Genomic DNA, 448144 nt, shown 5'->3' with positions numbered 1-448144 from the left:
GCCGACCGAGCCGACGCCGGGCGTGAGCACCGCGACATCGTGCAGCTCGTAGCGGTCGAACAGCCGCTGGCGCTCGGGCGGCAGGCTGGCGCGGTACTGCGCCAGGAAGGCCGGCAGTCCGGCGCGGAAGCGCTTGATTTCACGCGCCGTCGCGCGGGCGTCGTGGTACACGAACGGCGGCTGGTCGCGGATCATGAGGCGGCCGTCGACCGTCTCGGTCGCGCTGTCGGCGAACACGCGCGAGGTGCTGCGGCGCGCCTTCTTGATGACCGCGAGCTCGGTCGCGTCTTCGGCGCCGAGCTTCAGCAGGGTTTGCGACGTGAGCCGCGCGTACCAGGCCTCCAGCGTGTCCATGCGCGCGAAGGCCCGCATGCGGTCGCGGTAGGCCTCGGCCAGCTGCTGCACGGCCTCGCGCCCGATGCGCGGCTTGAAACCCCGGTCGCGCGCGGCCACCACGAACGAGGTGGCCAGCCGACGCACGTCCCAGTCGAAGGGCCCTTGCAGGGTTTCGTCGAAATCGTTGATGTCGAAGACCAGCGCCCGCTCGGGGCTGGCAAAGAAGCCGAAGTTCGCGAGGTGCGCATCGCCGCACAGCTGCGTCGCGATGCCGCTGTGCGGGAGCCTGGCGAGGTCGTTCGCCATCAGGCTGGCGGCGCCGCGGTAGAACGTGAAGGGGCTGGCCAGCATGCGGCCGTGGCGCACCGGCACCAGCTCGGGCACGCGGCCGCGGTTGGAGGCCTTCAGCCACCCGAGCGGGTCACGGTCCTTGGCGTCGGGCCGGGGTGACTCCGCCCACTGGCCGAGCGCACAGCGCTGGCGCTGCGCACGGCCGAACGCCCGCCGCTCGGCCGGTGAGGCCGTGGCGTCGGGCGCGTGGGGTTCAGAGCTCATAGTCCATGCACTGGCGGGCTTCGCGCACGGCGCCGATGAAGGGCTTGAGCGCCACGTGCTGCGGGTGGTCCGCATAGGCCGCCAGCGCGGCGGCGTCGGTGAATTCCGAATTGAGGATCAGGTCGTAGGTGGCCTCAAGCCCGGGCTGGGCGATGACCACCTCGAAACGGTGCGTGCCGGGCGAGAGTGTCGCGCAGGCATCGAGCAGCGCCTTGGCCTTGAGCAGGTTGGTCGCCTTGTCGGCGCCCTCGGCGTGCTCCTTGAACTTCCACATCACGATGTGCTTGAGCATGGTCGGTCCTTGCCTTGTTCTTACTTGAGCCGCGAACGCACGTAGATGAGCACGACGCCCACTGCGGCGACCACGACGCCGGGCACGGCCATCGACCAGCCCAGCGCGGGCTCGGTGCGGCCCGTGGCGATGCCCAGGATCACGAGGAACAGGCCGCCGTAGATCAGGATCCAGATCCACTTCTCGAGCCGCGCATGCGGCTTGGGTGGTTTCGGCGGTTGGGCGGCGGGCGGGGGTGAGTTCGGGGCGGCGTTGGCCATTGTCAGAAAGCGTCCTCGGGCAAAGCGGTACAGGTCGGGTCACGGGTTTCGACCACCTGGAGCCAGGCACCGATTTTCGGCAGCTCGTAGTGGAAGAAATAGTCCGTGGCGCCGATCTTGCCAGCTGTTACCGCCCTCGCCTTCTGTGCATCGATTTCCAGGGCCCGCAGCGCCACGTCGAGCCAGATCCAGGCCAGCACCGTGTGGCCGAAGGCCTGCATGTAGGGCACGGCGTTGGCCAGCGCGTCGGCCGGGTCGCCGGTGGACCAGGCGGCCTCCGTGGCGCTGCCGATGCGCTGCAGCGCGGCGCCCAGCGCCTTGGCGTGCGGCGCCAGCGCCGGCACCTTGGCGGCGCGGCCGATGGCCTCGGTGACACGGCCGGCCAGCAGTTGCAGGCCGCGGCCCTTTTCCATCAGCACCTTGCGGCCCAGCAGGTCGGCCGCCTGGATGCCGTGCGTGCCCTCGTGGATCATGTTCAGGCGGTTGTCGCGCCAGTACTGCTCCACCGGGAAATCGCGCGTGTAGCCGTAGCCGCCGTGCACCTGGATCGCCAGCGAATTGGCTTCCAGGCACCATTCGCTGGGCCAGCTCTTGGCGATGGGCGTGAGCACCTCCAGCAGCAGGCGGGCGTCGTCGGCCTGCGCGGCGTCGCCGGTCTTCTGCGTGTCGACCAGGCGCGCGCAGTACAGCTCCAGCGCCAGCGCGCCCTCGCAGTACGCCTTCTGGGCGAGCAGCATGCGGCGCACGTCGGCGTGCTCGATGATGCGCACCTGCGGCGCGGCCGAGTCCTTGGCCACGGCGGCGCCGGCGGCTTCGGGTTTCTTCACCAGCCGGCCCTGCGGGCGGCTCTTGGCGTAGTCGAGCGAGGCGTAGTAGCCGGCCATGCCGAGCATGGTGGCGGCGGTGCCGACGCCGATGCGGGCCTCGTTCATCATGTGGAACATGCAGTGCAGGCCCTTGCCGGGCGCGCCGACCAGGTAGCCCACCGCGCCGGCCTTGCCGCCGACCGGGTACTTGCCCTCGCCGAAGTTCAGCAGCGTGTTGGTGGTGCCGCGCCAGCCGAGCTTGTGGTTCAGGCCGGCCAGCGCCACGTCGTTGCGCTCGCCGGTGAGTTCGCCCTGCGTGTCCACCATGCGCTTGGGCACGATGAACAGCGAAATGCCGCGCGTGCCCGGAATGAGCTTGCCGTTTTCGTCGGGGATCTTGGCGAGCACGATGTGCACGATGTTCTCGGTCAGCTCGTGGTCGCCGGCCGAGATCCACATCTTGTTGCCCGTGAGCCGGTAGCGCGGGCCCAGCGGGTCGTCTTGATAGTCGGCGCCATCGGGCACGGCGCGCGTGGCCACGTCGCTCAGCGACGAGCCGGCCTGCGGCTCCGACAGGCACATGGTGCCCGCCCAGCGGCCCGAGAATTCGTTCTTGGCGAACACCTCTTTCTGCATCTCGGTGCCGTGCACCATGAGCAGGTTGGCGTTGCCGCTGGTGAGCATGTTCGAGCCGATGCTCACCGAGGCCATCGCGAAGAAGCTGTTGGCCGCGGCCTGCACCGTGTACGGCAGCTGCATGCCGCCGATCTCGTAGTCTTGCGCGGCGCTCATCATCCCGGACTCGACGAAGGCCTTGTGCGCGTCGTGCGTGGCCTGCGGCAGGATGACTTTCTCGCCGTCGAAATGCGGCTCCTGCGTGTCGACGGTGCGGTTGAACGGCGCGTACTTTTCGCGCGCAATGCGCTCGCAGGTGTCGAGCACGGCGTCGAAGGTCTCGCGCGAATGGTCGGCAAAACGCTCGCTCTGGTTGAGCTTCTCGGCGTCGAGCCAGTCGTAGAGCAGAAAGTCGAGGGTGGGACGCAGGCTCATGGTGATGTCTTCTTCAGGCTACGACTTCGCGGGTGACGAAGTCTTCTTCGGGGAATCGGGCAGCTTGGCGATGGTGCCCTGCGCCAGCGCGCAGAGCTTCTCGGTGCCGTCGTCGGCCACCGCCACCACCTCGCAGGTGCACACGGCCTGCGAGCTGCCGGTGTGCACGGCCCGTGCACGCGCAATCAGCCGCCGGCCGATGGCGGGCCGCACGTAGTTGATCTTGAATTCGGAGGTCACGACCGGCACGCGCAAGGCGCTGCCGCCGGCAAAGGTCAGCGCGTTGTCGGCCATGTAGCTCACGATGCCGCCATGGGCGAAACCGTGCTGCTGCTTCAGCTGCGCGCCGAGCGGCAGCTGGAGCTCTGCATGGCCCGGCGCGAGCGCATGCAGCTCGGCGCCGATCAGCACGCTGAAGGGCTGCGCAGCCAGCACGCTGCGGCCGTAGGCCAGGACGGCTTCGGGCGAGACCTCCTGGTCATTGCCCAAGCCGGACATGGTTACAGGACCTCGAACACGCCCGCGGCGCCCATGCCACCGCCGATGCACATCGTGACCACGACCTTCTTGGCGCCGCGGCGCTTGCCTTCGATGAGCGCGTGGCCCGTGAGGCGCTGGCCGCTCACGCCGTAGGGGTGGCCCACGGCGATGGCGCCGCCGTTGACGTTCAGGCGGTCGCCCGGAATGCCCAGCTTGTCGCGGCAGTAGATGACCTGCACGGCGAAGGCTTCGTTCAGCTCCCACAGGTCGATGTCGTTGACCGTGAGGCCCAGGCGCTTGAGCACCTTGGGAATGGCGAAGACCGGGCCGATGCCCATTTCGTCGGGCTCGCAGCCGGCCACGGCGAAGCCGAGGAAGCGGCCCAGGGGCTTCAGGCCCTTTTGCTGGGCGTACTTCTCGTCGACCACCACGCAGGCGCCGCCGCCGTCGGAGAACTGGCTGGCGTTGCCGGCCGAGATCAGGCCACCGGGCATGGCCGAGCGGATGCCGCTGATGCCTTCCTTGGTGGTGCCGGGGCGGATGCCTTCGTCGTTCTCGATCGTGACTTCCTTGGTGCGCAGGCCCATCACGGGGTCGGCCACGCCGGCCAGCACGGTGATGGGGGCGATTTCAGCCTTGAAGAGGCCGGCTTCGAGCGCGGCGGTGGCGCGCTGCTGGCTCTGTGCGCCGTACTCGTCCATGGCGTCGCGGCCGATGTTGTAGCGCTTGGCGACCTGCTCGGCGGTCTGCAGCATGTTCCAGTAGATCTCGGGCTTGTGCTTCACGAGCCACGGGTCGGCCAGCATGTGCGTGTTGGCTTCGTTCTGCACACACGAGATGCTCTCGACGCCGCCGGCCACGTACACGTCGCCCTCGCCCGCGATGATGCGCTGGGCGGCGGTGGCGATGGTCTGCAGGCCCGACGAGCAGAAACGGTTGATGGTCATGCCCGAGGTGGTGACCGGCAGGCCGGCGCGCAGGGCGATCTGGCGCGCGATGTTGGAGCCGGTGGCGCCTTCAGGCGTGGCGCAACCCATGATGACGTCGTCGACCGAGGCCGGGTCGATGCCGGCGCGCTGCACCGCGTGCTGCACGGCATGGCCGCCCAGCGTGGCGCCGTGGGTCATGTTGAAGGCACCCTTCCAGCTCTTCGCGAGCGGCGTGCGGGCGGTGGAAACGATGACGGCGCTGGTCATGGTGAGGTCCTTTGAAGATGGAAGGGAAAAGAGGGAAAAGACGGGGTCGTCATTGCGCCGGCGCAGCAGCGTTCGTGTTGCGCAGGAGCTGGTGGTAGAAGCCGATCATCTCGCCGTAGTTCGAGATGGCCAGGCGTTCGTTGTTGCCATGGAAGCGCGCCAGGTCCTCGCTCTTCACGCGGAACGGCGAGAAGCGGAAGACGGCGTCACTCACGAGGCTGAAGTGGCGCGAATCGGTGGCGGCGGTCATGAGGCCGGGCGCCACCACGGCATCGGGGAAGCTCTGGCGCACGGCCTGCTGGATCGCGCGGTAGCCGGTGCTGTCGGTGGGCGACACCGGCGAGGGCTCCGAGTTGCCGGGGTACGGCTTGATCTTGATGTCGTCGTCGCCCAGCGCCTTGCGCAGGTGCGCCTCGACGCTGGCCAGCGTGTCGCCGGGCAGCACGCGGAAGTTGACGGCGGCCTCGGCACGGCCGGGCAGCACGTTGTCCTTGTTGCCGGCACGCACGATGGTCAGCGCGGTGGTGGTGCGCAGCATGGCGTTGCTGCTCGGGCTCTTCTCGAGCTGGCCGCGCACCAGCGGCTCGGTGAGCCACAGGTTCGACAGCATGACGCGGTTGACGCCGCCCATCTCGGGGGCGAGCGCGCCGAACATCTGGCCGGCCACGCCCTGGATGCCGCCGGGCATCGGCGTTGCTTCGAGCCGCGCGAGCGCGGCGCTCATGCGGCCGATGGCGCTTTTTTGCGGCGGCATCGACGAGTGGCCGGGCGCGGTATCGAGCGAGAGGAAGAAGGTGCCGTAGCCCTTCTCCGCCAGGCCGATGAGCGCCGCGGGCTTGCTCAGGCCGGGCAGCACGCCGTCGAGCACGAGCAGGCCTTCGTCGAGCACCCAGTCGAGCTTCACGCCGCGCGACTTGAGCAGTTCGGCGATGGGCTGCGCGCCGCGCAGGCCGCTCACCTCTTCGTCGTCGCCCATCACGAGGTAGACCGTCTGCTTCGGCTGGAAGCCGCTGCCGATGAGCAGCTCGATGGCTTCCATCTGCGCAAACAGGTTGCCCTTGTTGTCGAGCGTGCCGCGGCCCCAGACGAAGCCGTCCTTGATCTCGCCCGCGAAGGGGTCGACCGACCAGGCTTTTTCGGTGCCGGGCGCGATGGGCACCATGTCCTGGTGCGCCATGAGCGCGATCGGCTTGGCCTGCGCGTCGGTGCCGGTCCAGGTGTAGAGCAAGGCCTTCTGGCCCACCACTTCCTTCTTGAGGGTGGCGTGGACCTTCGGGTACTGCTGCGCCAGGTAGGCGTGCAGCTTGTCGAACTCGGCCAGGTTGGCGGCCGGGTCGTCCAGGCTCGACACCGTGCGGATCGGAATCGCGCCGGCCAGCCGCTTCGCAGCCGCCTGCAGGTCGATCTCGAGCTTCGGTGCGGGCGCCACCGCAAGTTGCTGCGATGGCGTGGTCCAGGTCTTGACCGCCACGGCCGCCACGAGTGCCAGGAGCACCAGCAGCAGCCCGAGGAAGATGCGTTTCAACATGGGCGGTCTTGATCCCGGTTCAGACTCAGCTGAAGGACTTGCCTTCGGCCACCAGCTTCTGGATCAGCGGTGCGGGCTGCCAGAACTCGGCGTCGTCGCGAGGATTCTGCGCAAAGCGCTTCATCGTCTCGGCCACGTTGTACAGGCCGACCTGCGAGGCGTAGTGCATCGGGCCACCGCGGTAGATCGGGAAGCCGTAGCCGGTGAGGTACACCATGTCGATGTCGCCCGACTTGGAAGCAATGCCGTCTTCCAGGATGTGTGCGCCTTCGTTGACGAGGGCGAACACCAGGCGCTGCACGATTTCCGTGTCGGAGATCTTGCGCGGCGTGATGCCCAGTTCCTTGCGATGATCCTCGATCATCTTGTTGACGAGTTCCGACGGAATGGCGTCGCGCTTGCCGGCCTGGTAGTCGTACCACCCTGCCCCGGTCTTCTGGCCGAAGCGGCCCAGTTCGCACAGCTTGTCGGCCGTGCGGCTGTACTTCATGTCGGCGCGCTCGACGGCGCGGCGCTTGCGGATCGCCCAGCCGATGTCGTTGCCGGCCAGGTCGCCCATGCGGAACGGGCCCATGGCGAAGCCGAACTTCTCGATGGCCTTGTCGACCTGCTGCGGCGTGGCGCCTTCGTCCAGCAGGAAGCCGGCCTGGCGGCTGTACTGCTCGATCATGCGGTTGCCGATGAAGCCGTCGCACACGCCCGACACGACGGAGGTCTTCTTGATCTTCTTGCCGATGGCCATCACGGTGGCCAGCACGTCCTTGGACGTGGCCTTGCCGCGCACCACTTCGAGCAGCTTCATCACGTTGGCCGGGCTGAAGAAGTGCATGCCGACCACGTCCTGCGGACGGTCGGTGAACGAGGCGATCTTGTCGACATCGAGCGTCGAGGTGTTGGAGGCCAGGATGGCGCCCTTCTTGGCGACACGATCGAGTTCCTTGAAGACCTTTTCCTTGACACCGATTTCTTCGAACACGGCTTCGATGATGAGGTCGGCGTCCTTCAGGTCGTCATAGCTCAGCGTGGTGCTCAGGAGCGCCATGCGCTGCTCGTACTTGTCCTGCTTGAGCTTGCCCTTCTTGACCTGGGCTTCGTAGTTCTTCTTGATGGTGGCAATGCCGCGGTCGAGCGCCTCTTGCTTCATCTCGAGGATCTTGACGGGGATGCCCGCGTTCAGGAAGTTCATCGAGATGCCACCGCCCATGGTGCCGGCGCCGATCACGCCCACGGCCTTGATCTCGCGCTTGGGCGTGTCTTCGGGCACGTCAGGAATCTTGCTCGCGGCGCGCTCGGCCATGAACAGGTGGCGCAGGGCCAGCGATTCGGGCGTGAACATCAGCGCGGTGAAGAGACGCCGCTCTTCGGCCATGCCGTCGTCGAACTTCATCTTGGTCGCGGCCTGCACGGCGTCGACGCACTTCAGCGGCGCGGGGTAGTTCTTCGACATGCCGCCGACCATGTTCTTGGCGAACTGGAAGTAGGCATCGCCTTGCGGGTGCTTGCACGGCAGGTTGCGCACCAACGGCAGCTCGCCGCCCTTGGCAGCGACCGACTTGGCGAACTCGACGGCTTCGTCGAACACCGATTCGGCCGAGGCGGCCAGCTTGTCGAACAGCTTCTGGCCCGGCAGGCTGGCGAGCAGCTCGCTCTTGACCGGCTCGCCGCTGACGATCATGTTCAGGGCGGTTTCCACGCCGATCACGCGCGGCAGGCGCTGCGTGCCACCGGCGCCCGGCAGCAGGCCGAGCTTGACTTCAGGCAGTGCCACGCTGGTGCCCGGTGCGGCCACGCGGTAGTGGCAGCCCAGGGCCAGCTCCAGGCCGCCGCCCATGCACACGGAGTGGATGGCTGAGACGATGGGCTTGGGCGAGGCTTCGAGCGAGAGGATCACGCTCAGCAGGTTGGGCTCTTGCAGCGCCTTGGGCGTGCCGAATTCCTTGATGTCCGCACCGCCCGAGAACGCCTTGCCGGCGCCGGTGATGACGATGGCCTTGACGGCGCTGTCGGCATTGGCCTTGGACAGGCCGTCGGTGATGCCGATGCGTGTCGAGAAGCCGAGACCGTTGACCGGCGGGTTGGTCAGGGTGATCACGGCGACATCGCCGAGCACTTTGTATTCAGCCGTCATGCTGCGTTCCTTGGTGTGTGAAGAAAAAGAAGAAAAAGCACGAGTGTTCTTTTTCGAAGATTCTAGGCGTTTTGCGTGGCCGAACAATGGCACGCAGTCGCTGTCGGGACAAGGGCCTCAAGAGAGAGCGCCGGACTTTCCAGGAACACCGCGGAACCGGCTTTGCCGGGCCGCAGGTGTTGCCCCCCTGCAAGGGGGAAGGCGCGCGCGACACGAAGTGCGCGAAGCCTGGGGGTTTGCTTAAACCTCCAGCCACTCCCTGCGGGTGGTGCCGTCGGCGCGCAGGCTGTCGGGCGTCCCGTCGAACACGATGCTGCCGTGGCCCATGACGAGCGCGCGGTCCGAAATCTGCATCGCGATGGTGAGCTTCTGCTCGATGAGGAGCACCGAGATGCCCTTGTCCTTCAGCGTGCGCAGGTACTGCCCCACCAGCTCGACGATCTTGGGCGCGAGGCCTTCGGTGGGCTCGTCGATGATGATGAGGTCAGGGTCGCCCATGAGCGTGCGGCACAGCGTGAGCATCTGCTGCTCGCCGCCCGAGAGCACGCCGGCCTCGGTGTGCTGGCGCTCCTTCAGCCGCGGGAACATGCCGTACATGTCGTCGAACGACCAGCGGCTGCCCTTGCCCGAGCCCTTCTGGCCCAGCAGCAGGTTCTGGTGCACCGTGAGCTTGGGGAAGATGTCTCGGTTCTCGGGCACGTAGCCGATGCCCATGTGCGCGATCTCGTAGGCCTTGCGACGCAGGATGTCGCCGCCCTTCCACTGCAGCGTGCCCTCGGCATGCACCAGGCCCATGATGGCCTTGGCCGTGGTCGAACGGCCCGAGCCGTTGCGACCCAGCAGGGCCACGATCTCGCCCGGGCGGACGTCGAAGGAAACGCCATGCAGCACATGGCTCTTGCCGTAGTAGGCGTGGATGTCGTGAAGCTTCAGCATGTCAGTGTCCCGCCCCTTGTGCATCGGCCACGGAAGAACCCAGGTAAGCCTCCTGCACGCGCGCATTGGCGCGCACGGCAGCCGGCGTGTCGAAGGCGATGACCTCGCCGTAGACCACCACGGCGATCTTGTCGGCCAGCCCGAAGACCACGCCCATGTCGTGCTCCACCGTCAACAGCGTCTTGCCGACGGTGACGTGCTTGATGAGCGAGATGAAGTGCGAGGTCTCGGTCTTGCTCATGCCGGCCGTGGGCTCGTCCAGCAGGATCACGCCGGCGCCGCCGGCGATCGTCACGCCGATCTCGAGCGCGCGCTGCTCGGCATAGGTGAGGTTCACCGCATGTACGTCGCGCTTGCGCTCCAGGCCGATCTGCTTGATGAGCTCTTCGGTGCGCGCGTTGGCGTCGTCCAGGTTCGAGAGAAAGCGCAGGAAGGTGTACTTGTAGCCCAGGCTCCACAGCACGCCGCAGCGCAGGTTCTCGAAGACGCTGAGCTTCGGGAAGATGTTGGTGATCTGGAAGCTGCGCGACAGCCCCAGGCGGTTGATTTCATAGGGCTTCTTGCCGTCGATGCGCTGCCCGTTGAGCAGCACCTCGCCGCTGGTGGGCGTGAGCCGCCCGCTGATCAGGTTGAACAGCGTCGACTTGCCCGCGCCGTTCGGCCCGATCACGGCGATGCGTTCGCCGGCCTTCACCGCCAGGTCCACGCCGCGGATGATTTCGGTCTTGCCGAAATTCTTGCGCAGCCCCTTCAGTTCCAATGCGTATTGCGCGCTCATTTACGCCGCCTCCCGACGTTTGATTTCTGCTTCGATCTCTTCCTGCGCCTGGCCCCAGACCCGCACGAAGCGGCGCCGTGCCACCTCGAGCAGGCCCAGGCCGACGGCCAGGATCGCGATGGCGCCCAGCCAGCTGGTCACGCCCGCCGTGTTCAGCATGGTGCCGAAGAACTTCAGGTCCGGGCCCATCGCCGCGTTGAGCTGGATGTGATAGATCATCTCGATCAGCGCGGCAGCGCCGACCACCACCGGCACCAGGGCCACGGCGAGCGCGGCGTACAGGCCCCAGAAGCGGTTGAACTTGCCGAACTTGGCCACGCGCAGGTTCATCATGACCAGGCTGGCGATGCCGCCGGGGGCGAACATCACCATGAACACGAACACCAGGCCGAAGTACAGCTGCCAGGCCTTCGACAGTTCGGACAGCAGGATCGAGGCGAACACCAGCAGCACCGCGCCGATGATCGGGCCGAAGAAGAACACCGCGCCGCCCAGGAAGGTGAACAGCAGGTAGCCGCCCGAGCGGATGGCGTTCAGGCTGTCGGCCGCGTTCACGATCTCGAAGTTGATCGAGGCCAGGCCGCCGCCGATGCCGGCGAAGAAGCCCGCGATGATGAACGCGAAGTAGCGCACGCGCTGCGTGTTGTAGCCGATGAACTCGACGCGCTCCGGGTTGTCGCGCACCGCGTTCAACATGCGGCCCAGCGGCGTGCCGGTGAAGGCATACATGAGCGCGGTGCACACGAAGCAGTACACGGCGATCAGGTAGTACACCTGGATCTGCGAGCCGAAGTTGAAGCCGAAGAAGGTGGGGCCGTACACGCGGTCGGTGGTGATACCGCCCTCGCCGCCGAAGAAGCTGGGGAACATCAGCGCCATCGAGGCCACGAGCTCGCCGATGCCCATGGTGATCATGGCAAAGGTGGTGCCCGACTTCTTGGTGGTCACGAAACCCAGCAGGATGGCGAAGAACATCCCCGCCAGGCCACCGACGAGCGGAATGAGCACCAGCGGAATCGTCGGGCCGCCCTTGGTCGCCAGGTTCATCGCATGGATGGCGATGAACGAGCCCAGGCCGGTGTAGACGGCATGGCCGAAGCTCAGCATGCCGCCCTGCCCCAGCAGGATGTTGTAGCTCAGGCAGATGATGATCAGGTAGCCCATCTGCGAGAGCATCGTCAGCGCCAGGCTGCTCTTGAACAGCATCGGCGAGATGATCAGCACCAGGGCGAACAGCGCCCAGACCAGGTAGCGCCCGATGTTCCAGGGCTTGAAGCGGTAGTACCGCGTCGGGGTCGTCGGTGAAGTGGTGGTTGCGGTGGTCATGGTGTCAGTCCTCCCGGGTGCCCAGAAGACCCTTCGGGCGGAAGATGAGGATCAGCACGAGGAACAGGTACGGCAGGATCGGTGCGACCTGCGAGATGGTGAGCTTGAGCAGCTCGTAGCCGAAGGTCTGGTCGGTCACGGCCACGCCCAGGGCCTGCAGCGCGGTGGCCAGCGAGTGGTCCAGCGCCACGGCGAAGGTCTGGATGATGCCGATCAGCAGCGACGCCAGGAAGGCGCCCGCCAGCGAGCCCATGCCGCCGACCACCACCACCACGAAGATGATGGTGCCGACCGAGCCGGCCATGGCCGGTTCGGTGACATAGGTGTTGCCGCCGATCACGCCCGCCAGGCCGGCCAGCGCGGCGCCGCCACCGAACACCAGCATGAACACGCGCGGCACGTTGTGGCCCAGCGCCTCGACCATGTCGGGGTGCTTCAGCGCCGCCTGGATCACGAGGCCGATGCGGGTGCGCGTGAGCAGCAGCCACACGGACACCAGCATCAGCATCGCCACCAGCATGATGAACGAGCGCGACTTGGGGAACTGCGTGCCGTACAGCGAGAACAGCGGCCCCTGCAGCGCCTCGGGCAGGCCGTAGGGCACCGTGGAGCGGCCCCAGACCAGCTGGACCAGCTCGAGGATGAGGTACGAAAGACCGAAGGTCACCAGCAGCTCGGGCACGTGGCCGAACTTGTGGACCCGGCGCAGGCTGTAGCGTTCGAAGGCCGCGCCCAATGCCCCCACCAGCAGCGGCGAGAGAAAGAGCGCGGGCCAGAAGCCGACGATGCCTGACAGGGTGTAGGCGAAATAGGCGCCCAGCATGTAGAAGCTGGCGTGTGCAAAGTTGAGCACACCCATCATGCTGAAGATCAGCGTAAGGCCAGAGCTCAGCATGAACAACAGCAGGCCGTAGCTGACGCCGTTGAGCAGTGAGATGACGAAGAATTCGACGTTCATCGGTCTTCCGTGTCGGTTGAAAAAGAAAGAGGCCCGAGTGTTGAAGTCGGGCCTCGACCGGTCAGGGGGCGATCAGCAGGCGATCAGGAGGCGCCGCCGGGTCGCTTCATCTGGCACGAGGTGGGCGTGCTCGAGACGTAGGGCTCGTAGTACTTGACCGGTGCCAGCGTGTAGCCGGTGTTCTCCGGGCTGTACGGGCTCTTCGCGTCGGCCTTCTGCCAGCGCGTGATCCACAGGCCCTGCTGCAGCTGGTGGTCGGACTTGCGCATCTCGACGTCGCCATTGAAGCTCTTGAACTTCATGCCTTCCATGGCGGCCGCCACCTTCACGGGGTCGGTCGACTTTGTGCGCACGAAGGCTTCGGCGAGCATCGCGTACACGGTGTACGGCGAGGTCGTGTACAGGTCTTCGTTGAAGCGCTTCTTGAACTCGTTCATCATCGGCGCGATCGGGCCCGGCGCGTTGTAGTGGCTGTAGCCCACCATGTAGACCTTGCCGTCCGAGGCCGCGCCCATGGCGGTCGGCGTGCCGTTGGTCACGGCGTAGTAGGTGTAGAACTTGACGTTCAGGCCTGCGTCGTTGGCCGACTTGATGAGCAGCGCGAGGTCGGAACCCCAGTTGCCGGTGATGACGGTGTCGGCGCCCGAGGCCTTGATCTTGGCGATGTAGGGCGCGAAGTCGCGCACCTGGGCCAGCGGGTGCAGGTCGTCGCCGACGATCTGCACATCGGGGCGCTTGGTCTTGAGGTTGTCCTTGGCGTACTTCGCGACCTGCTGGCCGTGCGAGTAGTTCTGGTTGATCAGGTACACCTTCTTGATGTCGGCCTGGTCCTTCATGAAGGTGGTCAGGGCTTCCATCTTCATGGAGGTGTCGGCGTCGAGGCGGAAGTGCCAGTAGCTGCACTTGCTGTTGGTCAGGTCGGGATCGACGGCCGCGTAGTTGAAGTACACGACTTCCTTGCCCGGGTTGCGGGCGTTGTGCTTTTCGAGCGCGTCCATGATGGCCAGCGCCGGGCCGGAGCCGTTGCCCTGCACCACGTAGCGCGCGCCCTGGTCCATGGCCGAGCGCAGCGCGGCGGTGGTTTCCTGGGGGCTGAGCTTGTTGTCGATGCCGATGACCTCGAACTTCACGCCGGCCACGTTCTTCTTGTTGAATTCTTCGGCCAGGAACTGGAAGGTCTTGAGCTGGTTGGTACCGACGGCCGCCATCAGGCCCGACAGCGGGTCCAGCCACGCGATCTTGACGGTCTCACCCTTCTGGGCAAGGGCACCGGTGGCACTTGCCGCGAGCACGGCGGCGGTAGCGATCTTCAGAGCGAACTTCAATCTATATCTCCTGGTCAAACCGATATCAAAAACGCTGCACAAGCGTACAAGTCTTTGCCACCCCACCCCTCAGGGAATGCCCGTAAGGAAGGGGCTGCAAAGGCACGTATCTATCGCGCAGGCGACAGTGCATTTCCTTCTTTTGCTACCCGGCGGTAGGTATCTTCTACCGATGGGTAGGAAATGCGTTCACAAAGACGCCTAGGGGCGCTTCATCTGGCAGGTCGTGGGCGTGCTCGCCACATACGACTCGTAATACTTCACGGGGACGTTGGTGTAGCCGGTGTTCTCGGCGTCGTAGGGGTACTTGGCGCTGGCCTTCTCCCAGCGCGAGATGTACAGGCCCTGCTGCAGCTGGTGGTCGGCCTTGCGCATCTCGACCTCGCCGTTGAAGCTCTTGATCTTCATGCCTTCGAGCGCCGCGGCCACCTTGACGGGGTCGGTCGACTTGGTCTGCACGAAAGCGGCATCGAGCAATGCGAAGGTGTGATAGATCGAGGACTGCGTCAGGTCGTCGTTCATCTTCTTCTTGTAGCCGGTCAGCAGCCGCTGGATTTCGCCGCCCATGTTGTAGTGGGCATAGGCCACGGTGTAGACCTTGCCTGCCGAGGTGGCGCCCATGGCCGTGGGCGTGCCGGCGCCCGGTGCGTAGTACGTGAGGAACTTGACGTCCAGCCCCGAGTCGTTCGCCGCCTTGATGAGCAACGAGAGGTCGGAGCCCCAGTTGCCGGTGATGACCGTGTCGGCGCCCGAGGCCTTGATCTTGGCGATGTACGGAGAGAAATCGCGCACCTGCGCGAGCGGGTGCAGGTCGTCGCCCACGATCTGGATGTCGGGGCGCTTGGTCTTGAGGTTGTCCTTGGCGAACTTGGACACCTGCTGGCCGTGGGAGTAGTTCTGGCCCAGGATGTAGACCTTCTTGATGTCGGCCTGGTCCTTCATCCAGGTGGTCAGCGCTTCCATCTTCATGGAGGTGTCGGCATCGAGGCGGAAGTGCCAGTAGCTGCACTTGCTGTTGGTGAGGTCGGGATCGACCGCCGCGTAGTTCAGGTAGAGCAGTTCCTTGCCGGGGTTGCGCGCGTTGTTCTTCTCGACGGCGTCGATGATCGCGAGCGCCGGGCCCGAGCCGTTGCCCTGGGTGATGTAACGCGCGCCCTGGTCCTGCGCCGAGCGCAGCGCCGCGGTGGTCTCCTGCGGGCTCAGCTTGTTGTCGATCGCGATGATCTCGAACTTCACGCCCGACGCATTCTTCTTGTTGAACTCGTCAGCCAGGTACTGGGTCGTCTTGAGCTGGTTGGTGCCCACGGCCGCCATCAGACCCGACAGCGGGTCCAGCCAGGCGATCTTGACGGTTTCGCCCTTCTGGGCGAACGACGCTGAAACACTCACCAACATGGCGCAGGCGGCCACTGACTTGATACCGAAGTGCATGAAGAGTCTCCTGGTTGAAAGGCGGGACGCCAGCGTACAAGCGCCCTTTTCTTCGCCGCACAGGGAATGCCCGGAAGGAAAGCCGCCGGGGCAGCCTTCCTATCGCGTGCGCGACAGTGCGGGTGGGCTTTGGCCGTGCTTCAGAGGCCCGGCAGCTTGTAGTCCTTGAGCAGTTCGCGAAGCTTGGTCTTGAGGATCTTGCCGGTGGCGCCGATCGGGATGGCCTCCACGAACACCACGTCGTCGGGGATCTGCCACTTGGCGGTCTTGCCCTCGTAGAACTTCAGCAGCTCCTCGCGGGTGACTTCGGCGCCGGGCTTCTTCACGACCGCGATGATCGGGCGCTCGTCCCACTTGGGGTGGAACACGCCGATGCAGGCCGCCATGGCGATGGCCGGGTGCGCGACGGCGATGTTCTCGATGTCGATGGAGCTGATCCACTCGCCGCCGGACTTGATCACGTCCTTGCTGCGGTCGGTGATCTGCAGGTAGCCCTCGGCGTCGATGGTGGCCACGTCGCCGGTGGGGAACCAGCCCCGGCCCGCGGCGTCGGCGACCAGCGGGTTGCCGCCCTCGCCCTTGTAGTACTCCTTGACGACCCAGGGGCCCTTGACCAACAGGTCGCCGTAGGCCTTGCCGTCCCAGGGCAGCTCGTCGCCGTTGCCGTCGACGATCTTCATGTCGACGCCGAAGATGGCGCGGCCCTGCTTCATGCGGATCTGCAGCTGCGCGTCGGCGGGCAGCGACAAGTGCTTGTTCTTCAGCGTGCACAGCGTGCCCAGCGGGCTCATCTCGGTCATGCCCCAGGCATGCAGCACCTCGACGTTGTAGTTCTCCTGGAACGCCGTGATCATGGCCGGCGGGCAGGCCGAGCCACCGATGACGGTGCGGTTCAGCTTGCTGAACTTCAGGCCGTTGGTCTGCATGTGGCCCAGCATCATCTGCCACACGGTGGGCACGCCCGCCGCGAAGGTCACGCCTTCGGACTCGATCAGTTCGTACACCGACTTGCCGTCGAGCGACGGGCCCGGGAACACGAGCTTGCAGCCCACCAGCGCGGCCGAGTACGGAATGCCCCAGGCGTTGACGTGGAACATCGGCACCACCGGCAGCACCGAGTCTTGCGCCGAGATGCGCATGACATCGGGCAGCGCGGCGGCGTAGGCATGCAGCATGGTCGAGCGGTGGCTGTACAGCGCGGCCTTCGGGTTGCCCGTGGTGCCGCTCGTGTAGCACATGCTCGAGGCCGAGTTCTCGTCGAAGGTGGGCCAATCGTAGGTGGTGGACTGCGTGCCGATCCAGGCCTCGTAGCTCACGAGGTTGGGCACGCCGCTGTCGGCCGGCAGCTTGTCGGCATCACACAGTGCAACCCATTTCCGGATCGTGGGACAACGCGCATGCACCGCCTGCACCAGCGGCAGGAAGCTCAGGTCGAAGCACAGGATCTGGTCTTCGGCATGGTTGGCGATCCACGCGATCTGGTCGGGGTGCAGGCGCGGGTTGATGGTGTGCAGCACGCGGCCGCTGCCGCTCACGCCGTAGTACAGCTCCAGGTGGCGGTAGCCGTTCCAGGCCAGGGTGGCGATGCGGTCGCTGAACAGCAGCTGCTCGCCATCCAGCGCATTGGCCACCTGCCTGGCGCGCGATGCGATGTCGCTCCAGGTGCAACGGTGGATATCGCCCTCGACACGGCGCGAGACGATCTCGCCGTCGCCGTTGTGGCGCTCGACGAACTCGATCAGCGACGAGATCAAAAGCGGTTGGTCTTGCATCAAACCCAGCATCTACGGACTCCTATGTGAAATGACTTCAAAAAGCGTTGCGAACGAGAGATTCACGCAAGCTTCGGCCACTTGCACAATGACACAAACCCGCACTGCATGATTGAACGAAGCGGCTCAAGTGGGCGCCTTCGGACCGGTGCCCGCGGGCACCGTCACCACGTTGGTGCGGCACGGCTGGCGCAGCGTCTTGCCGCACTCGGGCCGATCGGCCGCATGCGGGTAGGCGACGTATCCCAGCACGATGCTCGACGCGTTCGCGCCCTGGTGCCACAGCGTGTTGGTCGACGGCCTCGTGTCGTTGCCGAACAGCCAGAAGCCGGTCTGCGACGGCGAGTCCACCGTCACGCGGATGCTGGAGCCGGCACGAAAGACATGGGCGAACTTCTGGATCTCGATGCGCACCAGGTTGGGCTGGCCGGCCTGCAGCGGCGCTTCCTTGGGCTGGGTGAAGTCGCCGAAGGGGCGCAGCTCGGTGGAGCGGCTGGCGTCGAGCGCCCGCTTGGAGGCGCGCAGCCAGCCGCGCTGCACGAACATCTCCTTGCCGTCGGGCCGCACTTCCGACACCGTGACCTGCAGGTCGGTGCTGTCGGCGGTGGCGCTCAGGTACAGGTCGGCCGAGCCTTCCCCGTAGAAGCTCAGGTCCTCGGGCAAGGCGGCGGTGGTGAAGGTGAGCTGGCCGTCCTTCTCGGCATCGGCCACGGCCTGCCAGCCTTCGGCGGCCGGGTTGTTCACCACCGGGCTCTTCACCGGATACCGGTAGTCGGACGAGGCCGCACCGACGGTCGGCTTGGCGTCGGCGAGCACGCCGCCCGGCTGCATCCACAGGCGCATCGGCTTGACCTTGACCGGCAGGCGGTCGAACTCGGCCACGCCCGTCTGCTTCAGCTTGGCGGCGCCGTTGATCGCCTTCTGGTCGGTCTGCTGCATTTCCTGCAGCAGGCGCACGCGCGGCTCCTTCTCGAAACCGTTGTCCTCGCCCTTCACGAAATGGGCGAGAAAGCGCTTCAGCGTACCGTCGATGTAGTCGGAGGTGACGTTGGTGTGGTGGTCGCCGTTGGAGCTGATGAGCCACATCTTTTCGGGCGCCATGGTGTCTTCGTAGTAGCCCGAGCGCGGGCCGATCTGCTCGTCCTGCCACGACTGGGTGCCCAGTGCGGGAATGTCGATCTTGCCGGTCTCGTAGAACGCGCTGCGCTTCACGTAGAGGCCGTCGGCGTACGGGTTCTCGAGCCACTTGGTCAGGTCGAGATCGGGGCGCTTGAGCTTCTCGATGTTGTCGGCCACGGTCTTGGCGCACTCCGTGTCGCCGTCGAGCTTGGCGGCCAGCGCGGCCGCGCGGGTCCAAGTGGCCGGGAAGCCGCCCCACCACTGCGCGGGAAAACCGACGTTCTTGATGCCGCCCGGGTAGCCCACGTCGCGGTACGGATCGGTCACGTTCTTGCTGGGCGTGATCGCCAGCAGGCCCTTGGGCCGGTGCGCGGCCACCCACAGCTGGTTGTAGCCCGAGTACGAGTAGCCGATCATGCCGATCTTGCCGTTCGACCATGGCTGCTTGCCGGCCCATTCGAGGGCGAAGGCACCGGCCGCGCCGGTGCTGGCGTCGAAGACCTGGTCGTCGCCCGTCGAGCAGCCGGTGCCCGGCACATTGAGGCCCATCACCGCATAGCCCTCGGCCAGCCAGCGCTGACCGATGTTCGGGGCCGAGCCCGAGCTGTAGCCGTCGTACTCGACCAGCAGCGGATAGGTGGCGCTGCCTCCGCTGGGCAGCAGCAGCGAATAGCGCATCCTGTTGCCGTCGGGCAGCGTGATGTAGCCCCACTTGCGGACCGGGCCCGCCTCGGGCGTGACCGGCGGCTGCGCGGGTGGCGTTTCGGCGGCGGGCGGAAAGAAGCTGAACCCGCTGCCGCCCGACGAGCCGCCGCCGCAGGCCGCAAGGCCCGCCACGCTGGCAAGCAGCGACGCGGCAAGGTGCCATCGGCGGGGGGGCGTGGAAATTCTCAAGGTGTTGTCTCCGTTATCGTTTTGATGGATGGCATGCGTTGCCCAGGCGCGTCTCGGGGCGGGACGGCGGTCCCCTGTATCAGGGCGCCGCGGTGATCTTCGTGGCGGTGGGCGTGGCGTCGAGCAGCAACTGCGAGGGCCACGTTCCCCAGGTAACACCGAGTTCGGGCGTGTTCGGATCGCCGTTGCGCATGAAGGCCCCGACGCTGGCCATGACGGCCTTCGACAGCGCCACGCGCCCCTTCTCGTTGGCCTTGCCGCCCATCACGTTGCTCAGCAGCGAACCCTCGAAGTTGCCGAACACGAACGGCAGGTCGAAGGCGTGCGATGCGCCGTACACGTCGTTCCACGGCGCGGCCTCCTGCGACCAGTCGAGACGGTAGTGCCAGATGTTCGACTGGCGCGTCTTCATGGTGTTGAGCAGGTTGTCGCGGTTGGCCTCGAACAGCCCCTTCGTGATGAGCGCGGTGGCCGCGTTGTAGCCGGTGCCGGCCTTGTCTACCGGAAGGTAGAACGGGTCGATGATGTGGTCCACCGTGAGCGTGGGCGCAGCATCGGGGTTGAAGTTGAACATCATCGAGAAGCGCGCGTCGTCCTTGACGATCCAGCCCGCCTTCAGGCCCGGGATGCCCAGCGATCCCAGCAGCGACGCAAAGAGCTTGCCTTCGTCGCGCGTGTTGCCCGCGAGCATGGGCACCTTGACGTACTTGTCGGCCGCGATCGCACCGATCGGGTCCGACGGCAGCACCGTGCCGTCGGGAATGGGCGCAACGGAACCCTGCCCGGCAGCAGTGACCTTGGTCAGCAGCGCCCCACCCTCCTGCGCACGCAGGTACTCGGCGATCTGCGCCGGCGAGCGCGTGCCGATATACACCTTGGCCGCCGCTTCATCGGCCACGGTGCCGTCGGCGACAAGCAGCTTTTCGAGGATCGTCTGGCCCTGCGTCAACGAGGCCGAAGCCGGCTGCAGCGTCGGCAGCGTCCCGGGCGGCAGATTGGTATTGAGCGAAATGCCGCCACTCATCTCGAAGGCCTTGTGGAACAGGCCCTTGGCCATCGGCGAAGTCATCACCGACAGCAGGTTGGTCGCGCCGGCCGATTCGCCCGACAGCGTGACATTGCCCGGGTCGCCGCCGAAGTTGGCGACGTTGCCCTGGATGAAGCGCAACGCCGCCATGTTGTCCAGCAGCGCGAAGTTGCCCGAGTCGTCGCCCGCCGTGCCGCCCGGTCGCAGCTGCGGCATGTTCAAGAAGCCCAGGATGCCCAGACGGTAGCTGGCGGTGATGACCACCGCATTGGTGGCCTTGGCCAGCGCCGCGCCGTCGTACAGCGGATCGGCCGTGTAACCCGAAATATTGCTGCCGCCATGGATGAACAACAGCACCGGCAGGTTCTTCTCGGTGGTGGCCGGACGCCAGATGTTGACGAACAGGCAGTCTTCGCTGCCGACCGGCTTGCCCAGGTTGGTGCCGATGGTGGCGTCGTAGGTGTTGCTGGTGCCGGGGCTGAAGATCCGGCCGATCTGCAGGCAGGCGTTGCCGAAGGTCTTGGCCGGGCGGATGCCGGTCCAGGCTTCGGGCTCGACCGGTGCGCGCCAGCGCAGCGCGCCGACCGGCGGCTGCGCGAACGGAACACCCTTCCAGGACCAGGTGCCATTCCTGGCGCTCTCGTCCGTGCCCTCGACCTTGCCGGCCGTGGTCTGGCGCACCATCGGGCCGTCGGCGGCGGGTGCCGGAGCGGGCGCGGGTGCCGGAGCCGGTGCAGGCGGCAACACGGGAAAGGCGGTCGTCCCGGACGAACCGCCACCGCAGGCTGCAAGCGCCGCCGCGGCGGCCAGCGTGGCCACGGTGGCGATGGCGCGCGCCATCGCCGTCTGTCCTGCCGCACCCTGGTTTTGTGCTGTTGTCGTTGTCTTCATGTTTTGTCTCCACACCGGGTTAATCGGAATTCCTGGCTTGGCGCGCGGCACCCATACTCCGGGCCGCCGTGCACTGGAAAAATTCTAGGAACCGGCCCTGTTTTCACCGCTATCGCAAGCGAGCCAATCGAATGACTTCAGAAGCCCCCCTGCCGCGCCATTCGCGCCGGCCGTCGCGCCGCCCCGGCTGTCCGCAGCCCGAGCTGCGCACCAGCTCGGCCGCATGGCTGGAGGGGGTGCTGTCGATGTTCGAGGCCGAGGGGCTGAACGTGCCCACGCTGCTGCGCGATGCCGGCTTCGACCCCGACTCGCTGCACCGCCAGAACGCGCGCATCCCGGTCGACGAGATCTCCGTGCTGTGGCAGGTGGCCGTGGCGCATGCCGGGCGGCCCACGCTGGGCCTGGACCGCGACCTGGCCGCCACGCACAGCAAGCTGGGCACCGTGGGCCACGCCATGGCCTGCAGCCCCACCCTGGGCGCGGCGCTCACGCGGCTCACGCGCTACATGGCCGTGATCTCCGACGCCACCGCGTTCTCGCTGCAGTCCGACGCGCGCGGCTGCTGGATGGTCATGGAGCACACCGGCGGCAGCCTGCCGATCCCGCGCCAGCGCGTCGAGTACGCCCTGCTGACCGTGCTCATGCAGTGCCAGTGGCTCACGCGGCGCGAGCTGCAGCCGCTGGCCATGGAGTTCGTCTACCCGCCGCCGGCCAACGACCGGCTGCACCGCGAGGCCTTCGGCTGCGAGATCCGCTTCAACGCGCCCGCCAACCGCGTGCTGCTGTCGTCGGCCGACATGACCATGCCGCTGCCCACCCACCACCCGGCGCTGGGCGAGATGCAGGAGCACCTGCTCGACGACCAGCTCAACCTGCTGGGACAGACCACCACCGCCAGCCTGGTGTGCGCCGAGATCGCGCGCCGGCTGCAGCACGGCGAGCCGCGCCGCCAGGACGTGGCCTCGGGCCTGGGGCTGGCCGACCGCACGCTGCAGCGCCGCCTGCAGGAGGAGTCGGTGTCGTTCCAGGCACTGCTCGACCGCACCCGCCGCGAACTCGCCAAGCAGTACCTGGCCGAGCAGCGCCACACGCTCGCGGACGTGGCCGACCGGCTGGGCTTCGTGGACGTCAGCAACTTCTTTCGCGCCTGCAAGCGCTGGTTCGGCCTGCCGCCGGCCCAGTACCGCGCCAGCCTCGCGCTCGACGGCGCCGGGGCGCTGCGCGGCGCGCTGCTGAACTGAGCGGCGCCCCGCCCCACGCGCCCGATGGCCTCCGCGGCCAGGGGTTTCGCGCGCTGCCGGACAATCCGGGCATGAGCTTGTTAGCCGAAGACACCCCGGTCGCCGACCTGGGCCTGCGCTGGAAGCCCGGCTTCTCGACGCTGGGCCCCGCTTTTTTCACCGAACTGCGCCCCACGCCGCTGCCCGATCCGTACTGGGTCGGCCACAGCGACGCCGTGGCGCGCGAGCTGGGCCTGCCGCCCGGCTGGCGCGAGTCGGACACGACGCTTGCCGCCCTCACCGGCAGCCTGCCGGTCGCGGGCACTCGGCCATTCGCCACGGTCTACAGCGGCCACCAGTTCGGCGTCTGGGCCGGGCAACTGGGCGACGGGCGCGCGATCCTGCTCGGCGAGACCGAGGGCGGGCTCGAGGTGCAGCTCAAGGGCGCGGGGCGCACGCCCTACTCGCGCGGCGGCGACGGCCGCGCCGTGCTGCGCTCGAGCATCCGCGAGTTCCTGTGCAGCGAGGCCATGCACGGCCTGGGCATTCCGACCACGCGCGCACTGTGCGTGACGGGCTCCGACGCCCGCGTGCGCCGCGAAGAGCTGGAAAGCGCCGCCGTCGTGACCCGCGTGGCGCCGAGCTTCATCCGCTTCGGCCACTTCGAGCACTTCGCCGCCAACCAGCGCGAAGACGAGCTGCGCGCGCTGGCCGACTACGTCATCGACCGCTACTACCCCGAGTGCCGCACCACCGCGCGCTTCAACGGCAATGCCTACGCCGCCTTCCTCGAGGCCGTGAGCGAGCGCACCGCCGCCCTGCTCGCCCAGTGGCAGGCCGTGGGCTTCTGCCACGGGGTGATGAACACCGACAACATGAGCATCCTCGGGCTCACCATCGACTACGGGCCGTTCCAGTTCCTCGACGGCTTCGACCCGCGCCACATCTGCAACCACAGCGACACCCAGGGCCGCTATGCCTTCAACCAGCAGCCCAACGTCGCCTACTGGAACCTGTTCTGTCTGGCGCAGGCGCTGCTGCCGCTGATCGGCGACCAGGAAATCGCCGTGGCCGCGCTGGAGTCGTACAAGACCGTGTTCCCCAACGCCTTCGAAGACCGCACGCGCGCCAAGCTGGGCCTCACGGCACCCGCCGAGGGCGACCGCGCGCTGATCGAGGGCGTGCTCAAGCTGATGGCGGCCGAGAAGGTCGACCACACCATCTTCTGGCGCCGCCTGTCGAACCACATGGCCGACGGTAACGTGGAGCCGGTGCGCGACCTGTTCCTCGACCGGGCCGGCTTCGATGCGTGGGCGCTCTCTTTTTCGGAGCGCCACTCGCAGACCTCGCGGTCGGATGCGGCCGATTTGATGCTCAAATCGAACCCCAAGTTCGTGCTGCGGAACCACCTGGGCCAGCAGGCCATCGAAGCCAGTCAGCAAAAGGACCACGCGGGTGTGGCAACCTTGCTGACGCTGCTCCAAACCCCATGTGAAGAACACCCCGGTGCCGACGACTACGCCGGCTTCCCGCCCGACTGGGCCTCCACGATCGAAATCAGCTGCTCCTCATGACCACGCCCGTACAGAAAACCGACGCCGAATGGAAAGCCCTGCTCGCTGAGAAGGGTGCCGAACCCGCCGCCTTCGAGGTGACGCGCCACGCCGCCACCGAACGCCCCTTCACCGGCAAGTACGAAGCCCACTGGGACGACGGCACCTACCACTGCATCTGCTGCGGCGCCAAGCTGTTCGAAGCGGCCACCAAGTTCGACGCCGGCTGCGGCTGGCCCAGCTTCTCCGAAGAAGCGGTGCCGGGCGCCATCCGCAACATCGTCGACCGCTCGCACGGCATGGTGCGCACCGAGAACGTGTGCGCCAATTGCGGCGCCCACCTGGGCCACGTGTTCCCCGACGGCCCCACCGAAACCGGCCTGCGCTATTGCATGAACTCGGCGTCGCTCGACTTCCAGAAGAAGAAATGAAACTGCTCCTCGACTTCTTTCCGATCCTGCTGTTCTTCGGCGCCTACAAGTTCGCCGACATCTACACCGCCACCGGCGTGCTGATGGCCGCCACCGTGGTGCAGATGGCCGTCATCTACGCCATGGAACGCAAGCTGCAGGCGATGCAGAAGGCCACGCTGGTGCTGATCCTCTTGTTCGGCACGCTCACGCTGGTGCTGCACGACGACCGCTTCATCAAATGGAAGCCGACGGTGCTGTACGGCGCCATGGCCGTCGCGCTGGCGGTGGCGCTGTGGGCGCTGAAGAAGAACTTCCTGAAGATGCTGCTGGGCGCACAGCTCGAGCTGCCCGAGCGCATCTGGGGCCGGCTCAACGTGGCGTGGATCGGTTATTGCCTGTTCATGGCGCTCATCAACGGCTACGTGGCGGCGTACTTCACGACCGAGGCCTGGGTCAACTTCAAGCTCTGGGGCTATGTGTTCCCGATCGTCTTCCTGGTGGCGCAGGGCCTGTACATCGCGCCGCACCTCAAGGAAGACAAGCCGACCGCATGACCGACGCCACCACCTTCCCCCTGCCCACCGTGGCCGCGCTCGAGGCGGCGCTGCGCGCCTCGCTTTCGCCCACGCAGCTCGAAGTGATCGACGAAAGCGCCGCCCACGCGGGCCATGCAGGTGCCAACGCCGAGGGCTACGGCACGCATTTCCGGGTGCGCATCGCGTCCCCGCTGTTCGACGGAAAGCCCCGCGTGGCGCGGCATCGGCTTGTGTATGATGCCCTCCAAGTTTTTATCGCACAGGGTCTGCACGCCATCGCCATCGAGGTGCTCTGAGTCGTCCAATCGGTTGCTTGCCGCGTTCGCCGCGGCCGCCCACCCTCTCCTTCTTTTCTCCTGATTCCTGCTTTCTTTCCCGCGCCTTTTCCTACACGCGCATTTCCTCTCCAGCCTGATATTCATTTCATGAAAAAACACATCTTGCAGGCCGTTGCGGCCGCAGCGCTGATCGGTGCACTCCCCCTGTCGGCCCTGGCGCAGAACGCAGCCATCGTCAACGGCAAGCCGGTGCCCAAGGCCCGCATGGACGTCCTGGCCCAGCAGCTGGCTGCCGCCGGCCGCCCGGTGACGCCCGAGATGCAAAGCCAGCTGCGCGAGGAGATCGTGGCGCGCGAAGTGTTCATGCAGGAAGCGCAAAAGCAAGGCCTGGACGCCACCGAGGACTACAAGAACCAGCTCGAACTCGCCCGCCAGGCCATCCTGATCCGCGCGCTGTTCGAGAACTACCGCAAGACCAACGCGGTGTCCGACGCCGACGTGAAGGCCGAGTACGACAAGTTCGTGGCAGCCAACGGCGGCAAGGAATTCAAGGCCCGCCACATCCTGGTCGAGACCGAAGACCAGGCCAAGAAGATCATGGCCGACCTGAAGAAGGGCGCCAAGTTCGAAGACATCGCCAAGAAGCAGAGCAAGGACCCGGGATCGGGCGCCAACGGCGGCGACCTCGACTGGGCCAACCCCGCCAGCTTCGTGCCCGAGTTCTCGGAAGCGATGATCAAGCTCAAGAAGGGCGAGACCACCCCTGCCCCGGTCAAGACCCAGTTCGGCTACCACATCATCCGCGTCGACGACATCCGCCAGGCCCAACTGCCGAAGCTGGAAGAAGTGAAGCCGCAGATCACGCAGCAGCTGCAGCAGCAGCGCCTGCAGAAGTACCAGGAAGACCTGCGCGCGAAGGCCAAGGTCGAGTAAGCCTGCGGCCCAGCGCCCAAGAAAAAGCCCCGCAATCGCGGGGCTTTTTTCATTGCGGCGTGATGTTGAAGTCTTTCACGAAGCGGGCGTAGTCGTTCGACTCCTTGCGCACGAAACTCGTGAAGTCCGCCGTCGAGCCGCCGATGACTTCCAGGCTGAGGTCGGTGAACTGCTTCTGCGTGTCGGCGTTCTTGAGCAGCGCCTGCACCTGCTCGTTGAGCTTGGCGATGACCGGTGCCGGCGTTCCGGCCGGCGCCACCAGGCCGACCCAACCCATGAAGCGATAGCCCGGCACGCCGGACTCGGCCACCGTCGGCACATCGGGCAAGGTCGACACGCGCTTGTCACCTGTGACCGCCAGCGCCTTCAGCTTGCCGCTCTTGGCGTAGGGCACGGCGGTCGGCGAGGTCTCGAACATCATGTCGATCTGGCCGCCGACGAGGTCGGACAGCGCGGGCGCCCCGCCCTTGTAGGCCACGTTGAGCAGATCGGTGCCGGTCATCTGCATGAAGCGGCGCGCGGCCACGTCCTGCGGGCCGCCCACGCCCGAGGTGCCGACACTGAGCTTGCCGGGGTTGGCCTTGGCATAGGCCACCAGCTCGCCGACGTTCTTGAACGTCCACTTGGGATTCATGATGAGCACGTTGGGCTGGTCGGCCACGCGGATCACGGGTGCCAGATCCTTGATCGGGTCATAGGGCAGCTTGGCGAACATGTGCCCGTTGGAGGCCAGGCCGGTGTGCACCATCAGCAAGGTGTAGCCGTCCTTGGGCGCCTTGGCGACGTAGTCCATGCCGATGTTGCCGCTGGCGCCGGGGCGGTTGTCCACCAGCACGGGCTGGCCCAGCGCCGTCGAGAGCTTCTGGCCGACCAGGCGCGCCGTCATGTCGATGCTGCCGCCCGGCGGGAACGGCACGACCATGCGGATCGGCTTGGACGGATAGGCGTCCTGCGCGTGGGCGACAGGCACGATGCACGCCAGGCCAGCGGCAAGGCAGGCGAGCGAGGCGAGCGGGAAACGGAAGCGCTGGGTCATGAGGTTCTCCGGAGTTTCTTGAGGGTGGGCAGACGGGTCAATCGGCTGTGGCGCGCAGGGTGCGTTCGATGTCGGCGGCCCACGCGAGCAGCGCGGCGTCGCGCATCGCCAGGCCAGCAAGGCTCAGGCCCACGGGCGCTTCGCCGCCCGCATGGCAGGGCAATGAGATGGCGCAGCCGTCCATGAAGTTGACGATGGAGGGGTTGCGCAGCATCGCGGCGTTGACGGCGACGTACTGCGTCTCGTCGGCTTCGAGGGCGTCGATGCGCGGCGCCACCAGCGGCACGGTCGGCATGAGCCAGCCGTCGAATTCGCCCAGGCGCGCGGCCGCGCGGCGCTGCCAGTCGGCCCGCTGCGCCTGCAGCGTGAGGTAGGCCCGCGCCGTGAAATCCTTGCCGCGCAGGATGCGGCTGATCACGCGCGGGTCGTAGTTGCTGCCGCTGCGTTCGATCAGTTCGGCATGCCACGCCCACGACTCGGCGGCGCTGAAGCCGCCTGCGGCGTTGATGGCCGCGAGTTCGTCGAACTCGGGCACCGCCAATTCGACCAGTTCCGCGCCGGCGGCCGAGAGGCGTTGCAGCGCACGTTGGAACGTGGCGGCGACGTGCGCGTCCATGCCGTCCTGCACCAGCGTGGTCGGCACCGCGAAGCGCGCCTGGCGCAGGCGCAGCGCACGGGGCGCCTCGGACACGCCGGAGAGCACCGCATCCATAGCCACGCAGCCGGCCACGTCGAGCGCCATCACGCCGACCGCGTCGAGGCTGTGCGAGAGCGGCACGAGCCCGGTGCCGGGCATGCGGCGCGCTGTCGGCTTGAAGCCGGTGATGCCGCACAGCGCGGCCGGAATGCGCGCCGAGCCGCCCGTGTCGCTGCCGACGCTCGCGACGCACATGCCGTCGGCCACCGCCACGGCCGCGCCCGAGGATGAACCGCCGGGAATGCGCCGCTCGCCGCGCTGCCACGGATTGGCCGGCGTCCCGTAGTGCGGGTTGAGGCCGAGGCCGGAGTACGCGAACTCGGTCATGTTGGTCTTGCCGACCAGCACCGCACCCGCCGACAGCAGGCGCTGCACGGCCTCGGCGTCGTGCGCGGCGGGTGGCGCATCGCGCAGCACGACGGAGCCGGCGGTCGTCGTTTCGCCGGCCACGTCGAACAGGTCCTTGACCGAGACCGGCAGGCCATCGAGCGGCGAACGCACGACGCCGGCTTCGCGCAGGCTGTCGGAGGCGCGCGCCAGGTGCTGGGCGCGGTCTGCCAGCACGCGCGTGAAGGTGCGTGCGCCTTCGCCGGAAGGATCGGCGATGCGTTGCAGCGCCGATGCGGTCAGCGCGGCGGAGGTGGTGCGGCCCGCAGCCAGGTCGGCGCGGGCGGCTTCGAGGGAGATCGCGGCGGGCATGTGCGGTCCTCGTGCGTCAGGCGACGATCGGCAGCGAGACCGCGCGGTACTCGTGCGCGATGCGGCGGCCCGTGTGTTCGTCCACCAGCTCCATGCGAAAACGCGCCGCCGGGCGGATGCCGCCGATGGCGCCGACCGTGCCGCAGGTCATCGCAAAGCCCTCGGCCGGCTCACCGTCGGCCGCGGCGCAGCGCGCCAGCAGATCGGCCGGCGGGCGCAGCGCGGCCAGCGTGCCTTCCTGGTACAGGCGCCATTCACCGCCCTCCTCGATCCACGAACGCAGCACCAGCGTGTCCCAGCGGTCCTGCACGTCGGCCAGCCGCCAGGCGCTGCGCGCCACGGGCTTGACGCAGATCTGCTTGGACAGCGCCACGCTGTGCGCTTCCAGCGCGCGGTCGGTGTGGTCCGAGCCGATCGAGACGAAGAACTCGCCCCCGTGCAGGAACAGCAGCGGCTCGACCTCGCCCGAGGTGTCGGCCCCCACCACCTGCACGACCTCGGCCTGGCTCAGCTGCTGGGTGGCCACCCGGTAGAACAGCGGCACGGTGCTGGGCGCGGGCACGCCGAGCTCGGCGAGTTCCTCGATGTGGTGCTCGATGGCGGCGGTGTCGCGCCCGGTCCAGCCGGCGATCACGAGGTCCCGGGCCTCGAAGTCCAGCGTGGACGGGGCACTTCCCTCGGGAAGTTCAAAAGACAGTTTCATGGGTGGCAGCTCTATTGAAGTTTCAGTGAAATTTCACAACGATATTACAGTGAGTCCACAAAAACTTCAAAGGGATTTCCCGCAGGTACCATCGGGGAACTCCACCATGACCCTCCCGCCCCGATGAACGCAGCCACGCCCGCCCGCAAAGCCCCCGTCCGGCGGCCCGAAGCAGCCATCTCCCTCAACGAAACCGCCTACCTGCGCCTGAAGGAAGCCCTGGTGACCCTGGCCTACAAGCCCGGGGAGTACCTCAACACCGCCCAGGTCATGGAGCGGCTGGGCGTGGGCCGCACGCCGGTAAACCAGGCGCTGCACCGCCTGTCGGCCGAGGGCCTGGTCCGCATCATTCCGCGCAAGGGCGCGATGGCTTCGCCGCTGTCGATCAACGACGCGCTGGAGCTCATCGAGGTCCGACTGGTGAACGAGGTGCTGTGCATGCGCCTGGCCGCGGCGGCCATCACCGAGGCCGAGCTGGCCGAGCTGCAGGCCATCGCCGAGCAGTTCGAAGCCGCGGCGCAGCGGCGCGATGCGATGTCGGTCATGAACCTCGACCGCCTCTTTCACGAAAAGATCGCTGCGGCGGCGCGCAACGCGATGCTGCAGGACATCCTGAGCGTGCTGCATGCACGCTCGCAGCGCTTCTGGGCGATCTCACTGGCCGCCGAGGGACATCTGGCCGAGGTGATCGAAGAGCACCGCACCATCGTCGCCACGCTGCAGCGGCACGATGCCGACGCGGCGGCCGAAGCGGCGAAGACGCATGTGCTGTCGTTCAAGGCGTCGATGCTGAACAGCCAGCGTTGATTGCTGGCGCCTCAGGCGCGCCCCCATGAAAAATGCCCTCCAGACCCAAGCCTGGAGGGCATTTTTCGTTGGCCGTCGTCAGGTCGCCTGCGCGGCCCGACGTCGCCCGATCAACCCACCCACTTGCGCGCGTTGCGCCAGATCTGCATCCACGGGCTCAGGTCGCTCTTGTCGCCCGAGGTCCAGCTCATCTGGATGTTGCGGAACACGCGCTCCGGGTGCGGCATCACGGCGGTGAAGCGACCGTCCGGCGTGGTGACCGAGGTCAGGCCGCCTGCGCTGCCGTTCGGGTTGAACGGGTACTGCTCGGTCGGCTGGCCGTGGTTGTCCACGAAGCGCATCGCGCCGATGGCCTTGGCGGCGTCGCCGCGGTGCTTGAAGTTGGCATAGCCCTCGCCGTGCGCCACCGCGATCGGCAGGCGGCTGCCGGCCATGCCCGCGAAGAAGATGCTGGGCGACTCGAGCACCTCGACCATCGACAGGCGCGCCTCGAAACGCTCGCTCTGGTTGGTGGTGAAGCGCGGCCAGGCTTCGGCGCCGGGGATGATGTCGGCCAGCTCGGCGAACATCTGGCAGCCGTTGCACACGCCCAGGCCGAAGGTGTCGGCGCGGCCGAAGAAGGTCTTGAACTGCTCGGCCAGCTCCGGGTTGAAGGTGATGCTGCGCGCCCAGCCGATGCCGGCACCCAGCGTGTCGCCGTAGCTGAAGCCGCCGCAGGCGACCACGCCCTTGAACGCGGCCAGGTCCGCCCTGCCCGTCTGCAGGTCGGTCATGTGGACGTCGAAGGCCTCGAAGCCGGCTTCGGTGAAGGCATAGGCCATCTCGACGTGCGAGTTGACGCCCTGCTCGCGCAGGATCGCGACCTTGGGGCGCGACTGCAGGATGGCCGGTGCCACCAGCGTGTTCGGCAGGAACACGTGCATGCCCGGGTCGTTCGGCACGCCGGCCGCGGCGTGCTCGGCATCGGCGCAGGCCGGGTTGTCGCGCTCGCGGGCGATCTTCCAGCTGACCGAATCCCACACCTGGTGCAGGTCGTGCAGCGAGGCGCTGAACACCGACTTGGCATCGCGCCAGACTTCGAGCTTGCCCTTGCCGGCGTCCATGGCCGAGCTGGCCGGGCGCGTCTTGCCGACGAAGTGGCTGTGCGTGCTCAGGCCGTGGGCGCGCAGCACCTGCATGACGTCGTTGCGCTCGGCGGTGCGCACCTGCAGCACCATGCCCAGCTCTTCGTTGAACAGCGCCTTGAGCGTGAGTTCTTCGCGGCGCGCGCTGACCTGCTGCGCCCAGTTCTTGGCGTCGCCGGTTTCCATGCGGCTGTCGGAAATGCCGTCGCCTTCGGTGACGAGCATGTCGACATTGAGCGCCACGCCGACGTGGCCGGCAAAGGCCATTTCGCAGGCAGTGGCGAACAGGCCGCCGTCGCTGCGGTCGTGCATCGCGAGGATCTTGCCGTCGGCGCGCAGCGCGTTCACGGCGTTGACCAGCGCCACCAGCTGCGCCGGGTCGTCGAGGTCGGGCACGGTGTCGCCGCTCTGGCCGAGCGTCTGCGACAGGATGCTGCCGGCCATGCGGTGCTGGCCACGGCCAAGGTCGATCAGCACGAGCGTGGTGTCGTCTTCGGTGGCGTCGAGCTGCGGCGTGAGCGTGCCGCGCACGTCGGCCAGCGAGGCGAAGGCGGTGACGATCAGGCTGACCGGCGACGTGACCTTCTTGGCTTCGCCGTTGTCCTTCCACTGCGTGCGCATCGACAGGGAATCCTTGCCGACCGGAATCGACACACCCAGCGCCGGGCACAGTTCCAGGCCCACGGCCTTGACGGTCCCGTACAGCGCGGCGTCTTCGCCGGGCTCGCCGCAGGCCGCCATCCAGTTGGCGGACAGCTTGACGCGCGACAGCTCGATCGGTGCGGCCAGCAGGTTGGTGATCGCCTCGGCCACGGCCATGCGGCCCGAGGCCGGCGCGTCGAGCGCGGCCAGCGGCGTGCGCTCGCCCATGCTCATGGCTTCGCCCGCGAAGCCCTTGTAATCAGCCAGCGTCACGGCGCAATCGGCCACGGGCACCTGCCACGGGCCGACCATCTGGTCGCGATGCGTCAGGCCGCCCACGCTGCGGTCGCCGATGGTGATGAGGAAGCGCTTCGAAGCCACGGTCGGGTGCGCGAGCACGTCGATGGCGGCCTTCTGCAGGTCGACACCCGTGAGGTCGAGCGGCTTGAAGCTGCGGGCGACGGTCTTCACGTCGCGGTGCATCTTGGGCGGCTTGCCCAGCAGCACGTCCATGGGCATGTCGACCGGCTGCACCGCAGCGCCTTCGTCGGCCACCAGCAGCTGGCGCTCTTCGGTCGCCACGCCGACCACCGAGAACGGGCAGCGCTCGCGCTCGCAGAAGGCCTTGAACTGTTCGAGCGATTCCGGCGCGATGGCCAGCACGTAGCGCTCCTGGCTCTCGTTGCACCAGATTTCCTTGGGCGCCATGCCCGACTCTTCGAGCGGCACCGCACGCAGGTCGAAGCGTGCGCCGCGGCCAGCATCGTTGGTCAGCTCGGGGAAGGCATTGCTCAGGCCGCCCGCGCCCACATCGTGGATCGCCAGGATCGGGTTGGCCGCGCCCTGCTGCCAGCAGTGGTTGATGACCTCTTGCGCACGGCGTTCGATTTCGGGGTTGCCGCGCTGCACCGAGTCGAAGTCGAGCTCGGCCGCGTTGGCGCCGGTCGCCATCGAGCTGGCGGCGCTGCCGCCCATGCCGATGCGCATGCCGGGGCCGCCGAGCTGGATCAGCAGCGAGCCGGCCGGGAACAGGATCTTCTTGGTCTGCGTGGCGTCGATGCTGCCCAAGCCGCCCGCGATCATGATGGGCTTGTGGTAGCCGCGCTGCACGGTGTCGAGGTCGCTCGTCACCGCCTGCTCGTATTCGCGGAAGTAACCCAGCAGGTTGGGACGGCCGAATTCGTTGTTGAACGCGGCGCCGCCCAGCGGGCCCTCGGTCATGATCTGCAGCGGACTGGCGATGTGCTCGGGCTTGCCGTAGTGGCCCTCTTCCGGCCAGAGCTTGGAGACCGTGAAGCCGGTCAGGCCCGCCTTGGGCTTGGAGCCGCGGCCGGTGGCGCCTTCGTCGCGGATCTCGCCGCCCGCGCCGGTCGAGGCGCCCGGGAACGGGGAAATGGCCGTCGGGTGGTTGTGCGTCTCGACCTTCATCAGCACATGGCTCAGGGCGCTATCTTTTTGATAGCTCTGCGAGCCGTTCGCCGGAATGAAGCGCTCGATGGTCGCGCCTTCCATCACCGAGGCGTTGTCCGCATAGGCGATCACCGTGTGTTGCGGGTTCTGCTTCTCGGTGTGGCGGATCATCGAGAACAGGCTCTGCGGCTGGGCCACGCCGTCGATGGTGAAGTTGGCGTTGAAGATCTTGTGGCGGCAGTGCTCGCTGTTGGCCTGCGCGAACATCATCAGTTCGACGTCGCTGGGGTTGCGGCCCAGGCGGGTGAAGGCTTCGACGAGGTAGTCGATTTCGTCTTCCGCCAGCGCCAGGCCGAAGCCGGTATTGGCCGCCACCAGGGCGTCGCGCCCGCCCGTTTGCACGTCGACCTGCGCCATCGGCTGGGCCGGCAGTTCGCTGAACAGGCTGGCCGCCTGCTCGACCGCGGCGAGCACCGATTCGGTCATGCGGTCATGCAGCGGGCCGGCCACGGCGGCCAGGGCGTCGCCCTCGAGCACGGGGGCCTTGCCGATCAGCGGCGCCTTCAGCTTCAGGTGGTACTGGGTGACGCGCTCCACGCGGCGCAGTGCCAGGCCGCAGTTGTGGGCGATGTCGGTTGCCTTGGAGGCCCAGGGCGACACGGTGCCCAGGCGGGGCGTGACGACCACCGAGGCACTCGCCTTGGCTGCCGGGGCCTCGAAGGGCTCGCCGTAGGTCAGCAGCGCGGCAAAGCGCTCGCGGTCGGCGTCGCCCAGCGACGCATCGGTGACCACCAGATGCACGAAACGGGCCGAAATGCCTTCGATGCGCGGCTCGATGGCCTGCAGCTTCGGCAGCAGTTGCCGCGCACGGAAGTCGCTGAGTGCGCTGCCGCCCTCGAACATGGTTACGACAGGAAGGGCTTGAGGTGCGGGCTGCGTCACGGTCGATGGAGGGCCTCGGGGGCCGCGTTGGGAATCAAGGAATCTGGGCGGAGGCCGCTGACTGGGGTCATCCGCGTTAACCCGGAATTTTAGCTTGCCGAATGGGATAATTCGGGGCATGAGCATTACCTACAAAGACGCCGCAGGCATCGAAGCCATGCGGGTCGCCTGCCGCCTCGGGTCCGAGGTGCTGGACTACCTCACGCCCTTCATCAAGCCTGGCATCACGACCAACGACGTGGACCGCCTGGCCGCCGAGTACATGGTCAAGCAGGGCACCACCTCGGCCACGGTGGGCTACATGGGCGCCAGCAGCGTGCCGTTCCCGAAGTCGCTGTGCACCTCGGTGAACCACGTGGTGTGCCACGGCATCCCCAATGACAAGCCCCTGAAGAAGGGCGACATCATGAACGTCGACGTGACCGTCATCAAGGACGGCTGGTTCGGCGACAACAGCCGCATGTTCGTGATCGGCGACGCCTCCATTGCCGCCAAGCGCCTGTGCAACGTCACCTTCGAAGCCATGTGGCACGGCATCCTGCAGGTGCGCCCCGGTGCCCACCTGGGCGATGTGGGCCATGCGATCCAGAAATTCGCCGAGGGCCAGGGCTTCTCGATCGTGCGCGAGTTCTGCGGTCACGGCGTGGGCCAGCGCTTCCACGAAGAACCCCAGGTGCTGCACTACGGCCGCCCGGGCACCATGGAGGAGCTCAAGCCCGGCATGATCTTCACCATCGAGCCGATGATCAACGCCGGCAAGCGCGACGTGAAGGAAGACTTCAAGGGCGGCCAGTACGACGGCTGGACCATCGTCACGCGCGACCATTCGCTGTCGGCCCAGTGGGAGCACACGGTGCTCGTCACCGAGACCGGCTACGAGGTGCTGACGCTCTCCGAAGGCAGCCCGCCGCTGCCGGCCTTCGTCACCTCCACCAAAACCTGACGCGCCGAAGCGCGCCCCCGCCGTGATCGAAGCAGCCAAGATCGACGTGGCGACGCTGCGCGAAGCCTATCGCGCGAAAAAGCTCGCCCTTTTCGACACCCTGCGCTTCGCCCGCGCGCCCACCCGCAGCGTCCACACGGTGCTGCGCCAGCTCTCGGCGCTGGCCGACCAGACGCTGACCGCGCTGTGGAACGAAGCCGGCTTCGGCGACGCCTTCGCGCTGGCCGCGGTGGGCGGCTACGGGCGCGGCGAGCTGTTTCCGTACTCCGACGTCGACGTGCTGCTGCTGCTGCCGCCCGAGGGCCAGGACAGCGGCGTCGAGCCGGCCCGCATCGAGGCCTTCATCGGCCAGTGCTGGGACGCCGGCCTCGAGATCGGCTCCAGCGTGCGCACGCTCGAGGAGTGCCTGGACGAGGCCGCCAAGGACATCACGGTCCAGACCTCGCTGCTCGAATCGCGCCTGATCACGGGCGACAAGAGGCTCTTCGCGGCCTTTCGCCGCCGCTTCACCCAGGCCATCGACCCGCAGGCCTTCTTCGTGGCCAAGTCGCAGGAAATGCGGCACCGCCACCAGAAGTTCGACAACACGCCCTACGCGCTCGAACCCAACTGCAAGGAATCGCCCGGCGGCCTGCGCGACCTGCAGACCATCCTGTGGATGAGCAAGGCCGCCGGCTTCGGCAGCCGCTGGGACGACCTGGCCAAGAACGGCCTGGCCACGCCCTTCGAGGCACAGCAGATCAAGCGCAACGAAGCCCTGCTCTCGCTCATTCGCGCCCGCCTGCACGTGATCGCCAACCGGCGCGAAGACCGGCTGGTGTTCGACCTGCAGACCGCCGTGGCCGCGAGCTTCGGCTATGAGAGCGAGTCGCAGCGCAAGTCGAGCGAGGCGCTGATGCGCCGCTACTACTGGGCGGCCAAGGCGGTGTCGCAGCTCAACCAGATCCTGCTGCTCAATATTTCCGAGCGGCTGCAGCCCATCGACGAGCAGCCCACGACGATCAACGAGCGTTTCTACGAACGCGCCGGCCTGATCGAGATCGCCAGCGACGACCTGTACGAGCGCGAGCCCCACGCGGTGCTCGAGACCTTCCTGCTGTACCAGAAGACCATCGGCGTGAAGGGCCTGTCGGCGCGCACGCTGCGCGCGCTGTACAACGCGCGCCACGTCATGGACAGCAAGTTCCGCAACGACCCGGTCAACCACGTGACCTTCATGCGGATCCTGCAACAGCCCTACGGCATCACGCATGCCTTCCGGCTCATGAACCAGACCTCGGTGCTGGGGCGCTACCTGCGCGTGTTCCGCAGCATCGTGGGGCAGATGCAGCACGACCTGTTCCACGTGTACACGGTCGACCAGCACATCCTGATGGTGCTGCGCAACGTGCGCCGCTTCTTCATCGCCGAGCATGCGCACGAATACCCGGGCTGCTCGCAGCTCGCGGCCGGCTGGGACAAACCCTGGATTCTCTACGTCGCCGCCCTCTTCCACGACATCGCCAAGGGCCGCGGCGGCGACCACTCCACGCTCGGCGCGCGCGACGTGCAGCGCTTCTGCAAGCAGCACGGCATTGCGCGCGAAGACGCCAAGCTCATCGAATTCCTCGTGGCCGAGCACCTGGTGATGAGCCAGGTCGCGCAGAAGCAGGACCTGGGCGACCCCGAGGTCATCGGCGCTTTTGCCAAGCGCGTGGGCAACGAGCGCTACCTCACAGCGCTGTACCTGCTGACGGTGGCCGACATTCGCGGCACCTCGCCGCGCGTGTGGAACGCCTGGAAGGGCAAGCTGCTCGAAGACCTGTATCGCTTCACCCTGCGCGCCCTGGGCGGACGCATGCCCGACCCGGACGCCGAGGTCGAGGCCCGCAAGCGCGAGGCGCTGGTGCTGCTGGCCCTGCACGCCCAGCGTTTCGAGGCGCACAAGGCGCTGTGGGACACGCTCGACGTCGGCTACTTCATGCGCCACGACGCCACCGAGATCGCCTGGCACGCCAAGCAGCTCTCGCGCTTCGTGCCGCCGAAGAACGTGCCCATCGACCCGAAGGCGCTGCCCATCGTGCGCGCGCACCTGTCGCCGGTGGGCGAAGGGCTGCAGGTCGTGGTCTACACGCCCGACCAGTCCGACCTCTTCGCGCGTATCTGCGGCTATTTCGACCAAGCCTCGTTCAGCATTCTGGACGCCAAGGTCCACACCACGAGCAACGGCTACGCGCTCGACACCTTCCAGGTCGTGACGACCTTCCAGCCCGACCACTACCGCGACCTCATCAGCATGGTCGAAACGGGCCTCGCGCAAACGCTCACCGAGGCCGGCGCCCTGCCCGCGCCGAGCATGGGGCGCGTGTCACGCCGGGTGCGCAGTTTTCCGATCAAGCCACGCATCAGCCTCGTGCCCGACGACAAGGCGCAGCGCTGGCTGCTCAGCATCTCGGCCAGCGACCGCGCGGGCCTGTTGTATTCGGTGGCGCGCGTGCTCGCGCGGCATCACCTGAACCTGCAGCTGGCGAAGGTGACGACCCTGGGCGAACGGGTGGAAGACACCTTCCTGATCAGCGGGCCGGAGCTTCAGGGACAGAAGACGCAGCTGGCCATCGAGACCGACCTGATGGAGGCGCTGGCCTCCCAGTGAGGCCGCTGAACGGGCGTGTGCGGCTCAGCCGCAGTACGCGCCGAGGATGCGACCCGTGGGATCGACCTGCGCGTTGAGGCGCGTCGCGTCCTGGGCCGGGTCGGCCGGTGCTGTGGCCGGCACGGTGCGGGCGGTTTTCGCGCCGGCGCGCTGGCGCATCTCTTCGAGCAACGGACGCGTCGCCTGCATGCCCAACGCAAAGCGCACTTCCGGGGCCTGGCAACTTTCGGGCGGGGGCGCGAAGCTCGGCGGCGCCGGCACTTCGGAGGTGAGCGGCCGATCCTTGGGCGGGGCCTCGCAGCCCGCGAGCACCGCAGCCAGGGCCGCAGCCGTCAGAAGAAACCCGTGCCGGCCAAACGTCATGCGCATCTTGTCTTGCTCCTTGAAACCAGCCTGAAGCTTAGCCGCCCGCGGTGGCCCGCTCATGACCCCTTGCGCTGCAGCGGCGACAACAGCCCCAGGCGGATGCCCGTGATCACGGCCTCGGTGCGATTGTGCACACCCAGTGCCTGGAACAAGGTGCCGATGTACTCCTTCACCGTGTGCTCGGAGAGGCCGAGCTCGCGCGCGATCGACTTGGTCGGCAACCCGCGCGCCAGGCCGTGCAGCGTGTCGGCCTGGCGCGGACTGAGCGTCGGCCTGGCGGTGCTCTTCGGTCCCAGGTGCAGGATTTCCTGCGGCAGGTAGACCTCCCCCGCCAGCACGGTCTCGAAGGCCCGCTTCAGGAAGTCGGCCGGCATGCTCTTGGGCACGAAGCTCATGGCGCCCGCCTCCAGACAGCCACGGATGATGTCGACATCGGTCGAGGCCGACACCACCACCGCCGCGATGTCGGGCGCCGCCGCCTTCAGGCGCACCAGCGCATCCAGACCGTACTCGCCGCGCAGTTCGAGATCGAGCAGGCAGATCGCCAGGTCGGGATGGCGCAGCGCCAGGGCGCAGGCCTCGTCGACCGTGGCGGCTTCGAAGATTTCGGCGCTGCGCTCCATGCTCTCCAGCAGCATGCGCAGGCCCGCGCGAAACAACGCGTGGTCGTCCAGCGTCATCACTTTCATGGCACACCCCCTTCGGCCTTTCTGGCCGATATGCACCCTCATTCTGACGCTGGCGCACACGGGTGCAGCCGCCGCGCGTCGGAACTAGATCACCCTCCATGCAAAAAACTACCAGCCCCTGCGAAGGAGGGGTTGGGTGCCTGGCGCGTTTCGAGGAAATTCAGAGCCGACCGCTGTTGTCGCCAAAGGGGGCCGACCATGAACGCCAGTTTTCAAGACCGCCTGATCTCGCTTGTCGCCGGATCGCAGCCCCAATGGAAATCCGAACTCGCCCGACAGTGCGGCGTCAGCGCCCCCACCGTGATCCGCTGGCTCACCGACCGCCACAGCTGCGCAGGCACCCTGCACCTGCATGCGATCGCCGCGTACTTCGAGGTGCCGGCCCGGTGGCTGGCCACGGGCGACGGCCCGGAGCGGGTCCGCACGCGGCGCTCACATTGAAAGGGTTGTAAGCGGACCTCTGCGAAGAGGCGCGCAAGCGGCAAGCCGGCCGCGCCCATGGCGTATGCTGAAAGGCCGCGCACGGCACCGCCGGTGCGCTTCTCTTTCATCACCCGCTTTCGACATGAGCACCTCTTCCCATCCCCTCGCGGGCCAGCCGGCCCCGTCTGATCTGCTGGTGGACGTGCCCCGCCTCGTCTCGGCCTACTACACCGGCCGCCCCGATCCGGCCGTGCCCAGCCAGCGCGTGGCCTTCGGCACCTCGGGCCATCGCGGCTCTTCGTTCGACGACGCCTTCAACGAATGGCATGTGCTGGCCATCAGCCAGGCCATCTGCGACTACCGCAAGCAGCAAGGCATCGACGGCCCGCTGTTCCTGGGCATCGACACGCACGCGCTGTCCACACCCGCCTTCGCCAGCGCGGTCGAGGTGCTGGCGGCCAACGGCGTCGAGCTGATGCTGTCGAAGGACGACGAGTACACGCCCACGCCGGCCGTGTCCCACGCCATCCTGGTCTACAACCGCGGACGCACCAGTGGCCTGGCCGACGGCATCGTGATCACGCCCTCGCACAACCCGCCCGAAAGCGGCGGCTTCAAGTACAACCCGCCGAACGGTGGCCCCGCGGGCACCGACATCACCTCCGCCGTCGAAGCCGCCGCCAACAAGATGCTGGCGAACAAGCTCGAAGGCGTGAAGCGCATGCCGCTGGCGCAGGCGCTGAAGGCGTCCACCACGCACCGCCACGATTACCTGAACACCTACGTCGAAGACCTGGCCCAGGTGCTCGACATGGACGCGATCCGCGGCGGCACCATCGACCTGGGCGTCGATCCGCTGGGCGGTGCCGGCGTGCACTACTGGCCCGCCATTGCCGCGCGCTACAAGCTCCAGCGCCTGAACGTGCTGAGCCAGGCGGTCGACCCGACCTTCCGCTTCATGTCGCTCGACTGGGACGGCCGCATCCGCATGGACCCGTCGTCGCCCGACGCGATGCACGGGCTGGTCGCGCTGAAAGACCGCTTCGGCATCGCCTTCGCCTGCGACACCGACCACGACCGCCACGGCGTGGTCACGCGCAGCGCGGGCCTGATGCAGCCGAACAACTACCTCGCGGTGATGGTCGACTACCTCTTCACGCACCGCCCGCACTGGCCGGCGCAGGCCGCCGTCGGCAAGACCGTGGTCAGCAGCCGCATGATCGACCGCGTGGCTGCGCAGCTGGGCCGCCCGCTGTACGAGGTGCCCGTGGGCTTCAAGTGGTTCGTCGACGGCCTGGTGGACGGCTCGCTGGGCTTCGGCGGCGAGGAAAGCGCAGGCGCCACCTTCCTGCGCCACGACGGCAGCGCATGGACCACCGACAAGGACGGCATCGTGCCCGCCCTGCTCTCGGCCGAGATCGCCGCGCGCACGGGTCGCGACCCCGGCGAGCGCTTCACCGTGCTGACGCAGGCGCTGGGGCGCCCCGTGTCCGACCGCGTCGACGCGCCCGCCACGCCCGAGCAGAAAAAACGCCTGTCGGCCCTGTCGCCGCAGCAGATCACCTCGACCACGCTGGCGGGCGAGAAGATCGAGAACGTGCTGAGCCACGCCCCGGGCAACGGCGCGGCCATCGGCGGCGTGAAGGTCGTCACCGAGAACGGCTGGTTCGCCGCGCGGCCGTCGGGCACAGAGAACATCTACAAGATCTACGGCGAGAGCTTCCTCGGCGACGACCACCTCGCGCGCATCCTCGGCGAGGCGCAGCAGGTGGTCGACAAGGCGCTGTCGGCGAGCTGACGCGAGGCGCACGCGCATGGACACGCTGGTGCTGCGGCTGCAACCCGGCGACGACCTACGCGCGGCGCTCGACGCCGTGCTGAAGCAAGCCGGCATCGGCGACGCGGCCTTCGTGGTCTCGGGCATCGGCAGCCTGCGCGGCGCGAGCATCCGTTTCGCGGGCGCAGAGACGGCGACGCGGATCGAAGGCGACCTTGAAATCCTCACGCTCGCCGGCACGCTGTCGCCCGATGGCTCGCACCTGCATCTCAGCGTGTCGGACGGCACCGGCCACGTGTCGGGCGGCCATGCCGCGCCGGGCTGCGTGGTGCGCACCACGGCCGAGATCCTCGTCGCGGTGCTGCCCGAGTGGCGCTTCTCGCGCGAGCCCGATGCGCAGACCGGCTACACCGAGCTGGTGCCCAGGCGCCGCTCCAGCCAGACGCTGTAGCGCGACAGCCCGAAGCACAGCAGCCAGTAGACGGCCGCCACGAACAGGTAGCCCTCGAGGTAGAACGGCCGCCAGACCGGGTCGCCGCCCAGCGCCAACCCGAGCGCGCCGGTCAGCTCGAACAGGCCGACCACGGTGACCAGCGAGGTGTCCTTCAGCGTGCCGACCACGCTGTTGGTCAACGCGGGCACCACGAGGCGCAGCGCCTGCGGCAGCACGATGTCGCGCTGCACCGGCCAGCGGCCGAAGCCCAGCGCCATCGCCACTTCGGTTTGCCCGCGCGGCACGGCCTGCAGGCCGCCGCGGATGATCTCCGCCAGGTAGGCCGCGACGAACAGCGTGAGGCCCATGAGCACGCGCACCAGCACGTCGGGCTGCCAGCCCGCTGGCCACAGCAGCGGCAGCAGGAACGAGGCCATGAACAGCACCGAGATCAGCGGCACGCCGCGCACCAGCTCGATGTAGCTCGCGCTCAGCGTGCGCACCACGGGCCATTCGGAGCGCCGCCCCATCGCGAGCAGCAGTGCCAACGGAAAGGCCAGCGCCAGCCCGACCACCGCCAGCCCGATGGTGAGCGGCAGGCCGCCCCAGCGACTGGTCGGCACCGTGCTGAGCCCGGCCACGCCGCCGTGCATCAGTCCGACGAACAGCAGCAACACCACGAGCCACAGCGGCGCCAACCACCAGCGCCAGCTGCGCGGCCACGCGCTGAGCACGGTTACCGCGGACAGCACGACGACGGCGACGGCTGGGCGCCACTGCTCTTCATACGGAAAGCGACCGAACAGCATCGGCCGCCACTTCTCGGCCACCACGCCCCAGCAGGCGCCGTGCTGCACCGCGCGGCAGGCCTCGGCGTCGGGGCGGAACACGGCGTGCACCACGCCCCATTCGAACGCGTGGAAGCCGGCCCAGGCCAGCAGGCCCAGCAGCAGCACCGTGGCCAGTGCGCGCAGCGGCGACCCCCACAGCTCGCTGCGCCACGCGATGGGGCCTTGCGCGACGTTTCTCATCGCCAGCCTCGCAGCGCGACGCGCGCGTTGTAGCGGTTCATGCCGAAGGAGATCACGAGCGACAGCAGCAGGTACACCGCCATGATGATCGCGATGCACTCGAAGGCGCGGCCGTTGGAGCCGATGGTCGTGTTGGCCACCGACACCAACTCCGGATAGCCCACGGCCACGGCGAGCGACGAGTTCTTGGTGAGGCTCAGCAGCTGGTTGGTGAGCGAGGGCACGATCACCCGCAGCGCCTGCGGCAGGATCACGATGCGCAGCTGCTGCACCGACGACAGCCCCAGCGCCTGCCCCGCCAGCACCTGCCCCTGCGACACCGAGAGGATGCCGGCGCGCACGATCTCGGCGACGAAGGCCGCCGAGTACAGCGACAGCCCGGCGACGATGGTCACGTACTCCGGGCTCAGCGCGGCGCCGCCGCTCACGCCGAAATCGCCGCGCTCGGGCCATTCGAAATGCGTGGGCCACCCGCCGCCCTCGTCCGCCACGGGCCAGGGCACGCTGAGCCCGCCCTTGCTGAGCCACACGCCCGGCAGCAGGTGCACGGGCTCGGTCGGATCAGGCAGCAGGTTGGCCATCGCGAAGGCCAGCATCAGCAGCTGCACCAGCAGCGGCACGTTGCGCAGCAGCTCCACGTACGCGGTGCAGATGCCGCGCAGCAGCACGTGCGGCGCGAGCCGGCCGATGCCGATCAGCGTTCCGAGCACCACCGCGAAGATGGCCGCCGGCACGGCCGCGCGCACGGTGTTGATCAGGCCCGCGAGGAACGCGCGCCACGACGGCTGGCTGGCATCGAAGTCGAGCCAGCCTTCGCTGATCGAGAAGCCCGCAGGCTCGGTGAGGAAGTCGAAGCCCGAACGCACGCCGCGTGCACGCAGCACCTCGAGCGCATGGTTCACCACCCAGAAGGCACCGGCCACGACGGCCAGCACCAGGAGGGCCTGAACGAGCCAGGCCAGCCAGGCGCCGCGGCGCGAGGCCTGGCGGCTCATCGAACCGGTGGTGCGTAGATCAGGCCGCCCTTGCTCCACAGATTGTTGGAGCCGCGCGGCAGCTTGAGCACCGACTTCGGACCGACGTTGCGCTCGAACATTTCGCCGTAGTTGCCCACGGCCTTGATGGCGCGGTACGACCAGTCCTTGTCGAGACCCAGCAGCTTGCCGAGGTCTTCACCGGCGCCGAGCAGGCGCTGCTGGGCCGGGTCCTTGCTGCCGGCCTTGAGCTGGTCGGCATTGGCCTGCGTGACGCCGAACTCCTCGGCCTCGATGAGCGCGTTGGGCACCCACTTGGCAATGGCGAACCACTCGTCGTCGCCGCGGCGCACCAGCGGCGCGAGCGGCTCCTTGGAGATCAGCTCGGGCAGGATGAGGTAGTCGTCGGGGTTGGTCGCTTCCTTGTTGCGCAGGCCGGCCAGCGCCGAGGCGTCGGTGGTGAAGGCCTGGCAGCGGCCCGAGAAGAAGGCCTTGAACGAGGCTTCGAAGCTCTCGAACACGACGGTCTTCACCGGGATGTTCTGCGCGCGGAAGTAGTCCGACACGTTCTTCTCGTTGGTGGTGCCCGACTGCGTGCAGATGGTGGCGTTCTTGAGCTGCTTGGCGCTCGTCACCTTGAGCTTCTTGGGCACCAGGAAGCCCTGGCCGTCGTAGTAGGTGATGGTGGTGAAGTTGAAGCCCAGCGAGGCGTCGCGCGTGAGCGTCCAGGTGGTGTTGCGCGCGAGGATGTCGATCTCGCCGGCCTGCAGCGCCGAGAAGCGCTGCTGCGAGTTCAGCGGCACGAAGTCGACCTTCTTGGGATCGCCCAGCACGGCCGCAGCGATGGCGCGGCAGGTGTCGACGTCCAGGCCCGACCAGTTGCCCTGCGTGTCGGGGGCCGAGAAACCGGCCACGCCGTTGGTCACGCCGCACTTGACGCTGCCGCGCTGCTTGACCGCGTCGAGCGTCTTGCCGGCGAAGGCCGGGGCCGCGGCGGCCAGCGCGAAAACGGAAGCGGCGGCGAGCAGTGCCGGGCGCAGTCGGGTGGTTGGGGTGGTCGTTGTCTTCTTCGTCATTGGTGTGTACTCCTCAACAGTAGGCAAAAGGCAGTGTACGGGGCGATGCAGGCCGACGACAAAGAACCCTGCGTTGGATACATATGTCGATCCGCTCGCGGGCGATCGGTTGGCGGCGCGGCCAGTTTCACTACCATACGGCCCTTTCATCACTCCCGAACAGGAATCACACCATGGTCAAGTCCGACGACACCGGCAAGCTCATCCTGCGCGTTGCGCTGGGCATCCTCATCCTGCTGCATGGCATTGCGAAGGTCGGCAAGGGCGTCGACGGCATCGGCGGCATGCTCGCGTCGCACGGCGTGCCCGCGGTGCTGGCCTACCTGGTCTACGTGGGCGAGATCCTGGCGCCGGTGCTGCTGATCGTCGGCCTGTTCACGCGGCCCGCCGCGCTGGTCGTGGCCATCAACATGGTGGTGGCGATCTGGCTGGCCCACCGCAAGGACCTCGGCGCGCTGAACGGGCAAGGCGGCTGGGCGCTGGAACTGCAGGGCATGTTCCTGTTCGCGGCGATCTCGCTCGCGCTCACGGGTGGCGGCCGCTTCGGGCTCAACAACAAGTAAGCGAAGAGGCGACTGGCGAATCAGTCGTCGTCGGCCGCATCGAGGCCCGGGAACAGGACCTCGGTGTAGCCGAAGCGCGAGAAATCGCGCACCCGCATCGGGTACAGCTTGCCGAACAGGTGATCGACCTCGTGCTGCACCACGCGCGCATGAAAGCCGTCGGCGGTGCGGTCGATCGGGTCGCCGTACAGGTCGAAGCCGGTGTAGCGGATGTGGGCGAAGCGCGGCACCACGCCGCGCAGGCCGGGCACCGACAGGCAGCCTTCCCAGCCCTCTTCCTCTTCATCGCCCAGCGGCGTGATGACGGGGTTGAGCAGCACGGTGCGTGGCACTGGCGGTGCGTCGGGGTAGCGTGGATTGACGGTGTCGGTGCCGAAGATCACCAGTTGCAGGTCGACGCCGATCTGCGGCGCCGCAAGGCCGGCGCCATTGACCGCCTGCATGGTCTCGAACATGTCGCGCACCAGCAGGTGCAGTTCGTCGGTGTCGAAAGCGGCGACCGGCTGCGCGGTGCGCAGCAGCCGGGGGTCGCCCATTTTCAGGATTTCGCGGAAGGCCATGGAGGGATTATGGCCAGCGCGCAGCGCCCTCGCTGGAGCGCTTGCTCAAGGCTTGTCGGCCAGCGCCGGCGCGTCACGCCACGGCACACCCGGCGGCGGGCGCATCGCATTGCTCGGGTAGTTGGGCGACACACCCGGATGCGCAGGCGAGACAGCCGGCGGACGTTGCCAACCCGGTGGACGCCCGGCCGGATAGGTCGGCCGCACGGCTGGGTAGCTGGGACGCACCGCGGGATAACCGGGACGGCCATAGTAAGGACGGCGGTCGTAGTACGGGCGACGGTTGTCGTAGTAGCCGCCACCCTGGATGTACACCGGCGCCGGCACCACCACGGGACCCGGGTCTGAGTAGTACGGTTCGGAATAGCCGCCGGAGTAGTACGGATCGCCAGGGACGGCTACGCAGCCGCTCAGCAGCGCGATGCCGCCGAGTGCGAGGCTGGTAGCGAGAACACGAATTTTTTGCATGAGGGACTCCTTGTCGGCCTTCTGTGATCGTTCAACGCCCGCTTGTAGACCCTGTTGACTGCTCTGGTGTGAAGTCGCGTAACGGCCGGTAAGGGCCCGGATCCCAGGCGCCGGGCGACTCAGGCGTCGGGTGCCGGCGGAACACCGCTGGCGAGGATCTCCAGCATACGCGCCTCGTCGATCACCGTGACGCCGAGGTCGCGCGCCTTGTCCAGCTTGCTGCCAGCCTCTTCCCCGGCCACGAGGTAGTGGGTCTTCTTGCTGACGGAGCCGGCCACCTTGGCGCCGGCTGCCTCCAATTTATCCTTCGCTTCGTCGCGGCCCAGCGTAGGAAGGGTACCGGTGATCACGAAGGTCAGTCCCGCCAAAGGCTTGGGCGCGCGGGCCTCGGGCTCGAACTCTTCCCAGGTCAGGCCGCAGGCGCGCAGCTGCTCCACCACTTCGCGGTTGTGCGGCTGGTCGAAGAAGGTGCGCAGGCTCTGCGCCACCACCGGGCCGACGTCGTTGACCTCGAGCAGCTGCTCCTCGGTCGCGTCCATGATGGCGTCGAGCTTGCCGAAATGCTTGGCGAGGTCCTTTGCCGTGCTCTCGCCGACGTGGCGGATGCCCAGGCCGAACAAAAAGCGCGGCAGCGTGGTCTTCTTCGAGGCTTCGAGCGCATCGACGAGGTTCTGGGCCGACTTCTCGGCCATGCGGTCCAGGCCCGCCAGCGTGACGAAGCCGAGCTTGTACAGATCGGGCAAGGTGCGGATCAGGTTGGCATCGACCAGCTGCTCGACCAGCTTGTCGCCCAGCCCGTCGACATCGACCGCGCGCCGCGCCGCGAAATGCAAGATGGCTTCCTTGCGCTGCGCTGCGCAGAACAGGCCACCGGTGCAGCGGTAGTCGACCTCGCCCTCCTCCCGCACCGCCTCGGAATCGCACACGGGGCACTTGTGCGGCATGGTGAAGACCGCGCCGCGCTGGTCGTCCGGCTTGGCCAGGCTGTCGGGCGCCACCCCCACCACTTCCGGAATCACGTCGCCGGCGCGCCGCACGATCACGGTATCTCCCACGCGCACGTCCTTGCGGCGCGCTTCGTCCTCGTTGTGCAGCGTGGCGTTGGTCACGGTCACGCCGCCCACGAACACCGGCGCCAGCTTGGCCACCGGCGTGAGCTTGCCGGTGCGGCCCACCTGGATCTCGATGCCGACCACCTCGGTCAGCTGCTCCTGCGCCGGGTACTTGTGGGCCACGGCCCAGCGCGGTTCGCGCGAGACAAAGCCCAGCTGGCGCTGCAGCTCCAGGCTGTCGACCTTGTAGACCACGCCGTCGATGTCGTACGGCAGCGCATCGCGCTGGCGGCCGATGGTTTCGTGGAACGCTATCAGTTCAATAGCACCCGTCGCCCGTGCGGTCTGCGTGGCGACCGGGAAGCCCCAGGCATGGAATTGCTGCAGCCAGTCGAACTGGGTGGCAATTTCGGGCCCGCCGTCGCTCGCCGGCGAGACCTCGCCCAGGCCGTAGGCAAAGAAGCTCAGCGGACGCGCCGCCGCGATCGCCGGATCGTGCTGGCGCACCGCGCCGGCAGCCGCATTGCGCGGATTGACGAACACCTTCTCGTTCTTCTGCCCGGCGGCGATCTTCTCGCGCTGGCGCTCGTTGAGGGCATCGAAATCGGCGCGCTTCATGTAGACCTCGCCACGCACCTCGACCACGGGCGGGGCGGCGCCCTTGAGCTTGAGCGGAATCTCGCGCACGGTGCGGATGTTCTGCGTGACGTCCTCGCCCACCTCGCCGTCGCCGCGCGTGGCGGCCTGCACCAGCACGCCGTGCTCGTAGCGCAGGCTCATGGCCAGCCCGTCGAACTTGAGCTCGCAGACGTAGCTGATCTGCGGCGCGTCTTCGGCCAGGCCCAGTTCGCGGCGCACGCGCGCGTCGAAGGCGCTGGCGCCGGCGGGCGTGATGTCGGTCTCGGTGCGGATCGACAGCATCGGCACCCGGTGGCGCACCTTGGCCAGGCTGTCGAGCACCGTGCCGCCCACGCGCTGCGTCGGCGAATCGGGCGTGCGCAGCTCGGGAAACTCGGTCTCCAGCACCTGCAGGCGCTGGAACATCTTGTCGTACTCGGCGTCGGGCAGCTCGGGGGCGTCGAGCACGTAGTACAGATGGGCGTGGCGATGCAGCTGCTCGCTCAGTGCGGCGGCTTCGCGTGCCGCTTCGTCGCGCGTTGTCATGGGGTGTCCCTCGGGAAAAAGACGGGTCAGCTGAAGAGGCGTCGCGCCAGCGGCGAGCCCGCGGCGAGATCGCGTGCGTCGAGCGTGTCGTACAGCTGCTCGAGGTCGGCGCCGATCACGTCCATGGTTTCGTCGCGCAGCAACTGGCCGTCGCTGTCGGTCACCACGCCGTCCATCTCGCGGGCGAGCGTGGCAGCAGCTTCACGCATGCGGCGGAACGGCTCTTCGCCGCGATCGACCTGCGGCACGTCGAGGCTCAGGCTGAGTTCGCGGATCGCCGATTGCGCCGGATCGTCGGCCAGTGCGGCCTGGGTGTCGAACGAGAGCCCGAGGATCGGCGGCAGGCCGGCCTCGCTGGTCGGCAGTACCATGCGGCCCGGGATAATCCCAGCGACAAAGCCCAGCCGCGCAGCGTTCTGCTGCACGTAGCCCGGGCTCCAGGCCGCATGCAGCGCACGCAGCACAAAGCCCAGCTGCGCGTCGTGCGCGCTGGCGAACTGGTCGAGCTCGCGGGCACGCGCCACTTCGTCGAGCATTTCAGGAAATTCGGGCGCACCGTTCACCGCGTCGGCAAAAGCCTGCGCCTTGACCACGAATTCGGAGTACTCGATCTCGTTGAGCGCCCCGGTGCGGTTGGCCAGTTGCACGCCGACCTGGAAGGCGCGGTAGCGCTGTCCGGGCGCCGGCGGCTCCCATTGGCTGGTGAGGTCGTTCAGGCCTTCGATGGCCACCGGCTTGCTGCCGGCGCGGCGCGTCGACGGCATCGACGCGAGCGCGGCATCGCCCGAGGCCAGGCCTTCGAGCGAAATGGGCGCGATGACGTCGATCAGCGGATCGAGCCCGCCGCGGCGCTCGCCGGTGGGCACGGGCACGCCGCTGGGCGCCGGCAGGTCGGGGTCGAACAGCGGCTCGTGGCGGTCGCTGCCGGCCACCTGGCTCGGGTCGGCATGGAGCATCGGCTCCACGCCGCCGTCGCTGCCGCCGGCCAGCGCGCGCTCGGCTTCGGCCAGGGCGACATCGACCGCATCGGGCTGGCGCGGCGCATTGCGGCGCGACATCAGGGTGTTGTAGGCCACGACGGCCGCGAGAACGAGGCCGCCGAGGATCGCCAGGGCGAGGGTGAGATTGCTCATGCGTGCCCTTGCCTTATGCCGCTTCGACCATCGAGACCGCCGACTCCATGTCGACCGCAACGATGCGCGACACGCCCTGCTCCTGCATGGTCACGCCGATCAGCTGTTCGGCCATTTCCATGGCGATCTTGTTGTGGCTGATGAAAAGGAACTGGGTTTCACGGCTCATGGCGGAGACGAGTTTGGCATAGCGTTCGGTGTTGGCGTCGTCCAGCGGCGCGTCCACTTCGTCCAGCAGGCAGAAAGGCGCCGGGTTCAGCTGGAAGATGGCGAAGACGAGCGCAATGGCCGTGAGCGCCTTCTCGCCGCCCGAGAGCAGGTGGATGGTCTGGTTCTTCTTGCCGGGCGGCTGGGCCATGACCTGCACGCCGGAATCGAGGATTTCGTCGCCCGTCATCATCAGCTTGGCGTTGCCGCCGCCGAACAGCTCCGGGAACATGCGGCTGAAGTGCTCGTTGACGATCTTGAAGGTGCCGCCGAGCAGGTCGCGCGTTTCGGCGTCGATCTTGCGAATGGCGTCTTCGAGCGTGCCGATGGCTTCGTTCAGGTCGGCCGACTGCGCGTCGAGGAAGACCTTGCGCTCGCTCGCAATCGCGAGTTCGTCGAGCGCGGCGAGGTTGACGGCGCCGAGCGCGACCACCTCGCGGTTCAGGCGGTCGATTTCGCTTTGCAGGCCGGTCAGGCGCACCTTCTCGGTCTCGATCGATTGCGCGACCGCCTCGAGGTCGGCACCGGCGTCGTCCAGCAGCTGTTGGTACTGCTCGACGCCCAGGCGCGCGGCCTGCTCCTTGAGCTGGAACTCGGTGATGCGCTGGCGCAGCGGATCGAGTTCGCGCTCCAGCTGCAGCCGGCGCTCGTCGCTGGCGCGCAGTTTGAGCGTGAGGTCGTCGTACTGGCTGCGGGCCGCGCCCAAGGCGGTCTCGCGCTCCAGCTTGAGCGACAGCGCGTCCTGCAGGCCGGCTTGCGCGGCGGCATCCGACAGGCGGCTGAGCTCGGCGCGGGCGCGCTCGTCTTCGTCGGTCAGCGCCACGGTCTGCTGCGAAGCGGTTTCGATGCTGCGGTTCAGTTCGCCGCGGCGCGCTTCGAGCGTGCGCTGCGAAAAGGTGGCTTCCTGCGCCTGTCGTTCGAGGCTGCGGTGCTGCTCGCGGCTGGCCGTGAGCGCGCGACCGGCTTCGATCACGCGCTCGTCGAGCTGCGCATGGCGCTCCTGGCTGTCGGCCAGCTGCATGTCGAGCTCTTCGAAGCGGCCTTCGGCGGCGATGCGCTTTTCTTGCAGTTCCTCGAGCTGGGCATCGACCTCGCCGAGGTCGGCGGCCAGCTGCTGGCTGCGCGCGCGGGTCTGTTCGGCGAGCTGCGTCATGCGCAGTGTTTCGACCTGCAGTTCATGGGCGCGCGACTGCGTTTCGGCGGCTTCGCGGCGCGCCGTGACGAGGCGCTGCGCGGCATCGCCGTAGGCCGCTTCGGCACGGACCAGCGCGGTGCGCGCCTCTTCGTTGATGAGCGTCTGGGCCTTGAGCTGGCGCTCGAGGTTTTCCATTTCCTGCTGGCGGGCCAGGAGGCCGGCCTGCTCGGAATCGGGCGCGTAGAAGTTCACGCTGTGCGACGACACGGCATGGCCGCTGCGCACGTAGATCACTTCGCCGGGCTGCAGCGTGGCGCGCTGGGCCAGCGCTTCTTCGAAAGTCTCGGCCGTGAAGCAACCGTGCAGCCAGTCGTTCAGCAGCGCTTGCTGGCCGGCGTCGTTCAGGCGCAGCAGGCTCGACAGCTTGGGCAGCGCGCCCGCGCCCTGCGGCACGCCAGCGGCGGGCGGGCTGTAGAAGGCCAGCTTGGCGGGCGGTGCGTCGTTGCCGAAGGCACGCACCATGTCGAGCCGGCTGACTTCGAGCGCGCCCAGGCGCTCGCGCAGTGCGGACTCGAGCGCGTTCTCCCAGCCCTGTTCGATGTGGATGCGGCTCCACAGGCCCTGCAGGCCATCGAGCCCGTGCTTGGCGAGCCAGGGCGCGAGCTTGCCGTCGGTCTTGACCTTCTCCTGCAGCGCACGCAGCGCTTCGAGGCGGGCCGAGAACTCGGCGTGTCGGGCGCCCTCGGTGTTGACGGCCTGCTGCTTGGCGCGGCGGTCTTCGTCGAGCTGGGGCACGGCCTCCTGCAGTTCCTGCAGGCGGGCGTCGGATTCGCTGGCGGTTTCCTGCGCCGCGGCCAGCTGCTCCTGCATGTCGGTCAGCCGGTCTTCATCGGGCGCGGCCAGCGCGTTCTGGTCGGCGCGCAGGCGTTCGCTGCGCAGCGTGAGCTGGCGGCTCTGGTCTTCGATGTTGCGCTGGTCGGCGGCCAACACCTGGATCTGCTGCTGCACCTGCGACACCGTCGCGCGCTGCGTGTTGGCCTCGTTCTGCGCACGCTGCACGGCCTCTTCGAGGTCGGGCAGGCGCGCGTCGTGCTCTTCGAGCTGCGCGGCCAGCAGGATGGCCTGCTCTTCGGCATCGACGCCGGCACCGGCCAGCGTCTCTATCTCGGCTTCGGCCTCTTCGCGGCGACGGCCCCATTGGCCCATCTGTTCGCGCAGTTGCACAAGGCGCTGTTCGACGCGCTGGCGGCCTTCGACCACGAAGCGGATCTCGCCTTCGAGCCGGCCGACTTCGGCGCTGGCTTCGTACAACTTGCCCTGCGCCTGGTTCACCAGGTCGCCGGCGCCGTAGTGGGCCTGGCGCACGGTTTCGAGTTCGGACTCGATGCGGCGCAGGTCGGCGGTGCGCGATTCGAGGTCGTTGATGGCCTTTTCCGAATCGGCCTTGATCTTGGCCTGGTCGGCATCGCTTTCGCCGCGCTTGAGGAACCACAGCTGGTGCTGCTTCTTCGTGGCGTCGCCCTGCAGCGCGTTGTAGCGCGCCGCCACCTCGGCTTGCTTCTCGAGCTTCTCGAGGTTGGCGTTGAGTTCGCGCAGGATGTCTTCGACGCGCGTGAGGTTCTCGCGCGTGTCGCCCAGGCGGTTCTCGGTTTCGCGGCGGCGCTCCTTGTACTTGGAGACACCCGCGGCTTCTTCGAGGAACAGGCGCAGCTCTTCGGGCTTGGATTCGATGATCCGGCTGATCGTGCCCTGGCCGATGATGGCGTAGGCGCGCGGGCCGAGGCCGGTGCCCAGGAACACGTCCTGCACGTCGCGGCGACGCACCGGCTGGTTGTTGATGTAGTAGCTGCTGGTGCCGTCGCGCGTGAGCACGCGGCGCACGGCGATTTCGGTGAACTGGTTCCACTGGCCGCCGGCGCGGTGGTCGGCGTTGTCGAACACCAGTTCGACGCTCGAGCGGCTGGCCTGCTTGCGGGTGGTCGTGCCGTTGAAGATCACGTCCTGCATCGACTCGCCGCGCAGTTCCGACGCACGCGACTCGCCGAGCACCCAGCGCACGGCATCCATGATGTTCGACTTGCCGCAGCCGTTCGGCCCCACCACCCCGACCAGTTGGCCCGGCAGCAGGAAGTTGGTGGGTTCGGCGAACGACTTGAAGCCCGAGAGCTTGATGGAGTTAAGACGCACGACTTGTCGCCCTGCCTTGGCGTAGCGCCAAGGTATTGATTTGTAAGGAAAATTGCACGGGCCCGCAGCTTGAAGCGGGCCGCCGCCCCAGCCGTGGATGATAACGTCAGGGCATGAGCGATTCCCTGGCTTCTCCCCTCGCGGCGCGACGCACCTGCCTGTTGGCGGGCACCGCGGCCGCCCTGCTCGCGCCGCTGGCGCTGACGGGCTGTTCCTCCTTCCGTTCCACCGAGCGCGCCGAGCCCTACGGCAACCAGGAATGGCTGCAATCGGCCACCAACCGCATCGCCAACCTGTCGCTGCGCGACAACCTGCAGTCGGTGCGCCGCGTGCAGACCACCTTGTACCGGCGCAACCCGCGTGAATGGCGCAAGTCGGCCGCCAGCATGGAAGAAGCCACGCAGCGCACCTGGGACGCGGTCCTGCAGGGCACGCAGTTGCCCGAGCTGCGCGGCGCCACCGGCATCGACGCCATCCGCCTGGCCTTCGAGACCGGCCCGCAGGCCTACCAGGGCGACCGCGTGGCGGCGCTGGTCGTCGGGTGGGCCTCGATGCTCAAGCAGGCCAACGGCAACACCTGGGACCAGACCATGATCGACGGGGTCGACGCCGAGAACAGCTACCGCACGGCGCGCAACTTCGAGATTTCGCTCTGGCTCATCTCTTCCAAGACCGGCCCCGACGGCCAGCCGCTGCTGCTGGCCACCGAGATCAGCGAGCGCGGGCGCAACCTCGTGGCCGACCGCGAACTGTCGAAGGTGGTGGCACGGCTCGACCTGCTGGCCGCTCAGGCCGACGAGAAATACCGCCGGGCGGCCCTCGACTTCGGCCAGAACTGGGTGATGGGCGTGGTCATGCCGCTCTTCACGCTGATACCCAAGTAGGTTCTTCGCATCGGAAATATGTTTCCCAAATAGGCATTTGCGGTAATATCTTTCCGTGGACAAGCAGGAACTCATCACCGCCCTCACGGCGCGTCGCGGGGCCACCGGCCTCACGAACGCCGAGATCGCCCTGCGTTCGGGGCTCACCGAGCGCTCGGTGCGCAATGCCCTGAGCCTGAAGGGCAATCCGCAGTTGTCGTCGCTGCTCGCGCTGGTCGATGCGCTGGGGCTCGAACTGCAGCTCGCGCCCAAGGGCTTCGGCGAAGGCACGGCCGTCGATCCCGGCTACCGCCCGGTCGCCACGCGCGTCGGTCGGGCGCTGGCCGAAGCGCCTGCCGCGCCGCCCTACGTGCGGGGCCGCCGCTCACCGCCATGAACGTCAAGATCCTCGAGATTTCGCTCGGCGCGCACCGCCTCGGCAAGCTGTTCCAGTACGCCGACCTGTGCCGCTTCGTGGCGGAGCCCGAGTTGATCGCCAACCCGCCGCCCGGCGTGCTTTCGCTGTCGATGGTCGCGAGCGACCCGGCCGCCCAGGCCGCGTTGTGGAGCGACGTGAAGAACCCGCTGTTCAACGCCCAGGGCGGCCAGTTGCCCGGCTTCTTCCAGAACCTGCTGCCCGAAGGCGTGCTGCGCAGCCACATCGCGCAGCTGCGCGGTTGCCGCGAGAACGACCACTTCGAATTGCTGGCGGCCTGCGGCGGCGACCTGCCCGGCGCCGTGGCCGCGCGCCCGGTGTCGGTGGACCGCGGCACGCTGCAGCGGCTCATCACGCAGGACCAGGACGCGCTCGAGATGTCGGTGGTCGAGTTGCCGATGCCGCAGGGCATCTCGGTCTCGGGCGTGCAGCCCAAGCTCGGCCTGCGCCGCCAGGGCGGGCGCTACGTGGCGCGCGTGCGCGCCGGCGCCAGCACGCGCGTGATCGCCAAGCTGCCGGTGGCCGGCCGGCCGCACATGCCGCAACTCGAGATGCTTTCGCTGCAGATGGCCGGGGTGGCGGGTGTCGAGGTGTGTCACGCCGAACTCGCGCCGCTGTCGGCCATTGCGGCGGAGCACAGCTATGCGCTGCCGGACGAGCCCGAGTTCCTGGCCGTCACGCGTTTCGACCGCGATGGCGCGCGCCGCATCCATTTCGAAGACTTCGCGCAGGTGCTGGCGGTCGACCCGATGCACAAGTACAGCGGAAGCTACCTCGACATGGCGCTCGCGATGCGCGCCTTTCCGTCTCTCGGCGAAGACGCTGTGCTCGAACTGGTGCGCCGGCTCGTGGTCAACGACCTGCTGGGCAACCCCGATGCCCACCTGAAGAACTTCGGCGTGCTGTACCCCGACGGCATCGCACCACGGTTGGCGCCGGCCTATGACATCGTGGCCTATGCGGCGCTGCAGGGCGTCGAGGGCCATGCACTGCCGCTGCTGCCGGCCCCAGTGAGCGCCACCGCGGCCCGTCGCACCGCGATGTTCACGCCGGCCAATGTGCGCGCGTTCTGTTTCTCGGCTGGCTTGCACGAGCCGCGCATGCGACGCGTGGTGGCCGACACGGCCCGCCTCGCGCGCGACCAGTGGCCCGCGATGATCGACGCGTCGGCACTGCCGGCCCCGTGGAAGAAACGGCTGCAGCAGCGCCTGCAGGCACATCCCTTGCTGCAGGGCATGAGCAAGCGGGGTCGCTAGCCACAGTGGTGCGACAGGCGACCCCTAGAATGAATCCGCCCTCCTCCACCCCTCAACCCATTCGAGGCAGCAACCACTCATGAGCTCCATCAATTTTATCGGCGGCGAAAAAGGCGGTGTCGGCAAATCGGTCACGGCACGCGTGCTGGCCCAGTACTTCATCGATCGCAGCCGGCCCTTCACCGGCTTCGACACCGATCGGTCGCACAGCTCCTTCACACGCTTCTACGAGGGCTTTGCCTCGCCCGTGGTGGTCGACAGCTTCGAAGGCCTGGACACGGTGGTGAACGGCTTCGAGACCAACCCGAAGCAGAGCGTGATCGTCGACCTCGCGGCGCAGACGCTGGCGCCGTTGTCGCGCTGGATCAAGGAATCCGACCTGTTCGACGTGTTCGAGGAGATCGACGTCACGGTCAACTTCTGGCACGTGCTGGACGACGGCAAGGACTCCACCGACCTGCTCGGCACGCTGATCGACACCTTCGGCAATCGGCCCAACTACATCGTGGTGCAGAACTACGGGCGCGGCAGCGACTTCGGGATGCTGCTGGCGTCGCAGTCGCTGTCGAAGGCCAATGCGAACGGCGCACGCGTGATTGCATTGCCGCGATTGCATGAGGCCAGCATGCGCAAGATCGATGCGCAGAACACGAGTTTCTGGAAGGCGGTGAACGACCGCGAAGGGCCGCATGCGCTTGGGTTGCTGGAACGGCAGCGCGTGAAGTCGTGGCTGGCTACGGCTTACGCTGCGTTTGATACGCTGCCTCTCTAGGCCTTTTGGGAGCGCCCGACAGGCGGCACGGCGTGGTCGGCCCCACTGTGCCGGCCGCTTCGCGGCTGCCCTGCGGTGCTCGCGTTTCGCGGGGTCTCGCAGAACTCGCCTTCGGCTCAAACAGCTGCGAGCCCTGATCCGCGAAACGCTGCGCTCCTCGGCGGCACAGAGGGGCCGCCCACACCGCACCGCCTGCCGGGTTCCGGGGTGAAATGGATGCCCTGCTCTTCGCCAGGAAGAACGAAGCAGCCGGGCCTCAGATCATTCCGCCGTTGATCGAGATCACCTGTCCCGTGATGTACGCGGCTTCATCGCCTGCCAGGAACGCTGCCAGCGCCGCCACTTCCTGCGGCGTTCCGGCGCGCTTCACGGGCACCATCTGGTTGATGAGCGCGGGATCGAACACCGCATCGGCCATCGGCGACGCGATGATTCCCGGCGCGATCGCGTTCACGGTCACGCCGCGCGACGCCACTTCGAGCGACAGCGCCTTGGTCGCGCTGTTCAGCGCGCCCTTGGCCGCGGCGTAGTTCACCTGCCCCTTGTTCCCCGCGATGGCAGCGACGGACGAGATGTTCAGCACGCGCCCCCAACGGGTGCGCATCATCGGCAGCAGCAGCGGTTGGGTCACGCGGAAGAAGCCGTTGAGCGACACGTCGATCACCTTGTGCCATTGCTCGGCGCGCATGCCGGGCAGCACCGCGTCGTCGTGCACGCCCGCGTTGTTGACGAGGATCTGCACCGCGCCGCCTTCGAGGATGCGTGCGCAGCCGGCCGCGCAGGCTTCGTCGCTGCGCAGGTCGAACACATGGCATTCCGCCTTGCCGCCTGCAGCGGTGATCGACGCAGCCAGTTGCTCGATGGCCTCGGGTCGCGAATTGGCATGCAGCAGCACGGTGGCGCCGTCGCGTGCAAAACGCTCCGCCATGGCCGCACCGAGCGCGCCGCTGGCGCCGGTGATCAGTGTGCGTTTTCCTTCGAAACTCATGACGGTGTGCTTCCCATGTCCGCCAGCGGCGTGTTCAAGACCACCACGGCCCGGCCTTCGGCCAGCAGGCGGCCGTCGTCGGCCGCCACCGTGAATTCATACAAGACCTGCCGGTCATCGCCGGACAGGCGCTTCGCGCGCACCTGCAACGCCCCGGCGATGTCGTCCAGCCGCGCCGCCGCCAACTTCACGTTGCGCGCGCTGGCCAGGAAGCCGGCCGACGGCGTGCTGCCCTCCACCGCCAGCAGGCCGCCGTGCAGCGCCATGGCCTGCGCCGCGTATTCGATGGCGTTCGGCGCGAGCAGGCCGCTCTCGGTGCGCAGCGGGTTGTCCGCCTGGCTGTGCGTCGTGGTGCTGCAATGGATCGATTCGGCGTCCCAGCCCTCGAGGCGTTCCAGCAGGCACATGCTGCCGCTGTGCGGAATGCGCGCAGCGATGCCCGCGCGGTCGAGCGTCTGCGGTGCCGTCAAGCGGCAGTCTCCAGGTCGGCCACCAGCAGCACGTTGGCGAACGGCGTGCCTTCGCTCATCGGCATGCTCTGCACGCGGAAACCCAGGCGCTGCAGCACGCCGATCCACTCGGTCAGTGGGCGGCCCCAGGTCGGCGAGACCTTGTGGCCGCGGATGCGCGTCACGGTGCGATCGACCCACTGGCTGATCGCGAAGCCGCGCGTGCTCGACGCATCGCCCACGCGCAGCAGCAGGCGCGCCTTCGGGTTGCCGCCACGGCGCAACGCGTCGCGCACGCGGGTCAGCACGCCTTCTTGCGCCGCGAGGTCCACGTAGTGCAGCACGTCGAGGATCACGACCAGATCGCAGTCGGGCAAGGCGGCCGAGCACATGTCGGCGCACACCAGCCGCGGCGTCGGCTTCAGGTGGCCGACCGATGCCTCGGCGCGCGCCACGTCCTTGGGCATCAGCTCGATGCCCGTGTAGTCCGCGGCAGCCGGCGTGGCGGCCCATGAGGCCGGCCAGCGTCCCTGTTGCTGCATCGTGCTCATCGACGCCAGCAGGCTCACGAAGAGGCCCTGTCCGCAGCCGATGTCGACCACGCGCCGGTGCTGGGCGTCGATCAGCCCGCGTTCGAGCAGGCCGCGGAACACCGGGTCGCGCCCGAGCTTGCCGCGCGCGAACTGCCAGGCGAAGGTGCCGCCCTTCTTGTAAGGCACGGTCGCGGCTTCGTGCAGCTCGCGCCAGGCTTGGTCGGTGGTCATCGTCGATGGCATCACGGCGCTCATGCGGTCTTCAATCCTTCAGGCAGGGTCACGGCGCGCAATCCATCGGTGCGCAGGCGTTGGAGCAACAAGGGCAGGACTTCCAGCAAGACGGGTTGCCCCGCCGCGGTGCGCGCGGCATTGCCGTCGTGCAGCAGCAGGATGTCGCGCGCCTGCAGGTGGCGGGCGAGGCGCGCCATCACCTTGGCGGCATCGCCTTCGCGGGTGTCGAAACCGCGCCGCGTCCAGCTCACGAGCGAGAGGCCGAGGCGGTGCAGCACGGGTTCGAGGAAAGGGTTGCGCAGGCCGGCGGGCGCGCGGAAACAGGTCGGGCGCTGGCCGGTCACGTCGGTCAGGATGTCCTGCGCGCGCGCGATCTCCGCCGCGAAGCCGCGCGGGCCGAGGAAAGAGAAGTTGTGCCGATGCCGCGCCGTGTGGTTCTGGATGCTGTGGCCGCGCGCGACGATCTCGCGCGCCAGCGCCGGATGCGCCAGCACGCGCTCGGCGATGCAGAAGAAGGTGGCGCGCTGTCCGTGGGCGTCCAGCAGGTCGAGCACGCGGGGGGTGACCTCGGGCTCGGGCCCGTCGTCGATGGTGATCGCCACCTCGCGACGCGCAGCGGCGGCTTCGGGCAGGCGCGTGACGTTCGGGCCGAGCAGGTTGCTGCGCGGCGTGAGCCCGGCGCCGGTGATCAGCGCATGGTTCAGCACCACCGCGCCGAGCGCCCAGGGCCATGCGCCCGGCACCAGCACGCCCGCGCCCAGGGCCGCCACATGCACGGCCGCGCTGGCGCGCATGGCGGGCGGCCAGGGCCAGGATTCGGAGGCGGCAGAACGGGTGGAAGGGGCGGAAGGCGACGACATGGTGGGTCCGGATTTTCCCATCAGCGCGGACGCTGTGGGCTCGGGCCCTTCCCGGGCGCCACGTTGCGCGCGAACGCGGCCGACAGCAGCAGCGCCAGCAAGGCGCCCGGCGCGACCACGCGGCCGATGGACGACAGCGCCGGAATGTCCGAGATCGCGATCAGCCCGAACGACACCACCGTCGTGAGGTTGGCCAGCATCAGCGAGGCCAGCGTGTCTTCGTCCGCGCGCCCGGTCGTGCGCAGCTGGTCGAAGAAGAGCGCGTAGTTCGATCCCACGGCGACGATCAGCAGCAGCCCCACGAGGTGCAGGATGCCGAGCGCCGCCTGCGCCAACGCCATACCGCCCAGCGTGAGCACCACCGCGAACAGCAGCGGCTGGCACACGGCCAGCAGACGGCGCCACGAGCGCAGGTACACGCCCAGCAGCACCACCACCGCCAGCGCACCCAGCAGCACTTGCACGAAGGCCTCGTGCAGGTAGCGCTGGTAGAGGCCGCCGAGTTCGCGCCCGACGTCCACCACCTGCACCTCGGGCAGCCCGGCCAGCGCCTCCTCGAGGCGCCCCTGTTCGAAGCCCGGGCCGGGATGCAGCACGACCAGCGTGGACCAGCCACCGCCCGGGCGCTCGTACATCAGCGTGTTGACCACGGAGCCCAGCGGGCCGCCCATGAGGTCGGTGCGCTGCACGGGCGCTTGCTTGCGCGCGGCCTCCACGTCGGCCACGAAGGGACCGAGGCGCGATGCCGGCAGCGGCAGGCCCTTGGTCGCCTCGACCAGGTTGGCGCGCAGCGTGTCGGCGTCGGGCAGGCTGGCCTGGCGCGCCGTTTGCGCGGCCACGCTGGGCAGCACGCGGGTCACGGCTTCGTAGCCGCTGAGCTCGCCCTTGTCGACCAACGCATCGAGACGCGCGGCCGCGGCCTCGGTGTGGCGCAGTGCGGCCTGTTCGTCGTCGCCGAAGGCCACCACGAGCACGCCGCCGTCGCTGGCGCCGATGTCCTTGCGCAGCATCTCGTCGAGCTGCTGGGCCGAGCGCGGCACGGGGCTCATCGCGCTCAGGTCGGCGCGCCACAGGTGACCGCCCTGCCACAGCACCAGCGCGAGCGCCGCCACGCCGAGCGCCGCCAGCGGCCAGCGCAGGCGCGGCAGGCCGCGCACCAGCAGGCCGGCCAGCCGCGCCATGTGCCGGCGCATGCCCATGCCGGTCGCGCCATCGGGTGCCAGCATGGGCAACACGTAGCGCGTGGCCAATGCGGCCGACACCAGCCCGGCGATCGAAAACACGCCCAGCTGCGCCAGCCCCGGAAAGCCCGAGAACACCAGCGCCGCAAAGCCGCACACGGAGGTCAGCAGGCCCAGCCGCACAGTAGGCCAATGCACCTCGCGCCAGCGCTGCCAGCCGGTGCCGGCCACGGCCGCGCCGCGCGCCTGGATCAGGTAGTAGATGGCGTAGTCGACCGTCTCGCCGATCAGCGTGCTGCCGAAGCCCAGCGTGAGCCCGTGCACCGAGCCAAACACCAGGCTGACCGACGCGGTGCCCACCACCACGCCCGTGGCCACCGGCAGGAAGGCGATGACCAGCGCGCGCGGCGAGGCGAAGGCCAGCAGCAGCAGCACGCTCATCACGATGCCGCCCACCACCGCAAGGTGGATGGCTTCGGTCTTGATCTTTTCGCGGCTCATCACCGAGAACACGGGCGGCCCGCTCAGCAGCAGCTTCGGCGCGGCCTCGCCCATGCCGCGCGCGGCGGCTTCGTAAGCGGCCTGCACGCGGGCGATGGCGACGGCCTGCGCGTCGAGGTCGCCGCCGGCCGCGCGCGTGGTGGCGATCATGAGCGCACGCGGTGCCTCGCGCGACATCCAGACGCCGGCCTCGCTGCGCGGTGCGCTGGCCGGCACTAGCTCCATCGCGATGCGTTGGGTCTCGCCCGTCGGATCGCTGTCGAGCAAGGGCTTGATCGCGTTGCCGGCCGGCGTGCCGAGCATCGACAGCGTGTCGACGATGGCTTCGCGCAGCCCTTCGGCGGTGAACTGCCCCGGCATCACGCCGGACGAGAGCTGGTAGCGGTGCTGGAACACCCAGGTGCCGGCCTCGCTCCAGTCGCTCACGTCGCCGTTCTGCACCAGGTCGAAGAGCTGGCTGTCGCGCATCGCCTTGCCGACGGCACGCGAGACCTCAGCGCGCTGCGCGACGCTGCCGCCCTCGAAGCCCAGCATCAGCGTGCGCGAGGCCACGCCGCTTTGCAGCTGCTCGATGAGCACGCGCTGGCGCAGGTCCGGGCTCTTGGGAAGAAAGGCCGACAGGTCGGCGCCGATCTGGGTGCGCGCGATGACGACCGCGCCCAGGGCCACGACCAGCAACCACGCCAACAGGACGACGATGCGGCGCGACCACCCCGGCGGGCCGCCCGCCTGCGCCAGGCTCACGGTGTCGCGCGCCCGGGGGCGCCGGCCGGCAGCGCCGACGGCGGTGCGTTGGGCGAAATGTGCATGACCGAGCGGTCACCGCCCACGAACTCCATCTCCAGCCCCAACACCTCGCTGTTGCGGCCGGTGATGCGCATGCTGCGCACCTGCGCGGCCAGCCGGCTGTCGTTGGGCGTGAGGTCGAGCGTCCACTTGCCGGCGGCGCCGGTCACGGTGCTCTTGAAGTAGCGCTGCAGCGTGGCGCCATCGCCGCTCAGCGTGCCGCGCATGGCTTCGACCAGACCCAGCAGCTCGGGCATGCTGTCCAGTGCCAGCGTGCGGTTGCGGTTGCCGCGCGACAGGGTCAGCGTGTTGCCGTCGACGGACATGGTCTCGATGCGCGGCGACAGCGTGCGGCGCACCAGCTTGTCGGGCGCCTCGAAGCTCAGCGTGCCGCTCGCGTCGAGCGGGCCTTCGAGGCCGTGCACGAAGCGCTGCTCGGTGAAGCGCGCCTCGCCGCTCTTCTGCCGGGCCAGCAGGCCCATCAGTTCGGGCAGGTCGAATGCCGCCCACGCCGGCGCGGCACAGAAAGCCACCGCCAGCACCACCACCCTGCAAAGCCGATCAAGCCGCATCTTCGAGCCAGAAATCATGAAAGTTGAACCAGTTGTACGGGTAGGCGCGGCACAGCGCCTCCAGGCGGGCCACATAGGCTTCGACCGCGCTTCGGATGCGGCGTTCACGCTCCGCGGCGTCGACGAACGGCGTGCCGAAGTCGGCCAGCGGGTCGAACCGGACATCGTAGCGGGCACCGCCGCCGTACATGCCGGCCATGAAGAACACCTTGCGGCGCAGCAGCGCCGCCAGCCGGAACGGGCCGTCGTTGAAGACGGCCGGCTGGCCCAGGAAAGGCAGCACGATGTTGTTGCCGCGCTGGTTTGCCGGCTGCTCCTCGCTGCCCGGCAGGGTGCGGTCGGCCAGCATGCCGCCCAGGCCGCCGCCGTCGAGCCAATCGCGCAGCGCGAGCATGGAATGCGGCCGGCCCAGCGCGATCACGTGGGGCCGCATCTCGGGCAGCGCGATGGCGTTCAGGATCGCGGTGATGCGCTGCGCGTTGTCCGGGTACATCAGCATCGCCAGCCGCATGCGGTTCTGGTGCTTTTGCTGCTTGCAGGCGCCGAGCACCTCGAAGCTGCCGATGTGGGCGCCGAGCAGGAAAGCGCCCCGCCCTTCGGCCGCCTCGGCCTCGATCGGGGCGTTGCCTTCGATCTTCAGCTTGAACAGGTCCATGCGTCCGCGCAGGAAGTACACGCGGTCGAGCACGGTGGAGGAAAACGCGTGCAGCAGGCGGTAGCCGTCGACCCAGCCCGCGCGCGGGCCGATGGCCCGGAACAGGTAGCGCTTGATGTAGCGGCGCGGCGCCGGCGCGAACAGCAGGAAGTACAGGCTGATCGGCGGCAGCAGCAGCCGCGTGACGTGCCGCCCGCACACCAGCGCCATCAGGCAGATGAAGCGCAGCGCCAGCATGTTGCTGCGCTCGGGCGCGCGCGCCCAGTCGCCCTGCTGGGCCGCCGGGCGGGCAGTCTGCCGCGCCGCTTCGTCCACGGCGCGCGTTTCGGCGTCGGTGTGCTTCATCCCGCCGACTCTGGCACAGCCGTCCAGCGGCCGGTGACAGCCGCCACGCCGTCACAGCGCACGTCGAAACGCACGCCGCGGCCGGTTCCGGCCTCGGGATGCAGCTCGATGGACAGCGTGCTGCCGGGCCGCACGGGCGCCAGGAACTTGGCGGCCGCCAGCGTCGGGCTTGGGCCGAGCCGTGCCGACAGCGCCGGCACGCGTCGCACGACCTCCATGACCTCCGCCAGCAGCAACGCGCCGGGCACCAGCGGCTGGCCGGGGAAATGGCCGGCAAAGGCCGGATGGTCGACCGGCACCGTGTGCGCCATCTGCACCGGCGTCTGGTCGTCGGCCAGCTGCGCCAGCGCAAATTCGCGCAGCGCCCGCACCGTGAGCTTGCCCGTGCCTTCGCGCGGAAAGGCCTTGACCTGCACCACGCGGCGCGGCACGAACACCGGCTCCAGCCGTTGCCGCAGTGCAGCAATGATGTCCGCCGCCGACAGCGTAGGCGCGACCACGAACGCCACCGGCCGCACCACGCCGTCGGCCACCTCGTCGGGCAGCCAGAAGGCGCCGTCCTCGACACCCGCGATGCTGTTCAGGTGGTAGTTCAGGTGCGCGAGCGAACTGCGCCGGCCGGCGACGTGGATCAGGTCGTTGGCGCGGCCGAACAGCCGAAAGCGCCGAGCGTCCAGCAGTTCGAGCACGTCGGCCATGGGCGTCGGCTCGGGAATGAAATCGCCGCTGAAGATGAAGCGCTCGGGACCGTCACCCTCCCCCGGCTGCGCATGCACGCGGATCTCGCCGAAGGTTTCCCAGACCTCGCTCTCGGTCGTGCGGCGCGTGGCCACCTGGCCCGATTCGGTGCTGCCGTAGATTTCGAGCAGCACGCCGCCCAGCGCCTGCTCGGCCTGCGCGGCCAGTTGCGGTGACAGCGGCGCGGTGGCCGACAGGATCAGGTCGACCGGCGGCAGCGCGATGCCCGACAGCAGCAGCGTCTTCAGGTGAAACGGCGTGGTCACCAGCGCGCGCGGACGCGGCACCGAGGCCAGTGCCTTCGCCACATCGGCCGGAAAGAACGGCCGCCCGGTTTCGAACGCGGCGCCGCCGAGCATCGCGAGCAGCACCGACGACTCGAGGCCGTAGCTGTGCTGCACCGGCACGGTCGCCACCAGCGTGAGCCCTTCGAGCGTGGGCCGCTGCAGCACGCGGCACAGCCGTTCGACCGCCACTTCGACGTCGCCGACCAGCGTGCGCCAGGCCTTGGCATGCGGTTGCGGCACGCCGGTGGAGCCCGACGTGAGCAGGCTGGCCGCATGCCGGCCGCCGTCGATGGCGGGCACCGGCGCATCGCCGGCCGGTCCGGGCACGGCCTCGACCTGCAGGCGCCGCATGCCGGGCGTCTCGAGCTTGGCGTCGTCGGTCAGCGCGAACAGGTGGGCGCCGCCGGTTTCGGTCAGGCGCGCCAGCGTGTCCGGCCGTGCATCGGGCGGCAGCAGGCTGGCGTGGCCGTGCACCAGCGCGGCGCCCAGGCTCACGGCGAAGGCGTAGCGGTCGAGGCACAGATTGACGGCAGGCCCTTCGGCGGGCAGTGCGGGCGCCAGGCGTGCGACGTCGGCCAGGAACTGCCGCGTGCTGACCGGCTGGCCGGCGCGCCAGGCCAGGGGCGCGTCGGGGTTGCGGTCCGCGAGCAGCGGCAGGAAGGAAGAAGAAGCGGTGTCGGGGGTCACGCGGGCTGCGCCTGTGTCATTGGCCGCCAGCGCCGTTGTCCACCGTCGAGGTGCCGTAGAACGCGCGCACCGCATCGACCAGGCGCGTGCGTTCGAATTCGGGATGCAGGCGGTAGCGCACGAGGTGCTCGCCCACGAAAAGCAGCGCCACGCTCAGCGGCGACAGCACGTTGGCCAGCAGCGACCAGGCCGAAAACGGCATCGTCAGGTAGACCACGATCGACGAGACGACCACCACGGCGAAATACACCGTCCACACCTGCGTGAGGTGCGTCGTGTACGACAGCATGTGCCCCTTCAGCGGGTGCACGCGCTGCGCGAACTGGGTGATCAGCGGCAGGCCCTTGCCACGCAGCGTCGAGCCGAACCAGCCGCACAAGGCGCCGTTGATGCCGATGTGCTGCAGCACGTACAGGCGGTTCGTGTCGCCCGCCTCACCGAGGAAGACGAGCGCGAAGCCGCCGATGCCCAGCGCCGCCGCAATGGCCAGGCCCCAGCGGCCGAACCAGCTGGCGGCGCAGCCCATGGCGGCGATCCACAGCGGCCCGAGCAACACCACCACAGCCCAGGGCTCGGTGGCGTGGAACAGCGTCATCCAGTGGGAGAGGCCGGCATACGTGACCCCTACCAGCAGCAGGAGGACGAGTCGCCATCGGGACATGGATCAGGTGGCGCTGCGGTGCTCGGCGACGTGGGTCGCGAGCGTACGCAGCGACTGGAAGATCTGCTGGTTGCGCTCGTCGTCCGAGCGCAGCTGGAAACCGTAGCGGCGCGAGACTTCGAGCGCGACTTCGAGGATGTCGATGGAGTCGAGGCCCAGACCTTCGCCGTACAGCGGGTCGGTGGGAACGATCTCTTCAGGTGCGACCTCGAGATTGAGCGCGTTCACGAGCAACACGGCCAGCTCTTTTTCGATCGGCGACTGTTCGGATGCATCGCCAGTGGCGGGAATGGGGGGCTGAGCAGTCGATGACAAAAAAACCTCCTGAACTTTTTTCCTGAACGACCGTGCGGGGTCGTGAATTATAGGAGTGGCGGTTGATTAGACTGCGCGCTTCGATACGACCCGGAGCGCCCCATGGCCGACCCCCTTCTGATCGCACGCCACGACACCATCGAGTGCACCCTCCTGCCCGGCCTGGCCAACCGCCATGGCCTGATCACCGGCGCCACCGGCACCGGCAAGACCGTCTCGCTCCAGACCATCGCCGAACAACTGTCGAACATCGGCGTGCCGGTGTTCATGGCCGACGTCAAGGGCGACCTGACCGGCATCAGCCAGAAAGGCAGCGTCGGCGAGAAACTGGCCGCCACGCTCAAGGAACGCGGCATCGACGTGCCCGAACCCGCCGCCTGCCCCGTCACGCTGTGGGACGTGTTCGGCGAACAGGGCCACCCGGTGCGCGCCACCGTGTCCGACATGGGCCCGCTGCTGCTGGGCCGCATGCTCGACGTGAACGAAACCCAGGCCGGCGTGCTGAACCTGGTGTTCAAGATCGCCGACGACAGCGGCATGCTGCTGCTCGACCTGAAAGACCTGCGCGCCATGCTGCAGTACGTGGGCGAGAACGCGAGCCAGTTCACCACCGAGTACGGCAACATCAGCGCCGCCAGCGTAGGCGCGATCCAGCGCGGCCTGCTGCAGATCGAGACCCAGGGCGGCGACAAGTTCTTCGGCGAGCCGATGCTCAACATCACCGACTTCATGCAGACGGTGGGCGGCAAGGGGGTGGTGAACATCCTGGCGGCCGACAAGCTCATGAACTCGCCGCGCCTGTACGCCACCTTCCTGCTGTGGATGCTGTCGGAGCTGTTCGAGCAGCTGCCTGAAATCGGCGACCCCGAGAAGCCGAAGCTGGCCTTCTTCTTCGACGAGGCCCACCTGCTGTTCAACGAGGCGCCCAAGGCACTGGTCGAACGCATCGAACTCGTGGTGCGGCTGGTGCGCTCCAAGGGCGTGGGCGTGTATTTCGTCACGCAAAACCCGCTGGACATTCCCGATTCGGTGCTGGCCCAGCTCGGCAACCGAGTGCAGCACGCGCTGCGGGCCTTCACGCCGCGCGACCAGAAGGCCGTGAAGGCCGCCGCCAGCACCATGCGCCAGAAGCCCGGCCTGGACATCGAGACCGCCATCACCGAACTCGCCGTGGGCGAGGCGCTGGTGAGCTTCCTGGACGCCAAAGGGCGCCCGAGCATCACCGAGCGCGTGTACGTGCTGCCGCCGGGCAGCCAGCTCGGCCCGATCACGCCCGAGCAGCGCAAGGCGCTGATCGCGGGTTCGCTGGTGGCGGGCGTGTACGAGAAGACGGTCGACCGCGAATCGGCCTACGAAAAGCTCAAGGGCCGTGCCGAGAGCGCCCCCGATGCACCGGCCGCCAGCACCAAGGGCGGGGCCGCAGCGGAAGAGTCGTCCGGCATGGGCGGCATGCTCAACGACATGCTCTTCGGCAGCACCGGGCCGCGCGGCGGCAAGCGCGACGGCCTCGTGCAGACCATGGCCAAGTCGGCGGTGCGCACCATGGGCACGTCGGTGGGCAAGGAGATCCTGCGCGGCGTGCTGGGCGGGATCTTCGGCAGCAAGAAGCGCTGAAGCAGCGCCGTTACCAGCGCAGCAGGCGCGGCCCCAGTACCGCGCCCAGCAGCACCGGCACCGCGATCCCGCTCACGTACCAGACCGCGAGGAACGGCGCGGTCAGCTCCATGCAGTGCAGCGCGTAGACCGACGCGCCCACGCCGCCGGCCAGTGCGCCGGCCGCGGCCCCGGCCAGCGCGGGCCGCGTCGGCGCCAGCCCGCGCAGCGCCACGAAGGTGGCCGCAAACACCGGCAGCGCCATGAAGCCGATGCTCAAGGCGCAGATGCGCCACGACTGGCCCATCAGCAAGGGCATGCGCTCCTCGATCGGCACCGAGAACCAGACGAACGCCGCCAGCCCCCAGATCCCCAGCACGGGCAGCACCCCGCCCCACCACGCGTGGCGCATCCGCACGCCGGGCCGGGCCAGCCGCTGCACCGTCACGAAGGCCGCCGCCGCGATGCACAGCGGAAACAGCACCTTGACCCAGAACATCGGCCAGAACATCGCCTGCACCAGGTCGGGCCGCAGCCCGTACTCGCCGAACAGGATCACGAAGGACACCGGCAGCGCGGCCAGCACCGCCAGCCCGATCCGCCCGCCGGCGCTGCGCCGCGGCACCGCCACCTCGCCGGCGGCCAGCAGGTTCACGAGCTCGTCGGTCTTCATGGCGCGGCGCCTCCCCCGAACTTCGCGGCCAGGGCCTTCAGGCCCCGGTGGATGCCGACCTTCACCGCCGACTCCGACATGCCCGTGAGGCTGGCCGTCTCGGCCACCGAGAGGCCTTCGATCTTCACGTGCACGATGGGCAGGCGCTGGCGTTCGGGCAGGGTCTGCAGCAATCCGCCGAGGTCGCGCTTCGCGTCGCTGGCCTCGGTGGCCGACGCCGCGAACACGGCCAGGTCGTCGTCCAGCGGGTCATGCAGGTCCTCGCGGACCGACTTGGCGCGCAGCAGGTCGATCATCTTGTAGCGCGCAATGGCATGCACCCAGGCCGTCAGCGGCTGGTCGCTCTGGTAGGTGTGGCGCTGGTTGTGCATGGCGAGCAGGCATTCCTGGACGAGGTCTTCCACTTCATCGGGCCAGCCGAACAGGCGCTTGCCCAGAAAAGCGCGCAGGTGCGCGCTCAGTTTCTGCAGGAACTCGCGGTACGCGCCGGCGTCGCCATCGAGGCCGCGAAGGAACAGGCGGCGCAAGGCCGCTTCCGCGTCGCTCGGTGTCGTCCTGCTGCCTACGGTGTTTCGTGCCATCGGGCCGGCCGGTTACAGCCTGGTGAAAAAAGATTGCAAGGGATTGTGCCGCGCCCCCGGAGCGAGGCTTGCGCTAAGCTGCCCCGATGCTGGCCGGACTCGTCTCGCACCCCTGGGCCTACCCGGCGCTGGAGGCGGCGCACATCGTGGGCATCGCGCTGCTGTTCGGCGGCCTGCTGGTGTTCGAGCTGCGCGCCCTCGGCCTGGCCCGCGAGCTGCCGGCGCCGCTGCTGGCGCGCCTCACGCTGCGCCCCGCCCTGCTGGGCTTCGGCCTGTGCGCGCTGACCGGCCTGACCATGTTCGCAAGCCAGCCGGGCGAGTTGCTGAGCAACACGGCCTTTCGCGTGAAGCTGCTGCTGATCCTGCTGGCCGGCCTCAACGCCGCCTGGTTCCACCTGCGCGGCGACATCGGCGGGCAGAGCGGATTCGCCAGGTTTCAATGCCTCCTGTCTTTGGGGTTTTGGCTCGCTGTCATCATCTGCGGGCGCTGGATTGCCTATGTCTGACCAAGGAGAACGCGATGCTGCATCGACGCATGTTCGTGACCGGTTCGATCGCACTGGCCCTGCCCGCCTGGGCCCACCACGGCTGGAGCAGTTTTGACCAGGAGCGCCCGCTGTACCTGGAAGGCCGCGCCACCAAGGTGAGCTGGCGCAACCCGCACGGCGAGCTGGAGATCGAGCTGCCCGAGAACCTCGCGCTGCCGCCCGACCTGAAGCAGCGGCCCCTGCCCAAGCAAAGCGCCACGGTCGACGGCGCGGCGCTGCTGGCCAAGGCGCAGTTGCCGACGCGGCGCGACCGCAAGTGGCAGATCGAGCTGGCCCCGCTCACGCGGCTGCAGGCCTGGGGCGTCGAGGAGATCAAGCCCGGCACGCCGGTGGCGGTGCTCGGCTTCACCTTCACCGGCGAGAAAGGCGACGCAGTGCTGCGCGCCGAGTACCTGTTCGTGCACGGCAAGACCTACGGCCTGCGCTCGTCGCCCGCCTGAACTCCCGCGCTGCAACAGCGCGGCTGGAGCGCGCGGGCCCTCGCTTGCCAGCCGCACAAGTGCTCGGTACATTGCATTTTTTGAGGGCCTCAAATGTCTGCAGACAGTACCGCGCTCCCTTCCGCCTTGCCGACCGCGACCGGTGCCAGCCCGGCGCAGAGCCCTCCGCTCCCCCCCTCGTCCTCGACCGGCCACATCCGCCTGACCTCGCATGCCGGCGGCTTTGGCGCGCTGCCGATCCACTGGGACGCGGCCACCGCCACCGAGCGTGGCCCCGTGGTCGGCACCACCACCAAGCGCGCGCACCGCAACGTGATCGGCACGCACAGCGGCTCGTACAGCGTGTACCGCGCGCTGGCCGTGGCGGCCGGCGCCCTGAAGCGCGAACACAAGGCCGACCTCACCAACACCGCGCCCACCGACGTCATCGGCCCCTATCCGCAGTGGAGCGAGCCGGGGCGCATCGTCTCGCTCGACCCCTGGGGCGCGCTGGTGGCCGACGTGTTCTCCACCGAGCTCGCGGCCGGCTACGACATCCGCCCGACCATCGCGATCACCAAGGCCCACGTGATCCTGCCCGAGGTGATCGAGGCGCTGCAAAGCGGGCGCCTGAAGGCCGACGGCCATTTCCTCACCACGGGCGGCGCCGCGATGGTGACCAAGGCGGCCATCGAGCCCGTGTGGTACCTGCCCGAGGTGGCGCGCCGCTTCGGCTGCTCCGAGACCGACCTGCGCCGCACGCTCTTCGAAGAGACTGGCGGCATGTACCCCGAGCTGGTCACGCGCTCCGACCTCGAGGTGTTCCTGCCACCCATCGGCGGGCAGACGCTCTACATCTTCGGCAACCCGCGCGACCTGGCCAACCCCGACGTGGAGCTCACCGCCCGCATCCACGACGAGTGCAACGGCTCCGACGTGTTCGGCTCCGACATCTGCACCTGCCGCCCCTACCTCACGCACGCCATCGAAGAGTGCATCCAGGGCGCGCAGCGCGGCGGCGTGGGCCTCATCGCCTACTCGCGCAAGGAAGGCCGCGCGCTCGGCGAGGTGACCAAGTTCCTCGTCTACAACGCCCGCAAGCGCCAGGTGGGCGGCGACACGGCCGACCAGTATTTCGCGCGCACCGAGTGCGTGGCCGGCGTGCAGGACATGCGCTTCCAGGAGCTGATGCCCGACGTCTTCCACTGGCTGGGCATCAAGAAGATCCACCGCCTCGTGTCGATGAGCAACATGAAGTTCGACGCCATCACCGGCTCGGGCATCGAGATCGGCGAGCGCGTGAACATTCCCGACGAACTGATCCCGGCCGACGCCCGCGTCGAGATGGACGCCAAGATGGCGGCCGGCTACTTCACCCCCGGCCCGGTGCCGGACGCAGAGGAACTGAAAAAGGCCAAGGGCCGGGGATTGAGCGAATGAGCCGAAGCACCGACATCGATCTGCCCGCCGACGGTTCCGGCAGCCTGCGCCCCGGCGGCGCGGGCGCTGTCGATCCGTCGATCGAGTTCGCGCCCGACACCGCCCACCCGGCCGGCGCCGCCACCTTGCTGCGCACCACCACCGCCATCCGCCAGCGCGCGGGCGCCCTGCTGGCACGCGCGCGCCGCGGCGAATCGCAGTGGTTTCGCATCGGCAGCGACGACGCGCTCGAAGACGCGGCGCGCACCGTGGCCGAGGTCACGCGCGAGCGCTACCCCTGGGACACCATCCCGTACCACAGCCGCTGGCGCCACTTCGAGGCCGGTGGCGTCGACCGCCGCCTGCAGCTCGACGCGCTACTCGGCAAGGGCCTCGACGCCCGCCAGCGCGCCCGCGCCCACATCGACCTGACGCTGGTGAGCGTGCTGCTCGACGCCGGCGCCGGCCCGACCTGGCACTACACCGAACCGGCCACCGGCCTGCGCTTCACGCGCTCCGAAGGGCTGGGCGTGGCGTGCTTCCATGCGTTCACCAGCGGGCTCTTCTCGTCCGACCCGAACCACCCGCTGCAGGCCGACGCGGCCGGCCTGCGCGGCCTCGTGACCGAGCGCCTGGGCGATGCCTTCCAGGTGAGCGAGGTCAATCCGCTGGTCGGCCTGGCCGGGCGCGCGGTGCTGCTGCGCCGCCTGGGCGAGGCCATGAGCGAGCAGCCCGAGACCTTCGGCGACGACGGCCGGCCCGCCGGCCTTTTCGACGCGCTCGTGGCCCCGCTGGGCGCCGCCTCGCCGCCCACGGCCGAGATCACGGCGCACCAGATCCTGTCGCTGCTGCTCGACACGCTCTCGCACATCTGGCCCTCGGCCAACGCCATCGACAGCCTGGCGGCCGACGGCAGCGACAACGCGGGCGGCATCGGCTCGGGCGACCCGGCCTTCGCGCTGGGCGACTGCTGGCGCCACAGCGCCGTCGCCGGCCCCGGGCTCACCAACGGCTGGATGCCGTTCCACAAGCTGTCGCAGTGGCTCACATATTCGCTGCTCGAGCCCTTCGAATGGGCCGGTGTGAAGGTGCGCCACCTCGACGCGCTCACCGCCCTGCCCGAGTACCGCAACGGCGGCCTGCTGATCGACAGCGGCGTGATCGTGCCGCGCGAGGCGGCCTTTCTCACCCGCCGCTGGAAGGCCGGCGACGAGTTCATCGTCGAATGGCGCGCCCTCACCGTGGCGCTGCTCGACGAAATCGCCCCGCGCGTGCGCAAGGTGCTCGACCGCACTGAGGAAGAGCTGCCCCTGGCCTGCGTGCTCGAAGGCGGCACCTGGGCCGCCGGCCGGGTGCTGGCACAGCGCTTGCGAAACGGTGCGCCACCGCTGCAGATCGAGAGCGACGGCACCGTCTTCTAGTCTTTTAGACTCTCCTGTTTTCCGCAACGGCACACCAAAAGAAGACTCCAATGAGCAACGTCCACCTCGTCGACCACCCCCTCGTCCAGCACAAGCTCACACTGATGCGCCGCAAGGACGCCTCCACCAACAGCTTTCGCCGGCTCTTGAACGAAATCAGCATGCTCATGGCCTACGAGGTCACGCGCGACATGCCGATGCAGGACATCGAGGTCGAGACCCCGCTCGAAACCATGCAGGCCAAGGTCATCGACGGCAAGAAGGTGGTGCTGGTGTCGATCCTGCGCGCCGGCACCGGCATCCTGGACGGCATGCTCACGGTGGTGCCGGGCGCGCGCGTCGGCCACATCGGCCTGTACCGCGACCCCAAGACGCTCACGGCCGTCGAGTACTACTTCAAGATGCCCGGCGAGATGGAGAACCGCGACGTGATCGTGGTCGACCCCATGCTGGCCACCGGCAACTCGGCCGTGGCCGCGGTCGAACGGCTGAAGGAACTCAACCCCAAGTCGATCAAGTTCGTCTGCCTGCTGACCTGCCCCGAAGGCGTGGCCACCATGCAGAAGGCGCACCCGGACGTGCCGATCTACACCGCCGCGATCGACCGCGAGCTGGACAGCCACGGCTACATCCTGCCGGGCCTCGGCGACGCCGGCGACCGCATCTTCGGCACGAAGTAAGGCTCGCCCCCAGGCTTCGCGCACTTCGTGTCGCTACTCCTTCCCCCTACCGGGGGCAACACCTGAGGCCCGGCAGAGCCGGTTCCTCGGTGTTTGCTGGAAGGGAGCCCGCCGCGAGGGCGGGCTCTGTTGGTGGGCATGGGGATTGCAGGGTGGTTCTTTTATTTCAATCGAGGAGAAGACCGTGACAGCACGCCGTCAATTGATCGTTCGTTCCATCGCCGTTGCCGCAGCGCTTGCGGCGGGCGCCCCGGGCCTTGCGCTCGCGCAGGCCAAGCTCAAGGTGGCTGCCGTGTACACGGTGCCGTTCGAGCAGCAATGGGTGGGCCGCATCCACAAGGCGCTGAAGGCGGCCGAGGCGCGTGGGGAGATCGAATACAAGGCGACCGAGAACGTGAGCAACGCCGACTACGAGCGCGTGATGCGCGAGTACGCCACGGGCGGCAACCAGCTGATCCTGGGCGAGGTGTTCGGCGTGGAAGCGGCGGCGCGCAAGGTCGCGAAGGACTTTCCCAAGGTGGCGTTCCTCATGGGCTCGTCGCTGAAGCCGCAGGCGCCGAACTTCTCGGTGTTCGACAACTACATCCAGGAACCGGCGTACCTCAGCGGCATGGTCGCGGGCGGCATGACCAAGAGCAACCGCATCGGCATGGTCGGCGGGTTCCCGATTCCGGAGGTGAACCGGCTCATGAACGCGTTCATGGCGGGCGCGAAGGAAACGAACCCGAAGGTGGAGTTCAGCGTGAGCTTCATCAACAGCTGGTTCGACCCGCCGAAGGCCAAGGAAGCGGCCTTCGCGATGATCGACAAGGGCGCCGACATCATGTACGCCGAGCGCTTCGGCGTGTCGGACGCGGCCAAGGAAAAGGGCAAGCTCGCCATCGGCAACGTGATCGACACGCAGGCCCAGTACCCCGACACGGTGGTGGCCTCGGCGCTGTGGAACTTCGAGCCCTCGGCCGACCGCGCCATCAAACTCGTGAAGGAAGGCAAGTTCGCCGCCGAAGACTACGGCGTGTACTCGCACATGAAGCACAAGGGCTCCGAACTCGCGCCGCTGGGCACCTTCGAGAAGAAGGTGCCGGCCGACGTCGTGGCCAAGGTGAAGGCGAAGCAGGCCGACATCCTGGCCGGCAAGTTCACCGTGAAGGTGGACGACGCCCAGCCGAAGTCCACCGCCAAGTAACAAGCAGACAGACAAGCGAGCAGACCCGAACCCATGAAGCGTGCGCGATGGCAGACCGCAATCCATGGCGTGGCCATCGCGGCATTGGCCGCCGGGCTCGCCGCCTGTCAACCTGAGCCGACGGCCACGGCCACCGCCCCGGCGGTCGAGGTGCCCGCATCGGCCGCCTCGGCACCCGCTGCCGTTGCGCCGCCTGTGGTCGCGGCACCGGTCGGCATCCCGGCCGCGCTGCAGGCGCGCGCCGACGCCCTGCTCGCCGCGCACCGCCAGATGATCGTGCTGATGACCGGCGAACGTGCGCTCGAGGCGGCCGAGAAGCGCGCCGTCAGCGCCGTCGGGCAGCAGCTGTTCCACGAGATGCAGGAGCGCCAGCAGGCGCTGATCGCCCAGGCCGCGGACATGACGGACCCCGCCGCGGTGGCGGGCCTGAACGCGCTGCTGGACCGCATCGAGAGCGAGCCCAGCTGGTTCGACGCCGACCGGCTGGCGTTCAAGGAGTTCCTGTCCGAGCTGAGCACGCGCTACAGCCAGGCGCAGTCGCTGTCCGGGCTCAAGCTCGGCCGCCGCGCCAGCGAAGACCTGGCCGTGCTCGCCGAGATCGAGCAGGCCTACGACCGCGAGCTGAAAGACGTGTTCGGCCGCTTCGCGCAGCGCGGCATCGAGCCCAAGCGCGAGAAATGGGCCGACTACGTGGCCAAGTTGCAGGGCCTGTACTCGCGCGAGCAGATCCTGAAAGACTTCGGCGCCATCGTTCCCTACACGCAGCCCCCGGGCGGCGCCAAGGAAAAGGACAGCGCGGACGCACGCGAGATCTTCGGCACCTCGCTGCCCGCCAAGACCGTCGTACTCACCTTCGACGACGGCCCGCACGCCAAACACACCGACGAGATCCTGGAGATATTGAAGCGCTACGACGCGCCCGCCATCTTCTTCCAGCTCGGGCGCAACCTGGGCAAGCTCGACGCGCAGGGCAAGGCCCAGCTCAGCGCCACCGGCGCGGCGGCCAAGCGCGTGCTGGCCGCCGGCCACGTGCTCGCCAACCACAGTTTCAGCCACGGCATGATGGCCAAGATGACCGACGACGCGGTGCGCGTCGAAGCCAGCGAGACCGAAGCGCTGCTCGACGCCACCGGCCGGCCGCAGTCCACCCTGTTTCGCTTTCCGTACGGCGCGCGCAACGAGGCCAAGCTGAGCACGGTCGAGGCGCTCAAGCTGCGCTCCATGATGTGGACCGTCGACTCCATGGACTGGGCCGACCCGGTGCCCAAGTCGATCGCCGACCGCGTGCTGGCCGAGGTCGACAAGGCCAAGCGCGGCGTCATCCTGTTCCACGACATCCAGGGCCGCACCGTGCAGGCCTTGCCCACCGTGCTCGACCAGCTGGTGGCCGACGGTTACCGCTTCGCCACCTGGCGCGACGGCAAGTTCGTCGTCAGCGCGTCGAAAAAGGCGGCGCCCGACGACGGCGTGGCGGCCACCTCGGGCGACACGCTCTACCGCGAGAGCCACGCGCTGGTGATCGGCATCGACAAGTACGCCAAATGGCCCGGCCTGCACCACGCGGTGCCCGACGCCAAGGCGATGGAGCAGCTGCTCGTGACGCGCTTCGGCTTCAAGCCCGAGAACATCACGGCGCTGTATGACGACCAGGCCACGCGCGCCAACATCCTGCGCGCGCTGAACGAAAAGCTGACCGACGGCAAGCGCGTGAAGCGCGACGACCGCGTGCTGGTGTTCTTTGCCGGCCACGGCAGCACGCGCAAGCTCGCGAGCGGGCGCGACGTCGGCTACATCGTGCCGGTCGACGCCACGCTGGACAACCTGCCCTCCGACGCCATCTCGATGCCGCAGCTGCAGGAGGTGGCCGAGGCGCTGTCGGCCAAGCACGTGCTGTTCCTCGTGGACGCCTGCTACTCGGGCCTGGGCCTCACGCGCGGCGGTGCGGCGCAGGGCAACAAGAACTTCCTGACCGACAACGCGCGCCGCATCGGCCGCCAGATGCTCACCGCCGGCGGCGCCGACCAGCAGGTGGCCGACGACGGCCCCGGCGGCCACTCGGTCTTCACCTGGACGATGCTGCAGGCGCTGTCGGGCAAGGCCGACCTGAACGGCGACAACGTCATCACCGGCACCGAACTCGCGGCCTACGTGGCGCCGGCGGTCTCGGCCATCGCGCGGCAGACGCCGGCCTTCGGCAGCCTGCCGGGCTCGGAGGGCGGCGAGTTCGTGTTCGCGCTGCCCGTCGAACGCGAAGGCCTCAGCGGCGACAGCCTGCAGCTCGACGCCGCCGCCAGCCAGGTCAACAAGCGCATCGACCAGGCCAACGAGCAGGCCGTGCATGCGGCGGCCGTACCCAAGACGGCCAAGGCGACCAAGGCCGGCCCGCCCGCCGTCGAGGTGGTGGTGAAGAACCTCGAGGGCGCCGACACCAAGCTGACCATGCCAGCCGCTGCGCCGCTCACGCCGCGCGTGGCCGCCCAGCGCGCCAACGACCGCGGCCTGCAGCTGTACCGCGAGCGCCGCTACGACGAGGCCGAAGCCGCCTTCACCGAGGCGCTGAAGCTGCAGCCGCGCTTTGCACTCGCGGCCAACAACCTCGGTTTCGTGTACTTCAAGCGCGGCAAGCCGGTCGAGGCCGCGCGCTGGTTCGAGCAGGCCATCGACATGGACGGCAGCCGCGCCCTCGCCTACCTGAACCTGGGCGATGCCTACCTGCAGGCCGGCAACGACGCCAAGGCGCTCGCCGCCTACACCACCTTCGTCGGCCTGGCACCGAAGCACGCGCGCGTCGCCGCGTTGCAGGCCTGGATCGCCACGCCCGACGCCGCACACCGCCCCTCACTCCCGCCCACCAACTCCTGATGCCCATGACGAACACTTCCTCGCTTCTCCAGCGTCTGCGCGGCCCGGTCCTGGCCGCCGCGCTCGGCCTCGTGCTGACGGGCTGCGTCGGCGTCTACAAGTCGGACGTCGTCAGCATCAACAGCAGCACGCGGCTGGACGACACGCCGCGCCTGGCCGTGATCTCGGCCTTCGAGCCCGAGCTCAAGCTGCTGCTCACGCGCCTGCAGGCCCCCCGCCAACACAGCGTGAACGGTGTCGAGTTCACCACCGGCACGCTCGAAGGCAAGCCCGTGGTGCTGTTCCTCTCGGGCATCAGCATGACGAACGCGACCATGAACACGCAGCTGGTGCTCAACCGCTTTCGCATCAGCGGCATCGTGTTCAGCGGCATCGCGGGCGGCGTGAATCCGTCGCTGCACGTGGGCGACGTGACGGTGCCGGCCCAGTGGGGCCAGTACCTCGAGGTGCTCATGGCGCGCGAGACCGCACCCGGCAAGTACAGCGCGCCGCCCTTCATCACCGACGCCACGCTGCCCAACTTCGGCATGAACTTCCCGCGCCCGGTCGAGGTGCGCTCGGCCGCCAAGCCGGGCATCGAGCGCAAGTTCTGGTTCGCGGCCGATCCGAAGATGCTCGAGGTGGCGCGCAGCATCCGCAACGTCGAGCTGGCGAACTGCGGCGCCGGCAAGTGCCTGCCGCGCAAGCCGCAGCTGGTGGTGGGCGGCAACGGCGTGTCGGGCCAGGCCTTCATGGACAACAAGGCCTACCGCGAATACACCTACAAGACCTTCCAGGCCAACGTGCTCGACATGGAGACCGCCGCCGTGGGCATGGTCGCCTACAGCAATGGCGTGCCCTACATCGCCTTCCGCTCGCTGAGCGACCTCGCGGGCGGCGGCGACGGCGAGAACGAGATGGGCACCTTCATGAGCATCGCGGCCGACAACTCGGCCAAGGTCATGCTGGCCTTCCTGGCCGCGTGGAAGTGACGGTGGCGCCCGGGCGCCTGCCTCGTCTTGTGTTGCTGCCGGGCATGGACGGCACCGGCGATCTCTTCGCGCCGCTGGCGCAGGCCCTGGGGCCGCAGGCCGCCATCGACGTCGTGCGCTACCCGGGCCGCGAGGTGCTGGGCTACGACGAACTCGAGCCGCTGGTGCGCGCGCAACTGCCGACGCAGCAGCCTTTCGTGCTGCTCGGCGAATCGTTTTCCGGGCCGCTGGCCATTTCCCTCGCAGCCTCGCGCCCGCCGGGGTTGCGCGGCCTCATCCTGTGCTGCAGCTTCGCGCGCCGGCCCGCGCCCGGCCTGGCGCTGATGCGCGCGGGCCTGCTCGACCTGTCGATGCGCCTGCTGCATTCGAAGCTCATGCGCGCGCCGATGCGGCACCTGCTGCTGGGCGGCTCGGCGTCGCCGCAGCTGTCGGACATGCTCCAGGCTTCGCTGAAGCAGGTGTCGGTCGCGGTCATGACCCACCGCATGAGGGAAGTGCAGCGCGTCGACGTGCGCAACAAGCTGCCGCGGGTCGGCGTGCCCGCCATGTATTTGCAGGCGCTGCAGGACCGCGTGGTGCCGCGCCGCGCGGTGGCCGCCATTCAGCGCGGGCTGTCGGCGTTGCACCTGGTGCAGCTCGACGGCCCCCACGGCCTGCTGCAGGCCTCGCCCGCCGCCTCCGCCCGGGCCATCGAAAATTTCTGCCGCGACCTGCCGTCGCCACCTGCCTGCTCATGAACCCCACCGTGCTCCGCCTCCTGGGCATCACCAAGCGTTTCGGCCCGCTCGTGGCCAACGACGCCATCTCCCTCGACCTGCAGGCCGGCGAAGTGCTCGCGCTGCTGGGCGAGAACGGCGCCGGCAAGTCGACGCTGATGTCGATCCTGTTCGGCCACTATGTCGCCGACGAAGGCCGCATCGAAGTCTTCGGCTCGGCCCTGCCGCCCGGCAACCCCAAGGCCGCACTGGCCGCCGGCGTGGGCATGGTGCACCAGCACTTCACGCTGGCCGACAACCTCAGCGTGCTCGACAACGTGACGATGGGCACCGAGCCGCTGTGGCGCCCGGTCTCGCGCCGCGCGGCCGCCCGTGCGCGGCTGCTCAAGGTCGCTCAGCGCTTCGGCCTGCCGGTGCAACCCGACGCGACCATCGGCAGCCTCTCGGTCGGCGAGCGCCAGCGCGTGGAGATTCTCAAGGCGCTGTACCGCGGCGCGCGCATCCTGATCCTCGACGAGCCGACGGCCGTGCTCACGCCGCAGGAGAGCGAGGCGCTGTTCGCCACGCTCGCACAGATGGTGGCGCAGGGCCTGTCGGTCATCTTCATCAGCCACAAGCTCGGCGAGGTGTTGCGCGTGTCGCAGCGCATCGCGGTGCTGCGCGGCGGCAAGCTCGTCGCCGAGGCGCGCACGGCCGACACCACGCAGGCGCAGCTCGCGCTGTGGATGGTCGGCCATGCAGTCGAGGCACCGCAGCGCCGGCCCGCGAAGTCGGTGGGCGACGCGGTCTGCGTGCTCGACCACGTGAGCACCGCCTCGACGAAAGACGGCGGGCAGGACCGCCTGCGCGAGGTGTCGCTCACGCTGCGCGCGGGCGAAATCACCGCCATCGCGGGCGTCTCCGGCAACGGACAGGTCGCGCTGGCCGAGCTGCTGAGCGGCACGCGCCGCGCCGTCTCCGGCAGCGCGCAGTTCATGGGCCGCGCGTTGCCGCCCTCGCCCGCCCGGCTGGTGCAGCGCGGCGTCGCACGCATCCCCGAAGACCGGCACGCGGTCGGCGTGGTCGGCGACCTGCCGGTGTGGGAGAACGCGGTGTCCGAGCGGCTGCGCAGCCCGGTGTTTTCGCGCTGGTCGTTCATCGTGCGGCGCGCCGCCGCGCGGCTGCACGCCCGGCGCATCGAAAAAGCCTTCGACGTGCGCGGCGCCGGCCTGATGTCGCCGGCCCGCTCGCTCTCGGGCGGCAACATGCAGAAACTGATCCTGGGGCGGGCGCTGCTGGCGCCCGAGCAAGCGGAACAAGACACCGACAACAAGAAATACCCGAACCGCGCCCCGCGCCTCATCGTGGCGCACCAGCCGACCTGGGGCCTGGACATCGGCGCCGTCGCCTACGTGCAGCAGCAGCTCATCGCCGCGCGCGATGCCGGCGCGGCGGTGCTCGTCATTTCCGACGACCTCGACGAAGTGCTCGCGCTTGGCGACCGCGTGGCCGTGATGCACGGCGGCCACCTCGGCGAAGCGCGCCCGGCCGCGGCCTGGACGCGCGAGGCCATCGGCCTGGCGATGGCCGGCGCCACCGCGCCGCAACGCCCGGGAGCCGCCGCATGATGCGCCTCGAACGACGCCACGAAAGCTCGCGCGCCGCGCTGGTGCTGGCCCCCATCGGCGCGGTCGTGTTCACGCTGCTGGTGAGCGCACTGCTCGTGCGCTGGGCCGGCGCGCCGGTCGGGCGCACCTATGCGCTGCTGCTGCAGGGCGGCTTCGGCTCGGTGTTCGCATGGAGCGAGACGCTGACGCGGGCCATTCCGCTCATCCTCACCGGCCTGGCCGCCACGGTCGCGTTCAAGGCGCGGCTCTTCAACATCGGCGCCGAGGGGCAGCTGTTCGCGGGCGCGCTGGCCGCCGTGGCCGTGGGCGGCATGCATGGCGGCACGGGCTTCGAGCTGTCGCCGTGGGTGCTGTTCCCGCTGATGATGCTGGCCGCTGCGGTGGCCGGTGCGCTGATGCTGCTGGGCCCGGCGCTCATGAAGAACAAGCTCGGCGTCGACGAAGTGGTCACGACGCTGCTCATCAACTTCATCGTGCTGCTCGGCGTGTCGGCGCTGCTCGACGGGCCGATGAAAGACCCGAGCGCGATGGGCTGGCCGCAGAGCGTGTCGCTGCAGTCCGACCTGGAGCTGGGCAAGCTCATCGCGCAGACGCGCGTGCACACCGGGCTGCTGTGGGCGGTGTCGCTCGCGGTGATCGTGTGGGCGATCTTCAAGTACACGGTGCTGGGCTTCGACATCCGCGCCGTGGGCGCCAATGCGCGCGCCGCCGCCTTCGCCGGCGTGCCGGTGACGCGCACCGTGGTGATGGTGGCGCTGCTCTCGGGCGCGCTGGCCGGGCTGGCCGGCGCCATCGAAGTGGCAGGCCGCACGAGCTACGTCACGCTCGACATGTCGCCGGGCTACGGCTACACCGGCATCGTGATCGCGATGCTCGCCGGTCTGCACCCGCTGGGCGTGATCGCCGCCGGCGTGTTCGTGGCCGGCGTGCTGGTCGGCGCCGACACCATGAGCCGCGCCGTGGGCGTGCCGACCTACATCGCCGACGTGATCGTCGCGGCCTCGCTGATCGCGGTGCTGGTGGCCACGCTGCTCACGCAGTACCGCGTGCGGGTGACGAAATGACCGACCTGCTCGACATTCTTTCCAACCCCGCCTTCTGGGTCGCGGTGCTGCGCATCGCTACGCCGCTCATCCTGGGCACGCTGGGCGTGCTGCTGTGCGAACGCGCGGGCGTGCTCAACCTGGGCATCGAGGGGATCATGGTCGCGGGCGCCTTCACCGGCTGGCTCGCGGTGTATGCCGGCGCGCCGCTGTGGGCCGGCGTCGGCGTGGCCGCGCTCACGGGCATGGTGTTCGGCTTGCTGCATGCCTTTTTGACCGTCGGGCTTGCGCTGTCGCAGCACGTCTCGGGGCTGGGCATCACGTTATTGGCCACAGCGCTGAGCTACTTCGGCTACCGCGTGAGCTTTCCGAAGGTGAACACGCCGCCGACCATCACGCCCTTCGCGCCGATGGAATGGTTGCCCGTGCCCATCCTCGGCGCGCAGACCGCGCTCACGCTGTTCGCGCTGCTGCTGGTGCCCGCGGTGGCCTGGGTGCTGTACCGCACACCGCTGGGCCTGGCGCTGCGCATGGTGGGCGAGAACCCGCAGGCGGCCGAGAGCCAGGGCGTGTCGGTCGCGGCCACGCGCACCGGCGCCATCGTGGCGGGCTCGGCGCTGATGGGTGTGGCCGGCGCGTTCCTCACGCTGTCGGCCTTCAACGCCTTCTTCTTCAACATGGTGAACGGGCGCGGCTGGATCTGCGTGGCGCTGGTGGTGTTCGCCTCGTGGCGGCCCGGCAAGGCCCTGCTCGGGGCGTTGCTGTTCGCGTTCTTCGACGCGCTGCAGCTGCGGCTGCAACAATCGGGCGATGCCGTGCTGCCTTACCAGCTGTACCTGATGCTGCCCTACCTGCTGTCGATCCTGGCGCTGGTGCTGGTGGCGCGCAAGGCCAGCTACCCGCAGGCGCTGATGAAACCCTACCGCAAGGGAGAACGCTGACATGCCGATGACGCGGCCCCGCCTCCGTCGCCTGCTGGCCACCGCGCTGCTCGCCCTGGCCGGCAATGGCGCTCATGCATTGGGTGTCGACTACGGCCCCGAGCGCTTCGCCACCCACGACGCCGTCACCTGGGTGCAGACCTGCGGCACCTGGGGCACCGACCACCGCGGCACCTACCGCGTGGTCCACGCCGAAGCCTTCGCGCAGTCGTTCCTTTACGTGCAGTGGATGGCGCGCGGCGAGGCCGACCGCAGCTACAGCCTGTACGCCGTGCACACCACCGCCATCGCCGAGCTCGACAACGACCACGCGGAAATCTCCCTGAGCGAACTCACCTGCCGCGCCACGCCGCGCGGCATCGTGGTGACGGCCAAGGCCGACTCGGGCCACGACGACAAGCTGCGCCGCGTGACCATCGAGGTCGGGCCGGCCGCAGGGCAATACCGCTTCCGCGCGCAGCGCACGCGCTGAGCGCCCTTTAAAAAAACACCCCACCGATGCTCGACCTCCTCATCACCAACGCCACCCTCCCCGACGGCCGCACCGGCATGTCGGTCGCCGTGCAGGACAGCCGCATCGCCGAGGTCACGCCCGGCCTGGCCGCGCCCGCGCACGAGACGCTCGACGCCCAGGGCCTGCTGCTCGCGCCGCATTTCGTCGACCCGCATTTCCACATGGACGCCACGCTGAGCTACGGCCAGCCGCGCGTCAACCAGAGCGGCACGCTGCTCGAAGGCATCGCGCTGTGGGGCGAGCTCAAGCCGCTGCTCACGGCCGATGCGCTCATCGAACGCGCGCTCGCGTATTGCGACTGGGCCGTGGCCAAGGGCCTGCTGGCGATCCGCTCGCACGTGGACACGAGCGACCCCAGCCTGCTCGCGGTCGATGCGCTGCTCGAGGTGAAGCGCCAGGTGGCGCCCTACATCGACCTGCAGCTGGTGGCGTTTCCGCAGGATGGCGTGCTGCGCTCGCCGGGCGGCGTCGACAACCTGACGCGCGCGCTCGACAAGGGCGTGGACGTGGTCGGCGGCATTCCGCATTTCGAGCGCACCATGGCCGACGGCGCGGCCAGCGTGAAGCTGCTGTGCGAGCTGGCCGCCGAGCGCGGCAAGCTGGTCGACATGCACTGCGACGAGTCGGACGACCCGCTCTCGCGCCACATCGAGACCCTGGCCGCCGAAACGCTGCGCCTGGGCCTGCAGGGCCGCGTGACGGGCTCGCACTGCACCTCGATGCACTCGATGGACAACTACTACGTGAGCAAGCTGCTGCCGCTGATCGCCGAGAGCGGCGTGAGCGTGGTGTCGAACCCGCTCATCAACATCACGCTGCAAGGCCGCCACGACAGCTACCCCAAGCGCCGCGGCATGACGCGCGTGCCCGAGCTGCTGGCGGCCGGCGTCAACGTCGCCTTCGGCCACGACTGCGTGATGGACCCGTGGTACGGCATGGGCTCGGGCGACATGCTCGAGGTGGCCCACATGGGCCTGCACGTGGCGCAGATGACCGGCCAGGCCGGCATCCACCAGTGCTTCGAGGCCGTGACCACGCGCGCGGCGCGCGTGATGCACCTGGACGGCTACGGCCTGGAAGCCGGCTGCGACGCCAGCTTCGTGCTGCTGCAGGCACGCGACCCGGTCGAGGCCATCCGCCTGCGCGCGACGCGGCTCAAGGTGTTCCGCAAGGGCCGGCTGCTGGCCGAGACGCCCGCGGCCACGGCCGCGCTGCACCTGCCGGGACGCGGCGGCCGCACGCGATGGATGCTCGGCGAGCGCTGACCCGGTGGCGGCTGGACAGGCGCCGCGCCTGCCGCGAACATCCGGGTTCCCCGATGACAAGGACACCCGACATGAGCGCCCCACCCCTGCTGCGCACGCTGTTCCAGTACCACGCGTGGGCCAACGACGAGCTGCTGGACCGCATGGCCAGCCTCGACCCCGTGCAGCACGCCGACGCCCGGCATGCCGCGATCCGCGTGGTCAACCATGCCCATGTGGTGAACCGGATCTTCGCGGGCCACCTCACGGGCACGCCGCACGGCTTCACCGACGACAACACGCCTGAAACGCCCGCGCTGGCCGACCTGCGCGCGGCCGTGGCCGAGTCCGACCGCTGGTACCTCGCCTACCTGGACACGCTCACGCCGGCGCTGCTGGCCGAGTCGTTGCCCTTCGTGTTCACCGACGGCGACAAGGGCCGGATGACGCGCGAAGAGATGCTGGCTCATGTCGTGACGCACAACGGCTACCACCGGGGCGAAGCCGGCCGGCTGCTGGCGCAATGCGCGGTGCGCCCGCCGCGCGACACGCTGGCGGTGCACCTGCACCGCAGCGAACCCGCGCGCCGCGAGCGCTCCTAGGTCAGGCCGCGTGGGTGGTCGCGACGGTCATCTCGACCTCGACCGTCGCGTTCTTCGGCAGCGCATAGACGCCGACCGCCGTGCGCACATGCACGCCGGCCTCGCCGAACACGCGGTGCAGCAGGTCGGACGCGGCATCGGCCACCTCGCTTTGCTGCGTGAAGTCGGCGGTGCACTGCACGAACACGCCCACGCGCAGCACCTTCTCGACCGCATCGAGCGAACCGAGTGCGCGCCGAAGCAACGCGAGGCTGCGCAGCGCGCAGATCTGCGCGCCTTCGCGCGCGGTGTCGAGCGACACGGCATCGCCCACGCGGCCGGTGACGACCACCGTGGTGCCCACGCGCGGCACCTGGCCGCTGAGGTAGACGGTGCGGCCGTCGCGCACCAACGGCACGTAGTGGCCACCGGCCAGGATCTCGCCGTCGAAGCGGTGGCCCAGTTCGGCGGCAATCAGGTCGGCGATCTGGTCGCGGCTGTGTGGTTCTGTCATCGGATGTCCAGGAAAACGGACCGCCATTGTCGCCAACCGGTCGGGCGCGAACCGATACAGATCGGCCCCGCCGCAGGCAGAACAGTTCAGCCCTCGAACGCCAGGAACACCCGTCCGCCCTCGATCTTCACCGGGTAGGTGCGCAGGTCTTCGGTGAGCGGCGCGCACATGGCCTTGCCGCTGCGCACGTCGAAGCGGCCCTGGTGCAGCGGGCATTCGATCTCGTGGCCTTCGAGGAAACCGTCGCACAGCCGCGCATGGCCGTGCGTGCAGATGTTGTCGGTGGCGTGGATGCCGTCGTCGGTGCCGTACAGCGCGATGTCGCGCCCCTGCACCTCGATGCCGACCACGTCGTCGGCGGGAACGTCGTCGACCGCCGCGGCGTCGACCCAGGTCATCGTGCTCATCGTGTGCTCCCTTTGCTCAATCGGGCTTGAGGCCGGCGCGGTCGATCACCGGCTTCCAGCGGCGCAGTTCCTCGTCCATGAACTTCGACAGGCCTTCGGGCGTGCTGCCCACGGGGTCGAAGTACGCGGTCTGCAGGCGCTTGACCGTGTCGGGGTCTTTCAGCGCAGCCGCAATCTCGCGGCTCATGCGCTGTACCACGTCGTTCGGCGTGCCCTTGGGCGCCATGTAGGCGAACCATGGCACGGCCTGGATGTCGGGCAGGCCCGATTCGCGCAGCGTGGGCAGGTCGGGCAGCAGCGCCGAGCGCTCGGCCGAGGTGACGGCCAGCGCCTTCAGGCGCCCGGCCTTGGCCTGCGGCATCACGGTGACCGGTGGCAGGCAGGCGTACTGCACGTCGCCCTGCACGATGGCCGTCACGGCCTGGCCCGACGACGCGTACGGAATGTGCACCGCGAACGACTGCGTCTTGGCCTTGATGAGCTCCACGCCCAGGTGCGAGATCGAGCCGTTGCCGGTCGAGGCGAAGTTGAACTTGCCGGGGTTCTTCTTCATCGCGGCCAGCCAGCCCTTGACCGAATCGACGCCCATCGAATTGGAGACCGCGCAGACGTTCGGCGTGGTCGCGGCCAGCGACACGGGAACGAGGTCCTTGAACGGGTCGTACGGCAGGTTCTTGTAGAGGATGGTGTTGTAGACCAGCGGCGCGTTCACCGACAGCAGGAAGGTGTAGCCGTCGGGCTGCGCCTTCGAGACGGAATCGGTGCCGCTGTTGCCGCCCGCGCCGGGCTTGTTCTCGACGATCAGCGGCTGGCCGATGCGCGCCGCGAGCTTGTCGTTGACGATGCGTGCCAGGATGTCGGGCGACGAACCCGCCGCGAACGGCACCACGATGCGCACGGGGCGCTGCGGCCAGTCCTGCGCATGGGCGGCGGCGGCCATGGCCACGGCGGTGAGGGCGACGCAGAGGCGTGCGCGCGTCATGGCTGCACCTCCACGTCGACCATGCCCCGGTGGTCCTGCTGCTCGCGCGCGATGAAGCCCGCGATGAGCGCGCGGTAGGCGGCCTCGACCACCTCCGGGTAGGCGCCCTCCTTCTCGGCGAGCGCCTTCACCTTGTCGATCACTTCCTGCTGGCGCTGCGGCGCGGACACCTGGAAGGCGTCGCGCTTGAAGCGCGCGGCGTCCTTCACGTAGCGGCCGCGCTCGGCCAGCAGCGCGACGATCTGGCGGTCGAGCCGGTCGATGTTCTCGCGCACCTGCGCGAGGTTGGCGCACAGCGGCACGTAGGCCGGGTCGGTGAAGCGGCGCAACGGGGCACCGTGGGTCTCTGGTTCTCTTTCTGTCATGGCTGCGTTTCAGATGGGATAAATGATGGAGTTCGGGATCATTTCGCTGTCGAACACGCACAGGCGCGACGCGAATTTCAAGCCCTCGGGGGTCTGCACGACCTTGTCGATGTAGCGCCCCACATTGAACACGGTCGAGGGCCCGTCGAGCTTGGTGCGGAACACCGCGTAGTTGGCTTCGCTGTGGATGGTGCCGTCGTCGTCGACGCGGTGCACCAGCGGCAGGCCCACCACATGACGCTGGTAGTACGGGTCGTGGAACAGCGTCTCCTTGATGCCGTAGACGCGGTCTTCGAGCATGCCCCGGCTTTCGAACGAGAGCGTGGCCAGCGGCAGGCCGCGTTCGTGGTTCTCGCGCGGCTGCAGGCGGTAGCTGCACTGCTCGGTGAAGAACGCAGGCCACAGGTCCCAGTCGCCCGAATCGACGGCGTGCGCGTAGGCCGCGTACAGGCGCGACAGGTCGAGGTAGGTGGCGGTGTCAAGCGTGCTCATGCGGCCTCCATCACTTCACGCCAGTAGCGGTACATGCCGCGGATCAGCGTCTCGGTCACCATGTGGTCAGTGTTCTCCACCTCGCGCCCGCCGAGCTCGGCCAGCGTGCGGTGGTAGGGCTTCTGCTCGAAGCCTTCCTGCGAGAACTCGATCACCTCGCCGTCGTCGGCCGACACGAAGCCCGCCGGCCCGAACAGGTTGGCCTGGCGCAGGCGGCGCTGCGTCATCTCGGGCGTGTCGTCCTCGAAGCCGAAATGCGTCCACACGAAATCGAAGGCGTCGTGGCCCACGGGCTGGATGTGGCGCGTCGACACGCTGTTGACCTGCTGCTGCAGGATGAGACTGGGGAACAGCGTCATCATCACCGCCGTCGGCCCACCCCACCAGGGCTCGGGCACGATGTCCAGAAAGCGCGGGTCCTTGAGCTGCATGCTTTCCTTGAAGCTCGACACCTGCGTCACCTGCGCGGCCTTGCCGGCGCTGCCGCGCGTGGAGATCATGGCGGCGTGGCGGCCGCGCGCGTCCATCTTCAGCTCCGACTTGTTGTCGGCGCGCCAGAGCCCGAAGGTCACGAACCAGGTGTGCAGCAGGCCCGGGTGGTACGGGTCCTTGATGTTCTCCTGCATGAGCTTCCAGTTGCCCGGAATGCGCTGGCGGCTGTAGCCCAGGATGGTGAGCTTGCGGCCGTCGAACAGGCGGTCGAAGTAATGGAGGATGTCGGGGCCGAGAAAGTCCTCGAACGATTCGATGTCGTGGTCGAACGACGCAAACACCACGCCGCCGCGCGACGCGACCTTGAGCTTGTTCAGGCCGTGGTCCTCGGTCTTGAAGTCGGGCGGCATGCCGCCGTGCACCTTGCCGTCCTGCTTCACGCCGCGGCGGAACGGCACGCCCTGCAGGTCGCCCTTGAGCGTGTAGTTCCACTGGTGGTAGGGGCAGACGAACTCTTTCTTGTTGCCGTGGCGTTCGCGGCAGAACTGCATGCCGCGGTGGGCGCAGACGTTCTCGAACACATGGATGGCGCCTTCTTCGTCGCGCGACAGGATGACCGAGCGCTCGCCGATGGCGGTGCGCTTGAAATCGCCCGGGTTCGGGATCTCGGCTTCGAGGCCGACATAGCACCAGTGCTTGTCATAGAAGAAGCGCTGCAGCTCCTTCTTGTGCAGCGCCTCGTCGGTGTAGGCCATGAAGGGAATGCGGCTGGTCTTCTCGCTCTCCCAGCGCAGTTCGATGGGGAAGACGGCTGGCGTGGTCATCGGGTCTCCTTTTCTCTTGTTCGGTTCTTCAGGTGCCTTGCAGGTAGAAGGCATCGGCATGCGTCTGCTCGGGCGCCAGGCCGTGCGCCTGCACCAGCCGGCTCGCGGCCTCCACCATGGGCGGCGAGCCGCACAGGTAGGCGCGCCAGCCGTCGAGCCCCGCGGGCAGGTCGGCGCGGATCGCGTCGGTGATGAGCCCCAGCCGCTGGCCGTCGCGCGCGGGGCCGGCGACCACCACGACGTGCACCTTCAGGCCGGGTTGCTGCGCCTGCAATTCACGCAGTTCGGGCAGGCCGTACACGTCGGCGTCGGAACGCACGCCAAGGTAGAGATGGATCGGCTGCATCAGCCCCGCCGCGACCGCGCCGCGCACGATCGACAGGATGGGCGCGAGCCCCGTGCCCCCCGCCGCGCAAAGCATGGGACCGCGGTGCTTGGTGCGCAGGTAGGCGGTGCCCAGCGGGCCGCTCACGCGCACGGTGTCGCCCACGCGCAGCTGCTCGAAGATGTGGGCGGTGACGCGGCCGCCCGGCACGCGGCGCACGTGGAATTCGAGCTCCGCGTCGCGGCTCAGCCCGGCCATCGAGTACGGCCGCGCCAGCTCGGGGCCAAACTGCAGCTGCGCGTACTGGCCCGGCGAGAACTCCAGCGGCTTGTTGGGTTTGAGGCGCAGGCGGCGGATGTCGTGCGTGAGCACGTCGATGCCCGTGACCGAGGCCTTGAGCACGCGCGCCGGGTGCACCACCACCTCGTCGGGCTCGGGAATCTCGATGGTGCAGCTTTCGGTCAGCGTGCTCTGGCAGGCCAGCACGTAGCGCTCGCCCTGCCCGTCGGGCCGGATCGCGTCCTGGCCGCCGTCGAGCAGCTGGCCCGACACCACCTTGCAGCGGCAGGTGCCGCAGCGTCCCGACATGCAGCTGTACGACACCGGCACCTGGTGCTCACGCAGCACCTCGAGCAGGTTCGCGCCGGGGCGAACCTCGAGGGTGCGGGCAAGGGGGTGAATGTGCAGGTCCATCGTCGGGCTCTCTTTTTCTGGCGCCGGCGGCAGGGCCGGCTTGTCTCTGGGCACGGATGATGCGCGGCCTCTTCCGATTGACCAATAGAATCTGGTGAATCGGCTGTATCACCGGCATGAATAAAGGTGCGCTATGCAACTCAAGGACATCGATCTCAACCTGCTGCTGGTGTTCGACCGCATGCTGGCCGAGAAGCGCGTGTCGGCCGTGGCCGAGTCGCTGGGCCTGTCGCAGCCCGCCATCAGCAACGCGCTGGCGCGCCTGCGCAAGCTGCTGAGCGACGAGCTTTTTCTGCGCACCGCGCGCGGCATGGAGCCCACGCCCTTCGCGCTGCAACTGGCCGAGCCGGTGGCCTATGCCATGGGCGCGCTGCACACGGCGCTCAACCAGCAGGTGGTGTTCGACCCCGCCACGAGCACGCGCAGCTTCACGCTCGCCATGACCGACATCGGCGAGATCTACTTCACGCCGCGCCTCATGGAAACGCTCTCGGCCGCCGCGCCGGGCGTGACCATCAGCACGCTGCGCAACAACACCGCGACCCACCTGCGCGACGACCTGGAGGCAGGCCATGTCGACATCGCCATCGGCCTGCTGCCGCAGCTCAAGTCGGGCGTGTTCCAGCGTCGGCTGTTCCTGCAGCGCTATGTGTGCCTGTTCGCGGGCACGCACCCGCTGGCGCGCAAGCGCAGCGTCTCACTGAAGGACTTCAGCGCGGCCGACCACGTGCAGGTGCAGGCCGCCGGCACGGGCCACGGCAAGGCCGACGACGTGATGGCGGCACAGGGCATCCAGCGCCGCATCCGGCTCAAGGTGCCGCACTTCGTGGCCATCGGCCACATCCTGCAGTCGAGCGAAATGATCGCGACCGTGCCCGAGCGGCTGGCGCGCAGCATCGCCGAGCCCTTCGGCCTGGTGTGGCGTCCGCACCCGGTGGCGCTGCCGCAGATCGCGATCAACCTGTTCTGGCACGCGAAGGTGCACCGCGACCCGGGCAACCAGTGGCTGCGCGGGCTGCTGTTCGATACCTTTGCGGATCAGGACGGCGCTTAGGCGGGCCAGCGGCCCAGCACCTCGTGCACGCCCTCGCCCACGTGGCTGTCGATGAGCACCAGCGAATGGGCGGCCCACCGCGCGGGCGCTTCGAGCGCATGCTTTTCGAGCTTGCGCCGCGCATAGGCGACGGTCATGTGCGGCGTGAACGCGCGCGAGGGCTTCAGGCCGACATCGGCTAGCGCCTCGCCCAGGCGCTGCCTGAACGCGCGCAACGCCGCGACGTTGGCGTCGTCGTCGGCGCACAGCACCAGCGCGCCCTTGGCGTAGCTCATGGACTTTTCGAAAACGACATCGAGCGCCGGCACGGACACCGCGGCGGCCGCGGTCGATGCCTGGGCCACTTTGTCGGCCGGCACCTGGTCGTGGTTGCCGAGGTCGAACAGCGTGACATGCAGGCGCTGCGCCTCGACCACCGTGCCCTTCAGGGCGTGTTGGGAGTTCATGCGCGCACCGAGCGCGGCGATGGTTTCGGCGTCTTGCGGGGCGGGAAGCAGTGCGAAGAAAAGCGAGTGCGGCAGCGGCGCCTTGCGAGGGGCCTGGGTGCCGCGAGGCCGCGGCAGGGGCCGCGGCGGGGGATCGATTCCGGGAAGAAGAAGCTGAGCTGACATGTGTCGATCATCGCCCATGGCAAGGGCCCTTCATGAGGCCTTCAGCAAACGCGAAGCTCGTCTTCAGCTTGGTTTTTGAGAATCGTCGGACGGTGGCGGCAAGGCGAACAACGACACGCCGTTCATCCACGCATTCATTCATTCAATCGATCAACCAACCAACAGGATTTCATCTTGACAAAAACGCAAGCCCGCCTCGCACTCGCAGCTCTTTGGCTCGGCACCGCCTCCGTCGGCGCCTTCGCCGCCGGTCTCGACAAGGACACCGGGCTGTATGTCGGCGGCGCCATCGGCCGCTCCAGCTACAGCCTGTCGTCCTCCAAAAACGCCCCCGTGCCCGTGCCATGGGGCGGCAAGAAGGCCGACAAGAGCGGCACGTCGTACAAGCTGTATGGCGGCTACCGCCTGACCGAGCACTTCGGCGTGGAAGCCGGCTACGCCCGCCTCGGCAGCGTGAGCCAATGGAGCTCGGCCTACGGCGGCTCCAGGCTGCAGACTGGCACCGGCCAGGTCTTCTACGCCGCCGCCACCGCCCGCATGCCGCTGGGCGACGCCTTCGCCCTCAACGGCCGCCTCGGCGTGGCACGCGGACGCATCTCCGGCGACAACAAGTGGGCCCCGGCCAACCAGCGCATTTCGGGCAGCGGCACGGGCCTGATGGTCGGTGTCGGCGCCGAGTACCGCATGACGCAGAACCTCGCGATCACGGCCGACTACGACTACTTCGGCAAGCTGTCGAAGCAGGCCAAGGGCGGGATGTTCACGGTGGGCTTGAAGGCTAACTTCTGATCATCGGGTCACCCGCCAAAGAAGAAAGGCGCCTTGCGGCGCCTTTCTTCTCTTCAGGAACTCATTCCCACTCGATCGTCGCCGGCGGCTTGCTCGACACGTCGTAGGTCACGCGGTTGATGCCGCGCACCTCGTTGATGATGCGGCCCGACACCTTCTTGAGCAGCGCGTACGGCAGCTCGGCCCAGTCGGCGGTCATGAAGTCGCTGGTCTGCACGGCGCGCAGCGCGACGACGTAGTCGTAGGTGCGGCCGTCGCCCATCACGCCCACGCTCTTCACGGGCAGGAACACGGTGAAAGCCTGGCTCGTGAGGTCGTACCAGGTCTTGCCGGTTTCGGCGTCGGTGAAGTTGCGCAGCTCCTCGATGAAGATCGCGTCGGCGCGGCGCAGCAGGTCGGCGTATTCCTTCTTCACTTCGCCCAGGATGCGCACGCCCAGACCTGGGCCGGGGAACGGATGGCGGTACACCATCTCGGGCGGCAGGCCCAGGGCCACGCCGAGTTCGCGCACTTCGTCCTTGAACAGGTCACGCAGCGGTTCGAGCAGCTTCAGGCCGAGCTGTTCGGGCAGGCCGCCGACGTTGTGGTGGCTCTTGATGGTGACGGCCTTCTTGCTCTTGGCGCCACCCGACTCGATGACGTCGGGGTAGATGGTGCCTTGCGCAAGGAAGGTCGCGCCCTTGTGGCCGCCGTCGCCGGCCTTGAGCTTGGCAGCTTCCTGTTTGAACACGGTGACGAACTCGCCGCCGATGATCTTGCGCTTGGCTTCGGGGTCGCTCACGCCGGCGAGCTTGCCCAGGAACAGGTCGCTGGCATCGACGCGGATGACCTTCGCGTGCAGCTTGCCTTCGAACATCTCCATGACCATGTCGCCTTCGTTCAGGCGCAGCAGGCCGTGGTCGACGAAGACGCAGGTGAGCTGGTCGCCGATGGCGCGGTGGATGAGCGCGGCAGCCACGCTCGAATCGACACCACCCGACAGGCCGAGGATGACTTCTTCGTCGCCCACCTGCTCGCGGATCTTCTGCACGGCTTCGGCGATGTGGTCGCGCATGACCCAGTCGGGCTTGGCCTCGCAGATGCCGAGCACGAAGCGGTCGATGATGGCCTTGCCCTGCACCGTGTGCGTGACTTCAGGATGGAACTGCAGCGCGTAGTAGCGGCGCGCCTCGTCGGCCATGCCGGCGATGGGGCAGCTGTCGGTGCTGGCCATGAGCTTGAAGCCGGGCGGCAGCTCGGTGACCTTGTCGCCGTGGCTCATCCACACGTTGAGCATGCCGAAGCCCTCGGGCGTGGTGAAGTCGGCAATGTCCTTCAGCAGCGCGGTGTGGCCATGGGCGCGCACGGCGGCGAAGCCGAACTCGCGCTTGTGGCCGCCCTCGACCTTGCCGCCGAGCTGGTGGGCCATGGTCTGCATGCCGTAGCAGATGCCGAGCACCGGAATGCCGAGGTCGAACACGGCTTGCGGGCACTTGTCGGTGGTCTCTTCGTACACGCTGGCGTGGCTGCCCGAGAGGATCACGCCCTTGAGGTGGCCGTCGGCCGCGTATTCGCGCACCCACTCGTCGGTGACGTCGCAGGGATGCACTTCGCTGAGCACGTGCGCTTCGCGCACGCGGCGTGCGATGAGCTGGGTGACTTGCGAGCCGAAGTCGAGGATGAGGATCTTGTCGTGTTGCATGGCGAAAGGACTCAGAGCGTTGAAATGTCGAACAGCTTGACGCCTGCGTGCGGCGCCGCCTGGATGAGGTGCTCGTCGAAGGTGGCGAGCGGAAGGTTGAGCGATTTGGCGAGCCAGAGATAGCCCGCATCGTAGAGCGAGACGCCCGCGTCGATGGCCACGGCGAGCACGGCCTTGTGCTGGGCCGGCGCGAGGTCGTGCAGCTCCACGCGGTGCCGGATGGCGTCGAGCACGCTCCACAGGCCTTCGACGGCCGATGCCGGGATGCGGCCGCTGCGCACGCCGTTGGCGAGGATGTTGGCGCACTCCCATTGCCAGGCGTTGGGCGCCTGCGGCTCGACCTCGTCGCGGCGGATGGCGGCGTAGAGCCTGCGGGTGTGTTCGCTGGCCTGGTCGGGCAGCAGCCAGGCGGCGGTGACCGAGGCGTCCATGACGAAGGCGGTCACGGCTGGCGTCCCTGGTCCAGGAGCTCGCGGGTCGTGGGGCCGGGCTGGATGGTGGCGTGCAGCGCGTCGATCTGCCCGAGCTCGCGGGCGATCTGCTCGTCGGTGATGACGGGTTTGCGGCGCACCGGCAGCATGCGCACGACTTCCTTGCCGTGGCGGGTGATGCGAACCTCCTCGCCCTTTTCGACCAGGTCGATCAGGGCCGAGAAGTTGTTCTTGGCTTCAGCGATGCCGATGGATTGCATTTGGGCCAGAAAATTTGAATCTGGCCCAAATTTTAAGCCGAGTCTGGCCTGACTTTCAAGGTCTGGCCAGATTGGGCTTACTCAGCGCGGTAGTTCGGCGCTTCCTTCGTGATCTGCACGTCGTGGACGTGGCTCTCACGGATGCCGGCCGTGGTGATCTCGACGAACTCGGCCTTGTTCTGCATGTCCTCGATGGTCGCGCAGCCGCAGTAGCCCATGCTGGCGCGCACGCCGCCGGCCATCTGGTAGACGATGGAGACGATCGAACCCTTGTAGGGCACGCGGCCTTCGATGCCTTCAGGCACGAGCTTGTCGGTGTTGGGGTTGCCGGTGGTCGATTCCTGGAAGTACCGGTCGGCACTGCCCTGCTGCATCGCGCCGATGGAGCCCATGCCGCGGTAGCTCTTGTAGCTGCGGCCCTGGTACAGCACGATTTCGCCCGGCGCCTCTTCGGTGCCGGCGAACATGCTGCCCATCATCACGGTGCTGGCGCCGGCCGCAATGGCCTTGGCAATGTCACCCGAGTAGCGCACGCCGCCGTCGGAGATCAGCGGAATGCCCGTGCCCTGCAGCGCGGTGGCGACGCTGTCGACCGCCATGATCTGCGGCACGCCCACGCCGGCGACGATGCGGGTGGTGCAGATGGAGCCGGGGCCGATGCCGACCTTGACCGCGTCGGCGCCGGCGTCGGCCAGTGCACGTGCGGCGTCGCCGGTGGCGATGTTGCCGCCGATGACGTCGACCTGCGGATAGTTCTTCTTGACCCAGCGCACGCGCTCGATCACGCCGGCGCTGTGGCCGTGGGCGGTGTCGACCACGATGGCGTCGACGCCGGCCTTCACCAGGGCTTCGACGCGCTCTTCGGTGCCGTCACCCACACCGACCGCCGCGCCCACGCGCAGGCGGCCGTTGGCATCGCGTGCGGCATTGGGGAAGCTGGTCTGCTTGGTGATGTCCTTGACGGTGATGAGGCCCTTGAGCTCCCAGTCACCGTTGATGACCAGCAGGCGCTCGAGCTTGTGCTTGTTCAGCAGCGCCTTGGCTTCGGCCAGCGTGGTGCCGTCGGGCACGGTGATGAGCCGGTCGCGCTGCGTCATGATTTCGCTGACGGGCACGTCGTAGCGGTTCTCGAAGCGCAGGTCGCGCCCCGTGACGATGCCGACGACCTTGCCGCCGTCGATCACCGGGAAGCCCGAGATGCCGAGCTGGTCGGACAGTGCCATCACCTGGCGCACGGAGTGCGTCGGCGTGATCACCACCGGGTCGCGCAGCACGCCCGACTCGTAGCGCTTGACGCGGGCCACTTCGGCGGCCTGCTGCTGCGCAGTGAGGTTCTTGTGCACGATCCCGATGCCACCCTCCTGCGCGATGGCGATCGCGAGGCGGGCTTCGGTCACGGTGTCCATGGCCGCCGAGACGAGCGGCAGGTTCAGCGTGATGTTGCGGGAGAACTTGGTGGCGAGAGACGTGTCCTTGGGCAGGACTTGGGAGAATGCTGGCACCAACAACACGTCGTCGAAGGTGAGCGCTTTGCCGAGAAGGCGCATGGGTGAGGCTCCAAAAGACGGATTGTAACGAGGCCCTCGCCCGCTTCGCCGGCGCGGGTTCTTTTTGACCGTTGCAAAACCGCCTATTCCGGATGTTGCAAAAAGTAAGGCGCAGCTAAACTCCGCGCATGAATTTCCTGCATTGGCTGGTATTGGGTTGCGCGTGCGCGCTGCCGCTCTCGGCGAGCGCGCAATGGCAATGGGTCGACAACAGCGGCAAGAAGGTCTTCAGCGACCAGCCGCCGCCCACCGACATCCCCGAGAAGAACATCCTGCGACGCGCCGGCCCATCGCCGTCGGCCCGGGCGCCCGCCCCGGCCACGCCGGCCCCCGAGGGAAGCAGCGACACGGCCGCAGCCCCCAAGGCCGCGCCGCCGCCCAAGCCCACGGGCGTGGACAAGGAACTCGAGGAAAAGACCAAGAAGGCCGAGGCCGAGCAGAAGGCCAAGGAAGCGGCTGAAGCGGCGAAGATCGCCAAGGCCAAGGCCGACAACTGCGCCCGTGCACGCGAGAACAAGAACACCATCGACAGCGGCATCCGCATCGCCAAGGTCAATGCCAAGGGCGAGCGTGAATTCATGGACGACGCCGCACGCGCCGACGCGCAAAAGCGCGCTCAAACGGTCATCGACAGCGACTGCAAGTAAGCCCGCGACGGCCGCTCAGTAGCCGTCCTTGCCACCCTTGCGCTTGTTCGCGAACAGGCCCGTGCCGCGCGCGCCCTGACGCTGGAAGCGTTCACGGCGCGCCACCTTCGGATCGACCGTGAGCGGACGGCACAGCTCGATGCGGTCACCATCCTTCAGCGGCTGCTCCCACGCCACCGCCCGGCCCCAGATGCCCGGCGTCATGGCATGTCGCCAGTCCAGGTCGGGAAAGCGCTGCATGAGCGCGCTCGCCTTCACCGCCTCGCTCACCACCGTGCCGGGCGCGAGCTGCAGGACCTGCTCGAACACCTCGCGCGCCGCCGGCGAACAGCTCAGCGTGACCTCGATGCGGCGATCGGCCATCAGCCTTCGCCGTAGACCTGTTCGGCGCGCTTGACGAAGGCTTCGACCAGGCTCGATGCGATGGTGTCGAACACCGGCCCCACCAGGGCCTGCAGCGCGAAGTTGCTGAAGCCGTAGCTCATCTGCAGTTCGACGCGACAGGCGCGTTCGCCCTGCTCGCCCACGGGGTGGAATTTCCAGGTGCCGTCGAGATTGGAGAACGGCCCGTCGACCAGTTTCAGCTGCACCTCGCGGCCCGCGATGTGCGTGTTGCGGGTGGTGAAACTCTGGTGCAGCCCGGCGAAGGCCAGGCCGACTTCGGCGGTCATGCCGCCCTCGTCCTGCTCGATGACGCGCGACTTGTCGCACCAGGGCAGGAACTGCGGGTACTTCGCGACATCGGTGACGAGCGCGTACATTTCTTCGGCGCTGTACCAGATGAGGACGGACTTGTGGACTGTTTTCATAGAATCGGCACAGCGTGCGCGACGGATTGTATTGAAGCCATGCGCCCCCAACTTCTCGAGCCATGGCCACCAAGAAACAAGACACCTCCTCCCGCATCGCCGACAACAAGAAGGCCGCCTACAACTATTTCTTCGAAGAACGCTTCGAGGCCGGCATGGTCCTCGAGGGCTGGGAAGTCAAGTCGCTGCGCGAAGGCAAGGTGCAGCTGACCGACGGCTACGTGGTGATCCGCGACGGCGAGCTGTTCGTGGTCGGCTGCCAGATCAACCCGCTCAAGAGCGCCTCGACGCACGTCAATCCTGATTCGGTCCGCACCAAGAAGTTGCTGCTGCACAAGGAAGAGATCAAGCGCCTCGTCGGCAAGGTCGAACAAAAGGGTTACACGCTGGTGCCGCTGAACCTGCACTGGAAGGCCGGCAAGGTGAAGTGCGAGATCGCGCTCGCCAAGGGCAAGGCCGAGCACGACAAGCGCGACACCATCAAGGACCGCGAAGGCAAGCGCGAAGTCGAGCGCGCGATGAAGAGCCGCAACCGCTGATTTTTCTTTTTTTGGGCGGCATGGAATAAAACGCGCTCTGCGGGCGTTTGTGCGGTGTCATCGATCCTCGATGCCATCAACCCAGGAGTCTTCCCATGTCGCCTATCCGCATTTCCTCCGTCGGCATCGCCGCCGCACTGCTCGGCAGCCTGCTCGCCCTCCCCGCGTTCGCCCAGCCCAAGGCCGCCGATGGCGCGCTGGTCGGTGCGAACGGCATGACGCTCTACACCTTCGACAAGGACACGGCCGGCAGCGGCAAGTCGGCCTGCAACGGCGGCTGCGCCACCAACTGGCCGCCCTTCATGGCGGCCGACAGCGACAAGCCGAGCGGCGACTTCACCATCGTCACGCGCGACGACGGCAAGAAGCAATGGGCCGCCAAGGGCTGGCCGCTGTACTACTGGGTGAAGGACACCAAGCCGGGCGACAAGACCGGCGACGGCGTCAACGGCACCTGGAAAACCGCCAAGCCCTGAGACGGACAGGCTCCCGGCCTACCCATGGACGCCCGCCTGCTGGTCGAGCACATCCCGAGCCTGCGCCGCTACGCGCGCGCGCTCACGGGCAATGCCTGGGCGGCCGACGACCTGGTGCAGGACACGCTCGAGCGCGCCTGCGGCAAGTGGCGGCTCTGGGTGGTGGGCACCGACCTGCGCGCCTGGCTCTTCACCGTCATGCACAACCTCTTTGCCAGCCAGGTGCGGCGCCGGCCGCCGCCGCATGCGGTCGTGCCGCTGGAGGACGTGGCGCCCGAGCAGCTGCAGGGCGGCGCCGATCCGGGCCTTGGCCTCGACCTGCAGCGCTGCCTGATGCAATTGCCCGAGGAGCAACGCGCCGTGCTGCTGCTGGTGACGCTCGAGGACCTGTCCTACGCCGAAGTGGCGAAGGTGCTCGGCATTCCGATCGGCACCGTGATGTCGCGCCTCTCGCGCGCGCGCCTTCGCCTGCAGGAACTGATGGACGGCGCCACCGCGTCCAGCCGCCCCGGCCTGCGCCGCCTCAAGTGACGTGAAGCACCCGCCATGAACCGCCCCACCCTGCCCCCCACCGACGACGAGCTGCACGCCTGGGTCGACGGCCAGTTGCCGCCCGAACGCCGCGAGGCGGTCGAGGATGCGCTGGCGCGCGATCCGGCCGTGGCGGCCCGCGTGGCGGCCTGGCATGCCCAGCGCGACGCCTTGCGCCGGCTGCACGGTGGCCTGCTCGACGAACCTGTGCCTGCGCCGCTGATGGGCGTGCTCGAGCGGCGCCGTGCCGAGGCCGGTCGCTCGACCCCCTGGCTGCGCTGGGGCGGCATGGCCGCCGGCCTGCTGGTCGCCTTCGCGACCGGCTGGCTCGGCAATGCCCAGTGGTCGGGCGCGTCGCGCGCGGCCGGGGCCTCCTTGGCGCGCGCACCGGCCGTGCGCGAGTTCGTGCGCGACGCCTCGGTGGCCCACGTCGTCTACACCCCCGAGAAGCGGCACCCCGTCGAAGTGGCCGCCGCCGAGCAGCAGCACCTGGTGCAGTGGCTGTCCAAACGCCTCGACCACCCGCTCAAGGTGCCCGACCTGTCCTCGCTCGGCTACACGCTGGTCGGCGGACGCCTGCTGCCCGGCGAAACCGGCGCGCGCGCCCAGTTCATGTTCGAGGACGCGGCGGGTGAACGCATCACGCTGTACATCGGCACGCTCGACGCGCAGGCCGCAGATGCCGCTGCCTCGCGCGAAACCGCCTTCCGTTTTGCCTCGGACGGCGCCGTGCCGAGCTTCTACTGGATCGACCGGGGTTTCGGCTATGCCGTGGCCGGTCGCCTGCCGCGCGATGCGCTACTGAGACTCGCGACCCTGGCCTACCGCGAGTTATCGTAGCGACGGCATAAACTGCCGGTTCGCGCATTCACCTGGCTTGTTTTCGCGATTGATTTTTCAACTGAAGGAGAAACTGCATGAAATTGCTCAGCGCCTCGATCCTCGCAGCGGCTCTGCTCGCCGGCTGCGGCGGCATGTCCACCAAGACCGCTGGAGCGCCCGACACGCCCACCCGCACCGCCGACGGCGTGCTGGTCGGCCCGAACGGCATGACGCTCTACACCTTCGCCCGCGACACCGCCAATGCCGGTACCTCCGCCTGCAACGGCCAATGCGCCACCAACTGGCCGCCGCTCGCCGTGGCCGACGCCGCCAAGCCCATGGGCGGCTACACCATCATCGTGCGTGAAGACGGCAAGAAGCAGTGGGCCTACAAGGGCTGGCCGCTGTACTACTGGGCCAAGGACACCAAGGCCGGCGACAAGACCGGTGACGGCGTGGCCAACGGCGCCTGGAAGGTTGCCCGTCCCTGATGCGGTCGATGTGATGGCGCCGGCCTGACCGGCGCCGCCACCCACGAAAGCCTCGGCCTGCGCCGGGGCTTTTTTCATGGTGCACGGCAGAATGGTCCGATGACTTTTGCCGACACCCTCCCGGATGCCTTCCACGCGCTTGTGTCCCACGGCCTCATCACCGACGCGCAGCACGATGCCGCGCTCGCACACCCCGAGGCCGCCGCCCTGCCACCGATTCCCGGCCCCGCGCATGCACTGGCCTGGATGCGCCTCAAGAACCTGATCGCCGAGGAAGAACTGGATGCGGCTGTGGAACGCCTCGAAGCCGCCTCGCCGGCCGTCGCGGCGTTCACCGAAGCGGAAGACATCGCCTACGACGCAGACGACCTGCTGGACCTCGGCAGGACCGGCATCACGCACGAGGCCGTGGTCGCGCTGTTCAACGAAGGACTGATCGACACCGAGACCCGCGACCTGGCGCTGCGTGCTGCGCCCCTGACCGGCGCGCCCGCCGCCCTGGGCCCCACGCTGGGCTGGCTGGTGACCGACGGCCTGCTCGACACGGCGGCGTTCGAAGCGCTGCGCGCCCGTGTTGCCGCCGAGCCGGCCTTTGCGACGGCAGCCGACCACCGGCGCATCCTCGACGAAGCCCAGGCGATCGTCGCCGCCGACGAGCAGGAGACCGCCGACATGCTCAAAGAGTTCGCGCGCAGCCAGCAAGCCAGCTGGCGCAACTTCGGAATGATCGTGGTGGCCGTCGTGATCGTGATCGGCTGGTACCTCTTCGGCCGCTGAGGGCCGCGAAAGGTCAGTGCGCGCCCGGCAGCGCGCTGTCCGCCAACGTGGTGCGGCGCCCGCGCAGCGCGAGCAGCTCGTTGAACACCAGCGCGCCGATCACGAGCACACCGCCCGTCAGCACGCTGGCCGCGGGCGTCTCGCCGGCGCCGAGCCAGGCCAGTGCGATGCCGAAGATCACCTCGAGCAGCGCCAGCAACGCCACCTCGGGCGCCTTGAGCACCTGCGCGCACAGCACCGAGAGCACGCAGGGAATCGCCAGCTGAAACACCCCCAGGAAGGCCAGCAGGCCTAGGTCATGGAGGCCTGCGTGGAATGGCCACGCCAGCGGCAAGGTGACGAGTGCGGAGAGGGTCGCGCCGATCAGCACCGCAGGCACGAGGTCGACATCCTGCCCCTTGGCGTGCGCATGCTGCACCACGGTCCATTGCGTCGCGCCGGCCAGCGGCACGCACAGCGCCACCAGCGTGCCGACAAGCGACCCGCCACCACCGCCCAGCAGCTGCGTGCCGTACATCCAGCCGATGCCCAGCCCGGCGACCACGATGGCCGCCCAGGTGCGTGCGGGCAACCTGTGCCCGATGAAGAGGCGCGCGGCCAGTGCGGTGAACAGCGGCCCGAGCGACATCGTGACCAGCACGCTCGCGGTGGAGGTGAGGGTCAGCGCCACCATGAAGGCCGTGAACATCACGGCCCAGCAGACGCCCGAGATCCACAGCGAGCGCCCGCCGCGGCGCAGCAGCGAGAACACCGCCCGCCCCCGCCAAAGCGGCAAGATCACCAGCAGCGCCAGCATCGTGAAGAGGCTGCGCCAGAAGGTGATCTCGAAACTGTGCGCCTGCGCCAGGTGCCGCGTGACGACGCCCGCCGTGCCCCACATGAGGGTCACGGCGACCATCAGCCCGACGGCTGCGCCATGCGTGAGGCGCATGAAACGACGGCGCCGGCGATCAGGCGGCCGTTTCGCGGCCGGCGCGCTTGCGCTCGTTTTCCTTCAGGAAACGCTTGCGCAGACGCACGCTCTTGGGCGTGATTTCGACCAGCTCGTCGTCCTCGATGAACTCGACGCCGTATTCCAGCGTGAGGTCGATCGGGGGCGTGATCTTGATCGCGTCTTCCTTGCCGCTCACGCGGAAGTTGGTCAGCTGCTTGGTGCGCGTGGCGTTCACGACCAGGTCGTTGTCGCGGCTGTGGATGCCCACGATCATGCCTTCGTACACCGGATCGTTCGCCTTCACGAACATGCGGCCGCGGTCGTCCAGCTTGCCCAGGGCGTAGGTGAAGATTTCACCGTCGTCCATCGAGATCAGCACGCCGTTCTTGCGGCCGCCGATGTCGCCCTTGTGCGGCTCGTAGCTGTCGAAGATGTTGCTGATGAGGCCCGAGCCACGCGTCAGGTTCAGGAATTCGTTCGTGAAGCCGATCAGGCCACGCGCCGGAATGCGGTACTCCAGGCGCACGCGGCCACGGCCGTCCGGTTCCATGTTGACGAGTTCGCCCTTGCGCTCGCCCAGTGCCTGCATCACGCCGCCCTGGTGGCCTTCTTCGATGTCGGCCGTGACCATTTCGATGGGCTCGTGCTTCTCGCCGTTCACGGTGCGGAACACCACGCGCGGCTTCGAGACGGCCATCTCATAGCCTTCGCGGCGCATGTTTTCCAAGAGGATGGTCAGGTGCAGTTCGCCGCGGCCCATGACTTCGAAGATGCCTTCTTCGTCGGTCTCGTTCACGCGCAGCGCCACGTTGTGCTGCAGTTCCTTCTGCAGGCGGTCCCAGATCTGGCGGCTGGTCACGAACTTGCCTTCGCGGCCGGCCAGCGGGCTGGTGTTCACGCAGAAGTTCATGGTCAGGGTCGGTTCGTCGACCTTGAGCATGGGCAGCGGCGCGGGGTTGTCCTTGTCGGTCACGGTGACGCCGATGCCGATGTCGGCGATGCCGTTGATCAGCACGATCTCGCCGGGGCCGGCTTCGGTCGATTGCACGCGGTCCAGGCCCTGGAAGGTCAGCACCTGGTTGACGCGGCCCTTGATGCTCTTGCCGTCCGGGCCTTCCATGACCAGCACGTCCGACATGGGCTTGAGCGTGCCCTGGCTGATGCGGCCCACGCCGATGCGGCCGACGAAGGTCGAGAAGTCGAGCGCGGAAATCTGCAGCTGCAGCGGCGCGTTCGGGTCACCCTTTTGCGACGGCACGTGCTTCAGGATGGTGTTGAACAGGGCCGACATGTCGGGGCCCCACTGCTCGCCAGGCGCGCCTTCTTCGAGCGACGACCAGCCGTTGATGCCCGAGGCGTACACCACGGGGAAGTCGAGCTGTTCGTCGGTCGCGCCGAGCTTGTCGAACAGGTCGAAGGCAGCATTGACCACCTTGTCGGGGTTCGCGCCGGGCTTGTCGACCTTGTTCACGACCAGGATCGGCTTCAGGCCCAGGGCCAACGCCTTCTTGGTCACGAAGCGCGTCTGGGGCATCGGGCCTTCCTGCGCGTCGATCAGCAGCACCACGCCGTCGACCATCGACAGCGCGCGTTCCACTTCACCGCCGAAGTCCGCGTGGCCCGGGGTGTCGACGATGTTGATGTGCGTGCCTTCCCAGGTCACGGCGCAGTTCTTGGCCAGGATCGTGATGCCACGTTCCTTTTCGATCGCGTTGTTGTCCATCACCGTGTCGACGACCTTCTCGTGCTCGGCGAAGGTGCCCGACTGGCGCAGCAGCTGGTCGACCATGGTGGTCTTGCCATGGTCCACGTGGGCAATGATGGCGATATTGCGGATTTGCTTGGTACTCATGGTGTCGCTTCGGTCTGTGGTGCGTTCAAAAGAATTTGCTGAATTTCGATGGGGTTCAGCAAGCGCCCCGGGATCAGTTCGCCGGCGCTCACGTGGGCGGTGCCCAGGAACGCCTTCGGGTCGGTGCCGAAAACGGCCACCGCCTCGGCATCGGCCCAGCCGCCGCGGCGGCGCAGGCCCGAGAGAAAACGTGCGGCATCTTCGACCGCAAGCGTGACGCGGCTGTGGCCGTCGACCAGCGCTTCGGGAGGCAACAGACGTGCCAGGCGCTCGTCTTCGGTCATGGCTTCGAGCGCTTCGATGGTGACGCATTGCGCCTGCCCGAAGCCGCCCGTGGCCGTGCGGCGCAGCGAGGTCAGGTGCGCGCCGCAACCCAGCGCCTCGCCGATGTCCTCGCCCAGGGTGCGAATGTAGGTGCCCTTGCTCACGCTCGCCACGATGCGGATGCTGGTGTCATCCAGCCGGGTCAGCGTGAGTTTGTGAATGACGACGTCGCGCGGCGCGCGCTCGATCTCGATGCCTTCGCGTGCGTACTCGTACAGCGCCTTGCCGTCTTTCTTGAGTGCGCTGTGCATCGGCGGCACCTGGCGGATCGGGCCGGTGAATCGGGCCTGGACGCGGGCCAGGTCTTCTGGCGACACCTGCACCGGCCGCTCGGCGATCACCTCGCCCTCGGCGTCACCCGTGGCGGTCTTGACGCCCAGGCGCGCGACCGCCTCGTAGGTCTTGTCGGCGTCCAGGTGCAGTTGGCTGAATTTGGTGGCGGCGCCGAAACACAGCGGCAGCACGCCTGTGGCGAGCGGATCGAGCGTGCCGGTGTGGCCCGCTTTTTCGGCGCGCAGCAACCACTTGGCCTTTTGCAAGGCCTGGTTGCTGGAAAACCCCAGCGGCTTGTCGAGCAGCAACACCCCATGCACAGGGCGCCGCTGCACCCGTGTGCGTGGCGCGTTCATCGCTAGTCGTCTTTCGAGCGCGAAGCAACGGCCTGTGCGATGAGCGCATTCATGTCGGCCGCACGCTCGGTGGTGCGGTCGAACAGGAAGTGCAGCGTCGGCACGGTGTGGATGTGCAGGCGCTTGAACAGGCCGTTGCGCAGGAAGCCCGCGGCCTGATTCAACGCTTCGGTGGTCTCGGCCACGTCGCCCGTGAGCAGGCTGAAGAAGACCTTCGCATGCGCATAGTCGGGCGTGACCTCGACCGCCTGGATCGTGACCATGCCCACGCGCGGGTCCTTCAACTCGCGCGCGATCAGCTCCGTCAGATCGCGCTGGATCTGGTCGGCGACCTTGAACGCGCGGTTGGGTGCGGCTGCTTTTCTTTTCGGCATGGCCTCTTTCGCGTCGAACGCTTACAGCGTCCGGGCGATTTCCTTGATCTCGAAGAATTCGAGCTGATCGCCTTCCTTGATGTCGTTGTAGTTCTTGAGCTTGATACCGCACTCAAAACCTTCGCGGACTTCGCGGACATCGTCCTTCATGCGCTTGATCGAGTCGACTTCGCCGGTGTAGATCACCACGTTGTCGCGCAGCAGGCGGAAATGCGCGCTGCGGTTGACCGAGCCCGAAGTGACGTACGAGCCGGCCACGGTGCCGATCTTCGAGGCCACGAACACCGTGCGGATCTCGGCCGAGCCGATGATCTCTTCGCGGCGCTCCGGTGCCAGCATGCCCGACATCGCGACCTTGATCTCGTCGACGGCGTCGTAAATGATGCTGTAGTAGTTCAGCTGAACGCCATTGCCTTCGGCCAGCTTGCGCGCACCGGCATCGGCACGCACGTTGAAGCCGATGACCACTGCCTTCGACGCGATCGCGAGGTTGATGTCGCTTTCGCTGATGCCGCCGACGCCGGCGTACACGATCTGCACCTTGACTTCTTCGGTCGCCAGCTTGAGCAGCGACTGGGCCAGTGCTTCCTGCGAGCCCTGCACGTCGGCCTTGATGATGATGCGCAGCGTCTGCACTTCGCCCGCCGACAGGTCGGTGAACATGTTCTGCAGGTTCGCGGCTTGCGCCTTGGCCAGCTTGGTGTTGCGGAACTTGCCGGCACGGTAGGTGGCGATTTCGCGCGCACGGCGCTCGTCGGCCATCACCATGAACTCGTCGCCCGCCTGCGGCACTTCGGTCAGACCCTGGATTTCGACCGGGATCGACGGACCTGCCGACTTGGTGGCCTTGCCGTCTTCGTCCAGCATGGCGCGCACGCGGCCATAGGTGGAACCCGCCAGCACCACGTCGCCGGTCTTGAGCGTGCCGGACTGCACCAGCACGGTGGCGACCGGGCCGCGGCCCTTGTCGAGCTGGGCTTCGATGACCAGGCCCTTGGCGGCGGCATCCACCGGCGCCTTGAGTTCCAGCACTTCGGCTTGCAGCAGCACCTGCTCGAGCAGGTCGTCGATGCCCTGGCCGGTCTTGGCCGACACCGGCACGAACGGCACGTCGCCGCCGTACTCTTCGGGCACGACCTCTTCGGCCACCAGTTCCTGCTTCACGCGGTCCAGGTTGGCGTCGGGCTTGTCCACCTTGTTGATCGCAACCACGATCGGCACACCCGCCGCCTTCGCGTGCTTGATGGCTTCCTTGGTCTGGGGCATGACGCCGTCATCGGCCGCCACCACCAGGATCACGATGTCGGTGGCCTGCGCACCGCGGGCACGCATGGCGGTGAACGCCTCGTGACCCGGGGTGTCGAGGAACGACACCATGCCGCGTTCGGTTTCGACGTGGTACGCACCGATGTGCTGCGTGATGCCGCCGGCTTCGCCCGCGGCGACCTTGGCGCGGCGGATGTAGTCCAGCAGCGAGGTCTTGCCGTGGTCGACGTGACCCATGACGGTCACGACCGGTGCGCGCGGCAGGGCTTCGGCCTGTTGCGCCGACACGTCCTCGTCAGTGAAGGCTTCGGGGTCGTCCAGCGCGGCAACCACCGCGTTGTGGCCCATTTCCTCCACGATGATCATCGCGGTGTCCTGGTCGAGGGACTGGTTGATGGTCGCCATCATGCCGAGCTTCATCAGCTGCTTGATGACTTCCTGCGCCTTCACGGCCATCTTGTGCGCGAGCTCGGCGACCGTGATGGTCTCGGGCACGTGCACTTCAAGCACGCGCGCCTCGACCGGTGCGGCCGGTGCGTGCTGCTCGTCATGACCGCCACGGTCGTTGCCGCGACGGCCACGCGGGCCTCCGCGCCAGTTGCCGCGGCTGACACCGCCGCTGGCATCGCCGCGGGTCTTGATTTCCTTCTTCTTGGCAGGATCGCCGGCCCAGCTCGACGAGAGCTTGGCGGACTTGACTTCCTTGCCGGCACCGGCGGCGGCCGGCGCTGCGGCGCCAGGAGCCGCAGGGGCGCCCGGACGACCCGGCGGCGTGGCCGGCTTGTGCAGCGTGCCCTTGACCGTCGACTTTTCAGGCTGCGGCTTCTCGGGCGCCTTGTGCGGCACCAGCACGCGGGCCGGTGCGTTCATCATGGCGCGGATGGCTTCGGCTTCGGCCAGGGCCTTGCGGCGACGCTCGTCGAGGTCCTTGGCGCGGGCGGCTTCTTCGTCGGCACGGGCCTTCGATTCGGCGGCGGCCTTGGCCTTGGCGTCTTCCTTGGCTTGCGTGGCGGCGTTCTGTGCGGCCAGCTTGGTGTCGGCAGCCTGCTTTTCGGCAACGGCAGCGGTTTCTGCAGCTGCAGCAGCGGCGGCCACAGCGGCCGGTGCGGCCGGGGCAGCCACCGGCTGCTTCGCGGCTTCCTTGGCCGAAGCGGCGGCGGCTTCAGCGGCCTTCTTCTCGGCGGCGATGCGCGCAGCTTCCTGCTCGGCCTGTTCGGCGCGCTCGGCCTTTTCGGCCTGCTCGCGTTCGCGGGCTTCGGTTTCTTCGCGCTGGCGACGCTTCTCGGCCAGCTCTTCTTCCTGGCGGCGGATCAGCTCGGCCTGGCGGCGCGCGTCTTCCTCGCGGCGGGCCAGTTCGGCTTCGTCGATCTGGGGCGCGGCCGGTGCGGCGGACGTTTCGGCCGCCTGCTGCTGCGCGCCTTCGGCCGTGGCCGGGTGGCCTTCATCGCGCTGGATGAAGGTGCGCTTCTTGCGCACTTCGACCTGGATGGTGCGGGCGCGACCGGTGGCGTCGGCCTGCTTGATCTCGCTGGTCGACTTCTTGGTCAGCGTGATCTTCTTGCGCTCGGGCTCGGCCGTGCCGTGGCTGGCCTTCAGGAAGCCGAGCAAGCGCTGCTTGTCGGCCTCCGTGAGTGCATCGGTGGCGGCCGCTTTGGGCACGCCTGCGCTCTTGAGCTGGTCAAGCAAGGTTTCGGGAGTCTTCTTGAGCTCGTTCGCGAACTCGGCGACAGTGGTACTGGACATATTGCTTTCGTGCCTCCATACCGTCACTCTTGGCCGGCGAACCAATGTTCGCGGGCTTTCAAGATGAGGGCTTTGGCGTCATCGGCGCTCAGGCCGGTGATTTCGGTGAGTTCATCGACCGCGAGGTCGGCCAGGTCGTCACGGGTGTTCACACCCGCTTCAGCCAGCTGCGGAATCAGGTCGGGATTGAGGCCTTCGAGGTCGCGCAGGTTCTGCGAGACGGTTTCGACACCTTCTTCCTTGGCGATTTCCATGGTCAGCAGCGCATCCTTTGCACGGGCGCGCAGCTCATTGATGGTGTCTTCGTCGAAGGCCTCGATCTCAAGCATCTCGGAGATCGGCACGTAGGCCACTTCCTCGAGGCTGTTGAAACCTTCCGAAATCAGGATGTCGGCGATTTCCTCGTCGACATCGAGCTTTTCCATGAAGAGCTTGCGGCTGGCATCGGTCTCGGTCGCCTGCTTCTGGGCCGACTCGTTCGCGTCCATGATGTTGATCTTCCAACCGGTGAGGTCGGAAGCCAGGCGCACGTTCTGGCCGCCGCGGCCGATGGCGATCGCGAGGTTTTCCTCGTCCACCACCACGTCCATGGCGTGTTTTTCTTCGTCGACCACGATCGACGAGACATTCGCCGGCGCCAGGGCGCCGATCACGAACTGGGCCGGGTCTTCGCTCCACAGCACGATGTCCACGCGCTCGCCGGCGAGTTCGTTCGTGACGGCGTTGACGCGGGTGCCGCGCACGCCGACGCAGGTGCCGATCGGGTCGACACGCTTGTCGTGCGAGAGCACGGCGATCTTGGCGCGCGAACCGGGGTCGCGGGCGCAGCTCTTGATTTCGAGCAGGCCTTGTTCGATCTCGGGCACTTCCTGGCGGAACAGCTCGATCATGAACTCGGGGGCCGAGCGCGACAGGATGATCGGCGCGCCGCGCAGCGTCAGGTCGACCTCCATGATCATGGCCCGCACGCGGTCGCCGTTGCGCAGGTTTTCCTTGGCGATCATCTCGCTGCGGCGCAGGCGGCCTTCGACGCGCCCTGCTTCCACGATGATGTCGCCCTTGTCCAGGCGCTTGACGGTGCCCACGAAGATCTTGTCGCCGCGCGACATGAAGTCGTTGAGCAGCATCTCGCGCTCGGCGTCGCGGATCTTCTGCAGGATCACCTGCTTGGCAGCCATGGCACCGATGCGCCCGATCGGCACCGAATCGACGGATTCCTCGATGTATTCGTCGACCTCGATGTCGGGCATCTCCTCACGAGCCTCGAAGAGCAGGATCTCCTGGTCGGGCAGTTGCAGGCCGGCTTCGTCGGGAACGACGTGCCAGCGGCGGAAAGTTTCGTAGTCGCCGCTGTCGCGATCGACCGCCACGCGGATATCCACGTCACCCTGATGGAGCTTCTTGGTGGCTTGCGCCAGTGCGGATTCGACCGCGCCGAAGACCACGTCGCGCTCGACGTTCTTCTCGCGCGAGATCGCATCCACCAACATCAACATTTCGCGATTCATGCCACCACTCCTCTTGTTCAGTCCGGAACGTTCATTCCGTCGTCAATATCCGAAAAACCCGGTTGGGTTTTGGCCTTGCGGCCCTTGAAATCCACAATCGGCGCGAGCCGCGCATCGCGCAGCTCGTCCAATACGAAGCCCAGCGCATGCAACGGTGCAGGCGCGCGCTTCTTGCTCACTTTTTGACCCGGCTTGGTCTCGGGCGCATCGCTCCAGACGATCTGCCAACCCGAACCGCCTTCAGCACGCTCCAGCGTGCCGCGAAACTTCTTGCGATTGGCCGACACCTGGCCCGCCGCGGCAGCGCCCATGGGCGCCTTGAGGGTGATGTCGATCACCGCGCCCACGAATCGCTCGAAATCCTGTTCATTGCGCAAGGGGCGATCGATACCGGGCGAGGAGACCTCGAGCCGCTTGTAATCGACCGCATCGACTTCCAGCGCGAATTGCAGCTGGCGCGTGACCTTCTCGCAGTCTTCCACCGTCACGAAGGGTTCGGGCACGCCGGCCGCCACATCTTCAGAGGTGGGGGGCGTCCAAGGCAAATCAATCGTCACGCGCAGCAATCCACCGGCCGAGCGTTCGACCTCGACCAGGTCGTAGCCGAGACCGGCCACGGTTTGTTCTACTGTTTGCTGCAATGCCACGTGTTTGAAAGCGCCTTCTGAATCAATGCCCAAGCCGCAGCACCCGCCCACCACGGATGCCACGACGCCAAATAATTGCTGCTTGAGAATGCATAGACCAAAAAAAACGGGCGGTTGGTACCCGCCCGTTTGGTCGTGAGCCTCGAATTATATGCTATTCGCGTGCATAAATGAAGGACATCGGTATTCAGGCGACCACAGGGCGCCGGTATTTCGACCAGACCACGGCAAACAGCACCGCGCCCAGGGCCAATGCGGCCGCCGCCACCAGCAAAGGCAGCTCGAAAGAACCGGTGCGCTGGGCCAATGGCGCCGCAAACAGCGGCCCGATGATCTGCCCCACCCCGTAGGACGCCGTGGCATAGCCGATCAGCCCGGCCGCGGCATTGCCGCGCAGCCGTCGGGCTTCCCGCATGGCGAAAAGCGTGATGGCGGTGAAAGGCATGCCGAGCAGCAGGCTGCCGAGCGCAAAACCCGCAATGGTCGGCCAGGCCACCGAAAAAACGACGCCGAGCGCCTGCAATGCATAAGCGGCGGCCAGCAGCAGCCGGTTGTCCCAATGCACCGGGGCGCGGGCGCCGATCAATGCGCCCGGAATGATGGCCGCGCCAAACAACGGCCAGAAGAAATCCGGCCATGGCGATCCCGGCAGCGCCTGCCGGGCGATCACCGGCAGGAAGGTGGCCGTAATGATGTAACCAAAGCCTGCCAGCCCATAGAGCGCGACCAGCCAGATCGCATCGCTGCGGGCTGACCCTGATCCCGAGGCGCTGCCCGCAGCAACAGCCGGACTCGCCGCCGCCCCGCCCGCCGGCGCCCCTGCCCGCTCGCCGTCGTCGAACACCCGCCAGATCACCGCGATCAGCGCCACGGCCAGCAGCCCGAGGCCGATCCAGCCCGCCTCCGAACCCCAGCGGCCGAGCGCCCCGCCCAGCAGGCCGGTCATGGCGATCCCGATGCCCGGCCCGGTGTAGATCACGCCGGCCAGCATGGGCGAATTCGTCTCGGCCAGTCGGCGCAGCCCCCAGCCCGAGGCAAACACGAAGACCCAGGCGCTCATCACCCCGGCCGCCGCGCGCAGCACGCCCCAGCCGACGAAGCTGTGCAGCAGCCCCATACCGACCAGCAAGGCCGCCGTGGCCAGCAGCCCGCCGCGCACCATGCTCGACGCCTTGATGCCGATGGCCGCGCAGCTGACCGCGCCGAAGAAATAGCCCAGGTAATTAAGAGACGCCAGCAAACCGCCGCCGGCCAGCTCGAGCTTTCCCTCGCTCAGCATGATGGGCAGCATGGGCGTGAAGGCGAAGCGCCCCAGGCCCATGGCCACCGCCAGCGTGACCATGCAGGCCAGCGCCGCGCGCCAGGCCCCGCGCCGGTCGTGTCCGATATTCGACATTTCTACCCGTCTCCGTTTTTTTATTCCAGCAGCGCCGCCGCCACCAGCTTCTGTGTGTAGGGATGCTCGGGAGCGTCGAGAACGCGCAAGGCCGGCCCGGATTCGAGGATCGCGCCGTCCTTCATCACGATGACCTGATGCGCCATCGCGCGGATCACCTCGACGTCGTGGGTGATCAGGAGGTAGCTCAGCCCCCGCTCGCGCTGCAACCGCTGCAGCAGGCCGAGCACCTGCTTCTGGATGGTCACGTCGAGCGCGCTGGTGGGCTCGTCGAGCACCAGCAGCCGCGGATCGACGATCAGCGCCCGGGCGATCGCCAGCCGCTGGCGTTGCCCACCCGAGAACTCGTGCGGATAGCGGTCGAGCAGCGCGGGAAACTGCGCCTCACCCAGCCCCACGTCCGCCAGCGCCGCGAGCGCGCGCACCCGGCGGGCCGCGGCGTCGAGCTCGGGCGCATGCACGCGCAGCCCCTCGCCCACGATCTGCTCGACCGTCATGCGCGGCGAGAGCGACGAGAACGGGTCCTGGAACACCACCTGCATCGTGCGGCGCAGCGCCAGGTCGGAGGCGCGGCCCACCGCCCAGCCCTTCCCCGTCACCTGCAGTTCGCCCCGGTGCTTGAGCAGGCCGAGCGCGGCCAGCGCCAGCGTCGACTTGCCAGAGCCCGATTCGCCGACCACGCCCAGCGTTTCGCCCGGAGCGATCCGGAAATCGGCGCCCTGCACGGCGACGAACTCGCCCTTGTGGAACCAGCCCGCGAAGCCGGGACGCGACACTGGGTAGCTCACGCGCAGCGCCCGGGCCTCCAGCACCGGCGGCGCCGCGCCGTCGGCGGCCGCCTCGGCCACGTCGCGCGCCGGATGGCTGTCGATCAGCTTGCGGGTGTAGGCATGCTGCGGCACCTCGAACACCGTGCCCACCGGGCCATGCTCGACGATGTGGCCGCGCTCCATCACCGCCACGCGGTCGGCGAAACGGCGCACCAGGTTCAGGTCGTGGGTGATGAGCAGCACGGCCATGCCGTATTTGCGCTGGAGCTCGGCCAGCAGCTCGAGGATCTGCGCACGCACCGTGACGTCGAGCGCCGTGGTCGGCTCGTCCGCCAGCAGCAGGCGCGGCTTGCAGGCCAGGGCCATCGCGATCATGGCGCGCTGGCGCTGCCCGCCCGACAGCTGATGCGGATACGACCTCGCCCGCCGCGCCGGCTCGGGAATGCCGGTGTCGGCCAGCAGCTGCACGGCGGCCTCCTGCGCGGCGCGGGCCGACAGTCCCTCGTGCAGTTCGAGCACCTCGGCGATCTGGTCGCCCACGGTGTACAGCGCATTGAGCGCGGTCATCGGCTCCTGGAAGATCATCGCGATCTCCTTGCCGCGGATGCCGCGCAGTTCGCGCTCCGGAATCGACAGCAGGTCGCGCGCACCGCGCTGCGCCTGCGACCCCGAGAGAGTCGCCACCCCGCCAAGGTCGGCGTTCTGCACCAGCCGCAGCAGCGACAGCGCCGTGACCGTCTTGCCCGAGCCCGACTCGCCGACCAGCGCGAGCTTTTCGCCGGCTGCGATCTGCAGGTCGATGCCATGCACCACCGGCTTGCCGCCGAAGGCGACGCGCAGCCCCTTCACGTCGAGCAAGGGCTGGTTCTTCGTCGTGTCGCGTGTCGTCATTTGTCGGCCTTCCGGGGGTCGAGCGCATCGCGCAGCGCGTCGCCCATGAAGGTCAGCAGCATCAGCGTGACGACCAGCACGCAGAAGGTGGACAGCGAGATCCACCAGGCGTCGATGTTCCCCTTGCCCTGGCTCAGCAGCTCGCCGAGCGACGGCGTGCCGGGCGGAACGCCCAACCCGAGGAAGTCGAGCGAGGTCAGCGCCAGGATGGCCGCGCTCATGCGGAACGGCAGGAAGGTGACGACCGGCACCATGCTGTTGGGCAGGATGTGGCGCCACATGATCTGCAGGTTGCCCACGCCGAGCGCGCGCGCGGCGCGCACGTAGTCCATCTGGCGGTTGCGCAGGAACTCCGCGCGCACGTAGTCCGACAGCCCCATCCAGCCGAACAGGCTCAGCAGGATCAAGAGCAGCGACACGCTCGGCGTGAAGATCGCGCTGAAGATGATCAGCAGGTACAGCTCAGGCATCGCGCTCCAGATCTCGATGAGGCGCTGGAAGGTCAGGTCGATCTTGCCGCCGAAGAAGCCCTGCACGGCGCCGGTCGCGATGCCCAGCACCACCCCGACCACCGTGAGCGCCAGTGCGAACAGCACGCTCACGCGAAAGCCGTAGATCAGCTGCGCCAGCAGGTCGCGCCCGCGTTCGTCGGTGCCCAGCAGGTTCGCGTGCGAAGGCGCGGCGGGGTTCGGCGGCTTCGAGAAGTAGTTGAGCGTGGCCGGGCCGTAGCGGTTGGGTGCATACAGCGCCCAGTTGTCGCCCTGCGTGATGCGCTGCTCGATGAAGGGGTCGAGGTAGTCGGCCGGCGTTTCGAAATCGCCACCGAAGGTCTTCTCGGAATAGTCGCGCAGCACGGGAAAGTAGGTCTGGCCTTCGTAGCGCACCACCAGCGGCTTGTCGGTGGACAGCACGTCGGCGAACAGGCTCAGCACCACCAGCGCCGAGAAGACGACCAGGCTCCAGAACCCCAGCGGGTTGCGGCGGAAACGGCGCCAGGCACGGCGCCCGGGGCTCACGGACACGGCGGCGGCTTCAGTCAAACTTCACCCTCGGATCGACCCAGACGTAGCAAAGATCGGAGATGAGCTTGGTCACCAGCCCGATCAGCGTGAACAGATAAAGCGTGCCCAGGAACACCGGGTAGTCGCGCCGCAGCACGCTCTCGTAGCTCAGCAGGCCCATGCCGTCGAGCGAGAACAGCGTCTCGATCAGCAGCGCGCCCGAGAAGAAGGCGCCGATGAACGCCGTCGGAAAGCCCGTGATGATAGGGATCAGCGCATTGCGGAACACATGCTTCCACAGCACCTGACGCTCGGCCAGCCCCTTGGCGCGCGCCGTCAGCACGTACTGCTTGCGGATTTCCTCCAGGAAGGAGTTCTTGGTGAGCATCGCGGTGATCGCGAAGCTGCCCAGCACCATGGCGGTCACCGGCAAGGTGATGTGCCACAGGTAGTCGACGATGCGCGCGCCCCAGCTCAGCGACTCCCAGTTCGGCGAGGTCAGCCCGCGCAGCGGGAACCACTGCAGCTGGCCGCCGAAGATCACCAGCAGCGCCACGCCCAGCACGAAGCCCGGGATGGCGTAGCCGACGAGCACCAGCAGCGTCGTGAAGAAGTCGAAGCGCGAGCCCGCCCGCACGGCCTTGGCCACGCCCAGCGGTACCGCGATGAGGTAGCTGATGAAGAAGGTCCACAGCCCCAGGCTGATCGACACCGGCAGCTTCTCCTTGATGAGCTGCCACACGTCCTTGCTCTGGAAGAAGCTCTTGCCCAGGTCGAAGCGAGCAAACTGCTTGAGCATCTGCCAGAAGCGCTCGGGGGCCGGCTTGTCGAAGCCGTAGAGCGCCTTGATCTCGGCCACCTGCTTGGCGTCGAGCGTGCGGCCGGTGGGGCCGCCCGAGATGCGGTTCTCCTTGTTGGTGAGTTGCGAGAGCAGCTGCTCGGCCGGGCCGCCGGGCACGAACTGCACGATGGCGAAGTTGAGCAGCAGCACGCCGAACAGCGTGGGAACGATCAGCAGAAGGCGTCGGATCAGGTAGGCGGCCATGCGTGTTCTTGTTCTCTTACTTGGCGCTCGGCTCGATCCACCACATCGTCAGCATCGCCGACCCCGCCAGCAGGCGCTGCGGCAAGGGCGCGTCCGGGCGACGCAGCTTTCGCTTGTGGGCAATGAAATACTGCTTGCCGTAGTACATCGGGGTCATGTAGTGCTGGTGGAGCAAGTAGCGGTCCAGCAGCCGCGCGGCCGCCGCGAGCGAGGCGCGGTCGTGGCTGTTGACGATCACCTCGACGATCTCGTCGACCACCGGGTCGCTGATGCCGCTCAGGTTCTGGCTGCCCTTCTCGCTCGCCGATTTCGAGCCGAAGTCGTCGTACAGCTCGTTGCCCGGGCTCGACGAACCACCGACGAGGCTGATGGCCATGTCGAAATCGAAGTCGTCCAGCTTCTTCTTCAGCAGGCTCGGGTCGCGCAGGCGGTAGTCCAGGCGGATGCCCAGCTTGCCGAGGTTGCGCGCATACGGCGCGAGCACCACGCCCGAGCTGCGGTCGGCGATGTCGATGGTGATCACGAACGGCGTGCCGGCCTTGTCGCGCAGCGCGCCGTCGCGGTAGGTCCAACCGGCTTCCTTGAGCAACTCCTGCGCCTTCACGAGGTTGCGCCGCAGGCCTTCGGCGGTGTCGCCGCTGCTGTCGGGGCGCGGCAGCTCGCCCTTGGTGTTGTCGAGGTAGCGCTGCCGGGTCTTGAGCTTGTCGATCAGCGCCTGCTCCTCGGGACTGACCTCGGGCTGGGCCATGAGGTCGTCGCTGTTCTGGAAATAGCTCTGGGTGCGCCCGCGGCGGCCATAGAACAGGTGGGCGTTGAGCCAGTCGAAGTCGAAGGCCAGCGCCAGCGCCCTGCGCACGCGCATGTCGGCGAAGCGCGGCTGCCGCAGGTTGGGCGCCAGGCCCTGCATGCCGGTGAAGCGGCGATGCGCGATCTCTTCCTTTACCAGCTCGCCGGAGTCGAAGCGGCGGCCCTTGTAGCGGCGCACCCACGCGATGATCGAGCGCTCTTCCATCGCGTCGAGCGCGCCGGCCTTGAGCGACTCTTCCTCGCCGAGCGAGTCCTTGAAATACTGGTACGACACCGTGTCGTAGTTGAACATCCCCTTGCGCACCGGCAGATTGGCGGCCCAGTAGTCCGGGCGCCGGCGGTAGGAGATGAACTTGCCGAAATCGACCCTGTCCACCACGTACGGCCCGCTCGCGATCGGCGCCTCGGTCACGATCTGGTCGAAAGGCTTGCCCTTGCCCCAGGCGCTGGAGAACACCGGCAGCCCACCGATGATCATGTGCAGCTCGGCGTTCTGGCGCACGAAGTCGAAGCGGATGGTGCGCTCGCCCGTCACCACGGCCTCCTTGATGTCGGCCCAGTACGAGCGGAAGGTCGGCCCGGCCGCCTTGCTGCGCAGGGTGTCGAAGGAGTACTTCACGTCCTTCGCCAGCACCGGCGAGCCGTCGGAAAACCGCGCCTTGGGGTTCAGCCGGAACGTGACGCTCAAGCGGTCGGGCGCCAGCTGGATGTCTTCGGCCAGCAGGCCGTACTGCGAGAAAGGCTCGTCCTCGCTCGGCGTGGTCAGCGAGTCGAAGAGCAGGCCGTACTCGGAGAACACGAAGCCGTTGGCGCTGTAGCCCATGCCCACCGGGGGCACGCCGCGCAAGGTGAAGGGGTTGAGCTTGTCGAAGCTGCCGGCGGCCGACAGGGTCAGGTCGCCGCCCTTGGGTGCGTTGGGGTTCACGTAGTCGAAATGCGTGAACGACGCCGGGTACTTGGGCTCGTAACCCATGCCCAGCCCGTGCGCCGCCCACGAGGGCAGCGCCAGGAGCACCAACATCCAGAGCAGCCAACCTCGCATGCGAGAATTCTGCCCAAGATTTTCACGAGGCAACTTCATGGGCTTTCTTTCCGGCAAGAAACTGTTGATCACCGGTGTGTTGAGCAATCGCTCCATTGCATATGGCATTGCCAAGGCCTGTCACGACCAGGGCGCGGAACTCGCCTTCAGTTATGTCGGCGAGCGATTCAAGGACCGTATCACCGAATATGCCGCAGACTTCGGCTCGAAACTGATTTTCGACTGCGACGTGGGCGACGACGCGCAGATCGACAAGCTCTTTGCCGACCTCGCCCAGACTTGGCCCACCTTCGACGGCTTCGTGCACAGCATCGGCTTCGCCACGCGCGAATCGATCGCCGGCGACTTCCTGGAAGGCCTCTCGCGCGAAGGCTTCAAGATCGCGCACGACATCAGTGCGTACAGCTTCCCGGCCATGGCCAAGGCGGCCCTGCCCTACCTCAACGACAAGTCGGCCCTGCTCACGCTGACCTACCTGGGTGCCGAGCGCGCACTGCCCAACTACAACACCATGGGCCTGGCCAAGGCCTCGCTCGAAGCGTCGGTGCGCTACACCGCCGCCTCGCTCGGCCCGAAGGGCATGCGCGTGAACGGCATCAGCGCCGGCCCCATCAAGACGCTCGCCGCCAGCGGCATCAAGAGCTTCAGCAAGATCCTCACGGCCGTGGCCGACGCCTCGCCGATCCGCCGCAACGTGACCATCGAGGAAGTCGGCAACGTGGCTGCCTTCCTGCTGAGCGACCTCGCCAGCGGCGTGACCGCCGAGATCACCTACGTGGACGGCGGCTTCAGCAACGTGGTCGGAGGCATGGCGGAGTAATTTCCCCTCTCGGCTCCCAGCGCCTGCCACCGTGTTGAACCGACGCACCCTCCTCCTGTTCGCGGGACTGGGCGCAGCCCTCTCGGGTCGCGCCGCGTTCGCGCGCGCCGCCGCGCCCGCCCTGATGCTGGCCGAGGTGTACCGCCCCGGCATGTCGCTCGCGGGCTACTGGGTCAGCGAGAAATTCGACGGCGTGCGCGGCTACTGGGACGGCCAGAAGCTCTGGACCCGCGGCGGCGAGCCCGTCATGGCACCGGCCTGGTTCACCGCCTCGCTGCCCAAGCAGCCGCTCGACGGCGAACTGTGGGCGGGGCGTGGCCGCTTCAACCACACGATGTCGACCGTGCGCAGCCAGACGCCCAGCGACACCGCCTGGCACGAGATCCGTTTCATGGTGTTCGATCTGCCGGCCCAGGACGGGGACTTCAACACCCGCCTCGCGGCGCTGCGCAAGCTGCTGCCGATCACCGACGCGCCCTGGGTGATGGCCGTGCCGCAGCAGCCCGCGACCACGCACGAGGACCTGCAGGCGCTGCTCGACAAGACCGTGAAGATGGGCGGCGAAGGCCTGATGCTGCACCGGGGCGCGTCGATGTACCGCGGCGAGCGCAACAACGACCTGCTCAAGGTCAAGCCCTTCGAAGACGCCGAGGCCCGCGTGGTCGCGCACCTGCCTGGCAAGGGCAAGCACCACGGCCGGCTCGGCGCGTTGATGGTCGAGATGCCCGACGGCCAGCGCTTCCGGCTCGGCACCGGCCTGACCGACGCCGAGCGCGACCAGCCACCGCCGATTGGCAGCCTGGTGACCTACCGCTACAACGGCACGCACCCGAGCGGGTTGCCGAAGTTCGCGCGCTTCATGCGGGTGCGCGAAGGCTAGCCCGGCCTTCGCAGACCGTGCCCCCACCGGGGCACGTCCTTTTTTCTCAGCTGGTCTGACGCACGCAGTCCGCGTAGTACCGCTTCTTGCCGGTCTCGTCGATGCGCGCCACCAGGCCGTGGATGTCGGTCTCGAAACCCGGGCACTGCAGGTTGAACTCGCGCGAGAACTTGAGGTAGTCGACGATCTTCTTGTTGAACACTTCGCCCGGGATGAGCAGCGGAATGCCCGGCGGGTACGGCGTGATCAGGCTGGTGGTGATGCGGCCTTCGAGCTCGTCGATCTCCACGCGCTCGGTCTTGCGGTGCGCGATGTGGGCGAAGGCGTCGCTGGGCTTCATGGCCGGCGTGAGGTCGCTCAGGTACATCTCGGTCGTGAGGCGAGCCACGTCGTAGCGCGCGTACAGCTGGTGGATGTGCTGGCACAGGTCGCGCAGGCCCAGGCGTTCGTAGCCCGGGTGCTGCTGGCAGAACTCGGGCAGGATGCGCCACATCGGCTGGTTGCGCGCGTAGTCGTCCTTGAACTGCTGCAGCGCCGTGAGCAGCGTGTTCCAGCGGCCCTTGGTGATGCCGATGGTGAACATGATGAAGAAGCTGTACAGGCCCGTCTTCTCCACGATCACGCCGTGCTCGGCCAGGAACTTGGTCACCACGCTGGCGGGGATGCCGGTCTCGGCAAAGTTGCCTTCCAGGTCCAGGCCCGGCGTCACGATGGTCGACTTGATCGGGTCGAGCATGTTGAAGCCGTCGGCCAGCTCACCGAAGCCGTGCCAGTTGCGCGGCGACTTCTTGCTCTTGGGCTTGCCGTTCTTCTCGCCGTGCATGATCCAGTCTTCGGCGCGGCCGATGCCTTCGTCGACGAGCTTCTCGGGGCCCCAGACCTTGAACCACCACTCGTCCTTGCCGAACTCTTCCTCGACCTTGCGCATGGCGCGGCGGAAGTCGAGCGCTTCCAGGATGCTCTCTTCCACCAGCGCGGTGCCGCCGGGCGGCTCCATCATGGCGGCGGCCACGTCGCAGCTCGCGATGATCGCGTACTGCGGGCTGGTCGACGAGTGCATCAGGTAGGCCTCGTTGAAGAGGTCGCGGTCCAGCGCGCGGTTCTGCGAGTCCTGCACCAGCACGTGGCTGGCCTGGCTGATGCCGGCCAGCAGCTTGTGCGTCGACTGCGTGGCGAACACCAGCGATTCCTTCGGGCGCACGCGGCGCTTGCCCATCGCGTGGTAGGCGCCGTAGAACGGGTGGAAGGCAGCGTGCGGCAGCCAGGCCTCGTCGAAGTGCAGCGTGTCGACGTAGCCGTCGAGCATGTTCTTGATGGTCTCGGTGTTGTAGATCACGCCGTCGTAGGTCGACTGGGTGAGCGTCATCACGCGCGGCTTGACCTTGTTCGGATCGACGTCGGCGAGCAGCGGGTTGGCCTTGATCTTGGCCTTGATGGCGCTCTGCTCAAACTCGCTTTTCGGAATCGGGCCGATGATGCCGAAGTGGTTGCGCGTGGGCTTCATGAACACCGGAATCGCGCCGGTCATGATGATCGCGTGCAGGATCGACTTGTGGCAGTTGCGGTCGACCACCACCACGTCGTCGGGCGCCACCGTGTGGTGCCACACCATCTTGTTGCTGGTGCTGGTGCCGTTGGTCACGAAGAAGCAGTGGTCGGCATTGAAGATGCGCGCCGCATTGCGCTCGCTGGCCGCCACCGGGCCGGTGTGGTCGAGCAGCTGGCCCAGTTCTTCCACCGCGTTGCAGACGTCGGCGCGCAGCATGTTCTCGCCGAAGAACTGGTGGAACATCTGGCCCACCGGGCTCTTCAGGAACGCCACGCCGCCCGAGTGGCCCGGGCAGTGCCAGGAGTACGAACCGTCTTCGGCGTAGTCGATCAGCGCCTTGAAGAACGGCGGTTGCACGCCTTCCAGGTAGCTCTTGGCCTCGCGGATGATGTGGCGCGCCACGAATTCGGGGGTGTCCTCGAACATGTGGATGAAGCCGTGCAGCTCGCGCAGGATGTCGTTCGGGATGTGGCGCGAGGTCTTGGTCTCGCCGTAGATGTAGATCGGCACGTCGGCGTTCTTGCGACGCACCTCGCCGATGAAGCTGCGCAGGCTCAGCACGGCCGGGTCGAGGTCGGGGCCGACCGAGAACTCTTCGTCGTCGATCGACAGGATGAAGGCGCTGGCGCGGCTTTGCTGCTGCGCGAACTGGCTCAGGTCGCCGTAGCTCGTGACGCCCAGCACCTCGAAGCCCTCGCTTTCGAAGGCCTGCGCGAGCGCGCGGATGCCGAGGCCCGAAGTGTTTTCGGAGCGGAAGTCCTCGTCGATGATGACGATGGGAAAGCGGAATTTCATGAGCAGGGCTCCGGACAGGCAGTCAGACAGGCAATGAGCGAGGCGCGAAGTGTACGGAATTCGGATGACGGATTGCGTCGGGCGCCTGCAAGCCCCGCAGGGCACGCCGGCCCGAGCAGCCCCGGCGGGCGCCATATCCCTACGCGACACAGGCGCATGGCGCGCCATGCCGCAGAATGGCGAAGGTCCAAGTAACAAAAGAAGAGAGGAGTTGCCATGGGAAATCCCACCTTCTGGTGGTTGATCGCAGGCGCGGCCATCGTGGCCGAGTTGTTGTCCGGCACGGTGTACCTGCTGCTGCTGGCCACCGGCTTCGCCGCCGCAGCCATCGCCGCGCACCTGGGCTTCGGCCTCGTCACGCAGCTGCTGGTGGCCGCCGTGGTCGGCGTGGGCTCGGTCGTGACCTGGTACCTGATCCGCCGCAACCGCCCTGCCGAGCCCTCCAGCGAGGCCAACCGCGACCTCAACCTGGACATCGGCGAGAGCGTGTACGTCGATGCCTGGAACCTCGACGGCACCGCCACCGTGCGCTACCGCGGTTCGCAATGGACCGTCGTGCTGCGCGCGGGCCATGCGCCCTCCACCGGCGAACACCGCGTGGTCGAGGTGGTCGGCAGCCGCCTCGTGGTCGACAAGATCTAGCAGAGATCTAACAGTTCAATCGGTCAGTCAGAAAAACGCATTCGAAAAGGAAGCACACCATGGAATTTTCAGTTCCTCTCATCATCCTGGTCATCGCGATCATCTTCATCAGCCAGTCGGTCAAGTTCGTGCCGCAGCAGAACGCATGGGTGCGCGAGCGCCTGGGCAAGTACCACGGCACCATGACGCCCGGCCCGAACTTCCTGATCCCGTTCATCGACCGCGTGGCCTACAAGCACAGCCTGAAGGAAATCCCGCTCGACGTGCCCAGCCAGATCTGCATCACGCGCGACAACACGCAGCTGCAGGTCGACGGCATCCTGTACTTCCAGGTGACCGACCCGATGCGCGCCAGCTACGGCTCGTCGAACTACATCGTGGCCGTGACCCAGCTCGCACAGACCTCGCTGCGCAGCGTGATCGGCAAGCTCGAGCTCGACAAGACTTTCGAGGAGCGCGACGTCATCAACGCCCAGGTGGTGGCCGCGATCGACGAGGCCGCGCTCAACTGGGGCGTGAAGGTGCTGCGCTACGAAATCAAGGACCTGACGCCGCCCAAGGAAATCCTCTTGGCCATGCAGGCGCAGATCACCGCCGAACGCGGCAAGCGCGCGCTCATCGCCGCCTCGGAAGGCCGTCGCCAGGAACAGATCAACATCGCCACCGGCGAACGAGAAGCCTTCATTGCCCGCTCCGAGGGCGAGAAGCAGGCGCAGATCAACAACGCGCAAGGTGAAGCCGCTGCCATCACGGCCGTGGCCACCGCCACCGCAGACGCCATCGAGCGCGTGGCCGCCGCCATCCGCCAGCCGGGCGGCGAACAGGCCGTGCAGCTGAAGGTGGCCGAGCGCGCCGTCGATGCCTACGGCAAGGTGGCCGCCGATTCGAAGACCACGCTCATCGTGCCGAGCAACATGACCGAGACGGCCGCGCTGATCTCGTCGGCCATGCGCATGATCCAAACCGGGAAAAGCGCCGGCCCGAACTGAAACGGCTGAAAACCCGCGCTACAATCGTGGGCTCAGGAGCGGTGGATGAGCGGTTTAAGTCGCACGCCTGGAAAGCGTGTGAGGGTTAATAGCCCTCCGCGGGTTCGAATCCCGCCTGCTCCGCCAAAACGATGCCCCAGTAGCTGCCAAGCTGCTGGGGCTTTTTGTTTGTTGGGCACCCGCAATGGGCTTGCCTATATCTTGCGGACATCGGGCATGCCGTTGCCCGACCTCCTCCGGTTCAGCTGAACACGCTTTCGAGATCGACCTCTTCCGCGCTGTCGTCCAGCTTCAGGCTCTGCTCGATGTGGTCGAGGTGATGCAGCATCAGCTTCTCGGCCCGTGCGGCGTCGCCGCGGTTCACGGCGGCGACGATCTCCTCGTGCTCGTCGGCGCGGCAGCTGGTGGCCGTGGGGGCGTCGTACAGCGAGATGATCAGGCAGGTCAGCACCGACAGCTCGCGCATCGAGCGCGCCAGCGCCGAGTTGCCGGCCAGCTCGGCCAGCAGCACATGGAACTCGCCCGACAGCCGCACGATGGCACGCTTGTCGTCGCGGCGCCGTGCGTCGGCCTCGAGCTCGATGTGGCGTTGCAGGCGCTCCCGCTTGGCGTCGTCGAGCGTGCGGATGAGGCGGCGCAGCACGCCGGGCTCGATGAGGCGGCGCGCCTCGAACACGTCCTGGGCCTGCTCGATGGTGGGCTTGGCGACGAAGGCACCGCGCTGCGGCACCAGCTCGACGATCTGTTCGTGCGCCAGCCGGGCCAGCACCTCGCGCACCTTGGCGCGGCTGGTCGCGAAGATCGTGGCCAGCCGGTCTTCGCCCAGCTTCGTGCCCGGCGCGAGACGGTGTTCCAGGATGGCGGCCGAGATCTTCTCGGCGATCTCGTCGACGCTGTGTTCGCGGACGGGGGTGGCACCGGTCGTGCCGGTGGCGCCAGTCGCGCCGTTCGCGCTGGTCTTGCGGGCTGGGGCTTTGGTGGGCATCGGCGCCGATTCTATCGACGCCCCCTCGAGGCTGCAGAGCGTCACGGGGCCCGCGACCTCAGCCTGGCGCGCGGGCGCCGTCGCGTGCCAGGAGCCGTGCCAAAGCCTCGGGCAGCCCGTGGTTCGGCTTGATCGGCGGCGGCGCAAAACTGCCCAGGCGCGCCGGTGCAGGTGCCAGCGAGACGAGCGTCTGCGCATGGCACACGGCGCTCGACACGCCGTCGACCACGGGAACCGGAATGCGGTCCTTGATCGAGCGCGCCAGGCCCGCCAGCGGCGCGCCGGCAATGATGATCACGTCCGCGCCGTCGTCCTCGATGGCCGACATGCACAGGGCCTCCAGGCGCTGGCCGTGGTCGTCCTGCACGTGGCCGATGTCCTTGAGCGGACCGTCCAGGCTGCGGATGCTCGCCAGCCGGTCGATGAGGCCGTTGGCCTGAACGCACTCGCGGTACCAGGCCGTGATGCGCCGCGAGATCGCCACGATCGAGAAGCGCTTCCCCAACAGGCACGCGCTCATGAGCGCGGCTTCGGTGAGGCCGACCACGGGGATGTCGAGCGCCTCGCGCAGGCCGTCGATGCCGGGGTCGCCGAAGGCCGCGACCACGATGGCGTCGTGCCGCGTGTGGTGCTCGGCCGCGAGCGTGGCGGCGGCGTAGGCGCCGATCAGCGATTCGAAACGCGTCTCGATGTAGGCCACGCCGAAGGGCGCCGTGAGCACCTCGATGTGCGTGTCGCTCGCGGCCGCGCGCCGGGCCTCGGCCGCGATCAGGTCGGAGACGCTTTGCGAGGTGTTGGGGTTGATGAGCAGCAGGTTCATGGCGATGGCTCCAGGTTCAGGCGGGTCGGCGGCTCGGCAGCAAGGTGGGCTCGCCCCGGCGCAGGAATTCTCCGCGTCCGGCGCGCGGATGGAAGCGTTCGCCGTCCCACACGACCTCGCCGCGCGCCAGCGTCAGCGCCGGCCAGGCCTTCACCTCGATGCCCTCGTAGGGCGTGTAGTCGACGTCGTGGTGCAGGTCGGCGTTGCGGATGGCGCGCGGCGTGGTGCCCCAGACCACGAGGTCGGCATCGGCGCCCACGGCGATCGTGCCCTTGCGCGGGTGCAGCCCGTAGGCCTTGGCGGGATTGGTGGACGTCAGCTCGACGAACTTGTTGATGGTGATGCGCCCGTCGAGCACGCCGTGCGAGAACAAGAGCGGCAGCCGCGTCTCGATGCCCGGAATGCCGTTCGGGATGTGGCGGAACGCGACCTCTTCGCCGCCGGGCTTCTTGCCCTCGGGCGCGTCGTAGCGGAACGGCGCATGGTCCGACGAGAAGATCGTGAACAGCCCGTCGGACAGCCCGTTCCAGATCACCTGCTGGTTCTCGCGATTGCGCGGCGGCGGGCTGCAGACGCACCGTGCGCCCTGGTAGCTGTCGTCGATGCCCAGGTCTTCGGCGGTCAGGAACAAATACTGCGGACAGGTTTCGGCGAACACGCTCAGGCCGTGCGCGCGCGCCCAGCGGATCTGCTCGACGGCTTCGCGCCCCGACACGTGCACGATCATGATCGGCACGTCGACCAGCTCCGACAGCGCGATGGCGCGGTGCGTCGCCTCGCGCTCCACCAGCATCGGCCGCGAGTGCGCATGAAAGCGCGGCGCGGTGCGCCCGCTGGCTTCGAGCCGCTTGGTCAGCCACTCGATGCAGTCGGCGTTCTCGGCATGGATCATGGCCATCGCGCCCTGCTCTCTCGCCACCGACAGCACGTCGAGGATCTGGCCGTCGTCCAGCTTCAGATCGTCGTAGGTCATGTAGATCTTGAACGAGGTGTAGCCCTCGGCGATGAGTTGCGGCAGCTCGTGCTTGAGCACTTCCTCGGTCGGGTCGCTCACGATCAGGTGGAACGCATGGTCGACGTGGGCACGGCCCTCGGCGCGCTGGTGGTAGTCCTGCACGGCGGCGCGCAGCGACTGGCCCTTCTGCTGCGCAGCAAACGGAATCACGGTGGTGGTGCCGCCGCAGGCCGCGGCGCGGGTGCCCGAGCCGAAGTCGTCGGCCATGCGCACGGGCGGCTCCATCGGCTGGTCGAGGTGGCAGTGGGCGTCGACGCCGCCCGGCGTCACGTAGCGGCCGGCGGCGTCGATCTCCTGCCGGCCGGGCGGCAGGCCGAGGCCGAGCTGCACGATGCGGCCGCCGGCGATGCCGATGTCCGAATCGAAGGTGTCGCTGGCGGTGGCAACGCGGGCGTTGCGCACCACGAGATCGAGGTCGCGGAAGGTCATGGTCTTTCTTTGCTTTTCTGTCTGTGTCGGGGACGGTGGCGAACACTCAGGCGTTCGCGTCGAACAGCCGGCCCCAGCCCTTCACCGCGCCCGGCGCGACGCCGACCGTCTTCAGCGCGCGCCAGACCACGGTGGCCACCGAGTCGTAGATCGGGATGCCGAGCTCGCGCTCCATCTCCTCGACCAGCTGCGCGCCGCTGAGGTTGGTGCACATGATGGTGATGGCGTCGGGGCGTTGCTGCGCCACCTCGCGCAGCATGCGGCGCAGCGTGTCGGGCTCGACCTCGCTGAACGAGAAGTTCACCGTCAGGTCCAGGTGGCGTTCGGCCACGCAGTCGATGCCGATGCCCGCGTAGTTGGCGACGATGCGCCGCTGCACGTCCTCGACGTACGGCGACACCAGCCCCAGCGTGCGCGCGCCCTGCGCGGCCAGCAGTTCGTTGAGCGCCAGCACCGAGGTGGTCGCCGGGATGCCGGTGGCCTCGGTGATGCGCGCGCACAGCGCCTGGTCTTTCTCGAAGCCGAGCCAGCTGGCCGAGGTGCCGCTCCAGCAGATGGTGTCGACGCGCGCGTCGGTCAGCAGCCGCGCGGCCTCGAGGATCTTGCTGTCGTCGAACTGGTTCAGCGATGCATCGCGCATCGAGATCTCGGTGACGGTGAAGCGCGAGAAATGCGCCGAGACGCCGGGCACGGCCGCGACCATCGCGCTGGTCAGCGGTTCGAGCGCCGTGTTCGAGGAAGGCGTGAGCACGCCGATGAGTTTGCGAGAGGTCATGTGATGGACGTCGGGGTGGTTGGCCTCAGACCGGCAGCTTCTTGCTGTAGTCGATCAGCATCGTCGAGCAGACAAACAGGCCCGCGCCGGCTGCGGTGAACAGCATGAGCGCCATGAAGTACGAGCCGGTGGCCTGCACGATGAGGCCGACCACGATCGGCACGCCGATGCCCGCCACGTTGCCGCCCAGGTTCATGGTGCCGCCCAGGAAGCCGACCCGGGCACGCGTGCCGAGGATCGACGGCACGCACCAGAACAGGCCGCACCAGCGCAGGAAGAACAGCGTGACCGACAGCAGCACCACGACGGCGACCGGGTCCGTGATCCGCGTCACCATGAAGATGGCGATGGTCGCGATGATCGACGAGATGCCGAACAGCGTGCGCAGCACCTTGCTCTGCGACGCGCCGGCCGCCATCCATTTGTCGGCCAGCCAGCCGCCGAACATTTCGCCGACGAAGCCCGAGAAGAACATGATGAACACCGCGCCACCCATCTGCTTGATGTCGAAGCCGTGCACCTTCGACAGGTAGTTGGGCATCCAGGTGAGCAGGCCGTAGAACAGCGCGTTGAAGCACATCCAGCCGAAGAACATGCCCCACACCGAGCGGTAGCGGAAGAAGTCGAGCACGCGCCCGCTCGCATTGGCCGATTCCTTGGCGGCGTCGGCGGCGTGGCTGGCCTCGATGTAGCGCGCCTCGGCTTCGTTCACGTCGGGATGCTGGCGCGGATGGTTGCGGATGTAGCGCCAGGCGAAGTAGCCGGCGATGACGGTGCCGACACCGGCGATCACGAAGGCCAGGCGCCACGAGCCGAGCACGGCGATCAGCGCCGAGATCAGGATCGCGCCCAGCGCCGCGCCCAGGGGCGCGCCGCCGTCGAGCAAGGTGGCGCCGCGCCCGCGTTCGGTCTGCGTCATCCAGATGCCGTTGAGCTTGCCGCCCGCCGGGTAGATCGGCGCCTCGGCCGCGCCCAGGCCCAGCCGCGTGAGCAGCAGGGGCACCCAGCCGGTGCAGGCCGCGGCGATGGCCTGGAAGAAGCCCCAGCCCACGGTGGCGCCGGCAATGACGACGCGCGGGCCGAAGCGGTCGGCCAGCATGCCGCCCGGGATCTGCATCAGCGCGTAGGTCCAGAAGAAGGAACTGAGCAGCAGGCCCTGCACGGCCGGGCCGATGTCGAATTCCTTGGCGATCAGCGGCATGGCCACCGAGAGCGAAGCCCGATCGATGTAGTTGATCGAAATCAGGAACAACATCATCAGGAAGATCTTCCAGCGCACCTTGGTGGGCTGGAGGGCGGCGTCGGGTGCTGCGGCGGTCGCCTTGGCGCCGTCCGTCATGGTGTTTTGCATCGGTTTGTCTCCTTGCAGTGGCACGGATGCCAGCTTGCAAGGAAACGACCCGGCACGCTGGCGAACTTTGCAGTCGCGGGTCGGGCTGGTCCGGTCCAGTGCACCACCGAGGCTGTGGAGCGGAATTTAGGCTTTGTCGAAATTAACGTCAACATCAATGTTGACAATCTTGTTGACGATAGTGGCAAACACCTAGACCGCAGCCCCTTCCCGAGGGATCAGGCGGCGTTGGCGGCCGGTGTTTGCGCAAAGTACGCCATGGCCGCCAGCACCCCGCTTCCGGCCACCGGCACGCCGGCCAGCTTGAAACCCATCTCGATGCCCGTCAATGCGGCCATCAGCGTCAGGTCGTTGCAGTCGCCCAGGTGCCCGATGCGGAACATGCGGCCCCGCAGCTTGCCCAGGCCCGCGCCCAGCGAGAGGTCGAAGCGCTGGTGGATGAGGCGGCGCAGCGCGTCGGCATCGACGCCCTGCGGCGTGATGACGCCGGTCAGCACGGGCGAGTGCACGCGCTCGTCGGCGCACTGCGTCGGCAGGCCCCAAGCCTGCACGGCGGCGCGCACGCCCCGGCCCCAGCGCTGGTGGCGCGCAAAGATCACGGGCAGGCCCTGTTCGAGCACCATGTCCAGCGCCTCGCTCAGCCCGTACAGCAGGTTCGTGCTCGGCGTGTAGGGCCAGTAGCCGCCCTGGTTCATCTCGATGATCTCGTCCCAGGCCCAGAAGGCTTTGGGCAGCCGCGCCGTCTTCGCCACCTCGAGCGCCTTGGGCGACACCGCGTTGAAGCTGATGCCCGGCGGCAGCATGAGGCCCTTCTGCGAGCCGCTGACGGTGACGTCCACGCCCCACTCGTCGTGCCGGTAGTCGGCGCTCGCCAGGCCCGAGATGGTGTCGACCATCAGCAGCGCCGGATGGCCCGCCGCATCGATCGCGCGGCGCACCGCGGCGATGTCGGAGGTGACGCCCGTCGAGGTCTCGTTGTGCACCACGCACACAGCCTTGATGTGATGGGCAGCGTCCTGGCGCAAGCGCTGCTCGATCAGGTCGGCCTGCACGCCGTGGCGCCAGCTGCGCGGCAGGCCGGTCTCGTCGGTGCCTTCGAGCGCGAGGAACTCGGGCTCCAGGCCGAGCCGGCGCGCCATCTTCTGCCACAGCGTCGCGAAGTGGCCGGTCTCGAACATCAGCACGTGGTCGCCCGGGCTCATCACGTTGACCAGCGCAGCCTCCCACGCGCCGGTGCCCGACGCGGGATAGACGACGACCGGGTGCCGGGTCTGGAATACCTGCTGCAACCCGCCGATGACCTTCTTGCCCAGCGTGGCGAACTCGGGCCCGCGATGGTCGATGGTCGGCAGGCTGATGGCCCGCAGGATGCGGTCGGGCACGGGGCTGGGGCCCGGGATCTGCAGGAAGTGGCGGCCGCTGGGGTGGTTGTCGAGCGCGATCATTGGGGGTTGTCTCCGTTCTGGATGGGTTGTGGAAAGTGCTAGAGCTGCACCGACGCGTGGCCGATGCCCGGGAATTCGGCGGTGACGAGGTCGCCCTCGCCCGCTTCGAGAATGCCGACCCAGGTGCCGGTCGTGACGACGGTGCCGGCCGCGACGGTCTGGCCGTGGCGCGTGGCATGGCGCAGCCACGCGGGCAGCAGCCAGGCCGGGTCGCCGAGCGAATGCGTGCCGCGGCGCACCACGCTCGCCCGCGCGCCGATGCGCACCTCGCAGGCCTGCGCGGCCCAGTCGCGGGCCACGAACGGCACCCACTCGCCGAGCACCAGCGCGCCGTGCGATTGCAGGTCAGCCAGCTTGCACAGCGCGGGCGCGTCGAGGGCCTCCTGCCAGCGGGAATCGACGATCTCGATCGAGACCGTCATGGCGTCGACCAGCGCGCGTGCGCTGTCGACATCCAGCGTCGATGCCAGGGCCGCATCGACGTCGCGCCCGAGTCGCAGTGCGATCTCGGCCTCGATGCCGCGGAGGTGGAACGGCCAGTCGCCGGCCCTGGCCGGGCTGGTCCACACGCCGCGCGGCGGCAGCGGCGCATGCGTCAGCACGGCATCGCGCGACGGGCCGCCGGCCTTCCAGTAGCGGGGCGGCGCCGCACCGAACCAGCCGAGCGCCTGCGCCACCTGCTGCTGCACGGCGTAGGCCTCGTCGGCCTGCGCGAGCCCTCCGGCCACGTCGGCCGCCGGGCTCGCGACGTGCGCGCCGCGCGCACGCACCAGCGCCTGCGCCACCGCGTCGATCGTTGAATGGGACATATCGGGTTCCTCCATTGATCCCAGGAAAGAAATCAGAAGCGCGCGTGCAACGGCGCAAGCCCCTTCACTTCCGCCCGCACGGCTGTGCCCTGCGAGGCGAACAACATGCCGGTGCACGAACCGGTCGTCACGACCTGGCCGGCCCGCAGGCCTTGGCCCCGCGCCGCACCTTCGTTGGCCAGCCACACGAGCAGCGCGCCGACGTCAGGGTGCGTGTGCTCCCCGACCGTGTGGGCGACGACCTGCGCGTCGAAATGCATCACGACCTCGGTGCGCGCGAGGTCGAGCCATGACCGCTCGAAGGGCGCGGGCTCGCCGAGCACCAGGCCGCCGTGGCACAGCAGGTCGGCCAGCAGCGCCGAGGGGCTGGCGTCGAGCCAGTCGATCAGGCGGGTCTCGGCCACCTCGATCACGGGCAGCACTTCGGCGATGGCATCAGCCACCTCGTCGCGCGTGTAGGGCAACCCACGCGGCGGCAGGTCGGCGCCGAGGCGGAACGCGAGCTCGGCCTCGACGCCGCGCAGATGCCATGCGCCGCCGACCAGCGACGCGCCGCCGGGCACCAGCCCTTCGGCCGGCAGCGGCGCGCACACGGGCTCGCGGCCCGGCGCGCTCGCGCCGACCTTCCAGCCGCCGACCGTGCCAAGCTCCGCCAGCGTCGCGTCCTGGATGGCGTAGGCAGCGCGCCGGTCGTGCGACGGCAGCAGCGAGGACATCACGCGCCGCCCGTCGCGCCGCGCGCGGCACAGCGCCTGCGCGGCCTCGGCCGGCGCGAGCTGCGCCGCCACGGCCTCGGCCAGCGTCACAACGCGGGGAAGCGCCGCCACGGATGGGCCTGTTCGAACGAGCGCGCGAGCGCGAGCAAGGCGTCGTCCGCGCCTTCGCGCGCCACGAGCTGCACGCCGACCGGCAGCGGCCCCGCAAAGCCGCACGGCAGCGCGATGGCGGGCAGGCCCACGGCGTTCGCGAAGCCGGCGAACACCGCGTGGCCGCGCGGGCCGACCTCGCGCCCGTCGATGCGCGTGGGATGCGTCTCGCCGGCGGGCCAGGGCAACGCGGCGGCGGCGGGCGTGAGCAGGAAGTCGTAGCGGTCGAACAGCTGCGCCAGCGTGTTGCGCAGCCGCTCGGCTTCGTACAGCAGCTCGAACAGCTCGCTCGCGCTGGCCTTGCGGCCGTTCTCGGCGTTCGCCTGCATCGCAGGGCCGAACAGCGTTGCGTCGAAGGGCCGGCTCGACAGCTCCTGCGGATGCGCGACCAGCCAGGCCAGCCCGACCTGCGCCAGCAGCGGCCAGCGCTGGTTGACCGCCTCGGCGATGCCGAAATCCTGCGCCGTCGTGACCTCGTGGCCCAGTTCGGTCATGTGGCGCGCGGCGACCTCGGTGAGCGCCGCGATCTGCGGATCGACCGGGTGATCGCCGAAGCGCGGAATGAAGAGAATGCGCGCGCGCTGCGGGCCCGCGCCCTCCTCCACCGGCCGGTCGCCGATCACCTGCATCACCGCCGCCACGTCGGCCACGCTGCGCGCGATCGGTCCTGCGACCTCGAAGCCCAGGAAGATCGGCGGCAGCCCGTCGCCGCGCGGCACGCGAGCGCGCGAGGGCTTGAAGCCGACGAGGTTGGTGTGCGAGGCCGGCCGGCGGATCGAGCCGCCGCCGTCGGTGCCCAGTGCAATGGGGCAGCCGCCCGCGGCCACCAGCGCCACCGCGCCGCCCGAGGAACCGCCGGGCGTGAGCGCCGGGTCCCACGGGTTGCCGGTGGGGCCGAACACCGGGTTGTCGGTGTAGCCCTGCATCGTGAACTCGGGCACGTTGGTCTTGCCGAAGATCACGGCGCCGGCCTCGCGCAGCCTGGCCACCGGCAGCTCGTCGCGCTCGGCCACGCCACCGGCCAGCGCGCGGCTGCCCCAGTGCGTCGGCAGGCCGCGCACCTGCAGGTTGTCCTTGATGGTGACGGGCACGCCGTCGAGCGCGCCCAGCGCCCGGCCGCTGCGCCAGCGTGCGGTGCTCTGCTCGGCCGCATGCGTGGCGCCTTCGCTGTCGAGCGTGATGAGCGCGTTCAGCCGCGGGTTGACCTCGGCGCTGCGCTGCAGGCAGGCATGCAGCGCGTCGGTCGGGGTGAACGCCGCATCGCGAAAGCCTGCGGCGAGCTCGGTCGCGGTGAGTTGCCAGAGCGATGGCATACCGGGCTACTTGAGACCGACCACCGGGCCGACGACCTGCTTCCAGGTGGCCGAGCACTTGTCGTAGGACTTGTCGCAGAGTTCGCTCCAGATCGGCAGCGACACCGTGGTCAGCGCGTCGCGGATCATCTGCTGGTCGCCCGGCTTCACCGGCACGTCCTTCATCGCGAACTTCTTGACGGTCTTGCACGGCTCCTTGCCGACATTGCAGCGCGACGCATCGTCGAACAGCTCCTTCGAGTAACCCCACACCTCGGTCTCGAACTTGCGGAAGGCGTCGGTGAGCTTCACCTTCTGCTCGGCGCTCAGCGCGTTCCACTTCTGCAGGTTGATCGCATACGCGTTCAGCGCGATCTGGAAGCCGATCGGCATGAAGTGCGTGGTGACCTCGGGCCAGCCCGCCGAGTTGGCCGAGCTCGGGCCGGTGATGGCGCAGTCGGTCACGCCGCGCTCCAGCGCCTGCTGCGTCTCGCCGAAGGGAATGGTCACGGGAATGCCGCCGAGCTTCTCGATGAACTTGGCGAGCGACTGGTCGTACACGCGCACCTTCTTGCCCTTCAGGTCGGCCAGGCCACCGATCGCGACCTTGCAGAACACCACCTGCGGACCGAAGGGATAGATGCCCAGCAGCTTGCCGCCGTGGCGCTCCTGCAGCCGCTTGTCGAAGGCGTCGCGGTAGGCATCGACCACCTTGCGCGCCACCTCGTAGTCGGTCGACAGGCCCACGATGTCGGGGCCCAGGAAGAAGGGCTCGTCGCGCGACACCTGCGCCAGGCGCAGGGTGACGATGTCGAACAGGCCCGACTTCAGCACGCGCAGGCCATCGGCGTCTTTCACGCCCAGCACGTCCATCGGCTTGTAGTCGGCGTCGATCGGCAGCCCCGTGTTCTTCGCGAAGTTCTCGAAGAAGGGTTGCTCCTTGGTCTGCTGGATCAGCCCGGTGGCCACCAGGTTGCCGGCCACGCGCAGGCGGGCGTTGTCCGCCTGCGCCGGCAGTGCCAGCGCCAGGGTGGCCGCGATCAGCGGGAGAACGAATTTCAGTTGCATGCCTGACTCCTTGAAAGGTTGAAAGGTGATTCGAGAGCGGGAGAAAAAAGTACCGTCACTTGCCGAACAGCAGGTTCGGCAGGTAGGTCGCGATCCAGGGGTTGTGGATCAGGATCGCGGTCATCACGACCATGGCGACGAAGAAGGGCAAGGTGCCCTGGAACACGTCGTTGATCGAGCCTTCGCCGCGCACGCCCTGGATCACGTACAGCGTCATGCCGATCGGCGGGCTGATCAGCGAGATCTCGCACATCAGCACCATGAAGACGCCGAAGAACACCGGGTCGATGCCCGCGGCCTGCACGATGGGGAACACCACCGGCAGCGTGCCGACCAGCATCGGCATCGTCTCCAGCGCGATGCCGAGCACCAGGTACAGCGCTGCCAGCATCCACAGCAGCATGATGGGCGACACGTCGGCCGACTTGATGAGGCTGGCCAGCGCCTGCGGCACGCCCAGCATCGAGAGCACGAAGTTCAGGTACAGCGCCGCCACCAGGATCAGCGCCGTCATCGCGGTGAGCCGCATGGTCGAGCGGAAGCACTCGTGCAGCATCGAAACGTTCAGCTTGCGGTAGCCCGCCGCGATGGGCAGGCAGACGATCACGCCCAGCGCCGCGCTTTCGGTGACGGTGGCCCAGCCCGTGTAGATGCCGCCCATCACCACCGCGAACACGGCCAGCGGGCCCAGCAGGTGCACCGAGTGGCGCAGCTTCTCCGCCAGCGCGGTGCGGCCCTCGCGGATGCCCGCCACCGACGGCCGCCACACGCAGATCGCCAGGATCGTGAGCAAGAACAGCACCGTCATGATCGCGCCGGGCAGGATGCCGGCCATGTACAGCCGCGCCGCCGAGGTGTTGGTCATCGAGCCGTAGATGATGAAAGCCACCCCGGGCGGAATCAGGTTGCCCAGGCTGGCGCCGGCGGCGATGGTGCCCAGCACCATGCGCTGGTCGTAGTTGCGGTTCTTGAAGGCGGGCAGCGCCACGGTCGAGATGGTGGCCGCGGTCGCCACCGACGAGCCCGACACCGCGGAGAACAGCGCCGAGGCGCCGATGTTGGTGTGCAGCAGCCCGCCCGGCATGCGGTTGAGCCACTGGCCCAGCGACTGGTACATCTTGTCGGTGGCACCGCCGCGCATCAGGATCTCGCCCAGCAGGATGTACAGCGGGATCGACAGCAGCAGGTAGTCTTCGCCGGCGGCCCAGAGCTGCTCGCCGACGGCGTTGATGGCGGGCATGCCGAAGTGGATCAGCGACCCGAGCAGGCCGACGACCAGCATCGTGGTCGCGACATGGAAGCCCAGGAACATCAGGCCCAGCATGATGGCCAGGCCGGCCAGGATTTCGAGCGGCCCGATCACGAGGCGACTCCGGTGGCGTTGGTGACTTGGGCGGCGGCGTGTTCGGTGGGTGGCTGCGCCGGGCTCTTGATCTGGACCTCTGTTTCGGCCTCGATCTCTTCCTCGAGCGTCTGCGGCCCGAAGCGCTCGTTGAGTTCGCCCGTGCGGCGCCGCACGAACAGGCGCAGTGCATCGAAGGCCGCCCAGGCGGCGACCAGCGCGAACATCAGGTAGCCGCCGAGCCAGATCGATTGCGGAATCCACATCGGCGTGGCGAGCGGCGTGGCGGCCGTGCTTTGCAGCTCGATGCTCTCGACCACGACGTTGTAGCCGCGCCAGAGGCACAGCACCGACAGCAGTGCGAGGCTCACCATCGCGAGCATGTTGAGCAGCGCGCGCGTGCCGACCGAGAAGCGCGACAGCAGGAAGTCGACCCGCGTGTGGCTGCGCGTGATCAGCGTATAGGCGAAGCCGAAGGCGCCGACGATGCCGTAGGTGTACGAGCCGATCTCGTCGATGCCCTGCAGGCTGAACGAGAACACCTTGCGGCCGAGCATTTCGACGCAGGTCATGACGGACAGCGCGATCAGCCACCAGCCGCAGGCGATCACGGTCCAGTCGCAAACCCGCGTCAGCGTTCGGCTGATGCCGTGCTGTGGAAGCAATGTTTTCATGGTTTTTTGCAAGGAGGTGCGGTTGAAGGGCAAGCCATTGGAGCGCGCGCCGCACGCGCGCAGCGGACTATCCCGCTGCGCGGGACGGTCGAAAAAACGGCTTAGGAATCAAGCACTTGGCGCGCTGCGCCAGTGGAATGCACGCGCCTCAGCGGGCGCGACCGCCGTAGGCGGCGGTGATCTCGTCGGCGGCGGCGCGCACGGTGGCGCCCAGGTGCGGGAAGTCGGTGCTCTTGATGCGCTGCGTCGGACCGACCAGCGAGATCGCGCCGAAGGGCTGGCCGTGCTCGTCGCGGATGGCGGCGGCAATGCAGCGCAGGCCGACGGCGTTCTGCTCGTCGTCGATCGCATGGCCCGCGCGGCGCACTTCGCCCAGCGTTTCGTGCAGCCGCGAGGCGCGCGCGATCGTGTTGTTGGTGAGCTTGGGCAGACCGTAGGTGCGCAGGTACTGCAGCACGTCGTCTTCCGACATCGCCGCCAGGATCGCCTGCCCCATCGCGGTGCCATGCAGCGGCGCACGGAAGCCCGGCTTGCCGATGGCGCGCATGAGTTCGCGGCTCTCGACCTGCGTGACGAACACGATGTCGCCCAGGTCGGCAATGCCCAGGTTGATGCTCTCGCCGGTGCTGTCGCGCAGCCGACGCATCACCGGCAGCGCCAGGTGCGCGATACGCCGGCGGCGCCCGAAGGCCGCGCCCACCGAGAAGCAGCGCACGCCCACGTACCAGAGATTCGTCTCGCGATCGAACTGCACGAAGCGCCGCTGCTCGAGCGTGGTGAGCAGCCGGTGCGCGGTGGACGACGACAGGCCCGTGTGCGCCGCGATGTCGACCAGCCGGAAGCCTTCGTCGTCCTCCGCGAGGAGTTCGAGCAGCTGCATGGCGCGCGTGAGCGACTGCACGGTGCTGTCGTTGTCGCGGTCGATACGGGTGACCTTGGGGGCCTTGGCGGAGGTGCGCGGCGAGCTGGCTGTCATGGCGTGCCTTGTGCAAATTGCGTGCCATCCGGCCTGCCCGTCCGGCACGCGATCTGGCCGCCGATGGTCTGCGACAAACGATCTGTCAACCACGGTGTTTGCACCAATGTCGACATTTCTTGATACAGCGATCACCCGATGCGCCCCGCAGGCGTGCATCACGCTCGCCCCCGCGGTGCGCCCGCGCGCGCGGCGGTGCCCTACCATCGCGGGCATCTTCTTCCTGCCCGCTCCGATCACCCGGATGCCATGATGCCCAGCGATCTCCCGCGTTTCTTCGGCTTCGGCGCTTCGCGCGCCACCCCACGCGGTGTGATCAGCCTGCTGAACCGCTACCAGCGCGCGCTGCTGTACGTGGGCGGCGCCGTCACCTCGCTCGTGCTGCTGGCCGCCACCGGCGTGATGCTCTCGTCGCAGGTGCGCGACTACGTCGCCGAACGGCAGGCCGAGTTCAATGCGCGCAAGGCGCTGCTTCACCTCGAACTCTTCGTGCGCCAGGGCTCGGCGCGGATCAACATCTTTCACGAGGAAGGCGCCTGGGAACGGCGCGCACGCGCGCCGCAGTCGCTGGTCGACGCCTTCGCCGCGCACGAGGGCCGGCTGGTGCTGCCCAGCAACAAGGACTTCCCGCCGATGCTGCTGCTGGGCGACCTCTCGGCGCAGCGCCCGGCCGACAGCTTCGCGCAGTACCTCGGGCTGGCCGAAGAGGTGGGCTACCGCTCGGCGGCCTACACGAAGACGCTGACGCTGCACTCCAGCTATTTCTACGCGCCCGACCTGCGCTTTCTGGCCGTGGTGCCGGCCCCCGCCGCGGCCGACCTGTTCGAACGCCACGGCGCGCGCACCACCGAAGACCTGCTCCAGCGCATCGCGCCGCCCGAGCTCGGCGACCTGAGCGACCCGGCCGTCGTCGCCCGCCTGCGCGACAGTGGCACGGCCGTGTGGCTGCCGCCGGCCGTGAGCCCCTTCACCGGCGAGACGGTGCTGCGGCTGGCGCAGCCCGGCTTCCACGACGGCAAGCCCTTCGTCGTGCTGGTGAACGACTACCCGCTGGACATCATCACCGCGCACCTGTCGAACGAGCGCCACGACGAGGCCTCGATGTTCGTGGACCCGTCGGGCCGGGTGATCGCCGAGACGCACGGCCCCAGTGGCACCGAGGGCCTGCAGGCGCGCGCGCTGCAGCTCTCGCAGCCGTCGCTGGCCGCGAACGGCGCCACGCTGCAGTACCGCGACGGCCTCTTCACGCTGCGCGCCCCGATCGCCGACGCCAACTGGACCTACCTCTACGCCTTTTCGTGGCGCACCATCGTGTCCGAGCTCGGCCTGCGGCTGGCGCTCTATGCGGGCGCCATGCTGCTGCTCATCGCCTTCGTCTGGGCCGCGCTGCTCCTGCTCGACCGCAAGGTGTTCCGGCCCGGCTATGCGCGCTCCCAGCGCATCGTGGAGAGCGAGAACCTCAACCGCACCATGGTCGCGACCACGCCCTCGGGCCTGGCGCTGTTGCGCTACCCCTCGGGCGAGGTGCTGCTGCAGAACCAGGTGATGCAGGCCTGCACCGACAACGCGCGCCCCGAAGATCCACCGCTGCCGCAGCGCCTGCTGCGCCTGTACGACGATGCCCCCGGCGCTCCCGAATGGCTGCCCGACCTGGAGCTGCCGGTGACGCTGGCCAGTGGCGAGGTCACCGAGCTGCTCGTGAGCGTGGTGCGCACCAAGTACCAGGGCAGCGACGTGCTGCTGTGCAACTTCTCCGACATCACGACGCGCAAGAACGCCGAGCGTGCACTGGAGAGCGCGCGCGAGGCCGCGCACCAGGCCAACCATGCGAAGTCGGCCTTCCTGGCCATGATGAGCCACGAGATACGCACGCCGCTGAACGCGATCATGGGCAACCTCGAGCTGCTGCAGCGCTCGCCGCTGTCGGCCGCGCAGAACGAGCGGCTCGGCGCCGTGACGTCGTCGTCGACCGCGCTGCTGGGCATCATCAACGACATCCTCGACTTCTCGAAGATCGAGTCGGACCAGATGCGTCTGGAGTCCATCCGCTTCGACCTCGCGGACACGGCGCGGCAGGTGATCGCGGTCTTCACGCCGCTGGCGCAGGCCAAGCGCCTGGCGCTCGATTGCGTGATCGACGACGCCCTCGCCCCGCACCACCTCGGCGACCCGACGCGCCTGCGCCAGCTGCTCATGAACCTGCTGAGCAACGCCATCAAGTTCACCGACACCGGCGACGTGCTGCTCGAGGTCTACCTGAAGGACGACGCCGACCCCGCCTCGCCGGTGGTGATCGGCGTGAGCGACACCGGCATCGGCATGACGGCGGTGCAGCAGAAGGCGCTGTTCGAGCCCTTCACGCAGGCCGACAGCAGCATCGCGCGCCGCTTCGGCGGCACCGGCCTGGGGCTGGCGCTGTGCCGTCGGCTGGCCGGGCTCATGGGCGGCGACATTCAGGTGGTGAGTTCGCCGGGCAAGGGCAGCACCTTCCTGGTCACGCTGCCGCTGCCGGCCGCGCCCGCCCTGCCCCCACGCGCGCCCGCAGCGCCGGCCACCGGCGCCGACACGGCCGCGCCGGCGGCGCACATCCTCGTGGTGGACGACCATCCGGCCAACCGCGAGCTGGTGAAGGTGCAGCTCGAGGCGCTGGGCTACACCTCCGACCAGGCCTCGGGCGGCCTGCAGGCGCTGGACCTGTTCGCCCGGCGGCGGCACGACCTCATCATCACCGACATCAACATGCCGGGCATGGACGGCTACACGCTGGCACGCGCGCTGCGCGCACAGGGCTCGCGCGTGCCCATCGTGGCGCTCACGGCCGACGTTGCGGTGCGCGAACGCGAGCGCTGCGAATCGGCGGGCATCGACACCGCGCTGATCAAGCCCATCCTGCTGGACACGCTCGACCAGACCGTGCGGCAGCTGACCCTGCGCGACCCCGAGGCCACGCCATCGGCCGGCGCCCGGCGGCAGGACATCGCGCAGGGCACCCTGCCCGCGTCGGTGCACCGGCCGCTCGCGCAGTCGCTGGCCGACACCGCGGCGGTCATCCGCGCAGCGCTGGACGCCGGCGACACCGCCGCGCTCGGCGCCGGGCTGCACTCGCTGCGCGGCGCCTTCGCGCTGATCCACGAAGCCGGGCTCGCGGCCGACTGCGTCGCCATGGAAACGCAGCTGCGCGACGCCGACCTGCCCGCGCTGGCGCAGGCCTTCGAGCGCTTCGAGCCAGCGGCACGCGCCGCGCTCGCACGCCGGGCGCCCGAGGGCGCGGCCGCGGCCTGAAGCCGCCCGGGTCCGAACCCGTTTTCGGACCCGATCTGATCCGGAAAAGGTGCGGGTCCTAGCCCCGGGCACCCCGCGTCTTACAAATTAGGACGGGTCCTATGCATTGGCGGCCCGCTATCGGATCAGGCCGCTTAACGCAGGACCGACGCCCTCCTAAAGTCCAGTCATCCCCTGCTGGCGCCGCCCGAGGCACCCGCCACCGGCCCCTTTTTCAGACGTCCCCGACGCCGGGGGCTGGGCGTTCGACAGCAGCCCTTCCTGCACGCGGCGCGCGCAGGTCCGACCCCTCTGCGTTCCACAGGTCCGCCATGAAGCCATTCAATCTCCGCGTCCTGATCGCGGACGACCATCCCGCCGTTCGCATCGGCATCGAGAGCACGCTGCGCGAAAGCCAGGCGGTCACCGTCGTGGGCGCCGCGCGCGACTCCACTGAGATGATGGAGATGCTCAAGCAGCACGACTGCCAGATCCTGGTGTCCGACTACGCCATGCCCGGCGGCCTGCACGGCGACGGCATCGCGCTGTTCGCGCTGGTGCGCCAGCGCTACCCGCGGCTGAAGATCGTGGTGATGACCATGCTGGACAACCCCGGCATCATCCATTCGCTGCTGGACATCGGCGTGCCCTGCATCCTGAACAAGGCCGACTCGGTGAGCCACCTGCTGCCGGCCGTGCATGCGGCCTACGCGAGCGGACGCTACCTGTCGCCCAGCATGGCGGAGATCGCCGCGCGCACCGCGCCGCACCGCACCGACACCCAGCCGCACGCCATGCTCTCCAAGCGCGAGCTCGAGGTGGTGCGCATGTTCGTGTCGGGCCTCACGGTGACGGAGATTGCCGAGCGGCTGCACCGCAGCAAGAAGACCATCAGCACGCAGAAGGGCTCGGCCATGGCCAAGCTCGGCATCCTGCGCGACATGGACCTCGTGCGCTACGGCATGGAGACGGGGCTCATGAGCACGTCGGCGGCTCCCCCGCCGCCACCGCCGGGCCTGCCGGCGTTGCCCTGGCCCTGAGGCCACGCGCGGGTCAGCCTTGCGGCGCGCCCGTCACCGTGGCCGTCAGGCCGTTCTCGAGCGCGTAGCGCAGCAGGTCGACATCGCGCTCGATGCCCAGCTTTTCCATCGCCTTGGTCTTTTGCGTGCTGATGGTCTTCTTGCTGCGATGCAGCTGCTCGGCGATCTCGTTGATCGTGAGCCCCGACGCATACAGCCGCACCACCTCCGACTCGCGCTGGCTCAGCACGCCCGCGGCGTTGCGGCTGCGCACCTCCCAGTCGATGGAGCGCACCACCGCGTCCATGGTCGGCGAGTAGTACGTGCCGCCGGTGCGGGCGGCGTGGATGGCGGGGATGAGGTGCGCCACTGCATCCGATTTGCTCACGATGCAGCGGATGCCGCTGGACACCAGCGAGTGCAGCACCGCCGGGTTGTCGAGCATGGTCATCACCACGATCTGCGTGTCGGGAAAGCGCCGCTTCACCAACTTGAACAGCGGCACGCCGTCGCCGAACTCGCCGGCCGGCATCGCGTAGTCGGACACCAGCACGTCGCACGGCGTGGTCTCCAGCAGCGCCATGAGCCCGGTCGAGTTGGCCGCCTCGCCTACCAGCGTGAGGGTCTCGACCGACGCCAGCTCGTGCCGGACCCCGGCCAGCATGCCGGGATGGTCGTCGGCCAGAACGACGCGGATTTCGAAGCGGTCCATTGCCATTGTTTTTTCCCTTTCGCTTGCCGGCGTGGCCGGCGGACGAGGGTCCGGGCGCTGCGCCGGGGCATCTTACCCGCCGGTCCTGCGCGGGCGGGCCGCGGCGCGCAAGTGAAAGGCTCAGGCGGTTTCGGTGGGTGGTGGCGCCGCGGCAGCGGGCTGCGAAGCGCGCGCGCCCGAGGCCGAGAGCATGTCGCCGGGGAAGGCCTGCGCGATGGCCTGGAGCGCCGCGTGCGCGGCTTTCTTGCCGGCGTCGTCCGAGGTCCGGTAGGCGCGCAGCAGCGACACCTCCTCGCGGCTCACCGACAGGTCTTCGGTGCAGGTGGGCATGCCGGTCACGACGTACAGCACGTCGATGCCGATGACGGCCATGGTGGCCAGGTAGGCCGCGTCGGGGTGGCGCGCGCCTTTTTCGAAAGCCTCCTGCACGGACGCATCGACGCCGCCGAGCACCGCGAAGGCGGCGGCGCTCAGACCGAGCCTGGTGCGCTCCATGGACAGGCGGTGTCCGATCATCCGCATGAGCGCGCTCCCCATGAAGGGTCGAGGCCCCACCCGCCTGCGATCTTGATCAAGGCCAAATGCGACCGCCTGCTCAAAAGAAATTGTCGTTCCGGGCCGTGGCCGATGGCTTTTTTGCCAGCACCAAAGCGCCGAACAACGCGCTTCGCCGCGTGCAGCCGGTTGCCTGCATTCGCTTGCCACGCAGGAATTCCCACAATTTCTTGATCCACAAGATATTCGTCATCGACGACCCCTAAAAAATATTCAATCCAGCGCCCTTGCACAGATGCCAAAGAGGCGACAAAGGTAATTTTTCAATCCTATGTTTTCAGCCTCGAAAATCCAATCGGACCCGTCTGAAAATCGCTCGCGCGGTGCTTGCCTATTGGTAGCTCATCGTGAAGGTCGCTCGGCCATTGGCGTTGCCGCTCGTCACTGTCGATTTGCAGGGCAGCCTTGCCGACCCAGCGATCTGTTCGCAGGAGATCTATTCCACCCGAATAGATGATTTATTTCTCATCGACACCTATGACTGAAAAATACAGATGGAAATTTCAGAAGCCCTCGCTCATCGGCTCAGCCGAATCCTGAAAAATAAAGGCCTGCATAGGACCAGTCCTATAAACAGAAGCACTCCTGAAATTCACGGAAATCCACGCGCAATTCGCCCTACCATTCCAGTCGATTGTTTTTAATTCGCGTCTTTTTCGCCATTTTTTCGCCATGTCTCCGCCCGCCTTCCCCGCCAGCGCCCCCCCTGCCCCGACGCCTGCCCGGCAGGCGCAGGAGCTGGACCTGCTGCGCCGCTACCAGCACGCCCTGCTCTACGGCGGCGGCGCGCTGCTGTCGCTGCTCATCGTGCTGGCCGCGGGCCTCGTGCTGTACAACGCCGCCGCCAATGCGCTCGCGAACCTGCGCACCACGCTGGCCGCGCACAGCGCGCAGATGCAGCTCGACATCGAGGAAAAGCAGGCGGCGATGCGCCGCGGCGTGGTGAACGCCGAGCTGCTCTGGAACAGCCAGGCGCCGCCGGCCGCCGGCACGCTGGAGGCCTTCGTGCGCGATGGCGGCCAGGTGGTCCTGCAGGCCGGTGCGCAGCTGACACCCGCCATCGCCGCGGTCGACACCGCCGGCACCCACGACCTGCACGCGTTCGCGCCCTACCTGGGCATGCTCGAAATGCAGGCCTACAGCGTCACCGCCGTCGCGCAGCTGCGCAATTCGCCGCTGGGCGCCTACGCCTACACCCCCGACCACCGCCTGCTCACGCTGATGCCCGCACCCGAAGGCGGCCTGCAGGGCGCGCTGGACCGCATCGGCCTGCCGGACACCGCCGCGCTCATCGCGCGCCTGAGCTACGACATCGGCGATCTCGCCGGCGACCCCGCCCTCGCCGCGCAGTGGCGCACGCAGCGGCGCGTGGCCTGGCAGCCGCCGGCGCCCGACCTGCTGGCACCGGGTGCATCGCCCTTCAAGCTGGTGCAGCCCGGCTTCGACACGCAGGGTCGTCCTTTCATGGTGTTCGTGAGCAACCTGCCCTCGGGCGTGCTGCAGGACCGCCTGCGCCACACGCCGCGAGACACGGCCGCCCTGCTGGTCGACGCGCAGGGTCGGGTGCTGCTCTCGGCCGACCGCACGGGCGACGCCATCGACGGCGGCGCGCTGATGGCCACCGCGCTGGCCCACAGCCTGCGCCAAGCCAGCCCCGCGCTGCCGCGCGAAACCTACCGCGCAGGCGTGTTCAGCCTCTCGACGCCGCTGGCCGGCACCGGCTGGTCGCTGGTGTACGCCTATTCGTGGCGCACAGTCTTCGCCACGCTGAAGCCGCAGCTGCTGCGCTACGGCGGCGCCACGCTGGTGGTGCTGGGCACGCTCTGGGGCCTGCTGCTGCTCTTCAGGCGCAAGCTGCTGGAGCCCGCCTACCGTCGCTCGCAGCGGGTGTTCGAGAGCGAGCAGCTCAACCGCGCGATCATCGCGACCTCGTCGTTCGGCGTCTGCCTGATCGCGCTCGACGACGAGCGCGTGCTGCTGCAGAACACCCTGATGGAACACTACGCGGCGGCCACCGCGCCGCCCGAGCCGCTGCACCGCCAGATGGCCGCGCTCTACCGCGAACGCGCCCAGGGCGGCACGCTGCACGACGCCGGCATGCCGCTGGCCCTGAAGAACGGCCAGGCCTGCGAGCTGCTGCTGCAATGCACGCGCACGCGCTACCAGGGCGCGGACGCCCTGCTGTGCAGCTTCTCCGACACCACCGAGCGCAACGAACTCGACAAGAAGCGCGAAGAAGCCCGCGAGGCGGCCGAGGCGGCCAACCGCGCCAAGTCGGTGTTCATCGCCACCATGAGCCACGAGATCCGCACGCCGCTGAACGCGGTGCTGGGCAACCTCGAGCTGCTCGGCCAGGGCGCGCCACCCGAGGTGCAGGCCCGGCGTCTGCAGTCGGTGCGGCAAGCCTCGCGCACCCTGCTCGAGATCGTCAACAACATCCTTGACCTGTCGAAGATGGAATCGGGTCACCTCAAGCTCGAGGCCACGCGTGTAGCGCTGCCCGACCTCGTGCGCGCCTGCACCGAGATGTTCGAGCCCTCGGCACACGCCAAGGGGCTGCGGCTCGATTGCGTGGTGCACCCGGGCCTGGCCGCCGGCTACGAGGGCGACCCGACGCGCATCCGCCAGATCGTCGTGAACCTGCTGAGCAACGCGATCAAGTTCACGGCCGAGGGCACGGTGACGCTGGAGGTCGGGCCGCTGTCGCCGGGACAGGCCTCGCCGGTGGCAATCCGCGTGACCGACACCGGCATGGGCGTGCCGCCCGAGCAGATTCCCCAGCTGTTCGACATCTACATGCAGGCCTCGGCGTCGACCGCGCGCGAGTTCGGCGGCTCGGGGCTGGGGCTGTCGATCTGCCAGCGGCTGGCGCGCAAGATGGGCGGCACGATCGCCGTGCGCAGCCAGCCGGGCGCGGGCTCGTGCTTCACGGTGACCTTGCCGCTGGTGGCGCTGGCGCCCGAAGTTGTCGCGCCGTCGGACACCAAGGCTGGCGACGCGGCCCTGCCCTTGCGTCCCGTGCGCCTGCTGGTCGTGGACGACCATCCGGCCAACCGGGCCCTCATCAGCGACCAGCTCGACGCGCTCGGTGTCGCCGCCGACGTGGCACCCGACGGCAACGCCGCGCTGGCCCTGTTTGCCGCGCAGCGCTACGACCTCGTGCTGACCGACCTGAACATGCCCGGCATGGACGGCTACACGCTGGCCCGCCGGCTGCGCGAACGCATGCCGTCGATCCCGCTCGTCGCCATCACGGCGCACCTCGAGCAGGAGGGCTACCAGCAATGCTCGCTGGCGGGCTTCGCGGGGGTGCTGCTCAAGCCGGTGCTGCTGCCGGCGCTGGAGCAGGCGATCCTCAAGACGCTGGGCGCGGCCGCGCCGCCACGGGTGGCCAGCGCCCCGGTCGCGCCTGCGCCAGCGCCGCACGCGCCGCTCGACGCGCGCCTGCACGACGCGATGGTCTCGTCGCTGGCGTCTTCCGCGCAGCAGGTCCGCGAGGCCCTGGCGACCGGCGACCGGCGCGCGATCGGCGACGAGTTGCATGCGGTGCGCGGTGCCTTCGCCATGATCGGCGAGCCGGCCATTGCCGCGATGTGCGGCCGGCTCAGCGCTGTGGTGAAGCAGGAGGACATGGCGGTGATCGCCCCCGGTTGGACCGCGCTGCAGGCAGCCGCCGAAGCGGTGCTGGCACGACGCGCGGCCTGAGCGCGCGTCGCCCAATCGTCAATCGGCGTTCCGCGGCGCCTGCGGGCGCCCCGCCGCATACCGCAGCAGGGCCGCGTACTGCACGAAGGCCGACTCGGCCATCGGCGCGGCGTGCTGCGCGCCCTGCGTGAAGTGGCACCCGAGGCTGCGGGCCAGCGCGAGGTCGCGGTCGCCGTCAACGCCCTTCACGAGCAGCGTCGCGTGCTGTTCGCGCGCCATGGCGATCACGCTCGCCAGGATGTGGCGGGCATGCGGGTTCTCGCGCGCCTGTGCCAGTTGGCGCGCGTCGATCTGGAGCTCGCTGAACGGCACCTTGAACCAGCGGCTCAGGGTCGAGTCGCCCTGGCCGAAACGGTCGATGGCGCAGTGGAACCCGCGCAGCCGCAGGTGCGCGACCGCGCCGGCCAGCACCTCGTTGCAGCGCGCGCCGCCGTCTTCGGCGATCTCCAGCACGAGCTGGTCGGCGCCGATGCCGGCGCGCTCGGCCTGCTCGGCCACACCCTGTGCCCAGGACACCGAGGCGGCCACCGACGCGGGCACGCGCACGCCCAGGCGCAGGCCGTGGTCCTTGTGCATGTAGCCGAGCAATTCGAAAGCGCACTCGAGCATGCGCTGCACCAGCGCCTCGTGCAGGCCGGCCTGCGCGATGGCCGGCAGGAAGTCGGCCGCGGGCAGCCAGGTGTCGTCGGGCCGGTACCAGCCCGGTTGCAGTTCGGCGCCGCGCAGCACGCCGGTGCGCGCGCAATGCCGGGGCTGGAAGTGGGCGGCGATCTGGCGCGTGGCCAGCGCCTCGCGCAGGACCGCTTCCGTGAAGGCCAGTGCGCCGTTCGCAGGCGGGGCGCTCCCGCGCCGCAGCCCGGCCCGGTGGCGCCGTTCGCGCGCCATGGCTTGCGCCGCCGAGGCCATCGTGACCATGGTGCGCGGCTTGGCGATGGCCGAAAGCACACGCGCGCCACGGGCCCGGGCATAGTCTTGCGCGGCCTGCAGGATGCGCGGCGGCTGGGCGCTCATGAGCACCAGCGCGGCGGGGCTGCCGGCCTCGACCACGGCATCGATCATCTGCAGGCCCGTGACTTCGGGCGTGTCGATGTCCACCACCAGCAGGTCGTGGCGCCGGTGCTGTACTGCCTCGACAAAGCCATGGCCGCTGCGCGTCACGTCCACGCGGGGAATGCCGGCGTGGCGCATGAAGGTGGCCAGCGCGAGGCCGGTGCGTTCGACCTGGTCGATCACGAGTGCGTGTCTGATCATGGCGAGCCTTGGAGGGGGAAGAGGATGTTCTGCATCTTCCCGGGGGCGGCAAAAATCCCCCATCGGCCCAGTCCGAAACTCACGGCCAATTCCGTAGGACTTCGGCTGCCCCCTGTTGCCACGCAGCAACTGTTGCCTATCCTGAGCAAGGCCGCGTCTGGCGGTACGATGCGCGGAATCGAATCGACCGACATTCCACCCCACTTCGCCTGCCGCAAAGGAGCCTCGATGGCCGGACCTTCCCCCACCTTGACGCGCGGCACCACCTCGCTGGACAAGACCCTGAAAAAGAGCGAACAGGTGGCCGCCGATGTGCAGCGCGCCTCGGACAACCTCGCCGTCGTGAGCACCGTGCTGGAACAGGAACTGCCGGACGAGGTCCAGGTCGGCGAGGTGGCGCAGGCCATCGAGCACACCAGCCAGCTCGAGGAAAAACTCGCCCAGTCGGCCGAGAAACTGGCCGAAGTGAATGCGGCGCTGAGCGAGGAAATCGAGAAGCGCCTCGAAGTGACCGCCGAGCGCGACGAGAGCCAGGCGCTGGCCGAGCAGCTCAAGGCGCGCATCCGCACCCAGGCGACATCGGACAAGCGCTGATCGCCGTTGTTTCCGCACGGTTTGCGTGCGTCGTTCTCCCTTCTCCTACGCGGAGACCGCTTGCGCCACGCTACGCTATTGGTTCACACATCAAAACCGCGGCATGGCCCTCATCACGTTCCTCGTCGAGGACAACAAGACCATCAGGGACAACCTGGTCCCAGCCCTCGAGGACCTCGTCAACGGCCATGTCGTCGGCTATGCCGAAACCGAATCGGGCGCCCTCGCCTGGCTCGCCGCACACCCCGATGCCTGGCAATTGCTCATCGTTGACCTGTTCCTCAAGGAAGGCTCCGGCCTCGGTGTGCTGTCGGGCTGCCGCGAACGCGGCCCGCACCAGCGCGTCGTGGTGCTGAGCAACTACGTCACCCCCGACATCCGCACGCGCTGCCAGGCTCTGGGCGCCGACGCGGTGTTCGACAAGTCGCGCGACCTGGACGCCTTCATCGAGTACTGCAACGCGGACCGCCCCTCGGGCCTGGCCGCGCTCTGAAGGCAGCCCCGCGCAACGGCTGCGCACCCCTGAATGAAAAAAGGGCCCGAGGGCCCTTTTGTCATGGAACGACCCGGTGAAGGGTCGTTGGCTGCAATGCGATCAGCGCACCACGGCGATCTGCGTGCGCACGCCACCCTTGTAGGTGAAGAGCGTCAGGGCGCCGTTCTTGATGTCGCCCTTTTCGTCGAAGGCGATCGGGCCGGTCACGCCCTTGTATTGCACCTTGCCGACTTCAGCCAGGTACTTTTCCGGGTCGGACGAGCCAGCCTTGGCCATGGCTTCGGCCAGCACGTTGACCGCGTCGTACACGTACGGTGCGTAGATCTGCACTTCGACGCCGTTCTTGGTCTTGAACTTGGCCTTGAAGTCTTCCAGCGGCTGCTTGAAGTCGCCGTCGACACCGCCGGCTTCGGCGCAGACCACCATGTCTTCACCGATGGCATCGCCTGCCAGCTTCGGCAGTTCGCCGGTGCACAGGCCGTCGCCGCCCATGAACTTGACGTTCAGGCCGAGCTGCTTGACCTGCTTGAGCATCGGGCCGCCCACGGCGTCCATGCCGCCGAAGAACAGCACGTCGGGCTTGGCAGCCTTCAGCTTGGTCAGGATGGCGTTGAAGTCGGTCGACTTGTCGGTCGTGAACTCGTGGCCCACGATGGTCGCGCCTGCCGCCTTGGCAGCCTTTTCGAACTCTTCGGCAACGCCCTGGCCGTAGGCCGTGCGGTCGTCGATCACGGCAATGTTCTTGCCCTTGAGCGTTTCGACGGCGTACTTGCCGAGCGTGCCGCCCAGCTGCGTGTCGTCAGCCACCACGCGGAACGTGGTCTTGAAGCCCTGGCGGGTGTACTTGGGGTTGGTGGCCGACGGCGAGACCTGCGGAATGCCGGCGTCGCTGTACAGCTTGGAAGCGGGGATCGTGGTGCCCGAGTTCAGGTGACCGACGATGCCGTTGACCTTTTCATCGACCAGCTTCTGGGCGACTGCCGTGCCTTGCTTCGGATCGCCAGCGTCGTCTTCGGGAACCAGCACGAACTTGGCAACCTTGTCGCCAATCTTGAAGCCCTTTGCATTCAGGTCTTCGATGGCCATCTTGGCACCGAGCTCGTTGTCCTTGCCGAGGTGGGCAATGGGACCGCTGGTCGGGCCGACGTGGCCGATCTTGACGACCAGGGCATCAGCCGGAGGCGCAGCAGGGGCCGGAGCCGCAGCCGTGGGTGCCGGTGCCGCCGGAGCAGCAGCTTCTTCCTTCTTGCCGCAAGCCACGAGCGTGAGTGCAGCCAGTGCGACCGCAGTCCATTTCAATTGCATGAGAACCTCCAGAACTTGGATGAAAAGATATAAAAACCGGTCGTTCGATCCGGGCGTTCAGACCTCGCAAGTTTCGCGCCGCAGACCAGCGGCACCCTCACGCCATTCCGACCTGCGGCGCAGTTTAGCCGAGGATTTATGCGCCGGAAGTTGGCGTAGACCCTGTGTTTTCCCCTGTGTTTTCACAGAGTTCAGCGGCCATGGATTCGATGACGAGCGCGCGCAGCACGGCCTCGATTTCGCCGCGCAGACGCGGCACCATTTCGTCGAGCTGATGCTGAACGGCAGCTGACACGGCGTCGCTCAATCGCTCCTCCAGCGACAGGTCGACGCGCTGCAGCACGCGGTGCAGCAATTGCTCTTCGAGGCTGACGATTTCGGCCGGCGTGAGCGACACCGACGGCGGCAACGCCACGGCGCTCGCAGGGTCCGGCGGCGGGGGCTGCGACACCGGCGCACCCGTGGGTCGCACCGTCTCGGCGACCGGCACGGGCTCGGCCGGGATCTCGAGCACGGTCGTCAGCGTCGGGACGAACCGGGGTGGCGTGCGCAGCGTGCTGGCCATCAGGAAGCGCTCCTTGCGAAATCGTGCGGCTGGATCGTGTAGCCCCGGTCGGCGTAGTGGCGCCAGCGGGTGCGGCCGACCTGCCGGTCGTTGGCCTCGTCGCTCACGATGTCGATCATGCGTTCGAAGCGTTCGAAGCCGGCCGGCACCTCCAGGCCCAGGTTGACCAGCATCTCGCGGTGCGGCAGCGAGGCCGCGTCCGAACCTTCGGCGCACAGGATCACGGGCGAGCGCGCCACCACATGGGCCGGCGCATCGGCGCGGCAGTGCGCGACGAAGTCGACCGGCGAGAGCTGCCAGAGCGCGGCATCGACCGTGTCGAGCGCGCGCGCATCGCCCACCACCACCACGCGCAGGCCGCGTGTGTTCACGGCCTTGCGAACCAGCCGGCAAGCGTAGGTGAGCTTGTCGGGCGCGTTGTAGTGAAAGCCGATGTCGGTCACTGCGCGGACCGGGCCTTTCGGGCCGGCTTGGCCGGGGCCTTGGGCGACGCGGCCTTCTTCACAGGCTTGGCAGCCTTGCCGGCCTTCGGCGCGGCGGCCGCGGCGTTGCTGCTGCCCGCGCGGTTCGTCAGGTACGACACCAGCAGGCCGACGGGCCGGCCGGTCGAGCCCTTGGCCGCCCCGCTCTTCCAGGCCGTGCCTGCGATGTCCAGGTGCGCCCAGGCGTAGTCGGCCGTGAAGCGCTGCAGGAACTTGGCCGCGGTGATCGCACCGCCGGCACGCCCGGCGATGTTGGCCACGTCGGCGAAGTTGCTCTTGAGGCCTTCGGCGTAGTCGTCGTCCAGCGGCAGGCGCCAGCAGCGGTCCTGCGAGGCCTCGCCGGCCGATTCGAGCGCGGAGGCCAGCGACTCGTCGCTGGCGAACAGGCCACTTCGCACGCCGCCCAGAGCCACCACGCAGGCGCCTGTGAGCGTCGCGATGTCGATGACGGCGGCGGGGTCGAAGCGCTTGGCATACGTGAGCGCGTCGCACAGGATCAGCCGGCCTTCGGCGTCGGTGTTCAGGATCTCGATGGTCTGCCCGCTCATGCTGGTGACCACGTCGCCGGGCTTGACGGCCTTGCCGTCGTTCATGTTCTCGCACGAAGGGATCAGGCCGACCACGTTGATCGCCGGCTGGATCGCACCGAGTGCGCGGAAGGTGCCGAGCACGCTGGCGGCACCGCACATGTCGAACTTCATCTCGTCCATCTCGGCCGCGGGCTTGAGCGAGACGCCGCCGGTGTCGAAGGTGATGCCCTTGCCGACGAGCACCACGGGTGCTTCGTCTTTCGCGCCGCCCTGGTAGCGCAGCACGATGAAGCGCAGCGGTTCGGCCGAGCCCTGGGCCACGGCGGCGAACGCGCCCATGCCGAGCTTCTCGACTTCCTTCGGGCCCAGCACTTCGCACTTGATGCGCGGCAGCTTCGCCAGCCCCTTGGCGGCTTCGGCCAGCAGCGTGGGCGTGGCGTGGTTGGCGGGACGGTTGCCCCATTCCTTGGCCAGCTCGATGCCGGCGACCGTGGCGCGGGCGTCGTCGAAAGCCTTGGTGACGGCGGGGCTGGCGGCCTCGGCCACGCCCAGCGTCAGGTGGCGGATGCTGCGCGGCTCGGCCTTCGACTTGGTCGTGGTGTAGACATAGCTGGCATCGGCCGCGGCCGTGACGGCGGCAGCCACCGCGGCGGCGTCGGCTGGCTGCGCGAAGACGATCACGACGCGCTTGGGGCCATTGGCCTTGGCGGTGGCAACCGCCGCACTCACGGCGCTGCGCACCGAAGCGGCCTTGCCGTCGCCGATGGCGGCCAGCAGCACGCGCGAGGGCACCACGGTCTCGGGGCGGTACAGCGCGAGCAGCTTGCCGGCCTTGTCGGGCAGGTCGCCGGCCTTGCGGGCGCTGGCGGCGAGCACGGAAACGGGGTCTTTGGCGGTGGGGAGAGCGCTGCCGACGAGCACGATGAGGAGGTCGGATTTCTCGGCGGCGGCCTGGGCGACGGTGAGGGTCTTGAGTTGAAAGTCCATAATCCTTTTTTTCCTCGAACGATGTTATTCCATTCTTCCCTACGCAAGGAGCTGTCGCGCAGCTTCGGAGCGACCCTCGTCGTCCTGGTCACCATCGTGATGACCATGATGCTCATCCGTACGCTCGGGCTGGCGTCCAAGGGCAGCGTGAACCCGCAGGAGGTCTTCCTCGTGATGGCGTACACGGTGCTCGGCTACATGCCGACCATCCTGAGCCTGAGCCTGTTCATCGCCATCGTCGGCACGCTCTCGCGCATGTACCGCGACAGCGAAATGGTGATCTGGTTCTCCAGCGGGCGCGGCCTGGCCGATTTCGTCCAGCCGCTGTTCCGCTTCGCCTGGCCGGTGCTGCTGCTCATCGCGGCCATGGCGCTGGTGGGCTGGCCCTGGGCCAACTCGCAGACCATCGGCATGCGCCAGCAGTACGAGCAGCGCAGCGACATCGAGCGCGTCACGCCGGGTGAATTCCGCGAGTCCTCGGGCCGGCTGCGCGTGTTCTTCATCGACAAGGACACGCCCGACGGCGCCACCGCCACCAATGTGTTCATCTGGGCCGTCGAGCGCGGCCTGCAGATCACCACCTCGGCGCGCAGCGGCCGCATCGAGGACATCGACAACCACCGCTTCCTGCTGCTGAGCAACGGCCAGCGCCTGGAGCGCCCGTTGTTCACGGAATCGGGCCTGAAGATCAGCGAGTTCAAGACCTACGGCACGCGCGCCGGCGGCAGCTCGAACGCCACCGGCGACAGCACGCCCACGCGCGCGCGCTCCACGCTCTCGCTGCTGCGCGACCGCAGCGATGCCAGCCTGGGCGAGCTGGGCTGGCGCTTCGGCATGCTCTTGGCCGCCATCAACTTCGTGCTGCTGGCGCTGACGGTGTCGAGCGTCAACCCGCGCGTGGGGCGCAGCGGCAACCTGGTGTTTGCGCTGTTCGCCTTCGTCGTCTACTACAACCTGCTGAACCTGGGCCAGAGCTGGATCAGCTCGGGCCGCTACGGCATGGGCTCCTTCATGCTGCTGCTGCACGGCGGCGTGTTCCTGTTCGCCACGGCCTGGCTCACGCTGCGCAACAACAACTGGTCGGCGCGCCGCCAGGCCCGCGCCAGCGCCGCCACGGCCGGCGCCCTGCCGGCCGTACCGCCTTCCCGGATCGACCCGACCTCGTGAAAACCATCCGCCGACTGATCTACGTCGAGGCACTGAAGGCTGTGGCCTTCGTGACGCTCGGCTTTCTGAGCCTGTTCTTCTTCTTCGACTTCGTCGACGAGCTGCAGTCCGTGGGCAAGCCCGAAAGCCTGGCCTATGGCCCGGTGCAGGCGCTGATCTACGTGCTGCTGCTGGTGCCCAGCCACCTGTACGAACTGCTGCCGATCACGGTGCTGATCGGCTGCATCTTCGTGATGGCGCGGCTGGCGCAAAGCTCCGAATACACCATCCTGCGCACCAGCGGCCTGGGCCCGTGGCGTGCGCTGCGCACGCTGCTGCTGCTGGGGCTGGGCTTCGTGGTGCTCACCTTTGCCATCGGCGACTACATCGCGCCGCTGTCGGGACGCACCGGCCAGCTGCTCAAGTCGCGCTACCAGGGCACCTACTCGCTGGTGGGCAACACCGGCGCCTGGCTGAAGGAAAAGCGCGGCGACACGTCGTATGCGGTCAATGTGCTGTCGATTTCGCGCGACGGCTCGCTGCAGAACACGCGCATCTTCGAGTTCGACGGCAACGGCTACGTGAGCAAGCAGCTCATGGCCAAGTCGGCCCGCATCCTCGACGAGAAGTGGGTGCTCTCCGAGGTCGAGCAGCAGGACTACGAAACCCGCAGCGCCGACAAGGCCCGCATCACGACCACCCATGTCGAGAAGATGGACTGGCCCACCTCGCTCACCGCCGAAATGGTCTCGGTCGCGCTGCTGCGGCCCGACCGCATGAGCACCATCGACCTGTTCGACTACATCCGGCACCTGAACGCCAACGGCCAGACCGCGCAGCGCTACGAAATCGAGTTCTGGCGCAAAGTGTTCTACCCGCTGTCGTGCCTGGTGATGGTCGTGCTCGCCCTGCCCTTCGCCTACCTGCACTTCCGCCAGGCCGGCATCACGACCTACGTGTTCGGCGGCGTGATGATCGGCATCAGCTTCTTCCTGCTGAACAACGTGTTCGGCTACCTCGGCAACCTGAGCAACTGGTCGCCCTGGCTCACGGCGGCGGCCCCGGGGCTGATCTATTCGGTGCTGTCTCTCACAGCCTTCAGCTGGCTGGTCCTGAGGCGATGACCACGCAGGTGCCGGGCACGGTGCTGCTCGCGCACGGCTCGCGCGACGCGCGCTGGCGCGAGCCCATCGAGGCGGTGGCCGCCCGCATGCGCGAAGATGACCCCACGGTGCGGGTCAGTTGCGCCTACATGGAACTGGCCGCGCCCGACCTGCCCACGGCCGCTGCCGCGCTGATCGCCGACGGCGCCACCGCGGTGCATGTGGTGCCGCTCTTCCTGGGCATGGGCAAACACGCCCGCGAAGACCTGCCGCTGCAACTCGACGCCCTGCGCCAGCGCTGGCCCGCCGTGACGTTCTCGCTGGCCCCGATCGTGGGCGAATCGCCCGAACTGGTCGCTTTGCTGGCCCGGATTGCCATCAAATCCTGAAGTCCCGGTCATTTTTATAGACTTCAAAGGCATAATGAATTCCGCAATAAGACGGAATTTGATATGAATCTGCACCAGTTCAAGTTTGTTCAGGAAGCCGTGCGGCGCAACCTGAACCTCACCGAGGCGGCCAAGGCGCTCCACACCTCGCAGCCCGGCGTCTCCAAGGCGATCATCGAACTCGAGGAAGAGCTCGGCGTCGAGATCTTCGCCCGCCACGGCAAGCGCCTGAAGCGCATCACCGAACCCGGCCAGCACGTCATCGCCAGCATCGAACTCATCATGCGCGAGGTCGGTAACCTCAAGCGCATCGGCGAACAGTTCAGCGCACAGGACAGCGGCACCCTTTCCATCGCCACCACCCACACGCAGGCGCGCTACGTGCTGCCGGTGCCCGTGGCCAACCTGCGCGAGGCCTACCCGAAGGTCAACGTGAGCCTGCACCAGGGCTCGCCCGACCAGGTGGCGCGCATGGTGATCGACGAGATCGCCGAGATCGGCATCGCCACCGAATCGCTCGACGGCTATGCCGAGCTGGTCACGCTGCCCTGCTACGAGTGGCAGCACGTGCTGGTGCTGCCCAAGGACCATCCGCTGGCGGCCAAGGAGCGCGTGTCGCTCGAAGACCTCGCGAGCGAGCCGATCATCACGTACCACCCGTCGTTCACCGGCCGTACGCGCATCGACCACGCCTTCGCCCAGAAGAAGCTCACGCCGCGCATCGCGCTCGAGGCCATCGACTCCGACGTGATCAAGACCTACGTGCGCCTGGGCCTGGGCGTCGGCATCGTGGCCGAGATGGCCGTGCGCGACGAGTCGAACGCCGACCTCGTGGTGCGCCCGATGGGCCATGTGTTCGGCCAGAACATCGCGCGCGTCGCCTTCAAGCGCAGCGCCTACCTGCGCAACTTCGTCTTCAAGTTCGCCGAGCTGCTCTCCGACCGCCTCGACCGCAACCTGATCGCGAAGGCCCTGAGCGGCCATCAACAAGACTACGAACTCTGATCCTTTGCATCTTTCCCCGCGACGACCGACCATGAGCACCGCCACCCCTTCGTCTTCTCCCCGCACGCCCGAGATCACCACCAAGCTGCCGGCTGTCGGCACCACCATCTTCACCGTGATGTCCACGCTCGCGGCCGAGAAGAATGCCGTGAACCTCGGCCAGGGCTTCCCCGATTTCCACTGCGATCCGAAGCTGCTCGAAGACGTGACCGCCGCCATGGCGGCCGGCCACAACCAGTACCCGCCGATGCCGGGCATTCCGTCGCTGCGCGACGCCATCGCCGCCAAGATCGAGGCGCTCTACGGCCGCAACTACAGCGCCGCGACCGAGATCACGGTCACGGCCGGTGCCACGCAGGCCATCATCACGGCCATCCTGGCCATCGTGCGCCCCGGCGACGAAGTGATCGTGCTGGAGCCCTGCTACGACAGCTACGTGCCCAACATCGACCTGGCCGGCGGCAAGGTCGTGCGCGTGCCGCTCGTGCCCGGCACCTTCCGCCCCGACTTCGACAAGATCGCCGCCGCGCTCACGCCGAAGACGCGCGCGATCATCATCAACACGCCGCACAACCCGAGCGCCACGGTCTGGACCGAGGCCGAGATGCGCCAGCTCGAAGACCTGCTCGCGCCCACCGACGTGTTCGTGATCAGCGACGAGGTCTACGAGCACATGGTGTTCGACGACGCGCGCCATGAAAGCGTGGCGCGCTTCCCCGGCCTGGCGGCGCGCAGCTTCATCGTCAGCAGCTTCGGCAAGACCTACCACGTCACCGGCTGGAAGGTCGGCTTCGTGGCTGCGCCCGCGCCGCTGATGGCCGAGTTCCGCAAGGTGCACCAGTTCAACGTGTTCACCGTGAACACGCCGATGCAGCACGCGCTGGCGCAGTACATGGCGCGGCCCGAGCCCTACCTGGAGCTGCCGGCCTTCTATCAGCGCAAGCGCGACCTGTTCGCGGCCGGCCTGGCCGAGAAGACCCGCTTCAAGCTGCTGCGCAGCGAAGGCAGCTACTTCCAGTGCGTGGACATCTCGGCCGTGAGCGACCTGTCGGAGGCCGACTTCTGCCTCTGGCTCACGCGCGAGATCGGCGTGGCGGCGATCCCGCTGTCGGCCTTCTACGGCGACGGCTTCGACCAGCGCGTGGTGCGCTTCTGCTTCGCCAAGAAGGACGAGACGCTGCTCGCCGCGCTCGACCGCCTCGCGAAGCTCTGACGCCGGCGGCCACGCTCCGGGTGCAGCGATGACGATGAACCGGCCGCGCTGGATCCTGCTGACCCTGGCCCTGTCGTTCCTCGTGGTGGGCATCGCCGACGCGTTCCTGCCGCCGCTGCGCGGCAAGGACTACACCGCGCTGGACGTGGCGCACGTGTTCCTCATCTCGGCGCTGTGCTACACGTGGTGCCGGGCCGACGGCCTCGCGCGCGGCGTGCCCGCGCCTGGTCGCTCGGCGCTGCTCGCGGGCATCTTTCCGCTGCTGGGCATTCCGGTCTATCTCTTTCGCACGCGCCCCTGGCGACGGGCCTTGCTGGCCACGCTGGGGGCCGCGGCCTTCCTGGTGTCGAGCCTCGTTCTGGCCGCGGTGGGCACCCTGTCGGTCGAGTGGATGCGCAACTGAAAGCCGTCCGAATGAACCCCACCCGCCTCATCACGCGCATCTTCACGCTCGTCGGCGCGCTCATGCTCGTCGGCGGCTGGCTGCTCTACCAGAACACCACGAAATTCATCGCATCGGCCGGCAAGGCGCAGGGCGAGGTGATCGCGCTGCAGTCCGCGGGAAGTTCGAGCCGCAGCAATTCGCCGACGTGGCGCCCGCTGGTGCGCTTCACCCTGCCCTCGGGCGCGATCGTCGAGTTCTCGCCGTCGAGCAGCAGCAACCCGCCGGCCTACGACAAGGGCGAAGTCGTGGGCGTGTTCTTCAACCCCGCGAACCCGCAGGACGCCCGGCTCGACGGCTTCTTCGACCTGTGGGGCGGCGCCGCCATCGTCGGTGGGCTGGGCGCCATCTTCCTGGCGGTGGGCGTGGCCATGCACTTCCTGCTGGCAGGCGCACCGGTAAAGCGCCGACGCCCACGGTAGGACAGCCCTGACCGCGTCAGGGGCGGCTCTCCGGCGCTCGTGGCGCCCCGGGACGATGAGCATGGAGGCTCGTGACAACAACGTCCCAGGAGAAAAAACATGTCCCTCTCGTTCATTCTGCTGATCGTCCTGATCCTGCTGCTGATCGGCGCGCTGCCGAGCTGGGGTTACAGCCGGTCCTGGGGCTACGGGCCCAGCGGCGGCCTCGGGCTCGTGGTGCTGATCCTGGTGATCCTCGTGCTCATGGGCCGCATATAGCGCCCGCGCCATCACAAAAAAAGCCCGCGTCGCCGCGGGCTTTTTTTTTACGCCTGAAGCTGCGCCCAGGCCTTGTCCAGCCGCTTCACGCTCACCGGCTGCGGCGTGCGCAGCTCCTGCGCGAAGAAGCTCACGCGCAGCTCCTCGAGCAGCCAGCGGAACTCGAGCATGCGCTCGTCCACCACGCCCTTGCGCTCGGCCACGAGGCGCCAGTAGCGCTGCTCCTGCGGCTTCAGCTCGGCCAGCTTGGCCGTGTCGCGCGCGGGGTCGGCGCGCAGCTTGTCCAGGCGCAGCACGATGGCCTTGAGGTAGCGCGCGAAGTGCTGCAACTGCGTCCACGGCGCGTCGGCGATGAAGCGCTTGCCCACGAGCTTCTGCAGCTGCTGCGCCGCGTCCTGCACCGCCTCGGGCTGGACCTTCGTGTCCTTGATCTTGCGTGCGGCGGCTGCGTACTCCACGAGGATGACGCCTGCGAGCCGCGCCACTTCGTTGGCGATCAGCGTGAGCCGCCCGCGCCCTTCTTCGAGCCGCTTCTTGAAGGCGAACTCGTCGGTGGGCAGCGGCTCCTGCAGGAATGCGCGGTCGATCGCCACGTCGATGATCTGCGTGCGCAGCTCTTCCGACGTGCCCAGTGGCATGTAGGCAACCGACATCTTCTGCAGGTCGGGGATGTTCTTCTCGAGGTACTTGAGCGCGTCCTTCAGCTGCAGCGCGAACAGGCGGCGCAGGCCGGCGCGGTGCTTGGCGGCGGCCACGGCGGGCTCGTCGAACACCTCGATGGTCACGGCATCGCCTTCGTCGCGCAGCGCCGGGAAGCCGATGAGCGACTGCGAACCGCGCCGCACTTCCATCAGCTCGGGCAGCTCGCCGAAGGTCCAGCTCGTGTAGCGCTGGCCGGCGGGCAGCGTGGGGGCGGCCTTCTCGGGCGCGGCGCTCTTCGCCGGGGCCTGGCCCCCGTTCGCAGGCGCGGCCTTGGGCGCCGGCGACGCCTTCACGTTGAGCCCCGCGAGCGCCTGGAACGCGCCGCGCGCCTGCGCGCCCAGCTCCGCCTTCAGCGCGCCGAGGTTGCGGCCCATGCCCAGCTGGCGGCCGTGCTCGTCGACGATGCGCAGGTTCATGAACAGGTGCGGCGCCAGCATGTCGAGCTTGAAGTCGGCGCGCTTCACGTCGATGCTGGTCAGGTCGCGCACGCGCTTGAGCAGCACGTCGGTGAGCGAGCCAGTGCCGAACAGTTCGGGCGCCGACAGCTCCTCCGCCAGCTTGGTGGCCGACTCGGGCAGCGGCACCAGCCGCGAGCGCGGGCGCTGCGGCAGGCTCTTGAGCAGCGCCTGGATCTTGTCCTTGAGCATGCCGGTCACCAGCCACTCGCAGCGCTCTTCGTTCACCTGGTTGAGCACGAACAGCGGCACGCTGACCGTGAGGCCGTCCTTCGCATCGCCCGGCTCGTGCAGGTAGTTCGCGGCGCAATCGACGCCGCCCAGGCGCAGCGTGGGCGGGAACGACTGCGTCGTGATGCCGGCCGCCTGGTGGCGCATGAGCTCGTCGCGCGTGAGGTACAGCAGGCGCGGCTGGTCTTTCGAGGCATGGCGGTACCAGTTCTCGAAGGTGATGCCGCTGGCCACGTCGGGTGGCAGCTGCGCGTCGTAGAAGGCGAAGATCAGTTCGTCGTCGACCAGCACGTCCTGCCGGCGCGCCTTGTGCTCCAGGCCTTCGACCTCGCGCACCAGCTTGCGGTTGGCCGTGAGGAACGGGAACTTGCTTTCCCACTGACCTCCGACCAGCGCTTCGCGGATGAAGATCTCGCGCGCCGACACCGGATCGACCTTGGTGAAATCGACGCGCCGCCCGCTGTAGACCACGAGGCCGTACAGCGTCGCGCGCTCCAGCGCAGAGACCTGCGCGCCCTTCTTCTCCCAGTGCGGATCGAGCAGCTGTTTCTTCAGCAGATGCTCCGCCACCTGCTCGAGCCACTGCGGCTCGATGTTGGCGATGCCGCGCCCGAACAGGCGCGTGGTCTCGACCAGTTCAGCCGCGACGATCCAGCGCCCCGGCTTCTTCTTCAGGTGCGCGCCGGGGTGCTTGTAGAACTTGATGCCGCGCGCGCCGAGGTAGGCCTCGTCGTCCTCGAGCTTCCAGCCCACGTTGCCCAGCAGGCCCGCGAGCATCGACAGGTGCAGCGGCTCGTAGCCGGCCGGCGTGGCGTTGATGCGCCACTTGTGCTCGGTGACCACCGTGAGCAGCTGCGAATGGATGTCGCGCCATTCGCGCACGCGGCGGATGTTGATGAAGTTCTGGCGCAGCAGCTGCTCGTACTGGCGGTTGCTGAGCTTGTGCGTGTCGCCGTGGCCGCCGCGCGCATCGGCGATCCACTTCCACAGCCGCAGGTAGCCGCTGAACTCGCTCTTCTCGTCGTCGAATTTCGAATGCGCCTGGTCGGCCTGCTGCTGCGCGTCCATCGGCCGGTCGCGCACGTCCTGCACGCTGAGCGCGGAGGCGATGATGAGCACTTCTTCGAGCGCGCCGCGAGTGCGGGCTTCGAGAATCATGCGGCCCACGCGCGGATCGAGCGGCAGCTTGGCCAGCTCGGCGCCGGTGGCCGTGAGCTCGTTGGCGTCGTCGACCGCGCCCAGCTCGTTCAGCAACTGGTAGCCGTCGGCAATGGCGCGCGGCGATGGCGCTTCGAGGAACGGGAAACGCGCCACGTCGCCCAGTCGCAGCGACTTCATGCGCAGGATCACGCCCGCGAGCGACGAACGCAAGATTTCCGGATCGGTGAAGCGCGAGCGGCCCGCAAAGTCCTTCTCGTCGTACAGGCGGATGCAGATGCCGTTCGCCACACGACCGCATCGGCCGGCGCGCTGGTTGGCCGCCGCCTGGCTGATCGGCTCGACCAGCAACTGCTCGACCTTGCTGCGGAAGCTGTAGCGCTTCACGCGCGCCGTGCCGGTGTCGATCACGTAGCGGATGCCCGGCACGGTGAGCGAGGTCTCGGCCACGTTGGTGGCCAGCACGATGCGACGGCCGTGGTGGCTTTCGAAGATGCGGTCCTGCTCGGGGCCCGAGAGCCGCGCGAACAGCGGCAGCACCTCGGCATTGCGGAACAGCGGCTGGTGGCTGACGTGGCGGCGCAGGTGGTCGGCCGCCTCGCGGATTTCGCGCTCGCCGGGCAGGAAGATCAGGATGTCGCCTGCGTTGTGCGGGTCGCGCCAGAGTTCGTCGACCGCGTCGGCAATGGCGTCGTTCAGGTCGTGCTCGCGCGACTCCTCGAACGGGCGGTAGCGCTGCTCGACCGGGAAGGTGCGGCCCGACACCATGATCGTCGGCGCGGGGCCTTTGGCCGAGGCGAAGTGCTGCGCGAAGCGGTCGGCATCGATGGTGGCCGAGGTGACGATCACCTTCAGGTCGGGCCGGCGCGGAAGAATTTCGCGCAGGTAGCCCAAGAGGAAGTCGATGTTCAGCGAGCGCTCGTGGGCCTCGTCGATGATGAGCGTGTCGTAGGCCTTGAGCAGCGGATCGGTCTGCGTCTCGGCCAGCAGGATGCCGTCGGTCATCAGCTTGACCGAGGCGTCGCGGCTCAGCCGGTCTTGAAAACGCACCTTGAAGCCGACCACGTCGCCCAGCGGCGTCTTCAATTCTTCGGCGATGCGCTTGGCGACCGAGCTGGCGGCAATGCGTCGCGGCTGCGTGTGGCCGATGAGGCGGCCCTTGCCGGGTTCGGCATTGAGCTTGCCGCGCCCGAGCGCCAGCGCGATCTTCGGCAACTGCGTGGTCTTGCCCGAGCCCGTTTCGCCGCAGACGATCACGACCTGGTGCGCCGCAATGGCGGCCATGATCTCCTCGCGCCGGCCGGAGACCGGGAGCGATTCGGGAAACTCGATGCGCAGGGGGGCGGGAGGTGTGAGGGTCGTCAAGGCAAGGCAGTCGTCGGTCGTTGCGCGCGGCGGCAGGCGGGCAAACCGCCAATTATCGCGGGGCCCCGGCGCTGTTGCATGGCATCCACAGCGAGGCCGCATGCAGCAGGTGGCGCAGAAAATTTCGTAAAGACTCTTTACTCTACCGCATGCTGCCGCTACGATCGCGGCCATGACCTCCTTCCTTGCCCCCCTTTCGATGCGCATCCGCTGCGCAAGCCGCGTCCTTGCACGCGGCGGGGTCAAGGCGACCCGCCCGGCCTGACGAAGCCCGCGCGCCGGCTTCAGCTTCCTTCGCGGAACTGAACGCCCTGTGCTCGCGCTTCACGGACTGAAGCGCGCCAGCCTGACCCGCACAGCGCCTGCACCACCGCCCCCCCCGCATCTCGCGTGGAGAAGCGGCCGCATTCCTGTTTCCGTGTCCCGAATCATTCGAAGAAAAAAGAACCTCATGTCGCATCCAGACATTTCCCGTGACCTGCACACCACGCTGGCCGAGCGCACGCGCCACCTGCAGGCCATTGCCCATTCGCTGAAGGCCGAGCTGTTCGGCATCGACGAGATCATCGATCGCGTGATCGATTCGCTGCGCGCCTGGTACGTGCTGCCGCAGCTCATCAGCCGCCCGGTCGTCATCTGCCTGTGGGGCCTGACCGGCACCGGCAAGACACAGCTCGTGCGGCGCCTGGCGCAGCACCTGGGCTTCTACGACCGCTTCATCGAAGTGCAGATGGACGGCTTCAGCCACGGCTCGGGCCACCGCACTGCCGGCTCGATCTCGGCCATGCTGGCCGAGTCGGGCATCGCCGAGGGCGCGCCCGGCATCCTCGTGCTCGACGAGTTCCAGCGTTTTCGCACCGTGGACGCCAGCGGCAAGGAAGCGCGCGTGGAGCGCTACCAGGACGTGTGGGCGCTGCTCTCGGACGGCCGCCTGCCGCCGTCGCTGTCGGTGCTCAGCGAGATCGAGTCGTCGCTGGCCTGGGCCGAGTACGACCAGGACCGCCGCACCGATGACGACGATGAAGACGAAGAGGACGACGGCGCCAAGGCTGGCAAGACCAAGCGCAAGCGCCGCCTGCAGCTCTCGCCCTGGGAAGCGCAGGAGTTCAAGCGCTGCCTGAAGCTGCGCGAGTCGCTGCTCGACATCATGACCTGGAAGCCCGACGAAATCCAGGCGCGGCTGCGTGCCTTCCGCGCCTCGCAGGACAACTGGGAAACCGACTATTCGAAGCTGCTGGTCTTCGTCTCGGGCAACCTCGACGAGATGTACGCCGAAACCGCCAAGCGGGTGGAAGACTGCGACACCGACGCCGACATCTTCCACGCGCTGACGAAGAAGCTCTCGCTCATCGATGTGAAGAAGGCGCTGGCCGAACGCTTCAAGCCCGAGCAGGTCGCGCGGCTGGGCAACAACCACGTGATCTACCCGTCGTTCAGCCGCGCCACCTACGTGCGCCTGATCCTGTCGATCTGCGACCGCTACGTGAGCGAGATCCAGGAAAGCTCGGGCGTGCGCTTCGTGCTCGACGCGAGCGTGTACGAGCAGATCTACGCCAACGCCGTGTTCCCGGCGCAGGGCACGCGCCCGCTGTTCTCGTCGATCCACGCGATCCTGAGCGCGACGCTGGTCAACGCTGCGCTGTGGGCGCTCGAACAGGGCGCGCACGGCAGCGAGCCCGTGTGGCTGATGCTCGACCCCGGCGAGGTCACGCCCGGCGGCCCGCGCCTGGTCGCGCGCTTCCGGCTGGCACGGCGCGAGTTCCCGGTGGCGCTGGAGCTGAACCGGCTCAAGCAGCGCGCCAACGCCGACTTCCGTGCGCTGCTCGCGGTGCACGAGGCCGGCCACGGCCTGGTGTACGCCCTGCTCTTCGGCCGCGCGCCACAAGAGATCCGCATCAACGTCGCCTCGTTCGAGGGCGGCTACAACAGTTACGTGAAGCGCAAGGCCTGGTCCAAGCGCAACCTACTCGACAGCGTGTGCGTGAGCCTGGCGGGTCGCGCGGCCGAGCGGCTGGTGTTCGGCGAATCGGGCTGCACCACCGGCGCCGAGCGCGACCTGGCGCAGGCCACGGCCACGGCGGCGCGCCACGTGCGCCACCTGGGCTTCGGCACCCGCTGGAGCCGCACCGACGTGACGACCGATTCGAACGACAACCTCAACACCGACGTGGCCGCCACCAACCGCGAGATCGAGGCCATCCTGGCGCGCGAACACACCCGCGCGCTGGGCCTGCTCGAAGCGCACGCGAGCGCCTTCATGGCGGTGGTCGATGCGCTGATGGCGCACGGTTCGATCGCGCCGGACGAGCTCGCCGCTCTGCTCGGCCTGCCGCTGACACCGGCCGCGCCGGCGGGTGCGGCCGAGGCGACGGTGGAGCCGCTGGACGCCTACGCCGACCAGCTCGAGGCCTTCAAGGCCCGCGGCACGCCCGCCGCGGCCGGGGCCGGCCGGCTGCTGCGCGCCCTGGCATGACGCGCTGCACCAAAACCTTGCCAAGAATGCACAATCACGCCCCATGTCCACCGTCTTCAATTTCACCTTCGTGCCGTGGTTCCGCTCGGTCGCGCCCTACATCCACACGCACCGCGGCAAGACCTTCGTGGTCGCGCTCGCGGGTGAGGCCATCGCGGCGGGCAAGCTGCAGAACATCGCGCAAGACCTGGCCCTGATCCAGAGCATGGGCGTCAAGATCGTGCTGGTGCACGGCTTCCGCCCGCAGGTCAACGAGCAGCTGGCGGCCAAGGGCCACGAGGCGAAGTACTCGCACGGCATCCGCATCACCGACGCCGTGGCGCTCGACTCGGCGCAGGAGGCCGCGGGCCAGCTGCGCTACGAGATCGAGGCCGCCTTCAGCCAGGGCCTGCCCAACACGCCCATGGCCGGCTCGACGGTGCGCGTGATCTCGGGCAACTTCATCACCGCGCGCCCCGTGGGCGTGGTCGACGGGGTGGACTTCAAGCATTCGGGCCTGGTGCGCAAGGTGGACGCGGCCGGCATCCGCCGCACGCTCGACTTCGGCGCGATGGTGCTGATGTCGCCCTTCGGCTTCTCGCCGACCGGCGAGGCCTTCAACCTGACGATGGAAGAAGTGGCGACCAGCGTGGCCATCTCGATCCAGGCCGACAAGCTGATCTTCCTGACCGAAGTGCCGGGCATCCGCGTGGACAGCGAACTGCCCGAGAGCGAGGACAACCCGATCGACACCGAGCTGCCGCTGGCCGCTGCCGAAAAGCTGCTGGCCTCGCTGCCGCCCGCGCAGAAGCCGACCGACACCGCCTTCTACCTGCAGCACTGCGTGAAGGCCTGCAAGGGCGGCGTGGAGCGCAACCACATCCTGCCGTTCGCGCTCGACGGTTCGCTGCTGCTCGAGATCTACGTGCACGACGGCGTGGGCACCATGGTCATCGACGAGAAGCTCGAGAGCCTGCGCGAAGCCACGGTGGACGACATCGGCGGCATCCTGCAGCTCATCGAGCCCTTCGAGCGCGACGGCACGCTGGTCAAGCGCGACCGCACCGAGATCGAGCGCGACGTGGGCCACTACACGGTCATCGAGCACGACGGCGTGATCTTTGGCTGTGCGGCGCTGTACCCGTACCCCGAGGCGAAAACGGCCGAGATGGCCGCGCTCACGGTGTCGCCGCAATCGCAGTCGCAGGGCGACGGCGAACGCATCCTCAAGCGCATCGAGCACCGCGCCAAGGCCATGGGCCTGGAGAGCATCTTCGTGCTCACCACGGTCACGATGCACTGGTTCCTCAAGCGCGGCTTCCAGCAGGTCAACCCCGACTGGCTGCCCGAGGCGCGCAAGCGCAAGTACAACTGGGACCGCAAGAGCCAGGTGCTGGTCAAGAAGATCTGAAGAAGAAACCCATCCGAAGAAAGACGCCCCGATGACGCTCGCCACCGCCCTGCTGTTCGCCATCGTGGCCTTCGCGGCCATCGCCACGCCCGGCCCCACGGTGCTGCTGGCGCTGAGCAACGGTTCGCGCCACGGCGTGCGACGGGCGCTGCCGGGCATGCTCGGCGCGGTGCTGTCCGACTTCGTGCTGGTCGGCGCCGTGGCGCTCGGCCTGGGCGCGCTGCTGGCGGCTTCGGAGTTCTGGTTCTCGATGCTCAAGTGGGTGGGCGCGGTCTACCTGGCCTGGCTCGGGCTGCGCATGCTGCGCTCCCAGGGCGGCTTCCAGCTGCCGAGCGCGGACGCCGCGGCCACCGTCACGGCGGTCGAAAGCCGGCGCATCTTCTTCAAGTCCTTCCTCGTGGCGGTGACCAACCCCAAGGGCTACATCTTCTGCTCGGCGCTGCTGCCGCAGTTCATCGACCCGGCCGCCGCGCAGGCGCCGCAGTACCTGATCATTGCGCTGATCTTCGCGGGGCTGGACATGGCGGTGATGCTGGCCTACGCCTTCGTCGGCGCCCGCGCCATCCGGCTGCTCACGGTGTCGGCCACGCGCTGGATCGACCGCGCCTGCGGCGGCATGCTGCTGGCGCTGGCGGGCTCGCTCGCCTTCTACCGGCGCAGCGCGGCCACCGCCGTCTGACCATCCCGCCCCCTCGACCGCTGTCCTCAGGCAGCGGCGCTCCTCCCCACGATGTTTTTCCGGCAAGCCGACATCCCGCGGCCTGCCCGTGCTGTTTTTTCAACGGAGGAAATGAAAGAATGAAGAACTACCAGGCCCTGCTGGGTGCCACCCTCGTCGCCGTCTCGGCGCTCGTCGCGGGCTGCGGCGACAAGGCGGACAAGACCGCCCCGCCCGCTCCCGCCGAAGCCAAGCCCGCCGCCCAGGCCGGCAACGACCAGCAGCAGCTCGTCGAGAAGTACAACCTCTACGTCGATGTCTCGAACAACCTGCGCACCTCGTTCCAGGAAGCCCGCGAAAGCTACGTGACCGGCCAAGTGCCGCTGCTGCAGGCCAAGGCGCCGCTCACCAGCCTGCGCATCCAGAACGACATCCTGGTCGACCGCTCGGCGAAGAAGCTCGATGCCGCCGCCGCCATCGCCGCGCCCCTGCCTGAGATCGACGAATCGGCCAAGGCCTTCTCGGCCGCGCTCAAGGTGCTGTCGCCCCTGAGCCGCGAGCTGAACGACTACGCCAATTCCAAGGGCTACCTCGCCGACAACGGCGACAAGGCACGCCAGATGAGCGCCGACTACCTGGCCGCGCTCACCACCGTCGCGCAGGCCGAAGCGGCCTTCGACAAGGGCCTGAGCGCCCGCGACCGGGCGCTCACCAGGGAAGCCTTCGAGAAGGCGCCCAAGGACACCGCCGCCTACTACCGCGCCGGCCTGATCTACCACGGCAAGCTCAACCACGCCGACGCCATGGCGCTGTTCGCCGCGCCCAACGACCCGCAGGCGCTGGCCGCCTTCGAGGCCTCGCTGGCGCTGGTGGCCGACTCGGCCGCAGGCTGGAGCAAGAAAACCAGCGAGCAGTCGACCCAGAACGGCAAGAGCTGCAGCGGCGGCATGCTGCAGATCAACGAGTTCATCGGCCAGTCGCGCTCGGTGATCAAGGACGCCAAAGACGGCGTGTTCAAGCGCAAGGAAACCGGTGCGATGGCCCGCATGGGCCGCTCGGCCATCGTCGACGCGGCCAACCGCTACAACCAGAACTTCGCCAACATGATCGGCCAGTTCAACCGCCCGCTTTGCTGAGCGGGCCAAGGGGCGCGGGGCGTGCGGGCCGCCCGGCCCGTCGCCGATAATCCGGGGCATGAATCCCTTGCTTGCCAAATTGCAGCCGTACCCGTTCGAGCGGCTGAAGCAACTGTTCGCGGGCGTCACGCCCGCCCCCGAATTCGCCCCCATCAGCCTGGGCATCGGCGAGCCCAAGCACGCCACGCCGGCCTTCATCAAGGACGCCCTGAGCGCCGGCCTCGGCGCCCTTGCCGCCTACCCGGCCACCGCCGGCGAGCTGAAACTGCGCACCGCCTTCACCCATTGGCTGCATCGCCGCTACAGCCTGACGCTCGACCCGGCCACCCAGGTGCTGCCGGTCAACGGCTCGCGCGAGGCGCTGTTCTCGCTCGCCCAGACCGTGGTCGACGCCAGCGCCCACCCGAAGCCGGTGGTGATGTCGCCCAACCCGTTCTATCAAATCTACGAGGGCGCGGCCCTGCTCTCGGGCGCCGAGCCGTACTACGTGCCCAGCGTGCCCGCGCGCAACTTCGCCGTCGACTGGGACAGCGTGCCCGACGAGGTCTGGGCCCGCACCCAGCTCGTGTTCGTCTGCTCGCCGGGCAATCCCACGGGCGCTGTGATGTCTCTGGACGAGTGGAAGAAGCTCTTCGCGCTGTCCGACCGCCACGGCTTCGTGATCGCCGCCGACGAGTGCTACAGCGAGATCTACTTCCGCGACGAGCCCCCGCTGAGCGGCCTGGAAGCCTCGATGAAGCTCGGCCGCCCCGACTTCAAGAACCTGATCGCGCTCACCTCGCTTTCGAAGCGCAGCAACGTGCCCGGCCTGCGCAGCGGCTTCGTGGCCGGCGATGCGGCGCTCATCAAGGGCTTTCTGCTCTACCGCACCTACCACGGCAGCGCCATGAGCGGCGCCGTGGCCGCCGCCAGCATCGCGGCCTGGGGCGACGAGTCGCACGTGGTCGACAACCGCGCCCAGTACCGCGCCAAGTTCGCGGCCGTCACGCCGCTGCTCGAACCCGTGCTCGACGTGCGCCTGCCCGACGCCAGCTTCTACCTCTGGGCCGGCGTGCCCGAAGTGTGGGCTGGCGACGACGAAGCCTTCGCCCGCGCGCTCTACGCTCAATACAATGTCACGGTTCTGCCGGGGAGCTATCTGGCGCGCGACACCGACCACAGCGCCAACCCGGGCCGCGGTCGCATCCGCATGGCGCTGGTGGCCGAAACGGCCGAGTGCGTCGAGGCCGCCCAGCGCATCGTCCGGTTCGTCAAAGACGGCCGCCGCTGACCCCCTGTCGCCCCGCTTCCCTGCCCCTTTTTCACCCGAGACTCTCTCCATGACACAGCAACTGCAACAAATCATCGACGCCGCGTGGGAAGACCGCGCCAACATCTCGATCACCGCCGCCCCCGCCGAAGTGCGCGACGCCGTCGAGCACGTGATCACCGAGCTGAACAACGGCAAGCTGCGCGTCGCCACCCGCCAGGGCGTGGGCCAGTGGACCGTGCACCAGTGGATCAAGAAGGCCGTGCTGCTGTCGTTCCGCCTGAAGGACAACGAGCAGATCCAGGCCGGCTCGCTGGGCTTCTACGACAAGGTGCCGACCAAGTTCTCGCACCTGTCGGCCGCCGAGCTGAAGGAATCGGGCGTGCGCATCGTGCCGCCGGCCGTGGCCCGCCGCGGCAGCTTCATCGCCAAGGGCGCGATCCTGATGCCCTCGTACGTGAACATCGGCGCCTACGTGGGCGAAGGCTCCATGGTCGACACCTGGGCCACCGTCGGTTCGTGCGCGCAGGTCGGTGCCAACGTGCACCTGTCGGGCGGCGTGGGCCTGGGCGGCGTGCTCGAGCCGCTGCAAGCCAACCCGACCATCATCGAAGACAACTGCTTCATCGGCGCGCGCTCCGAAGTCGTCGAAGGCGTGATCGTCGAAGAGAACTCGGTGCTGGGCATGGGCGTGTACCTGGGCCAGAGCACCCCGATCTTCAACCGCGACACCGGCGAGATCTCGTACGGCCGCGTGCCCGCCGGCAGCGTGGTCATCAGCGGCAGCCTGCCCAAGAAGACCAAGTCGGGTCAGGACTACAGCACCTACGCCGCGGTCATCGTCAAGACGGTCGACGCACAGACGCGTTCGAAGACCAGCCTGAACGACCTGCTGCGCGACTGAAAACGCACCCACCACCGGCCGCCTGCTTCAACGCGCGCGGCCGGTTCGCTTCTTCCCTGAGAAAAAACAGCACCGAGGAGAGAGACCGATGAACATGATGGAACGGATTCTTCGTTTGATGGCCGAGCGCAAGGCCTCCGACATCTACCTCTCGGCCCACTCCCCGGTGATGATCCGCATCAACGGCAACTGCCTGCCGATCAATGCGCAGGTGCTGCCGCCGACCGCGCCGCTGGCGCTGCTGTCGGAAGTGGTGCCCGAAGCCCGCATCCAGGAACTGGAAAACACGGGCGAACTCAACATGGCCGTCGCCCTCGAAGGCGCCGGCAACTACCGCATCAGCGCCATGCGCCAGCGCGGCAGCTACGCCGTGGTGGTGCGGCACATCGCCTCGGTCATCCCCAGCTTCGACGACCTGAACCTGCCCGACATCCTGAAGTCGCTCATCATGGAAAAGCGCGGGCTGATCCTGATGGTGGGCGCCACCGGCGCGGGCAAGACGACCACGCTGGCCTCGATGCTCGACTACCGCAACGAGCACGCCAGCGGCCACATCCTCACGGTCGAAGAGCCGATCGAGTTCACCTACACCAACAAGAAATCGCTGGTGAACCAGCGCGACGTGGGCAGCGACACCACCTCGCTGCAGGTGGCCCTGAAGAACGCGCTGCGCCAGGCGCCCGACGTGATCCAGATCGGCGAAATCCGCGACCGCGACACCATGACGGCCGCCATCGCCTACGCGCAGTCGGGCCACCTGTGCGTGGCCACGCTGCACGCCAACAACAGCTACCGCGCGCTCAACCGCATCCTGAGCTTCTTCCCGGTCGAGGTGCGCCCCACCCTGCTGGGCGACCTGGGCTCGGCGCTGCGCGCCGTGGTGTCGCAGCGCCTGCTGCGCACGCCGGCCGGCGGGCGCGTGCCCGCGCTCGAAGTGATGCTGAACACCGCGCTGGTGGCCGACCTGATCGAAAAGGGCGACTTCTCCGGCGTCAAGGAAGCCATGGAGCAGTCGATGGCCGAAGGCTCGCAGACCTTCGAGGAAGACATCGCCCGCCTCATCACCGAGGAGCGCGTGACCCGCGAAGAAGGCCTGGCCAACGCCGACTCGCCCACCAACCTGATGTGGCGCCTGCAGAACCGCGACGCGCCCAAGAAGCAGGCCGAGGATCGCGACCTGACCGACCAGCTCGACGAACCGACTTTCACCGACATCACGCTAGACGTGAAGTTCTGACCGCCCCTTAATCCCCGCTCCCTCGATGTCCCGTACGCTCCAGCTCGCCGAACAACTGATCTCGCGCCCTTCCGTCACCCCCGACGACGCGGGTTGCCAACAGATCCTGGGCGAACGCCTCGCCACGCTGGGCTTCACGCTGGAAACCATCGAAAGCGGCCCGGCCGATTTCCGGGTCACCAACCTCTGGGCCGTGCGCCGTCCCACGAACGGCAAGCCGACGAAGACGCTGGTGTTTGCTGGCCACACCGACGTGGTGCCCACCGGCCCGCTCGACCAGTGGAGCAGCCACCCGTTCACGCCCACGCACCGCGACGGCAAGCTCTACGGGCGCGGCGCCTGCGACATGAAGACCTCGGTCGCGGCCTTCGTGACCTCCATCGAAGAGTTCCTGCAGGGCGAACCCGACCCGGCGCTCACGCTGGCGCTGCTGCTGACCAGCGACGAAGAAGGCCCGGGCGTCGACGGCACCGTGATCGTCTGCAACGCGCTGGCCGCGCGCGGTGAAACCATCGACTACTGCATCGTCGGCGAGCCCACCTCGGTCGCGCGCTGCGGCGACATGATCAAGAACGGCCGCCGCGGCACCATGAGCGGCAAGCTCACGGTGAACGGCGTGCAGGGCCACATCGCCTACCCGCACCTGGCGAAGAACCCGGTGCACGCGGTGGCGCCCGCGCTGGCCGAACTGGTGGCGATCAACGCCGCCGGTGGCTGGGACGCGCAAAGCAACCCCTACTTCCAGCCCACCAGCTGGCAGATCAGCAATTTCCATTCGGGCACTGGCGCGAGCAACGTGATTCCGGGCAGCGCGGTGATCGACTTCAATTTCCGCTTCTCGACCGAATCGACGCCCGAGTCGCTGCAGCAGCGCGTGCACGCCGTGCTGGACGCGCATGGCGTCGACTGTACGCTGGCCTGGACCGTCGGCGGCCTGCCCTTCCTGACCACGCCGGGCGAGCTCGTCACGGCCGTGCAGGCGGCGATCCGCGAAGAAACCGGCCTGGACACCGAGCTGTCGACCAGCGGCGGCACCAGCGACGCGCGCTTCATCGCCAAGATCTGCAAGCAGGTGGTCGAATGCGGCCCGGTGAACGCCAGCATCCACAAGATCGACGAGCACATCGACGTCGCCGAGATCGAGACGCTGAAGAACATCTACCTGCGCACGCTGCGCGGGCTCGACGCGGCGCTTGCGCAAGGCGACCGATGAGCACGGTCATCGAACTCATCGAAGCCGGCGCGAAGCGGCTCGAAGAGGCCGGCGTGGCCTTCGGCCACGGCACCGTCAACGCCTTCGACGAAGCCGCCTGGCTCGTGCTGTGGCGCCTGAAGCAGCCGCTGGACGACATCGACGCCGTGGCCGACACCCCCGTGTCGCCGGCCGACGCCGCCAAGGTGGCCGCCCTCATCGACGAGCGCATTGCCACGCGCAAGCCCGCCGCCTACCTCACAAAAGAAGCGTGGCTGCAGGGCGTGCCCTTCTACGTGGACGAGCGCGCCATCGTGCCGCGCAGCTTCATTGCCGAGCTCATCGCCGACGGCAGCATCGACTACTGGCTGGGCGAACACACGCAGCGCGTGCTCGACCTGTGCACCGGCAACGGCAGCCTCGCAGTGCTCGCGGCGCTCACCTACCCGGACGTGACGGTCGATGCGGCCGACCTGTCGGTGCAAGCGCTCGAAGTGGCCGCCATCAACGTCACGCGCCACGCGCTCGACGCCCGCGTCAAGTTGATCGAATCGGACGGCCTGAAGAACGTGCCCGGTACGTACGACCTCGTGCTGTGCAACCCGCCCTACGTGAACAGCGCCAGCATGGCTGCGCTGCCCGCCGAATACCGCGCCGAGCCCGAACTGGCGCTGGCCGGCGGCACCGACGGCATGGATTTCGTGCGCCAGCTGTTCACCGACGCGCCCGCCCGCATGAGCGAGCAGGCCGTGCTGGTGCTGGAGATCGGCAACGAGCGCGACTACTTCGAGGCCGCGTTTCCGCAGCTCGAGGTGGTCTGGCTCGAAACCTCGGCCGGCGAAGACCAGGTGTTGCTGGTCACCCGGACGGCGCTGCTGGCCGGCGCCGGCGTGCGTTAGCGACGCCCGCCGCCCCCCGCTTCACCGCCTTGCACGCAGCCTCCGGGCTGCGCCCCCTTTCATCGGGCGATGTCCGCCTTTGCCCCTTCGCGCCGGGTCGCCGAAGGCCGGGCGGGATAATCGCCCCTACGGTTCCTCACTCATGATCACTCTCAAAAACGTCATTCTTCGCCGCAGCGCCAAGAAACTGCTCGACGGCGCCACCGTCAATCTCAACCCCGGCGAAAAGGTCGGTCTGGTGGGACGCAACGGCGCCGGCAAGTCGTCGCTGTTCGCGCTGTTCAACGGCACGCTGCACGAAGACGGCGGCGACTTCTACATTCCCAAGCAGTGGCGCATGGCCCAGGTGGCACAGGACATGCCCGAGACCGAGGAGTCGGCCACCGACTTCGTGGTCGGCGGCGACACCCGCCTGACCGAGCTGCGCGCCACGCTGGCCGCCATCGAGGCCGCCTACGCCGAGAACCCCGACGACGCCGACATCGGCATGGAACTGGCCCACGCCTACACTGACCTGGCCGATGCCGGCGAGCACGACGCCGTGCCGCGCGCGCAGGCGCTGGTGCTGGGGCTGGGCTTCAAGTCGCACGAGCTCGACGAGCCCGTCAACAGCTTCTCGGGCGGCTGGCGCATGCGCCTGCAGCTGGCCCGCGCGCTGATGTGCCCGAGCGACCTGCTGCTGCTCGACGAACCGACCAACCACCTGGACCTGGACGCGCTCGTCTGGCTCGAGGCCTGGCTGCAGAAGTACCCCGGCACCATGATCGTCATCAGCCACGATCGCGAGTTTCTCGACGCCGTGACCGACGTCACGCTGCACATCGCCAACGCCCAGCTCACGCGCTACGGCGGCAACTACAGCAAGTTCGAGGACATGCGCGCGCTGCAGATGGAGCAGCAGCAAGTGGCTTTCAGCAAGCAGCAGGACAAGATCGCCCACCTGCAGAAGTTCATCGACCGCTTCAAGGCCAAGGCCAGCAAGGCCAAGCAGGCGCAAAGCCGCGTCAAGGCGCTGGAGCGCATGGAAAAGGTGGCGCCGCTCTTGGCCGAGGCCGACTTCACCTTCGAGTTCAAGGAGCCGGGCAACATCCCGAACCCGATGCTCTCGATCGACAACGCCAGCTTCGGCTACGAGGTTGAAGGCGAAGCGCCCAAGACCATCCTGCGCGGCGTGAGCCGTTCGGTGCTGGCGGGCCAGCGCATCGGCATCCTGGGCGCCAACGGCCAGGGCAAGTCGACGCTGGTGAAGACCATCGCGCGCGAAATGGGCGCGCTGGCCGGCCAGGTCACCGAGGGCAAGGGCCTGAACATCGGCTACTTCGCGCAGCAGGAACTCGACGTGCTGCGCCCGCAGGACAACCCGCTGGAGCACATGGTGCGCATGGCGCGCGAACTGGGCAGCAATGCCAAGGAAGCCACCGGCGAGCAGGCCCTGCGCGGCTTCCTGGGCAGCTTCAACTTCAGCGGCGACATGGTCAAGCAGCCCGTGGGCACCATGAGCGGCGGCGAAAAAGCCCGCCTCGTGCTCGCGATGATGGTCTGGCAGCGCCCCAACCTGCTGCTGCTGGACGAGCCCACCAACCACCTGGACCTGGCCACCCGCGAGGCCCTGGCCGTGGCGCTCAACGAGTTCGAAGGCACGCTGATGCTGGTGAGCCACGACCGTGCGCTGCTGCGTTCGGTGTGCGACGAGTTCTGGCTCGTGGGCCGCGGCGTCGTCACCGACTTCGACGGCGACCTGGACGACTACCAGCGCTACCTGCTCGACGAATCCAAGCGCCTGCGCGAAGAGGCCAAGGTGGCCGTGCGCGAAGCGGACGCCGTGGCGGCGGCTGCTGCGGCCGCCGCTGCTGCAGCACCAGTGAAGAGCAGCAACACCCCCGAGCAGCGCAAGCAGGACGCCCAGGAGCGCCAGCAGCGCAGCGAGCAGGCCAAGCCGCTGAAGAAGGAGATCGCCAAGATCGACGAGCGCATGGCCGCGGCCAGCACCGAGCGCAGCACGCTCGAAGCCCGGCTGGCCGAACCGCTGCCGCCCGCGGAGATCGCCGATGCCGGCAAGCGGCTGAAGGCGCTCAACGACGAGATCGCGCAGCTCGAGGAGCGCTGGCTGGCGCTGTCCGACCAGCTCGAAGCGTTGGCGGCATAGCCCCTTGCGCCCGCACGGCCCGGCCGGCTTCCACCGGCGCGGGCCGGGTAGCATGGCACGCTCAGGGAACCCGCCAAGGAGCCACGCTGCATGCCTTCTTCGATCGAACTCGCCCGGGGCGATGAAAAACTCATCGCGGCCATCCACCGCAGCCGGCGCCTGATCGGCCGCAAGGCCCTCATGGCCGCCGCCGCCAGCGCCGTGCCGCTGCCCGGCGTCGACTGGATGGCCGACGCGGCGCTGCTCTCGCGCCTCGTGCCGCAGATCAGCGCCGAGTTCGGCCTCTCGGTCACCCAGGTCGAAAAGCTCGCGCCGCACCAGCGCGAGCGCATCCAGAAGGCCGCCACCACACTCGGCGCCCTGCTCGTGGGCCGGCTCGTCACGCGCGAGCTGCTCATGAAGCTCGCCCGCCACGCCGGCATCCGCCTCACCGCCAAGCAGGCCACCAAGTACGTGCCCATCGCCGGGCAGGTGGTGTCGGCCGCGCTCGGCTATGCCGCGCTGCGCGCGCTGGGCGAACAGCACATCAAGGACTGCGTGCGCGTGAGCACCACGCTGGCCCTCACGCCGCCCGAGCCCGCGGAACGGCTCAAGCCGGCCTGATCCGGCCACCTCCGGCCCAGTTGCCGGCTCAGTCGCCGGCTGGCGGCGGTCCGTAGTGCGGGGCCGGCCGCAGCGCCTCTTCCTTCATGCGCTGCTCGTAGGCGGCCAGCAGCGCGACGTAGTGGCGCGACATCACGTCGCTCACCCGCCCCAGCCCGATCTTGCTGACCGTGGGCTGCGGAATGCCCGTGCGTTCCTGGATCTGCTTTTGCGTCAATCCGAGCGCTCGCAGCGCCTGCACCAATTCGCGTGGCTTCATATCGATCCTCCCTTTTTTTCCTATTTTAGAGTCCAATACGAATATTCATCTGCGCTTGAATCTCCACCCCATGGAGACTATTGCTTCACGTGCCCTGGCCGCACGCAAATTCGCCAAGATGACGCAGAAGCAGGCCGAGGCCGCTTCGGGCGTCAAGCAGTCGAGCATCTCGAAGATCGAGCGTGGCGACACCAGCCGGTCGATGAGCGTGCTCGCCCTGGCACGCGCCTACCGCGCCGACCCCAACTGGCTCGACACCGGCGACGGCCCCGCCCCGTGGGACGAGGTGCAGATCCGCCTGGCACGCGACAACGCCCACGAGCCGCCCGGCCCCTACCGCGTCACCCGCATCGCGCCCGTCGGCCCGGCCTTTGCGCCGCAGACGCCCGGCACCGTGCCGCTGATCTCGTGGGAGCAGGCCGGCGAATGGCGCGGCGCCGAATCGCCGCCCCGGCCCACGCTGGCCGAACGCTGGATTCCCTGCATCGCGCACCACAGCGCCGGCACCTACGCGCTGCGCGTGCGCGGCGACAGCATGACCTCGCCGCACGGGCACCTGAAGAGCTACCCGGCCGGATCGATCGTCTTCGTCGACCCGCAGCACACCACGCCCGACGACGGCGAACGCGTCGTCGCCAAGCTCGACGACGACATCCGTGGCGAAGTCACCTTCAAGGTCTACAAGGAAGACGCGGGCCGCCGCTGGCTGCTGCCGCTGAACCCCGCGCACGAAGCCGTGCGCGTGCCCTTCACCGTGCTGGGCACCGTCATCGGCAAGTGGGAAGACGAAGACTGAAGGCCCAAAGGGCCTCTTTTCGCGAGGTCAGGTTGCGTACAGATTCGCCGGGCACAATGAGGTTTCTCCCGGTGGCTTGCACCTCTGATCCTCCCTCCTCCAGCAAGTCACCTTCCAGCCCGCCCTCGTGCGGGCTGTTTTTTTGCCTGCCCCGCTGCGCGCCGGGCGGCGGCTTTTTGAAGGGGTCGGTTCATTCTGGTATATAATTCGCGGTTGCCCGAAATGATCGGGCATTTGCCTGGCCAGGCAAGCTGAATCTCATACCAGCGCGTCGAAGTCATAGCGACGAGAAAAACAACAATGACTTCCGCAAACGAATCTTTGCCGTAGCGTGGACCGCGTAAGAGTTCACGACCAACTTCCGACAAAAGCCCTCCTCGCGAGGGCTTTTTCATTTCTGCGCGCTGGCGCCCCCCGAGGCGTCCGCCTTCCGTCAACCCCTCTTCTTTCCTACACGGTGTAACGGAATGCGACCTACGTGGTTCCACGCAGGCCCAAGAGACGATTCGTTCACTGTCAGCACAGGGAACAAAGGGAATCACATGAGTCTCAGGGACATCCGCGAACGCTACGGCGTCAGCTTCGAAAGAGGAGCCCGCGTCATCTGCGGCGGCCGGCTCGGCACCGTCGCCGGCGCGAGCAATTCGCACATCCGCATCAAGTTCGACGGGCGCCAGATCAGCAGCCCGTGCGATCCCCTGGAGGTTCAGCCCTGCAACGAAGGCGCCGTGAACCTCTCGCCGCAGACCACGCAAGACTGGCACGCCCCGGCGTAGCCCTGCCTGCGTGCCCGACGGGGCACATCTTCCTTGGCGTCCACGGTGTAGCGCAGCCGTCGCGTAGCATCGGCGCGCACCTTCACATCGCCAAGGAAACCCATGAAGACACTGAAGAGGACACTGGCACTCGCGACGATCGGCCTGGCAGCAGTGGCCACGTCGGCGCAGGCGCAGACGCAAGCGCGACCCGTCGTGCAGTTCATCGCCACGGGCGGCACCATCGCGATGAAGATCGACCCCGTCACCAAGGGCGTGGTGCCCGCGATCTCGGGCGACGACCTGATGCAGACGGTGCCCGATGCCGGCAAGTACGCGACCATCGAGGTCAACAACTTCTCGGCCATGTCGTCCAACTACATCGAGGCGAAATGGTGGACGCGCCTGACCAAGGCGGTCGACGACGCGCTCGCGCGCCCCGAGGTGGCCGGCGTCGTCATCGCGCACGGCACCGACACCATGGAAGAAACGGCCTACTGGCTGGACCTGACCGTCAAGTCCGACAAGCCGGTGATCCTGATCGGCGCGCAGCGCAATGCCTCGTCGCCCGACTTCGACGGCCCGCGCAACCTGCTCAACGCCATCCGCATCGCCACCACGCCCGAAGCGCGCGGCAAGGGCGTGATGCTGGCGATGAACAACCAGATCAACGCGGCACGCAACGTCACCAAGACGCACACCGCCAATGTCGAGACCTTCAATTCGGGCGACTTCGGTTTCCTGGGCGAGGTGTGGGACGACAAGGTCGTCTTCACCCGCGCGCCGCTGCGCCGCCAGCACATCGACATCGGCAGCGCCGAGATGCCGCGCGTGGAAATCGTCGCCATGTTCGGCGGCGCCGACGGCTCGCTGATGCGCTACGCCGTCGACCAGGGCGCCAAGGGCATCGTGGTGCAGGCGGTGGGCATGGGCAACATGAACGTCTCGATGTTCGAGGCGCTCAAGTACGCGCTGTCCAAGGGCGTGCCGGTGGTCGTCTCCACGCGCGTGCACAACGGCCGCACGCGCCCGGTCTACGGCTTCGTGGGCGGCGGCAAGACCAGCGACGAGGCCGGCGCCGTGATGGCCGGCGACCTGAGCCCGCAGAAGGCGCGCCTGCTGCTGATGCTCCAGCTGCACCGCGGCGTCACGGGCAAGGCCGAGCTGCAGGCCGCGTTCGACCGCTGAGCCCCGCGCACCGCGTCAGGCCGGCGCGCCGGCCAACGCATCGATCAGGGCGCGCGAGGCGGACGACAGCCGCCGGTGCGGCGCATAAATCACCGACACCGGCCGCGAACGCCCGCACGCCGGCGCCAGCACCTCCACCGCGCGGCCCTGCGCGAACAGCGGGCGCGCGATGAAGTCGTAGGTCTGGCAGATCCCGAGCCCGCTCAACGCGAGCGAAACCACGCCCAGCACATCGTCCGACACCTGGAGGCTGCCGTGCGGCGTCCAGTCCACGTCGCGCCCGTCCTCCTGAAGAATCCAGGGCGCCACGCGGCCGGTGCTGGGCATCACGAAAGGCAGGCAGGCGTGCTGCGCGAGGTCGCCGATGCGCGCCGGCATGCCCGCGCGCGCGATGTAGTCCGGCGCGGCGAGCAGGCACATCGGCGCGTCCTCGAGCTTGCGCCCGACCAGGCCGCTGTCGGGCAACGGACCCATGCGGATCGCGAGGTCGTAGCCCTCGGCCACGAGGTCGACGTTGCGGTTGGTGATGTTCAGCTCGACGCGCACCTGCGGATGGCGGACGCAGAACGGCTGCAACAGCGCCGGCAGCCGGTGATGGGCGTAGGTGGTGGGCACGCTCAGGCGCACGCTGCCCGTCAGCTCGTCGCCCTGCCCCTGCATCGCGCGCTCGGCATCGTCGATGAGTGCGAAGGCCGCACGCGACTGCTCCAGGTACAGCCGCCCCTGCTCGGTGAGGCTCAGGCGCCGCGTCGTGCGGCGCAGCAGCTGCACGCCCAGCCGCGCCTCCAGGCGCGTGATCGCGCGGCTGAGCACCGAGGGCGTCGTCGCCAGCGCCACGGCGCCGGCCGTCATCGAGCCTTTCTCGACCACGGTGACGAAGGTTTCCACATCCCCGAGGTGATCGAATCGACGGCTCATCTTGTCTCCTGAAGAACAAATGTTTTCCTGACCGGCCAGTTTATCGCCGGCAAGGCAATCAATACATTCGATCTCGAGGGCCACAGGGCCCGGCCTCTTCACCTTTCTCCAGGAGCTACAGATGACTTCCACCACCACCGCCCCGTCGATCCGCCCCGTGCTCATGGTGCTCACCAGCCATGGCACCAAGGGCGCCACCGGCGGCGAGCCGACGGGCTTCTACCTCGGCGAACTGACCCACCCGCTGGCCGAGCTCGAAGCAGCCGGCATTGCGTTCGAACTCGCGTCCATCCAGGGCGGCGAACCGCCAGTCGATGGCCTGGACCTCGGCGATGCGGTCAATGCGCGCTACTGGAACGACAGCGCCTTTCGCGAGGCCCTGCGCCACACGCAGCGCCTGGGCGATGTCGATGCGTCGAAGTACAGTGCGATCTTCTTTGCCGGCGGACACGGCGCGATGTGGGACTTTCCGACGAGCCCCGACGCAGCGCGCGTGACCCGCGAGGTCTACGAAGCGGGCGGCGTGGTGGGCGCGGTGTGCCACGGCCCCGCGGCACTGGTCAACGTGACGCTGGGCAACGGCGCCTACCTGGTCGCGGGCAAGAACCTCAGCGCCTTCACCGACGACGAAGAACGCGCCGTCGGCCTCGCGCAGACCGTGCCCTTCCTGCTGGCCACCACGCTCGTGCAACGCGGCGCGCACCACCACCCGGCGCCCGACTGGACGGCGCAGGTCGTGGTCGACGGCCGGCTCGTCACCGGGCAGAACCCGCAATCGGCCGCGGGTGTCGGTGCGGCGATGCGCGAACTGCTGCTGCGCCAGAACTGAAAGGAAAGAACGTCCATGAACGCCCTCCACAAACTCGCCGCCGTCGCGGCCCTCGGCCTGGCCGCGCTCGGCGCGCAGGCTGCCAACGTGCTGGTCGTGCTCTCGGATGCCGACCACCTCGAACTGAAGGACGGCAAGGTCTTCGCCACCGGCTTCTATCTGAACGAGCTGATGCAGCCGGTGAAGCTGCTGCTCGACGCCGGCCACCAGCTGACCTTCGCCACGCCCCAAGGCAACGCGCCCACCGTGGACGCGTCGTCGGTCGACAAGATGTATTTCGATGGCGACGAAGCCGCCCTCAAGCAGCACAAGGCACTGCTCGACACGCTGAAGCTCACCTCGCGCACTGACTCGCCGGTGATCAGCCTGTCGCGCGTGGCGCAGATCGGCTACGCCCGCTTCGACGCCGTCTATGTGCCGGGCGGCCATGCGCCCATGCAGGACCTGCTGACCAGCCCCGCGCTGGGCCGGCTGCTCGCGGACTTTCATGCACGCCACAAGACCACGGCCTCGTGTGCCACGGCCCGATCGCACTGCTCTCGACCTTGCCCGATGCACAGGGCTTCACGAACCGGCTCGCAGCGGGCGGCACGGTCGAGCAACGCCCCGACTGGATCTACGCCGGCTACCGCATGACCGTGATCAGCAACCAGGAAGAGGAGCTTGCCAAGGCGGCGCTGCAGGGCGGCACGATGAAGTTCTATCCGCAGACCGCGCTGCAGCAGGCCGGCGGTGCCTACAGCAGCAACCAGGCGCCGTTCATGCCGAACGTGGTGATGGACCGCGAGCTCATCACCGGGCAGAACCCGGCGTCGGCGCTCGGTGTGGGGCGCGAACTGCTCAAGCGGCTCAGGCAACAGCCGGCGTCCTGACCGCCTGCCTGGCGTCGGACCCAAGAAAAAAGCCAGCTGTCGGGTGACAGCTGGCTTTTCATATTTCGCATGGCTCGGTGGTAGGACGTACTGGATTCGAACCAGTGACCAACGGATTAAAAGTCCGCTGCTCTACCAACTGAGCTAACGTCCCGGAACCATTTTTCTTGCTTCTTGCCGACGTTGAATCCAGCAAAGCCTTGGATTATAGCGTGGTGTTTCTCGCAATTTCGTCGAGCACCCACCCTGCCGCACATTGACCGAAGGTGGCGGTCACGCTGACCACCGATCCGTAGCCGTGGCAGTTGAGCGAACCGTCGCCCGCATCGATCTGGCAGGACGCATCGGGCGGTGCCACGCTCTCGCGGCTGAACACGCAGGCCAGGCCGATCTTGCGGCCTTCGCGCGGCGCGCCGTGCAGCTTGCGCAGCCGCTGGCGAAGCTGGGCCAGCAACGGGTCATGGGTGACGAGCGACAGGTCGTCGATGTCGACCTTGTGCGCCTGCCGCTTGCCGCCCGCCGCACCGACCGTGATGAACGCGGTGCCGCGCGACACGGTGCGCGCCCAGGCGGCCATGGCGAGCTTGGCCTTCACCTGGTCGCAGGCATCGATGACCGCGTGCACCGGCCCGTGGGCGGCCTGCGCGGTCTCGAGCAGTGACGCCCAGTTGTCGGGCTCGACGAACTCGTCGATGGCGAGCACCTGGCAGTCGGGGTTGATCTGCGCGATGCGCTCGCGCATGGCCTCGACCTTGGCCTGCCCGACGGTCGAGTCGAGCGCGTGGATCTGGCGGTTGATGTTCGACTCCGACACGTGGTCGAGGTCGATGAGCGTCAGGCGCCCCACCCCGCTGCGCGCCAGCGCCTCCACCGCCCACGAACCCACGCCGCCGATGCCGACGACCAGCACATGCGCGTGGCGGATGCGCGCGGCACCGGCCACGCCGTACAGGCGCTCGAGGCCGCCGAAGCGGCGCGCAAAGTCAGGCGCCGCGGTGTCGGTGAGGACATCCGCGGCGGCCATGGGGAGGGACGAGGCTTCTTCAGCCGAAGGCATCATCGAAGCACTCTCAAGCGGAACGCTCCGCCGAAACGGTCATTGCATCAACGCAGGCGCGACAGGCGCTCGCGGCCGGCCTGTGCGGCTTCCGACTGCGGGTAGGCCTTGGTCAGGTCTTCCAGCGTGCGGCGTGCGGCGCGCGTGTCCTTCAGCTCGATCTGGCAGTTCGCAATCGACAGCACGGCTTCGGGCGCCTTGGCGTGGTCGGGTGCGAGCGAGAGCATCGAGCGGAAATTGGCGATGGCTTCGTTGTAGTTGCGCGTGGCGTACTGCGCATTGCCGAGCCAGAACAGCGCGGACGCGTTGTAGCCGCTTTGCGGGTAGCGCTTCACGAACTCGGCGAAGGCGGTCTGGGCCTGTGCGAACTGGCCCGAGCGGAAGACGCCCAGGGCGGCTTCGAAGTCGGCCTTTTCCTTCGGATCGGCATTGAACTCGCGGCCGTCGATCGAGACCTTGGAAGGCTCGTTCTGCTTGAGCTTGTCGTCGATCGTGGTCTGGCGCGACTGCATTTCGCTCAGCGTGCGCGTGAGCTGCTCGTTCTGGCCGGTCATGCGTGCCAGTTCGCCGCGCATCTGCTCGATCTGGCTTTGCAGGTCGAGCAGGCTGCGACGCAGCTGGCCGTTTTCGTCGGCCAGGCGCTGGTCGGTCTGCTGGCGCATGGCTTCGACGCGCTGGCGCAGGTCGAGGATGGCGCGGCGCGCCTCGTCGTCCTCGAACAGCGCCGCCTGCGAGCCGGCCGACGCGCAGAGCAAGGCGGCGGCGAGGGCCGCGCCTCGCCACAGGGCACGTGGTTGCATCACCGGGTGTAGCGGATTTCAGCGCGGCGGTTCTGCGCCCACACTTCTTCACCCGAGCCTTGGGCCGCGGGCTTTTCCTTGCCGAAGCTCACGGCTTCGATCTGGCTGTCGTTCACGCCCAGCAGCGTGAGCGCACGGCGCACGGCTTCGGAACGCTTCTGGCCGAGGGCCAGGTTGTACTCGCGGCCGCCGCGCTCGTCGGTGTGGCCTTCGATCGAGACGCGACGTTGCGTGGCGCCCTTGAGGAAGCGCGCATGGCCGTCGATCACCGACTGGAACTCGGGCTTGACCGTGTAGCTGTCGTAGTCGAAGTACACGATGCGTGCCACGCCGACCGGACCTTGCGCCGTGTTGGCGTTGGGGTCGATGGTCACCGGGGCCACGGCGGTTGCGCCGCCTTGCTGGCCGCCGGCCGTGCCGCTGCGGTCGGTGACCGGCGTTTCGTTGAGCTTGGTGCCCGACGAGCAACCGGCGATGAGCGCCACGATGGCGAGCGAATAGATCGTACGTTTCAACATTTGCGAACTCCTCAAGTAAATTTATCTGGTCAATGCTTATTGCTTTTGAAACGGACCCCAGTCCGGTTCACGGATGTCTCCCGCCTGGCCCGCGAGGCGGGCCTTGATCTTTCCGTCCAGCGTGGTCGTCATGAGCGCCTCGCGGCCCTGTAGGTGCGTGGCATAGACGATCAGCTTGCTGTTGGGTGCGAAGCTCGGGCTCTCGTCGGCCGTGGTGTCGGTGATCGCGGCGACATTGCCGCTGGCCAACTCCATCACGTGGAGTTTGAACGCACCGCCGACCCGCGAGATGTAGGCCAACCACCGGCCATCGCCGCTGACAGATGGAGAAATGTTGTAGGTGCCGCTGAAGGTGACCCGCGTCGGGTTGCCACCGCTGGCGCTCATCTTGTAGATCTGGGGCGCACCGCCGCGGTCGCTCACGAAGTAGATCGTGCTGCCGTCGGCCGAGTACACGGGCTCGGTGTCGATGCTCGAGCTCTGGGTCAGGCGGCGCGGTTCGCCGCCGCTGGCCGGGATGGTGTACAGCTGCGAGCCGCCATCGCGGCTGAGCGTGACGGCCAGCGAGCCGCCGTCGGGTGCCCAGGCCGGGGCGCTGTTGGAGCCCTTGAAGTTGGCGAGCAGCCGGCGCTGGCCGCTTGCCACGTTGTGCACGTAGACCACGGGCTTGCGCGACTCGAAGGACACGTACGCCAGCTGCTGGCCGTTGGACGACCAGCAAGGCGAGATGATCGGCTCGGGGCTGGCGAGCGCGGCCTGCGCGTTCTCGCCGTCGGCATCGGCCACCCACAGCGAGTAGCGGCTGCCACCCTTGGTGACGTAGGCGATGCGGGTCGAGAAGATGCCCTTCTCGCCGGTCAGCTTCTCGTACACGTAGTCGGCGATGCGGTGCGCTGCCAGGCGCAGGTCGCCCTGCGGCACGGTGTAGCTCTGGCCGCCGAGGTCGCGGTCTTTCACGACGTCCCACAGGCGGAAGCGCACGTCGTAGCGGCCGTCGCCCAGCCGGCTCACGCTGCCCACCACGAGCGAATCGGCGGTGCGCTGTCGCCACAGGGCGAGGTCGGGGCGCGAGGACTCGTCGAGCGCCTGGCCCGAGGCATCGACGCCGCGGAACTGGCCGCTGCGTTCGAGGTCGGCCTGGACGATGTCGGAAATCTTCTGGGGCGAGGCGTCCTGCCCCCGGAAAGGCACGAGCGCGATCGGCAACTGCGTCAGCCCCACGCCCGACACCTCGACCCGGAACTGGGCCATGGCGGGAAGCATGGGAGAGGCAGCAAGGGCCGCGATGAGGCTGCGGCGTGCAATCAACGATGAAGAAGGAGTTGGGGAAAGATCTGGCAACGGCTTGTTCATGCGGTTCGGAGAGGTTTCCGGGTAAAAAGTTTCTCCCCGGCGTTTCACGGGCCACATGTTACACACTGGTTTGGACACGCCGTCACAAAACGTTTATCCGGCGAAATGGTCCTACAGGCCTCTCGAAAGGCGGTCGGAGCCGCCCCGTAAAATCCGCCGCCATATGCAAGCATCCCCCGGCAGCGAGAGCGCCCGCCCTCCCCTCATGCGCCGGCTGGCGCGACTCATGACCTGGTTCGGCAGTTCGCGCCAATGGTGGGCCGTGGGGCTGATTGGCGCCCTGCTGGCCGCGCTCACCGAGCCGCTCATGGCCGCCCTGCTCAAGCCACTGCTCGACCGGGGCTTCACGCGCGGCGAGATGCCGCTGTGGTTCATTCCGGCCGCCGTGCTGCTGCTGTTCGCGGTGCGCGGCATCGCCCAATTCATTTCGCAGTACGCGCTCTCGCGCATCGCCAACGAAGGCATGCAGAAGCTGCGCCGCGTGCTGTTCGAACGGCTGCTCGGCGCCGAGCTGGCGCTGTTCGCGCGGCAATCGGCCAGCGCGCTGTCGAACACCGTGGTGTACGAGGTGCAGACCGGCGCCATGCTACTGGTGCAGGCGCTGCTCGGGCTGTCGCGCGACGGCTTCACGCTGATCGCGCTGCTGGGCTATCTGGTCTACCTGAACTGGAAGCTCACGCTCATCGTTGCCTTCCTGGTGCCCAGCATCTCCTGGATCATGAAGGTGTTCTCCAAGCGCCTGTACAAGCTCACGCAGCAGGGCCAGCAGGCCACCGACGAGCTGGCCTACGTGGTCGAGGAAAACGTGCTGGCCCACCGCGTGGTGCGGCTGCACGGTGCGGAGCAGGCGCAGGAGCGCCGCTTCGAGCAGTTGAGCCAGCGCCTGAACCGCCTGGCCGTGAAGTCCACCATCGCCCAGGCCGCCACCACGCCGCTGACGCAGATGATGGCTTCGCTGGCGCTGTCGGTGGTGGTGATGATCGCGCTGTGGCAAAGCGGCAAGCAGGGCTTCACGGTGGGCGGCTTCGTCGCCTACATCACGGCCATGCTGATGCTGATCGCGCCGATCCGCCGCTTGGCCGAAGTGGCCGGCCCCATCACGCGCGGCCTCGCAGCGCTGGAGCGTGGCCTGATCCTCATCGACGAGGTGGCGCCGGAATCGCAGGGCACCTTCAGCGTCGCACACGCCCAAGGCCACATCGAACTGCGCAACGTGCAGGTCAGCTACCGCGGCGACGACGAACAGCGCGCGCTCGACGGCGTGAACCTCGTCATCGAGCCCGGCCAGGTGGTGGCCTTCGTTGGCCCCTCGGGCTCGGGCAAGACCACGCTGGTCAACCTGCTGCCACGCTTCGTGCAGCCCAGCGGCGGCCAGGTGCTGCTCGACGGCCACGACACCAGCGAATGGCAGCTCAAGAGCCTGCGCGCCCAGTTCGCGATGGTGAGCCAGGACGTGGTGATGCTCAACGACACGCTCGCCGCCAACGTGGCGCTGGGCGGCGACATCGACCTCGCGCGCGTGCAGTCCTGCCTCGAGGCGGCCAACCTGAGCGCGCACGTCGAGACGCTGCCGCAGGGCATCGAGACCGTGCTCGGCCACAACGCCACGCAGCTTTCGGGCGGCCAGCGCCAGCGGCTGGCGATTGCCCGCGCGCTCTACAAGAACGCCCCCGTGCTGCTGCTCGACGAAGCCACGTCGGCGCTGGACACCGAATCGGAACGGCTGGTGCAGGACGCCCTGCAGCGCCTGATGCAGGGCCGCACCACGCTGATCGTGGCGCACCGCCTGTCGACCATCCAGCATGCCGACCGCATCATCGTGATGGAGCAAGGCCGCATCGCCGAGCAAGGCAGCCACGAGCAGCTCATGGCGCACGACGGGCTCTATGCGCGGCTGCAGACGCTGGCGGTGCGCAGCGCGGCGCCGGGGCAGGACCCGACGCTCTGACCCTCAGCGCGCGGTGCCTGCCGCGCCACGCGCCCTCTTCGCCGTTGGCGCAGCGTTCTGCGGCGGCAGCGTGCCATCGGACACCAGCACGCCCGTCGACAGGATGAATTCCGCAGCGCTTTCGATGTCGCCCTGCAGCGCGGCCCGGGCCTTGGCGCCGTCGCGGCGCTTCAGCGCGGCCAGCAGCGCCGCATGGTGCGACATCGCCACCTTGTCCCCCACGCGGCGCGAGCCGGCCCGCAGGTCGTAGTTGAGGATGGGGCCGATGCGCAGCCACAGCGCCTCGATCATCTGCAACAACACCGGCATGTCGGCCGCGGCGTAGACCGCGAAGTGAAACTCCTTGTTGAAGGTGACGAGCTTCGAGCCGTCGGGGCTCGCCGCATTCATCTCGGCCGCGAACTCGTCGTGCCAGCGCGTGATGTCGCGCAGCGCCACCGCGCCCGACGCAGAGGCCGCCAGCTCCGTGGCCAGGCCTTCGAGGTTGGTGCGGATGGTGGTGATTTCCTTGAATTGCGCCGCCGTCATCCGGGGCACGCGCAGGGTACGGCTGGGCGTGAGTTCGAGCGCCTGCTCGGCCACCAGGCGCTGCATCGCCTCGCGCACCGGCATCACGCTCACGCCCAGCGCCTCGGCCGCGCTGCGCAATGAAATCTGCTCGCCCGGCATCATCTGCCCGCTCATCACGAGGTCGCGCAACTGGTCGTAGACGTTGGCGCTGAGCGTCTGGCGCTTCAGGGGGGTGACGAGATCGGTGAGGCTCATGCGTCGAAGTATATGGCCGGGGTATTCCCTATGAATTATCTGTGATCACAGATATACGATCCCCGTCATTCCGAAATCGACCTCAAGGATCTCTTCAGCATGTGGAACAACAACTCCCTCGCCGGCCGACGCGTGCTCGTCACCGCCGGTGCCAACGGCATCGGCCTGGACATCGTGCGCAGCTTCGCCGCGGCGGGCGCCAAGGTCTTCGTCTGCGATGTGCAGGCTGCCAGCCTCGACCAGCTGGCGCGTGAACTGCCCGAGGTGGGCCGCTGCGTCGCCGACGTGTCCAACGAGGACGACGTGGCCCGCCTGTTCGAGGCCGTCGACCGCGAACTCGGCGGCCTCGATGTGCTGGTGAACAACGCCGGCGTGGCCGGCCCGACCGGGCCGGTCGAGACCGTCTCGCTCGCCGACTGGGAACGCACGATGGCCGTCAACGTCACCGGCCAGTTCCTCTGCGTGCGGCTGGCCGTGCCGCGGCTGCGCAAGGGCCGCCTGCCCGCCATCATCAACCTGTCCTCGGCCGCCGGGCACCTGGGCATGCCGGGGCGCTCGCCCTACTCCGCCTCGAAGTGGGCCGTCATCGGCTTCACGAAAACGCTGGCACTCGAGCTTGGGGCCGACGGCATCCGCGTCAACGCGATCCTGCCGGGCGCGGTCGACGGTCCGCGCATCCGTGCGGTGATCGCCGCCAAGGCCGAGGCGCTGGGCAAGCCGCTCGACGAAGTGACGCGCGCCTACACCGCGCAGGCCGCGCTGGGCCGCATGGTCACGGCCACGGACATCGCGAACATGGTGCTGTTCGCCGCCAGCGACCTGGCCGCCAGCGTCACAGGCCAGGAGCTCGTGGTGGACGGCCACACGCAAGCACTGAGCTGATCCGCTCGCACGCCCTTTCTTTCCCTCTTCTTCCTTCCGGACACCTCATGGCCCAACGCTCCAAAGCCATCATCACCTGCGCCCCCACGGGCGCCATCCACACGCCCAGCATGTCGCCGCACCTTCCCGTGACGGCCGACGAGATTGCGCAAGCTTCGATCGAAGCCGCCCGCGCAGGCGCCGCGATCCTGCACCTGCATGCGCGCGACCCGAAGGACGGCCGCCCGTCGCAGGACCCGGACCTGTTCCACCCCTTCCTCTCGAAGATCAAGGCCGCAACCGATGCGGTGATCAACATCACGACCGGCGGCAGCCCGCACATGAGCGTCGAGGAGCGCATGCGCCCGGCCACCACCTTCAAGCCCGAGCTCGCGTCGCTCAACATGGGCTCGATGAACTTCGGCCTCTTTCCGATGCTGGAGCGCTTCAAGTCCTTCGAACATGAATGGGAGCGCGAGCACCTGGAGAACAGCCGCAACCTGATCTTCAAGAACACCTTCGCCGACATCGAGAACATCCTCAAGCTCGGCAACGCCAACGGCACGCGCTTCGAGTTCGAGTGCTACGACGTGAGCCACCTCAACAACCTGCGGCACTTCCTGGACCGCGGGCTGGTGCAGGCCCCGGTCTTCGTGCAGACGGTCTTCGGCATCCTGGGTGGCATCGGCGCCGACCCCGAAGACCTGATGCACATGCGCCGCACCGCCGCGCGGCTGTTCGGCGACCGCTTCGAATGGTCGATCCTCGGCACCGGCCGCAACCAGCTGCCGCTGGCCACCATCGGCGCCGCCATGGGCTCGCACGTGCGCGTCGGGCTCGAAGACTCGCTGTGGATCGGCCCGGGCCGGCTCGCCGCGTCGAGCGCCGAACAGGTGCTGCGCATCCGCGCCGTGCTGGAGGCCTTGAACATCGACATCGCGACACCCGCCGAAGCCCGCGAGATCCTCGGGCTCAAGGGCGCGGCGAACGTCGACTTCTAGCCCTGCGCCAGAACCACTGACCCGACTCGGCCCGGCCCATGACCGGGCCGCATCTGCACGCCCGCCGGCTCCCGCCGACGACCTTCCGCCAGAACACGACAGGACAGGAGAGAGACATCCCATGCAACACCCATCCATCCCCGCCACGCCGCCGGGCCTGCGCGCCCGCCAGGCCGTCGACGAGCAGGCCTCGCTCAATGCGCTGATCTTCCGCAAGCTCATGCCGCTGCTGGTGCTGGCCTATGTGATCAGCTTCATCGACCGCACCAACATCGCGCTGGCCAAGAGCCACATGGCCGTGGACATCGGCATCTCGGCGGCCGCCTACGGGCTGGGCGCGGGGCTGTTCTTTCTGAGCTACGCGCTGCTCGAAGTGCCCAGCAATCTGGTGATGCACCGCGTGGGCGCCCGCTGGTGGATCGCCCGCATCATGATCACCTGGGGCCTGCTGTCGGCCGGCATGGCCTTCGTCACGGGCGAGACCTCGTTCTACGTGATGCGCATCCTGCTCGGCGCGGCGGAAGCCGGCCTGTTCCCGGGCGTGATGCTGTACCTGAACTACTGGTTCGGCCGCAAGGACCGCGCACGCGCCACGGGCTACTTCCTGCTCGGCGTGTGCATCGCGAACATCCTCAGCGGCCCGGTCGGCGGCGCGCTGCTGCAGATGGACGGCCTGTGGGGCTGGCACGGCTGGCAATGGATGTTCGTGCTCGAAGGCCTGCCCGCCGTGGCGCTGGCCTTCGTGGTCTGGCGCAAGCTGCCCGACGGGCCCTCCAGTGCCAGCTGGCTCACGCGCCCGCAGGCGCAGGCCATCGAACGCCAGCTCGCCGCCGAACGCGCCGAAGACGTGGCCAACGGCCAGGTCGGCGAGTCGTTCCGCGCCTGCCTGGTCGACCGGCAGATCTGGCTGGCGATCTTTGTCTACTTCTGCCACCAGATCAGCATCTACACGGTGATCTTCTTCCTGCCGAGCATCATCGGCACCTACGGCAAGCTCTCGCCGCTGGAGATCGGCGCGCTCAACTCGCTGCCCTGGGTGGCCGCCGCCGTCGGCGCCATTGCGCTACCGCGGCTCGCGGTCACGCCGCAGCGCGGCCGGCTACTGCTGCTGGTCGGGCTGGTCTCGATGGCGGTGGGCCTGCTGATCGCAGCCTTCGCGAGCCCGGCCATCGCGCTGGCCGGCTTCTGCCTCACGGGCTCGATGTTCTTCGTGGTGCAGTCCGTGATCTTCCTGTTCGCGTCGTCACGGCTGGCCGGTGTGGCGCTGGCAGGTGGACTCGCGTTGGTCAACACCTGCGGCCTCGTGGGCGGCTTCATCGGCCCGTCGGTGATGGGCTGGATCGAGCAGAGCACGGGCAGCACGAAGAACGGGCTGCTGCTGATCGCCGGGATGCTGGTGGCCGCCGCGCTGGCCAGCGTCTGGATGCGGCAAGGCCAGGAGTCGAAGCGCTGACCCGTCGTTGCAACGGGCCGCGCGCTCCTGTCGTCAGAGCAACACGATGTCGTACTGCCCCTGCCCGATCGCCGGCTCCGACTGGAGCGAGATCGGCTTGCCGATGAAGTCGCTCAACCCGGCGAGGTGCTGGCTCTCCTCATCGAGGAACAGCTCGATGACCTGCGGTGACGAGACGATGCGGAACTCGCGCGGCGTGAACTGCCGCGCCTCGCGCAGGATCTCGCGCATCACGTCGTAGGCCACGCTGCGCGCGGTCTTCACGATGCCCTGCCCGCCGCAGGCCACGCAGGGCTCGCACAGCATGTGGGCCAGCGATTCGCGCGTGCGCTTGCGGGTCATCTCGACCAGGCCGAGCTGCGAGAAACCGCCGGCCGTGGTCTTCACGCGGTCGCGTGCGAGCTGCTTGCGGAACTCGGCCAGAACCTGCTCGCGGTGGTCGTCGCGTGCCATGTCGATGAAGTCGACGATGATGATCCCGCCCAGGTTGCGCAGGCGCAGCTGCCGCGCAATCGCCTGCGCGGCCTCCAGGTTGGTCTTGAAGATGGTGTCGTCGAAGTTGCGCGCACCGACGAAGCCACCGGTGTTCACGTCGACCGTGGTCAGCGCTTCGGTCTGGTCGACCACGAGGTAGCCGCCCGACTTCAGGTCGACGCGCCGGCCCAGCGCCTTCGCGATTTCCTCGTCCACCGAGTACAGGTCGAAAATCGGGCGCTCGCCCTTGTAGTGCTGCAGCTTGCCGGCCGCCTGCGGCATGAATTCGAGGCCGAACTTCAGCAGCACCTCGAACTGCTCGCGCGAGTCGATGCGGATGGTCTGCGTGCCTTCGCTCGTCATGTCGCGCAGCACGCGCTGCAGCAGGCTCAGGTCCTGGTGCAGCAGCGACATGGCTGGCATCCGGCTCGAGGCCTCGCGGATGCGCGTCCAGGTCTTTCGCAGGTAGGCGATGTCTTCGGCCAGCTCGGCGTCGGCCGCGTCTTCACCGTTGGTGCGCAGGATGAAGCCGCCGGTGTTGACCGGCACCACGCCGCCGCTCTCGGCGGCCGCGGCCGCCTCGATGAGCGCCAGCATGCGGTTGCGCAGCGACTCGCGCTGGTCGGGCGGGATCTTCTGCGACACGCCGATGTGGTTGTCCTGCGGCAGGAACACCAGCAGTCGGCCCGCGATGCTGATCTGCGTGGACAGCCGCGCGCCCTTGGTGCCGATCGGGTCCTTGATGACCTGCACCAGCAGCGACTGGCCCTCGAACACCTGCTTCTCGATGGGCACCATCGGCCCGCCGTTGCGGTGGTCGCGCTCGGGTGGCGCGGCGCTCGGGCGCGAGCCCGGCGTGAACGGCGAGACGATGTCAGCCACGTGCAGGAAGGCGGTGCGCTCCAGGCCGATGTCGATGAAGGCCGACTGCATGCCCGGCAGCACGCGTGAGACCTTGCCCAGGTAGATGTTGCCGACCAGCCCGCGCTCGAGCGTGCGCTCGACGTGCAGCTCTTGCACCGCGCCGTGCTCGACCAGCGCCACACGGGTCTCCTGCGGAGACCAGTTGATCAGGATGTCTTGCATGGATGTCTTAAGTATTGAAACCGACGCCTCGAAGCAGCTGCGCGGTCTCGAACATGGGGAGTCCCATGATGCCCGAATAGGAGCCGCTGATGTGCTCGACGAACGCAGCCGCTGCGCCCTGGATGGCGTAGGCGCCGGCCTTGCCGAGCGGCTCGCCGCTGGCGGCGTAGGCCGCGACCTGCTTCTTGGTGAGCGTGGCGAAGCGCACGCGCGACACGCTGAGCGCCGCATGGCGTCGACGGCCGTTCTGCAGCGCGACCGCCGTGAGCACGCGGTGCGTGGCGCCGGACAGGTGCGCGAGCATGCGTTCGGCATCGCGTGCGTCCTCGGGCTTGCCGAGGATGGTGCGGCCGAGCGCGACCGTGGTGTCGGCGCAGAGCACAGGCGCATCGGCCAAGCCCAGGCGCTTGCGGCGCGCAACGGCGGCATCGAGCTTGAGGGCGGTCACGCGCTGCACGTACGCTGTGGGCGACTCGTTCTGCAGCAAGGCTTCGAGCGCCTCGGCGTCTTCGTCGGCACCGGCCAGCAGCAGTTCGTGGCGCACGCCAAGCTGGCCGAGCAATTGGGCGCGGCGCGGGCTTTGCGACGCGAGGTAGATGAAGTCAGGCAAGTTCAGGTCTCCGAGGTGGGCCCCACCGCCGGCCCCGTGGTCATTCCCGGTGGTACGGATGGCCCGCGTTGACCGACCACGCCCGGTAGAGCTGTTCGACCAGCAGCACGCGCGCCATGGCATGCGGCAGGGTCAGGTCGGACAGGCGGATGCGTTCGTGCGCCGCGGCCTTGAAGGCCGGGTCGAGCCCGTCGGGGCCGCCGATGACCAGCGCCACATCGTCGCCCTCGCCCTGCCAGGTCTGCAGCCGTGCAGCCAGCGCCTTGGTAGTGAGCGCGGTGCCGCGCTCGTCGAGCACGACGATGCGCATGCCACGGGCGATGGCGCCTTCGATGCGCTCGCGCTCGGCGGCATACAGCGTTTCGAGTGTCTTGGAGCCGCGCGGCTCGGTCTTGACGGCGCGCAGCTCGAGCTTCAGCTCGGGCGGGAAGCGCTTGGCGTAGTCGTCCCAGGCAGTCTGCGCCCAGTCGGGCATGCGCTGCCCGACGGCGACCACCAGCAGCTTCATGCGCGGCGGGCTGGCGCCTTCTTGGCCGGCGCCTTCTTCGCAGCGGTCTTCTTGGCGGCCGGCTTGCCGACCACCTTCACCGGCACGCGTGCGGTGCCCGTGGCGGACTTCTTCGCAGGCGCCTTCTTGGCGGCAGTCTTGCCCGCGGTCTTCGATGCGGCCTTCTTCGCCGGGGCCTTGGCGGCCTTGGCTTCCTGCTCGGCCGCGCGGATCGCGGTCTTGGCGGCGCTCGAACGGCGCAGGCTCGGCGTCTTGGCGGCGGCCGTCTTCTTCTCTTCGGCACCCTTGACGACGGACGAAGCAGTGGCCAGCGCGGGCTTGGTGGCGCCGAGCTTGGCGCGCACCGGCTTGTCGCCCCAGATCTCTTCGAGGTGGTAGTACTGGCGGATGGCGGGCTGCATGATGTGCGCCACGGCCGCGCCGCAGTCCACGATGATCCACTCGCCGTTTTCCTCGCCCTCGGTGCGCGGCTTGGCAAAGCCGGCTTCGCGCACGGCGTCGCGCACGCTCGATGCGAGCGCCTTGGTCTGGCGGTTGGAGGTGCCCGACGCCACGATCACGCGCTCGAACAGCGGCGAGAGGTGCTCCGTGTCGAATACCTGGATGTCCTGCGCCTTGACGTCTTCGAGACCATCGATGATGGCTCGCTGGAGTTTTTGGATGTCTTTTTTGGCGGCGGCTTCAGTGGTCATCAGGCAGAGCGGTAGAGGTGGTGTTGGTCAATATAGCGTGCAACCGTGGGCGGAACCAGCGAGGAAATGTCCACACCCGACGCCACACGCCGCCGGATATGGGTGGCGCTGGTGTCCATGGCGGCAGGCAGTTCAAGCGCCTCGAAACGCGCGCCAGCCGGGAGGCCGGGCAGCTGTTTCGGATCAAAACGAGTGACGTCACCCGTCGATAGTGCGCGATACGCTACAGAAACGATAGCAATGCCGAGTATATCCTGCCAGCCGTGCCAGGTCGGCAAGGCCGCTGCCTGGTCCGCGCCCATCACCAGCACGAGCTGTGCGCCGGGTTGCTCTTTCTGCAATTCATGCAGTGTGTCGAGCGTGTAGGTCGGGCCGTCGCGCAGCACTTCGCGGCTGTCGATGACGACCTTGCCTTGCAGATTGCCGAAGGCCAGTTGCGCCATCGCGAGGCGATCTTCCTTCGGGGTGAGCGTGCGGCTCTTGTGCCAGGCCTGCCCCGTGGGAATGACGTGCAGCTCCATCAGATCGAGCTGCGCCAGTGCGGCTTCGGCCAGAGCGACGTGCGCGTTGTGCGGCGGGTCGAAGGCTCCGCCGAAGACGCCGATGCGCAAAGCGGAACCGGTGGGGCTCACACCCAGTCCCGGCGCACGATGAAGTCGCTGTACAGCGCGGCTTCGGGGCTGCCCGCTTCGGGCTGTTGCCGGTAGGCCCAGCTCGCGAGCGGCGGCATCGACAGCAGGATCGATTCGGTGCGCCCGCCCGACTGCAGGCCGAAGTGCGTGCCGCGGTCCCACACGAGGTTGAACTCGACGTAGCGCCCGCGCCGGTACAGCTGGAACTCGCGCTCGCGCTCACCGTACGGCATGCTGCGGCGGCGCTCGACGATCGGCAGGTAGGCCTGCAGGAAGGCATCGCCGACCGAACGGATCAGCGCAAAGCCGTTCTCGATGCCGCCCTCGGCGAAGTCGTCGAAGAAGATGCCGCCGATGCCGCGCTGCTCGTTGCGGTGCTTCAAAAAGAAATACTCGTCGCACCAGGTCTTGAAGCGCGGGTACTTGTCGGCGCCGAAGGGGGCGAGCGCGTCGCGGCACACGGTGTGGAAGTGCACCGCGTCGTCTTCGAAGCCGTAGCACGGCGTGAGGTCCATGCCGCCGCCGAACCAGCACACGGGATCACCGCCGCCCGCGGGCTGCGCGGCCAGCATGCGCACGTTCATGTGGACGATCGGCACGTAGGGATTGCGCGGGTGGAACACCAGCGACACGCCCATGGCCTCGAACGGTGCGCCCGAGAGCTCGGGGCGGTTCTGCGTGGCCGAGGGCGGCAGCTTGGCGCCGCGCACCTGCGAGAAGCCGACGCCGGCGCGTTCGAACAGCGCACCGCCTTCGAGGATGCAGGTCAGGCCGTTGCCCTGCAGCGGCTCACCGGGCTCTTTCTGCCAGGCGTCGCGCACCGCACTGCCGCCATCCGCCGCCTCGACCGCCGAGATGATCGATTGCTGCAGTCCGCGCAGGTAGTCGCCGACCGCCTTCGGCTGGGTGGCTGGCATCAGGCGTGGGGCGTGTTGCGCGCGTTCACGGCGCGGTAGCCGATGTCCTTGCGGTACTGCACACCGTCGAACTGCACGCGCGCCGCGACCTCGTAGGCGCGCTGCTGCGCCTGCTTGACGCTGTCGGCCAGCACGGTCACGCAGAGGACGCGGCCGCCGCTGGTCTTGAGCTCACCGTTCTCGAGCGTGGTGCCCGCGTGGAACACCACGGCATCGGGTGCCTCGGCCGGGATGCCGCTGATGCGGTCGCCCTTGCGCGGCGACAGCGGGTAGCCGTGCGCGGCCATCACCACGCCCAGTGCCACGCGGCGGTCCCATTGCAGCTCGACCTGGTCGAGCGTGCCGTCGGTGGCGTGCCAGAACACCTCGAACAGGTCGGACTTGAGGCGCATCATGATCGGCTGCGTCTCGGGGTCGCCCATGCGGCAGTTGAATTCGAGCGTCTTGGGCTGGCCGGCCGCGTCGATCATCAGGCCGGCATAGAGGAAGCCGGTGAACGGAATGCCGTCCTTTTCCATGCCGCGGATGGTCGGCAGGATGATCTCGCGCATCGCACGCGCATGCACCTCGGCCGTGACGACCGGTGCGGGCGAGTACGCGCCCATGCCGCCGGTGTTCGGGCCTTCGTCGCCGTCGAGCAGGCGCTTGTGGTCCTGGCTGGTGGCCAGCGCGGCGACGTTCTTGCCGTCGCACATCACGATGAAGCTGGCTTCTTCGCCTTGCAAAAATTCTTCGATGACGACGCGTGCGCCGCCTTCGTTGTGCGACACGCCGAACTTGTTGTCGACCAGCATGAAGTCGACGGCTTCGTGGGCTTCCTGCGCGGTCATGGCAACCACCACGCCCTTGCCGGCGGCCAGGCCGTCGGCCTTGACGACGATGGGCGCGCCCTTGGCGTCGATGTACGCATGGGCCGCGGCGGCGTCGGTGAAGGCCTCGTATTCGGCCGTCGGGATCTTGTGGCGCTTCATGAAGGCCTTCGAGAAGGCCTTGGAGCTTTCGAGCTGCGCAGCCGCCTGCGTCGGGCCGAAGATGCGCAGGCCGTGCGCGCGGAACTCGTCCACCACGCCCGCGGCGAGCGGCCCCTCGGGGCCGACCACGGTCAGCGCGATTTTTTCGGCCATCGCCCACTCGCGCAGCGCGGCGGGTTCGGTGATGTCGATGCAGTCGTAGCGTTCGTCGCTCACGGTGCCGCCGTTGCCGGGCGCCACGTAGACGCGGCTGACCCGGTTGCCCTGCGCCAGCCGCCACGCCAGTGCGTGCTCGCGGCCCCCTCCTCCAATCACCAGTACCTTCATTCGCGGGCTTTCGTTTGTCGCTGTGGATCCATCATTCATTCGTTCAGTCGGACAGTGCGGCGTTGTGATAAACGTCCTGCACGTCGTCCAGGTCCTCGAGCACGTCGAGGAGCTTCTGCATCCTGGCGGCGTCTTCGCCGGTCACGTCCACGGTGTTCTCGGCACGCATGGTGATTTCGGCGGCGTCGGGCTTCAGGCCCGCGGCTTCGAGTGCGTTTTTCACAGCCTCGAAGTCGCCGATGGCGGTGAGCACCTCGATGGCGCCGTCGTCGTCGGTGATCACGTCCTCGGCGCCGGCTTCGAGGGCCACTTCCATGACCTTGTCCTCGCTGGTGCCGGGCGCAAAGATGATCTGGCCGCAGTGCTTGAACTGGAAGGCCACCGAGCCTTCGGTGCCCATGTTGCCGCCGTGCTTGGAGAAGGCGTGGCGCACTTCGGCCACGGTGCGCACGCGGTTGTCGGTCATGGTGTCGACGATGATCGCCGCGCCGCCGATGCCGTACCCTTCGTAACGAATTTCTTCGTAATTGACGCCTTCGAGGTTGCCCGTGGCCTTGTCGATGTTGCGCTTGACGGTGTCAATGGGCAGGTTGACCGCCTTGGCCTTTTCGACCGCCAGCCGCAGCCGGGGGTTGGCGCTGAGGTCGGCGCCGCCGGCGCGTGCCGCCACCGTGATTTCACGGATGGCGCGGGTCCAGAGCTTGCCCCGTTTCTCGTCCTGGCGGCCCTTGCGGTGCTGAATATTTGCCCACTTGCTATGTCCGGCCATGGCTTTCTCTCTCGCTGTCGTGTGTTTTCAAAGCAAGTGTGGAGTTTACTGTCCGGCGCACACAACGCTCCCCCGGCGCCCGGGATTTCGGCCCGGACCTTTTGGTGATAATTGTTCGATGACGCCATCGCCCATTGCCGGTACGGGAAATCCCGACGCCCTGCCGCCGCACGCCCCGCTGCCGCTGTACTACAACACCGAAGCGGAGCACCAGGCGTTCCTGCGGCGCATCTTCGACAGCACGGCCGCGGACTACGACCGCATCGAAGCCGTGCTGGCCTTCGGCACCGGCCCCTCGTACCGCCGCGACGCGCTGAAGCAGGCCGGCCTCACGGCGGGCGCCCAGGTGCTCGACGTGGGCATCGGCACCGGGCTCGTCGCCCGCGAAGCCCTGAAGCTCATCGGCTCCACCGGCAAGCTCACCGGCGTCGACCCCAGCGTGGGCATGATGGGCCAGGTCCGGCTGCCCGGCGTCGAACTCATTCAAGGCGTCGCCGAGGCCCTGCCCCGCCCCGACGCCAGCTGCGATTTCGTGAGCATGGGTTACGCCATGCGCCACATCAGCGACGTGGCCGCCGCCTTTTCCGAATTCCATCGCGTGCTGCGCCCGGGCGGGCGCGTGGTGGTGCTCGAGATCACCAAGCCCGAAGGCCGCATGGCCACCGCGCTGCTCAAGGGCTACATGCGCGCCGTGGTGCCGCTGATCGCCCGCGTGGTCGGCCGCCGCAGCGACACCTCGGAGCTGTGGCGCTATTACTGGGACACGATCGAGGCCTGCATCCCACCCGAGCGCGTCATGCAGGCACTGGGCGCCGCCGGCTTCAGCGACGTGCGCCGGCATGCGAGCCTCGGGGTCTTCTCGGCCTACACCGGCCGCAAACCCGAATCCACCGCCGACGAGGTTCGATGAACGTGCGCCCCCAGGACGACCGCCTTCATTCCCCCCTGCGCGTGGAGCGCCTCTCGCTGCCGGACAGCCTCGCGCTGGCCACGCACAGCCATGCGCCCTTTGCCGCGCTCGGCTACGGCACGCCGCACGGTGTCGCCTGGATGCCCACGGTCAACGCGCGCGTGCTGTCGCCGCAAGGCGCGATGGCCGATGTGTGGCACGTGGGCGACGGCACCCAGGTCAGGTCGGGCACCACCGGCATCGCGCGCTGGCGCACCGACGGGCACTGGCTGCTGGGCGCCATCGACCTCGATGAAGCCGTGGAAGGCCAGAGCCTGACCGAGCTTGCACAGCGCGCCTACCGCGACCTGTTTCGTACGCTCGACCAGGCCGACACGCCGCACCTGCAGCGCATCTGGAACTACCTGCCGCGCATCAATGCCGACGGCGGCGGGCTGGAGCGGTACCGCCAGTTCAACCTCGGCCGGCAAGAGGCTTTCTTCGAAGCCGGCCGCGCCGCCTTCGAGGGCGCGCCGGCTGCTTGCGCGCTGGGCATCCGCCAGGGCGCGCTGTCGATCCGTTTTCTCGCGGGACGCGCTGCGCCGCTGCCGGTCGAGAACCCGCGGCAGGTGTCGGCCTACCGCTACCCCGAAACCTACGGCCCGCGCTCGCCGACCTTCTCGCGCGCCGCGCTGGCGGACATCGGCGACGGCCAGGTGGCGCTGTTCATCTCGGGCACGGCGAGCATCGTCGGGCACGAAACGGTGCACCACGGCGACGTGCGTGAGCAAGCCCGCGAAACCCTGCGCAACCTCGAGGCAGTGATCGCCTCCGCCCATGCGCAGACCACGGCGCGCTTTTCGCTCGATGCGCTCGACTGCGTGGTGTACGTGCGGCATCCCTCGGACACCGAGGCCGTGCGCGAAGTGATCGAAGCCGCGCTCGGCGCCCAGTCGCCGATGGCCTGCCATGCGGTGTACCTGGAAGCCGACATCTGCCGCAGCGATCTGCTGGTCGAGATCGAGGCCCACACGGTTGCCGCCGGCCGGCTGCAGGCCGCCTGAGCGGCCCGCCGTTCGCCTGTCCGACCGACACCACCCATGAACGTGCTGCGTCTTCTCACGTCGATCCCGCTCGCGCTGATGCTCTATGCGCTGCTGCTGTTCCTCGGCCTGATCTCGCTGGTCTGGAACTTCGTCGCCATGCTGCTGTACCCGGTGATGCCGGCCGCGCCGGCGCGCGCGCTGGGCCGCATGACCATCGCCTTTGCCTACCGGATGTTCTGGTGGCTCGCCTCGGTCACCGGCATGATGCGCATCGACGCTTCGTGCCTGGACCCGATGCGCAACGAGCCCGGCGTGATCTTCGTGGCCAACCACCCGACCATGCTCGACGCGCTGCTGCTGGTGGCGCGGCTGCCGCGCAGCGCCTGCATCATGAAGGCCGAGCTGATGGGCAACATCTTCCTGGGCGCCGGAGCCCGGCTGGCGCGCTACATCAGCAACAAGTCGGCCCGCACGATGGTGCGCCTGGCGGTCAACGACCTGCGCCAGGGTGGCCAGCTCGTGATCTTTCCCGAAGGCACGCGCACGGTGACGCCGCCGCTGAACCCCTTCCGCCCCGGCACCACGCTGATCGCCAAGCTGGCGCAGGCGCCGATCCAGACCGTGTTCATCGACACCGACTCGCCCTACCTCGGCAAGGGCTGGCCGCTGTGGCGCGTGCCGCCGCTGCCCATCGTCTTCACGCTGCGGCTGGGCAAGCGCTTTGCACCAACGCAGGACAGCGATGCGTTGCAGGTCGAGCTGGAGCACTATTTCCGTCAACACATGGAGCAGCGCGCCACCGACGCGTCCCCCGAATGCCAGCAGACGCCTCGCGCACCCACCTTGTCCTGATCCCCAGCTACAACACGGGCGAGCGCCTGTTCTCGACGGTCGCCGCGGCGCGGGCCCAATGGAACCCGGTGTGGGTGGTGATCGACGGCAGCGACGACGGCACGGGCGAGCGGCTGCAGCAGATGGCGGCCAGCGATCCGGGGTTGCGCGTGTGGGTGATGCCGCAGAACCAGGGCAAGGGCTCGGCGGTGCTGCACGGCTTGCGGGCCGCGAAGGACGCCGGCTTCACGCACGCGCTCACGATGGATTCCGACGGGCAGCATCCGGCGGACCTGATCCCCTCTTTCATGAACGCCTCGCTGGCGCGGCCCGAAACGATGGTGCTGGGCCGGCCTGTGTTCGACGCCAGCGCGCCGCTGCTGCGGGTGCGTGGGCGGCGGGTGTCCAACGGCTGGACGCAGCTCGAGACGCTGTTCGCGGGCGTGGGCGATTCGCTCTACGGCTTTCGCGTGTACCCGGTGGTTGACCTGATCGCAGTGATGGCGCGACAACCATGGATGCGGCGCTTCGACTTCGATACCGAGGCGGTCGTGCGGCTGGCCTGGCGCGGGGTCAAGCCGGTGAACATCGATGCGCCTGTGAAGTACCTGACGGCGGAGGAAGGTGGGGTGTCGCACTTTCGCTATGGGCGGGACAACGTGCTGCTGACTTGGATGCACACGCGGTTGATGGTGGAGTTTGTTTTGCGGTTGCCTGGGTTGCTCGTTCGCAAATTGCGGGGGGCGCCGCCGTTTCAGGCCTAGCCTCTTTTTGAGGGGCGCCCGGCAGGCGGTGCGGCGCGGTCGGCCCCACTGTGCCGGCCGCTTCGCGGCTCCCCTGCGGTGCTCGCGTTTCGCGGGGTCTCGCAGAACTCGCTGCGCTCAAACAGCTGCGAGCCCTGATCCGCGAAACGCTGCGCTCCTCGGCGGCACAGAGGGGCCGCCCACACCGCACCGCCTGCCGGGCACCTGTCGTGGCGTGAAAGCACCTTGTCCTTCTTCCGCTACTCGACGATCGTGCCTCCGCCCAGCGCCTTGTAGAGCGTCATCGTCGCGTTGAGCTGGTTCAGGCGGTTCTGCGCCAGCGACACCTCCGCGGCGCGCCGCTTGTCCTTGGCGTCGAGCACGGGCTGCAACGCGGTGGCACCGGCGCGGTAGCGCACTTCCGACAAGGCTTCCGCGCGTTGCGCCTGTTGCAGCGCCAGGGCCAGCTTCACGCTCTCGTCCTGCAGCTGGGTTCGCGACGACAGCGTGTTTTCCACCTCAGACAGCGCGGTGTACAGCGACTGGCGGAACCCGACGACCGCTTCTTCGTACCGCGTCTGCGATACGGCGACGGTCAGCCGCGCGGTGTTCCATTGCAGGAAAGGCAGCATCAGGCCGGCACCGAGGGTCGCGACCGGGTTCTTCAGCACCTCGCCCAATGCATTGCTCCCCGCGCCCAGCGAACCCGTGAGGCTCAGCACCGGATAGAAGCTGGTGCGCGTGGCATCGACGTTCGCCAGCGAGGACCGCAGGCGCTGCTCCGCGGCGCGCAGGTCGGGCCGGCGGCCCAGCAGGCTGGCGGGCAGTCCGGCATCGATCACGGGCAAGGCGGCGTCCGGCAGCTGCGAGGGTTCCTCCCTCGGGGTCTCAGGCGGCATGTCGAACAGGATGGCCAGTGCGTTGCGCGCCTCGACGCGCTGCTGCAGCAGCTGCGTGTGCGCGGCCTCCTGGCTCGCAAGGTTCTGGCCCGCCTGCGCGACATCGAGGCCGGACACGGCGCCCGCCGCGTACTTGGCGCGCACCAGCGCCTGGATGCGCCGTGCATCGGCCATGCCGGCTTCGCTCAGTGCGATACGGTGGTTCAGGTAGCCGGTCTGCCAGTAGAGCCCGGCCGTCGTGCCCACCAGCGCCAGCGCCGTGGCTTCGCGGTCGGACTGGGTGGCCTGCAGCTCCCAGTCGGCAACGCTGCGTTGCGCCGACAGGCGGCCCCACAGGTCGACTTCGTAGCTCAGGCTCAGCAAGGAGCTCGCGCTCGATGCGGCCACGCCGCCGCGCTTCAGGTCGAAGCTGCGTTGGGTGCCCAGTTGCCCCGTCACGCCCGGCGTGAGGTTGGTGTTCGCCAGGCCGGCCTGCAGCTGCGCCCGCTGCACGCGGATGCCGGCGGCGGCCAAGTTGTTGTTGGTTCGCAGGGCGCTCTCGATCAGGGTGTCGAGCCGCGCGTCGTCGAAGGCGGTCCACCAGCGGGCCTGCGGCGCGGCCGCTGCGTTCTGCGGCAGGGGCTGTTGCTGCTGCTGCCAGGCCTGCGGCACGCCGAGCGGTCGGTGTTCGCGCCGCTCCGGCGCGAACAGCGTACAGCCGCCGAGCGCCAGCGCGATGGCGAGGCCCGCCAGGGTCGGTCGGGCCCTACTCACGGGCCAGCGCCTCGATGGGGTCGAGCCGCGCGGCGTTGCGCGCCGGCAGGTACCCGAACAGCACGCCGATGAGCGACGCGCACAAAAAGGCCGACACCACGGCCCCCAACGAAAAGATCATTTGCCATTGCTTCACGAACAGCGAGAACACAAAGCTGATGCCGTACGACAGCACCACGCCGATGAAACCGCCGACCAGGCACACGAGCACGGCCTCGGTCAGGAACTGCTGCAGCACGTCGCTCTGGCGCGCGCCCACGGCCATGCGGATGCCGATCTCGCGGGTGCGCTCGGTCACCGACACCAGCATGATGTTCATCACGCCGATGCCGCCCACCACGAGCGAGATCACCGCGATCAGCGACAGCAGCAGCGTGAGCGACTGGCTCGTGCGCTCGGCCGTCTTCACGATGCTGTCCATGTTGAAGGTGAAGAAGTCCTTGCCGCCGTGGCGCAGCGTGAGCAGCCGCACGATGCTCTCCTCGGCCGCCTTGGTGGGCTGGTCGTCGCGGATGCGCACGGTGATGCTGTCGAAGTGCTGCTGGCCGAAGAGGCGGCTCGCGCCGGTGCTGTAGGGCAGCCAGATGTTGAGCGACTTGTTCTCGCCGAACATGCTCTTCTTTTCCTGCGCCACGCCGATCACGGTGCACGGCAGGCTGCCCACCAGGATGATCTTGCCGACCGGGTCGGTGCCGTCGGGAAAGAGCTTGCGCCGCGTGTTCTGGTCAATCACCACCACCTGCGACTGGTGCCGCACGTCGTTGGCGTCGAAGTCCGTGCCGCTGGCCATCTGGATGTCGCGCACGCTGAAGAAGTTGTCGCTGACGCCGTTCACGTTGCCGTTCACGTCGGCGCTGCGGTAGCGCAGGCGCAGGCTGCGCATGGTGGTCGGCGTGACGCTGTGCACGTAGGGCTGCGCGGCGATGGCCTGCAGGTCGGCGGGCAGCAGCGTGCGGATGCTCGCGGCCTTGTCGTCGCCGAAGTCGTGGCCCGGGTAGATGTCGAGCGTGTTGGTGCCGATGGCCTTGATGTCGGCCAGCACGAAGCGCTTGGCGCCCTCCCCGATGGCCACGATCGACACCACCGAGGTGATGCCGATGATGATGCCCAGCATGGTCAGCGCCGTGCGCATGCGGTGCGCCATCATCGAGCGCCAGGCCATGCGGAAGGCTTCGGAGAAACGCGCCCAGCCGGTGCTGAAGCGCGCGATGCCCAGCGTGGGGCGGGTCATCGCGGGCGGCGCGGGGGTGTCGTCGCCGACCGTCTGCGCGGGCGCGGCCACGGTCGGTACGTTCGGCCGGTCGCCCACGATCGCGCCGTCGGCGATCTCGATGATGCGTTCGGTGCAGCGCGCCACCTGCATGTCGTGCGTCACGATGATGATGGTGTGCCCCTGCGCATGCAGCTCGCGCAGGATGCCGATGACCTCCTGGCCGCTCTTGCTGTCGAGCGCGCCGGTGGGCTCGTCGGCCAGGATGACCTGCCCGCCGTTCATCAGTGCGCGCGCGATGCTCACGCGCTGCTGCTGGCCGCCCGAGAGCTGGCTCGGCCGGTGTTCGGTGCGGTCTTCCAGGCCCAGGCGCGCGAGCAGTTGCCGCGCCCGCGCGTCGCGCGCCGAGCCCTCGGTGCCGGCATACACGGCGGGCACCTCGACGTTGCCGGTGGCCGTCAGGTGCTGCATGAGGTGGTAGCGCTGGAAGATGAAGCCAAAGTGCTCGCGCCGCAGCGCGGCGAGCGCGTCGCTGTCGAGCGTGCCGACGTCCTGGCCCGACACGGTGTAGGTGCCGGTGCTCGGCCGGTCGAGGCAGCCGAGGATGTTCATGAGCGTCGACTTGCCCGAGCCCGAGGCGCCGACGATGGCCAGCATTTCGCCGTGGCCGATGTCCAGGTCGACGTCCTTCAGCACCTGGACTTCCTGCTCGCCCGAGGGAAAGCTGCGGCCGATGCCGCGCAGGGTCAGCAGCGGCTGCGTCACTGGCGCGGCCTCCGGTTGCCGCTGTCATTGCCGTCGGTCTTCTCCAGCGCCGAGGCATCGCCGGTGATGACGCTGTCGCCCTCCTTCAGGCCTTCGAGCACCTGCGCCTGGAAGTTGTTGCTGATGCCCACGCGCACCTGCCGCTTTTCCACGCGCTGGTCGGGCAGGAGCACGCGCACTTCGTGGCGGCCGTCCTTGTCGCGCGTGCCGAGCGCGGTGAGCGGCACGGTCAGCGCCTGCTTGGCCTCGCCCAGCAGGATGGCGACCTGCGCCGTCATGTCGACGCGCAGCGTGCGGTCGGGATTGGGCACGTCGAACAGCGCGTTGAAGAACACGGCGTTGTTGATCTTCTCGGGCGAAGGCTGCACCGCGCGCAGCGTGCCGTGGTAGCGCGTGTCGGGGTCGCCCAGGATGGTGAAGTACACCGGCTGGCCGGCCTTCACGCGCACCACGTCGGCCTCGGACACCTGCGCCTTCACGGTCATGGTCGACAGGTCGGCCAGCTTCATCAGCGTGGGCACCTGGAACGAGGCCACCACGGTCTGGCCTTCGAGCGTGCTGATCGACACCACGTCGCCGTCGATGGGCGCGACGATGCGGGTGTACGACAAGTTGGTCTGCGCCGAGGCCAGGGCCAGCTTCTGCTGGCGGATCTGCGCGTCGAGCGAGACGGCGTCGGCGCGCAGCGCGCGCAGCTCGGTGTCCGCGCTTTCCAGGTCCTGGCGCGCGGCGGCGTCCTGCGCCAGCATCTCGCGCTGGCGCGCCCAGGTGAGCTCGGCCTGCTTCACACGCACTTCCTTGGCGAGCTTCTGGGCCTGCAGGTTCTCGAGCTTGGCCTGTTCCTGCGCGAGCGTGTTCTGCGAGATGACGGGGTCGATCTCGGCCAGCCAGTCGCCCTTCTTCACCGTCTGGCCGAGCACCACCTTCAGCGACTTGAGCTGGCCCGACACCTGCGCGCCCACCTCGACCTGCTTGAGGGCCTGCAGCACGCCGGTGGCGAGCACCGCGTTCTCCAGGTCGCTGCGCTGCACGGTGGCGGTCAGATAGTCGCTTTTCTTCGGCGGGCTCAGCCAGAAGAAGGCCGCGATGGCCAGCACGACGAGCAAGGCCAGGCCGACAAGGAACTTGCGCGATCGTCGCGAAGGAGTGGTGGGCATGCAGTGAAGAAGTGGGATGAAACGGGCGGCGAGGCCCGGGAAAGGATGCGGTTCATCCTAGCCCCGGTTGCTGAAGGCCTGCTAAAGCATGCGTTTTGACGGGCTTTTTGCACGGGCCTGCGCAGCGACCCACGAAAAACGGCGTGGCCCGCTGCCCTCGAAGGACAGCGGGCCACGCCGCAATCACTACTGAAAAAGAACTCAGCGCGCGGTGCGCCGGCGCAAGAGCAAGGTGAGGAGCAACAGCGCCAGCACCGTGAACGCGACGAACGACCAGTTCGCCAGCGTCAGGCCGAACAGCGACCAGTCGATCTTGGAACAGTCGCCGCCACCGCGGAAGATCATCGGCAGCGCGCGCTTGAGCGGGAAGGTCTCGATCATCCCGTACAGGTCGCGCCCGCACGAGACGACCTCGGGCGGATACCACTGCAGCCAGCTCTGCTGCGCCGCCGTGTAGGCACCGCCCACCGCCGCCGCCAGCGCCAGCACCCCGCCCGTCACCTGCAGGCCGCGACTGTTGAACAGCGCCGCCAGGCCGGTGAACAGCGCCACCAGCATCAGCGCATAGCGCTGCACGATGCACATCGGGCAGGGTTCGAGCCCGACCACGTGCTGCAGATACAGCCCGAAGGCCAGCATGAGGACACAGGCCAGGCAGATCAGCCCGAGCGCGCGGCGCGGCGCGCCGAAGTACCAATGGATCAAGGAGATACCCAATCTTCTTCTACGAACACCCTGGCCTTGCGGGGGTTGGCGACGACGGTGTCGCCTTCCTTCAAGCCCAGGTCGCGGAACTGTTGCGCAGGGAGTTGCGCTTCGATGATGGTTCCGGAGCCCGGATTATCTGGATTCGTTTCGGTGGGCTCAAGTTCCAGCCGCGCGATCGGTCCGACCACGATCGCGCGCGACAGCGTGGCGACGATGCCGGTGGCACCCGACACGTAGCGTGTCACATCCAGGTCATGCGGACGCACATAGGCCAGCGCCTTGGCGTCGCGCGCGCTGCTGTGCTCGGGCGAGTCGATGCGCATGCCGTCCAGCTGCACGGCGCCGTTGTCGGCCCGGCCGTGGAACAGGTTCACGTCGCCCAGGAAGCCGTAGACGAACGGGCTCGCGGGCTTGTCCCACACGTCCTGTGGCGAACCGACCTGCTCGATGCGGCCCTTGTTGATGACCACCACGCGGTCGGCCACCTCGAGCGCTTCTTCCTGGTCGTGCGTGACGAAGATCGAGGTGACGTGCAGCTCGTCGTGCAGCCGGCGCAGCCAGCGGCGCAGCTCCTTGCGCACCTTGGCGTCGAGCGCGCCGAAGGGTTCGTCCAGCAGCAGCACCTTGGGCTCCACCGCCAGCGCGCGGGCCAGCGCGATGCGCTGGCGCTGGCCGCCGGACAGCTGCGACGGGTAGCGGTCGGCCAGCCAGTCCAGCTGCACCAGCTTGAGCAGGTCGGTCACCTTGGCCTTGATCTGCGCGTCGCTCGGGCGCTCCTTGCGCGGCTTCACGCGCAGGCCGAAGGCGACGTTCTCGAACACGGTCATGTGGCGGAACAGCGCGTAGTGCTGGAACACGAAGCCGACCTGGCGTTCGCGCACGTGCACGTCGGTCGTGTCTTCGCCCGAGAAATGGATGCTGCCGGTGTCGGCCGTTTCCAGGCCCGCGATGATGCGCAGCAGCGTGGTCTTGCCGCAGCCCGAGGGGCCGAGCAGCGCGACGAGTTCGCCCGACTCGACGTCGAGGTTCACGTTGTTCAGCGCGCGGAAGTCGCCGAACTGCTTGCTGATGTTGCGGATTTCGATGCTCATGGTCTTGTTCTCTCGTCTTCTCAGGCCGCCGAAGGCTCGGGGGGACGCTCGGGCGGCAGCTCGGCGATGGCTTTCATTTCGCGCTCATGGCGCCACTCGATGACCGACTTGATCACCAGGGTGACCAGCGCCAGGATCGCCAGCAGCGAGGCCACCGCGAAGGCGGCCACCGACTGGTATTCGTTGTAGAGCACCTCGACGTGCAGCGGCATGGTGTTGGTCTGGCCGCGGATGTGGCCCGACACCACCGACACCGCGCCGAACTCGCCCATGGCGCGCGCATTGCACAGGATCACGCCGTACAGCAGGCCCCACTTGATGTTGGGCAAGGTCACGCGCCAAAAGGTCTGCCAGCCGGTCGCGCCGAGCACGATGGCGGCCTGCTCCTCGTCGGTGCCCTGCGCCTGCATCAGCGGAATGAGTTCTCGCGCAATGAAGGGAAAGGTCACGAACACGGTGGCCAGCACGATGCCGGGCACGGCGAAGATGATCTTGATGTCGTGCTCCGCCAGCCACGGGCCGAACCAGCCCTGCGCGCCGAACACCAGCACGTAGATCAGGCCCGCCACCACCGGCGACACCGCGAACGGCAGGTCGATCAGCGTGGTGAGAAAGGCCTTGCCGCGGAACTCGAACTTGGCGATGGCCCAGGCCGCGGCCACGCCGAAGACGAGGTTCATCGGCACCGCGATGGCGGCGGTGATCAGCGTGAGGCGGATCGCGCTCCACGCATCGGGTTCCTTCAGCGCCTCGAGGTAGGCGTTCAGGCCCTTGCGCAGCGCCTCGACCGCCACGGCCGCCAGCGGCAGCACGAGGAACAGGAACATGAACGCCAGGGCGATGCCGATCAGCGTCCAGCGGACCCAGGCCGACTCGGTGGTGCCGGCCTGCGCGCGGCGGATGATTTTCGAAGGTGCGCTCATGTCATGCCCCCGCGCGCTTGCGCTGCCAGGCCTGAAGGCCGTTGATGACCAGCAGCAGGATGAACGACAGCACCAGCATCACCAGCGCGACCGCGGTGGCGCCCGTGTAGTCGTACTGCTCCAGCTTGCCGATGATGATGAGCGGCGTGATCTCGGAAATCATCGGCATGTTGCCGGCGATGAAGATCACGGAGCCGTACTCGCCGATGGCGCGTGCGAAGGCCATCGCGAAGCCCGTCAGCAGCGCGGGTGCGATCGACGGGAAGATCACCTTGGTGAAGGTCTGCAGGCGCGTGGCGCCCAGCGAGGTGGCGGCTTCTTCGAGTTCCTTCTCGGCGTCTTCGAGCACCGGCTGCACCGTGCGCACCACGAAGGGCAGCCCGATGAAGATCAGCGCGATCACGATGCCCGCCGGCGTGAACGCCAGCTTGATGCCGTGCGGCTCGAGCAGCTGCCCGATCCAGCCGTTGCCCGCCAGCAGCGCCGTGAGCGAGATGCCGGCCACGGCCGTGGGCAGCGCGAACGGCAGGTCGACCAGCGCATCGACGATGCGCTTGCCCGGGAACTTGTAGCGCACCAGCACCCAGGCCACGAGCAGGCCGAACACCGCGTTCACCATGGCGGCGATCAGCGAGGCGCCGAAGGTCAGGCGGTACGAGGCCATCACGCGCGGCGCGGTCACCGACACCCAGAAGTGCTCCCAAGTCATCGTGAAGGTCTTGAAGACCAGCGCCGACAACGGGATCAGCACGATCAGGCACAGATAGAAGACCGTGAAGCCGAGCGTGATGTGGAAACCGGGCAGCACGCGCTTGGCGCCCCCTGCCCGGTTGGCACGTGAAAAAGGCGCTCCCGCTGCCGGGAGCGCCGAAGAAGCAGCGCCGCTCATTTACTTCGCGCCGGGCGTGTAGAGCTTGTCGAACTGGCCGCCGTCATTGAAGTGCACCTTCTGCGCTTCGCTCAGGCTGCCGAACAGTTCCTGCACCGTGAACAGCTGCAGCGGCTTGAAGGTCGAGGCGTACTTCTTGAGCACGGTCTGCGAACGCGGGCGCAGCGCATGCTTGGCGGCGATTTCCTGCGCTTCTTCGGAGTACAGCCAGTCGAGGTAGGCCTTGGCCAGCTCGCCCGTGCCCTTCTTCTTGACGGTGCGCTCGACGATGGCGACCGGGTTCTCGGCCACGATGGAGATCGACGGGTACACCGAGTCGACCTTGCCGGTGCCGAATTCGCGGTCGATCGAGACCACTTCGGATTCGAAGGTGATCAGCGCGTCGCCGATGTTGCGTTGCAGGAAGGCGGTGGTGGCGTCGCGGCCGCCGCGTGCCAGCACCGGTACGTTCTTGAACAGCTTGCCGACGAACTCGGCAGCCTGGGCGTCGGTGCCGCCCTTCTTCTTGATGTAGCCCCAGGCGGCCAGGTAGGCGTAGCGGCCGTTGCCGCCGGTCTTGGGGTTGACGATCACGACCTGCACGCCCGGCTTGACCAGGTCGTCCCAGTCCTTGATGCCCTTGGGGTTGCCGTTGCGCACCAGCAGCAGCATGGTCGAGGTGGTGGGCGATGCGTTCTCGGGGAACTTCTTGTTCCAGTCCTTGGCGACCACGCCGGCGTTGGCCAGGAAGTCGATGTCGGTCGAGGTGTTCATGGTCACCACGTCGGCATCCAGGCCGTCGGCCACGGCACGCGCCTGGGCGCTGGAGCCGCCGTGCGACTGGTCGATCTTGACGTCCTTGCCCGTGGCCTTCTTGTAGTTCGCCACGAAGGCCGCGTTGTAGTCCTTGTAGAACTCGCGGGCCACGTCGTACGAGGCGTTCAGCAGCCCCGTGCCTTGTGCGAAGGCGGTGCTGCCGGCGAGTGCGGAGGACGCCAGCGCGAGCACGGCGACGAAGGTCTTGATTCTGGAAGTCATGTGGTTGCCAGGTTTTCTGAAAATTCACGTCCCGCCGACCAGGCGGCGGGTTCGTCGGTCAACGATTGCAGCAGGGCCAGGCCGAGCGGCCAGTCTCCGTGCCCCGAATCGATGTTGATGTGCCCCGCATTCTGCATGCGCACGAACTCGCTGCCCCAGGCGCGCGAATAGGCGCCCGCCAGGCGGATCGGGCAATAGGGATCGTTGCTGCTCGCCACCACGATGCTGCGGTACGGCAGCGCCGCGTAGGGCACGGGTGCGAAGTCGGACAGCACCGCGCGGCGCTCGGGGTCGGCCGGCGCCACCAGCAGCGCGCCCTGGATGCGGGCGGCGGCCTCGGGCGGCAGGTGCGCCGTGGCGATGCAGCCCAGGCTGTGCGCCGCGATGACCACGGGGCCTTCGCTTTCGAGCACCAGCTTGGCCAGCGCGGGCACCCAGGCATCGCGCTTGGGCGAGGCCCAGTCGTCCTGCGCCACCCGCGCCGCGCCCGGAATGCGTTCTTCCCACAGGCTCTGCCAATGGCCGGGCCCGGAGTCGCGCCAACCGGGCACGATGACGACACGAGTCTGCATGACGGCGCGGTCCTGCGGCTTCTTACTTGTTGGGCTGCGGCGTGATGCGCAGGTAAGGCTTGACCGCCTTGAAGCCCTTGGGGAAGCGCTCGGCCAGCTCGGCTGGGTCCTGGATGCTCGGCACGATGACGACGTCATCGCCGTCCTTCCAGTTCACGGGCGTGGCGACCTTGTGGCTGTCGGTGAGCTGCAGCGAGTCGATGACGCGCAGGATCTCGTCGAAGTTGCGGCCGGTCGACGCCGGGTAGGTGATGGTGGTGCGGATGACCTTCTTGGGGTCGATGATGTAGACGCTGCGCACCGTGGCCGTGGTCGAGGCGTTCGGGTGGATCAGGTCGTACAGGTCGGCCACCTTGCGGTCGGCGTCCGCAATGATCGGGAAGTTGACGGTGGTGTTCTGCGTCTCGTTGATGTCGCCGATCCACTCCTTGTGCTTGGTGGCCGGGTCGACGCTCAGCGCGATGGGCTTGACACCGCGCTTGGCGAACTCGCCCGACAGCGCCGCCGTCTTGCCGAGTTCAGTGGTGCACACGGGCGTGAAATCGGCCGGGTGCGAGAAGAACACGATCCACGAATCGCCGGCCCACTGATAGAAGTCGATCGGGCCTTCGCTGGAGTCCTGGGTGAAATTGGGGGCGGTGTCGCCGAGTCGCAGGGTTGCCATGGTCGCTCCAAGGAGGGGGTGAAGCCCTGGATTGTGCGAACCGCTACTTCAATGGCAAACGAATATCTGTTTGTTTGGATATGACGTTTTTCGCATATAGAACCTGCGAAGACCCACTATGGCGCTATCTTTTAGATAGCAATCTGCCTCAGAACATCCGCATCTGCTCGCTTTGCAGGTGTTCGGACAGAAAGTCGATCAGCCGCCGCACCGCCGGCACCAGCGCCCGCCGCGCCGGAAACACCATGTGCGCCACCACCGGCGACGGCCCCCAGCCGGGCAGCACCCGCACCAGCCGGCCCGCCTCGATGTCGGCGCTGCACATGTAGTCGGGCAGCAGGGTCACGCCGACGCCGCCCAGCGCGCCGAACTGCAGTGTGGCGAGGTCGTCGGCCACGTAGCGCGGCGTGTGCACATGCACGTGGCTGCGGCCTTCCGGGCCTTCGAGGCGCCACTCGGAGCGCCCTTCCCCATTGACCGACATGGCCGCCGTCGGCAGCTTCGCCAGGTCGGCGGGCGTGTCGACCGGGCTCTGGCTGGCCAGCAGCGCCGGGCTGGCGACCAGCACGCCGCGGCTGTGGCCGAAGGTCTTGGCCACCAGCACCGTGCTGTCCTCGATGGTCGGGCGCACGCGCAGCGCGATGTCGATGCCCTCCTCGATCAGGTCCACCGGCCGGTTGATGACCCGCATGTCGACGCGCACCGCCGGGTGGCGCGCCATGAACACCGGCATCAGTTGCGCCAGCCCACTGTGCGAGATGGTGACCGGGCAGGTCAGCCGCACCAGCCCGCTCGGCTCGGTCTGCACCTGCGCCACCGCTTCGGCCGCCGCCTGGGCCGCGTCGCGCATGGCCGAGGCATGCCGCAGGTAGATCTCGCCGGCCGGCGTGAGCGACAGGCGGCGCGTGCTGCGCTGCATCAGCTGCACGCCCAGCCGTTCCTCGAGCTCGGCCACGCGCCGAGACAGCCGCGATTTGGGAATGCCCAGCGCCCGGCTGGCGGCGGCAAAGCCGCCCCGCTCGGCCACCTCGGCGAAGAACACCATGTCATTGAGGTCTTGCATGGCTTTATTGTCCTACCAACAGAACGATCTGATAAAACTTTGGCTACTTATCAGTCACTCACATCAAAAATAGAATTCTCCCAACGCCGGCCAATTCTCAGCGCCGACACCTTGCACAGAAAGTGATTGACTGACATGAAGCTGCTCCACATCGACTCCAGCATCCTGGCCGCCGGCTCCACCTCGCGCCAGCTGACCGCCGAAACCGTCGCCGCCTGGCGCGCCGCCCACCCCGACACCCAGGTCGAGTACCTGGACCTCGCCGTGGACGCGCCCTCGCACTTCGGCGTCGACGCCCTCGGCATCAAGACCGGCGTGCAGGCCCAGCCGACCGAAGCGCAGCTGCGCGAGAACGCCCTGTCGGAAAAGCTGGTGAGCCAGTTCCTGGCCGCCGACGTCGTCGTGCTCGGCGCGCCGCTGTACAACTTCACCATCCCGACCCAGCTCAAGGCCTGGATCGACCGCCTCGCGCAAGCCGGCCGCACCTTCAAGTACACCGAGAAGGGCCCCGTCGGCCTGGCCGGTGGCAAGACCGTGATCGTGGCATCGAGCCGCGGCGGCATCTACTCCACCTCCGAGGGCGGCCAGGCGGCCGAGCACCAGGAGAGCTACCTGAAGGTGATCTTCGGCTTCTTCGGCATCACCGACGTGCGCTTCGTGCGCGCCGAGGGCATCGCGATGGGTGACGCCCCCAAGGCCGCCGCACTGGCCGCCGCCCGCGCCGACATCCTCGTGGCCACGACCGAAGCTGCGAACCAGAAGAACGTCGCGCAAGCCGCCTGAGTCTTCCGCCGCCAGAACGAAAAAGCCGCCCCGTGGGGCGGCTTTTTTCGTGGGCGATGGCTTTGCGATCAGGCCGCGGAATGGGTCTTCACCCAGGCCACGTACTTGTCCATCCAGCCCTGCAGGAACTTCTGCGTGCCTTCGTTGCCGATGTGGCCCTTGTCGTCGAACAGGCCTTCCTTGGCCTGCAGGAACACCTCGGGGCCGCCCATCGTGGGCGCGTCGAGATACGCCAGGATGTTGCGCAGGTGCTGTTGCGCCAGCGCGGTGCCGATGGCGCCCACCGAGATGCCGAGCACGCCGGTCGGCTTGCCGGCCCACACGCTCTGGCCGTAGGGGCGCGAGGCGTGGTCGATGGCGTTCTTCAGCACGCCGGGGATCGAGCGGTTGTATTCGGGCGTGACGAACAGCACGCCCTGTGCGGCGGCCACTTCGCTCTTGAGGCGCTTCACCTGCGCGGCCTGGTTGCCGTCGTCGTCCTGGTTGTACAGCGGCAGGTCGTCGATGCGCAGGGTTTCGAACGTGAAGTCCGACGGCGCGAGGTGCGCCAGGGCCAGGGCCAGCTTGTGGTTGAACGAATCCTTGCGCAGGCTGCCGACGATGACGGCGATCCGGGTCTGTGCCATGAGGTGGAACTCCTTGAAATAAGAAAGGCTGTCGGAATGACCGGGACGATTATGCGAAGCGCTCAAGACCTTTTCCAGAAAAGTTCATGACAACCGGCGCACCCGCCTGCGCGCGGCGCACGACCCCGTGGGCCAGCCGGTCCAGCCCGGTGCACAGCAGCCAGTAGATCGCGCCCACCAGCACGAAGATCTCCGCCGGATAGACCATGGTGCGCGCATTCACCTGCGAGGCCACGAACGACAGCTCGCCCACGCCCACCACGTACGCCAGCGAGCTGTCCTTCACCAGCGTGACCCACTGGTTGACGAACGACGGCAGCATCATCCGCAGCGCCTGCGGCAGCACGACGTGGCGCAGCGTGCCCCAGCGCGTGAGCCCGAGCGACAGCCCCGCCGCCCACTGCCCCGCACCGATGCCGCGGATGCCCGCATGCACCGCGTGCGCCAGGTAGGCGCCGCCCACCAGCGACAGCGCGCACATCACCGACAGCACGCCCGGCACGCTCACGCCCAGCGCGAACGGCAGCAGGAAGTAGGTCCAGAAGATCAGCATCAGCACCGGGATCGCGCGCAGGAACGCCAGCCCCAGCGTCAGCACGCGCTTGAGCGGCCCCCGCGCCATGGCCAGCCCGATGCCCCACGCCAGCCCCAGCAGCGCCGACGCGATGCCCGAGCCGGCGCTGAGCAGCACCGTGAGCGCCGCACCGCCCAGCTCGCCCTGCGGAAAGGCGCCCCACAACAGGTACGGCAGGCTGTCCCACAGCATGTGCAGCGCATCGGTCATGCCGCCGCCCTCCCCGGCACCGCCGATTGCCGACGCGCAGCCCACGCCGCCAGCAGCTCGATCGCGCCGATGGTCACGATGTAGAGCAGCGTCGCCACGCCGAAGGCCTGGAAGGTCTTGAAGGTTTCCGCCTCGACCTGGCGCGAGGCGTACGACAGCTCGACCAGCCCCACGGCCATCGCGAGCGAGGTGTTCTTGACGATGTTCATGTACTGCCCCAGCAGCGGCGGCAATGCGATGCGCAGCGCCTGCGGCAGCACCACCTGCGCCAGCACCTGCGCGCGCGTGAAGCCCAGCGCCTGCGCCGCCAGCGTCTGCCCCTCGGGCACGCCGCGGATGCCCGAGCGGATGTCCTCACCCACGTAGGCGGCCGCATACAGCGTGAGGCCGAGCAACGCCGACAGAAGTTCGAAGGAAATGAAACGCCCCGCCAGGAGCCCTTCGCGCAGCGCCTCGGGCATCAAACTGGGCGCGCCGAAGTACCAGAAGAAGAGCTGCACCAGCAGCGGCGTGTTGCGAAACAGCGAGACGTACGCGCCGCTCGCGCGCAGCCACACGGGCCGGCTCGACGAGCGCCCCGCCGCCACGACGACGCCCAGCAGCGTGGCGCCCGCCGCCACCAGCAGCGAGGCGCCTACGGTCACGAGCCAGCCGTCGAGCAGCCAGCCGAGGTAATGGGGCGCGAGCAGATGCTCGCGCAGGAAATCGCTCAAGGCCGCATCGATCCGGTCGTTGCGTGCCCCATCAGTTGGCGGCCACGCGCTGGTCGCCGATCTTCAGCAGGCGCGGCAGCGGCGCCTTGCTGTTCGGGCCGAACCAGGTGTCGTAGATCGCCACGGCGCGGCCGTTCTTCTCGCTGTCGACCAGCCAGGCATTGAGCGTCTCGAGCAGGCGCGTCTCGCCCTTGGCCACGGCCGCGCCGAGGTATTCCTTCGACACCGTGATCGCCGGGATCTCGTACTTCTCCTTGTCGGGAATCGCGTTCCACTGCGCCGTGAGCTTCACGCCGTCGTTGGTGATGGCCTGCACGTTGCCGTTGCGCAGCGCGGCCAGCGCAAAGGGCGAATCGTCGTAGAGCACGACCTTGGCGTCGGGGTAGTTCTTGCGCAGGTTCGACTCCATCGTCGTGCCCTTCTCGGTGCCGATGCGGATGTCCTTGATCTGCGCGGCCTCCTTCAGCACGCCCTTCTTCGCGAGGAACTGCTGGCCGACCAGGAAGTACGGCGTGGTGAAGTCCACCGCCTTGGCGCGCTCGTCGGTGATGGTGAAGCTGGCGAACACCACGTCGGCCTTGCCCGAGGTGAGCAGCGGGATGCGGTTGGCCGGGTTGGTCGGCACCAGCTCGATCTTCACGCCCAGGCTCTTCGCGAACTCGGTCGCCAGGTCGATGTCGTGGCCCACCTGCTTCTTGCTGGCCGGATCGATGTAGCCGAAGGGCGGGTTGCCGTCGAACGCGGCCACGCGCAGCACGCCGGCCTTGCGGATGTCGTCGAGCTTGTCGGCCCAGGCGATGTTGCCCAGGGTGGTGAGAGCGCCGATTGCCAGGGCCAGGCTGGTCACGGTGAAAGAGTGGGTGTTGCGGGTCATGCCTGCGCTTCGCGGGAAGTGGAAAAAGAGAGCGCGACTCTAGGCAGCGCTGCGTGCGGCGCCAACGAAGCAATTTCCGCTTGCATATGCAGCGATGAGTTGCGCATGAACAAATGACAAAAGCTTCGTGGCGCACGAAGGCGTCGATCCCTAGAGTGGCCAGCCTCTGCCTTCCGACTGACTGCTTTTTTCTTCTTCGGCCGCGCGACGCGGCCCCGCTCTTCCCATGCACTTCCCACGCTCTTCCTCGCCCGCCGTCTCCCGGCGCCTTCTGCTTCGCGCCGGCATCGGTGCCGCCGCCGTGGCCGCGTCGGCTCCGCTGTTCGCCCAGACGCGCGCCCGCACGCTGCGCATCGGCTACCAGAAGTTCAACACGCTCAACATCCTCAAGGGCACGGGCCAGCTCGAGAAGGCGCTCGCACCGGCCGGCGTGAGCGTCGAGTGGCGCGAGTTCCTCGGCGGCAGCCAGCTGTCGGAAGCGCTGTCGGCCGGCGCCATCGATTTCGGCCATGCCTCCGACGGGATCGGCGTGTTCCAGCAGGCCAGCGGCAAGGGCCTGGTCTACCTCGCGGCCGAAAGCCCCTACCCCGGCGGCGTCGGCTTCCTGGTGCCGCGCGACTCGCCGATCCGCAGCGTGCGCGACCTCAAGGGCAAGAAGGTCGTCACCGGCCGCGGCTACAACACGCAGTACGTGCTGATCCGCGCACTCGAAGCGGCCGGCCTGCGATATGAAGACATCGAGTCCGTCTACATCGTCACGGCCTCCGACACCGTGGCCGCCTACCAGTCGGGCAGCGTCGCGGCCATCGGCCTGTGGGACCCGTTCCTGGCCGGCGCGCAGGTGGCGACCGAGTCGCGCCTGCTGTTCGACGGCACCGGCCTGAGCGGCAACCGCACCTACCACTTCGCCCAACCCGCCTTCGCGCGCGCCAACGCTGACACGCTGCGCACCGTGTTTGCCGAGCTGCGCAAGGCCAACGATTGGGCCCAGGCCCACCCCGGCGACGTGGTGGCCACGCTCGCGCCGCAGCTGAAGGTCGAGCCCAAGGTGCTGGCGCTGGCGACCGAACGGCGGCACTATGGCGTCGTGGCGCTCACGCCCGCCATCGCCCGCGAACAGCAGGGCCTGGCCGACGTGTTCGCGCAGCTGAAGCTCATTCCCCAGCCCATCGCGGTGAAGGATGCTTTTCTCGACCTGAACCTTGTGTGACGACGAAACCTCTCGCCCCCGTGACCCGTTCTCCTACTCATTACGACGCGATCGTCATCGGCCTGGGCGCCCTCGGCGCGGCCACCCTCTACCAGCTCTCGCAACGCGGCGCGCGCGTGCTCGGCATCGACCAGTTCGCGCCGCCGCACGACCGCGGCTCCTCGCACGGCGACTCGCGCATCACGCGGCTGGCCGTCGGCGAAGGCGACGAGTACGTGCCGCTGGTGCACCGCTCGCACGCCATCTGGCGCGAGCTCGAGGCGCGCACCGGCCGCCCGCTGATGACCACCACCGGCGGCCTCATCCTCGCGCCGCGCGACCGCGTGGCCGCGCACCACGGCAAGTCCGACTTCGTGCGCCGCACCATCGCCTGCGCCGAGCGCTTCGGCATTGCGCACGAGGTGCTCGACGCGGCCGGCATCCGCGCACGCTACCCGCAGTTCCACCTGCAGGGCGACGAGATCGGGTACCTCGAACGCGACGCCGGCTTCGTGCGCCCCGAAGACGCCATCGCCGCGCAACTCGCCGTGGCCCGCGCCGACGGCGCACAGACCCGCACCGGCGAGCGCGTGCTGGGCGTCGAGCCCGTGGGCAACGGCGACACCGTGCGCGTGCGCACCGAAACCGCGAGCTTCACCGCCGACCAGGTGGTGGTCGCGGCCGGCGCCTGGCTGCCCGAATTCCTCGGCCGGCAGGCGCGCACCGACTGGCAGGCCCACTTTTCGGTGCACCGCCAGGTGATGCACTGGTTCGACACCGGCCCCGCCGCCGCAGCCGACTTCGCGCCGGGGCGCTTCCCGATCTTCATCTGGATGTTCGGCGACGCGCAGGAAGACTACATGTACGGCTTTCCGGCCTCCGACGCGTCGCAGCCCGCGCTGAAGGTCGCCACCGAGCAGTACGTCGACGCCACCACACCCGACGCGCTCGACCGCGACGTGAGCGCCGAAGAAAGCGCCGCCATGTACCGCGACCGCGTGGCCGGTCGCTTTCCGCAGATCGCGGGACACGCGCTCAAGGCCCGCGCCTGCATGTACACCGTCACGCCCGACCGCCGCTTCGTGATCGACGCGCTCTACGGCCTGCCGAACGTGCTGATCGTCTCGGCCTGCTCGGGCCACGGCTTCAAGCACTCGGCCGGGCTGGGCGACGCCATCGCCGACCGCGTGCTGGGCCGCGAGAGCGCGCACGGCCTCGACCTGCGGCCCTTCGCCCGCGAGCGACTGGCGACCTCGCAACACCCCTGAGGCGCCCGCGCGCGATCCGGGGCATCATCGCTTCCGATCTTCAGTTTCTTCGGAGGCAGCGCGCGATGCGATTCCTGACGGTGGGTGCGGGAGCACTCGGTGGTTACTTCGGCGCACGCCTGCTCGCAGCAGGCCGCGATGTGACCTTTCTACTGCGTCCCGGCCGCGCGGCCCAGCTGGCCACGACCGGGCTCGTGGTGCGCAGCCCGTTCGGCGACCTCGACCTGCCCACGCCGAAGCACGTGCTGGCCCCGCAGATCGCCGGGCCGTACGACGTGGTCGTGGTCGGCTGCAAGGCCTACGACCTCGACGCCACCATGGATTCGTTCGCACCCGCCGTCGGACCCGACACCGTCATCCTCCCGCTGCTCAACGGCCTGGGCCACATTGACCGGCTGGTCGCGCGCTTCGGCGAGACACGCGTGCTCGGCGGCCTGTGCATGATCTCCGCCACCCTCGACGACGAGGGCCGCGTGCAGCACCTGAACGACATGCACAGCCTGAGCTACGGCGAACGCGCGGGCGGGCGTTCGCCGCGCATCGACGCCATCGCAGCCCAGTTCGCGGGTGCGAACTTCACGGCCACCGCGAGCGAGACCATCGCGCAGGACATGTGGGAGAAGTGGGTCTTCATCGCCTCGGCCGCGGGCCTCACGAGCCTCATGCACGCCTCCATCGGCGACATCGTGGCGGCCGGCGGCGAAGACGTGGCGCTCGCGATCTTCGACGAGTGCTGCGCCATCGCCGCCCACAACGGCTTTGCCCCGCGGCCCGGCGCCATCACGCGCGGCCGCGCAGTCGTCACGACCGCCGGCTCGCCCATGACCGCCTCCATGTACAAGGACATGGCCCGCGGCGCGCGCGTCGAGGCCGACCACATCCTGGGCGACCTGCTGGCCCGCGCGCCGCGCAGCGCATCGGCCACGCCGTCGGTGCTGCGCACGGCGTACGTGCACCTGAAGGCCTACGAGTTCCGGCGCGCCCACGAGGCCGATTGAACGACGGCAACACCATGGCCGACACGCTCGCCTTCCTCCATACCGCGCAGGTGCATGTGCAGACCTTCGGCAGCCTCGCCCGCGAGATCGCACCCGAGCTGCGCGTGCAGCACCTGGTGATGGAAGAGCTGCTCGCCGATGCGCGCACCCTGGGCGTCGACCACGCCGGCCTGGTCGCGCGTGTCCACGAAGCCATGCGCGACGCCGCCTCGGACGGCGCCTCCGTGGTCGTGTGCACCTGCTCGACCATTGGCGGCATCGCCGAAAAGACCGCCACCGGCGGCGCCTTCGCCGCCCTGCGCATCGACCGCGCCATGGCCGACCGCGCCGTGCGCAACGGCCCGCGCGTGCTCATCGTCGGCGCCGTCGAGAGCACCATCGACCCGACCCTGTCGCTCGTGCTTTCAGCCGCGCGGCAAGCCGGCGTCGGCATCCGCGCCAGCACGCTGCTGGTCGACGATGCCTGGGTGCATTTCCAATCCGGCGACATCGCGCGCTACGTGGCCACGCTGGCCGAATCGATCCGCGCCGCGGCCGACGGCACCGATGTGATCGTGCTGGCGCAGGCGTCGATGGCACCGGTGACGGGGTTGCTGGCGGGCCTCAAGGTCGAGGTGCTCAGCAGCCCGCAGCTGGGGGTGGCGCACGCGGTGGCGACGTTGCGCGCATCGAACACCGCGTGGGCATCCGCCGGTACCGGCCTGACGGGCTGGTAGCCCCGCGACGCGAACCCGCATCTCGGCGCGCCTAGTCCGACTTCAGGATCGTCTCCCCCTTCAACGCCCCCATGTCGCGGATGTTGAAGCGGTGACGCTTCCACCCCGCCCAGGTGCGGCGGAAGTTGGCGAGGGAGATGCCGTAGTACAGCACCTTGAACATGCGCAGCGCGCCCCACATCGGCGTGCCCTTGTAGATGTCGCCGGCCAGCAGCGACATCAGCGCCTCCTTCACCCGGAACGGGTTGCCGGGGTACATGAACATGTCGCGGATGGTCGGGTTGGTCACGCGGTAGATGAACCACGAGTATTCGCGCGGGCCCTTGCGCATCATGGCCTCGAAGCCTTCGCGGGCGCGGGCCAGCTCGGCCGGCTGGTCGAGCGCGGTGGCCACCAGCTCGGCGCCGTCGAAGGCGCTGTGCATCGCCAGGTACACACCCGAGGAGAACATCGGGTCGATGAAGGTGAAGGCGTCGCCCAGCAGCAGGTAGTTGTCGCCGGTGGCGTGCGTGCTCGAGTACGAGAAGTTGCCCGTGGCGTGCACGGCGTCGTCGACCAGCGTGGCGTTCTTCAGGCGGTCGGCCAGCACGGGGCACAGCGCGATGGTGTCGTAGAAGAATTCCTTCAGCGATTTTTCGCGCGTCTTCAGGTAGTAGGGCCAGCACACCGCGCCCACGCTGGTCGTGCCGTCGGCCAGCGGAATGAACCAGAACCAGCCGTGCGGAAACCAGCAGATGCTGATGTTGCCTTCCTTCTTGCCCTCGAGCCGCTCGGCATTCGTGAAGTGGCCGAACAGCGCGGTGCTGTTGTGGTCGGGGTTCTTCTGCTTGCAGCGGAATTTGTTGGCCAGCAGCGTGTCGCGACCCGTGGCGTCGACCACGAAGCGTGCGCGCCAGCTGCGCTTGGCGCCGTCGTCCATCACGGCCTGCACGGTGGCGCCGTCGGCGTCGAAGGCCACGTCGCGCACCTTGCAGCCTTCGAAGGCCTGGGCGCCGCGCGTGGCGGCGTTGCGAAACAGCAGCTCGTCGAGCTCGGAGCGGCGCACCTGCCAGGCGGAGTCGAGCGACTTGTCCCAGCCTTCGGCGAACTCCACGTAGCTGCGGTGCTCATGCTCGGGCGAGACGAACTCGATGCCGAACTTCGGCATGCCGATCTTCTCGACCTGGTCGCGCACGCCGAGCTTGTCGAACAGCTCGACGTTCGCGGGCAGCAGCGATTCGCCGATGTGAAAACGCGGGTGGTGCTCTTTCTCGACCAGCACCACCCTGCGCCCCTGCTGCGCCAGCAGCGCCGCGACGGTCGAACCTGCGGGGCCGCCGCCGATCACGAACACATCGCAGGAATCGCTGACAGAAGAAGGAGCACCGGAAGAAGAAACCTGAGGCTGGGACATGCGAAGACAAGCAGCGTGATGGACAGCGACAGAGCATAGCGCGCCCGCATCGCACGACGCAAAACGGGCTGGCGGCGCGGGGCCGGAGGCGGCACACTGGCGGCCCGTTCAGCCCCCTACCCCTTGCGCACCATGACCCTGCATCGCCTTGCCCTGCTCGCCGCCCTCTGTGTGTCTGCCGCATGGAGCCATGCGGCGGGGTTCAGCTTCATCGAGGTGCCGGCCGACAAGGACGGGCCGGCCTTGCGCGGCGCGGTGTGGACGCCTTGCGAGGCAGCCCCCGGCGAGATCGCGTTCGGCCTGATCGCGATCTCGGCCACCAAGGACTGCCCCGTCGCCGGCACGGGGCTGCCGCTGGTGCTGATGTCGCACGGCTCGGGCGGCTCGTTCCTCGGCCACCACGACACGGCCGCGGCCCTAGCCGACGCGGGCTTCGTGGTCGCCGCCATCAACCATCCGAACGACAACTTCCAGGATATGGAACGCCGGGGCCATCTCTCGACATTTGCCGCGCGGCCCGTCGACATGCGCCGGCTGGCGGATCACATGCTCAAGACGTGGCCTGGGCACACAAAGATCGCCGCCGACCGGGTCGGCTTCTTCGGCTTCTCGCGCGGCGGCTACACCGGCCTCGTCGCGACGGGCGCAGTGCCCGACTTCAAGCTCGGCCTGCGCTTTTGCACGCCGGCGTCGAAGATTCCGTTCTGCGGCCAGATCCAGCGCAAGGAACTGCCCGCGCCGCCGGTGCGCGATGCGCGCATCAAGGCGGCGGTGATCGTCGACCCGTTGAGCTTTTTCGATGCCGAGGGGCTGAAGCAGGTCACGGTGCCCGTCCAGCTCTGGGCCTCCGCGCGCGGCGGCGACGGGGTGACGCTGGACGACGTCGAAGCGGTTCGCCGCAACCTGCCTTCCGCGCCGGCCTGGTACGTGCCCGCGAACACCGCGCACTTCGCCTTCCTGGCGCCCTGCGCGCCGGCCATGGCCAAGGCCCTGCCGGAGATCTGCAGCGATGCAGGCGGCTTCGACCGCGTCGCCTTCCACGCCGACTTCAATGCCAAGGTGCTCGCCTTCTTCAGGCAGCACCTGGCATCGAAGCCCTGAGCCGGCTCAGCGCGTGCGCCGCTGGCCGGCGAGTCGCCGCACCACCGTCACCAGCCGGTCGATCTCGTCGAAGGTGTTGTAGAACGCCAGCGACGGCCGCACCGTGGTCTCGACGCCGAAGCGCCGCAGGATCGGCTGCGCGCAGTGGTGGCCCGTGCGCACGGCAATGCCTTCGTCGTTGAGCGCGTGGCCCACCTCCTCGGTGGTGTAGCCGTCGAGCACGAAGGACATCACGCTGGCCTTGTCGACCGCCGTGCCGATCAGCCGCACACCGGGAATCGCGCCCAGTTGCGCCATGCCGTACACCAGCAGGTCGTGCTCGTAGCGCGCGATGTTCTCGATGCCGACCTTGTTCACGTAGTCGATCGCCGCGCCCAGGCCCACGGCATCGGCGATGTTGCCCGTGCCGGCCTCGAACTTGTTCGGGATCGGCTGGAACACGGTCTTCTCGAAGGTCACGTCGGCAATCATGTTGCCGCCACCCTGCCACGGGGGCATGTCTTCGAGCACCTCGCGCTTGCCCCACACCACGCCGATGCCGGTCGGGCCGAACACCTTGTGGCCGGAGAACACGAAGAAGTCGGCGCCCAGGTCCTGCACGTCCACGCGCATGTGCGAGACCGACTGCGCGCCATCGACCAGCGCCTTGGCGCCTGCGCGGTGTGCCAGCTCGACGATCTCCTTCACCGGCACCACTGTGCCCAGTGCGTTCGAGACCTGCGTGACCGCGACGATCTTCGTGCGGTCATTCAGCAGCTTGCGGTATTCGTCGAGCAGCACCTGCCCCGAGTCGTCCACCGGGATCACGCGCAGCTTCGCGCCCTTGGCGGCGGCGAGCTGCTGCCACGGCACGATGTTGGCGTGGTGCTCCAGGTTCGACACGATGATCTCGTCGCCCTCGCCCACGTGCTGGCCGCCCCAGCTCTTGGCCACGAGGTTGATGGCCTCGGTGGTGCCGCGCACGAAGATCACCTCGTCGACTTCGGGGGCGTTGATGAACTTGCGCACACGCTCCCGCGCGCCTTCGTAGGCATCGGTCGCACGCGCGGCCAGTTCATGCGCCGCGCGATGGATGTTCGAGTTCTCGTGCTCGTAGAAGTACGCGATGCGGTCGATGACCGATTGCGGCTTGTGCGTGGTGGCGGCGTTGTCGAACCACACGAGCTGCTTGCCGTTCACCCGCTCCTGCAGGATCGGGAAGTCGCGGCGCACGGCGTGCACGTCGAACGGCGGATGCTGGCCGCTGCCGGCGAGCGGCACTGCATCGGGGCCACGTGGATCGGGCTTGGCCGGCGTGACGAAGCCGTTGGGCAGGCGCACCGCATCGACGAAGTAGAACTGCGCATCGCGTCCGGCTGGCGCCGAAGGTGGGCTCGGTGGCAATGCAGGCTGCGCCGTCGGTGCGGCAAGGCCCGCGAACGGATCGTGGACCGCAAAGCCATCGCTGGCGCTGGCCACCGGATGCCCGTAGCTGTGGTTCAGGAAGTAGAACGGCGATGCGGAGGCCGCCTGCGGCGACGCAGGCGCCCCCACCTGCTGCGGCACGCCCTGCACCACGCCGCCCGAGCGCGGCTCGAAGGCCGGCGCTACCGACAGCACCGTGTCCGGCACGCCATTGCCCGCCACCGCATGCGGCAGCAAGGCCGGCGCGCGGTTCGCGAGCGACGGCAGCTGCGTGGGCGATGCCGGCAGCACGTTGGCGCCCGGAACCTGCCCCTGCGGGATCGGCGTACCCGGCACGCTCGGCCCGAAGCCGGCGGGGCTCACCAGCGGCGAGCCCGGCGGTGCGATGTTGGCGGGAAACTGCGCGCCCGGCGGCGCGGAGAACATGGCGCTGGCCATGCGCGCGAGAACGGCCGGATCGAACGGCGCCTCGCCCGGGAACGTGGGTGTGCTGCTCACCGCGGCTTACTTGTAGGTGTCGGGATAGTCGTGGTACTTGCCGATCTCGACGTCGTCGAGCACGGCCAGCGCGTCGGTGGTCAGCACCGCGAGCGAGCAGTACAGCGAGATCAGGTACGACGCGATCGCATGGTTGTTGATGCCCATGAAGCGCACCGACAGCCCCGGGCTCTGCTCGCCCGACAGGCCCGGCTGGAACAGGCCCACCACGCCCTGGCGCTTGTCGCCCACGCGCAGCAGCAGGATCTTGCTCTTGCCGTCGGCCACCGGCACCTTGTTCGACGGAATCAGCGGAATGCCGCGCCAGGTGATGAACTGCGAACCGAACAGGCTCACCGTGGGCGGCGGCGTGCCACGGCGCGTGGCTTCACGACCGAACGCGGCAATGGCCAGCGGGTGCGTGAGGAAGAACGCGGGCTCCTTCCATACCTTGGTCAGCAGTTCGTCCAGGTCGTCGGGCGTGGGCGCGCCGGTCAGCGGGAAGATGCGCTGCTCTTCGCTCACCTGCGCCAGCAGGCCGTAGTCGGGGTTGTTGATGAGCTCGCTCTCCTGGTTCTCCTTGATCGTCTCGATCGTGAGGCGCAGCTGCTCCTTGATCTGGTCGTGCGGGCTGCTGTACAGGTCGGAGATGCGGGTGTGCACGTCGAGCACGGTGCTCACGGCATTGAGGTAGTGCTCGCGCGGGTTCTCTTCGTAGTCGACGAAGGTGCGCGGCAGCTGGTTCTCTTCTTCGCGCGAGGTGCAGGTGACCTTGATCGACTCGGGGTTCTTGACCTTGTTGACGCGGTAGATGCCCGCTTCCACCGGCACCCATTGCAGCAGGTGCGTCAGCCAGCGCGGGCTGATGGTCTCGAGTTGGGGAACGGTCTTGGTGGCGTTGGCTAGCTGGCGGGCGGCGTTGTCGCCAAGGGCGGTGGTACCACCGACTGTTGCACTCATGGATCAAGGCTCCGTGGGTTGAGGAAAAAGTGATCGCCAGTGTCTGGCGACCACGGGTTTCCCCTCAACAGGCTATAGCCGCCAAGTTGATCCGCCGTGCAAGGCGCGACTGCTCCAGTTGCTCGCAACGCGCGAGCAGGTTGACGATGTTGATGCCCAGCGCGGTGGCCAGCTTCTGCGCCGTGACGATCGACGGGATCACGCGCCCGCGCTCGATCTCGCCCACGTACGAGCGGTTCAGATCGGAACGCTCGGCCAGCTCTTCCTGCGACCAGCCCTGCCCTTCGCGCAGCTGGCGCACGGTGACGCCGAAGTCTTCGACAAAGGCTTTCATACGCTGCCCGCCTTCGGTGCACTGTTGTTCTGCAGGCTGGCCTGCGTGACGCTGGCGCCGGGCTTCACGTCGTCGGTGATCCACACGTTGCCGCCGATGACCGCGCCCTTGCCCAGCGTCACGCGGCCCAGGATGGTGGCGCCCGCGTAGATGACCACGTCGTCCTCCACCACCGGGTGGCGCGGCAGGCCCTTCTGCAGGTTGCCTTCGGCGTCGGTGGGGAAGCGCTTGGCGCCGAGCGTGACGGCCTGGTACAGCCGCACGCGCTTGCCGATGACGGCCGTCTCGCCGATCACGACGCCGGTGCCATGGTCCATGAAGAAGCCCGCGTCGATCGTCGCGCCCGGGTGGATGTCGATGCCGGTCTGCGCATGCGCCAGCTCGGCCACGATGCGCGCGAGCAGCGGCAGGCCGAGCTCGTAGAGCCGGTGCGCGAGGCGGTGATGGATCATCGCCAGCACGCCCGGATAGCACAGCAACACCTCGTCGACGCTGCGCGCGGCAGGGTCGCCCTGGTAGGCCGCGAGCACGTCGCTGTCGAGCAGCCGGCGCAGGCCCGGCAGCGCGTTCGCGAACTGGCGCACGGCTTCGGTAGCCGCTGCGTCGATCTCGCTCGCGGGGCGCGGCGCCAGCCGTGCGTTGAAATTCAGCTCGAGCCGGGCCTGCACCAGCAGTGCCTGCAAGGCGGCGTCGAGCGTGTGGCCCACGTAGAAGTCCTCGCTCTCGTGGCGCAGATCCGGCGGGCCCAGCCGCATCGGAAAGAGCGCGCCCTTGAGCGATTCGACGATCTGCGCCAGCGCATCGCGCGACGGAAACTCGCGCGCACCGGGCTCGCGCGAACGGCGCTGCGAATCGCGCCACTCGTCGCGCACCTCGTGCAGTGCGCGCACGATGCCACTCACTTCGAATTGAGCCATGTGTGTTTTCCTCCCGTGTGTTTCTATCGATGGGGTTCAGTCCTGCACCCACGGCAGGCCATGGAAACGCCAGCCGTCGGACCCGCCGCGATGCTGCCGCGCATCGATCTCGCCCTCGAAGCCTTCGAGCACGTTGAACACCTGTGTGAAGCCGGCCTTGGCCGCAGCTTCGGCCGCCAGTGCGGAGCGCTTGCCGCTGCGGCACAACAGCAGCACCACGGCCTCCTTGCCGCCGTCCTTCGCCACCTTGGCCTCGAGCTCGCGCACGAAGCGCGGGTTGCGGGTGAGCGCGGTGCCCGTGGCCCAGGCCACGTGCAGGCTGTCGGGCACGTGGCCGACGAACTTGCGTTCTTCGCCGGAGCGCACGTCCACGAGCAAGGCGTGGCCGTCCTGTACCAACTGCCAGGCCACGGGGGGCGTCACGCCGCCGGCGTAGGGCCAGTTCTTTTCGATGGCTTGCGCGCGCGCCTGTTCGAGGGCAGGCGGCAAGGCGATGACATCTTCAACTTCCACGGACATGCGGTTCGGCTCCTGTTGTACGTTGGTCATTCCATCTTCCTTGATGGCGATAACCACCACTGTAGGAGTGCGAAGGCCAAGGTCAAACGACTCAAAAGTCGATTCTTAACAACCTTGTGATCTATGGGGTGCTGGGTCTGGGTGCTTCAGGGTGCGCTCCCGCCGACGGGGTACCTTGCTCCGCGAATGTCCCCCGGGCTTCGCCCTCCTCCTTGATTTCGCTGCGCAAGGCACCCCATCGACGTGAGCGTGTTCGGAGCGGTCGTTGATCGGCGGCACACCCACAGCGTGCCCTGTGCCCAGGCCACAGGGTGCTTCCCGCAGCGAAATCAAGGAGGAGCCGAAGGCGGGGGACATTCGCGGAGGGAAGTACCCTGTGGCCTGCGCACACGCCCCGAACCAGCAGCGCTGAAACGAAAAACCCCGGCACCAAAGACAGCACCGGGGAATCGCAAAGCCCGAGGGTCCGTCAGAGCTTGGCGATCGAAACTTCGGTCGACTTCACGAGTGCGACCACGTCGGAACCCACCTTCAGCTGCAGCTCGTCGACCGAGCGCGTGGTGATGACGGAGGTGACGATGCCCCAGGCGGTTTCGACATCGACTTCGGAGACGACGTCGCCGCGGATGATCTCGCGGACCTTGCCCTTGAACTGGTTGCGGACGTTGATGGCTTGGATGGACATGGTGATTTCTCTTTCAGGGTTGACAGGGGTTGTGAGTGAGAACGGTCGGCGCTCAGACGATCTCGGCCACGTCGTCGAACGCCAGCCGGGGCCCGCGTTCGAAGGTGCCGGCGTGGTCGGCCACGCCGAGGTTGACGAGGAAGTTCGCGCGATAGCGGCCGTCGGGGAAGAAGGCCTTGTCGACGAGGTCGGCGTTGAAGCCCGACTGCGGCCCCGCGTCGAGCCCGAGCGAACGCGCCGCCAGGATCAGGTAGGCGCCCTGCAGGCTGCTGTTGCGGAAGGCCGTGGCCTGCGCGGCGTCAGCGCTCTTCTCGAAGAAGGGCTTGGCGTCGTAGGCCGGGAACTGCGTGGGCAGGTGCTCGTAGAAGCGCGTGTCATGCGCCACGATCACCGTCACGCCGGCCTGCAGCGTCTGCGCGGTGTTGCCCGCCGACACCGCCGGCTTGAGCTTGGCCTTGGCCTCCTCGCTGCGCACGAACACGTAGCGCGCGGGCTGGGCGTTGTAGGCGGTCGGGCCCCACTTCACGAGGTCATACAGCTGATGGATCAGCGCGTCGGTCACGGGCACCGGCTTGAAGGCATGCACGGTGCGCGCCTTGCGAAACAGCTGGTCCAGCGCGGCGTCAGGAATGGCTTGCAGTGTGGTCATTTCTTGGAACGCTGTGTCAGTTCGATGCGGCGGCAAGCGCCTGGTCGAGGTCAGCAATCAGGTCGTCGATGTGCTCGATGCCCACCGACAGGCGCACCGTGTCTTCCGTGACGCCGGCCCGGGCCAGCTCTTCGGGCGACAGCTGCCGGTGCGTGGTCGATGCGGGGTGCGTGGCCAGCGAGCGCACGTCGCCGATGTTCACCAGGCGCGTGAAGAGCTTCAGCGCATCGAGGAACTTCGCCCCGCCCTCGCGGCCGGCACCGATGCCGAAGGTCAGCACGCCGCTGGACTTGCCGCCGAAGTACTTCTTCGCCAGCGGGTAGTCGGCGTGGTCTTCGAGCGCGGCGTAGTTCACCCAGTTGACGGCCTTGCTCTGCTTCAGGTGCTGCGCCACCGCCAGCGCATTGCTGCTGATGCGGTCCATGCGCAGCGCCAGCGTCTCGATGCCCTGCAGGATCAGGAAGGCGTTGAACGGCGAGATGGCCGCGCCCGTGTTGCGCAGCGGCACCACGCGCGCACGGCCGATGTAGGCGGCCGGGCCCAGCGCCTCGGTGTAGACCACGCCGTGGTAGCTCACATCGGGCTCGTTCAGGCGCCTGAATCGCTCCTTGTGCTCGGCCCATGGGAACTTGCCCGAATCGACGATGGCACCGCCGATGCTGGTGCCGTGGCCGCCCAGGTACTTGGTGAGCGAGTGCACCACGATGTCGGCGCCGTGCTCGATGGGCCGACTCAGGTATGGCGAGGGCACGGTGTTGTCGACGATCAGCGGCACGCCGTGGCGGTGCGCAATTTCGGCGATGGCCGCGATGTCGGTCACGTTGCCCGCCGGGTTGCCCAGCGACTCGACGAACACCGCCTTGGTGCGCTCGTCGAACAACTTCTCGAAGCTGCTCGGGTCGCGGTGGTCCGCGAAGCGCGTGGTGATGCCGAACTGCGGCAGCGTGTGGGCGAACAGGTTGTAGGTGCCGCCGTACAGCGCCGTGCTGCTGATGATGTTGTCACCGGCTTCGGCGATGGTCTGGATCGCATAGGTCACGGCCGCCTGCCCCGAGGCCAGCGCCAGCGCCGCGATGCCGCCTTCGAGTGCGGCCACGCGCTGTTCCAGCACGTCCTGCGTCGGGTTGTTGATGCGGGTGTAGATGTTGCCCGGCACCTTCAGGTCGAACAGGTCCGCGCCGTGCTGCGCGCTGTCGAAGGCGTAGGCGACGGTCTGGTAGATCGGTGGCGCGACCGCGCGGGTGGTGGGCTCGGGCGAGTAGCCGGCGTGGACCGACAGGGTTTCGAATTTCCAGTTCTGCGACATGCGACTGCCTTTCAAAGGGGGAATGGATGAAACGACTCAGATCGCCCAGCGCAAGGCATGGGCCTGGGGCGTGAGCCAGCTGGCATCGGTGCTTTCCACATCGGTCTCTTCGGACTTCTGCAGCACCCGGTCGAGGATTCGTTTTTCGATCGCGGCAAAGGCCGGGTCGCCCTGCGAGCGCGGGCGCGCCAGCGCGATGTTCTCGTCGAGCGCGATGCGGCCGTCCTCGATGAGGATCACGCGGTCGGCCAGCGCCACGGCTTCCTGCACGTCGTGCGTCACCAGCAGCGCGGTGAAGCGGTGGCGCTGCCACAGGTTCTCGATGAGGCGATGCATCTCGATGCGCGTGAGCGCGTCGAGCGCGCCCAGCGGCTCGTCGAGCAGCAGCAGGCGCGGGTGGTGCACCAGCGCACGCGCCAGGGCCACGCGCTGGCGCTGCCCGCCCGACAGGCGCGCCGGCCATTCGTTCTCGCGATCGGCCAGGCCGACCTGCGCGAGCACTTCCTTGCCGCGCGCCTTGGCATCGTTGGGCAGGCCCAGCGTCACGTTGTCGAGCACGCGGCGCCAGGGCAACAGGCGCGCCTCCTGGAACATGATGCGCGTGTCGTCGTGCAGGCCGCTCACGGCCTTGCCGTCGGTGTAGAGGCCACCGGAGGTGGCTTCTTCCAGGCCCGCGATGAGCCGCAACAGCGTGCTCTTGCCGCAGCCGCTGCGCCCCACGATGGCGATGAACTGGCCCGGCTCGATGGTCAGCTGCGTGTTGCGCAGCACCTCGCGCGCGCCGTAGCGCTTGTGCAGGCCGCGCGCCTCGAGGCGCACGCCGCCGGCAATGGCTTGAGGTTGGATGTCTTTCAGAACGGCACTCATGAAGTCAGGCCCCGGGGTTGAACAGCGCCACGTTCAGCGCATCGATTTTTCTGGGCAGCAGCTTCTCGGCGAAGAAGGCATCGGCGATGCGCTGCTGTTCGGCCAGCCCGCCGGCCACCACCGGCCGCACGGCGTAGCTGCGGCGGCTGTTGGCCTGCTCGATGGTCGGGGCGTCGAGCCCCCACACGGGCGCGAGCAAGGCCGCGGCTCCCTTGGGGTGCTGCTTGACCCACTTGCCGGTTTTTTCTAGTTCGGTGTAGACCACGCGCAGCACGTCGGGCCGCGCCTTCGCGAACTTGGTGCTCGCCAGGTAGTAGCGCTGGTACGACGCAATGCCCGCGCCGTCGGCCAGGATGCGCACCTTCGACTGGCGCTGGGCCGCGGCCAGGAACGGGTCCCAGACCACCCAGGCGTCGATGGCGCCGCGTTCGAAGGCGGCGCGGCCGTCGGCCGGCGTGAGGTAGGCGGGCTCGATGTCCTTGAACGACAGGCCGGCTTTCTCCAGCGCGGCGATCAGCAGGTAGTGCGCGCCGGCCGCCTTCGCAAAGCCGACCTTCCTGCCCTTGAGATCGGCCACGGTCTTGAGCGGCGAGTCGTCGCGCACGACGATGGCCTGCGCGGCGGGCGACGGGGCCTCCTGCGCCAGAAAGGTCAGGTCGGCGCCGGCCGCTTGCGCGAACACGGGCACGGTGTCGGCCACGTCGGCGCTGATGTCCAGGTTGTCGAGGTTCAGCGCCTCGAGCAGCGGCAGGCCGCTGGTGAACTCGTGCCAGCTCAGCGAAACGTTGAGCGGCGCGAGCTGCTTCTCCAGCGTGCCCTGCACCTTCAGCAGCGCGATCAGCGTGGACGACTTCTGGTAGCCGAAGCGCACCGTGGCGGGCCGTTGTTGCTGCGCCAGCACGGCGCCCGTACTCAGCGCGCCCAGTGTCGCCAGCGCGGTACGGCGATTGATGAGGATGTGGTTCATGTGCCCTGCCCTCACTTCGCCGACTTCTTCTGGTAGCCGGGGTGCCAGCGCAGCCACCACTGCTCCAGGCCGCGTGCAAACAGATCGGCCAGCTTACCGAGCAGCGCGTACAGCAGGATGCCCACGAGCACGATGTCGGTCTGCAGGAACTCGCGAGCGTTCATCGTGAGGTAGCCGATGCCGGCCTGCGCCGAGATGGTCTCCGCCACGATGAGGATCACCCACATCAGGCCCAGCGAGAAGCGCAGGCCCACGAGGATCGACGACAGCGCGCCCGGCAGGATCACCTCGCGGTACAGCTGCCAGCGCGACAGGCCGTAGGTGCGGCCCATCTCGATGAGCTGCGGGTCGACGTTGCGGATGCCGTGGAAGGTGTTCAGGTAGATCGGGAAGAACACCGACACCGAGATCAAAAAGAGCTTGGCCGACTCGTCGATGCCGAACCACAAAATCACCAGCGGAATGAGCGCCAGCGCCGGAATGTTGCGCACCATCTGGATGGTGGAGTCGAGCAGCGTCTCGAAGAACTTCACCGAGCCCGTAAGCAGGCCCAGCGCCAGCCCCGCGCCGCCGCCGATGGCGAGCCCCGCGAGCGCACGGCCCGCACTCACCTTCACGTGCGTCCAGAGCTCGCCGGACACGGTGAGCGACCACGCGGCCTTGACCACGTCCAGCGGTGCCGGCAGCACGCGCGTCGAGAGCCAGCCCAGCGACGAGGCGATCTGCCAGACGACGATCAGCCCCACCGGCACCAGCCACGGGATGAGCCGCTTCGCGACGTTGAGGCCGAAGCCTCGCAGCGCGCTGCCGGCATCGCTTGTGTTCGACGCCGGCGCCACCGCCGGCAGTTCCTGTACTTGTTCGGTCATGCGTGTCCTCAGCTTTGCGAGACGAGTCGGGAGGGCGCGTCAAGGTTGGCGACGACTTCGCCGAAGGGACCGCTCAGCGAGCCGCCCGCGAGCTGCGTCTTCGCCTTGCGCGAGAGCAGCGGGAACACCAACTCGGCAAAGCGGTAGGCCTCTTCGAGGTGCGGGTAGCCCGAGAAGATGAACTTGTCGATGCCCAGCGCCGCGTACTCCTCGATGCGCGCCGCCACGGTCTTGGCGTCGCCGACCAGTGCCGTTCCCGCGCCACCGCGCACCAGGCCCACGCCGGCCCAGAGGTTGGGCGCGATCTCCAGGTCGGCGCGCCCGCGCTTGGCGCCGCCGGCGTGCAGCGCGGCCATGCGGCGCTGGCCTTCGGAATCCATGCGCGCAAAGGCGGCCTGGGCGCGCGCGACGGTCTCGTCGTCGACGCGGCTGATGAGTTCTTCGGCGGCCTTCCAGGCGGCGTCTTCGGTCTCGCGCACGATCACGTGCAGGCGGATACCGAACTGCACGCTGCGGCCCTGGCGTTCGGCGCGGGCGCGCACGTCAGCGATCTTCTTCGAGACTTCCGCGGGCGGCTCGCCCCAGGTCAGGTAGGCATCGACCTGCTCGGCGGCCAGGTCGTGCGCCGCCGCAGAAGAGCCGCCGAACCACACGGGCGGATAGGGCTTCTGTACCGGCGGAAACAGCAGCCGCGCCCCCTTCACGCTCAGGTGCTTGCCTTCGTAGTCGTAGGTGCCGGTCTCGTGGCTGCGCGCGATGATCTCGCGCCAGATGCGGATGAACTCGGCCGACTGCTCGTAGCGCGCCGCATGGTCGAGGTACACGCCGTCGCCTTCCAGCTCGGCCTGGTCGCCGCCGGTGACGAGGTTCACGAGCAGGCGCCCGCCCGAGAGCCTGTCGAAGGTCGCGGCCATGCGCGCGGCCAGGCTGGGCTGGTGCAGGCCCGGGCGCACCGCCACCAAAAACTTGAGCTTCTTCGTCGCGCCGATGAGGCTGGAGGCGATCACCCACGGGTCTTCGCAGGAGCGGCCGGTGGGAATCAGCACGCCTTCGTAGCCGAGGTGGTCGGCCGCGCCGGCGATCTGCTGCAGGTACGGCAGGTCGACGGCGCGCGCGCCTTCGCTCGTGCCGAGGTAACGGCTGTCGCCGTGCGTGGGGAGGAACCAGAAGATCTGCATCGGAAACTCTCGATCGTTCGTTGGCTTGCCCGTTCAGACGGCAAGCAGGAAAGGAAGGCGGCGCGCCGCGGACACGACACCCCAGGCGCGCGCCGTGATGGCCAGCACCTGGCCGGCGCGTTCGTGCAGCGCAGTCGACACGGCGGCCATCACGCGATCCCCGCGCCGGCGGCTTCGAGCACGTTGATCTTCTTGGGGATCAGCTTGAGCGCGAAGAAGGTGTCGGCGATCTGCTGCTGCTCGGCCAGGATGGCCTTGGTGATCGGGCCCGTGCCGTAGGCGGTGCGGCCCTGCGACAGGTCGGCCACGGCCTTGGGCAAGCCCCAGATGGCCGACAGCTCGGTCGCCAGTTCGTTGCGATGGGCGGCGCCCCATTGGTCGATCTTGTTGACCTCTTCGATCGCAACGGCCAGCACGTCGGCGTTCTTCGCCACGTAGTCGAGCGACGAGAAGTAGTAGGCGCGGTTGCCGACCACGCCCACGGCGTCGGCCAGGATGCGCGCGTCGAGCGACTGCTGCGCGGCGGCCAGGAACGGGTCCCAGATCACCCAGGCGTCGACCGAGCCTTTTTCGAAGGCGGCGCGCGCATCGACCGGCGGCAGGTAGACCAGGCTCAGGTCGCTGTACGCCAGGCCGTGCTTCTCGAACAGCTTGACGATGAAGTAATGGACGTTCGAGCCCTTGTTGAGCGCGATCTTCTTGCCCTTGAGGTCGGCCACGGTCTGGATGGCCGAGCCCTTGGGCACCAGCACCGCCTCGGTCTTCGGACGCGGCACCGTGGCGCCCACGTAGGCCAGCGGCGCACCGGCGGCCTGCGCGAAGATGGGCGGCGCTTCGCCGACGTCGCCGAAGTCGATCGAGCCGACGTTCAGCGCCTCGAGCTGCACCGGGCCGGCCGTGAACTCGGTCCACTTCACGGTGGCGCCCAGCGGCGCGAGCCGCTTCTCGAGCGTGCCGCGGGCCTTGAGCACGCTCAGGTAGCCCTTCTGGTGGCCGATGCGCAACTGGCGCGCGGGGCTCTGCGCCAGGGCGGCGAACGACGATGGCAGCGCGAGGGCGGCGGCCGCGCCCTGGAGCAGGCGGCGGCGGGGAATGGCAATGCGGGTCATGGAATGGGGTCCTTCGAAACTGTTCAGGGCTGGGCCGTGACGACCGCGTCGCTGACCTTGATGGGCTTGGGAATGAGCTTCAGCGCGAAGAAGGTGTCGGCGATCTGCTGCTGGTCGGCCGCGACGGCGGCGGTGATCGGCTTCACGTTGAACTCGTAGCGGCGCAGCGCCAGCTCGACCACATCGACGGGCAGGCCCTGCAGCGGCGCGATCAGTTCGGCGGCCTGGCGCAGGTTCTTCTTGAGCCAGATGCCCTGCTCCACCGAATCGGCGAACAGCGCATCGATCACCTGCGGGTGCTTCTTCACGAAGCCGCGCTCGCCCAGGTAGTACTGGTAGTTGTTGACCACGTCCGGCGCACCATCGGCCAGCACGCGGGCGCCGGTGGCTTTCTCGGCGGCGGCCTGGAACGGGTCCCAGATCACCCAGGCGTCGACGTTCTTGCTCTCGAAGGCGGCACGGCCATCGGCGGGTGCGAGGTACACGGGCTGGATGTCGGACAGCTTCAGGCCGTTTTTCTCCAGCTGCTTCACGAGCAGGTAGTGCACGTTGCTGCCCTTGTTGAGCGCGACCTTCTTGCCCTTGAGGTCGGCCACGGAGCGGATGGGCGAATCCTTGGTGACCAGGATGGCCTCGGCGCGCGGTGCGGCCGGGTCGTAGCCGAAGTAGACGAACTTCGCCCCCGCGGCCTGCGCGAAGATGGGCGGCGCCTCGCCGACATAGCCCACGTCGACCGCGCCCACGTTCAGCCCTTCGAGCAGCTGCGGGCCGGCCGGGAACTCGACCCACTTCACGCCGAAGCCCAGCGGCGAGAGCTTCTTCTCGAGCGTGCCCTGCGCCTTCTGCAGCACGAACAGGCTGGCCGACTTCTGGTAGCCGATGCGCAGCTCGCCCTTGGCCTTCGTCTGCGTCTGGGCGTGTGCCGAAGCGGCGGAGATGAAGCTCACGATGAGCGCGATGGCGGTGACGACGATGGCGCTGATGGCCAGGTCGCGCAGCGCCTGCCAGAAGGAGCGCGGCGCGACTTCGAACACGGAGTCTTCGGGAGCGACGGGGTTCATGCGGAATTCCTTGGTGCAAAAACGTGAGGCAAAGCGATCCCCCGGCCGCACACAGGCGGCTTTGAAAAACGGGGAACGGAAAGAGGTCTGGCCGGGGCCGGGTTCAGCGGGGAACCCGGTCGTCAGACGCTACATCGCACACGGGAAAAGGGAACCGGCTCGAAGCCATGGGTCGCCGGCAGCTTCAGGCCTTCGGTCGCGAGCACCTCGACGGCCTCGTTCAAGCGCTCCGCCAGGTCGTGGTGCACCTGGTAGGCGTTCTCGGGCGTCAACGCGATCTGCGAATCGCTCGCGTAGACGCCCGGCAGGATGTGGCGCGCCGACAGCGACTGCAGCACGGGCCGCAGTGCGTAGTCGAGTGCGAGCATGTGGTGTGGGCTGCCGCCGGTGGCCAGCGGCAGCACCGTCTTGCCCTTGAGGGCGTTCTGCGAGAGCAGGTCGAGAAAGACCTTCAGCACGCCGCTGTAGGCCGCCTTGTAGACCGGCGTGGCCACCACGATCACGCGGGCCGCCGCCACCTGGGCAATGGCTCGCTCGATGGCTGGATGCGCCCACTCGGCCAGCAGCAGCGCTTGCGGCGGCAGGTCGCGGATCGCGAGCCGCTCGATGCGCGCATGGCGTTGGGCCAGCCGCTCGCCCACCGCGTCGAGCAAGGCGGTGGAGCGGGACGGGGCCGAGGGGCTGCCAGCAATCAGGAGAACGGACACGAGAAACTTTCGTTGGGCTTCAGGAGAAATTCAGGGCGAAGCGATCCCCGGCGCCCTCCCACGGGGTGCCACCAGCGATCGATTCCGGAGGAGCTGCGCTTACTTCTGCTTGGGCGCGTAAATCTGGTCGAAGGAGCCGCCGTCGGCGAAGTGCTCCTTGTCGGCCTTCGCCCAGCCGCCGAAGGCCTGGTCGATGGTCACCAGCGTGAGCTTGGGGAACTGCTTGTCGTACTTGGCCTTGGCCTTGTCGGAGGTCGGGCGGTAGAAGTTGCGGCCGGCGATGTCCTGGCCTTCGTCGGAGTACAGGTACTTCAGGTACTCCTCGGCCACGGCGCGCGTGCCCTTCTTGTCGACCACCTTGTCGACCACCGCCACGCTGGGCTCGGCCAGGATGGAAATCGACGGCACGACGATCTCGAACTTCTCGGGGCCGAATTCCTTCAGCGCCAGGAAGGCTTCGTTTTCCCAGGCCAGCAGCACATCGCCCACGCCGCGCTGCACGAAGGTGATGGTCGAGCCGCGCGCGCCGGTGTCGAGCACGGGCACGTTCTTGTACAGGTTGCCGACGAATTCCTTGGCCTTGGCTTCACCACCGTACTTGCGCTTGGCGAATTCCCAGGCGGCCAGGTAGTTCCAGCGGGCGCCGCCCGAGGTCTTGGGGTTGGGGGTGATCACCTGCACGCCGGGCTTGACCAGGTCGTCCCAGTCCTTCAGGCCCTTGGGGTTGCCCTTCTTCACCAGGAACACGATGGTCGAGGTGTAGGGGGCCGAGTTGTGCGGCAGGCGCTTTTGCCAGTCGGCCTTGACGAGGCCGCCATGCGTGGCCAGGGCGTCGATGTCGCCGCCCAGCGCCAGCGTGGCCACGTCGGAATCGATGCCGTCGATGATCGAGCGGGCCTGCTTGCCCGAGCCGCCGTGCGACTGCTTGACGCTCACGTCCTGGCCGGTCTTGGCCTTCCAGTACTTGGCGAAGGCCTGGTTGTAGTCCACGTACAGCTCGCGGGTCGGGTCGTACGACACGTTCAGCAGCGTCACGGGGCCCTTGGCACCCGCCGCACCCTGCGAAAACGACGGCAATGCCGACAGGGCCAAGGCACCGGCCACGCCGGCACCCAGGGAAAGCTTGATAAAGTCGCGGCGAAGGCTCATGGTGTCTTGCTCTTAAAAAGGCATATCAATGAAGCCACGTATTCTGAATACGACATATAGGAACTGGAACGACCAAGTTTTCAGTTCTTAATAGCCAAATCAACTAAGCAACCGCTTTCCCCCACAAGAGGCAATCAAATGGCACGCATGGTTCAGTGCATCAAGCTCGGCAAAGAGGCCGAAGGACTCGACTTTCCGCCGTACCCCGGCGACCTGGGCAAGCGCCTGTGGGAAAACGTCAGCAAGGAAGCCTGGGCCGCCTGGCTCAAGCAACAGACCATGCTGGTCAATGAAAACCGGCTGAACCTGGCCGATCTGCGCGCCCGCCAGTACCTGGCCCGCCAGATGGAAAAGCACTTCTTCGGCGAAGGCGCCGACGTGGCGCAAGGCTACGTTCCCCCTCCCGCGGCCTGAGTCCGGCGTGGCCGCCGACGGCACCCCGCTCGGCGCGCGCTCCGGCGACACCCCTCCCCTCGACAACGACACACCGGCGCTTTCGCGCCGTGTGTTTTTGGACGGCTGCGGCCTGCCCGCCGCCTGGTCCGGACGCCCGCAATGGCGGATTCTCGAAACCGGCTTCGGGCCGGGCCTTCATTTCCTGACAACCTGGCAGGCCTGGCGCGCCGACCCGCACCGGCCGCGCCTGCTGCATTACGTCGCGGTCGACGCCCATCCGGCACCGGCCGGCGATCTGCTGCGCGCGGCTGAGGCCGATCCGGCGCTGGCGCCGCTCGCCGAGGAGCTGGTCCGCCAGTGGGCCGGGCTGCTGCCGGGCTTTCATCGGCTGGCCTTCGACGATGGCCGCGTGCTGCTCACGCTGTGCGTGGGCGAGCTGCAGCCGATGCTGCGCGCGCAACGCTTCGAGGCCGACAGCCTCTTCCTCGACGGTTTCGACCCCGCGACCGCCTTGCCCGACACGCTCAAGGCGGTGTCGCGCTTCGCTCGCCAGGGCACCGGCCTGGCGGCCCGCACCGGCGACGACGGGGTGCGCCATGCGTTGACGCAGAACGGCTTTCAGCTCGACCTGGGCCACGGCAGCCTGCGCGGCGTGTTCGCGCCCGCCTGGACGGTGCGGCGCCGCCAGCCGGTGCGCGAAGGCGTCGACGCGCCCGGCCATTGCGCAGTGATCGGCGCCGGGCTCGCGGGTGCGGCGGTCGCGGCCAGCCTCGCGCGGCGCGGTTGGCGGGTCACGGTGCTCGACGCGGCCGACACGCCGGCCTCGGGCGCGTCAGGCCTGCCGGTCGGGCTGCTGGCGCCGCATGTGTCATCCGACGACGCCTTGCTGTCGCGGCTCACGCGCGCCGGCATCCGCGCCACCTGGACCGAACTGGCGCTGCGGCTCGACCCCGGCCGCGACTGGGGCGCGCACGGCTCGCTCGAACGCCGCCCCGACGGCGACGTGCGCGTGCCGCCCGGCTGGAGCGCGGAGGGGCCGAACGAATCCTGGCCCGCACAGCCCGACCGGCTCGCAGCAGCCGGCCTGCCGCCCGACACGCCGGCGCTCTGGCATGCGCGCGCGGCCTGGGTGCGGCCGCACCGCCTGATCGCCGCGTGGCTGGACCAACCGGGCGTCGCGTTCAGAGGCAACTGCCACGTGGCGCGCCTCGAACGCACGGACGGCGGCTGGCAGCTGTTCGACGATACCGACGCCCTGCTCGCCGAGGCCGACCGCGTCGTCGTGGCCGCGGGCTTCGCATCGCACCGCTTCGCGCCCGACCTGCCATTGCAACCCGTGCGCGGCCAGGTCGCCTGGGGCCGCGCGGACTCCGCCGCCCTGCCCGTCACCCCCATCAACGGCGACGGCCACCTGATCGCCGGCGTGCCCGACGGCCAGGCACCGCAGCCGCTGTGGCTGATCGGCGCCACCTTCGACCGCGACCGCACCGACCTCGCCCCCACCCACGCCGACCGCCTCGCCAACCGCGAACGGCTCGCGCGCCTGCACCCCGGCGCCGCCGCTGCGCTGGCCCCCGCCTTCGATCGCGGAGACGCCCACGCCTGGGTCGGCGTGCGCTGCGCCTCGGGCGACCGCCGGCCGCTCGTCGGCCCGCTGGCCCCGGGCGCCGACGAGGGCCTGTGGGCCTGCACCGCGCTGGGCTCGCGCGGCCTGAGCTTTGCCACGCTGTGCGCCGAGCTGCTGGCGGCGCAGTGGCACGGCGAGCCGCTGCCCTTGCCCGCGACGCTCGCCAAGGCGCTGGGCACGCAGCGGCTCTGGCCCGGATCGGACTGAATCGACGCGTTCTGGCTTTCCCGCCACCCGAGGTCACGCGCGCACCGCACAATGCGCGCCATGGCCATCCAGTACGACATCACCCACACCACCGTCTACCGCTACAACAAGCCGGTGACCTTCGGCTTGCACCGCGTGATGTTCCGTCCGCGCGACAGCCACGACCTGCGGGTGCTCGCCACCGACCTGCAGGTGAGCCCGCAGGCCCTCACGCGGCTCATTCAAGACCCGTACTCGAACTCCGTCGCGCTGGTGCAGCCGCTGGGCGAGGCGACCGAGCTGCGCATCGTCTGCTCCTTCACCATCGAGCACGTGCCGCCGTCGCAGCGCGACCTGCTCACGCTCGACCCGTCGGCCGAGTTCCTGCCCTTTGCCTATTCGGTGCAGGAGCGCCTGGACCTGGAGCACTACCTGCGCCCGCACCACAACGACGACGCCAACGGCACGCTGATCCGCTGGGCCCACCAGTTCCTGCACACCGACCAGCCCAACAGCACGCGCGACGTGCTCACGCGCATGAACGCGCACATCGGCCAGAGCTTCGAATACAAGGCGCGCGACGAGGAAGGCACGCAGACGCCGCTGGAGACGCTGGCGCTGGGCAGCGGCAGCTGCCGCGACTACGCGCTGCTGATGATGGAAGCCACGCGCCGTCTCGGCATCGCGACGCGCTTCGTCTCGGGTTACCTCTACGACGCCTCGCTCGACAACGACGCCACCGGGCAGGCGCCCGGCGAATCGGTCACCGGCGCTGGCAGCACACACGCGTGGCTGCAGGCCTACCTGCCGGGCGCGGGATGGCTGGCCTTCGACCCCACCAACAACCTCATGGGCAGCGGCCAGCTGATCCGCGTGGGCGTGGCGCGCGACCCCGCGCTGGCGGCGCCCATTTCGGGCAGCTGGTACGGCGACGCCGAGGCCTACGAAGGCCTCGAGGCCACGGTGGTCGTGAAGCGCCGCAAGGGCGGCTGAGCGCCCTCTTCCTTTTCAGATTCGACTCGCTTACTTCGGCTGCGCCGCGCGGTAGGCCTTCACCGCGGGCACGGCCGTGGCCGCGCTGTCGGCAAAGAAGCCGTCGATGCCCGCATCCAGGAACGCCTTGATCTCGCCGGCGGTGTCGCCGTACACGGTCGGGTCGGTCTTGGGCGCCTTCTTCAGGCTGTCGGGCAGGAAGTTGTTCTCGGGCCGCACCGTGAAGATATGGACCAGCAGCTTCTTGTCGTGCGCGTCCTTCACGAGCGTGGTCGGCGCGCCGAGCTTGCCGTCGACCACCGGGATCACGCGCGCCTTGGCCGGGCCGATGCCGTTCGCATAGGTCGCGATCTCGGCCAGGCCTTCGGGCTTCACGAGGTCGGCGTAGGTGCGCTTGTCGTTCAGCGCCACGAGGTCATACGGCGCGCCCTGCCCGTCGATGAGCTGGATGATCTTCACCGTGCTCTTCAGGCGGATGTCCTTCAGGTTGCCGGTTTCAAAGGACTGCACGAACACCGGCGCGTCGGCCTTGTCGAGGTCGTGCTTGTGCAGCGTGTCGAGCAGCTTCTTCTCGAGCGGCAGGCCGATTGAACGGAAGTAGGTCGGGTGCTTGGTCTCGGGGTAGATGCCGATCACGCGGCCCTTGATGATCGACTGCGCCTTGGCGAGCTGGATCACTTCATCGAGCGTGGGCACCTGGAACTCGTTGTCGAAGGACCGGTTGGCCGGGCGCAACGCGGGGATGCGTTCGCGCGCCCTCAGCTCCTTGAGCTCGGCCAGCGTGAAGTCTTCGGTGAACCAGCCGGTGATCGAACGGCCGTCGATGACCTTGGTGGCCTTGCGGTCGGCGAACTTGGGCACGTCAACCACGTTCGTCGTGGCCTCGAGCACCTTGCCCGCGGCATCAACGATGGCGATGGCGTTCTCGTGGCGCGCGACCAGCTCGCCGTCCTTGGTGGGCACGAGGTCGGGCTCGATGAAGTCGGCGCCGTCGTCGATGGCCTGCTGGTACGAGGCCAGCGTGTGCTCGGGCCGCAGCGCGGGCGCGCCACGGTGGCCGATGACGAGCACGGGGGCGGCTTCGGCAGGTGCGGGCGCCGGGGCGGGCGCAGGCGCGGGGGCCGGAGGCGAGACCGGCACGATGGGCCACATCGGCACGCCACCGCCGCCATTGCCGCCACCGCAGGCGGCCATGAATGCGCAGGCGCAGGCCGCGAGGGCCGTGCGCGAGAAATTGAACAACTGCATTGAAATCCTCCCCTTTTGTATCCATCGAAATGGATGCGCCATCTTTCCGCCGTCAACGCGACAAACGGCAGGCGCGGCGGATCATCGAGGGGAGATATGTCGGTCGCGTGACATGGGCGCCAGCATGGCGCCACGCGACCGTGTGCTCAGCCGCGCGCAGCCAGCTTCGCTTCGAGCTCGGCGATGCGCGCCCTCGCCTCGTCGCCTTCAGGAATCGGCCGACCGCTGTCGCGCCACTGCACCGCGCTCTTGAAGCCTTCGGCCTCGGCCTGGCGGCGGAACCACATGCCTTCGGGGTTGTGGCGCGTGATGCCGTCGAAGACGGTGGCGAACATCTGGGTCTGCTCCAGCCCCATCGAATGCCAGACCTGGTTGACGACCATCTTGTGCATCATGAGATGCGAACTGGGCACGCCCGCGATGCGCTGCGCGAGTGCCAGCGTGGCCTCGTCGAGCTGCGCCGCCGGCACCGCGAAGTTGGCCAGGCCCCAGTCGGCCGCCTGCGTGCCGGTGATGGTGTCGCCGGTGAACATGAGCTGCTTGGCGCGCAATGCGCCGAGGCGGTAGGTCCACATCGCGGTGGTCGGGCAGCCCCACACGCGCGTGGGCATGTAGCCGATGCGCGCGTCGTCGGCCATGGTGAGCAGGTCGCAGCACAGCGCGATGTCGGAGCCGCCGGCCACCGCGTAGCCGTGCACCTTGGCGATGGTCGGCTTGCGGCAGCGCCACAGCGACATGAAGTCTTCGGTGTTGCGCTTCATGGCGGCGTAGTCGAGCATCGGGTCCCACGGCGTTTTCTCCTGCCGGCAGGGATGGTCGCCCTGGCCTTCGCGGCCCTGGCCTTCGGCATAGTCGCCCAGGTCGTAGCCGGCGCAGAAGGCGCGGCCCGCCCCCTCGACCACGATCACATGCACCTCGTCGTCGGCCTCGGCCCATTCGACCGCGCGGCGGATGTCGGTCGGCGTGCTGTCACCGATGGCATTGAGCTTCTCGGGGCGGTTGAGCACGAGGCGCGCGATGCGCGGGTGCTGCGGGTCCTTGTCGATCAGGACGGTCTCGAAAGCGGGCATGGTCGGTGGTCTCCTTCTGTTCTTGGGGGGTGATGCCGCTTCGCTTGTAGCATCGCCCGCCGCCCGCTGGCAAACCCGACTCCCACCGGCTTCAACGCCTTCAGCGCGCTGTTGCGCCCCCGAGCCGGAACAGGAACACCGCACCCTTGCCCGGCTGCGGCACGAGCCGGATGTCGCTGCCGTGCAGCTGCAGGATGCGCTGCACGATCATCAGCCCCAGCCCGCCGCCGCGCGCACCGCCATCGGCAAAGGCCGGCCGAGTGAACAGGCCCTTCTGCAGTTCGCCCGGAATGCCGGGGCCGGTGTCACTCACCTGCACCGCCACGCCGGCGTCGGACGGGCGCAGGCGCACCTCGATCTCGCCGCCGGCCGGCGTGTGGCGGATGGCGTTGTCCAGCAGGTTGGTCAGCACGCGCTCGATCATGCCGAGGTCGGCCGACACCACGGGCAGGTTCGGCGCGATGTCGGGCTTGAGCTGCTGGCGCCGCGCCTCGGCCGCGAGCTCGAACTTCTGGAACACGTCCTGCACGAGGTCGGCCAGCGCAAAGTTTTCTTTCTCGGGCTTGACCACGCCGTACTCGAGCCGCGCCAGCTCGAACACCTCCTGCGCGAGCCGGCCCACCTTGCGGCTCTGGCCGAGCGCGATCTCCAGGTAGCGGCGGCGCTCTTCCTCGCTGAGCGTGCCGGCCTTGAGCAGCAGCGTCTCGAGGTAGCCGTGCAGCGAGGTGAGCGGCGTGCGCAGGTCGTGCGAGATGTTGGCGAAGAGCTCGCGGCGCTGGCGGTCCTGCAGGCTCAGTTCGCGCCACTGCTCGGCGATGCGGCGCGTCATCTGCGCAAAGGCCTGCTGCAGCTGCGCGATCTCGTCGTCGGCGTGGCGCGGCGGCGCGGGCATGGGCGCCTCGCGCTCCAATGCCGCTATGCCCTCGGCCTCGAAACGCCGCACCGCCGCCGTCAGCTCGCGCAGCGGCCGCGTGATGAGGCGGAACGCCACCAGCCCGGCGATGAGCCCCAGCAGCGCCACCAAGGCCATCGACCACAGCGTGGTGCGCAGCACGGTGTCGGCCGACAGGTTGGCGGCCAGCGCGTCGTGGTCTTCGCCTTGCAGCACCACGTACACATAGCCGGCGTCGCGCCCGCCCATGCGCAGCGGCGCGGCGCTGAAGACCTTGGCGCCGTCGGGGCTGCGCGGGTCGTCGCCCACGATGGGCAGGCGCTCGCCGGCCAGCAGCCGGCGGATGGGGCCGAGCGCCACCTTGTCGCGCTTGAGGTGCCCGGGCGGCGCGGCCTGGGCCTCGATGCGGCCGTCGAGCCCCAGCACGTAGACCTCGACGCTGGGGTTGACGGTCATGAGCTTGTCGAACAGGTCTTTCACCGCCACCGGGTCGAGCCCGCCCGGCTTCATGAGTTCGGTGTTCTGCGCGATGTGGGCCGCAAGCCCGAGCGACAGCCGCTGCGTCACCTCTTGCGCGTGCTGCGCGCCCGCGCGCATCTGCAGCCACGCCGAGGCCCCGCAGCAGGCCAGCAGCAGCACCGCGAACGCGATCGACAGGCGCCGCGACAGCGTGGCCCAGGCCATCGTCATTGAAGCACCCTTGGCGCTTCGCGCCTTCCCGCCAGGCGGGAGCGAGCTTGCTTGGGGCGGCCCGGCGCGGCGCTCATACATCACCCTTCGGTGCTGCATCTTCCGCCGCGAGCTTGTAGCCGCGCCCCCACACCGTGAGGATGCGCCGCGGCGCGGCCGGGTCGGCCTCGACCTTGGTGCGCAGCCGGTTGATGTGCGTGTTGACCGTGTGTTCGTAGCCGTCGTGCTGGTAGCCCCAGACCTGGTTGAGCAGGTCCAGGCGCGAGAACACCTTGCCGGGATGGCGCGCGAAGAAATACAGCAGGTCGAACTCGCGCGGCGTGAGCTCGATGGGCTTGCCGTCGACGCGCACCTCGCGCGCCAGCGGCTCGATGTCGAGGTTGCCCAGCGTGAGGCTGCCCGACTCCAGCCGCGCGTTGCGCGCCAGCGCGTCGGTGCGCCGCAGCAGCGCCTTCACGCGCGCCACCAGTTCCAGCACCGAGAAGGGCTTGGCCAGGTAGTCGTCGGCGCCCAACTCCAGCCCGAGGATGCGGTGCACCTCGCTCGAGCGCGCGCTCACGATGATGATGGGCGTGTAGCGCGCCATGGCGCGGGCGCGGCGGCAAATTTCGAGGCCGTCGATGCCGGGCAGCATGAGGTCGAGCACCAGCGCGTCCCACTGGCCGCGCTCCAGCGCGCGCAGGCCGGCGTTGCCGTCGGCGGCGTGCTCGACCGCATAGCCCTCGTCGCGCAGGTGCATGCGCAGCAGCTCGGCAATGTGGGCGTCGTCCTCGACGATCAGCACGCGTTTGGCGGTGTCCATGGCCGCGATTGTCCCGCGAGACGCCCCCCGGAGTTATCACGAATCCTTGAACTTTGCGTGATGAATCGGCAAGGGGGTGCGCCCAACAATCCGGCCCATGCAGACACGCGCCGCCCCCGACCACCGACCGATCCACCCGCTGTGGATGCGCGTCACGCACTGGCTCAACGCGCTGGCCGTGCTGGTGCTGGTGACCAGCGGCTGGCGCATCTACAACGCGGCGCCCTTCCTTGCCTTTCGCTTCCCGGCCTCGATCACGCTGGGCGGCTGGCTCGGCGGCGCGCTGCAGTGGCACTTCGCGGCGATGTGGCTGCTGGTGTTCAACGGGCTCGTCTACCTGGTGCTGAACCTTGCCAGCGGGCGCTTCGCGCGCAAGTTCTTCCCGCTCACGCCGGCCGGCCTCTGGCGCGATGCGCGGGCCGCGCTCGGCGGCAGGCTCTCGCACGCCGACCCGCGCCACTACAACCATGTGCAAAAGCTCGCCTACCTGTTCGTGATCGTCGACCTCGTCGCGATCGTGCTGTCGGGGCTGGTGCTGTGGAAGTCGGTGCAGTTTCCGCTGCTGCGCGAGCTGCTGGGCGGCTACGAAGCCGCGCGCCGCGTCCACTTCGTGGCGATGGCCGCCCTGGTGGCTTTCGTTGCCGTGCACCTCGTGATGGTGGCGCTCGTGCCCCGCACCCTGCTCACCATGCTGCGCGGTCGCGCGCCCCACACCCCATGAGCTTCCTTTTCAAACGCCCTCCCCTGGTCGGTGTCGACGGCGACGCCGTGGTGCGCGAAGCCCGCGCCCTCATCGAGCGCCGGCTCGACGCGCCCTCGCGCCGCCTGTTCCTGCGCCGTTCGCTGACGCTGGGCGGGCTGTCGATGCTCACCGGCTGCAGCATCAGCGACGACAGCCACGTGGAAGCCGCGCTTGCGAAGGTCTCGCGCTTCAACGACGAGGTGCAGGGCTGGCTCTTCAGCCCGACGCGGCTGGCGCCGACCTACACCGAAGCCGAGATCACGCGCCCCTTTCCGTTCAACGCCTACTACGGCGAGGACGAGGTCCGCGAGGTCGACGAAGCCACCTACCGCCTCGAAGTGAGCGGCATGGTCGCCGACAAGCGCCGCTGGACGCTCGCCGAGCTGCGCACCCTGCCGCAGCAGGACCAGATCACGCGCCACATCTGCGTCGAAGGCTGGAGTGCCATCGGCAAATGGGGCGGCGTGCGCTTTGCCGATTTCCTGCGCCACGTCGGTGCGGACCTGAGCGCCAAGTACGTCGGCTTCCAGTGCGCGGACGACTACCACACCAGCATCGACATGCCGACCGCGCTGCACCCGCAGACCCTGCTGGCGCTGAGCTACGACGACCAGCCGCTGCCGCCGAAGTACGGCTTCCCGATGAAGCTGCGCATGCCGACCAAGCTTGGCTACAAGAACCCCAAGCACATCCAGGCGATGTACGTGACCAACACCTATCCCGGTGGCTACTGGGAAGACCAGGGCTACAACTGGTTCGGAGGGAGCTGAGGGGCTGCCGCAGCCGCTCGACTGCCGAAGAAAGCGCGAGGCCGAATTCCGACAGGGAACCAGGCCGATCTCGACAACAAGACCCAACCTCAACTCAGGAAGACCGACATGAACAAGCTCACCGCCACCCTCCTCGCCACCTGCATGGCCTTCGCCGGCGCCTCGGCCTTGGCCGCGGACGACATGGCCAAGGACGGCATGAAGAAGGACAGCATGGCCAAGGACGGGATGAAGAAAGACGCCATGAAGAAGGACGGCATGAAGAAGGACGGCATGGCCAAAGATGGCATGAAGAAAGACGCCATGGCCAAGGACGAAATGAAGAAAGACGCGATGGGCAAGGACGAGATGAAGAAGTAAGCCGCCTTCTCCCCGGCCCCGCCGCCATTGACGGCCGGCGGGATCGGGATCACTGTTCCTTTCCTGCGCTCCCTACGAAAGATCGCCATGAAATCCTTCGCCATCGCCGCCGGCGCGCTTGCTGTCGCCGCCTTCGCCTGGCACGCAGCCCCGTCCTTTGCCGAGACCGCACGCCGCGTGCCCGCGCCCACGGTCGACCTCACCGCACCCGCAGGCGCCACCACCGCCACCGCCGTGTTCGCAGGCGGCTGCTTCTGGGGCGTGCAGGGCGTGTTCCAGCGCGTCGAGGGCGTGAGCAATGCGCTCTCGGGCTACGCGGGCGGCGAGGCCCGCACCGCGCGCTACGACGAGGTCGGCTCCGGGCGCACCGGCCATGCCGAAGCGGTGCGCATCAGCTACGACCCGCGCAAGGTCAGCTACGGCCAGCTGCTGCAGATCTATTTCTCGGTGGCGCACGACCCGACCCAGCTCAACCGCCAGGGCCCCGACACCGGCCCGCAGTACCGCTCCACCGTGTTCGCCGAAAACGCCGAACAGGCCCGCATCGCCAACGCCTACATCGCCCAGCTGAACCAGGCCAAGACCTTCGGCAACAAGCCGCTGGCGACCACGGTCGAGATGTCCAAGCCCTTCTATGCGGCGGAGGACTACCACCAGGACTACCTCACGCTGCACCCGAACCAGCCCTACATCGCGATCAACGACCTGCCGAAGATCGACGACCTGAAGAAGCTCTTCCCCGAGAGCTACAAGGCCACGCCGTCGCTGGTGCGGGCGGCCAAGGCCAGTTGAACCGCGCCTTGGGCCACCCCAACGCTCACAGCAACTTCGCGCGCTTCGCCTGCTCCGTCAGCTCCGCCCGGAAGTTCGGATGCGCGATGGCGATCAGCTCCTGCGCGCGCTGTTTGGCCGACTTTCCGCGCAGCTGCGCCACGCCATGTTCGGTGACGACGTAGTTGATGTCGTTCTTGCTCGTGCTCACGTGCGTGCCCGGCGACAGCGAGGGCACGATGCGCGAGATGGTGTCGTCCTTCGCTGTCGAGGGCAGCACGATGAAGGCCTTGCCGCCGCGCGAGCGGTTGGCCGCGCGCACGAAGTCCGACTGCCCGCCGGTGCCCGAATACGGCGCGTGGCCCAGGCTCTCGGAGCCGCACTGGCCCAGCAGGTCGATCTGCATGGTGGCGTTGATGGCGATGAGGTTGTCGTTCAGCCCCGCCAGCGCCGGGTCGTTGGTGAAGTTCACCGGATGCATCTCCAACCCCGGGTTGCGGTCCATGAAGCGGTACAGCTTGTTCGATCCCAGTGCGAAGGTCGCGACCGACTTGCCCGGCAGGTAGTTCTTGCGGCGGTTGGTGACCGCGCCGCTTTCCACCAGCGTGAGGATGCCGTCGCCGATCATCTCGGTGTGGATGCCCAGGTCGCGCTTGCCCGTGAGCTGCATCACCACCGCGTCAGGGATGCCGCCGTAGCCGATCTGCAAGGTGGCGCCGTCGTCGATCAGGTCGGCCACGTGCTTGCCGATGGCTTCCTGCACCGGGCCGATCTTCGGCAAGCCGACCTCCATCACGGGCTCGCTGCTTTCCACCAGCGCCGCCACCTGCGAGATGTGCACGTGGCAGTTGCCGTGCGCATAGGGCACGTTGGGGTTCACCTCGAGCACGACCGCGCGGGCCTTCGCAACGGCGGCCATCGTGTAGTCGGGGCCCAGGCTCAGCGCGAAGTAGCCATGCGCGTCCATCGGCGAAGCCATGCTGAACACCACGTCGGCCGCGATCTGCCCGCGCTCGATCTGCGCCGGGATCTCGGAGAAGTAGTTCGGAATGAAGTCGATCCAGCCGGCCTGCCCGCCCGCGCGCGTGGCACCGCCGAAGAACAGCGCGACGTGGCGCACATGCTCGACCGTCTCGGGGTCGATGTAGGCGTACTTGCGCATCGCCAGGATCTGCGCCACCTTCACGTCGCGGAAGTCGCGGCGCTGCTCGGACAGCGCCGTGAGCAGCGAGGGCGGCTCGCCGACGCCCGTGGGCACGATGATCATGTCGCCGTTGCGCACCTGGCGCACGGCATCGGCGGCGGAAACGCGCTTTTGCGCGTACAGGGTCTGGGCAGTCATGCCTGCCACTATGCCTTCTTTTCGCCAGCGCCGAACTCGCGGTGCACCCAGTCGCGCAACACCCCCGTCGCGGGCCGGGTGGCGGCGCGCGGGCTGTAGACCAGGTCGTAGCGGTAGCTCTCCACCGACAACGCGAAGGGCTGCACCAGCAGGCCCGACGCCAGCTCGTCGGCCACGAGCGCCAGGCTCAGCAGGCCGACGCCCTGCCCCGCGACCGTGGCCTGCACCGCGTGGATCTCTTCGGTGAACGACAGGCCGGCCTGCGCATCGACGTCGGTGCGGCCCGCGCGCGCGAGCCAGGTGCGCCACACGGGCGCCAGCGTTTCGTCGCGCCCCGCGCGCCCCCATTCGAAATGGATCAGCGACACGGCCTTCAGGTCCTGCCGCGCCACGACCGCCAGCGCGGGGCTGCAGACCGGCGCGTAGTGGTCCTGGAACAGCGGCTCCACGACCAGGTCGGCGTAGCGGCCGTTGCCGTAGCGAATCGCCGCATCGGCCTCGGTGTCGAGGTCGACGACCTGGTTGGTGGCGTCCAGCCGCAGCGTCCATTCGGGATGCAGGTCGCGGAAGGTGCCCGCACGCGGCGCCAGCCGCCGGGCCATGAAACCGACCGTGGACGACAGCGTGGCGATGCGCGTGCCCTTCAGCCGGCGCACGCCGTCGACGGCGCGCTCGAAGCTGTCGAAGCCGTCGCGCAGCGCGGGAAACAGCTGGTGCCCGGCGGCCGTCAGGTGCACCTGCCGCGTGCCGCGTTCGAACAGGCGCACCTCGAGCGTTTCCTCGAGCTGCTTGATCTGGTGGCTGACGGCGGTGGGCGTGACGTGCAGTTCGTCGGCAGCCGCCTTGAAGCTCAGCCGGCGGGCCGCGGCCTCGAACACGCGCAATGCGCCCAGGGGAGGAAGTCTTCGCATGCAGACAGATTAGCTCAACTCATCCATCGGTTGAAAAATCAGCCTTTGTCGGGCGCCGTCTTCATCCCTAAATTTCAGGGGTCGCGGGAAGAAATCACTTCCACGGCTGATCTGAAATTCACCATAGAAGGCACCTGTCATGCAACTCCAACCCAAGCAGATCCACACGCAACCCGACCCCTACGCGCCCTTCCTGCTGTCCCAGGCCATCCAGCTCGGCAACCTGGTCTTCGTCTCCGGCCAGGCCGCGATCGGCGACGACGGCGAGATCGTCGGCAAGGGCGACTTCGACCGCCAGGCCGAGCAGGCCTTCAAGAACCTCGACCGCGTGCTGCGGGCCGCCGGCACGGGCCTGGGCAGCGTGGTCAAGGTGACGATCTTCCTGACCTCGATGGCGAACTTTCCGAAGATCGTCGAACTGCGCCGTCAGTGGTTCTCGGCGCCCTACCCGGCCGACACCATCGTGGAAGTCTCGGGCCTGTACTCGCCCGACGCGATGATCGAGATCGAGGCCATCGCCGTCGCGCCCGGAGACGCCCGATGAGCACGCCGCTGCTCGCGCCGGCGAAGCTGCACGACCTGCAGCTGCCCAACCGGCTCGCCGTGGCACCGATGACACGCGTCAGCGCCTCGCCCGAGGGCCACGCCAACGGCACCATGGCCCGCTACTACGAGCGCTTTGCGCGGGGCGGCTTCGGCCTCGTCATCACCGAAGGCATCTACACCGATGCGGCGTATGCGCAAGGCTATGCCCGCCAGCCCGGCTTGATCGATGGCGAACAAGCCCGCGCGTGGCGCCCGGTCGTGAAGGCGATCCAGGACGCGGGCGGGCGTGCCATCGCGCAGCTCATGCATGCGGGCGCGCTGTCGCAGTTCAACCGCTTTCGCGACCACACGGCGGGGCCATCGGCCGTTCGTCCGCTGGGCACGCAGATGACGGCCTACCGCGGCGAAGGCGACTACCCGGTGCCCCGCGCGATGACCGATGCCGACATCGCCGAGGCCCTTCGCGGCTTCGCCCGGGCCGCGCTGCTGGCGATGGAAGTGGCGGGCTTCGACGGCGTGGAGATCCACGGCGCGAACGGCTACCTGCTCGACCAGTTCCTGACCGGCCACACCAACACGCGCACCGACCGCTGGGGCGGCGCCCTCGCGCAGCGCGTGCAGCTGACGGCCGAGGTGGTGCGTGCCGTGCGGCAGATGCTGGGCGCGTCGGCGCCGGTCGGCGTGCGCATCTCGCAAGGCAAGGTCAACGACTTCGGCCACAAGTGGCCGGAAGCCGAGGCCGGTGCGGCGACGGTGTTCGGGGCGCTGGCGCACAGCGGCATCGACTACCTGCACGTCACCGAGTTCGAAGCCTGGCGACCGGCCTTCGGCGATGCGGGGCCGAGCCTGCTGCAGCTCGCACGTCGCCATGCACCCGGCCTAGCGATCGTCGCCAACGGCAGCCTGCACGACCCGGGGCGCGCGCAAGCGGCGCTCGCGGACGGCGCCGATTTCGTGGCGCTGGGACGCGGCGCGCTGTCGAACCCCGACTGGCCGAAACGGTTGAAGGAAGGCCGCACGCTCGCCGCTTTCGACCCGGTGCTGCTGTCGCCCGTGGGGGACATCAAGCCGGCGGAGCAGCAACCCTAGATGATGTTCTTCTCGCGCAGCGGTCGGTTCTCGAGGATGCGCGCGAACGACAGCGGCGACAGGTCGAGGCTGCGGTAGCCGCCGAAGCGGATCAGCTCCGCGATGCCGCGCCCCGCCGCCGGGCACTGCTGCAGCCCGTGGCCCGAGAAGCCGTTCGCGAAGTAGAGGTTGTCGCAGTCGGGATGCTGGCCGAGGATCGCGTTGTGGTCGAACACGTTCATCTCGTAGTAGCCGGCCCAGGCGCCCGTCATGCGGACGGCTTCGAAGGCCGGGATGCGTTCGGCCAGCGCCGGCCAGATGAAGTTTTCGAAGGCCTCGTGGTCGACTTCGAGCGGCGCGTCGTCGGGGTCCCGGTCTTCGGGCGGCGCAAAGCCGCAGATGAACTGGCGGCCTTCTGGGCGCAGCCAGATGCCCGAGGTGTCGATGACCAGCGGGCAACCGGGCAAGGTGCTCGGGCATGAAAAGCTGAACACGCTGCGGCGTCGACCGTGCACGGGCAGCGCGATGCCGGCCCACTGCGCGACCGGCGCCGCCCACGCGCCCGCCGCGTTGACGACGATGTCCGCCTGCAGCGTGTCGCCGCCGTCGATCTGCACGCCGGTGATGCGGCGCCCCTCGCGCTGCAGGCCCGTCGCCTGCGCCTGCACATAGCGCACGCCTTGCGACACCGCCTTCTTGCGAAAGGCCTGCAGCAGGCTGTAGCCGTCGTACCAGCCCTCGCCCGAGAGGCCGAGCGATGCGAGCGCGATGCCCTCGGTCGAGAGCCACGGGAAGCGCGCCTTCAGCTCCTCGGGCGTCAACAGCGCCACGTCCACCGCATGCGCCTTCTGCGTCGCGTGGTTCTCGCGCAGCACGTCGACACCTGCCGGCGAGGCCAGGTACAGGTAGCCCGGCTCGACCAGGCCGATATCGGGCACGTCGCCATCGCCCACGCGCAGGGTCTCGCCCAGCGTGCGGAAAAACTCGATGCCGTAGAGCGACATCTCGATATTGATGGCGGTGGAGAACTGCTGCCGGATCGAGCTGGCCGACAGCGCCGACGAGGCCTGCCGGTACGAGAAGTCGCGCTCCACCACCGTGATGTCGAAGGCCTCGCCCGCCGGGTCGGCGCCCAGGAAGTACGCGATGGCCGAGCCGATGGCCCCGCCGCCGATGATCGCCACACGCCGCATGTGATGCCTTTCCGTGTCTTCGATGTGCGGGCCCGGGCCATTGCCCGGGCCGCGCAAGCTCCCGCCAGAATAGCGCGATGAGAAAAGACATTCCCAACCTCGGCGCGCTGCAGGCCTTCGAGGCCTCGGCGCGCCTGGGGAGCTTCACCCGCGCGGCGACCGAGCTGGCGCTCACGCAAAGCGCGGTCGGGCGCCAGGTGGCGATGCTGGAGCAGCGCCTGGGCGTGCCGCTGTTCTCGCGCGTGCGCAAGCGGCTCACGCTCACAGACGTGGGCCGCGAGTACGCCGCGCGCATCCGCCGCCACCTCGACCAGATCCGCCGCGACACGCTGGAGATCAGCGCCGGCCACGAGATGGGCTTCGTGCTCGAACTGGCCGTGGTGCCGACCTTCGCCACGCAATGGCTCATTCCGCGGCTGCCCGACTTCAGCCGGCTGCACCCGAACATCACGGTGAACCTGTCGGCGCGCTCGCAGCCCTTCTCGTTCCAGGAAAACGCGTACGACGCGGCGATCTACTTCGGCGACCAGTTCTGGCCGAACACGCGCGGCGGGCTGATCTTTTCCGAAGGCGAGATGGTGCCCATCTGCAGCCCCGCGTTCCGCGACGCGCAGGCCCGGTGGGACGAAGCCGGCTTCGAGCGCCGCCGCCACGTGCACCTGAGCACGCGCGCCCATGCCTGGCGCGACTGGTACGCGCAGCAGGAATGGGAGTACACGGTGCACGCGTCGCGCGGGCCGCGCTACGAGCTGTTCACCATGGTGGTGGCCGCCGCGGCGGCGGGCATGGGCGTGGGGCTGGCGCCGCGCATCCTGGTCGAGCAGGAGCTGCGCACCGGCGAACTCGTGATCCCGGTGGACCGGCACCTGGACGTGCACCAGGGCTACTACTTCGCCTACCCCGAAGGCCGGCCGGCCTCCGGGGCGCTGGAGCAGTTCAAGCAGTGGGTGCTGGGGCTGACACCCGACTGAACACGGTCAGACCGGGTTCGGGTTGCGTTCCTTGAAGCCCTGCTGGTGCCAGTACGGGTAGGTGCGCGTCGTCGCGCTGGCCGCGTCGAGTTCGGCCACCTGCGCGGGCGTGAGGTTCCAGCCCACCGCACCGAGGTTCTGGCGCAGCTGCGCCTCGTCGCGCGCACCGACGACCACGCTGGACACCGTCGGGCGTTGCAGCAGCCAGTTGAGCGCGACCTGCGGCACCGTCTTGCCGACCTCGGCGCCGACTTTTTCGAGTGCCTCGACCACGCGGTACAGCAGCTCGTCGGGCACCGGCGGGCCCATGTCGGCCGTCACGTGCAGGCGGCTGTTGGCGGGCAGCGGCTGGCCGCGGCGGATCTTGCCCGTGAGCCGGCCCCAGCCCAGCGGGCTCCAGACCACGGCGCCCACGCCCTGGTCTTGCGCCAGCGGCATCAGCTCCCACTCGTACTCGCGCCCGACCAGCGAGTAGTACGCCTGGTGCGCCACATAGCGTGCATAGCCGCGCTGCTCGGACACCGCCAAAGACTTCATCAGGTGCCAGCCCGAGAAGTTCGACGCGCCCACATAGCGCAGCTTGCCCGCGCGCACGAGGTCGTCGAGCGTGGACAGCGTTTCTTCCACCGGCGTGCTGGCATCGAAACCGTGCAGCTGGAACAGGTCGATGTAGTCGGTGCCCAGCCGCTTCAGCGACGCATCGACCGCCTGCACGAGGTGGTGGCGCGACGAGCCCACGTCGTTCGGCCCCTCGCCGCTGCGGAAGGTGGCCTTGGTCGAGATCAGCAGCCGGTCGCGCGGCCGCCCCCTGATCGCCTCGCCCAGCACCGATTCGGCGGCGCCGCCCGAGTAGATGTCGGCGCTGTCGAACATGTTCACGCCGGCGTCCATGCAGATGTCGATCAGCGTGCGCGCCTCGGCCACGTCGGTGCTGCCCCACGCGCTGAAAAACTCGCCCTTGCCGCCGAAGGTGCCGGTGCCGAAGCTCAACACGGGGACCTTGAGGCCCGATTTGCCCAGATGACGGTATTCCAAAGTTCTACTCCTTGAATCGAACGAACAGACGAACCAGATGAATGACGCGGCCATTGTTGGCCGCCGCGCAGAACCCCGTCGCGCGTCGGGCTTTGCAGCGCTTCGGCTCGGTACGATCGAACGATGCAGATCTCGATCGAAAACCCGAACCAGCCCGACGTCATCCAGCTCATCGACGACCTCGATGCGTACCAGAAGCCGCTGTACCCACCCGAGAGCCACTACGGCATCGACATTGCCGCACTGTCGGCCGCGCACGTGCTGTTCGCCGTCGCGCGCGACGCGGCCGGCACGGCCATCGGCTGCGGCGCTGTCGTCATGAACCCCGGCTACGGCGAACTCAAGCGCATGTACGTGCGCCCGCAGAACCGCGGGCAAGGCGTCGCGGCGAAGGTGCTGGGCTTTCTCGAAGCCGAGGCGGCGGCACGCGGATGCGCGATGTTCCGGTTGGAGACAGGCGTGAGCCAGCCCGAGGCGCTGGCCTTCTATGCGCGTGCGGGGTATGCGCGGCGCGAGCGCTTCGGGGACTATCCGGACGATCCGTTGAGTGTGTTCATGCAGAAGACAGCCGCACCCCCTGCCCCCTAAGATCGCCCCGGCTTCCGCCACCACGGTCATCACAACAAGGAACGTCACATGCAGACAAGAGGGATTCTTCGCCGGCTCATGTTCACAGCGGGCTGCGCCCTGCTGCTGGGGCTTTCAGGTTGCGGCGGCGGCGGAGGGGGTGGTGGGGGCGGAGGCGGTGTGGCGATGCTGCCGTTGCCACCGGTCGGCGGCACACCGACACCACCGCCCGCGGACACAGGACGCGGGCGAGTGGTCAGCAGTTCGATGAAGTCGACCGCCACCGAAGCAACCTACCCGATCCAGGTCTACCTGCCAGCCGGCTACGACGGCGCCACGGCGAGCTACCCCACGGTCTACATCACCGACGGCGACGCGGTCTACAACCAGAGCGTGACGCGCTTCCAGAACTTCACCGACATCCTCGAGAAGGCCGGCAAGAAAGCCATCGTGGTCGGCATCGGCGGCACCTCGCGCCGCAACACCGACTATCTGATGCCGGGCGCCAAGGCGTACCACGAGTTCCTCACCGGCCAGCTGGTGCCGCATGTCGAATCGAACTACCGGGCCAACCCGGCCAGGCGCATGCTCTCGGGCCTGTCGAACGGCGGCGTCTTCACGCTCATCGCCTTCTTCACCGAAGGCGCGGCGGGCACGTTCACCTTCCAGCATTTCTTCGCATCCGACCCGCCCGCCGCCGGCGCGCGCGGCCAGCTCGATCCGCTCGAAAGCCAGATGTACGCCAACAGCAGCACCCGCGACATTCCCGTGACCCTGTTGCTGGGCTATGCCATCAGCAACGTCGGCGGCCCGGAGATCACCGCGCTGCGCGACCAGATCGCCGCGCGCAACTACAAAGGTCTGCAGCTGAGCCTGAAGGGCTACGAAGGCGGCCACACGCAGATGGACTTGCCGTCGTTCCAGGACATCGTCGCGCGGTTCATCGATTGAGGCGCAGGGTGCTGGCTCAGGGTTTTTCCTGATCCTGCACCTGTCGAATCGCAGCGGGCTCATCCGACGTCATCACAGAGGGTCGTCCTCTGTACTTCATCAGGAGAAAGCAACCATGGCCACCCACACCGTTCGCCTGCACCGCGTGCTGCGCACCACCCCCGACAAGCTCTACCGTGCCTTCGTGGAGCCTGGCGCCTTCGAGCGCTGGCTGCCGCCCTTCGGCTTCACCGGCAAGGTCCACACCATGGAGCCGGTGGTGGGCGGCGCGTGGCGCATGTCCTTCACCAACTTCGGCACCGGCCACGGCCATTCGTTCGGCGGCAAATACCTGGAACTCGTGCCCGGCCAGCGCATTGCCTACGACGCGAGCTTCGACGATCCCCACCTGCCGGGCACGATGAAGACCACGGTGGTCCTGACCGCGGTCTCGTGCGGCACGGACATGTCCGTCGTGCAGGAAGGCATCCCCGACGTGATTCCCGTCGAGATGTGCTACCTGGGCTGGCAGGAATCGCTGGTCGCGCTGGCGCAGCTGGTCGAGCCGAACATTCCGGGTTGAGGATCGGCCTCAGGCACGCCGTGCTTCACAGCCGGCGAATCCCTTGAGCCCGGCCAGCTCATCGAGGATGGGGCACTCCGGGCGCTCGTCACCTTCGCAGCAATGAGCAAGGCGCTCCAGCAGGCGCTTCATGTGCGCAAGCTCTTCGATCCGCTGGGCCAGGTCGTCGGCGCGTTCGAGCGCAACGCGCTTCACGTCGAAACTTGCACGACGACCGTCTTGCCACAGCGCGTGCAGCTCGACGACTTCCGGTGTGTCGAAACCCAGCGTGTGCGCGCGCCGCACGAAGCGCAGTGTCGACACCGCGCGTTCGTCGTAGCGGCCGCCGTGCGCCGTGTCGTCGAGCAGCCCGAGCGATTCGCAGTCGCTCAGCAGCCGCGCGGACGCACCGGAGCGCGCAACGACATCGGCAAGGGACAAGCGCGCCGCAGCAGCCGGCGCCGTGGGATGTTCCATGGGGTTCTCCTTCGAGCCAAAGCGCGAAGTCTCAACCTTCACACCATGAGAGAGTCAAACGCAAACGGCGCATGACCTTGGCGCGCCTGGGGTCAGGCGTTCGACGCGCTTGACCTTCACACGATGCCAAGCTTGACACTGCGAGTCACTCTTTTGAAAGGACTCACCCCATGCAAGCGTTTGAAATCCAGTCGATGACCTGCGGCAGCTGCGCCGGCCGCATCACCCGGGCCGTCAAGGACCTGGACCCGCAGGCCAGGATCGAGGTGGACTTGAAGAGCAGGACGGTGCGCATCGACACCACGGAGGACAGCCCTTCCGTGGTGGCCGTGCTCACAGAGGCCGGCTACCCGCCCAAACCGCTCTCGGCATGAGAACGCCGCCCGCGAACCCCGGGCGTCGGGTTCGCGGCGCGGCCATGGCCTCCTACTTGTAGATTCGCACCACCGCGTCTTCGAACGCCAGGACATCCGCGCCGACGTGCGTGGCGTTGAACTCCGTACTGAGCAGCTGCAGCCCCACATAGCCTCGCGCCGCCATCCGTTGGTACAGCGCCCTCACGTACTGTTGATTGCAGCCACTTATGCAACTTGCAAGTATCAACGTGACCGGCAGCGGCCTGCCCGCCAACGCGTCGAACATCTTCTTTTCGAGATCGTTGTTCTGGGCCTCCTGCTGCCAGAAAGCGCCCTCGATCGACACAAAGGAAGAAAACACCAGGTTGTCCGGCGCTTCGAGAAAGAGCGCCGTGGCTGCCAGGTTGCCACTGGTCGACAGGCCCGTGAGCATCCGGTTCTTGGGATTGGTCCGGTACTTCGAATCGATGAAGGGAATCAACTCCTTCGCGAGGAAGTCGTGGTACTTGAAGGCCCCGGGAAAGTTGTAGTCCTCCTGACGTCGCCCGGTGTTCCCGATGCCGACGAGGATGGCTTTCGTTCCGCGCTTCACCAGGACATCCATGAGATTCGCGAACCGTGTCTGCGGCAAGCCGTTGGTGGCATCGCCGTCGAGGGCATAGATGACGGGGTAGGCATCGGAGCCCTGGTCGTACCCGGCGGGCAGGTAGACGGAAAGAGGGTAAGGCGCGCCGGTGAACCCCGACTGGATGGATTCGGACACCACGCGGTTGGTGGGCGTCGGTGTCGGCGCTGGTGCCGGCTGCTGGGGCACGGGCCCTGCGGTCGGCGGGAGGATCGGCAGGCCACCGCCGCCCCCACCACCGCCCCCACCGCCACCGCAGGCGGACACGCCCGCGAACATCACACAGCAGCCCATCACCGCGAGCGCGCGGCGAAGCCATTCCAGTCTCATGTTGGTTCCTCGTTCCCCGGCGCAAGACGCGCCGCTCGGGATACTCAGGGCTGGCCCCCGCGCCGTCAATGTCGCTATGCAACCCCGTCCTCGCAGTTAATTCGTTCGTTTCCAAAGCGCCCGATCCCCCGCCCGTGGGGATGAAACGACAGCATCAGGGAAATCCCTGAAGACAGCGCCCCAACAGCCCCGAACACGGCGCCCCACAAGGGAAACACGCCCCTTCCGCCCCTCGCCAAAGCCCCTCGCGGCTGGCCCGCTACTTGCGATATCGCTCGGGAATGACAGAAAATTTTCATAACTGACATATATTTGTAAACTGATTTACATCACTCGCACCCTTCCCGGTGCATCGCCCGCCCCATGAGCACCAACGTCGACACCCCAGGCACCACCGTGGCCCAGCGCATTGCGCAGGCGCTGCCGCGGCTGACGCGTTCGCACCGGCAGGTGGCCGACTTCGTGCTCGGGCATCCGCTGCAGGTCGCGACGCTGCCTATCGACGAGCTCGCCGCCGCGGCCGGCGTGTCGGTGGCCACGGCCAACCGCTTTGCGCGCGCGCTCGACTTCGACGGCTACGCCGCCTTCCGCGCCGAGCTCGTGCGCGGCTTCGAGCCGCTGGTGGCACCGGTCGAGCGGCTGCGCGGCAACCTGGAGCACCCGACCACGGTGGCCGAGGTGTTCGCCACCGCGCTCGACGAGAGCCGCCGCAACATCGAAGCCACGCGCCAGTCGCTGGACTACGCCGCCTGCGAGGCCGCGGTGCAGCGCATCCTGAAGGCGCGCTCGATCTACATCGGCGGCTTCGGCGCCAGCGCCTGGCTTGCGGGGCTGCTGCAGCACGGGCTCGATGGTTCCTGCAGCGACGTGCGCATGCTCTCCAGCGTGAGCGGCGTGACGCATTCGGCGCGCACGCTGATGCACGCGGGGCCGCAGGACCTGTTCATCGGCCTCACCTTTCCGCGCTACCTCACCGACACGGTGGCGCTGGCGCAGATCGCGCGCAGCCAGGGCTGCGCCGTGCTCGCGCTGACCGACCGGCCCAGCTCGCCCATCGCACCGCTGGCCGACGTGGTGCTGTACGGCCAGACCGAAACCAGCTACCGCCCCAACTGCGAGACCAGCGTGCTCGCGCTGATCGAGGCACTGACCAGCGCCGTCGCCCTGCGCGCGCCCGGCGCGGCGCAGTCGGCCGGCCGCATCCTGCAGGCGGTGCGCCCGTGGCTGCACGGCGGGCTGGGCCAGGGCCACGCGCGCGGCGAAGTCTCCATGCCCTCCCTCCCCGCCGCCGTTGCTTCCGACGCCGGCAAGAAAAAGAAGAAAGCTTCCCGATGAAGAACGTCACGCCCGTCATCGCCATCCACGGCGGCGCCGGCACCATCAGCGCCTCGACGACCAACCCCGAGCAGGCGCAGGCCTACCACGACGCGCTGCAGGCCATCGTGCGCGCCGCGCAGGCCGCATTGCTCAAGGGCATGTCCGCGCTCGACGCCACCTGCCTGGCGGTCGAGATGCTCGAAGACTGCCCGCTCTTCAATGCCGGCTACGGCGCGGTGTTCACGCACGAGGAAACGCACGAGCTCGACGCCGCCGTGATGGACGGCGCCACGCTCGCGGCCGGCGCCATCGCCGGCGTGAGCCACGTGCGCCGCCCGGTGCGCGCCGCGCGCGCCGTGCTCGAGGACGGCGCCCACGTGCTGCTGGCCGGCGCAGGAGCCGAAGCCTTCGCGCGCGACCGCGGCTTGGAGATGGTCGAGCCCTTCTTCTTCTCGACCGACGCGCGCCGCCAGCAGCTGTACCGCGTGCGCGACACGGGCCGCGTGGTCACCGACCACGAAGGCGCCGCCATGACCAAGCCGCCGCTGGACGAAGACAAGAAGTTCGGCACCGTCGGCGCCGTGGCGCTCGACATCCACGGCCACCTGGCCGCCGCCACCTCGACCGGCGGCATGACCAACAAGCGCGTGGGCCGCGTCGGCGACACACCGCTCATCGGCTCCGGCACCTACGCCGACGACCGCACCGCTGCCATCTCGTGCACCGGCAGCGGCGAAATGTTCATCCGCGTCGCAGCCGCCTACGACATCTGCGCGCGCATGGCCTACGGCGGCGCCACGCTCGAAGCGGCCACGCACGCCGTGGTGCACGAGTCGCTGCCCGCCATCGGCGGCACCGGCGGCCTGATCGCCGTCGACCGCCACGGCAACCTGAGCCTGGCCTTCAACACCGAAGGCATGTACCGCGGCCACGCGCGCGGCGACGAAACGCCAGTGACGGCCATCTTCGCCTGACGCACACGCCCTACTTTTCTCCCGCATCCGCCATGTCCTCCCCTGCCCTGAACCTGCCCGACGGCCGCGTGCTCGCCGTCGACGACCTCACCGTGCGTTTCTCGACCTCCGAGCGCACGGTCGATGCCGTCAAGAAGCTGTCCTTCCACGTCGACCACGGCGAAACGCTCGCGGTGGTGGGTGAATCGGGGTCGGGCAAGTCGGTCACCTCGCTCGCGCTGATGCGGCTGGTGGAGCACGGCGGCGGTCGCATCCTCGGCGGCAGCATGGCCTTCCGCCGGCGCAACGGCGAGGTGCTCGACCTGGCGCAGGCGCGCGACGGCACGATGCGCGGCATCCGCGGTGCGGACATTGCGATGATCTTCCAGGAGCCGATGACCTCGCTGAACCCGGTGTTCACCGCCGGCGACCAGATCGCCGAGGCCATCCGCATCCACCAGGGCAAGAGCAACGCAGCGGCGCGCGCCGAGGCGCTGCGCATGCTCGAGCTCGTGCGCATTCCCGAAGCGCGCAACGTGCTCGACCGCTTTCCGCACCAGCTGTCGGGCGGCATGCGCCAGCGCGTGATGATCGCGATGGCGCTGTCGTGCAAGCCGCAGCTGCTGATCGCCGACGAGCCCACCACCGCGCTCGACGTGACGATCCAGGCGCAGATCCTCCAGCTCATCCGCGAGCTGCAGAAAGAGATGCGCATGGGCGTGCTCTTCATCACGCACGACATGGGCGTGGTGGCCGAAATTGCCGACCGCGTGCTCGTGATGTACCGCGGCGACAAGGTCGAAGCCGGCAGCTCCGACACCGTGTTCGCCTCGCCGCAGCACCCCTACACCCGGGCGCTGCTGTCGGCCGTGCCCAAGCTCGGCGCGATGCAGGGCACCGACCTGCCGGCCAAGTTCGAGCTCCTTCGTACCGAGTCCGGCACCGAAGACAGCACCGACACCGTGCTCTGCACGAACACCACGCCGCAGACCACCGTGCGCGAAGACGCCGGCCCGATCCTGCGCGTGCGCGACCTCGTCACGCGCTTCGACGTGCGCAGCGGCATCTTCGGCCGCGTGAAGCGCCGCGTGCACGCGGTGGAAAAGATCAGCTTCGACCTGTACCCCGGAGAAACGCTGGCGCTGGTCGGCGAATCGGGCTGCGGCAAGTCGACCACGGGCCGCTCGCTGCTGCGCCTGGTCGAGAGCCAGAGCGGCGCGATCGAGTTCGGCGGCAAGAACATCCGCGAGCTGCCCACGCGCGAGCTGCAGGCGCTGCGCCGCAACATCCAGTTCATCTTCCAGGACCCGTTCGCGTCGCTCGATCCGCGCGTGACGGTGGGCTTCTCGATCATGGAACCGCTGCTCATCCACGGCATCGCCAAGGGCGCCGAGGCGCAGCAGCGCGTCGACTGGCTGCTGCAGAAAGTGGGCCTGCCGCCCGAGGTGGCGCAGCGCTACCCGCACGAGTTCTCGGGCGGCCAGCGCCAGCGCATCGCGATCGCGCGTGCGCTCGCGCTCAACCCGAAGGTGGTGGTGGCCGACGAATCGGTGTCGGCGCTCGATGTGTCCATCCAGGCGCAGATCGTCAACCTCATGCTCGACCTGCAGCGCGAGCTGGGCGTGGCGTTTCTCTTCATCTCGCACGACATGGCCGTGGTCGAGCGCATCAGCCACCGCGTGGCCGTGATGTACCTGGGCCAGATCGTCGAGATCGGCCCGCGCCGCGCCGTTTTCGAGGCGCCGCAGCACCCCTACACACGCAAGCTGATGGCCGCCGTGCCGGTGGCCGACCCGTCGCGCCGCCACAAGCCGCGCGCGTTGCTCGAAGGCGAAATTCCCAGCCCGATCCGCGCCGTGGGCGACGAGCCCGACGTGCCGCCGCTGGTGCAGGTTGCGCCCGGCCACTTCGTGGCACGGCATGCCATCGGCGGCGCCTTCTGAGTCCGAACCGTTTTTTCACCCGCAGGCCCCCTGCATTTTTTCCACGAACCGACTGGAGTTCTTCCATGAAGCAATCTTCTTCCTCCCTGCGCTGGGCATCCGCACTGCTGGGCCTGGCCGCGCTCGCCGCCTCGGGCTCGGCACTGGCTGCCAAAGACGTGGTGCTGGCCATCGGCTACCAGCCGGAAACGCTGGACCCGTACAACACCAACACGACCATCACCACGGCCGTGACCAAGACCTTCTATGAAGGCCTGTTCCAGTTCGACAAGGACCTGAAGGTGCAGAACGTGCTCGCCGAGAGCTACGACGTGTCCAAGGACGGCCTGGTCTACACCATCAAGCTGCGCACCGGCGTGAAGTTCCACGACGGCACCGACTTCAACGCGGAAGCGGTGAAGGTCACGCTCGACCGCGTGCTGAACCAGGACAACAAGCTGCTGCGCTACAACCAGTTCAACCGCGTGGGCAAGGTCGAGGCCGTGAACCCGACCACCGTGCGCATCACGCTGAAGGAGCCCTTCGGCCCCTTCATCAACTCGCTGGCCCACGCCTCGGCCGCGATGATCTCGCCCACGGCGCTGAAGAAATGGGGCAACAAGGACATCGCCTTCCACCCCGTAGGCACGGGCCCCTTCGAGTTCGTGGAGTGGAAGCAGACCGACGCCGTGAAGGCCAAGAAGTTCGACGGCTACTGGAAGAAGGGCTTCCCGAAGGTCGACAACCTGCAATGGAAGCCGGTGCTCGAGAACAACACGCGCGCCGCGATGCTGCAGACCGGCGAAGCCGACTTTGCCTTCCCCATTCCCTACGAGCAGGCCGAGCTGCTGAAGAAGAGCGACAAGCTCGAAGTGGTGGCCTCGCCCTCGATCATCACGCGCTTCCTGGCCTTCAACATGCTGCAAAAGCCGTATGACAACCCGAAGGTGCGCGAAGCCATCGGCTACGCCATCAACAAGGAAGCGCTGTCGAAGGTCGCCTTCGGCGGCTATGCCTTCCCCGCGCAGGGCGTGATGCCCCAGGGCGTGAAGTTCGCCGAGAAGATGGCGCCCATTCCCTACGACGTGAAGAAGGCCAAGGCCCTGCTGGCCGAGGCCGGCTACCCGAACGGCTTCGAGTCGGTGCTGTGGAGCGCCTACAACAACACGACCAGCCAGAAGACGATCCAGTTCGTGCAGCAGCAGCTCGCACAGGTGGGCATCAAGCTGCAGGTGCAGGCGCTCGAAGTGGGCCAGCGCACCGAGCAGGTCGATGCATGGCCCGATCCGAAGACGGCCAAGGTCCGCATGTACTACACGGGCTGGTCGTCGTCGACCGGTGAAGCCGACTGGGGCCTGCGTCCGCTGTTCGCTTCCGAGTCGTGGGCGCCCAAGCTCAACAACATGTCGTTCTACAAGAGCGACGTGGTCGACGCCGCGATCGCCAAGGCGCTCGTGACGGTGGACGACAAGGAAAAGGCCGCGCTGTACAAGACCGCGCAGGAAGAGATCCGCAAGGACCTGCCGCGCGTGCCGCTGGTCACCGAGCAGAACCTGTCGGCGCACGCCAAGCGCCTGTCGGGTGTGTTCGTGATGCCCGATGCGAACATCAACATCGACGCCATGTCGGTGTCGAACTGATCGCAGCTCCTTCGTTTCCTGACTGACTGTCCGGCGGGCGATGGCACCGCGCCATCGCCCGTTCGCGACAACCGTATCCCATGCTGAATTACTTCCTCAAACGACTGTTGGGCCTGATCCCCACGCTGCTCATCGTGGCAGTGCTGGTGTTCCTGTTCGTCCACATGCTCCCCGGCGACCCGGCGCGCCTTGCCGCCGGCCAGGACGCCGACGAGCAGACCGTGGCCATGGTGCGCGCGGAGCTCGGGCTGGACAAGCCGCTGCCCCAGCAGTTCGTGAGCTTCTTCACCCACATGGTGCAAGGCGACTTCGGCACCTCGATCCGCACGCGGCGGCCGGTGTCGACGGAGATTGCCGAGCGCTTTTTCCCGACGGTGATGCTGACCATCACCAGCATGGTGTGGGCGGTGATCTTCGGCATGGGGATCGGCATCGTGTCGGCGGTGTACCGCAACAAGTGGCCCGACCGCATCGGCATGACGCTGGCGGTGTCGGGCATCTCATTCCCCGCATTTGCATTGGGCATGCTGCTCATGCAGATCTTCTCGGTGCAGCTCGGCTGGCTGCCCACGGTGGGCGCCGCGACCTGGCAGCACTACATCCTGCCCTCGATCACGCTGGGCGCGGCCGTCGCGGCCGTGATGGCGCGCTTCACGCGCGCCTCGTTCGTCGAAGTGATCCAGGAAGACTTCGTGCGCACCGCGCGTGCCAAGGGCGTGCACGAAACCAGCGTGGTGTTCAAGCACACGCTGCGCAACGCGCTGATTCCGGTGGTCACGATGATGGGCCTGCAGTTCGGCTTCCTGCTGGGCGGCTCCATTCTTGTGGAGGCGGTGTTCAACTGGCCCGGCCTGGGCCGCCTGCTGGTCGATGCCGTGCAGATGCGCGACTACCCAGTGATCCAGACGCTGGTGCTGCTGTTCTCGCTCGAATTCATCCTGATCAACCTCGTGGTCGATGTGCTGTACGGCTACATCAACCCGACCATCCGCTACAAGTGAGCACGCAGCCATGACGCAAGCTACCGGCGTGTCTGCCGAATCCATCGTTCCACTGTCCCCCGTTGCCGTTGCGCTGACCGCCGGCAAGGTCCGCACGCCCTGGGGCGAATGCTGGCGCCGTTTCAAGAAGCAGCCCGTGGGCATCGTGGCGGCCATCTTCGTGCTGCTGCTGGTGGTGATCGCGGTGTTCGCACCGTGGATCGTGCCCTTCGACCCCGAGAACTTCTTCGACTACGACATGCTGAACAGCGGGCCCTCGGCCACGCACTGGTTCGGCGTCGATCCGCTGGGTCGCGACATCTTCAGCCGCATCCTGGCGGGCACGCGCATCTCGCTGGCGGCCGGCTTCCTGTCGGTGCTGGTGGGCGGCATCATCGGCACGGCCTTCGGCCTGCTGGCGGGCTACTACGAAGGCTGGTGGGACCGCATCGTGATGCGCATCTCGGACGTGCTGTTCGCCTTCCCCGGCATCCTGCTGGCGCTGGGCGTGGTGGCCATCCTGGGCAGCAGCATGACCAATGTGGTGGTGGCGGTGTCGGTGTTCAGCGTGCCGGCCTTTGCGCGCCTGGTGCGCGGCAACACGCTGGTGCTCAAGCAGCAGACCTACATCGAGGCCGAGCGCAGCATCGGCGCGTCCGACTGGACCATCATCGTGCGCCACATCCTGCCGGGCACGATCTCGTCGATCGTCGTGTACTTCTCGATGCGCGTGGGCACCTCGATCATCACGGCGGCCAGCCTCTCGTTCCTGGGCATGGGCGCGCAGCCGCCGACGCCCGAGTGGGGCGCGATGCTCAACGAAGCCCGCGCCGACATGGTGACCTCGCCGCACGTGGCGCTGTTCCCCAGCCTGGCCATCTTCTTCACCGTGCTGGCCTTCAACCTGCTGGGCGATGCGCTGCGCGACGCGCTCGATCCGAAGATCGACCGCCAGTAAGCCCGTTCTTCTTTTTCTTTCTTCATGGCCTCGACGACCTCCCTGCCCTTCATCGGCACCCTGCCTGCGGGCACGCGAGACGCCATCACGGACGTCGCGGGCGTCACGGTCGGCCACCGCACGCTGGCCGACGGCCCGGTGCAGACCGGCGTGACCGTGATCCGCCCGCACGCCGGCGACCCGTTCCGCGACAAGGTGCCGGCCGCGGCCGTGGTGCTCAACGGCTTCGGCAAGAGCGTGGGGCTGGTGCAGCTGGCCGAACTCGGCGTGCTGGAAACGCCGATCGCGCTGACCAACACCTTCTCGGTCGGCACCGTGGCGACGGCGCAGATCCGCCATTGCGCGGCGGCCAACCCCGAGACCGGCCGCGCGCTGCCCACGGTGAACCCGCTGGTCTTCGAGTGCAACGACGGTTTTCTCAACGACATCCAGCGGCTGGCCGTGACCGAGGCCGACTACCTGCAGGCGCTCGACGCCGCCGGGGCCGATTTCGAACAGGGCTCGGTCGGCGCCGGACGCGGCATGTCGAGCTTCCAGCTCAAGGGCGGCATCGGCAGCGCGTCGCGCCGCGTGGCGATGGCCGACGGCACGACCCACACGGTGGGCACGCTGGTGCTCGCGAACTACGGGCGCCAGCCGCAGCTGGTGCTGGCCGGGCACGCGGTGGGCGAACGGCTCGCGGCGCTGCAGGCAGCGAAGGAAGCGGCGGAGCCCGAGAAGGGCTCGATCATCATCATCGTCGCCACCGACGCGCCGCTCGACGCGCGCCAGCTGCGCCGCCTGGCACTGCGCGCGGGCGCGGGGCTGGCCCGCACCGGCTCGGTCTACGGCCACGGCAGCGGCGACCTCGTGCTGGCCTTCTCAACGGCCTACACGATCCCCGACCGCGCCGACCGGCCCATGCCGGCCGTGGCGATGCTGCACGACACACGGCTCGACGGGCTGTTCCAGGCCGCGGCCGACAGCACCGAGCAGGCCATACTTCATGCGCTGTGGCGCGCCACGCCGGTCACGGGCCGCGACGGCAACCACCGCGCCACGCTCGGCGAACTGCTGCCGGCGTCTTCCCTTTCACCTCTCGCCTGAACACACGTCCATGAAAGTCCTGATCTCCACCGACATCGAAGGCGTTGCGGGCGTCTACCACCACGAGCAGGCGCGCCAGGGCAACCCCGAGTACGAACGCGCCCGCGTGCTGATGGCGCAGGAGGCCAACGCGGCGATTGCCGGCGCCTTCGACGCCGGCGCCACCGAGGTGCTGGTGAACGACTCGCACGGCGGCTTTCGCAACATGCCGCCCGATGTGCTCGATGCACGCGCCCGTGTCGTGCAGGGCAAGCCGCGCTACCTGAGCATGGTGGCCGGCGTGGAAGAAGGCGTGGACGCGCTGTGCATGGTGGGCTACCACTCGCGCGCACAGGGCCGCGGCATCCTGGCGCACACGATCAACAGTTTCGCCTTCGCGAGCATCTCGCTCGGCAACCAGGAACTGGGCGAAGCCGGACTCTACGGCGCGCTGGCCGGCGAATACGGCGTGCCGGTCGTGATGGCCAGCGGCGACGACGTGTTCATCTCCGAGAACCAGGCGCTCTTCCCGCATGCGAGCTTCGTGCAGACCAAGAAGGCGACCGGCTTCAACAGCGGCGTGTCGCTGTCGCCGGAGCAGTCGCGCCAGGCGATCCGCGCTGGCGTGATCGAAGGGCTGGCCGCGCGCGCCCACGCACGTCCGCTGGTCTTCCAGGGCCCGCAGGTGGTCACGCTGCGCACTCAGTCGCCGATGATGGCCGACCTGTTCTGCCAGTGGCCGAGCTTCGAGCGCGTCGACGGCGTGACGCTGCGCTTCAGCGCCGACTCGGTGGAGTCGGCCGTGCGCATGCTGAACTGCTGTTCGGCGATGTCGTCGATGCTGCGCTGAAGCCGCGCGCCTTCAAGGCACTTCAAGGCAGCGCGAGGCTGAAGCGCACGTGACCGTCCTGTCCGGCGCTGTCGAGCCGGGCGTGCCCCCGATGCAACTCGGCGATCTGGTGCACGAGGTACAGGCCGAGGCCAGCGCCCGGTGAGCGCGCCGCCTGGCGGCCGCGGAAGTACTTCTCGAACAGCCGCGGCACCTCGTCGTGCGGAATCGCGTCGCCGGGGTTGCTCACGCGGATGTCCAGTCCGCCCGTTTCCGCCGGCACCACATCGAGCACGATCGCGCGGCCGGCCGGCGTGTGACGGTCGGCGTTGGCCAGCAGGTTGCGCAGCGCCACGCGCAGCAGGCCGGGGTCGCACACCAGCTGCGGCGGCAGGTGGCTGCCCTGCCACACGACGCGGCCGTCGGGCCAGTCCGCCACCAGGTCCTCGAACAGTTCCAGCAACTCGTCGCGCTCGCAGGGGCGCGGCTGGAACGGCGTCTGGCCGGCTTCCATGCGATCGGAGGTCAGGTACTCGTCGACCAGCGCCGTCATGCGCTGCGCGGCGGCGCGCAGGTTCAGGCAGCGCGCTAGCGTCTTCTCGCGCGCGGCGTCGAGGTTCTTGGCGATCTGCTGCGCCGTGGTGTGGATGATCGCCAGCGGCGTGCGGAACTCGTGCGACACCATGGCGACGAAGTCCACCTGCGACTGCTTGGCGCGGCGCTCGGTCTCCAGCGCCGCGCGCAGGTCGACCTCGAGGCGCTGGCGCTGCTCGATCTCGCCGCGCAGGTCGGCCGTGCGCTTGCGCACCTCGTCTTCCAGCCGGTCGTTCTGGCGCCCGACCACGTGCACCAGGCGCGCCTGCGCGGCTTCCTTCTCGCGGCGCAGTTGGTCGTAGCGGCGGTTCAGCCGCATGCTCATGAGCAGCAGGTGCAGCAGCGTGCCCACGGCGGTCGCGTTGTCGGTCCAAGCGCCGGCCGGCAGCCAGCCCTGGTTACGCAGGAAGCTCACCATCACGCCCACGTAGTAGATGCCGAAGATGACGAGAAAGGCCCGCGCCTGGCCCTGGTCGCGCGGCAGCAACCACAGCGCGGCGGCGATCAGGTAGACGATGCACAGCATCGCCGTCCCCTGCACCGCCTGCATGGCCAGGCCGTTGGCGCCGGCCAGCACCAGCGCCACCGCGATGGCACTCACGAGGCCCACCACGCGCACCGCCACGCGAGTGAAGCGCGGCCACTGCACGTCGGTTCCCAGCTGCATGCCGGCGAAGCGGATGCCGATGGCCACGCCGGCGCAGATCGACAGGCTCAGCAGCAGGTCGGACAGCCGCGCGGGCATGGCCAGCAGCTGCTGCGGCAGCCCGGCCGTCAGGAACTCGACCAGCAGCGCGTTCGCCACATAGACCAGGTACCAGGCGCTCAGGCGCTCGCGCGTCATCTGCCAGAACAGCGTGTGAAAGGCGAGCAGCATCAGGCCGAATCCGAAGCCCAGGCCGTAGAAAAGGTACTCGCGCCGCGCGGTGCCCGCATAGACCTCGGGCGCGGCGAAACCGATGGTGGTCGACATGGCGTTGCGCGACTGCAGGCGCAGCAGCAGCGGCGTGGGTTCGGTGCTCTCCAGCGTGAGCGGCAATTGCACGTTGCGCGCGTCCACCGGCCAGTGCTCGCGGCCGATGTCTTCGCCGGACTGCACGGCCAGCTGCCAGCGGCCGGTGTCGTCCCAGCGGTACAGCCGCACGTCGTCGAGCAGTGCGTTCCTGAACTGCGCCAGCCACCGCTGCTGCGGTGCGTCGGCCGGGCGCTGCACCTCGAGCCGGATCCACACGGCATCGCGCGTGAAGCCCGCATTCACGGCGCCGGGCAAGGCCTTCCAGCCCGGCGCGGCGGCGGCTTCGTCGGCACTGAGGCGCCCTTCGGGGTCGCGCAGCATCGACAACTGGCCGTGGCTGTCGACGCTCGCCAACGGATTCAGCCGCAGCACGCCGGCGGCGGCCGCGGTGGAAAAGAGAAGGCCCAGCACGGCAAGGCAACCGCACCGCCACAGGCACCGAGCAAGGCGTTTCATGGGCGCGGATTATCGAGGCGACACCTAGAATCTGCGCGCCCTTCGCCCCGCTTAGAAACGCTCAGATTCCCCCGGCCACCAGCCCCTACCCTGTTCCCATGCGTGATGTGATCCTGCTGGAAGATGAAGCCGTGCTGCGCGAAGAGTTGAGCGAGTTCCTGACCGGCAGCGGCTACCGGGTCGATGCCGAGGCGTCGCTCGAAGGCTTCCACCGCACCTACGACCCGGCCCGCCACGGCATCGCGCTGGTCGACCTCGGGCTGCCCGACGGCGACGGCCTGTCGCTGATCCGCGAGTTGCGCGAACGCGGCGAGCGCCTGGGCATCGTCGTGCTGACGGCGCGCGGCGGCGCCCGCGACCGCGTGACGGGGCTGGACATCGGCGCCGACTACTACCTGTCCAAGACCACCGACCTCGATGAGCTGGCGGCCACGCTGGCGGCACTGTCGCGGCGCCTGGGCGATTCGCCCGCCGCGCTGCCGGCCGACGCCTGGGTGCTGGAGCTGGGCCCGCGCCGGCTGTCGCCGCCGGGCTTCGCGCCCATTGCGCTGTCGGAACAGGACCTCACGGTGCTGCACGAACTGATGCGCAGCGGCGGCGAAATCGCCAGCCGCCAGCAGATCGTGCAGGCGCTGGGCGAGCACTACCTGAGCTACGACCAGCGCCGTCTCGACACGCAGATTCGCCGCCTGCGGCGCAAGGTCAGCGAGGCCACGGGGCTGGTGCTGCCGATCAACACGGCGCGCAACGCCGGCTACCGCTTCCACGCCAAGACGCTCATCCGGCGCTAGTCCGGCGCTGTTCGGGCGCCGGCCCGGCGCTCAGAAACGCTCAGTTTCATTTCGATACCCACCGCTAATCTGCGGCACAGGCAGCGACTTGAGGCACGGATGAAGGCATGAGCGATCTCGCCAGGACAACTTCTTATGTGGTCCCCTACGTGGTCCACGTCAAAGGCCAGAACTTCACTTTGAAGGACGTCATGGTGGCCGCGGACATCTATCGGCTGCGGATCGAGGAGCAGATCGGCGATCCGCTGCGGGTGGTGAAGTGCTTCCAGGCCTGGTCGAAGGAGCGCCACCACGGCATCGAGCACCTGAACCGGACCGAAGCCCGGCTGGCCCGGGAATGGCTCAATGCGCAGCACCAGGCCGACAAGGCCGCCCGGCAGCTGCTGAGCTCGCCGCAGACCCTCGGCTTCGACTTCAAGCTGCGGTAGGCGCCCTGCGCGGGTGCCCCCGGGTTCCTAGAATCCAGCGTCCGGCGACCCCGCGCCGGCCTTCGCGCCTTATCCGGAATAAGCAACCAACCGCCTCGCAACCCGCATGGATGCTGGTGAATAAGCTTATCCGCATAAGACGCGAACCAAAAAATAGTTTGTTTCCATAAGGCGGGCTTTCAGAATCCGGGGCTTCTTGCTGGGGCGCCCCGTTGTACGTGCGGCACCGCACTTCTTCAAGACACATACGCACGATGTACCAATACACAGAATTCGACCGCCAGTTCGTTCACCAACGCGCTGCCCAGTTCCGAGACCAGCTCGAGCGCTGGCAAAAGGGCCGCCTGCACGAGGACGAGTTCCGCCCCCTGCGCCTGCAAAACGGCTGGTACGTGCAGCGCTACGCGCCGATGCTGCGCGTGGCCGTGCCGTACGGCGAGCTGTCGAGCAAGCAGCTGCGCGTGCTGGCCCGCATCGCCCGCGAATACGACGAGCCCGAGGCCGAGGTCTACCGCAAGGCCATCGAGACCCAGGGCCTGCTCGGCAGCCACAAGCTGCCCACCCACTACGCCCACTTCACGACGCGCCAGAACGTCCAGTACAACTGGATTCCGCTGGCCAAATCGGCCGACGTGATGGACCTGCTGGCTTCGGTCGACATGCACGGCATCCAGACCAGCGGCAACTGCATCCGCAACATCACGAGCGACGAGCGCGCCGGCATTGCCGTCGACGAGATCGCCGACCCGCGCCCGTTCGCGGAAATCATGCGCCAGTGGAGCACGCTGCACCCCGAGTTCGCCTTCCTGCCGCGCAAGTTCAAGATCGCCATCACCGGCGCCACCGAAGACCGCGCCGCCACCGGCTGGCACGACGTGGGCCTGCACGTGGTGAAGAACGACGCCGGCGACATCGGTTTCCGCGTGCAGGTGGGCGGCGGCATGGGCCGCACGCCCATCATCGGCACCGTGCTGCGCGAGTTCCTGCCCTGGCAGCAGATCATGAATTACCTCGAAGCGGTGATCCGGGTCTACAACCGTTATGGCCGCCGCGACAACATCTACAAGGCGCGCATCAAGATCCTGGTGAAGGCCGAAGGCCAGCGCTACATCGACGACGTCGAAGCCGAGTACAAGCAGATCCTCGAGCACGACGGCGCACCGCACACCATCACGCAGGAAGAGTACGACCGCGTGGCCGCCTCCTTCGTGCCGCCCACGCTGGCCACCCGCGTGCTGCAAAGCGCCGAGAAGACCGACGCCGAGCTGCGCGCCTACGCCGCCGACGACGTGATGTTCGCGCGCTGGCTGGCCCGCAACGTCGACGCTCACAAGAACCCCGCGCTTCGCGCCGTCACGCTGTCGTTCAAGCGCCTGAAGCAGGCGCCCGGCGACGCCTCGGGCGACCAGCTCGACACCATCGCCGAGCTGGCCGACCGCTTCTCGGCCGGTGAAGCACGCGTGACGCACGACCAGAACGTGGTGCTGCCCTGGGTGCACGCCGAAGACCTGCACGCGCTGTGGCTCGCCGCCCGCGCCGCCGGTTTCGCCAGCGCCAACGTGCAGCTGCTGACCGACATGATCGCCTGCCCCGGCGGCGACTTCTGCGCGCTGGCCAACGCCCGCTCCATTCCCATCGCCGAAGCCATCACCGAGCGCTACCAGGACCTCGACGAGCTCGACGACCTGGGCGAGATCGACCTGCACATCAGTGGCTGCATCAACTCGTGCGGCCACCACCACAGCGGCCACATCGGCATCCTGGGCGTCGACAAGGACGGCAAGGAGTGGTACCAGGTCACCCTCGGCGGCTCCGACGGTTCCGCGCTCAGCGGCGCGCCGCAGGCCGGCAAGGTGGTCGGCCCCTCGTTCTCGGCGGCCGAAGTGCCGGGCGTGATCGAGGCCGTGCTCACCACGTACCGCGACACCCGTGAAAACGGCGAGACCTTCATCGACACCCTGCGCCGCGTGGGCCACGACCCGTTCAAGGCCGCAGCCAACGGTGCGCGATTCAAGGTGGAGGAAGCAGCATGAAGAAGACCCTGAACATCCTTTCGGCCGAAGAACACATCGACGACGGCGACCCGAAGGTCCTGCAACTGGCCAACGACGCCGACCCGCTCGCCATCGAGGTGTGCCTGGCCGACATCGAGCGCATCGACCTGAACTTTCCGAAGTTCACCGACGGCCGCGCCTACAGCCAGGCCTTCCTGCTGCGCCGCCGCCTCGGCTTCACGGGCGACATCCGCGCCACGGGCGACGTGCTGATCGACCAGCTGGTGCAGATGGAACGCACCGGTTTCTCCAGCGCCGTGCTCAAGGAAGGCGTGGACGCCTCCGACGCACAGCGCCAGTTCGACCGCTTCGCCACGTTCTACCAGGGCGATGCGGTGAAGACCGCGCCGCACTTCGTCGCCGGCGCCTGAGCAGACAAGAGAGCCCCATGAGCATCGCCACCGACATCGACTTTGCACGCATCAACACCGAACTCGGCCGCAACGCCGAGGGCCTGGTGGACTGGGCCGTCGGCCTGGGCCAGCCCGCGATCATCACCACCAACTTCCGCCCCTTCGAGGCCGTGATCCTGCACATGGTCACGCGCGCCAAGCGGGACGTGCCAGTGGTCTGGATGGACAACGGCTACAACACCGAGGCCACCTACCGTTTTGCCGACGAGGTGACGAAGCTCCTGGGCCTGGACTTGCACATCTACCTGCCGCGCCGCTCGCGCGCGCACCGCGAAGCGGTCGAAGGCCCCACGCCGGCGCTGGACGATCCGCGCCACGCGGCCTTCACTGAAGAAGTGAAGCTGGAGCCCTTTGCCCGCGCCCTGCGCGAGACCGCGCCCAAGGTCTGGTTCACCGCGCTGCGGGCCACCGACACGGCCGTGCGCGCGCAGATGGACCCGGTCAGCGTCAACCCGGACGGCCTGATCAAGGTCGCGCCGCTGCTGCACTGGTCGTCCAAGGACCTGTACGAATACTGCGAAGCCAACGGCCTGCCCAACAACTTCGACTACGTGGACCCGACCAAGGGCGAGGACAACCGCGAATGCGGGTTGCACCTGTCGCACTGAACGATCGCTCTCCGCCTCCAGGACCCATCCGATGAACGCCCGTACCGAAGCCGACCTGCTGCAGCCGCCCATGCATTCACCCGCGAACCTGTCCAACACGCACCTCGACGCGCTGGAAGAAGAAACCATTTTCATCCTGCGCGAAGTGGCTGCCGCCTTCGAGCGCCCCACCCTGCTGTTCTCGGGCGGCAAGGACTCGCTGGTGCTGCTCAAGTGCGCTGAAAAAGCCTTCGGCGTCGGCCGCATTCCCTACCCGCTGCTGATGATCGACACCGGCCACAACTTCCCCGAAGTGACGGCCTACCGCGACCAGCGCGCACAGGAGCTGGGCGCCGAACTCATCGTGCGCAGCGTCGAAGACTCGATGAAGCGCGGCACCGTGCGCCTGGCCCACCCCGGCGAGTCGCGCAACGCGCACCAGTCGGTGACGCTGCTCGAGGCGATCGAAGAATTCCGCTTCGATGCGCTGATCGGCGGCGCCCGCCGCGACGAGGAAAAGGCCCGCGCCAAGGAGCGCATCTTTTCGCACCGCGACAGCTTCGGCCAGTGGCAGCCCAAGGACCAGCGCCCCGAGCTGTGGACGCTGTTCAACACGCGCCTGGCCCCCGGCGAGCACTTCCGCGTGTTCCCGATCTCCAACTGGACCGAGCTCGACGTGTGGCAATACATCGAGCGCGAGAACGTCGGCCTGCCGTCGATCTACTACACGCACAAGCGTGAAGTGGTCGAGCGCCGCGGCCTGCTGGTGCCCGTGACCGAACTCACGCCGCCGCGCGACGGCGAGACCGTCCAGGTGCGCGACGTGCGCTTTCGCACCGTGGGCGACATCACGACCACCTGCCCGGTCGAGAGCCTGGCCGCAGGCGCGGGCGACGTGGTGCTGGAGACGCTGTCGGTCGACGTCAGCGAGCGCGGCGCCACGCGCATGGACGACATGACGTCCGAAGCTTCGATGGAAAAACGCAAGAAAGACGGTTACTTCTGATGAGCGCAACGATCGCAACCCCCGCCACGTCCGACGTCCACGGCGACACCGGCACCGCCCTGCGCTTCATCACCTGCGGCTCGGTCGATGACGGCAAGAGCACGCTCATCGGCCGCCTGCTGGTCGACAGCAAGACAGTGCTGCAGGACCAGCTGGCCGGCGTGCAGCGCGGCGGCGAGACCGACCTGGCCCTGCTGACCGACGGCCTCTCGGCCGAGCGCGAGCAAGGCATCACGATCGACGTGGCCTACCGCTACTTCTCGACCGCCAAGCGCAAGTTCATCATCGGCGACGCGCCGGGCCACGAGCAGTACACGCGCAACATGGTCACGGCCGTCTCGGCCGCCGACGCGGCCGTCGTGCTGGTCGATGCCACCAAGCTGGCCTGGGCCGCCGAGGTCGAAGACGGCACCGTGGTCAAGCGCGAGCTGCTGCCGCAGACGCGCCGCCACACGCTGCTCGCCAACCTGCTGCGCGTGCAGTCGATCGTGTTCGCCGTCAACAAGCTCGACGCCATCGACGACGCCGCGCTCGCCTTCGAACGCATCTCGACCGCGCTGAACGCCTTTGCCGAAGCGGCCGGCGTGAAGGTCGCTGCCATCGTGCCGATCTCGGCCCTCAAGGGCTGGAACGTGGCCACGCGCCATGCCGACTGGGTCGGCTACGAAGGCCCGAGCCTGCTCGAGCTGCTCGAAGACCTGCCCGTGACCGCGCAGGACGAAGCCGTGCCCTTCGCCTTCCCGGTGCAGTGGGTCGAGAAGTTCTCGGCCTCGGCCGACACCTCGCAAGGCCGCCGCGTGTTCTGGGGCCGCGTCGCCTCGGGCCATGTGGAGCCCGGCCAGCGCGTCACGGTGCTGCCCAGCAACCAGACCGCCACCGTGGCACAGGTGCTGAGCCACACACGCCAGCCGAAGACCGTGCATGCGGGCCACAGCGCCGGCATCGTGCTCGACCGCGAACTCGACGTGTCGCGCGGCGATTGGCTGCTGGCGCCCGAGGCCTTCGAGCCCGTGCGCGAGATCACCGCTACCGTGGCCTGGCTCGACGACGAGCCGCTGGTCGCGGGCCGCGTGTACTGGGCGCTGCAGGGCCACCGCTGGGTCAAGGCCAAGGTGGCGCGCATCGTCGATCGCGTGAACATCACCACCCTCGAATCCGAGCCGGCGACCCAGCTGGAGGCCAATTCCATCGGCGATGTGGTGCTCGCGCTGCAGCAGCCGCTGGCCGTCCTGCCCTTCGCCCAATCGCGTGCGCTGGGGTCGCTGGTGCTGGTCGATACGGCCTCTCATCGCACCTCCGCCGCCGTGCTCGTGCAGCCGCCCGCCGCAAAGGCCTAAAATCTAGGGTTTTCCAGCCCCTTCTCCTGACGCTAAAAGACAAATGACCCACGTCGTCTCCGAAGCCTGCATCCGTTGCAAATACACCGACTGCGTGGACGTTTGCCCCGTCGACTGTTTCCGCGAAGGTCCCAACATGCTGGTGATCGACCCGGATGAATGCATCGACTGCGCCGTCTGCATCCCCGAATGCCCGGTCAATGCGATCTACGCCGAGGAAGACCTGCCGGCCGACCAGATCGCCTTCATCAAGCTGAACGCCGAGCTGGCCCTGGCCGACGGCTGGAAGAGCATCACCAAGCGCAAGCCCGCCCTGCCTGAAGCCGAGGAGTGGAAGGACAAGACCGGCAAGATCTCGGAGCTCGTGCGCTGAGCCAGGCGCCCGCACCGATCGAGACCGACGCGCTGATCATCGGCGCCGGTCCGGTCGGCCTGTTCCAGGCCTTCCAGCTGGGCCTGCTCGAGATTTCCTGCCACATCGTCGATGCGCTGCCCGCCGCGGGCGGCCAGTGCGTGGCGCTGTACGGCCACAAGCCGATCTACGACATTCCCGGCACCCCGGTCACCAGCGGGCGCGATCTGGCGCAGTCGCTGCAGCAGCAGGTGGCGCCGTTCAAGCCGCAATTCCACTTCGGCGAGCAGGTTTCTACCCTGGCCCGCCAGGCCGACGACCGCCTGCTGCTGACCACCTCGGCCGGCACCGCCTTCCTTGCGAAGACCGTGTTCATCGCAGCCGGCGTCGGCGCCTTCGTGCCCAAGCGCATCACGGTCGACGGCATCGGGCAGTTCGAGGGTTCGACGCTGTTCTATCACCCCGATTCGCTCGACCGCTTCGCCGGCCAGACGGTCGTGGTCAATGGCGGCGACGACATCGCGCTGGAAACGGCCATCGCCCTCACGACGCTCGCGAAGCAGGTGACGCTGGTCCACCGTCGCGACGGCTTCCAGGCCGACGAGGCGAACGTGGCCGCCATGCGCGCCCTCGTGGCCGACGGCAAGCTGGCCTTCCGGGTCGGCCAGCCGAGCGCCTTCGATGGCCGGCAGCTGCAGATCACCACGCCCGATGCCACCACGGTCGACCTGCCGCTCGACGCGCTGGTCGCCTGCCTGGGCATTTCGCCGCGCCTGGGCCCCATCGCCGACTGGGGCCTCGAGCTGGAGCGCAAGCAGGTGCCCGTCGACACCGAGAAGTACGAAACCCGCGAGCCCGGTGTGTTCGCGGTGGGCGACATCAACACCTACCCGGGCAAGAAGAAGCTCATCGTCTGCGGCTTCCACGAGGCCACGCTGGCGGCCTGGGGCGCTGCCGCGCGGGTGTTCCCCGGCAAGGCGATCCCGCTGCAGTACACGACCACGAGCACACGCCTGCACGAGCTGCTGGGCGTGGCGGGCACTACCCCGCGCTGAGCAGCAGCGGCCGGTAGGCCTCGATGAAGCTGCCCACGGCGGCGACGTAGCGGTCGATATCCTGCGCCGACAACGGCAGCGAGAGCACGACGAATCCACGCGGCGAGGTGTAGATCCCCTCACTCAGCAGGTGGAAGAACAGCAGCTGCCGCAAGCGCCCATCCACCGCCGCCAGATCGGCCACGCGCCGCACCTCACCCCGCAGGAAATGCGCATTCATGAGCGAGCCCACGCCGGTGAACTGCATCGCGACGCCTTCGCGTTCGCACAGCGCATTGAGCCGTGACCGCATCGCCTCGCCGCGCTCGGCCAATGCCTCTGCCGCCTTCGGCGTGAACAGCTGCGTGAGGCCCGCATAGCCGGCCGCCATCGTCATCACGTTGTTGTTGAAGGTGCCCGAGTGCGCAAGCGCGCCGGTGCGCGGGTCGAACTGCGCCATCACGTCAGAGCGCCCACCGAAGGCGCCAAACGACATGCCGCCGCCGATGTACTTGCCCAGCGTCGTCAGGTCGGACCGGATACCCAGCCCGTTCGCCAGCCCGTGCGGCCCGAGCCGCGAGGTCATCACCTCGTCGAAGACCAGCAGCGCGCCGACCCGCGTGGCCCCGTCGCGCAACGCCTGAAGGAAGTCGCGCCGCCCCGGAATGCAGCCGCTCGCGCCCTGCATCGGCTCGACCAGGATGGCGGCGATGTCCGCGCCGTGCGCGTCGATCTGCGCGCGCGCCGTGTCCGCGTCGTTGTAGGGCAGCACGAGGAAGTCGAAGGGCACGGTCGTCGGCGACGGCTGGTCGCCGAAACCGAGCACGCCGCCGTGGTACCCGCCCGAGAACACGACGATCTTGCGCCGCCCCGTGAAGCGCAGCGCGGCCGTGAGCGCCATCAGGTTCGCCTCGGTGCCCGAATTGGTGAAGCGCAGTTGCTCGACCTGCGGGAAGCGCTCGCAGATCGTCTGCGCGAGCCGGCCTTCGAGCAGGTTGTGGCCCGTGAGGTTGATGCCGCCCTGCATCGCCTCGATAACGGCCTCGCGGATCTCGGGCGCCGAGTGGCCGTAGACGCCGGCCGTGTACTCGGCGATGAAGTCGGTGTAGCGATGGCCGTCCGCGTCCCAGAGCGCCGCGCCTTCGCCCTTGGCGATGGTGAGCGGGAACGGCGCGTAGAACAGCACCGAGCGGCTGTTGGCGCCGGGCATGTAGCGCGTCTGTGCCTCGAAGCGGCGCAGGCTTTCGGGGTTGCCGTCGGTGAAGCGTTGATGGGCCTGGGCCAGGGCCTGATCGATGGCGGTCGTCATGGGAGACATCCTTTGGGAGTGGAACGTGCCGGGAGCGCTTGGCCCGTTTAATTGATCAATGCTCAATTAATAATATTTATACAATCAATTCACCCGCTGCACAATGGCCGCATCCATGAAGAAAAAAGTCCCCGAGCCTCGCCCCCGGACAGCCGGCCGCCCTGCCGGCGGTGCGGCACTGTCGAAGCAGCGCATCGCCGAAGCCGCGTTGGCGCACATCGACGCCTTCGGCCTCGGCGCCTTCAGCATGCGAGAGATCGCGGCGCAGCTCGGCGTGTACCCGGCCACGGTGCACTGGCATGTCAGCACGCGCGAGGCCCTGCTCGCCGAAGTCGCCGCCACGGTCATGGCGCAGGTCACGCCGCCCAAGGGCACGCTCGCCTGGCAGGACTGGATCGCCGAGCTGTTCCACCGCTGTCGCGCCGCGGTGCGGCAGCACCCCAACGTGGCGCAACTGCTCGGGGCGCAGCTGGTGTCCAACGGCAGCCTGCCGACCGAACTGGTCGAAGGCGTGCTGGCGGCGCTGACCGAGGCCGGCTTCGACGGCGAGCCGCTGCGCGAGGCCTACAACTGCGTGATCGCCGCGATGCTGGGCTTCCTGACGATGGAGTTCTCGCCCCTGCCCGCCGACAACACGCAGGCCTGGGCCGAAGAGCTGCGCGAGCGCGTCCACACGATCCGCCCGCTCGACCATCCCGTGCTTTCGCGCCACCTGCCGCAGCTGGCCAACAAGGCCTTCATCCTGCGCTGGGACAACGGCACCACCGTGCCGCTCGACAGCAGTTTCGAGCGGCACATCCAGATCACGATCGACGGGTTGGAGGCTTTCGCGCGCAAGGTGGCTCAGGCCGGATCGAGCAGCTCGTAGAGCACCATCCGCGTCTGCCGCCCTCGCAGCTCGACCTGTTCCTCGATGCGCCGCGTGGCCAGACGCCCGCCCAGCCCTTCGAAGGTCGCTTCGGACATCAGCGTGCGCGTGCCCAGCTGCTTGTTGGTGCCCTCGATGCGGCTGGCCGCGTTGATCACGTCGCCCAGCGCGGTGTACGACAGCCGGTCGCTCGAGCCGAGCACCCCGGCGATCACGACGCCGGTGTGCATGCCGATGCGCGTGCGAAAGGGCTGCAGGCCCTCGGCCTGCCAGCGGCGGTTGAGGTCGGTCATCTCGGCGTGCAGTTCGAGCGAGGCCGCGCAGGCGCGGTACTCCGCGTCGGGCAGGTCGGTGGGCGCGCCCCACAGCACCATGATGCCGTCGCCCATGAACTTGTCGATCACGCCGCCGTGGCGCGCGAACACGCGGGTGGCGAGGTTGAAGTAGTCGGTCAGCTGCCGCATCAGCACATCGGCCGGCATCGATTCCGCGATGGCCGTGAATCCTTCCACGTCGGTGAACATCGCGGTGATGCGACGCGGCGACCCGTTGGGTTCGAGTGCGTGCCCTTCGGCGATGAGCTGGCGGATCACGTCCACCGGCACGAACTTGCGAAAGGCCTGCAGGCTGCGCGCGGATTCGTCCAGCGCCTGGTTCAGGTGCTGGATCTCGAGCACGCGGCTCGACTCGCGCGGCAGGTCGTCGAGCTCCAGCCGCCCGATGCGCCGCGCCGTGCGCGAGAGACTTTCGATGGGCGCGGTCACCAGCTTCGACAGGCGCAGCGAAATGAAGAGCGCGATCGCCAGGAACGCCAGCACCAGCAGCAGCGACCACAGCACGTTGCGATGCAGCGCACCCAGCAGCGCCTCTTCGGGCTCCCAGCTCACCAGATGCCAGTCGGTGGCCGGAATGCGCGAGGTCTGCACCTGGTAGTGCATGCCCTCGTGCACGAGCGCAAAAGCCATGTCCTCGGTCCAGCCGCGGCTGCCGTTGGCCAGCATGTGGGTGTGCAGCGCACCGAGCACGCCCTCGTCGGGGTCTTCGAGCACGCGCACGGAATGCGGGTTGTCGCTGCGCGCGATCACGTGGTGGTCGGCGCTCAACAGCGCGCTGTGGCCGTGGCCCGTGCCGCCGAACAGGCGCACGAGGTTGGAGAGATGCCCCAGCGATACGCTGGCGACCGCCACGATCGTCTGCGTGACGCCCTCCTCGTCCTGCCGTCGGCTCGGCCGCGCATGGCTCACGCCGAGTTCCTTCATCGAGGGCAGCACGAAGGGCGCGGTCCACACGGCGCGCTGCGCCTTCTCGGCCTGCGTGAACCAGTCCTGGTGCACCGGGTCGTCTTCGCTGCGAAAGGCCTCGATGCGCGTGGTCTCATAGCGCCGCCGCGGGTCTTCGTCGCCGTCGCTGTCGGGCGGCGACTTGTACTCCCAGGTCTCGGTGCTGAAGTCTTTCTCGCGCAGCACCTGCCTCACCACCGGCGCGGGGTGGCGCATGGCCATCAAGAAATGGCCGTCGTCGCTGCCCACGCCGATGCTGTCGATTTCGGGTGTCTGTTCCAGCGCGGCCCAGAGCAGCTCGGCGGTCTGCTCGCCGTCGTGGCCCGCCGGGTGCAGGTCGGGCGTGTGGGCGATGGCGCGCACCAGGCCCTCGGTCTTGGCCAGGAAGGCGAGGATGTTGTCCTCGACCCGGTCGTGGTTGACCTTGTGCGCCGACTCGCCCACCTTCGACACCAGCTTCTCCGCCCCCCAGTAGCCGAAGGCCACCAGCAGCAGCGACTGCAGCAGCGCGACCGCGCAGATGATGGTGCCGACGTCGACCCGGAAGCGCCTCAGCCGCGCGTGGGGTGCGGGCGATGAGGCCGGTGGTTCCGGGTGCTTGCGGTCGTCTGTCATGTGCGGGGAGCCTCCAGGGCATTCGAAGGCGCCCTCGTGGCGGAGATTCTCACCCGGGCCGGGGGCCAGCGGACCGGCGCATCACGGGTCGGCCGACATCTGGACGATGACCGGCCCGCTTGCCGCTACGCCGCAGTCTTTGAGAAGTCAGGGGCCCGCTTCTCAGCGAACGCCGTGAAGGCTTCGCGCGCTTCGGGACTCTGGAGGCGCTCCACGAACTGCGCGCCTTCGAGGTCCATCTGGGCTGCAACGGCCGCGCCCTGCTTCATCAGGCCCTTCGTCAGCTTCAACGAGCCCGCGGCACGGCTGGCGAGCAGCTCGGCAACCTTCTGCGCCTCGCCGTGCAGGTCCGACACAGGCACGACCCGGTTCGCGATGCCCCAGGCCAAGGCCTGCGCAGCGGACACCGGCAGGCCCAGCGCAAACATCTCGTAGGCACGAACGTGGCCGATGCGGGCCGGCAGCAGCAGGCTCGACGCCGCTTCGGGAACCAGCGCCAGGTTGACGAACGGCGTGGACAGCAGCGCATCCTCAGCCAGCACGACGAAGTCGCAGTGCAACAGCAAGGTGGTCCCCACGCCGACTGCGCGTCCGTTGACCGCCGCGATCAGCGGGCGTGTCGAACTCGCCAGTGCACGCAGGAAGCGAGCGACATGGCGTTCTTCGTTGTCGGCCTTGCCGGCAGCCACGGCAGCGAATTCGCCCAGGTCGTTGCCCGAGGTGAACATGCCGCCTTCGCCTCGCATCACGATGGCCCGCACGGACGGGTCGCTCTCGGCGCCTGCGATGGCATCGGCCAGGCGGCCATACATCGCATTGGTCAGTGCGTTCATCTTCTCCGGCCTGGCCAGCGTGAGGGTCAGGACACCCTGGGTGGATTCGACGGTCACGTATTCGGTCATAGGTTCTCCTGGTTGCCCGCTCGCACCGTGCGAGAGGGATGGTATTTAATTCGCATGCGAAGTATATGCTTCGCGTGCGAAATAAATACGGATAAGATGTAACCTGCCGCGCCTTCGCCCAGGCCACAGGAATCCGATGAAAGCTCAAAAAAAATACAGGCTGGTGTTTCTTCTGAACGTCGCCCAGCGGGCGGTGCAGCGCTGGAAAGAAACCCGCGGCGACGCCCTGCCCGCGCTGTCGGCAGCCCAGGCCGGCACGATGTTTTTCCTGTCGGCCAACGATGGCGCCCTGACGGGAGAAGTCGCGCAGGCACTGAACATCGGTGCCCCGGCCATGTCCGGCCTTGCCGCCCGGCTCGAAAAGGCCGGCTACCTGACCCGCGCGCAAGACCCGAACGACGGGCGCGCATTCCGCCTGTACCAGACCGAGGAAGGACGGCTTGCCGGACAGCGTGCAAAGGCCGGGCTCGGCGCGTTGAACGCACGGCTGACCCAGGGTTTCAGCGACGAAGAGATGGCAATCATCGGCCGGTGGCTCGAATCGGTGGTCGAGAATTTTTCCGCCGAAGGCGCGGGAAAGCACGAGGGATAGGCCCTCGGCCCCGGCACGCCATCGGTGCGGCGGGTGCAAGGCCCGCTGTGGCCGGATTCTTCCGTGCGCAGGAACTTTTCGGTGCGTCTGCGACACACGCGCCTAAAATGACATTTCGCTAGGGGTGCTGCACCGGTTTCGACCGGTGTGGCTGAGAAAGTCCCTTTGAACCTGACTGAGGTAATCCTCGCGCAGGGAAGCTGGTCCGGTGGCCTCTCACGTTCTCTCGCGTGACGGCCACGCCACTGGAGCCTCGCCCACCTGCCAAACCTTTTGCACTGGAGCAAAACGGATGGCACACGACCACGACAACGACAGTTCCGCTTCCGGCAACGAAGCGCTCACGCCCCTGCCCGCCTCCCGGCGCGTCTTCGGCTGGCACGACCACGCCTCGCTGTGGTTCAGCCTCGGCGTGGGGCTGCTGGTGATGCAGATCGGCGCCTACCTGGTGCCGGCCGTGGGCACGCGCGACGCGGCGCTGGCGATCGTGCTGGGTTCGCTGCTCGGCGCCGGGCTGCTGGCCTGGACCGCGCGGCTGGGCTGCGAAACCGGGCTGGCCAGCGCCGGCCTGATGCACGCCACCTACGGCAGCGCCTTCGCGCGGCTGCCGGTGCTGCTCAACATCGTGCAGCTGGTGGGCTGGACCACCTTCGAACTCGTGATCATGCGCGAGGGCACGCAGGCGATCGGGCAGCAGGCCTTCGGCGCCGCGCTGGGCACGGCCTGGGGCGGCGTGCTGACGACGCTGCTGTGGGGCGCGGTGCTGCTGGCGCTGCTGGCCGGCTCGATGGTGAAGCTGGTGCGCCGCTTCGTGAGCCGCTTCGGCCTGCCGCTGGTGGTGCTGTCGCTGCTGTGGCTCAGCTGGCAGTTCGCCACGCAGCTTCACGCCAAGGGCCTCGACGCCTTCTGGGCGCGGCCGGGCAACGGCAGCATGGGCATGTTCAGCGCGCTCGACCTCGTGATTGCGATGCCGGTGTCGTGGCTGCCGCTGGTGGCCGACTACGCGCGCCACGGCAAGCGCAGCGCGGCAGGCGGCCTGGGCAGCGCGTTCAGCGGCACCTGGATCGGCTACGCGCTCGCCAACATCTGGTGCTACGCACTGGGCGTGATGGTGGTGAGCGTGGCGGAGCCGGGCACCAGCCTCGTCATGGCGCTGCTGCTGGCGCAGGGCGGGCTGGTGGCGCTGGGCCTGATCCTCATCGACGAACTCGACAACGCCTATGGCGACGTGTACTCGGGCTCGGTGTCCACGCACAGCCTGCTGCCGCGCTGGAGCGTGAAGCGCTGGGGCCTGCTGCTGGCGGTGCTGTGCATCGGCCTCGCGCTGGTGCTGCCGATGCACACGCTCGAACCCTTCCTGCTGCTGCTGAGCTCGGTGTTCGTGCCGCTGTACGGCGTGATCCTGGGACGGCTGGGCAGCGGAAGTGCCGTGTCGGCGAACGGCACGCGCACCATCGACTGGGGCGCGGCGCTGATCTGGCTCGCGGGCATCGCGGCCTACCACGCGCTGGCCAAGTGGGCGCCGCAGTTCGGCTCGGCGCTGCCGACGCTGGCGGCGACCTTCGTGCTGGCCTGGCTCAGCCGGCCGACAGCGGCAAGCGGTGGGTCGGCACTGGCGCAAAGCCGTGGTTGAGCGGACCGTGGCCCGCGCCGACCAACACATCCGCACCGGCGCTCATCGCGCCGAGGATGTACGCGCGTGCGCGCTCGACCGCCTCGGGCAGCGCCAAACCCAATGCCAGGTGCGCGGCGATGGCCGACGAGAGCGTGCAGCCGGTGCCGTGCAGGTTGCGGCTGGCGATGCGTTGCGACGCGAGCCGCTTGCGCGCGCCGCTGCGCTCCAGCAGCACATCGACCACTTCGTCGCCCGGCAGATGGCCGCCCTTGAGCAGCACGGCCTTCGCGCCGAGCGCGAGCAATTCGTCGGCCGCGCCGTCGAGCGCGTCGATGCCGCCGATGGCGTGGCCGACCAGCAAGGCGGCTTCGTCGAGGTTGGGCGTGACCACCACGGCGCGCGGGAACAGCTCGCGCACCAGCACCTGCACGGTCTCGGCCGCGATCAGGCGGTCGCCGCTGGTGGCGATCATCACGGGGTCGAGCACCACGTTCTTCAGCTGGTAGCGGTCGATGGCCCAGGCCACGACTTCGACCACCTCGGGCGCGTGCAGCATGCCGAGCTTGACGGCGTCGACGCCGATGTCTTCCACCACGGCCTGGATCTGCGCCTTCAGGAAATCGGGCGGCACGCCGTGGATGCCCGAGACACCCACCGTGTTCTGCGCGGTGAGCGCGGTGATGGCCGTCATGCCGTAGCAGCCGAGGGCCGCGAAGGTCTTGAGGTCGGCCTGGATGCCGGCGCCGCCGCCGCTGTCCGAGCCGGCGATGGAGAGCACGCGTGCGTAGCGCTGGGTGGGTGCTTGGGTCATGTCGAAAATTATCGGCGAGCCGACGGAGGCGCCGCATGAGCGCAGTGCATCCCCTGCCTTTCGGCTCGGCGGCGATCCTCGGCGCGGGCCTGATGGGCCGCCTGCTCGCGGTCGAGCTGGCGCGCGCCGGCTGCCGCATCGACCTGTACGAAGCCGGCAGCCGCGAGGCCGAAGGCGCAGCCGCACGCGTGGCTGCGGCCATGCTCGCGCCGCTGGCCGAATCGGCCGTCGCGCCGGTGTCGGTCGTGCGCATGGGCCAGCATGCGCTGTCGCGCTGGCCCGAGCTGCTGGCGCCGCTGGCGCAGCCCGTGTTCTTCCAGCGCGAAGGCACGCTGGTGCTGTGGCACCGGCAGGACGCCGCCGAGGCCACGCGACTCGCGGGCGTGCTGGCGCGCACCGGTGCGCAGGTGCCCGAGCTGGCACCGATGCAGGCGCTCGACACGCCCGCCGCCATCGCCGCGCTGGAGCCCTCGCTGGGCACGCGCTTCGCCCGCGGCCTGTACCTGCCGGGCGAAGGGCAGCTCGACAACCGCGCACTGCTGGCGTCGCTGCGCGCCACGCTCGAAGCCGATGCGCACGTGACGCTGCACTGGCAGTCGCCGCGCGCGCCTTCCGACTTTTCGCCCGGCACGGCAGGCCAGCCCGACTGGGTGATCGACTGCCGCGGCCTCGGCGCCAAGCCGCAATGGAATGCGCTGCGCGGCGTGCGCGGCGAGGTGATCCGCGTGCATGCGCCCGAGGTCACGCTGCAGCGCCCCACGCGCCTGGTGCACCCACGCTACCCGCTGTACATCGCGCCCAAGCCCGACCACCTGTTCGTGATCGGCGCGACCGAGATCGAGTCGGACGACCTGTCGCCCGCCAGCGTGCGCTCCACGCTCGAGCTGCTGAGCGCGGCCTACGCGGTGCACAGCGGTTTTGCCGAAGCGCGCATCGTCGAGATCGCGACGCAATGCCGGCCCACGCTGCCCGACAACCTTCCTGCCATTCGCCAGCCGCAGCCGCGCGTGCTGCAGATCAACGGCCTGTACCGCCACGGTTTCATGATCGCGCCTGCCCTGCTCGATGCCGCGATGGAGCTGCTGGCGCATGGCCGCGCCACGCTCGCACACAGCTTCGGCATGGACGTGCCCGACGCATGACGAGGACAACGACGACCCCGATGAACATCCTGATCAACGACAAGCCCTGCACGCTGCCCGAGGGCGCGCTGCTCGCCGACGCGCTCGCCGCGCTGCAGGCCGTGCCGCCTTTCGCGGTGGCGGTGAACCGCGAGTTCGTGCCGCGCTCGGCCTATGCCACACACCCGCTGCACGCCGACGACCGCGTCGAGGTGATCCGCCCGGTGACCGGCGGCTGAACGACGCCACCAGAGACAAGACGATGGAGACGACAACCATGACCAATCCCGATCCCCTGGTCCTCTACGGCCAGACCTTCCACAGTCGCCTGCTGCTGGGCACCGCGCGCTACCCCTCGCCCGACGTGCTCGAGGCTGCTGTGCAACGCGCCCAACCCGCGATGCTGACCGCCTCGCTGCGCCGCCAGACCGCCAGCCAGGGCTCCGGCAACAGCGACCTCGGCAACGGCTTCTGGGAGCTGCTGCGCAAGCTGGCCGTGCCGGTGCTGCCCAACACCGCCGGCTGCCACAGCGTGCAGGAAGTGATCGCCACCGCGCAGATGGCGCGCGAGCTGTTCGACACGCCGTGGATCAAGCTCGAGCTCATCGGCGACGACTACACGCTGCAGCCCGACACGCTGAACCTCGTCGATGCGGCGTCGCAGCTGATCCGCGACGGCTTCCATGTGCTGCCCTACTGCACCGAAGACCTGGTGCTGTGCCAGCGCCTCGTCGATGTCGGCTGCCAGGCCGTGATGCCCTGGGCCGCGCCCATCGGCACCGGGCGCGGGCCGGTCAACCCGTATGCGCTGCGCCTGCTGCGCGAGCGGCTGAAGGTGCCGATGCTGGTCGACGCGGGCCTCGGCCTGCCCTCGCATGCGTGCCAGGTGATGGAGTGGGGCTACGACGGCGTGCTGCTCAACACCGCCGTCGCGCTCGCACAGGAGCCGGTCGCCATGGCCGGCGCGTTCGCCGATGCGGTGCAGGCCGGCCGCGCCGCCTACCGCGCCGGTGCGATGGCCGCGCAGGACGCCGCGCAGCCCAGCACGCCCGTGCTCGGCACACCCTTCTGGCACCACGCACCATGAACCCCATCGACACCATCAACGCCCGCGCCGTGGCGCAAGCCATCGTCGCGGCCCACGGCCTGCGCTTCGGCGCCGCCACGTCCACGGCCGTGAGCGCGCCGCGTTTTACCTCCGACGACGCCATCTATCGGGGCGCCAAACAGGCCTGCACCGCGCTCGGCTTCATCGAGATCGACGCCGAATGCCTCGCCCATGCGTGGCGCGCGCAGACCGAACGGCGCAGCCAGTTCGACGCGTCGGCATGGCCCGATGCGCCGGTCGATTTCGGCATGGGCCCGTTTCCGCCGACCGCGCGCGCCGACGCCTTTCCACCCTGCCCCGAACGGCTCGGCCTCTACGCCGTGCTGCCCGATGCGGCATGGGTCGGCCGCATGGCGCGCGCCGGCGTGCCGACGGTGCAGCTGCGCTTCAAGTCGGACGACGCCGAGGCCGTCGCGCGCGAAGTGCAGGCCGCCGTCGAAGCCGTGCGCGGCACCGGTGCGCTGCTGTTCATCAACGACCACTGGCAGGTCGCCATCGCGGCCGGCGCCTACGGCATCCACCTCGGGCAGGAAGACCTCGACGCGCTGTCGCCCGACGAGCTTCAACAGCTGCGCGCCTCGGGCCTGCGGCTCGGCGTGAGCACCCATGGCTATGCCGAGATGGTGCGCGCCGATGCGGTGAGCCCGAGCTACATCGCGATGGGCGCCATCTACCCGACCACGCTCAAGAAGATGGCGACCGCGCCGCAAGGCGTGGCGCGGCTCGCGGCTTACGCGCGGCTGCTGCGCGGCTACCCGCAGGTGGGCATCGGCGGCGTCGATGCCGTGCGGCTGCCCGAGGTGCTCGCCACCGGCGTCGGCTCGGTTGCCGTGGTGCGCGCGCTGGTGGCCGCCGACGATCCCGAGGCCACGGCCGCGCAATGGATGACGGCGATGCACGCCGCCCCCGGTTCCCCTGAACGCACAGAATGAACGCTCGACTTTTCTCGCACTCCCCGCTCTCGCGCGCGCTTGCCGCCGCCCTTCTCACTTTCAGTGCTTGCGGCGCGCATGCGCAATCGCAGGCCTTGCCCGAGGTCACCGTGAACGACGGCGCCGCCGCGCCGCAGGCCGAGATCAGCGGCTTCGGCGATGTGCCGCTGCGCGAGCTGCCGCTGTCGGCCACGATCATCGACAGCCAGCAGCTGCGCAGCAGCGGTGCACGCCGCCTCGCCGACCTGACGCAGTTCGATGCCTCGGTCACCGACGCCTACAACTCGGCCGGCTACTGGGACTACCTCACGGTGCGCGGCTTCGTGCTCGACAACCGCTTCAACTACCGTCGCGAAGGCCTGCCGATCAGCGCCGAGACGGCGATCCCGCTGGACAACAAGGAGCGCATCGAGATCCTGCGCGGCACCAGCGGCATCCAGGCCGGCACCAGCGCGCCGGGCGGGCTCGTCAACTACGTGGTCAAGCGCCCGACCGAGCAGGACCTGCGCACCATCCGCCTCGAAACCACCAGCCGCGGCAGCGTGCTGAGCGCGCTCGACGTCGGCGGGCGCTTCGGCGAGAACCGCCAGTTCGGCTACCGGCTCAACGTGGCCGGCGAAAACCTCAAGCCGCTGACCCACAACCTCGACGGCAACCGCAACCTGTTCTCGCTCGCGGCCGACTGGCGCATCACGCGCGACTCGGTGCTCGAATTCGAGATCGAGCAAAGCCGCAAGACACAGCCGAGCCAGAACGGCTACAGCCTGCTGGGCAGCGTGCTGCCCGCGCCGGTCGATCCACGCATCAACCTCAACAACCAGCCGTGGTCGCAACCCTCGGTGTTCAAGGCCTTGACCGGCACCGTGCGCTTCAGCCAGGCGCTGAATGCCGACTGGCGCTGGAGCGCGCAGATCGGCCAGCAGCGCCTGAAGACCGACGACCGGCTGGCCTACGCCTTCGGTTGCGGCGCCGAAGGCAACTACGACCGCTACTGTTCCGACGGCACCTTCGACGTGTACGACTTCCGCAGCGAGAACGAGCGCCGCACGCAGACCGCGGGCAGCCTGAACCTCAAGGGCAACGTGATGACGGGCAGCGTGCGGCACGAGCTGGGCTTCGGCCTGCTGCAAAGCCGCGTGCGCAACCGCTTCCAGGACCAGGCCTACAACTACGTCGGCACCGGCAACATCTGGGCCACCGCGATGACGCCGGCCGACCCGCGCCTGACCGACGCGAACACCAACCGCAACGAGCGCTCGACCGAGCTGTCGGTGCAGGACGCGATCCGCTGGAACGACCGCTTCACGACCTGGATCGGCGCGCGGCACACGCGGCTGTCGCGCGACAGCATCCGCACCGACGGCTCGCGCCCCACCGGCTACAGCGACAGCATCACCACGCCGTGGATCGCGGCCAGCTACGCGATCCAGCCCGGGCTGCTCGCTTATGCGAGCTGGGGCAAGGGCGTCGAATCGCAGGTCGTGCCGAACAAGAGCTCGCAGTACGCGAATGCGGGCGAGGCCCTGCCCGCGCTGCAATCGCGCCAATGGGAACTGGGCCTGAAGGGCGGCGACGCGGCGTTCAACTGGCAACTCGCGTGGTTCGACATCTCGCGCCCGATGACCAACCTCGACCTGTGCGGCGCGTCCTGCACGGTGCGCAACGACGGCCGCGCGGTGCATCGCGGCCTCGAAGCCGGCGCGCAATGGGCCGGCGGCCCGTGGCGCCTGGGCGGCAGCGTGGCACTCATCGACGCCAAGCGGCGCGGCAGCACGGCCGCGCCCGAGCTCAACGGACAGGCGCCCACCAACGTGCCCAAGCAGGTGCTGCGCGCGCAGGCTGCGTACCGCTTCGCGTCGGTGCCGGGCCTCGAACTCGCGGGACAGCTGTCGTACGAAGGCCGCCGCAACGTGCTGCCCGACGGCTCGATCCGGCTGCCGTCGTGGACGCGCCTGGATGCAGTGCTGCGCTACGACACCAAGCTGGCCGGCATGGCCACGAGCTGGACGCTGGCCGTCGACAACCTGTTCGATCGCCGCTACTGGAAGGAATCGCCCTACCAGTTCAGCCACGTCTACCTGTTCCCAGGTGCGCCGCGCACGCTGCGCCTGGGCGTGAGCATCGCGATGTGACGACATGAGTGGGGTGCTTCGTCTTCGTCATCGCGGCGTCGTTGCCACGAATTCGTTGCGCGGGCGCCGCGTTGTTTTGGAAGCCCCAAAAATCACGCTATAATCTAAGGCTTGTTCGTTCCTCGATAGCTCAGTTGGTAGAGCGCCGGACTGTTAATCCGTAGGTCCCTGGTTCGAGCCCAGGTCGAGGAGCCACAACAAAGCCGCAAGGCCTCTGGAAGGCCCGCTACTCACAAGGTAGCGGGCCTTTTCATTTGTGAGACGACCGTCGAACGAAGACGTGTGCCAAGCGATGGAAAGAAATCGCCCCAAGCACTTCGATTGGCAAAAATTGAGGGTCGCCGTTCAGAACGGCGATTCCATTGAATATAATTGAAGGCTTGTTCCTCGATAGCTCAGTTGGTAGAGCGCCGGACTGTTAATCCGTAGGTCCCTGGTTCGAGCCCAGGTCGAGGAGCCACCATTTGCTGAAGGCCCGTTACTCACAAGGTAACGGGCCTTTTCGCTTTGCGGCCCCTTTTGCTTTGGCGCCACATATCGGCCGCCACCTGCCTGCTCGCGGGCCTGTCCGACACGCAGGCCCCGCCCTGCGTGCAAAACTCCCTCTTTGTTAACGGCTTGTGCTGCCCTGCCCCGGGCAAACCCGTGCACGCGACGCGCCGCTCAGGCGTTGTTTGAGCTCAGTCATTCACAAATAACAACCATCAAGGGCATCACGATGAAACTCACAAGAATTCTTCTGGCCGCCGCCGTGGCCGCCGCCACCTTGCCCGCCGTGGCGCAGGTGTCCGTCAACATCAACGTGCCCGGCCTGATCCAGGTCGCGCCGCCTGCACCACGCTATGAACCCGCGCCACGGCCGCGCAGCGGCCAGGTCTGGGTGCCCGGCCATTGGCAGTGGAACGACCGCGCCTACGCATGGCGCCCCGGCTACTACGTGGCGGCCCGCCCCGACTACGCCTACGCCCCGGGCGGCTGGGTGCGCGCCGACGGCGGCTGGCGCTGGCGCGAAGGCGACTGGCGCCGCGCCGAGCGCCGTGAGGAACGCCGCGAAGACCGCCACCACCGCCGCCATGACCACGACCGCTACGACCATGACGACGACCACCGCGGTGGCGGTCACTGCCCGCCCGGCCAGGCGAAGAAGGGACGCTGCTGATAGCAGCAGCAGGAGCAGCTTGCGCGCCTGCTGACGCGCAAGCCCTCAGTTCACCGTCACCCTGAATCGCACGCTGCCCGTGCCGCCGGGCGCGAGTTGCCCGGTGAACTTCCAGTCCAATGGCCCCGTTCCGCCCGGCGCTTGTGCGGCCGCGCACGCCACGGCCGGCGCAGGCGATGCATTGGCCGGCGTGTGCTTCATGCATGCGGTCAGCGTCGCCGGGGTCGTGTCTTCCTGCGAGGCGACGAAGCTGGTGTAGACCGGCGTGACGTCGCTCACCGTCAGGCCGCTGATCGGCGTTGCGCCGTTGTTCGTGTAGGTGATGCGGTACTCGAGCGTCTCGCCCGACTTGGCTTCGTTGTTGAGCCCGAAATCGCCGTTCTTCGTCAGATTGCGCACTTCCTTCTTGAGCTCCAGCGCCGTGCTCGACACGGTCGTGGTGTCGAGCACGAGGTAGCTCGCGCTCAACGCAGGTGACGCGTTGGTGAACACGAAGCTCGCCTGCACCGAGCGCTTGTCGTTGTAGCCGGCGAGCGCGCCCGCCGGAATGAACTCCTGCACCACCACGCACAGGTTCTGCCCTGTCGTCACCAGCCTGGGCACCGCCGGTGGATAGAGCACCGCAGCGCCGGCCTGCAAGGCACCGGTGCAGCCCGGGTCTTCGTAGATTTTTGCGCTCCAGCCCTCGATCGCCGGCGTGGCCACCGCGCCGGCCACGCCGAAGCTCACCGTTCCGCCGGTCTGCGCCACGAAGGTGTGCGCGTGGCTCACGCTGCTGCCGGGCGAGCCGGTGCGGGCGCTGTCGGCGCCGAAGCGGTTGAGGGCCACGTCGCCGAAGTTCAGCTCGCCGACCCGGGCGTCGTTCCATGCAAAGGCGATGTGATCCGGCGCACCCGCGGCGGTGCGCGTGTAGGTGTAGGTCCGCCCGCCCACGGCCACGCCCGTGCCGGAAGGCAGCGGCGTGCTGCCGGCCGACGCCCCCGTGGACAGATGACCCGCCGGCGTGCTCTCTTCGACGCACAGCGGATCGCCGTTGGACGGCGACGAAGGCTGCGACGGCACCTCCAGGCGGTAGTGGCCCGAGCCGTCGGTCACTGCGGTGGACCACACGCCCGCCGCACAGTTGGTGAGTCGCATCCGCACGCCCGCCAGCCCCGCTTCGCCGCCGTTGGCCACGCCGTCGTTCGGCACGCCCGCACCGCTGCCGTTGTCGTTGAAGACGCGGCCGGTGACAGCATGCGCATCGCTGTTGACGAAGGTGCATTCAAGGTCCGCACCGGCCACCATCCACTCGGCAGGAATCTTCAGCACATTGCCGGCCAGCACCACCGGCGGCGCCGACGCGGCGGCCGCTGCGGCCGGCCTCGAACCGGACGCCCCGCGAATGGGCGACGGTGCGATGACGTCCTTCAGGTCGCGGCAGCTCGCGCTCACCGGGTTCACGGGCCAGCCAGCGGGCGACGTTTCGGTGATGGTGACCGGCACGCCCACCTTGCCGGTGATCGTCAGCGCACCGATACCCCGGCCCGGCGCGCTGACCGTGATGGTGTCGCGAGCCGCGCTCAAGCCCGACAGCGCAAAGTCGAAGCGATGGGTGCCGGAACCGCTGATCACTTCCTTGGCGATGCGAAGTTTCGGGTCCCCCAGGAGGACCGCGACCGGCCCCGTCGAGTCATCGCAGAGCGCTTCGTTCGGCAAGGTGGTGCAAAGCGGATCCCCACCACCGCTCAGGTTGATGGAGTTCGTACCACCCAGCGGCCCGACGGCCGTGGCGTCGACGTGCACAGGAATCTCGACAGAGAAGCCACCGGGCATGACACCCGCAGCCACGCTGCAGCGGACGACCATGGAGCCGGCGGGGGAACAACCGCTCAGGACACCCGTGGTAGTGATCGCAACCAGCACGGGCGGTCCAGCCAGTGTGATGCCCTTGGGCAAGACGTCTTCGAGCACGAGCGGCGCTGTGGTCGCTGCAAAATCCACAACGACGTCGACCACGTAGAGCTGCCCCGGCGCCCCGACAATCAATGGGTGGGGCCTCGAATACTTGAATCCCCGGATGCGCGGCCCAGCAACCGATGTGATTGTCGTGCTCGCGCATGGACCGACACCGTTGCACGCGGGGTCCCCGCCCCCCACGGCCGTTGCCGCGTTGATCACGCGCGGCCTCGCAGCCGGCAGAGGCGTCACCGGGATGACGAACGACGCGGACGTTGCCATGCCCGCAGGCACCGTGCACGTCACGACCTGCCCGGCCCTGCTGCACCCCGAAGGCAGCGTGCCGATCGTCAAGGAGACCGGGACGGTGTCGGTGATGACAGTGTTCGCCGTCGTCATCCCGGCATTGGTGCTGCTCAGTTTCAGCGTGTAGCTGGCCGGCTCGGCAATGATGAACTCCGCCACATCAGCGATCTTTTCGAGTTTCAGCGTCACTTGGGGCACCACGCGCGTGGCCGGCGTGCTCGCATCGCACGCCTCTGCTGGCGCCGTCGTACATGCGACATCCCCACCGCCGCTGAGATTCACCGTGTTTGTGCCGCCCGTTGCGCCCACGGCCGATGCGGCGACGTTCACAGGAATCCGTATTTCGAAGGTGCCGGGCGCGATGCCCGCCGCCACGCTGCAGTTGGTCGTGTTCGATCCCGAGGTCGGGCAACCACTCAGCACGCCGGTGGTGGTTCCCGCCACCAATGTCGGGCCCCCGCGCAGGGTGACACCCGGCGGCAAGGTGTCCATCACCGAGATCGGCACTGTGGTCGTACCGTTGGCCACGGTAACGAGCACAGCGTAGAACTGGTTGGGCGCCCCCACCACCAGCGGGCTGGCGCTGACCGTCTTGGTCGAGGTGATGACGGGCGGAGACGGAGGGGCCACCGGCGTGGTCACCGTGCTCGTGCACGCCCCCGTGCGGTTGCAAGTGGCGTCGCCCCCCCCCGATGCCGTGGCCGTGTTGGTCACGCTGGGCACGGCAGAAGGCAGGGGCGTCACCGGAATGACTAAGGACACGGACGATGTGAGCCCTGCAGGCACCAGGCAACCGATGTTCTGGCCTATTCGGCCGCACCCCGGAGGAAGCGCGCCGATGGTCAGCGAAGGCGGCACGTTGTCGTTCACCACCGTATCGGTAGTGGTCGCGCCACCCGTGTTCGTCAGTGTGAGTGTGTAGCTGGCAGGCTGGCCCACGACCCATGGGGCCGCGCTGGCTTCCTTCTTGAGCGCCAACCGGGGGTCTGACCCGATGAGGGGGTCTGGCACGAAGAAACACACCGCGTTGTCCGTCCCATTGGGCTGACCGCGGATTGGCTCGTTCGAGAGCGTGACGGAAGACACGGTTGTTCTCGAAACGAAAGCCCATGCAGAGGCCCCATTACCGAACGAGGTGGCGAGTTCCGCCCCCTCAAGATTGCCGTCTGCATCGATTTTTACCGGCGCAAGGGCCCTCAACTCTGTGGCCAATAGATCGGAGATAGGCGTCGTGACCTCCGCCGCAGTGAACGGATAGTGATTTCCGTTGACGGACACCACCATCTTCTCGCACCAAGCTTCGGAGCAGTTGAGCACGTAAGTGCGAACGCTCAGGTTCTTCACCGGCACAGAAAAGTTGAACGTACATGCCTCCCGCATGTCGAACTTTCCCAGCCGGAGATAGGTACCCCATGCGTACTTGTCCTTCGCCTCGCATGTGCCCTGCGTGGTGACAGCGACGCCCCCGTAGGTCCCGCTCTCCCCTAGACATACCTCTGCAGCCGTGGCCTGCGTGCCGATCAAGAGCGAGGTCAGTGCCAGAAAGGCGACGCCACGCAAGGCATGAAAGAAGTGCGCCACGCCTCTCGCAAGTGCCATCGCACGCGTCCGCACGGGTAGGCAGCGAAGCGCCGTCGCGCAGTGCATTGAATCTTTTTTTTGCATTTTCATTGGCCATTCCTCCGCGACTTCATCGATCGGTCCGGTCGTCGTTCACGGGGGCTGCTGCGCCCGCCGACGCGGCACCCAGCGCCGTCTCGTCGAACTTGAAACGCAGCCGGATGTACGCGCCCTTGCTCGTGTAGTCGTTGGCCGCCAGATCGCGGTCTTTCAGGCCCACGAAGTTGTAGCCCGCCGACACCCACAGGTCCTTCATGACCTGGTAGCCGACTTCGATGCCCAAGGTCTTCTGCAGGCCGCCGCCCTTGCCGCGCAGCAGGCCGGCCTGCACGCCGAGGTCCCAGCTGTCGTTGAGGTCTTGCGTGTAGCGCGCCTGCAGCAGGTGCGCCCAGTAGGTGCTGCGCAGCAGGCCGTCGTCGGCGCGCGACCACTTGGCGGCGTAGCGCCCGTTGATGACGGTGCCGGGGCGCGGGTTGTAGTTGAGGTGGGCCGAGACGATGTCGGCGCTGGTGCGCCCGGGCAGCGCTGCGCTGCCGTTGCCCGCGCCGAAGACGCTCGCGCCGTCGAGTGCGCCGGTCGAACTGCCAGTGCCGGTGACGCGCTCGGAACGGCGCTCGTAGCGCATGAGCGCGTTCCAGCTGTCGGTGTCCACCGGACGGTAGGCCAGGCCGATCTGGTGGCGCGCCAGATGGTGCGCGTTGCCGGCGTTGGCGCCCTGCCCTTCGCTGGCGCTCATCACGCTGCGCGCCAGCAGGCTCCATGACGCATCGATCTTGAAGCCGAAGCCCGCGCTGAACAGGCGCGTGTCCGCGTCGTCGCCGTGGCGGCCTTCGAGGATGCCGCTGGCCTTGATGCGCGCGTCGGTGTATTCCACGCCGCCGGTGATGGCGGTGGAGTCGCCCGTCAGGCCGCTGGCGTGGCCGGTGCCGTTGTTGCCGCTGTTGCGCACCCCGCCGATCTGGCGCGTGTGCTCGACGCCGCCGGTCAGGCGCCAGTGGTCGTCGACCCTGAAGGTGTTGCGCACGCCCATGGCGGCCTGTGCCGCGCGCCCGTCGAGGCTGTCGGCCAGGCGGTACTCGCTGTACACGCGCCCGCCCTCCATGTAGGCGCTCTCGATGCCGAGGATGCCCACGTTGTTCGACTGCCCCGCGTTCAGCTCGTACGGCCCGTAGAGGCTGGAGACCAGCTCGTAGCGGCCGTACAGGCGCGTCTTGTCGGTGGCGGCGTAGTTGCCGCCCACGGCGATCACGTGGCGGTCGGACTTGCGGATGTCCTGCTCGCCTTCGACGAACACGTTGGCCTGCGGCAGGCCCGGCACCTGCGCCGACAGGCGGGCGCGCACAGTGGTCAGGTCTTCGTCGTTGGCGTTGGCCTGGGTGCCGGCGTTGGCTGCCGCACCGAGCGCGGTGACGTTGTTGGCGGCCACGCCGCTGCCGAGGTTGCCGCTGTAGGTGGAGACCTGGCCGTAGTCGAAGCCCGAGCCGCTGCCCAGGCCCGCGCCGTTGTGGCCGTGGCGCAGGCCGAACTCGCCCACCAGCTGCTCGCCGAACTTTCTCTGCACGCTGGCGGTGATGCCGCGGCGGGTGCCTTCGCGCAGGGCGTCCTGGCCGTAAAGCAGTTCGCCGCGCAGCGCGGTGGCGGCGTCGAGCCGGTACTCGGCGCGCGCCGAGGCTTCGGTGCGCCCGGCCGAGAAGCTCGCGCCGGGGTTGTCGAAGCCGGTGCTGGTCTTGCTCGCGAGCGCGGCCACGGCCAGGTCTTCGCCCTGGTGGCGCAACTCGACGCGGGCGCCGCTGCCCTTGCCGTTGCGGTCGGAATCGGTCTGCACCCATTCGCCGGCGACGGTGGTGTGCTCACCCAGGCGCACCATGGCGGTGACGGCGCCGAGCTTGCGGCGGTTCTCGGGGTTCTCGTCGATGGCCGCGACCACGCCGACCTGCAGGTTCTTGGCCACCTTGAGCTGCACGTCGGCACCGGCCACGGTGAACTTGGGGCCGCCCGCGTCGACCTCGTAGGTCACGCGAATCGACTGCGGGTTGAGGTTCGCATCGACCGACGCGATGGCGCGCGTGAACAGCAGGCGGCGCGTAAGCGGCTCGACGGTGTAGTCGACGAAGCGCGTCACGGTCGAACGCTGCAGCACGAGGTCGGGCTGGTTGCGGTCGCGCACCACGATCTCGACCTGCTCGCTGTTCTCGACGAACTCGCCGCCCCGGGCGCCCAGGTAGTACGGGCCCGAGGTGCCGACCGCGCGGAACTCTTCCACCTGCTGGGTCTGCGCGGTGCGCGAGGCGTAGGTGGTGGTGCGCACCTCGCCGTCGTCGTAGACATGCTTGAGGCCGGTGAGCGAACGGCTGACCTGGCTCAGGCTGCGCACCTCGGTGCTGCTGGCGGTGCTGAAGTCGCCGTACAGCAGGTAGGAGCGGTTCTTGTCGATGCGCACGTAGAGCTTCTGCGTGCTCTGGGCGTCGAAGCCCTTCGCGGACGAGTCGCCGTACACGGGGTAGAACTCGTCGGGGCGGATGTCGCGGAACAGGCGGTCCTTGCGGGTCTTGTCGGAGTCGTAGGCGGCGGTGAGCAGGTACTCGCCCTTGACGGCGCCCTTGAAGAAGAAGGCAGCGCGCGCAGTCGCGCGGCGCTTGTCGTTGCCCTCGTCGGCCAGGCCGGACAGCTCGGCCTCGAAGGCCGCGCCCGCGGGCATCGCGCCCAGCGGCACCTGACCGCGCTTGGTGAAGTCGAGCACGCCTTCGACGATGCCCACGCCGATCATCGGGCGCAGCTCGGGCAGCAGCGCCAGCCGCGCCTCGGCCGTGAAGCTCGCGGCCGTCACGCGCAGGCGGGCGTCACCGGGTTCGCCGGGCGGCAGCAGGCGGAAGTCGGCCACGCCACCGTCCATGAAGACCTGGGTGCCGGGCTCGGCGGGGTTCAGGTCTTCGTCGAGCCAGCGGCCGCGGTCGGTCTCGAGCGTGAGCTGCGTGCGCGCGGTCACGGGCACGCCGGCCGCGTCGGTCAGGCGCACCTTCACGACGACGGGCGTGCGCAGGTCGGCCTGCGCCGAGGCGGGCACGTCGATGTGGATGGCGCCGAGCTTGTCGGGCGCGGTGACGCTGATCTGCTGCGCTGCGCCGCGCACGTTGCCGAACGGATCGACGGCTTCGAGCACGAGGCGGTTGACGCCGGGCCGCAGCACGATGCCGATGTATTCCCAGGCGCCGATCCGGCGGCTGGCCTGCTCGGTCTTCTTGCCGACACGGCGCTCCTCGACGCCCTGGCCGTTGACGCTCAGGCGCAGCGCCAGGCCAGCCTCGCCCTTGACGCGCACGTTGAGCGAGGTCGAGGGCAAGGTGTCGCCGTCACGCAGATCGATGAAGCCCAGGGCGTTGCTTTCGATGCGGGGCAGCAAGGCTTCGAGGTCGATGGGGCTGGGGACGGCCTGTGGCGGCGCCACTGCGGCGGTCGGCTGCGCAATACCGCGGGACACGCGCATGCCGGAGAAAAGGCTGCCCACGGGGGATGCGCCATCCGCCGCGCCGCCGCCAGTCACCGCGCCGAGCGTGCTGCCCTGGCTGCCCGACGCGCCGCCGATGAAGCTGCTGGGCGACGCCGGTGCAGTGGGCATCGCGATCAACGGTGCCGAGTTGGCCTGCGTGGTGCTGGTGCCGGTGCTGCCGCCCGCGCGCACCTCGCCGCTGGCAGGCAGCGCGCGCCGGTCGCCCACGGGGACGATCCGGCCTTCGGGGTCCAGGCGCATGCGCACCTGGGCTTCGGCCTCGGTGTCAGGCACGGCGGCGATGGCCTCGCGCCGCGCGATGACCTCGCTCATCACCGCCGGTGCGTCGCAGTTGGCGACGACGAAGTTGGCCTTGTGGAATTCGCCCTTCTTGAGATCGACGAAGCGGCTGTCAGGGCGCCCGGCATTGCGGTTGTCGAGCGCTTCGAGCCGCGCGCCGGCGGGCAGCGTGGTGGCATCGAGCCGCAGCACGTGGGTGACGGGCTTGAGGCCGTACAGGCTCCACTTGCCTTCGACGTCGGTGACGACGTGCGTGCCGTCTTCCATGTACAGGCGCACGCCGGGCACGCCGATCTCGTCGACGCCCTGCTGGCGGCCGTCGCGCCGGCAGTCCATGTAGACCTTGCCGAAGAGGAAGGCGTCGTCGGAGAACACGCCGCCGGTCACGCGCACGGTCCATTGGGCGAGGTTCGACTGCATGGGGCCGGCGTTGGCGCGGGCCCGGTTGACGGCATCGCCGTTCGTCGGTGCGCCAACACCGACGCGCACGCGGTAGCGCACCGTGGCGGACTGGTCGATGCCGAGCGCGAGGCCGGGCTGGTTGAAGACCAGCCGCGGACCGGCCCCGCCCACGGGATCGGCCGTGGCCGCGCCGTTGAGCCGCGCACTGCCGGCCACGTAGGCGAAGCCCGGCGGCAGCTGGTCGGAGAGGCTGAGGCCGGTGACGGGAAAGCCGGTCTTGTTGGTGACGACGAGCGCGTAGTCGAGGAAATCGCCGAACTCGACCTGGCGCTTGCTGCCTTCCTTGCGCAGCACGAGGCCGAGCACGTTGCCCGGGTCGAGCGGGATGTGGTTGTGCACCACGTCGCAAGCAGCGCCCGAGGGCTCGAACCCGGCCTTGAGCGAGAAATAATGCGTGATGGGCTCTGCCCCCTGCGGCGACGCAGCGTTCGGGACGATGGCGCCGCAACGGTCGAAGGTGCCGGGCGTGGCGGGGATGAGCTGCGAAGGTGCCGCGTAGGCACTGCCCGCGGGCGGCGCCACGCCCAGCGCATAGGTGCAGCGGCCGGTGACCGGCGGCGACAGGAAATAGAACTGATAGCCGCCGTCGGCGCCGGTGGTCATGGACAGGCTGCCGTCGGCGTTGGCGCGGTAGACGCCGCTGTCGCCGCCGAACACCTCGGCCAGGGCCATCGGCCGGGCGGCGCCGTCGCTGCACGACTGGCGGGTGAAGGTGACGACGGCGCCGGCCACCGGTTGGCGGGTGACGGCGTTGTAGACCACGCCCTGCGGGTCGGCCAGCATGGAGGACGCGCTGCTGGCGCTCGCGGTGACGAGCGCAGCCGACGACGCAGGGGTGGAGTTCTGCTCGAACGCGGCGGCCCAGGCCTTGTTGGTGAACGGCACGCGGGTGCCGTTGCTGGAAGGCTTGCGGGTGACGCGCACGGTGAATTCGATGTCTTCGCTCTGGCCGGGTGCCAGGGCGCGGCTGCCGTCAGTGAGGCCGAGCGCGGCCTGCATCGGTAGCTTGAAGGGATCGGCGCTGGCGGCAGCCTCGCGGTCGCAGGCGGCGCGGCCGGTGAAGCCGGATGCGATCTGCAGCACGCCGTGGCGCACCTTGGGCGCGCCGACGAGTTCCCAGGCGGCGACGAGGCCGTCGGGCTTGTCCATGTCGAAGGTGCAATCGAGGTTGTCGATCACGCGCACGTTCGGGGCCGGGGCTGCGCCGGTGTTACCGACCTTGAAGCGGTAGTCGAGTTCGTAGACGCCCTCCCCCACGCGGCGCGGCTGCGAGACGCCCTTCACGAGCGAGAGCACCGGCTGCTGCAGCTGCACCGGCGTGGGCGAGGTGTCGTTGCCGGGGTTGCCGTCGCCGTCGGCGTCGGGGTTGCTGCCGTTGACGGAGTCGTCGAAGACGGTGGGCGGGCCGCCGGCGGCGAGCGCTGCCTGTGCGCGCACGGTGTTGAGCAGCGCGCCCGCGCGACCCGACACGTGAAAGCGCACGTCGAAACGCACCGTGAACTGGCCGCCCACGGGCAGCACCGCGCCGGGCGCGAGCAGGTCCTGCGCGGAGGCCGTGCCGTTGAACGCGGCGTTGACAGCCGCCACCGTGCCCGCCACGCCATTGCCCGGACTGCCGACGATGGCCAGGGTTGCGGGCACCACGGCGTACTGGCGCGCGCCCGGCACCGCAGCGGTCGTGCGGGTGCCGAACTGCGTGGCGCCCTGCCCTTCGAGCACGTCGGCCAGTTGCACGCCGTGCAACGCGGCCGTGCCGTAGTTGCGCACGTGGACGTCGAAGGTGACAGTGGCTGTGCTGTCGGGTTGGCCGTCCGCGCCGCGGTGCATGCGCGGCGTGGAGGCCGCCTTGGCGACGCCGATGCGGCCCTGGCCTTGCGGCGCCGCCGCCGCGATCACCACCGTGTTCGACGGTGATGCGGCGGGCGCGACGCCGTCGTTGTAATGGCCGTGCGCGGTGTTGCGGATGTCGCCGGTGTGATCGGCCTTGACCTGCACCGCGAACTGCATGGCGATGGAGGCGTTGCGCGCAAGCGCGGTGGGCACGCCGATGGCGACTTCGATCGCCGCGCCGTCTTCGGCGGTGCGGTAGCTGAAGTCGGGGTCGCCGGGCATGCGGAACAGGCGCACCGCGCCGGCCGCCGTGCTCTGCAGGCTGCCAGGCAGGTAGCGCGTGCCGGTGGGCACGAGGTCGCGCAGCAGCAGCAGGCTGCGCGGACTGCCGTTGACCAGCACCTGCGTGCCGGTGGGCGCGGCCGCGCCGCCGGGCTGCGCGTCGCGCGCGCCGGTGTTGGTGCCCGAGATGCTGAAGTCGATGCGCGTGCTGCCGGGCACGACGGCCCCCGCATGGCTGGCCGACTTGACCAGCGCGAGCACGGCGACGCTGCCCACGTCGACCGTGTCGCGATTGCTCGCGCTCGCGCCCTGCAGGGCGGTGGTCGCGCTCAGCACCACGCAGGCGCTGCCGCTGGCCGCGGCGGGAATGGTGCCCTGCACCAGCAGTTCGGCCGTCTGGCCCGGCTCCAGCGCGAGCGTGCCGGCCGCACCGGGCAGCAGCACCAGATCGGAGGCGTCGACGACGCCGTTGTGGTTGGCGTCGCGTGCCACGCGCAACGCCGACAGGTCGAGCCCGTCGGCCGGACACCCCGCGCCGTCGTTGACGAGCCCCAGGGTGTAGCGCGAAGCCACGTTGCCGGTGTTGGTGAGCAGATGGCTCAGCGTGACGACGGTTCCGGGCGGGCGGTTCACGCGCTGGTCCTGCGTGAGCGACAGCGCCTCCACGGGCAGCACGCTGGCGGTCACGGCATTGGAGATGGCCGTCTCGCTGCGGTCGAGGCCGGCAGGGACGTAGGTGCCCGTCGCGATGCTGCGGATCACGACGCCGCCGGGCGCGGGCGCCGCCTGCGCGATCGGTGCGAAGAACATGGCGAGTGCCACTGCGGTGGCGAGTGCGAGGCCGAAGGCTGCCATCGCGCTGCGCGCGAGCGCCCCGCAGCCCCACCACCGAGGCACGCCGGCACGCAAAGAAGAAAGAAGAAGTGGCACGCGGTGAACCTTCCCTGGCACCTCCCGCTGCGGGAGACACGTCAAACAGTCGAAGAACTCTTTCCTCTGCCGCCTCGAAGGCCGGCAAGGCACGGCTTGCATACAGCGATGTGCGCGAAAGCGGCAGGGGAAACAGGCGAGGCGCCGGGGCGAACCCGGGCCTCGCGGGAAACAGCCGACGGCCCTGGCGGGACCGTCGGCGGCGCCGATGTCAGATCAGGGGTTGATCTGCACGGCGAAGGTCAGCGTGACCTTTCCACCCGGGGCCACGGTGTTGGCCGCGCTGCCGCAGCTCACCGCGGTGGCGGTCGATGCAAAGGCCGGCGGCGTCGTACCGCCAATGCCCGGGGCTTCACACTGCAATGCAGGCTGCTTCGCGCTCAGGACGGTGTATGCCGGCAGTGCGTCGTTGATGGCGATGTTGGTCACCGGCACGACGCCTTCGTTGGTGGCAACGACCTGGTAGACGATGCACTGGCCCGGCTTCAGCTGCAGCGACGTTGCCGCAAACCCCGGGACATCAGCCACGCCGTCGCAGTTCGCGTCGGGCGCCTGCGTCTTGAGGACGCGGATCTGGCCGGTGATCACGGCCGTGATGTCGGTGGCCGAAGGCGTACCGCAGTTGGGGGCCGGGTCGGTGAAGGTGGCCGTCACCGTCGTGGTGTTGCTGACACCCGCGCTCACGCCACCCGGCGCGAACACGCGCACCAGCAGCTTCTGCTCTGCACGGGCCGGCAGGCTTGCCAGCGGACCGTTCACCGGCGTGTCGCCAGCGTCGATCTGTCCGTCGCCGTTGACGTCGAGGTAGACCGCGGTGGTCCAGCCTTGCGCCTCATCTGCCGCAGGCACCTTGGCTGTCAGCGTGTACGCGCCGCAGCTCTGGGCGCCGATGTTGGTCAGCGTGTGGGCATACACCACGGTGCCGCCGGGTGCGACCTGGCCGTTGTTGTTCGGCGTGAGCGAAGCGCCCAGCTGAAGGGCCGTCGAGGTCACCGTCACGGCGTCGGTCTTGACGTCGGACGCGATGCCGCCGGTCGAGGCCACCGCAGTGGATTGCACCTTGAAGTAGATCTTCACTGCAGTGACTGCGGCTTGCGAGGAAGGCGGCGTGACGCACGCTTCGACCGCCTGCTGCCCCCCGGCGATGACCGCGAGGTTCGAGATGGCCGGCGATGCACAGGTGCCGCCAAACGCCACGAACTTGACCGTCCAGCCTGCCGGCAGCGCGCCCGGGAAACCGGTCGTCTGGCTGGCGGCAAGGTTGTAGGTCGCGTCGATCACGTCATGGTTCTTCACCCACAGCGTGAAGACCGTGCCGGTGCCGGCACCCGTGTCGTGGACCTGCGTCGGCAACGGGCTGGGGCCCGCCCCGAGGTCACCATTGGCGACGCCGCCGGTGCCTGTACCAAGCTTCGTGTTGGTCAGGTCGACCAGGGTCTCGATCACGCGCTCGAGGCGGTCTTCGGTCGCATCGATCTTCGTGTTGTCGTTCACGGAGCGACCGAGCACGGTGGCCACGTAGGCGCCGCCCACCGTGCCCGGTGGCAGTTGCACCTGCGTCACGATGTTGAGGCTCACGCCGGCCGGAATCGGGCCTGTGTCGGGAACGCCGTCGCCGTTCGTGTCCAGCAGCGGTGCGCCGCTGTCGGCCGCGAAGAACTGGAAGCTCGTGCCGGCCGGGAAGGTGCTGGCGGAGATCGACAGGTTCACGGCATCCGAGGCGCCGCCCGTGTTGAACACGGTTTGCGGGAAACGGACACTGCCGCCCGCGACAGCCAGCGTCTTCGTGGTCAGGTCCTGGCCGGCGGGGTTCGGCGTGCCGGGTGTCGCGTCGAGTGCCGTTGCAGCCGTGGACGGGTTGGAACCCACCACGATGCCGAAACGCGCCAGGACGGTGTAGGCCGCCGGATTGGTGGTCGAGCCGACGGTGCCAATGGCCACCGCGGTGATCGCCGGAGGGGCATTGGCATCCGCGTTCGCGGGGTTGTAGCGGGCCACGTTGGTGGTGGTGGACGTGCCGACCGCCGCGGTGCTGTTCACCAGCACCACGAAGCTCAGCGTCTGCGTCACGTTCGGACTCAGCGAAGCCACCACGGCATTCAGCGTGTTGCCGGTCACCTGGAAGTCGATGCCCGACGGATCGCCGGCCGCACCGTCACCCAGCGCCGTGCCCGACGCACCGCTCCACACTGCCGAACCCGTGACGTAGGTCAACCCTGCAGGCAACACGTCGGACAGCGCGAACTTGCCCGGTGCGCCGCCCGTGTTGTTGAACGTGAGGGTGTAGACCGAGTACTGGCAGTTCGCGTTCGACGCGAGACCGGCTGTCCAGCTCGTGGCCGTGCAGGCGGTGGAAGAGCGCGGCCCGCTGGTCGGCGCGGTCGGCCAGACGCCGTTGCCCGGTGCCGCGACCGACGGAGCGCCAATCGACTTGGTGACGTTGAACACCGCATCGGTGGCCAGCTTGACCTCGTCCTTGTCGGCCGCCGAGGTGTTCGGCGCGATGTACAGCCCCGGGGTGCCCGGGGTGGCGGTGATCGTCGCCGCATCGAAGTTGCCGGTGCCGCTGGCCGAGCCCGGGATCGTGTAGGCCACGACGAAGCGGAACGCACCGTTGTTGCCGGGCACGCTCTGCGCCGGGGTCACCGTGCAGACGTCCGTGCCAGCTGCCGAGCAGAGCGCCGTCGTGCTGTCGGGCAGCCCGTTGCCGTCGGCATCGGCGAAGACCTCGACGCGCGAGAACTTGCCCGCATCGGCCTTGACCGTGAGGGCGAAGGTGTCGACGCCATTGCCGGTGTTGGTCAGCACGTGAGGCGCATAGACCGTGGCGCCGGCCGCGCCGGACTTGGTGTTGACGATGGTCGTCGTGACCTGGTTGACGCTGTCGAGCGTGAACGAGCCCACCTGGAGAACGGTGGTCTGCACCAGGTTGGAGGTCGCGACCTGGGTCGTCCCGGCGGCGTCCGAATAGCTGGCGGACGCCTGGTTGCCGATGACGGTGTTGGCGGGCGGCGACGCGGCAAATGCAGCCGGGCTTCCGAAAAGGAAGCCCAGCGTCAACGCTGCGGCGCCTGCCCAGGGCGCGCACGGCTTGCAGCCGCTGGCGCGTTGGGTTGGCTGGGTGGGAATCACGTAGTTTTCTCCTCTGTTGTCGATGAACGGGAACACGAAAGAACCTGGCGGATACGTTTCGACGGGCGAGCGCGTACCTGCCGACTGGCACTCAGAAACAAGAGATCGATGGAAAAGGCGGGCGCCCTCGTCTCGCGCAGCGCGCGAGGGGCGGCGCGGCCTTTACTTGCCGCGCGGGGGCGGCGTGGCGGGCGTGGGGGGCGCTGCCGTTGGCGGCGCGACGGTTTCAACCTTGGCGCGCGCGCTCACGGCGAGGCTGCCGTTGGCGGGCAACTGGCCCAGGCTCCAGCGCAGCATGCGGTACTCGCTGTAGGGAACGGGTTCGGTCTTGCCGCCGGGCAGTTTGCGAACGAGCGGCTCGGGCTCGAAGACGGCGGTCTTGGTGGCGGCTTTCACGAGGCTGGCACCTGGCTTGGCGCTGCGCGGCAGGTATTCCAGCCCCTCGGGGATCGGCAGATCGGCCACGAGGCCCTTGACCGGTTTGCCCGTGTTGTTGGTGTAGGTGGCCTTGTATTCGATGACGTCACCCGGCTTGATGGTGGCCGCGTCCTGGAACTGTTCATTGCCGTCGGGCCCCTTGACCACCTTCGACTGGGCGAGGACGACGGTCACGGCCTGGGTCGCGGCAGGTGCGCGCGACGCCTCCAGCGAAGCGGCGGGTTGCGCGAACGCGACGGTCGCGGCGCCTGCGGCAAGCAGGACCAGGCCTGCGCGGATCAGCGGGTGGACCGCCCCTGCGCGGCCTCGCGACGACGACAAGAACAAGTCCCATGTGGATGCTGTCATTCAAACCCCAATTAACAATATTTGAAATTCACGCGCAAAATTTGCAATCAACTTCTTATTGCAAACAAATGACCAACATTGCTTGCAATTGAAGGCAATCGGCCACTTAGATTTTTGCGTACTGAATTCTTATGTCTCGGGGCTTTTATGGCAATCAAACAAAAGAACAGAGGATGCGCAAATGAGACATATTGAACAAACAAAATGCATCCACCATTTCGTTCGACCTGAAGCCCCCTCAATTGAAGCTTTCAAGCTTCTGGGAGAATCAAAACAATTGAGATCGAATGACAACAACCGCAGCCTCAGGCGTCCTCCCTATTCATGAAATAATATTTTCAACAAATTCAAGCTCATAGAATTAATTTGAAATCGCTCATTCGATGCGGTACAAAAAATTATTCATTGATGAATTACAGAGAAATCCCGGTGGTCATGAAAATATCGAACTCGCAAAGAATCCGGTAAATATGAGCGCTTGCCCACCCTTTTCCCATCACTCATTCACGTCGTCTCGAATCACAGGTTCTTGATTTCAATTCAGGCGTTCTACTGATTGAATCCAGAGATTCCACGGCAATTCCTCGCTGCGCCCGTAGGGCCATAATTGGCCAATCTGGCCAGAATCCCCTACACTCGCGCCCCATGGCTCTCCTCTCGCCCCGTCGATACCCTGCGCGCGCAGCCCTGCCCATGGCAGCGGCCGGTCGTCGTGTGGGCGCCGTCGTCGCGGCGGCCACGTCGGTCCTCCGACGCACGTCCGCACATTCCTGAGCCCGGCGGTCCGCTACCTTCTTCTTGATGCGCACACCTTGACCGCCGGGCACCACACCGCGCGGTAGCGACCCTGTCTGTTGGAAAGGCGGGTTGCGTTCATCTGGAGTGCTTCATGCTTTCAACCGTTCACGGGGAGCGCACGCTCACCGAACTCGATTACGTCCGTCTCAGCAAATTCGCGGACACGCCGCTTCCTCCGGCCCTTGTCGATCTGCTCGACACGGCCGACATCCTTCCGTCACGGGAAATGCCCTCGGACATCGTGACGATGTACACCCAGGTGGAAATCGAAGACCTGCCCGCCGGACAGCGGCAGAAGATCGTGATCTGCTATCCCGCCGATGCGAACCCGACCACGGGCTTCATCTCGGTGTTCTCGCCCGTCGGCATCGGCCTGCTGGGCCAGAAGACCGGCGCGGTCGCGCGCTGGAAGACGCCCGGCGGCGGCGAACACAGCGCGCGCGTGATCGCCGTGCTGTTCCAGCCGGAAGCCAGCGGCGACTACACGACCTGAAAGTGCGCCGGTTCAGGCCGGAGGCCGGCGCCCCACCGGCCGGTCAGTGCTGCAGCACGCCGGCGACGCCGGGGCCCCTGCTCTTCGCACTGTCGATGGTCGCGCTGACGGAACTCGTGTTGACCGCCAGCGCCACCAGCACCGCCCCCACGAACGACGGATCGGCGCTGCCGCTGTAACCCGACGCCCCGGCAATGGCCAGGGCCTGCGCGACCTGTTGCGTCGTCAGTTCGACGGCGGCTTCTCCCACGATATTCCTCTTCTTTGTGGCCATCTGAAAACTCCTGCGAATGGAGTTCGGACTGTAACCAAGCCCCCGACAAGCGCCACAAATGTTCCTGACCGTGTGACTTTCGACACTGGCCCGCGCATCGGGCGGCCCGTATCGTCGCGCGGGCGCGGCGCCCGCCGGTGGGGCGGACGCCACATTGTTTTCATTTGATGGACAGGGACATGCCTTTTTCCAAACTCTCTCTCGCCAGCGCACTCGCGGGCCTGCTCGCACTTTCCGGTTGCCAGACCATGGACATGCAGATGGGCGCTCCGGCGGCCAAGACCACGGCCACGGGCAGCGCCGCCGGCGGCGCCACCTCGGGCGAGAGCAGCCAGCTCGAGCGCTGCGACTCGCCGCTCGGCACCGTCTCGCTGATCGAGAACGTCAATGCCGGCTGGTACACCATCCTCACCGGTGAATACCGCCTGCCGCCCACGGCCAACCTGCTGCGCCTGCTGGTGCAGCAGTCGAACTGCTTCGTGGTGGTGGAGCGCGGCGCGGCCGGCATGAACGCCATGACGCGCGAACGCGCGCTGATGCAATCGGGCGAGATGCGCGGCGGCAGCAACTTCGGCCGCGGCCAGATGGTGGCCTCCGACTACGGCCTGTCGCCCGAGATCGTGTTCAGCAACAACGACGCCGGCGGCATCGGCGGTGCGCTCGGCGGCCTCGTGGGCGGCGGCCGTGGCCGCGCCATCGCGGCCGTGGGCGCCAGCCTGCAGACCAAGGAAGCCAGCGCGCTGCTGACGCTCATCGACAACCGCTCGGGCGTGCAGGTGGCTGCGGCCGAAGGCAGCGCCTCCAAGACCGACTTCGCGGGCTTCGGCGGCCTCGGTGGCCGCGGCGGTGCCGGCGGCATCGGCGGCTACACCAACACCGCGCAGGGCAAGGTGATCGCGGCGGCCTTCATGGACGCCTTCAACCAGATGGTCCGTTCGCTGCGCAACTACAAGGCGCAGACGGTGCGCGGCCAGGGCCTGGGCGGCGGTGGCCGGCTGGGCGTGGACGGCGGCGCCGCCCCGTCGCAGACCTCGGCGCCGGGCGCCGCCCGCCCGCGCCGCAAGTAAGCGCGGCCGTCCATCGTCTTCGAAGTGACCCGGGCCGAATGCCGGCCGGGTTCACAATTCATCCCTCTGGAGGTGAAACACGATGGATGGTTTGGAAGAGTCGGCGGAAGCAGCCAAGGGCAAGCTCGTTTATCCCTTTGCGGAACTTCCGCCACGCGGCAAGTCGATCGAGGTCGCCGACGGGGTCCACTGGATCCGCATGCCGCTGCCCTATTCGCTCGACCACATCAACCTGTGGGCGCTGGACGACGGCGACGGCTGGGCCGTGGTGGACACCGGCGTGCGCACCGAGGAAACCGTGGCGGTCTGGCGCGAGCTGTTCGCCAATTCGCCCGACACGCGCGGCCTCACCCGCGTCTTCGTGACGCACATGCACCCCGACCACGTCGGCATGGCCGGCTGGCTCACGCGCAAGTTCGGCGTGCGGCTGTGGATGACCCGCTCCGAATACCTCATGTGCCGCGTGATGGTGTCCGACACCGGCCGCGAAGCGCCCGACGACGCCATCGCCTTCTACCGCCGCGCCGGCTGGGGCGAGGCGGCCATCGAAACCTACCGCACGCGCTTCGGCAACTTCGGCAAGCACATCCACCCGCTGCCCGACAGCTTCCGGCGCCTGCGCGATGGCGAGGTGTTGCGCATCGGCGCGCACGACTGGCGCGTCGTCACCGGCAACGGCCACTCGCCCGAGCATGCGTGCCTGTACTGCCCCGACCTGAAGGTGCTGATCTCGGGCGACCAGATCCTGCCGCGCATCTCGTCCAACGTGTCGGTCTCGCCCGTCGAACCCGATGCCGACCCGATGGCCGACTGGCTCGCGTCGCTCGCCAAGCTCAAGCGCGAAGTGCCCGACGACGTGCTGGTGCTGCCCTCGCACAACGAGTGCTTCCGCGGCCTGCATGCGCGCATCGATCGGCTGCAGCACGGGCAGGAGCGCTCGCTCGACCGCTTGCGCAACGCCTTGAAGACGCCGAAGCGCGCGGTCGATGTGTTCACGAGCCTGTTCGCGCGCAGCATTGCCGAATCCGACGTGCCGCTGCTGGGCATGGCGACCGGCGAAAGCCTCGCCTGCCTCAACTACCTGCGCCACCGCGGCGAGATCGCGTGCGACATCGCCGACGACGGGGTGGCCTGGTACCGGCTGACCTCCGCCGCCTGAGCGCCGGTCAGACCTCGAGCACGACCTTGCCGATGTGCCCGGCGCGCTCGAGGTAGCGGTGGGCCTGCACCACGTCGTCGAGCGCGAAGCTCCGGTCGATGCGCACGTGCAGCGTGCCATCGGCAAGCCCCGCATCGATGAAGGCCAGCGCGCGCCCCAATGCAGCCTCGTCGCGCGGCAACCCCATGGTGGCGGCCCCCGTGTGCTCCAGCACCTTGTAGACGTGGAAGCGCCAGCTCTTGCGGAACTGCGCAATCACCGGAAACCTGAATTCGGCGCCACCCGACAAGCCATACAGCACATACCAGCCGCCGTGCGCGACCACGTCGCCGAGCCGCTCGACCTGCGCGCCGCCCACGCCGTCGTACACCAGGTCGACGCCGCGGCCCTCGGTGAGCGTCAGCACGCGCTCAAGCACGTCTTCTTCGTCCGTCACGACCACATGCGTCGCGCCCGCTTTCCGCAGCGCGTCGCGCTTGGCGGCCGTGCGCGTGACCGCGATGGCGACGATGCCCGCCACGCGCGCCATCTGCAGCGCCGCGATGCCGGTGCCCGATGACGCCCCGGTGACGAGCATGACCTGGCCGCGCTGCAGCCGCGCCATCTCGAACATCGGGAAGTAGCCCGTGAGGTAGGCCATGTAGGCGCCCGCAGCCTGCGCGGCCGACAGGTTGGCGGGATACCGCACCACGTGCGCGGCCGGAAAGAGGATGCGGTCGCCGTAGGTCGGATACAGCCCCTGGCTCGCCCCCGGCAGCACGGCAACCCTGTCGCCCACGCCCAGTCCTTCGACGCCCTCGCCCACCGCGTCGACGACGCCGGCGGCTTCGTTGCCCAGCCCCGCCGGCAGCGTCGCGTCTTCGATGTACAGGTTCTCGCGCCACAACGCGTCGGCCCGGTTCAGGCCAATGGCCTGCACCGCGATGCGCACTTCGCCAACGCCCGGCGCCGGCACCGCGACCTCTTCAACCTTCAGCACCTCGGCACCGCCGAATGCGTGGAAACGAACCATCCTGCTCATGACAACTCTCCTTCTTTTCTTGAATGACCGATGGCTTCAATCTAGAGGCCGCAGCGCCATCAAGGAAATCGATTCGCGGGATAGTCGCTATGCGCACCATCGATAACGCCAGGACCCCGATGAAACCCATCGAACTCAACCGCATCGACCTGAACCTGCTCACCGTGCTGGCCGCGCTCATGCGCGAGCGCCACGTCAGCCGCGCTGCCGAGCGGCTGAACCTTGGCCAGCCCGCGGTGAGCCATGCGCTGGCGCGACTGCGCGAGCTGACGGGCGACCCACTGCTGGTGCGCCAGGGTCGCGTGATGGAACCCACCGCGCGGGCGCTCGCCCTGATGCAGGGCCTGGGCCCCGCGCTCGCCCAGATCGAGGCCACATTCCGCGCACAGGCCGACTTCGAGCCGGCGCGTGCCGCACCGGTGTTCCGCATCGGCCTGACCGACGACCTGCAGATCGCGATGCTGCCCCGCCTGCTGCGCGCCCTGAGCACCGAAGTGCCCGGCGCCAAGCTGGTGACGCTCACGGTCTGCTACCGCAACGCCACGCGCTACCTCGACCAGGGCCGTGTCAGCGCGGTGATGTCCTTCCTCAAAGACCTGCCCGCCGATGCGAAGGTGCGCAAGGTCCGCACCGCGCGCTTTGCCGTGCTCCGCGCCGACACCGCGCCCGGCAGGTTGTCGCTCGACGACTACTGCCGCCGACGCCACCTGCTCGTGACCTATGCCGGCGACCTGTGCGGCACCGTCGACGAAACGCTGGGGGAACTCGGTCGGCAGCGCGACGTGCTCTTCTCGGTGCCGCAGTTCGGCAGCCTGCCCGCCGTGCTCGCCGGCACCGACCTGCTGGCCACGGTGCCCGAGCACGTGGCGCTGGCGCTGTCGGCGCAAAGCGGCCTGCGCTGCGAGCCCCTGCCCTTCGACAGCCCGAGCTACCAGTTGCGGATGGCCTGGCGCGCGGTGACCGACAAGGACCCGGCGCAGGCGTGGCTGCGCAAGGCCATGCTGCGGGCCGTCAACGATTAGGATGCAGATCCACTTCCCTGGAGGACCCCGCATGCCGAGCACCGAGACCCACTTCGAACTGACCGCCAACGACGGCCATCCGGTGGAGGCCCACCGCTGGCAGGGCACCGCGCCACGCGCCATCGTGCAACTGGCGCATGGCATGGGCGAGCATTCGCTGCGCTACCGGCCGCTGGCCGACGCGCTCACGCAGGCCGGCTACGTCGTCTACGCGAACGAGCACCGCGGCCATGGCCCCGGCGCCGCCGCGCGCGACGAGCTCGGCGAGTTCGGCCCGCGCGGATTCGCCGGCCTCGTGGACGACATGGCGCTGCTCAGCCGCCACGCGCGCGCCGAGCACCCCGGGCTGCCGCTGGTCCTCGTCGGCCACAGCATGGGCTCGTTCGCCACGCAGTACTACCTGGTGCGGCACAGCGAACTGCTGTCGGGCGCGGTGCTGTCGGGCACCACGGCGCTCGACCTGCTGGGCGGCGCGCTGCAAAGCGGCTTCCGTCTCGAGGACATGAACGCCGCGCTGCCCGACGTGCGCACGCCCTTCGACTGGCTCAGCCGCGATCCGGCCCAGGTCGACGCCTACATCGCTGACCCGCTGTGCGGCTTCACCGTGTCGGCCGAAGGCATGGGCTCCATGTTCGCCAGCCTCGACGAACTCACGCCCGCCGCGATGCAGACGCGCATCCGGCCCGAGCTGCCGCTGTACCTGTTCACCGGCGACCAGGACCCGGTCAGCAACAAGGCCGAGTGGTTCTACCCGCTGGTGCAACGCTACCGCGACGCCGGCCTGCGCGACGTGTCGTGCCATGTGTTCGGCGGTGCGCGCCACGAGACGCTCAACGAGACCAACCGCGACGAAGTCGTGGCCGTGCTGCTGGCCTGGCTCGCGCGCATCGTGCGATGAAGCTCCTCGCCTTCGACGAGAGCCTGGACCAGCGCCACATCCTGCCCTACGACCCGGCGTACGCCGAGGTGTTCGCGCAGGTGCAGCGCCATGTGCAGGCGCAGCTCGAGGGCGTGGAACTCGTGCACATCGGGAGCACGGCCATCGTCGGACTGCGGGGCAAGCCGATGGTGGACATCGCGGCGATCACGCAGCGCGAGAACCTGCGCAGGGCCCAGTCGGAATTCGAAGCGCTCGGATTTCACCGCCGCCCGGTGTGGGTCGACACGGACGAGAAGCCCTACGTCTGCGCGTCCGTGCTGCACGGCGGGCGCAGGTTCAACCTCAACCTGCACATCTGCCATCGCGGCGACCCGGTGCACGTGGACTCGCTGGCCTTCATGGAAGTGCTCGACCGGCGCCCGGACCTGCGCCAGAAGTACGAAGAAGCCAAGGACCGCGCCCACGGCATCGACCCGGCCGACCCGCAGGTCTACAACCGGGAAAAGGAAGCGGTGATCCGGGAGATACAGGCCCAGGTCGGGCAGGCCTGGCTCTAGAGGCTCGCCAGTATCCCGGTCGACGTGGCCTCTGCGGCCAGCTTCCCGTCGGGGTTGTAAAGCGCGGCTTCGAGGAACGCCACGCGCTTCCCGCGCCGGATCACACGCCCCTCGACGCGGCCTTCGCCAGGACCGACCTTCTCGTAGAAGCTCACCTTGATCTCCAGGCTGAAGACCGTCTGCGCCTGCTCGGTGTCGTGCATGACCGCATGGGCCATCGCAGCGTCGAGCCAGGCCGTGATGAAGCCGCCCTGGGCGATCGTGCCGTTCGTGTGGCAGTACTCGCGCCGCACGGTGAAGGCGGCCTTCAGCGTCTTGTGCTCGGCGTCCCAGCCGGTCACGTGGAAGTTGCCCATCGATTCGGACAGCGCCTGGCCCGAGCGGATGCGGGCTTCGAGTTCGTCGTTCATTGGTTTCGTTCGCAGCAGGTGAAGCAACGGGCATTCTCTGCCGAAAGCGTGGGGGCCATCGGTCACCTCAGAGGTAGCGCACCTCCGCCGGCACCTCGAACCAGTTGTTGTGGCGACCGTCCATGTAGCGCACCGGCGCGGTGGACAGCTCTTCGAGCGTCGCGTCGTCCAGGCAGGAGACGTTCACGCTGACGTAGGCGCCACCGATCTCCGGCACGTTGCCGCGCCCGAAGGACTTGACGCCGCAATGGCGGCAGAACAGGTGCTCGGCGCTGAACGAGCCGAACTGGTAGCTCGACAGGTCTTCTTCGCCCGACAGCAGCGTGAAGTCGGCCGGCTTGACGATGGCGCCCCAGCCGCGCGACTTCATGCAGATCGAGCAGTTGCACTTGCCGGTGCCCGCGGCGAGATCGATGAGCGCCTGGAAGCGCACCTTGCCGCAGTGGCAGCTGCCGTGATAGGTCTTCTTCATGGTCGGTGTCCGTGGAAACGAGTGGAGGAAATCCAAGGCTACGACCCATTGCGGACAGATTCTGTCCTCGATCGCAGGCATGATGCGGCCCATGCTGTCCGCTTCCGCCCGCCTGCTTCGCCTGCTCGCGCTGTTCCAGGCCCAGCGCGCCTGGACCGGGGCCGCCCTGGCCGAGCGCCTGGAGATCACCGAGCGCACGCTGCGCCGCGACGTCGACCGGCTGCGCAGCCTCGGCTACACGGTCGACTCCACCTCGGGCGTGGCCGGCGGCTACCGGCTGGGCGCGGGCAGTGCCCTGCCGCCACTGCTGCTGGAAGACGAAGAAGCCATTGCGGTGGCGCTGGCGCTCGGCCATGCCGGCACGGGCGAAGGCGACATCGGCAACGCGTCGATGCGCGCCCTCGCCAAGCTCGACCAGTTGATGCCGCCGCGCCTTCAGCGCCGCCTGGGCAGCGTGCGCGCCTCGGTGGTGCCGGTGATGCGCAGCAAGTCGGGCGTGCGCGTGAAGGCGGTGTCGATGTTCGCCGAAGCCTGCACCGAGCGGCGCGAGCTGCGCTTCGGCTACCAGGACCACCACCAGACGGCCACGGCGCGCACCGTGGAGCCGCACCGCGTGGTGCAGACCGGCCAGCGCTGGTACCTGCTGGCCTGGGACACGGCGCGCCAGGACTGGCGCACCTTCCGCCTCGACCGCATCGTCGACGCCGAACCGACGGGTGCGCGCTTCACTGCGCGCCGCCTGCCGTTGGGCGACGTCGAGGCCTACATGGAACACGCGCTCAAGGTTTCGCCCTACCTGCACCACGCACGCGTGATCGTGCATGCCCCGCTCGCGGCGCTGGAACCGCACCTGGGCTGGGTGGGCGGCGTGCCCGAAGCCCTCGACGCGGACCGCACACGCGTCGTCACCGGCGCCAGCTCGCTCGACGCGCTGGCCGTGTGGCTGGGCTGCCTGGGCCACGACATCGAAATCGAGTCGCCTCCCGAACTGGTGCAGCACGTGGCGCGCGTCGCCACACGGCTGGACACCATCGCGCGCCAGCAGGGTACCCCCATCCCCCGTCTATAGGATGGGCTCGCCCCATACCGGCCGATAGGCTTGCGGCACCTGCAACCTCCGAACGGAAACGGATCTGCCCATGCGCCTCGGCCCCGGTCTCGCCTGCGGAAGCCTGCCATGCCCCTGACCGCCACCCAGGTCGCCGTGGTCGAGGACGACAGCGGCATGCGCGAGCGCATCGCCCGCGTGATCGGCGCCGACCCCGCGCTGGCGCTGGCCTTCAGCGCCTCGAACGCGGTCGACATCCTGAACTGGCTCACGGACAACCCGGTCGATGTGCTGCTGGTCGACCTCGGCCTGCCCGACCACCCCGGCCTGCAGGTGATCCGCCAATGCCGCCGCATGCAGCCGGCCTGCGCGGTGATGGTGCTGACGATCTTCGGCGACGAGACCCACATGGTGCAGGCCTTCGAGGCCGGCGCGCGCGGCTACCTGCTCAAGGACGGCACCGAGGCCGACCTGGCGGCGCACCTGCGCCACCTGGGCGCGGGCGGCTCGCCGCTGCCGCCGGGCATCGCGCGGCAGCTGCTGCGCCGCTGGCAGGCCTCCGACGGCGCGCCCGGGCACCTCTCGTCGCGCGAGGCCGAAGTGCTCGACCGGGTGTCTCGTGGTTTCACCTATGCCGAAATCGGCGCGCAGATGGGAGTCTCCGCATCGACGGTTCAAACCCATATCAGAAACATCTACGGCAAGCTGGATGCGCCCCCACCCTCGGACGCCGTGTTGGCGACCCGCCCTCCAGGCCGGCTTTCCTAGCCGCGTGAACCGCCCCGTCTTTTCCCGCATGCAAGCCGTGCTGCAACTGCTGCTGTGGCTGGTGCTCGCAGCCCCCTTCGCCCATGCGGCCACCCCGCCGGGCACCACCGACGTGGACTGGGCCGAAGCCAGCCTCGAACCCGACGGCCTGCCGATGCAGGTGCGGCAGGTGGCGCTGCCCTTTCGCTGGGACCACGAGTTTCCGGGGCGCGGCGGCAAGGCCAGCTACCGCATCGTGTTGCCCCCGGACGCCGCCCGCGCGGACGACGCCCAAGCACTCCTGATGTCGGGCCTGGGCAACCAGGCCGCCGTGTGGTTCAACGGCGCGCTGGTCGCCAACTACGGCGTGCTCGGTGATCCGGCCTACGACGCCGGCAAGGCCAACCTGCTGATCCCGCTGGCCGCCGCCCTGCGGCGCGGCGACGGCCAGCCGCAGGAGCTGCTCATCCAGGCCACCATTCAGCGCCAGCGCGGCGGCGGACTGGCCAGCGTGCTCTACGGCCCCGAAGCCTCCCTGGCCCCCTTGCACCGTTCGCAGCAGAACTGGCGCAACACCTCGGCCATCGTCTACGCCGTGAGCCTGTTGCTGATGGGCGGCCTGGCCGCCGGGCTGTGGCTGCGCCAGCGCGATGCGCTCTACGGCTGCTTCGCGCTGGCCGCGCTCTCGGGCGTGGCGCGCAACCTCGACCGCGTGCTGACCGAAGGGCCCGTGCCCTGGCCGCTGTGGGGCGCCGTGGTGGCGGTCTGCTATGCCTGCCACATCGGGCTGATCGCGCGCTTCGTGCTGCTGGTGCTCGACCGCAACCCGCCCTGGCTGGTGCGCTCCATCTACGGGGCGCTGGCGCTGTCGGTGGTGCTGGCCTGCGCCTCCTTCGCCTTCGCGCTGCCGGCGCTGTGGACCACGGGGCTGGCGATCCTGCAGGTCACGAGCACCATCTGCCTGCCCTACGTGGTGCACGGCGCGCTGGTGGCGCGGCGGCGCATCGCTGGCGTGCTGATGGCGGCGGGCACGCTGGCCATCCTGGCGGGCGCGCACGACCTGCTGCTGGTGCGCATGGGCCTGTTCGGCGGCGCCTACTACACGCTCACCTCGCACGCGATCTTCTTCTTCGTGATGATCCTGGCCGGCCTCGTGGTGGAGCGCTACAGCCGCACCGTGGCCGACTACCGCTCGCTGAACGCCAACCTCGCCGCCCGCGTGGCCGAGCGCGAAGAGCAGCTGCGCGGCGCCTTCGAAACCGTGCGCAAGCAGCAGGAGGAACAGGCCGTGCTGCTGGAGCGCCAGCGCATCATGCGGGAGATCCACGACGGCGTCGGCTCGCAGCTCGTGGGCCTGCTCAACGTGGTGAACCAGCCCGCGCCCGACCGCGACGTGGTCGAGGAGCACGTGAAGCTGGCGCTCGACGAGATGCGCATGGCCGTCGATTCGCTGCAGCCCATGCACGACGACCTGACCACCGTGCTGGCCACGCTGCGCTACCGCCTGCAGCCCCGGCTGGACGCGGCCGGCATCGAGCTGGTGTGGGACGTCGCCCTCATCCCCACGCTCGCGCCCTTTGCCGCGCAGGCCGCGCTGCAGCTGCAACGCATCCTGCTCGAGGCCTTCACCAACGTGCTGAAGCATGCGGGCGCCACGCGCATCGTGATGCACGTCGGCTGGCACGGCGAGCAGACGCCGCCGCTGGTGCGCATCGTGCTCACCGACAACGGCCGCGGGCTGCCGGCGAACGAACGCCCCGGAGGCCACGGCCTGGCGAACATGCGTTCGCGGGCGCAGGCCATCGGGGCGCGGCTGCAGATCGAGCGGGCCGACGCGCAGGCCGGCGGCACGCGCGTGTCGCTCGACTGGCCCTGCGCGCTGCCCTGAGCGCGCACGGGTCGGTCAGCCCAGGCGCACCGGCACGAAGATCTTGTCCTCGCCGCGCTGGATCAACAGCGCCACCGACTTGTCGGCCTTGGCCACCGCCTGGCGCACCTGCTCGAGGCTCTTGGCCGGCGTGCCGTTGATGGCCAGCAGCACGTCGCCGGCCTGCACCCCGGCCATCGCCGACGGGCCCGCCACGTCCTCGATCAGCAGGCCGCCGTCGACCGAGGCCGCGCGCTGTTCCTGCGGCTGCAGCGGGCGCAGCGCCAGGCCGAGCTTGCCTTGCCCCGCCGTGTTGTCGGCCTTGGCCACCTGCGCCGGCTTGTCGCTGGCATCGCCGAGCTTGGCCTGCAGCTCCTGGCGCTCGCCCTGGCGCCACACCTCGAGCGTGACCTTCTTGCCCGGCGCCTGCTGGCCGATCACGGCCGGCAGGTCGCCCGACGACACGATGGCCTGGCCGTCGACCTTGCGGATCACGTCGCCCGCCTTCAGGCCGGCATGGTCGCCGGGGCCGCCCTTCTCGATGTTCGAGACCAGCGCGCCCTCGGGCTTGTCGAGCTTGAACGAATCGGCGAAAGCCTGGTTCACCTCCTGCACCGCCACGCCCAGGCGCGCATGCGTGGCCTTGCCGGTGGCGACGATCTGGTCCTTTACCTGCACGGCCACGTCGATCGGAATGGCGAACGACACGCCCTGGTAGCCGCCGCTGCGGCTGTAGATCTGCGAGTTGATGCCGACCACCTCGCCGCGCGCATTGAGCAGCGGCCCGCCCGAGTTGCCGGGGTTCACGGCCACGTCGGTCTGGATGAAGGGCACGTAGCTGTCGTCGGGCAGCGAGCGGCCCTTGGCGCTCACCACGCCGGCCGTCACGGTGTTCTCGAAGCCGAAGGGCGAGCCGATGGCCAGCACCCATTCGCCGACCTTCAGGTCCTTGGTGTTGCCCAGCGCGAGCACCGGCAGGTTCTTGGCGTCGATCTTGAGCACCGCGATGTCGGTCTTGGCATCGGCGCCCAGCACCTTGGCGCGGTACTCGCGGCGGTCGGTCAGCTTGACGGTGACTTCCTTCGCGTCCTTCACCACGTGGGCGTTGGTCATGATGATGCCGCTCGGGTCCACGATGAAGCCCGAGCCCTGCGAGCGCACCGGCACGGCGCGCTGCTGTTGTTGGCCGCGCGGTCCCATCTGGCCCTGGAAGTGGCGGAAGAACTGGAACATCGGATCGTCCGGGTCGATGCCCTGCAGCTGCGCCATCGTGTCGTCGTCCGGAGCCTTCTCGGTGCCGGTCACGCTGATGTTGACCACGGCCGGGCCGTCGCGCGAGGTGATGGTCGAGAAGTCGGGCAAGGTGACCATCGCGGCCGGCGCGGCCACGGCGGCGGTGGTGGCCGGGGCGCCCACGGCGCGGGCGCTGGTGTAGGCACCGGCGCCGACGGCACCGATCACACCGGCTGCGGCCAGCGCGATCACGAGGGCACGGGGGGAAGTCAGGGCGGTTTTCATTCTTCGATTCCTTTCAATCCTGCGCCGGAGCGCAAACACGATGAAAGGAATGTCGCGGCCTTGACTTAGGCGTCGCTTAAGTGGAGTTCACTCTTTGGGGGGCGTGAACGTCACCCGCACGCACAGCCCGCCGAGGCTTTGGGACTCTTCAAGCGCCACGGTGGCGCCGTGCAGGTCGGCGATCGACTTCACGATGGCCAGCCCCAGCCCGCTGCCCGGCGCCTGCGGTTCGCCCGAGCGGTAGAAGCGGTCGAGCACGCGCGCACGCTCGGCCTCGGGCAGCCCCGGGCCACTGTCGTCCACGCGCAGTTCCACCGCGTCGGGGCGCTTCACGAGGCCGACGTCGACCCGCCCGCCCTCGGGCGTGTACTTCACGGCGTTGTCGATCAGGTTGCGCAGCAGCATCCGCAGCGCTTCGGGCTGGCCGCTCACGGTCGCGCCCGCGTCGGACTGCGCCACGCCGATGTCGATGTGGCGCGCCTGCGCAGCCGCCACCGCGTCGGAGATCGCCAGGCGCGCCACCTCGGCCAGGTCGACCGGCTCAGGCTTCGCACCTGCGGCCACGCTGGCCTCGTGACGGGCCAGCGCCAGCATCTGCTCGACCAGGCGCGTGGCACGGTCGATGCCGGCCGACAGCCGGCTCACGGCCAGCGTGCGCGCCGCGTCGTCGGGCGCGCGCTGCAGGCCCTGCACCTGCAGCTTGAGCGCCGCCAGCGGCGAACGCAGTTCATGCGCGGCATCCGCCACGAAGTGCTTCTGCGCGTCGAAGGCATGGCGCACGCGGCCGAACAGCAGGTTGAGTTCCTGCACCAGCGGGCGCACTTCTTCGGGCAGGTTCTCTTCGCTCACGGGCGAGAGGTCGTCGGCCTGCCGCGAGGCCACTTGCCGGCGCACGCGCGCCACGGGCGCCAGCGACAGGCTCACCACCCACCACACGACCAGCATCAGGAGTGGCGCCATCAGCGCCACGGGCACGATGGTGCGCAGCGCGAGCGAACCGGCCATGTGGCGGCGCGCCGCCATGTCCTGCGCCACCTGGATCACCAGCCCGCGCGTCTGCATCGAGAACACGCGGTAGGTCGTGCCGCGGGCGCGCACGTCGGCAAAGCCCAGCACCGCGAGCTGCGGCAGCGCGGCCTCTTCGGCCGACTCGAAGATGCGCACGCCGTCGACCGTCCACACCTGCACCACGAAATCGAAGTTCTGCTCCGCACCGCCGAGCCCGCCCACGGCCGCGCTCGGCGGCAGGCCCGCACGCAGCGACAGCGCCATCTGCTGCATGTGGTAGTCGAAGATGTCGTCGGCTTCCTTCAGCACCGTGCGGTAGGCCACCAGCGCCTGCGCGCCGGCCGCGAGCACGATGGCGGCGAGCAAAAACACCAGCAGCCGCGCGCGCAGCGATCCGGTCCATCGCATCACGCGGCGCATCATGCCTTGGGCACCATGTAGCCGACGCCTCGCACGTTGCGGATGAGTTCGGCGCCGAGCTTCTTGCGCAGGCCGTGCACGTAGACCTCGACCGCGTTGCTGCTGATCTCGTCCTTCCAGCCGTAGAGCTTTTCTTCGAGCTGGGCGCGCGAGAGGACCATGCCCGGGCGGGCCAGCAGCGGTTCGAGAACGGCCCACTCGCGCGCCGACAGCACCACCGGATCGCCATTCACCGCGACCTCGCGCGTGGCGGGGTTGATGCTCACGCCCATGTGCTCGTAGACCGGCTCGGCGCGCCCCGATGCGCGCCGCAGCAAGGCGCGGATGCGGGCCAGCAGTTCGTCGAGGTCGTAGGGCTTGAGCACGTAGTCGTCGGCGCCGGCGTCGAGGCCTTCGATGCGCTGCTGCACCGAGTCGCGCGCGGTGGCGATCAGCACCGGCATGCGCTGTTTGCGCGCACGCAGGGCGCGCAGCACCTCCAGGCCGTCGCGGCGCGGCACGCCCAGGTCGAGCAGCACGAGGTCGTACTGCTGGGTGCGCAATGCGGATTCGGCGGCGTCGCCGTCCTTCACCCAATCGACCGCGTACTGCTCGGCCCGCAGCAGGTCGAGCACGGCCTCGCCGATCATCACGTCGTCTTCGAGAAGCAGGAGTCGCATGGTGGTGTCCGTTGTCGGAGGTTCGAGGCCGCGTCGAAGCTGAAAGTTCAGCGCACCTCAGTTCACAGGAGGGAGCGCACCTCGCGCGCCGCCTCGAACAGCAGCGGCAGCATCTCGCGCTGCAAGGTCTCTTCCTGGTAGCGCGTGCCCGACAGCACCACGTTGAGCGCCGCCACCGTGTGGCCCTGCATGTCGCGCAGCGGCACCGCCAGCGCCTGAACGCCGAGCTCGTGCTCTTCGCTGGCGAAACAGTAGTCGTCCTTGCGCACCTGCGCGATGCGCTGGCGCAACGCGCGCGCCTGGGTGATGGTGTGCGGCGTGAGCCGTGCCAGGTGCCGGCCCTTGAGCCACTGCGTGAGCTGGGTGGCGGCCATGGCGGCCAGCAGCACGCGCCCGGTCGAGGTGGCGTGGGCCGGCAGGCGCGCGCCCAGGTGCAGGCCGTAGGCCAGCACGCGCGTGGGCGTGCCGTAGCTGCCGCTGCGCGCGACGATGACCACCTCTTCGCCGTCGAGCACCACGGCCGAGAACGACTCGCCGGTCTGCGCCGCGAGCCGGTTCAGCGTGGGCTGCAGCGCGCGCGGCAGGCGCGACGAGGCCAGGTAGCTGCCGGAGAAGCGCAGCACCTTCGGCGCCATCCAGAAGTAGCTGCCGTCGGTTTCCAGGTAGCCCAGGTGGGCCAGCGTGAGCAGGTGGCGCCGGGCGGCGGCGCGCGTGAGGCCGGCGCGCTCGGCCGCCAGCGTGGCGTTCAGGCGCTGGCGCTCGGTGTCGAAGCTTTCGAGCACCGCCATCCCCTTGGCGATGCCCTCGATGAAGTCGGCGCGGGCGATGGTCATTCGTCGTGGATCGGTCTGCTGAAGAAGTGTTGCGCGATGATCGCGCACGCGTTCGCATGATCGCACAGAGCCTCGCCAGCCGCCGCCCCAACCGGCCGGCCGCGCCCTACGCTTGGCAAAACCCTTTCGGAGACACGAACATGCGCACCCAGGTCGCCATCATCGGCGCAGGCCCCGCCGGCCTTCTGCTCGGCCAGCTGCTGCACAAGGCAGGCATCGACAACGTCATCGTGGAGCGCCAGAGCGGCGACTACGTGCTGGGCCGCATCCGCGCCGGCGTGCTCGAACAGGTCACGATGGACCTGCTGGCGCGCGCGGGCGTCGACACCCGTGCCAAGGCCGAGGGCCTGCCGCACGACGGCATCGAGCTGCTGTTCAAGGGCGCGCGCCATCGCATCGACATGCATGGCCTCACGGGCGGCAAGCAGGTCACGGTGTACGGCCAGACCGAGGTGACGCGCGACCTGATGGAAGCGCGCACGGCCGAAGGCCTCACCACCATCTACAGCGCAGCCAGCGTCAGCCTGCACGACTTCGATTCGGCCAAGCCGCGCGTTCGCTACGAGAAAGACGGCCAGACGCACGAGATCGAGTGCGACTTCATCGCCGGCTGCGACGGCTACCACGGCGTGAGCCGCGCCAGCGTGCCGGCCGACGCGATCCAGACCTACGAGAAGGTCTACCCCTTCGGCTGGCTCGGCGTGCTGGCCGACGTGCCGCCGGTGTCGCACGAACTCATCTACGCCAACACCGAACGCGGCTTTGCGCTGTGCAGCATGCGCAGCGCCACGCGCTCGCGCTACTACGTGCAGGTGCCGACCGAAGAGAAGGTGGAGAACTGGAGCGACGAAGCCTTCTGGAACGAGCTGCGCGCGCGCCTCGACCCCGAAGCGCGTGAACGGCTGGTGACGGGCCCGTCGCTCGAAAAGAGCATTGCGCCGCTGCGCAGCTTCGTGGCCGAGCCGATGCGCTTCGGCTCGCTGTTCCTGGCCGGCGACGCGGCGCACATCGTGCCGCCGACCGGCGCCAAGGGGCTCAACCTCGCGACCGCCGACGTGGGGTACCTGTCGCGCGCGCTGGAGATTTTCTACAACGAGAAGTCGGCTTCGGCGCTGGACCGCTACTCCGACCTGTGCCTGCGCCGCGTCTGGAAGGCCGAGCGCTTCTCGTGGTGGTTCACCTCGCTGATGCACCGTTTTCCCGAGACGGGCGCCTTCGGCCAGAAGATCCAGGAAGCCGAGCTCGACTACCTCGTGCACTCGCGCGCGGCGTCGACCGCGCTGGCGGAAAACTACGTGGGGCTGCCGCTCGAGGACTTCTGAGCGGCGGGCGACGACAGCATCTCGTCGACCCAGCGCTGGTCTTCGTCGTAGATCCAGCATTCGCTGAGCTTGCCGTCCTTCACGGCGTAGCGCAGCTGGCGCTCCAGCTCGACCGGGCGCCCCTGGTGCTCGAACTGCTCGACGGCGACGATCAGCCCGAAATGCTCGCCGGCCAGCACGTCGCGGATCGCGACCAGCCGGCGGTTCGTTCGTTCCTTCACCTGCTTGAGCACCGCGAGGCAGGCCGCCTTGCCCCGGTGCGTGCCCGCGAGCGGGCTGCGCCCGAAGTAGTGGAAGACGACTTCGTCGTGGTAGCAGTCGACGATGGCCTTGAGGTCGTTGGTGGCCCACGCCTGCGCGTAGCGCTGCACGACCGCCCGGATCTCGCTCGCGGCAGGGCTTGTCGGCGTACTCATCGTGCGTTGGCTTTCTCCAGCGTCTGCTTCATCGCGGCGCCGCCCTGCGCCATCATGGGTTCGATGTACGCCGCGAGCCCGTCGGGCAGCACGTCGGTGATCCAGACGAAGCGCGCGCGGCCTTCGCCGTGCGCGAACACCTGGGCCGACGCGTGGTGGTGCGTGGCCTTGCCGTCGGTCACGGTGTAGGCCAGCCGGCGGTTCTCTTCGTCGAGGGCCACGAGCAGCTCGCGCGCCACGAGGCCATTGGCAAAGTGGACGATGCGGGCGCCCTGCCCGTCGAGTTCGCAGCCGGTGAGAAAGCCCGGCGCGAGGCGCGTGTGGACGGCGCCGAAATCGCGCAGCGCGTCCCACACCTGCGCCGCATCGCGCTCGACGATGAATTCCTTGTAGACGGTGGCCATGGGGTCGATGCCTTTCGTGTCAGGGACAGACGGCCTCGACGTTATTGCCGTCGGGGTCGATGAGGAAGGCCGCGTAGTAGGTCGGGCTGTAGTCGGCGCGCGGCCCTGCGCCGCCGTTGTCGGTGCCGCCGGCCTTCAAGCCGGCCTTGTGGAAGGCGGCGACGGCGGCATGGTCGGGCGCGCGGAACGCGATGTGCGTGCCAGGGCCCTTGGCGCCTTTCGCGGCATAGAGCCACAGCGCCGGTTCGCCGGCCGGGCCGAGGCCGACGTAGCTGTCGTCGTGGGAGCCCAGCACGTGGCCGAGCGGCGCGAGCGCGGCTTCGTAGAAGCGCCGGCTCGCGGCGAGGTCTTTGACTTTCAGTCCGATGTGGTCGTACATGGCGATGACTTCCTGCTTGAAGGGTGGATCAAGCGGTCATCGTGAAGCAGCGCGGCCAGGCGGTCTTGGAAAATCTTGCGGTCGCCCTTGGCAGCGAGCCGGAAACCGCGCGGCGACACGCCGGCCGCACGGTGAAAAGTGCGCACGAAGTTGCTCAGGTCAGCAAAGCCGGCCTCGAAGGCGACCTCGGTCACGGGAAGGTCGCTGTCCGCCAGCAGGCGCGCCGCGCGGCGCAGCCGGGAGCGCACGAGGTACTGATGCGGCGTGACGCCGAGCACCTGGGAGAACAGGCGCAGGAAATGGAAGGCGCTCAGGCCCGCCTGGGCGGCCGCGTCTTCCAGGCCGATCTCACCGGCGGCGTGGGCCTCGATCCAGGTCGCGGCCTCGACCGCACGGCGACGGTCCCGCGGCGTGGCCGACGGCGCCGCCGCCGCGGGCTTGCCGCGCCCTTTCACCACGTCGAGGAAACGGCTGGCGAAGCCCATGCCCAGCTCGTCCAGGCCCACGTCGCTGCCGCCTTCGACCGCGACCTGCGCGAGTTCGCCCAGCACCATGAGTTCGGGCAGCGGCGGCAACGCCGAGGCATGCCAGCTGCGCCGGTCGCCGCCGATCAGGTCGACGAAGCCCGGCGAGAAGTGGAACGACAGGCATTCGTCGCCACAGGCGAAGTGCTCGTGGGTGCAGACGTAGTCGTCGCCCGGCGCGCCGACCAGCACCGCGCCGGCCACCAGCTCGTAGTCGCGGCCGAGCGCGCGGCAGCCGAAGCTGCCCTTGCGCACGTACGAGACCGAGTGCGTCTCGTGCATCTCGGTGAACGGCGCCGCGCCGACGCCCGCGTCGCAGCGGTAGGTCGAGACGCGGATCGCGTCGGTCTGCAGCTCGGTGGTGACACGCATGATGACTTTCGTCGCCCTTCGATCACCGGCCGGCGGCGCTCAATCGATGGTCTGCATGGCCTGCCACACGCGCGACGGGCTCAGCGGCATGTGCAGGCGGGGCGCACGGGCGCCGAGGCCGTTGCGTGCGAAGGCGTCGGCCACCGCATTGACGATGGCCGGCGTGGCGCCGATGGTGCCCAGCTCGCCGACGCCCTTCACGCCCAGCGGGTTGTTCTTGCAGGGCGTGGATTCATCCATTTCCATCTGGAACATGGTGTCGACGATGTCGGCGCGCGGCGCGGCGTAGTCCATGAGGCTGCCGGTGACGGGCTGGCCGGTTTCGCTGTCGTACACCACCTGCTCGTACAGCGCCTGGCCGATGCCCTGCACCGCGCCGCCTTCGAGCTGGCCGCGCACGATCATCGGGTTGACCACGCGGCCCACGTCGTTGACCGAGCTGTAGGCCACGACGCTGATTTCGCCCGTGGGCGGGTCGAGCTCGATCTCGCAGATGTGGCAGCCGTTGGGCCAGCTCGGGCCGGCCACGGTGCTGGTGGAGTCGACGAAGATCTCGCGCCCCGGCTGCTTGGCGGCCAGGGTGAACAGGTCGAGTTCGAGGTCGGTGCCGGCCACGATGAAGGTGCCGCGGCTGTAGACGATGTCGTCGATGGAGGCTTCGAACTCCTGCGCCGCGAGTTCGCGCGCCTTGTCGATGGTGCGCTCGGCGCCGATGCGCACGGCCGAACCGCCGGTGAACAGCGAACGCGAGCCGGCGCTGCCGAAGCCGTCGCCGCGGTCGGTGTCGCCGAGCACGACGCGCACCTTCTCGATGGGCACGCCAAAGGCATCGACGGCCAGCTGCGCGAGCGAGGTCGCGATGCCCTGCCCCATGGCGTTGACGGCCGAGAACACCTCGATCACGCCATCGGCCTGCACCGAGACGGTGACGCGCTCTTCGAACACGTTGCCGCCGGTCCATTCGAGGAACGTGGCAATGCCCAGGCCGCGCTGCTTGCCGCGCGCCGCCGATTCGGCCGCGCGGGCCTCGAAGCCCAGCCAGTCGGCCAGCTGCAGCGCCTGGTCCATCACCGACTCGAACTGGCCGGTGTCGTAGGTCTGCGCCATCGGGTTCTTGTAGGGCATCTGCTCGGGGCGGATGAAGTTGCGCCGACGCAGCGCGATGCGGTCGATGCCGGTCTGGCGCGCGGCCTCGTCCATCAGGCGCTCGATGGTGAAGATGGCCTCGGGCCGGCCCGCGCCGCGGTAGGCGCCGGTGGGCGCGGTGTTGGTCAGCACCGCCTTGAAATGGAAGTCGATGGTCTGGATGTCGTAGACGCTGGTCTGCACCCACGGGCCGATCAGCAGCTGGATCGCGACGCCGGTGCCGGTGGCGTAGGCGCCCACGTTGGCGAGCGTCTTGATGCGCAGGGCCAGGATCTTGCCGTCGGCGTCCAGCGCCATTTCGGCGCGCGCCTCGATGTCGCGGCCATGCGCGCTCGAGAGGAACTCTTCGCTGCGGTCGGCCACCCACTTCACGGGCCGGCCCACCTGCAGCGCGGCGTAGGCGACCGCGATGTCCTCGGGGTAGGCGCCGGTCTTCATGCCGAAGCCGCCGCCGACGTCGCCCACGACCACGCGCACTTTTTCTTTCGCCAGGCCAATGGCCGCGCAGACCGAATCGCGCACGCCGGAAGGCATCTGGGTGCTCATGCGGATGGTGAGGCGGTCAGTCTTGCTGTCGTGCGTGGCGAGCACGGCGCGCGGCTCGATGGTGAGCGCAACGACGCGCTGGTTGTTCACGTCCAGGGCGATCACGTGGGCGGCGCGCTCGAACGCGGCGGTGGCGGCTTCGCTGCTGCCGTGGCGCATCTCGGCGGCGATGTTGCCCGTGGCCTCCTCGCACAGGAGCGGCGCGCCGTCGGCGGTCGCGCCCGGCAGGTCGACCACCATCGGCAGCTCTTCGTAGTCGACCATGACGGCTTCGGCCGCATCGCGCGCCTGCTGCACGGTGTCGGCAATGACGGCCGCGACCGGTTCGCCGACGAAGCGCGCGCGCTCGTGCGCCAGGGCGCGGCGCGGCGGGCTGGCGCTGTCGCTGCCGTCCGCGCGCTTGAAGCCGGCGGCGCCGGGCATCGGCTTGACGCCGGCCTCGGCCAAGTCGGCCCCGGTGATCACGCGCAGCACGCCGGGCATGCCGACGGCCGCGGATGTGTCGATGGACACGATGCGTGCATGCGGATAGGGGGAGCGAAGGAAGACGAGGTGCGCCTGCTCGGAGAGCGTGACGTCGTCGGTGTAACGGCCGGCGCCTGCGAGCAGGCTTTCGTCCTCGAGGCGGCGCACCGCCTGGCCGCTGCCGAAGCGCGTGGGATTGGGTTCAGTGGTCAACGTGGTCCTCTTGTGCTGATCCCCGGCGCCCTGCACATGCCTGCCGGATCCGCTGTGGTACTGCGAAAGCAAGCTGTGCACTATAGGTTTTTCGACGGGTCTTGTGGGGTTGTCTCGCGTGCCATCGGCGGTGGCACCAGGGCCGCAGCCTTGTGGACTGTTCCCGTGTGAGCGGGATTTTCCCTCAACTGGCTTGCGTTTTCGAGAAGCCGTGTATACCTGCATCCATGCGACAACTGCCTTGGCTCGAACCCGGAGATGCACTGCCCGACCCCGCTTCGGCGTGGGACGAACGGGACCCGGTGCCCGGCCTGCTGGCGGCCGGCGGCTCCCTCGATGTCGATACTCTGATGCAGGCCTACAGCCGCTGCGTCTTCCCCTGGTTCAGCGACGACCAGCCCATCCTGTGGTGGAGCCCCGACCCGCGCATGGTGCTGCGGGTGAACGACTTCCGGCTGCATCGCTCGCTGCGCAAGACCCTGAGCCGCTTTGCCGCGACGCCCGGCTGCGAGCTGCGCATCGATCACGATTTTGGAACGGTGATCCAGGCCTGTTCGCAGTCGGCGCGCGCCGGCCAGTCGGGCACCTGGATCGTGCCGGACATGGTGAAGGCCTATACGCAATTGCACCGCGCCGGGCACGCGCACAGCGTCGAAACCTGGATCGACGGCGAGTTGGCGGGCGGGCTCTACTGCGTGGCGCTGGGCCGGGCCGTGTTCGGCGAGTCGATGTTCACGCGACGCCCGGACGCCTCGAAGATCGCGCTGGCCGGCCTGGTCGCGCTGTGCCGCCGCGCCGGCATCGCGATGATCGACTGCCAGCAGAACACCGCGCACCTGGCCAGCCTCGGCGCCCGCGAAATGCCGCGCGCGCGCTTCGTCGCGCACGTGGCCCAGGCCCGAAAACAGGAGGGCCCGCAGTGGCAATTCGACCCCGTATACTGGTCCGAACTCCTTTCCGAGCGACCTCCTCTTTCGACGTGACGTGACGTGACGCACCTCAAGGATCTTCCGCTTCACACGCTGCAGTTCTACGCGACGGCGCCCTATCCCTGCAGCTACCTGCCGGATCGCCAGGCCCGCTCGCAGGTGGCCACGCCCAGCCACCTGATCCACAACGACGCCTACTCCGACCTGGTGCTCAGCGGCTTCCGGCGCAGTGGCATGTTCACCTACCGGCCCTATTGCGACGGCTGCCGCGCCTGCATCCCGCTGCGCGTGCTGGCGCACAGCTTCAAGCCGAACCGCAGCCAGCGCCGCACCGCCAGACAGCACGCCGATCTGCAGGCGCGCGTGCTCAAGCTGTGCTTCGTGCCCGAGCACTACCAGCTCTACCTGCGCTACCAGACCGGCCGCCACTCGGGCGGCGGCATGGACCACGACAGCATCGACCAGTACACGCAGTTCCTGCTGCAAAGCCGCGTCAACTCGCGGCTGGTCGAGTTCCGCGAAACCCTGCCCGACGGCAGCCCGGGCGCGCTGAAGATGGTGTCGATCCTCGATGTGCTGAGCGACGGCATCTCGGCCGTCTACACCTTCTACGAGCCCGAGGACGGCGCCGGCTACGGCACCTACAGCGTGCTGTGGCAGATCGAGCAGGCCCGCAAGCTGGGGCTGCCGCACGTGTATCTGGGCTACTGGATCGAGCGCAGCCCCAAGATGCACTACAAGGCCCGCTTTTCCCCGCACGAAGTGTTGGTGGACGGCCACTGGCAGGCACCGAGCGATTTCACAAGGTAAAATGGCGCACGGTCATCACCGCATTGCGCCATGAGAAAAAACCTATCCGACGTTCCCGCCACTCCCGTCATCCAGGTCATCGAGCGCATGTTCTCGCTGATCGACGTCCTGGCCTCGCGCGAAGAAGCGATCTCGCTGAAGGAAATCAGCGAAAAGACGGGGCTTCACCCGTCGACCACGCACCGCATCCTCAATGACCTCGCGGTCGGCCGCTTCGTCGACCGACCCGAAGCCGGCAGCTACCGCCTCGGCATGCGCCTGCTGGAGCTGGGCAACCTGGTCAAGGGCCGCCTGAACGTGCGCGATGCGGCCCTGGGCCCGATGCGCGAGCTGCACAAGCTCACGCAGCAGCCGGTCAACCTCAGCATGCGCCAGGGCGACGAGATCGTGTACATCGAACGCGCCTACAGCGAACGCTCGGGCATGCAGGTGGTGCGCGCCATCGGCGGCCGTGCCGCCCTGCACCTGACCTCGACCGGCAAGCTGTTCCTGGCCGCCGACGATCCGCAGCGCGTGCGCAGCTACGCCACGCGCACCGGCCTGGCCGGGCACACCCGCAACAGCATCACCCAGCTGCCCGCGCTCGAGCGCGAACTGTCGAAGGCGCGCCAGTACGGCATCGCCCGCGACAACGAAGAGCTGGAGCTGGGCGTGCGCTGCATGGCCGCCGGCATCTACGACGACCAGGGCAAGCTGGTGGCGGGCCTGTCGATCTCGGCCCCGGCCGATCGCCTCGACGAAGGCTGGCTGCCCAAGCTGCAGGCGACCGCCAACGAGATCTCGGGCGCGCTGGGCTTCAAGGACGGCGTGGCCGCAACGCCTGCGTCGGGCGCGAACGTGACAACGGGCGCCTGAGCGCCCGTTTGCTTTCGACTCTTCTCTTGTCTCTTCTTCCCGGCGAGTCGGCCGGTTAGCCCTCGACGAGGGCAGCAGGCAGGCCGCTAACGGCCTCCCCGCTCAACCGATCTCAGCCGGCAACCTGGAAGCCGCGCGGACCCGACACGGCGTGCGTGGCCTCGACCCAGCGGCGAACCCGCTCGGCGTCGGCGATGCGGCTGAACTTGCCGGCCGAATCCAGGAACACCATGATCAGCTTGCGCCCGGCCACCTTGGCCTGCATCACGAGGCACTGGCCGGCTTCGGAGATGTAGCCGGTCTTTTGCAGGCCGATGTCCCATTCCGGGCTCTTCACGAGGCGGTTGGTGGTGTTGAACTGCAGCACGCGGTTGCCGACCTCGACCTGGTATTCCGGCGACGTGGACAGCGAACGCACGGTGGCGTCCGAATAGGCGGCGTTGACCAGCAGCGCCAGGTCTTGCGCGCTCGACTGGTTGCGGCTCGACAGGCCCGTGGGCTCCACGTAGCGCGTGTCCTTCATGCCGAGCATGCGGGCCTTGGCATTCATGATGCTCACGAAGGTCGTGAGACCGCCCGGGTAGGTGCGGCCCAGCGCGTGTGCCGCGCGGTTTTCGCTGGACATCAGCGCCAGGTGCAACAGCTCGCCGCGCGACAGCGTGGTGCCGACAGTCAGGCGCGAACGGCTGCCCTTTTCGGTGTCGACGTCGTCTTGCGTGATGGTGATGAGTTCGTCGTTCGGCAGATGGGCCTCGCTGATCAGCAGACCGGTCATGAGCTTGGTGAGCGAAGCGATCGGCAGCACGGCGTGGTCGTTCTTGCTGAACAGCACTTCGTGGGTGTCCTGGTCGATCACCAGGGCGACACTCGACTTCAGGTCGAGCGCGTCGTCGGTGCTGTGCAGGCCGGCCATCTGGCCGAAGGACTGGCGGGCTGGCGTCTCGACGCGCACCACCGAACGGCGCTGCACGGCGACGACGGTCTTGCCGTTCTTCTTGTGGATGGTGGCAACGACATTGCGGCCACCGCGCACGACCTTGTCGGCCTGCTCGGCGCGACCGCCGCGCGCCACCTTGGAAGCGGACGCATTGCGTTGCTTGGCCTCGGCAGGTGCCTTCGCCTTCTTGGCGACGGCGGACTTGGCGGCAGCGGGTTTTTCCTTCTTCGCGGCCTGGGCGCCAGGCAGCAAAAACGCCGAGGCGCACAGCGCCACGGCGAGGAACTTGAAGGCGGGTAGGAACCGCTGGATGGAAACTCGACGTAGACGGGTTTCAGGCATCAATAAATCTCCAGCGGCAACAAACGAGGACCGCAGTGTATCGAAATCAAAAAAGACACGCAATATCAGTTACTTGCATCCTCTTCTTCATTCGAATACCAAGGAACGCCTGAAAACCTAACCTTGTGCCGCCACTCTCTCAGCTTGGCTCTGTAACTTGTTGAGCGCACTCAAATAAGCCTTTGCCGAAGCGACCACGATGTCTGGGTCTGCACCCACACCGTTGACCACCCGCCCTGCGTTTTGTAACCGGACTGTAACTTCTCCCTGGCTTTCCGTCGAGCCACTGATGGCGTTTACAGAGTAAAGAACCATCTCGGCGCCGCTCTTGACGTGGGCCTCGATCGCCTTGAGGGACGCATCGACCGGCCCGTTGCCGTCGGATTCGCTGGTGACTTCCTTGCCCTGGACCGTGAACACGATCTTGGCTTGGGGCCGTTCGCCGGTTTCGCTGTGCTGGGAGAGAGAGACGAAAGCAAACTGTTCACCAACGTGCGACAGCTCTTCCGCGCTGACCAGCGCCAGGATGTCTTCGTCGAAAATTTCGGACTTGCGATCGGCCAGCTCCTTGAAACGCGCGAACGCGGCGTTGACCTCGGTTTCGCTTTCCATCGTCACGCCCAGGTCCTGCAGGCGCTGCTTGAAGGCGTTGCGGCCGCTGAGCTTGCCCAGCACGATCTTGTTGGCGGTCCAGCCCACGTCTTCGGCGCGCATGATCTCGTAGGTGTCGCGCGCCTTGAGCACGCCGTCCTGGTGGATGCCCGAGGCGTGTGCGAACGCGTTGGCGCCCACCACGGCCTTGTTGGGCTGCACCACGAAGCCGGTCGTCTGGCTGACCATGCGGCTGGCGGCCACGATGTGCTGGGTGTCGATGTTCAGATCGAGCCCGAAGTAGTCCCTGCGCGTCTTCACGGCCATGACCACTTCTTCGAGCGAGCAGTTGCCCGCACGCTCGCCCAGGCCGTTGATCGTGCACTCGACCTGGCGCGCGCCGCCGATCTTCACGCCGGCCAGCGAGTTCGCCACGGCCATGCCCAGGTCGTTGTGGCAATGCACCGACCAGATCGCCTTGTCGCTGTTGGGAATGCGCTCGCGCAGCATCTTGATGAAGTTGCCGTACAGCTCGGGAATGGCGTAGCCGACGGTGTCGGGCACGTTGATGGTGGTGGCGCCCTCGTTGATCACGGTCTCGAGCACGCGGCACAGGAAGTCGGGGTCGCTGCGGTAGCCGTCTTCGGGGCTGAACTCCACGTCGGCGATCTGGTTGCGCGCAAAGCGCACGGCCAGCTTGGCCTGCTCATGCACCTCGTCGGGCGACATGCGCAGCTTCTTCTCCATGTGCAGCGGCGAGGTCGCGATGAAGGTGTGGATGCGACCGCGCGCCGCACCCTTCAGGGCTTCGGCTGCGCGCGCGATGTCGCGGTCGTTGGCGCGCGAGAGACCGCACACCGTCGAGTCCTTGATCGCGTTGGCAATGGCCTTCACGGCCTCGAAGTCGCCGTTCGAACTGGCCGGAAAGCCGGCTTCGATGACGTCGACCTTGAGGCGCTCCAGCAGCTTGGCGATGCGCAATTTTTCGTCGCGCGTCATCGAGGCGCCGGGCGACTGCTCGCCGTCGCGCAAGGTGGTGTCGAAAATAATGAGTTGGTCGGTCATCGTAGATCTCCTTGGTTCGTTCCCACCTTGCGCGTGCGGCTGGTGCCAGTGCGTCAGGCGACTTCAGCCACCGATTGTGCGCTGCGCGCGCCCCGGCCCCTGGCCCGCTGCACCCCCGACACGATCGCCTTCAGCGAGGCCGAGATCACGTTCGCATCGATGCCGACGCCGAACAGCGTCTGCGACTCGTCCACGCGCAGCTCGAGGTAGGCCACCGACTTGGCGTCGGCGCCCGCGCCGATGGCGTGCTGGTGATAGTCCATGACGCGCACCGTGTGGCCGGTGGCCTGGCTCAGCGCCTGCGTGAAGGCGTCGATCGGGCCGTTGCCGCGTCCTTCGATGGCACGCGTTTCACCGTCCCACGGCAGGTCGCCGCGCAGCACCACGGTAGCCTCGGCGCCCTCGCCTTCTTCCTGGATCACGCGGTGCTGCAGGGCCTTGGCGGTCTCGATGCCGTATTCGTTCACGAAGATCTGCCAGAGGTCGGCAGCGGTGAGCTCCTTGCCGCCCACGTCCATCACACGCTGCACGACCTGCATGAATTCCATCTGCAGGCGGCGCGGCATCTCGAGGCCGTACTCGCTCTCAAGCAAGTAGGCCATGCCGCCCTTGCCCGACTGGCTGTTCACGCGGATCACGGCTTCGTAGCTGCGGCCTACGTCCTTCGGGTCGATGGGGAGGTACGGGATGTCCCAGATGTCGCCGTCCTTGCGCGCGGCGAAGGCCTTCTTGATCGCGTCCTGGTGCGAGCCCGAGAACGAGGTGTAGACGAGGTCGCCGACGTACGGATGGCGCGGGTGCACAGGAATCTGGTTGCAGTGCTCGACCGTGGCGCGGATCTCGTCGATGTTCGAGAAGTCGAGCTCGGGCGAGACGCCCTGCGTGTAGAGGTTGAGCGCGACGTTCACGAGGTCGAGGTTGCCGGTGCGCTCGCCGTTGCCGAAAAGGCAACCTTCGATGCGCTCGGCACCGGCCATCAAGGCCAGTTCGCCGGCCGCCGTGCCGGTGCCGCGGTCGTTGTGCGGGTGCACGCACAGCACGATCGAGTCACGGCGCGCGAGGTTGCGGTGCATCCACTCGATCATGTCCGCGAAGATGTTCGGCGTGGAATGCTCCACCGTGGTGGGCAGGTTGACGATGCACTTGCGCTCGGGCGTCGGCGCCCAGACTTCGGTGACCGCATCGACCACACGCTTGGAGAACACCACGTCGGTGCCCGAGAACATCTCGGGCGAGTACTGGAAGGTCCACTTCGTGTTCGGCTGCTTGGCGGCGAAGTCGTTGAACATGCGCGCATGGCTGCTCGCGAGTTCGACGATCTGGTCTTCGTCCATGCCGAGCACCACGCGGCGCATCACGGGGGCCACTGCGTTGTAGAGGTGCACGATGGCGCGCGGGGCACCTTGCAACGCTTCGAAGGTGCGTTCGATGAGGTGGTCGCGCGCCTGCGTGAGCACCTGGATCGTCACGTCGTCGGGAATGCGGTCTTCCTCGATGAGCTTGCGCACGAAGTCGAACTCAACCTGCGACGCCGAGGGAAAGCCGACTTCGATTTCCTTGAAGCCGATGGCCACGAGGGTTTCGAACATGCGCATCTTGCGCGCGATGTCCATGGGTTCGACCAAGGCCTGGTTGCCATCGCGCAGGTCTGTCGACAGCCAGATCGGGGCCTTGGTCAGCACGGCATCGGGCCAGGTGCGGTCCTTGAGACCGATCGGGGCGAATGCGCGGTATTTGGCTTGAGGTTGCTTGAGCATGTCGATTTCTCTGTGATGGTTGGAACTCAACCAGCAACCCCAAAAGACAAACGGCCCGTTGCTGGTGCGAACGGGCCGTGATGAGGGATTAGCGCGTGCGCTACCGTCTCCGCCCGTGAGGGAGGGCTAGTAGGGCCAGCAGCGAAATCTTGGTCATGAGGGTTGCGAATGTAGCACAGCCTTCGCGGGCCTGTGAAGGCCCGGGGCTTCTTCAGTTGTGCAGTCCCCGCTCGTCGGGCTCTTCAGTCGAGGTGCTGATCACGCTCACCGGCTGGCCCTTGGCCTTGCGCCACGCGTACACCACGTAGCCGCTCAGGCCATAGGCCACGAAAAGGCTGAACAGCACCGTCGGCGGATGGATGTTGATGACCGCGATGCCCAGCGCGATCAGCACGATCACGACGAAAGGCACGCTCTTCTTCATCTGGATGTCCTTGAAGCTGTAGAACGGCGCGTTGGTCACCATGGTGAGGCCCGCGTACAGCGTGAAGGCGAAAGTGACCCAGGTGATCTGCGTCCACGAGAGGTACAACACCTCGCCGCCGCGCTTGCCCCATTCGTTCACGAGCCAGATAAAGCCCGCCACCAGCGCCGCAGCTGCCGGCGACGGCAGGCCCTGGAACCAGCGCTTGTCGACCACGCCCGTGTTGACGTTGAAGCGCGCGAGCCGCAGCGCGGCGCAGGCGCAGTACACGAAGGCGGCGATCCAGCCCCAGCGTCCGAGGCCCTTGAGCGACCACTCGTAGGCGATGAGCGCGGGCGCGGCGCCGAACGACACCATGTCGGACAGCGAATCCATCTGCTCGCCGAACGCGCTTTGCGTGTTGGTCATGCGGGCTACGCGCCCATCGAGGCTGTCGAGCACCATCGCGGCGAACACGCCGAGCGCGGCCAGGTCGAAGCGCGCGTTCATGGCCATCACGACCGAGTAGAAGCCGCCGAACAACGCCGCCAGCGTGAACAGGTTCGGCAGGATGTAGATGCCCTTGCGACGCTTGCGCGGCTGCGCGTCGTCGGGGACGGTGTCGTCATGCATTGAATTGGCCTCCGTCCCTCGTGGGAACTGCCCGATCAGCTATCCATTCGATAGCATCTTGGTCTGTGAATCGCATGCTTCGCAGTGTAGTTCAGGGGACCCGTGCACTCCCCTTCAAACAAAAGGGCCACCGCGACGGGTGGCCCTCCGAAACAGGGTGCCGAAGCACCCTGTTGGCTCTTGCCTCTGAAGATCAGTTGCGGGTCTGGTCGACCAGCTTGTTCTTCTTGATCCAGGGCATCATCGCGCGCAGCTTTTCACCGACGACTTCGATCTGATGCTCAGCGTTCAGGCGACGGCGGCTGATCAGCACCGGCTGGCCGGCAGCGGCTTCGAGCACGAAGCTCTTGGCATATTCGCCGGTCTGGATGTCCTGCAGGACCTTCTTCATGGCTTTCTTGGTCTCGTCGGTCACGATGCGCGGGCCCGTGACGTACTCGCCGTATTCGGCGTTGTTCGAGATCGAGTAGTTCATGTTGGCGATGCCGCCTTCATAGATCAGGTCAACGATCAGCTTCAGCTCGTGCAGGCATTCGAAGTACGCCATTTCGGGCGCGTAGCCGGCTTCCACCAGCGTTTCGAAACCAGCCTTGATCAGCTCGACCGTGCCGCCGCACAGAACCGCTTGCTCGCCGAACAGGTCGGTCTCGGTTTCTTCGCGGAAGTTGGTCTCGATGATGCCGGCCTTGCCGCCGCCGTTGGCGGTGGCGTAGCTCAGCGCGAGGTCACGCGCCTTGCCGCTCTTGTCCTGGTGCACCGCGATCAGGTGCGGCACGCCGCCACCTTGCGTGTACGTGCCGCGCACGGTGTGGCCCGGGGCCTTGGGAGCGACCATCCACACGTCGAGGTCGGCGCGCGGCTGCACGAAACCGTAGTGCACGTTGAAGCCGTGCGCGAAGACGAGCGAAGCGCCTTCCTTGATGTTCGGGGCCACGTCGTTCTTGTAGACGGCAGCGATCTGCTCGTCGGGCAGCAGGATCATGACGACGTCGGCCGACTTCACGGCGTCAGCGACTTCAGCGACCTGCAGGCCGGCCTTGCCGACCTTGTCCCACGAAGCGCCGCCCTTGCGCAGGCCGACCACGACCTTGACGCCGCTGTCGTTCAGGTTCTGCGCGTGTGCGTGACCTTGCGAGCCGTAGCCGATGATGGCAACCGTCTTGCCCTTGATGAGGCTCAGGTCCGCGTCCTTGTCGTAATAAACCTTCATGATGTTCTCCAGATAGATAAGCGAGTTGCAGTGTGTTGTTGTGCCGTTCGTCCTGAGCCTGTCGAAGGGCTCAATGCAGTCCCCGCTCGCGCGGAGGCTTCGACAAGCTCAGCCCGAACGGGCAGCGACTGAGCTCCGAATCATGGTGTCAGACCCGCAGGATGCGTTCGCCGCGCCCGATGCCGCTGGCGCCGGTGCGCACCGTCTCGAGGATGGCGCCGCGGTCGATCGCTTCCAGGAAAGCGTCGTTCTTGCCGTGGTCGCCAGTCAGCTCGATGGTGTAGCTCTTGTCGGTCACGTCGATGATGCGGCCACGGAAGATTTCCGCCATGCGCATCATTTCCTCGCGTTCCTTGCCCACCGCACGCACCTTCACCATCATGAGCTCGCGCTCGGTGTAGGCGCCTTCGGTCAGGTCGACCACCTTCACGACCTCGATGAGACGGTTCAGGTGCTTGGTGATCTGCTCGATCACGTCGTCCGAGCCGTTGGTGACGATGGTCATGCGCGAGAGGCTTGCGTCCTCGGTCGGCGCCACGGTCAGCGATTCGATGTTGTAGCCACGGGCCGAGAACAGGCCCACCACGCGGGAAAGAGCACCCGGCTCGTTTTCCAGCAGCACTGCAATGATGTGTTTCATGTTGGCGTGACTCCTCTTTTCGCCGCCCTCCCCCGTGCACGGTAATGCGCGGGCTTGGCGGGCAATAGATTCGTCAGTAAAGGTTGAACGAACGAATGTTCCGGATCAGAGATCTTCGGAACCCAGCAGCATCTCGGTGATGCCCATGCCGGCCTTGACCATCGGGAACACGTTCTCGGTGGGGTCGGTACGGAAATCCATGAACACCGTACGGTCCTTGAGCTTGCGCGCCTCGCGCAGCGCCGGCTCCACGTCTTGTGGACGCTCGATCAGCATGCCGACGTGGCCATAGGCCTCGGCGAGCTTCACGAAGTTGGGCAGCGCGTCCATGTAGCTGTGACTGTAGCGGCCGGAGTATTCGATCTCCTGCCACTGGCGCACCATGCCCAGGTAGCGGTTGTTGAGCGAGCAGATCTTGATCGGCGTGTTGTACTGCAGGCAGGTCGAGAGTTCCTGGATGCACATCTGCACCGAGCCTTCGCCGGTGATGGTGAACACTTCCGAGTCGGGCTTGGCGAGCTTGATGCCCATGGCGTAGGGAATGCCCACGCCCATGGTGCCCAGGCCACCCGAATTGATCCAGCGGCGCGGCTCGTCGAAGCGGTAGTACTGGGCGGCCCACATCTGGTGCTGGCCGACGTCCGACGTGATGTACGTGTCGGCGTCCTTGGTCATGTTCCAGAGGGTCTCGACCACGAACTGCGGCTTGATCACGTCCTTGTTGTCGCGGTCGTACTTGAGGCAGTCGCGCGAGCGCCAGCTTTCGATGGTCTTCCACCAGTCGGCCAGCGCGCCGGCGTCGGGCTTGGTGGTGCTCTCGCGGATCATCGAGATGAGCTCGGTGAGCACGTCCTTCACGTCGCCGACGATCGGGATGTCGACCTTCACGCGCTTGGAGATGCTCGACGGGTCGATGTCGACGTGGATGATCTTGCGTTCGTTCTGCGCGAAGTGCTTCGGGTTGCCGATCACGCGGTCGTCGAAGCGCGCGCCCACGGCCAGCAGCACGTCGCAGTTCTGCATCGCGTTGTTGGCTTCAATGGTGCCGTGCATGCCCAGCATGCCCAGGAACTTGCGGTCGCTCGCCGGATAGGCGCCCAGGCCCATCAGCGTGTTCGTGACGGGGTACCCCAGCATGTCGACCAGCGTGCGCAGCTCGTTCGTGGCGTTGCCCAGGAGCACGCCGCCGCCGGTGTAGATGTACGGGCGCTTGGCCGCCAGCAGCAGTTGCAGCGCCTTGCGGATCTGCCCGCCGTGGCCCTTGCGCACCGGGTTGTACGAGCGCATCTCGACCTTGTCGGGATAGCCGCTGTACGGAATCTTCTTGAAGGAAACGTCCTTCGGCACGTCCACCACCACCGGGCCGGGACGGCCGCTGCGTGCGATGTGGAAGGCCTTCTTCATCGTCATGGCCAGATCCTTCGGATCCTTGACGAGGAAGTTGTGCTTGACGATGGGGCGCGTGATGCCGACTGTGTCGCACTCCTGGAAGGCATCGAGGCCGATGGCGGCCGTCGGCACCTGGCCGGAGATGATCACCATCGGGATCGAGTCCATGTACGCCGTCGCGATGCCGGTGACCGCATTGGTCAGGCCGGGACCGGAGGTGACCAGTGCCACGCCGACTTCGCCGGTGGCGCGTGCATAGCCGTCGGCTGCGTGCACGGCAGCCTGCTCGTGGCGCACCAGCACATGCTGGATGGTGTCCTGCTTGTAGAACGCGTCGTAGATGTAGAGAACCGCGCCGCCCGGGTAGCCCCAGATGTACTGGACGCCTTCGGCCTGCAGTGCCTTGACCAGCACTTCAGCGCCCATGAGTTCTTGCGTGGTGTTGCCGGCGCCAGAGGACGCGGCTGCTGCGGAAGCGAGTTCCGCCTTCGAGATTTCCATGATCAACCTTTGTGTTTTTTCGGGAACGAAAAACCTTGGGTGCCCCTTGCCAGCCCTTGTGGGGCCGCGCCAGGACTTGAGGCCAAAGCCATGAGCGGACTGATGTTCCGCCGGACCGTGACCCGTTTGCCTTTTGACTTGCAAGGCGGATTATGACACTACCGGCGCGTTCAGACTCGCTTCAGGTGCCCTGTCTTGGCACAAAGGCATAATCCGCGGCATAAAAACATGAGCGTTCGCCAAACATCCTCCCCACGCGGCGCGCCCCGCCGCCCCCTCTCATTTGGCTACTGAACACGAACTCTCCGACTTCCTGAAAAACGTCGAACGACGGGCCTTCAAGCGCTCGGTCTATCACGTGCGGGACGAAGAAGCGGCCTTGGACATCGTGCAGGACAGCATGATGAAGCTGGCCCAGCACTACGGCGACAAGCCTGCCGAGGAACTGCCGATGCTGTTCCAGCGCATCCTGTCGAACTGCACGCTCGACTGGTTCCGCCGCCAGAAGACTCGCCGCGCCCTTTTTTCCAACCTGAGCGACTTCGAACCGGCTGACAACGGCGAAGATTTCGACCTGCTGGAGAACTTCGTCTCGCCAACCGACTCCAGAGAATCGGAGAGCGCCGAAGACACCACCCGCCGCAGCCAGGTCTTTCACGAAATCGAAGAACAGATCGCGGCTTTGCCCGGCCGTCAACGCGAGGCTTTCCTGATGCGTTACTGGGAGGAAATGGACGTCGCAGAGACGGCCGCCGCAATGGGCTGCTCCGAGGGCAGCGTCAAAACCCATTGTTCGCGAGCTGTCCACGCTCTGAGCAAGGCGCTCAAGGCCAAGGGAATATCGCTATGAACACTAAGGTTCCAACCTCTCAATCCAGCGCTGCAGAAGACCGCTTCGGCCAACGGCTGGCGGCCCGGCTGTCGGACGGCAATCAAGCCTTGCCACACGACATCAGCGAGCGTCTGCGCGTTGCCCGTTCGCAGGCCGTGGCCGCGCGCAAGCAGGCGCCGCAGCTGCGCACGGCGCCCGTCGCAGTCCAGTCGGGCCACACGGTCACACTGGGCGGCAGCTGGTGGACGCGCATCGGTTCCGTGGTGCCCCTGATCGCCCTGGTGGCCGGGCTGATCACCATCAGCGTGTTGCAGGACGACGACCGCGCCAGCGAACTCGCCGAGGTCGACTCGGCCCTGTTGACGGGCGACCTGCCGCCCGCCGCCTACACCGATCCCGGCTTCGCCCAATTCCTGAAGTCCGACAGCGCCTCCGACTGAACACCTTGCCCGACCGAATGCGACGCCGCTCCGTTTCCCGTGCGAAAGCCCTGCTTCCGTTGCGCCCGCTCCCGGCGGGCGCCGTCGTTTGGGCGGGTGCGCTGGCAGCCGCTGCCTTCGGCCTGACGCTGGCCGATGCACAGACACTGCCCGAAACCGCCAAGCCCGCCACGCACGCCGCAGCCACCAATGGCGCGGCAAGCCCCAAGGCCGTTGCCACGACCAAGCCCCTGTGGAACGAACTGAGCAATGAGCAGCAGCACGCCCTGAAGCCGCTGGCTTCGCACTGGAACACGCTGAACGCCGGCCAGAAGCGCAAGTGGCTGGCCTTGTCGCGCAACTACGCGAACATGCCCGCCGACGACCAGGTCACGCTGCACAGCCGCATGATCGAATGGGCGGCGCTGAGCAACCAGCAGCGCGCCCAGGCCCGCCTGAATTTCGCCGAGGTCAAGCGCGTGCCTGCCGACGAGCGCAAGCTCAAGTGGGAGCAGTACCAGGCGCTGAGCGAAGAAGAAAAACGCAAGCTCGCCGAGAGTGCCCCGCCCAAGCCCCGCGGCGCCGCCCTGCCGGTGCGCCCGGTCTCGTCGCAGAAGCTCGTGCCCGTGCCGGCCGTCACGCCGCCCGGGCAGCACACGCCCCGGATCGTGCCGGCCACGCCGCCCACGCCCGTGCTGCCGCCGGCGGCCATCGTGGTGAGTTCGCCGGCGACGCCCCCTGCCGCCGCGGAACGCCCCGCAGTGCCGGCCAGCACCGTGGTCGCCCCGGCGGCGTCGGCGCCGAGCAGCCTCACGCCGCCGCCGGTGCCCGCCGAGGCCCAGGTGCCAGCGCCGTCCGCGGCCACGGCGCCTGCGGCCTCGTCCTCCGCCCCCTGACCGAAGGTTTCGATGGTTTCCAGTTCGCCCGAGGCCTCGGTACCCGGCCAGTCCGCCTCGCCCTCTGCCTCCGCTCCCCATGCACCCGCTCCCGCGGTGCCCGGCCTGTGGCGACGCATGGCCTGCTGGCTCTATGAGGGCATGCTGCTGTTTGCGGTCGTGTTCGTGTCCGGCTGGCTGTTCAGCACGCTGGGCCAGATGCGCGACGCCATGGACGAGCGGCGTCACCTGCTGCAGGCCTTCCTCTTCGTGGTGTTCGGCGTCTACTTCGTCTGGTTCTGGGCCAAGGGTCAGACACTGGCCATGAAGACGTGGAACATCCGCATCGTCGATCGCCAGGGCCAGCCCGTCAGCCAGGGCCGTGCGCTGGCGCGCTACCTGCTGAGCTGGGTCTGGTTCCTGCCGCCGCTGGCCGCCATCGCCCCGTTCAAGCTGTCGGGCGGCGAGTCGACCGTGCTGATTTTCGGCTGGGTCGCCATCTGGGCGCTGCTGGCCCGTTTTCACCCCGAGCGCCAGTTCTGGCACGACGCCTGGGCCGGTACGCGGCTCATCACCTCCAAGCCGATGAGCCGCCAATGAGTGCCCTGCCCGACCCCGCCGTGAATCCGCAGAAGGCCCGCAAGGGCTTCGAGCGCGTCTGGCATGCCACCCTGATCTCGCTGCACGGCCTGCGCGCCGGCTGGAGCGAGCCGGCGTTCCGCCAGGAAGCCATCCTGTCGATGCTGATGATCCCGGCCGCCTTCTGGCTCGGGCGCAGTTGGGTCGAGGTGGCGCTGCTCGCCGGCAGCGCCATCCTGGTGATGATCGTGGAGCTGCTCAACACGGCGGTGGAAGCCGCCATCGACCGCATCGGCCCCGAATGGCACGACCTCTCCAAGCGCGCGAAGGACATGGGCAGCGCCGCCGTCCTGCTGTCGCTCACGCTGTGTGGTGGCATCTGGGCCGCGGCCCTGTGGCAACGCTTCGTGTCATGAGCGGGTCCGCCGCCTGCGGCATGATCGCAGGATGACCCCTGAATTTTCGATTTGCGTGTATTGCGGCTCGCGCCCCGGCGAGCGACCCGAGTTTTCCCAGGCCGCCCAGGCCGTGGGCCAGTGGATCGGCAGCCACAACGGCCAGCTCGTCTACGGCGGCGGCCGCACCGGCCTGATGGGCACGGTGGCCGAGGCCACCCGCCAGGCCGGCGGCCGCGTCGTCGGCATCATCCCCAAGGCCCTGGTCGACAAGGAACTGGCCAACCCCCTGTGCGACGAGCTGCACGTGGTCGACACCATGCACGAGCGCAAGGCCATGATGGGCGAACGCGCCGACGCCTTCCTCGCGATGGCGGGCGGCATCGGCACCTTTGAAGAACTGTTCGAGATCTGGACCTGGCGCCAGCTCGGCTACCACGACAAGCCGACCGGCATCCTCAACACCGCCGGCTACTACGACGGCCTGCTGGGCTTCCTGGCGCACAGCGTGCGCGAGGGCTTCATGGGTGAATGGCAGATGGACCTGGTGCGCACCGGCACCGACGTGCCCGAACTGCTGACCGCGCTGCGCGCCGAAGTCCCCCTGCACCCCCGCGACGACAAGCTGTCAGAGAACCTCTGACCGGAACGGGCCCCCGCCTCATTCCAGCGAACACCGCGGAACCGGCTTTGCCGGGCCGCTGGTGTTGCCCCCGGTAGGGGGTTGGCGAAGCGACACGAAGTGCGCGCAGCCTGGGGGCGAGCCTGGCTAGACTGCGTTTTCGTTTTCTTCGCCGGTGCGGATGCGCACGATGCGCTCCACCTCGGTCACGAAGATCTTGCCGTCGCCGATCTTGCCGGTGCGCGCCGAGCTCACGATGGCCTCGATGCAGCGCTCCACGTCGCTCTCGTTGACGACCACTTCGACCTTCATCTTGGGCAGGAAGTCGACCACGTACTCGGCGCCGCGGTACAGCTCGGTGTGGCCCTTCTGGCGGCCGAAGCCCTTGACCTCGGTCACCGTGAGGCCGGTGACACCCACCTCGGCGAGGGCTTCGCGCACGTCCTCGAGCTTGAAGGGTTTGACGATGGCGGTGATCTGCTTCATGGTTTTTGTGCTCCGGCGGTTTCGTTGAACTTGCTGGTGATAGGGTAACGCCAATCCTTGCCGAAGCTTCGGTGGGTGACCCGGATGCCTACGGGCGCCTGGCGCCGCTTGTATTCGTTGATCCTGATGAGCCGCGCAACCCGCTCGACCACCGCGCGGTCGTAGCCCGCGGCAATGATCTCGTCGATGCCTTCATCGTCCTGCATGTAGCGTGCCAGGATGCCGTCCAGCACGTCGTAGGGCGGCAGGCTGTCCTGGTCGGTCTGGTCGGGGCGCAGCTCGGCGCTCGGGGGGCGCGTGATGATGCGCTCGGGAATCGGCGCCGCGCCGGTGCCGTACGGGTCGTGGGCATTGCGCCAGCGCGCCAGCGCGAACACAGTGGTCTTGAGCAAGTCCTTGATGACCGCAAAGCCGCCCGCCATGTCGCCGTAGAGCGTGCAGTAGCCGGTGGCCATCTCGCTCTTGTTGCCGGTGGTCAGCACGATGGCGCCGAACTTGTTCGACAGCCCCATCAGCAGCGTGCCGCGGATGCGGGCCTGGATGTTCTCCTCGGCCGTGTCTTCCGGCCGGCCCGCGAACTCCCCGGCCAGCGCGGCCTTGAAGGACTCGAAGGTGTCTTTGATCGAAATCTCGTCGTAGCGCACGCCCAGCCGGCCGGCCATGTCCCGCGCGTCGATCCAGCTGATGTCGGCCGTGTAGGGCGACGGCATCATCACCGCGCGGACCTTGTCCTTGCCCAGCGCGTCCACCGCGATCGCGAGCACCAGCGCCGAGTCGATGCCGCCCGACAGCCCCAGGATCGCGCCCGGAAAGCCGTTCTTGCCGACGTAGTCGCGCACACCGAGCACCAGCGCGTCCCACAGCTGCGCCTCGGCGTCGCGCGGCGCGGCGATGGCCAACGGATCGGCCACGACGGCGACGCCGCCCTGCGCCCCGCGCGCGAGCTCCATGAAGACCAGCCGCTCGCGAAAGCTCTCGGCCTGCGCGGCCAGCGCGCCGTCGGCCTGCAGCGCGAACGAGGCGCCGTCGAACACCACCTCGTCCTGCCCGCCCACCAGGTGCGCGTAGACCAGCGGCAGGCCCACGGCGCGTGCGCGGTCGGCCATGCGCGCCACGCGTTCGCCTTCCTTGCCCACGTGGTACGGCGAGGCGTTGATCACCGCCAGCACCTCGGCGCCGCCGGCGCGCGCCAGCTCGGCCGGCGCGTCGAACCAGGCGTCCTCGCAGATCAGCAGGCCCACCGACACGCCGCCTGCCTCGAACACGCAGGTGCCCTGCCCCGGCGTGAAGTAGCGGCGCTCGTCGAACACCTGGTAGTTCGGCAGTTCGCGCTTGGCGTAGGTCTCGAGGATGCGGCCTTCCTTGAGGACGCTGGCCGCGTTGTGACGCAACTGCACGGCCACAGATCGGCTGCGCAGGCTGCCGCCGCTGGGATGCCCCACCACCACGACCATGTCTTTGAGGTCAGCCAGCGCGGCCGCGATGCCTTTCACGGCATCATCACAGGCTTCGGTGAAGGCGGGACGGAGGAACAGGTCCTCCGCCGCGTAGCCGGCAATCGAGAGTTCGGGTGTCAGCAGAAGGCGCGCGCCCTGCGCGTAGGCCTCGCGTGCGGCGCCGACGATCTTCTGCGCATTGCCGACGAGGTCGCCCACCACAAAATTGAGTTGCGCGATGGCGAGCTTGAGCGTCATACAGAAGGAAGAAAAAGGCTTGAACGATTATGTCATTCGGGTTCTGGCGTCGCCGTCGGACATCGACCCGCAAGCCTGGAACGCCCTGCTCGCCGCGCAGCCCGAACCCTCGCCCTTCATGCGCCACGAATACCTCGCGGCGATGCACGACAGCGGCAGCGCCTCGCCCGAGCGCGGATGGACACCGCAGTTCGTCACGCTGTGGCGCGGCGAGGTGCTCGAAGCCGCCTGCGCGCTCTACCTCAAGGACCATTCCTACGGCGAGTACGTGTTCGACTGGGCCTGGGCCAACGCCTACGAGCAGCACGGGCTCGCCTACTACCCGAAGGCCGTGGTGGCGGCGCCCTTCACGCCCGTGCCCGGCGCCCGGCTGCTGGCACGCGACGCGCCAAGCCGCACGCTGCTGGTGCAGGCGCTGGTGGCGGTCTGCAAGGAACAGGAACTTTCGTCTTTGCATCTGCTGTTCGGCGCCGACGCCGACATCGCCGCGTGCACCGAAGCCGGGCTGATGCTGCGCCATACGGTGCAGTTCCACTGGACGAACACGCAACCCGGCTACACCAACTTCGACGCATTCCTGGCAAGCCTCTCGCACGACAAGCGCAAGAAGATCCGCCAGGAGCGCCGCAAGGTCGCCGAGGCCGGCGTCAGCTTCCGCTGGTCGCGCGGCACCGACATCTCGACCGCCGACTGGGATTTCTTCTACCGCTGCTACGAGCGCACCTACCGCGAGCACGGCAACCCGCCCTACCTCACGCGCGATTTCTTCCAGCGCATGGCCGACACGCTGCCCGAGGCGTGGCTGCTGTTCGTGGCGGAGCGCGACGGGCGCCCCATCGCCACCAGCCTGATCGCGCTCTCTACCGACGCGGCCCAGCCGCTGGTGGCCTACGGCCGCTACTGGGGCGCGCTGGAGCGCGTCGACTGCCTGCATTTCGAGGCCTGCTACTACCAGCCGATCGCCTGGTGCATCGCGCACGGCGCGGCACGCTTCGAAGGCGGCGCGCAAGGCGAGCACAAGATGGCCCGCGCTCTGATGCCGGTGCGCACCACCAGCGCCCACTGGCTCGCGCACCCGTCGTTCGCCGATGCGGTCGAGCGCTTCCTCGAGCGCGAAGGCGCCGGCATCGAGAACTACATGGACCACCTCGGCGAGCGCAGCCCGTTCAAGGCGACCTGATCGGCGCGGGAGCGCCGGGGGCTGCTATAAAGCCGCCCGGCACTCAAACAACCACACACAACACACAGGGAGCACCGATGCCATTCGTCGGACTGGGACTGCACATCCTCATCGCGCTGTACTTCGCCGTGCATGCCATGCGCCACGGCAAGCAGATGTACTGGCTCATCATCCTCTTCAGCTTTCCGCTGCTCGGCAGCATCGTGTACTTCGTGGTCGAGTACCTGCCGGCCTCGCGCATGCAGCGCACCGCGGGCAAGGTGGCGAACGCGGCCATCGGCTTCATCGACCCCGAGCGCGAATACCGCGCCGCCGCCGAGGCCTACGACCTGGCGCCCACGGCGCAGAACAAGCTGCGCCTGGCCAAGGCCGCGCTCGACCGTGGCCAGGCGGCCGATGCCGTCGGGCACTATCGCGACGCACTGAAAGGCCCCTTCGCCTCCGACCCCGAGCTGCAGTTCGGCCTGGCCAGCGCGCTGATCGCCGAAGGCAGCCCGGCCTCGGCCCGCGAAGCCTCGCAGGCCCTGCAAAACCTGCGTGCCACGCGCGACGACTACCGCAAGGACGAGGTCGCCGTGCTGAACGCCCGCGCGCTCGCCGCCGAGGGCCGCACGCCGGAAGCGCGCGAGGCCTTCGAGGCTGCGCTGAGCAGCTACAACACGGTGGAAACGCGCGCCCGCTACATCGCGTGGCTGGCGCAGCAAGGCGACACCGCCGGTGCGCGCCGTCAATGGGACGAACTGCAGCAGGCTGCGCGCCACTGGAACTCGCATGCGCGAGGCGTCAACCGCGAATGGATGCGGCTGGCCGGGGATGCGGTCCAGGGCTGACGGCCCGGAGCATCCAGGCCGTCTTTCAAGCGAAAGAAAAAATTACTTCTTGTACGCGGCGATGCCGTCGAGAACTTCCTTCTTGGCGGCGTCGATGCCTTCCCAGCCCAGCACCTTGACCCACTTGCCGGCTTCCAGGTCCTTGTAGTGCTCGAAGAAGTGGCTGATGGCCTTCAGGCGCATCGGGTTCACGTCGTCGACCGACTTCCAGTGGCTGTAAATCGGCAGCACCTTGTCGGTGGGCACGGCCAGCACCTTGCCGTCGACGCCGGCTTCGTCTTCCATCATCAGGATGCCCAGGGGGCGGCAGGGCACGACCACGCCCGGCAGCAGCGGGTACGGGGCGATCACCAGCACGTCGACCGGGTCGCCGTCGCCCGACAGGGTCTGCGGCACGTAGCCGTAGTTGGCCGGGTAGTACATGGCCGTCGTCATGAAGCGGTCCACGAAGATCGCGCCCGATTCCTTGTCGACTTCGTACTTGATCGGGTCGGCGTTCATCGGGATTTCGATCACGACATTGAAGGCGTCGGGGACGTTCTTGCCGGGGGAGACTTTGTCGAAGGACATGACGTTTTTCGAGTAGTTGAAAAGTATGAGACGGATGGGGACAAACCCGGAGTTTACTTTCCGTGTCACGGGCCGGTCGCACGCGTGTGTGTTTTTGCCTGTAAATTGCAAGCGTTGGCCAATCGGCTCCGCACCTTCGGTGCAGCGAGCTTCGAGGAAGCAACGCGGCGGAGAACATGGTCCCGTACGCGTTGCGCGCAGGGCCCAGGCTGTCCGTCTCCACAAGTCACAACGAACGAATGGAGAAGCAAAGCATGAGCGGCAACACCCCCCTGATTCTTGCCATCGTCTGCGGCCTGGTGGCCGTAGGCTACGGTTTCTGGGCCCGAAGTTGGATTCTCGCCAAGGACCCGGGCAACGCCCGGATGCAGGAAATCGCCGCGGCCATCCAGGCCGGCGCCTCGGCCTACCTCGCCAAGCAGTACACCACCATCGCGGTGGTGGGCGTGGTGCTCGCGGTGCTCATCGCCCTCTTCCTCGACCTGACCACGGCCGTCGGCTTCGTGGTCGGCGCGGTGCTCTCGGGCGCCTGCGGCTTCATCGGCATGAACGTGTCGGTACGTGCCAACGTGCGCACGGCGCAAGCCGCGACCCAGGGCATCGGCCCGGCGCTCGACGTGGCGTTTCGCGGCGGCGCCATCACCGGCATGCTGGTGGTGGGCCTGGGCCTGCTGGGCGTGACGGGCTTCTACTGGTTCCTGGCCGGCAGCGCGCCGAAGGCGGACCACAGCCTTGCAGCCATCCTCAATCCGCTGATCGGCTTTGCCTTTGGCTCCTCGCTGATCTCGATCTTCGCGCGCCTGGGCGGCGGCATCTTCACCAAGGGCGCCGACGTCGGCGCCGACCTGGTGGGCAAGGTCGAAGCCGGCATTCCGGAAGACGACCCACGCAACCCGGCGGTGATCGCCGACAACGTGGGCGACAACGTCGGCGACTGCGCCGGCATGGCGGCCGACCTGTTCGAGACCTACGCGGTGACGCTGATCGCCACCATGGTGCTGGGCGCGCTGATGGTCACCGCGGCACCACTGGACGCGGTGCTGTACCCGCTGGCGCTGGGCGGCGTGTCGATCATCGCGTCGATCATCGGCTGCTTCTTCGTGAAGGCGTCGCCGGGCATGGTCAACGTGATGCCGGCGCTCTACAAGGGGCTGGCGGTCGCGGGCATCCTGTCGCTGATCGCGTTCTGGTTCGTGACCAGCTGGATCATTCCGGACAACGCCATCGCCGCCAGCGGCAGCCAGCTGAAGCTGTTCGGCGCCTGCTTCGTGGGCCTGGCGCTCACGGCCGCGCTGGTGTGGGTCACCGAGTACTACACCGGCACGCAGTACAAGCCCGTGCAGCACATCGCACAGGCCTCGACCACCGGCCACGGCACCAACATCATCGCGGGCCTGGGCGTGTCGATGCGTTCGACGGCCTGGCCGGTGATCTTCGTATGCATCGCGATCCTGGCCTCCTACGCCCTCGCGGGCCTGTACGGCATCGCGGTGGCCGCGACGTCGATGCTGAGCATGGCCGGCATCGTGGTGGCGCTGGACGCCTACGGCCCCATCACCGACAACGCCGGCGGCATTGCCGAGATGAGCGAGCTGCCCGCCAGCGTGCGCGACATCACCGACCCGCTGGACGCGGTGGGCAACACCACCAAGGCCGTGACCAAGGGCTACGCGATCGGCTCGGCCGGCCTGGCTTCGCTGGTGCTCTTTGCCGACTACACCCACAAGCTGGAAAGCTTCGGGCTGAACATCAGCTTCAATCTGAGCGACCCGATGGTGATCGTGGGCCTGTTCATCGGCGGCCTGATCCCCTACCTGTTCGGCGCGATGGCCATGGAAGCCGTGGGCCGCGCGGCCGGTGCGGTGGTGGAAGAAGTGCGCCGCCAGTTCCGCGAGATCCCCGGGATCATGGAAGGCACCGGCAAGCCCGAGTACGGCAAGGCCGTGGGCATGCTGACCGGCGCGGCCATCAAGGAAATGATGATCCCCTCGCTGCTGCCGGTGGTGGTGCCGATCCTGGTCGGCCTGCTGCTCGGACCGAAGGCGCTGGGCGGCCTGCTGATGGGCACCATCGTCACGGGCCTGTTCGTCGCCATCTCGATGTGCACGGGCGGCGGTGCGTGGGACAACGCCAAGAAGTACATCGAGGACGGCCACCACGGCGGCAAGGGTTCCGAGGCGCACAAGGCGGCCGTCACCGGCGACACCGTGGGCGACCCCTACAAGGACACGGCCGGCCCGGCGGTGAACCCGCTGATCAAGATCATCAACATCGTGGCGCTGCTGATCGTGCCGCTGGTGGTCAAGTTCCACGCCGGCGATGCGGCAGCAGCCGTGCCGACCAAGGTCGAGACGCCGCCTGCAGCCACCGCACCTGCGGCGATGGCACCGGCAGCCACGCCGGCCGCCACCCTCGCCTCGGCGGCCGTCGGCGCCACTGAAGCCGCTGCGGTGAAGGTCGAGAACGGCATCGTGAAGTTCTACTTCGCGAGCGCCAGCGCCGAGGTCGCGCCCAACGCCAAGGAAGCGCTGTCCGATGTCATCAAAGCCGTGCAGAGCGGCAGCACCGTGTTGGTGAGCGGCTACCACGACGCCAGCGGCGACGCAGCCAAGAACGCCGAGCTGGCCAAGCAGCGCGCCATGGCCGTGCGCGACGCCATCAAGGCGGCGGGCGCGCCCGAAGACAAGATCGAACTCGCCAAGCCCGAGCAGTCGCAGGCCGACGGGCCGGCCTCGGAAGCACGCCGCGTCGAAGTGAAAGTGAAGTCCTGACATGCCCACGCCCGCCCGGCTCGAAGCCTTCATTGCCGCCGTCGAAGGCGGCGCGCATGCGCAGGTCATCGAAGATTTCTACACCGAAGACGCCACGATGCGCGAGAACCAAGCCGAGCCGCGGCGCGGGCGCAGCACGCTGGTCGCGCAGGAAAGCGCCGTGCTCGCATGCACCGAGTCGGTGGCGTCGACCTGCGTGCGGCCGGCGCTGGTGAACGGCGACCACGTCGCCATCCACTGGATCTTCGAGTTCGTCTTCAAGGGCGGCGGGCGCATGCGCATGGAAGAGATCGCCTGGCAGCGCTGGGACGGCGAGCGCATCGCCGAAGAACAGTTCTTCTACGACCCGGCGCAGCGCAAGCCGGGCTGAGGATGCCCCGCCCGGACCGCGCGATCCGGGCTGGTTTTATGCAACATTTTCGATGTAACATTGAAACTGTCACATGAACGCATCCGCCGCCACGCCCGATTCCACCGCCGTGCAGGACCTCTCCATCGAGGCCCTGGCGGCGCGCACGGGCGTCACGGTGCGCAACATCCGCGCCTACACCACGGGCGGCCTGCTGCCGCCGCCGCGGCTGCAGGGCCGGCTCGGCCTGTACGGCCCCGACCACGTCCAGCGCCTGGCGCTGATCCGCGAACTGCGCGAACAGGGCTTCGGCATCGAGGCGATCCGCCGCATCTTCACGCGCGCGCCGGCCTCCACCTGGCCCGACCTGCTGGCCGTGGCCCGCTCGGTGTCGGGCAGCCTGTTCGCAGAAGAAACGCCCGTGGTGGTGTCGGCCCAGGCGCTGGCCACCAAGTGGCAGGGCCAGATGACGCCCGCCCTGCTCGGCCGCGCCACCCGCGCCGGCCTCATGCGCGAACTGCCCGACGGCCAGGTGCAGGTGCTGAGCCCGGCGCTGGGCCAGGTCGCCGAGCAGCTGGCCGCGCTCGGCCTGCCGCTCGAAGCGGTCATCGGCATGCAGGAAACCATGGTGCGCACGCTGCGCACCGTGGCGCGGCGCTGGCTGCGCACGCTGGCCGACAGCCTGCTTTCCGGCGACACCCTCGATGCCGGCCGCGCCGCGCAGCTGCTCGAGAAAGCACGGCCCTTGGCCACCGGGGCGGTGCAGGCCGCCTTTCCCGTGATCCTGCAGCAGGAGCTCGACGCCCTGCTGCACAAGACCGCCTGATGCCGATGACACGACCTCGCCTCGCCCTTCTTCCGTCCCTGCTGCTGTTGCCGGCCTTTCTCGGCGGCGCGGCTTTCGCGCAGCAGCAGGCCCGCGGCGACACCACCTCCACGCTGGCGCTGAGCTTCGACGCCGCGCGCCAGCGCATGGTCGAGCGCTCCGACAAGCTGGCCGCCGCGCGCATGGCCGTCGAGGCCAAGGAACTGCAGAGCGAAGGCGTCAAGCGCCTGGGCGGGCCGGTGGTCAGCATCTCGGGGCTGGCCTATGCGTACAACGCGAACCTGAACCTCGACCTCGACCCGCTCAACCAGAAGCTCGGCCAGATCGGCTCGTCGCTGCCGCCGTCGATCCAGAGCTTCGTCTCGCGCGTGCCGATTCCGCAGCTGCCCAACAGCTACACGCTGAACCGCCACGACACCGGCGCCAACGCCTCGGTGTCGGCCGTGTGGCCGCTCTACCTGGGCGGCGCGACCGACGCGGTGCGCGGTTTTGTCTCGGCGCAGGCGCGCGAGGCCCAGGCCGACGCCGAACAGGCCGGCCACGAGGTCGACACGCTGCTGGTGCAGCGCTACTTCGGCGCCCAGCTCGCGCAGCGCGCCGCCACGCTGCGCCTGCAGGCCGAGCGCACCATCGCCCAGCACGACGCGGCGGCGCAGAAGATGCTCGCGGCCGGCGTCATTTCGCGCGTCGAGCGGCTGCAGGCCAGTGCCGCGTATGAAGAGGCGCGCCGCAACGCCCGCAAGGCCGAGAACGACGCCGCGCTCGCAGGCGTGGCTCTGGCGCGCACGGTGCGCGCCGAGGGCAGCGTCACGCCGCAGACGCCGCTGTTTCTCATCAGCGCGCCGATCGAACCGCTCGGCCACTTCATCGATGCGGCGCTCATGCGGCATCCGGGCCTGGGCAAGGTCGCAGCCAAGAAGGCACAGGCCGAGCAGCTGCACGAAGGCGAAGAAGCCTTGCGCCGGCCGCAGGTGATCGCCTTCGGCACGCGCGAGATCAAGAGCGGCAACGCCGACTGGGTGGCCGGCCTCGGCGTGCGCTGGACGCTGTACGACTCGGTCGACCGCAACGCGCTCTCCGCCGCCTCGCACAAGCAGGTCGAACAGGCCGAGCGCACCGACCTGCAGACGCGCAGCGACATCTCGCTGCTGGTCGAACGCAACTGGCGCGCGCTGGACAACGCACGCCGCCAGTACCTCAAGATGAAGGTCTCGGTCGAGCTCGCGCAGGAGGTGGTCAAGCTGCGCACCGCCGGGCTACGCGAAGGCACCAGCACCACGCTCGACCTGATCGACGCCGAGACCAACCAGGCCAAGGTGCTGACCGAACGCGCGCAGGCCGCCAACGACTACGTGCAGGCGCTCGCGCAGCTGCTCGAGAGCGCGGGCCTGTCCGAGACTTTTTCCGACTACATCGCGCGCGCCGACGTGAAGGTGAACTGACCATGATGAGTGCCAAGACCCGCCGACTGATCGCCATCGCCGCCGCACTGCTCGTGCTGGTGCTGCTCGTCTGGGGCTTCTGGCGCGCCGCGCAGCCGGCGCCCGAGGTGTTCCAGGGCCAGATGGAAGCGCGCGAGACCGACGTGGCCGGCAAGGTCACCGCCCGCATCGCCGAAGTGGCGGTGAAGGAAGGCGACCGCATCCAGGCCGGCGCCCTGCTGGTGCGCATGGACAGCCCCGAGGTGCGCGCCAAGCTGGCGCAGGCCACCGCCGCCGAACAGGCCGCGCAGGCCGTGGCCGACAAGGCGCAAAACGGCGCCCGCCCGCAGGAGATCGAAATGGCGCGCATGCAATGGCAGCGCGCCGAGACCGCCGCGCAGCTCGCACAGACCTCGTTCCGCCGTGTCGACGGCCTGGCACGCGACGGCCTCGTGGCCGACCAGAAGCGCGACGAAGCCGAAGCCAACTGGAAGGCCTCGCGCGACGCCGCCGTGGCGGCCAAGGCGCAGTACGACATGGCGCGCACCGGCGCCCGCCCCGAGGACAAGGCCGCTGCCAACGCACAGGCGCGGCAGGTGGCCGGCGTGGTCGCCGAGGTGGAAGCCGCCAAGGCCGAGACCGAGCTGCGCAGCCCGGTCGCCGGCGAGGTGGCCAAGGTGCTCGCCAAGGTCGGCGAGCTCTCGCCGCAGGGCGTGGCCGTGGTCACGGTGGTCGACCTGAACGACCAGTGGGTGGTGCTCAACGTGCGCGAAGACCGGCTGTCCCGCTTCGCGCTCGACAAGGAATTCGACGCCCGCCTGCCCGCCCTGCCCGAGGACCGGCGCACCGCCCGCTTCAAGGTCTACTACAGCGGCGTGCTGCCCGACTTCGCCACCTGGCGCGCCACGCGCGGCGGCGCCGGCTTCGACGTGCGCACCTTCGAGGTCCGCGCCCGGCCGCTCAAGCCGATCGAAGGCGCGCGCCCCGGCATGAGCGTTCTGGTCGACTGACGCCGCACCCGCCATGAGCCTGCGCGGCTTTTCCACCGCCAGCGCCCGGCGCGAATTCGCGCTGCTGCGCACGCGTCCGTGGGACCTGGCCATGATCTCGTGGGTGCCGCTGCTCGCGGTGTTCCTGATCTGGTGGATCTTCTCGGCCGGCCTGCCCGAGCGCCTGCCGATCGGCGTGCTCGACCAGGACCACTCCGCCCTCTCGCGCCAGCTGGTGCGCTTCCTGGACGCCACGCCGGGCCTGCGCGTGGCGCAGCGGTACGCCGACGAAGGCGAGATGCAGCGCGCGCTCACGAGCGGCGCCGTCGATGCGGCGGTGCAGTTGCCACGCGAGCTGAGCCGCGACGTCAAGCAGGGCCGCGTCGGGCAGGTCGTGCTGCTGCACAACGCGCAGCTGGGCACGCATTCGAGCCTGATCCAGCGCGACGTGCGCACCGCCGTCGCCACGGTGTCGGCCGGCGTCGAGCTCGCGGTGCGCAACAAGCGCGGCGAGTCGATGAAGGCCGCGCGCGTGAGCATGGACCCGGTCAAGGCCAGCATGGTGGCGCTGTTCAACACCTCGACCGACTACGAGCAGTTTCTCGGCGCCGCGCTCATTCCGGCGCTGCTGCACATCCTCGCGATGACGGCCGGCGCCTGGGCCGTGGGCCGCGAGCTGCGCGACCGCAGCCTGGGCGGCTGGCTCGGCGCCGCGCCGCGCTGGCCCGAGGCGCTGGCCGCGCTGGCGGGCAAGCTGGCGCTGCCCTTCGCGAGCCTGTCGGCGGTGGGCCTGGCCGCCATGCTGTGGATCACGGCGGGCCGCGGCTGGCACCCGGTCGGCTCGGTGGGATGGACGCTGTTCGCGCTGATGGTGTTCCTGGCGCTGTCGATCGCGCTCGGCGCCTTCGTGGCCAGCCTCACGCGCTCGCTGCGCACCGCGCTGTCGGCCACCGGCTTCATCACCGCGCCGGCCTTCGCGTTCGGCGGCGTGGGCTTTCCGCTGGTCGCCATGCCGGTGCTCGCGCAGCTGTGGGCCGGCCTGCTGCCGTACACGCACTACATCCGCGTGCAGATGGAGCAGCTGCAGATGGGCGCACCCCTGGCCTACTCGGCCGCCACGCCGCTGTGGATGGTGGTGGGCACCGCGGTGCTGCTGGCCGTGTCGGCCACACTGCTGGTGCGTGCGGCCGCGGCGCCCGAGACGTGGGGAGGCCGCTGATGAGTGCACGCATCCAAGGCTTCGCCGCCGCCTGGCGCGACACCGCCTTCGGCGTGCTGCGCGACAAGGGCGTGCTGCTGATCATGCTGCTCGCGCCCATCATCTACGGCTTCTTCTACCCGTGGCCCTACGGCACGCAGGCCGTCACGCGGGTGCCGGTGGCGGTGGTCGACCAGGACCACAGCGGGCTCTCGCGGCAGATCGCGCGCTTCGCCATGGCCAGCCCGCGGCTGGACGTGCGCATGATCACCTCCGACGTGCACGAGGCGCGGCAGGCGCTGTGGCGCGGCGAGATCGAGGGCTACGCCCTGCTGCCGCAGGACCTCAAACGCAACGTGCTGCGCGGCACGCCCGCGGTGGTAAGCATCGAGGGCAACGGCGCCTACGCGCTGCTGAACAAGGCGGTGCTCTACGGCTTCTCGGAGGCGGTGGGCACGGTGTCGGCCGGTGTGGAGATCCGCAAGCTGCAGGCCGGCGGCCAAAGCGCCATTCAGGCGGCACGCAGCCGCAGCCCGCTCAACACGCAACTGGTGGCGCTGTTCAACCCGACCGAGGGCTACGGCAGCTACGTGGTGCCGGCGGTGGCGCTGCTGATCCTGCAGCAGACGCTGCTGATGGGCGCCGCGATGCTGGCTGGCACCTGGGCCGAGGCCGGCCGGCTGCGCGCCGGCATGGGCGCGTGGCTGGGGCGGCTGGGCGCGCTGTCGGGCTTCGGCGTGCTGAGCGGCCTGTTCTATTTCGGCTGGGTGTTCTTCCTGCAGGACTATCCGCGCGGCGGCAATCCGTGGGGCGCGCTGGTGCTGCTGTTGTTCTACGTGCCCGCCATCTGCGTGCTGGGCCTGCTGCTGGGCTGCTGGTTCCGCGACCGCGAACGCGCGCTGCAGGTGCTGCTCTTCACTGCGCTGCCGATGGCCTTTCTCTCGGGCTTCTCGTGGCCTGTCGAGGCCCTGCCCGCGCCGCTGCAGACGCTGCGCTGGCTGTTCCCGAGCACGGCGGGCATCCAGGCCTCGCTGCGGCTCAACCAGATGGGGGCGCCGCTGCACGACGTGCTGCCGTATCTGGCCGCGCTGGCGGCGATGGTGGTGGCGGGACTGCTCGTGCTGTGGGCTGCGGCCACGTCGCGCCACAACGAGCGCGACTAGCGTCGGCTGTCCGCCGCCACGGCGCGCACCAGCCGCGTGGCCGGTGCCACCAGCTCGCGCAGGTCGCCCACGCGGTCCTGCTCGATGGCCTGCAGCACCAGTTCGTTGATGCCGCCCACCACGGTCATCGCCATCTGGCTGCTCATGTGCGCCGCGGGCACCTCACCTGAATCGCTGCTGTTGATCGCCACCTGGATGAAGTTGGCGATCTCGCCGTTCACGCGCCGCCGCGCCGCCAGGCCCGGCAGGCCCAGCCCGAGGATCTCGACGAACAGCGTGCGCAGCAGCACCGGGTCTTGGGCGAGGTAGTCCATGTAGGCGGTCATCGCCTGCTCCACCTGCGTGTGCCAGGGCTGGGCCGGGTCGAAGGCCTCGCTCACGGCCTGCAGGCCGAGCCGGCTGGCCGTTTCGTACAGCGCGATCAGGCACTCGGTCTTGGTGCTGAAGTGCTCGTAGAACGTGCGCCGCGACACGGCCGCCTCGCGCACGATGTCGGCAATGGTGGTGTCGGCGTAGCCCTTGGCCGCCACGGCATGCGCCATGCCCTGGAGCAGCCGCGCGTAGTGCTCGCTGGGCGCGCCTTCGGCGGCGTCGGGCGTGGCGGTTTTGTCGATGGTGGCAGTCATGTGCGATTCATTTTCCTACGCCTTGGTACTTGACAGTACCAGCTCACAATTGCACCATGGCGGCACGCGGTACGAATCTGTACCAACCTTTGTGCCCACGACCTCAGGAACTGCCTTCCCATGACCGAACTCGTAGTCCGCCGCCTGCTGATCGACCTGCAACCGCCCTTCTCGCGCGACTGGTGCGGCGGCGATGCGTTTTCGACGGCTTTCTTCAACGCCTTGTCGATGAGCTTCCCCTTCGGCGAGCAGTTCTTCATCGACGCCGTGCGCGACGCCATGGCCACGCTGCCGCCCGAGGTGCAGGAACGCCACCGCGCCGACGTGCGCGGCTTCATCGGCCAGGAGGCGACGCACCGGCGCATCCATTCGCTGTTCAACGCGCACCTCGAGCAGCAGGGCCTGGTCGACCGCTGGACCGCGCGCGCCAGCCAGCGCATGGAACTCATGGACGGCGCCGATCCGCGCCACGCGTTGGCCGTGACGGCCGCCACCGAGCACTTCACGGCGATGTTCGCCGAGTGGCTGCTGGCCCGCCCCGAAATCCTCGACGGCGCCGAGCCCCGGCTGCGCACGATGTGGCGGTGGCACAGCGCGGAAGAGCTGGAGCACAAGAGCGTGGCCTTCGACATCTACAAGGCCGCAGGCGGCTCCGATGAATGGCGCACGCGCTGGTTCCGCCGCGTGACGGTGATGTTCCTCGGCGACCTGATGCGCCAGACGGTCGACAACCTGCGGCATGAAAAGCAATTGTGGAAGTGGGCCACCTGGAAGAGCGCCGCGCGCATCCTGCTGGGCCGCGGCGGCCTGCTGCGGGGCAATCTCGCGGGCTGGCGCCAGTACCTGCGCAGCGACTTCCACCCCGACCAGCAGGACAGCAGCCTCTCGGCGCGCTGGCTGGCCGACAACGGCGCGCAGTTCACGCCCGTGGGCGCGCCTGCAGCCACGTCGGCCTGAGTTCGTCAGTAGATGCTGGCGCGGTGCGGACTCAGCGCGCCCGCCTGCGTCGGCTGCCCGTCGGCGCGCAGCGTGAGGTCGTGCAGCGTGTCGAAATCGGACGGCGCATCGGGCACGCGCATCACCACTTCGAGTTCGTGCATGGAAGCCACCCAGCGGCCGGCCGGCGATTCGGCCGGTTCGTCGTTGGCGAACACGCCGTCGCGGATGTAGAGCGTTTCGCCTTCGGGGCGTTCGCCGTGCAGCTCGATCAGGCGTGCGATCGAGAAATTGTAGGTCACGAGCTTTTCGCGCGTGCGGCGGTCTTTGCCGCCGCAGTTGAACGAGCCCTCGGCCGCGATCACGATGCAGGAGCCGTCCACCCCGCCGTCGATGGCGATCTCGTTGCCCGAGCGCCAGATGGCGTTGGGCAGGCGCACGCGCACCTTGTCGATCACGAGGTCGCGTTGCTTGTTGAGGGCACCCAGCGGCGGCACCAGCGAGCGCAATTGGCGCAAGCGCTCGGCGAAGTTGTCGTCCATGAGGAATTCGACATGGTGCGTGGCGCTGCCGGACGAGCGCTTGACGACCTGCATGACGACGTGACGTGGCTTGTTCACAGCTCAGGCCCTCCACGCAGAGAAAAATCCACGCCCGCTGCGGGGCACCGATCGCCTTCTTGCTGGATTTGAGTGGTCATCGGCTACAAATTAGAACTTTAGATTAAATGCAATTACTTGCATCATTTGTGTCCAACTGTATATCGATTGCGACCGGGATGGAAGGCAATCGACGACATGCCGATGAGGCCATGTCGCCAACGCGACGCGGCGCCGTGCTAGGCGCTCAGCTCGACGATGCTTCGGCCTCGAGGGCCTCGTCGAGCGCCTTGCACGAAGGCGCGCAGACGGTCTGCGACTTGCCCAGCACCTGACGCGTGCGCAGCTGCGAACGCACGCGGTGCTTGCCGCACATGAAGCAGGACATCGTGGCCCCGCTGAACGACGCCGAGGCGCGGAACGGCGAACCCGGCGCCTTCGATTTGTAGCGCAGCCCGTCCGCCACCACTGCCGTTTTCACTTCACCCTTGGCCATGCATCTTGTCCTTGTTCGATTCGTCACCGCGCATGGCGCGGGCAATGGCTTCCCTGGCTGCGCCTTCGGCGGCCAGGGAAACGTCCAGCGCCGAGCGGCAAAGGCCGGCGTGCTGGTAATTCATATTTTCGTAGACCTCGGAGGCGGCCGGATAGGCATCGAGCAACTGCCCCAATTCGGCACCGGGCTCGACGTCTTCGAATTCATGCACCAGGTGCTCGACCACCGAGCGGTACTGCTCGGCACCAACCGGCACGGCGCTGTGCTCAAGCCTCTCCAGCAGTTGAGCCAGCACGTGGGTCACTGCCAGATCGGTCTTGGGAGACGGATTTCGGGTCGTGTTCATGGTTTGCATGTGGGGACAGCATACCCCTATGCAAGGGGTGGGTCCCGCGGAAGTGTCTCTGCCGTCATGGCTTCCTGCGCCGCGCGCATGCGCTGGAGCAGGCTGTGAAGCATTTCGGTCGACAGGCCGTGGATCACCAGCCGGTGCCCGGCCCGCAGGGTCGACAGCGGCACCAGCGGATGCTTGTTGTTGACCAGGATCAGGTGCTCCGGCGCGTTCAGGATCGTCGCCGCGTAGATGCCGATGGTTTCGTCCAGTTGCAAGGAGTTGGCGGCGCGCCAGAAATCGTTGTCGGTCAGCATCAGCTGGTACAGCGGCGTGAACAGCTCGATGGCGCTTTGCAGGTCGAGAAAATTGAGCTTGCCCTGCGGCATGTCTTCCAGCCGCAACGCCGGCGGCTGGATCATCGAGAAATCGACCTGCTCGGCCTTGCACAGCGCCAACCCCTTGTCGCGCAGCGCCGTGTTCAGCCGGATCACGAAGTTGAACAGGTTCAGGTCGTGCTTCAGGAACATCTCGTCCTTCAGCGCGTCGATGTCGGCCGGCTCCAGCGGCGACGTGCCCACGGGCGCGGGCGAGTTGCGGCCGATGAAGGCCAGCACCTGCGAGCCCAGGTGAAAGTGCCGCAGGATCAGCCAGTTCGCCTCGGGCGACACGAAGCGCTTGAGCCCCCACGCCAGGAAGCGGTGCAGCAGCATCGAGTGCGACCAGTTGCGCGGCACGAACACCTTCACGATCTGGATCAGGATGATCGTCAGCCGCGCGATCGGCCGCAGGAACGGCAGCAGGTACTGGCGCGAGGCCGAGCTCGAGTCGGCCAGCCACGCGGCCTTCACGTCGTCGGGCAGCGGCGTGCTCTGGTCGAGGTACAGCGCCAGCCAGGGGCTGGGGTCGCGCTCGTCGTGCGCCTGCTTCAGGAATTCAGGGGTTCGATCCATGGGGCATTCGTTCGGTGATGTGCTGGAACTGCATCAGGTACAGCGCCGCCGTGTGACGCGCGGTGTCGGCAATCTGTCGGGCGGCGCGGGCCTGGCCTTCCACGGCCATCACCATCTCGACCGCGGCGAGCCAGCGGTTCAGGTGGTGCTCGTCGTTGTGGCCGTGGTACTCGAGGAAACGGAACGCGTCGGGCGGCAGCTTCAGGCTGGCCTTGAGCAGCGGCAGCAGCGCCGGCACGATGCGCTGGCCCGTGCCTTCGATGATGTAGATCGCGCCCAGGAGGCCGATCGGGTCGCGCGTGGCGGCCAGGCCGTGCAGATAGGCGTTGAGTGCCTCGCCGCCGGGGTTGCGGCGCAGCTCGTCGATCGATTCGACCGTGCCACCGGCCTTTCGGTAGTCGCTGAAGAGGATGTTGAAGTCGTTCTGCTCCTCGCCCGCATGCACGTCGATCAGCGACGACAGCATGCGGTACGGCTCGCTCAACGAGGCGGCGCCTTCGCGCATCCACAGGCTTCCTTCGCGCACCTGCGGCACCCACTGCTCCATCCAGTTCAGGTAGTCGGGCACGGCGAAACGGCGCTCGCGGATCTGGCGGATCAGCGGCGTGCGCCACACGCGCGAGCGGTAGTCGTGCCAGATGGCGGCCAGCTCGGTCAGCAAGGCGCCCAGGCCCTCGGGCGCGGCGGCCGGGTCGTGCGGGGGCGCAATGACGAGGTCGTCGTCGGGCGCCACCGTCGCCGCGCGGGGCGCGATCACGACAGGCGCCGCATCGACGGCCTCGACCTCGAGCAGCATGTACGCCGCCATGAAGCGCCCCGACTCCGGCACGTAGCAGAAGATCTGCTCGCCCGGCTTCAACGCCTTGGTGTGCAGGAACTCCGCCAGCATCACGAGGATCGACGCTGCGCCCGTGTTTCCGCGCCAGGCCAGGTTGCTCCACCAGCGCTCGCGCGGAATCGCCAGGTCGGCCTTGGCCATCAGGTCTTCGACCACCGGGATGAATTTTTCCGACGAGTAGTGGCAGAGGAAATGGTCGACCCGCTTCGGATCGACCCAGCCGTCGCGCACCAGGCCGGCGTACTCGTGGATGCCGATGTCGAACAGGTGCGGCAAGAGGCGGATATCCTGGCGCAGCGACAGCGCGCCGGCCGCCTCGGCCTCGGCCCATGAACCGAAATCAAGGTGGCCGCGCGCGCGATCCTCAGTGAGGCCGAGCTGCATGCACACCGGGTAGTCGCCCGAGAAGGCGCGCTGGTGCACCCACTTCAGCTTCAGGCGCAACCCCGGCTTGCCGGCCAGCGCGGGCGTGCCGTCGGACAGCAGCAGCGCGCCCGCGCCATCGGACAGCATCCAGCGCAGGAAGTGCGAGTCGAAGTCGGTCTCGTAGCCGCGCGCGGCAAAGCGCGAACGCTTGAACAGGCGCGACGGCATTTCGCTCGCCACCGCCAGCGCCGAACGGTGCGCGCCCAGCTCGATGCCCTGCGCCGCCGTCTGGATCGCCGACACGCCGGCCGCGCAGATGCCGTGCACCGAATGCGTTTCCATCGGCTGCGCCGCCAGCTCGCCCTGGATCATGTTGGCGAAGCCGGGCATCAGCGTGTCGCCGCCCGAGGAGCCGCTGGCCAGCAGCGACACGCGCGACAGCTCGGCCCCGCCGCGCTGCAGGCAGTCGCGGATCGCACCGGCCGCCAGCTGCGCGTTGGTGTGGCGCGTCACGCCTTCTTCGTCGATCGCGTAGTGCCGCGTGAGGATGCCGTTCTCGGCCAGGATGCGGCGCTTGATGCGCTCCGACATGCGGTTGAGCGGCGCGATGTACGCGTCCATGCGGTCGTTGGGAACAGGCTCGCCGGGCATGAAATAGCCGGCGCTTTCGAGGTACACGCGTTGGAATGAAACGGGCATGGGTTCAGGAGATGGGTGAATCGGGAGGCATCAGCGAGCGGCTGCGAAAACGCGGCCACACGGTCCCCAGCACGAAGACGCGCACCATGTACGGCACCAGCCCGCCCTCGTTGAGCGCGGGTGCCACCTGCGCGCGGTAGCGCGTGTGATGCAGGTGCGTGAGCTCAGACCAATGGGCATGCGGGTTCTCGTGGTGTGCGGTGTGCAGGCCGATGTTGAACAGCAAGGGGTTCACCAGCCCCTCGAAATTGCGCGCGTAGTTCAGCTGGCTACCGCGGGTATCGCCGGATGCCTCCTTGCGCGGTGTCTTGCGACCGTCGGCGTGCGCGTGCTGCAGGTAGTTGGTGGCCAGCAGCCAATGCAGGCCGTGCAGCTGCGGCACGATCACGAACAGCAATGCCTTGCGCCAGTCGATCGCCAAGAGCACGGTCCAGCTCGCCAGCCACAGCGCGTACTGCGCCATGCAATAGCGCCAGGCGCCTCGGTGATGCCGGTGCAGCCGCGCGAGCCAGCCGAAGAACACCGGCATCAGCACCCACACGGCCTGGAACGGATGCAGCAGGTAGCCCCGCAGGTGGTTGGTGTCGCCGCCGAAGCGGTAGGTGCGCGCCACGTCCTTCGGCCCGTGGCGATGGCGGTGGTGATTGGCCACGTGCGCGGGCCAGAAGACGAAGGTCGGGTGGCCCTGCAGCAGCGTGATCCAGAAGTCGGTGAACCGGTTCATGCGCCGACCGCGCCACATGCGCAGGTGCACGTGGTTGTGGTGGATCACGCCGATGCCGAGCGTGAGGAACAGCATCAGCGCATACAGCACCACCTGGAAGCCGTGCACCCACTGCCACGCCGCCAGCGCGGGCAAGGCGACGAGGTACGCGAGGCTTTGCCAGTCGCGCCAGTGGCACAGCCGCGGCAGCCGATGGCGCGCGTCAGGCCGTCGTGGCGCCATGCTTCTTTCGAAACGCCTGGAACAGCGGTTCGGCCGCGTCGGCCGCGATGCGTGTGCGGAACAGCCGGTCCATGAAGGTGAACTGGAAGCCGTAGTTGCCGTTGTGCACAGCATGGTGCAGGTGATGCCGGCGGCTCGCGGCGAACCAGTGGCTGTACGACACGCCGGGCACGAAGTCGTAGTTCGAATGCCCGACGCAGTTGAAGAACAGGCTGAACACCGGCACCGACGCCAGCGACCAGAAGCTGAAGTCATGCAGCACCATCGGCAGCAGGATCACGTTGCCGAGCATCAGCGCCTCGATCGGGTGAAAGCTGTAGGTGGCCCACGGCGTGGTCACGAACGAGCGATGGTGGGGCCCGTGGAAGCGGCGCAGCCAGCGCGTGTGCAGCAGCCGGTGGTTGAGCCAGAAATGCACGTCATTCCACACCGCGAGCACAAGGATCTCGATGCCGATGCGGCGCCAGCCCGCGTCGGGCTCCAGCCGCGCCCAGCCCAGCTGCAGCAGCCCCCATGGAAACACCATGCCCAGCCCGAAGATCAGCACCGAGATGCCCGATTGCGTGAGCTCGCGCCGCAGCTGGCCGGGCTGCAGCGGCCGCGGATCGAGCGCGCGCCCGATGCCCAGCGCCGGCAGCACGCGCTTCGTGAGCAGCCAGGTGAGCGCGCCGAAACCCAGGTAGATGCCGCCGAAGAACAGCAGGCCACACAGCATGACCTGCGGGGCCGAAAGAGAAGTGAAGGTCTGCGCCATCCCCCGAGGCTACAACAGCATCTCGGGCACCAGCGGGGAGATCAGGGTGTTGTACAGGCGCTGGAAGAAACCCGACTCGGGTTCCGAGGTGAGGATCACCTCTTTCTCGCCGTCGTTCGTGAGCCATTCGAGCGTGCCGCCCTCCTTCGACAGCCGCAGCCGGTACGAGTTCTGCAGCTTGCTCACATGGATGATGCGCAGCATCTCGCGCGCCAGTTGCGGGTTGTCGACCACCACGCCCATCTCGGTGTTCTGGCTGGCCGAGCGCGGGTCGAGGTTCATCGAGCCGATGAAGATGCGCGTCTTGTCGATGGCGGCGGTCTTGGCGTGCAGCCGGCCCAGCGAGTTGCCGAAGCTGCCGAAACGCATGCTCGCGGTGGTGCGCTGCGGGCTCAGCTCGTACAGGTCGGCGCCGCCTTTCAGCAGGCGCTCGCGGTAGCGCGCGTAGCCGGTGTGCACCAGCGGCTCGTCGTTGGCGGCCAGCGAATTGGTCAGCAGCGTGAGCTTGACCTTGCGCTTGGCCAGGTCCTCGAAGGCCGCCATGCCGCGCTCGCCGGGCACGAGGTAGGGCGAGGTCAGGTCGACCTCGGTCTTGGCGTCGAGCAGCAGCGCCCAGACCTTCATCGTCACGCTGGTGGCAATGGCATCTTCGGCCGTCAACGTCGTGGGCTTGGAGGGCGGGTCGGCGATGGCGCGGGCCTCGCCCCACAGCAGGCCCATGCGGCCGCCGTCGAGTTCTTCGGCGATGGGGCCGTAGCCGAGGATGTCCGAGGGCGGCAGCACGACCTTCGGCGGCGGGCCCGACATGCCGATCTCGGCATCGAAGGTGGCGGCGCCGGCCTCTTTGCGCACGATCTCGGCAATGGGCCAGATCTGGTCGCTGTTCCAGTAGGCGTCGAAGATGCTCTCGAGCTGCGGCACGACCTTGCCGACCACCAGCGCGTCCATGTCGATGAAGTTCTGCGCCTCGCTCAGTACGAAATACTCGTCGGCGATGTTGCGCCCGCCCACCACCGCCATCGCGCCGTCGGCGATGAAGAGCTTGTTGTGCATGCGGTGGTTGAGGCGATGGATGTCGAAGATCGACACCACGAAGCGCGAGAGAAACCCGTCGCGCGCGCAGCAGAACGGGTTGAACAGGCGCACCGACACATTCGGCGTCTCGGACAGCGCCAGCAACAGCTGCTGGCTCTTCACCGTGTACAGGTCGTCCACCAGCACCCGCACCTTCACGCCGCGCGCCGCCGCCTCGCGCAGCGTGCGCAGCAGCAGCCGGCCGGTGGCGTCGTTCTCGAGCTGGTAGTACTGCACCACCAGCGAACGCTCGGCGCGCTGCGCGAGCTGCAGGCGCGCGTCGAGCGAGTACACGCCCAGCGGCATCAGCCGGAAGCCCGAATGCTCGCCGGGCGGCGTGGAGGCCGCGACGATCTTCGCGAGCGCGGTGCCCGGGTCGGCCGCGGCGGCGTGTTCGGCCGGGCGTTCGCGCGCCGGCGGCAGCGAGCCGCACGCGCCGAGCAATGCCAGCAGCACGCCGGCCAGCGCCGTGCGCAGAAGAGATCGGGCCCAGGCGTTCATGGTCGGGTTCCTCTTGTCGTTGTGGATGCCACTGCCCTGATGTACGCCGGTCCTCCCGCGGCGGTTTCAACGGGGCCCTTTTTGCGAAGCGTCGTCCTAGAATTCGATTCACTTCGCTTCGGAGTTACATCATGGCCCGATCGCTCCTTTTGCGCACCGCTTTATGGGCCGCGGCCCTCGCCGCCGGGGTACCCACTGCCCACGCCGCACTCGACATCGGCGACCCGGTGCCCAAGTTCACGGCCACGGCCGCGCTCGGCGGCAAGACCTTCCGCTACTCGCTGGCCGAGGCGCTGGCCAAGGGGCCGGTGGTGCTGTACTTCTTTCCGGCGGCCGACTCCAACGACTGCTCCATCGAGGCCCACGCCTTCGCCGAGGCGGTCGACCAGTTCGCAGCGCTCGGGGCCACGGTGATCGGCGTGTCGGCCGACGACATCGACACGCTCTCCAAGTTCTCGGTCAAGTCCTGCCAGAGCCGCTTCCCGGTGGCCTCCGACCAGGGCAAGACCGTGATCCAGGGCTTCGACGCGCTGATGCAGACCCGGCCCGACTTCGCCAACCGCCTGTCGTACGTGATCGCGACCGACGGCAAGGTCGCCTACTACTACCAGAACCTCAACCCCGACAAGCACGTCGAGCGCATGCTGAACGCCGTGCGCGCGCTGCCCAAAGCCACCGCGGCGAAGTAAGGCGGGCCGGCCGGGGCGCCACGCGCGGGGCGGGCTTCGCGCAAAATCTCGCCCCATGCAGCTCAACTACATCGCCAACGCGGACGTTCCCTCCGCCTCCGGCCGCACCCTCCCCGTCATCGACCCCTCGGACGGCCAGCCCTTCGACGAGATCCAGCGCAGCAACGCTGCGGACATCGACGCCGCCGTGCGCGCCGCGCGCGACTGCTTCGAGGGCGTGTGGCACAAGGTCAGCGCCGCCGACCGCGGCCGCCTGCTCTTCAAGCTCTCGCAGAAGATCGCCGAGCACGTCGACGAACTCGCACTCATCGAGCAGCGCGACTGCGGCAAGCCCGTGAAGCAGGCCCGCGCCGATGCGGTGGCGCTGGTGCGCTACTTCGAGTTCTATGCCGGCGCCTGCGACAAGCTGCACGGCGAGACCATTCCCTACCAGGACGGCTACAGCGTCTTCACCTGGCGCGAGCCGCACGGCGTCACGGGCCACATCATTCCGTGGAACTACCCGATGCAGATCTTCGGGCGCAGCGTGGGCGGCGCCCTGGCGGCGGGCAACGTGTGCGTGGTGAAGCCGGCCGAAGACGCCTGCCTGTCGCTGATCCGCGTGGCGCAGCTGGCGGCCGAGGTCGGCTTTCCGGCCGGCGCGCTCAACATCGTGACGGGCTACGGCCATGAGGTGGGCGACGCGCTCGCACGCCACGAAGGCATCGACCACATCAGCTTCACGGGCAGCCCGAAGATCGGCACGCTGATCCAGCAGGTGGCGGCCGAACGGCACTGCCCGGTCACGCTCGAACTCGGCGGCAAGAGCCCCCAGATCGTGTTCGCCGACGCCGACCTGGACGCGGTGATTCCCGTGGTGATCAACGCCATCGTGCAGAACGCCGGCCAGACCTGCTCGGCGGGTTCGCGCGTGCTGATCCAGCGCGACATCTACGAGCCCCTGCTCGAACGCCTGGGCCATGCCTTCGAGGCCCTGCGCGTGGGCCCCGCGGCGATGGACCTCGACGTCGGCCCGCTGATCCGCCAGACGCAGCAGCAGCGCGTGTGGGACTTCTTGAGCGACGCGCAGCACGCCGGCATCCCGATGGTGGCGCAGGGCGTGGTGGTCGAGGAAGCGCCCGAGACCGGCTTCTACCAGGCGCCGACCCTGCTGCGCGACGTGCCCGTGGGCCATCGCCTGGCGCAGGAAGAAGTGTTTGGCCCCGTGCTCGCCGCGATGCAGTTCGCCGACGAGGACGAAGCCGTGGCCCTCGCCAACGCCACCCAGTTCGGCCTCGTGGCCGGCGTCTGGACGGCCGACGGCGCGCGCCAGTTCCGCATGGCCCGGCGCGTGAAGAGCGGCCAGGTGTTCATCAACAACTACGGCGCGGGCGGCGGCGTCGAGTTGCCGTTCGGCGGCGTGAAGTCGTCGGGCTACGGGCGCGAGAAGGGCTTCGAGGCGCTGTACGGCTTCACGACCTTGAAGACCATCGCCGTCAAGCACGGCTGAGGCTGACGACGCCGCGCCCCGGGCGTCAGCCCAGCGCGGTGTCCAGCAGCATCATGAGCACGAAGCCGATCATCAAACCGCTGGTCGCATAGGCTTCGTGCCCCTTGCGGTGCGACTCGGGAATGATCTCGTGGCTGATCACGAACAGCATCGCACCCGCCGCGAAGCCCAGCCCCCAGGGCAGCAGCATCGCCGAATGCCCCACCACCGCCGCGCCGAGCACGGCGCCCAGCGGCTCCACCAGCCCCGAGGCCATGCCGATCAGCACCGCGAACAGGCGGCTGTAGCCGGCCGCCAGCAGCGCCACGGCCACCACCAGCCCCTCGGGCACGTCCTGGATCGCGATGCCGGTGGCGAGCGCATCGGCGCGCACGCCGTTGTTGGCCGCGTAGCCGACGCCGATGGCCAGGCCCTCGGGCACGTTGTGCAGCGCGATCGCGAACACGAAGAGCCACGTGCGGCGCAGCTGCCGCCCGCTCTGCCCTTCGCGGCCCTTGATGAAGTGCTCGTGCGGCAGCACGCGGTCCATGGTCATGAGCACCAGGCCGCCCAGCAGGATGGCCGTGCCGATCACGCCGCCGGCCGCCCAGTCGCCGCCGCCGAAGACGCCCGTCGACTTGGCGGCGTCCAGCCCGGGAATGATCAGCGAGAAGGCGCAGGCCGCGAGCATCACGCCGGCGCCGAAGCCGAACAGCGTGTCCTGCAGCTTGTCGGGCAGCCTCTGCGAGAACAACACCGGCAGCGTGCCCAGCGCGGTCGCCAGCGCCGCCACCGAGCCGCCGCGCAGCGCGTTCCACACCAGCGGGTCGGCGCGCACGAAGGACCAGAACTGCGACGCCAGCGCCAGCGCACCGGCCGCGACGATGGCAAAGCCGATCCATTCGCGCACCGGGCGCGGCGACCTGGGCGGTGGCGCTGTCGCCACCGTGCCCTGCGGCGTGTCGTTCATGGGCGGGCTCCTCTTCGGCTCATCGGCCGCCGGTCGCGGCGGCATGGCGGCGGGCCACCTCGGCCCAGTTCACCACGTTGTAGAAGGCCGCGATGTATTCCGGGCGGCGGTTCTGGTACTTCAGGTAGTAGGCGTGCTCCCACACGTCCAGGCCCAGGATCGGGGTCTTGCCCGAGCCGATGCCGCGCATCAGCGGGCTGTCCTGGTTGCCGCTGCTTTCCACGGCGAGCTTGCCGTCGGCACCGACGACCAGCCAGGCCCAGCCGCTGCCGAAGCGCGTGAGCGCGGCCTTGGTGAAGGCGTCCTTGAAGGCGTCGAAGCCGCCCAGGTCGGTATCGATGGCCTGCGCGAGCGCGCCCGAAGGCGCCCCGCCGCCGCCCTCGCCCACCGGGGCCATCACGGTCCAGAACAGGCTGTGGTTGGCGTGGCCGCCGCCGTTGTTGCGCACGGGTGCGCGCAGCGCCTCGGGCAGTTCTTCGACACCGGCGATGAGGGCTTCGACCGGCGTGTCCGCATGCGGCGTGTCTTTCAACGCCGCATTCAGGTTGTTCACGTAGGTCTGGTGGTGCTTGCCGTGGTGGATTTCCATCGTCTGCGCGTCGATGTGGGGTTCGAGCGCGTCGAAGGCATAGGGCAAGGCTGGCAGGGTGTACGGCACGGTTGGGAAGCTCCTTGTTGGAAGAGAGCCCTTTGCGTGGTGCTTGTGCTGCGTACTCAGGCATTCAAATGATAATAATTCTCATTGTCTGAGTCAAGATATCGGCGCCATAGATGCCGCCAATCGGCCAGCTCGTCGCGTGCCGCCCTGCGGCCCATCCACCGATACACTGCCCCGCGACCGGTTCGCACGGACGGCGCCAAGACCGTCTGCCCGGTTGCATCCATCCACCACCGACGGAGACAACACGCATGACCTTCCTGAAGCGCCGCGCCCTGGTGCGCACGGCCCTGCTCGGCCTGAGCCTCGCCCTGCCGCTGCTCGCCACCGCCCAGTCGCTGCCCACCGCCCGGCCCGAGTCGGTGGGCCTGTCCACCGAACGCCTGCAGAAGCTCACCGACGTGCTCAAGGCCGACGTGGCGGCCGGCAAGATCCCCGGCGCGGTGCTGCTGGTCGCGCGCCAGGGCAAGGTCGCATGGTTCGAACCCGTCGGCAAGCTCGACGCCGCCGCCGGCACGCCGATGCCGCGCGACGGCATCTTCCGCATCTACTCGATGAGCAAGCCCATCACCACGGTCGCCGCGATGATGCTGGTGGAAGACGGCCGCATGAAGCTGGACGACCCGGTCGCGATGTACCTGCCCGAGTACGCCCGCATGACGGTCGGCATCGAGAAGCCCGGCGCCGACGGCAAGCCGGTGCTCGAGACCGTGCCCGCGCGCCGCCCGATCACCGTGCAGGACCTCATGCGCCACACCTCGGGCCTGACCTACGGCTTCTTCGGCCCGGGGCTGGTGAAACAGGCCTACAACACCGCCAATCTCGCGGAAGGCGATCCGACCAGCGCCGAGTTCTCGCAGCGCCTGGCCAAGCTGCCGCTGGCCTACCAGCCCGGCACGACCTGGGACTACAGCTACTCGACCGACATCCTGGGCCGCGTGGTCGAGGTGGTGTCGGGCCAGTCGCTGTACCAGTTCGAAAAGACGCGCCTGTTCGACCCGCTGGGCATGAAGGACACCACCTACTACGTGCCCGAGCCCGCGCGCCAGCCGCGCATCGCCGAGCCGCTGCCGAGCGACCGCAGCTTCGGCGTGGGCGCCGACCTGAACGACCCGCGCATCGTGCGCAAGTTCGAATCGGGCGGTGGCGGGCTGGTGTCGACCGCGTCCGACTACGCGCGCTTCCTGCAGATGCTGCTCAACGGCGGCACGCTCGACGGCACGCGCTACCTCGGCCCGCGCACGCTGGCGCTGATGACGACCGACCATTCGAACGCCGGCGCCGGCATCGTGCCCGGCCCGCTGTACCTGCCGGGCCCGGGCTACGGCTTCGGCCTGGGCTTCGCGGTGCGCCGCAACGACGGCGAGGCGCCCTACCCGTCCGGCGGCGGCGAGTACAACTGGGGCGGCGCGGGCGGCACCTACATGTGGGTCGATCCGAAGAACGAGCTCTTCGTCGTGCTGATGCTGCAGTCGCCCAAATACCGCACCCACTACCGAAGCCTCGCGCGCAACATGGTCTATGCAGCAGTGCTGAAGTAGCCCGCATGGCGCGCGGTCGCGGGCCATGGCGCAAAATCGGCATCGCCCCATGAAGAAAAGCAGCAGCACCGTCATTCCGATCGCTCAGGCCGGCCACGCCGTCGTGGCCGCGCCGGACATTGCCGTGCCCGCCACCGGCCTGCTGGCCGACCGGCTGGGCCGTCCGCTGACCGACCTGCGCATCAGCGTGACCGACCGCTGCAACTTCCGCTGCAGCTACTGCATGCCCAAGGACGTGTTCAACAAGGACTACCAGTACCTGCCGCACAGCGCCCTGTTGAGCTTCGAGGAAATCACGCGCCTGGCGCGCCTGTTCGCCTCGCACGGCGTGCACAAGATCCGCCTGACTGGCGGCGAGCCGCTGCTGCGCAAGCACATCGAGGGGCTCATCGCCCAGCTGGCCGAGCTGCGCACGCCCGACGGCGACCCGCTCGAGCTCACGCTCACCACCAACGGCTCGCTGCTGAAGCGCAAGGCCGCCGCGCTGAAGGCCGCCGGCCTGCAGCGCGTGACCGTGAGCCTGGACAGCCTGGACGACGCCGTGTTCCGCCACATGAACGACGTCGACTTTCCGGTGGCCGACGTGCTGGCAGGCATCGACGCCGCCCTGACCGCGGGCCTGGGCCCGATCAAGGTCAACATGGTGGTCAAGCGCGGCACCAACGAGCAGGAAATCCTGCCGATGGCGCGCTACTTCCGCGAGCACCACGGCGGCAAGGTCGTGCTGCGCTTCATCGAGTACATGGACGTGGGCGCCACCAACGGCTGGCGCATGGACGAGGTGCTGCCCTCGGCCGAGGTCATCGCCCGCATCGCGGCCGAGTTTCCGCTCGTGCCGCTCGAAGCCACCACGCCCGGCGAGACCGCCCAGCGCTGGGCCTATGCCGACGGCGGCGGCGAGATCGGCGTGATCAGCAGCGTGACCCAGGCCTTCTGCCACGACTGCAGCCGCGCGCGCCTGTCGACCGAGGGCAAGCTGTACCTGTGCCTGTTCGCCAGCCAGGGCCACGACCTGCGCCCGATGCTGCGCGATGGCGCGAGCGACGGCGACATCGCCTCCGCCATCGGCCACATCTGGCAGGGCCGCGCCGACCGCTATTCCGAGCTGCGCGCCCTGCGCGGCCCCGACGACAGCGCCCCCGACGCGGCAGCGCCCCGGCGCGTCGAGATGAGCTACATCGGCGGATGAGGCCGCCAGCCATGGGTACCGCACCGGCCATCGCAGCGGCCGACATCACGGGCCTCGTGCTCGCCGGCGGGCGCGGCACCCGCATGGGCGGGGTCGACAAGGGCCTGCAACGGCTTCAGGGCGAAGTGCTCGCCGCACATGCGGTGCGGCGGCTGCGCCCGCAGGTCGGCGGCGTGCTGGTCAATGCCAACCGGAATTTCGCGGCCTACGAAGCGCTGGGCGTGCCGGTGTTCGCCGACAGCGTGCCCGACCACCCCGGCCCGCTCGCCGGCATGCTCAGCGGGCTCGAACACTGCCCCACGCCCTGGCTGCTCACCGTGCCCTGTGACACGCCGCGCTTTCCACCCGACCTGGCGGTGCGGCTGGCCGAAGCCCTGGCCGCCGAGGGCTCCCACGCGCGCATCGCCATGGCCGCCGCGCCTGAAACCGAGGCCGACGGCCGCACGGTGCTGCGTCGCCAGCCGGTGTTCTGCCTGCTGCACATCGCGCTGCGCGACAGCCTGCGCCGCTTTGTCGAGGAAGGCGGCCGCAAGGTCGGCGCCTGGACCGCGCAGCACAACGCCCTGACCGTTCCCTTCGACCGCCCCGGCGACGCGCCCGACGCCTTCTTCAACGCGAACACGCTGGCCGATCTGCAGACGCTCGAACAGCCATGAGCCACATCGCAGCCATCGCCGCCGACCTCGCGGACTACGACGCGGGCGATCTCGACGTCGACACCGTCACCGCCTTTCTCGCGCGCCTCGTCACGCCGCTGGCCGTGGCCGACGCCGAAGAGGTCGCGCTGCGCGACGCGCTCGGCCGCGTGCTGGCCGACGACCTCGTCTCGCCCATGAGCGTGCCGCCGCACGACAACTCGGCCATGGACGGCTACGCCTTCGACGGCGCACTGCTGCCGGCCGATGCGCCCATCGACCATTCGCTCACGTTGCGCGTGGCGGGCACGGCGCTGGCCGGCTCGGCCTGGCGCGGCACGCTGGGGCCGAACGATGCGGTGCGCATCATGACCGGCGCGATGATGCCGGCCGGCCTGGACACCGTGATCCCGCAAGAGTTCTGCAAGGTCGACGGCGACCAGGTCTGCTTTCCGGCCCGCGTGCTGGGCCGCGGCGACAACCGGCGCCTGGCCGGCGAAGACCTGATGCAGGGCCAGCCGGCGCTGCGGCGCGGCGAGCGCCTGTCGCCGGCCGCGCTCGGCATGGTCGCCAGCCTCGGCCTGGCGCGCGTGACCGTGCGGCGCCGGCTGCGCGTGGCGTACTTCTCGACCGGTGACGAGATCCTCTGCCTGGGCGACACGCCGCGCGAAGGCGCCGTGTACGACAGCAACCGCTACACCCTGTTCGGCCTGCTCACGCGGCTGGGCTGCGAGGTGGTCGACCTCGGCCTGGTGCACGACGACCCCGCCACGCTCGCGGCCACGCTGCAGCGCGCGGCGAGCGAGGCCGATGCCATCGTCACCAGCGGCGGCGTGAGCGCGGGCGCGGCCGACCACACGCGCGACGTGATGCAGCAACTGGGCGACATGGCCTTCTGGCGGGTCGCGATGCGGCCCGGGCGGCCGCTGGCGGTGGGGCTGATTCCGCGTCCGCGCGAGGCCGGGGCCACGTCGGCCGTGCTGTTCGGCCTGCCGGGCAATCCGGTGGCGGCGATGGTCGCGTTCCTGGCCTTCGTGCGGCCGGCGCTGCTGCGGCTGATGGGCTGCCACGACGAAGCCTGCGCCCCGCCGCCGCTGCTGCGCGCGCGCAGCGCCGGCCCCATCCGCAAGAAGCCGGGGCGCACCGAGTACCAGCGCGGCGTCGTGCGCCAGGTGCCGGGGTCGTTGCCCGAGGTGCGGGTGGCGGCGCACCAGGGATCGGGCGTGCTGAGCTCGATGCTCGAGGCCAACGGGCTCGTGGTGCTGCCCCACGACCAGGGCCATGTCGACGCCGGGCAGGAAGTCGACGTGATGGTCTTCGAAGGGCTGATCTAGCCCCTGGCCCTGCCGCTGACGGTCAGATCCGGCCCAGGGCCTTGTCCACGCCCTTGTTGGCCAGCATGTCGGCGCGCTCGTTGCCCGGGTCGCCCGAGTGCCCCTTGACCCAGCGCCATTCGATCTGGTGGCCGCCCTCGGACACCAGCTTGTCGAGCTTCTGCCAGAGCTCGACGTTCTTCACGGGCTGCTTGGTCGAGGTGAGCCAACCCTTGGCCTTCCAGCCGCGAATCCACTCGGTGATGCCCATGCGCACGTACTGGCTGTCCAGGTACAGCAGCACCTTGCAGGGCCGCTTGAGCGCGGCGAGCCCTTCGATCACGGCCGTGAGTTCCATGCGGTTGTTGGTGGTGTTGAGTTCACCGCCGAACAGTTCCTTCTCGGTGGGGCCCGACTTGAGCCACGCGCCCCAGCCGCCCGGTCCCGGGTTGCCCTTGCACGCGCCATCGGTGTAGATCACGACTTCGTTCAAACTGACTGTTCCTTTTTTCTCTAGCGTCATGCGGGCGATGCCGCCCGCGTCCATGGATTCGTTCGTTCACTGCTTGCTGCGGTGCACCTTGCCCGCGATGGGCACCGGCGCCGTCGCCCGCGCGCCGCTGCGGCGCCAGTCGGCGCTCAGCAGGCGCATGCCGCGCACGCGCTTCACCGCCACCAGGAAGTAGGCGGCGCCGAAGATCGGCCACCAGCGCTCGCCGGCGGCGTCCATCCAGCGCGAGCGCTCCAGCCAGGCGTCGCTGCGCACCGCCGGCCGGTAGATGCCGAAACGGCCCGACTCCACCTCGAAGCTCAACAGGCGCAGCCAGTCGCGCATGCGCCAGTAGCCGATGAACTCGCCGGCCTCGGGCAGGAAGGTCTCGCCCAGGCCCAGCCGGCGGTACAGGTGCCCGCGGCGCTGCCGCAAGCCCCACAGGCTGGTCGGGTTCAGGCCGCAGATCACCACCCGCCCCTCGGGCACCAGCACCCGCTCGACCTCGCGCAGCGTGGCGTGCGGATCGGGACTGAGTTCCAAAGCGTGCGGCAGCACCACCAGATCGAGGCTGTTGGCCGCGAACGGCAAGGCGGCAAAGTCGGTCACCAGCGTGGCCTTACCGGCCCGCACCGGGTCGGTCAGGGCCAGCCAGCGGTGCGGCATGCGGTTGGCGCGCAGCCCGTCGACCTCGGCGGCCCCGAGCTGCAAGGCGTGGTAACCGAAAACATCGGCCACCGCCTCGTCGAACTGGGCCTGCTCCCAGGCCAGGAGGTAGCGGCCGGGGGGGGTCGCGAACCAATCCTGCAAACCTATAATTTGACCGCTCATGACCCTTGTTCCGCTGCCCGCTTTTGCTGACAACTACATCTGGATGCTGCACGACGGGCACCACGCCATCGTGGTGGACCCGGGCGATGCCCAACCGGTGTTCGATGCGTTGGCGCACCACAAGCTGCAGCTGGCCGCGATTCTAGTCACGCACCACCACCCCGATCACACGGGCGGCGTGGCCGCGCTGCATGCGGCCACGGGCGCGAAGGTGTGGGGCCCGGCGCGCGAGCGCATCCCCGAGCCTTTCACGCCGCTGGTGCAGGGCGACGTCGCACAGGCCCTGAGCCTGCGCTTCGAGGTCATCGACGTGCCGGGCCACACGGCCGGGCACATCGCCTACTTCCTGCCGGCCTCGGCCGCGCAGGCCCCCGTGCTGTTCTGCGGCGACACCCTCTTCTCCGGCGGCTGCGGCCGCCTGTTCGAGGGCACGCCCGCGCAGATGCTCGCCTCGCTCGACGCGCTGGCAGCGCTGCCCGGCGACACGCGCGTGTGCTGTGCGCACGAATACACACTTGCTAACCTGAAGTTCGCCCGCGCCGTGGAACCCGGCAACGACGAACTCACTCACTACAACGCGCATTGCGAAAGCCTGCGCGCACAGGGGCAGCCCACGCTGCCGTCGCAACTGGCGATCGAACGCCGGATCAACCCCTTTCTTCGCAGCCGCGAAGCCACCGTCTTTCGAGCAGTGCGGGCCCATGCCGAGCTTTCCGCGGATGCCGCCGAAGCCGAGGTGTTCGCCGCCCTGCGCCAATGGAAAAACGACTTCCGATGAAATTTATCGTTGCCACCTGCCTAGCAGGCTCCCTGGTACTCGCGGGCTGCGCGGGCACGGACAACAGCGCTTCTTCCTCCGCCACCGCCAAGGCCGGCGCCTCCGCCGGCGGCACGGGCGCCCGCCCCTCGGGCAGCGCCACCCCGGTCTATCCGCGCGACAGCAACCTCAGCCCGCTCACCAGCGGCCAGGCCCGCTCGCAGAGCGTGGTCACGCTGGCGCCGCCCGCCGACATGTGGGACCGCATCCGCCGCGGTTTCAAGATGCCCAACCTGGAAAGCGACCTGGTGCGCGACCGCGAGCAGTGGTACGCCAGCCGGCCCGACTACATCCAGCGCATGACGGAGCGCTCGAACAAGTACATCTTCCACATCGTCGAGGAGCTCGAGCGCCGCAACATGCCGACCGAGCTGGCGCTGCTGCCGTACATCGAGAGCGCCTTCAACCCGCAGGCCGTGTCGAGCGCGCGCGCCGCCGGCATGTGGCAGTTCATGCCCGCCACCGGCACCGACTTCGACCTGAAGCAGAACATCTTCCGCGACGACCGCCGCGACGTGGTGGCCTCCACCCGCGCCGCGCTCGACTACCTGCAAAAGCTCTACGGCATGTTCGGCGACTGGCAGCTCGCGCTCGCCGCCTACAACTGGGGCGAAGGCAGCGTGGGACGCGCCATCGCCAAGAACCAGCGCCTGGGCCTGCCCACCACCTACAGTGATCTGTCGATGCCGGCCGAGACCCGGCTGTACGTGCCCAAGCTGCAGGCCGTGAAGAACATCGTGGCCAATCCGCAGGCCTTCAACGCCGAGCTGCCGCTGATCGCCAATCACCCCTACTTCCAGACCGTGCCGCTCACGCGCGACCTCGACGTGGAACTGGCGGCCAAGCTGGCCGACGTGCGCATCGAGGACTTCCGAGCGCTCAACCCCGCCGCCCACAAGCCCGTGCTGATCGCGGCCGGCACCTCCGAGATCCTGCTGCCCTGGGACAACGCGGCGGTCTTCAAACGCAACTTCGACGCCTACACGCAGGGCCAGTACGCCAGCTGGACCGCCTGGGTCGTGCCCACCACGATGACGGTGGCCGACGCCGCCCAGCGTTCGGGCATGAGCGAGTCGGACCTGCGCGCGCTCAACAACGTGCCGCCGCGCATGCTCATCAAGGCTGGCTCCACGCTGATCGTGCCGCGCGGCGCACGCGTGAAGGAAGACGTGGCGGCGGTCGTGGCCGACGGCGGCCACCTGAGCTTCCAGCCCGAGATCATCACGCGCCGCACCACCGTCAAGGCCGGCCGCTCGGACAACGTGGCGAGCATCGCGCGCCGCTACAACCTCAAGCCGGCGGCCGTGGCCGACTGGAACGACGTCAACCCCAACCACGCCTTCAAGCGCGGCTACAGCGTGGTCGTGTACCTGCCGGTGCGCGCCACGCCCGCGGCGCGTGTCGGTTCGGGCGCGGCGCCCGCGCGCGGCCGGGGTGCGGCGGTGGTCACGTCCAAGCGCGGCGGCGCGCCGGTGAAGGCCGCCGCACGCGGCAGCAGCAGCGCCAAGCAGGCGGTGGTGCGCCAGCCGCGCGGCGGCACGCCGTCCAAGCGCAAGCGCTGACCCCTGCCCTGCCGGCGGGTGGTGCCGGGCCCGGACAAGAAAAGCGACATCAGGAGGACAGGCCATGGCAGTCGAAGGAAGCGCGGGCGATCTCATCAAGGTCGTCACGCTGTTGGGGGCCGCCGTCGTGTCCGTGCCGCTGTTCAAGCGGCTCGGGCTGGGCTCCGTGCTCGGCTACCTGGCGGCGGGCCTGGCCATCGGGCCCTTCGGCTTCGGCCTTTTCTCCGACCCGCAGACCATCCTTCACACGGCCGAACTCGGTGTCGTGATGTTCCTCTTCGTGATCGGGCTCGAGATGCGCCCGTCGCACCTGTGGAGCATGCGGCGCGACATCTTCGGCCTGGGCAGCCTGCAGGTGGTGGTGTGCGGCATCCTGCTGACCGGCGTGGGCATGGCCTTCGGCTTCCCGCTCGCCGTCTCGTTCGTGTGCGCGATGGGCTTCGTGCTCACCTCCACGGCCATCGTGATGCAGCTGCTTGGCGAGCGTGGCGACATCGCCGCGCCGCGCGGCCAGAAGATCGTCGCCGTGCTGCTCTTCGAAGACCTGCTGATCGTGCCGCTGCTGGCCATCGTCGCCTTCATCGCACCGGTCGATGCGGCGCAGCAAGCCATTGCGCCTTCGCGCTGGATCGGCATCGGCATTGCCGTGGGTGCGCTCGCGGCGCTGGTGGCGGCCGGCATCTGGCTGCTGAACCCGCTGTTCCGCGTGCTCGCCAACTCCAAGGCGCGCGAGGTGATGACGGCCGCGGCACTGCTCGTGGTGCTGGGCGCGGCGCTGCTGATGCAGGTCGGCGGCCTGTCGATGGCCATGGGTGCCTTCCTGGCCGGCGTGCTGCTGTCCGAATCGACCTTCCGCCACCAGCTCGAAGCCGACATCGAACCCTTCCGCGGGCTGCTGCTGGGCCTGTTCTTCATCGGCGTGGGCATGTCGCTCGACCTCGCGGTGGTGGCACAGAACTGGCAGCTCATCGTCGCGGGCGTGATCTCGATGATGGTGGTCAAGGCGCTGTGCATCTACGGCGTGGCGCGGCTCGCCAAGAGCTCACCCGCCGATGCGCTCGACCGCGCCGTGCTGATGGCGCAGGGCGGCGAGTTCGCCTTCGTGCTGTTCTCGTCGGCGCTCGCCGCCAAGGTCATCAGCCCGACGGTCAATGCCAACATGACGGCGGTGGTGGTGCTGTCGATGGCGCTCACGCCGCTGGTGGTGCTGGTGCATCGCCGCTTCGCGCCCACCGCGCAGGCCTCGATGGAGGGCGTGGAGAAAGCCGAGGAACTGGCCGGCAACGTGCTCGTCATCGGCTTCGGCCGCTTCGGGCAGATCGCGATCCAGGGCGCGCTGGCGCGCGGTGCCTCCATCTCGATCATCGACAACGACACGCAGGTGATCCGCGACGCCGCCGACTTCGGCTTCAAGGTGTACTACGGCGACGGCGCACGCGCCGACGTGCTGCATGCTGCCGGCGCGCACAACGCCCGCGCGATCATGGTGTGCATCGACAACCGCGCCGTGGCCACGCGCATCGCCGAACACGTGAAGGCCGAGTTCCCGCATGCGCACCTGATGGTGCGCGCCTTCGATCGCGAGCATGCGGTGGAGCTCGTGAAGCTCGACGTCGACTACCAGATCCGCGAGACCTTCGAATCGGCCATGGCCTTCGGCCGCCAGGGCGTGGTCGCACTGGGCGCCACGCCCGAGGAAGCCGACGAAGTGATCGACGACCTGCGCCGCCGCGACAAGGAACGGCTGGTGCTCGAGATGTCCGGCGGCCTCTTCGCGGGACGCGCGCTGGTGCAGGTCAACACCGAGACGCGCCAGACCCACTGAAGGCACTGAGCGCGCTGAACGCGCGGCTCAGAGCTTCTCTGTCTCGCCGCTGCGCGGCTGCCACTTCATGAGCCGCTTCTCGATCAGGCCCACGAGCCCGTCGAGCGCCAGCGCGAAGGCCGTGAGCACCACGATGCCGGCGAAGACCGTGTTCACGTCGAAGGTGCCCTCGGCCTGCAGGATCAGGTAGCCCACGCCCCGCGCCGAGCCCAGGTACTCCCCCACCACCGCACCGACGAAGGCCAGGCCCACGGAGGTGTGCAGGCTGGAGAACACCCAGCTCGTGGCGCTGGGCAGGTACACCGTGCGCAGCAGCTGCCGCTGGTTGGCGCCCAGCATCTTGGCGTTGGCCAGCACCACCGGGCTCACTTCGCGCACGCCCTGGTAGACATTGAAGAACACGATGAAGAACACCAGCGTGACGGCCAGCGCCACCTTGCTCCAGATGCCCAGGCCGAACCACAGCGCGAAGATCGGCGCGAGGATCACGCGCGGCATCGAGTTGGCGGCCTTGATGTAGGGATCGAGGATCAGGCTCGCCGTGGGCGCCAGCGCCAGCCACAGGCCGCAACCCAGCCCGAGCGCCGTGCCGATGCCGAAGGCCAGCACCGTTTCGAGCAGCGTCGTGCCCAGGTGGCGGTAGATGTCGGCGTTGCCCTTCAGGCCTTCGGGAAACAGCAGGTTCGGCGGCACCTCGAAGGGCAGGAACCAGCTCCAGATGCGCCCCGCCACCACGATCGGCTGGCCGAGGAAGAACGCGATCTGGTCGTTGCGCGAGGCCACGTGCCACAGCACAAGAATCACGGCGAGCAGCGCGAGCTGCCAGAAGCGCGCATGGCGTGCATCGAGGCGCGGCATCATGCGGCCTTCCTCAGCTGCTGCGCGTAGCCCTTGAGCACCTCGTCGCGCAGCACCTCCCAGATCTGGCGGTGCAGCTCCACGAAGCGCGGCTGCGTGCGCACCTCGGCGACGTCGCGCGGACGCGGCAGGTCGATCACGAACTCGCCGATCGGCCGCGTCGCCGGGCCGGCCGACAGCACCACCACGCGGTCGCTCATCGCAATGGCCTCGTCAAGGTCGTGCGTGATGAAGAGCACGGCCTTCTTCTTCGCGCTCCAGAGTTCGAGCACTTCGTTTTCCATCAGCTGCCGCGTCTGCACGTCGAGCGCGCTGAAGGGCTCGTCCATGAGGATGATGTCGGGGTCGAGCACCAGCGTCTGCGCCAGCGCCACGCGCTTGCGCATGCCGCCCGAGAGCTGGTGCGGGTAACGATCGCCGAAGCCCGTGAGGCCCACGCGCGACAGCCACGCCTCGGCCTGCGCATGCGCCTCGGCATCGGGCACGCCGCGGTACTGCAGCCCCACCTTCACGTTGTCGATGGCGCTGCGCCACGGCATCAGCGCCTCGGTCTGGAACATGTAGCCGGCGCGCTTATTCACGCCCGTGAGCGGTTGGCCGAACACCTTCACCCCGCCCGACGACGGCTTGAGCAGCCCCGCGCCCACGTTCAGCAGCGTCGACTTGCCGCAGCCCGTGGGCCCGACCACCGAGACGAACTCGCCCGCACCGATGCGCAGCGTGGTGTCGTCCACCGCCGTGTAGCGCTGGCCCGGGTCGTCCTTCGAATGGAAGGTGCAGCGGATGGAAAGGAGTTCGAGTGCGTAGTCGGACATGGCGCTCCGGAAGAAAAAACCCGGCCGAAGCCGGGTTGCTGAACGTTCGCAATCAGGCTTTGAACCTGTCTTTCGCACGCTTTGCAAAATCGTTGGTGTAGGTCCTGGCGAGGTCGATCTTGTCGGCCTTGACCGAGGTGTCGAAACTCGCGATGGCGTTGAGCGCCGTCTTCGGCCCTTCGGCCGGCACGAGGCCGTCGGTGGCGATGGACTCGCGCACCTTGTCGAACGACGCGAGGTACAGCGCGCGGTCGCCGAGCAGATACGTCTCGGGCACAGTCTTGATGATGTCGCCCGGCCCCGCCGTCTGCAGCCACTTGAGGCCGCGCACGATCGCGTTGGCCAGCGCCTGGCAGGTGTTGGGATGCTTCTGGATGAAGTCGATCGGCGCGTACAGGCAGGCCGCGGGCATCGGCCCGCCGAACACCTGCTCAGTGCCCTTGAGCGTGCGCGTGTCGCTGATGATCTTCACGTCGCCCTTCTGCTCCAGCATCGTCATCACCGGGTCGGTGTTGCTGATGGCGTCGATCTGGCCCGAGCGCAGCGCGGTGAGCGCACCGGCCGCCACGCCCACGCCGATGAAGCTCACGTCACTGGCCTTGAGGCCGCCGCGCGAGAGCACGAGGTTGGCCACCATGTTGGTCGAGGAGCCCGGCGCCGAGACGCCGATCTTCTTGCCCTTGAGGTCCTGGATGCCGGTGTAGCCCGCCATGTTCTTCGTCGACACGCCCACCGCGATCTGCGGTGCGCGGCCCTGCAGCACGAAGGCCTGGAAGAACTGGTTCTTGGCCTGCAGGTTGATCGTGTGCTCGTAGGCGCCCGAGCAGACATCGGCCGAGCCACCCACCACCGCTTGCAGTGCGCGCGCGCCGCCGGCGAAGTCGGAGATTTCCACTTCGAGCCCTTCGGCCTTGAAGTAGCCCAGTTGCTCGGAGATGGTGAGCGGCAGGTAGTAGAACGCCGCCTTGCCGCCCACCGCGATGGAGACCTTGGTTTTCTCCAGCTTGGCCTGCTGCGCAAAGACCCGCGGCAATGCAATCGCTGCGGCAGCGACTGCGGAGGCGGAGATGAGGGTTCTGCGATGAAGCATGGCGCGGTCCTGCGGGCTCTGTGATTCTGGTGAACTGAATCGAGCTTAGGCGTGCGCCCTGTGGGCCTGCATCGGGGTCATCCCGTGCGGGTTTTCACGTAAGCACGAAGGCCTCCTGGAGAAGCCTTCGCCAAGGCGCTATCGCGCCAGAAAAAGTATCGCGATATTGACCAGGAACGCGAGTGCCCAGACCGCGCTGCGCGCGCTCGGCGCGCCGCGGATGTAGAGCGCGAGATAGATCACGCGCAGCACCACGTAGGCCACCGCGAGCATGTCGAGCCGCGCCTGCGCCACGCCGAGCTGGTGCGCAATGACCACCGCGCCGATGAAGAACGGCAGGCCTTCGAAGCTGTTGGCCTGCGCGCTGTTGGCGCGTGCGCGCCAGCCGCTTTGCTTGGCGGCCCAGTCGCGCGGATGCATGTTGTCGCGCACGCCGAAGCTGCCCGCCTTCGCGATCCATGCCGCGAGGTACGGCAGGCCGCAGGCGATGAACACGCACCAGTAGGCGACGGTGAGCAAGGAGAAGGTCATGGTGACGACAACAGGAGGAAAGAACGAACGCGGCCTTGAACAGGCCGCGCGTCAGCGGCGATCGACCAGCGCGTGCGCGATCGTGCCGAGGTCGACGTACTCGAGCTCGCTGCCAGCCGGCACGCCGCGCGCGAGACGCGTCACGGTGAGCCCGTGCTGCTTGAGCGCCTCGCCGATCACGTGCGCCGTGGCCTCGCCTTCGGCGGTGAAGTTGGTCGCGAGGATGACCTCGCTCACCGTGCCATCGCGCGCGCGGTCGAACAGCTTCTGCAGGCCGATGTCCTTCGGCCCGATGCCGTCGAGCGGGCTGAGCTTGCCCATGAGCACGAAGTAGTAGCCGCGAAAGGCGCCCGTGCGTTCGAGCGCGGCCTGGTCGGCCGGCGTCTCGACCACGCACAGCTTGGTGCCGTCGCGCCGCGAGTCCATGCAGACATGGCAGATCGGCGCTTCGGTGAAGGTGTTGCACAGCTCGCAGTGCCGCACCTGGCCTGCCGCCTGCTGCAACGCGCGCGCGAGCAACTGCGCGCCCTCGCGGTCGTGCTGCAGCAGGTGGAAGGCCATGCGCGAGGCCGACTTGACGCCGACACCGGGCAGCCGGCGCAGCGCATCGACCAGCGCATCGAGCGAACTGGCGTCTGCCATGCGTCGCTTAGAACGGCAGCTTCATGCCGGGCGGCAGGCCGGGCATGCCGGCCGTCAGCTTGCCCATCTTCTGCTCGCTGGTTTCCTCGGCCTTGCGCACGGCGGCGTTGAAGGCGGCAGCCACGAGGTCTTCGAGCATGTCCTTGTCGTCGGCCAGCAGGCTGGGGTCGATGGTGATGCGCTTGACGTCGTGCTTGCAGGTCATGACGACCTTGACGAGACCGGCGCCCGACTCGCCTTCGACCTCGATGTGTGCCAGTTCTTCCTGGGCCTTCTTGAGGTTGTCCTGCATTGCCTGCGCCTGCTTCATGAGGCCGGCCAGTTGTCCTTTGTTGAACATCGTTGGTCCTGTCTGTGATGGGTTGGTGATGAAAAGAATACGGGTCGAAAAATGCGGCGACTGCGTCGCCGGCTTCAGAGGGGCTTCAGCGATCCGGGAACAATCTTCGCATCGAAGTCGCGCATCAGCATCTGCACCTCGGGGTCGCTGCGGATGGCTTCCTCGGCCACCCGCTGGCGCTCGTCGGCCGCCTGCTTGTTGCGGCGCGCCGGGCTGTCGACCACGCCGCCGATCTCGATGGCCAGCCTCACATTGTGGCCGAGGCCCTGCAGTGCCGCCGTGAGCTTCTCTCGGCTGGACGGCTGGTTGAGGGTTTCGCGCTCGATGCGCAGCATCCACTGGTCGGTGTCGCGCGCCACCAGCTGCGACTGCAGCGCGAGTTCGCGCGCCAGCGCCGCCACGCTTTCGGCGGCAACGAGCTGCATGACCGTGGCATGCCAGAAGTCGCCCTCTTCGCTCGGCGGGATCGGGGTGTAGGTGCTGCGCTGTTCTTCTTCGCGTGGCACGTCGCGCTGGCCGGGCGGCGGCTGCACGCGGATCGGCACGCCGACGACATGGGCTGCGGCGGCGTCGGACGCCTCTTGCGGGGCAGGCCGGGGCATGGGCTGGCGCTGCGGGGCATCGACCACCGCCAACCGCTGGCCGGCCGGTGCGGGCTGCGCGGGCGGTTGCGAAGGCGCGGCAGCAGGTGCCGAATCGGGCACCGAAGGCCGCGCAACCGGGGCCGCTTCGCGCGCGGGAGCCCGCGGCGCGGCGCCACCGGCGTCATTCAGAGTTTTTTTTTCCGTGGAGGCCGTCGAGGCGGCCGCGTGGGAAGGCTTGAAGGCCAGCAGCCGCAACAGCACCATGGTCAGCGCCGCGTACTCATCGGGCGCCAGGCCCAGCTCGCCGCGCCCATGCAGGCACAGGCTGTACAGCAGCTGCGTCTCGTCGGCGGGCATCAGCGACGCCAGGCGCGCCGTGTCGGCCGCGTCGGGGTCGGTGGCCGCATCGGCCGATTCGGCGCGCGAGGGCACGGCCTGCAGCACGGCCATGGCCTGCAGCACCGCCGTCATTTCTTCGAGCGTGGACGCGGCGGACATGCCGTCGCGACGCAGCGCCTCGGAGGTGTCGACCACGGTCTTGCCGTCGCCTTGTGCCAGCGCTTCGATGAGGCGGAACACATGGCCGCGATCGACGCTGCCGAGCATCTGGCGCACGCCGGTCTCGAGCAGCTCGCCGTTGCCGAAGGCGATGGCCTGGTCGGTGAGCGAGAGCGCATCGCGCATCGAGCCGCGCGCCGCGCGCGCGAGCAGGCGCAGGGCTTGCGGCTCGGCCGGCACCTGTTCGGTCTGCAGCACGCTCGTGAGGTGTTCGAGCACCGTCTCGGGCGCCATCGGCCGCAGGTTGAACTGCAGGCAGCGCGACAGCACCGTGACCGGCACCTTCTGCGGATCGGTCGTGGCCAGCACGAACTTGAGGTACTCGGGCGGCTCCTCGAGCGTCTTGAGCATCGCGTTGAACGCGGTGTTCGTGAGCATGTGCACTTCGTCGATCATGAAGACCTTGAAGCGCCCCTGCACCGGCTTGTAGACCGCCTGTTCGAGCAGCGACTGCACTTCGTCGACGCCGCGGTTGGAGGCTGCGTCGAGCTCGGTGTAATCGACGAAGCGGCCCGAATCGATGTCCTGGCAGGCCTGGCACACGCCGCAGGGCGTGGCCGTGATGCCGCCCTGCCCGTCCGGGCCCTGGCAGTTGAGCGACTTGGCCAGGATGCGCGACACCGTGGTCTTGCCCACGCCCCGCGTCCCGGTGAACAGATAGGCGTGGTGCAGGCGCTGCGTCGTCAGCGCGTTTTCCAGCGCCTGGACCACATGCCCCTGACCGACCATCTCACCGAAGGTTTTCGGACGGAACTTGCGAGCGAGCACGAGATAAGACATTGCGGGCATTCTAAAAGGCGCGGCGGGGGTCACTTCACGCTTGTTTCCCATCCGCCGTCGAAATGATTCACGCCCCGGCCAAGGGGGCAAATCCGCGCGGTTAGAATGCAGGCTGACGGGCCTCCCTGCATGGTGAAGTGGCCAACCGGGTCAGGTGGGGAACCAAGCAGCCCTAACTGCGTAGTCAGTGCCAGGGGTAAGGCTCGTCAACCTAACATCCAGAAGCCGTGAGTTCCTTTGCAGAGAACTTACGCGCCGTGTCCAGGGGTTACCGACCCCGGACACCTCAAATTCCCAGAACTTCGCGCAGCCATCCATGAACTTGGACATCCGGCCCGCCCGCATCAGCGATCTCGAAGCGCTGGTGCGCCTCGACACCATGGCCGCGCACGATGCGCACCGCGCCGTGCAGATCCAAGGCTGGATCGAAGATCGCTTCTGCCACGTGATCGAGATGGAGGGCGACATCGCCGCCTACGGCGTGCTGCACCACCACTTCTTCGACTGCGGCTTCATCGAGATGCTGATGGTCGGCGAACCATTTCGCCGCAAGCGCCTCGGCCAGAAACTCGTCGATCACTTCCAGTCGATCTGCGAACGCCCCAAGCTCTTCACCTCCACGAACCGCTCCAACACGGCGATGCAATCGCTGCTGAAAGAAGCCGGGTTCAGGGAGAGCGGCCACATCGAGAACCTCGATGCGGACGACCCCGAGCAGGTGTTCTTCTGTCCGTGCGCGCGCTGAGCGCGCCTTCCGTCAAAGCCCCAGCCGCTGGATCGCGCCGCGCGCTGCAGCCGCCCCGCAGGCCATCGCCGCCGTGAGCAGGTAGCCGCCGGTCGGCGCTTCCCAGTCGAGCATCTCCCCGGCCGCGAACACGCCGGGCAGCGCCGTCGCCATCAGGGCCGGATCGAGCGCATCGAAGCGCACGCCGCCCGCCGTGCTGATCGCCTCGTCGACCGGCCGCGTCGTGACGAGCTTCAGCGGCACCGCCTTGATGGTGGCCGCCAGCTGCGCCGGGTCCTGCATCGCTTCCTTGCTCAGCGCTTCGTGCAGCACGCCCGCCTTGATGCCCTCGATGCCGAGACGGCTCTTGAGGTGGCTGCTCAGCGAGCGAGCGCCGCGCGGATGCTTCACCGCGGCCAGCACCTGTTCGGCGCTGCGGTCGGGCAGCAGGTCGAGCAGCAGCGTCGCACTGCCGTTCGCTGCAATCTCGTCGCGCAGCAGCGCCGACGCCGCATAGACCAGGCTGCCTTCGATGCCGGTGGCCGTCACGACGAACTCGCCCTTGCGCGCAAAGTGCCGCCCCTGGCTGTCGGTGAAGGCGATCGCGACCGACTTGAAGGGCTGCCCCGCGAAGCGGCTTGAAAAATGCTCGCTCCAGCCTGCGCCGTCGAAGCCGCAATTGGCCGGCAGCAGCGGCGCCACCGCCACGCCCTGCGCCTGCAGCCACGGTGCCCACGCGCCGTCGGAGCCCAGGCGCGCCCAGCTCGCGCCGCCCAGGGCCAGCACCACGGCATCAGCCTTGGCGGTGACCTCGCCCGTCGGCGTCGCGAAGCGCAGCGCGTTCGCATCGAAGGCCCCGTCACCCACCCAGCGATGACGCATGTGGAACTGCACGCCCGCGGCGCGCAAACGATGCAGCCAGGCGCGCAGCAAGGGCGCGGCCTTCATGTCGGTCGGGAACACGCGGCCCGAAGTGCCGACGAAGGTCTCGATGCCCAGCCCGGCCGCCCACTCGCGCGCCTGCTGCGGGCCGAATTTGGCGAGCAGCGGCTCGAGCTGCGCGCGGCGCTCGCCGAAGCGGGTCACGAACACATCGAAAGGCTCGGAGTGCGTGAGGTTGAGGCCGCCGCGGCCGGCCAGCAAAAACTTGCGGCCCACCGAGGGCATCGCGTCGTACACGTGCACCTGCGCGCCGGACGCGCTCAGCACTTCGGCCGCCATCAGGCCGGCAGGTCCGCCGCCGATGACGGCGACGGTAGAAGAAACAGTCATTCGAGATTCACCAGTTCGCCCTGCCCGGTCAGGAACGCGGCGCGCACCGTGGCACCGGGGTAGGCATGTTGCACGGCAGCGCGGTAGCGCTGCATTTGTGCGATCAGGGCCGCGTCCCGTTCGGGGCGCGCGGCCGATTTGTAGTCGAGGATCCACCATGCGCCGGTGGAGCGCTCGCGCACCAGCCGGTCGATGCGCAAGGTATCGCCCTCGTGGACCAGCGTGACTTCGTTGCCATGCCAGTCGATGCTGCGATCGTCCCACACCCAGGCACCGGCGCCCGCGCGGATGCGCTGGGCCAGCGCCGCGGCGCCGCGCGCCTGCTGCGGATCGAGCATGAATTCGCGCGCGGCCGCCCGCACATGGGCCGGTGGCAAGGCCTCGCCGGGCACCGCCCATTCGAGCAGCCGGTGCATGGCCTGGCCGAACGCGGCGGCGCGCGCGTCGACCGTGGCGTCTTGTGCCTTCTTCTTTTCGGGCGGCGCACCGGTTGCAGCCACGAGCGCTGCGGGCAGGCGCTTCATCGCGAAGGTGCCCACCCCGGTATCGCCGGCAGCGGAAGCTTCGACCAGCGGCTCGTCGGCCTCGGTCGGCTCGCACAGCGGCTCCAGCCGCGCCCACCAGCTGCCCTCGTTGGCGCGCGACGGCTTCACCGACGACAGCACCAGCCGCTCGCGCGCCCGCGTGGTCGCCACGTAGAGGCCGTTGAGTTCTTCGCGGTGGCGCGCGCGCTGCTCCTCCTCGAGCAGCGCGGCGGCGCAGGCCGGCGGCGTCTTCTCGCTGGCCAGGAACACGAAGCGCGTCGGCGCGCTGTCGCTGCCCTTCCATTCGACCAGCACGCCCATGGTCTGGGCGCGCGGCGGCGGCGCGTCGCAGTCGAGCATCAGCACGGTGTCGGCCTCGAGGCCCTTGGCGCCGTGCACGGTCAGCAGCTGCACGGCTTCGGGCGCGGCCACGGTGGGCGCGCGCACGCCGCCCGCGCGCAAGGCGCGCACCAGGGCATAAGGCGTCGCGAAGCGCGCACCGTCGATGTCGAGCGAGGCGGCGACCAGCCCGCGCAGGTTGGCCAGCGCGCTCTGGCGCAAGGCCGCCGGCACCGCGGCGCCGAACTTCGCGAGCACGTCACCGTCGTGAAAGATCGCGTCCAGCGCGTCGTGCGGCGGCATCGCCATCAGCCAGCGCTGCCAGCGGCGCAACTGCACGCCCGCCTCGGTCAGCACGGTCGGCAGGCCTTCGCCCTTCTGGATCAGCGAGAACCAGCTGGCCACCGGCGTCTCGCGCTGGCAGCGCGCCAGCTGCACCAGCGTGTCGTCGTCGATGCCGAACAGCGGCGACTTGAGCGCGCGCGCCAGCGACAGGTCGTGCGCGGGCGACACCAGCGCGTCGAGCAGCGCGACCACGTCCTGCACTTCGGGCGCATCGTTCAGGTCGTTCTTCTCGGGCTGCTGCACGGGGATGTGGCGGCGGCGCAGCGCATCCTGCATGGCCGACAAGCGGCTGCGGCGGCGCGCCAGCACCATGATCTGGCGCGGCGGCGTGCCGTCGGCGATGCGCTGCGCGACCCAGCGCGCAGCCTGCTCGCATTCCTTCTGCAGCAGCTGTTCTTCGGGCAGCACGCGCGGCGTGACGAGGCTGTCGCGCCAGTGCAGCATGCCGTCGTCGGCCGGCGCGGCGGCCACCGTGGTGTCGAGCGCGTCGCGGTCGATGGCGGGCAGCTTCAGCAGCTCGCCGTCGTCGCCGCGCTCGGTGGTGTGGGCGCGGTAGCCGTCGAACTCGCCGGCCGCCTGCGCGGCCAGCATCGCGCTGTTGACGAGGCCCACCACGGCACGCGCGTTGCGGTGCGTGTGGTCGCAGTTGAGCAGTTCGCCGCCGAGCCCTTCGCGCACGAACTTCTTGGCGGCGATGAACACCTGCGGCTCGGCGCGGCGGAAGCGGTAGATGCTCTGCTTGGGGTCGCCCACGATGAACACGCGCGGCGCACTGCCGCCCGCGCCGGTGTAGGCACTGAGCCAGCCGTAGAGCGCCTGCCACTGCAGCGGGTTGGTATCCTGGAACTCGTCGATCAGCAGGTGCGCGACGCGCGCGTCGAGCCGCTCCTGCACCCAGCCCGACAGCGCCGACTGGCCCAAGAGCAGCTGCGCCGCCTGCTCGACGTCGTTCATGTCGACCCAGCCGTGCGCGCGCTTGACCTCGCCGAACGCGGTGATCAGCAGGCGCGTGAGCCGCGTCATGCGCTGCTGGTAGAGCCAGGCCGCGTGCTGCGCCTGCGCGGCGCACAGCAGCTGCAGTTCGGTCTCGGCCTCTTGCGCCGCGGGGAATTTCTGCAGGTTCTTGGTGAGCCGGTCTTCGCTCGCGACGAAGAAGGTCTTGCGCAGCACGGCGAGCGCGTCGGCCAGCGCCTCGGGCGCGGGCTCGCCGGTGCCGAACACGTCGATGATGGCTTCGGCCGCCTTCTGCGGTGTCTTGTTGGCTTCGCGGCCGAGGGCGGCAGCGCGGTCGAGCCAGCGGCGGCGCACGGCCTCGCCGCGCAGCGCGTCGGTCGGCACCTCCAGCCCCTGCAGGGCCGGGTACAGCACGTCGAACGGCGTCACCGCATCCTGGGGATCGGACAGCGAGAACTCGACCCGCTTCGACAGCGCCTCGCCCAGCGCCTTCGCCGTCTGCGAGCGGCCGTGGGTGGCGACGACGGCGTAGTAGTCGGACAGCGCACGCGCATCGCCGGTCACGGCCTCGAAGAACGGACGCCAGGTGTGGTTGCGCGCCTCGGCATCGTCTTCGAGCAGTTCGTAGTTCGCGGGCAGTCCCAGCTCGCGCAGCACGGCGAGCGGCGCGTTGCGCAGCAGGCCCGCGAACCACGCGTGGAAGGTGCGGAACTGCACCGGGCGCCCGCCTTCGAGCAGGCGCCGGTAGAGCCCCTGCAGGCGCGGCACGGCCGCCTGCGCGGCCTCCGGCGTCATGCCGCGCATCACGAGTTCGCGCTGCGAGGCGGCCGGATCGAGCTCGGCGAACAGCGCGAGCCACTGGTCGAGCCGCTCGCGCATTTCGCCGGCGGCCTTCTTGGTGAAGGTGATGGCCAGGATCTCGTGCGGCTCGCAGGCGGAATCGCCCTCTTCGAGCAGTGCGCGCACGATGCGCGACACCAGCATCCAGGTCTTGCCGGCGCCCGCGCAGGCCTCGACCGCGACCGAGCGCCGCGGATCGCAGGCGACGGTGTAGAAGGCCTCGCGCGCGACGTGCCGGCCGTTGTGTTCGTAGGCAGCGCCGTTCATGGCGTGACCTCCCAGAAATCCTTGCGGCACAGGCCGCGCGCGGCGCAGAAATCGCAGACGCTGCCCTCGCCCAGCGGCGGCAGCGGCGCGCCCTGCGCGATGCGCGCGAAGTCGTCGATGATGCCGGCCACCAGCGCATCGCGCGCCTCGACCACGGCGGGCTGCTCGACGGTCTGCGTGCCGGACGACTTCTCGCCCACGTTGACGTAGGCCGCACGCAAGGTGTCGTCGGCCACCAGCGCCGCATAGAAGGCGAGCTGCGTGTCCTCGGTCGGGTCTTTCACGCGCTCCTTGGTGACGGAGGCGGTCTCGGTCTTGTAGTCAATCACGAAGGGCTGGCCGTCGGCCGTGCGGTCAACGCGGTCGAGCCGACCGACCAGCCGCAGGGTGCCCAGGGGCTGCTCTTTCCAGGGCTCGGCCTCGACGAAGACCGCCCCGTCTGCTTCATGTTTCGCGAGCCATTCGAGATACCCGTCGCGCACCGCCGGCCACGCCGCGGCGAACGGCAGGAACTCGGCATCGGAGTAGCCGAGCGTCTGCGTGACATCGCGCGCGGTGTCGGCGAGCAGCGTGGCGCGCACTTGCGCATCGCTTGTCGGCGCGTCGCGCAAGGTCTCGTGGAACTGGCCGAGCACCGCGTGCAGCCAGTTGCCGAAGTCGCGCTTGTCGACCTCGGCATCGAGCTCGTCGGCGGTGCGCAGGCCCAGTTGGCGCAGCGCGAAGAAGCGATAGGGACAGCGGCGCAAGTCTTCGTAGACGCTGGTCGACACGTTGATGAGCGGCAGCAGCGCGCCCGAGGGCGTGGGCCGCAGGGTCGGCGTGACGGCGACGTTGCGCGGCGTGCGCGGATCAACGCCCGACTGCAGCGCATGGGCGAGCTGCAGGGCCTGCACCAGCGGGCTCGGCCGCACGGGTTCGCCGCTGGCGTCGGAATGGCGCCAGACCAGGTCGCAGTTCGGGTTGCGCGTGGCCATGGCCCAGGCCGCGCGCTGCGCGGCCTCCAGCACCTCGCGCGAGGCCAGTCCCAGGTCGAGGCGCTGCGCCGCGCTCCAGTTGCCCGGCGGTTCGGGCGACGCGGGCATGCGGCGGTCGTCGCAGCCGGGAATGACGACGGCGCCGAAGACGCGGCCCAGCAGCTGGTACATCGGCAGCACAGACACCTTGGGCGCCTCGTCGCCGGCGGGCGGCACGAAGCTGGCGTCTTCGAGCACGTCACGCGCCCAGGCCGTGAACTCGGCCAGGCTGTGGCGCCCGCCGGGGAACTCGTCTTCCTCGCCGTGCGCGTCGGCATCGAGCCAGAGCGCGGCGATCACCTTGGCGCCCGCGAAGTCGGCGGCGAGCGCGTCCCACTGCTCGCCGGCCGTCAACAACTCGCGCAGCGCGCGGTGCCACTCGGCCAGGGAGCGCGCGCGCGCCATCGGGGCGCGGCGGGTTTCGATGGTGGCGGTGAACGTGCGCAGGCTTTCGTCCTGCGGCTTGTCGCTGCGCGCGATCAACGCGCACCAGGCCTGCCAGTCGCGCACGCCCTCGCGCCGCAGGCGCATTTCGAGCGCCTGCACGGCGAACCCATCGACCTCGGCGCCGCTCTTGAGCCATTCGAGCACCTGGTCGGTGGCCGTGTCGTGCGCACAGGCGCGCAAGGCACTCATCAGCGTGGCGGCGGCGCGCGTGGTGGACAGCTTCCAGCCGGTTTCGTCGTGCGTGACGATGCCCTGCGTGCTCAGTTGGGCGCTGATGCGGCGGGTGAGCGCGCGATCGGTGGCGACGAGCGCGACCGGCGCGCGGCCCTCGGCCAGGTGCTGCAGCACGCAGGCGGCGGCCAGCTGGGCCTCGTCCTCGGGATCGAGCGCCACGTGCGCGTGGGCGGCAGATGGCGGGGCATCGGCGGGCACGAGCGGGATGCGGATGGCGCGATCGCCCCACAGCGCGCACAGGGCCTGCGTGAGCGGATCGGTCTGGAAGCCTTCGAGCACGATCAGCGCATCGACCTGGGTGCGCGCCGCATCGCGCAGCAGCACGTCGGTCGCATAGCCCGAGTTCGCTGCCCAGGCCACGGCGACGCGGATCAGCGCGCTCTCGATGCGGAACCACTCCGACTCGCTGCCGGCATCGGCCACCTTGGCTGCGCCCTGTGCCCAGTCGCTGCTGCGCACCTCAGGCGCCACGGCGGATGCCAGCGGCGCCAGCTGGTAGGCCAGCTCGACCACGCGCCCCGCCAGCGCGAAGCGTTCGGCCTGGAAGCCCGACTGCGCGAGCAGGCCCTGGGCCGTGACCAGGTCGCGCGCCATGTCGAAGGCGATGTCGTAGCCGGACGGCAGGAAGCCGCCCGCGCTGCGCGCCCAGTTGTGCGTGGTCTCGAAGCGCGGCACGAAGCCCGGGCTGCCACAGCGCGCCCACATGCCGCGCGCAACCGCCATCAGCTGCGCGTACGGCACCAGCACCACGGTGCGCGCCGCATGCAGCTGGCGCTCATCGAGCGCGCGCACGATCCGTGCGACGACGCCGTCGGCGGGATCGCACCACAGGGCCTGGACGGGGTGGCCTTCGTTCATGTTCTATCGAGGGGGTTGAGGGGGTCGGCGGCAGGGCCGCAAAGGGCTTTGGCTATCGCCGCCATAGCCGGGCCGCATGGCACGTCACCCCTTGGTTTCTGTCACAATGACCAGCACTTTAGCTGCACCGAAACTCTCTCTGCGCACAAGGACACATCACATGGCCAGCGAACTGATCAAACACATCTCCGATTCTTCCTTCGAGGCCGACGTGCTCAAGTCCAGCCAGCCGGTTCTGGTCGACTACTGGGCCGAATGGTGCGGTCCCTGCAAGATGATCGCCCCGATCCTGGACGAAGTCTCGGCCACCTACGAAGGCAAGCTGCAGATCGCCAAGCTCAACGTCGACGAGAACCGCGACATCCCCGCCAAGTTCGGCATTCGCGGCATCCCCACGCTGATGCTGTTCAAGGACGGCCAGCTGGCCGCCACCAAGGTCGGCGCCATGAGCAAGGCGCAACTCACGGCCTTCATCGACCAGCAACTCGCCTGATGCATTTCTTCCGGCCAGCGCGCAATGCGTTGGCCGGGGCGATTTTCCTGTCATAATCGCCCTCAGTTCACCGGGCCTTTCATCAGGCAACCGGTTCGAGTTCCCCGGTTCGTGAGGCAGTTCTTGCCCCACATCAAACCTCCCCCCGTTCCCGATTCGATTACCCCTCCAGGGGTCGTTCCATGCACTTAAACGAACTCAAGGCACTCCACGTGTCTGAAGTCTTCAAGCAGGCTGAGGCGCTTGAGATCGAAAACATCGGCCGCATGCGCAAGCAAGAGCTGATGTTCGCGATCATCAAGAAGCGCGCCAAGGCCGGCGAACAGGTCTTCGCCGACGGTGTGCTCGAAATCCTGCCCGACGGCTTCGGCTTCCTGCGCAGCCCGGACACCAGCTTCACGGCCAGCACCGACGACATCTACATCTCGCCCAGCCAGGTGCGGCGCTTCAACCTGCACACCGGCGACATGATCGAAGGTGAAGTGCGCACGCCCAAGGACGGCGAGCGCTACTTCGCACTGACCAAGCTGGACAAGGTCAACGACGGCGCACCCGAAGCCAACAAGCACAAGGTGATGTTCGAGAACCTGACGCCGCTGTTCCCCAAGGAACAGATGAAGCTGGAACGCGAAGGCGTCAAGGGCGAAGAGAACCTCACCGGCCGCATCATCGACATCATCGCCCCCATCGGCAAAGGCCAGCGCGCCCTGCTCGTGGCACCGCCCAAGAGCGGCAAGACGGTGATGATGCAGCACATCGCCCACGCGATCAGCGCCAACTACCCCGACGTGCACATGATGGTGCTGCTCGTGGACGAGCGCCCTGAAGAAGTGACCGAAATGCAGCGCACGGTGAAGGGCGAAGTCATCGCTTCGACCTTCGACGAGCCCGCAGCGCGCCACGTGCACGTCGCCGAAATGGTGATCGAGCGCGCCAAGCGCCTGGTCGAACTCAAGAAGGACGTGGTGATCCTGCTCGACTCGATCACCCGTCTGGCCCGCGCCTACAACAACGTCGTGCCCTCGTCGGGCAAGGTGCTGACCGGCGGTGTCGATTCCAACGCGCTGCAGCGTCCCAAGCGCTTCCTGGGCGCCGCGCGCAACGTGGAAGAAGGCGGCTCGCTGACCATCATCGGCACCGCGCTGATCGACACCGGCAGCCGCATGGACGAAGTGATCTTCGAAGAGTTCAAGGGCACCGGCAACTCCGAAATCCACCTGGACCGCCGCCTTTACGAAAAGCGCGTGTTCCCGTCGATCCAGCTCAACCGCAGCGGCACGCGCCGCGAAGAACTGCTGCTGGCCCCCGAGATCCTGCAGAAGACCCGCATCCTGCGTCAGCTCATGTACAACATGGACGAGATCGAGTCGATGGAGCTGATGCTCAAGAACATGAAGGCGACCAAGACCAATGTCGAGTTCTTCGACATGATGCGTCGCGGCGGCTGAGCTTCAGGCTCTCCCGCAAAAGCGCGTTGGCCCTCACGGGTCAACGCGCTTTTTTCATGGGCGCTCGATGCGGATGGCGCGGCCTTCGGCAGCGCTCTGGCGGCCGATGTCGAGCAGCTCCATCAACGCGACGGCCTGCTCGGGCGGCACGGGATTGGGCCCCTTGCCGAGGATCGCATCGCGGACCGCGGCGTAGTAGTCGGCATAGTTGCCGGCCTGCGTAGGCACCGCGTGAAAATGCGGCGCGCCGTCGCTACCGATCAGCGTGAGTTCGCCATCGAGCGGATCGGCGCCCCACCCTTCGGCCGGCGGTCGCTGGCCGGCGCGCAGCGCGTCTTCCTGCGTGTCGACGCCGTGCTTGACGTAGCTCCCGCGCGTGCCGTGCACGATGTAGCGCGGCGCCGCATGGGCCGCGAGCGTCGTGGCGTGCAGCACCACGCGCAGCGGCGCATGGGGGCCGCTCTCGTAGCGCAGCACGGCGTGGAAATAGTCCTCGACCCGTGCGCCGTCTCGCAAAGCGGCTGTGTCGAGCTGCAGCGTGTCGGGCCGACCGAAAAGCTGCACGGCCTGATCGACCAGATGCGCACCCAGGTCCACCCACAGGCCCGCACCCGGCACGGGCTGCTCCCGCCAGCGCTCGCGAACCTCGGGACGGAACCGGTCGAAATGCGATTCCAGATACACCGGGCGCCCCAGGTCGCCAGACGTCAGGACCTGCTGGAGCGTCAGGAAATCGGCGTCGAAACGCCGGTTCTGGTAGACCGAGAGCACGCGATTGTTGCGATTTGACAACAACTCGAGCTCCCGCGCTTCGGCCACATCGAGCGTGAAAGGCTTGTCGACGACCACGTGCTTGCCGGCCTCCAGCGCCGCTTTGGCCACGGGATGGTGCTGGGCATTGGGCGTCGCCACCACCACGAGGTCGATGTCCGCCCGGGCCACCAGCGCCGCCACGTCGGGCACCACGGCCACGCCGGGCCAGTCGGCGTGCACCTTGTGCGGCTGCGAGCTCGCCACGGCCGCCAGTTCGAGCCCCGGAACGGCCGAAAGCACCGGCGCATGGAAGGTCTGGCCGGCGAAACCGTAGCCGACAAGGCCGGCGCGAAGGGGTGTGGAAGTCATGGGAGGGCCCGGTTTGCTCGCAATTGGGGCAGTATGCGATAATCATGGGCTCCGCGAAAAGTGCGGCTGGGCACGTCGCCCGGCTTCCTTGGCCCTCACACTTCACGTCAAAGGCCTCAGGGCGGCGCGCCAGATTGCTGGCACGCTGGTGGCTCTCGCATCGACCGCGCATTGATTCCAACAGCGCAAAAGGAAACACCATGGCAAAAGAAGGCATCCACCCGAATTACCGCGAAGTTCTGTTCGTCGACATGTCGAACGGCTTCAAGTTCGTGACCCGTTCGTGCGCGAACACCAAGGAAATGGGCAAGACCGACGACGGCCGCGAGCTGCCCCTGTTCAAGCTCGACACCACGAGCGAATCGCACCCCTTCTACACCGGCACGCAAAAGTCGGTGGACAACATGGGTGGTCGCGTCGAGAAGTTCCGCAACCGCTTCGGCAAGACCGCTGCCAAGTAATCAGGCACGCGCTCTGGCGTCGAGGGCAGCCCGGTTTACCGCGCTGCCCTTTTTCTTTCCAATCACCCTTCGCCTCTTCCGCCTCGCCCTTGAACCAGCCGACTCCCGCGATCGTTGCCCAGAATGCCGTACGCCGGCTGCCGCGCGTCGCGTTGCTGCTGCTGTGCGCGGCCTACCTGCTGCCGGGCCTGCTCGGCCGGGGCCCCTGGAAGAGCGCCGACATCACGGCCTTCGGCTACATGGCCGAGTTGGCCCGCAGCACCGAGGGCATCGCCCGCTGGTTCGACCCGCTGCTGCTGGGCATGCGCCCCGAGACCCCCGCGCTGATCCCCTACTGGATCGGCGCCTGGGCGATCCAGCTCGCCCCGTCGTGGGTCAACCCCGACCTGGCCGTGCGCTTCGTGTTCGCGCTGATGCTGTGGGGCACCTTCACCGCGACCTGGTACGCCGTCTATTACCTCGCCCGCACGCCGCGCGCCCAGCCCGTGGCCTTTGCCTTCGGCGGCGAGGCGCGCCCGACCGACTACGCCCGCGCCATCGCCGATGGCGGCCTGCTGGCGCTGATCGCCTCGCTGGGCCTGGCCCAGCTGGGGCATGAAACCACGCCCGCGCTGGCGCAGCTGTACTTCGCCTCGCACCTGTTCTATGGCGTGGCCGCACTGCCCTACCGGCGCGTCGGCCCGGTGATCGCGCTCGTGGTCGGCACCCTCGGCATGACGCTGAGCGGCGGTCCGACGGTCGGCCTTGCGCTGGCGATCGGCAGCGCCGTGTACATGGCCTACGAGCGCCACCAGCGCGCCATCCGTGCAGCGGAAGGCTACAGCGACGACGAGAGCCCCGGCTTCACCCTGCCCGCCTTGCTGACGATGGTCGGCATCACCGTGCTGGCCGCCGCGCTGGTCTTCGGCCTGGGCCTGGCGCAATGGAAGATCACGCTGGGCCACTCGCTGCTGTCCGACGTGCGCAGCCAGGCCAAGCTGTTGCTGTGGTTCACCTGGCCGGTCTGGCCGCTCGCGATCTGGACGCTCTGGCGCTGGCGCCGCCAGTGGCTCGAGCGCCACGTCGCGCTGCCGCTGTGGTTCGCGCTGGTGCCGCTGGCCGCCACCTGGACCACCGATTTTTCGGACCGCTCCCTGCTGCTGGCCCTGCCCGCCTTCGCCACGCTGGCGGCCTTTGCGCTGCCGACCTTCCGGCGCAGCGCCGCGGCGCTGATCGACTGGTTCAACGTGCTGTTCTTCAGCGGCCTGGCCGTGCTCGGCTGGATGTACTGGATCGCCATGCTGACCGGCGCGCCGCGCAAGCCGGCCGCCAGCGTGGCGCGGCTGGTGCCGGGCTTCGTGGCCGAGTTCTCGCCGGTCGCCTTCGTGCTCGCCCTGGCCGCCACGCTGGCCTGGTGCTGGCTGGTGCGCTGGCGCACCGGGCGCCATCGCGCCGCGCTCTGGAAGACGCTGGTGCTGCCGGCCGGCGGCACCGCGCTGTGCTGGATGCTGCTGATGACGCTGTGGCTGCCGTCCATCGACTACGCGCGCAGCTACGTCCCGCAGGTGCGCGCCGTGACCGAGCGCATCGGCCACCCGCGCTGCGTTGCCGAGCTGGCGCTGAGCCGGCCGCACGTCGCGGCGCTGCGCCACCACGGCAACCTCAACCTGCAGCCGCTGCTGCTGGGCAACGACTGCCCGTGGCTGCTCGTGAGCCCCGACACCATCGAGCGGCTGCACACCATCATCCCGCTGGAACAGTGGCGCTTCAGCGGCACCCTGCGCCGTCCCAGCAGCCCCGCGGACGACCTGCTGCTCTACGAAAAGATCGTGCGCTGACCCGTGAGCAGCAGCACGCACGGGAACGAACGCGGACTCATCGCACGGCACGCCGGCACGGTGCTGATCGGCCAACTGGCCGTGATGGCCTTCGGCGTGGCCGACACCATCATCGCGGGCCGCTATTCCGAAGGCGCACTGGCCGCGCTCTCAGTGGGCGCCGCCATCTTCGTCAGCGTGTATGTCTCGCTGATGGGCGTGCTGCAAGCACTGCTGCCGGTGTGGGCCGAACTGCACGGCGCCAACCGGGGCAGCGAGATCGGCCGCTCGGTGCGCCAGTCGCTCTACCTCGCAGCCATCGCCGTCGTGGTCGGCATGACCGTGCTGCTGCTGCCCGGCGCGGCGCTGCGCTGGACCCAGGTGCCCGCCGACATGCGCGGCGAGGTCGAGGCCTACCTCGCGGTGCTGGCCTTCGCGCTCGCGCCTTCCCTGCTCTTTCGCCTCTTCAGCACGCTGAACCAAAGCCTGGGCAAGCCCAAGCTCGTGACCTGGCTGCAGCTGGCCTCGCTGCTCGTGAAGCTGCCGCTGTCGGTCTGGTTCACCTTCGGCGGTGCCGGCCTGCCGGCGATGGGGCTGGTGGGCTGCGCCTGGGCCACGCTGTGCGTGAACTGGGCCATGCTGGGCTGCGCGGTCTGGCTGCTGCGCCACGGCACGTTCTACCGCGGCTACCAGCTGTGGGAGCGCATCGAGGCGCCCGACTGGCGCCAGATCCGTCTCTTCGCACGGCTGGGTGTGCCCGGCGGCCTCGCGGTGCTGGTGGAAGTGACGTCATTCACGCTGATGGCCCTCTTCATCGCGCGCCTGGGCACCGCCGCGGCGGCCGCGCACCAGATCGCGTCGAACCTGCTGGCCGTGGCCTACATGACGCCGCTGTCGCTCGCCATCGCGACCAGCGCGCGCGTGAGCTTCTGGCTCGGTGCCGGCGACGCCGCCAGGGCGCGCCATGCCTGCCGGCTGGGCTTCGAGCTCACCGCCCTGTTTGCCCTGCTCTATGCCGGCGCGATGGCCGCGTTCCGCATGCAGCTCGCCAACGTGTACTCCGACAACCCCGCCGTGATCGCGATGGCGGCGGCGCTGCTGACCACGGTGGCGCTGTATCACATCGCCGATGCCTTCCAGACGCTGTGCGTCTTCGTGCTGCGCTGCTACCGCGTGACGCTGGCGCCGCTGGTCATCTACTGCGCGATGCTCTGGGGCATGGGCCTGGGCGGCAGCTACCTGCTGGCCTACCGCGGCCTGGGGCCGTGGCCGGCCATGCAGTCGCCGCTGGCTTTCTGGCTCATGAGCGCCGCGGCGCTGGCGCTCACCGCGCTGTTGTTCGTCGCGCTGCTGCGCTGGACGATGAAGGCGCGCGCCCGCTGAGGGCCACGCGGCTCGCTTACTTGCTCATCACGCGCGCTTCGCGCACGCGCGTCGCCGGAAACAGCAGCGCGAAGCGGCTGCCCTTGCCCACCGTGCTTTCGATGCGCAGCTCGGTGCCGTGGCGCTGCGCGATGTGCTTCACGATCGCCAGCCCCAGCCCCGTGCCGCCGGTCTCGCGCGAGCGGCTGCGGTCGATGCGATAGAAGCGCTCGGTGAGCCGCGGAATGTGTTCGGCGGCAATGCCCGGACCCGTGTCGCGCACAGCGTATTCACCGCGCCCGTCAGGCAGCACCCGCCAGGTCACCACCACCTCGCCGCCGCCGGGCGTATAGCGGATGGCGTTGCTCACGAGGTTCGACATCGCGCTCTGCAGCTCGGTCGGCGCGCCCGACAGCTCGGACTCGGCTTCGGACGTGAACGTGAGCCGGTGCCCCTGCGGCGTGAGCCGGCCCGACAGGCCACGCCCCTCGTCCTCGCACTGCGCCAGCAGCGCGCGCATGCGCACCCATTGGTTGCCCGACGGCGCCGCACTGCCCTCCAGCCGCGACAGCGTCAGCAGGTCGTTCACCAGCGTTTCCATGCGGTGCGACTGCTGCCCCATCAGCGACAAGTAACGCGTGCGCTCGTCGGCATCCAGCGGCAGGTTCTGCAGCGTCTCGACAAAGCCCGCCAGCACCGTGAGCGGCGTGCGGATCTCGTGCGACACGTTGGCCACGAAGTCGCGCCGCATCGCCTCGGCCTGCTCCAGCGCCGTGATGTCGCGCGTGAGCAGCATGCGCCGGTTGCCGGCGTAGGGATGCACCTGCACCGACAGCCGCACCGGATGGCCGCGATGCTGTGCATGCACGAGACCAGGCGCGTCGATGACGACATCGCGGCTGTAGTTCCACGAGGCCAGGTAGGCCACGAACGCCGGGTCGCGCACGAGGTTCGCCAGGTGCTGCAGCAGGTCGCGCTCGGCATCGATGCCGAACTGCCCCGCCGCCGTCTGGTTGCACCACTCGATGCGGCCCTGCTCGTCGAGCAGCACCACGCCGTTGGGCGACGCCTGGATGGCGGCCAGGAACTCCTGCAGCCGGTCTTCGGCCTGTCGGGTCTGCTGTTCACGCTCGCGCAGCAGCTTGCGGATGCGCTCCGAGAGCTCGCCCCACACGCCCGGTCCGCGCGACGGCAGCCCGGCCGCGTCGTTGCGCAGCACGCGCAGCAGGCGTTCGGCGCGCCAGGCATCGAAGCCCAGCCAAAGCACCGCGCCCAGCCAGGCACCCAGCCAGCCGTACTTCCAGCCGAAAAGGCCGACAGCGCCCGCCGCAATTGCGAGGGACGCTATTAAAAACGTAGCAATACGGAAAGGCATGGCGGGCGATTATCCGCGCCCGCCGCCGAGGCTCACGGCGCTGCTCACACCGTGACTTGGGCCGTCAGCCGGTAACCCGCTCCGCGAACGGTTTCCACCATCGGCGCGGCCACGCCCAGCGACTCGCGCAGGCGCTTGACGTGCACGTCGACCGTGCGTTCCTCGATGTAGACGTGGTCGCCCCACACCTTGTCCAGCAGCTGCGCGCGGCTGTGCACGCGCTCGGCATGCTGCATCAGGTAGGCCAGCAGCTTGAACTCGGTCGGGCCGACCTTCAGTGCTCCGCCCTGCCACGTCACGCGGTGGGTGGAGGTGTCGAGGGCCAGTTCGCCGATCTCGACGCGCTCGGTCACCACCTCGGGCGCGCGGCGGCGCAGCACGGCGCGGATGCGCGCCAGCATTTCCTGCGTGGAGAACGGCTTGGTGATGTAGTCGTCGGCCCCGGCATCGAGGCCGGCGACCTTGTCGGGCTCGTCGCCGCGCGCCGTCAGCATCAGGATCGGGATGGCCTTGGTGCGCGGGTCTTTGCGCCACTGGCGCGCGAGCTGCAGGCCGCTCTGGCCCGGCAGCATCCAGTCGAGCAGGATCAGGTCCGGCAGGAAGGCGTCGATTTCACGCTGGGCGGCGGCACCGTCTTCGGACCAGATCGGCTCGAAGCCGTTGTGGCGCAGGTTGACGGCGATCAGCTCGGCGATCGAGGATTCGTCTTCGACGATCAGGACTCTTGGTTTCTTCATGCGTTATGGGGAGTCTTTGCGGCGACGGTCGTCACTGCAATGCCGACTCGATTTCCTCCATCGAAGTGTGCCGCACATCGGCGCCCTTGACGATGTAGATGATGAACTCGGCGATGTTCTTGGCGTGGTCGCCGATGCGTTCGATGGCCTTGGCCAGGAACAGCAGGTCCAGGCTGGCGGAGATGGTGCGCGGGTCTTCCATCATGTAGGTGACCAGCTTGCGCACGAAGCCGTCGAACTCTTTGTCGATGAGGTCGTCGTCCTTGAGGATCGACAGCGCGGCGGCCGTGTCCAGGCGCGCGAAGGCGTCCAGCGCGGTGCGCAGCAGGTTCGAGGCCAGGTCGGCGGCAATGCGCAGCTCGGTGGTGGGCAGCTGGCGGGCCGATCCGCTCTCGATGATCGACTTGACCATGCGCGCGATCTTGTTGGCCTCGTCGCCCACGCGCTCCAGGTTGGCGGTGGTCTTGCTGATGGCGATCAAGAGGCGCAGGTCGCGTGCCGTGGGTTGGCGACGGGCGATGATCGACGACAGCTCGCGGTCGATCTCGATCTCCATCGCGTTGACGCGGTGCTCGGTCTCCATCACGCGGTCGGCGGCTTCGGCGTCGAACTGCAGCAGGGCGTACACGGCCTGGTGGATCTGCGACTCGACCATGCCGCCGAGCTCCATCACGCGCGACGAGACGCCGTTGAGTTCGCTGTCGAACTGGCTGGAAAGGTGTTTCTCGGTCATGGTGTTTCCTTTGACTTCAACCGAAGCGGCCGGTGATGTAGTCCTCGGTCTCCTTGCGCTGCGGCTTGAAGAACATCTGTTCGGTGGCGCCGAACTCGATCAGGTCGCCGAGGTACATGTAGGCGGTGTAGTCGCTGCAGCGGGCGGCCTGCTGCATGTTGTGGGTCACGATGACCACGGTGTACTCGTTTTTCAGCTCGGCGATCAACTCTTCGATCTTCGCGGTCGAGATCGGGTCGAGTGCGGAGCACGGTTCGTCGAGCAGCAGCACTTCGGGCTTGATCGCGATGCCGCGCGCAATGCACAGGCGCTGCTGCTGGCCGCCGGAGAGGCCCGAGCCGCTTTGCTGCAGCTTGTCGCGCACTTCGGTCCACAGGGCGGCCTTCTTCAGGGCCCACTCGACGCGGTCGTCCATTTCGCTGGCCGACAGATTTTCGAACAGCTTCACGCCGAAGGCGATGTTGTCGTAGATCGACATCGGGAACGGCGTGGGTTTCTGGAACACCATGCCGACCTTGGCGCGGATCAGTGCCACGTCCTGCTTGGACGTGAGCAGGTTCTCGCCGTCCAGTGCAATGGTGCCTTCGGCACGCTGCTCGGGGTACAGCTCGAACATGCGGTTGAAGGTGCGCAGCAGGGTCGACTTGCCGCAGCCCGACGGGCCGATGAAGGCCGTGACCTTGTTCTCGGGGATCTCGAGGTTGATGCCCTTGAGCGCGTGGAACTTGCCGTAGTAGAAGTTCAGGTCCTTGACCGAGATCTTCGAGCGCGACGGTTGTTGTTGTGCGACGGTGTTTGGCATGTTGGCGCCTTCTTGATTTAGTGTTTGTTGCGCGTCAGCACGCGCGCCAGGATGTTGAGGGCAAGCACGGCGACGGTGATCAGGAACACACCGGCCCAGGCCAGTTGTTGCCAGTTCTCGTACGGGCTCATGGCGAACTTGAAGATCGTGACCGGCAGGCTGGCCATCGGCTGGCTCACGTCGGCGGTCCAGAACTGGTTGTTCAGCGCGGTGAAGAGCAGCGGCGCGGTTTCGCCGGCGATGCGGGCCACGGCCAGCAGCACGCCCGTGACCACACCCGCGCGCGCGGCGCGCAGCGTGATGCTGAGAATGACCTTCCACTTCGGCGTGCCCAGTGCGTAGGCCGCTTCACGCAGGCCCGGCGGCACCAGCTGCAGCATGTTCTCGGTGGTGCGGATCACCACCGGAATCACGATGAGCGCCAGCGACAGCGCGCCGGCCAGGCCCGAGAAGGTCTTGAAGTAGGCCACCACCACGGCGTAGACGAACAGGCCGATCACGATCGACGGTGCCGACAGCAGGATGTCGTTGACGAAGCGCGTGATCGAGGCCAGCAGGCCCTTGGGGTTGTACTCGGCCAGGTAGATGCCGGCCATGATGCCGATGGGCGTGCCCACGAAGGTCGCCAGCATCACCATCACGAACGAACCGAAGATGGCATTGGCGATACCGCCCGCCTCGTTCGGCGGCGGCGTCATCTCGGTGAAGGTGGCGAGCGCCAGGCCGCCCACGCCCTGGCGCAGCGTTTCCCACAGGATCCACACGAGCCAGAACACGCCGAACGCCATCGCGGCGAGCGACAGCGTGAGGGCGATCTTGTTGACGCGGTTGCGCGCGGCGAACTTCGCCTGGCGCGTCTCTGCCAGTGTCTTGGCGTTGATCAGGTTTTGCGCGGTGCTCACGACTTGGTTCCTTCGCTCTTCTTCATCTGGGCCAGCAGCATCTTCGAGAGCGACAGCACGACGAAGGTGATGAAGAACAGCACGAGGCCGAGGTACATCAGCGCGGCCTGGTGCAGGCCCGCGCCGGCTTCGGCGAATTCATTGGCCAGTGCCGAGGTGATGCTGTTGGCAGCCTCGAACACCGACAGGGAGTTGAGCTGGTTCATGTTGCCGATCACGAAGGTGACGGCCATGGTCTCGCCCAGTGCACGGCCCAGGCCGAGCATGATGCCGCCGATCACGCCGGCCTTGGTGTAGGGCAGCACGACCTTGGAGACGACTTCCCAGGTGGTGGAGCCCAGGCCGTAGGCCGACTCCTTGAGCAGCGCGGGCGTCACTTCGAACACGTCGCGCATCACCGAGGCGATGAACGGAATGATCATGATCGCCAGGATGATGCCGGCCGACAGGATGCCGATGCCCACGGGCGGGCCGGACACCAGGGCGCCGAGGTACGGCACGCCGGCCAGCAGCTTCTGCAGCGGCTGCTGCACCCAGGTGGAAAGAATGGGGCCGAAGACCAGCAGGCCCCACATGCCGTACACGATGGACGGCACGGCAGCCAGCAGTTCAATGGCGGTGCCCAACGGGCGCTTGAGCCAGTTGGGCGAGAGTTCGGTCAGGAACAGCGCGATGCCGAAGCTCACCGGCACGGCAATCACCAGTGCGATGAACGAGGTGGCCAGCGTGCCGTAGATCATCACGAGGCCGCCGTACTCGTCCTTCACCGGGTCCCACACGCTGCTCGTGAGGAAGCCGAGGCCGTACTTCGAAATGGCGGGCCAGGCGCCGGCAACGAGCGACAGCAGGATGCCGATCAGCATCGCGAGCGTCAGCAGCGCGGCGCCCTTGGCGGCCCAGCCGAAGAGGCGGTCGGCCATGGGGCCGGAACGGGCCGCCTTGACGGGCGGCGGAGGAGCGGCGGAGGTGCGCGCGCGCTCGGCCGCGAGGTCGAGGGAGGCGGCAGCAGCGGGGAAGGTGGATGACACGGGTCGCTCCGGCAAAGACGAAAGCGGCGCGTCCTGGAGCGAAGAGTTGCTCATGGGCGCGCCGTCCTGGAGGGTGGATGAAGGGTTGCTTCTTACTTGAACGCGACCGGCTTGCCCGATGCGTCCTTCACTTCACCCCATGCCTTGGCAATGGTGGCCTTCACGGCGTCGGGCATCGGCACGTAGTCCAGCTCGTCGGCCGTCTTGTCGCCGCCCTTGTAGGCCCAGTCGAAGAACTTCAGCACGGTGGTGGCGCTGGCGGGCTTGTCCTGCACCTTGTGCATCAGGATGAAGGTGGCGCCGGTGATGGGCCACGAATCCTTGCCGGCCTGGTTGGTCAGCACCTGGTAGAAGCTCTTGTTCCAGTCGGCACCGGCGGCGGCGGCCTTGAAGGCGCTGTCGTCGGGCGAGACGAACGTGCCGGCGGCGTTCTGCAGCTGGGCGTAGGTCATCTTGTTCTGCTTGACGTAGGCGTACTCGACGTAGCCGATCGAGTTGGGCAGGCGGTTCACGAAAGCAGCGACGCCTTCGTTGCCCTTGCCACCCGCGCCGGTGGGCCAGTTCACGGCCGTGCCTTCGCCGACCTTCGACTTCCACTCGGCGTTGACCTTGCTCAGGTAGTTGGTGAACAGGAAGCTGGTGCCCGAACCGTCGGCGCGGCGAACCGGGGCGATGGCGGCGTCAGGCAGGGCCAGCGAACCGTTCAGCGCCTTGATGGCGGGGTCGTTCCACTTGGTGATCTTGCCCAGGTAGATGTCGCCCAGCACCTGGCCGTTGAGCTTCAGTTCGCCCGGCTTGATGCCGGGGATGTTCACCACGGGGATCACGCCGCCGATGACGGTGGGGAACTGCATCAGGCCCTTGGCTTGCAGCTCGTCGTCCTTCAGGGGAGCGTCCGAAGCGCCGAAATCGACGGTCTTGGCTTCGATCTGCTTCAGGCCGGCACCCGAGCCGACCGACTGGTAGTTGATCTTGACGCCGGTGGCCTTGTTGAAGTCGGAAGCCCACTTGGCGTACAGCGGTGCGGGGAAGCTGGCGCCGGCGCCGGTCACGTCTTGTGCGAAAGCGGAAATGGAGAACAGCGCGGTCACGAGGCCGGCGGTTGCAAATTTGAACGTCGTTTTCATAAAGCTTCCTTGAGAAGTAAGAAGTAGTCCCTTTGGGGGCTCGAACGGACTCTAAAAAGCTTTTGTGACATCGATGTGACACCCCTTCTGTCGAGGGAAAATGCCGCTGCGCCACCCCTGCTGTGTGTGACGCTGTCACACAACCGTCATTCACCCCGCCTAACCTCCAGCCCTCGCCGTGACGTGACTTGGGAGGCGGCGCCTGCTGTCACGGCGCTACGATCAGAGAACCGCCCTCTTCACTACAACATGCAAAACGGCACCCGCCTCGCAGCGGTCGATCTCGGCTCGAACAGCTTCAGGCTGGAAATCGGCCAGGTCGACCACGGACAGATCCACCGCACCGAGTACCTCAAGGAAACCGTGCGCCAGGGCAACGGCCTGGACAGCGCCCGCAACCTCACGACCGAAGCCATGCAGCGCGGCTGGGACGCCCTCGCCCGCTTCGGCGAGCGGCTGGCCGGCTTCAAGCGCTCGCAGGTGCGCGCCGTGGCCACCCAGACCCTGCGCGAAGCGCGCAACCGAGAAGAGTTCCTGTTGCGCGCGCGCACCATCCTGGGCTTCGGCATCGACGTGATCCCGGGCCGGGAAGAAGCCCGCCTGATCTACCAGGGCGTGGCACACCACCTGCCGCACACCGACGCCTCCGACCAGGAACGCCGCCTCGTCATCGACATCGGCGGGCGCTCCACCGAAATGATCATCGGCCACGCCCTCGAGGCCGAGCGCATGGAGTCGTACCGCGTGGGCAGCGTCGCCTGGTCGATGAAGCATTTCGGCGAAGGCCAGTTCACCGCCCCCGCCTTCCGCGCCGCCGAAGTGGCAGCCAAGGCCGTGCTGGACGATGCGCTCTCCAGCTACACCCGCGACCAGTGGGACGTGGCCTACGGCGCCTCCGGCACCATCGGCGCGGTGGGCGACGTGCTCGCCGCAGCCGGCGGCGAGGCCGGCCTGGTCACCCGCGACGGCCTCGACTGGCTGCTCGACCGCCTGCTCAAGGCCGGCAGCATCGACAAGCTGCGCATCGACGGCATGCGCGAAGACCGCAAGGCCGTGATCGGCGGCGGCCTGAGCGTGCTGCGCGCGGTGTTCGATCTGCTCGACATCCAGGAAATGAAGGTCGCCCAGGGCGCCCTGCGCCACGGCGTGCTCTACGAACTGCTCGAACGCGACGAGAGCGTGGCCGACATGCGCAGCGCCACCGTGACCCGGCTCGCCACCCGCTTCGCGGTCGATCCGGCCCAGGCCAAGCGCGTGAGCGACACCGCCGCCGCGCTGTTCGTGCAGCTGGCCCCCGCCGCGCGCGGCGGCAGCACCTCGAGCCGCGCCGGCCGCGCCCTGCGCAAGCTCGGCTGGGCCGCGCAGCTGCACGAGATCGGCGCGCTGGTGTCGCACAGCGACTATCACAAGCACGGCGCCTACATCCTCGACAACACCGATGCGCCGGGCTTTGCAGTGAACGAACTGCACGCCCTCGGCCAGCTGGTGCTGGGCCAGCGCGGCAAGCTGCGCAAGCTCGAAGCCTCGCTGGACGACGAGACCTTCGTGATGCAGCTGCTGGCGCTGCGCCTGGCGGTGATCCTGTGCCACGCGCGCCGCGACCCCGAGCCGCAGGCGCTGAACCTCGCGGCACTCGGTGCCAGGGCCTTCACGATCGCCTGCGCGCCCGACTGGGCCGAGATGTACCCGCAGTCGGCGCACCTGCTGCGCGAGGAAGTGCTGGCCTGGCAAAAGACCGGCAACTGGCGCGTGGAACTCAGCGGCGCCTGAGCCGTTTCACTTCGTGTCGATGCCGGCCGTCTGCGTGACTGCCGCAGCGCTGGCCTTGCGCGGCTCGTCTTCCCCGAACAGGCTGACATAGGCCGGCTGCACGATCTGGTCAAGCCCGCGCTTCAACCCTTCGCGAGCGCCTGCGGTGTCCTTGAGCAGGCCGTCGTACAGGAGATAGGTCGGCTCGCTCACGTCGGCGACCTGCAACGTCTGGCCCACGACGGACTGCTTCTCGTCCCTGAGCAACTGCTCCACCCAGACGTACGGCTTGAAGCTCGATGTCGCATCGGCCGCGCCATAAGACGTCGTGATCCGCAAGATCAATGTGCTGTAGCCGGGCGTCGGCTGGAGTTCCTGCACCTGCATCTGCGCGTGCTCTCCGGTCGCGCGGAAGAAAGGCGTCAGCTTCACCTCGCGGCCACTGTCCCGCAGGCGCGCCGCCAGTCGCTCTGCGAACTGCCTGTTCAGCCCCATGGTCACGCCGCTGTTCTTCACCGCGGCCGTGAACTCCTTGCTGCGCTGGTCGGTCCGGGCGGCCATCGTCAGTCGGCTGTTGGTATCGACGGAGATGGCCACCAGCGCGGCGAGGGGTCCCAGAAACCCTGCGAAGCCCGTCAGCCCCGACCCGCCGCCATCCGTGACGATCAGTTGGTCTTCCTGGTTGTAGATGAGCTCGACCTTCTCGATCGACCGGGCGATATCGTGACGGGTCGGCGGCGCAGGCGCGGCGGTGTTCGTCGCGCACCCCGACAGCAGGGCTGCGGCAACCAGCAGAAAAATCAGCGCCTTCAACCGCATGTCCGCGTCTGCACGCAGCATGTTCATGAAGCTTCCTGGCAGTGTGTTGAGCGGTTTCATGCGTCTTCCCCAGTGATGTGGTCGACCGGCACCGCTTCTTTCCCGCATCGGCGTCAAAAGCACGCTGCCGTGGAGTCACACTGTAGAAATTGCGCCGCGCGCGCGCATGAGTGCTTCGCCCCTTTTTCCGGGAGACAAGCGCCCTGCCAGCTCTGCCCGCAACCGTGACAAAGCGCCTGTCCGCAAGCGCCAGGCAGGGGTATTCGCAGCGGAGGACCGCTGTAGCAGCTAGAGAAGCTCGGGCGCCTGCACCGTCACCACGACGGTCTGCACGTCGCCGTCGCGCTCGCGGGTGCGGATCCACCACAGCGAGCCCTTGCGCACCGGGCAGCTGTCCTGCTTCAGGCCGAGCAGCATCGAGATGGCCTGGCCCAGCGAGGGCTGGTGGCCGATCACCAGCACCACCGACTTGCCGTTGGGCCAGCCTGTGGCGGCCAGCAGCGCGTCGGGGGTGGTGTCGGGCGACAGCTCGGAGCGCAGCTTGTACTTGCGGCCCAGCGCGAGCGCGGTCTGCTCGCAGCGGCGCGCCGGGCTGCACACGATGCGCGTGCCGTCGGGCAGTTGCCGGTCGAGCCAGGTGGCCATGCGCTTGGCCTGCTTTTCGCCGCGCGGGGTGAGCGAGCGCTGCATGTCGTCACACCCTTCGGTCCAGTCCTCGGCTTCGGCGTGACGCCAGAAGATCAAGTCCATGCTCATCGTCTTTCGAACTTCTTCTTCAATTTCAATTGCCGGACGCATCACGGTGGTTTCCTCGTGATGCATAGCGGCCCATCAAGGCGGCCTGGGCGCCATGCGCTTCGATCGCGGGGGACGCACCCGCCTCGCCGGGGTGCGTGTCATGGTCGACACGCCGGTAGATGCCGTCGCCGCCCAGGTCCCAGGCGTCGCGCCCATCGTGCAGGTAAGCCACCAGGCACTCGTCGATGAGGCGCTGGCGCAGGTTCGGGTCGGTCACGGGCCAGGCCAGCTCGATGCGCCGCATCATGTTGCGGTTCATCCAGTCGGCGCTCGACAGGTACAGCGACTCGTCCTCGCCATGGCGGAAATAGAACACCCGCGAATGCTCGAGAAAGCGACCGATCACCGAGCGCACGCGCACGTTGTCGGTGAGCCCCGGCACCTGCGCCGGCAGCGTGCAGGCGCCGCGCACGATGAGGTCGATCTTCACGCCCTTCTGCCCCGCGCGGATGAGCGCGCCGATGATCTCCTCGTCGGTCAGCGCGTTCATCTTGGCGACGATGCGCGTGGGCTCGCCGCTGGCGGCGGCCTGTCCGAGCGCATCGATGCGCGCGACCAGGTTCTTGTGCAGGTCGAAGGGCGCGAGCCACATGCGGTTGAGCTTGGGCAGGCGGCTCTGGCTGGCCATGTGCACGAACACAGCCTCCATGTCGGCGGTGAGCGCCGGGTCGGCCGTGAGGTGGCTGATGTCGGTGTACAGCCGTGCCGTGCGCGGGTTGTAGTTGCCGGTGGACAGGTGGCCGTAGCGGCGCAGCTGCTTGCCCTCGCGGCGCGTCACCAGCAGCATCTTGGCGTGGGTCTTCAGGCCCACCACGCCGTACACCACCTGCGCACCGATCGACTCGAGCATCTCGGCCCAGTTGATGTTGGCCTCTTCGTCGAAGCGCGCCTTCAGCTCGACCACCACCGTCACTTCCTTGCCGCGGCGCACGGCTTCGCGCAGCAGGTCCATGAGCTCGGAGTCGGCGCCGGTGCGGTAGATGGTTTGCTTGATCGCCAGCACCTGCGGGTCGAGCACGGACTCGCGCAGGAACGCGAGCACGCCGTCGAAGCTCTCGAAGGGCTGGTGGATCAGCACGTCGCCGCGCTGCAGCCGCTCGAAGAACGACTGGGCGGGCGACAGCGTGACGGGGAACGACGGCGCGTAAGGCGGAAAGCGCAGTTGCGGCTCGCCGATCAGGTCGATGAGCTGCGTGAGCCGCGCCAGGTTCACCGGCCCGTGCACGCGGTACAGCGCCTGCGGCGGCAGGTTGAACTGCGCCAGCAGGAAGCTCGCGAGCGATTCGGCGCAGCTGGCCGACACCTCCAGCCGCACGGCCTGGCCGTAGTGGCGGTGCTGCAGGCCCTGGCGCAGCGCGGTGCGCAGGTTCTTGACGTCTTCCTCGTCGACCGCGAGGTCGGAATGGCGCGTGACGCGGAACTGCGAGAAGTCGCCCACCTCGCGGCCCGGGAACATGCTGGCCAGGTGGGCGCGCACCACGCTCGACAGCGCCACGAACAGCGTCTTGCCGTCCGACACCTTGGCCGGCATCTTGATCAGGCGCGGCAGCACGCGCGGCAGCTTGACGATCTGGATCGGGTTCTCGCGGCCGAAGGCGTCCTTGCCGCCCAGGCGCACGATGAAGTTCAGCGACTTGTTCGCCACCTGCGGGAACGGGTGCGCCGGGTCGAGCCCCACGGGGATCAGCAGCGGGCGCACTTCGCGCTCGAAATACTCGCTGACCCACTTGCGCTGGGCCGGGTTGCGTTCGCCGTGCGACACGATGTGGATGCCGTGCGTGGCAAACGTCGGCATCAGCTCGTCGTTGTACAGCGCGTACTGGCGCGCCACGAGCGCATGGGCCGCTTCGGACAGGCGTTCGAAAGACTCGACCGTGTAGGTGCCCTTGCGATCGCCGGCGCTGCCCGCGCTCAGGTGCGGCGCGGCACGGACTTCGAAGAACTCGTCGAGGTTCGACGACACGATGCACAGGTAGCGCAGCCGTTCGATCAGCGGCACTTCGGGCCGGTGGGCCCAGTCGAGCACGCGCTCGTTGAACGAGAGGATGCTGTGGTCGCGGTCCAGCAACGCGAACGAAGGCGCTTCGCCGGCACGCGACGGGTCAGCGGAGAGGGAGGGCATGGGCACGGATTCTGGAGCAAGCGGCACGGGAGAACACGACGGCTGAAATATGACAGTGTCAACTTCGTCCGTGACAGTTCCATGACATTCGCGTGACGCACCCTGTCCCACAGAGAGCGAACCTGACACATTCGGCGACAGCGAAGCAGCGTGCGGCCCGGCGTCGGGCCGGATGGCCGCCGGCTTCATGCGCCGAGGAAGTGCTTGCGGTAGCGCGCCGGCAGGTCGTCGATGCGCATCAGCATCGGCAGGTCGGCGGTGTTGAAGTCCGGGTCCCAGGCCGGCGCGCCGAGCACCTTGGCGCCCAGGCGCAGGTAGCCCTTGATGAGCGCGGGCGGTTCCACGTCGAGCGCGCTGTCGAGCCGCTCGACCGGCAGCGGCAGGCGCGGCTGCACCTGGTATTGAATCGGCGCGAGGTGGCTGGCCGAGAGCTGGCGCCAGATGCTGGCGGCCGCGTCGCCGCTGGTCACGCCGTTGTGCGACATCGGAATGCTCGCGCAGCCGATCATGGTGTCGAGCTTGTTGCGGTGCATGAAGCCGGCCAGCGCGCCCCAGAGCGCGAGGATCACGCCGCCCTGGCGGTGCTCGGCGTGCACGCAGCTGCGGCCCAGTTCGACCATGCGCTCGCGCAGGTCGCGCAGGCGGGTCAGGTCGAATTCGGTGTCGCTGTAGGTGCTGCCGACGCGGCGCGCCTGCGCGGGGGTCAGCACGCGGTAGGTGCCGATGACCTGGCCGGTGAGTTCGTCGCGCACCAGCAGGTGTTCGCAGAAGTCGTCGAACAGGTCGATGTCGTGGCCGGCCAGCGGCGTGGTCAGGCGTGCGCCCATCTCGCCGACGAACACGTCGTGACGCAGGCGTTGCGCGGCGCGCACGTCATCCAGATGACGCGCCCAGCTCACCGTGATGCCCGGCTTGGCCTCGACGACCGGCGGCACGATGACGGCCAGCGGCGCCTCGGGCACCGCCGTGCGGGTGGCCAGTGCGGCGACGGTGGCGGCCGCAGCAGCAACAACGGCGGGGGTTCCGGCAGCGGGTGCGGGCCACAAGGCTGCGCGCAGTCCGAGCTGCGAGAGCGGAAACGTCGGGTTCGGCAGTTCTTTCATGGGAAATCCCTTTCTGCTGACCGAGTCTGGACACGCGCAATGAAACCGGCATGTCAGCGGCGTGGCAGACACATGACGTTGTTACAACGCGCGCCATGCCCGCTTCAGGGCCGCTTCGGCGTCTAATGCGGGGCATTCGCGACACGGAGTTCGACCCCATGGCCACCGACGCACCAGGCGCCAACAGCCGCCTGCACCAGACTTTCCCTGTCCTCAGTGACGCCGAGATGGCACGCATCGCCAGCTTCGGCAGCGTGCAGCGCTTTGCGCGCGGCGAGCGACTGTTCACCGCCGGCGAGACCGGGGCCGGCATGTTCGTGCTGCTCAAGGGCGTGGTTGCCGTCACGCAGCGCGACGGCCTGGGCCATGTGGTGCCGATCGCACGCCAGGGGCCGGGCGAATTTCTTGCCGAGGTCGGCCAGCTGAGCGGGCGCCCTGCCCTGGTCGACGGCCATGCCGACGAAGAAGTCGAGGCGCTGGTCGTGCCGCCGGACCGCCTGCGCGCGCTGCTGGTGGCCGAGGCCGACCTGGGCGAGCGCATCACCCGCGCGCTGATCCTGCGGCGCGTGGCGCTCATCGAATCCGGTGCGGCGGGGCCGGTGCTGATCGGGCGGCCCGATTCGCCCGAAATGGCGCGGCTGGAGAACTTCCTGCGCCGCAACGGCCATCCTTATCACTTGGTCGACGCGGCCGCCGACCCCGATGCCGCCGCGTTGCTCGCCCAGTACGGCCCCGACCAGTTGCTCGCCGTGTGCCCCGACGGCTCGGTGCTGGTCAACCCGAGCGACGAGGGCCTGGCGCGCTGCCTCGGCATGGTCGACACCGCGGCGCGCGACGATCTGTACGACGTGGCCGTGGTCGGTGCCGGGCCGGCGGGCCTCGCGACCGCCGTGTATGCGGCCTCCGAAGGGCTGCGCGTGATCGTGCTCGACTGCCGCGCCTTCGGCGGACAGGCCGGCGCCAGCGCGCGCATCGAGAACTACCTGGGCTTTCCGACCGGCATCTCGGGGCAGGCGCTGGCGGGCCGCGCGTTCGTGCAGGCGCAGAAGTTCGGCGTCGAGATGCTGATCCCGGCGCAGGTGGCAGCGCTCGACTGCTCGCGCGAGAACGCGCGGGAGAGCCTGGCACTGAAGCTCACCGACGGCCGCACGATCAGCGCACGCACCGTAGTCATTGCGAGCGGCGCGCGCTACCGCCGCCCCGGCGTGCCGCGCCTGGCCGAATTCGAAGGCCGCGGCATCTGGTACTGGGCCTCGGCCATCGAAGCCAAGATCTGCGCGCAGCAGGAAGTGGCGCTGGTGGGCGGCGGCAACTCGGCCGGCCAGGCGGCGGTGTTCCTGTCGCGCCATGCGGCCAAGGTCAACGTGCTGGTGCGCGGGCCGTCGCTGGCGGCCAGCATGTCGCGCTACCTCATCGACCGCATCGAGGCCACGCCCAACATCTCGCTGCAGCCGCACACCGAGCTCGTGCGGCTGCACGGCGCGCCCGAAGAAGGCCTGACCGGCGCCACCTGGCGCTGCCACACCTCGGGCCAGGAGCACGACTGCCCCGCGCGCAACATCTTCCTGTTCGTCGGCGCGGAGCCCGAGACGTCGTGGCTCGAGGGCTGCGGCGTGTCGGTCGACAAGCACGGCTTCGTGCTGACCGGCCCGGCCGCGAGCAGCGGCTTTCCGGCACGCCCCGCCACGGCCCTCGAATCGAGCGTGTCGGGCGTGTTCGCGGTGGGCGATGTGCGCTCGGGCTCGGTCAAGCGCGTGGGCGGCGCGATCGGCGAAGGCGCCGCGGTGGTGGCGCTCATTCACCAGCATTTGTCGTCGGCCTCGGCCGTGGCCTGAACCTTTCTTCTTGTCCCGAGACAGCCATGCCCATCCACGCCTGCGAACACGTTCCTGCCGATGTCGCGCAACCGCACACGCCCCACGGCTGCGAAGACTGCCTGAAGACCGGCGACACCTGGGTGCACTTGCGCCTGTGCGTGCACTGCGGCCATGTGGGCTGCTGCGACTCGTCGAAGAACCGCCACGCCACGAAACACGCGCGGGCCGAAGGGCATCCGGTGATCCAGTCGATCGAGCCCGGCGAGCACTGGATGTGGTGCAACGCGCACGAGCGGCAGGTGGGGTGACCAGCGGCTGAGCGGCCAATGCCCGCACCCGCACGCGTCCGGATGCGCGTGTATATGCTGCCGTTCTCCCGTCACAACCCTCTCACTCCGGAGCCCGCGACATGCCCGCATCGCCCATCGAGGTCTATTCCTGGCCCACGCCGAACGGCCACAAGATTCACATCATGCTCGAGGAGTGCGGCCTGCCGTACCACGCGCACCCGGTGAACATCGGCACGGGCGACCAGTTCGCCCCCGAGTTCCTGAAGATCAGCCCGAACAACAAGATCCCCGCCATCACCGACCCCGACGGACCGGACGGCCAGCCGATCTCGCTGTTCGAATCGGGCGCCATCCTCGTGTACCTCGCGGGCAAGACCGGCAAGTTCCTGCCCACGGGCGACCGCGAGCGCTACGACGTGCTGCAGTGGCTCATGTTCCAGATGGGCGGCGTCGGTCCGATGCTGGGTCAGGCGCACCACTTCCGCATCTACGCGCCCGAGAAGATCGCTTATGCCGTCGACCGCTACACCAACGAGGCCCGGCGCCTGTACGGCGTGATCGACCGGCAGCTGTCCAAGCACAAGTTCATCGCCGGCACGAGCTATTCGATTGCCGACATCGCCATCTTCCCGTGGCTGCGCAGCTGGGAGAACCAGGGCATCACCCTCACCGACTACCCGCACCTGAAGGCCTGGTTCGACGGCATCGCCGCGCGCCCCGCCGTGCAGCGCGGTGTGAAAGTGCTGGCCGACCTGCGCCGTCCCATCACCGATGACAAGGCGCGCGAGATCCTTTTTGGCAAGACGCAGTACGAGAAGCGCTGAGCGGCCTCTTATTCGGGCTAGAATGGAAGGCTTGGCGGGGTGTAGCGCAGCCTGGTAGCGCATCTGGTTTGGGACCAGAGGGTCGAAGGTTCGAATCCTTTCGCCCCGACCAAAAGAAAAGTGAAAGCCTGCAACGATGAAAGTCGTTGCAGGCTTTTTTCTTTTCCGGGCCGCTCGCGATCGCCGCGAATCTCACGCCCCTTTAGACGTTTCGTAGCACGACCCACGGTTTTCCGTACATCAGGCAACGCCGCTGCCTTGTTGTTACACCCTCAAGACAACCTTTTTCTTAAGGAACTACCCGCGAGGCCCTCGGCGCTCACGCAGAATCAAGCCAATCGTGATCGTGTTTACAAAGTAAGCGGAATCGCGTTTACAAAGCCGAAGAGCTGAGTCAGGGATGGACGTCGCAACAGAACCCTCACCCCTGGACCCTTTTCCGATGCTGAATTACTTTTCCCGCTGTTCTTGCGGCCTCAGGCATCTCGCACGCATCGAGCGCCGGCCATGGATGCGACTCTTCTCGAGCCTGCGCTTCTACCAATGCAGCGCCTGCGGAAAGAAGCAACTGGCGTCCGAACGCGCGGTGAACGACGCGGTCTGGAAGTACCGCTCGGAAAACGTCTGACGCCCTCTCCGCCCACGCGATCCACAGAGGCATCGGGCGGGCGAAACGCCGTCCTTAGCAATCTGTTGCGCGTGCTGCCCTTTCGCTGCATGCCCTGCGCCCCCACAGAATCGAACGCGGGTGCTTCACGGTTGCGCAAACCGCGAAGCAGCGTCGGGGAAAGAGTGTCGACACCTTCCCGGTTTGAACTCTTCTGTGATGCTGCTGAATCTGTTTCTCCGATGTTCCTGCGGCCTGGCCGGCCTTCGCCGCATCGAGCGGCGAACCTGGATGAGGATGCTGCCGGCCCTCAGGTTCTACCGGTGCAGCACCTGCGGCAAGAAGCAGCTCGTGTCGAAGCAGGCCGCTGAGACCGCCAGGGTGTCGTCCCGCGCCGACCCCGCCCTTTCGCCCTCTCAACGACCGCCGCCGAAGGCGTCGTGCATGGAGGGATGTAGGTAGAATCCGCGCTTCCCCGGTCAGAGGCAGAAGCGTCCAGACCGTTGATTTTTCGGGTCTGTTGCCGCACCGCTTGCGGCCCGAGGACCGAAGGCTCCCGCCCTCGCTTCTCGACCGGAATCTGCCCGTAGCTCAGTTGGATAGAGCACCTGCCTTCTAAGCAGGTTGTCGGGGGTTCGATCCCCTCCGGGCAGGCCATTTCTTGGCTCCGCGTTCCCCCACAAAGAGCCGGAAACAGCCGTTTCTCCTCCGTAGAAGCCGGCGTTCTTGCGCCACGAGCAACGGTGGCCGCCGACCCTGCTCACCCTTTCCCTTGGTCGCTGCGGCGGATGCCCGTACCTGCTTGGTGGTAAGCGCCAGATCAGCGACCGCGCCGCAGGGCGTGCACGACTGAACGCATGGGCGCAGTGACCTTCCAGGAGTTCGAATCCTTCAAGGCCTTGATGGTTGCCTTCAGGTTTGCCACCTGTGCCTGGAGCGCCTCGATCTCGGCATCTCGCGAAGCCATTGCCCGTTCCAGAGCCGCAGGCTCCGCCTTCTCCACGGCATCGCGCTCCACATCAACGAACATCGCTTGCCAGCTCGCGGCCGCCTCTGCGGCATTCGCACCTGGTTGGGCGTGCACGATGAATTCGTTCTGGTGGTATTCGGTCGGGAACTGTCGGGTGCACTTGAACGAGTGGTAGCCCAGTTCGGCCATCCGCCCCATGAGCTGGGCGAATGACGACGGGGTGAACACCCAGCAGTGCACATCACGGTACGTCTGGTTCTCCAGCACGTCGCGCGCCAGCATCTCGATGTCGGCCGGCGGATGCAGCAATGCCAGGCGCGAGCGGTCGAGCGTTCCGTCCCAGACGTGCCACGTATCGACCTCGGCAACGTTCGCCACGTCATCGATCACCTGCCGGATCTGAGGAATACGCGCGCCAACGAGATAGGCGGACAGGACATCGGCCAGCACGGTTTCGGTTCGCAGCAGGTCGAAGGTGTAGCGCCTGTCTGGGATCGCCAAGCGCAGGCTTCCCGTGGGCTTCAGCACCGCCTCGATTTCCTTCAGCCAGGCGATGAGGTTGGGAACATGCTCGATGACGTGCGAGGCGACAAGGAAATCCACGGGAGCCACGGAGGCTGCGATCTCCGGTAGTCCCTTCTCGCCCCAGACTCCACCGACATGAACAAGGTTGTCCACGTTGACCTGCGGATCGTCGCCGTACTTCTCGCGCAAGGCTGGCGTGTCTACGTGGTCAACATAGAACACCCCGGGCGATTCCCGCGGAATGATGGGCTTGTCCAGTGCTCCGATCTCGATCCCCGCCGCAGCCTGAAGATCGATCCCCTCAAGTAGTTTTTCGATGCGAGTCATCGCGCCAGTATTGCACGGTCCTCGGCCCTGACCGAAGCCAGGATCGAGGCCCAATTCAGGGCGGCTCAGGCTCTGTGGCGTCGGCCCAGCGACCAACTTCCCGCAGCCGATCAAGAACGGCGCACTGGCGACGTGACGACCTGGTTGCGCCCCCTTCAACCTCCTCCGGACACCATTTCCCCTCTGTCGTCCGCGTCCTGATCGCATGTCGGGAAGCCCTGCGCCCCACCGCGGCGCCGGCATGCGCCTCTCGTATCGCCGCCAGACGACACGACCCACCGGTTCCCGTGGACTCCCACAAAAGCGGTATTTGGTTTGCAGATCGCTCCGCTAGATTCGGCCGATCACAAGACCGAGGAGAACGTCATGACGATGGCGACCACCGCACGAGAAACAGCGCCCGTTTCCAACTCCATGCGCAAAGGGCGCCAGCGCCCCAGGCAGGCAATCCAGCTCCCGCACCCTTTCCTGTCGGCACTCATCCTCAGCGCCTGTGTGCTCGCGGTCCCCATGGCAGCGCGGGCCCAGGTCAATCCCGAGATCGCGAATTGCCTCGAGCTCAAGGACGAAGCCACGGTCACCCAGGCCGACCTTTGCTCGGCCCACATCGGTTGCCGTTTCGTGCTGAGCGCGCAGAAGACCTGCGCACGCGCCAAGGGCTATCTCGAGCGGCTGCAGACGGCCATCGGCGAAGGCACGCGCAACTTCTTCGGCTTCTATCGCAAGGAGGTCACGCCCGATGCGATGTTCACCGCGGTGCTCGGCGGCGATGACCGCGAGAACGAGCGCAAGCTCGGCGGCCTGGCGCAGCCGCAGCGCCTGTCGCAGGAGATCGGGGCACGCGTGCGCGAGGTGGGCACTGGCGACATGCTGTCAGGCAAGAGCAACGGTGACACGACCTGGGTCTACTACGGGCAAGTCAAGGACGGCAAGGCAGACGGCACCGGCACACGCATCTTTTCCGATGGCGAGATCCAGCGCGGACAGTTCAACGCCAATCGCGTGCATGGCGCCGCCGACATGCTGTACGCCCCCAATGGCAATCGCTACGTGGGAGAGGTGGCCAGCGACAACCGCGAAGGACAAGGCGTGCAGGCGCTCAGGGACGGATCGACGCGGTCAGGCACATGGAGCAAGAACGCATCCTTCCAGGGTACTTTTTCGCGCGCCGACGGCACACGTTTCGAAGGAAGCATGAGCACCAACTGGCGCACACAAGGACGTGAGTACCGCGCCGATGGCACGCTGGCCGAAGAAGGCCGCTACGAGAACGGCAAGCTGTCGGTGGGCACGCAGTACGACGTGGCCGGTGTCCGCACCGAGGTCAATCTGCCGGCCGCGCGCGAGGCCGCCACCCGCGAGGCCGCCGAGAAGACCAGGCTCGCAGCAGAGGCCGAGAAGCAACGCAAGCGCGAAGAGGCTGCACGCGCCGAGCAGCAGTTCCAGTCCAGCCTGCAGACGATGAACCCAGGCCAGCTCTTCGCCCGCGCCGACGAGCTGAACGCCCAGGGCGACCGCGCCCGCGCGCGCGAAGTGCAGCGCACCTTGATGAGCCGCTTCCCCGACCATCCGCTGGCGGCCACGACGGCGCGGCAGATGACGGGTGAGTCGGGTGGCAGCACGGCCGCGGGCGGAGGTTCGTCGCCAGGGGGCACGGCCAACGCGGCCAGCCGCCCTGTCGGAACGCGCCTTTCCAGCCAGACCTGCGAAGCCATGAAGCAGTCGGTCATCGCGACGAAGGTCGCCCCCAATGCCTCGATCACCGCCAGCCAGGAAACGGTGATGTTCATGACAAAGACGGTGCTGGACATGATCGCCGCCAACTGCCCTACCGAGCCCGGCGTGACACCCGCCCAGATCGCTGCGGAACGCCAGACGCGCCAACAGCAGTACGCCGCCGCCGAGAACGCCTGCAATGCAGTGCAATCCGGCGGGCGCCGGTGCGTTGCGCAGAATCATTTCGGACCCGGCCGTTGAGGCCCTTGGCCTCTGGCCGTCCGAGCAAGGGAAGGACCACCTGACAACGAATCGTCGCTGAAAGAATGGCACGGGCAGCGGACGCCGACCCTGGCCGCTTGCGCCTTCAGCGTGTCTTGCCACGCAGCCTGGTGGTCAAGGTGTACCAGCCGTGCTTCATGATGAGCAGCGACAGCACCCCCAGCACCACCGGGACGATGATGTATTCGGCCATCGAAGGCAGGTCCGTCATGGCCGTTCGCGACTTCTTGATCGTGTCCCAGACAGCGAAGGCGCCCATGGCGAAGCCCCCCAGGAGACTGAAGACCGCATCCGTGAGGAAACCGAACCAGGCCGCGAACCTGGACAGCGGCACGGCGCCCGGCCAGTCCAACGCCAGCCACACAAGGCCCAGCACGAGCAAGGCGACCATGGCCACGAACCAGGCCACGAGCCCGTAGACAAGCAAGGGCACCATCGAGAAAAAGGCTGCGGACATGGCGGCCATCAGTGCCTGTCGGCGACAGCGGCCTGTGCACGCGCGGACAACGGCACGCCCGGCGGCAGCAGCGCCAACGCCTGCGCCCCGCGCGCCGCAGTGCCCACATTGGCCACGAAGGTCCGCCGCGCGTCGTGGAACTCGAAGATCAGGTTGAAGGTGCCATAGGCCTCGCGCACGTCGACCTGGCGGATGTCCGCGAAAGGCCGCTCGCGCTGGCGCAGCACGCGATACACCAGCTGCTCGCTTTCGATACGGAAGACAGGGTTCAGGCTGTTGGTCGCCAGCGCCACCCACGGCAGGCCGCGCAGGCCGGTGAAGGTGGCCACGACGGGCACCGCGCCGCCCTTGATCGCAAGGGGCGCAGCGCCCGCCCGGGGCGCCTTGGGCGTGCGAAGCTTCTTCCAGAGCCAGTAGAGGAACCAGAACGACAGCCCTTGGAGGACGATCACTCCGACGGTCCCCAGGACGGTCATCCAATCCATCTGCACGTCGCCTTCCGCTGTGACACCGCCTGGGCCCTCCCCGGCAAGGCGCCATTAAAGCAGAGGGCTCCATGCGCCAGATGCGCGCCGTCTGTCATTTGAATTCTGGATTCAATACTGTACATTTAAACAGTATTCTCAAGGAATCCACATGCCGAAGAACGCATCCCAGTCCAACGCGTGGGTGAACCATGACCCAAGCTGAACTCTTCTTCCCCCGGCCGGCAACGCCGCCCTCGCCCCTCTTCAACTTCCACGAGCCCGCCGCTGCGGCCACGCTCGAAGAGAACGAAGACGAACCGCGTGACGCCTTTTCCGCCAAGCTGATCGACTACCCCCATTCGTCGGCCGATGCGGTCAGGGTCGCGGAGCAACGCTTCCGGCGCGAACTCGAAAAGCAGCTGGGCGCCGACGTGCTGCCAGCAATGCGCGCGTTCCAGAACGCCAGCGAGTCGAGCGACACCGACCTCACCAAGCGCGAGATCGCGCTGGCCGCGCGCTGGGTCAAGGCCTACGACGCTGCGCGCACGGCAGGCTTTCGCGACTTGGGCGACACGGACGAGGCGTACTTCGAAGTCAAGGCGATCTAGCACCCTGGCGAGGGCTCGTACCAGTTTTCGGTGATGGCTCCCTCGAGGGCAAAAAGACACACTCCGTCGCGTTTGTCTTGTTTGCTTTCACAGGGGAAGAGTCCATGCCGATCCACGTCCACATCCATGGTGTCCATGGGCAACCGTCGCGCGTCCGCGCCCTTCGGCACTTGGCTGCCGTGGCCTTGCTAGCCGCAGGCAGCGTCCATGCGGCCGGCTTGACGCACGGCGATGCGGGCAGCGCAGGCACGAGCAGTTCGGCAGGAACAGGCGGCCTCGGCGGCGCCGCAGCCTCGGCCGCCTTCGACGGCGCGACAGCACTGGGTGCGGGGGGCAATGGCGGGGCCGCGACCTCTGGCGGAACCGGTGGCTCGGGTGGCACCGGTGCCAGCGCCACCGCCGGCGGCGCAACGGCCGTCGGCGGCGGAGGGACCGGCGGATCGAGCGAAGCAGGCGGCATAGGCGGCGCTGGAGGACGTGGTGCCGTGGCATCGGCGGGCGGGGCCATCGCACTCGGCGCGGGAGCCACAGGCAGCAACGGTTGTTGCGGCAACAACGGCCCATCGGGCGGCAGCGGCGCACAGGCATCGGGCAACGCCGCGGTCGCCATCGGCAGCGCTTTGGGCACCCAACAGGGCGCCCAGGCCTCCGGCAACGGCAGCACCGCCATCGGCGGCGCGAGCGACACCGCCTCGGGTGCGGCGGCGCAGGCCACGGGCAGCGTGGCGATCGGCTCCGGCAGCCGGGTCGTGAACGGTGCGAACGGCGGCGTGGCCATCGGCGCGAACTCGGTCGCCACATCGGCCAACACCGTGTCTTTCGGCAGCGCGGGACAGACGCGCGGCCTGGTCAACGTGAGCGCCGGCGCGGTGAACGCCACCAGCACCGATGCCGTCAACGGCGGCCAGCTGTACACCGTGCGGCAGGCCGCGGACACCGCACAGGCCGCGGCCTCCGCGGCCAATGGCACGGCCGTCCTCGCCAGGGACGCCGCGGGCGCGGCACAAAGCACCGCCAACACCGCAACCACGGCCGCAGCCACGGCCCAAGGCACGGCCAACACCGCACTGGGCGTGGCGAACAACTCCGTGCAGTACGGCGCGGGCAGTGCCCAGGTCGCGCTGAACGCCAACGGCGGCGCCGGCACCACGCTGAGCAACGTGCGCGCGGGCGTCGCCGCCACCGACGCCGCCAACGTCAGCCAGCTGCAGCAGGTGCAGCAAGGCGCGCTGACCACGGCCAACACCTTCACGATGCAGCAGATCGCCGCCTTGCAGGGCGTCATGAACCAGGCGCTGTCCAACGGCCTGTGCAGCTTCAGCGGCGGCAATGTGACCTGCGGCACCGGCACGCAGGCCACGGGCACGGGCGCCACGGCGCTGGGCACCAACGCCATCGCTAACGGCGACAACACCACGGCGATCGGCAACGGGGCGCAGGCGCGCTACGCGGGCTCGGTGGCGATCGGCGCGGGCGCGAAGGCGCTGGCCGATCCGACGACCGCCGTCGGCAACGACGCCGTCGCGACGGGCAACAACGCGGTGGCACTGGGCGCCAACACGCTGGCCGCGGGATCGAACTCGGTCGCCCTCGGCCAGGGTTCGGTGGCCACGCGCGACAACTCGGTGTCGGTGGGCAATGCCGCCACCGGCCAGACGCGCAGCATCGCCAACGTGGCGCCGGGCGTGCTGCCCACCGACGCGGTCAACCTGCAGCAGGCGCAGCAGCTGACGGCGGCCGCGGTGTCCGAAGCGCGCAGCTTCGCGGCCAAGGGCGTGGCCGCGGCGATGGCGATGGGCGACGCACCGATGCCGTCCGCACCGGGCAAGACCAGCTGGGCCGCGCAGCTGGCGAACTACAAGGGCCACTCCGCGATGGGTGCCAGCGTCGTGCACCGCCTCGCGACGGACATGCCGCTGGCGCTCTCCGCCGGGGTCAGCGGCTCGAGCGGATCGGTGGGCGTGCGCGTGGGGCTCAAGGGCGAGTTCTGAGGCGACGGCGCAGCCCGCCCGCCGCGCATAAGAAAACACGAAAAGCGTATTTCCCAGCGACGGCCTGGCGCGGGCACAGTCCCACGCCTGTATCGCTCTTTTTCCGGCGCGCCCTCGGGGCCGCCCGGCTCTCCATGGCATCCATCCACGACACGCCGACGCGCCCCGCCGCGCCCACGGCTCCCGCCCGCCCTTCCACCCTCGCACCTTCGTCTCAGCAACTCGCCGAGCGCTTCCGCCCCGTCTTCGCGCGCATCGCCGAGCACGCGGCGCAGCGCGAGAACGACCGCGAACTGGCCTACGCGCCGGTCGCCTGGCTCAAGGCCGCGCGCTTCGGCGCACTGCGCGTGCCGCTCGAACACGGCGGCCTGGGCGCCTCGGTCGAGCAGCTGTACGACCTGCTGATCGAACTCGGCGAGGCCGACTCCAACCTGCCGCAGATCCTTCGCGCGCACTTCGGCTTCATCGAGCGCCTGTTCGCCGAGATCGACCCCGCGCTGCACGGCCCGTGGATGCGCCTGGCGGCCGACGGCGTGATCTTCGGCAACGCCACCACCGAGCTCGGCGAAGGCGCGCTCGGCGCATTGCAGACCACGCTCACACGCGACGCGCGCAGCGCCGACACATGGCGCCTGGACGGCGACAAGTTCTACAGCACCGGCACGCTCTACGCCGACTGGATCTCGGTCGCGGCCCAGCGCCTGAACGACGACGGCAGCAGCGACCGCGTGATCGCGCTCGTGCCGGCGGAAGCCGCGGGTGTCGAGCGTGTCGACGACTGGCGCGGCTTCGGCCAGCGCCTGAGTGCCTCGGGCACGACGCGTTTTCGCCAGGTGCGCGTGAAGCCCGAGCACGTGCTGCTGTACGTGCGCGACCAGCCCACGCCGCTCACCGCGCATTTCCAGCTCACGCACCTGGCGACGCTGGCGGGCATCGCACGCGCCATCGTGCGCGATGCCGTGGCCTTCGTGCAGCCGCGCAAGCGCGTCTACAGCCACGGCAGCGGCGCCACGCCGCGCGAAGACCCGCTGGTGCAGCAGGTGATCGGCCAGCTCGCGAGCACGGCCTTCGTGGCCGCGTCGACCGTGCAGGCGGTGGCGCGCGGCCTGGGCGAGGTCGATCGCCATCTGCAGCGCGGCGAGGCCGTGCCCGAGCAGCTGCTGTTCGAGGTGGAGCTGAACACCGCCAAGGCGCAGGCCGGCATCGTCGATGCGGTGCTGCAGGCGGGCACGCGGCTGTTCGACATCGGCGGCGCCTCGGCGCTGCAGGAAGACCGGCGGCTCGACCGGCACTGGCGCAATGCGCGCACGCTGGCATCGCACAACCCGACGATCTACAAGGGACGCGTGGTGGGCGACCACCTGCTCAACGGTGCACGGCCGACCTTCTACTGGGCGGTCGGCGCCATCGCGAGCTGAGACGGGAAGAAAAAGGAAGACGCCGCGAGGCGGTGTTCAGACCCGCGGCAGCGCCGCGAGAAAGGTCGACACCACGATGGCAGCCGCGCGATCGAGTTGCAGGATGTCGGCGACATCGAAGGCGTTCGGCGCCGTGTGGCCGCTGGTGCCGAGCGGCTTGCGAATTTCGACCAGCACTTCGGCGGCGAGTTCGCGATCGCTGCGCGGACGGCCGTCGGGGTGCATCACCCACTCGTCGACCTGCTCGATGGGGATGCTGCGAAACACCCCCACGATCGGGACGTACTTGTAGCGGTCCTCGCCCACGAGGATGGGCACGCTGAGATTGCAAAAAAACGTATTCGTCGACATGCGGAACGCCGTCGCTAGCCAAAGCAAAAGTTGATTAATTGTTTTCGAGTGTGACTCCGATAGTCATTTTCCCGACCGAGGGCATACGGCAAGACGTGACCTTCTGCACACAAAGTGCGGTCAATTCCGCCGAATTACTCGGGAAAACAACTACTTAATTCTTACACAAAGACACGGATGGCGCGCTTTGTGTACGATTTTTGGCATACGAAATGTTGCGACCGCCACTTCGGCCGGCGGAAACGGGCGCGCAAACAGCTGCGCCTCGCGGTGTCCGCACCGCGAGGAACGCAGGAAAAAGCGAGAAGAAGAAACTCAGGCCGGCGCGCTGAACTGCGGCGCCCGCCGCTCGATGTTGGCCTTCACGGCCTCGAGCTGGTTGGGGCTGCCGATCAGCGCCTGCTGCTCGACCGACTCGGCGATCAGCAGCTCGGCGGCGCTGTGCGCGAGCGACGCGTTCAGCAGCCGCTTGCCGGCGCGGATCGCGTCGGGGCTCTTGGCGGCGATCTCGTGCGCCATCTGCAGCGCCTCGGCCAGCGGGTCGGCGGCCACGCGCGTGGCCAGGCCCAGGCGCACGGCCTCTTCGCCCGAGAAGATGCGGCCAGTGAAGGTGAGTTCGCGCACGACGTCGGTGCGCGCCAGTTCGCGCATCAGCACCATGCCGGCCATGTCGGGCACGAGGCCCCACTTGATCTCCATCACCGACAGCTTCGTGTCGGCGGCCACGAGCCGGATGTCGGCGCCCAGCGCCACCTGCAGCCCGCCGCCGAAGGCCACGCCGTGCACGGCCGCGATGACCGGCACAGGCACTTCGCGCCACACCATCGCCACCTGCTGCGCGGCATTCGAGAGGCCGTGGGTGCGCGCGACCAGGTCGGTGCCGCCGGCCGCGGCGCCCAGCACGTCGCTGGCGGCGCCCTGCCCCATGCGTTCGAACGACGCCATGTCGAGCCCCGCGCAGAAGGCCTTGCCGCGGCCCGCGATGACCACGGCGCGCACGTTCTTGTCGTCGCGCAGCGCTTCGCCCGCCTGGACCAGCGCGTCGAACATCGCGGGGTCGAGCGCGTTCATCTTGTCGGCGCGCGCCAGCTGCAGTTCCACCACGCCGTCGGCGTGGCGGGTCCATTCGATACGGTCGCTCATTGCATGTCTCCTGTCGGTGTCCGGGTATCGGTCCAGTATCGCGCGACCGGGCCGCTGGGCGATGATGCGCACTGTCGCCGACCCAACACCTCCGCCGCCTCGCCATGCCCCTGGACCGCCGTCACTTTCTCCTGCAATCGGGCGCCACCGCCGCCGTCGTCGCGCTGTTCGGCCAGGGCTGCGCGCGCTCGCAGCTGCCGTCTTCCACGGGCGCGACGACCCCGTCGGGCTTCTTCACCAGCGTGCCCATTTCGCAACGCGACGCGGTGGTGGTACCGCCGGAATACGAGTGGCAGATGCTCTACCCCTGGGGCGCGCCCACGGGCGTTGCGGGCCGCATGCCGGCCTTCGCGCCCGACGCCGGCAACAGCGCCGACGAGCAGGCCCTGCAGGCCGGCATGCACCACGACGGCATGCACTTCTTCGCGCTCGATGCGCGCGGCGAACGCGGCCTGCTCGTGATGAACCACGAGTACACCGACGAGCAACTGCTGCACACCGACGGCGTGAAGGCCTGGAACGCCGACAAGGTCCGCAAGTCGCTGCATGCGATGGGCGTGTCGGTGATCGAGGTCCACCGCACACAAGAAGGCTGGCGCCAGGTGCTGCCCTCGCCCTACGCGCGCCGCGTGCACGGCCGCACACCGATGCGCATCGCCGGCCCCGCCGCGGGCACGCCGCTGATGCGCACCGCCGCCGACCCGGCGGGCACCGGCGTCTTCGGCACCTTCGCCAACTGCGCGATGGGCGTCACGCCCTGGGGCACCTACCTGACCTGCGAGGAGAACTTCCACGGCTATTTCGGTGGCCCGAAGGAGGCAGCGAATCACGCGACACCCGCGCAGCGCCGCTACGGCACGGTGCCGGGCGCGCAGTGGGTCGAGTACTGGCGCTTCGACGAACGCTTCGACCTGAGCCGCCACCCGAACGAGCCGCACCGTTTCGGCTGGGTGGTCGAGATCGATCCCTTCGACCCCGAATCGGTGCCCGTCAAGCGCACCGCGCTCGGCCGCAAGCGCCAGGAAAGCGCGACCTGCACCGTGGCCAAGGACGGCCGCGTGGTGGTCTACATGGGCGACGACGCGCGCTTCGAATACATCTACAAGTTCGTGAGCCGCGACCCCGTGCGCCCCGGCACCGATGCCGCCGCACGCGCGGCCAACCGGCACCTGCTCGACGAGGGCGCGCTGCATGTCGCGCGCTTCGACGCCGATGGGCGCGGGCGCTGGCTTGAGCTCGTGCACGGGCGCCACGGCATCGACGCCGCCAGCGGCTTCGCCGATCAGGCCGAAGTGCTGATTCATGCGCGGCTGGCGGGCGACATCGTCGGCGGCACGAAGATGGACCGCCCCGAATGGATCGCCGTGCATCCGCGCAGCGGCGAGGTGTACGTCACGCTCACCAACAACACGCAGCGCGGCGACCTCGGCAAGCCCGGCGCCGATGCCGCCAACCCGCGCGCGCCCAACTTCTTCGGCGGCATCCTGCGCTGGCGCGAAGACGGCGGCGACGCGGCGAGCACCGCCTTTGCCTGGGACCACTACGCGCTCGCAGGCGACCCCGCGCAGCCCGGTGCCGGCGCGCGCTACCCCGGCGACCACGCCGACGTGTTCGGCTGCCCCGACGGCCTGCACTTCGACAGCGGCGGGCTGCTGTGGATCCAGACCGACATGAGCGGGCAGTCCATGGGCAAGCCGCCCTATGCCGCGCTCGGCAACAACCAGATGCTGTGCGCCGACCCGGCCACGGGCCGCATCCAGCGCTTCCTCACGGGGCCCAACGGCTGCGAGATCACGGGCTGCGTGGTCACGCCCGACCGGCGCACGCTGTTCGTCAACATCCAGCACCCGGGCGAGTCGCGCGACGACGGCGACGCGAAGCACAACAGCGCCTGGCCCGACGGCGCGGCGCCCGGCAGCGCGCGCCCGCGCTCGGCCACGCTGGCGATCCGCCGACGCGACGGCGGTATCGTCGGCACCTGACAGTCGAACACACCACAACAACAGCCCAAGGAGATCCCCGTCATGAGCATCCGCATCGTCCGCCTCGGCACCCCGCGCGCACCCGGCGAGGGACTGCGCATCGGCACCGTGCGCCGCCCGCCGCGCGGCGTGCCGAAGACCGAGTTCGCCGCGCAGAACTGGTACGACGTGTGGTACCCCAACCTCGCGCCGTCGGCCGAGACGATGAAGCTGGGCCAGGAAGCCGAGACGCCGGCGCAATGGAACGCCTTCATGCGCAAGTACAAGGCCGAGATGGCCGAGGCCGACGCCAGCCGCAGCCTCGACCTGCTCGCGGCGCTCTCGCACACCGCTGCGCTCGCGGTCGGCTGCTACTGCGAAGACGAGTCGCACTGCCACCGCTCGCTGCTGCGCGGCCTGCTGGCCGAGCGCGGGGCGGACATCGCGGCCTGAGCGCGGTCGCTCAGACCAGCGGCGCGCCGACGAACACCGGCAGCTGCTCGGCCTGCGCCGTGTAGGCGGCGAGCAGTGGAAAGTCCGACGGGCGCACGGCGTCGGGCAGGATGAATTGCGTGAAGGTCCAGGCCACCGCCGCCGAAATGCCGCCCTGCGTGATCGTTCGCTCGTCGGGCGCCGCCAGCGGCGCGGCGGCCAGTTCGCGCTCCACCTCGGCATAGGCCGTGTTCAGCTGGCCCTGCACGCGATCGACCCACGGCTGGTGCTGCTTCTCGCTGGGCCGCAGGTTGCGCTCGTAGACGATCTGCACCGTCTTCTCGCAGGCCGCGAGCGCGAGCCCCGTGAGGCGCAGGTCACGCAGCCGACCGGCCGGGTCGGCAGGCCACAGGCTGCGGCCGGTGACCGCCTGTGCGTGGTCGATGATGAGCGTCGAATCCATCAGCATCGTGCCGTCGTCGCACACCAGCGTCGGGGCCTTCACCACCGGGTTGATCGCGCGGAACTGCTCGAAGGTGCTGAAGACCGAGATCGAGCGGTGCTCGAAACCGAGGCCGAGCAGGCGCAGCGAGATCGCGGCGCGGCGAACGAAGGGCGAGTCGAGCATGCCGACGAGTTGCATGGGGTCTCCTGGAAAAAGATGACTGCCACCATAGCGCCGGCGCCGCGCGCGCAGAAGGGCAACCCATCGAAAATCGGCGCCGCCTACCGATCGATCATCGGTCCCTTCTTCTTTCGCCCACGCCATGACCCTCGACAAGAAAGACCGCCTCATCCTCGAGGCCCTGCAGACGGACGCGCGCCAGAGCCTGGCGGCGATCGGCAAGCGCATCGGCCTGTCGCAGCCGGCGATGAGCGAGCGCGTGCGCAAGCTGGAGCACGCCGGCGTGATCGAAGGCTACGGTGCGCGCGTGAACCTGCGCGCGCTGGGCGTGGGGCTGGAGGCCATCATCCGCATCGACACCACGCATGCGGCCATTGCGCGCTACCTCGCGCTCTTCGAGGCCATGCCCGAGGTGCTCGCGGTGGACCGCGTGACCGGCGCCGACTGCTTCTTCGTGCGCTGCGCCATCGCCGAGCCGACCGACCTGGAGCGCGTGGTGGACGCACTCGCAGTCGACGGTTCGGTGACCACCTCGCTCGTGCTGTCGAGCCCCGTGCGCAAGCAGGTCACCGTGGGTGCGGCAAAGGCGCCGCGCAAGTAAGCGTCAGCGCTGCGCCTTGTCCTTCTGGTTCTGCGCCTCGATGCGTTCGCGCGCGGCCAGCCAGTCGGCGTCGCTCCACTCGCGCAGCTCGTAGAAGTTGCCGCCGGTGGCCAGCGCATTGCCGCCGTCCATCATGATGCTCTGGCCCGTGAGCCAGTCGCACTGGCCCTGCGCCATCAGGAAGGAGGCGAGGTTCTGCAGCTCGCTCATGCGGCCCACGCGCGCCATCGGGTTGGTCTTGATGCTGCGCGCGCCGGGTTCCTCGCCGGGGTTCAGGCGCTTGCTCATGCCTTCGGTCGGGATCTCGCCGGGGCCCACGGCGTTCAGGCGGATGCCGTGGCGCGCCCACTCCACCGCGAGCGACTTGGTCATGACCTCGATGCCCGCCTTGCTCATGGCCGAAGGCACGACGTACGGGCTGCCGTTGTCGACCCAGGTGACGATGATGCTCATCACGCTGCGAAAGGCATCGCCCGGCTTCCACGCGCCCGACTTGGCCTGCGCCACCCAGCGCTTGCCCACCGCCTGCGTCACGTAGAAGCTGCCGTGGAACACGATGTTGGCCACGGCGTCGAAGGCGCGCGGCGACAAGCTCTCGGTCGGCGAGACGAAGTTGCCCGCCGCGTTGTTGACGAGGCCGGTGAGCCCCCCGCTCTGGAACAGGCTCTCGACCATCTCGTCGACCTGCTGCGCGATGCGGATGTCGACGCCGAAGGCATCGATGCGCCGATCGGGAAACTGCTGGCGCCAGGCGGCGGCGGTTTCTTCACAGACCGCCTGGCGCCGGCCGCAGATGGCGATGTCGGCGCCCAGGCTCAAGAAATGCTCGGCCATGGCACGGCCGAGGCCGGTGCCGCCGCCGGTGACGAGGATGCGCTGGCCGCGCATCAGGGATGCTTCGAACATGAGGGGTCTCCTTGGCGTTGCGGCAGCGGCAGGAGCGCGTGCTGCCATCGGCCGCATGCTACGACTGCCAGGGCGCCATGGCTTGCGGAATCTGGCTCTGCCGGCGGGTGAAAATGGCCGCGCCCCCTTCCCTTTCACCCCTGGACCTTCCGGACACACGACCCATGCCCCGTTCCTCCGATGCTTCCTTCCTGCCGCTCGACGGCGTGCGCGTGCTGAGCCTGGCGCTCAACCTGCCGGGCCCCGCCGCGCTGCTGCGCTGCCGCACGATGGGCGCGGCCTGCCTCAAGCTGGAGCCGCCCGGCGGCGATCCGATGGGGTTGTACAACCGGCCCGCGTACACGGCGCTGCACGAGGGCGTCGAGGTCCGCACGGTCGACCTGAAGACCGAGGCGGGTCAAGCGCAGCTGCACGCCGAGCTGGCCCGCACCGACGTGCTGCTCACCTCGTTCCGCCCGTCGGCGCTACAGAAGCTGAAGCTCGACTGGGCCTCGCTGCAGGCGCGGCATCCGGCGCTGTCGCAGGTCGCCATCGTCGGCGCGCCGGGCGAACGCGCCGAGGAGCCGGGCCACGACCTGACCTACCTCGCCGAGAGCGGCCTCGTCACCGGCACGGCGCTGCCACCCACGCTGTACGCCGACATGGGCGGCGCGCTGCTCGCGAGCGAGGCGGTGCTGAAGGCCGTGCTGCAGCAGACGCGCCAGCGCGGCGGCGTGTACCTCGAGGTGGCGCTGAACGCCTCGGCCGACTGGCTCGCCCTGCCCCGCACCTGGGGGCTGACGAAGCCCGACGGCGCGGTGGGCGGCGCGCACGCGGGCTACCGCGTCTACCCCTGCGCCGACGGCCGCGTGGCGGTGGCGGCGCTGGAGCCGCATTTCGCGGCGCGCCTGTGCGACGTGGCCGGCGTGGCACCGCCGGACATGATGGCGCCGGCCACGCACGCGGCGCTGGCCGCCTGGCTCGCGACGTGCACGCGCGCCGAGCTGGAGGCCATGGGCCGTGAGCGCGACGTGCCACTGCTCACGCTGGCCGACTGACGGCGCTCAGGACGCCGGCAGGCGCAGGTCGCTCAGCTTGCGGTCGAGCTTGATGAGCCAGATGCGCGTCGGCCGCTCCAGGTCGGAGCCGCGCGTGATGCGTGCTTCGGTCGCGCCCGCCGGGCAATCGCGGAGCTTGCCGTCGACATCGACCTTGCACTCTTCCACGCTGCCAGCCAGGCGGGTGCCATCGGCGGCGAGCAGCACGGTGCCCAAGCCGAAGTCGTTGTCGTTCACCAACGCCAGGGTCTGGTCGTCGACGATGGTCAGGCCCTCGGCCTTCTCGGCCAGCCAGCCCAGCACGTTCAGGTCGAGCAGCTCGGTCTTGCGCATCGTCACCACGGTCGAATAGTCGGCACCGTTCGACACGGCCTGCGTGATGCTGCTGATCTCCAGGTTGTGGTCGAGGGCCTTGATGTCGGTTGCGTTGGCCGGCAGCTCCACCAGCATCAGCTTGTTGAACACCTTGCCGTCGCCCTTGCGCGCGCCCTGCTCGATGACGATGAAGCGGCCGTTGCCCAGGCTCACCATGTCGCCGAGCTTGGCGTTGCCGGTGCGGTCCTTGTCGTACTGGCTGCCGTCGATCGGGTAGGCGTAGAGCTTCGAGGTCTCGGTGGCAGGATCGAACGCGAGCCAGCGCGTGAACTTGGCGATGTGGCGCACGTCGGTGTTGCTGCCGCCCGGCGGCTTGGCCTTGATCGACTTGCCGTTGGCGTCGCGCGGATCGATCGGGCTCTGCAGGAAGCCGTGCAGCACGCCGCTGGCCACATCGAGCGTCAGGCCTTCCATGCCGCGGTTGGGGCGGCGCTGGGCCAGCACGGCCGGCAGGTCGGTGGCGCCGGGGCCGGGCGCGTACTTCTTCTCGACCACGCCGCTGGCGATGTTCAGGCGCGCGATGAAGGGGCCGTACTCGTCGCTGGTCCACAGCACGTTGCGCGCCTTGTCGAGCACCAGCGTCTCGGGGTCGAGGCCGTTGGCGTCGTAGCCGGCCTTGGCTTCGTCGAACTTGTACTGGTCGGTCAGAGGGGTTTCGCCGGTCGAGCCCACGCCCGAGCGCGGCGGCAGGCCGGTGATCTTGGTGTTGGCGTCGCGCTTGAGCGGCACGCTGGTGCTGAGCACCGCGCCGGTCTTGCCCACGCGCACGATGCCGAAGCTCGGCGCGAACGATGGCGCCGGGAACACCTTGCTGATGCTGGTGACACCGTCGCCGCCGCCGGGCACGGGCGCGGTCGGGCCGTCGCCGTTCGGGCCGCGGTCGGTGATGGCGTAGAACTCGAGCGCGCCGTCGTCGGCTTTGCCCTTGAACGCCAGGCCCGAGCCGTAGGCCGGCAGGAAGCCCTGGGGAAAGTCGGCCTTGATGTCCGCGTTGTCGCCCTCGTAGGGCACGTGGAAGCGGGTGTCGGCCTGCAGCTGATAGCGCGTGACAGCGATGCCGATGGCGCCGAGCTGGTTCGTCTGCGTCGACGCTTCGGTGACCGGTGCACCCAGCCGCGAGGCCAGCGTGTCCTCGAAGTGCTCTCGGGCCAGCATGCGGCGGTTCGCGTCGACCATGCGGGCATTGTAGGGAGCGGGCAACGCGGCCAGCACCGCGTTGAGCGCGGTGTGGAAGGCGTCGGGCGCGGCGTTGAAATCGAGCGCGCCGGCCGTCAACGCAGCCTTGAACGCGGGCGTCAGGCGGATGCCGTTGGCGGGGTCGCGGTCCTCGTCGAAGCTCTGCAGCGCGAGCAGGCGATTGACCACGGCATCGGCCTTCACGTCGCTGCCGCCGGCCAGGGTGAGCGGCGTGATCGCTTCGCCGCATGCGGCGCTGCCCAGGGCCAGCGCGCCGGCGCTGAAGGTGACGGTCTCGCCGTCCTTGCAGATGAATTCGCCCTTGGCGTTGGTGGCGGCCTTGGCGGCGCTGCCGGCCACGTAGTCGAGGCCCTCCACGGCGGCATCCAGGAAGGTGCCGGTTTTCGACTGTGCAGCGGGCGGATTGGTGGTGCCGCCGCCCACGGGGAACGACCAGCCGCCCCCGCCGCCGTTGCCGCCGCCGCAGGCGGTCAGCACCGCGCCAGCGCCCACGAGCGCCAGCCATCCCATCCTCGATCCTCTTGTTGTCTTGCGCATTGCTTGTTGTCCTTGTGATGCGCCCGCGCAAAGGCGCAAGCCCCGGCGATTAATGCCGAGGCAGATGACAAGCCCGTGAAACTGCAACCGAAAGGTTGCGGTGGTCGGCGCCTTCTCAGCGACCGCTGCCGTCGCGCTGGCGGTCTTCGCGCTTCACCGCGAGGTAGGTGTCCAGGTCGACCTCGTGCAGCTGGCGCGGGTAGCGCTCGGCCGCCGCGAACCAGTAGCGCTGCCGGCGCTCGGCCGGGTCGTTGGCGCCGGTGGCCAGGTAGGCGTCGAGCGTGAGGAAGTAGCGCATCGCATTGCGCTCGACCAGCCCGCGCAGGCCGCGGATGTACTCGGGCTGGCCGTCGGCGCCCTTGCCCACCACGGTGAAGCCCACCTTGGAACTGCCGAAGGTGGCGAGGTAGGCCTGCGTGGCCAGCCGCACCATCGTGTTGTGGTTGTAGCCGTAGCTGAAATGCAGGAAGGTCTTGCGCTCGTCGAGCGCCACCGCTTCGAGCCGCACGCGGTAGTTGCTGGTGCCGAACGGACCGGTGTCGGCCGACATCTCGACCTGCAGGTGCTCGGGCGTGGCACTGGCCACGCGGTAGGCAAAAGGCAGCTCGAAGGCCTGGTCGACCGGCTTGTCGTAGCGGCGCACCACGAACAGCGTGAGCGTCTCCTTGCCCTGCGGCGAGGTGCTGATGCGGCAGCGCCGGTTGTTGATGTGCAGCGTGAGCAGTTCGCACCAGTGGTCCGAGCCCTTGAGCGCCGCGCTGACCTTCGACAGCGGGTGTTCGACCACGGCATAGATGTCGCCCTCGAGGCCGCCGGGCGTCTCGGTGGAATCGAGCTGCACGGGACGCCCGAAGCGGCTCTGGTCGAGCTTGTCGCTGAGCTTCTGGTGCTCGGCGCGCAGGGCCTGGGCCCCCGCGGGCGCGGAGGCCTCGGGGGCCGCCGCCTGCGCCAGCAGCGACACGCCGCAGCAGGCGGCCACCGCCAGGATGCGTTTCCACGAAACCGGCACGGGGGGCGAACTGCTCGTCATGGGGCTACACGATACCCCGGTTCCGCCGCACCAGCAGCAGCATCGCCCCCGCCAGCAGCGCCGCGCCCAGCCATTGGCGCGGCGCCATCGGCTGGGCCAGCCACAGCGCCGCCAGCCAGGCCGCCACCAGCGGCTCGATCAGCGTGCCGACCACCGCCGCCGTCGGCGAGAGCCGACGCGCGCCCCAGGCGAAGGCCAGGTAGGCGACCGAGGTGGTGGCCACGCCGGTGTAGGCCGCGCCCGTCCATTGCGCCGTGCCCTCGGGCCAGGTGATGCCGTTCGCCACGGCGACGCCGAGCATGCACAGCGCCGCGGCGCTCATGCCCCAGGCGGACGCGGTCACGGCCGGCACCCGCGCCGGCATGCGCGCGTTGCCCAGCACCACCAGCGCGTAGCAGACGGCCGAGCCAAAAGACCACGCGAGCCCGGCGCCGTAGCCCGTCGGCAAGGCGCCCCAGCCAGCGGCCGGCATCACCAGCAGCAGCACGCCCGCCAGCGCGAGCACAAGGCCGCCGAGCAGGCGTGCGCCGAAGGGTTCGTAGCCGCGCAGCACCGACACGCAGGCCACGATCAGCGGCGCGCAGCAGATCGAGATCACCGTCGGCAGCGCGGCACCCAGGTGCGCGATGCCGGCGAACCAGCAGCTCACGTTCAGCGCCATCGCGGCGCCGGTGCCGACGACGTGGCCCTGCTCGCGCCGCGTCAGATGGCGCCATCCGGCATCGACGGCCGGCGCGCGCCGCGTCGCCTGCCAATGCAGCCACCACAGCAGCGGCATGCCCAGCGCGAAGCGCGCGAGCGACAGGCTGTGCGGCGCGATGCCGCCGTCGATCAGGAATTGCGCCACCAGGGCGCCGCCGCCCCAGAGCACGCCGGCCAGCAGCACGCCGCCCCAGGCCAGGGCGGCCGTTGTTCTTGCATTCATGTTGAAACTCTCCGTGAGGCCCGTCGCCTCGGCGTCGCGTCGACGCATTGCCGGGGGCGGGCATGACCATCCGGCCACCGCCCGGCCTGTCTTCGCTCAACGGAAGAAGGCGGACGGCAGCGACCACTTGCGGGCCTGACGGGCGCGGCGCGAGGCGCGCGCGAACGTCAGCGGCAGGTCGACGAAGGGGGAGAGTGATGCAGGTGCATGAGCGGCCGATGATAGGAGCGGCGCCCCGCGCCCACAAGAGAGAATCGCCCGCATGTGCCCTGCCCTCTTTCACCGCTATCCATGAAGCGCCAAGGTCGACTCGTTCGTTGGGAGGCCGAACGCGGCTTCGGTTTCATCCGCAGCCCGGAGGTGTCGGCCGACGTGTTCGTGCACCTGCGCGACTTTCGCGACCGTCAGCTGAAGCCGCAGGTCGGCATGGCGGTGCACTTCGAAGAGATCCATGTCGGCGGCAAGGGGCCGCGGGCCATGGCCGTGGAAGCGGCTGCGGCCTCGGCCGGTGCCGTACCCCGCGCAGCCTCACGCGCGCAGCCGCGCCGGCCTTCAGGTCGCAGCGCGGCCGGCACGCCGTGGGGCGCGTGGCTGATCGGGGTCTATGTGCTGGGCCTGGGCGCCGCCGTCTGGCTCGGCCGCCTGCCGCTGTTTGCGCTGGCGGTCGTCGCGGGGCTGAGCCTGCTTACCTTCGGCGCCTACGCCTTCGACAAGCGCGCGGCGCAGGCCGGGCGCTGGCGCACGCAGGAAAGCACGCTGCACCTGCTCGCGCTCGCGGGCGGCTGGCCGGGCGCTTGGTGCGCGCAGCAGCTACTGCGGCACAAGTCGAGCAAGGCGAGTTTCCTGTGGAGGTTCCACGTCACGGTCGCGCTGCACTGCGCGGCGCTGGGGGCGTGGGTGTTCTGGCTGTCGAAGCACGCGGCCTTCGGCTGACCGCGCCTTCGACCAGGCCTCAACGCACCTTGCGCGAAGGCTTGTTGAGCGGCTTGCCGCCGCTGCCGTTGTCGCGCGGCGGCAGGCCCGTGTGCTGCGTGAGGATGCGGCCCTTGGAGGGCTTCACCGGCGCGAGCCTGACCGGTGCCGCAGCTTTGGCGGCCACCGGCGCGGAGGTCGAGTTCTTGCGGCGCGCGCTGGTGTAGCCGCCATCGGTCAGCGGCTGCCACGTCGGGATCAGGTGGTGCTTGCCGTTGCCGATGAGGTCGGCGCGGCCCATGCTCTTCAGGGCTTCGCGCAGCAGCGGCCAGTTGTTGGCATCGTGGTAGCGCAGGAAGGCCTTGTGCAGGCGGCGGCGCTTGTCGCCGCGCACGATGTCCACCGTCTCGCTCTCGCGCGTGATCTTGCGCAGCGGGTTCTTGTTGGTGTGGTACATCGTCGTCGCCGTGGCCATCGGGCTCGGGTAGAACGTTTGCACCTGGTCGGCGCGAAAGCCGTTCTTCTTGAGCCAGATCGCGAGGTTCATCATGTCCTCGTCGCTGGTGCCCGGATGCGCGGCGATGAAGTACGGGATGAGGTACTGCTTCTTGCCCGCCTCGGCCGAGTACTTCTCGAACATCTGCTTGAACTTGTCGTAGCTGCCGATGCCGGGCTTCATCATCTTCGTGAGCGGGCCCTGCTCGGTGTGCTCGGGCGCGATCTTCAGGTAGCCGCCGACGTGGTGCTGCACCAGCTCCTTCACGTACTCGGGCGACTGCACGGCCAGGTCGTAGCGCAGGCCGGAACCGATGAGGATCTTCTTGATGCCCTTGAGCGCCCGCGCGCGGCGGTAGATCTTGATGAGCGGGTCGTGGTTGGTGCCCAGGTTCGGGCAGATGCCCGGGTACACGCAGCTGGGCTTGCGGCACGCCGCCTCGATCGCGGGGCTCTTGCAGCCCAGGCGGTACATGTTGGCCGTGGGGCCGCCCAGGTCGGAGATGGTGCCGGTGAAGCCGCTGACCGAATCGCGGATGGCCTCGACCTCCTTGATGATCGAGTCTTCCGAGCGGCTCTGGATGATGCGGCCCTCGTGCTCGGTGATCGAGCAGAAGGTGCAGCCGCCGAAGCAGCCGCGCATGATGTTCACGCTGAAGCGGATCATTTCCCACGCGGGGATCTTGGTCGCGCCGTCGTGGCTGCCGTTCTCGTCGGCGTAGCGCGGGTGCGGGCTGCGCGCGTACGGCAGGTCGAACACGTGGTCCATCTCGGCCGTGGTGAGCGGAATGGGCGGCGGGTTGATCCAGACGTCGCGCGCCGTGGCGCCCTCGCCGTGCGCCTGCACCAGTGCGCGGGCGTTGCCGGGGTTGGTTTCCAGGTGCAGCACGCGGTTGGCGTGAGCGTAGAGCACCGGGTCGCTGCGCACCTGCTCGTACGAAGGCAGGCGGATCACCGAGCGGTCGCGCGGCGGCACGGCGATCTTGCCGCGGCCTTGCAGCGCCGGGTTGGGCACGAAGTTCAGCGGCTTGATGGCGGGGTTGACGACCGAACCGGCGGCAGAGCCCGCGGCTTCGGCGGCCTTGGCGACAGCTTCGGCCTCGTCTTCCTTCGCGCAGGTGGCGCCGTTGGCCTTGGCCTGGTCGGACACCATCAGGTACGGGTTGACGTGCGCCTCGACGCGACCGGGTTCATCGACGCTGGTGGAGTTGATCTCGAACCAGGCCTCGGGCGTTTCGCGGCGCACATAGGCGGTGCCGCGCACGTCGGTGATCTGCTGCACCGGCTCCTTGGCGGCCAGGCGGTGCGCGATCTCGACGATGGCGCGCTCGGCGTTGCCGTACAGCAGCAGGTCGCACTTGGCATCGACGACGATGGATCGGCGCACCTTGTCCGACCAGTAGTCGTAGTGCGCGATGCGGCGGAGCGACCCTTCGATGCCGCCGAGGATGATCGGCACGTCGTTCCAGGCTTCCTTGCAGCGCTGCGAATACACGATGGCCGCGCGGTCGGGGCGCGAGCCGCCGACGTCGCCGGGGGTGTAGGCGTCGTCGCTGCGGATCTTCCGGTCGGCCGTGTAGCGGTTGATCATCGAATCCATGTTGCCGGCCGTGACGCCGAAGAACAGGTTCGGCTTGCCCAGCACCTTGAAGGGCTCGGCGCTTTGCCAGTCGGGCTGCGCGATGATGCCCACGCGGAAGCCCTGCGCCTCGAGCATGCGGCCGATGACCGACATGCCGAAGCTGGGGTGGTCGACGTAGGCGTCGCCCGTGACCACGATGATGTCGCAGCTGTCCCAGCCGAGCGCGTCCATCTCCTTGCGCGAGGTCGGCAGGAACTTGGCCGTGCCGAAACGGGCCGCCCAGTACTTGCGGTAGCTGGTCAGCGGCTTGGCGGCACGCGCAAAAAAGGAGACGTCGACGGGGGCGTTCATCGGTGGAAGCGGACAGCGCCGGGGCGCCGCCTGTGTGGGCAACCCTCGATTTTAGGGTTTTCCAGCATTTCTGTCGCCCTGAAGATCCCTTGCCCCGGGATGCGAGGGCTCTTATTTGATTGCTAAAGTCAACCAATTTGAATGACAATGGCAACCATGCCCACACCAACACCCTCCGTCGACCCGTCCGCCGTCAAGGCCATCCGCCGCTTCAACCGCTTCTACACGCGCCGCATCGGCGCCCTCGACCCCTACCTGGGCAGCGACCTGTCGCTGACCGACGTGCGCGTGCTCTACGAGCTGGCGCACCGCGAAACCCCCGTCGCCAGCGAGATCGGGCGCGACCTGGGCTTCGACGCCGGCTACCTCAGCCGCATCCTGCGCCGCTTCGAAACCCACGGCTGGCTCACGCGCGAGCCGCACCCGCGCGACGCCCGCCAGAGCGTGCTGCGCCTGACCGAAGCCGGCCATGCCGCGTTTGCGCCGCTGCAACAGAAATCGCGCGACGAAGCCGCCGCCCTGCTCGCCGCGCTGCCGCCGGCACAGCAGAACCAGTTGGTGCAGGCCATGGACACGGTGCAGTCGCTACTCGAACCTGCCGCGCCGCCGGCCCGGCCCCAGGCCGCCGTGCTGCGCGACCCGGCGCCCGGCGACATCGGCTGGGTGGTGCAGCAGCACGGCGAGCTGTACGCGCGCGAGTACGGCTGGGATCACCGCTTCGAAGCGCTCGTGGCGGGCATCGCGGGCGAGTTCCTGCTCAAGTTCCAGCCCGAATGGGAGCGTTGCTGGATCGCCGAGCTCAACGGCGAGCGCGTCGGCGCGATCTTCGTGGTGCGCAAGTCGGCCACCGTGGCGCAGCTGCGCATGCTGATCCTCACGCCCGCCGCGCGCGGGCTGGGCCTGGGCGGACGGCTCGCGGACGAGTGCATCGCCTTCGCGCGCCGCAAGGGCTACAAGAAGATGACGCTGTGGACCAACAGCTGCCTCACGGCCGCGCGCAGCATCTACGCCAAGCGCGGCTTCCAGCTCACGCACTCGGAGCCGCACGAGGGCTACGGGCAGCCGCAGGTGGGCGAGACCTGGGAGCTGAAGCTGTAGCGCTTACTGCATGTACCAGCCGTGGCTCACGACGAGCGACTGGCCGGTGAGTGCATTGGTCGGGAAGGCCGCGAACAGCAGCGCCACGCGCGCCACGTCGTCGGTGGTGGTGAACTCGCCATCCACCGTCTCCTTGAGCATCACGTTCTTGACGACCTGCTCCTCGGTGATGCCCAGCGTCTTCGCCTGTTCGGGAATCTGCTTCTCGACCAGCGGCGTGCGCACGAAGCCCGGGCAGATCACGTTGGCGCGCACGCCGTGCTTGGCGCCTTCCTTGGCGACCGTCTTGGCCAGCCCGATGAGGCCGTGCTTGGCCGTCACGTACGGCGCCTTCAGCAGCGATGCCTCCTTCGAGTGCACCGAGCCCATGTAGATCACGCTGCCGCCGCGGCCTTGCGCGTACATGTGCTTGAGGCAGGCCTTGGTGGTGAGGAACGCACCGTCCAGGTGAATGGCGAGCATCTTCTTCCAGTCGGCGAAGCTGAACTCGTCGACCGGATGCACGATCTGGATGCCGGCGTTGCTGATGAGGATGTCGATGCCGCCGAAGGCCTTCGCGCCCTCTTCCACCGAGGCATTGACCTGGTCTTCGTTCGTCACGTCGACGCCCACGCCGATGGCCTGCGCGCCCGTGGCCTTCAGTTCGGCGGCCGTGGCATCGGCCGCTTCCTTGTTGAGGTCGGCAATGATGATCTTTGCGCCTTCCTGCGCGAACAGGATGGCGATTTCCTTGCCGATGCCGCTGGCCGAGCCGGTGATGTAGGCGACCTTGTCCTTGAGTTGCATGGTGAAGCGTCCTTGGAAGTGGTGGATAGGAAAAAAACGAGCAAGAACCGGGCACGCGCCCGGCTGACGTCCCTCAGCGGGACAGCCCCGGCCGCTTGATGCGCCCGGTGCCCGGCTCGCCGAGGTCGAAGGTGGTCACGCCGTTCACCGTGGCGTCGGCGCGCAGCGTCTCGGGATGCGCGAGCGTCTTGCCCATGTCGCGCACGCCCGATTCCCAGTGCTCCTCGACCGCGGCACGCGAGAACTCGTAGTCCTTCGACTCAAGCTCGTACGTCTTGTCGCGGTAGATCAGGTGAAAGATGTCGATCGGCTCGTGCGTGAGCTGCGCCTGCACCTCGACCACGCTCGGGTCGTTGCGCAGGCCGGGCGGCAGCTTGGCGATCAGGTCGGCAATGGCCTGCTGCAGATTCATGTTGGCCGCCAGCGCATCTGTGTTCAGGCGCGTGCGGCTCGAGTAGGTGATGTCCTTCTGGCGCTCCATCACGCCCGACAGCGTGTGCGGCATCTCGCCGCGCGCGTTGAACAGGTCGACCTGCAGCACCACCAGTGCCTCGGAACGCGGATGCGTGTCGAGCACGTACTGCAGCGGCGTGTTCGAGACGATGCCGCCGTCCCAGTAGTCGTCGCCGTCGATGTGCACCGGTGCAAAGCCCGGCGGCAATGCGCCGCTGGCCATGATGTGCTCGGGGCCGATGCGCTGTCGCGTGTTGT

418 protein-coding genes, 6 tRNA genes, 1 other RNA gene and 1 riboswitch (2 of these 426 only partly in view) are annotated in these 448144 nt (G+C 68.3%); of the genes, 195 read left to right on the top strand and 230 right to left on the bottom strand.

Features of this window, described 5'->3' with window-relative positions; genetic code table 11:
* The 17 genes from AC1RLW_RS04300 to AC1RLW_RS04220 all read right to left on the bottom strand — a co-directional run.
* Nucleotides 1-891, bottom strand: the 5' portion of a protein-coding gene (locus AC1RLW_RS04300) for a DUF2252 domain-containing protein (protein ID WP_493192295.1). It extends 525 nt beyond the left edge of the window; the window shows 891 of its 1416 coding nt (coding positions 1-891); it begins with the start codon at nt 889-891; its stop codon lies off the left edge, out of view.
* Nucleotides 881-1183, bottom strand: coding sequence for a Dabb family protein (locus tag AC1RLW_RS04295; RefSeq protein ID WP_062471343.1), 303 nt, complete (start codon nt 1181-1183; stop codon nt 881-883). The genes AC1RLW_RS04300 and AC1RLW_RS04295 overlap by 11 nt, the downstream gene beginning before the upstream one ends.
* Before the next feature lie 20 nt (nt 1184-1203).
* Nucleotides 1204-1443, bottom strand: coding sequence for a hypothetical protein (locus AC1RLW_RS04290; RefSeq protein ID WP_139701578.1), 240 nt, complete (start codon nt 1441-1443; stop codon nt 1204-1206).
* Between the two features lie 2 nt (nt 1444-1445).
* Nucleotides 1446-3299 carry an acyl-CoA dehydrogenase gene (locus AC1RLW_RS04285; protein ID WP_493192294.1) on the bottom strand — a complete coding sequence of 618 codons (1854 nt, stop codon included), beginning with the start codon at nt 3297-3299 and terminating at the stop codon, nt 1446-1448.
* A gap of 18 nt (nt 3300-3317) precedes the next feature.
* On the bottom strand, nt 3318-3797 hold the full coding sequence (locus tag AC1RLW_RS04280; protein ID WP_493192293.1) for a PaaI family thioesterase: 480 nt from the start codon (nt 3795-3797) through the stop codon (nt 3318-3320).
* 2 nt (nt 3798-3799) lie between these two features.
* Nucleotides 3800-4975 (bottom strand): acetyl-CoA C-acyltransferase, encoded by a 1176-nt coding sequence (locus AC1RLW_RS04275; RefSeq protein WP_070060672.1) that lies wholly within the window; start codon nt 4973-4975, stop codon nt 3800-3802.
* A gap of 49 nt (nt 4976-5024) precedes the next feature.
* Nucleotides 5025-6503: a M20 family peptidase gene (locus tag AC1RLW_RS04270; protein ID WP_493192292.1), complete on the bottom strand. Its 1479-nt coding sequence runs from the start codon at nt 6501-6503 to the stop codon at nt 5025-5027.
* Between the two features lie 25 nt (nt 6504-6528).
* Nucleotides 6529-8631 carry a 3-hydroxyacyl-CoA dehydrogenase NAD-binding domain-containing protein gene (locus AC1RLW_RS04265; RefSeq protein WP_493192291.1) on the bottom strand — a complete coding sequence of 701 codons (2103 nt, stop codon included), beginning with the start codon at nt 8629-8631 and terminating at the stop codon, nt 6529-6531.
* Between the two features lie 240 nt (nt 8632-8871).
* The gene (locus tag AC1RLW_RS04260; protein ID WP_062471318.1) at nt 8872-9567 is read right to left on the bottom strand and encodes an ABC transporter ATP-binding protein; all 696 of its coding nucleotides are present in this window, start codon (nt 9565-9567) and stop codon (nt 8872-8874) included.
* 1 nt (nt 9568) lies between these two features.
* Entirely contained in the window at nt 9569-10345 is a 777-nt protein-coding gene (locus tag AC1RLW_RS04255; RefSeq protein ID WP_493192290.1) for an ABC transporter ATP-binding protein, read from the bottom strand.
* Entirely contained in the window at nt 10346-11671 is a 1326-nt protein-coding gene (locus AC1RLW_RS04250) for a branched-chain amino acid ABC transporter permease (protein ID WP_369647013.1), read from the bottom strand.
* A gap of 4 nt (nt 11672-11675) precedes the next feature.
* On the bottom strand, nt 11676-12629 hold the full coding sequence (locus AC1RLW_RS04245; RefSeq protein ID WP_062471309.1) for a branched-chain amino acid ABC transporter permease: 954 nt from the start codon (nt 12627-12629) through the stop codon (nt 11676-11678).
* An 83-nt stretch (nt 12630-12712) separates the two neighbouring features.
* Nucleotides 12713-13954 (bottom strand): branched-chain amino acid ABC transporter substrate-binding protein, encoded by a 1242-nt coding sequence (locus AC1RLW_RS04240; RefSeq protein WP_062471306.1) that lies wholly within the window; start codon nt 13952-13954, stop codon nt 12713-12715.
* A 201-nt stretch (nt 13955-14155) separates the two neighbouring features.
* Nucleotides 14156-15385 carry a branched-chain amino acid ABC transporter substrate-binding protein gene (locus AC1RLW_RS04235; RefSeq protein ID WP_062471303.1) on the bottom strand — a complete coding sequence of 410 codons (1230 nt, stop codon included), beginning with the start codon at nt 15383-15385 and terminating at the stop codon, nt 14156-14158.
* A 140-nt stretch (nt 15386-15525) separates the two neighbouring features.
* Nucleotides 15526-17169 carry a 3-(methylthio)propionyl-CoA ligase gene (locus AC1RLW_RS04230; protein WP_070060678.1) on the bottom strand — a complete coding sequence of 548 codons (1644 nt, stop codon included), beginning with the start codon at nt 17167-17169 and terminating at the stop codon, nt 15526-15528.
* A 114-nt stretch (nt 17170-17283) separates the two neighbouring features.
* Complete coding sequence (locus AC1RLW_RS04225) at nt 17284-19170, bottom strand: CocE/NonD family hydrolase (RefSeq protein WP_493192289.1); 1887 nt, start codon at nt 19168-19170, stop codon at nt 17284-17286.
* Nucleotides 19171-19249: 79 nt separating this feature from the next.
* On the bottom strand, nt 19250-21088 hold the full coding sequence (locus tag AC1RLW_RS04220) for a carboxylesterase/lipase family protein (protein ID WP_493192288.1): 1839 nt from the start codon (nt 21086-21088) through the stop codon (nt 19250-19252).
* A gap of 149 nt (nt 21089-21237) precedes the next feature.
* Between AC1RLW_RS04220 and AC1RLW_RS04215 the strand changes: the two genes are divergently transcribed.
* From AC1RLW_RS04215 to AC1RLW_RS04190, 6 genes are all read left to right on the top strand, one after another.
* Entirely contained in the window at nt 21238-22329 is a 1092-nt protein-coding gene (locus AC1RLW_RS04215; RefSeq protein ID WP_139701692.1) for an AraC family transcriptional regulator, read from the top strand.
* Nucleotides 22330-22400: 71 nt separating this feature from the next.
* Nucleotides 22401-23882 carry a protein adenylyltransferase SelO gene (locus AC1RLW_RS04210; protein ID WP_493192287.1) on the top strand — a complete coding sequence of 494 codons (1482 nt, stop codon included), beginning with the start codon at nt 22401-22403 and terminating at the stop codon, nt 23880-23882.
* Nucleotides 23879-24292 (top strand): peptide-methionine (R)-S-oxide reductase MsrB, encoded by a 414-nt coding sequence (msrB, locus tag AC1RLW_RS04205; RefSeq protein WP_070060682.1) that lies wholly within the window; start codon nt 23879-23881, stop codon nt 24290-24292. The genes AC1RLW_RS04210 and msrB overlap by 4 nt, the downstream gene beginning before the upstream one ends.
* Nucleotides 24289-24828, top strand: a complete 540-nt coding sequence (locus tag AC1RLW_RS04200) for a septation protein A (RefSeq protein WP_062471286.1) — start codon at nt 24289-24291, stop codon at nt 24826-24828. The genes msrB and AC1RLW_RS04200 overlap by 4 nt, the downstream gene beginning before the upstream one ends.
* Nucleotides 24825-25106: a BolA family protein gene (locus tag AC1RLW_RS04195; protein WP_159276950.1), complete on the top strand. Its 282-nt coding sequence runs from the start codon at nt 24825-24827 to the stop codon at nt 25104-25106. Before AC1RLW_RS04200 ends, AC1RLW_RS04195 begins: the two co-directional genes overlap by 4 nt.
* Nucleotides 25107-25235: 129 nt before the next feature.
* A complete protein-coding gene (locus AC1RLW_RS04190; RefSeq protein ID WP_062471282.1) occupies nt 25236-26021 on the top strand; it encodes a peptidylprolyl isomerase in 786 nt (261 codons plus the stop codon).
* Between the two features lie 49 nt (nt 26022-26070).
* Here AC1RLW_RS04190 and AC1RLW_RS04185 read toward each other — a convergent pair whose 3' ends face one another.
* The 3 genes from AC1RLW_RS04185 to AC1RLW_RS04175 are packed head-to-tail and all read right to left on the bottom strand — an operon-like array spanning nt 26071 to nt 29156.
* Nucleotides 26071-27057: a Bug family tripartite tricarboxylate transporter substrate binding protein gene (locus tag AC1RLW_RS04185; protein WP_307590183.1), complete on the bottom strand. Its 987-nt coding sequence runs from the start codon at nt 27055-27057 to the stop codon at nt 26071-26073.
* Nucleotides 27058-27094: 37 nt separating this feature from the next.
* Nucleotides 27095-28453 carry an amidase gene (locus AC1RLW_RS04180; protein WP_493192286.1) on the bottom strand — a complete coding sequence of 453 codons (1359 nt, stop codon included), beginning with the start codon at nt 28451-28453 and terminating at the stop codon, nt 27095-27097.
* Between the two features lie 16 nt (nt 28454-28469).
* Complete coding sequence (locus AC1RLW_RS04175; protein ID WP_493192285.1) at nt 28470-29156, bottom strand: DUF2848 domain-containing protein; 687 nt, start codon at nt 29154-29156, stop codon at nt 28470-28472.
* 123 nt (nt 29157-29279) lie between these two features.
* Here AC1RLW_RS04175 and AC1RLW_RS04170 point away from each other — a divergent pair, with 123 nt between their 5' ends.
* The gene (locus AC1RLW_RS04170) at nt 29280-29963 is read left to right on the top strand and encodes a GntR family transcriptional regulator (protein ID WP_095745340.1); all 684 of its coding nucleotides are present in this window, start codon (nt 29280-29282) and stop codon (nt 29961-29963) included.
* 110 nt (nt 29964-30073) lie between these two features.
* Here AC1RLW_RS04170 and purL read toward each other — a convergent pair whose 3' ends face one another.
* Nucleotides 30074-34042 carry a phosphoribosylformylglycinamidine synthase gene (gene purL, locus AC1RLW_RS04165; RefSeq protein WP_493192284.1) on the bottom strand — a complete coding sequence of 1323 codons (3969 nt, stop codon included), beginning with the start codon at nt 34040-34042 and terminating at the stop codon, nt 30074-30076.
* A gap of 157 nt (nt 34043-34199) precedes the next feature.
* Here purL and map point away from each other — a divergent pair, with 157 nt between their 5' ends.
* Together map and AC1RLW_RS04155 are read left to right on the top strand one after the other, a co-directional pair.
* Nucleotides 34200-35024, top strand: a complete 825-nt coding sequence (gene map / locus AC1RLW_RS04160) for a type I methionyl aminopeptidase (RefSeq protein WP_062471267.1) — start codon at nt 34200-34202, stop codon at nt 35022-35024.
* A gap of 22 nt (nt 35025-35046) precedes the next feature.
* A complete protein-coding gene (locus AC1RLW_RS04155) occupies nt 35047-37656 on the top strand; it encodes a [protein-PII] uridylyltransferase (protein WP_493192283.1) in 2610 nt (869 codons plus the stop codon).
* Nucleotides 37657-37680: 24 nt separating this feature from the next.
* On the opposite strand, the gene AC1RLW_RS04150 is transcribed toward AC1RLW_RS04155, so the two are convergent.
* Both AC1RLW_RS04150 and AC1RLW_RS04145 read right to left on the bottom strand, forming a co-directional pair.
* Nucleotides 37681-38025 (bottom strand): hypothetical protein, encoded by a 345-nt coding sequence (locus AC1RLW_RS04150; RefSeq protein WP_056580768.1) that lies wholly within the window; start codon nt 38023-38025, stop codon nt 37681-37683.
* A gap of 53 nt (nt 38026-38078) precedes the next feature.
* Complete coding sequence (locus tag AC1RLW_RS04145; protein ID WP_390343870.1) at nt 38079-38711, bottom strand: LuxR C-terminal-related transcriptional regulator; 633 nt, start codon at nt 38709-38711, stop codon at nt 38079-38081.
* A 198-nt stretch (nt 38712-38909) separates the two neighbouring features.
* Here AC1RLW_RS04145 and AC1RLW_RS04140 point away from each other — a divergent pair, with 198 nt between their 5' ends.
* From AC1RLW_RS04140 to AC1RLW_RS04130, 3 genes are all read left to right on the top strand, one after another.
* Nucleotides 38910-39152, top strand: coding sequence for a helix-turn-helix domain-containing protein (locus AC1RLW_RS04140; RefSeq protein ID WP_062471259.1), 243 nt, complete (start codon nt 38910-38912; stop codon nt 39150-39152).
* A 124-nt stretch (nt 39153-39276) separates the two neighbouring features.
* On the top strand, nt 39277-40932 hold the full coding sequence (gene pgm / locus AC1RLW_RS04135) for a phosphoglucomutase (alpha-D-glucose-1,6-bisphosphate-dependent) (RefSeq protein WP_493192282.1): 1656 nt from the start codon (nt 39277-39279) through the stop codon (nt 40930-40932).
* Between the two features lie 16 nt (nt 40933-40948).
* Complete coding sequence (locus AC1RLW_RS04130) at nt 40949-41362, top strand: PPC domain-containing DNA-binding protein (protein ID WP_493192281.1); 414 nt, start codon at nt 40949-40951, stop codon at nt 41360-41362.
* On the opposite strand, the gene AC1RLW_RS04125 is transcribed toward AC1RLW_RS04130, so the two are convergent.
* Genes AC1RLW_RS04125 through AC1RLW_RS04115 form a run of 3 tightly spaced genes read right to left on the bottom strand, consistent with a single transcriptional unit; the run spans nt 41317 to nt 44425 of the window.
* Entirely contained in the window at nt 41317-42375 is a 1059-nt protein-coding gene (locus AC1RLW_RS04125) for an amino acid ABC transporter permease (protein ID WP_493192280.1), read from the bottom strand. The genes AC1RLW_RS04130 and AC1RLW_RS04125 overlap by 46 nt on opposite strands.
* The gene (locus AC1RLW_RS04120) at nt 42372-43370 is read right to left on the bottom strand and encodes an amino acid ABC transporter permease (RefSeq protein ID WP_493192279.1); all 999 of its coding nucleotides are present in this window, start codon (nt 43368-43370) and stop codon (nt 42372-42374) included. The genes AC1RLW_RS04125 and AC1RLW_RS04120 overlap by 4 nt, the downstream gene beginning before the upstream one ends.
* Complete coding sequence (locus AC1RLW_RS04115) at nt 43367-44425, bottom strand: amino acid ABC transporter substrate-binding protein (RefSeq protein ID WP_493192278.1); 1059 nt, start codon at nt 44423-44425, stop codon at nt 43367-43369. Before AC1RLW_RS04115 ends, AC1RLW_RS04120 begins: the two co-directional genes overlap by 4 nt.
* A gap of 173 nt (nt 44426-44598) precedes the next feature.
* Between AC1RLW_RS04115 and AC1RLW_RS04110 the strand changes: the two genes are divergently transcribed.
* Entirely contained in the window at nt 44599-44988 is a 390-nt protein-coding gene (locus AC1RLW_RS04110; protein ID WP_062471245.1) for a DoxX family protein, read from the top strand.
* Nucleotides 44989-45008: 20 nt separating this feature from the next.
* Here AC1RLW_RS04110 and def read toward each other — a convergent pair whose 3' ends face one another.
* The 5 genes from def to smc form a co-directional block, all read right to left on the bottom strand.
* Entirely contained in the window at nt 45009-45548 is a 540-nt protein-coding gene (def, locus tag AC1RLW_RS04105; RefSeq protein WP_070060694.1) for a peptide deformylase, read from the bottom strand.
* Between the two features lie 45 nt (nt 45549-45593).
* A complete protein-coding gene (locus AC1RLW_RS04100; RefSeq protein WP_223301316.1) occupies nt 45594-46016 on the bottom strand; it encodes a hypothetical protein in 423 nt (140 codons plus the stop codon).
* Between the two features lie 119 nt (nt 46017-46135).
* Entirely contained in the window at nt 46136-48232 is a 2097-nt protein-coding gene (ligA, locus tag AC1RLW_RS04095; RefSeq protein ID WP_493192277.1) for an NAD-dependent DNA ligase LigA, read from the bottom strand.
* Nucleotides 48233-48258: 26 nt separating this feature from the next.
* On the bottom strand, nt 48259-49365 hold the full coding sequence (locus AC1RLW_RS04090; RefSeq protein ID WP_493192276.1) for a cell division protein ZipA C-terminal FtsZ-binding domain-containing protein: 1107 nt from the start codon (nt 49363-49365) through the stop codon (nt 48259-48261).
* 13 nt (nt 49366-49378) lie between these two features.
* Nucleotides 49379-52894, bottom strand: coding sequence for a chromosome segregation protein SMC (smc, locus tag AC1RLW_RS04085; protein WP_493192275.1), 3516 nt, complete (start codon nt 52892-52894; stop codon nt 49379-49381).
* A 113-nt stretch (nt 52895-53007) separates the two neighbouring features.
* On the opposite strand from smc, the gene AC1RLW_RS04080 reads away from it, so the two are divergent.
* The 4 genes from AC1RLW_RS04080 to AC1RLW_RS04065 all read left to right on the top strand — a co-directional run bounded on the left by AC1RLW_RS04080 (nt 53008) and on the right by AC1RLW_RS04065 (nt 56221).
* Nucleotides 53008-53778: a hypothetical protein gene (locus AC1RLW_RS04080; protein WP_493192274.1), complete on the top strand. Its 771-nt coding sequence runs from the start codon at nt 53008-53010 to the stop codon at nt 53776-53778.
* Between the two features lie 55 nt (nt 53779-53833).
* Entirely contained in the window at nt 53834-54154 is a 321-nt protein-coding gene (locus tag AC1RLW_RS04075; protein WP_070060699.1) for a helix-turn-helix domain-containing protein, read from the top strand.
* Complete coding sequence (locus AC1RLW_RS04070; protein ID WP_493192273.1) at nt 54151-55449, top strand: type II toxin-antitoxin system HipA family toxin; 1299 nt, start codon at nt 54151-54153, stop codon at nt 55447-55449. The genes AC1RLW_RS04075 and AC1RLW_RS04070 overlap by 4 nt, the downstream gene beginning before the upstream one ends.
* A 79-nt stretch (nt 55450-55528) precedes the next feature.
* Nucleotides 55529-56221, top strand: coding sequence for a P-loop NTPase family protein (locus AC1RLW_RS04065; protein ID WP_062471226.1), 693 nt, complete (start codon nt 55529-55531; stop codon nt 56219-56221).
* Nucleotides 56222-56477: 256 nt separating this feature from the next.
* Here the strand turns inward: AC1RLW_RS04065 and fabG are convergent, their stop codons facing one another.
* Genes fabG through AC1RLW_RS04015 form a run of 10 tightly spaced genes read right to left on the bottom strand, consistent with a single transcriptional unit; the run spans nt 56478 to nt 66013 of the window.
* A complete protein-coding gene (fabG, locus tag AC1RLW_RS04060) occupies nt 56478-57209 on the bottom strand; it encodes a 3-oxoacyl-ACP reductase FabG (protein WP_062471225.1) in 732 nt (243 codons plus the stop codon).
* On the bottom strand, nt 57206-57679 hold the full coding sequence (locus tag AC1RLW_RS04055; protein ID WP_493192272.1) for a hotdog family protein: 474 nt from the start codon (nt 57677-57679) through the stop codon (nt 57206-57208). The genes fabG and AC1RLW_RS04055 overlap by 4 nt, the downstream gene beginning before the upstream one ends.
* On the bottom strand, nt 57676-58446 hold the full coding sequence (locus tag AC1RLW_RS04050; protein WP_493192271.1) for a class I SAM-dependent methyltransferase: 771 nt from the start codon (nt 58444-58446) through the stop codon (nt 57676-57678). The genes AC1RLW_RS04055 and AC1RLW_RS04050 overlap by 4 nt, the downstream gene beginning before the upstream one ends.
* A complete protein-coding gene (locus tag AC1RLW_RS04045; RefSeq protein WP_157627289.1) occupies nt 58443-59285 on the bottom strand; it encodes a polysaccharide deacetylase family protein in 843 nt (280 codons plus the stop codon). Before AC1RLW_RS04045 ends, AC1RLW_RS04050 begins: the two co-directional genes overlap by 4 nt.
* Before the next feature lie 20 nt (nt 59286-59305).
* Complete coding sequence (locus AC1RLW_RS04040) at nt 59306-61711, bottom strand: MMPL family transporter (RefSeq protein ID WP_493192270.1); 2406 nt, start codon at nt 61709-61711, stop codon at nt 59306-59308.
* Nucleotides 61708-62343, bottom strand: coding sequence for a LolA-related protein (locus tag AC1RLW_RS04035; protein ID WP_139701610.1), 636 nt, complete (start codon nt 62341-62343; stop codon nt 61708-61710). The genes AC1RLW_RS04040 and AC1RLW_RS04035 overlap by 4 nt, the downstream gene beginning before the upstream one ends.
* The gene (locus AC1RLW_RS04030) at nt 62315-63325 is read right to left on the bottom strand and encodes a lysophospholipid acyltransferase family protein (protein WP_144004381.1); all 1011 of its coding nucleotides are present in this window, start codon (nt 63323-63325) and stop codon (nt 62315-62317) included. The genes AC1RLW_RS04035 and AC1RLW_RS04030 overlap by 29 nt, the downstream gene beginning before the upstream one ends.
* Nucleotides 63322-65037: an AMP-binding protein gene (locus AC1RLW_RS04025; RefSeq protein WP_493192269.1), complete on the bottom strand. Its 1716-nt coding sequence runs from the start codon at nt 65035-65037 to the stop codon at nt 63322-63324. The genes AC1RLW_RS04030 and AC1RLW_RS04025 overlap by 4 nt, the downstream gene beginning before the upstream one ends.
* A gap of 16 nt (nt 65038-65053) precedes the next feature.
* Nucleotides 65054-65698, bottom strand: a complete 645-nt coding sequence (locus AC1RLW_RS04020; RefSeq protein ID WP_095745356.1) for a COG4648 family protein — start codon at nt 65696-65698, stop codon at nt 65054-65056.
* Nucleotides 65699-65701: 3 nt separating this feature from the next.
* On the bottom strand, nt 65702-66013 hold the full coding sequence (locus AC1RLW_RS04015) for a phosphopantetheine-binding protein (protein ID WP_062482694.1): 312 nt from the start codon (nt 66011-66013) through the stop codon (nt 65702-65704).
* Nucleotides 66014-66115: 102 nt separating this feature from the next.
* On the opposite strand from AC1RLW_RS04015, the gene AC1RLW_RS04010 reads away from it, so the two are divergent.
* Entirely contained in the window at nt 66116-67627 is a 1512-nt protein-coding gene (locus AC1RLW_RS04010; protein ID WP_493192268.1) for a helicase HerA-like C-terminal domain-containing protein, read from the top strand.
* Between the two features lie 10 nt (nt 67628-67637).
* On the opposite strand, the gene AC1RLW_RS04005 is transcribed toward AC1RLW_RS04010, so the two are convergent.
* Nucleotides 67638-68279, bottom strand: a complete 642-nt coding sequence (locus AC1RLW_RS04005) for a DUF1109 domain-containing protein (RefSeq protein ID WP_493192267.1) — start codon at nt 68277-68279, stop codon at nt 67638-67640.
* The gene (locus tag AC1RLW_RS04000; RefSeq protein ID WP_062477750.1) at nt 68276-68860 is read right to left on the bottom strand and encodes a sigma-70 family RNA polymerase sigma factor; all 585 of its coding nucleotides are present in this window, start codon (nt 68858-68860) and stop codon (nt 68276-68278) included. The genes AC1RLW_RS04005 and AC1RLW_RS04000 overlap by 4 nt, the downstream gene beginning before the upstream one ends.
* An 86-nt stretch (nt 68861-68946) precedes the next feature.
* Here AC1RLW_RS04000 and AC1RLW_RS03995 point away from each other — a divergent pair, with 86 nt between their 5' ends.
* From AC1RLW_RS03995 to AC1RLW_RS03925, 15 genes are all read left to right on the top strand, one after another.
* Nucleotides 68947-69366: a hypothetical protein gene (locus tag AC1RLW_RS03995; protein WP_159271760.1), complete on the top strand. Its 420-nt coding sequence runs from the start codon at nt 68947-68949 to the stop codon at nt 69364-69366.
* Between the two features lie 14 nt (nt 69367-69380).
* Nucleotides 69381-69848, top strand: a complete 468-nt coding sequence (locus tag AC1RLW_RS03990) for a DUF6152 family protein (RefSeq protein ID WP_070060744.1) — start codon at nt 69381-69383, stop codon at nt 69846-69848.
* Nucleotides 69849-69941: 93 nt separating this feature from the next.
* Entirely contained in the window at nt 69942-71267 is a 1326-nt protein-coding gene (locus AC1RLW_RS03985; protein ID WP_493192266.1) for a GTP cyclohydrolase II, read from the top strand.
* A complete protein-coding gene (locus AC1RLW_RS03980; protein WP_159276921.1) occupies nt 71264-72667 on the top strand; it encodes a URC4/urg3 family protein in 1404 nt (467 codons plus the stop codon). The genes AC1RLW_RS03985 and AC1RLW_RS03980 overlap by 4 nt, the downstream gene beginning before the upstream one ends.
* Nucleotides 72668-72717: 50 nt before the next feature.
* On the top strand, nt 72718-73347 hold the full coding sequence (gene upp, locus AC1RLW_RS03975; protein WP_307635808.1) for a uracil phosphoribosyltransferase: 630 nt from the start codon (nt 72718-72720) through the stop codon (nt 73345-73347).
* Between the two features lie 184 nt (nt 73348-73531).
* On the top strand, nt 73532-74533 hold the full coding sequence (locus AC1RLW_RS03970) for a BMP family protein (RefSeq protein WP_056582550.1): 1002 nt from the start codon (nt 73532-73534) through the stop codon (nt 74531-74533).
* A 33-nt stretch (nt 74534-74566) separates the two neighbouring features.
* Nucleotides 74567-77395, top strand: coding sequence for a polysaccharide deacetylase family protein (locus AC1RLW_RS03965; protein ID WP_493192265.1), 2829 nt, complete (start codon nt 74567-74569; stop codon nt 77393-77395).
* A gap of 5 nt (nt 77396-77400) precedes the next feature.
* Nucleotides 77401-78366: a 5'-methylthioadenosine/S-adenosylhomocysteine nucleosidase gene (locus AC1RLW_RS03960; protein WP_493192264.1), complete on the top strand. Its 966-nt coding sequence runs from the start codon at nt 77401-77403 to the stop codon at nt 78364-78366.
* Nucleotides 78357-79103, top strand: a complete 747-nt coding sequence (locus tag AC1RLW_RS03955) for an alpha/beta fold hydrolase (protein WP_493192263.1) — start codon at nt 78357-78359, stop codon at nt 79101-79103. The genes AC1RLW_RS03960 and AC1RLW_RS03955 overlap by 10 nt, the downstream gene beginning before the upstream one ends.
* Nucleotides 79100-80689, top strand: coding sequence for an ABC transporter ATP-binding protein (locus AC1RLW_RS03950; RefSeq protein WP_493192262.1), 1590 nt, complete (start codon nt 79100-79102; stop codon nt 80687-80689). The genes AC1RLW_RS03955 and AC1RLW_RS03950 overlap by 4 nt, the downstream gene beginning before the upstream one ends.
* A complete protein-coding gene (locus tag AC1RLW_RS03945; protein WP_493193051.1) occupies nt 80689-81753 on the top strand; it encodes an ABC transporter permease in 1065 nt (354 codons plus the stop codon). Before AC1RLW_RS03950 ends, AC1RLW_RS03945 begins: the two co-directional genes overlap by 1 nt.
* Nucleotides 81750-82673, top strand: coding sequence for an ABC transporter permease (locus AC1RLW_RS03940; protein WP_493192261.1), 924 nt, complete (start codon nt 81750-81752; stop codon nt 82671-82673). Before AC1RLW_RS03945 ends, AC1RLW_RS03940 begins: the two co-directional genes overlap by 4 nt.
* Before the next feature lies 1 nt (nt 82674).
* On the top strand, nt 82675-83145 hold the full coding sequence (locus AC1RLW_RS03935) for a hypothetical protein (protein WP_493192260.1): 471 nt from the start codon (nt 82675-82677) through the stop codon (nt 83143-83145).
* A gap of 26 nt (nt 83146-83171) precedes the next feature.
* Nucleotides 83172-84452 carry an amidohydrolase family protein gene (locus tag AC1RLW_RS03930; RefSeq protein ID WP_493192259.1) on the top strand — a complete coding sequence of 427 codons (1281 nt, stop codon included), beginning with the start codon at nt 83172-83174 and terminating at the stop codon, nt 84450-84452.
* A gap of 71 nt (nt 84453-84523) precedes the next feature.
* Nucleotides 84524-85033, top strand: coding sequence for a DinB family protein (locus AC1RLW_RS03925; RefSeq protein ID WP_493192258.1), 510 nt, complete (start codon nt 84524-84526; stop codon nt 85031-85033).
* 1 nt (nt 85034) lies between these two features.
* On the opposite strand, the gene AC1RLW_RS03920 is transcribed toward AC1RLW_RS03925, so the two are convergent.
* The 7 genes from AC1RLW_RS03920 to AC1RLW_RS03890 all read right to left on the bottom strand — a co-directional run bounded on the left by AC1RLW_RS03920 (nt 85035) and on the right by AC1RLW_RS03890 (nt 90046).
* Nucleotides 85035-85526, bottom strand: a complete 492-nt coding sequence (locus tag AC1RLW_RS03920) for a RidA family protein (RefSeq protein ID WP_062477794.1) — start codon at nt 85524-85526, stop codon at nt 85035-85037.
* 86 nt (nt 85527-85612) lie between these two features.
* Nucleotides 85613-85933: a non-heme iron oxygenase ferredoxin subunit gene (locus tag AC1RLW_RS03915; protein ID WP_056580656.1), complete on the bottom strand. Its 321-nt coding sequence runs from the start codon at nt 85931-85933 to the stop codon at nt 85613-85615.
* Nucleotides 85934-85949: 16 nt separating this feature from the next.
* Nucleotides 85950-86915 carry a Bug family tripartite tricarboxylate transporter substrate binding protein gene (locus AC1RLW_RS03910; RefSeq protein ID WP_493192257.1) on the bottom strand — a complete coding sequence of 322 codons (966 nt, stop codon included), beginning with the start codon at nt 86913-86915 and terminating at the stop codon, nt 85950-85952.
* Entirely contained in the window at nt 86912-87280 is a 369-nt protein-coding gene (locus AC1RLW_RS03905; RefSeq protein ID WP_493192256.1) for a chorismate mutase, read from the bottom strand. Before AC1RLW_RS03905 ends, AC1RLW_RS03910 begins: the two co-directional genes overlap by 4 nt.
* A 9-nt stretch (nt 87281-87289) precedes the next feature.
* The gene (locus AC1RLW_RS03900) at nt 87290-87772 is read right to left on the bottom strand and encodes an aromatic-ring-hydroxylating dioxygenase subunit beta (protein ID WP_056580648.1); all 483 of its coding nucleotides are present in this window, start codon (nt 87770-87772) and stop codon (nt 87290-87292) included.
* Entirely contained in the window at nt 87769-89028 is a 1260-nt protein-coding gene (locus AC1RLW_RS03895) for an aromatic ring-hydroxylating dioxygenase subunit alpha (protein WP_493192255.1), read from the bottom strand. The genes AC1RLW_RS03900 and AC1RLW_RS03895 overlap by 4 nt, the downstream gene beginning before the upstream one ends.
* A 28-nt stretch (nt 89029-89056) precedes the next feature.
* Nucleotides 89057-90046: a 2Fe-2S iron-sulfur cluster-binding protein gene (locus AC1RLW_RS03890; protein WP_493192254.1), complete on the bottom strand. Its 990-nt coding sequence runs from the start codon at nt 90044-90046 to the stop codon at nt 89057-89059.
* A gap of 133 nt (nt 90047-90179) precedes the next feature.
* Between AC1RLW_RS03890 and AC1RLW_RS03885 the strand changes: the two genes are divergently transcribed.
* Nucleotides 90180-91100, top strand: a complete 921-nt coding sequence (locus tag AC1RLW_RS03885; protein WP_493192253.1) for a LysR family transcriptional regulator — start codon at nt 90180-90182, stop codon at nt 91098-91100.
* Here AC1RLW_RS03885 and AC1RLW_RS03880 read toward each other — a convergent pair.
* On the bottom strand, nt 91097-91546 hold the full coding sequence (locus tag AC1RLW_RS03880) for a 2'-5' RNA ligase family protein (protein ID WP_493192252.1): 450 nt from the start codon (nt 91544-91546) through the stop codon (nt 91097-91099). The genes AC1RLW_RS03885 and AC1RLW_RS03880 overlap by 4 nt on opposite strands.
* 339 nt (nt 91547-91885) lie before the next feature.
* Between AC1RLW_RS03880 and AC1RLW_RS03875 the strand changes: the two genes are divergently transcribed.
* Nucleotides 91886-92500 carry a porin family protein gene (locus AC1RLW_RS03875; protein WP_062477817.1) on the top strand — a complete coding sequence of 205 codons (615 nt, stop codon included), beginning with the start codon at nt 91886-91888 and terminating at the stop codon, nt 92498-92500.
* A 61-nt stretch (nt 92501-92561) separates the two neighbouring features.
* Here the strand turns inward: AC1RLW_RS03875 and guaA are convergent, their stop codons facing one another.
* The 4 genes from guaA to guaB form a co-directional block, all read right to left on the bottom strand.
* Nucleotides 92562-94181 (bottom strand): glutamine-hydrolyzing GMP synthase, encoded by a 1620-nt coding sequence (guaA, locus tag AC1RLW_RS03870; protein ID WP_062477832.1) that lies wholly within the window; start codon nt 94179-94181, stop codon nt 92562-92564.
* Between the two features lie 11 nt (nt 94182-94192).
* Nucleotides 94193-94612, bottom strand: a complete 420-nt coding sequence (locus AC1RLW_RS03865; RefSeq protein WP_083259193.1) for a type II toxin-antitoxin system VapC family toxin — start codon at nt 94610-94612, stop codon at nt 94193-94195.
* Nucleotides 94613-94623: 11 nt separating this feature from the next.
* On the bottom strand, nt 94624-94872 hold the full coding sequence (locus AC1RLW_RS03860; protein ID WP_070060762.1) for a type II toxin-antitoxin system Phd/YefM family antitoxin: 249 nt from the start codon (nt 94870-94872) through the stop codon (nt 94624-94626).
* A 77-nt stretch (nt 94873-94949) separates the two neighbouring features.
* Nucleotides 94950-96419 (bottom strand): IMP dehydrogenase, encoded by a 1470-nt coding sequence (gene guaB, locus AC1RLW_RS03855; protein WP_062477841.1) that lies wholly within the window; start codon nt 96417-96419, stop codon nt 94950-94952.
* Between the two features lie 128 nt (nt 96420-96547).
* Between guaB and AC1RLW_RS03850 the strand changes: the two genes are divergently transcribed.
* Nucleotides 96548-97066 (top strand): DUF4124 domain-containing protein, encoded by a 519-nt coding sequence (locus tag AC1RLW_RS03850; RefSeq protein WP_159271745.1) that lies wholly within the window; start codon nt 96548-96550, stop codon nt 97064-97066.
* A 15-nt stretch (nt 97067-97081) separates the two neighbouring features.
* Here the strand turns inward: AC1RLW_RS03850 and AC1RLW_RS03845 are convergent, their stop codons facing one another.
* Together AC1RLW_RS03845 and AC1RLW_RS03840 are read right to left on the bottom strand one after the other, a co-directional pair.
* Nucleotides 97082-97429, bottom strand: coding sequence for an RnfH family protein (locus AC1RLW_RS03845; protein ID WP_493192251.1), 348 nt, complete (start codon nt 97427-97429; stop codon nt 97082-97084).
* Nucleotides 97429-97875: a type II toxin-antitoxin system RatA family toxin gene (locus AC1RLW_RS03840; protein ID WP_062477851.1), complete on the bottom strand. Its 447-nt coding sequence runs from the start codon at nt 97873-97875 to the stop codon at nt 97429-97431. The genes AC1RLW_RS03845 and AC1RLW_RS03840 overlap by 1 nt, the downstream gene beginning before the upstream one ends.
* Nucleotides 97876-97937: 62 nt before the next feature.
* On the opposite strand from AC1RLW_RS03840, the gene smpB reads away from it, so the two are divergent.
* From smpB to AC1RLW_RS03810, 6 genes are all read left to right on the top strand, one after another.
* Nucleotides 97938-98414, top strand: a complete 477-nt coding sequence (gene smpB, locus AC1RLW_RS03835) for an SsrA-binding protein SmpB (protein WP_062477854.1) — start codon at nt 97938-97940, stop codon at nt 98412-98414.
* Nucleotides 98415-98509: 95 nt separating this feature from the next.
* The gene (locus tag AC1RLW_RS03830; RefSeq protein ID WP_493192250.1) at nt 98510-98890 is read left to right on the top strand and encodes a COG4315 family predicted lipoprotein; all 381 of its coding nucleotides are present in this window, start codon (nt 98510-98512) and stop codon (nt 98888-98890) included.
* Nucleotides 98891-98914: 24 nt separating this feature from the next.
* Entirely contained in the window at nt 98915-99421 is a 507-nt protein-coding gene (locus AC1RLW_RS03825) for an RNA polymerase sigma factor (protein ID WP_493192249.1), read from the top strand.
* 15 nt (nt 99422-99436) lie between these two features.
* A complete protein-coding gene (locus AC1RLW_RS03820; RefSeq protein ID WP_493192248.1) occupies nt 99437-100261 on the top strand; it encodes an anti-sigma factor family protein in 825 nt (274 codons plus the stop codon).
* Between the two features lie 77 nt (nt 100262-100338).
* Nucleotides 100339-100734, top strand: a complete 396-nt coding sequence (locus AC1RLW_RS03815) for a COG4315 family predicted lipoprotein (protein WP_062479812.1) — start codon at nt 100339-100341, stop codon at nt 100732-100734.
* Between the two features lie 99 nt (nt 100735-100833).
* On the top strand, nt 100834-101511 hold the full coding sequence (locus tag AC1RLW_RS03810) for a hypothetical protein (RefSeq protein WP_493192247.1): 678 nt from the start codon (nt 100834-100836) through the stop codon (nt 101509-101511).
* Between the two features lie 13 nt (nt 101512-101524).
* Here AC1RLW_RS03810 and AC1RLW_RS03805 read toward each other — a convergent pair whose 3' ends face one another.
* The 12 genes from AC1RLW_RS03805 to AC1RLW_RS03750 all read right to left on the bottom strand — a co-directional run bounded on the left by AC1RLW_RS03805 (nt 101525) and on the right by AC1RLW_RS03750 (nt 117740).
* Complete coding sequence (locus AC1RLW_RS03805) at nt 101525-102442, bottom strand: DMT family transporter (protein ID WP_493192246.1); 918 nt, start codon at nt 102440-102442, stop codon at nt 101525-101527.
* A 19-nt stretch (nt 102443-102461) separates the two neighbouring features.
* Complete coding sequence (gene typA, locus AC1RLW_RS03800; protein WP_062479817.1) at nt 102462-104297, bottom strand: translational GTPase TypA; 1836 nt, start codon at nt 104295-104297, stop codon at nt 102462-102464.
* Nucleotides 104294-105250 (bottom strand): tRNA pseudouridine(55) synthase TruB, encoded by a 957-nt coding sequence (gene truB / locus AC1RLW_RS03795; RefSeq protein WP_493192245.1) that lies wholly within the window; start codon nt 105248-105250, stop codon nt 104294-104296. The genes typA and truB overlap by 4 nt, the downstream gene beginning before the upstream one ends.
* A gap of 2 nt (nt 105251-105252) precedes the next feature.
* Nucleotides 105253-105624: a 30S ribosome-binding factor RbfA gene (rbfA, locus tag AC1RLW_RS03790; RefSeq protein WP_070060772.1), complete on the bottom strand. Its 372-nt coding sequence runs from the start codon at nt 105622-105624 to the stop codon at nt 105253-105255.
* 21 nt (nt 105625-105645) lie between these two features.
* Nucleotides 105646-108633 carry a translation initiation factor IF-2 gene (infB, locus tag AC1RLW_RS03785; protein WP_062479820.1) on the bottom strand — a complete coding sequence of 996 codons (2988 nt, stop codon included), beginning with the start codon at nt 108631-108633 and terminating at the stop codon, nt 105646-105648.
* A 23-nt stretch (nt 108634-108656) separates the two neighbouring features.
* Nucleotides 108657-110141 (bottom strand): transcription termination factor NusA, encoded by a 1485-nt coding sequence (gene nusA / locus AC1RLW_RS03780; RefSeq protein WP_062479821.1) that lies wholly within the window; start codon nt 110139-110141, stop codon nt 108657-108659.
* Between the two features lie 17 nt (nt 110142-110158).
* The gene (gene rimP / locus AC1RLW_RS03775; protein WP_062479822.1) at nt 110159-110788 is read right to left on the bottom strand and encodes a ribosome maturation factor RimP; all 630 of its coding nucleotides are present in this window, start codon (nt 110786-110788) and stop codon (nt 110159-110161) included.
* 187 nt (nt 110789-110975) lie between these two features.
* Nucleotides 110976-112184 (bottom strand): YbfB/YjiJ family MFS transporter, encoded by a 1209-nt coding sequence (locus AC1RLW_RS03770; protein ID WP_159271738.1) that lies wholly within the window; start codon nt 112182-112184, stop codon nt 110976-110978.
* A 20-nt stretch (nt 112185-112204) separates the two neighbouring features.
* Nucleotides 112205-113845: an ABC transporter ATP-binding protein gene (locus AC1RLW_RS03765; RefSeq protein WP_159271737.1), complete on the bottom strand. Its 1641-nt coding sequence runs from the start codon at nt 113843-113845 to the stop codon at nt 112205-112207.
* Nucleotides 113842-114885, bottom strand: coding sequence for an ABC transporter permease (locus AC1RLW_RS03760; protein WP_062479825.1), 1044 nt, complete (start codon nt 114883-114885; stop codon nt 113842-113844). The genes AC1RLW_RS03765 and AC1RLW_RS03760 overlap by 4 nt, the downstream gene beginning before the upstream one ends.
* Complete coding sequence (locus AC1RLW_RS03755; RefSeq protein WP_062479827.1) at nt 114878-115891, bottom strand: microcin C ABC transporter permease YejB; 1014 nt, start codon at nt 115889-115891, stop codon at nt 114878-114880. Before AC1RLW_RS03755 ends, AC1RLW_RS03760 begins: the two co-directional genes overlap by 8 nt.
* A gap of 16 nt (nt 115892-115907) precedes the next feature.
* Complete coding sequence (locus AC1RLW_RS03750; protein WP_159271736.1) at nt 115908-117740, bottom strand: extracellular solute-binding protein; 1833 nt, start codon at nt 117738-117740, stop codon at nt 115908-115910.
* A gap of 37 nt (nt 117741-117777) precedes the next feature.
* Here AC1RLW_RS03750 and fabI point away from each other — a divergent pair, with 37 nt between their 5' ends.
* On the top strand, nt 117778-118560 hold the full coding sequence (gene fabI / locus AC1RLW_RS03745; RefSeq protein ID WP_062479830.1) for an enoyl-ACP reductase FabI: 783 nt from the start codon (nt 117778-117780) through the stop codon (nt 118558-118560).
* 31 nt (nt 118561-118591) lie between these two features.
* Complete coding sequence (locus AC1RLW_RS03740) at nt 118592-119440, top strand: DNA ligase (protein WP_493192244.1); 849 nt, start codon at nt 118592-118594, stop codon at nt 119438-119440.
* 46 nt (nt 119441-119486) lie between these two features.
* On the opposite strand, the gene AC1RLW_RS03735 is transcribed toward AC1RLW_RS03740, so the two are convergent.
* A complete protein-coding gene (locus AC1RLW_RS03735; protein ID WP_354342081.1) occupies nt 119487-121784 on the bottom strand; it encodes an Orn/Lys/Arg family decarboxylase in 2298 nt (765 codons plus the stop codon).
* 216 nt (nt 121785-122000) lie between these two features.
* On the opposite strand from AC1RLW_RS03735, the gene AC1RLW_RS03730 reads away from it, so the two are divergent.
* From AC1RLW_RS03730 to AC1RLW_RS03720, 3 genes are all read left to right on the top strand, one after another.
* Nucleotides 122001-122426, top strand: coding sequence for an NfeD family protein (locus AC1RLW_RS03730; RefSeq protein ID WP_493192243.1), 426 nt, complete (start codon nt 122001-122003; stop codon nt 122424-122426).
* Between the two features lie 59 nt (nt 122427-122485).
* On the top strand, nt 122486-123415 hold the full coding sequence (locus AC1RLW_RS03725) for an SPFH domain-containing protein (protein ID WP_056580537.1): 930 nt from the start codon (nt 122486-122488) through the stop codon (nt 123413-123415).
* Between the two features lie 35 nt (nt 123416-123450).
* A tRNA-Ser gene (locus AC1RLW_RS03720) sits at nt 123451-123541 on the top strand.
* Between the two features lie 115 nt (nt 123542-123656).
* Here AC1RLW_RS03720 and AC1RLW_RS03715 read toward each other — a convergent pair.
* The 13 genes from AC1RLW_RS03715 to AC1RLW_RS03655 form a co-directional block, all read right to left on the bottom strand.
* Complete coding sequence (locus tag AC1RLW_RS03715) at nt 123657-124400, bottom strand: GntR family transcriptional regulator (protein WP_447744332.1); 744 nt, start codon at nt 124398-124400, stop codon at nt 123657-123659.
* A gap of 58 nt (nt 124401-124458) precedes the next feature.
* Nucleotides 124459-125220 (bottom strand): aspartate/glutamate racemase family protein, encoded by a 762-nt coding sequence (locus AC1RLW_RS03710; RefSeq protein ID WP_159271731.1) that lies wholly within the window; start codon nt 125218-125220, stop codon nt 124459-124461.
* Nucleotides 125221-125236: 16 nt separating this feature from the next.
* Nucleotides 125237-126664 carry a dihydropyrimidinase gene (hydA, locus tag AC1RLW_RS03705; RefSeq protein ID WP_307588420.1) on the bottom strand — a complete coding sequence of 476 codons (1428 nt, stop codon included), beginning with the start codon at nt 126662-126664 and terminating at the stop codon, nt 125237-125239.
* 46 nt (nt 126665-126710) lie between these two features.
* Nucleotides 126711-127439, bottom strand: coding sequence for a maleate cis-trans isomerase family protein (locus AC1RLW_RS03700; protein WP_493192242.1), 729 nt, complete (start codon nt 127437-127439; stop codon nt 126711-126713).
* Between the two features lie 25 nt (nt 127440-127464).
* Nucleotides 127465-128790 carry an MFS transporter gene (locus AC1RLW_RS03695; RefSeq protein WP_062482552.1) on the bottom strand — a complete coding sequence of 442 codons (1326 nt, stop codon included), beginning with the start codon at nt 128788-128790 and terminating at the stop codon, nt 127465-127467.
* 218 nt (nt 128791-129008) lie between these two features.
* On the bottom strand, nt 129009-130235 hold the full coding sequence (locus AC1RLW_RS03690; protein WP_493192241.1) for a pyridoxal-phosphate-dependent aminotransferase family protein: 1227 nt from the start codon (nt 130233-130235) through the stop codon (nt 129009-129011).
* A 38-nt stretch (nt 130236-130273) separates the two neighbouring features.
* A complete protein-coding gene (locus AC1RLW_RS03685) occupies nt 130274-131044 on the bottom strand; it encodes a fumarylacetoacetate hydrolase family protein (RefSeq protein ID WP_493192240.1) in 771 nt (256 codons plus the stop codon).
* Nucleotides 131045-131076: 32 nt separating this feature from the next.
* Entirely contained in the window at nt 131077-131871 is a 795-nt protein-coding gene (locus AC1RLW_RS03680) for a 2-keto-4-pentenoate hydratase (RefSeq protein ID WP_493192239.1), read from the bottom strand.
* Nucleotides 131847-133223: an amidase gene (locus AC1RLW_RS03675; RefSeq protein ID WP_493192238.1), complete on the bottom strand. Its 1377-nt coding sequence runs from the start codon at nt 133221-133223 to the stop codon at nt 131847-131849. Before AC1RLW_RS03675 ends, AC1RLW_RS03680 begins: the two co-directional genes overlap by 25 nt.
* Before the next feature lie 6 nt (nt 133224-133229).
* Nucleotides 133230-134270 (bottom strand): TRAP transporter substrate-binding protein, encoded by a 1041-nt coding sequence (locus tag AC1RLW_RS03670; protein ID WP_493192237.1) that lies wholly within the window; start codon nt 134268-134270, stop codon nt 133230-133232.
* Nucleotides 134271-134325: 55 nt separating this feature from the next.
* Nucleotides 134326-135633: a TRAP transporter large permease gene (locus tag AC1RLW_RS03665; RefSeq protein WP_062482466.1), complete on the bottom strand. Its 1308-nt coding sequence runs from the start codon at nt 135631-135633 to the stop codon at nt 134326-134328.
* Complete coding sequence (locus tag AC1RLW_RS03660; RefSeq protein ID WP_493192236.1) at nt 135630-136286, bottom strand: TRAP transporter small permease subunit; 657 nt, start codon at nt 136284-136286, stop codon at nt 135630-135632. The genes AC1RLW_RS03665 and AC1RLW_RS03660 overlap by 4 nt, the downstream gene beginning before the upstream one ends.
* 148 nt (nt 136287-136434) lie before the next feature.
* On the bottom strand, nt 136435-137262 hold the full coding sequence (locus tag AC1RLW_RS03655) for an IclR family transcriptional regulator (RefSeq protein ID WP_159271724.1): 828 nt from the start codon (nt 137260-137262) through the stop codon (nt 136435-136437).
* A 252-nt stretch (nt 137263-137514) separates the two neighbouring features.
* On the opposite strand from AC1RLW_RS03655, the gene AC1RLW_RS03650 reads away from it, so the two are divergent.
* Both AC1RLW_RS03650 and AC1RLW_RS03645 read left to right on the top strand, forming a co-directional pair.
* Nucleotides 137515-140544: an ATP-binding protein gene (locus AC1RLW_RS03650; protein WP_493192235.1), complete on the top strand. Its 3030-nt coding sequence runs from the start codon at nt 137515-137517 to the stop codon at nt 140542-140544.
* A 311-nt stretch (nt 140545-140855) separates the two neighbouring features.
* Nucleotides 140856-141563 (top strand): response regulator, encoded by a 708-nt coding sequence (locus AC1RLW_RS03645; protein ID WP_062470253.1) that lies wholly within the window; start codon nt 140856-140858, stop codon nt 141561-141563.
* Nucleotides 141564-141576: 13 nt separating this feature from the next.
* Here the strand turns inward: AC1RLW_RS03645 and AC1RLW_RS03640 are convergent, their stop codons facing one another.
* The 3 genes from AC1RLW_RS03640 to AC1RLW_RS03630 all read right to left on the bottom strand — a co-directional run bounded on the left by AC1RLW_RS03640 (nt 141577) and on the right by AC1RLW_RS03630 (nt 143002).
* On the bottom strand, nt 141577-142254 hold the full coding sequence (locus AC1RLW_RS03640) for a response regulator (protein ID WP_070060780.1): 678 nt from the start codon (nt 142252-142254) through the stop codon (nt 141577-141579).
* 120 nt (nt 142255-142374) lie between these two features.
* Complete coding sequence (locus AC1RLW_RS03635) at nt 142375-142776, bottom strand: helix-turn-helix domain-containing protein (protein ID WP_493192234.1); 402 nt, start codon at nt 142774-142776, stop codon at nt 142375-142377.
* Between the two features lie 73 nt (nt 142777-142849).
* Nucleotides 142850-143002 carry a hypothetical protein gene (locus AC1RLW_RS03630; protein ID WP_157627265.1) on the bottom strand — a complete coding sequence of 51 codons (153 nt, stop codon included), beginning with the start codon at nt 143000-143002 and terminating at the stop codon, nt 142850-142852.
* A 479-nt stretch (nt 143003-143481) separates the two neighbouring features.
* Between AC1RLW_RS03630 and AC1RLW_RS03625 the strand changes: the two genes are divergently transcribed.
* A complete protein-coding gene (locus tag AC1RLW_RS03625; RefSeq protein WP_493192233.1) occupies nt 143482-146514 on the top strand; it encodes a sensor histidine kinase in 3033 nt (1010 codons plus the stop codon).
* Between the two features lie 18 nt (nt 146515-146532).
* Here the strand turns inward: AC1RLW_RS03625 and AC1RLW_RS03620 are convergent, their stop codons facing one another.
* The gene (locus tag AC1RLW_RS03620) at nt 146533-147765 is read right to left on the bottom strand and encodes an EAL domain-containing response regulator (RefSeq protein ID WP_493192232.1); all 1233 of its coding nucleotides are present in this window, start codon (nt 147763-147765) and stop codon (nt 146533-146535) included.
* A gap of 228 nt (nt 147766-147993) precedes the next feature.
* Between AC1RLW_RS03620 and AC1RLW_RS03615 the strand changes: the two genes are divergently transcribed.
* Together AC1RLW_RS03615 and AC1RLW_RS03610 are read left to right on the top strand one after the other, a co-directional pair.
* Nucleotides 147994-148359, top strand: a complete 366-nt coding sequence (locus AC1RLW_RS03615; RefSeq protein ID WP_070060782.1) for a hypothetical protein — start codon at nt 147994-147996, stop codon at nt 148357-148359.
* 103 nt (nt 148360-148462) lie between these two features.
* Nucleotides 148463-148852 (top strand): response regulator, encoded by a 390-nt coding sequence (locus AC1RLW_RS03610; protein WP_062470237.1) that lies wholly within the window; start codon nt 148463-148465, stop codon nt 148850-148852.
* Nucleotides 148853-148954: 102 nt separating this feature from the next.
* Here the strand turns inward: AC1RLW_RS03610 and AC1RLW_RS03605 are convergent, their stop codons facing one another.
* The 4 genes from AC1RLW_RS03605 to AC1RLW_RS03590 form a co-directional block, all read right to left on the bottom strand.
* Nucleotides 148955-150160 carry a branched-chain amino acid ABC transporter substrate-binding protein gene (locus tag AC1RLW_RS03605; protein WP_062470234.1) on the bottom strand — a complete coding sequence of 402 codons (1206 nt, stop codon included), beginning with the start codon at nt 150158-150160 and terminating at the stop codon, nt 148955-148957.
* 136 nt (nt 150161-150296) lie between these two features.
* Complete coding sequence (locus tag AC1RLW_RS03600; RefSeq protein ID WP_139701649.1) at nt 150297-150725, bottom strand: hypothetical protein; 429 nt, start codon at nt 150723-150725, stop codon at nt 150297-150299.
* Entirely contained in the window at nt 150725-151168 is a 444-nt protein-coding gene (locus AC1RLW_RS03595) for a DNA polymerase III subunit chi (protein WP_095948627.1), read from the bottom strand. The genes AC1RLW_RS03600 and AC1RLW_RS03595 overlap by 1 nt, the downstream gene beginning before the upstream one ends.
* Nucleotides 151165-152724 (bottom strand): leucyl aminopeptidase, encoded by a 1560-nt coding sequence (locus AC1RLW_RS03590; protein WP_493192231.1) that lies wholly within the window; start codon nt 152722-152724, stop codon nt 151165-151167. The genes AC1RLW_RS03595 and AC1RLW_RS03590 overlap by 4 nt, the downstream gene beginning before the upstream one ends.
* 21 nt (nt 152725-152745) lie before the next feature.
* Here AC1RLW_RS03590 and lptF point away from each other — a divergent pair, with 21 nt between their 5' ends.
* From lptF to AC1RLW_RS03550, 8 genes are all read left to right on the top strand, one after another.
* Entirely contained in the window at nt 152746-153891 is a 1146-nt protein-coding gene (lptF, locus tag AC1RLW_RS03585; RefSeq protein ID WP_062470224.1) for an LPS export ABC transporter permease LptF, read from the top strand.
* On the top strand, nt 153888-154994 hold the full coding sequence (lptG, locus tag AC1RLW_RS03580; protein ID WP_307692882.1) for an LPS export ABC transporter permease LptG: 1107 nt from the start codon (nt 153888-153890) through the stop codon (nt 154992-154994). The genes lptF and lptG overlap by 4 nt, the downstream gene beginning before the upstream one ends.
* A complete protein-coding gene (locus tag AC1RLW_RS03575; RefSeq protein WP_493192230.1) occupies nt 154991-155362 on the top strand; it encodes a sirohydrochlorin chelatase in 372 nt (123 codons plus the stop codon). The genes lptG and AC1RLW_RS03575 overlap by 4 nt, the downstream gene beginning before the upstream one ends.
* 63 nt (nt 155363-155425) lie before the next feature.
* Nucleotides 155426-156367: a CysB family HTH-type transcriptional regulator gene (locus tag AC1RLW_RS03570; protein ID WP_062470216.1), complete on the top strand. Its 942-nt coding sequence runs from the start codon at nt 155426-155428 to the stop codon at nt 156365-156367.
* Between the two features lie 31 nt (nt 156368-156398).
* Nucleotides 156399-157580, top strand: coding sequence for a pyridoxal phosphate-dependent aminotransferase (locus AC1RLW_RS03565; RefSeq protein ID WP_307692884.1), 1182 nt, complete (start codon nt 156399-156401; stop codon nt 157578-157580).
* A gap of 28 nt (nt 157581-157608) precedes the next feature.
* A complete protein-coding gene (locus AC1RLW_RS03560) occupies nt 157609-157983 on the top strand; it encodes a rard protein (RefSeq protein WP_493192229.1) in 375 nt (124 codons plus the stop codon).
* Nucleotides 157984-157994: 11 nt separating this feature from the next.
* Entirely contained in the window at nt 157995-158444 is a 450-nt protein-coding gene (locus tag AC1RLW_RS03555; RefSeq protein WP_159276854.1) for a DUF3592 domain-containing protein, read from the top strand.
* 99 nt (nt 158445-158543) lie between these two features.
* Nucleotides 158544-158702, top strand: a complete 159-nt coding sequence (locus AC1RLW_RS03550; protein WP_070060790.1) for a DUF3309 family protein — start codon at nt 158544-158546, stop codon at nt 158700-158702.
* A gap of 47 nt (nt 158703-158749) precedes the next feature.
* Here AC1RLW_RS03550 and hrpA read toward each other — a convergent pair whose 3' ends face one another.
* The gene (hrpA, locus tag AC1RLW_RS03545; protein WP_493192228.1) at nt 158750-162715 is read right to left on the bottom strand and encodes an ATP-dependent RNA helicase HrpA; all 3966 of its coding nucleotides are present in this window, start codon (nt 162713-162715) and stop codon (nt 158750-158752) included.
* 349 nt (nt 162716-163064) lie between these two features.
* Between hrpA and AC1RLW_RS03540 the strand changes: the two genes are divergently transcribed.
* The 11 genes from AC1RLW_RS03540 (at nt 163065) to AC1RLW_RS03490 (ending at nt 176500) form a co-directional block, all read left to right on the top strand.
* Nucleotides 163065-165086, top strand: coding sequence for an AAA family ATPase (locus AC1RLW_RS03540; protein WP_493192227.1), 2022 nt, complete (start codon nt 163065-163067; stop codon nt 165084-165086).
* A 43-nt stretch (nt 165087-165129) separates the two neighbouring features.
* Nucleotides 165130-166476 (top strand): amino-acid N-acetyltransferase, encoded by a 1347-nt coding sequence (gene argA / locus AC1RLW_RS03535; RefSeq protein WP_062470199.1) that lies wholly within the window; start codon nt 165130-165132, stop codon nt 166474-166476.
* A 31-nt stretch (nt 166477-166507) separates the two neighbouring features.
* A complete protein-coding gene (locus AC1RLW_RS03530; protein ID WP_095745417.1) occupies nt 166508-167155 on the top strand; it encodes a LysE family translocator in 648 nt (215 codons plus the stop codon).
* A 119-nt stretch (nt 167156-167274) separates the two neighbouring features.
* The gene (locus tag AC1RLW_RS03525; protein ID WP_493192226.1) at nt 167275-168270 is read left to right on the top strand and encodes a DUF3829 domain-containing protein; all 996 of its coding nucleotides are present in this window, start codon (nt 167275-167277) and stop codon (nt 168268-168270) included.
* Nucleotides 168271-168328: 58 nt separating this feature from the next.
* Entirely contained in the window at nt 168329-169540 is a 1212-nt protein-coding gene (gene dapC, locus AC1RLW_RS03520; protein WP_070060794.1) for a succinyldiaminopimelate transaminase, read from the top strand.
* A 49-nt stretch (nt 169541-169589) separates the two neighbouring features.
* A complete protein-coding gene (dapD, locus tag AC1RLW_RS03515) occupies nt 169590-170423 on the top strand; it encodes a 2,3,4,5-tetrahydropyridine-2,6-dicarboxylate N-succinyltransferase (protein WP_095745420.1) in 834 nt (277 codons plus the stop codon).
* Nucleotides 170424-170511: 88 nt separating this feature from the next.
* The gene (locus tag AC1RLW_RS03510; RefSeq protein WP_062470184.1) at nt 170512-171660 is read left to right on the top strand and encodes a PilT/PilU family type 4a pilus ATPase; all 1149 of its coding nucleotides are present in this window, start codon (nt 170512-170514) and stop codon (nt 171658-171660) included.
* Between the two features lie 25 nt (nt 171661-171685).
* Entirely contained in the window at nt 171686-172873 is a 1188-nt protein-coding gene (gene dapE, locus AC1RLW_RS03505; protein WP_493192225.1) for a succinyl-diaminopimelate desuccinylase, read from the top strand.
* Nucleotides 172870-173751, top strand: coding sequence for a 50S ribosomal protein L3 N(5)-glutamine methyltransferase (gene prmB / locus AC1RLW_RS03500; RefSeq protein ID WP_493192224.1), 882 nt, complete (start codon nt 172870-172872; stop codon nt 173749-173751). The genes dapE and prmB overlap by 4 nt, the downstream gene beginning before the upstream one ends.
* Before the next feature lie 142 nt (nt 173752-173893).
* Nucleotides 173894-175897 carry an ABC-F family ATP-binding cassette domain-containing protein gene (locus AC1RLW_RS03495; protein ID WP_159276846.1) on the top strand — a complete coding sequence of 668 codons (2004 nt, stop codon included), beginning with the start codon at nt 173894-173896 and terminating at the stop codon, nt 175895-175897.
* Nucleotides 175898-175987: 90 nt separating this feature from the next.
* Nucleotides 175988-176500, top strand: coding sequence for a hypothetical protein (locus tag AC1RLW_RS03490; protein ID WP_139701662.1), 513 nt, complete (start codon nt 175988-175990; stop codon nt 176498-176500).
* 28 nt (nt 176501-176528) lie between these two features.
* Here the strand turns inward: AC1RLW_RS03490 and AC1RLW_RS03485 are convergent, their stop codons facing one another.
* Nucleotides 176529-176759: a helix-turn-helix domain-containing protein gene (locus tag AC1RLW_RS03485; protein WP_062470169.1), complete on the bottom strand. Its 231-nt coding sequence runs from the start codon at nt 176757-176759 to the stop codon at nt 176529-176531.
* A 70-nt stretch (nt 176760-176829) separates the two neighbouring features.
* Here AC1RLW_RS03485 and AC1RLW_RS03480 point away from each other — a divergent pair, with 70 nt between their 5' ends.
* The 3 genes from AC1RLW_RS03480 to AC1RLW_RS03470 all read left to right on the top strand — a co-directional run bounded on the left by AC1RLW_RS03480 (nt 176830) and on the right by AC1RLW_RS03470 (nt 179498).
* A complete protein-coding gene (locus AC1RLW_RS03480) occupies nt 176830-177555 on the top strand; it encodes a helix-turn-helix domain-containing protein (protein ID WP_083259139.1) in 726 nt (241 codons plus the stop codon).
* Nucleotides 177556-178097: 542 nt separating this feature from the next.
* A complete protein-coding gene (locus AC1RLW_RS03475; protein ID WP_095948641.1) occupies nt 178098-178331 on the top strand; it encodes a hypothetical protein in 234 nt (77 codons plus the stop codon).
* Nucleotides 178332-178433: 102 nt separating this feature from the next.
* Nucleotides 178434-179498, top strand: a complete 1065-nt coding sequence (locus AC1RLW_RS03470) for an asparaginase (RefSeq protein ID WP_493192223.1) — start codon at nt 178434-178436, stop codon at nt 179496-179498.
* Nucleotides 179499-179513: 15 nt separating this feature from the next.
* On the opposite strand, the gene AC1RLW_RS03465 is transcribed toward AC1RLW_RS03470, so the two are convergent.
* Complete coding sequence (locus tag AC1RLW_RS03465) at nt 179514-180416, bottom strand: LysR family transcriptional regulator (RefSeq protein WP_493192222.1); 903 nt, start codon at nt 180414-180416, stop codon at nt 179514-179516.
* A gap of 121 nt (nt 180417-180537) precedes the next feature.
* Here AC1RLW_RS03465 and AC1RLW_RS03460 point away from each other — a divergent pair, with 121 nt between their 5' ends.
* From AC1RLW_RS03460 to AC1RLW_RS03450, 3 genes are read left to right on the top strand one after another with little or no spacing between them, the layout of a single operon-like run.
* On the top strand, nt 180538-181245 hold the full coding sequence (locus tag AC1RLW_RS03460; RefSeq protein WP_095948644.1) for a type 1 glutamine amidotransferase domain-containing protein: 708 nt from the start codon (nt 180538-180540) through the stop codon (nt 181243-181245).
* Between the two features lie 15 nt (nt 181246-181260).
* Nucleotides 181261-181881 carry a type 1 glutamine amidotransferase domain-containing protein gene (locus AC1RLW_RS03455; RefSeq protein ID WP_493192221.1) on the top strand — a complete coding sequence of 207 codons (621 nt, stop codon included), beginning with the start codon at nt 181261-181263 and terminating at the stop codon, nt 181879-181881.
* On the top strand, nt 181878-182117 hold the full coding sequence (locus AC1RLW_RS03450) for a hypothetical protein (RefSeq protein WP_493192220.1): 240 nt from the start codon (nt 181878-181880) through the stop codon (nt 182115-182117). Before AC1RLW_RS03455 ends, AC1RLW_RS03450 begins: the two co-directional genes overlap by 4 nt.
* Nucleotides 182118-182195: 78 nt before the next feature.
* Here AC1RLW_RS03450 and AC1RLW_RS03445 read toward each other — a convergent pair.
* The 5 genes from AC1RLW_RS03445 to tolB all read right to left on the bottom strand — a co-directional run bounded on the left by AC1RLW_RS03445 (nt 182196) and on the right by tolB (nt 185845).
* Nucleotides 182196-182271: transfer RNA gene (locus AC1RLW_RS03445), tRNA-Lys, on the bottom strand.
* A gap of 51 nt (nt 182272-182322) precedes the next feature.
* Entirely contained in the window at nt 182323-183141 is an 819-nt protein-coding gene (locus AC1RLW_RS03440) for a tRNA threonylcarbamoyladenosine dehydratase (RefSeq protein WP_493192219.1), read from the bottom strand.
* A gap of 80 nt (nt 183142-183221) precedes the next feature.
* Nucleotides 183222-183974 (bottom strand): tol-pal system protein YbgF, encoded by a 753-nt coding sequence (gene ybgF / locus AC1RLW_RS03435; protein WP_095745430.1) that lies wholly within the window; start codon nt 183972-183974, stop codon nt 183222-183224.
* The gene (gene pal / locus AC1RLW_RS03430) at nt 183974-184492 is read right to left on the bottom strand and encodes a peptidoglycan-associated lipoprotein Pal (RefSeq protein WP_493192218.1); all 519 of its coding nucleotides are present in this window, start codon (nt 184490-184492) and stop codon (nt 183974-183976) included. Before pal ends, ybgF begins: the two co-directional genes overlap by 1 nt.
* 36 nt (nt 184493-184528) lie before the next feature.
* A complete protein-coding gene (tolB, locus tag AC1RLW_RS03425; RefSeq protein ID WP_095745431.1) occupies nt 184529-185845 on the bottom strand; it encodes a Tol-Pal system beta propeller repeat protein TolB in 1317 nt (438 codons plus the stop codon).
* A gap of 163 nt (nt 185846-186008) precedes the next feature.
* Between tolB and msbA the strand changes: the two genes are divergently transcribed.
* Nucleotides 186009-187793, top strand: coding sequence for a lipid A export permease/ATP-binding protein MsbA (gene msbA, locus AC1RLW_RS03420; protein ID WP_493192217.1), 1785 nt, complete (start codon nt 186009-186011; stop codon nt 187791-187793).
* A 3-nt stretch (nt 187794-187796) separates the two neighbouring features.
* On the opposite strand, the gene AC1RLW_RS03415 is transcribed toward msbA, so the two are convergent.
* Nucleotides 187797-188558 (bottom strand): GntR family transcriptional regulator, encoded by a 762-nt coding sequence (locus AC1RLW_RS03415; protein WP_493192216.1) that lies wholly within the window; start codon nt 188556-188558, stop codon nt 187797-187799.
* A 99-nt stretch (nt 188559-188657) separates the two neighbouring features.
* On the opposite strand from AC1RLW_RS03415, the gene AC1RLW_RS03410 reads away from it, so the two are divergent.
* From AC1RLW_RS03410 to AC1RLW_RS03400, 3 genes are all read left to right on the top strand, one after another.
* Nucleotides 188658-189440, top strand: a complete 783-nt coding sequence (locus AC1RLW_RS03410) for an SDR family oxidoreductase (protein ID WP_095948650.1) — start codon at nt 188658-188660, stop codon at nt 189438-189440.
* 47 nt (nt 189441-189487) lie between these two features.
* Entirely contained in the window at nt 189488-190420 is a 933-nt protein-coding gene (gene kce / locus AC1RLW_RS03405) for a 3,5-dioxohexanoate:acetyl-CoA acetone transferase (RefSeq protein ID WP_493192215.1), read from the top strand.
* Between the two features lie 121 nt (nt 190421-190541).
* The gene (locus tag AC1RLW_RS03400; RefSeq protein ID WP_492734653.1) at nt 190542-191873 is read left to right on the top strand and encodes an MFS transporter; all 1332 of its coding nucleotides are present in this window, start codon (nt 190542-190544) and stop codon (nt 191871-191873) included.
* Nucleotides 191874-191906: 33 nt separating this feature from the next.
* On the opposite strand, the gene rng is transcribed toward AC1RLW_RS03400, so the two are convergent.
* The 8 genes from rng to AC1RLW_RS03360 are packed head-to-tail and all read right to left on the bottom strand — an operon-like array spanning nt 191907 to nt 198859.
* Nucleotides 191907-193433, bottom strand: a complete 1527-nt coding sequence (gene rng, locus AC1RLW_RS03395; RefSeq protein ID WP_493192214.1) for a ribonuclease G — start codon at nt 193431-193433, stop codon at nt 191907-191909.
* Nucleotides 193434-193440: 7 nt separating this feature from the next.
* Nucleotides 193441-194043, bottom strand: a complete 603-nt coding sequence (locus AC1RLW_RS03390; protein WP_493192213.1) for a Maf family protein — start codon at nt 194041-194043, stop codon at nt 193441-193443.
* 40 nt (nt 194044-194083) lie between these two features.
* On the bottom strand, nt 194084-194551 hold the full coding sequence (rlmH, locus tag AC1RLW_RS03385) for a 23S rRNA (pseudouridine(1915)-N(3))-methyltransferase RlmH (RefSeq protein WP_070060813.1): 468 nt from the start codon (nt 194549-194551) through the stop codon (nt 194084-194086).
* Nucleotides 194548-195243, bottom strand: a complete 696-nt coding sequence (rsfS, locus tag AC1RLW_RS03380; RefSeq protein ID WP_062470113.1) for a ribosome silencing factor — start codon at nt 195241-195243, stop codon at nt 194548-194550. The genes rlmH and rsfS overlap by 4 nt, the downstream gene beginning before the upstream one ends.
* Nucleotides 195243-195875, bottom strand: coding sequence for a nicotinate (nicotinamide) nucleotide adenylyltransferase (gene nadD, locus AC1RLW_RS03375; RefSeq protein WP_493192212.1), 633 nt, complete (start codon nt 195873-195875; stop codon nt 195243-195245). The genes rsfS and nadD overlap by 1 nt, the downstream gene beginning before the upstream one ends.
* On the bottom strand, nt 195872-196792 hold the full coding sequence (gene hemF, locus AC1RLW_RS03370) for an oxygen-dependent coproporphyrinogen oxidase (protein ID WP_487846859.1): 921 nt from the start codon (nt 196790-196792) through the stop codon (nt 195872-195874). Before hemF ends, nadD begins: the two co-directional genes overlap by 4 nt.
* A complete protein-coding gene (gene purD / locus AC1RLW_RS03365) occupies nt 196792-198090 on the bottom strand; it encodes a phosphoribosylamine--glycine ligase (protein WP_487846858.1) in 1299 nt (432 codons plus the stop codon). The genes hemF and purD overlap by 1 nt, the downstream gene beginning before the upstream one ends.
* Nucleotides 198091-198133: 43 nt before the next feature.
* Nucleotides 198134-198859, bottom strand: a complete 726-nt coding sequence (locus tag AC1RLW_RS03360) for a YebC/PmpR family DNA-binding transcriptional regulator (RefSeq protein ID WP_056580425.1) — start codon at nt 198857-198859, stop codon at nt 198134-198136.
* A 118-nt stretch (nt 198860-198977) separates the two neighbouring features.
* Between AC1RLW_RS03360 and AC1RLW_RS03355 the strand changes: the two genes are divergently transcribed.
* From AC1RLW_RS03355 to AC1RLW_RS03340, 4 genes are read left to right on the top strand one after another with little or no spacing between them, the layout of a single operon-like run.
* Nucleotides 198978-199769: a class I SAM-dependent methyltransferase gene (locus AC1RLW_RS03355; protein ID WP_492676928.1), complete on the top strand. Its 792-nt coding sequence runs from the start codon at nt 198978-198980 to the stop codon at nt 199767-199769.
* Complete coding sequence (locus AC1RLW_RS03350; RefSeq protein ID WP_493192211.1) at nt 199766-200812, top strand: chorismate transformation FkbO/Hyg5 family protein; 1047 nt, start codon at nt 199766-199768, stop codon at nt 200810-200812. Before AC1RLW_RS03355 ends, AC1RLW_RS03350 begins: the two co-directional genes overlap by 4 nt.
* Nucleotides 200813-200848: 36 nt before the next feature.
* Nucleotides 200849-201646, top strand: a complete 798-nt coding sequence (locus tag AC1RLW_RS03345) for a lysophospholipid acyltransferase family protein (protein ID WP_070060819.1) — start codon at nt 200849-200851, stop codon at nt 201644-201646.
* Nucleotides 201610-202389, top strand: coding sequence for a glycosyltransferase family 2 protein (locus AC1RLW_RS03340; protein WP_493192210.1), 780 nt, complete (start codon nt 201610-201612; stop codon nt 202387-202389). Before AC1RLW_RS03345 ends, AC1RLW_RS03340 begins: the two co-directional genes overlap by 37 nt.
* Before the next feature lie 239 nt (nt 202390-202628).
* On the opposite strand, the gene AC1RLW_RS03335 is transcribed toward AC1RLW_RS03340, so the two are convergent.
* The 11 genes from AC1RLW_RS03335 to AC1RLW_RS03285 all read right to left on the bottom strand — a co-directional run bounded on the left by AC1RLW_RS03335 (nt 202629) and on the right by AC1RLW_RS03285 (nt 214079).
* Entirely contained in the window at nt 202629-204020 is a 1392-nt protein-coding gene (locus AC1RLW_RS03335; protein WP_493192209.1) for an efflux transporter outer membrane subunit, read from the bottom strand.
* Nucleotides 204013-205995, bottom strand: a complete 1983-nt coding sequence (gene macB, locus AC1RLW_RS03330; protein WP_493192208.1) for a macrolide ABC transporter ATP-binding protein/permease MacB — start codon at nt 205993-205995, stop codon at nt 204013-204015. Before macB ends, AC1RLW_RS03335 begins: the two co-directional genes overlap by 8 nt.
* Entirely contained in the window at nt 205992-207152 is a 1161-nt protein-coding gene (gene macA, locus AC1RLW_RS03325; RefSeq protein ID WP_492683884.1) for a macrolide transporter subunit MacA, read from the bottom strand. The genes macB and macA overlap by 4 nt, the downstream gene beginning before the upstream one ends.
* Before the next feature lie 201 nt (nt 207153-207353).
* The gene (locus AC1RLW_RS03320; RefSeq protein WP_307590571.1) at nt 207354-207857 is read right to left on the bottom strand and encodes a disulfide bond formation protein B; all 504 of its coding nucleotides are present in this window, start codon (nt 207855-207857) and stop codon (nt 207354-207356) included.
* Nucleotides 207854-208951 carry a sulfate/molybdate ABC transporter ATP-binding protein gene (locus tag AC1RLW_RS03315; protein WP_062470081.1) on the bottom strand — a complete coding sequence of 366 codons (1098 nt, stop codon included), beginning with the start codon at nt 208949-208951 and terminating at the stop codon, nt 207854-207856. Before AC1RLW_RS03315 ends, AC1RLW_RS03320 begins: the two co-directional genes overlap by 4 nt.
* A gap of 20 nt (nt 208952-208971) precedes the next feature.
* Nucleotides 208972-209874, bottom strand: a complete 903-nt coding sequence (cysW, locus tag AC1RLW_RS03310) for a sulfate ABC transporter permease subunit CysW (RefSeq protein ID WP_153284104.1) — start codon at nt 209872-209874, stop codon at nt 208972-208974.
* 1 nt (nt 209875) lies between these two features.
* A complete protein-coding gene (gene cysT, locus AC1RLW_RS03305) occupies nt 209876-210763 on the bottom strand; it encodes a sulfate ABC transporter permease subunit CysT (protein WP_062470075.1) in 888 nt (295 codons plus the stop codon).
* Nucleotides 210764-211780 (bottom strand): sulfate ABC transporter substrate-binding protein, encoded by a 1017-nt coding sequence (locus AC1RLW_RS03300; RefSeq protein ID WP_062470072.1) that lies wholly within the window; start codon nt 211778-211780, stop codon nt 210764-210766.
* Nucleotides 211777-212352, bottom strand: a complete 576-nt coding sequence (locus AC1RLW_RS03295) for an RBBP9/YdeN family alpha/beta hydrolase (RefSeq protein ID WP_056580397.1) — start codon at nt 212350-212352, stop codon at nt 211777-211779. The genes AC1RLW_RS03300 and AC1RLW_RS03295 overlap by 4 nt, the downstream gene beginning before the upstream one ends.
* Before the next feature lie 22 nt (nt 212353-212374).
* On the bottom strand, nt 212375-213016 hold the full coding sequence (locus tag AC1RLW_RS03290) for a peroxiredoxin (RefSeq protein ID WP_062470070.1): 642 nt from the start codon (nt 213014-213016) through the stop codon (nt 212375-212377).
* Nucleotides 213017-213164: 148 nt separating this feature from the next.
* Nucleotides 213165-214079 (bottom strand): LysR family transcriptional regulator, encoded by a 915-nt coding sequence (locus AC1RLW_RS03285; protein ID WP_493192207.1) that lies wholly within the window; start codon nt 214077-214079, stop codon nt 213165-213167.
* A 135-nt stretch (nt 214080-214214) separates the two neighbouring features.
* Here AC1RLW_RS03285 and AC1RLW_RS03280 point away from each other — a divergent pair, with 135 nt between their 5' ends.
* A complete protein-coding gene (locus AC1RLW_RS03280) occupies nt 214215-214862 on the top strand; it encodes an FMN-dependent NADH-azoreductase (RefSeq protein WP_095745444.1) in 648 nt (215 codons plus the stop codon).
* A 68-nt stretch (nt 214863-214930) separates the two neighbouring features.
* Here AC1RLW_RS03280 and AC1RLW_RS03275 read toward each other — a convergent pair whose 3' ends face one another.
* Genes AC1RLW_RS03275 through AC1RLW_RS03260 form a run of 4 tightly spaced genes read right to left on the bottom strand, consistent with a single transcriptional unit; the run spans nt 214931 to nt 217859 of the window.
* Nucleotides 214931-215488: an NADPH-dependent FMN reductase gene (locus tag AC1RLW_RS03275; protein WP_493192206.1), complete on the bottom strand. Its 558-nt coding sequence runs from the start codon at nt 215486-215488 to the stop codon at nt 214931-214933.
* A 49-nt stretch (nt 215489-215537) separates the two neighbouring features.
* On the bottom strand, nt 215538-216272 hold the full coding sequence (locus AC1RLW_RS03270) for an amino acid ABC transporter permease (protein ID WP_095745447.1): 735 nt from the start codon (nt 216270-216272) through the stop codon (nt 215538-215540).
* The gene (locus AC1RLW_RS03265) at nt 216269-216985 is read right to left on the bottom strand and encodes an amino acid ABC transporter permease (RefSeq protein WP_493192205.1); all 717 of its coding nucleotides are present in this window, start codon (nt 216983-216985) and stop codon (nt 216269-216271) included. The genes AC1RLW_RS03270 and AC1RLW_RS03265 overlap by 4 nt, the downstream gene beginning before the upstream one ends.
* 31 nt (nt 216986-217016) lie before the next feature.
* Nucleotides 217017-217859: a transporter substrate-binding domain-containing protein gene (locus AC1RLW_RS03260; protein ID WP_492676912.1), complete on the bottom strand. Its 843-nt coding sequence runs from the start codon at nt 217857-217859 to the stop codon at nt 217017-217019.
* Nucleotides 217860-218085: 226 nt separating this feature from the next.
* Here AC1RLW_RS03260 and AC1RLW_RS03255 point away from each other — a divergent pair, with 226 nt between their 5' ends.
* From AC1RLW_RS03255 to AC1RLW_RS03240, 4 genes are all read left to right on the top strand, one after another.
* Nucleotides 218086-219069 (top strand): aliphatic sulfonate ABC transporter substrate-binding protein, encoded by a 984-nt coding sequence (locus tag AC1RLW_RS03255; protein WP_493192204.1) that lies wholly within the window; start codon nt 218086-218088, stop codon nt 219067-219069.
* Nucleotides 219070-219089: 20 nt separating this feature from the next.
* Nucleotides 219090-220316, top strand: coding sequence for an N-methyl-L-tryptophan oxidase (gene solA, locus AC1RLW_RS03250; protein WP_493192203.1), 1227 nt, complete (start codon nt 219090-219092; stop codon nt 220314-220316).
* Nucleotides 220317-220381: 65 nt separating this feature from the next.
* A complete protein-coding gene (panE, locus tag AC1RLW_RS03245; RefSeq protein ID WP_493192202.1) occupies nt 220382-221314 on the top strand; it encodes a 2-dehydropantoate 2-reductase in 933 nt (310 codons plus the stop codon).
* 14 nt (nt 221315-221328) lie between these two features.
* The gene (locus AC1RLW_RS03240) at nt 221329-222030 is read left to right on the top strand and encodes an aspartate/glutamate racemase family protein (RefSeq protein WP_493192201.1); all 702 of its coding nucleotides are present in this window, start codon (nt 221329-221331) and stop codon (nt 222028-222030) included.
* Between the two features lie 31 nt (nt 222031-222061).
* Here AC1RLW_RS03240 and AC1RLW_RS03235 read toward each other — a convergent pair whose 3' ends face one another.
* A complete protein-coding gene (locus tag AC1RLW_RS03235) occupies nt 222062-223423 on the bottom strand; it encodes an NAD(P)/FAD-dependent oxidoreductase (protein ID WP_493192200.1) in 1362 nt (453 codons plus the stop codon).
* 132 nt (nt 223424-223555) lie between these two features.
* On the opposite strand from AC1RLW_RS03235, the gene AC1RLW_RS03230 reads away from it, so the two are divergent.
* Nucleotides 223556-224524, top strand: a complete 969-nt coding sequence (locus AC1RLW_RS03230) for an alpha/beta hydrolase family protein (RefSeq protein WP_493192199.1) — start codon at nt 223556-223558, stop codon at nt 224522-224524.
* Between the two features lie 6 nt (nt 224525-224530).
* Here the strand turns inward: AC1RLW_RS03230 and AC1RLW_RS03225 are convergent, their stop codons facing one another.
* The 16 genes from AC1RLW_RS03225 to AC1RLW_RS03150 all read right to left on the bottom strand — a co-directional run bounded on the left by AC1RLW_RS03225 (nt 224531) and on the right by AC1RLW_RS03150 (nt 239682).
* On the bottom strand, nt 224531-226366 hold the full coding sequence (locus AC1RLW_RS03225; RefSeq protein ID WP_493193050.1) for a family 2A encapsulin nanocompartment cargo protein cysteine desulfurase: 1836 nt from the start codon (nt 226364-226366) through the stop codon (nt 224531-224533).
* A gap of 66 nt (nt 226367-226432) precedes the next feature.
* The gene (locus AC1RLW_RS03220; RefSeq protein ID WP_042579703.1) at nt 226433-227365 is read right to left on the bottom strand and encodes a family 2A encapsulin nanocompartment shell protein; all 933 of its coding nucleotides are present in this window, start codon (nt 227363-227365) and stop codon (nt 226433-226435) included.
* A 64-nt stretch (nt 227366-227429) separates the two neighbouring features.
* Nucleotides 227430-227699, bottom strand: a complete 270-nt coding sequence (locus AC1RLW_RS03215) for a helix-turn-helix domain-containing protein (protein WP_062470032.1) — start codon at nt 227697-227699, stop codon at nt 227430-227432.
* Nucleotides 227696-228616, bottom strand: a complete 921-nt coding sequence (gene epsC / locus AC1RLW_RS03210; protein ID WP_493192198.1) for a serine O-acetyltransferase EpsC — start codon at nt 228614-228616, stop codon at nt 227696-227698. Before epsC ends, AC1RLW_RS03215 begins: the two co-directional genes overlap by 4 nt.
* A 36-nt stretch (nt 228617-228652) precedes the next feature.
* A complete protein-coding gene (locus AC1RLW_RS03205; protein ID WP_062470259.1) occupies nt 228653-229135 on the bottom strand; it encodes a rhodanese-like domain-containing protein in 483 nt (160 codons plus the stop codon).
* Between the two features lie 469 nt (nt 229136-229604).
* Nucleotides 229605-229820 carry a TOBE domain-containing protein gene (locus tag AC1RLW_RS03200; protein ID WP_007829250.1) on the bottom strand — a complete coding sequence of 72 codons (216 nt, stop codon included), beginning with the start codon at nt 229818-229820 and terminating at the stop codon, nt 229605-229607.
* Between the two features lie 52 nt (nt 229821-229872).
* On the bottom strand, nt 229873-230469 hold the full coding sequence (locus AC1RLW_RS03195) for a malonic semialdehyde reductase (RefSeq protein WP_095948670.1): 597 nt from the start codon (nt 230467-230469) through the stop codon (nt 229873-229875).
* Nucleotides 230470-230485: 16 nt separating this feature from the next.
* Nucleotides 230486-231775: an O-acetylhomoserine aminocarboxypropyltransferase/cysteine synthase family protein gene (locus AC1RLW_RS03190; RefSeq protein WP_493192197.1), complete on the bottom strand. Its 1290-nt coding sequence runs from the start codon at nt 231773-231775 to the stop codon at nt 230486-230488.
* A gap of 36 nt (nt 231776-231811) precedes the next feature.
* Complete coding sequence (locus AC1RLW_RS03185) at nt 231812-232642, bottom strand: ATP-binding cassette domain-containing protein (RefSeq protein ID WP_095745458.1); 831 nt, start codon at nt 232640-232642, stop codon at nt 231812-231814.
* Between the two features lie 4 nt (nt 232643-232646).
* Complete coding sequence (locus AC1RLW_RS03180; protein WP_493192196.1) at nt 232647-233609, bottom strand: aliphatic sulfonate ABC transporter substrate-binding protein; 963 nt, start codon at nt 233607-233609, stop codon at nt 232647-232649.
* Nucleotides 233610-233620: 11 nt separating this feature from the next.
* Complete coding sequence (ssuC, locus tag AC1RLW_RS03175; RefSeq protein WP_493192195.1) at nt 233621-234478, bottom strand: aliphatic sulfonate ABC transporter permease SsuC; 858 nt, start codon at nt 234476-234478, stop codon at nt 233621-233623.
* A gap of 8 nt (nt 234479-234486) precedes the next feature.
* Complete coding sequence (ssuD, locus tag AC1RLW_RS03170; RefSeq protein WP_070060840.1) at nt 234487-235656, bottom strand: FMNH2-dependent alkanesulfonate monooxygenase; 1170 nt, start codon at nt 235654-235656, stop codon at nt 234487-234489.
* 149 nt (nt 235657-235805) lie between these two features.
* Complete coding sequence (locus tag AC1RLW_RS03165; RefSeq protein ID WP_493192194.1) at nt 235806-236765, bottom strand: sulfonate ABC transporter substrate-binding protein; 960 nt, start codon at nt 236763-236765, stop codon at nt 235806-235808.
* A gap of 23 nt (nt 236766-236788) precedes the next feature.
* Nucleotides 236789-237826, bottom strand: coding sequence for a sulfonate ABC transporter substrate-binding protein (locus AC1RLW_RS03160; RefSeq protein WP_489061355.1), 1038 nt, complete (start codon nt 237824-237826; stop codon nt 236789-236791).
* Between the two features lie 122 nt (nt 237827-237948).
* Nucleotides 237949-238533, bottom strand: coding sequence for an NADPH-dependent FMN reductase (ssuE, locus tag AC1RLW_RS03155; RefSeq protein ID WP_493192193.1), 585 nt, complete (start codon nt 238531-238533; stop codon nt 237949-237951).
* A 99-nt stretch (nt 238534-238632) separates the two neighbouring features.
* Complete coding sequence (locus AC1RLW_RS03150) at nt 238633-239682, bottom strand: sulfate ABC transporter substrate-binding protein (protein WP_095948675.1); 1050 nt, start codon at nt 239680-239682, stop codon at nt 238633-238635.
* A gap of 138 nt (nt 239683-239820) precedes the next feature.
* Between AC1RLW_RS03150 and AC1RLW_RS03145 the strand changes: the two genes are divergently transcribed.
* From AC1RLW_RS03145 to AC1RLW_RS03135, 3 genes are read left to right on the top strand one after another with little or no spacing between them, the layout of a single operon-like run.
* Nucleotides 239821-240096 (top strand): oxidative damage protection protein, encoded by a 276-nt coding sequence (locus AC1RLW_RS03145; protein WP_013541095.1) that lies wholly within the window; start codon nt 239821-239823, stop codon nt 240094-240096.
* 7 nt (nt 240097-240103) lie between these two features.
* Complete coding sequence (mnmC1, locus tag AC1RLW_RS03140; RefSeq protein ID WP_493192192.1) at nt 240104-241912, top strand: FAD-dependent 5-carboxymethylaminomethyl-2-thiouridine(34) oxidoreductase MnmC1; 1809 nt, start codon at nt 240104-240106, stop codon at nt 241910-241912.
* 60 nt (nt 241913-241972) lie between these two features.
* A complete protein-coding gene (locus AC1RLW_RS03135) occupies nt 241973-242884 on the top strand; it encodes a transglutaminase family protein (RefSeq protein ID WP_223301327.1) in 912 nt (303 codons plus the stop codon).
* 30 nt (nt 242885-242914) lie between these two features.
* Here AC1RLW_RS03135 and AC1RLW_RS03130 read toward each other — a convergent pair whose 3' ends face one another.
* The 4 genes from AC1RLW_RS03130 to AC1RLW_RS03115 all read right to left on the bottom strand — a co-directional run bounded on the left by AC1RLW_RS03130 (nt 242915) and on the right by AC1RLW_RS03115 (nt 247586).
* The gene (locus AC1RLW_RS03130; RefSeq protein WP_493192191.1) at nt 242915-244132 is read right to left on the bottom strand and encodes a glycerophosphodiester phosphodiesterase; all 1218 of its coding nucleotides are present in this window, start codon (nt 244130-244132) and stop codon (nt 242915-242917) included.
* A 146-nt stretch (nt 244133-244278) separates the two neighbouring features.
* Nucleotides 244279-245202, bottom strand: a complete 924-nt coding sequence (locus tag AC1RLW_RS03125) for a crotonase/enoyl-CoA hydratase family protein (protein WP_369629010.1) — start codon at nt 245200-245202, stop codon at nt 244279-244281.
* Nucleotides 245203-245302: 100 nt separating this feature from the next.
* A complete protein-coding gene (locus tag AC1RLW_RS03120; protein ID WP_493193049.1) occupies nt 245303-246778 on the bottom strand; it encodes a sensor histidine kinase in 1476 nt (491 codons plus the stop codon).
* Nucleotides 246779-246857: 79 nt separating this feature from the next.
* On the bottom strand, nt 246858-247586 hold the full coding sequence (locus AC1RLW_RS03115; protein ID WP_493192190.1) for a response regulator transcription factor: 729 nt from the start codon (nt 247584-247586) through the stop codon (nt 246858-246860).
* Nucleotides 247587-247683: 97 nt separating this feature from the next.
* Here AC1RLW_RS03115 and AC1RLW_RS03110 point away from each other — a divergent pair, with 97 nt between their 5' ends.
* From AC1RLW_RS03110 to msrA, 4 genes are all read left to right on the top strand, one after another.
* Nucleotides 247684-248307: a cytochrome b/b6 domain-containing protein gene (locus tag AC1RLW_RS03110; protein ID WP_369646898.1), complete on the top strand. Its 624-nt coding sequence runs from the start codon at nt 247684-247686 to the stop codon at nt 248305-248307.
* The gene (locus AC1RLW_RS03105) at nt 248304-249098 is read left to right on the top strand and encodes a molybdopterin-dependent oxidoreductase (protein ID WP_493192189.1); all 795 of its coding nucleotides are present in this window, start codon (nt 248304-248306) and stop codon (nt 249096-249098) included. The genes AC1RLW_RS03110 and AC1RLW_RS03105 overlap by 4 nt, the downstream gene beginning before the upstream one ends.
* Before the next feature lie 108 nt (nt 249099-249206).
* On the top strand, nt 249207-249458 hold the full coding sequence (locus tag AC1RLW_RS03100; RefSeq protein ID WP_493192188.1) for a pentapeptide MXKDX repeat protein: 252 nt from the start codon (nt 249207-249209) through the stop codon (nt 249456-249458).
* Between the two features lie 87 nt (nt 249459-249545).
* Nucleotides 249546-250250, top strand: a complete 705-nt coding sequence (gene msrA, locus AC1RLW_RS03095) for a peptide-methionine (S)-S-oxide reductase MsrA (protein ID WP_493192187.1) — start codon at nt 249546-249548, stop codon at nt 250248-250250.
* Between the two features lie 25 nt (nt 250251-250275).
* Here msrA and AC1RLW_RS03090 read toward each other — a convergent pair whose 3' ends face one another.
* Nucleotides 250276-251571 (bottom strand): acetyl-CoA hydrolase/transferase family protein, encoded by a 1296-nt coding sequence (locus tag AC1RLW_RS03090; protein WP_492676889.1) that lies wholly within the window; start codon nt 251569-251571, stop codon nt 250276-250278.
* An 8-nt stretch (nt 251572-251579) separates the two neighbouring features.
* Nucleotides 251580-252482, bottom strand: coding sequence for a LysR substrate-binding domain-containing protein (locus AC1RLW_RS03085; protein WP_492683911.1), 903 nt, complete (start codon nt 252480-252482; stop codon nt 251580-251582).
* A 139-nt stretch (nt 252483-252621) separates the two neighbouring features.
* Here AC1RLW_RS03085 and AC1RLW_RS03080 point away from each other — a divergent pair, with 139 nt between their 5' ends.
* Together AC1RLW_RS03080 and AC1RLW_RS03075 are read left to right on the top strand one after the other, a co-directional pair.
* Entirely contained in the window at nt 252622-253026 is a 405-nt protein-coding gene (locus tag AC1RLW_RS03080; RefSeq protein ID WP_095745474.1) for a RidA family protein, read from the top strand.
* Nucleotides 253023-254117: an oxidoreductase gene (locus AC1RLW_RS03075; RefSeq protein ID WP_493192186.1), complete on the top strand. Its 1095-nt coding sequence runs from the start codon at nt 253023-253025 to the stop codon at nt 254115-254117. Before AC1RLW_RS03080 ends, AC1RLW_RS03075 begins: the two co-directional genes overlap by 4 nt.
* Here the strand turns inward: AC1RLW_RS03075 and AC1RLW_RS03070 are convergent.
* Nucleotides 254114-255289 carry an NAD(P)/FAD-dependent oxidoreductase gene (locus tag AC1RLW_RS03070; protein ID WP_493192185.1) on the bottom strand — a complete coding sequence of 392 codons (1176 nt, stop codon included), beginning with the start codon at nt 255287-255289 and terminating at the stop codon, nt 254114-254116. The genes AC1RLW_RS03075 and AC1RLW_RS03070 overlap by 4 nt on opposite strands.
* Nucleotides 255290-255366: 77 nt before the next feature.
* Here AC1RLW_RS03070 and AC1RLW_RS03065 point away from each other — a divergent pair, with 77 nt between their 5' ends.
* Nucleotides 255367-256260 (top strand): LysR substrate-binding domain-containing protein, encoded by an 894-nt coding sequence (locus AC1RLW_RS03065; RefSeq protein ID WP_493192184.1) that lies wholly within the window; start codon nt 255367-255369, stop codon nt 256258-256260.
* A gap of 6 nt (nt 256261-256266) precedes the next feature.
* Here AC1RLW_RS03065 and AC1RLW_RS03060 read toward each other — a convergent pair whose 3' ends face one another.
* Nucleotides 256267-257295 carry an aldo/keto reductase gene (locus AC1RLW_RS03060; RefSeq protein ID WP_493192183.1) on the bottom strand — a complete coding sequence of 343 codons (1029 nt, stop codon included), beginning with the start codon at nt 257293-257295 and terminating at the stop codon, nt 256267-256269.
* A 123-nt stretch (nt 257296-257418) separates the two neighbouring features.
* Between AC1RLW_RS03060 and AC1RLW_RS03055 the strand changes: the two genes are divergently transcribed.
* From AC1RLW_RS03055 to AC1RLW_RS03045, 3 genes are all read left to right on the top strand, one after another.
* A complete protein-coding gene (locus tag AC1RLW_RS03055) occupies nt 257419-257883 on the top strand; it encodes a GNAT family N-acetyltransferase (protein ID WP_493192182.1) in 465 nt (154 codons plus the stop codon).
* Nucleotides 257884-258129: 246 nt separating this feature from the next.
* A complete protein-coding gene (locus AC1RLW_RS03050) occupies nt 258130-258813 on the top strand; it encodes an alpha/beta hydrolase (protein ID WP_493192181.1) in 684 nt (227 codons plus the stop codon).
* A 115-nt stretch (nt 258814-258928) separates the two neighbouring features.
* Entirely contained in the window at nt 258929-259375 is a 447-nt protein-coding gene (locus AC1RLW_RS03045; RefSeq protein WP_493192180.1) for an SRPBCC family protein, read from the top strand.
* A gap of 9 nt (nt 259376-259384) precedes the next feature.
* On the opposite strand, the gene AC1RLW_RS03040 is transcribed toward AC1RLW_RS03045, so the two are convergent.
* The gene (locus tag AC1RLW_RS03040) at nt 259385-259831 is read right to left on the bottom strand and encodes a MerR family DNA-binding protein (RefSeq protein ID WP_062472534.1); all 447 of its coding nucleotides are present in this window, start codon (nt 259829-259831) and stop codon (nt 259385-259387) included.
* A 170-nt stretch (nt 259832-260001) separates the two neighbouring features.
* Here AC1RLW_RS03040 and AC1RLW_RS03035 point away from each other — a divergent pair, with 170 nt between their 5' ends.
* A complete protein-coding gene (locus AC1RLW_RS03035) occupies nt 260002-260205 on the top strand; it encodes a heavy-metal-associated domain-containing protein (protein WP_095745482.1) in 204 nt (67 codons plus the stop codon).
* Nucleotides 260206-260257: 52 nt separating this feature from the next.
* Here AC1RLW_RS03035 and AC1RLW_RS03030 read toward each other — a convergent pair whose 3' ends face one another.
* On the bottom strand, nt 260258-261142 hold the full coding sequence (locus AC1RLW_RS03030) for an alpha/beta hydrolase (RefSeq protein WP_493192179.1): 885 nt from the start codon (nt 261140-261142) through the stop codon (nt 260258-260260).
* Between the two features lie 363 nt (nt 261143-261505).
* Here AC1RLW_RS03030 and AC1RLW_RS03025 point away from each other — a divergent pair, with 363 nt between their 5' ends.
* The 8 genes from AC1RLW_RS03025 (at nt 261506) to AC1RLW_RS02990 (ending at nt 270827) form a co-directional block, all read left to right on the top strand.
* Nucleotides 261506-262477: a MurR/RpiR family transcriptional regulator gene (locus tag AC1RLW_RS03025; RefSeq protein ID WP_493192178.1), complete on the top strand. Its 972-nt coding sequence runs from the start codon at nt 261506-261508 to the stop codon at nt 262475-262477.
* The gene (locus AC1RLW_RS03020; RefSeq protein WP_159276738.1) at nt 262474-263433 is read left to right on the top strand and encodes an isoaspartyl peptidase/L-asparaginase family protein; all 960 of its coding nucleotides are present in this window, start codon (nt 262474-262476) and stop codon (nt 263431-263433) included. The genes AC1RLW_RS03025 and AC1RLW_RS03020 overlap by 4 nt, the downstream gene beginning before the upstream one ends.
* A gap of 32 nt (nt 263434-263465) precedes the next feature.
* Complete coding sequence (locus AC1RLW_RS03015) at nt 263466-265355, top strand: dipeptide ABC transporter ATP-binding protein (RefSeq protein WP_493192177.1); 1890 nt, start codon at nt 263466-263468, stop codon at nt 265353-265355.
* A gap of 65 nt (nt 265356-265420) precedes the next feature.
* Nucleotides 265421-266974 carry a glutathione ABC transporter substrate-binding protein GsiB gene (gene gsiB / locus AC1RLW_RS03010; protein WP_493192176.1) on the top strand — a complete coding sequence of 518 codons (1554 nt, stop codon included), beginning with the start codon at nt 265421-265423 and terminating at the stop codon, nt 266972-266974.
* Nucleotides 266975-267054: 80 nt separating this feature from the next.
* On the top strand, nt 267055-267975 hold the full coding sequence (gene gsiC / locus AC1RLW_RS03005; RefSeq protein WP_062472516.1) for a glutathione ABC transporter permease GsiC: 921 nt from the start codon (nt 267055-267057) through the stop codon (nt 267973-267975).
* Between the two features lie 10 nt (nt 267976-267985).
* Complete coding sequence (gene gsiD, locus AC1RLW_RS03000) at nt 267986-268912, top strand: glutathione ABC transporter permease GsiD (protein ID WP_070060869.1); 927 nt, start codon at nt 267986-267988, stop codon at nt 268910-268912.
* Between the two features lie 24 nt (nt 268913-268936).
* Complete coding sequence (locus AC1RLW_RS02995; RefSeq protein ID WP_493192175.1) at nt 268937-269998, top strand: DmpA family aminopeptidase; 1062 nt, start codon at nt 268937-268939, stop codon at nt 269996-269998.
* Nucleotides 269999-270008: 10 nt separating this feature from the next.
* Nucleotides 270009-270827, top strand: a complete 819-nt coding sequence (locus AC1RLW_RS02990) for a M55 family metallopeptidase (RefSeq protein ID WP_062472510.1) — start codon at nt 270009-270011, stop codon at nt 270825-270827.
* A 22-nt stretch (nt 270828-270849) separates the two neighbouring features.
* Here the strand turns inward: AC1RLW_RS02990 and AC1RLW_RS02985 are convergent, their stop codons facing one another.
* The gene (locus AC1RLW_RS02985; protein ID WP_493192174.1) at nt 270850-272826 is read right to left on the bottom strand and encodes a sensor histidine kinase; all 1977 of its coding nucleotides are present in this window, start codon (nt 272824-272826) and stop codon (nt 270850-270852) included.
* A 143-nt stretch (nt 272827-272969) separates the two neighbouring features.
* Here AC1RLW_RS02985 and AC1RLW_RS02980 point away from each other — a divergent pair, with 143 nt between their 5' ends.
* From AC1RLW_RS02980 to AC1RLW_RS02940, 9 genes are all read left to right on the top strand, one after another.
* On the top strand, nt 272970-273662 hold the full coding sequence (locus tag AC1RLW_RS02980; RefSeq protein ID WP_493192173.1) for a response regulator transcription factor: 693 nt from the start codon (nt 272970-272972) through the stop codon (nt 273660-273662).
* 107 nt (nt 273663-273769) lie between these two features.
* Nucleotides 273770-274090, top strand: a complete 321-nt coding sequence (locus tag AC1RLW_RS02975) for a hypothetical protein (protein WP_139705889.1) — start codon at nt 273770-273772, stop codon at nt 274088-274090.
* A gap of 254 nt (nt 274091-274344) precedes the next feature.
* On the top strand, nt 274345-276123 hold the full coding sequence (locus AC1RLW_RS02970) for a nitrite/sulfite reductase (protein WP_493192172.1): 1779 nt from the start codon (nt 274345-274347) through the stop codon (nt 276121-276123).
* Nucleotides 276120-276515, top strand: a complete 396-nt coding sequence (locus tag AC1RLW_RS02965) for a DUF934 domain-containing protein (RefSeq protein WP_062472499.1) — start codon at nt 276120-276122, stop codon at nt 276513-276515. The genes AC1RLW_RS02970 and AC1RLW_RS02965 overlap by 4 nt, the downstream gene beginning before the upstream one ends.
* A gap of 17 nt (nt 276516-276532) precedes the next feature.
* Complete coding sequence (locus tag AC1RLW_RS02960; RefSeq protein WP_062472497.1) at nt 276533-277165, top strand: phosphoadenosine phosphosulfate reductase domain-containing protein; 633 nt, start codon at nt 276533-276535, stop codon at nt 277163-277165.
* 31 nt (nt 277166-277196) lie between these two features.
* Nucleotides 277197-278150, top strand: coding sequence for a sulfate adenylyltransferase subunit CysD (cysD, locus tag AC1RLW_RS02955; RefSeq protein WP_307588654.1), 954 nt, complete (start codon nt 277197-277199; stop codon nt 278148-278150).
* Nucleotides 278150-279487, top strand: coding sequence for a sulfate adenylyltransferase subunit 1 (locus AC1RLW_RS02950; protein WP_492683924.1), 1338 nt, complete (start codon nt 278150-278152; stop codon nt 279485-279487). Before cysD ends, AC1RLW_RS02950 begins: the two co-directional genes overlap by 1 nt.
* 43 nt (nt 279488-279530) lie before the next feature.
* Complete coding sequence (gene fdxA, locus AC1RLW_RS02945) at nt 279531-279860, top strand: ferredoxin FdxA (protein ID WP_062472491.1); 330 nt, start codon at nt 279531-279533, stop codon at nt 279858-279860.
* Entirely contained in the window at nt 279818-280894 is a 1077-nt protein-coding gene (locus AC1RLW_RS02940; protein WP_493192171.1) for an NAD(P)/FAD-dependent oxidoreductase, read from the top strand. Before fdxA ends, AC1RLW_RS02940 begins: the two co-directional genes overlap by 43 nt.
* Here the strand turns inward: AC1RLW_RS02940 and AC1RLW_RS02935 are convergent.
* On the bottom strand, nt 280881-282182 hold the full coding sequence (locus tag AC1RLW_RS02935; protein WP_493192170.1) for an aspartate aminotransferase family protein: 1302 nt from the start codon (nt 282180-282182) through the stop codon (nt 280881-280883). The genes AC1RLW_RS02940 and AC1RLW_RS02935 overlap by 14 nt on opposite strands.
* Before the next feature lie 115 nt (nt 282183-282297).
* Here AC1RLW_RS02935 and AC1RLW_RS02930 point away from each other — a divergent pair, with 115 nt between their 5' ends.
* Nucleotides 282298-283050, top strand: a complete 753-nt coding sequence (locus AC1RLW_RS02930) for a TetR/AcrR family transcriptional regulator (protein WP_493192169.1) — start codon at nt 282298-282300, stop codon at nt 283048-283050.
* On the opposite strand, the gene AC1RLW_RS02925 is transcribed toward AC1RLW_RS02930, so the two are convergent.
* Nucleotides 283026-283532: an adenylate/guanylate cyclase domain-containing protein gene (locus tag AC1RLW_RS02925; RefSeq protein WP_493193048.1), complete on the bottom strand. Its 507-nt coding sequence runs from the start codon at nt 283530-283532 to the stop codon at nt 283026-283028. The two genes, AC1RLW_RS02930 and AC1RLW_RS02925, sit on opposite strands and share 25 nt — an antisense overlap.
* Before the next feature lie 1538 nt (nt 283533-285070).
* Nucleotides 285071-285847, bottom strand: coding sequence for an enoyl-CoA hydratase (locus tag AC1RLW_RS02920; RefSeq protein WP_493192168.1), 777 nt, complete (start codon nt 285845-285847; stop codon nt 285071-285073).
* 136 nt (nt 285848-285983) lie between these two features.
* On the opposite strand from AC1RLW_RS02920, the gene AC1RLW_RS02915 reads away from it, so the two are divergent.
* Nucleotides 285984-286439, top strand: coding sequence for a MarR family winged helix-turn-helix transcriptional regulator (locus AC1RLW_RS02915; protein WP_493192167.1), 456 nt, complete (start codon nt 285984-285986; stop codon nt 286437-286439).
* Nucleotides 286440-286549: 110 nt separating this feature from the next.
* Nucleotides 286550-286654, top strand: a riboswitch (TPP riboswitch).
* A gap of 77 nt (nt 286655-286731) precedes the next feature.
* Nucleotides 286732-288072, top strand: a complete 1341-nt coding sequence (locus AC1RLW_RS02910) for a purine-cytosine permease family protein (RefSeq protein WP_493192166.1) — start codon at nt 286732-286734, stop codon at nt 288070-288072.
* Here AC1RLW_RS02910 and thiD read toward each other — a convergent pair.
* Nucleotides 288017-288865 carry a bifunctional hydroxymethylpyrimidine kinase/phosphomethylpyrimidine kinase gene (gene thiD / locus AC1RLW_RS02905; RefSeq protein WP_159271631.1) on the bottom strand — a complete coding sequence of 283 codons (849 nt, stop codon included), beginning with the start codon at nt 288863-288865 and terminating at the stop codon, nt 288017-288019. The genes AC1RLW_RS02910 and thiD overlap by 56 nt on opposite strands.
* A 35-nt stretch (nt 288866-288900) precedes the next feature.
* Between thiD and AC1RLW_RS02900 the strand changes: the two genes are divergently transcribed.
* The 8 genes from AC1RLW_RS02900 to AC1RLW_RS02865 all read left to right on the top strand — a co-directional run bounded on the left by AC1RLW_RS02900 (nt 288901) and on the right by AC1RLW_RS02865 (nt 295317).
* Nucleotides 288901-290007 (top strand): FAD-dependent oxidoreductase, encoded by a 1107-nt coding sequence (locus tag AC1RLW_RS02900; RefSeq protein WP_493192165.1) that lies wholly within the window; start codon nt 288901-288903, stop codon nt 290005-290007.
* 20 nt (nt 290008-290027) lie between these two features.
* Nucleotides 290028-290225 (top strand): sulfur carrier protein ThiS, encoded by a 198-nt coding sequence (gene thiS / locus AC1RLW_RS02895; RefSeq protein ID WP_493192164.1) that lies wholly within the window; start codon nt 290028-290030, stop codon nt 290223-290225.
* A gap of 38 nt (nt 290226-290263) precedes the next feature.
* Complete coding sequence (locus AC1RLW_RS02890) at nt 290264-291073, top strand: thiazole synthase (RefSeq protein WP_062472459.1); 810 nt, start codon at nt 290264-290266, stop codon at nt 291071-291073.
* The gene (thiE, locus tag AC1RLW_RS02885; RefSeq protein ID WP_493192163.1) at nt 291070-292026 is read left to right on the top strand and encodes a thiamine phosphate synthase; all 957 of its coding nucleotides are present in this window, start codon (nt 291070-291072) and stop codon (nt 292024-292026) included. The genes AC1RLW_RS02890 and thiE overlap by 4 nt, the downstream gene beginning before the upstream one ends.
* Nucleotides 292023-294158 (top strand): TonB-dependent siderophore receptor, encoded by a 2136-nt coding sequence (locus AC1RLW_RS02880; protein WP_493192162.1) that lies wholly within the window; start codon nt 292023-292025, stop codon nt 294156-294158. Before thiE ends, AC1RLW_RS02880 begins: the two co-directional genes overlap by 4 nt.
* Before the next feature lie 119 nt (nt 294159-294277).
* A tRNA-Asn gene (locus AC1RLW_RS02875) sits at nt 294278-294353 on the top strand.
* Between the two features lie 189 nt (nt 294354-294542).
* Nucleotides 294543-294618: transfer RNA gene (locus tag AC1RLW_RS02870), tRNA-Asn, on the top strand.
* A gap of 258 nt (nt 294619-294876) precedes the next feature.
* A complete protein-coding gene (locus AC1RLW_RS02865; protein ID WP_062472450.1) occupies nt 294877-295317 on the top strand; it encodes a YXWGXW repeat-containing protein in 441 nt (146 codons plus the stop codon).
* A 45-nt stretch (nt 295318-295362) separates the two neighbouring features.
* Here the strand turns inward: AC1RLW_RS02865 and AC1RLW_RS02860 are convergent, their stop codons facing one another.
* The 4 genes from AC1RLW_RS02860 to AC1RLW_RS02845 all read right to left on the bottom strand — a co-directional run bounded on the left by AC1RLW_RS02860 (nt 295363) and on the right by AC1RLW_RS02845 (nt 310390).
* A complete protein-coding gene (locus AC1RLW_RS02860; RefSeq protein WP_493192161.1) occupies nt 295363-299232 on the bottom strand; it encodes a prealbumin-like fold domain-containing protein in 3870 nt (1289 codons plus the stop codon).
* 19 nt (nt 299233-299251) lie between these two features.
* Nucleotides 299252-306472, bottom strand: a complete 7221-nt coding sequence (locus AC1RLW_RS02855; protein WP_493192160.1) for a hypothetical protein — start codon at nt 306470-306472, stop codon at nt 299252-299254.
* A gap of 216 nt (nt 306473-306688) precedes the next feature.
* Nucleotides 306689-309604: a beta strand repeat-containing protein gene (locus AC1RLW_RS02850; protein WP_493192159.1), complete on the bottom strand. Its 2916-nt coding sequence runs from the start codon at nt 309602-309604 to the stop codon at nt 306689-306691.
* Nucleotides 309605-309766: 162 nt separating this feature from the next.
* Nucleotides 309767-310390: a hypothetical protein gene (locus AC1RLW_RS02845; protein ID WP_493192158.1), complete on the bottom strand. Its 624-nt coding sequence runs from the start codon at nt 310388-310390 to the stop codon at nt 309767-309769.
* 889 nt (nt 310391-311279) lie between these two features.
* Here AC1RLW_RS02845 and AC1RLW_RS02840 point away from each other — a divergent pair.
* The gene (locus tag AC1RLW_RS02840; protein WP_062472433.1) at nt 311280-311681 is read left to right on the top strand and encodes a GreA/GreB family elongation factor; all 402 of its coding nucleotides are present in this window, start codon (nt 311280-311282) and stop codon (nt 311679-311681) included.
* A 43-nt stretch (nt 311682-311724) separates the two neighbouring features.
* On the opposite strand, the gene AC1RLW_RS02835 is transcribed toward AC1RLW_RS02840, so the two are convergent.
* Entirely contained in the window at nt 311725-311955 is a 231-nt protein-coding gene (locus AC1RLW_RS02835) for a hypothetical protein (protein ID WP_062472430.1), read from the bottom strand.
* 179 nt (nt 311956-312134) lie between these two features.
* On the opposite strand from AC1RLW_RS02835, the gene AC1RLW_RS02830 reads away from it, so the two are divergent.
* Nucleotides 312135-313022 (top strand): CsgG/HfaB family protein, encoded by an 888-nt coding sequence (locus AC1RLW_RS02830; RefSeq protein WP_095950180.1) that lies wholly within the window; start codon nt 312135-312137, stop codon nt 313020-313022.
* 82 nt (nt 313023-313104) lie between these two features.
* Nucleotides 313105-314181 (top strand): MBL fold metallo-hydrolase, encoded by a 1077-nt coding sequence (locus AC1RLW_RS02825; protein WP_095745508.1) that lies wholly within the window; start codon nt 313105-313107, stop codon nt 314179-314181.
* A 7-nt stretch (nt 314182-314188) separates the two neighbouring features.
* Here the strand turns inward: AC1RLW_RS02825 and AC1RLW_RS02820 are convergent, their stop codons facing one another.
* The gene (locus AC1RLW_RS02820) at nt 314189-315202 is read right to left on the bottom strand and encodes a zinc-dependent alcohol dehydrogenase family protein (protein ID WP_493192157.1); all 1014 of its coding nucleotides are present in this window, start codon (nt 315200-315202) and stop codon (nt 314189-314191) included.
* 119 nt (nt 315203-315321) lie between these two features.
* Between AC1RLW_RS02820 and AC1RLW_RS02815 the strand changes: the two genes are divergently transcribed.
* Genes AC1RLW_RS02815 through AC1RLW_RS02805 form a run of 3 tightly spaced genes read left to right on the top strand, consistent with a single transcriptional unit; the run spans nt 315322 to nt 317661 of the window.
* The gene (locus tag AC1RLW_RS02815; protein WP_493192156.1) at nt 315322-316224 is read left to right on the top strand and encodes a LysR family transcriptional regulator; all 903 of its coding nucleotides are present in this window, start codon (nt 315322-315324) and stop codon (nt 316222-316224) included.
* 31 nt (nt 316225-316255) lie between these two features.
* A complete protein-coding gene (locus tag AC1RLW_RS02810) occupies nt 316256-317122 on the top strand; it encodes an alpha/beta fold hydrolase (protein WP_369646853.1) in 867 nt (288 codons plus the stop codon).
* Nucleotides 317119-317661, top strand: coding sequence for a GrpB family protein (locus AC1RLW_RS02805; protein ID WP_493192155.1), 543 nt, complete (start codon nt 317119-317121; stop codon nt 317659-317661). Before AC1RLW_RS02810 ends, AC1RLW_RS02805 begins: the two co-directional genes overlap by 4 nt.
* Here the strand turns inward: AC1RLW_RS02805 and AC1RLW_RS02800 are convergent.
* Nucleotides 317658-318071: a PaaI family thioesterase gene (locus AC1RLW_RS02800; protein ID WP_062478117.1), complete on the bottom strand. Its 414-nt coding sequence runs from the start codon at nt 318069-318071 to the stop codon at nt 317658-317660. The two genes, AC1RLW_RS02805 and AC1RLW_RS02800, sit on opposite strands and share 4 nt — an antisense overlap.
* 67 nt (nt 318072-318138) lie before the next feature.
* Nucleotides 318139-318543 (bottom strand): GFA family protein, encoded by a 405-nt coding sequence (locus AC1RLW_RS02795; protein ID WP_095745513.1) that lies wholly within the window; start codon nt 318541-318543, stop codon nt 318139-318141.
* 91 nt (nt 318544-318634) lie between these two features.
* Here AC1RLW_RS02795 and AC1RLW_RS02790 point away from each other — a divergent pair, with 91 nt between their 5' ends.
* The 3 genes from AC1RLW_RS02790 (at nt 318635) to AC1RLW_RS02780 (ending at nt 322226) form a co-directional block, all read left to right on the top strand.
* Nucleotides 318635-319612, top strand: coding sequence for a helix-turn-helix transcriptional regulator (locus AC1RLW_RS02790; RefSeq protein WP_493192154.1), 978 nt, complete (start codon nt 318635-318637; stop codon nt 319610-319612).
* Between the two features lie 108 nt (nt 319613-319720).
* A complete protein-coding gene (locus AC1RLW_RS02785) occupies nt 319721-320359 on the top strand; it encodes a response regulator (RefSeq protein ID WP_159276685.1) in 639 nt (212 codons plus the stop codon).
* Nucleotides 320360-320387: 28 nt separating this feature from the next.
* Nucleotides 320388-322226, top strand: a complete 1839-nt coding sequence (locus AC1RLW_RS02780) for a sensor histidine kinase (protein ID WP_390343578.1) — start codon at nt 320388-320390, stop codon at nt 322224-322226.
* A gap of 15 nt (nt 322227-322241) precedes the next feature.
* Here AC1RLW_RS02780 and AC1RLW_RS02775 read toward each other — a convergent pair whose 3' ends face one another.
* The 4 genes from AC1RLW_RS02775 to AC1RLW_RS02760 form a co-directional block, all read right to left on the bottom strand.
* Nucleotides 322242-323723, bottom strand: a complete 1482-nt coding sequence (locus tag AC1RLW_RS02775; RefSeq protein ID WP_493192153.1) for a DegQ family serine endoprotease — start codon at nt 323721-323723, stop codon at nt 322242-322244.
* An 87-nt stretch (nt 323724-323810) separates the two neighbouring features.
* Nucleotides 323811-325139 (bottom strand): ATP-binding protein, encoded by a 1329-nt coding sequence (locus AC1RLW_RS02770; protein WP_493192152.1) that lies wholly within the window; start codon nt 325137-325139, stop codon nt 323811-323813.
* Between the two features lie 11 nt (nt 325140-325150).
* Complete coding sequence (locus AC1RLW_RS02765) at nt 325151-325810, bottom strand: response regulator (RefSeq protein WP_447744639.1); 660 nt, start codon at nt 325808-325810, stop codon at nt 325151-325153.
* 62 nt (nt 325811-325872) lie between these two features.
* Nucleotides 325873-326643, bottom strand: a complete 771-nt coding sequence (locus AC1RLW_RS02760) for an IclR family transcriptional regulator domain-containing protein (protein WP_070060906.1) — start codon at nt 326641-326643, stop codon at nt 325873-325875.
* 140 nt (nt 326644-326783) lie between these two features.
* On the opposite strand from AC1RLW_RS02760, the gene pobA reads away from it, so the two are divergent.
* Nucleotides 326784-327965, top strand: a complete 1182-nt coding sequence (gene pobA, locus AC1RLW_RS02755) for a 4-hydroxybenzoate 3-monooxygenase (protein WP_493192151.1) — start codon at nt 326784-326786, stop codon at nt 327963-327965.
* On the opposite strand, the gene AC1RLW_RS02750 is transcribed toward pobA, so the two are convergent.
* Genes AC1RLW_RS02750 through AC1RLW_RS02730 form a run of 5 tightly spaced genes read right to left on the bottom strand, consistent with a single transcriptional unit; the run spans nt 327935 to nt 332430 of the window.
* The gene (locus AC1RLW_RS02750) at nt 327935-328381 is read right to left on the bottom strand and encodes a nuclear transport factor 2 family protein (RefSeq protein WP_493192150.1); all 447 of its coding nucleotides are present in this window, start codon (nt 328379-328381) and stop codon (nt 327935-327937) included. The genes pobA and AC1RLW_RS02750 overlap by 31 nt on opposite strands.
* Nucleotides 328378-328785 (bottom strand): SRPBCC family protein, encoded by a 408-nt coding sequence (locus tag AC1RLW_RS02745; RefSeq protein ID WP_493192149.1) that lies wholly within the window; start codon nt 328783-328785, stop codon nt 328378-328380. The genes AC1RLW_RS02750 and AC1RLW_RS02745 overlap by 4 nt, the downstream gene beginning before the upstream one ends.
* A 19-nt stretch (nt 328786-328804) precedes the next feature.
* Nucleotides 328805-329164, bottom strand: a complete 360-nt coding sequence (locus AC1RLW_RS02740) for a VOC family protein (RefSeq protein WP_493192148.1) — start codon at nt 329162-329164, stop codon at nt 328805-328807.
* Nucleotides 329143-330060 (bottom strand): helix-turn-helix domain-containing protein, encoded by a 918-nt coding sequence (locus AC1RLW_RS02735; RefSeq protein WP_493192147.1) that lies wholly within the window; start codon nt 330058-330060, stop codon nt 329143-329145. Before AC1RLW_RS02735 ends, AC1RLW_RS02740 begins: the two co-directional genes overlap by 22 nt.
* A 39-nt stretch (nt 330061-330099) precedes the next feature.
* Nucleotides 330100-332430: a xanthine dehydrogenase family protein molybdopterin-binding subunit gene (locus AC1RLW_RS02730; RefSeq protein WP_493192146.1), complete on the bottom strand. Its 2331-nt coding sequence runs from the start codon at nt 332428-332430 to the stop codon at nt 330100-330102.
* Nucleotides 332431-332657: 227 nt separating this feature from the next.
* On the opposite strand from AC1RLW_RS02730, the gene aat reads away from it, so the two are divergent.
* Genes aat through AC1RLW_RS02715 form a run of 3 tightly spaced genes read left to right on the top strand, consistent with a single transcriptional unit; the run spans nt 332658 to nt 335024 of the window.
* On the top strand, nt 332658-333413 hold the full coding sequence (gene aat, locus AC1RLW_RS02725; protein ID WP_095745522.1) for a leucyl/phenylalanyl-tRNA--protein transferase: 756 nt from the start codon (nt 332658-332660) through the stop codon (nt 333411-333413).
* Between the two features lie 6 nt (nt 333414-333419).
* Nucleotides 333420-334169 carry an arginyltransferase gene (locus AC1RLW_RS02720; RefSeq protein ID WP_493192145.1) on the top strand — a complete coding sequence of 250 codons (750 nt, stop codon included), beginning with the start codon at nt 333420-333422 and terminating at the stop codon, nt 334167-334169.
* A 30-nt stretch (nt 334170-334199) separates the two neighbouring features.
* The gene (locus AC1RLW_RS02715; protein WP_062478081.1) at nt 334200-335024 is read left to right on the top strand and encodes an IclR family transcriptional regulator; all 825 of its coding nucleotides are present in this window, start codon (nt 334200-334202) and stop codon (nt 335022-335024) included.
* Between the two features lie 112 nt (nt 335025-335136).
* Here the strand turns inward: AC1RLW_RS02715 and AC1RLW_RS02710 are convergent, their stop codons facing one another.
* From AC1RLW_RS02710 to AC1RLW_RS02680, 7 genes are all read right to left on the bottom strand, one after another.
* Entirely contained in the window at nt 335137-336303 is a 1167-nt protein-coding gene (locus AC1RLW_RS02710) for a serine hydrolase (RefSeq protein ID WP_095950197.1), read from the bottom strand.
* Nucleotides 336304-336420: 117 nt separating this feature from the next.
* Entirely contained in the window at nt 336421-337959 is a 1539-nt protein-coding gene (locus AC1RLW_RS02705; protein ID WP_493192144.1) for a 2-isopropylmalate synthase, read from the bottom strand.
* Nucleotides 337960-338012: 53 nt separating this feature from the next.
* Nucleotides 338013-339716, bottom strand: coding sequence for a 2-isopropylmalate synthase (gene leuA, locus AC1RLW_RS02700; RefSeq protein WP_139704127.1), 1704 nt, complete (start codon nt 339714-339716; stop codon nt 338013-338015).
* A 211-nt stretch (nt 339717-339927) separates the two neighbouring features.
* Nucleotides 339928-340752 (bottom strand): CDP-diacylglycerol--serine O-phosphatidyltransferase, encoded by an 825-nt coding sequence (gene pssA, locus AC1RLW_RS02695; protein ID WP_062478071.1) that lies wholly within the window; start codon nt 340750-340752, stop codon nt 339928-339930.
* A 193-nt stretch (nt 340753-340945) separates the two neighbouring features.
* Nucleotides 340946-341962, bottom strand: a complete 1017-nt coding sequence (gene ilvC, locus AC1RLW_RS02690; RefSeq protein ID WP_062478069.1) for a ketol-acid reductoisomerase — start codon at nt 341960-341962, stop codon at nt 340946-340948.
* A gap of 148 nt (nt 341963-342110) precedes the next feature.
* A complete protein-coding gene (gene ilvN, locus AC1RLW_RS02685; protein ID WP_062478068.1) occupies nt 342111-342602 on the bottom strand; it encodes an acetolactate synthase small subunit in 492 nt (163 codons plus the stop codon).
* 105 nt (nt 342603-342707) lie between these two features.
* On the bottom strand, nt 342708-344492 hold the full coding sequence (locus AC1RLW_RS02680) for an acetolactate synthase 3 catalytic subunit (protein ID WP_062478065.1): 1785 nt from the start codon (nt 344490-344492) through the stop codon (nt 342708-342710).
* Between the two features lie 283 nt (nt 344493-344775).
* On the opposite strand from AC1RLW_RS02680, the gene AC1RLW_RS02675 reads away from it, so the two are divergent.
* Genes AC1RLW_RS02675 through AC1RLW_RS02650 form a run of 6 tightly spaced genes read left to right on the top strand, consistent with a single transcriptional unit; the run spans nt 344776 to nt 348235 of the window.
* A complete protein-coding gene (locus tag AC1RLW_RS02675) occupies nt 344776-345342 on the top strand; it encodes an RNA polymerase sigma factor (RefSeq protein WP_062478063.1) in 567 nt (188 codons plus the stop codon).
* A complete protein-coding gene (locus AC1RLW_RS02670; RefSeq protein ID WP_062478060.1) occupies nt 345339-345764 on the top strand; it encodes a DUF3619 family protein in 426 nt (141 codons plus the stop codon). The genes AC1RLW_RS02675 and AC1RLW_RS02670 overlap by 4 nt, the downstream gene beginning before the upstream one ends.
* Nucleotides 345765-345823: 59 nt before the next feature.
* On the top strand, nt 345824-346639 hold the full coding sequence (locus AC1RLW_RS02665; RefSeq protein ID WP_491513552.1) for a DUF3106 domain-containing protein: 816 nt from the start codon (nt 345824-345826) through the stop codon (nt 346637-346639).
* 12 nt (nt 346640-346651) lie between these two features.
* Nucleotides 346652-347218, top strand: a complete 567-nt coding sequence (locus AC1RLW_RS02660; RefSeq protein WP_492696959.1) for an RDD family protein — start codon at nt 346652-346654, stop codon at nt 347216-347218.
* Nucleotides 347215-347613, top strand: a complete 399-nt coding sequence (locus tag AC1RLW_RS02655; RefSeq protein WP_062481435.1) for a diacylglycerol kinase — start codon at nt 347215-347217, stop codon at nt 347611-347613. Before AC1RLW_RS02660 ends, AC1RLW_RS02655 begins: the two co-directional genes overlap by 4 nt.
* Before the next feature lie 31 nt (nt 347614-347644).
* Complete coding sequence (locus AC1RLW_RS02650; RefSeq protein WP_493192143.1) at nt 347645-348235, top strand: LOG family protein; 591 nt, start codon at nt 347645-347647, stop codon at nt 348233-348235.
* 126 nt (nt 348236-348361) lie between these two features.
* Here the strand turns inward: AC1RLW_RS02650 and AC1RLW_RS02645 are convergent, their stop codons facing one another.
* Both AC1RLW_RS02645 and AC1RLW_RS02640 read right to left on the bottom strand, forming a co-directional pair.
* Nucleotides 348362-348700 (bottom strand): P-II family nitrogen regulator, encoded by a 339-nt coding sequence (locus AC1RLW_RS02645; protein WP_056580191.1) that lies wholly within the window; start codon nt 348698-348700, stop codon nt 348362-348364.
* The gene (locus AC1RLW_RS02640) at nt 348697-350394 is read right to left on the bottom strand and encodes an NAD+ synthase (RefSeq protein WP_493192142.1); all 1698 of its coding nucleotides are present in this window, start codon (nt 350392-350394) and stop codon (nt 348697-348699) included. Before AC1RLW_RS02640 ends, AC1RLW_RS02645 begins: the two co-directional genes overlap by 4 nt.
* Before the next feature lie 19 nt (nt 350395-350413).
* Here AC1RLW_RS02640 and AC1RLW_RS02635 point away from each other — a divergent pair, with 19 nt between their 5' ends.
* Together AC1RLW_RS02635 and AC1RLW_RS02630 are read left to right on the top strand one after the other, a co-directional pair.
* Entirely contained in the window at nt 350414-351574 is a 1161-nt protein-coding gene (locus AC1RLW_RS02635; RefSeq protein WP_493192141.1) for a GNAT family N-acetyltransferase, read from the top strand.
* A 77-nt stretch (nt 351575-351651) separates the two neighbouring features.
* Entirely contained in the window at nt 351652-352404 is a 753-nt protein-coding gene (locus AC1RLW_RS02630) for a hypothetical protein (protein WP_493192140.1), read from the top strand.
* A 42-nt stretch (nt 352405-352446) separates the two neighbouring features.
* Here the strand turns inward: AC1RLW_RS02630 and ppa are convergent, their stop codons facing one another.
* Nucleotides 352447-352974, bottom strand: a complete 528-nt coding sequence (ppa, locus tag AC1RLW_RS02625; protein WP_007834256.1) for an inorganic diphosphatase — start codon at nt 352972-352974, stop codon at nt 352447-352449.
* 254 nt (nt 352975-353228) lie between these two features.
* On the opposite strand from ppa, the gene AC1RLW_RS02620 reads away from it, so the two are divergent.
* The 7 genes from AC1RLW_RS02620 (at nt 353229) to AC1RLW_RS02590 (ending at nt 361691) form a co-directional block, all read left to right on the top strand.
* Nucleotides 353229-355745: a sodium-translocating pyrophosphatase gene (locus tag AC1RLW_RS02620; RefSeq protein WP_493192139.1), complete on the top strand. Its 2517-nt coding sequence runs from the start codon at nt 353229-353231 to the stop codon at nt 355743-355745.
* 1 nt (nt 355746) lies between these two features.
* Complete coding sequence (locus AC1RLW_RS02615) at nt 355747-356115, top strand: nuclear transport factor 2 family protein (RefSeq protein ID WP_493192138.1); 369 nt, start codon at nt 355747-355749, stop codon at nt 356113-356115.
* 73 nt (nt 356116-356188) lie between these two features.
* Nucleotides 356189-356920: a MerR family transcriptional regulator gene (locus AC1RLW_RS02610; protein WP_493192137.1), complete on the top strand. Its 732-nt coding sequence runs from the start codon at nt 356189-356191 to the stop codon at nt 356918-356920.
* 5 nt (nt 356921-356925) lie between these two features.
* The gene (locus AC1RLW_RS02605; protein ID WP_493192136.1) at nt 356926-358362 is read left to right on the top strand and encodes a TolC family protein; all 1437 of its coding nucleotides are present in this window, start codon (nt 356926-356928) and stop codon (nt 358360-358362) included.
* Between the two features lie 2 nt (nt 358363-358364).
* Complete coding sequence (locus AC1RLW_RS02600) at nt 358365-359351, top strand: HlyD family secretion protein (protein ID WP_493192135.1); 987 nt, start codon at nt 358365-358367, stop codon at nt 359349-359351.
* A gap of 13 nt (nt 359352-359364) precedes the next feature.
* A complete protein-coding gene (locus tag AC1RLW_RS02595; protein WP_493192134.1) occupies nt 359365-360549 on the top strand; it encodes an ABC transporter permease in 1185 nt (394 codons plus the stop codon).
* Complete coding sequence (locus tag AC1RLW_RS02590; RefSeq protein ID WP_493192133.1) at nt 360549-361691, top strand: ABC transporter permease; 1143 nt, start codon at nt 360549-360551, stop codon at nt 361689-361691. Before AC1RLW_RS02595 ends, AC1RLW_RS02590 begins: the two co-directional genes overlap by 1 nt.
* Here AC1RLW_RS02590 and AC1RLW_RS02585 read toward each other — a convergent pair.
* Nucleotides 361688-362317 carry a TetR/AcrR family transcriptional regulator gene (locus AC1RLW_RS02585; protein ID WP_062473073.1) on the bottom strand — a complete coding sequence of 210 codons (630 nt, stop codon included), beginning with the start codon at nt 362315-362317 and terminating at the stop codon, nt 361688-361690. The genes AC1RLW_RS02590 and AC1RLW_RS02585 overlap by 4 nt on opposite strands.
* 120 nt (nt 362318-362437) lie before the next feature.
* Between AC1RLW_RS02585 and AC1RLW_RS02580 the strand changes: the two genes are divergently transcribed.
* Complete coding sequence (locus AC1RLW_RS02580; protein WP_493192132.1) at nt 362438-363274, top strand: metal-dependent hydrolase; 837 nt, start codon at nt 362438-362440, stop codon at nt 363272-363274.
* A gap of 5 nt (nt 363275-363279) precedes the next feature.
* Here AC1RLW_RS02580 and AC1RLW_RS02575 read toward each other — a convergent pair whose 3' ends face one another.
* From AC1RLW_RS02575 to AC1RLW_RS02540, 8 genes are all read right to left on the bottom strand, one after another.
* On the bottom strand, nt 363280-363873 hold the full coding sequence (locus AC1RLW_RS02575) for a hypothetical protein (RefSeq protein ID WP_070060930.1): 594 nt from the start codon (nt 363871-363873) through the stop codon (nt 363280-363282).
* A 226-nt stretch (nt 363874-364099) separates the two neighbouring features.
* On the bottom strand, nt 364100-364348 hold the full coding sequence (locus AC1RLW_RS02570; RefSeq protein WP_056580179.1) for a hypothetical protein: 249 nt from the start codon (nt 364346-364348) through the stop codon (nt 364100-364102).
* Nucleotides 364335-364694 (bottom strand): hypothetical protein, encoded by a 360-nt coding sequence (locus tag AC1RLW_RS02565; protein WP_370680636.1) that lies wholly within the window; start codon nt 364692-364694, stop codon nt 364335-364337. Before AC1RLW_RS02565 ends, AC1RLW_RS02570 begins: the two co-directional genes overlap by 14 nt.
* Nucleotides 364695-364720: 26 nt before the next feature.
* The gene (locus AC1RLW_RS02560; protein ID WP_493192131.1) at nt 364721-365632 is read right to left on the bottom strand and encodes a DUF6999 family protein; all 912 of its coding nucleotides are present in this window, start codon (nt 365630-365632) and stop codon (nt 364721-364723) included.
* A complete protein-coding gene (locus AC1RLW_RS02555) occupies nt 365616-367535 on the bottom strand; it encodes an iron-containing redox enzyme family protein (RefSeq protein WP_493192130.1) in 1920 nt (639 codons plus the stop codon). Before AC1RLW_RS02555 ends, AC1RLW_RS02560 begins: the two co-directional genes overlap by 17 nt.
* A 4-nt stretch (nt 367536-367539) precedes the next feature.
* The gene (locus AC1RLW_RS02550; RefSeq protein ID WP_493192129.1) at nt 367540-368481 is read right to left on the bottom strand and encodes a fatty acid desaturase family protein; all 942 of its coding nucleotides are present in this window, start codon (nt 368479-368481) and stop codon (nt 367540-367542) included.
* Nucleotides 368462-369235, bottom strand: coding sequence for a sterol desaturase family protein (locus AC1RLW_RS02545; protein WP_493192128.1), 774 nt, complete (start codon nt 369233-369235; stop codon nt 368462-368464). Before AC1RLW_RS02545 ends, AC1RLW_RS02550 begins: the two co-directional genes overlap by 20 nt.
* A 9-nt stretch (nt 369236-369244) precedes the next feature.
* Nucleotides 369245-370810 (bottom strand): phospholipase D family protein, encoded by a 1566-nt coding sequence (locus tag AC1RLW_RS02540; protein WP_062473093.1) that lies wholly within the window; start codon nt 370808-370810, stop codon nt 369245-369247.
* 131 nt (nt 370811-370941) lie between these two features.
* Between AC1RLW_RS02540 and AC1RLW_RS02535 the strand changes: the two genes are divergently transcribed.
* Entirely contained in the window at nt 370942-371499 is a 558-nt protein-coding gene (locus tag AC1RLW_RS02535; RefSeq protein ID WP_307693013.1) for a peroxiredoxin, read from the top strand.
* A 55-nt stretch (nt 371500-371554) separates the two neighbouring features.
* Nucleotides 371555-372988 carry an aldehyde dehydrogenase family protein gene (locus AC1RLW_RS02530; RefSeq protein ID WP_062473096.1) on the top strand — a complete coding sequence of 478 codons (1434 nt, stop codon included), beginning with the start codon at nt 371555-371557 and terminating at the stop codon, nt 372986-372988.
* Nucleotides 372989-373013: 25 nt separating this feature from the next.
* Here AC1RLW_RS02530 and AC1RLW_RS02525 read toward each other — a convergent pair whose 3' ends face one another.
* Nucleotides 373014-373937, bottom strand: a complete 924-nt coding sequence (locus AC1RLW_RS02525; RefSeq protein WP_070060938.1) for a ZIP family metal transporter — start codon at nt 373935-373937, stop codon at nt 373014-373016.
* 19 nt (nt 373938-373956) lie between these two features.
* The gene (locus AC1RLW_RS02520) at nt 373957-374595 is read right to left on the bottom strand and encodes a superoxide dismutase (protein WP_139704085.1); all 639 of its coding nucleotides are present in this window, start codon (nt 374593-374595) and stop codon (nt 373957-373959) included.
* 251 nt (nt 374596-374846) lie between these two features.
* Here AC1RLW_RS02520 and AC1RLW_RS02515 point away from each other — a divergent pair, with 251 nt between their 5' ends.
* Genes AC1RLW_RS02515 through moeA form a run of 4 tightly spaced genes read left to right on the top strand, consistent with a single transcriptional unit; the run spans nt 374847 to nt 379294 of the window.
* The gene (locus AC1RLW_RS02515) at nt 374847-376136 is read left to right on the top strand and encodes a serine hydrolase domain-containing protein (protein ID WP_493192127.1); all 1290 of its coding nucleotides are present in this window, start codon (nt 374847-374849) and stop codon (nt 376134-376136) included.
* A 49-nt stretch (nt 376137-376185) separates the two neighbouring features.
* On the top strand, nt 376186-377325 hold the full coding sequence (moaA, locus tag AC1RLW_RS02510; protein ID WP_493192126.1) for a GTP 3',8-cyclase MoaA: 1140 nt from the start codon (nt 376186-376188) through the stop codon (nt 377323-377325).
* 11 nt (nt 377326-377336) lie between these two features.
* Entirely contained in the window at nt 377337-377981 is a 645-nt protein-coding gene (gene mobA / locus AC1RLW_RS02505) for a molybdenum cofactor guanylyltransferase MobA (protein WP_369646820.1), read from the top strand.
* Nucleotides 377978-379294 (top strand): molybdopterin molybdotransferase MoeA, encoded by a 1317-nt coding sequence (moeA, locus tag AC1RLW_RS02500; protein ID WP_493192125.1) that lies wholly within the window; start codon nt 377978-377980, stop codon nt 379292-379294. The genes mobA and moeA overlap by 4 nt, the downstream gene beginning before the upstream one ends.
* A 22-nt stretch (nt 379295-379316) precedes the next feature.
* Here moeA and rnhA read toward each other — a convergent pair whose 3' ends face one another.
* Together rnhA and AC1RLW_RS02490 are read right to left on the bottom strand one after the other, a co-directional pair.
* The gene (gene rnhA, locus AC1RLW_RS02495; protein WP_095745544.1) at nt 379317-379766 is read right to left on the bottom strand and encodes a ribonuclease HI; all 450 of its coding nucleotides are present in this window, start codon (nt 379764-379766) and stop codon (nt 379317-379319) included.
* Between the two features lie 66 nt (nt 379767-379832).
* Nucleotides 379833-380594 carry a class I SAM-dependent methyltransferase gene (locus AC1RLW_RS02490; protein WP_223301333.1) on the bottom strand — a complete coding sequence of 254 codons (762 nt, stop codon included), beginning with the start codon at nt 380592-380594 and terminating at the stop codon, nt 379833-379835.
* On the opposite strand from AC1RLW_RS02490, the gene gloB reads away from it, so the two are divergent.
* The 3 genes from gloB (at nt 380593) to AC1RLW_RS02475 (ending at nt 384798) form a co-directional block, all read left to right on the top strand.
* The gene (gloB, locus tag AC1RLW_RS02485) at nt 380593-381372 is read left to right on the top strand and encodes a hydroxyacylglutathione hydrolase (RefSeq protein WP_493192124.1); all 780 of its coding nucleotides are present in this window, start codon (nt 380593-380595) and stop codon (nt 381370-381372) included. The genes AC1RLW_RS02490 and gloB overlap by 2 nt on opposite strands.
* Nucleotides 381369-382973, top strand: a complete 1605-nt coding sequence (locus tag AC1RLW_RS02480; RefSeq protein WP_493192123.1) for a transglycosylase SLT domain-containing protein — start codon at nt 381369-381371, stop codon at nt 382971-382973. The genes gloB and AC1RLW_RS02480 overlap by 4 nt, the downstream gene beginning before the upstream one ends.
* A gap of 64 nt (nt 382974-383037) precedes the next feature.
* Complete coding sequence (locus tag AC1RLW_RS02475; RefSeq protein ID WP_493192122.1) at nt 383038-384798, top strand: monovalent cation:proton antiporter-2 (CPA2) family protein; 1761 nt, start codon at nt 383038-383040, stop codon at nt 384796-384798.
* Between the two features lie 27 nt (nt 384799-384825).
* On the opposite strand, the gene AC1RLW_RS02470 is transcribed toward AC1RLW_RS02475, so the two are convergent.
* From AC1RLW_RS02470 to dnaX, 7 genes are all read right to left on the bottom strand, one after another.
* Nucleotides 384826-385659, bottom strand: coding sequence for an ABC transporter permease (locus AC1RLW_RS02470; RefSeq protein WP_062473112.1), 834 nt, complete (start codon nt 385657-385659; stop codon nt 384826-384828).
* Nucleotides 385656-386471: an ABC transporter ATP-binding protein gene (locus AC1RLW_RS02465; protein WP_493192121.1), complete on the bottom strand. Its 816-nt coding sequence runs from the start codon at nt 386469-386471 to the stop codon at nt 385656-385658. The genes AC1RLW_RS02470 and AC1RLW_RS02465 overlap by 4 nt, the downstream gene beginning before the upstream one ends.
* Before the next feature lie 52 nt (nt 386472-386523).
* The gene (locus AC1RLW_RS02460; RefSeq protein WP_062473116.1) at nt 386524-387561 is read right to left on the bottom strand and encodes an ABC transporter substrate-binding protein; all 1038 of its coding nucleotides are present in this window, start codon (nt 387559-387561) and stop codon (nt 386524-386526) included.
* 138 nt (nt 387562-387699) lie between these two features.
* Nucleotides 387700-388092: an MAPEG family protein gene (locus AC1RLW_RS02455; protein ID WP_070060948.1), complete on the bottom strand. Its 393-nt coding sequence runs from the start codon at nt 388090-388092 to the stop codon at nt 387700-387702.
* A gap of 51 nt (nt 388093-388143) precedes the next feature.
* Nucleotides 388144-388734 carry a recombination mediator RecR gene (recR, locus tag AC1RLW_RS02450; protein WP_062473120.1) on the bottom strand — a complete coding sequence of 197 codons (591 nt, stop codon included), beginning with the start codon at nt 388732-388734 and terminating at the stop codon, nt 388144-388146.
* Between the two features lie 7 nt (nt 388735-388741).
* Nucleotides 388742-389074 carry a YbaB/EbfC family nucleoid-associated protein gene (locus AC1RLW_RS02445; protein ID WP_007836669.1) on the bottom strand — a complete coding sequence of 111 codons (333 nt, stop codon included), beginning with the start codon at nt 389072-389074 and terminating at the stop codon, nt 388742-388744.
* 74 nt (nt 389075-389148) lie between these two features.
* Complete coding sequence (gene dnaX / locus AC1RLW_RS02440) at nt 389149-390996, bottom strand: DNA polymerase III subunit gamma/tau (RefSeq protein WP_493192120.1); 1848 nt, start codon at nt 390994-390996, stop codon at nt 389149-389151.
* Between the two features lie 114 nt (nt 390997-391110).
* Between dnaX and ffs the strand changes: the two genes are divergently transcribed.
* Both ffs and AC1RLW_RS02430 read left to right on the top strand, forming a co-directional pair.
* Nucleotides 391111-391207, top strand: an RNA gene (gene ffs, locus AC1RLW_RS02435) — signal recognition particle sRNA small type.
* 105 nt (nt 391208-391312) lie between these two features.
* Nucleotides 391313-391741, top strand: a complete 429-nt coding sequence (locus AC1RLW_RS02430) for a GNAT family N-acetyltransferase (RefSeq protein ID WP_493192119.1) — start codon at nt 391313-391315, stop codon at nt 391739-391741.
* A 12-nt stretch (nt 391742-391753) separates the two neighbouring features.
* Here AC1RLW_RS02430 and AC1RLW_RS02425 read toward each other — a convergent pair whose 3' ends face one another.
* Genes AC1RLW_RS02425 through AC1RLW_RS02415 form a run of 3 tightly spaced genes read right to left on the bottom strand, consistent with a single transcriptional unit; the run spans nt 391754 to nt 398813 of the window.
* On the bottom strand, nt 391754-392992 hold the full coding sequence (locus AC1RLW_RS02425; RefSeq protein ID WP_493192118.1) for a TIGR03862 family flavoprotein: 1239 nt from the start codon (nt 392990-392992) through the stop codon (nt 391754-391756).
* A complete protein-coding gene (locus AC1RLW_RS02420; protein ID WP_493192117.1) occupies nt 392989-396261 on the bottom strand; it encodes a UvrD-helicase domain-containing protein in 3273 nt (1090 codons plus the stop codon). The genes AC1RLW_RS02425 and AC1RLW_RS02420 overlap by 4 nt, the downstream gene beginning before the upstream one ends.
* On the bottom strand, nt 396258-398813 hold the full coding sequence (locus AC1RLW_RS02415) for a PD-(D/E)XK nuclease family protein (protein ID WP_493192116.1): 2556 nt from the start codon (nt 398811-398813) through the stop codon (nt 396258-396260). The genes AC1RLW_RS02420 and AC1RLW_RS02415 overlap by 4 nt, the downstream gene beginning before the upstream one ends.
* A 160-nt stretch (nt 398814-398973) precedes the next feature.
* Between AC1RLW_RS02415 and trxA the strand changes: the two genes are divergently transcribed.
* Both trxA and rho read left to right on the top strand, forming a co-directional pair.
* On the top strand, nt 398974-399306 hold the full coding sequence (gene trxA, locus AC1RLW_RS02410; protein WP_042578306.1) for a thioredoxin TrxA: 333 nt from the start codon (nt 398974-398976) through the stop codon (nt 399304-399306).
* 182 nt (nt 399307-399488) lie between these two features.
* Nucleotides 399489-400754, top strand: a complete 1266-nt coding sequence (gene rho, locus AC1RLW_RS02405) for a transcription termination factor Rho (RefSeq protein WP_062473130.1) — start codon at nt 399489-399491, stop codon at nt 400752-400754.
* Nucleotides 400755-400808: 54 nt separating this feature from the next.
* Here rho and AC1RLW_RS02400 read toward each other — a convergent pair whose 3' ends face one another.
* Nucleotides 400809-401876 carry an oxidoreductase gene (locus tag AC1RLW_RS02400; protein ID WP_493192115.1) on the bottom strand — a complete coding sequence of 356 codons (1068 nt, stop codon included), beginning with the start codon at nt 401874-401876 and terminating at the stop codon, nt 400809-400811.
* A 200-nt stretch (nt 401877-402076) separates the two neighbouring features.
* Between AC1RLW_RS02400 and AC1RLW_RS02395 the strand changes: the two genes are divergently transcribed.
* The 3 genes from AC1RLW_RS02395 (at nt 402077) to AC1RLW_RS02385 (ending at nt 405516) form a co-directional block, all read left to right on the top strand.
* On the top strand, nt 402077-402337 hold the full coding sequence (locus AC1RLW_RS02395; RefSeq protein WP_056580149.1) for a type B 50S ribosomal protein L31: 261 nt from the start codon (nt 402077-402079) through the stop codon (nt 402335-402337).
* Between the two features lie 89 nt (nt 402338-402426).
* A complete protein-coding gene (locus AC1RLW_RS02390) occupies nt 402427-404154 on the top strand; it encodes a hypothetical protein (protein WP_493192114.1) in 1728 nt (575 codons plus the stop codon).
* 3 nt (nt 404155-404157) lie between these two features.
* Nucleotides 404158-405516, top strand: a complete 1359-nt coding sequence (locus AC1RLW_RS02385) for an MATE family efflux transporter (protein ID WP_493192113.1) — start codon at nt 404158-404160, stop codon at nt 405514-405516.
* A gap of 16 nt (nt 405517-405532) precedes the next feature.
* Here AC1RLW_RS02385 and phoR read toward each other — a convergent pair whose 3' ends face one another.
* The 7 genes from phoR to pstS are packed head-to-tail and all read right to left on the bottom strand — an operon-like array spanning nt 405533 to nt 412199.
* Entirely contained in the window at nt 405533-406870 is a 1338-nt protein-coding gene (gene phoR, locus AC1RLW_RS02380; RefSeq protein ID WP_307693032.1) for a phosphate regulon sensor histidine kinase PhoR, read from the bottom strand.
* Nucleotides 406871-406914: 44 nt separating this feature from the next.
* On the bottom strand, nt 406915-407607 hold the full coding sequence (gene phoB / locus AC1RLW_RS02375) for a phosphate regulon transcriptional regulator PhoB (RefSeq protein WP_062473140.1): 693 nt from the start codon (nt 407605-407607) through the stop codon (nt 406915-406917).
* Between the two features lie 31 nt (nt 407608-407638).
* Complete coding sequence (phoU, locus tag AC1RLW_RS02370) at nt 407639-408340, bottom strand: phosphate signaling complex protein PhoU (protein WP_062473142.1); 702 nt, start codon at nt 408338-408340, stop codon at nt 407639-407641.
* Nucleotides 408341-408356: 16 nt separating this feature from the next.
* Nucleotides 408357-409142, bottom strand: a complete 786-nt coding sequence (pstB, locus tag AC1RLW_RS02365; protein ID WP_056580144.1) for a phosphate ABC transporter ATP-binding protein PstB — start codon at nt 409140-409142, stop codon at nt 408357-408359.
* A 17-nt stretch (nt 409143-409159) separates the two neighbouring features.
* On the bottom strand, nt 409160-410044 hold the full coding sequence (gene pstA, locus AC1RLW_RS02360) for a phosphate ABC transporter permease PstA (RefSeq protein WP_095950235.1): 885 nt from the start codon (nt 410042-410044) through the stop codon (nt 409160-409162).
* On the bottom strand, nt 410041-411126 hold the full coding sequence (gene pstC / locus AC1RLW_RS02355; protein ID WP_095745556.1) for a phosphate ABC transporter permease subunit PstC: 1086 nt from the start codon (nt 411124-411126) through the stop codon (nt 410041-410043). Before pstC ends, pstA begins: the two co-directional genes overlap by 4 nt.
* Before the next feature lie 38 nt (nt 411127-411164).
* Nucleotides 411165-412199: a phosphate ABC transporter substrate-binding protein PstS gene (pstS, locus tag AC1RLW_RS02350; RefSeq protein ID WP_307693033.1), complete on the bottom strand. Its 1035-nt coding sequence runs from the start codon at nt 412197-412199 to the stop codon at nt 411165-411167.
* Between the two features lie 249 nt (nt 412200-412448).
* On the opposite strand from pstS, the gene AC1RLW_RS02345 reads away from it, so the two are divergent.
* On the top strand, nt 412449-413969 hold the full coding sequence (locus AC1RLW_RS02345) for a Ppx/GppA phosphatase family protein (protein ID WP_493192112.1): 1521 nt from the start codon (nt 412449-412451) through the stop codon (nt 413967-413969).
* 6 nt (nt 413970-413975) lie between these two features.
* On the opposite strand, the gene AC1RLW_RS02340 is transcribed toward AC1RLW_RS02345, so the two are convergent.
* The 4 genes from AC1RLW_RS02340 to AC1RLW_RS02325 all read right to left on the bottom strand — a co-directional run bounded on the left by AC1RLW_RS02340 (nt 413976) and on the right by AC1RLW_RS02325 (nt 418790).
* Nucleotides 413976-414827 carry a hypothetical protein gene (locus tag AC1RLW_RS02340; protein ID WP_493192111.1) on the bottom strand — a complete coding sequence of 284 codons (852 nt, stop codon included), beginning with the start codon at nt 414825-414827 and terminating at the stop codon, nt 413976-413978.
* A gap of 228 nt (nt 414828-415055) precedes the next feature.
* Nucleotides 415056-415517 (bottom strand): SixA phosphatase family protein, encoded by a 462-nt coding sequence (locus AC1RLW_RS02335; protein WP_062473174.1) that lies wholly within the window; start codon nt 415515-415517, stop codon nt 415056-415058.
* A gap of 31 nt (nt 415518-415548) precedes the next feature.
* Nucleotides 415549-417876 carry a polyphosphate kinase 1 gene (gene ppk1 / locus AC1RLW_RS02330; RefSeq protein WP_493192110.1) on the bottom strand — a complete coding sequence of 776 codons (2328 nt, stop codon included), beginning with the start codon at nt 417874-417876 and terminating at the stop codon, nt 415549-415551.
* A complete protein-coding gene (locus AC1RLW_RS02325) occupies nt 417873-418790 on the bottom strand; it encodes a GNAT family N-acetyltransferase (protein ID WP_493192109.1) in 918 nt (305 codons plus the stop codon). Before AC1RLW_RS02325 ends, ppk1 begins: the two co-directional genes overlap by 4 nt.
* A 158-nt stretch (nt 418791-418948) precedes the next feature.
* Here AC1RLW_RS02325 and AC1RLW_RS02320 point away from each other — a divergent pair, with 158 nt between their 5' ends.
* The 6 genes from AC1RLW_RS02320 to AC1RLW_RS02295 all read left to right on the top strand — a co-directional run bounded on the left by AC1RLW_RS02320 (nt 418949) and on the right by AC1RLW_RS02295 (nt 422985).
* Nucleotides 418949-420625: an FAD-dependent oxidoreductase gene (locus AC1RLW_RS02320; RefSeq protein ID WP_493192108.1), complete on the top strand. Its 1677-nt coding sequence runs from the start codon at nt 418949-418951 to the stop codon at nt 420623-420625.
* 26 nt (nt 420626-420651) lie between these two features.
* Nucleotides 420652-420915 carry a UBP-type zinc finger domain-containing protein gene (locus AC1RLW_RS02315; protein WP_493192107.1) on the top strand — a complete coding sequence of 88 codons (264 nt, stop codon included), beginning with the start codon at nt 420652-420654 and terminating at the stop codon, nt 420913-420915.
* Between the two features lie 101 nt (nt 420916-421016).
* Complete coding sequence (locus AC1RLW_RS02310; protein WP_095745562.1) at nt 421017-421721, top strand: glutathione binding-like protein; 705 nt, start codon at nt 421017-421019, stop codon at nt 421719-421721.
* Nucleotides 421722-421756: 35 nt separating this feature from the next.
* A tRNA-Pro gene (locus tag AC1RLW_RS02305) sits at nt 421757-421833 on the top strand.
* Nucleotides 421834-422163: 330 nt separating this feature from the next.
* Nucleotides 422164-422349: a hypothetical protein gene (locus AC1RLW_RS02300; protein WP_139140528.1), complete on the top strand. Its 186-nt coding sequence runs from the start codon at nt 422164-422166 to the stop codon at nt 422347-422349.
* 559 nt (nt 422350-422908) lie between these two features.
* Nucleotides 422909-422985, top strand: a tRNA-Arg gene (locus AC1RLW_RS02295).
* Between the two features lie 163 nt (nt 422986-423148).
* On the opposite strand, the gene AC1RLW_RS02290 is transcribed toward AC1RLW_RS02295, so the two are convergent.
* On the bottom strand, nt 423149-424150 hold the full coding sequence (locus tag AC1RLW_RS02290) for a methyltransferase domain-containing protein (protein ID WP_493192106.1): 1002 nt from the start codon (nt 424148-424150) through the stop codon (nt 423149-423151).
* Nucleotides 424151-424516: 366 nt separating this feature from the next.
* Here AC1RLW_RS02290 and AC1RLW_RS02285 point away from each other — a divergent pair, with 366 nt between their 5' ends.
* Nucleotides 424517-426127, top strand: coding sequence for an MORN repeat-containing protein (locus tag AC1RLW_RS02285; protein WP_493192105.1), 1611 nt, complete (start codon nt 424517-424519; stop codon nt 426125-426127).
* Nucleotides 426128-426233: 106 nt separating this feature from the next.
* On the opposite strand, the gene AC1RLW_RS02280 is transcribed toward AC1RLW_RS02285, so the two are convergent.
* Nucleotides 426234-426605 (bottom strand): hypothetical protein, encoded by a 372-nt coding sequence (locus AC1RLW_RS02280; RefSeq protein ID WP_157755098.1) that lies wholly within the window; start codon nt 426603-426605, stop codon nt 426234-426236.
* 8 nt (nt 426606-426613) lie between these two features.
* Nucleotides 426614-427057 carry a hypothetical protein gene (locus AC1RLW_RS02275; RefSeq protein WP_493192104.1) on the bottom strand — a complete coding sequence of 148 codons (444 nt, stop codon included), beginning with the start codon at nt 427055-427057 and terminating at the stop codon, nt 426614-426616.
* Between the two features lie 224 nt (nt 427058-427281).
* Between AC1RLW_RS02275 and AC1RLW_RS02270 the strand changes: the two genes are divergently transcribed.
* The 3 genes from AC1RLW_RS02270 (at nt 427282) to AC1RLW_RS02260 (ending at nt 431089) form a co-directional block, all read left to right on the top strand.
* Nucleotides 427282-427680, top strand: coding sequence for a hypothetical protein (locus tag AC1RLW_RS02270; RefSeq protein WP_493192103.1), 399 nt, complete (start codon nt 427282-427284; stop codon nt 427678-427680).
* A 179-nt stretch (nt 427681-427859) separates the two neighbouring features.
* Entirely contained in the window at nt 427860-429671 is a 1812-nt protein-coding gene (locus AC1RLW_RS02265; RefSeq protein WP_493192102.1) for a YadA family autotransporter adhesin, read from the top strand.
* A gap of 134 nt (nt 429672-429805) precedes the next feature.
* Nucleotides 429806-431089, top strand: coding sequence for an acyl-CoA dehydrogenase family protein (locus AC1RLW_RS02260; protein WP_493192101.1), 1284 nt, complete (start codon nt 429806-429808; stop codon nt 431087-431089).
* A 36-nt stretch (nt 431090-431125) separates the two neighbouring features.
* Here the strand turns inward: AC1RLW_RS02260 and AC1RLW_RS02255 are convergent, their stop codons facing one another.
* On the bottom strand, nt 431126-431407 hold the full coding sequence (locus AC1RLW_RS02255) for a hypothetical protein (RefSeq protein ID WP_223301334.1): 282 nt from the start codon (nt 431405-431407) through the stop codon (nt 431126-431128).
* Nucleotides 431408-431755: 348 nt separating this feature from the next.
* A complete protein-coding gene (locus AC1RLW_RS02250; protein ID WP_493192100.1) occupies nt 431756-432583 on the bottom strand; it encodes a crotonase/enoyl-CoA hydratase family protein in 828 nt (275 codons plus the stop codon).
* Between the two features lie 104 nt (nt 432584-432687).
* Here AC1RLW_RS02250 and AC1RLW_RS02245 point away from each other — a divergent pair, with 104 nt between their 5' ends.
* Nucleotides 432688-434565, top strand: coding sequence for a PhoX family protein (locus AC1RLW_RS02245; protein ID WP_493192099.1), 1878 nt, complete (start codon nt 432688-432690; stop codon nt 434563-434565).
* Between the two features lie 42 nt (nt 434566-434607).
* Nucleotides 434608-434997, top strand: a complete 390-nt coding sequence (locus AC1RLW_RS02240) for a DUF488 domain-containing protein (protein WP_095745624.1) — start codon at nt 434608-434610, stop codon at nt 434995-434997.
* Nucleotides 434998-435007: 10 nt separating this feature from the next.
* On the opposite strand, the gene AC1RLW_RS02235 is transcribed toward AC1RLW_RS02240, so the two are convergent.
* Nucleotides 435008-435619 (bottom strand): glutathione S-transferase, encoded by a 612-nt coding sequence (locus AC1RLW_RS02235; protein WP_493192098.1) that lies wholly within the window; start codon nt 435617-435619, stop codon nt 435008-435010.
* Nucleotides 435620-435743: 124 nt separating this feature from the next.
* Here AC1RLW_RS02235 and AC1RLW_RS02230 point away from each other — a divergent pair, with 124 nt between their 5' ends.
* Complete coding sequence (locus AC1RLW_RS02230) at nt 435744-436202, top strand: Lrp/AsnC family transcriptional regulator (RefSeq protein ID WP_062481605.1); 459 nt, start codon at nt 435744-435746, stop codon at nt 436200-436202.
* A 3-nt stretch (nt 436203-436205) separates the two neighbouring features.
* On the opposite strand, the gene AC1RLW_RS02225 is transcribed toward AC1RLW_RS02230, so the two are convergent.
* Complete coding sequence (locus tag AC1RLW_RS02225; protein WP_493192097.1) at nt 436206-437108, bottom strand: SDR family oxidoreductase; 903 nt, start codon at nt 437106-437108, stop codon at nt 436206-436208.
* A 164-nt stretch (nt 437109-437272) separates the two neighbouring features.
* Here AC1RLW_RS02225 and AC1RLW_RS02220 point away from each other — a divergent pair, with 164 nt between their 5' ends.
* A complete protein-coding gene (locus AC1RLW_RS02220; protein WP_493192096.1) occupies nt 437273-438145 on the top strand; it encodes a CoA transferase in 873 nt (290 codons plus the stop codon).
* A gap of 6 nt (nt 438146-438151) precedes the next feature.
* Here the strand turns inward: AC1RLW_RS02220 and AC1RLW_RS02215 are convergent, their stop codons facing one another.
* The 3 genes from AC1RLW_RS02215 to AC1RLW_RS02205 all read right to left on the bottom strand — a co-directional run bounded on the left by AC1RLW_RS02215 (nt 438152) and on the right by AC1RLW_RS02205 (nt 442209).
* Entirely contained in the window at nt 438152-440227 is a 2076-nt protein-coding gene (locus tag AC1RLW_RS02215) for an esterase-like activity of phytase family protein (RefSeq protein WP_493192095.1), read from the bottom strand.
* Between the two features lie 142 nt (nt 440228-440369).
* Nucleotides 440370-441284, bottom strand: a complete 915-nt coding sequence (locus AC1RLW_RS02210; RefSeq protein ID WP_307586849.1) for a hypothetical protein — start codon at nt 441282-441284, stop codon at nt 440370-440372.
* A gap of 4 nt (nt 441285-441288) precedes the next feature.
* The gene (locus AC1RLW_RS02205; RefSeq protein ID WP_493192094.1) at nt 441289-442209 is read right to left on the bottom strand and encodes a DMT family transporter; all 921 of its coding nucleotides are present in this window, start codon (nt 442207-442209) and stop codon (nt 441289-441291) included.
* Between the two features lie 291 nt (nt 442210-442500).
* Between AC1RLW_RS02205 and AC1RLW_RS02200 the strand changes: the two genes are divergently transcribed.
* Nucleotides 442501-443142, top strand: coding sequence for a DUF1294 domain-containing protein (locus AC1RLW_RS02200; protein WP_493192093.1), 642 nt, complete (start codon nt 442501-442503; stop codon nt 443140-443142).
* Nucleotides 443143-443161: 19 nt separating this feature from the next.
* Here AC1RLW_RS02200 and AC1RLW_RS02195 read toward each other — a convergent pair whose 3' ends face one another.
* On the bottom strand, nt 443162-445549 hold the full coding sequence (locus AC1RLW_RS02195; protein ID WP_159276554.1) for a YgiQ family radical SAM protein: 2388 nt from the start codon (nt 445547-445549) through the stop codon (nt 443162-443164).
* A gap of 156 nt (nt 445550-445705) precedes the next feature.
* Between AC1RLW_RS02195 and AC1RLW_RS02190 the strand changes: the two genes are divergently transcribed.
* A complete protein-coding gene (locus AC1RLW_RS02190) occupies nt 445706-446647 on the top strand; it encodes a bifunctional helix-turn-helix transcriptional regulator/GNAT family N-acetyltransferase (protein WP_493192092.1) in 942 nt (313 codons plus the stop codon).
* Nucleotides 446648-446650: 3 nt separating this feature from the next.
* Here AC1RLW_RS02190 and AC1RLW_RS02185 read toward each other — a convergent pair whose 3' ends face one another.
* On the bottom strand, nt 446651-447433 hold the full coding sequence (locus AC1RLW_RS02185; protein WP_062481077.1) for a 3-hydroxybutyrate dehydrogenase: 783 nt from the start codon (nt 447431-447433) through the stop codon (nt 446651-446653).
* A 73-nt stretch (nt 447434-447506) separates the two neighbouring features.
* Nucleotides 447507-448144, bottom strand: the 3' portion of a protein-coding gene (locus AC1RLW_RS02180; RefSeq protein WP_493192091.1) for a patatin-like phospholipase family protein. The gene runs 589 nt beyond the window's last position; only the last 638 of its 1227 coding nucleotides appear in the window; its start codon lies off the right edge, out of view; it ends in the stop codon at nt 447507-447509.

Source organism: Variovorax sp. GW822-FHT04A09 (assembly GCF_058801005.1).
This window is presented reverse-complemented; position numbering and strand designations above follow the sequence as displayed.

Bases quoted from the DNA above. Each gene is read 5' to 3' on its own strand.
- AC1RLW_RS03640 (WP_070060780.1), bottom strand. From the start codon at position 142,254: ATGGACCGCTTCGAAATCCGCGTCGTTCTGGCCGACGACCATCCCGGC.
- AC1RLW_RS02735 (WP_493192147.1), bottom strand. From the start codon at position 330,060: ATGCGTGTCACCACCGAGCTGCAGACCGACGCGATCCGCGTCTCGACC.
- pobA (WP_493192151.1), top strand. From the start codon at position 326,784: ATGCGCACCCAGGTCGCCATCATCGGCGCAGGCCCCGCCGGCCTTCTG.
- AC1RLW_RS02880 (WP_493192162.1), top strand. From the start codon at position 292,023: ATGAACGCTCGACTTTTCTCGCACTCCCCGCTCTCGCGCGCGCTTGCC.
- rsfS (WP_062470113.1), bottom strand. From the start codon at position 195,243: ATGACCACTGAAGCCGCCGCCAAAAAAGACATCCAAAAACTCCAGCGA.
- AC1RLW_RS02660 (WP_492696959.1), top strand. From the start codon at position 346,652: ATGGTTTCCAGTTCGCCCGAGGCCTCGGTACCCGGCCAGTCCGCCTCG.
- AC1RLW_RS04270 (WP_493192292.1), bottom strand. From the start codon at position 6,503: ATGTTGAAACGCATCTTCCTCGGGCTGCTGCTGGTGCTCCTGGCACTC.
- ppa (WP_007834256.1), bottom strand. From the start codon at position 352,974: ATGTCCTTCGACAAAGTCTCCCCCGGCAAGAACGTCCCCGACGCCTTC.
- ilvC (WP_062478069.1), bottom strand. From the start codon at position 341,962: ATGAAGGTTTATTACGACAAGGACGCGGACCTGAGCCTCATCAAGGGC.
- AC1RLW_RS04010 (WP_493192268.1), top strand. From the start codon at position 66,116: ATGGCCGACCCCCTTCTGATCGCACGCCACGACACCATCGAGTGCACC.
- AC1RLW_RS03750 (WP_159271736.1), bottom strand. From the start codon at position 117,740: ATGCGAGGTTGGCTGCTCTGGATGTTGGTGCTCCTGGCGCTGCCCTCG.
- AC1RLW_RS02280 (WP_157755098.1), bottom strand. From the start codon at position 426,605: ATGTCCGCAGCCTTTTTCTCGATGGTGCCCTTGCTTGTCTACGGGCTC.
- AC1RLW_RS02605 (WP_493192136.1), top strand. From the start codon at position 356,926: ATGACACGACCTCGCCTCGCCCTTCTTCCGTCCCTGCTGCTGTTGCCG.
- AC1RLW_RS03230 (WP_493192199.1), top strand. From the start codon at position 223,556: ATGACCCTGCATCGCCTTGCCCTGCTCGCCGCCCTCTGTGTGTCTGCC.
- ssuD (WP_070060840.1), bottom strand. From the start codon at position 235,656: ATGCAGATCTTCTGGTTCCTCCCCACGCACGGCGACAGCCGTTACCTC.
- AC1RLW_RS03840 (WP_062477851.1), bottom strand. From the start codon at position 97,875: ATGAAAACAGTCCACAAGTCCGTCCTCATCTGGTACAGCGCCGAAGAA.
- AC1RLW_RS03150 (WP_095948675.1), bottom strand. From the start codon at position 239,682: ATGAGCCTTCGCCGCGACTTTATCAAGCTTTCCCTGGGTGCCGGCGTG.
- AC1RLW_RS03850 (WP_159271745.1), top strand. From the start codon at position 96,548: ATGAATTTCCTGCATTGGCTGGTATTGGGTTGCGCGTGCGCGCTGCCG.
- AC1RLW_RS02740 (WP_493192148.1), bottom strand. From the start codon at position 329,164: ATGTACGACCACATCGGACTGAAAGTCAAAGACCTCGCCGCGAGCCGG.
- AC1RLW_RS02775 (WP_493192153.1), bottom strand. From the start codon at position 323,723: ATGAAAACCGCCCTGACTTCCCCCCGTGCCCTCGTGATCGCGCTGGCC.
- AC1RLW_RS03935 (WP_493192260.1), top strand. From the start codon at position 82,675: ATGCCGATGACGCGGCCCCGCCTCCGTCGCCTGCTGGCCACCGCGCTG.
- AC1RLW_RS02750 (WP_493192150.1), bottom strand. From the start codon at position 328,381: ATGAGTACGCCGACAAGCCCTGCCGCGAGCGAGATCCGGGCGGTCGTG.
- AC1RLW_RS02240 (WP_095745624.1), top strand. From the start codon at position 434,608: ATGAGCATCCGCATCGTCCGCCTCGGCACCCCGCGCGCACCCGGCGAG.
- AC1RLW_RS03610 (WP_062470237.1), top strand. From the start codon at position 148,463: ATGGCCCTCATCACGTTCCTCGTCGAGGACAACAAGACCATCAGGGAC.
- argA (WP_062470199.1), top strand. From the start codon at position 165,130: ATGTCCACCGTCTTCAATTTCACCTTCGTGCCGTGGTTCCGCTCGGTC.
- AC1RLW_RS03650 (WP_493192235.1), top strand. From the start codon at position 137,515: ATGCCCAGCGATCTCCCGCGTTTCTTCGGCTTCGGCGCTTCGCGCGCC.
- AC1RLW_RS02250 (WP_493192100.1), bottom strand. From the start codon at position 432,583: ATGAGCGACCGTATCGAATGGACCCGCCACGCCGACGGCGTGGTGGAA.
- AC1RLW_RS03755 (WP_062479827.1), bottom strand. From the start codon at position 115,891: ATGGCCGCCTACCTGATCCGACGCCTTCTGCTGATCGTTCCCACGCTG.
- thiD (WP_159271631.1), bottom strand. From the start codon at position 288,865: ATGACCCAAGCACCCACCCAGCGCTACGCACGCGTGCTCTCCATCGCC.
- AC1RLW_RS02490 (WP_223301333.1), bottom strand. From the start codon at position 380,594: ATGAGCGGTCAAATTATAGGTTTGCAGGATTGGTTCGCGACCCCCCCC.
- AC1RLW_RS03410 (WP_095948650.1), top strand. From the start codon at position 188,658: ATGTGGAACAACAACTCCCTCGCCGGCCGACGCGTGCTCGTCACCGCC.
- AC1RLW_RS03090 (WP_492676889.1), bottom strand. From the start codon at position 251,571: ATGACTGCCCAGACCCTGTACGCGCAAAAGCGCGTTTCCGCCGCCGAT.
- AC1RLW_RS03355 (WP_492676928.1), top strand. From the start codon at position 198,978: ATGACGCCATCGCCCATTGCCGGTACGGGAAATCCCGACGCCCTGCCG.
- AC1RLW_RS02340 (WP_493192111.1), bottom strand. From the start codon at position 414,827: ATGAAACCGCTCAACACACTGCCAGGAAGCTTCATGAACATGCTGCGT.
- AC1RLW_RS04245 (WP_062471309.1), bottom strand. From the start codon at position 12,629: ATGAACGTCGAATTCTTCGTCATCTCACTGCTCAACGGCGTCAGCTAC.
- AC1RLW_RS02245 (WP_493192099.1), top strand. From the start codon at position 432,688: ATGCCCCTGGACCGCCGTCACTTTCTCCTGCAATCGGGCGCCACCGCC.
- AC1RLW_RS02840 (WP_062472433.1), top strand. From the start codon at position 311,280: ATGCTTTCAACCGTTCACGGGGAGCGCACGCTCACCGAACTCGATTAC.
- AC1RLW_RS04190 (WP_062471282.1), top strand. From the start codon at position 25,236: ATGAAAAAACACATCTTGCAGGCCGTTGCGGCCGCAGCGCTGATCGGT.
- AC1RLW_RS04045 (WP_157627289.1), bottom strand. From the start codon at position 59,285: ATGTCGTCGCCTTCCGCCCCTTCCACCCGTTCTGCCGCCTCCGAATCC.
- phoB (WP_062473140.1), bottom strand. From the start codon at position 407,607: ATGAAGAAACCAAGAGTCCTGATCGTCGAAGACGAATCCTCGATCGCC.
- AC1RLW_RS03160 (WP_489061355.1), bottom strand. From the start codon at position 237,826: ATGAACCCCGTCGCTCCCGAAGACTCCGTGTTCGAAGTCGCGCCGCGC.
- AC1RLW_RS02185 (WP_062481077.1), bottom strand. From the start codon at position 447,433: ATGCAACTCAAGGACAAGGTCGCCTACATCACCGGCTCGGCCAGCGGC.
- msbA (WP_493192217.1), top strand. From the start codon at position 186,009: ATGCAAGCATCCCCCGGCAGCGAGAGCGCCCGCCCTCCCCTCATGCGC.
- panE (WP_493192202.1), top strand. From the start codon at position 220,382: ATGCGATTCCTGACGGTGGGTGCGGGAGCACTCGGTGGTTACTTCGGC.
- AC1RLW_RS02645 (WP_056580191.1), bottom strand. From the start codon at position 348,700: ATGAAGCAGATCACCGCCATCGTCAAACCCTTCAAGCTCGAGGACGTG.
- AC1RLW_RS02290 (WP_493192106.1), bottom strand. From the start codon at position 424,150: ATGACTCGCATCGAAAAACTACTTGAGGGGATCGATCTTCAGGCTGCG.
- infB (WP_062479820.1), bottom strand. From the start codon at position 108,633: ATGTCCAGTACCACTGTCGCCGAGTTCGCGAACGAGCTCAAGAAGACT.
- AC1RLW_RS02715 (WP_062478081.1), top strand. From the start codon at position 334,200: ATGAGAAAAAACCTATCCGACGTTCCCGCCACTCCCGTCATCCAGGTC.
- AC1RLW_RS02590 (WP_493192133.1), top strand. From the start codon at position 360,549: ATGAGTGCACGCATCCAAGGCTTCGCCGCCGCCTGGCGCGACACCGCC.
- cysT (WP_062470075.1), bottom strand. From the start codon at position 210,763: ATGAGCGGCGCTGCTTCTTCGGCGCTCCCGGCAGCGGGAGCGCCTTTT.
- AC1RLW_RS03860 (WP_070060762.1), bottom strand. From the start codon at position 94,872: ATGCAATCCATCGGCATCGCTGAAGCCAAGAACAACTTCTCGGCCCTG.
- AC1RLW_RS02965 (WP_062472499.1), top strand. From the start codon at position 276,120: ATGAAGAAGACCCTGAACATCCTTTCGGCCGAAGAACACATCGACGAC.
- AC1RLW_RS02790 (WP_493192154.1), top strand. From the start codon at position 318,635: ATGCTGTCCGCTTCCGCCCGCCTGCTTCGCCTGCTCGCGCTGTTCCAG.
- AC1RLW_RS03985 (WP_493192266.1), top strand. From the start codon at position 69,942: ATGTCTGCAGACAGTACCGCGCTCCCTTCCGCCTTGCCGACCGCGACC.
- AC1RLW_RS02195 (WP_159276554.1), bottom strand. From the start codon at position 445,549: ATGAACGCCCCCGTCGACGTCTCCTTTTTTGCGCGTGCCGCCAAGCCG.
- AC1RLW_RS03035 (WP_095745482.1), top strand. From the start codon at position 260,002: ATGCAAGCGTTTGAAATCCAGTCGATGACCTGCGGCAGCTGCGCCGGC.
- AC1RLW_RS02545 (WP_493192128.1), bottom strand. From the start codon at position 369,235: ATGGCGCAGACCTTCACTTCTCTTTCGGCCCCGCAGGTCATGCTGTGT.
- AC1RLW_RS02315 (WP_493192107.1), top strand. From the start codon at position 420,652: ATGCCCATCCACGCCTGCGAACACGTTCCTGCCGATGTCGCGCAACCG.
- dapC (WP_070060794.1), top strand. From the start codon at position 168,329: ATGAATCCCTTGCTTGCCAAATTGCAGCCGTACCCGTTCGAGCGGCTG.
- AC1RLW_RS03590 (WP_493192231.1), bottom strand. From the start codon at position 152,724: ATGGACTTTCAACTCAAGACCCTCACCGTCGCCCAGGCCGCCGCCGAG.
- AC1RLW_RS02515 (WP_493192127.1), top strand. From the start codon at position 374,847: ATGACCTTCCTGAAGCGCCGCGCCCTGGTGCGCACGGCCCTGCTCGGC.
- AC1RLW_RS02970 (WP_493192172.1), top strand. From the start codon at position 274,345: ATGTACCAATACACAGAATTCGACCGCCAGTTCGTTCACCAACGCGCT.
- guaA (WP_062477832.1), bottom strand. From the start codon at position 94,181: ATGCAACACGACAAGATCCTCATCCTCGACTTCGGCTCGCAAGTCACC.
- AC1RLW_RS03715 (WP_447744332.1), bottom strand. From the start codon at position 124,400: ATGCCCACCAAAGCCCCAGCCCGCAAGACCAGCGCGAACGGCGCGACT.
- AC1RLW_RS02540 (WP_062473093.1), bottom strand. From the start codon at position 370,810: ATGAACGCCTGGGCCCGATCTCTTCTGCGCACGGCGCTGGCCGGCGTG.
- AC1RLW_RS04255 (WP_493192290.1), bottom strand. From the start codon at position 10,345: ATGAGCGCGCAATACGCATTGGAACTGAAGGGGCTGCGCAAGAATTTC.
- upp (WP_307635808.1), top strand. From the start codon at position 72,718: ATGAGCAACGTCCACCTCGTCGACCACCCCCTCGTCCAGCACAAGCTC.
- fabG (WP_062471225.1), bottom strand. From the start codon at position 57,209: ATGAGTTTCGAAGGAAAACGCACACTGATCACCGGCGCCAGCGGCGCG.
- AC1RLW_RS02430 (WP_493192119.1), top strand. From the start codon at position 391,313: ATGAACTTGGACATCCGGCCCGCCCGCATCAGCGATCTCGAAGCGCTG.
- truB (WP_493192245.1), bottom strand. From the start codon at position 105,250: ATGAACGCGCCACGCACACGGGTGCAGCGGCGCCCTGTGCATGGGGTG.
- AC1RLW_RS04230 (WP_070060678.1), bottom strand. From the start codon at position 17,169: ATGCTGGGTTTGATGCAAGACCAACCGCTTTTGATCTCGTCGCTGATC.
- AC1RLW_RS03300 (WP_062470072.1), bottom strand. From the start codon at position 211,780: ATGACTTCCAGAATCAAGACCTTCGTCGCCGTGCTCGCGCTGGCGTCC.
- AC1RLW_RS03845 (WP_493192251.1), bottom strand. From the start codon at position 97,429: ATGGCCGATCGCCGCATCGAGGTCACGCTGAGCTGTTCGCCGGCGGCG.
- AC1RLW_RS02830 (WP_095950180.1), top strand. From the start codon at position 312,135: ATGCCTTTTTCCAAACTCTCTCTCGCCAGCGCACTCGCGGGCCTGCTC.
- AC1RLW_RS02230 (WP_062481605.1), top strand. From the start codon at position 435,744: ATGACCCTCGACAAGAAAGACCGCCTCATCCTCGAGGCCCTGCAGACG.
- AC1RLW_RS03015 (WP_493192177.1), top strand. From the start codon at position 263,466: ATGTCCTCCCCTGCCCTGAACCTGCCCGACGGCCGCGTGCTCGCCGTC.
- AC1RLW_RS02525 (WP_070060938.1), bottom strand. From the start codon at position 373,937: ATGAACGACACGCCGCAGGGCACGGTGGCGACAGCGCCACCGCCCAGG.
- AC1RLW_RS04180 (WP_493192286.1), bottom strand. From the start codon at position 28,453: ATGCCCGCCGCGATCTCCCTCGAAGCCGCCCGCGCCGACCTGGCTGCG.
- AC1RLW_RS04030 (WP_144004381.1), bottom strand. From the start codon at position 63,325: ATGAAGCACACCGACGCCGAAACGCGCGCCGTGGACGAAGCGGCGCGG.
- AC1RLW_RS02915 (WP_493192167.1), top strand. From the start codon at position 285,984: ATGAAAGCTCAAAAAAAATACAGGCTGGTGTTTCTTCTGAACGTCGCC.
- AC1RLW_RS02285 (WP_493192105.1), top strand. From the start codon at position 424,517: ATGACGATGGCGACCACCGCACGAGAAACAGCGCCCGTTTCCAACTCC.
- AC1RLW_RS02845 (WP_493192158.1), bottom strand. From the start codon at position 310,390: ATGACAGCATCCACATGGGACTTGTTCTTGTCGTCGTCGCGAGGCCGC.
- AC1RLW_RS04175 (WP_493192285.1), bottom strand. From the start codon at position 29,156: ATGAAACTGTCTTTTGAACTTCCCGAGGGAAGTGCCCCGTCCACGCTG.
- AC1RLW_RS03495 (WP_159276846.1), top strand. From the start codon at position 173,894: ATGATCACTCTCAAAAACGTCATTCTTCGCCGCAGCGCCAAGAAACTG.
- AC1RLW_RS03940 (WP_493192261.1), top strand. From the start codon at position 81,750: ATGACCGACCTGCTCGACATTCTTTCCAACCCCGCCTTCTGGGTCGCG.
- AC1RLW_RS04250 (WP_369647013.1), bottom strand. From the start codon at position 11,671: ATGACCACCGCAACCACCACTTCACCGACGACCCCGACGCGGTACTAC.
- moaA (WP_493192126.1), top strand. From the start codon at position 376,186: ATGAAGAAAAGCAGCAGCACCGTCATTCCGATCGCTCAGGCCGGCCAC.
- AC1RLW_RS03130 (WP_493192191.1), bottom strand. From the start codon at position 244,132: ATGCAGTTGTTCAATTTCTCGCGCACGGCCCTCGCGGCCTGCGCCTGC.
- pgm (WP_493192282.1), top strand. From the start codon at position 39,277: ATGAGCACCTCTTCCCATCCCCTCGCGGGCCAGCCGGCCCCGTCTGAT.
- AC1RLW_RS03220 (WP_042579703.1), bottom strand. From the start codon at position 227,365: ATGAGTGCAACAGTCGGTGGTACCACCGCCCTTGGCGACAACGCCGCC.
- map (WP_062471267.1), top strand. From the start codon at position 34,200: ATGAGCATTACCTACAAAGACGCCGCAGGCATCGAAGCCATGCGGGTC.
- AC1RLW_RS02595 (WP_493192134.1), top strand. From the start codon at position 359,365: ATGAGCCTGCGCGGCTTTTCCACCGCCAGCGCCCGGCGCGAATTCGCG.
- AC1RLW_RS04185 (WP_307590183.1), bottom strand. From the start codon at position 27,057: ATGACCCAGCGCTTCCGTTTCCCGCTCGCCTCGCTCGCCTGCCTTGCC.
- AC1RLW_RS02815 (WP_493192156.1), top strand. From the start codon at position 315,322: ATGAAACCCATCGAACTCAACCGCATCGACCTGAACCTGCTCACCGTG.
- aat (WP_095745522.1), top strand. From the start codon at position 332,658: ATGCGACAACTGCCTTGGCTCGAACCCGGAGATGCACTGCCCGACCCC.
- ppk1 (WP_493192110.1), bottom strand. From the start codon at position 417,876: ATGAAGCCGGCGGCCATCCGGCCCGACGCCGGGCCGCACGCTGCTTCG.
- AC1RLW_RS03925 (WP_493192258.1), top strand. From the start codon at position 84,524: ATGAGCGCCCCACCCCTGCTGCGCACGCTGTTCCAGTACCACGCGTGG.
- AC1RLW_RS02480 (WP_493192123.1), top strand. From the start codon at position 381,369: ATGAAATTTATCGTTGCCACCTGCCTAGCAGGCTCCCTGGTACTCGCG.
- AC1RLW_RS03670 (WP_493192237.1), bottom strand. From the start codon at position 134,270: ATGCAACTGAAATTCGTTCTCCCGCTGATCGCGGCCACCCTGGCGCTG.
- AC1RLW_RS03695 (WP_062482552.1), bottom strand. From the start codon at position 128,790: ATGCAAAACACCATGACGGACGGCGCCAAGGCGACCGCCGCAGCACCC.
- AC1RLW_RS02535 (WP_307693013.1), top strand. From the start codon at position 370,942: ATGGCCCGATCGCTCCTTTTGCGCACCGCTTTATGGGCCGCGGCCCTC.
- lptF (WP_062470224.1), top strand. From the start codon at position 152,746: ATGTTATTCCATTCTTCCCTACGCAAGGAGCTGTCGCGCAGCTTCGGA.
- AC1RLW_RS03195 (WP_095948670.1), bottom strand. From the start codon at position 230,469: ATGACCACACTGCAAGCCATTCCTGACGCCGCGCTGGACCAGCTGTTT.
- hrpA (WP_493192228.1), bottom strand. From the start codon at position 162,715: ATGCGGCCTCGCTGTGGATGCCATGCAACAGCGCCGGGGCCCCGCGAT.
- AC1RLW_RS03660 (WP_493192236.1), bottom strand. From the start codon at position 136,286: ATGAAAACATTGCTTCCACAGCACGGCATCAGCCGAACGCTGACGCGG.
- AC1RLW_RS04140 (WP_062471259.1), top strand. From the start codon at position 38,910: ATGAACGCCAGTTTTCAAGACCGCCTGATCTCGCTTGTCGCCGGATCG.
- AC1RLW_RS04050 (WP_493192271.1), bottom strand. From the start codon at position 58,446: ATGAGCGCCGTGATGCCATCGACGATGACCACCGACCAAGCCTGGCGC.
- AC1RLW_RS03600 (WP_139701649.1), bottom strand. From the start codon at position 150,725: ATGGCCAGCACGCTGCGCACGCCACCCCGGTTCGTCCCGACGCTGACG.
- AC1RLW_RS03615 (WP_070060782.1), top strand. From the start codon at position 147,994: ATGGCCGGACCTTCCCCCACCTTGACGCGCGGCACCACCTCGCTGGAC.
- gsiC (WP_062472516.1), top strand. From the start codon at position 267,055: ATGCTGAATTACTTCCTCAAACGACTGTTGGGCCTGATCCCCACGCTG.
- dapE (WP_493192225.1), top strand. From the start codon at position 171,686: ATGTCCCGTACGCTCCAGCTCGCCGAACAACTGATCTCGCGCCCTTCC.
- AC1RLW_RS02260 (WP_493192101.1), top strand. From the start codon at position 429,806: ATGGCATCCATCCACGACACGCCGACGCGCCCCGCCGCGCCCACGGCT.
- AC1RLW_RS03635 (WP_493192234.1), bottom strand. From the start codon at position 142,776: ATGCGGATGATCGGACACCGCCTGTCCATGGAGCGCACCAGGCTCGGT.
- AC1RLW_RS02620 (WP_493192139.1), top strand. From the start codon at position 353,229: ATGAGCGGCAACACCCCCCTGATTCTTGCCATCGTCTGCGGCCTGGTG.
- AC1RLW_RS03145 (WP_013541095.1), top strand. From the start codon at position 239,821: ATGGCACGCATGGTTCAGTGCATCAAGCTCGGCAAAGAGGCCGAAGGA.
- pstC (WP_095745556.1), bottom strand. From the start codon at position 411,126: ATGAGCAACTCTTCGCTCCAGGACGCGCCGCTTTCGTCTTTGCCGGAG.
- AC1RLW_RS03225 (WP_493193050.1), bottom strand. From the start codon at position 226,366: ATGGCCAGCGCCATGTTCTCCGCGCCGCCGGGCGCGCAGTTTCCCGCC.
- AC1RLW_RS03530 (WP_095745417.1), top strand. From the start codon at position 166,508: ATGACGCTCGCCACCGCCCTGCTGTTCGCCATCGTGGCCTTCGCGGCC.
- AC1RLW_RS02995 (WP_493192175.1), top strand. From the start codon at position 268,937: ATGGCCTCGACGACCTCCCTGCCCTTCATCGGCACCCTGCCTGCGGGC.
- AC1RLW_RS03945 (WP_493193051.1), top strand. From the start codon at position 80,689: ATGCGCCTCGAACGACGCCACGAAAGCTCGCGCGCCGCGCTGGTGCTG.
- gloB (WP_493192124.1), top strand. From the start codon at position 380,593: ATGACCCTTGTTCCGCTGCCCGCTTTTGCTGACAACTACATCTGGATG.
- AC1RLW_RS03020 (WP_159276738.1), top strand. From the start codon at position 262,474: ATGAAGAACGTCACGCCCGTCATCGCCATCCACGGCGGCGCCGGCACC.
- AC1RLW_RS02610 (WP_493192137.1), top strand. From the start codon at position 356,189: ATGAACGCATCCGCCGCCACGCCCGATTCCACCGCCGTGCAGGACCTC.
- AC1RLW_RS03510 (WP_062470184.1), top strand. From the start codon at position 170,512: ATGAACATGATGGAACGGATTCTTCGTTTGATGGCCGAGCGCAAGGCC.
- AC1RLW_RS04120 (WP_493192279.1), bottom strand. From the start codon at position 43,370: ATGAGCCGCCAGGCCTCGCGCCGCGGCGCCTGGCTGGCCTGGCTCGTT.
- fdxA (WP_062472491.1), top strand. From the start codon at position 279,531: ATGACCCACGTCGTCTCCGAAGCCTGCATCCGTTGCAAATACACCGAC.
- AC1RLW_RS02975 (WP_139705889.1), top strand. From the start codon at position 273,770: ATGAGCGATCTCGCCAGGACAACTTCTTATGTGGTCCCCTACGTGGTC.
- AC1RLW_RS03075 (WP_493192186.1), top strand. From the start codon at position 253,023: ATGAGCACGCCGCTGCTCGCGCCGGCGAAGCTGCACGACCTGCAGCTG.
- AC1RLW_RS04220 (WP_493192288.1), bottom strand. From the start codon at position 21,088: ATGAAGACAACGACAACAGCACAAAACCAGGGTGCGGCAGGACAGACG.
- AC1RLW_RS03100 (WP_493192188.1), top strand. From the start codon at position 249,207: ATGAACAAGCTCACCGCCACCCTCCTCGCCACCTGCATGGCCTTCGCC.
- AC1RLW_RS02325 (WP_493192109.1), bottom strand. From the start codon at position 418,790: ATGAAAGAACTGCCGAACCCGACGTTTCCGCTCTCGCAGCTCGGACTG.
- AC1RLW_RS02825 (WP_095745508.1), top strand. From the start codon at position 313,105: ATGGATGGTTTGGAAGAGTCGGCGGAAGCAGCCAAGGGCAAGCTCGTT.
- AC1RLW_RS04265 (WP_493192291.1), bottom strand. From the start codon at position 8,631: ATGACGGCTGAATACAAAGTGCTCGGCGATGTCGCCGTGATCACCCTG.
- AC1RLW_RS02415 (WP_493192116.1), bottom strand. From the start codon at position 398,813: ATGAACGAAGGCCACCCCGTCCAGGCCCTGTGGTGCGATCCCGCCGAC.
- fabI (WP_062479830.1), top strand. From the start codon at position 117,778: ATGGGCTTTCTTTCCGGCAAGAAACTGTTGATCACCGGTGTGTTGAGC.
- AC1RLW_RS02795 (WP_095745513.1), bottom strand. From the start codon at position 318,543: ATGAAGAAGACCTATCACGGCAGCTGCCACTGCGGCAAGGTGCGCTTC.
- AC1RLW_RS04130 (WP_493192281.1), top strand. From the start codon at position 40,949: ATGGACACGCTGGTGCTGCGGCTGCAACCCGGCGACGACCTACGCGCG.
- AC1RLW_RS02420 (WP_493192117.1), bottom strand. From the start codon at position 396,261: ATGAACGGCGCTGCCTACGAACACAACGGCCGGCACGTCGCGCGCGAG.
- AC1RLW_RS03470 (WP_493192223.1), top strand. From the start codon at position 178,434: ATGAAGACACTGAAGAGGACACTGGCACTCGCGACGATCGGCCTGGCA.
- rng (WP_493192214.1), bottom strand. From the start codon at position 193,433: ATGCAAGACATCCTGATCAACTGGTCTCCGCAGGAGACCCGTGTGGCG.
- AC1RLW_RS03275 (WP_493192206.1), bottom strand. From the start codon at position 215,488: ATGGCACAGACCCGGATCGCCGTCATCGTCGGCAGCCTGCGCAAGGAT.
- AC1RLW_RS04275 (WP_070060672.1), bottom strand. From the start codon at position 4,975: ATGACCAGCGCCGTCATCGTTTCCACCGCCCGCACGCCGCTCGCGAAG.
- hydA (WP_307588420.1), bottom strand. From the start codon at position 126,664: ATGACCTTCCGCGACCTCGATCTCGTGGTGCGCAACGCCCGCGTTGCC.
- AC1RLW_RS03685 (WP_493192240.1), bottom strand. From the start codon at position 131,044: ATGTCCCATTCAACGATCGACGCGGTGGCGCAGGCGCTGGTGCGTGCG.
- AC1RLW_RS03065 (WP_493192184.1), top strand. From the start codon at position 255,367: ATGAGAAAAGACATTCCCAACCTCGGCGCGCTGCAGGCCTTCGAGGCC.
- AC1RLW_RS02205 (WP_493192094.1), bottom strand. From the start codon at position 442,209: ATGAATGCAAGAACAACGGCCGCCCTGGCCTGGGGCGGCGTGCTGCTG.
- AC1RLW_RS03465 (WP_493192222.1), bottom strand. From the start codon at position 180,416: ATGAGCCGTCGATTCGATCACCTCGGGGATGTGGAAACCTTCGTCACC.
- ilvN (WP_062478068.1), bottom strand. From the start codon at position 342,602: ATGAAACACATCATTGCAGTGCTGCTGGAAAACGAGCCGGGTGCTCTT.
- AC1RLW_RS03400 (WP_492734653.1), top strand. From the start codon at position 190,542: ATGCAACACCCATCCATCCCCGCCACGCCGCCGGGCCTGCGCGCCCGC.
- AC1RLW_RS03555 (WP_159276854.1), top strand. From the start codon at position 157,995: ATGAACCCCACCCGCCTCATCACGCGCATCTTCACGCTCGTCGGCGCG.
- AC1RLW_RS03895 (WP_493192255.1), bottom strand. From the start codon at position 89,028: ATGACCACGCCAGCCGTCTTCCCCATCGAACTGCGCTGGGAGAGCGAG.
- AC1RLW_RS03950 (WP_493192262.1), top strand. From the start codon at position 79,100: ATGAACCCCACCGTGCTCCGCCTCCTGGGCATCACCAAGCGTTTCGGC.
- AC1RLW_RS03440 (WP_493192219.1), bottom strand. From the start codon at position 183,141: ATGGCCGCCGCGGATGTCCTCACCGACACCGCGGCGCCTGACTTTGCG.
- AC1RLW_RS02650 (WP_493192143.1), top strand. From the start codon at position 347,645: ATGACCCCTGAATTTTCGATTTGCGTGTATTGCGGCTCGCGCCCCGGC.
- AC1RLW_RS02300 (WP_139140528.1), top strand. From the start codon at position 422,164: ATGCTGAATTACTTTTCCCGCTGTTCTTGCGGCCTCAGGCATCTCGCA.
- trxA (WP_042578306.1), top strand. From the start codon at position 398,974: ATGGCCAGCGAACTGATCAAACACATCTCCGATTCTTCCTTCGAGGCC.
- AC1RLW_RS02860 (WP_493192161.1), bottom strand. From the start codon at position 299,232: ATGAAAATGCAAAAAAAAGATTCAATGCACTGCGCGACGGCGCTTCGC.
- thiS (WP_493192164.1), top strand. From the start codon at position 290,028: ATGAACATCCTGATCAACGACAAGCCCTGCACGCTGCCCGAGGGCGCG.
- AC1RLW_RS02630 (WP_493192140.1), top strand. From the start codon at position 351,652: ATGCCATTCGTCGGACTGGGACTGCACATCCTCATCGCGCTGTACTTC.
- AC1RLW_RS03340 (WP_493192210.1), top strand. From the start codon at position 201,610: ATGCCAGCAGACGCCTCGCGCACCCACCTTGTCCTGATCCCCAGCTAC.
- dnaX (WP_493192120.1), bottom strand. From the start codon at position 390,996: ATGTCTTATCTCGTGCTCGCTCGCAAGTTCCGTCCGAAAACCTTCGGT.
- AC1RLW_RS03040 (WP_062472534.1), bottom strand. From the start codon at position 259,831: ATGGAACATCCCACGGCGCCGGCTGCTGCGGCGCGCTTGTCCCTTGCC.
- AC1RLW_RS03105 (WP_493192189.1), top strand. From the start codon at position 248,304: ATGAGCTTCCTTTTCAAACGCCCTCCCCTGGTCGGTGTCGACGGCGAC.
- AC1RLW_RS03205 (WP_062470259.1), bottom strand. From the start codon at position 229,135: ATGTCCGTGGAAGTTGAAGATGTCATCGCCTTGCCGCCTGCCCTCGAA.
- AC1RLW_RS03235 (WP_493192200.1), bottom strand. From the start codon at position 223,423: ATGTCCCAGCCTCAGGTTTCTTCTTCCGGTGCTCCTTCTTCTGTCAGC.
- AC1RLW_RS03345 (WP_070060819.1), top strand. From the start codon at position 200,849: ATGAACGTGCTGCGTCTTCTCACGTCGATCCCGCTCGCGCTGATGCTC.
- AC1RLW_RS03270 (WP_095745447.1), bottom strand. From the start codon at position 216,272: ATGACCGATGCGCTGCACATGCTGTGGGACAGCCTGCCGTACCTGTTG.
- AC1RLW_RS04110 (WP_062471245.1), top strand. From the start codon at position 44,599: ATGGTCAAGTCCGACGACACCGGCAAGCTCATCCTGCGCGTTGCGCTG.
- AC1RLW_RS03240 (WP_493192201.1), top strand. From the start codon at position 221,329: ATGGCCGACACGCTCGCCTTCCTCCATACCGCGCAGGTGCATGTGCAG.
- kce (WP_493192215.1), top strand. From the start codon at position 189,488: ATGGCCCAACGCTCCAAAGCCATCATCACCTGCGCCCCCACGGGCGCC.
- AC1RLW_RS03360 (WP_056580425.1), bottom strand. From the start codon at position 198,859: ATGGCCGGACATAGCAAGTGGGCAAATATTCAGCACCGCAAGGGCCGC.
- AC1RLW_RS04020 (WP_095745356.1), bottom strand. From the start codon at position 65,698: ATGTCCCGATGGCGACTCGTCCTCCTGCTGCTGGTAGGGGTCACGTAT.
- AC1RLW_RS03995 (WP_159271760.1), top strand. From the start codon at position 68,947: ATGCTGGCCGGACTCGTCTCGCACCCCTGGGCCTACCCGGCGCTGGAG.
- AC1RLW_RS04280 (WP_493192293.1), bottom strand. From the start codon at position 3,797: ATGTCCGGCTTGGGCAATGACCAGGAGGTCTCGCCCGAAGCCGTCCTG.
- AC1RLW_RS03260 (WP_492676912.1), bottom strand. From the start codon at position 217,859: ATGACCCGCAACACCCACTCTTTCACCGTGACCAGCCTGGCCCTGGCA.
- AC1RLW_RS02200 (WP_493192093.1), top strand. From the start codon at position 442,501: ATGAAGCGCCAAGGTCGACTCGTTCGTTGGGAGGCCGAACGCGGCTTC.
- AC1RLW_RS03315 (WP_062470081.1), bottom strand. From the start codon at position 208,951: ATGAGCATCGAAATCCGCAACATCAGCAAGCAGTTCGGCGACTTCCGC.
- AC1RLW_RS04150 (WP_056580768.1), bottom strand. From the start codon at position 38,025: ATGCGCATGACGTTTGGCCGGCACGGGTTTCTTCTGACGGCTGCGGCC.
- AC1RLW_RS03050 (WP_493192181.1), top strand. From the start codon at position 258,130: ATGAAGTCGACCGCCACCGAAGCAACCTACCCGATCCAGGTCTACCTG.
- rlmH (WP_070060813.1), bottom strand. From the start codon at position 194,551: ATGAAGCTGCTGGTGGTCGCCGTCGGGCAGCGCATGCCCGACTGGGCG.
- typA (WP_062479817.1), bottom strand. From the start codon at position 104,297: ATGAGTACCAAGCAAATCCGCAATATCGCCATCATTGCCCACGTGGAC.
- AC1RLW_RS02235 (WP_493192098.1), bottom strand. From the start codon at position 435,619: ATGCAACTCGTCGGCATGCTCGACTCGCCCTTCGTTCGCCGCGCCGCG.
- AC1RLW_RS03730 (WP_493192243.1), top strand. From the start codon at position 122,001: ATGGGAAATCCCACCTTCTGGTGGTTGATCGCAGGCGCGGCCATCGTG.
- AC1RLW_RS04200 (WP_062471286.1), top strand. From the start codon at position 24,289: ATGAAACTGCTCCTCGACTTCTTTCCGATCCTGCTGTTCTTCGGCGCC.
- pstB (WP_056580144.1), bottom strand. From the start codon at position 409,142: ATGCCAAACACCGTCGCACAACAACAACCGTCGCGCTCGAAGATCTCG.
- AC1RLW_RS03550 (WP_070060790.1), top strand. From the start codon at position 158,544: ATGTCCCTCTCGTTCATTCTGCTGATCGTCCTGATCCTGCTGCTGATC.
- AC1RLW_RS03055 (WP_493192182.1), top strand. From the start codon at position 257,419: ATGCAGATCTCGATCGAAAACCCGAACCAGCCCGACGTCATCCAGCTC.
- AC1RLW_RS02445 (WP_007836669.1), bottom strand. From the start codon at position 389,074: ATGTTCAACAAAGGACAACTGGCCGGCCTCATGAAGCAGGCGCAGGCA.
- AC1RLW_RS02950 (WP_492683924.1), top strand. From the start codon at position 278,150: ATGAGCGCAACGATCGCAACCCCCGCCACGTCCGACGTCCACGGCGAC.
- AC1RLW_RS03190 (WP_493192197.1), bottom strand. From the start codon at position 231,775: ATGTCGCAGAACTGGAAATTCGAAACCCTGTCGGTCCACGCCGGCTAC.
- AC1RLW_RS03825 (WP_493192249.1), top strand. From the start codon at position 98,915: ATGGACGCCCGCCTGCTGGTCGAGCACATCCCGAGCCTGCGCCGCTAC.
- AC1RLW_RS03605 (WP_062470234.1), bottom strand. From the start codon at position 150,160: ATGCAATTGAAATGGACTGCGGTCGCACTGGCTGCACTCACGCTCGTG.
- msrA (WP_493192187.1), top strand. From the start codon at position 249,546: ATGAAATCCTTCGCCATCGCCGCCGGCGCGCTTGCTGTCGCCGCCTTC.
- AC1RLW_RS02785 (WP_159276685.1), top strand. From the start codon at position 319,721: ATGCCCCTGACCGCCACCCAGGTCGCCGTGGTCGAGGACGACAGCGGC.
- AC1RLW_RS02810 (WP_369646853.1), top strand. From the start codon at position 316,256: ATGCCGAGCACCGAGACCCACTTCGAACTGACCGCCAACGACGGCCAT.
- tolB (WP_095745431.1), bottom strand. From the start codon at position 185,845: ATGAACAAGCCGTTGCCAGATCTTTCCCCAACTCCTTCTTCATCGTTG.
- AC1RLW_RS04295 (WP_062471343.1), bottom strand. From the start codon at position 1,183: ATGCTCAAGCACATCGTGATGTGGAAGTTCAAGGAGCACGCCGAGGGC.
- AC1RLW_RS02585 (WP_062473073.1), bottom strand. From the start codon at position 362,317: ATGACTGCCACCATCGACAAAACCGCCACGCCCGACGCCGCCGAAGGC.
- AC1RLW_RS03490 (WP_139701662.1), top strand. From the start codon at position 175,988: ATGCCTTCTTCGATCGAACTCGCCCGGGGCGATGAAAAACTCATCGCG.
- AC1RLW_RS02710 (WP_095950197.1), bottom strand. From the start codon at position 336,303: ATGCCTGAAACCCGTCTACGTCGAGTTTCCATCCAGCGGTTCCTACCC.
- AC1RLW_RS03805 (WP_493192246.1), bottom strand. From the start codon at position 102,442: ATGCGCCTCACGCATGGCGCAGCCGTCGGGCTGATGGTCGCCGTGACC.
- AC1RLW_RS03700 (WP_493192242.1), bottom strand. From the start codon at position 127,439: ATGACCTCTCGCAAACTCATCGGCGTGCTCACGCCTTCCTCGAACACG.
- AC1RLW_RS04065 (WP_062471226.1), top strand. From the start codon at position 55,529: ATGAGCTCCATCAATTTTATCGGCGGCGAAAAAGGCGGTGTCGGCAAA.
- AC1RLW_RS04170 (WP_095745340.1), top strand. From the start codon at position 29,280: ATGAACGCAGCCACGCCCGCCCGCAAAGCCCCCGTCCGGCGGCCCGAA.
- AC1RLW_RS03865 (WP_083259193.1), bottom strand. From the start codon at position 94,612: ATGGACGCCTCGGTCACCGCCGCCTGGCTGCTGCCCGACCAGGCCAGC.
- AC1RLW_RS03885 (WP_493192253.1), top strand. From the start codon at position 90,180: ATGCAACTCAAGGACATCGATCTCAACCTGCTGCTGGTGTTCGACCGC.
- AC1RLW_RS03645 (WP_062470253.1), top strand. From the start codon at position 140,856: ATGAAGCCATTCAATCTCCGCGTCCTGATCGCGGACGACCATCCCGCC.
- AC1RLW_RS03295 (WP_056580397.1), bottom strand. From the start codon at position 212,352: ATGCAGACTCGTGTCGTCATCGTGCCCGGTTGGCGCGACTCCGGGCCC.
- AC1RLW_RS02670 (WP_062478060.1), top strand. From the start codon at position 345,339: ATGAACACTAAGGTTCCAACCTCTCAATCCAGCGCTGCAGAAGACCGC.
- nusA (WP_062479821.1), bottom strand. From the start codon at position 110,141: ATGAATCGCGAAATGTTGATGTTGGTGGATGCGATCTCGCGCGAGAAG.
- purD (WP_487846858.1), bottom strand. From the start codon at position 198,090: ATGAAGGTACTGGTGATTGGAGGAGGGGGCCGCGAGCACGCACTGGCG.
- AC1RLW_RS03880 (WP_493192252.1), bottom strand. From the start codon at position 91,546: ATGAACTCCCAACACGCCCTGAAGGGCACGGTGGTCGAGGCGCAGCGC.
- AC1RLW_RS02925 (WP_493193048.1), bottom strand. From the start codon at position 283,532: ATGCCGGCCGATGTGCTGATGCGGCAGCTGACCGACTACTTCAACCTC.
- AC1RLW_RS03560 (WP_493192229.1), top strand. From the start codon at position 157,609: ATGACGATGAACCGGCCGCGCTGGATCCTGCTGACCCTGGCCCTGTCG.
- AC1RLW_RS03475 (WP_095948641.1), top strand. From the start codon at position 178,098: ATGAGTCTCAGGGACATCCGCGAACGCTACGGCGTCAGCTTCGAAAGA.
- AC1RLW_RS02310 (WP_095745562.1), top strand. From the start codon at position 421,017: ATGCCCGCATCGCCCATCGAGGTCTATTCCTGGCCCACGCCGAACGGC.
- AC1RLW_RS02220 (WP_493192096.1), top strand. From the start codon at position 437,273: ATGCCCCGTTCCTCCGATGCTTCCTTCCTGCCGCTCGACGGCGTGCGC.
- AC1RLW_RS03675 (WP_493192238.1), bottom strand. From the start codon at position 133,223: ATGCCATCGCTCTGGCAACTCACCGCGACCGAGCTCGCCGCAGGCTTT.
- AC1RLW_RS03455 (WP_493192221.1), top strand. From the start codon at position 181,261: ATGAACGCCCTCCACAAACTCGCCGCCGTCGCGGCCCTCGGCCTGGCC.
- AC1RLW_RS03910 (WP_493192257.1), bottom strand. From the start codon at position 86,915: ATGACGCGCGCACGCCTCTGCGTCGCCCTCACCGCCGTGGCCATGGCC.
- AC1RLW_RS04195 (WP_159276950.1), top strand. From the start codon at position 24,825: ATGACCGACGCCACCACCTTCCCCCTGCCCACCGTGGCCGCGCTCGAG.
- AC1RLW_RS04210 (WP_493192287.1), top strand. From the start codon at position 22,401: ATGAGCTTGTTAGCCGAAGACACCCCGGTCGCCGACCTGGGCCTGCGC.
- guaB (WP_062477841.1), bottom strand. From the start codon at position 96,419: ATGCGCCTTCTCGGCAAAGCGCTCACCTTCGACGACGTGTTGTTGGTG.
- AC1RLW_RS03960 (WP_493192264.1), top strand. From the start codon at position 77,401: ATGACGAACACTTCCTCGCTTCTCCAGCGTCTGCGCGGCCCGGTCCTG.
- AC1RLW_RS02910 (WP_493192166.1), top strand. From the start codon at position 286,732: ATGGCACACGACCACGACAACGACAGTTCCGCTTCCGGCAACGAAGCG.
- ybgF (WP_095745430.1), bottom strand. From the start codon at position 183,974: ATGCAACCACGTGCCCTGTGGCGAGGCGCGGCCCTCGCCGCCGCCTTG.
- AC1RLW_RS02215 (WP_493192095.1), bottom strand. From the start codon at position 440,227: ATGGGATGGCTGGCGCTCGTGGGCGCTGGCGCGGTGCTGACCGCCTGC.
- AC1RLW_RS02990 (WP_062472510.1), top strand. From the start codon at position 270,009: ATGAAAGTCCTGATCTCCACCGACATCGAAGGCGTTGCGGGCGTCTAC.
- AC1RLW_RS02335 (WP_062473174.1), bottom strand. From the start codon at position 415,517: ATGGACTTGATCTTCTGGCGTCACGCCGAAGCCGAGGACTGGACCGAA.
- rho (WP_062473130.1), top strand. From the start codon at position 399,489: ATGCACTTAAACGAACTCAAGGCACTCCACGTGTCTGAAGTCTTCAAG.
- AC1RLW_RS04235 (WP_062471303.1), bottom strand. From the start codon at position 15,385: ATGCACTTCGGTATCAAGTCAGTGGCCGCCTGCGCCATGTTGGTGAGT.
- AC1RLW_RS03725 (WP_056580537.1), top strand. From the start codon at position 122,486: ATGGAATTTTCAGTTCCTCTCATCATCCTGGTCATCGCGATCATCTTC.
- AC1RLW_RS02655 (WP_062481435.1), top strand. From the start codon at position 347,215: ATGAGTGCCCTGCCCGACCCCGCCGTGAATCCGCAGAAGGCCCGCAAG.
- AC1RLW_RS03450 (WP_493192220.1), top strand. From the start codon at position 181,878: ATGACCGTGATCAGCAACCAGGAAGAGGAGCTTGCCAAGGCGGCGCTG.
- AC1RLW_RS03900 (WP_056580648.1), bottom strand. From the start codon at position 87,772: ATGAGCACGCTTGACACCGCCACCTACCTCGACCTGTCGCGCCTGTAC.
- AC1RLW_RS03525 (WP_493192226.1), top strand. From the start codon at position 167,275: ATGAAGAACTACCAGGCCCTGCTGGGTGCCACCCTCGTCGCCGTCTCG.
- AC1RLW_RS03735 (WP_354342081.1), bottom strand. From the start codon at position 121,784: ATGAAATTCCGCTTTCCCATCGTCATCATCGACGAGGACTTCCGCTCC.
- AC1RLW_RS02640 (WP_493192142.1), bottom strand. From the start codon at position 350,394: ATGACGCTCAAGCTCGCCATCGCGCAACTCAATTTTGTGGTGGGCGAC.
- AC1RLW_RS03980 (WP_159276921.1), top strand. From the start codon at position 71,264: ATGAGCCGAAGCACCGACATCGATCTGCCCGCCGACGGTTCCGGCAGC.
- AC1RLW_RS03115 (WP_493192190.1), bottom strand. From the start codon at position 247,586: ATGGACACCGCCAAACGCGTGCTGATCGTCGAGGACGACGCCCACATT.
- AC1RLW_RS03920 (WP_062477794.1), bottom strand. From the start codon at position 85,526: ATGACAGAACCACACAGCCGCGACCAGATCGCCGACCTGATTGCCGCC.
- AC1RLW_RS02820 (WP_493192157.1), bottom strand. From the start codon at position 315,202: ATGAGCAGGATGGTTCGTTTCCACGCATTCGGCGGTGCCGAGGTGCTG.
- AC1RLW_RS02600 (WP_493192135.1), top strand. From the start codon at position 358,365: ATGATGAGTGCCAAGACCCGCCGACTGATCGCCATCGCCGCCGCACTG.
- gsiD (WP_070060869.1), top strand. From the start codon at position 267,986: ATGACGCAAGCTACCGGCGTGTCTGCCGAATCCATCGTTCCACTGTCC.
- thiE (WP_493192163.1), top strand. From the start codon at position 291,070: ATGAACCCCATCGACACCATCAACGCCCGCGCCGTGGCGCAAGCCATC.
- gsiB (WP_493192176.1), top strand. From the start codon at position 265,421: ATGAAGCAATCTTCTTCCTCCCTGCGCTGGGCATCCGCACTGCTGGGC.
- AC1RLW_RS03350 (WP_493192211.1), top strand. From the start codon at position 199,766: ATGAACGTGCGCCCCCAGGACGACCGCCTTCATTCCCCCCTGCGCGTG.
- AC1RLW_RS04125 (WP_493192280.1), bottom strand. From the start codon at position 42,375: ATGAGAAACGTCGCGCAAGGCCCCATCGCGTGGCGCAGCGAGCTGTGG.
- AC1RLW_RS02455 (WP_070060948.1), bottom strand. From the start codon at position 388,092: ATGACCTTCTCCTTGCTCACCGTCGCCTACTGGTGCGTGTTCATCGCC.
- AC1RLW_RS03630 (WP_157627265.1), bottom strand. From the start codon at position 143,002: ATGACGAATATCTTGTGGATCAAGAAATTGTGGGAATTCCTGCGTGGC.
- AC1RLW_RS02765 (WP_447744639.1), bottom strand. From the start codon at position 325,810: ATGCGACTCCTGCTTCTCGAAGACGACGTGATGATCGGCGAGGCCGTG.
- AC1RLW_RS02770 (WP_493192152.1), bottom strand. From the start codon at position 325,139: ATGCGATGGACCGGATCGCTGCGCGCGCGGCTGCTGGTGTTTTTGCTC.
- AC1RLW_RS02475 (WP_493192122.1), top strand. From the start codon at position 383,038: ATGGCAGTCGAAGGAAGCGCGGGCGATCTCATCAAGGTCGTCACGCTG.
- AC1RLW_RS04005 (WP_493192267.1), bottom strand. From the start codon at position 68,279: ATGAAGACCGACGAGCTCGTGAACCTGCTGGCCGCCGGCGAGGTGGCG.
- AC1RLW_RS03905 (WP_493192256.1), bottom strand. From the start codon at position 87,280: ATGACAGAAAGAGAACCAGAGACCCACGGTGCCCCGTTGCGCCGCTTC.
- AC1RLW_RS03620 (WP_493192232.1), bottom strand. From the start codon at position 147,765: ATGATCAGACACGCACTCGTGATCGACCAGGTCGAACGCACCGGCCTC.
- AC1RLW_RS02320 (WP_493192108.1), top strand. From the start codon at position 418,949: ATGGCCACCGACGCACCAGGCGCCAACAGCCGCCTGCACCAGACTTTC.
- mobA (WP_369646820.1), top strand. From the start codon at position 377,337: ATGGGTACCGCACCGGCCATCGCAGCGGCCGACATCACGGGCCTCGTG.
- AC1RLW_RS02395 (WP_056580149.1), top strand. From the start codon at position 402,077: ATGGCAAAAGAAGGCATCCACCCGAATTACCGCGAAGTTCTGTTCGTC.
- AC1RLW_RS03120 (WP_493193049.1), bottom strand. From the start codon at position 246,778: ATGGCCTGGGCCACGCTGTCGCGGCGCCTGTCGATCGCGTTCGCGGTG.
- AC1RLW_RS02835 (WP_062472430.1), bottom strand. From the start codon at position 311,955: ATGGCCACAAAGAAGAGGAATATCGTGGGAGAAGCCGCCGTCGAACTG.
- AC1RLW_RS03280 (WP_095745444.1), top strand. From the start codon at position 214,215: ATGAAGCTGCTCCACATCGACTCCAGCATCCTGGCCGCCGGCTCCACC.
- AC1RLW_RS02460 (WP_062473116.1), bottom strand. From the start codon at position 387,561: ATGCTTCATCGCAGAACCCTCATCTCCGCCTCCGCAGTCGCTGCCGCA.
- AC1RLW_RS02960 (WP_062472497.1), top strand. From the start codon at position 276,533: ATGAGCATCGCCACCGACATCGACTTTGCACGCATCAACACCGAACTC.
- AC1RLW_RS03815 (WP_062479812.1), top strand. From the start codon at position 100,339: ATGAAATTGCTCAGCGCCTCGATCCTCGCAGCGGCTCTGCTCGCCGGC.
- def (WP_070060694.1), bottom strand. From the start codon at position 45,548: ATGGCCTTCCGCGAAATCCTGAAAATGGGCGACCCCCGGCTGCTGCGC.
- AC1RLW_RS02570 (WP_056580179.1), bottom strand. From the start codon at position 364,348: ATGGCCAAGGGTGAAGTGAAAACGGCAGTGGTGGCGGACGGGCTGCGC.
- AC1RLW_RS04290 (WP_139701578.1), bottom strand. From the start codon at position 1,443: ATGGCCAACGCCGCCCCGAACTCACCCCCGCCCGCCGCCCAACCGCCG.
- AC1RLW_RS02890 (WP_062472459.1), top strand. From the start codon at position 290,264: ATGACCAATCCCGATCCCCTGGTCCTCTACGGCCAGACCTTCCACAGT.
- AC1RLW_RS03930 (WP_493192259.1), top strand. From the start codon at position 83,172: ATGCTCGACCTCCTCATCACCAACGCCACCCTCCCCGACGGCCGCACC.
- AC1RLW_RS03070 (WP_493192185.1), bottom strand. From the start codon at position 255,289: ATGCGGCGTGTGGCGATCATCGGCGGCGGGGCCATCGGCTCGGCCATC.
- AC1RLW_RS02400 (WP_493192115.1), bottom strand. From the start codon at position 401,876: ATGACTTCCACACCCCTTCGCGCCGGCCTTGTCGGCTACGGTTTCGCC.
- AC1RLW_RS04070 (WP_493192273.1), top strand. From the start codon at position 54,151: ATGAACGTCAAGATCCTCGAGATTTCGCTCGGCGCGCACCGCCTCGGC.
- AC1RLW_RS03215 (WP_062470032.1), bottom strand. From the start codon at position 227,699: ATGAAAGCCTTTGTCGAAGACTTCGGCGTCACCGTGCGCCAGCTGCGC.
- AC1RLW_RS02615 (WP_493192138.1), top strand. From the start codon at position 355,747: ATGCCCACGCCCGCCCGGCTCGAAGCCTTCATTGCCGCCGTCGAAGGC.
- AC1RLW_RS02270 (WP_493192103.1), top strand. From the start codon at position 427,282: ATGACCCAAGCTGAACTCTTCTTCCCCCGGCCGGCAACGCCGCCCTCG.
- AC1RLW_RS03480 (WP_083259139.1), top strand. From the start codon at position 176,830: ATGGAGACTATTGCTTCACGTGCCCTGGCCGCACGCAAATTCGCCAAG.
- AC1RLW_RS02900 (WP_493192165.1), top strand. From the start codon at position 288,901: ATGAGCGCAGTGCATCCCCTGCCTTTCGGCTCGGCGGCGATCCTCGGC.
- AC1RLW_RS02470 (WP_062473112.1), bottom strand. From the start codon at position 385,659: ATGATGCCGCGCCTCGATGCACGCCATGCGCGCTTCTGGCAGCTCGCG.
- AC1RLW_RS03690 (WP_493192241.1), bottom strand. From the start codon at position 130,235: ATGATCGCGCTCGACAACCACCCCAGCGGCCGCCACTTCCTGCAGATC.
- AC1RLW_RS03570 (WP_062470216.1), top strand. From the start codon at position 155,426: ATGAATCTGCACCAGTTCAAGTTTGTTCAGGAAGCCGTGCGGCGCAAC.
- AC1RLW_RS03990 (WP_070060744.1), top strand. From the start codon at position 69,381: ATGCTGCATCGACGCATGTTCGTGACCGGTTCGATCGCACTGGCCCTG.
- AC1RLW_RS03185 (WP_095745458.1), bottom strand. From the start codon at position 232,642: ATGAGTGCCGTTCTGAAAGACATCCAACCTCAAGCCATTGCCGGCGGC.
- AC1RLW_RS03165 (WP_493192194.1), bottom strand. From the start codon at position 236,765: ATGACCCGCATTGCCATTCCCCGCCGCCGCCTGCTCCAGGGCGCGGCC.
- AC1RLW_RS02565 (WP_370680636.1), bottom strand. From the start codon at position 364,694: ATGAACACGACCCGAAATCCGTCTCCCAAGACCGATCTGGCAGTGACC.
- cysD (WP_307588654.1), top strand. From the start codon at position 277,197: ATGAACGCCCGTACCGAAGCCGACCTGCTGCAGCCGCCCATGCATTCA.
- AC1RLW_RS03485 (WP_062470169.1), bottom strand. From the start codon at position 176,759: ATGAAGCCACGCGAATTGGTGCAGGCGCTGCGAGCGCTCGGATTGACG.
- AC1RLW_RS03770 (WP_159271738.1), bottom strand. From the start codon at position 112,184: ATGTCGAATATCGGACACGACCGGCGCGGGGCCTGGCGCGCGGCGCTG.
- AC1RLW_RS03025 (WP_493192178.1), top strand. From the start codon at position 261,506: ATGAGCACCAACGTCGACACCCCAGGCACCACCGTGGCCCAGCGCATT.
- AC1RLW_RS02935 (WP_493192170.1), bottom strand. From the start codon at position 282,182: ATGACGACCGCCATCGATCAGGCCCTGGCCCAGGCCCATCAACGCTTC.
- epsC (WP_493192198.1), bottom strand. From the start codon at position 228,616: ATGGCTCAATTCGAAGTGAGTGGCATCGTGCGCGCACTGCACGAGGTG.
- AC1RLW_RS04035 (WP_139701610.1), bottom strand. From the start codon at position 62,343: ATGATTTCTGGCTCGAAGATGCGGCTTGATCGGCTTTGCAGGGTGGTG.
- AC1RLW_RS03765 (WP_159271737.1), bottom strand. From the start codon at position 113,845: ATGACGACACGCGACACGACGAAGAACCAGCCCTTGCTCGACGTGAAG.
- msrB (WP_070060682.1), top strand. From the start codon at position 23,879: ATGACCACGCCCGTACAGAAAACCGACGCCGAATGGAAAGCCCTGCTC.
- moeA (WP_493192125.1), top strand. From the start codon at position 377,978: ATGAGCCACATCGCAGCCATCGCCGCCGACCTCGCGGACTACGACGCG.
- ligA (WP_493192277.1), bottom strand. From the start codon at position 48,232: ATGACAACGCGCGACGAAGCGGCACGCGAAGCCGCCGCACTGAGCGAG.
- AC1RLW_RS03965 (WP_493192265.1), top strand. From the start codon at position 74,567: ATGAAGCGTGCGCGATGGCAGACCGCAATCCATGGCGTGGCCATCGCG.
- AC1RLW_RS04260 (WP_062471318.1), bottom strand. From the start codon at position 9,567: ATGCTGAAGCTTCACGACATCCACGCCTACTACGGCAAGAGCCATGTG.
- AC1RLW_RS03915 (WP_056580656.1), bottom strand. From the start codon at position 85,933: ATGAGCACGATGACCTGGGTCGACGCCGCGGCGGTCGACGACGTTCCC.
- AC1RLW_RS02920 (WP_493192168.1), bottom strand. From the start codon at position 285,847: ATGACCGAATACGTGACCGTCGAATCCACCCAGGGTGTCCTGACCCTC.
- AC1RLW_RS02555 (WP_493192130.1), bottom strand. From the start codon at position 367,535: ATGCCCGTTTCATTCCAACGCGTGTACCTCGAAAGCGCCGGCTATTTC.
- AC1RLW_RS03820 (WP_493192248.1), top strand. From the start codon at position 99,437: ATGAACCGCCCCACCCTGCCCCCCACCGACGACGAGCTGCACGCCTGG.
- cysW (WP_153284104.1), bottom strand. From the start codon at position 209,874: ATGAGCGCACCTTCGAAAATCATCCGCCGCGCGCAGGCCGGCACCACC.
- AC1RLW_RS03135 (WP_223301327.1), top strand. From the start codon at position 241,973: ATGGCCATCCAGTACGACATCACCCACACCACCGTCTACCGCTACAAC.
- purL (WP_493192284.1), bottom strand. From the start codon at position 34,042: ATGTTCGAGGGCGGCAGCGCACTCAGCGACTTCCGTGCGCGGCAACTG.
- AC1RLW_RS02425 (WP_493192118.1), bottom strand. From the start codon at position 392,992: ATGACTGTTTCTTCTACCGTCGCCGTCATCGGCGGCGGACCTGCCGGC.
- AC1RLW_RS02345 (WP_493192112.1), top strand. From the start codon at position 412,449: ATGCAAAACGGCACCCGCCTCGCAGCGGTCGATCTCGGCTCGAACAGC.
- prmB (WP_493192224.1), top strand. From the start codon at position 172,870: ATGAGCACGGTCATCGAACTCATCGAAGCCGGCGCGAAGCGGCTCGAA.
- AC1RLW_RS03085 (WP_492683911.1), bottom strand. From the start codon at position 252,482: ATGCGAAGACTTCCTCCCCTGGGCGCATTGCGCGTGTTCGAGGCCGCG.
- AC1RLW_RS02800 (WP_062478117.1), bottom strand. From the start codon at position 318,071: ATGAACGACGAACTCGAAGCCCGCATCCGCTCGGGCCAGGCGCTGTCC.
- AC1RLW_RS02550 (WP_493192129.1), bottom strand. From the start codon at position 368,481: ATGGCGCCACGACGGCCTGACGCGCGCCATCGGCTGCCGCGGCTGTGC.
- AC1RLW_RS03110 (WP_369646898.1), top strand. From the start codon at position 247,684: ATGCAGACACGCGCCGCCCCCGACCACCGACCGATCCACCCGCTGTGG.
- dapD (WP_095745420.1), top strand. From the start codon at position 169,590: ATGACACAGCAACTGCAACAAATCATCGACGCCGCGTGGGAAGACCGC.
- AC1RLW_RS03810 (WP_493192247.1), top strand. From the start codon at position 100,834: ATGACTTTTGCCGACACCCTCCCGGATGCCTTCCACGCGCTTGTGTCC.
- AC1RLW_RS02805 (WP_493192155.1), top strand. From the start codon at position 317,119: ATGAAGCTCCTCGCCTTCGACGAGAGCCTGGACCAGCGCCACATCCTG.
- AC1RLW_RS02210 (WP_307586849.1), bottom strand. From the start codon at position 441,284: ATGACGAGCAGTTCGCCCCCCGTGCCGGTTTCGTGGAAACGCATCCTG.
- AC1RLW_RS02705 (WP_493192144.1), bottom strand. From the start codon at position 337,959: ATGACCGACCAACTCATTATTTTCGACACCACCTTGCGCGACGGCGAG.
- AC1RLW_RS04115 (WP_493192278.1), bottom strand. From the start codon at position 44,425: ATGACGAAGAAGACAACGACCACCCCAACCACCCGACTGCGCCCGGCA.
- AC1RLW_RS03080 (WP_095745474.1), top strand. From the start codon at position 252,622: ATGCAACTCCAACCCAAGCAGATCCACACGCAACCCGACCCCTACGCG.
- AC1RLW_RS02980 (WP_493192173.1), top strand. From the start codon at position 272,970: ATGCGTGATGTGATCCTGCTGGAAGATGAAGCCGTGCTGCGCGAAGAG.
- AC1RLW_RS04145 (WP_390343870.1), bottom strand. From the start codon at position 38,711: ATGAAAGTGATGACGCTGGACGACCACGCGTTGTTTCGCGCGGGCCTG.
- AC1RLW_RS04285 (WP_493192294.1), bottom strand. From the start codon at position 3,299: ATGAGCCTGCGTCCCACCCTCGACTTTCTGCTCTACGACTGGCTCGAC.
- smpB (WP_062477854.1), top strand. From the start codon at position 97,938: ATGGCCACCAAGAAACAAGACACCTCCTCCCGCATCGCCGACAACAAG.
- AC1RLW_RS03200 (WP_007829250.1), bottom strand. From the start codon at position 229,820: ATGTCCATCCAAGCCATCAACGTCCGCAACCAGTTCAAGGGCAAGGTC.
- AC1RLW_RS02745 (WP_493192149.1), bottom strand. From the start codon at position 328,785: ATGGCCACCGTCTACAAGGAATTCATCGTCGAGCGCGATGCGGCGCAG.
- AC1RLW_RS03890 (WP_493192254.1), bottom strand. From the start codon at position 90,046: ATGGACCTGCACATTCACCCCCTTGCCCGCACCCTCGAGGTTCGCCCC.
- AC1RLW_RS02680 (WP_062478065.1), bottom strand. From the start codon at position 344,492: ATGGAAATCTCGAAGGCGGAACTCGCTTCCGCAGCAGCCGCGTCCTCT.
- AC1RLW_RS03565 (WP_307692884.1), top strand. From the start codon at position 156,399: ATGAGCACCGCCACCCCTTCGTCTTCTCCCCGCACGCCCGAGATCACC.
- AC1RLW_RS03180 (WP_493192196.1), bottom strand. From the start codon at position 233,609: ATGAACCACATCCTCATCAATCGCCGTACCGCGCTGGCGACACTGGGC.
- AC1RLW_RS03045 (WP_493192180.1), top strand. From the start codon at position 258,929: ATGGCCACCCACACCGTTCGCCTGCACCGCGTGCTGCGCACCACCCCC.
- AC1RLW_RS03415 (WP_493192216.1), bottom strand. From the start codon at position 188,558: ATGAGCCTCACCGATCTCGTCACCCCCCTGAAGCGCCAGACGCTCAGC.
- AC1RLW_RS02530 (WP_062473096.1), top strand. From the start codon at position 371,555: ATGCAGCTCAACTACATCGCCAACGCGGACGTTCCCTCCGCCTCCGGC.
- rbfA (WP_070060772.1), bottom strand. From the start codon at position 105,624: ATGCCGAAAAGAAAAGCAGCCGCACCCAACCGCGCGTTCAAGGTCGCC.
- hemF (WP_487846859.1), bottom strand. From the start codon at position 196,792: ATGCCAGCCACCCAGCCGAAGGCGGTCGGCGACTACCTGCGCGGACTG.
- AC1RLW_RS03125 (WP_369629010.1), bottom strand. From the start codon at position 245,202: ATGCCCGCTTTCGAGACCGTCCTGATCGACAAGGACCCGCAGCACCCG.
- macA (WP_492683884.1), bottom strand. From the start codon at position 207,152: ATGCCCACCACTCCTTCGCGACGATCGCGCAAGTTCCTTGTCGGCCTG.
- phoU (WP_062473142.1), bottom strand. From the start codon at position 408,340: ATGACCGAGAAACACCTTTCCAGCCAGTTCGACAGCGAACTCAACGGC.
- pal (WP_493192218.1), bottom strand. From the start codon at position 184,492: ATGTTGAAACGTACGATCTATTCGCTCGCCATCGTGGCGCTCATCGCC.
- pstS (WP_307693033.1), bottom strand. From the start codon at position 412,199: ATGAAAACGACGTTCAAATTTGCAACCGCCGGCCTCGTGACCGCGCTG.
- pssA (WP_062478071.1), bottom strand. From the start codon at position 340,752: ATGCATGACGACACCGTCCCCGACGACGCGCAGCCGCGCAAGCGTCGC.
- AC1RLW_RS04000 (WP_062477750.1), bottom strand. From the start codon at position 68,860: ATGGCACGAAACACCGTAGGCAGCAGGACGACACCGAGCGACGCGGAA.
- ssuC (WP_493192195.1), bottom strand. From the start codon at position 234,478: ATGACCGAACAAGTACAGGAACTGCCGGCGGTGGCGCCGGCGTCGAAC.
- AC1RLW_RS03540 (WP_493192227.1), top strand. From the start codon at position 163,065: ATGTCGCATCCAGACATTTCCCGTGACCTGCACACCACGCTGGCCGAG.
- AC1RLW_RS04100 (WP_223301316.1), bottom strand. From the start codon at position 46,016: ATGCAAAAAATTCGTGTTCTCGCTACCAGCCTCGCACTCGGCGGCATC.
- recR (WP_062473120.1), bottom strand. From the start codon at position 388,734: ATGGCAGACGCCAGTTCGCTCGATGCGCTGGTCGATGCGCTGCGCCGG.
- phoR (WP_307693032.1), bottom strand. From the start codon at position 406,870: ATGCCTTTCCGTATTGCTACGTTTTTAATAGCGTCCCTCGCAATTGCG.
- AC1RLW_RS02760 (WP_070060906.1), bottom strand. From the start codon at position 326,643: ATGACCATCGCCCGCGCCGACTTCATCGAGGGCATCGCCAAGGGGATG.
- AC1RLW_RS02190 (WP_493192092.1), top strand. From the start codon at position 445,706: ATGCCCACACCAACACCCTCCGTCGACCCGTCCGCCGTCAAGGCCATC.
- AC1RLW_RS03575 (WP_493192230.1), top strand. From the start codon at position 154,991: ATGACCACGCAGGTGCCGGGCACGGTGCTGCTCGCGCACGGCTCGCGC.
- AC1RLW_RS03030 (WP_493192179.1), bottom strand. From the start codon at position 261,142: ATGAGACTGGAATGGCTTCGCCGCGCGCTCGCGGTGATGGGCTGCTGT.
- AC1RLW_RS02580 (WP_493192132.1), top strand. From the start codon at position 362,438: ATGACCGAACTCGTAGTCCGCCGCCTGCTGATCGACCTGCAACCGCCC.
- AC1RLW_RS04080 (WP_493192274.1), top strand. From the start codon at position 53,008: ATGAGCGATTCCCTGGCTTCTCCCCTCGCGGCGCGACGCACCTGCCTG.
- AC1RLW_RS02930 (WP_493192169.1), top strand. From the start codon at position 282,298: ATGAAGAAAAAAGTCCCCGAGCCTCGCCCCCGGACAGCCGGCCGCCCT.
- leuA (WP_139704127.1), bottom strand. From the start codon at position 339,716: ATGCTCAAGCAACCTCAAGCCAAATACCGCGCATTCGCCCCGATCGGT.
- AC1RLW_RS03625 (WP_493192233.1), top strand. From the start codon at position 143,482: ATGTCTCCGCCCGCCTTCCCCGCCAGCGCCCCCCCTGCCCCGACGCCT.
- AC1RLW_RS02225 (WP_493192097.1), bottom strand. From the start codon at position 437,108: ATGTTCGAAGCATCCCTGATGCGCGGCCAGCGCATCCTCGTCACCGGC.
- AC1RLW_RS02780 (WP_390343578.1), top strand. From the start codon at position 320,388: ATGCAAGCCGTGCTGCAACTGCTGCTGTGGCTGGTGCTCGCAGCCCCC.
- AC1RLW_RS03460 (WP_095948644.1), top strand. From the start codon at position 180,538: ATGACTTCCACCACCACCGCCCCGTCGATCCGCCCCGTGCTCATGGTG.
- AC1RLW_RS03655 (WP_159271724.1), bottom strand. From the start codon at position 137,262: ATGACAGCCAGCTCGCCGCGCACCTCCGCCAAGGCCCCCAAGGTCACC.
- AC1RLW_RS03285 (WP_493192207.1), bottom strand. From the start codon at position 214,079: ATGCAAGACCTCAATGACATGGTGTTCTTCGCCGAGGTGGCCGAGCGG.
- AC1RLW_RS03290 (WP_062470070.1), bottom strand. From the start codon at position 213,016: ATGGCAACCCTGCGACTCGGCGACACCGCCCCCAATTTCACCCAGGAC.
- AC1RLW_RS03710 (WP_159271731.1), bottom strand. From the start codon at position 125,220: ATGAACCTGCTGCTCATCAACCCCAACACCTCGCAAAGCGTCTCCGAC.
- AC1RLW_RS03830 (WP_493192250.1), top strand. From the start codon at position 98,510: ATGTCGCCTATCCGCATTTCCTCCGTCGGCATCGCCGCCGCACTGCTC.
- AC1RLW_RS03255 (WP_493192204.1), top strand. From the start codon at position 218,086: ATGCACTTCCCACGCTCTTCCTCGCCCGCCGTCTCCCGGCGCCTTCTG.
- AC1RLW_RS04090 (WP_493192276.1), bottom strand. From the start codon at position 49,365: ATGAGCAATCTCACCCTCGCCCTGGCGATCCTCGGCGGCCTCGTTCTC.
- AC1RLW_RS02865 (WP_062472450.1), top strand. From the start codon at position 294,877: ATGAAACTCACAAGAATTCTTCTGGCCGCCGCCGTGGCCGCCGCCACC.
- AC1RLW_RS02465 (WP_493192121.1), bottom strand. From the start codon at position 386,471: ATGTCCGACTACGCACTCGAACTCCTTTCCATCCGCTGCACCTTCCAT.
- AC1RLW_RS02560 (WP_493192131.1), bottom strand. From the start codon at position 365,632: ATGGATCGAACCCCTGAATTCCTGAAGCAGGCGCACGACGAGCGCGAC.